Source organism: Streptomyces sp. NPDC052043, from assembly GCF_044548235.1.
Lineage (GTDB): Bacteria > Actinomycetota > Actinomycetes > Streptomycetales > Streptomycetaceae > Streptomyces.
In genome coordinates, this window is record NZ_JBIUBT010000001.1 from 453,091 (window position 1) to 894,839 (window position 441,749).

Annotated in this window: 442 protein-coding genes, 1 tRNA gene, 3 pseudogenes and 2 riboswitches (1 of these 448 running past the window's edge); of the genes and pseudogenes, 291 read left to right on the forward strand and 155 right to left on the reverse strand. The window is 71.4% G+C overall.

Annotated features, from left to right (window positions below; translation table 11 throughout):
* The 6 genes from ACIHCX_RS02025 to pulA all read left to right on the forward strand — a co-directional run.
* Positions 1–798, forward strand: the 3' portion of a protein-coding gene (locus ACIHCX_RS02025) for an extracellular solute-binding protein (RefSeq protein ID WP_400025690.1). The gene continues 471 nt to the left of window position 1, outside the view; the window shows 798 of its 1,269 coding nt (coding positions 472–1,269); the start codon falls outside the window, past its left edge; the stop codon is at positions 796–798.
* 100 nt (positions 799–898) lie between these two features.
* Entirely contained in the window at positions 899–1,903 is a 1,005-nt protein-coding gene (locus ACIHCX_RS02030; RefSeq protein ID WP_400025691.1) for a carbohydrate ABC transporter permease, read from the forward strand.
* 19 nt (positions 1,904–1,922) lie between these two features.
* Complete coding sequence (locus ACIHCX_RS02035; RefSeq protein ID WP_400025692.1) at positions 1,923–2,828, forward strand: sugar ABC transporter permease; 906 nt, start codon at positions 1,923–1,925, stop codon at positions 2,826–2,828.
* 219 nt (positions 2,829–3,047) lie between these two features.
* Positions 3,048–4,736, forward strand: a complete 1,689-nt coding sequence (locus ACIHCX_RS02040; protein ID WP_400026589.1) for a glycoside hydrolase family 13 protein — start codon at positions 3,048–3,050, stop codon at positions 4,734–4,736.
* Between the two features lie 147 nt (positions 4,737–4,883).
* On the forward strand, positions 4,884–6,260 hold the full coding sequence (locus ACIHCX_RS02045; protein WP_400025693.1) for an alpha-amylase family protein: 1,377 nt from the start codon (positions 4,884–4,886) through the stop codon (positions 6,258–6,260).
* A gap of 203 nt (positions 6,261–6,463) precedes the next feature.
* The gene (pulA, locus tag ACIHCX_RS02050) at positions 6,464–11,878 is read left to right on the forward strand and encodes a pullulanase-type alpha-1,6-glucosidase (protein WP_400025694.1); all 5,415 of its coding nucleotides are present in this window, start codon (positions 6,464–6,466) and stop codon (positions 11,876–11,878) included.
* A 37-nt stretch (positions 11,879–11,915) separates the two neighbouring features.
* Here pulA and ACIHCX_RS02055 read toward each other — a convergent pair whose 3' ends face one another.
* From ACIHCX_RS02055 to ACIHCX_RS02065, 3 genes are all read right to left on the reverse strand, one after another.
* Positions 11,916–12,605, reverse strand: coding sequence for a TetR/AcrR family transcriptional regulator (locus ACIHCX_RS02055; RefSeq protein WP_400025696.1), 690 nt, complete (start codon positions 12,603–12,605; stop codon positions 11,916–11,918).
* A gap of 106 nt (positions 12,606–12,711) precedes the next feature.
* Entirely contained in the window at positions 12,712–14,634 is a 1,923-nt protein-coding gene (locus tag ACIHCX_RS02060) for a hypothetical protein (protein WP_400025697.1), read from the reverse strand.
* A 52-nt stretch (positions 14,635–14,686) separates the two neighbouring features.
* A complete protein-coding gene (locus ACIHCX_RS02065) occupies positions 14,687–15,187 on the reverse strand; it encodes a tetratricopeptide repeat protein (protein ID WP_400025699.1) in 501 nt (166 codons plus the stop codon).
* Positions 15,188–15,345: 158 nt separating this feature from the next.
* On the opposite strand from ACIHCX_RS02065, the gene ACIHCX_RS02070 reads away from it, so the two are divergent.
* Positions 15,346–15,750, forward strand: coding sequence for a hypothetical protein (locus ACIHCX_RS02070; RefSeq protein ID WP_400025700.1), 405 nt, complete (start codon positions 15,346–15,348; stop codon positions 15,748–15,750).
* 126 nt (positions 15,751–15,876) lie between these two features.
* Here ACIHCX_RS02070 and ACIHCX_RS02075 read toward each other — a convergent pair whose 3' ends face one another.
* The 5 genes from ACIHCX_RS02075 to ACIHCX_RS02095 form a co-directional block, all read right to left on the reverse strand.
* Complete coding sequence (locus tag ACIHCX_RS02075) at positions 15,877–17,424, reverse strand: DUF1996 domain-containing protein (protein ID WP_400025701.1); 1,548 nt, start codon at positions 17,422–17,424, stop codon at positions 15,877–15,879.
* Positions 17,425–17,619: 195 nt separating this feature from the next.
* A complete protein-coding gene (locus ACIHCX_RS02080) occupies positions 17,620–18,612 on the reverse strand; it encodes an NAD-dependent epimerase/dehydratase family protein (RefSeq protein ID WP_400025703.1) in 993 nt (330 codons plus the stop codon).
* A gap of 59 nt (positions 18,613–18,671) precedes the next feature.
* Positions 18,672–19,289 carry a winged helix-turn-helix domain-containing protein gene (locus ACIHCX_RS02085; protein WP_400025704.1) on the reverse strand — a complete coding sequence of 206 codons (618 nt, stop codon included), beginning with the start codon at positions 19,287–19,289 and terminating at the stop codon, positions 18,672–18,674.
* 354 nt (positions 19,290–19,643) lie between these two features.
* Positions 19,644–20,681 carry a glutamine synthetase gene (gene glnII / locus ACIHCX_RS02090; RefSeq protein ID WP_400025705.1) on the reverse strand — a complete coding sequence of 346 codons (1,038 nt, stop codon included), beginning with the start codon at positions 20,679–20,681 and terminating at the stop codon, positions 19,644–19,646.
* A 204-nt stretch (positions 20,682–20,885) separates the two neighbouring features.
* Positions 20,886–21,590, reverse strand: coding sequence for a hypothetical protein (locus ACIHCX_RS02095; RefSeq protein WP_400025707.1), 705 nt, complete (start codon positions 21,588–21,590; stop codon positions 20,886–20,888).
* Positions 21,591–22,029: 439 nt separating this feature from the next.
* Between ACIHCX_RS02095 and ACIHCX_RS02100 the strand changes: the two genes are divergently transcribed.
* Positions 22,030–22,386 (forward strand): hypothetical protein, encoded by a 357-nt coding sequence (locus ACIHCX_RS02100; RefSeq protein ID WP_400025709.1) that lies wholly within the window; start codon positions 22,030–22,032, stop codon positions 22,384–22,386.
* 300 nt (positions 22,387–22,686) lie between these two features.
* Positions 22,687–23,001, forward strand: a complete 315-nt coding sequence (locus tag ACIHCX_RS02105; RefSeq protein ID WP_400025710.1) for a hypothetical protein — start codon at positions 22,687–22,689, stop codon at positions 22,999–23,001.
* A gap of 51 nt (positions 23,002–23,052) precedes the next feature.
* Here ACIHCX_RS02105 and ACIHCX_RS02110 read toward each other — a convergent pair whose 3' ends face one another.
* From ACIHCX_RS02110 to ACIHCX_RS02125, 4 genes are all read right to left on the reverse strand, one after another.
* Positions 23,053–24,240: a winged helix DNA-binding domain-containing protein gene (locus tag ACIHCX_RS02110; protein ID WP_400025712.1), complete on the reverse strand. Its 1,188-nt coding sequence runs from the start codon at positions 24,238–24,240 to the stop codon at positions 23,053–23,055.
* A 78-nt stretch (positions 24,241–24,318) separates the two neighbouring features.
* Entirely contained in the window at positions 24,319–24,903 is a 585-nt protein-coding gene (locus ACIHCX_RS02115) for a hypothetical protein (protein WP_400025713.1), read from the reverse strand.
* A gap of 2 nt (positions 24,904–24,905) precedes the next feature.
* On the reverse strand, positions 24,906–25,829 hold the full coding sequence (gene htpX / locus ACIHCX_RS02120) for a zinc metalloprotease HtpX (RefSeq protein WP_400025715.1): 924 nt from the start codon (positions 25,827–25,829) through the stop codon (positions 24,906–24,908).
* Between the two features lie 155 nt (positions 25,830–25,984).
* Entirely contained in the window at positions 25,985–26,242 is a 258-nt protein-coding gene (locus tag ACIHCX_RS02125) for a hypothetical protein (RefSeq protein WP_400025717.1), read from the reverse strand.
* Positions 26,243–26,586: 344 nt separating this feature from the next.
* Between ACIHCX_RS02125 and ACIHCX_RS02130 the strand changes: the two genes are divergently transcribed.
* Together ACIHCX_RS02130 and ACIHCX_RS02135 are read left to right on the forward strand one after the other, a co-directional pair.
* Positions 26,587–26,901 carry a hypothetical protein gene (locus ACIHCX_RS02130; RefSeq protein ID WP_400025718.1) on the forward strand — a complete coding sequence of 105 codons (315 nt, stop codon included), beginning with the start codon at positions 26,587–26,589 and terminating at the stop codon, positions 26,899–26,901.
* Positions 26,902–27,248: 347 nt separating this feature from the next.
* Complete coding sequence (locus ACIHCX_RS02135; protein WP_400025719.1) at positions 27,249–28,880, forward strand: protein kinase; 1,632 nt, start codon at positions 27,249–27,251, stop codon at positions 28,878–28,880.
* 177 nt (positions 28,881–29,057) lie between these two features.
* Here ACIHCX_RS02135 and ACIHCX_RS02140 read toward each other — a convergent pair whose 3' ends face one another.
* Positions 29,058–29,435: a nuclear transport factor 2 family protein gene (locus ACIHCX_RS02140; protein ID WP_012895409.1), complete on the reverse strand. Its 378-nt coding sequence runs from the start codon at positions 29,433–29,435 to the stop codon at positions 29,058–29,060.
* A gap of 362 nt (positions 29,436–29,797) precedes the next feature.
* On the opposite strand from ACIHCX_RS02140, the gene ACIHCX_RS02145 reads away from it, so the two are divergent.
* Positions 29,798–33,031 carry a S8 family peptidase gene (locus ACIHCX_RS02145; protein ID WP_400025720.1) on the forward strand — a complete coding sequence of 1,078 codons (3,234 nt, stop codon included), beginning with the start codon at positions 29,798–29,800 and terminating at the stop codon, positions 33,029–33,031.
* Positions 33,032–33,245: 214 nt separating this feature from the next.
* Here ACIHCX_RS02145 and ACIHCX_RS02150 read toward each other — a convergent pair whose 3' ends face one another.
* Together ACIHCX_RS02150 and glnA are read right to left on the reverse strand one after the other, a co-directional pair.
* Positions 33,246–34,043 (reverse strand): alpha/beta fold hydrolase, encoded by a 798-nt coding sequence (locus tag ACIHCX_RS02150; RefSeq protein WP_400025722.1) that lies wholly within the window; start codon positions 34,041–34,043, stop codon positions 33,246–33,248.
* Positions 34,044–34,156: 113 nt separating this feature from the next.
* Positions 34,157–35,566 carry a type I glutamate--ammonia ligase gene (gene glnA, locus ACIHCX_RS02155; protein WP_400025724.1) on the reverse strand — a complete coding sequence of 470 codons (1,410 nt, stop codon included), beginning with the start codon at positions 35,564–35,566 and terminating at the stop codon, positions 34,157–34,159.
* Positions 35,567–35,772: 206 nt separating this feature from the next.
* Here glnA and ACIHCX_RS02160 point away from each other — a divergent pair, with 206 nt between their 5' ends.
* Positions 35,773–36,240, forward strand: coding sequence for an RDD family protein (locus ACIHCX_RS02160; RefSeq protein WP_400025725.1), 468 nt, complete (start codon positions 35,773–35,775; stop codon positions 36,238–36,240).
* Positions 36,241–36,413: 173 nt separating this feature from the next.
* Here the strand turns inward: ACIHCX_RS02160 and ACIHCX_RS02165 are convergent, their stop codons facing one another.
* The 4 genes from ACIHCX_RS02165 to lipB all read right to left on the reverse strand — a co-directional run bounded on the left by ACIHCX_RS02165 (position 36,414) and on the right by lipB (position 39,573).
* Complete coding sequence (locus ACIHCX_RS02165; RefSeq protein ID WP_400025726.1) at positions 36,414–37,115, reverse strand: DUF4191 domain-containing protein; 702 nt, start codon at positions 37,113–37,115, stop codon at positions 36,414–36,416.
* Positions 37,116–37,207: 92 nt separating this feature from the next.
* Positions 37,208–37,408 (reverse strand): hypothetical protein, encoded by a 201-nt coding sequence (locus tag ACIHCX_RS02170; protein WP_400025728.1) that lies wholly within the window; start codon positions 37,406–37,408, stop codon positions 37,208–37,210.
* Between the two features lie 282 nt (positions 37,409–37,690).
* Positions 37,691–38,656: a lipoyl synthase gene (lipA, locus tag ACIHCX_RS02175; protein ID WP_400025729.1), complete on the reverse strand. Its 966-nt coding sequence runs from the start codon at positions 38,654–38,656 to the stop codon at positions 37,691–37,693.
* 119 nt (positions 38,657–38,775) lie between these two features.
* Positions 38,776–39,573, reverse strand: a complete 798-nt coding sequence (gene lipB / locus ACIHCX_RS02180) for a lipoyl(octanoyl) transferase LipB (RefSeq protein ID WP_400025731.1) — start codon at positions 39,571–39,573, stop codon at positions 38,776–38,778.
* Between the two features lie 244 nt (positions 39,574–39,817).
* On the opposite strand from lipB, the gene ACIHCX_RS02185 reads away from it, so the two are divergent.
* Positions 39,818–41,308 (forward strand): regulator, encoded by a 1,491-nt coding sequence (locus ACIHCX_RS02185; protein WP_400025733.1) that lies wholly within the window; start codon positions 39,818–39,820, stop codon positions 41,306–41,308.
* A 21-nt stretch (positions 41,309–41,329) separates the two neighbouring features.
* Here ACIHCX_RS02185 and ACIHCX_RS02190 read toward each other — a convergent pair whose 3' ends face one another.
* Both ACIHCX_RS02190 and ACIHCX_RS02195 read right to left on the reverse strand, forming a co-directional pair.
* Entirely contained in the window at positions 41,330–42,754 is a 1,425-nt protein-coding gene (locus tag ACIHCX_RS02190; RefSeq protein WP_400025734.1) for an NAD(P)/FAD-dependent oxidoreductase, read from the reverse strand.
* 213 nt (positions 42,755–42,967) lie between these two features.
* Positions 42,968–43,864, reverse strand: coding sequence for a TIGR01777 family oxidoreductase (locus ACIHCX_RS02195; RefSeq protein ID WP_400025735.1), 897 nt, complete (start codon positions 43,862–43,864; stop codon positions 42,968–42,970).
* A gap of 71 nt (positions 43,865–43,935) precedes the next feature.
* On the opposite strand from ACIHCX_RS02195, the gene ACIHCX_RS02200 reads away from it, so the two are divergent.
* The gene (locus ACIHCX_RS02200) at positions 43,936–44,421 is read left to right on the forward strand and encodes a GNAT family N-acetyltransferase (RefSeq protein WP_400025736.1); all 486 of its coding nucleotides are present in this window, start codon (positions 43,936–43,938) and stop codon (positions 44,419–44,421) included.
* A gap of 34 nt (positions 44,422–44,455) precedes the next feature.
* On the opposite strand, the gene ACIHCX_RS02205 is transcribed toward ACIHCX_RS02200, so the two are convergent.
* Entirely contained in the window at positions 44,456–45,640 is a 1,185-nt protein-coding gene (locus ACIHCX_RS02205) for a MarP family serine protease (RefSeq protein ID WP_400025737.1), read from the reverse strand.
* Between the two features lie 189 nt (positions 45,641–45,829).
* Between ACIHCX_RS02205 and ACIHCX_RS02210 the strand changes: the two genes are divergently transcribed.
* Entirely contained in the window at positions 45,830–46,639 is an 810-nt protein-coding gene (locus tag ACIHCX_RS02210; protein WP_400025738.1) for a peptidoglycan recognition protein, read from the forward strand.
* Between the two features lie 91 nt (positions 46,640–46,730).
* On the opposite strand, the gene ACIHCX_RS02215 is transcribed toward ACIHCX_RS02210, so the two are convergent.
* From ACIHCX_RS02215 to ACIHCX_RS02250, 8 genes are all read right to left on the reverse strand, one after another.
* On the reverse strand, positions 46,731–47,249 hold the full coding sequence (locus ACIHCX_RS02215; RefSeq protein ID WP_400026591.1) for a DUF4240 domain-containing protein: 519 nt from the start codon (positions 47,247–47,249) through the stop codon (positions 46,731–46,733).
* 66 nt (positions 47,250–47,315) lie between these two features.
* Positions 47,316–48,320, reverse strand: a complete 1,005-nt coding sequence (locus ACIHCX_RS02220) for a helix-turn-helix transcriptional regulator (protein WP_400025740.1) — start codon at positions 48,318–48,320, stop codon at positions 47,316–47,318.
* Positions 48,321–48,438: 118 nt separating this feature from the next.
* On the reverse strand, positions 48,439–51,141 hold the full coding sequence (aceE, locus tag ACIHCX_RS02225; protein WP_400025742.1) for a pyruvate dehydrogenase (acetyl-transferring), homodimeric type: 2,703 nt from the start codon (positions 51,139–51,141) through the stop codon (positions 48,439–48,441).
* A gap of 260 nt (positions 51,142–51,401) precedes the next feature.
* Positions 51,402–52,025 carry a GntR family transcriptional regulator gene (locus ACIHCX_RS02230; protein ID WP_400025743.1) on the reverse strand — a complete coding sequence of 208 codons (624 nt, stop codon included), beginning with the start codon at positions 52,023–52,025 and terminating at the stop codon, positions 51,402–51,404.
* Between the two features lie 219 nt (positions 52,026–52,244).
* Positions 52,245–54,002: a 2-oxoglutarate dehydrogenase, E2 component, dihydrolipoamide succinyltransferase gene (gene sucB / locus ACIHCX_RS02235; protein WP_400025745.1), complete on the reverse strand. Its 1,758-nt coding sequence runs from the start codon at positions 54,000–54,002 to the stop codon at positions 52,245–52,247.
* A 60-nt stretch (positions 54,003–54,062) separates the two neighbouring features.
* Positions 54,063–55,451 carry a dihydrolipoyl dehydrogenase gene (gene lpdA / locus ACIHCX_RS02240; protein ID WP_400025746.1) on the reverse strand — a complete coding sequence of 463 codons (1,389 nt, stop codon included), beginning with the start codon at positions 55,449–55,451 and terminating at the stop codon, positions 54,063–54,065.
* A 210-nt stretch (positions 55,452–55,661) separates the two neighbouring features.
* Complete coding sequence (locus ACIHCX_RS02245) at positions 55,662–57,200, reverse strand: leucyl aminopeptidase (protein WP_400025748.1); 1,539 nt, start codon at positions 57,198–57,200, stop codon at positions 55,662–55,664.
* 546 nt (positions 57,201–57,746) lie between these two features.
* Positions 57,747–58,529, reverse strand: coding sequence for an adenosylcobinamide-GDP ribazoletransferase (locus tag ACIHCX_RS02250; RefSeq protein WP_400025749.1), 783 nt, complete (start codon positions 58,527–58,529; stop codon positions 57,747–57,749).
* A gap of 75 nt (positions 58,530–58,604) precedes the next feature.
* Between ACIHCX_RS02250 and ACIHCX_RS02255 the strand changes: the two genes are divergently transcribed.
* Positions 58,605–59,375, forward strand: a complete 771-nt coding sequence (locus ACIHCX_RS02255) for a hypothetical protein (protein WP_400025751.1) — start codon at positions 58,605–58,607, stop codon at positions 59,373–59,375.
* Here the strand turns inward: ACIHCX_RS02255 and ACIHCX_RS02260 are convergent.
* The 3 genes and pseudogenes from ACIHCX_RS02260 to cobT all read right to left on the reverse strand — a co-directional run.
* Positions 59,370–60,038: pseudogene (locus ACIHCX_RS02260) on the reverse strand (hypothetical protein); the annotation flags it as partial. The gene ACIHCX_RS02255 and the pseudogene ACIHCX_RS02260 sit on opposite strands and share 6 nt — an antisense overlap.
* Positions 60,035–61,831 (reverse strand): phosphatidylglycerol lysyltransferase domain-containing protein, encoded by a 1,797-nt coding sequence (locus tag ACIHCX_RS02265; RefSeq protein WP_400025753.1) that lies wholly within the window; start codon positions 61,829–61,831, stop codon positions 60,035–60,037. The pseudogene ACIHCX_RS02260 and the gene ACIHCX_RS02265, both read right to left, overlap by 4 nt.
* A 234-nt stretch (positions 61,832–62,065) precedes the next feature.
* Positions 62,066–63,271, reverse strand: a complete 1,206-nt coding sequence (cobT, locus tag ACIHCX_RS02270; protein WP_400025755.1) for a nicotinate-nucleotide--dimethylbenzimidazole phosphoribosyltransferase — start codon at positions 63,269–63,271, stop codon at positions 62,066–62,068.
* 142 nt (positions 63,272–63,413) lie between these two features.
* Between cobT and ACIHCX_RS02275 the strand changes: the two genes are divergently transcribed.
* Entirely contained in the window at positions 63,414–64,496 is a 1,083-nt protein-coding gene (locus ACIHCX_RS02275) for a class I SAM-dependent methyltransferase (protein WP_400025756.1), read from the forward strand.
* A 98-nt stretch (positions 64,497–64,594) separates the two neighbouring features.
* Here the strand turns inward: ACIHCX_RS02275 and ACIHCX_RS02280 are convergent, their stop codons facing one another.
* The gene (locus ACIHCX_RS02280; protein WP_400025758.1) at positions 64,595–65,806 is read right to left on the reverse strand and encodes a bifunctional adenosylcobinamide kinase/adenosylcobinamide-phosphate guanylyltransferase; all 1,212 of its coding nucleotides are present in this window, start codon (positions 65,804–65,806) and stop codon (positions 64,595–64,597) included.
* A 206-nt stretch (positions 65,807–66,012) separates the two neighbouring features.
* Here ACIHCX_RS02280 and ACIHCX_RS02285 point away from each other — a divergent pair, with 206 nt between their 5' ends.
* Entirely contained in the window at positions 66,013–66,231 is a 219-nt protein-coding gene (locus tag ACIHCX_RS02285; RefSeq protein ID WP_400025759.1) for a hypothetical protein, read from the forward strand.
* A gap of 88 nt (positions 66,232–66,319) precedes the next feature.
* Here ACIHCX_RS02285 and ACIHCX_RS02290 read toward each other — a convergent pair whose 3' ends face one another.
* The 3 genes from ACIHCX_RS02290 to ACIHCX_RS02300 all read right to left on the reverse strand — a co-directional run bounded on the left by ACIHCX_RS02290 (position 66,320) and on the right by ACIHCX_RS02300 (position 68,944).
* Positions 66,320–67,420, reverse strand: coding sequence for a S1C family serine protease (locus ACIHCX_RS02290; RefSeq protein ID WP_400025761.1), 1,101 nt, complete (start codon positions 67,418–67,420; stop codon positions 66,320–66,322).
* A gap of 130 nt (positions 67,421–67,550) precedes the next feature.
* On the reverse strand, positions 67,551–68,261 hold the full coding sequence (locus tag ACIHCX_RS02295) for a class I SAM-dependent methyltransferase (RefSeq protein ID WP_400025763.1): 711 nt from the start codon (positions 68,259–68,261) through the stop codon (positions 67,551–67,553).
* 83 nt (positions 68,262–68,344) lie between these two features.
* On the reverse strand, positions 68,345–68,944 hold the full coding sequence (locus ACIHCX_RS02300; RefSeq protein ID WP_400025765.1) for a DUF3043 domain-containing protein: 600 nt from the start codon (positions 68,942–68,944) through the stop codon (positions 68,345–68,347).
* Between the two features lie 285 nt (positions 68,945–69,229).
* Here ACIHCX_RS02300 and ACIHCX_RS02305 point away from each other — a divergent pair, with 285 nt between their 5' ends.
* The 5 genes from ACIHCX_RS02305 to ACIHCX_RS02325 all read left to right on the forward strand — a co-directional run bounded on the left by ACIHCX_RS02305 (position 69,230) and on the right by ACIHCX_RS02325 (position 75,767).
* Entirely contained in the window at positions 69,230–70,027 is a 798-nt protein-coding gene (locus tag ACIHCX_RS02305) for a PspA/IM30 family protein (protein WP_400025767.1), read from the forward strand.
* Positions 70,028–70,083: 56 nt separating this feature from the next.
* Positions 70,084–70,362, forward strand: coding sequence for a hypothetical protein (locus tag ACIHCX_RS02310; RefSeq protein ID WP_400025768.1), 279 nt, complete (start codon positions 70,084–70,086; stop codon positions 70,360–70,362).
* Positions 70,363–70,546: 184 nt separating this feature from the next.
* Entirely contained in the window at positions 70,547–71,767 is a 1,221-nt protein-coding gene (locus ACIHCX_RS02315; RefSeq protein WP_400025770.1) for a sensor histidine kinase, read from the forward strand.
* Positions 71,764–72,447: a response regulator gene (locus ACIHCX_RS02320; RefSeq protein WP_400025772.1), complete on the forward strand. Its 684-nt coding sequence runs from the start codon at positions 71,764–71,766 to the stop codon at positions 72,445–72,447. Before ACIHCX_RS02315 ends, ACIHCX_RS02320 begins: the two co-directional genes overlap by 4 nt.
* Positions 72,448–72,650: 203 nt before the next feature.
* A complete protein-coding gene (locus ACIHCX_RS02325; protein WP_400025773.1) occupies positions 72,651–75,767 on the forward strand; it encodes an efflux RND transporter permease subunit in 3,117 nt (1,038 codons plus the stop codon).
* A gap of 52 nt (positions 75,768–75,819) precedes the next feature.
* On the opposite strand, the gene ACIHCX_RS02330 is transcribed toward ACIHCX_RS02325, so the two are convergent.
* On the reverse strand, positions 75,820–76,017 hold the full coding sequence (locus ACIHCX_RS02330; protein ID WP_400025775.1) for a DUF397 domain-containing protein: 198 nt from the start codon (positions 76,015–76,017) through the stop codon (positions 75,820–75,822).
* A gap of 223 nt (positions 76,018–76,240) precedes the next feature.
* On the opposite strand from ACIHCX_RS02330, the pseudogene ACIHCX_RS02335 reads away from it, so the two are divergent.
* Positions 76,241–76,610 (forward strand): annotated as a pseudogene (locus ACIHCX_RS02335) (IS701 family transposase); the annotation flags it as partial.
* Between the two features lie 145 nt (positions 76,611–76,755).
* Here the strand turns inward: ACIHCX_RS02335 and nadA are convergent.
* Complete coding sequence (gene nadA, locus ACIHCX_RS02340) at positions 76,756–77,940, reverse strand: quinolinate synthase NadA (protein WP_400025777.1); 1,185 nt, start codon at positions 77,938–77,940, stop codon at positions 76,756–76,758.
* Positions 77,941–78,262: 322 nt separating this feature from the next.
* On the opposite strand from nadA, the gene ACIHCX_RS02345 reads away from it, so the two are divergent.
* Positions 78,263–78,619: an iron-sulfur cluster assembly accessory protein gene (locus tag ACIHCX_RS02345; protein ID WP_006135694.1), complete on the forward strand. Its 357-nt coding sequence runs from the start codon at positions 78,263–78,265 to the stop codon at positions 78,617–78,619.
* A gap of 81 nt (positions 78,620–78,700) precedes the next feature.
* Here the strand turns inward: ACIHCX_RS02345 and ACIHCX_RS02350 are convergent, their stop codons facing one another.
* Positions 78,701–80,332 carry a hypothetical protein gene (locus tag ACIHCX_RS02350; RefSeq protein ID WP_400025778.1) on the reverse strand — a complete coding sequence of 544 codons (1,632 nt, stop codon included), beginning with the start codon at positions 80,330–80,332 and terminating at the stop codon, positions 78,701–78,703.
* A 389-nt stretch (positions 80,333–80,721) separates the two neighbouring features.
* Between ACIHCX_RS02350 and ACIHCX_RS02355 the strand changes: the two genes are divergently transcribed.
* The gene (locus ACIHCX_RS02355; protein WP_400025780.1) at positions 80,722–81,696 is read left to right on the forward strand and encodes a carbohydrate kinase family protein; all 975 of its coding nucleotides are present in this window, start codon (positions 80,722–80,724) and stop codon (positions 81,694–81,696) included.
* Between the two features lie 78 nt (positions 81,697–81,774).
* On the opposite strand, the gene ACIHCX_RS02360 is transcribed toward ACIHCX_RS02355, so the two are convergent.
* The gene (locus tag ACIHCX_RS02360; protein ID WP_400025781.1) at positions 81,775–83,157 is read right to left on the reverse strand and encodes a cysteine desulfurase/sulfurtransferase TusA family protein; all 1,383 of its coding nucleotides are present in this window, start codon (positions 83,155–83,157) and stop codon (positions 81,775–81,777) included.
* Between the two features lie 317 nt (positions 83,158–83,474).
* On the opposite strand from ACIHCX_RS02360, the gene coxB reads away from it, so the two are divergent.
* From coxB to ACIHCX_RS02380, 4 genes are all read left to right on the forward strand, one after another.
* Positions 83,475–84,437 carry a cytochrome c oxidase subunit II gene (coxB, locus tag ACIHCX_RS02365; protein WP_400025783.1) on the forward strand — a complete coding sequence of 321 codons (963 nt, stop codon included), beginning with the start codon at positions 83,475–83,477 and terminating at the stop codon, positions 84,435–84,437.
* Complete coding sequence (gene ctaD, locus ACIHCX_RS02370; RefSeq protein WP_400025784.1) at positions 84,434–86,170, forward strand: cytochrome c oxidase subunit I; 1,737 nt, start codon at positions 84,434–84,436, stop codon at positions 86,168–86,170. The genes coxB and ctaD overlap by 4 nt, the downstream gene beginning before the upstream one ends.
* On the forward strand, positions 86,167–86,565 hold the full coding sequence (locus ACIHCX_RS02375) for a cytochrome c oxidase subunit 4 (protein ID WP_400025785.1): 399 nt from the start codon (positions 86,167–86,169) through the stop codon (positions 86,563–86,565). The genes ctaD and ACIHCX_RS02375 overlap by 4 nt, the downstream gene beginning before the upstream one ends.
* 150 nt (positions 86,566–86,715) lie before the next feature.
* Positions 86,716–87,972, forward strand: coding sequence for an Ig-like domain-containing protein (locus tag ACIHCX_RS02380; protein WP_400025786.1), 1,257 nt, complete (start codon positions 86,716–86,718; stop codon positions 87,970–87,972).
* A gap of 57 nt (positions 87,973–88,029) precedes the next feature.
* Here ACIHCX_RS02380 and ACIHCX_RS02385 read toward each other — a convergent pair whose 3' ends face one another.
* Complete coding sequence (locus ACIHCX_RS02385) at positions 88,030–88,431, reverse strand: hypothetical protein (RefSeq protein WP_400025788.1); 402 nt, start codon at positions 88,429–88,431, stop codon at positions 88,030–88,032.
* Positions 88,432–88,643: 212 nt separating this feature from the next.
* On the opposite strand from ACIHCX_RS02385, the gene ACIHCX_RS02390 reads away from it, so the two are divergent.
* The 6 genes from ACIHCX_RS02390 to ACIHCX_RS02415 all read left to right on the forward strand — a co-directional run bounded on the left by ACIHCX_RS02390 (position 88,644) and on the right by ACIHCX_RS02415 (position 95,801).
* Positions 88,644–89,255, forward strand: a complete 612-nt coding sequence (locus tag ACIHCX_RS02390; RefSeq protein WP_400025789.1) for a heme-copper oxidase subunit III — start codon at positions 88,644–88,646, stop codon at positions 89,253–89,255.
* Positions 89,256–89,317: 62 nt separating this feature from the next.
* Positions 89,318–90,127, forward strand: coding sequence for a c-type cytochrome (locus ACIHCX_RS02395; RefSeq protein ID WP_400025791.1), 810 nt, complete (start codon positions 89,318–89,320; stop codon positions 90,125–90,127).
* Positions 90,124–91,191 (forward strand): Rieske 2Fe-2S domain-containing protein, encoded by a 1,068-nt coding sequence (locus tag ACIHCX_RS02400; RefSeq protein ID WP_400025793.1) that lies wholly within the window; start codon positions 90,124–90,126, stop codon positions 91,189–91,191. Before ACIHCX_RS02395 ends, ACIHCX_RS02400 begins: the two co-directional genes overlap by 4 nt.
* Entirely contained in the window at positions 91,188–92,849 is a 1,662-nt protein-coding gene (locus ACIHCX_RS02405) for a cytochrome bc complex cytochrome b subunit (protein WP_400025795.1), read from the forward strand. The genes ACIHCX_RS02400 and ACIHCX_RS02405 overlap by 4 nt, the downstream gene beginning before the upstream one ends.
* 148 nt (positions 92,850–92,997) lie before the next feature.
* The gene (trpD, locus tag ACIHCX_RS02410) at positions 92,998–94,062 is read left to right on the forward strand and encodes an anthranilate phosphoribosyltransferase (RefSeq protein WP_400025797.1); all 1,065 of its coding nucleotides are present in this window, start codon (positions 92,998–93,000) and stop codon (positions 94,060–94,062) included.
* Between the two features lie 85 nt (positions 94,063–94,147).
* Positions 94,148–94,264: riboswitch (SAM riboswitch) on the forward strand.
* Between the two features lie 163 nt (positions 94,265–94,427).
* Complete coding sequence (locus ACIHCX_RS02415) at positions 94,428–95,801, forward strand: aminotransferase class V-fold PLP-dependent enzyme (RefSeq protein ID WP_400025798.1); 1,374 nt, start codon at positions 94,428–94,430, stop codon at positions 95,799–95,801.
* Between the two features lie 73 nt (positions 95,802–95,874).
* Here ACIHCX_RS02415 and ACIHCX_RS02420 read toward each other — a convergent pair whose 3' ends face one another.
* Together ACIHCX_RS02420 and ACIHCX_RS02425 are read right to left on the reverse strand one after the other, a co-directional pair.
* Positions 95,875–96,156, reverse strand: coding sequence for an Lrp/AsnC family transcriptional regulator (locus ACIHCX_RS02420; RefSeq protein ID WP_100572304.1), 282 nt, complete (start codon positions 96,154–96,156; stop codon positions 95,875–95,877).
* Complete coding sequence (locus tag ACIHCX_RS02425) at positions 96,153–96,905, reverse strand: rhomboid family intramembrane serine protease (protein WP_400025801.1); 753 nt, start codon at positions 96,903–96,905, stop codon at positions 96,153–96,155. The genes ACIHCX_RS02420 and ACIHCX_RS02425 overlap by 4 nt, the downstream gene beginning before the upstream one ends.
* A gap of 178 nt (positions 96,906–97,083) precedes the next feature.
* Here ACIHCX_RS02425 and ACIHCX_RS02430 point away from each other — a divergent pair, with 178 nt between their 5' ends.
* From ACIHCX_RS02430 to ACIHCX_RS02450, 5 genes are all read left to right on the forward strand, one after another.
* Positions 97,084–97,323 (forward strand): hypothetical protein, encoded by a 240-nt coding sequence (locus tag ACIHCX_RS02430; protein WP_358731098.1) that lies wholly within the window; start codon positions 97,084–97,086, stop codon positions 97,321–97,323.
* A gap of 65 nt (positions 97,324–97,388) precedes the next feature.
* A complete protein-coding gene (locus ACIHCX_RS02435) occupies positions 97,389–98,738 on the forward strand; it encodes an NYN domain-containing protein (protein ID WP_400025803.1) in 1,350 nt (449 codons plus the stop codon).
* Positions 98,739–98,976: 238 nt separating this feature from the next.
* A complete protein-coding gene (locus tag ACIHCX_RS02440) occupies positions 98,977–100,011 on the forward strand; it encodes an NlpC/P60 family protein (protein ID WP_400025805.1) in 1,035 nt (344 codons plus the stop codon).
* Positions 100,012–100,256: 245 nt separating this feature from the next.
* Positions 100,257–101,279 (forward strand): NlpC/P60 family protein, encoded by a 1,023-nt coding sequence (locus ACIHCX_RS02445; RefSeq protein WP_400025807.1) that lies wholly within the window; start codon positions 100,257–100,259, stop codon positions 101,277–101,279.
* Between the two features lie 32 nt (positions 101,280–101,311).
* Positions 101,312–102,502, forward strand: coding sequence for a hypothetical protein (locus tag ACIHCX_RS02450; protein ID WP_400025809.1), 1,191 nt, complete (start codon positions 101,312–101,314; stop codon positions 102,500–102,502).
* On the opposite strand, the gene ACIHCX_RS02455 is transcribed toward ACIHCX_RS02450, so the two are convergent.
* On the reverse strand, positions 102,490–103,737 hold the full coding sequence (locus ACIHCX_RS02455) for a glycosyltransferase 87 family protein (RefSeq protein ID WP_400025811.1): 1,248 nt from the start codon (positions 103,735–103,737) through the stop codon (positions 102,490–102,492). The two genes, ACIHCX_RS02450 and ACIHCX_RS02455, sit on opposite strands and share 13 nt — an antisense overlap.
* A gap of 116 nt (positions 103,738–103,853) precedes the next feature.
* On the opposite strand from ACIHCX_RS02455, the gene ACIHCX_RS02460 reads away from it, so the two are divergent.
* On the forward strand, positions 103,854–104,996 hold the full coding sequence (locus ACIHCX_RS02460) for a glycosyltransferase family 4 protein (protein WP_400025812.1): 1,143 nt from the start codon (positions 103,854–103,856) through the stop codon (positions 104,994–104,996).
* 45 nt (positions 104,997–105,041) lie between these two features.
* Here the strand turns inward: ACIHCX_RS02460 and ACIHCX_RS02465 are convergent, their stop codons facing one another.
* Positions 105,042–106,838 carry an AMP-dependent synthetase/ligase gene (locus ACIHCX_RS02465; protein WP_400025814.1) on the reverse strand — a complete coding sequence of 599 codons (1,797 nt, stop codon included), beginning with the start codon at positions 106,836–106,838 and terminating at the stop codon, positions 105,042–105,044.
* Positions 106,839–107,079: 241 nt separating this feature from the next.
* On the opposite strand from ACIHCX_RS02465, the gene ACIHCX_RS02470 reads away from it, so the two are divergent.
* From ACIHCX_RS02470 to ACIHCX_RS02495, 6 genes are all read left to right on the forward strand, one after another.
* Positions 107,080–107,877 carry a metallophosphoesterase gene (locus tag ACIHCX_RS02470; protein ID WP_400025816.1) on the forward strand — a complete coding sequence of 266 codons (798 nt, stop codon included), beginning with the start codon at positions 107,080–107,082 and terminating at the stop codon, positions 107,875–107,877.
* 145 nt (positions 107,878–108,022) lie between these two features.
* On the forward strand, positions 108,023–108,466 hold the full coding sequence (locus ACIHCX_RS02475; protein WP_400025818.1) for an SRPBCC family protein: 444 nt from the start codon (positions 108,023–108,025) through the stop codon (positions 108,464–108,466).
* 126 nt (positions 108,467–108,592) lie between these two features.
* On the forward strand, positions 108,593–109,762 hold the full coding sequence (locus tag ACIHCX_RS02480) for an ArsA family ATPase (protein WP_400025820.1): 1,170 nt from the start codon (positions 108,593–108,595) through the stop codon (positions 109,760–109,762).
* Between the two features lie 57 nt (positions 109,763–109,819).
* On the forward strand, positions 109,820–110,371 hold the full coding sequence (locus ACIHCX_RS02485; protein WP_400025821.1) for a DUF5304 domain-containing protein: 552 nt from the start codon (positions 109,820–109,822) through the stop codon (positions 110,369–110,371).
* 102 nt (positions 110,372–110,473) lie between these two features.
* Entirely contained in the window at positions 110,474–111,427 is a 954-nt protein-coding gene (locus tag ACIHCX_RS02490; RefSeq protein ID WP_400025822.1) for an ROK family glucokinase, read from the forward strand.
* Positions 111,428–111,515: 88 nt separating this feature from the next.
* Positions 111,516–112,274, forward strand: a complete 759-nt coding sequence (locus ACIHCX_RS02495) for an endonuclease/exonuclease/phosphatase family protein (protein WP_400025823.1) — start codon at positions 111,516–111,518, stop codon at positions 112,272–112,274.
* A gap of 86 nt (positions 112,275–112,360) precedes the next feature.
* On the opposite strand, the gene ACIHCX_RS02500 is transcribed toward ACIHCX_RS02495, so the two are convergent.
* Together ACIHCX_RS02500 and ACIHCX_RS02505 are read right to left on the reverse strand one after the other, a co-directional pair.
* Entirely contained in the window at positions 112,361–113,131 is a 771-nt protein-coding gene (locus ACIHCX_RS02500; protein ID WP_400025825.1) for a hypothetical protein, read from the reverse strand.
* Positions 113,124–113,903 carry an alpha/beta hydrolase gene (locus ACIHCX_RS02505; RefSeq protein WP_400025827.1) on the reverse strand — a complete coding sequence of 260 codons (780 nt, stop codon included), beginning with the start codon at positions 113,901–113,903 and terminating at the stop codon, positions 113,124–113,126. Before ACIHCX_RS02505 ends, ACIHCX_RS02500 begins: the two co-directional genes overlap by 8 nt.
* Positions 113,904–114,049: 146 nt before the next feature.
* Between ACIHCX_RS02505 and ACIHCX_RS02510 the strand changes: the two genes are divergently transcribed.
* From ACIHCX_RS02510 to ACIHCX_RS02525, 4 genes are all read left to right on the forward strand, one after another.
* A complete protein-coding gene (locus ACIHCX_RS02510) occupies positions 114,050–114,904 on the forward strand; it encodes a lysophospholipid acyltransferase family protein (RefSeq protein ID WP_400026593.1) in 855 nt (284 codons plus the stop codon).
* A gap of 33 nt (positions 114,905–114,937) precedes the next feature.
* Entirely contained in the window at positions 114,938–116,239 is a 1,302-nt protein-coding gene (gene macS, locus ACIHCX_RS02515) for a MacS family sensor histidine kinase (RefSeq protein ID WP_400025829.1), read from the forward strand.
* Positions 116,236–116,913: a response regulator gene (locus tag ACIHCX_RS02520; RefSeq protein ID WP_400025830.1), complete on the forward strand. Its 678-nt coding sequence runs from the start codon at positions 116,236–116,238 to the stop codon at positions 116,911–116,913. The genes macS and ACIHCX_RS02520 overlap by 4 nt, the downstream gene beginning before the upstream one ends.
* 165 nt (positions 116,914–117,078) lie before the next feature.
* A complete protein-coding gene (locus ACIHCX_RS02525) occupies positions 117,079–118,107 on the forward strand; it encodes a 6-phosphofructokinase (protein ID WP_400025832.1) in 1,029 nt (342 codons plus the stop codon).
* 84 nt (positions 118,108–118,191) lie between these two features.
* Here ACIHCX_RS02525 and ACIHCX_RS02530 read toward each other — a convergent pair whose 3' ends face one another.
* The gene (locus ACIHCX_RS02530) at positions 118,192–120,168 is read right to left on the reverse strand and encodes an anthranilate synthase family protein (RefSeq protein ID WP_400025835.1); all 1,977 of its coding nucleotides are present in this window, start codon (positions 120,166–120,168) and stop codon (positions 118,192–118,194) included.
* 120 nt (positions 120,169–120,288) lie between these two features.
* Complete coding sequence (locus ACIHCX_RS02535; RefSeq protein ID WP_400025837.1) at positions 120,289–120,555, reverse strand: trp operon leader peptide; 267 nt, start codon at positions 120,553–120,555, stop codon at positions 120,289–120,291.
* A 76-nt stretch (positions 120,556–120,631) separates the two neighbouring features.
* On the opposite strand from ACIHCX_RS02535, the gene ACIHCX_RS02540 reads away from it, so the two are divergent.
* The 3 genes from ACIHCX_RS02540 to ACIHCX_RS02550 all read left to right on the forward strand — a co-directional run bounded on the left by ACIHCX_RS02540 (position 120,632) and on the right by ACIHCX_RS02550 (position 123,662).
* The gene (locus tag ACIHCX_RS02540; RefSeq protein WP_400025839.1) at positions 120,632–121,780 is read left to right on the forward strand and encodes a glycoside hydrolase domain-containing protein; all 1,149 of its coding nucleotides are present in this window, start codon (positions 120,632–120,634) and stop codon (positions 121,778–121,780) included.
* Positions 121,781–121,877: 97 nt separating this feature from the next.
* Positions 121,878–123,230 (forward strand): class II 3-deoxy-7-phosphoheptulonate synthase, encoded by a 1,353-nt coding sequence (locus tag ACIHCX_RS02545; RefSeq protein ID WP_400025840.1) that lies wholly within the window; start codon positions 121,878–121,880, stop codon positions 123,228–123,230.
* A gap of 153 nt (positions 123,231–123,383) precedes the next feature.
* Positions 123,384–123,662, forward strand: coding sequence for a bacterioferritin-associated ferredoxin (locus tag ACIHCX_RS02550; RefSeq protein WP_400026594.1), 279 nt, complete (start codon positions 123,384–123,386; stop codon positions 123,660–123,662).
* A gap of 30 nt (positions 123,663–123,692) precedes the next feature.
* Here ACIHCX_RS02550 and bfr read toward each other — a convergent pair whose 3' ends face one another.
* The gene (gene bfr / locus ACIHCX_RS02555; RefSeq protein WP_400025841.1) at positions 123,693–124,211 is read right to left on the reverse strand and encodes a bacterioferritin; all 519 of its coding nucleotides are present in this window, start codon (positions 124,209–124,211) and stop codon (positions 123,693–123,695) included.
* 154 nt (positions 124,212–124,365) lie between these two features.
* Here bfr and ACIHCX_RS02560 point away from each other — a divergent pair, with 154 nt between their 5' ends.
* Entirely contained in the window at positions 124,366–125,022 is a 657-nt protein-coding gene (locus ACIHCX_RS02560; RefSeq protein ID WP_400025843.1) for a sulfite oxidase-like oxidoreductase, read from the forward strand.
* A gap of 42 nt (positions 125,023–125,064) precedes the next feature.
* Here ACIHCX_RS02560 and ACIHCX_RS02565 read toward each other — a convergent pair whose 3' ends face one another.
* Positions 125,065–125,955, reverse strand: coding sequence for a deoxyribonuclease IV (locus ACIHCX_RS02565; RefSeq protein WP_400025845.1), 891 nt, complete (start codon positions 125,953–125,955; stop codon positions 125,065–125,067).
* Between the two features lie 93 nt (positions 125,956–126,048).
* Between ACIHCX_RS02565 and ACIHCX_RS02570 the strand changes: the two genes are divergently transcribed.
* From ACIHCX_RS02570 to ACIHCX_RS02585, 4 genes are all read left to right on the forward strand, one after another.
* Positions 126,049–126,369 carry a CU044_2847 family protein gene (locus ACIHCX_RS02570; RefSeq protein ID WP_400025847.1) on the forward strand — a complete coding sequence of 107 codons (321 nt, stop codon included), beginning with the start codon at positions 126,049–126,051 and terminating at the stop codon, positions 126,367–126,369.
* Between the two features lie 162 nt (positions 126,370–126,531).
* Entirely contained in the window at positions 126,532–126,702 is a 171-nt protein-coding gene (locus tag ACIHCX_RS02575) for a hypothetical protein (RefSeq protein ID WP_400025848.1), read from the forward strand.
* Positions 126,695–127,867, forward strand: coding sequence for an FxsB family cyclophane-forming radical SAM/SPASM peptide maturase (locus tag ACIHCX_RS02580; RefSeq protein WP_400025849.1), 1,173 nt, complete (start codon positions 126,695–126,697; stop codon positions 127,865–127,867). Before ACIHCX_RS02575 ends, ACIHCX_RS02580 begins: the two co-directional genes overlap by 8 nt.
* Positions 127,834–129,699 (forward strand): aKG-HExxH-type peptide beta-hydroxylase, encoded by a 1,866-nt coding sequence (locus ACIHCX_RS02585; RefSeq protein ID WP_400025851.1) that lies wholly within the window; start codon positions 127,834–127,836, stop codon positions 129,697–129,699. Before ACIHCX_RS02580 ends, ACIHCX_RS02585 begins: the two co-directional genes overlap by 34 nt.
* Here the strand turns inward: ACIHCX_RS02585 and fxsT are convergent.
* The 7 genes from fxsT to thiO form a co-directional block, all read right to left on the reverse strand.
* Entirely contained in the window at positions 129,630–133,988 is a 4,359-nt protein-coding gene (gene fxsT, locus ACIHCX_RS02590; protein WP_400025852.1) for an FxSxx-COOH system tetratricopeptide repeat protein, read from the reverse strand. The genes ACIHCX_RS02585 and fxsT overlap by 70 nt on opposite strands.
* Positions 133,988–135,004, reverse strand: coding sequence for an AAA family ATPase (locus ACIHCX_RS02595; protein WP_400025854.1), 1,017 nt, complete (start codon positions 135,002–135,004; stop codon positions 133,988–133,990). The genes fxsT and ACIHCX_RS02595 overlap by 1 nt, the downstream gene beginning before the upstream one ends.
* Positions 135,001–136,944: a hypothetical protein gene (locus tag ACIHCX_RS02600; protein ID WP_400025856.1), complete on the reverse strand. Its 1,944-nt coding sequence runs from the start codon at positions 136,942–136,944 to the stop codon at positions 135,001–135,003. The genes ACIHCX_RS02595 and ACIHCX_RS02600 overlap by 4 nt, the downstream gene beginning before the upstream one ends.
* A gap of 169 nt (positions 136,945–137,113) precedes the next feature.
* Positions 137,114–139,075, reverse strand: a complete 1,962-nt coding sequence (gene pknB, locus ACIHCX_RS02605) for a Stk1 family PASTA domain-containing Ser/Thr kinase (RefSeq protein ID WP_400025857.1) — start codon at positions 139,073–139,075, stop codon at positions 137,114–137,116.
* A 111-nt stretch (positions 139,076–139,186) separates the two neighbouring features.
* Complete coding sequence (locus ACIHCX_RS02610) at positions 139,187–139,981, reverse strand: thiazole synthase (RefSeq protein ID WP_400025858.1); 795 nt, start codon at positions 139,979–139,981, stop codon at positions 139,187–139,189.
* Positions 139,982–139,984: 3 nt separating this feature from the next.
* On the reverse strand, positions 139,985–140,185 hold the full coding sequence (gene thiS / locus ACIHCX_RS02615; protein WP_400026595.1) for a sulfur carrier protein ThiS: 201 nt from the start codon (positions 140,183–140,185) through the stop codon (positions 139,985–139,987).
* 8 nt (positions 140,186–140,193) lie between these two features.
* A complete protein-coding gene (gene thiO, locus ACIHCX_RS02620; RefSeq protein ID WP_400025860.1) occupies positions 140,194–141,360 on the reverse strand; it encodes a glycine oxidase ThiO in 1,167 nt (388 codons plus the stop codon).
* A riboswitch (TPP riboswitch) is annotated at positions 141,358–141,469 on the reverse strand. Its footprint overlaps the gene before it by 3 nt.
* 121 nt (positions 141,470–141,590) lie before the next feature.
* Between thiO and ACIHCX_RS02625 the strand changes: the two genes are divergently transcribed.
* The 5 genes from ACIHCX_RS02625 (at position 141,591) to ACIHCX_RS02645 (ending at position 146,256) form a co-directional block, all read left to right on the forward strand.
* Positions 141,591–142,820, forward strand: a complete 1,230-nt coding sequence (locus tag ACIHCX_RS02625; protein ID WP_400025861.1) for an NAD(P)/FAD-dependent oxidoreductase — start codon at positions 141,591–141,593, stop codon at positions 142,818–142,820.
* A 66-nt stretch (positions 142,821–142,886) separates the two neighbouring features.
* Positions 142,887–143,252, forward strand: a complete 366-nt coding sequence (locus ACIHCX_RS02630; RefSeq protein ID WP_141361701.1) for a helix-turn-helix domain-containing protein — start codon at positions 142,887–142,889, stop codon at positions 143,250–143,252.
* 188 nt (positions 143,253–143,440) lie between these two features.
* Positions 143,441–144,106 (forward strand): thiamine phosphate synthase, encoded by a 666-nt coding sequence (gene thiE / locus ACIHCX_RS02635; protein WP_400025864.1) that lies wholly within the window; start codon positions 143,441–143,443, stop codon positions 144,104–144,106.
* A gap of 201 nt (positions 144,107–144,307) precedes the next feature.
* On the forward strand, positions 144,308–145,231 hold the full coding sequence (gene metF / locus ACIHCX_RS02640) for a methylenetetrahydrofolate reductase [NAD(P)H] (RefSeq protein WP_400025866.1): 924 nt from the start codon (positions 144,308–144,310) through the stop codon (positions 145,229–145,231).
* 56 nt (positions 145,232–145,287) lie between these two features.
* Positions 145,288–146,256 carry a hypothetical protein gene (locus ACIHCX_RS02645; protein WP_400025868.1) on the forward strand — a complete coding sequence of 323 codons (969 nt, stop codon included), beginning with the start codon at positions 145,288–145,290 and terminating at the stop codon, positions 146,254–146,256.
* A 72-nt stretch (positions 146,257–146,328) separates the two neighbouring features.
* Here ACIHCX_RS02645 and ACIHCX_RS02650 read toward each other — a convergent pair whose 3' ends face one another.
* The 3 genes from ACIHCX_RS02650 to ACIHCX_RS02660 all read right to left on the reverse strand — a co-directional run bounded on the left by ACIHCX_RS02650 (position 146,329) and on the right by ACIHCX_RS02660 (position 149,416).
* A complete protein-coding gene (locus ACIHCX_RS02650; RefSeq protein WP_400025870.1) occupies positions 146,329–147,825 on the reverse strand; it encodes a phytoene desaturase family protein in 1,497 nt (498 codons plus the stop codon).
* 82 nt (positions 147,826–147,907) lie between these two features.
* Complete coding sequence (locus tag ACIHCX_RS02655; RefSeq protein WP_400025872.1) at positions 147,908–148,525, reverse strand: DUF4126 domain-containing protein; 618 nt, start codon at positions 148,523–148,525, stop codon at positions 147,908–147,910.
* Between the two features lie 261 nt (positions 148,526–148,786).
* Entirely contained in the window at positions 148,787–149,416 is a 630-nt protein-coding gene (locus ACIHCX_RS02660; protein WP_400025873.1) for a TetR/AcrR family transcriptional regulator, read from the reverse strand.
* Between the two features lie 210 nt (positions 149,417–149,626).
* Here ACIHCX_RS02660 and ACIHCX_RS02665 point away from each other — a divergent pair, with 210 nt between their 5' ends.
* The 3 genes from ACIHCX_RS02665 to ACIHCX_RS02675 all read left to right on the forward strand — a co-directional run bounded on the left by ACIHCX_RS02665 (position 149,627) and on the right by ACIHCX_RS02675 (position 151,927).
* Positions 149,627–150,232, forward strand: coding sequence for an SAV_6107 family HEPN domain-containing protein (locus ACIHCX_RS02665; protein WP_400025875.1), 606 nt, complete (start codon positions 149,627–149,629; stop codon positions 150,230–150,232).
* A gap of 196 nt (positions 150,233–150,428) precedes the next feature.
* Positions 150,429–151,256, forward strand: coding sequence for a methyltransferase (locus tag ACIHCX_RS02670; RefSeq protein WP_400025877.1), 828 nt, complete (start codon positions 150,429–150,431; stop codon positions 151,254–151,256).
* A gap of 275 nt (positions 151,257–151,531) precedes the next feature.
* Entirely contained in the window at positions 151,532–151,927 is a 396-nt protein-coding gene (locus tag ACIHCX_RS02675; protein WP_400025878.1) for a DUF3040 domain-containing protein, read from the forward strand.
* A gap of 114 nt (positions 151,928–152,041) precedes the next feature.
* Here the strand turns inward: ACIHCX_RS02675 and ACIHCX_RS02680 are convergent, their stop codons facing one another.
* From ACIHCX_RS02680 to ACIHCX_RS02695, 4 genes are all read right to left on the reverse strand, one after another.
* On the reverse strand, positions 152,042–154,465 hold the full coding sequence (locus ACIHCX_RS02680; protein WP_400025880.1) for a DUF3488 and DUF4129 domain-containing transglutaminase family protein: 2,424 nt from the start codon (positions 154,463–154,465) through the stop codon (positions 152,042–152,044).
* A 106-nt stretch (positions 154,466–154,571) separates the two neighbouring features.
* Positions 154,572–155,945, reverse strand: coding sequence for a DUF58 domain-containing protein (locus ACIHCX_RS02685; protein WP_400025882.1), 1,374 nt, complete (start codon positions 155,943–155,945; stop codon positions 154,572–154,574).
* Positions 155,945–157,018, reverse strand: a complete 1,074-nt coding sequence (locus ACIHCX_RS02690) for an AAA family ATPase (protein WP_400025884.1) — start codon at positions 157,016–157,018, stop codon at positions 155,945–155,947. Before ACIHCX_RS02690 ends, ACIHCX_RS02685 begins: the two co-directional genes overlap by 1 nt.
* Before the next feature lie 272 nt (positions 157,019–157,290).
* A complete protein-coding gene (locus ACIHCX_RS02695; protein WP_400025886.1) occupies positions 157,291–157,839 on the reverse strand; it encodes a beta-class carbonic anhydrase in 549 nt (182 codons plus the stop codon).
* 421 nt (positions 157,840–158,260) lie between these two features.
* Here ACIHCX_RS02695 and rsmH point away from each other — a divergent pair, with 421 nt between their 5' ends.
* From rsmH to ACIHCX_RS02775, 16 genes are all read left to right on the forward strand, one after another.
* The gene (rsmH, locus tag ACIHCX_RS02700; RefSeq protein WP_400025887.1) at positions 158,261–159,217 is read left to right on the forward strand and encodes a 16S rRNA (cytosine(1402)-N(4))-methyltransferase RsmH; all 957 of its coding nucleotides are present in this window, start codon (positions 158,261–158,263) and stop codon (positions 159,215–159,217) included.
* Between the two features lie 13 nt (positions 159,218–159,230).
* A complete protein-coding gene (locus ACIHCX_RS02705) occupies positions 159,231–159,809 on the forward strand; it encodes a septum formation initiator family protein (protein ID WP_400025889.1) in 579 nt (192 codons plus the stop codon).
* 253 nt (positions 159,810–160,062) lie between these two features.
* The gene (locus ACIHCX_RS02710; RefSeq protein WP_400025890.1) at positions 160,063–162,012 is read left to right on the forward strand and encodes a peptidoglycan D,D-transpeptidase FtsI family protein; all 1,950 of its coding nucleotides are present in this window, start codon (positions 160,063–160,065) and stop codon (positions 162,010–162,012) included.
* Positions 162,013–162,208: 196 nt separating this feature from the next.
* The gene (locus ACIHCX_RS02715) at positions 162,209–163,729 is read left to right on the forward strand and encodes a UDP-N-acetylmuramoyl-L-alanyl-D-glutamate--2,6-diaminopimelate ligase (protein ID WP_400025892.1); all 1,521 of its coding nucleotides are present in this window, start codon (positions 162,209–162,211) and stop codon (positions 163,727–163,729) included.
* A 4-nt stretch (positions 163,730–163,733) separates the two neighbouring features.
* On the forward strand, positions 163,734–165,149 hold the full coding sequence (gene murF / locus ACIHCX_RS02720; protein WP_400025894.1) for a UDP-N-acetylmuramoyl-tripeptide--D-alanyl-D-alanine ligase: 1,416 nt from the start codon (positions 163,734–163,736) through the stop codon (positions 165,147–165,149).
* The gene (mraY, locus tag ACIHCX_RS02725; RefSeq protein ID WP_390827628.1) at positions 165,149–166,219 is read left to right on the forward strand and encodes a phospho-N-acetylmuramoyl-pentapeptide-transferase; all 1,071 of its coding nucleotides are present in this window, start codon (positions 165,149–165,151) and stop codon (positions 166,217–166,219) included. Before murF ends, mraY begins: the two co-directional genes overlap by 1 nt.
* Positions 166,201–167,628: a UDP-N-acetylmuramoyl-L-alanine--D-glutamate ligase gene (gene murD, locus ACIHCX_RS02730; protein WP_400025895.1), complete on the forward strand. Its 1,428-nt coding sequence runs from the start codon at positions 166,201–166,203 to the stop codon at positions 167,626–167,628. Before mraY ends, murD begins: the two co-directional genes overlap by 19 nt.
* 96 nt (positions 167,629–167,724) lie before the next feature.
* Complete coding sequence (gene ftsW, locus ACIHCX_RS02735) at positions 167,725–169,110, forward strand: putative lipid II flippase FtsW (protein ID WP_400025897.1); 1,386 nt, start codon at positions 167,725–167,727, stop codon at positions 169,108–169,110.
* Between the two features lie 6 nt (positions 169,111–169,116).
* Positions 169,117–170,205, forward strand: coding sequence for an undecaprenyldiphospho-muramoylpentapeptide beta-N-acetylglucosaminyltransferase (gene murG, locus ACIHCX_RS02740; RefSeq protein WP_400025899.1), 1,089 nt, complete (start codon positions 169,117–169,119; stop codon positions 170,203–170,205).
* 28 nt (positions 170,206–170,233) lie between these two features.
* The gene (locus ACIHCX_RS02745) at positions 170,234–171,031 is read left to right on the forward strand and encodes a cell division protein FtsQ/DivIB (protein WP_400025901.1); all 798 of its coding nucleotides are present in this window, start codon (positions 170,234–170,236) and stop codon (positions 171,029–171,031) included.
* A 278-nt stretch (positions 171,032–171,309) separates the two neighbouring features.
* Complete coding sequence (ftsZ, locus tag ACIHCX_RS02750; RefSeq protein WP_400025902.1) at positions 171,310–172,521, forward strand: cell division protein FtsZ; 1,212 nt, start codon at positions 171,310–171,312, stop codon at positions 172,519–172,521.
* On the forward strand, positions 172,518–173,246 hold the full coding sequence (gene pgeF, locus ACIHCX_RS02755; protein ID WP_400025904.1) for a peptidoglycan editing factor PgeF: 729 nt from the start codon (positions 172,518–172,520) through the stop codon (positions 173,244–173,246). Before ftsZ ends, pgeF begins: the two co-directional genes overlap by 4 nt.
* A gap of 6 nt (positions 173,247–173,252) precedes the next feature.
* Positions 173,253–173,972, forward strand: coding sequence for a YggS family pyridoxal phosphate-dependent enzyme (locus ACIHCX_RS02760; RefSeq protein WP_400025905.1), 720 nt, complete (start codon positions 173,253–173,255; stop codon positions 173,970–173,972).
* 127 nt (positions 173,973–174,099) lie between these two features.
* Positions 174,100–174,741: a cell division protein SepF gene (locus ACIHCX_RS02765; protein ID WP_400025907.1), complete on the forward strand. Its 642-nt coding sequence runs from the start codon at positions 174,100–174,102 to the stop codon at positions 174,739–174,741.
* A gap of 51 nt (positions 174,742–174,792) precedes the next feature.
* The gene (locus tag ACIHCX_RS02770) at positions 174,793–175,083 is read left to right on the forward strand and encodes a YggT family protein (protein ID WP_141361753.1); all 291 of its coding nucleotides are present in this window, start codon (positions 174,793–174,795) and stop codon (positions 175,081–175,083) included.
* 52 nt (positions 175,084–175,135) lie between these two features.
* Positions 175,136–176,323, forward strand: coding sequence for a DivIVA domain-containing protein (locus tag ACIHCX_RS02775; protein WP_400025908.1), 1,188 nt, complete (start codon positions 175,136–175,138; stop codon positions 176,321–176,323).
* Positions 176,324–176,530: 207 nt separating this feature from the next.
* Here the strand turns inward: ACIHCX_RS02775 and ileS are convergent, their stop codons facing one another.
* Positions 176,531–179,671, reverse strand: a complete 3,141-nt coding sequence (gene ileS, locus ACIHCX_RS02780; protein WP_400025909.1) for an isoleucine--tRNA ligase — start codon at positions 179,669–179,671, stop codon at positions 176,531–176,533.
* Between the two features lie 575 nt (positions 179,672–180,246).
* Here ileS and ACIHCX_RS02785 point away from each other — a divergent pair.
* From ACIHCX_RS02785 to ACIHCX_RS02810, 6 genes are all read left to right on the forward strand, one after another.
* The gene (locus tag ACIHCX_RS02785; RefSeq protein WP_400025911.1) at positions 180,247–181,707 is read left to right on the forward strand and encodes a TraR/DksA C4-type zinc finger protein; all 1,461 of its coding nucleotides are present in this window, start codon (positions 180,247–180,249) and stop codon (positions 181,705–181,707) included.
* A gap of 61 nt (positions 181,708–181,768) precedes the next feature.
* Positions 181,769–182,446 (forward strand): signal peptidase II, encoded by a 678-nt coding sequence (gene lspA, locus ACIHCX_RS02790; protein WP_400025913.1) that lies wholly within the window; start codon positions 181,769–181,771, stop codon positions 182,444–182,446.
* Between the two features lie 42 nt (positions 182,447–182,488).
* The gene (locus tag ACIHCX_RS02795; protein ID WP_400025914.1) at positions 182,489–183,433 is read left to right on the forward strand and encodes an RluA family pseudouridine synthase; all 945 of its coding nucleotides are present in this window, start codon (positions 182,489–182,491) and stop codon (positions 183,431–183,433) included.
* Positions 183,430–183,897, forward strand: coding sequence for a GNAT family N-acetyltransferase (locus ACIHCX_RS02800; RefSeq protein WP_400025915.1), 468 nt, complete (start codon positions 183,430–183,432; stop codon positions 183,895–183,897). Before ACIHCX_RS02795 ends, ACIHCX_RS02800 begins: the two co-directional genes overlap by 4 nt.
* Positions 183,898–183,985: 88 nt before the next feature.
* Positions 183,986–185,572, forward strand: a complete 1,587-nt coding sequence (locus ACIHCX_RS02805) for a Na+/H+ antiporter (protein WP_400025917.1) — start codon at positions 183,986–183,988, stop codon at positions 185,570–185,572.
* 51 nt (positions 185,573–185,623) lie between these two features.
* On the forward strand, positions 185,624–186,364 hold the full coding sequence (locus tag ACIHCX_RS02810) for an SDR family NAD(P)-dependent oxidoreductase (RefSeq protein WP_400025918.1): 741 nt from the start codon (positions 185,624–185,626) through the stop codon (positions 186,362–186,364).
* Between the two features lie 26 nt (positions 186,365–186,390).
* Here ACIHCX_RS02810 and ACIHCX_RS02815 read toward each other — a convergent pair whose 3' ends face one another.
* Positions 186,391–187,512: a mechanosensitive ion channel family protein gene (locus tag ACIHCX_RS02815; RefSeq protein WP_400025920.1), complete on the reverse strand. Its 1,122-nt coding sequence runs from the start codon at positions 187,510–187,512 to the stop codon at positions 186,391–186,393.
* Positions 187,513–187,661: 149 nt separating this feature from the next.
* On the opposite strand from ACIHCX_RS02815, the gene ACIHCX_RS02820 reads away from it, so the two are divergent.
* Positions 187,662–188,240, forward strand: coding sequence for a dienelactone hydrolase family protein (locus tag ACIHCX_RS02820; protein WP_400025922.1), 579 nt, complete (start codon positions 187,662–187,664; stop codon positions 188,238–188,240).
* 157 nt (positions 188,241–188,397) lie between these two features.
* On the opposite strand, the gene ACIHCX_RS02825 is transcribed toward ACIHCX_RS02820, so the two are convergent.
* The 3 genes from ACIHCX_RS02825 to ACIHCX_RS02835 form a co-directional block, all read right to left on the reverse strand.
* Complete coding sequence (locus ACIHCX_RS02825; RefSeq protein ID WP_400025924.1) at positions 188,398–189,216, reverse strand: thioredoxin domain-containing protein; 819 nt, start codon at positions 189,214–189,216, stop codon at positions 188,398–188,400.
* Positions 189,217–189,302: 86 nt separating this feature from the next.
* Positions 189,303–190,001: a hypothetical protein gene (locus ACIHCX_RS02830; RefSeq protein WP_400025926.1), complete on the reverse strand. Its 699-nt coding sequence runs from the start codon at positions 189,999–190,001 to the stop codon at positions 189,303–189,305.
* A gap of 69 nt (positions 190,002–190,070) precedes the next feature.
* Complete coding sequence (locus ACIHCX_RS02835; RefSeq protein WP_400025928.1) at positions 190,071–191,387, reverse strand: DUF2252 domain-containing protein; 1,317 nt, start codon at positions 191,385–191,387, stop codon at positions 190,071–190,073.
* 221 nt (positions 191,388–191,608) lie between these two features.
* Between ACIHCX_RS02835 and dnaE the strand changes: the two genes are divergently transcribed.
* On the forward strand, positions 191,609–195,148 hold the full coding sequence (gene dnaE, locus ACIHCX_RS02840; RefSeq protein WP_400025929.1) for a DNA polymerase III subunit alpha: 3,540 nt from the start codon (positions 191,609–191,611) through the stop codon (positions 195,146–195,148).
* Between the two features lie 81 nt (positions 195,149–195,229).
* On the opposite strand, the gene ACIHCX_RS02845 is transcribed toward dnaE, so the two are convergent.
* Positions 195,230–195,409, reverse strand: coding sequence for a hypothetical protein (locus tag ACIHCX_RS02845; protein ID WP_400025931.1), 180 nt, complete (start codon positions 195,407–195,409; stop codon positions 195,230–195,232).
* 236 nt (positions 195,410–195,645) lie between these two features.
* Between ACIHCX_RS02845 and ACIHCX_RS02850 the strand changes: the two genes are divergently transcribed.
* From ACIHCX_RS02850 to ACIHCX_RS02870, 5 genes are all read left to right on the forward strand, one after another.
* Complete coding sequence (locus ACIHCX_RS02850) at positions 195,646–196,863, forward strand: NYN domain-containing protein (protein ID WP_400025932.1); 1,218 nt, start codon at positions 195,646–195,648, stop codon at positions 196,861–196,863.
* 117 nt (positions 196,864–196,980) lie between these two features.
* Positions 196,981–197,955, forward strand: coding sequence for an ABC transporter ATP-binding protein (locus ACIHCX_RS02855; protein ID WP_400026597.1), 975 nt, complete (start codon positions 196,981–196,983; stop codon positions 197,953–197,955).
* Complete coding sequence (locus ACIHCX_RS02860; protein ID WP_400025933.1) at positions 197,952–198,155, forward strand: hypothetical protein; 204 nt, start codon at positions 197,952–197,954, stop codon at positions 198,153–198,155. Before ACIHCX_RS02855 ends, ACIHCX_RS02860 begins: the two co-directional genes overlap by 4 nt.
* Positions 198,152–198,973: an ABC transporter permease gene (locus ACIHCX_RS02865; protein WP_400025935.1), complete on the forward strand. Its 822-nt coding sequence runs from the start codon at positions 198,152–198,154 to the stop codon at positions 198,971–198,973. The genes ACIHCX_RS02860 and ACIHCX_RS02865 overlap by 4 nt, the downstream gene beginning before the upstream one ends.
* A gap of 46 nt (positions 198,974–199,019) precedes the next feature.
* On the forward strand, positions 199,020–199,775 hold the full coding sequence (locus tag ACIHCX_RS02870; RefSeq protein ID WP_400026599.1) for a hypothetical protein: 756 nt from the start codon (positions 199,020–199,022) through the stop codon (positions 199,773–199,775).
* A 240-nt stretch (positions 199,776–200,015) separates the two neighbouring features.
* Here ACIHCX_RS02870 and ACIHCX_RS02875 read toward each other — a convergent pair whose 3' ends face one another.
* Positions 200,016–200,624: a TetR/AcrR family transcriptional regulator gene (locus ACIHCX_RS02875; RefSeq protein ID WP_400025936.1), complete on the reverse strand. Its 609-nt coding sequence runs from the start codon at positions 200,622–200,624 to the stop codon at positions 200,016–200,018.
* A gap of 176 nt (positions 200,625–200,800) precedes the next feature.
* Between ACIHCX_RS02875 and ACIHCX_RS02880 the strand changes: the two genes are divergently transcribed.
* Complete coding sequence (locus ACIHCX_RS02880; RefSeq protein ID WP_400025938.1) at positions 200,801–202,342, forward strand: APC family permease; 1,542 nt, start codon at positions 200,801–200,803, stop codon at positions 202,340–202,342.
* Positions 202,343–202,392: 50 nt separating this feature from the next.
* Positions 202,393–204,009, forward strand: coding sequence for an amidohydrolase (locus ACIHCX_RS02885; RefSeq protein WP_400025939.1), 1,617 nt, complete (start codon positions 202,393–202,395; stop codon positions 204,007–204,009).
* 16 nt (positions 204,010–204,025) lie between these two features.
* On the opposite strand, the gene ybaK is transcribed toward ACIHCX_RS02885, so the two are convergent.
* From ybaK to ACIHCX_RS02905, 4 genes are all read right to left on the reverse strand, one after another.
* The gene (ybaK, locus tag ACIHCX_RS02890) at positions 204,026–204,544 is read right to left on the reverse strand and encodes a Cys-tRNA(Pro) deacylase (protein ID WP_400025940.1); all 519 of its coding nucleotides are present in this window, start codon (positions 204,542–204,544) and stop codon (positions 204,026–204,028) included.
* A gap of 22 nt (positions 204,545–204,566) precedes the next feature.
* Positions 204,567–205,307 (reverse strand): LON peptidase substrate-binding domain-containing protein, encoded by a 741-nt coding sequence (locus ACIHCX_RS02895; RefSeq protein ID WP_400025942.1) that lies wholly within the window; start codon positions 205,305–205,307, stop codon positions 204,567–204,569.
* Between the two features lie 11 nt (positions 205,308–205,318).
* Positions 205,319–206,365, reverse strand: coding sequence for a hypothetical protein (locus ACIHCX_RS02900; RefSeq protein WP_400025944.1), 1,047 nt, complete (start codon positions 206,363–206,365; stop codon positions 205,319–205,321).
* Positions 206,366–206,549: 184 nt separating this feature from the next.
* Positions 206,550–208,124, reverse strand: a complete 1,575-nt coding sequence (locus tag ACIHCX_RS02905; protein ID WP_400025946.1) for an oxidoreductase — start codon at positions 208,122–208,124, stop codon at positions 206,550–206,552.
* Positions 208,125–208,318: 194 nt separating this feature from the next.
* On the opposite strand from ACIHCX_RS02905, the gene hisD reads away from it, so the two are divergent.
* From hisD to ACIHCX_RS02955, 10 genes are all read left to right on the forward strand, one after another.
* Entirely contained in the window at positions 208,319–209,644 is a 1,326-nt protein-coding gene (hisD, locus tag ACIHCX_RS02910; RefSeq protein WP_400025948.1) for a histidinol dehydrogenase, read from the forward strand.
* Positions 209,641–210,756, forward strand: coding sequence for a histidinol-phosphate transaminase (locus ACIHCX_RS02915; RefSeq protein ID WP_400025949.1), 1,116 nt, complete (start codon positions 209,641–209,643; stop codon positions 210,754–210,756). Before hisD ends, ACIHCX_RS02915 begins: the two co-directional genes overlap by 4 nt.
* Positions 210,753–211,355 carry an imidazoleglycerol-phosphate dehydratase HisB gene (gene hisB, locus ACIHCX_RS02920; RefSeq protein WP_400025950.1) on the forward strand — a complete coding sequence of 201 codons (603 nt, stop codon included), beginning with the start codon at positions 210,753–210,755 and terminating at the stop codon, positions 211,353–211,355. The genes ACIHCX_RS02915 and hisB overlap by 4 nt, the downstream gene beginning before the upstream one ends.
* The gene (locus tag ACIHCX_RS02925; RefSeq protein ID WP_400025952.1) at positions 211,352–211,516 is read left to right on the forward strand and encodes a hypothetical protein; all 165 of its coding nucleotides are present in this window, start codon (positions 211,352–211,354) and stop codon (positions 211,514–211,516) included. The genes hisB and ACIHCX_RS02925 overlap by 4 nt, the downstream gene beginning before the upstream one ends.
* The gene (hisH, locus tag ACIHCX_RS02930) at positions 211,507–212,157 is read left to right on the forward strand and encodes an imidazole glycerol phosphate synthase subunit HisH (RefSeq protein ID WP_400025953.1); all 651 of its coding nucleotides are present in this window, start codon (positions 211,507–211,509) and stop codon (positions 212,155–212,157) included. The genes ACIHCX_RS02925 and hisH overlap by 10 nt, the downstream gene beginning before the upstream one ends.
* 4 nt (positions 212,158–212,161) lie before the next feature.
* Positions 212,162–212,887, forward strand: coding sequence for a bifunctional 1-(5-phosphoribosyl)-5-((5-phosphoribosylamino)methylideneamino)imidazole-4-carboxamide isomerase/phosphoribosylanthranilate isomerase PriA (gene priA / locus ACIHCX_RS02935; protein ID WP_400025955.1), 726 nt, complete (start codon positions 212,162–212,164; stop codon positions 212,885–212,887).
* Entirely contained in the window at positions 212,884–213,288 is a 405-nt protein-coding gene (locus tag ACIHCX_RS02940) for a RidA family protein (RefSeq protein WP_400025958.1), read from the forward strand. Before priA ends, ACIHCX_RS02940 begins: the two co-directional genes overlap by 4 nt.
* Positions 213,285–214,040 carry an imidazole glycerol phosphate synthase subunit HisF gene (hisF, locus tag ACIHCX_RS02945; RefSeq protein ID WP_400025959.1) on the forward strand — a complete coding sequence of 252 codons (756 nt, stop codon included), beginning with the start codon at positions 213,285–213,287 and terminating at the stop codon, positions 214,038–214,040. The genes ACIHCX_RS02940 and hisF overlap by 4 nt, the downstream gene beginning before the upstream one ends.
* A gap of 123 nt (positions 214,041–214,163) precedes the next feature.
* Positions 214,164–214,751 (forward strand): ArsR/SmtB family transcription factor, encoded by a 588-nt coding sequence (locus tag ACIHCX_RS02950; RefSeq protein WP_400025961.1) that lies wholly within the window; start codon positions 214,164–214,166, stop codon positions 214,749–214,751.
* Positions 214,752–214,779: 28 nt separating this feature from the next.
* Entirely contained in the window at positions 214,780–216,036 is a 1,257-nt protein-coding gene (locus tag ACIHCX_RS02955) for an MFS transporter (RefSeq protein WP_400025962.1), read from the forward strand.
* 23 nt (positions 216,037–216,059) lie between these two features.
* Here the strand turns inward: ACIHCX_RS02955 and ACIHCX_RS02960 are convergent, their stop codons facing one another.
* Positions 216,060–216,695 carry a TIGR03085 family metal-binding protein gene (locus ACIHCX_RS02960; protein WP_400025964.1) on the reverse strand — a complete coding sequence of 212 codons (636 nt, stop codon included), beginning with the start codon at positions 216,693–216,695 and terminating at the stop codon, positions 216,060–216,062.
* Between the two features lie 164 nt (positions 216,696–216,859).
* On the opposite strand from ACIHCX_RS02960, the gene hisI reads away from it, so the two are divergent.
* The 14 genes from hisI (at position 216,860) to ACIHCX_RS03030 (ending at position 233,473) form a co-directional block, all read left to right on the forward strand.
* Positions 216,860–217,294, forward strand: coding sequence for a phosphoribosyl-AMP cyclohydrolase (hisI, locus tag ACIHCX_RS02965; protein WP_400025966.1), 435 nt, complete (start codon positions 216,860–216,862; stop codon positions 217,292–217,294).
* 11 nt (positions 217,295–217,305) lie between these two features.
* Positions 217,306–218,820, forward strand: a complete 1,515-nt coding sequence (locus ACIHCX_RS02970; protein ID WP_400025968.1) for an anthranilate synthase component I — start codon at positions 217,306–217,308, stop codon at positions 218,818–218,820.
* 61 nt (positions 218,821–218,881) lie between these two features.
* On the forward strand, positions 218,882–219,529 hold the full coding sequence (locus ACIHCX_RS02975; protein WP_400025969.1) for a TIGR02234 family membrane protein: 648 nt from the start codon (positions 218,882–218,884) through the stop codon (positions 219,527–219,529).
* A 143-nt stretch (positions 219,530–219,672) separates the two neighbouring features.
* Complete coding sequence (locus ACIHCX_RS02980) at positions 219,673–219,918, forward strand: HGxxPAAW family protein (RefSeq protein WP_400025970.1); 246 nt, start codon at positions 219,673–219,675, stop codon at positions 219,916–219,918.
* 89 nt (positions 219,919–220,007) lie between these two features.
* Positions 220,008–220,511: a DUF2752 domain-containing protein gene (locus tag ACIHCX_RS02985; RefSeq protein ID WP_400025972.1), complete on the forward strand. Its 504-nt coding sequence runs from the start codon at positions 220,008–220,010 to the stop codon at positions 220,509–220,511.
* Positions 220,512–220,687: 176 nt separating this feature from the next.
* Positions 220,688–221,497, forward strand: a complete 810-nt coding sequence (trpC, locus tag ACIHCX_RS02990) for an indole-3-glycerol phosphate synthase TrpC (protein ID WP_400025974.1) — start codon at positions 220,688–220,690, stop codon at positions 221,495–221,497.
* Positions 221,498–221,544: 47 nt separating this feature from the next.
* Positions 221,545–221,733: a tryptophan biosynthesis modulator TrpM gene (trpM, locus tag ACIHCX_RS02995; protein WP_361411586.1), complete on the forward strand. Its 189-nt coding sequence runs from the start codon at positions 221,545–221,547 to the stop codon at positions 221,731–221,733.
* 217 nt (positions 221,734–221,950) lie between these two features.
* Entirely contained in the window at positions 221,951–223,234 is a 1,284-nt protein-coding gene (trpB, locus tag ACIHCX_RS03000; RefSeq protein ID WP_400025976.1) for a tryptophan synthase subunit beta, read from the forward strand.
* Entirely contained in the window at positions 223,231–224,067 is an 837-nt protein-coding gene (trpA, locus tag ACIHCX_RS03005; protein ID WP_400025978.1) for a tryptophan synthase subunit alpha, read from the forward strand. The genes trpB and trpA overlap by 4 nt, the downstream gene beginning before the upstream one ends.
* A gap of 90 nt (positions 224,068–224,157) precedes the next feature.
* On the forward strand, positions 224,158–224,931 hold the full coding sequence (locus ACIHCX_RS03010; RefSeq protein WP_400025980.1) for a DsbA family protein: 774 nt from the start codon (positions 224,158–224,160) through the stop codon (positions 224,929–224,931).
* A gap of 84 nt (positions 224,932–225,015) precedes the next feature.
* Complete coding sequence (gene lgt, locus ACIHCX_RS03015; protein ID WP_400025982.1) at positions 225,016–226,026, forward strand: prolipoprotein diacylglyceryl transferase; 1,011 nt, start codon at positions 225,016–225,018, stop codon at positions 226,024–226,026.
* A 237-nt stretch (positions 226,027–226,263) separates the two neighbouring features.
* Positions 226,264–226,995, forward strand: a complete 732-nt coding sequence (locus ACIHCX_RS03020; RefSeq protein ID WP_400025983.1) for a VIT1/CCC1 transporter family protein — start codon at positions 226,264–226,266, stop codon at positions 226,993–226,995.
* A 510-nt stretch (positions 226,996–227,505) separates the two neighbouring features.
* Positions 227,506–232,017: a glutamate synthase large subunit gene (gene gltB / locus ACIHCX_RS03025; RefSeq protein ID WP_400026601.1), complete on the forward strand. Its 4,512-nt coding sequence runs from the start codon at positions 227,506–227,508 to the stop codon at positions 232,015–232,017.
* Complete coding sequence (locus tag ACIHCX_RS03030) at positions 232,010–233,473, forward strand: glutamate synthase subunit beta (RefSeq protein ID WP_400025984.1); 1,464 nt, start codon at positions 232,010–232,012, stop codon at positions 233,471–233,473. Before gltB ends, ACIHCX_RS03030 begins: the two co-directional genes overlap by 8 nt.
* Before the next feature lie 127 nt (positions 233,474–233,600).
* Here ACIHCX_RS03030 and ACIHCX_RS03035 read toward each other — a convergent pair whose 3' ends face one another.
* Both ACIHCX_RS03035 and ACIHCX_RS03040 read right to left on the reverse strand, forming a co-directional pair.
* On the reverse strand, positions 233,601–234,515 hold the full coding sequence (locus ACIHCX_RS03035; RefSeq protein ID WP_400025986.1) for a chitosanase: 915 nt from the start codon (positions 234,513–234,515) through the stop codon (positions 233,601–233,603).
* A gap of 270 nt (positions 234,516–234,785) precedes the next feature.
* Complete coding sequence (locus ACIHCX_RS03040) at positions 234,786–235,685, reverse strand: hypothetical protein (RefSeq protein WP_400025987.1); 900 nt, start codon at positions 235,683–235,685, stop codon at positions 234,786–234,788.
* A gap of 115 nt (positions 235,686–235,800) precedes the next feature.
* Between ACIHCX_RS03040 and ACIHCX_RS03045 the strand changes: the two genes are divergently transcribed.
* Positions 235,801–236,160 carry a chorismate mutase gene (locus ACIHCX_RS03045; RefSeq protein ID WP_400025988.1) on the forward strand — a complete coding sequence of 120 codons (360 nt, stop codon included), beginning with the start codon at positions 235,801–235,803 and terminating at the stop codon, positions 236,158–236,160.
* Positions 236,161–236,204: 44 nt separating this feature from the next.
* Here the strand turns inward: ACIHCX_RS03045 and ACIHCX_RS03050 are convergent, their stop codons facing one another.
* From ACIHCX_RS03050 to ACIHCX_RS03060, 3 genes are read right to left on the reverse strand one after another with little or no spacing between them, the layout of a single operon-like run.
* Complete coding sequence (locus ACIHCX_RS03050; RefSeq protein WP_400025990.1) at positions 236,205–237,464, reverse strand: hypothetical protein; 1,260 nt, start codon at positions 237,462–237,464, stop codon at positions 236,205–236,207.
* A 14-nt stretch (positions 237,465–237,478) separates the two neighbouring features.
* Positions 237,479–237,934, reverse strand: a complete 456-nt coding sequence (locus tag ACIHCX_RS03055; protein ID WP_400025991.1) for a hypothetical protein — start codon at positions 237,932–237,934, stop codon at positions 237,479–237,481.
* Positions 237,935–237,979: 45 nt separating this feature from the next.
* Entirely contained in the window at positions 237,980–238,477 is a 498-nt protein-coding gene (locus ACIHCX_RS03060) for a helix-turn-helix domain-containing protein (protein WP_400025992.1), read from the reverse strand.
* Between the two features lie 217 nt (positions 238,478–238,694).
* On the opposite strand from ACIHCX_RS03060, the gene ACIHCX_RS03065 reads away from it, so the two are divergent.
* From ACIHCX_RS03065 to ACIHCX_RS03150, 18 genes are all read left to right on the forward strand, one after another.
* The gene (locus ACIHCX_RS03065) at positions 238,695–238,907 is read left to right on the forward strand and encodes a helix-turn-helix domain-containing protein (protein ID WP_400025993.1); all 213 of its coding nucleotides are present in this window, start codon (positions 238,695–238,697) and stop codon (positions 238,905–238,907) included.
* Positions 238,904–239,221: a hypothetical protein gene (locus ACIHCX_RS03070; RefSeq protein ID WP_400025995.1), complete on the forward strand. Its 318-nt coding sequence runs from the start codon at positions 238,904–238,906 to the stop codon at positions 239,219–239,221. Before ACIHCX_RS03065 ends, ACIHCX_RS03070 begins: the two co-directional genes overlap by 4 nt.
* 87 nt (positions 239,222–239,308) lie before the next feature.
* Positions 239,309–240,124 (forward strand): phage antirepressor N-terminal domain-containing protein, encoded by an 816-nt coding sequence (locus tag ACIHCX_RS03075; protein WP_400025996.1) that lies wholly within the window; start codon positions 239,309–239,311, stop codon positions 240,122–240,124.
* On the forward strand, positions 240,121–240,390 hold the full coding sequence (locus ACIHCX_RS03080; protein WP_400025998.1) for a hypothetical protein: 270 nt from the start codon (positions 240,121–240,123) through the stop codon (positions 240,388–240,390). Before ACIHCX_RS03075 ends, ACIHCX_RS03080 begins: the two co-directional genes overlap by 4 nt.
* Complete coding sequence (locus tag ACIHCX_RS03085) at positions 240,387–240,539, forward strand: hypothetical protein (protein ID WP_400025999.1); 153 nt, start codon at positions 240,387–240,389, stop codon at positions 240,537–240,539. Before ACIHCX_RS03080 ends, ACIHCX_RS03085 begins: the two co-directional genes overlap by 4 nt.
* Complete coding sequence (locus ACIHCX_RS03090) at positions 240,536–240,736, forward strand: hypothetical protein (protein WP_400026001.1); 201 nt, start codon at positions 240,536–240,538, stop codon at positions 240,734–240,736. The genes ACIHCX_RS03085 and ACIHCX_RS03090 overlap by 4 nt, the downstream gene beginning before the upstream one ends.
* On the forward strand, positions 240,736–240,939 hold the full coding sequence (locus ACIHCX_RS03095) for a hypothetical protein (protein WP_400026003.1): 204 nt from the start codon (positions 240,736–240,738) through the stop codon (positions 240,937–240,939). Before ACIHCX_RS03090 ends, ACIHCX_RS03095 begins: the two co-directional genes overlap by 1 nt.
* The gene (locus ACIHCX_RS03100) at positions 240,936–241,121 is read left to right on the forward strand and encodes a hypothetical protein (RefSeq protein WP_400026004.1); all 186 of its coding nucleotides are present in this window, start codon (positions 240,936–240,938) and stop codon (positions 241,119–241,121) included. The genes ACIHCX_RS03095 and ACIHCX_RS03100 overlap by 4 nt, the downstream gene beginning before the upstream one ends.
* A 100-nt stretch (positions 241,122–241,221) precedes the next feature.
* On the forward strand, positions 241,222–241,689 hold the full coding sequence (locus tag ACIHCX_RS03105; protein WP_400026006.1) for a hypothetical protein: 468 nt from the start codon (positions 241,222–241,224) through the stop codon (positions 241,687–241,689).
* Positions 241,690–241,799: 110 nt separating this feature from the next.
* Positions 241,800–242,549 (forward strand): methyltransferase, encoded by a 750-nt coding sequence (locus ACIHCX_RS03110; protein WP_400026008.1) that lies wholly within the window; start codon positions 241,800–241,802, stop codon positions 242,547–242,549.
* Between the two features lie 74 nt (positions 242,550–242,623).
* Positions 242,624–243,169, forward strand: coding sequence for a hypothetical protein (locus ACIHCX_RS03115; protein WP_400026009.1), 546 nt, complete (start codon positions 242,624–242,626; stop codon positions 243,167–243,169).
* Between the two features lie 137 nt (positions 243,170–243,306).
* Positions 243,307–243,960, forward strand: a complete 654-nt coding sequence (locus ACIHCX_RS03120; protein ID WP_400026011.1) for a hypothetical protein — start codon at positions 243,307–243,309, stop codon at positions 243,958–243,960.
* Entirely contained in the window at positions 243,957–244,799 is an 843-nt protein-coding gene (locus tag ACIHCX_RS03125; protein WP_400026012.1) for a PD-(D/E)XK nuclease-like domain-containing protein, read from the forward strand. Before ACIHCX_RS03120 ends, ACIHCX_RS03125 begins: the two co-directional genes overlap by 4 nt.
* A gap of 11 nt (positions 244,800–244,810) precedes the next feature.
* Positions 244,811–245,581, forward strand: a complete 771-nt coding sequence (locus ACIHCX_RS03130) for an ATP-binding protein (protein ID WP_400026014.1) — start codon at positions 244,811–244,813, stop codon at positions 245,579–245,581.
* 83 nt (positions 245,582–245,664) lie between these two features.
* Positions 245,665–246,036 (forward strand): hypothetical protein, encoded by a 372-nt coding sequence (locus ACIHCX_RS03135; protein WP_400026015.1) that lies wholly within the window; start codon positions 245,665–245,667, stop codon positions 246,034–246,036.
* On the forward strand, positions 246,033–246,305 hold the full coding sequence (locus ACIHCX_RS03140) for a hypothetical protein (protein WP_400026016.1): 273 nt from the start codon (positions 246,033–246,035) through the stop codon (positions 246,303–246,305). Before ACIHCX_RS03135 ends, ACIHCX_RS03140 begins: the two co-directional genes overlap by 4 nt.
* Entirely contained in the window at positions 246,302–247,162 is an 861-nt protein-coding gene (locus tag ACIHCX_RS03145; protein ID WP_400026018.1) for a hypothetical protein, read from the forward strand. Before ACIHCX_RS03140 ends, ACIHCX_RS03145 begins: the two co-directional genes overlap by 4 nt.
* Positions 247,159–248,013, forward strand: a complete 855-nt coding sequence (locus ACIHCX_RS03150) for a hypothetical protein (protein ID WP_400026020.1) — start codon at positions 247,159–247,161, stop codon at positions 248,011–248,013. The genes ACIHCX_RS03145 and ACIHCX_RS03150 overlap by 4 nt, the downstream gene beginning before the upstream one ends.
* A gap of 58 nt (positions 248,014–248,071) precedes the next feature.
* Here the strand turns inward: ACIHCX_RS03150 and ACIHCX_RS03155 are convergent, their stop codons facing one another.
* Positions 248,072–248,299 (reverse strand): hypothetical protein, encoded by a 228-nt coding sequence (locus tag ACIHCX_RS03155; RefSeq protein ID WP_400026022.1) that lies wholly within the window; start codon positions 248,297–248,299, stop codon positions 248,072–248,074.
* Between the two features lie 165 nt (positions 248,300–248,464).
* On the opposite strand from ACIHCX_RS03155, the gene ACIHCX_RS03160 reads away from it, so the two are divergent.
* The 17 genes from ACIHCX_RS03160 to ACIHCX_RS03240 all read left to right on the forward strand — a co-directional run bounded on the left by ACIHCX_RS03160 (position 248,465) and on the right by ACIHCX_RS03240 (position 259,603).
* On the forward strand, positions 248,465–249,793 hold the full coding sequence (locus ACIHCX_RS03160; protein WP_400026024.1) for an HNH endonuclease: 1,329 nt from the start codon (positions 248,465–248,467) through the stop codon (positions 249,791–249,793).
* 33 nt (positions 249,794–249,826) lie between these two features.
* Positions 249,827–250,708, forward strand: coding sequence for a helix-turn-helix domain-containing protein (locus ACIHCX_RS03165; protein ID WP_400026026.1), 882 nt, complete (start codon positions 249,827–249,829; stop codon positions 250,706–250,708).
* Between the two features lie 3 nt (positions 250,709–250,711).
* Entirely contained in the window at positions 250,712–251,422 is a 711-nt protein-coding gene (locus tag ACIHCX_RS03170) for an ATP-binding protein (RefSeq protein WP_400026027.1), read from the forward strand.
* Positions 251,419–252,777, forward strand: a complete 1,359-nt coding sequence (locus ACIHCX_RS03175) for a replicative DNA helicase (protein ID WP_400026028.1) — start codon at positions 251,419–251,421, stop codon at positions 252,775–252,777. The genes ACIHCX_RS03170 and ACIHCX_RS03175 overlap by 4 nt, the downstream gene beginning before the upstream one ends.
* A 16-nt stretch (positions 252,778–252,793) precedes the next feature.
* Positions 252,794–253,066 (forward strand): hypothetical protein, encoded by a 273-nt coding sequence (locus ACIHCX_RS03180; RefSeq protein WP_400026029.1) that lies wholly within the window; start codon positions 252,794–252,796, stop codon positions 253,064–253,066.
* The gene (locus tag ACIHCX_RS03185; protein WP_400026031.1) at positions 253,063–253,341 is read left to right on the forward strand and encodes a hypothetical protein; all 279 of its coding nucleotides are present in this window, start codon (positions 253,063–253,065) and stop codon (positions 253,339–253,341) included. The genes ACIHCX_RS03180 and ACIHCX_RS03185 overlap by 4 nt, the downstream gene beginning before the upstream one ends.
* 16 nt (positions 253,342–253,357) lie before the next feature.
* Positions 253,358–253,912, forward strand: a complete 555-nt coding sequence (locus ACIHCX_RS03190) for a hypothetical protein (RefSeq protein WP_400026033.1) — start codon at positions 253,358–253,360, stop codon at positions 253,910–253,912.
* A gap of 262 nt (positions 253,913–254,174) precedes the next feature.
* The gene (locus ACIHCX_RS03195) at positions 254,175–254,798 is read left to right on the forward strand and encodes an HNH endonuclease (RefSeq protein WP_400026035.1); all 624 of its coding nucleotides are present in this window, start codon (positions 254,175–254,177) and stop codon (positions 254,796–254,798) included.
* Complete coding sequence (locus ACIHCX_RS03200; RefSeq protein WP_400026036.1) at positions 254,795–255,007, forward strand: hypothetical protein; 213 nt, start codon at positions 254,795–254,797, stop codon at positions 255,005–255,007. The genes ACIHCX_RS03195 and ACIHCX_RS03200 overlap by 4 nt, the downstream gene beginning before the upstream one ends.
* Before the next feature lie 11 nt (positions 255,008–255,018).
* Entirely contained in the window at positions 255,019–256,296 is a 1,278-nt protein-coding gene (locus ACIHCX_RS03205) for a DNA-methyltransferase (RefSeq protein ID WP_400026038.1), read from the forward strand.
* Positions 256,297–256,379: 83 nt separating this feature from the next.
* The gene (locus ACIHCX_RS03210) at positions 256,380–256,814 is read left to right on the forward strand and encodes a hypothetical protein (RefSeq protein ID WP_400026039.1); all 435 of its coding nucleotides are present in this window, start codon (positions 256,380–256,382) and stop codon (positions 256,812–256,814) included.
* A gap of 74 nt (positions 256,815–256,888) precedes the next feature.
* Positions 256,889–257,290: a hypothetical protein gene (locus tag ACIHCX_RS03215; RefSeq protein WP_400026040.1), complete on the forward strand. Its 402-nt coding sequence runs from the start codon at positions 256,889–256,891 to the stop codon at positions 257,288–257,290.
* Positions 257,287–257,463: a hypothetical protein gene (locus tag ACIHCX_RS03220; protein ID WP_400026041.1), complete on the forward strand. Its 177-nt coding sequence runs from the start codon at positions 257,287–257,289 to the stop codon at positions 257,461–257,463. The genes ACIHCX_RS03215 and ACIHCX_RS03220 overlap by 4 nt, the downstream gene beginning before the upstream one ends.
* Complete coding sequence (locus tag ACIHCX_RS03225; protein WP_400026042.1) at positions 257,460–257,621, forward strand: hypothetical protein; 162 nt, start codon at positions 257,460–257,462, stop codon at positions 257,619–257,621. Before ACIHCX_RS03220 ends, ACIHCX_RS03225 begins: the two co-directional genes overlap by 4 nt.
* Positions 257,621–257,953 carry a hypothetical protein gene (locus tag ACIHCX_RS03230; RefSeq protein ID WP_400026044.1) on the forward strand — a complete coding sequence of 111 codons (333 nt, stop codon included), beginning with the start codon at positions 257,621–257,623 and terminating at the stop codon, positions 257,951–257,953. The genes ACIHCX_RS03225 and ACIHCX_RS03230 overlap by 1 nt, the downstream gene beginning before the upstream one ends.
* 91 nt (positions 257,954–258,044) lie before the next feature.
* Positions 258,045–259,127, forward strand: a complete 1,083-nt coding sequence (locus ACIHCX_RS03235) for a hypothetical protein (protein WP_400026045.1) — start codon at positions 258,045–258,047, stop codon at positions 259,125–259,127.
* Between the two features lie 2 nt (positions 259,128–259,129).
* Positions 259,130–259,603, forward strand: coding sequence for a hypothetical protein (locus tag ACIHCX_RS03240; RefSeq protein ID WP_400026047.1), 474 nt, complete (start codon positions 259,130–259,132; stop codon positions 259,601–259,603).
* Between the two features lie 49 nt (positions 259,604–259,652).
* On the opposite strand, the gene ACIHCX_RS03245 is transcribed toward ACIHCX_RS03240, so the two are convergent.
* From ACIHCX_RS03245 to ACIHCX_RS03265, 5 genes are all read right to left on the reverse strand, one after another.
* A complete protein-coding gene (locus ACIHCX_RS03245) occupies positions 259,653–259,898 on the reverse strand; it encodes a hypothetical protein (protein WP_400026048.1) in 246 nt (81 codons plus the stop codon).
* 247 nt (positions 259,899–260,145) lie between these two features.
* On the reverse strand, positions 260,146–260,304 hold the full coding sequence (locus ACIHCX_RS03250) for a hypothetical protein (protein WP_400026050.1): 159 nt from the start codon (positions 260,302–260,304) through the stop codon (positions 260,146–260,148).
* 55 nt (positions 260,305–260,359) lie between these two features.
* The gene (locus ACIHCX_RS03255) at positions 260,360–261,127 is read right to left on the reverse strand and encodes a hypothetical protein (RefSeq protein WP_400026051.1); all 768 of its coding nucleotides are present in this window, start codon (positions 261,125–261,127) and stop codon (positions 260,360–260,362) included.
* 274 nt (positions 261,128–261,401) lie between these two features.
* Positions 261,402–262,163 (reverse strand): helix-turn-helix domain-containing protein, encoded by a 762-nt coding sequence (locus ACIHCX_RS03260; protein ID WP_400026053.1) that lies wholly within the window; start codon positions 262,161–262,163, stop codon positions 261,402–261,404.
* Between the two features lie 136 nt (positions 262,164–262,299).
* Entirely contained in the window at positions 262,300–262,566 is a 267-nt protein-coding gene (locus tag ACIHCX_RS03265) for a hypothetical protein (protein WP_400026054.1), read from the reverse strand.
* A gap of 183 nt (positions 262,567–262,749) precedes the next feature.
* On the opposite strand from ACIHCX_RS03265, the gene ACIHCX_RS03270 reads away from it, so the two are divergent.
* From ACIHCX_RS03270 to ACIHCX_RS03355, 18 genes are all read left to right on the forward strand, one after another.
* Entirely contained in the window at positions 262,750–263,169 is a 420-nt protein-coding gene (locus ACIHCX_RS03270) for a DUF6907 domain-containing protein (RefSeq protein WP_400026055.1), read from the forward strand.
* Entirely contained in the window at positions 263,166–263,402 is a 237-nt protein-coding gene (locus ACIHCX_RS03275; protein WP_400026056.1) for a hypothetical protein, read from the forward strand. The genes ACIHCX_RS03270 and ACIHCX_RS03275 overlap by 4 nt, the downstream gene beginning before the upstream one ends.
* A complete protein-coding gene (locus ACIHCX_RS03280; RefSeq protein WP_400026058.1) occupies positions 263,399–263,602 on the forward strand; it encodes a hypothetical protein in 204 nt (67 codons plus the stop codon). The genes ACIHCX_RS03275 and ACIHCX_RS03280 overlap by 4 nt, the downstream gene beginning before the upstream one ends.
* A 174-nt stretch (positions 263,603–263,776) precedes the next feature.
* Positions 263,777–264,019 carry a hypothetical protein gene (locus ACIHCX_RS03285; RefSeq protein ID WP_400026059.1) on the forward strand — a complete coding sequence of 81 codons (243 nt, stop codon included), beginning with the start codon at positions 263,777–263,779 and terminating at the stop codon, positions 264,017–264,019.
* Positions 264,020–264,053: 34 nt separating this feature from the next.
* Positions 264,054–264,323 (forward strand): PspA/IM30 family protein, encoded by a 270-nt coding sequence (locus ACIHCX_RS03290; protein ID WP_400026061.1) that lies wholly within the window; start codon positions 264,054–264,056, stop codon positions 264,321–264,323.
* Between the two features lie 139 nt (positions 264,324–264,462).
* Positions 264,463–264,987 (forward strand): hypothetical protein, encoded by a 525-nt coding sequence (locus ACIHCX_RS03295; RefSeq protein ID WP_400026063.1) that lies wholly within the window; start codon positions 264,463–264,465, stop codon positions 264,985–264,987.
* A 100-nt stretch (positions 264,988–265,087) separates the two neighbouring features.
* Positions 265,088–265,291: a hypothetical protein gene (locus ACIHCX_RS03300; protein ID WP_400026064.1), complete on the forward strand. Its 204-nt coding sequence runs from the start codon at positions 265,088–265,090 to the stop codon at positions 265,289–265,291.
* Positions 265,288–265,506 (forward strand): hypothetical protein, encoded by a 219-nt coding sequence (locus tag ACIHCX_RS03305; protein ID WP_400026065.1) that lies wholly within the window; start codon positions 265,288–265,290, stop codon positions 265,504–265,506. Before ACIHCX_RS03300 ends, ACIHCX_RS03305 begins: the two co-directional genes overlap by 4 nt.
* A 50-nt stretch (positions 265,507–265,556) precedes the next feature.
* On the forward strand, positions 265,557–266,954 hold the full coding sequence (locus tag ACIHCX_RS03310; protein WP_400026067.1) for a hypothetical protein: 1,398 nt from the start codon (positions 265,557–265,559) through the stop codon (positions 266,952–266,954).
* A 22-nt stretch (positions 266,955–266,976) separates the two neighbouring features.
* Positions 266,977–267,585: a hypothetical protein gene (locus tag ACIHCX_RS03315; protein ID WP_400026069.1), complete on the forward strand. Its 609-nt coding sequence runs from the start codon at positions 266,977–266,979 to the stop codon at positions 267,583–267,585.
* A 63-nt stretch (positions 267,586–267,648) separates the two neighbouring features.
* Complete coding sequence (locus ACIHCX_RS03320; RefSeq protein ID WP_400026071.1) at positions 267,649–269,859, forward strand: hypothetical protein; 2,211 nt, start codon at positions 267,649–267,651, stop codon at positions 269,857–269,859.
* Between the two features lie 210 nt (positions 269,860–270,069).
* Positions 270,070–270,471: a hypothetical protein gene (locus ACIHCX_RS03325; protein ID WP_400026073.1), complete on the forward strand. Its 402-nt coding sequence runs from the start codon at positions 270,070–270,072 to the stop codon at positions 270,469–270,471.
* Between the two features lie 35 nt (positions 270,472–270,506).
* Positions 270,507–270,746 (forward strand): hypothetical protein, encoded by a 240-nt coding sequence (locus tag ACIHCX_RS03330; RefSeq protein WP_400026075.1) that lies wholly within the window; start codon positions 270,507–270,509, stop codon positions 270,744–270,746.
* Between the two features lie 92 nt (positions 270,747–270,838).
* Entirely contained in the window at positions 270,839–271,024 is a 186-nt protein-coding gene (locus ACIHCX_RS03335; RefSeq protein WP_400026077.1) for a hypothetical protein, read from the forward strand.
* A complete protein-coding gene (locus ACIHCX_RS03340) occupies positions 271,021–271,521 on the forward strand; it encodes a hypothetical protein (protein ID WP_400026079.1) in 501 nt (166 codons plus the stop codon). The genes ACIHCX_RS03335 and ACIHCX_RS03340 overlap by 4 nt, the downstream gene beginning before the upstream one ends.
* A 12-nt stretch (positions 271,522–271,533) precedes the next feature.
* The gene (locus ACIHCX_RS03345; RefSeq protein ID WP_400026081.1) at positions 271,534–271,779 is read left to right on the forward strand and encodes a hypothetical protein; all 246 of its coding nucleotides are present in this window, start codon (positions 271,534–271,536) and stop codon (positions 271,777–271,779) included.
* A 53-nt stretch (positions 271,780–271,832) separates the two neighbouring features.
* Entirely contained in the window at positions 271,833–272,030 is a 198-nt protein-coding gene (locus tag ACIHCX_RS03350; protein ID WP_400026083.1) for a hypothetical protein, read from the forward strand.
* A gap of 96 nt (positions 272,031–272,126) precedes the next feature.
* Positions 272,127–272,336 (forward strand): hypothetical protein, encoded by a 210-nt coding sequence (locus tag ACIHCX_RS03355; RefSeq protein WP_400026085.1) that lies wholly within the window; start codon positions 272,127–272,129, stop codon positions 272,334–272,336.
* Here the strand turns inward: ACIHCX_RS03355 and ACIHCX_RS03360 are convergent, their stop codons facing one another.
* The 5 genes from ACIHCX_RS03360 to ACIHCX_RS03380 are packed head-to-tail and all read right to left on the reverse strand — an operon-like array spanning position 272,337 to position 274,251.
* On the reverse strand, positions 272,337–272,540 hold the full coding sequence (locus tag ACIHCX_RS03360; protein ID WP_400026087.1) for a hypothetical protein: 204 nt from the start codon (positions 272,538–272,540) through the stop codon (positions 272,337–272,339).
* A gap of 49 nt (positions 272,541–272,589) precedes the next feature.
* Positions 272,590–272,802, reverse strand: a complete 213-nt coding sequence (locus tag ACIHCX_RS03365; RefSeq protein WP_400026089.1) for a hypothetical protein — start codon at positions 272,800–272,802, stop codon at positions 272,590–272,592.
* Positions 272,802–273,212 (reverse strand): DUF6221 family protein, encoded by a 411-nt coding sequence (locus ACIHCX_RS03370; protein ID WP_400026091.1) that lies wholly within the window; start codon positions 273,210–273,212, stop codon positions 272,802–272,804. The genes ACIHCX_RS03365 and ACIHCX_RS03370 overlap by 1 nt, the downstream gene beginning before the upstream one ends.
* Positions 273,209–273,925 carry an endonuclease domain-containing protein gene (locus tag ACIHCX_RS03375; RefSeq protein ID WP_400026094.1) on the reverse strand — a complete coding sequence of 239 codons (717 nt, stop codon included), beginning with the start codon at positions 273,923–273,925 and terminating at the stop codon, positions 273,209–273,211. Before ACIHCX_RS03375 ends, ACIHCX_RS03370 begins: the two co-directional genes overlap by 4 nt.
* Positions 273,922–274,251, reverse strand: a complete 330-nt coding sequence (locus ACIHCX_RS03380; protein WP_400026096.1) for a hypothetical protein — start codon at positions 274,249–274,251, stop codon at positions 273,922–273,924. Before ACIHCX_RS03380 ends, ACIHCX_RS03375 begins: the two co-directional genes overlap by 4 nt.
* An 86-nt stretch (positions 274,252–274,337) precedes the next feature.
* On the opposite strand from ACIHCX_RS03380, the gene ACIHCX_RS03385 reads away from it, so the two are divergent.
* From ACIHCX_RS03385 to ACIHCX_RS03405, 5 genes are read left to right on the forward strand one after another with little or no spacing between them, the layout of a single operon-like run.
* The gene (locus tag ACIHCX_RS03385) at positions 274,338–274,697 is read left to right on the forward strand and encodes a hypothetical protein (RefSeq protein ID WP_400026098.1); all 360 of its coding nucleotides are present in this window, start codon (positions 274,338–274,340) and stop codon (positions 274,695–274,697) included.
* Between the two features lie 8 nt (positions 274,698–274,705).
* Positions 274,706–275,536: a hypothetical protein gene (locus ACIHCX_RS03390; RefSeq protein WP_400026100.1), complete on the forward strand. Its 831-nt coding sequence runs from the start codon at positions 274,706–274,708 to the stop codon at positions 275,534–275,536.
* A 30-nt stretch (positions 275,537–275,566) separates the two neighbouring features.
* Positions 275,567–275,719 carry a hypothetical protein gene (locus ACIHCX_RS03395; protein ID WP_400026102.1) on the forward strand — a complete coding sequence of 51 codons (153 nt, stop codon included), beginning with the start codon at positions 275,567–275,569 and terminating at the stop codon, positions 275,717–275,719.
* The gene (locus tag ACIHCX_RS03400; RefSeq protein WP_400026104.1) at positions 275,716–275,901 is read left to right on the forward strand and encodes a hypothetical protein; all 186 of its coding nucleotides are present in this window, start codon (positions 275,716–275,718) and stop codon (positions 275,899–275,901) included. Before ACIHCX_RS03395 ends, ACIHCX_RS03400 begins: the two co-directional genes overlap by 4 nt.
* A 23-nt stretch (positions 275,902–275,924) precedes the next feature.
* Positions 275,925–276,359: a hypothetical protein gene (locus tag ACIHCX_RS03405; RefSeq protein ID WP_400026106.1), complete on the forward strand. Its 435-nt coding sequence runs from the start codon at positions 275,925–275,927 to the stop codon at positions 276,357–276,359.
* A 298-nt stretch (positions 276,360–276,657) separates the two neighbouring features.
* Here the strand turns inward: ACIHCX_RS03405 and ACIHCX_RS03410 are convergent, their stop codons facing one another.
* The 4 genes from ACIHCX_RS03410 to ACIHCX_RS03425 form a co-directional block, all read right to left on the reverse strand.
* Positions 276,658–278,262 (reverse strand): hypothetical protein, encoded by a 1,605-nt coding sequence (locus tag ACIHCX_RS03410; protein ID WP_400026107.1) that lies wholly within the window; start codon positions 278,260–278,262, stop codon positions 276,658–276,660.
* Positions 278,263–278,345: 83 nt separating this feature from the next.
* Entirely contained in the window at positions 278,346–279,596 is a 1,251-nt protein-coding gene (locus ACIHCX_RS03415) for a PBSX family phage terminase large subunit (RefSeq protein ID WP_400026109.1), read from the reverse strand.
* 2 nt (positions 279,597–279,598) lie between these two features.
* The gene (locus ACIHCX_RS03420; protein WP_400026111.1) at positions 279,599–280,153 is read right to left on the reverse strand and encodes a hypothetical protein; all 555 of its coding nucleotides are present in this window, start codon (positions 280,151–280,153) and stop codon (positions 279,599–279,601) included.
* Complete coding sequence (locus tag ACIHCX_RS03425; RefSeq protein WP_400026113.1) at positions 280,150–281,013, reverse strand: hypothetical protein; 864 nt, start codon at positions 281,011–281,013, stop codon at positions 280,150–280,152. Before ACIHCX_RS03425 ends, ACIHCX_RS03420 begins: the two co-directional genes overlap by 4 nt.
* A 147-nt stretch (positions 281,014–281,160) precedes the next feature.
* Here ACIHCX_RS03425 and ACIHCX_RS03430 point away from each other — a divergent pair, with 147 nt between their 5' ends.
* The 20 genes from ACIHCX_RS03430 (at position 281,161) to ACIHCX_RS03525 (ending at position 300,670) form a co-directional block, all read left to right on the forward strand.
* Positions 281,161–281,955, forward strand: coding sequence for a hypothetical protein (locus tag ACIHCX_RS03430; RefSeq protein WP_400026114.1), 795 nt, complete (start codon positions 281,161–281,163; stop codon positions 281,953–281,955).
* 19 nt (positions 281,956–281,974) lie between these two features.
* Positions 281,975–282,835 carry a P22 phage major capsid protein family protein gene (locus ACIHCX_RS03435; protein ID WP_400026115.1) on the forward strand — a complete coding sequence of 287 codons (861 nt, stop codon included), beginning with the start codon at positions 281,975–281,977 and terminating at the stop codon, positions 282,833–282,835.
* Between the two features lie 45 nt (positions 282,836–282,880).
* Positions 282,881–283,255 (forward strand): hypothetical protein, encoded by a 375-nt coding sequence (locus ACIHCX_RS03440; protein ID WP_400026117.1) that lies wholly within the window; start codon positions 282,881–282,883, stop codon positions 283,253–283,255.
* Entirely contained in the window at positions 283,255–283,557 is a 303-nt protein-coding gene (locus tag ACIHCX_RS03445; protein ID WP_400026118.1) for a hypothetical protein, read from the forward strand. The genes ACIHCX_RS03440 and ACIHCX_RS03445 overlap by 1 nt, the downstream gene beginning before the upstream one ends.
* Positions 283,558–283,560: 3 nt before the next feature.
* Complete coding sequence (locus ACIHCX_RS03450) at positions 283,561–283,929, forward strand: hypothetical protein (protein WP_400026120.1); 369 nt, start codon at positions 283,561–283,563, stop codon at positions 283,927–283,929.
* Positions 283,929–284,270: a head-tail adaptor protein gene (locus tag ACIHCX_RS03455; RefSeq protein WP_400026122.1), complete on the forward strand. Its 342-nt coding sequence runs from the start codon at positions 283,929–283,931 to the stop codon at positions 284,268–284,270. The genes ACIHCX_RS03450 and ACIHCX_RS03455 overlap by 1 nt, the downstream gene beginning before the upstream one ends.
* On the forward strand, positions 284,270–284,605 hold the full coding sequence (locus ACIHCX_RS03460) for an HK97 gp10 family phage protein (RefSeq protein WP_400026123.1): 336 nt from the start codon (positions 284,270–284,272) through the stop codon (positions 284,603–284,605). Before ACIHCX_RS03455 ends, ACIHCX_RS03460 begins: the two co-directional genes overlap by 1 nt.
* Complete coding sequence (locus ACIHCX_RS03465) at positions 284,605–284,817, forward strand: hypothetical protein (RefSeq protein WP_400026125.1); 213 nt, start codon at positions 284,605–284,607, stop codon at positions 284,815–284,817. The genes ACIHCX_RS03460 and ACIHCX_RS03465 overlap by 1 nt, the downstream gene beginning before the upstream one ends.
* Positions 284,810–285,103, forward strand: coding sequence for a hypothetical protein (locus ACIHCX_RS03470; protein WP_400026126.1), 294 nt, complete (start codon positions 284,810–284,812; stop codon positions 285,101–285,103). Before ACIHCX_RS03465 ends, ACIHCX_RS03470 begins: the two co-directional genes overlap by 8 nt.
* 4 nt (positions 285,104–285,107) lie before the next feature.
* Positions 285,108–285,539, forward strand: coding sequence for a hypothetical protein (locus tag ACIHCX_RS03475; protein ID WP_400026128.1), 432 nt, complete (start codon positions 285,108–285,110; stop codon positions 285,537–285,539).
* Positions 285,540–285,549: 10 nt separating this feature from the next.
* A complete protein-coding gene (locus ACIHCX_RS03480; protein ID WP_400026129.1) occupies positions 285,550–286,143 on the forward strand; it encodes a phage tail protein in 594 nt (197 codons plus the stop codon).
* 107 nt (positions 286,144–286,250) lie between these two features.
* Positions 286,251–286,664 (forward strand): hypothetical protein, encoded by a 414-nt coding sequence (locus tag ACIHCX_RS03485; RefSeq protein WP_400026130.1) that lies wholly within the window; start codon positions 286,251–286,253, stop codon positions 286,662–286,664.
* 35 nt (positions 286,665–286,699) lie between these two features.
* Positions 286,700–287,074 carry a hypothetical protein gene (locus ACIHCX_RS03490; RefSeq protein ID WP_400026132.1) on the forward strand — a complete coding sequence of 125 codons (375 nt, stop codon included), beginning with the start codon at positions 286,700–286,702 and terminating at the stop codon, positions 287,072–287,074.
* A gap of 13 nt (positions 287,075–287,087) precedes the next feature.
* Positions 287,088–293,159, forward strand: a complete 6,072-nt coding sequence (locus ACIHCX_RS03495; RefSeq protein WP_400026133.1) for a peptidoglycan DD-metalloendopeptidase family protein — start codon at positions 287,088–287,090, stop codon at positions 293,157–293,159.
* Entirely contained in the window at positions 293,160–294,104 is a 945-nt protein-coding gene (locus tag ACIHCX_RS03500) for a phage distal tail protein (protein ID WP_400026134.1), read from the forward strand.
* 10 nt (positions 294,105–294,114) lie between these two features.
* Positions 294,115–295,284 carry a siphovirus ReqiPepy6 Gp37-like family protein gene (locus tag ACIHCX_RS03505; protein WP_400026136.1) on the forward strand — a complete coding sequence of 390 codons (1,170 nt, stop codon included), beginning with the start codon at positions 294,115–294,117 and terminating at the stop codon, positions 295,282–295,284.
* Positions 295,284–296,297: a hypothetical protein gene (locus ACIHCX_RS03510; protein WP_400026138.1), complete on the forward strand. Its 1,014-nt coding sequence runs from the start codon at positions 295,284–295,286 to the stop codon at positions 296,295–296,297. Before ACIHCX_RS03505 ends, ACIHCX_RS03510 begins: the two co-directional genes overlap by 1 nt.
* Before the next feature lie 11 nt (positions 296,298–296,308).
* Positions 296,309–298,687 (forward strand): chitosanase, encoded by a 2,379-nt coding sequence (locus tag ACIHCX_RS03515; RefSeq protein WP_400026140.1) that lies wholly within the window; start codon positions 296,309–296,311, stop codon positions 298,685–298,687.
* Between the two features lie 25 nt (positions 298,688–298,712).
* The gene (locus ACIHCX_RS03520) at positions 298,713–300,374 is read left to right on the forward strand and encodes a GDSL-type esterase/lipase family protein (RefSeq protein ID WP_400026142.1); all 1,662 of its coding nucleotides are present in this window, start codon (positions 298,713–298,715) and stop codon (positions 300,372–300,374) included.
* Positions 300,374–300,670 (forward strand): hypothetical protein, encoded by a 297-nt coding sequence (locus ACIHCX_RS03525; RefSeq protein ID WP_400026144.1) that lies wholly within the window; start codon positions 300,374–300,376, stop codon positions 300,668–300,670. Before ACIHCX_RS03520 ends, ACIHCX_RS03525 begins: the two co-directional genes overlap by 1 nt.
* 96 nt (positions 300,671–300,766) lie before the next feature.
* On the opposite strand, the gene ACIHCX_RS03530 is transcribed toward ACIHCX_RS03525, so the two are convergent.
* From ACIHCX_RS03530 to ACIHCX_RS03540, 3 genes are read right to left on the reverse strand one after another with little or no spacing between them, the layout of a single operon-like run.
* Positions 300,767–301,159, reverse strand: a complete 393-nt coding sequence (locus tag ACIHCX_RS03530; RefSeq protein ID WP_400026145.1) for a hypothetical protein — start codon at positions 301,157–301,159, stop codon at positions 300,767–300,769.
* Positions 301,156–301,362: a hypothetical protein gene (locus ACIHCX_RS03535; RefSeq protein WP_400026146.1), complete on the reverse strand. Its 207-nt coding sequence runs from the start codon at positions 301,360–301,362 to the stop codon at positions 301,156–301,158. Before ACIHCX_RS03535 ends, ACIHCX_RS03530 begins: the two co-directional genes overlap by 4 nt.
* Positions 301,362–301,811, reverse strand: coding sequence for a hypothetical protein (locus tag ACIHCX_RS03540; protein WP_400026147.1), 450 nt, complete (start codon positions 301,809–301,811; stop codon positions 301,362–301,364). Before ACIHCX_RS03540 ends, ACIHCX_RS03535 begins: the two co-directional genes overlap by 1 nt.
* A gap of 235 nt (positions 301,812–302,046) precedes the next feature.
* Between ACIHCX_RS03540 and ACIHCX_RS03545 the strand changes: the two genes are divergently transcribed.
* The 7 genes from ACIHCX_RS03545 (at position 302,047) to ACIHCX_RS03575 (ending at position 305,545) form a co-directional block, all read left to right on the forward strand.
* Positions 302,047–302,229 (forward strand): hypothetical protein, encoded by a 183-nt coding sequence (locus tag ACIHCX_RS03545; RefSeq protein ID WP_400026149.1) that lies wholly within the window; start codon positions 302,047–302,049, stop codon positions 302,227–302,229.
* Positions 302,226–303,023 carry a CHAP domain-containing protein gene (locus ACIHCX_RS03550; RefSeq protein ID WP_400026150.1) on the forward strand — a complete coding sequence of 266 codons (798 nt, stop codon included), beginning with the start codon at positions 302,226–302,228 and terminating at the stop codon, positions 303,021–303,023. Before ACIHCX_RS03545 ends, ACIHCX_RS03550 begins: the two co-directional genes overlap by 4 nt.
* A 65-nt stretch (positions 303,024–303,088) precedes the next feature.
* Positions 303,089–303,469 carry a hypothetical protein gene (locus ACIHCX_RS03555; protein WP_400026152.1) on the forward strand — a complete coding sequence of 127 codons (381 nt, stop codon included), beginning with the start codon at positions 303,089–303,091 and terminating at the stop codon, positions 303,467–303,469.
* Between the two features lie 33 nt (positions 303,470–303,502).
* A complete protein-coding gene (locus tag ACIHCX_RS03560; protein WP_400026154.1) occupies positions 303,503–303,811 on the forward strand; it encodes a hypothetical protein in 309 nt (102 codons plus the stop codon).
* Positions 303,777–304,007 carry a hypothetical protein gene (locus ACIHCX_RS03565; protein WP_400026156.1) on the forward strand — a complete coding sequence of 77 codons (231 nt, stop codon included), beginning with the start codon at positions 303,777–303,779 and terminating at the stop codon, positions 304,005–304,007. The genes ACIHCX_RS03560 and ACIHCX_RS03565 overlap by 35 nt, the downstream gene beginning before the upstream one ends.
* On the forward strand, positions 304,004–304,330 hold the full coding sequence (locus ACIHCX_RS03570) for a hypothetical protein (RefSeq protein ID WP_400026158.1): 327 nt from the start codon (positions 304,004–304,006) through the stop codon (positions 304,328–304,330). The genes ACIHCX_RS03565 and ACIHCX_RS03570 overlap by 4 nt, the downstream gene beginning before the upstream one ends.
* Before the next feature lie 3 nt (positions 304,331–304,333).
* Positions 304,334–305,545: a hypothetical protein gene (locus tag ACIHCX_RS03575; protein WP_400026160.1), complete on the forward strand. Its 1,212-nt coding sequence runs from the start codon at positions 304,334–304,336 to the stop codon at positions 305,543–305,545.
* On the opposite strand, the gene ACIHCX_RS03580 is transcribed toward ACIHCX_RS03575, so the two are convergent.
* Entirely contained in the window at positions 305,542–305,958 is a 417-nt protein-coding gene (locus ACIHCX_RS03580) for a hypothetical protein (RefSeq protein WP_400026162.1), read from the reverse strand. The two genes, ACIHCX_RS03575 and ACIHCX_RS03580, sit on opposite strands and share 4 nt — an antisense overlap.
* Positions 305,959–306,354: 396 nt before the next feature.
* Here ACIHCX_RS03580 and ACIHCX_RS03585 point away from each other — a divergent pair, with 396 nt between their 5' ends.
* The 3 genes from ACIHCX_RS03585 (at position 306,355) to ACIHCX_RS03595 (ending at position 307,981) form a co-directional block, all read left to right on the forward strand.
* A complete protein-coding gene (locus ACIHCX_RS03585) occupies positions 306,355–307,062 on the forward strand; it encodes a recombinase family protein (RefSeq protein WP_400026164.1) in 708 nt (235 codons plus the stop codon).
* A gap of 25 nt (positions 307,063–307,087) precedes the next feature.
* The gene (locus ACIHCX_RS03590; RefSeq protein ID WP_400026166.1) at positions 307,088–307,546 is read left to right on the forward strand and encodes a hypothetical protein; all 459 of its coding nucleotides are present in this window, start codon (positions 307,088–307,090) and stop codon (positions 307,544–307,546) included.
* A 144-nt stretch (positions 307,547–307,690) separates the two neighbouring features.
* Positions 307,691–307,981, forward strand: a complete 291-nt coding sequence (locus tag ACIHCX_RS03595) for a helix-turn-helix domain-containing protein (RefSeq protein ID WP_400026167.1) — start codon at positions 307,691–307,693, stop codon at positions 307,979–307,981.
* 90 nt (positions 307,982–308,071) lie between these two features.
* Here ACIHCX_RS03595 and ACIHCX_RS03600 read toward each other — a convergent pair whose 3' ends face one another.
* The gene (locus ACIHCX_RS03600; RefSeq protein WP_400026169.1) at positions 308,072–308,248 is read right to left on the reverse strand and encodes a hypothetical protein; all 177 of its coding nucleotides are present in this window, start codon (positions 308,246–308,248) and stop codon (positions 308,072–308,074) included.
* A 34-nt stretch (positions 308,249–308,282) separates the two neighbouring features.
* Positions 308,283–308,597 (reverse strand): DUF6233 domain-containing protein, encoded by a 315-nt coding sequence (locus ACIHCX_RS03605; RefSeq protein WP_400026170.1) that lies wholly within the window; start codon positions 308,595–308,597, stop codon positions 308,283–308,285.
* 61 nt (positions 308,598–308,658) lie between these two features.
* Here ACIHCX_RS03605 and ACIHCX_RS03610 point away from each other — a divergent pair, with 61 nt between their 5' ends.
* The 8 genes from ACIHCX_RS03610 to ACIHCX_RS03645 all read left to right on the forward strand — a co-directional run bounded on the left by ACIHCX_RS03610 (position 308,659) and on the right by ACIHCX_RS03645 (position 311,346).
* A complete protein-coding gene (locus ACIHCX_RS03610) occupies positions 308,659–308,943 on the forward strand; it encodes a hypothetical protein (RefSeq protein WP_400026172.1) in 285 nt (94 codons plus the stop codon).
* 4 nt (positions 308,944–308,947) lie between these two features.
* Positions 308,948–309,160, forward strand: coding sequence for a hypothetical protein (locus ACIHCX_RS03615; protein ID WP_400026174.1), 213 nt, complete (start codon positions 308,948–308,950; stop codon positions 309,158–309,160).
* 176 nt (positions 309,161–309,336) lie between these two features.
* Positions 309,337–309,561 (forward strand): hypothetical protein, encoded by a 225-nt coding sequence (locus ACIHCX_RS03620; protein ID WP_400026176.1) that lies wholly within the window; start codon positions 309,337–309,339, stop codon positions 309,559–309,561.
* Positions 309,562–309,572: 11 nt separating this feature from the next.
* Positions 309,573–309,884, forward strand: coding sequence for a hypothetical protein (locus ACIHCX_RS03625; protein WP_400026178.1), 312 nt, complete (start codon positions 309,573–309,575; stop codon positions 309,882–309,884).
* A gap of 2 nt (positions 309,885–309,886) precedes the next feature.
* Positions 309,887–310,075: a hypothetical protein gene (locus ACIHCX_RS03630; protein ID WP_400026180.1), complete on the forward strand. Its 189-nt coding sequence runs from the start codon at positions 309,887–309,889 to the stop codon at positions 310,073–310,075.
* A 2-nt stretch (positions 310,076–310,077) separates the two neighbouring features.
* Positions 310,078–310,311: a hypothetical protein gene (locus ACIHCX_RS03635; RefSeq protein WP_400026182.1), complete on the forward strand. Its 234-nt coding sequence runs from the start codon at positions 310,078–310,080 to the stop codon at positions 310,309–310,311.
* Between the two features lie 15 nt (positions 310,312–310,326).
* Entirely contained in the window at positions 310,327–310,803 is a 477-nt protein-coding gene (locus tag ACIHCX_RS03640) for a hypothetical protein (protein WP_400026184.1), read from the forward strand.
* A 45-nt stretch (positions 310,804–310,848) separates the two neighbouring features.
* The gene (locus ACIHCX_RS03645) at positions 310,849–311,346 is read left to right on the forward strand and encodes a hypothetical protein (RefSeq protein WP_400026186.1); all 498 of its coding nucleotides are present in this window, start codon (positions 310,849–310,851) and stop codon (positions 311,344–311,346) included.
* Between the two features lie 56 nt (positions 311,347–311,402).
* On the opposite strand, the gene ACIHCX_RS03650 is transcribed toward ACIHCX_RS03645, so the two are convergent.
* The 3 genes from ACIHCX_RS03650 to ACIHCX_RS03660 all read right to left on the reverse strand — a co-directional run bounded on the left by ACIHCX_RS03650 (position 311,403) and on the right by ACIHCX_RS03660 (position 312,571).
* Positions 311,403–311,597, reverse strand: coding sequence for a hypothetical protein (locus tag ACIHCX_RS03650; protein WP_400026187.1), 195 nt, complete (start codon positions 311,595–311,597; stop codon positions 311,403–311,405).
* Between the two features lie 35 nt (positions 311,598–311,632).
* A complete protein-coding gene (locus tag ACIHCX_RS03655) occupies positions 311,633–312,232 on the reverse strand; it encodes a GntR family transcriptional regulator (protein WP_400026189.1) in 600 nt (199 codons plus the stop codon).
* Between the two features lie 90 nt (positions 312,233–312,322).
* Positions 312,323–312,571, reverse strand: coding sequence for a GntR family transcriptional regulator (locus tag ACIHCX_RS03660; protein WP_400026190.1), 249 nt, complete (start codon positions 312,569–312,571; stop codon positions 312,323–312,325).
* 162 nt (positions 312,572–312,733) lie between these two features.
* On the opposite strand from ACIHCX_RS03660, the gene ACIHCX_RS03665 reads away from it, so the two are divergent.
* From ACIHCX_RS03665 to ACIHCX_RS03680, 4 genes are all read left to right on the forward strand, one after another.
* Positions 312,734–313,105 carry a hypothetical protein gene (locus ACIHCX_RS03665; protein WP_400026191.1) on the forward strand — a complete coding sequence of 124 codons (372 nt, stop codon included), beginning with the start codon at positions 312,734–312,736 and terminating at the stop codon, positions 313,103–313,105.
* Positions 313,102–313,305 carry a hypothetical protein gene (locus ACIHCX_RS03670; protein ID WP_400026193.1) on the forward strand — a complete coding sequence of 68 codons (204 nt, stop codon included), beginning with the start codon at positions 313,102–313,104 and terminating at the stop codon, positions 313,303–313,305. The genes ACIHCX_RS03665 and ACIHCX_RS03670 overlap by 4 nt, the downstream gene beginning before the upstream one ends.
* A 108-nt stretch (positions 313,306–313,413) precedes the next feature.
* On the forward strand, positions 313,414–313,608 hold the full coding sequence (locus ACIHCX_RS03675) for a DUF397 domain-containing protein (RefSeq protein ID WP_400026194.1): 195 nt from the start codon (positions 313,414–313,416) through the stop codon (positions 313,606–313,608).
* Between the two features lie 136 nt (positions 313,609–313,744).
* Complete coding sequence (locus ACIHCX_RS03680; protein WP_400026196.1) at positions 313,745–313,936, forward strand: DUF397 domain-containing protein; 192 nt, start codon at positions 313,745–313,747, stop codon at positions 313,934–313,936.
* 423 nt (positions 313,937–314,359) lie between these two features.
* On the opposite strand, the gene ACIHCX_RS03685 is transcribed toward ACIHCX_RS03680, so the two are convergent.
* Positions 314,360–314,566, reverse strand: coding sequence for a helix-turn-helix domain-containing protein (locus ACIHCX_RS03685; RefSeq protein ID WP_400026198.1), 207 nt, complete (start codon positions 314,564–314,566; stop codon positions 314,360–314,362).
* A gap of 720 nt (positions 314,567–315,286) precedes the next feature.
* On the opposite strand from ACIHCX_RS03685, the gene pepN reads away from it, so the two are divergent.
* From pepN to ACIHCX_RS03705, 4 genes are all read left to right on the forward strand, one after another.
* Positions 315,287–317,800, forward strand: coding sequence for an aminopeptidase N (pepN, locus tag ACIHCX_RS03690; RefSeq protein WP_400026200.1), 2,514 nt, complete (start codon positions 315,287–315,289; stop codon positions 317,798–317,800).
* Positions 317,801–318,053: 253 nt separating this feature from the next.
* Complete coding sequence (locus tag ACIHCX_RS03695; RefSeq protein WP_400026202.1) at positions 318,054–318,884, forward strand: NmrA family NAD(P)-binding protein; 831 nt, start codon at positions 318,054–318,056, stop codon at positions 318,882–318,884.
* A gap of 134 nt (positions 318,885–319,018) precedes the next feature.
* Positions 319,019–320,413, forward strand: coding sequence for a pyridoxal phosphate-dependent decarboxylase family protein (locus ACIHCX_RS03700; RefSeq protein ID WP_400026204.1), 1,395 nt, complete (start codon positions 319,019–319,021; stop codon positions 320,411–320,413).
* Positions 320,410–321,831, forward strand: coding sequence for a lysine N(6)-hydroxylase/L-ornithine N(5)-oxygenase family protein (locus tag ACIHCX_RS03705; protein ID WP_400026206.1), 1,422 nt, complete (start codon positions 320,410–320,412; stop codon positions 321,829–321,831). The genes ACIHCX_RS03700 and ACIHCX_RS03705 overlap by 4 nt, the downstream gene beginning before the upstream one ends.
* A gap of 33 nt (positions 321,832–321,864) precedes the next feature.
* Here ACIHCX_RS03705 and ACIHCX_RS03710 read toward each other — a convergent pair whose 3' ends face one another.
* Positions 321,865–323,685, reverse strand: a complete 1,821-nt coding sequence (locus ACIHCX_RS03710; RefSeq protein ID WP_400026207.1) for a bifunctional metallophosphatase/5'-nucleotidase — start codon at positions 323,683–323,685, stop codon at positions 321,865–321,867.
* Between the two features lie 138 nt (positions 323,686–323,823).
* Between ACIHCX_RS03710 and ACIHCX_RS03715 the strand changes: the two genes are divergently transcribed.
* Positions 323,824–324,546, forward strand: a complete 723-nt coding sequence (locus ACIHCX_RS03715) for an SIMPL domain-containing protein (protein WP_400026209.1) — start codon at positions 323,824–323,826, stop codon at positions 324,544–324,546.
* A 158-nt stretch (positions 324,547–324,704) separates the two neighbouring features.
* Positions 324,705–326,141: a pyruvate kinase gene (gene pyk / locus ACIHCX_RS03720; protein WP_400026211.1), complete on the forward strand. Its 1,437-nt coding sequence runs from the start codon at positions 324,705–324,707 to the stop codon at positions 326,139–326,141.
* 29 nt (positions 326,142–326,170) lie between these two features.
* Here the strand turns inward: pyk and ACIHCX_RS03725 are convergent.
* Positions 326,171–326,243 (reverse strand) — tRNA-Leu (locus ACIHCX_RS03725).
* 106 nt (positions 326,244–326,349) lie between these two features.
* Between ACIHCX_RS03725 and ACIHCX_RS03730 the strand changes: the two genes are divergently transcribed.
* Positions 326,350–327,021: an ANTAR domain-containing response regulator gene (locus ACIHCX_RS03730; protein WP_400026213.1), complete on the forward strand. Its 672-nt coding sequence runs from the start codon at positions 326,350–326,352 to the stop codon at positions 327,019–327,021.
* Positions 327,022–327,109: 88 nt separating this feature from the next.
* Here ACIHCX_RS03730 and ACIHCX_RS03735 read toward each other — a convergent pair whose 3' ends face one another.
* The 8 genes from ACIHCX_RS03735 to ACIHCX_RS03770 all read right to left on the reverse strand — a co-directional run bounded on the left by ACIHCX_RS03735 (position 327,110) and on the right by ACIHCX_RS03770 (position 336,854).
* Complete coding sequence (locus ACIHCX_RS03735; protein WP_400026215.1) at positions 327,110–327,826, reverse strand: ABC transporter ATP-binding protein; 717 nt, start codon at positions 327,824–327,826, stop codon at positions 327,110–327,112.
* Positions 327,823–328,803, reverse strand: a complete 981-nt coding sequence (locus ACIHCX_RS03740; RefSeq protein ID WP_400026217.1) for an ABC transporter ATP-binding protein — start codon at positions 328,801–328,803, stop codon at positions 327,823–327,825. Before ACIHCX_RS03740 ends, ACIHCX_RS03735 begins: the two co-directional genes overlap by 4 nt.
* A gap of 5 nt (positions 328,804–328,808) precedes the next feature.
* Positions 328,809–330,638: a branched-chain amino acid ABC transporter permease gene (locus ACIHCX_RS03745; protein ID WP_400026219.1), complete on the reverse strand. Its 1,830-nt coding sequence runs from the start codon at positions 330,636–330,638 to the stop codon at positions 328,809–328,811.
* A gap of 5 nt (positions 330,639–330,643) precedes the next feature.
* On the reverse strand, positions 330,644–331,576 hold the full coding sequence (locus ACIHCX_RS03750; RefSeq protein ID WP_400026221.1) for a branched-chain amino acid ABC transporter permease: 933 nt from the start codon (positions 331,574–331,576) through the stop codon (positions 330,644–330,646).
* 110 nt (positions 331,577–331,686) lie between these two features.
* A complete protein-coding gene (locus ACIHCX_RS03755; protein WP_400026223.1) occupies positions 331,687–332,916 on the reverse strand; it encodes a branched-chain amino acid ABC transporter substrate-binding protein in 1,230 nt (409 codons plus the stop codon).
* A gap of 288 nt (positions 332,917–333,204) precedes the next feature.
* Positions 333,205–333,831 carry a Tat pathway signal sequence domain protein gene (locus ACIHCX_RS03760; RefSeq protein ID WP_400026224.1) on the reverse strand — a complete coding sequence of 209 codons (627 nt, stop codon included), beginning with the start codon at positions 333,829–333,831 and terminating at the stop codon, positions 333,205–333,207.
* Between the two features lie 175 nt (positions 333,832–334,006).
* Complete coding sequence (locus ACIHCX_RS03765) at positions 334,007–334,492, reverse strand: PaaI family thioesterase (protein WP_400026226.1); 486 nt, start codon at positions 334,490–334,492, stop codon at positions 334,007–334,009.
* Positions 334,493–334,574: 82 nt separating this feature from the next.
* Positions 334,575–336,854 carry an FdhF/YdeP family oxidoreductase gene (locus ACIHCX_RS03770; RefSeq protein ID WP_400026228.1) on the reverse strand — a complete coding sequence of 760 codons (2,280 nt, stop codon included), beginning with the start codon at positions 336,852–336,854 and terminating at the stop codon, positions 334,575–334,577.
* 221 nt (positions 336,855–337,075) lie between these two features.
* Between ACIHCX_RS03770 and polA the strand changes: the two genes are divergently transcribed.
* Both polA and ACIHCX_RS03780 read left to right on the forward strand, forming a co-directional pair.
* The gene (polA, locus tag ACIHCX_RS03775; protein ID WP_400026230.1) at positions 337,076–339,802 is read left to right on the forward strand and encodes a DNA polymerase I; all 2,727 of its coding nucleotides are present in this window, start codon (positions 337,076–337,078) and stop codon (positions 339,800–339,802) included.
* Positions 339,803–340,019: 217 nt separating this feature from the next.
* A complete protein-coding gene (locus tag ACIHCX_RS03780; RefSeq protein WP_400026231.1) occupies positions 340,020–340,406 on the forward strand; it encodes a hypothetical protein in 387 nt (128 codons plus the stop codon).
* A gap of 154 nt (positions 340,407–340,560) precedes the next feature.
* Here the strand turns inward: ACIHCX_RS03780 and ACIHCX_RS03785 are convergent, their stop codons facing one another.
* The gene (locus ACIHCX_RS03785) at positions 340,561–341,418 is read right to left on the reverse strand and encodes a DUF4184 family protein (protein ID WP_400026233.1); all 858 of its coding nucleotides are present in this window, start codon (positions 341,416–341,418) and stop codon (positions 340,561–340,563) included.
* Between the two features lie 299 nt (positions 341,419–341,717).
* Here ACIHCX_RS03785 and ACIHCX_RS03790 point away from each other — a divergent pair, with 299 nt between their 5' ends.
* Complete coding sequence (locus tag ACIHCX_RS03790; protein WP_400026235.1) at positions 341,718–343,499, forward strand: lytic transglycosylase domain-containing protein; 1,782 nt, start codon at positions 341,718–341,720, stop codon at positions 343,497–343,499.
* A 127-nt stretch (positions 343,500–343,626) separates the two neighbouring features.
* On the opposite strand, the gene ACIHCX_RS03795 is transcribed toward ACIHCX_RS03790, so the two are convergent.
* Both ACIHCX_RS03795 and ACIHCX_RS03800 read right to left on the reverse strand, forming a co-directional pair.
* Positions 343,627–346,272, reverse strand: coding sequence for an ATP-dependent RNA helicase (locus ACIHCX_RS03795; protein WP_400026237.1), 2,646 nt, complete (start codon positions 346,270–346,272; stop codon positions 343,627–343,629).
* A gap of 70 nt (positions 346,273–346,342) precedes the next feature.
* Complete coding sequence (locus ACIHCX_RS03800; protein WP_400026239.1) at positions 346,343–347,230, reverse strand: class I SAM-dependent methyltransferase; 888 nt, start codon at positions 347,228–347,230, stop codon at positions 346,343–346,345.
* A gap of 319 nt (positions 347,231–347,549) precedes the next feature.
* Here ACIHCX_RS03800 and rpsA point away from each other — a divergent pair, with 319 nt between their 5' ends.
* The 4 genes from rpsA (at position 347,550) to ACIHCX_RS03820 (ending at position 351,374) form a co-directional block, all read left to right on the forward strand.
* Entirely contained in the window at positions 347,550–349,040 is a 1,491-nt protein-coding gene (gene rpsA / locus ACIHCX_RS03805) for a 30S ribosomal protein S1 (protein ID WP_225074198.1), read from the forward strand.
* A 182-nt stretch (positions 349,041–349,222) separates the two neighbouring features.
* Positions 349,223–350,161: a PAC2 family protein gene (locus tag ACIHCX_RS03810; RefSeq protein WP_400026241.1), complete on the forward strand. Its 939-nt coding sequence runs from the start codon at positions 349,223–349,225 to the stop codon at positions 350,159–350,161.
* A 101-nt stretch (positions 350,162–350,262) separates the two neighbouring features.
* Positions 350,263–350,913 carry a dephospho-CoA kinase gene (coaE, locus tag ACIHCX_RS03815; RefSeq protein WP_400026243.1) on the forward strand — a complete coding sequence of 217 codons (651 nt, stop codon included), beginning with the start codon at positions 350,263–350,265 and terminating at the stop codon, positions 350,911–350,913.
* 98 nt (positions 350,914–351,011) lie between these two features.
* Positions 351,012–351,374: a tetratricopeptide repeat protein gene (locus ACIHCX_RS03820; RefSeq protein ID WP_400026244.1), complete on the forward strand. Its 363-nt coding sequence runs from the start codon at positions 351,012–351,014 to the stop codon at positions 351,372–351,374.
* A gap of 85 nt (positions 351,375–351,459) precedes the next feature.
* On the opposite strand, the gene ACIHCX_RS03825 is transcribed toward ACIHCX_RS03820, so the two are convergent.
* Positions 351,460–351,729, reverse strand: a complete 270-nt coding sequence (locus tag ACIHCX_RS03825; RefSeq protein WP_400026246.1) for a DUF6343 family protein — start codon at positions 351,727–351,729, stop codon at positions 351,460–351,462.
* A 144-nt stretch (positions 351,730–351,873) separates the two neighbouring features.
* On the opposite strand from ACIHCX_RS03825, the gene ACIHCX_RS03830 reads away from it, so the two are divergent.
* Together ACIHCX_RS03830 and ACIHCX_RS03835 are read left to right on the forward strand one after the other, a co-directional pair.
* Positions 351,874–352,608 (forward strand): class I SAM-dependent methyltransferase, encoded by a 735-nt coding sequence (locus ACIHCX_RS03830; protein WP_400026248.1) that lies wholly within the window; start codon positions 351,874–351,876, stop codon positions 352,606–352,608.
* 101 nt (positions 352,609–352,709) lie between these two features.
* Positions 352,710–353,171 (forward strand): DoxX family protein, encoded by a 462-nt coding sequence (locus ACIHCX_RS03835; protein WP_400026250.1) that lies wholly within the window; start codon positions 352,710–352,712, stop codon positions 353,169–353,171.
* 39 nt (positions 353,172–353,210) lie between these two features.
* On the opposite strand, the gene ACIHCX_RS03840 is transcribed toward ACIHCX_RS03835, so the two are convergent.
* Positions 353,211–353,705 carry an RNA-binding S4 domain-containing protein gene (locus ACIHCX_RS03840; RefSeq protein WP_400026252.1) on the reverse strand — a complete coding sequence of 165 codons (495 nt, stop codon included), beginning with the start codon at positions 353,703–353,705 and terminating at the stop codon, positions 353,211–353,213.
* A 55-nt stretch (positions 353,706–353,760) separates the two neighbouring features.
* Here ACIHCX_RS03840 and ACIHCX_RS03845 point away from each other — a divergent pair, with 55 nt between their 5' ends.
* Both ACIHCX_RS03845 and pip read left to right on the forward strand, forming a co-directional pair.
* The gene (locus ACIHCX_RS03845; RefSeq protein ID WP_400026253.1) at positions 353,761–354,513 is read left to right on the forward strand and encodes a uracil-DNA glycosylase; all 753 of its coding nucleotides are present in this window, start codon (positions 353,761–353,763) and stop codon (positions 354,511–354,513) included.
* A gap of 18 nt (positions 354,514–354,531) precedes the next feature.
* Positions 354,532–355,494, forward strand: a complete 963-nt coding sequence (gene pip / locus ACIHCX_RS03850) for a prolyl aminopeptidase (RefSeq protein ID WP_400026255.1) — start codon at positions 354,532–354,534, stop codon at positions 355,492–355,494.
* Between the two features lie 13 nt (positions 355,495–355,507).
* On the opposite strand, the gene ACIHCX_RS03855 is transcribed toward pip, so the two are convergent.
* Together ACIHCX_RS03855 and ACIHCX_RS03860 are read right to left on the reverse strand one after the other, a co-directional pair.
* Positions 355,508–355,963: a GNAT family N-acetyltransferase gene (locus tag ACIHCX_RS03855; protein WP_400026603.1), complete on the reverse strand. Its 456-nt coding sequence runs from the start codon at positions 355,961–355,963 to the stop codon at positions 355,508–355,510.
* A gap of 96 nt (positions 355,964–356,059) precedes the next feature.
* A pseudogene (locus tag ACIHCX_RS03860) lies at positions 356,060–356,479 on the reverse strand (RidA family protein); the annotation flags it as partial.
* A 117-nt stretch (positions 356,480–356,596) separates the two neighbouring features.
* On the opposite strand from ACIHCX_RS03860, the gene ACIHCX_RS03865 reads away from it, so the two are divergent.
* A complete protein-coding gene (locus ACIHCX_RS03865) occupies positions 356,597–357,361 on the forward strand; it encodes a nucleotidyltransferase domain-containing protein (protein ID WP_400026257.1) in 765 nt (254 codons plus the stop codon).
* Between the two features lie 98 nt (positions 357,362–357,459).
* On the opposite strand, the gene ACIHCX_RS03870 is transcribed toward ACIHCX_RS03865, so the two are convergent.
* Genes ACIHCX_RS03870 through ACIHCX_RS03880 form a run of 3 tightly spaced genes read right to left on the reverse strand, consistent with a single transcriptional unit; the run spans position 357,460 to position 362,519 of the window.
* Positions 357,460–360,219: an alkaline phosphatase family protein gene (locus tag ACIHCX_RS03870; protein WP_400026259.1), complete on the reverse strand. Its 2,760-nt coding sequence runs from the start codon at positions 360,217–360,219 to the stop codon at positions 357,460–357,462.
* 3 nt (positions 360,220–360,222) lie between these two features.
* A complete protein-coding gene (locus ACIHCX_RS03875) occupies positions 360,223–361,581 on the reverse strand; it encodes an ABC transporter permease (protein WP_400026261.1) in 1,359 nt (452 codons plus the stop codon).
* Positions 361,578–362,519 (reverse strand): ABC transporter ATP-binding protein, encoded by a 942-nt coding sequence (locus ACIHCX_RS03880; protein ID WP_400026263.1) that lies wholly within the window; start codon positions 362,517–362,519, stop codon positions 361,578–361,580. The genes ACIHCX_RS03875 and ACIHCX_RS03880 overlap by 4 nt, the downstream gene beginning before the upstream one ends.
* A gap of 494 nt (positions 362,520–363,013) precedes the next feature.
* Between ACIHCX_RS03880 and ACIHCX_RS03885 the strand changes: the two genes are divergently transcribed.
* Positions 363,014–363,199 carry a hypothetical protein gene (locus ACIHCX_RS03885; RefSeq protein WP_400026265.1) on the forward strand — a complete coding sequence of 62 codons (186 nt, stop codon included), beginning with the start codon at positions 363,014–363,016 and terminating at the stop codon, positions 363,197–363,199.
* A gap of 72 nt (positions 363,200–363,271) precedes the next feature.
* On the opposite strand, the gene ACIHCX_RS03890 is transcribed toward ACIHCX_RS03885, so the two are convergent.
* Together ACIHCX_RS03890 and ACIHCX_RS03895 are read right to left on the reverse strand one after the other, a co-directional pair.
* Entirely contained in the window at positions 363,272–363,724 is a 453-nt protein-coding gene (locus tag ACIHCX_RS03890) for a hypothetical protein (RefSeq protein WP_400026266.1), read from the reverse strand.
* On the reverse strand, positions 363,715–364,380 hold the full coding sequence (locus tag ACIHCX_RS03895) for an ATP-binding protein (RefSeq protein ID WP_400026267.1): 666 nt from the start codon (positions 364,378–364,380) through the stop codon (positions 363,715–363,717). The genes ACIHCX_RS03890 and ACIHCX_RS03895 overlap by 10 nt, the downstream gene beginning before the upstream one ends.
* Positions 364,381–364,636: 256 nt before the next feature.
* On the opposite strand from ACIHCX_RS03895, the gene ACIHCX_RS03900 reads away from it, so the two are divergent.
* From ACIHCX_RS03900 to ACIHCX_RS03910, 3 genes are all read left to right on the forward strand, one after another.
* Positions 364,637–365,497 carry a helix-turn-helix domain-containing protein gene (locus ACIHCX_RS03900; protein ID WP_400026269.1) on the forward strand — a complete coding sequence of 287 codons (861 nt, stop codon included), beginning with the start codon at positions 364,637–364,639 and terminating at the stop codon, positions 365,495–365,497.
* Positions 365,498–365,770 carry a DUF397 domain-containing protein gene (locus tag ACIHCX_RS03905; RefSeq protein ID WP_400026271.1) on the forward strand — a complete coding sequence of 91 codons (273 nt, stop codon included), beginning with the start codon at positions 365,498–365,500 and terminating at the stop codon, positions 365,768–365,770.
* Between the two features lie 92 nt (positions 365,771–365,862).
* Positions 365,863–366,651: an SAM-dependent methyltransferase gene (locus ACIHCX_RS03910; RefSeq protein ID WP_400026272.1), complete on the forward strand. Its 789-nt coding sequence runs from the start codon at positions 365,863–365,865 to the stop codon at positions 366,649–366,651.
* Positions 366,652–366,732: 81 nt separating this feature from the next.
* Here the strand turns inward: ACIHCX_RS03910 and ACIHCX_RS03915 are convergent, their stop codons facing one another.
* Positions 366,733–368,220 (reverse strand): glutamate synthase subunit beta, encoded by a 1,488-nt coding sequence (locus ACIHCX_RS03915; RefSeq protein WP_400026274.1) that lies wholly within the window; start codon positions 368,218–368,220, stop codon positions 366,733–366,735.
* Between the two features lie 246 nt (positions 368,221–368,466).
* Entirely contained in the window at positions 368,467–369,159 is a 693-nt protein-coding gene (locus ACIHCX_RS03920; RefSeq protein ID WP_400026275.1) for a DUF2293 domain-containing protein, read from the reverse strand.
* 143 nt (positions 369,160–369,302) lie between these two features.
* Between ACIHCX_RS03920 and ACIHCX_RS03925 the strand changes: the two genes are divergently transcribed.
* Positions 369,303–369,944 carry a uridine kinase gene (locus ACIHCX_RS03925; RefSeq protein WP_400026277.1) on the forward strand — a complete coding sequence of 214 codons (642 nt, stop codon included), beginning with the start codon at positions 369,303–369,305 and terminating at the stop codon, positions 369,942–369,944.
* Between the two features lie 68 nt (positions 369,945–370,012).
* Here the strand turns inward: ACIHCX_RS03925 and ACIHCX_RS03930 are convergent, their stop codons facing one another.
* Entirely contained in the window at positions 370,013–371,104 is a 1,092-nt protein-coding gene (locus ACIHCX_RS03930; protein ID WP_400026278.1) for a magnesium and cobalt transport protein CorA, read from the reverse strand.
* A 155-nt stretch (positions 371,105–371,259) separates the two neighbouring features.
* Between ACIHCX_RS03930 and ACIHCX_RS03935 the strand changes: the two genes are divergently transcribed.
* On the forward strand, positions 371,260–372,201 hold the full coding sequence (locus ACIHCX_RS03935) for a methyltransferase domain-containing protein (RefSeq protein WP_400026280.1): 942 nt from the start codon (positions 371,260–371,262) through the stop codon (positions 372,199–372,201).
* A 66-nt stretch (positions 372,202–372,267) separates the two neighbouring features.
* Here ACIHCX_RS03935 and ACIHCX_RS03940 read toward each other — a convergent pair whose 3' ends face one another.
* The 4 genes from ACIHCX_RS03940 to ACIHCX_RS03955 form a co-directional block, all read right to left on the reverse strand.
* A complete protein-coding gene (locus ACIHCX_RS03940) occupies positions 372,268–373,188 on the reverse strand; it encodes a carbohydrate kinase family protein (RefSeq protein ID WP_400026281.1) in 921 nt (306 codons plus the stop codon).
* Positions 373,173–374,078, reverse strand: a complete 906-nt coding sequence (locus ACIHCX_RS03945) for a pseudouridine-5'-phosphate glycosidase (protein ID WP_400026282.1) — start codon at positions 374,076–374,078, stop codon at positions 373,173–373,175. Before ACIHCX_RS03945 ends, ACIHCX_RS03940 begins: the two co-directional genes overlap by 16 nt.
* A gap of 152 nt (positions 374,079–374,230) precedes the next feature.
* Positions 374,231–374,785 carry a methylated-DNA--[protein]-cysteine S-methyltransferase gene (locus ACIHCX_RS03950; RefSeq protein WP_400026283.1) on the reverse strand — a complete coding sequence of 185 codons (555 nt, stop codon included), beginning with the start codon at positions 374,783–374,785 and terminating at the stop codon, positions 374,231–374,233.
* A gap of 56 nt (positions 374,786–374,841) precedes the next feature.
* A complete protein-coding gene (locus tag ACIHCX_RS03955) occupies positions 374,842–375,747 on the reverse strand; it encodes a glycerophosphodiester phosphodiesterase (RefSeq protein WP_400026284.1) in 906 nt (301 codons plus the stop codon).
* A 288-nt stretch (positions 375,748–376,035) separates the two neighbouring features.
* Between ACIHCX_RS03955 and ACIHCX_RS03960 the strand changes: the two genes are divergently transcribed.
* From ACIHCX_RS03960 to aroQ, 7 genes are all read left to right on the forward strand, one after another.
* A complete protein-coding gene (locus tag ACIHCX_RS03960) occupies positions 376,036–376,914 on the forward strand; it encodes an MHYT domain-containing protein (RefSeq protein WP_400026285.1) in 879 nt (292 codons plus the stop codon).
* A 40-nt stretch (positions 376,915–376,954) separates the two neighbouring features.
* Positions 376,955–379,117 carry an excinuclease ABC subunit UvrB gene (gene uvrB, locus ACIHCX_RS03965; RefSeq protein WP_400026287.1) on the forward strand — a complete coding sequence of 721 codons (2,163 nt, stop codon included), beginning with the start codon at positions 376,955–376,957 and terminating at the stop codon, positions 379,115–379,117.
* 131 nt (positions 379,118–379,248) lie between these two features.
* Positions 379,249–379,827, forward strand: coding sequence for a TerD family protein (locus ACIHCX_RS03970; RefSeq protein ID WP_400026289.1), 579 nt, complete (start codon positions 379,249–379,251; stop codon positions 379,825–379,827).
* A gap of 115 nt (positions 379,828–379,942) precedes the next feature.
* Positions 379,943–382,030 carry a TerD family protein gene (locus ACIHCX_RS03975; RefSeq protein ID WP_400026290.1) on the forward strand — a complete coding sequence of 696 codons (2,088 nt, stop codon included), beginning with the start codon at positions 379,943–379,945 and terminating at the stop codon, positions 382,028–382,030.
* 125 nt (positions 382,031–382,155) lie between these two features.
* Complete coding sequence (locus ACIHCX_RS03980) at positions 382,156–383,193, forward strand: TerC family protein (protein WP_400026291.1); 1,038 nt, start codon at positions 382,156–382,158, stop codon at positions 383,191–383,193.
* Between the two features lie 70 nt (positions 383,194–383,263).
* Positions 383,264–384,364, forward strand: coding sequence for a calcium:proton antiporter (locus ACIHCX_RS03985; RefSeq protein WP_400026605.1), 1,101 nt, complete (start codon positions 383,264–383,266; stop codon positions 384,362–384,364).
* An 83-nt stretch (positions 384,365–384,447) separates the two neighbouring features.
* A complete protein-coding gene (gene aroQ / locus ACIHCX_RS03990; protein WP_400026292.1) occupies positions 384,448–384,921 on the forward strand; it encodes a type II 3-dehydroquinate dehydratase in 474 nt (157 codons plus the stop codon).
* A 55-nt stretch (positions 384,922–384,976) separates the two neighbouring features.
* On the opposite strand, the gene ACIHCX_RS03995 is transcribed toward aroQ, so the two are convergent.
* Together ACIHCX_RS03995 and ACIHCX_RS04000 are read right to left on the reverse strand one after the other, a co-directional pair.
* On the reverse strand, positions 384,977–385,633 hold the full coding sequence (locus ACIHCX_RS03995; RefSeq protein ID WP_400026294.1) for an MBL fold metallo-hydrolase: 657 nt from the start codon (positions 385,631–385,633) through the stop codon (positions 384,977–384,979).
* A gap of 50 nt (positions 385,634–385,683) precedes the next feature.
* Entirely contained in the window at positions 385,684–386,388 is a 705-nt protein-coding gene (locus tag ACIHCX_RS04000; protein ID WP_400026296.1) for a maleylpyruvate isomerase family mycothiol-dependent enzyme, read from the reverse strand.
* 234 nt (positions 386,389–386,622) lie between these two features.
* On the opposite strand from ACIHCX_RS04000, the gene uvrA reads away from it, so the two are divergent.
* Positions 386,623–389,661 carry an excinuclease ABC subunit UvrA gene (gene uvrA / locus ACIHCX_RS04005; RefSeq protein WP_400026298.1) on the forward strand — a complete coding sequence of 1,013 codons (3,039 nt, stop codon included), beginning with the start codon at positions 386,623–386,625 and terminating at the stop codon, positions 389,659–389,661.
* A 66-nt stretch (positions 389,662–389,727) separates the two neighbouring features.
* Here the strand turns inward: uvrA and ACIHCX_RS04010 are convergent, their stop codons facing one another.
* Positions 389,728–390,639, reverse strand: a complete 912-nt coding sequence (locus tag ACIHCX_RS04010) for a carbohydrate kinase (protein ID WP_400026300.1) — start codon at positions 390,637–390,639, stop codon at positions 389,728–389,730.
* A gap of 179 nt (positions 390,640–390,818) precedes the next feature.
* Here ACIHCX_RS04010 and ACIHCX_RS04015 point away from each other — a divergent pair, with 179 nt between their 5' ends.
* Complete coding sequence (locus ACIHCX_RS04015; RefSeq protein ID WP_400026302.1) at positions 390,819–391,247, forward strand: Rieske 2Fe-2S domain-containing protein; 429 nt, start codon at positions 390,819–390,821, stop codon at positions 391,245–391,247.
* Between the two features lie 24 nt (positions 391,248–391,271).
* On the opposite strand, the gene ACIHCX_RS04020 is transcribed toward ACIHCX_RS04015, so the two are convergent.
* Entirely contained in the window at positions 391,272–392,219 is a 948-nt protein-coding gene (locus tag ACIHCX_RS04020) for a hypothetical protein (RefSeq protein WP_400026303.1), read from the reverse strand.
* Between the two features lie 275 nt (positions 392,220–392,494).
* On the opposite strand from ACIHCX_RS04020, the gene uvrC reads away from it, so the two are divergent.
* The 11 genes from uvrC (at position 392,495) to pgi (ending at position 405,641) form a co-directional block, all read left to right on the forward strand.
* Positions 392,495–394,651 (forward strand): excinuclease ABC subunit UvrC, encoded by a 2,157-nt coding sequence (uvrC, locus tag ACIHCX_RS04025; protein WP_400026305.1) that lies wholly within the window; start codon positions 392,495–392,497, stop codon positions 394,649–394,651.
* Positions 394,648–395,649, forward strand: coding sequence for an RNase adapter RapZ (gene rapZ, locus ACIHCX_RS04030; RefSeq protein WP_400026306.1), 1,002 nt, complete (start codon positions 394,648–394,650; stop codon positions 395,647–395,649). Before uvrC ends, rapZ begins: the two co-directional genes overlap by 4 nt.
* Complete coding sequence (yvcK, locus tag ACIHCX_RS04035) at positions 395,646–396,740, forward strand: uridine diphosphate-N-acetylglucosamine-binding protein YvcK (protein ID WP_400026307.1); 1,095 nt, start codon at positions 395,646–395,648, stop codon at positions 396,738–396,740. Before rapZ ends, yvcK begins: the two co-directional genes overlap by 4 nt.
* Positions 396,731–397,720, forward strand: coding sequence for a DNA-binding protein WhiA (gene whiA, locus ACIHCX_RS04040; RefSeq protein ID WP_400026309.1), 990 nt, complete (start codon positions 396,731–396,733; stop codon positions 397,718–397,720). The genes yvcK and whiA overlap by 10 nt, the downstream gene beginning before the upstream one ends.
* A gap of 640 nt (positions 397,721–398,360) precedes the next feature.
* Entirely contained in the window at positions 398,361–399,368 is a 1,008-nt protein-coding gene (gene gap, locus ACIHCX_RS04045; RefSeq protein WP_100569507.1) for a type I glyceraldehyde-3-phosphate dehydrogenase, read from the forward strand.
* A gap of 165 nt (positions 399,369–399,533) precedes the next feature.
* Positions 399,534–400,745 carry a phosphoglycerate kinase gene (locus ACIHCX_RS04050; protein ID WP_400026311.1) on the forward strand — a complete coding sequence of 404 codons (1,212 nt, stop codon included), beginning with the start codon at positions 399,534–399,536 and terminating at the stop codon, positions 400,743–400,745.
* Between the two features lie 6 nt (positions 400,746–400,751).
* On the forward strand, positions 400,752–401,528 hold the full coding sequence (gene tpiA / locus ACIHCX_RS04055; RefSeq protein WP_400026313.1) for a triose-phosphate isomerase: 777 nt from the start codon (positions 400,752–400,754) through the stop codon (positions 401,526–401,528).
* 160 nt (positions 401,529–401,688) lie between these two features.
* Positions 401,689–401,925, forward strand: a complete 237-nt coding sequence (gene secG / locus ACIHCX_RS04060; RefSeq protein ID WP_100569504.1) for a preprotein translocase subunit SecG — start codon at positions 401,689–401,691, stop codon at positions 401,923–401,925.
* 215 nt (positions 401,926–402,140) lie between these two features.
* On the forward strand, positions 402,141–402,476 hold the full coding sequence (locus ACIHCX_RS04065) for an RNA polymerase-binding protein RbpA (RefSeq protein WP_073952427.1): 336 nt from the start codon (positions 402,141–402,143) through the stop codon (positions 402,474–402,476).
* Between the two features lie 138 nt (positions 402,477–402,614).
* Complete coding sequence (locus ACIHCX_RS04070; protein ID WP_400026315.1) at positions 402,615–403,922, forward strand: MFS transporter; 1,308 nt, start codon at positions 402,615–402,617, stop codon at positions 403,920–403,922.
* Positions 403,923–403,988: 66 nt separating this feature from the next.
* A complete protein-coding gene (pgi, locus tag ACIHCX_RS04075; RefSeq protein WP_400026316.1) occupies positions 403,989–405,641 on the forward strand; it encodes a glucose-6-phosphate isomerase in 1,653 nt (550 codons plus the stop codon).
* 39 nt (positions 405,642–405,680) lie between these two features.
* Here the strand turns inward: pgi and ACIHCX_RS04080 are convergent, their stop codons facing one another.
* The 3 genes from ACIHCX_RS04080 to ACIHCX_RS04090 all read right to left on the reverse strand — a co-directional run bounded on the left by ACIHCX_RS04080 (position 405,681) and on the right by ACIHCX_RS04090 (position 409,292).
* A complete protein-coding gene (locus ACIHCX_RS04080; RefSeq protein WP_400026318.1) occupies positions 405,681–407,963 on the reverse strand; it encodes an FtsX-like permease family protein in 2,283 nt (760 codons plus the stop codon).
* 61 nt (positions 407,964–408,024) lie between these two features.
* Positions 408,025–408,780, reverse strand: a complete 756-nt coding sequence (locus ACIHCX_RS04085; RefSeq protein WP_400026319.1) for an ABC transporter ATP-binding protein — start codon at positions 408,778–408,780, stop codon at positions 408,025–408,027.
* Positions 408,777–409,292: a PadR family transcriptional regulator gene (locus tag ACIHCX_RS04090; protein ID WP_400026320.1), complete on the reverse strand. Its 516-nt coding sequence runs from the start codon at positions 409,290–409,292 to the stop codon at positions 408,777–408,779. Before ACIHCX_RS04090 ends, ACIHCX_RS04085 begins: the two co-directional genes overlap by 4 nt.
* Positions 409,293–409,452: 160 nt before the next feature.
* Here ACIHCX_RS04090 and ACIHCX_RS04095 point away from each other — a divergent pair, with 160 nt between their 5' ends.
* The 5 genes from ACIHCX_RS04095 to ACIHCX_RS04115 all read left to right on the forward strand — a co-directional run bounded on the left by ACIHCX_RS04095 (position 409,453) and on the right by ACIHCX_RS04115 (position 416,182).
* A complete protein-coding gene (locus ACIHCX_RS04095; protein ID WP_400026322.1) occupies positions 409,453–410,724 on the forward strand; it encodes an ABC transporter substrate-binding protein in 1,272 nt (423 codons plus the stop codon).
* A 234-nt stretch (positions 410,725–410,958) separates the two neighbouring features.
* Positions 410,959–412,590 (forward strand): glycoside hydrolase family 13 protein, encoded by a 1,632-nt coding sequence (locus ACIHCX_RS04100; RefSeq protein WP_400026323.1) that lies wholly within the window; start codon positions 410,959–410,961, stop codon positions 412,588–412,590.
* Between the two features lie 38 nt (positions 412,591–412,628).
* A complete protein-coding gene (locus tag ACIHCX_RS04105) occupies positions 412,629–413,969 on the forward strand; it encodes an ABC transporter substrate-binding protein (protein WP_400026325.1) in 1,341 nt (446 codons plus the stop codon).
* A 6-nt stretch (positions 413,970–413,975) separates the two neighbouring features.
* Positions 413,976–415,346 carry an ABC transporter permease subunit gene (locus ACIHCX_RS04110; protein WP_400026326.1) on the forward strand — a complete coding sequence of 457 codons (1,371 nt, stop codon included), beginning with the start codon at positions 413,976–413,978 and terminating at the stop codon, positions 415,344–415,346.
* Positions 415,343–416,182: a carbohydrate ABC transporter permease gene (locus ACIHCX_RS04115; RefSeq protein WP_400026328.1), complete on the forward strand. Its 840-nt coding sequence runs from the start codon at positions 415,343–415,345 to the stop codon at positions 416,180–416,182. Before ACIHCX_RS04110 ends, ACIHCX_RS04115 begins: the two co-directional genes overlap by 4 nt.
* A 72-nt stretch (positions 416,183–416,254) precedes the next feature.
* On the opposite strand, the gene pgl is transcribed toward ACIHCX_RS04115, so the two are convergent.
* From pgl to tkt, 5 genes are read right to left on the reverse strand one after another with little or no spacing between them, the layout of a single operon-like run.
* Positions 416,255–416,995, reverse strand: a complete 741-nt coding sequence (gene pgl, locus ACIHCX_RS04120; protein WP_400026607.1) for a 6-phosphogluconolactonase — start codon at positions 416,993–416,995, stop codon at positions 416,255–416,257.
* A gap of 38 nt (positions 416,996–417,033) precedes the next feature.
* On the reverse strand, positions 417,034–418,038 hold the full coding sequence (gene opcA / locus ACIHCX_RS04125) for a glucose-6-phosphate dehydrogenase assembly protein OpcA (RefSeq protein WP_400026329.1): 1,005 nt from the start codon (positions 418,036–418,038) through the stop codon (positions 417,034–417,036).
* Positions 418,035–419,573, reverse strand: coding sequence for a glucose-6-phosphate dehydrogenase (zwf, locus tag ACIHCX_RS04130; RefSeq protein WP_400026331.1), 1,539 nt, complete (start codon positions 419,571–419,573; stop codon positions 418,035–418,037). Before zwf ends, opcA begins: the two co-directional genes overlap by 4 nt.
* 5 nt (positions 419,574–419,578) lie before the next feature.
* Entirely contained in the window at positions 419,579–420,697 is a 1,119-nt protein-coding gene (gene tal, locus ACIHCX_RS04135) for a transaldolase (protein WP_400026333.1), read from the reverse strand.
* A gap of 34 nt (positions 420,698–420,731) precedes the next feature.
* On the reverse strand, positions 420,732–422,819 hold the full coding sequence (gene tkt, locus ACIHCX_RS04140) for a transketolase (RefSeq protein WP_400026335.1): 2,088 nt from the start codon (positions 422,817–422,819) through the stop codon (positions 420,732–420,734).
* A 374-nt stretch (positions 422,820–423,193) separates the two neighbouring features.
* On the opposite strand from tkt, the gene ACIHCX_RS04145 reads away from it, so the two are divergent.
* On the forward strand, positions 423,194–424,144 hold the full coding sequence (locus ACIHCX_RS04145; RefSeq protein WP_400026608.1) for a heme o synthase: 951 nt from the start codon (positions 423,194–423,196) through the stop codon (positions 424,142–424,144).
* Between the two features lie 104 nt (positions 424,145–424,248).
* On the forward strand, positions 424,249–424,581 hold the full coding sequence (locus ACIHCX_RS04150) for a hypothetical protein (protein ID WP_400026337.1): 333 nt from the start codon (positions 424,249–424,251) through the stop codon (positions 424,579–424,581).
* A gap of 146 nt (positions 424,582–424,727) precedes the next feature.
* On the opposite strand, the gene ACIHCX_RS04155 is transcribed toward ACIHCX_RS04150, so the two are convergent.
* Genes ACIHCX_RS04155 through ACIHCX_RS04170 form a run of 4 tightly spaced genes read right to left on the reverse strand, consistent with a single transcriptional unit; the run spans position 424,728 to position 428,324 of the window.
* The gene (locus ACIHCX_RS04155; RefSeq protein WP_400026339.1) at positions 424,728–425,735 is read right to left on the reverse strand and encodes a heme A synthase; all 1,008 of its coding nucleotides are present in this window, start codon (positions 425,733–425,735) and stop codon (positions 424,728–424,730) included.
* A 45-nt stretch (positions 425,736–425,780) separates the two neighbouring features.
* Entirely contained in the window at positions 425,781–426,497 is a 717-nt protein-coding gene (locus ACIHCX_RS04160) for an ABC transporter permease (protein WP_400026610.1), read from the reverse strand.
* 59 nt (positions 426,498–426,556) lie between these two features.
* Positions 426,557–427,480: an ABC transporter ATP-binding protein gene (locus ACIHCX_RS04165; RefSeq protein WP_400026340.1), complete on the reverse strand. Its 924-nt coding sequence runs from the start codon at positions 427,478–427,480 to the stop codon at positions 426,557–426,559.
* A gap of 31 nt (positions 427,481–427,511) precedes the next feature.
* Positions 427,512–428,324 carry an aminoglycoside N(3)-acetyltransferase gene (locus ACIHCX_RS04170; RefSeq protein WP_400026341.1) on the reverse strand — a complete coding sequence of 271 codons (813 nt, stop codon included), beginning with the start codon at positions 428,322–428,324 and terminating at the stop codon, positions 427,512–427,514.
* A 161-nt stretch (positions 428,325–428,485) separates the two neighbouring features.
* Here ACIHCX_RS04170 and ACIHCX_RS04175 point away from each other — a divergent pair, with 161 nt between their 5' ends.
* The 11 genes from ACIHCX_RS04175 (at position 428,486) to dapD (ending at position 437,215) form a co-directional block, all read left to right on the forward strand.
* Positions 428,486–429,247 carry a helix-turn-helix transcriptional regulator gene (locus ACIHCX_RS04175; protein WP_400026344.1) on the forward strand — a complete coding sequence of 254 codons (762 nt, stop codon included), beginning with the start codon at positions 428,486–428,488 and terminating at the stop codon, positions 429,245–429,247.
* A complete protein-coding gene (gene sufB, locus ACIHCX_RS04180) occupies positions 429,244–430,665 on the forward strand; it encodes a Fe-S cluster assembly protein SufB (protein WP_400026346.1) in 1,422 nt (473 codons plus the stop codon). Before ACIHCX_RS04175 ends, sufB begins: the two co-directional genes overlap by 4 nt.
* Before the next feature lie 80 nt (positions 430,666–430,745).
* Complete coding sequence (sufD, locus tag ACIHCX_RS04185; RefSeq protein ID WP_400026347.1) at positions 430,746–431,930, forward strand: Fe-S cluster assembly protein SufD; 1,185 nt, start codon at positions 430,746–430,748, stop codon at positions 431,928–431,930.
* Positions 431,927–432,250, forward strand: a complete 324-nt coding sequence (locus ACIHCX_RS04190) for a bifunctional 3-phenylpropionate/cinnamic acid dioxygenase ferredoxin subunit (protein ID WP_400026348.1) — start codon at positions 431,927–431,929, stop codon at positions 432,248–432,250. The genes sufD and ACIHCX_RS04190 overlap by 4 nt, the downstream gene beginning before the upstream one ends.
* Before the next feature lie 7 nt (positions 432,251–432,257).
* A complete protein-coding gene (gene sufC, locus ACIHCX_RS04195; protein WP_400026350.1) occupies positions 432,258–433,022 on the forward strand; it encodes a Fe-S cluster assembly ATPase SufC in 765 nt (254 codons plus the stop codon).
* On the forward strand, positions 433,019–434,275 hold the full coding sequence (locus tag ACIHCX_RS04200) for a cysteine desulfurase (RefSeq protein ID WP_400026351.1): 1,257 nt from the start codon (positions 433,019–433,021) through the stop codon (positions 434,273–434,275). Before sufC ends, ACIHCX_RS04200 begins: the two co-directional genes overlap by 4 nt.
* Positions 434,276–434,291: 16 nt before the next feature.
* Positions 434,292–434,759 (forward strand): Fe-S cluster assembly sulfur transfer protein SufU, encoded by a 468-nt coding sequence (sufU, locus tag ACIHCX_RS04205; protein ID WP_225074129.1) that lies wholly within the window; start codon positions 434,292–434,294, stop codon positions 434,757–434,759.
* Positions 434,756–435,088 carry a metal-sulfur cluster assembly factor gene (locus ACIHCX_RS04210; protein WP_010039749.1) on the forward strand — a complete coding sequence of 111 codons (333 nt, stop codon included), beginning with the start codon at positions 434,756–434,758 and terminating at the stop codon, positions 435,086–435,088. The genes sufU and ACIHCX_RS04210 overlap by 4 nt, the downstream gene beginning before the upstream one ends.
* 155 nt (positions 435,089–435,243) lie before the next feature.
* On the forward strand, positions 435,244–435,564 hold the full coding sequence (locus ACIHCX_RS04215; protein ID WP_400026352.1) for a DMT family transporter: 321 nt from the start codon (positions 435,244–435,246) through the stop codon (positions 435,562–435,564).
* The gene (locus ACIHCX_RS04220; protein ID WP_400026353.1) at positions 435,564–436,115 is read left to right on the forward strand and encodes a TetR/AcrR family transcriptional regulator; all 552 of its coding nucleotides are present in this window, start codon (positions 435,564–435,566) and stop codon (positions 436,113–436,115) included. Before ACIHCX_RS04215 ends, ACIHCX_RS04220 begins: the two co-directional genes overlap by 1 nt.
* A gap of 110 nt (positions 436,116–436,225) precedes the next feature.
* The gene (dapD, locus tag ACIHCX_RS04225) at positions 436,226–437,215 is read left to right on the forward strand and encodes a 2,3,4,5-tetrahydropyridine-2,6-dicarboxylate N-succinyltransferase (protein WP_400026354.1); all 990 of its coding nucleotides are present in this window, start codon (positions 436,226–436,228) and stop codon (positions 437,213–437,215) included.
* Between the two features lie 443 nt (positions 437,216–437,658).
* Here dapD and galE read toward each other — a convergent pair whose 3' ends face one another.
* The gene (galE, locus tag ACIHCX_RS04230) at positions 437,659–438,654 is read right to left on the reverse strand and encodes a UDP-glucose 4-epimerase GalE (RefSeq protein WP_400026356.1); all 996 of its coding nucleotides are present in this window, start codon (positions 438,652–438,654) and stop codon (positions 437,659–437,661) included.
* A 482-nt stretch (positions 438,655–439,136) separates the two neighbouring features.
* On the opposite strand from galE, the gene ACIHCX_RS04235 reads away from it, so the two are divergent.
* Entirely contained in the window at positions 439,137–439,421 is a 285-nt protein-coding gene (locus tag ACIHCX_RS04235) for a hypothetical protein (RefSeq protein WP_400026358.1), read from the forward strand.
* Positions 439,422–439,897: 476 nt separating this feature from the next.
* On the opposite strand, the gene dapA is transcribed toward ACIHCX_RS04235, so the two are convergent.
* Positions 439,898–440,800: a 4-hydroxy-tetrahydrodipicolinate synthase gene (gene dapA / locus ACIHCX_RS04240; RefSeq protein ID WP_400026359.1), complete on the reverse strand. Its 903-nt coding sequence runs from the start codon at positions 440,798–440,800 to the stop codon at positions 439,898–439,900.
* Between the two features lie 154 nt (positions 440,801–440,954).
* Here dapA and ACIHCX_RS04245 point away from each other — a divergent pair, with 154 nt between their 5' ends.
* Both ACIHCX_RS04245 and ACIHCX_RS04250 read left to right on the forward strand, forming a co-directional pair.
* Positions 440,955–441,137 carry a hypothetical protein gene (locus tag ACIHCX_RS04245; RefSeq protein WP_400026360.1) on the forward strand — a complete coding sequence of 61 codons (183 nt, stop codon included), beginning with the start codon at positions 440,955–440,957 and terminating at the stop codon, positions 441,135–441,137.
* Positions 441,134–441,749 (forward strand): hypothetical protein (locus tag ACIHCX_RS04250; RefSeq protein WP_400026362.1); only part of this gene is annotated, 616 nt, incomplete at its 3' end. The genes ACIHCX_RS04245 and ACIHCX_RS04250, both read left to right, overlap by 4 nt.

Consider the following 441,749-nt stretch of genomic DNA (forward strand, 5'->3'; position numbering starts at 1 on the left):
GAGAAGGCCGGCATCACCGAGGCCCCCAAGACCTGGGACGAGCTGAAGACCGCCGCCGCCAAGATCAAGGACAAGACCGGCGTCGACGGCTACTGGGGCTCCACCCAGGCCTACTACGCCCAGAGCTTCCTCTTCGGCGAGGGCACCGACACCGTCGACGCCGACGCCAAGAAGATCACCGTGAACTCGCCGGCCGCCAAGAAGGCCTACGGCACCTGGCTCGGCCTGTTCGACGGCAAGGGCCTGCACAAGGCCGACACCACCGCCGACGCCTACGCCCACATCCAGGACGCGTTCATCAACGGCAAGGTCGCCGCGATCGTCCAGGGCCCCTGGGAGATCACGAACTTCTACGGGGGCTCCGCCTTCAAGGACAAGTCCAACCTGGGTATCGCCACCGTCCCGGGCGGCTCCGCCGGCAAGGCGGGCGCCCCGACCGGCGGCCACAACCTCTCGGTCTACGCCGGCTCGGACAAGGCCCACCAGGACGCGGCCCTGAAGTTCGTGAAGTTCATGACCTCGCCGGAGTCCCAGGCGACCATCGCCCTGAAGAACTCCACGCTGCCCACCCGCGACGACGCCTACACCGAAGAGGTCAAGGCCGACCCCGGCATCGCGGGCTACCAGGGCGTCCTGCCCGCCGCCCAGCCGCGCCCGGCGCTGCCCGAGTACGGCTCCCTGTGGGGTCCGCTCGACACCGAGCTGGCCAAGGTCGCCGCCGGCAAGGAGTCCCTGGACAAGGGCCTGAGCAACGCGGAACTCGAGATCTCCAAGCTGGTCCCCGACTTCAGCAAGTGAGCCGACGTGGCCGTCGGAGTGCTCCCGCGAAGGGGAGGACTCCGACGGCCACCCGCCTGTGCCCAGCCCAACTCCCTGATCTTGCAAAAGGTGTCGAACCATGACAGTCGCCATCGACCGCGCGACCGGCAAACGCCGCGGTGACCGCGCGCCTCGGCCCGGGCTGGGGCAGCGCCTGAAGAACAGCTTCCAGAAGTACTGGTACGCCTACGCGATGATCACGCCGGTGGTCGTCGTGCTCGGCGGCATCGTGGGCTACCCCCTGGTGCGGGGCTTCTACCTGACCCTCACCGACGCCAACAGCCTCAACTCGGCGCGCACCATCGGCGTCAACCACATCGAGGCCACCTACCGGTTCATCGGGCTGGACAACTACCAGGACATCCTCTTCGGCCCGACCGCGTACGACCGGTTCTGGTCGCACTTCCTGTGGACCGTCTTCTGGACGGCCGCCTGCGTGTTCCTGCACTACAGCATCGGCCTCGGCCTCGCGATGATGCTCAACCAGAAGCTGCGCGGCCGCACCATCTACCGGCTGCTGCTGGTCCTGCCCTGGGCCGTGCCGACCTTCGTCACGGTCTTCTCCTGGCGGATCATGCTCGCCGACTCCGGTGTGCTCAACCAGGTGCTCGGCAGTCTGCACCTGCCCCAGCCGCAGTGGCTGGAGGACACCTTCTGGCAGCGGTTCGCCGCGATCATGGTCAACACCTGGTGCGGTGTGCCGTTCATGATGCTCTCGCTCCTCGGCGGCCTGCAGTCCATCGACTCCTCGCTCTACGAGGCCGCGGAGATGGACGGCGCGAGCGCCTGGCAGCGGTTCCGGTACGTCACGCTGCCCGGTCTGCGCTCGGTCAGCTCCACCGTGGTGCTGCTCGGCATCATCTGGACCTTCAACCAGTTCGTCATCATCTTCCTGCTCTTCGGCACCACCAGCGCGCCCGACGCCCAGATCCTCGTCACCTGGGCCTACCGCCTGGGCTTCGGACAGCAGCCGCGCGAGTTCGCCCAGTCCGCCGCGTACGGCGTACTGCTGCTGTCGATCCTCACCGTCTTCACCTCCTTCTACTTCCGCTGGCTGAAGCGCAATGACCAGCTCGCCGTCTGACGCCGCAGGAGCCGCCGCCATGAGCACCACGACCCTCGAAAAGACACCGGCCGGACCGGCGTCCGCCCCGCCGCCCCCGCGCCGGACCCGCCGGCGGGGCGAGCGTGGCCCGCTCGGCAGCGCCCTCCTGCACGGCGGCCTCGTCCTGGCGAGCCTCATCGCGCTGGCCCCGGTGGCCTGGCTGTTCTTCCTGTCCCTCGGCCCGGACAAGGACGACTACCTGCACCCCGGCAAGATCTTCGGCAAGCTCACCTTCTCCAACTACAGCTTCGTGCTGCAGCACACCGCCTTCTTCGACTGGCTCAAGTCGACGATGATCGTGGCCCTCGGCACCACCCTGGTCGGTGTCTTCGTCGCCGCCACCACCGGCTACGCGGTCTCGCGCATGCGCTTCCCCGGCTACAAGCAGCTGATGTGGGTGCTGCTGCTCACCCAGGCCTTCCCGATCGCCATCCTGATCGTGCCGATGTACGAGATCTTCGGCCAGCTCGGTCTCATCGACACCTACTGGGCCCTGATCGTCATCAACTGCACCACGGCCGTCCCCTACAGCGCCTGGCTGCTCAAGGGGTACTTCGACACCATCCCCTTCGAGATCGACGAAGCGGGACGCGTGGACGGGCTCAGCCCCTTCGGCACCTTCGTGCGGCTCATCCTGCCCCTGGCCCGCCCGGGACTGGCCGTCGCGGCCTTCTACAACTTCATCACCGCCGTCGGCGAGGTCGCGTTCGCCACCACCTTCATGCTGGACGACTCCAAGTACACCTTCGCGGTCGGCCTGCAGAGCTTCGTCAGCGAGCACGACGCCCAGTGGAACTACATGGCCGCAACCGCGGTGTTGATCGCGATTCCCGTGTCGGTCTTCTTCTACCTTGTCCAGAAAAACCTCGTCACGGGCCTCACCGCGGGCGGCACCAAGGGCTGACCCCCACACGCGCCGGACAACGGCTCCCGCGCGCCTGACCTGCGCGGGTGGCGGCCGCGGTGCACTTCCCCCGGCTCTTCGAGCAGGGGGAACCCCCGGCCCCGCCGGCACCGCGGCCGCCTCTTCACCCGGACGCCGTCGCCCGCACCCATGACAAGCAAGCGCCCCGAGCTCTCGCCCTCGCCCGAGCCGGGGCACCCCCGACGCACCAAGGACGCCATGAGCAAGCAGCACTTCCCGGCCGAATCCCCCCTCTCCGAAGCGGCTGCCACCACCGTCGCCCGGCGCCGCGACTGGTGGCGGGACGCGGTGATCTACCAGGTCTATCCGCGCAGCTTCGCCGACAGCAACGGCGACGGCATGGGCGACCTGGAGGGCGTACGCTCCCGCCTGCCGTACCTGCGCGACCTCGGTGTGGACGCCGTCTGGCTCAGCCCGTTCTACGCCTCCCCGCAGGCCGACGCCGGCTACGACGTCGCCGACTACCGTGCCGTCGACCCCATGTTCGGCAACCTGCTGGACGCCGACGCGCTGATCCGCGACGCCCACGCGCTGGGCCTGCGGGTCATCGTCGACATCGTGCCCAACCACTCCTCCGACCAGCACGAATGGTTCAAGCGCGCGCTCGCGGAGGGCCCCGGCTCCCCGCTGCGCGACCGCTACCACTTCCGCCCCGGCAAGGGCGCCGACGGCGAACTCCCGCCCAACGACTGGGAGTCCATCTTCGGCGGCCCCGCCTGGACCAGGGTCACCGAGCCGGACGGCACCCCGGGCGAGTGGTACCTGCACCTGTTCGCGCCCGAGCAGCCCGACTTCAACTGGGACCACCCGGCCGTCGGCGACGAGTTCCGCTCGATCCTGCGGTTCTGGCTCGACATGGGCGTCGACGGCTTCCGCATCGACGTGGCCCACGGCCTGGTCAAGGCCGAGGGCCTGCCCGACCTCGGCTCCCACGACCAGCTGAAGCTGCTGGGCAACGATGTCATGCCGTTCTTCGACCAGGACGGCGTGCACGCGATCTACCGCCAGTGGCGGCACATCCTCGACGAGTACTCCGGCGACCGGATTTTCGTCGCCGAGGCGTGGACCCCGACCGTCGAGCGCACCGCGAACTACGTGCGCCCCGACGAACTGCACCAGGCGTTCAACTTCCAGTACCTGGGCACCGACTGGGACGCCGACCTGCTCCGCGAGGTCATCGACCGCACCCTCGAGTCCATGCGCCCGGTCGGCGCCCCGGCCACCTGGGTGCTGTCCAACCACGACGTCACCCGGCACGCCACCCGCTTCGCCAACCCGCCCGGCCTCGGCACCCAGATCCGCAGCGCCGGCGACCGCGAGCTGGGTCTGCGCCGGGCCCGCGCGGCCACGCTGCTGATGCTGGCGCTGCCCGGCTCGGCGTACGTCTACCAGGGCGAGGAACTGGGTCTGCCGGACGTCGTGGACCTGCCGGACGAGGTGCGCCAGGACCCGGCGTACTTCCGGGGCGAGGGCCAGGACGGGTTCCGCGACGGATGCCGGGTGCCGATCCCGTGGACCCGCGAGGGCTCCTCCTACGGGTTCGGCGGCGGGGGCAGCTGGCTCCCGCAGCCCGCGCACTGGGGCCGGCTGAGCGTGCAGGCCCAGGAAGGCGTGCCGGGCTCCACCCTGGAGCTGTACCGCGCGGCCCTCGCCGCCCGCCGCACCCACCCCGACCTGGGCGCCGGCGAGGTGGTGGAGTGGCTGCGCGCGCCCGAGGGCGTCCTCGCCTTCCGGCGCGGAGAGTTCGTCTGCGTGGCGAACACGACCGGCGAGTCGGTGACCACCCCGGCGTACGGCCGTGTGCTGCTCACGAGCGGCGAGGTGACGGAGGCGGACGGCGAGGCGAAGATCCCGTCCGACACGACGGTGTGGTGGACCACGGCCTGACCTCGGCTACCTGACGGGGACAGGTCACAGTTTCACATCAACTCCCCGCGGCCCGCTGCCCGTTGAGGCAGCGGGCCTTCTACCATCCGGGGTCATCGACTTGCTGAACCTTTCAGCAAGAGCCTTCAACGACGAAGGAACCCCCACATGACCCTTCGCAGAGCCCTTGCATCCGCGGCCGCCCTCGCCGCGGGCGCCTCGCTCGCCCTCACGACGCCCGCCGCTGCCTCCCCACCCGGCACCAAGGACGTCACCGCGGTCCTCTTCGAGTGGAACTTCGCCTCGGTGGCCAAGGAGTGCGCGAACACCCTCGGCCCGGCCGGCTACGGCTACGTCCAGGTCTCCCCGCCCGCCGAGCACATCCAGGGCTCGCAGTGGTGGACGTCGTACCAGCCGGTGAGCTACAGGATCGCCGGGCGGCTCGGTGACCGTGCCGCCTTCCAGAACATGGTCAACACCTGCCACGCGGCCGGTGTGAAGGTCGTCGTCGACACGGTCATCAACCACATGTCGGCGGGCAGCGGCACCGGCACCGGCGGCTCTCCGTACACGAAGTACGACTACCCGGGCCTGTACTCGGACAACGACTTCAACGACTGCCGGGCCGAGATCACGAACTACCAGGACCGCTGGAACGTCCAGAACTGCGAACTGGTGGGCCTCGCCGACCTGAAGACCGGGTCGGAGTACGTCCGCCAGACCATCGCCGGCTACCTGAACGACCTGCTCTCCCTGGGCGCCGACGGCTTCCGCGTCGACGCGGCCAAGCACATCCCGGCCGACGACCTCGCGAACATCAAGTCCCGCCTGACGAACCCGTCCGCCTACTGGAAGCAGGAGTTCATCTACGGCGCGGGCGAGCCGATCCAGCCGACCGAGTACACCCGCAACGGCGACGTCCAGGAGTTCCGCTACGCCGACGACCTCAAGCGGGTCTTCAAGAGCGAGAAGCTCGCCTACCTCCAGAACTACGGAGAGGGCTGGGGCTACCTGAGCAGCTCGGTGGCCGGCGTCTTCGTCGACAACCACGACACCGAGCGCAACGGAGCGACGCTGAACTACAAGGACGGCGCCGACTACACCCTGGCCAACGTCTTCATGCTCGCCTGGCCCTACGGCGCCCCCGACATCAACTCGGGCTACGAGTGGTCCGACCCGGACGCCGGTCCGCCGGGCGGCGGCTGGGTCGACGCCTGCTGGCAGGGCGGCTGGAAGTGCCAGCACGCCTGGCCGGAGATCGCGTCCATGGTCGCCTTCCGCAACGCCACCCGCGGCCAGCCGGTCACCGACTGGTGGGACAACGGCAACAACCTCATCACCTTCGGCCGCGGCAGCAAGGGGTACGTGGTCGTCAACCACGAGAACACGACGGCCGACCGTTCCTACCAGACCTCGCTGCCCGCGGGCACCTACTGCGACGTGCAGGGCAACAGGACCGTCACGGTGGACGGCAACGGCTGGTTCCAGGCATCCGTCGCCCCGAACACCGCCCTCGCCCTCTACGCGGGCAAGTCGAGCTGCTGACGACCCCGCGCCCGCTCCTGCGGCCGGTCGAGCCGGACGAGATACCGGCTCGACCTCCGGGTTGAAAAGAGTTGCTGTGAGTTTCAGGGGTCTTGCTGTAAGCCTTGCGCAGGCGATACGGTCGCGCCCACGCCCGGCGGCGGCGTCGCAGCCGGAGCGAGGGGCCGCATTCAAGTGAGCCGTACCGCCAAGGAGTTCATCCCGTGATACCGAGATGGCCGGCGCCCTCGCGGCGCCGCACCCCGTCAGGCAGACGCGTCGCCGCCGTCACCGCGGCCGCGATTGCCGCAGCCCTCCTCCCGCCGTTGACGGCGCGGGCCGCCGAAAAGCCGCCCGCGCCGCCCTCGGACGCGAGGCTCGCAGCCGAGCCCGCCCGGCACGACAGCACCCGCGAGCAGTTCTACTTCGTCCTGCCGGACCGTTTCGCCAACGGGGACACCGCCAACGACCGGGGCGGACTGACCGGTTCACGGCTCGTCACCGGATACGACCCCACCGACAAGGGCTTCTACCAGGGCGGCGACCTCAAGGGCCTGACGAACCGGCTCGACTACGTCAAGGGCCTGGGCACCACGGCCATCTGGCTGGCGCCGATCTTCAAGAACCAGCCCGTGCAGGGAACGGGCAAGGACGCCTCCGCCGGCTACCACGGTTACTGGATCACCGACTTCACCCAGGTCGACCCGCACTTCGGCACCAACAAGGACCTCGAAACCCTCATCTCCAAGGCACACGCCAAGGGCATGAAGGTCTTCTTCGACGTCATCACCAACCACACCGCCGACGTCATCGACTACGCGGGCGGCTCCCACGAGTACCTCTCCAAGGGCGCCTTCCCGTATCTGACGAAGGACGGGCGCCCGTTCGACGACGCCGACCACGCCGCCGGCGGCACGAAGTTCCCCGCCGTCGACACCTCCTCCTTCCCGCGTACCCCGGTCGTCCCGGCCGCCGAGAAGAACCTCAAGGTCCCGTCGTGGCTCAACGACCCGACGATGTACCACAACCGCGGTGACTCCACCTACACCGGCGAGAACTCCACCTACGGCGACTTCGCCGGCCTCGACGACCTGTGGACCGAGCGTCCCGAGGTGGTCAGCGGCATGGAGAAGATCTACCAGCGCTGGGTGCGGGACTTCGACGTCGACGGCTTCCGCATCGACACCGTCAAGCACGTCAACATGGAGTTCTGGACCCAGTGGGCGACCGCGCTCGACACGTACGCCGCGCAGCACGGCCGTAAGAACTTCTTCATGTTCGGCGAGGTCTACTCCTCCGACACCTCGGACAACGCTCCCTACGTCACCGAGGGCCGCCTCGACGCCACGCTCGACTTCCCCTTCCAGGACGCGGTCCGCGCCTACGCCTCCCAGGGCGGCAGCGCGAAGCGGCTCGCGGGCGTCCTCGGCGACGACTACAAGTACACGACCGACAAGGCCAACGCCTACGAGCAGGTCACCTTCCTCGGCAACCACGACATGGGCCGCATCGGGTACTTCCTCAAGCAGGACAACCCCGAGGCGACCGACGCCGAACTGCTCGCCAAGGACAGGTTCGCCAACGAGGTGATGTTCCTCAGCCGCGGCAACCCCGTCGTCTACTACGGCGACGAGCAGGGCTTCACCGGCTCCGGCGGCGACAAGGACGCCCGCCAGACCATGTTCGCCTCCCAGGTCGCCGACTACCTCGCCGACGAGCGGATCGGCACCGACCGCACCCACGCGAGCGACGCCTACGACACCGCCGCGCCGCTCTACCGGCAGATCGCCGATCTGGCCAAGCTCCGCAAGGACAACCCGGCGCTGACGGACGGCGTCCAGACCGAGCGGTACGCGGCGGACGGCGCCGGCGTCTACGCCGTCACCCGCACGGACGCCAGGAGCGGGGCCGAGTACGTCGTCGCCTTCAACAACGCCGACCAGGCGAGGACGGCGACCTTCGCCACCGGCTCGGCGAAGATGACGTACCGCGGCATCCACGGCACCAGGGCCGCCGTCACCTCCGACGCCGACCGCAAGGTCACCGTCACCGTCCCCGCCGGATCCGCCGTCGTCCTCAAGGCGGCCGGCCCCCTCGACCGGCCCGCCACCAAGCCGGACGTCACCCTCACCGCACCCGCCGCCGGCGCCACCGGCACCGTCGAGCTGGACGCCGACGTCGCCGGCGGGCAGCTCGACCGGGTCGTGTTCGCCGCCCAGGTCGGCAACGGCCCCTGGCAGGTGCTCGGCACCGCCGACCACGCCCCCTACAAGGTCACCCAGAACCTGGCCGCGACCGTCCCGGCCGGCACCGCCCTGCGCTACAAGGCGGTCGTCGTCGACTCCGCCGGCCGCACGGCGAGCGCGACCGCCACCTCCACCACCGGCACCCCGCCCGCCCCCGAGGCCCCCACCGCCGCCTCCCGCGACTACGCGATCGTCCACTACAAGCGTGCCGACGGCGACTACGCGAACTGGGGCCTGTACGCGTGGGGCGACCTCGCCGACGGCGAGTCGACCACCTGGCCGGACAGCCACCCCTTCACCGGCCGCGACGCCTACGGCGCCTTCGCCTACGTCAGGCTGAAGCCGGGCGCCTCCGACGTCGGCTTCCTCGTCATCGACAAGGACGGGACCAAGGACGTCTCCGCCGACCGGTCCATCGACGTCACCCGAACGGGCGAGGTCTGGGTCGAGCAGGGAGAGGAGGCCGTACGGACCGAGCGGCCCACGGCCGACTACCCCGCGCAGGACACGACCAGGGCGGTCCTCCACTACCACCGCCCGGACGGCGACTACGACGGCTGGGGCCTGCACGTGTGGACCGGCGCCGCCGACCCCACCGACTGGTCGAAACCGCTCCGGCCGGTCAAGACTGACTCCTATGGCGCGGTCTTCGAGGTACCGCTCACCGACGGTGCCACCAGCCTCAACTACATCGTCCACAAGGGCGACGACAAGGACCTCCCCACCGACCAGTCCCTGGACCTCACGGCGGCCAACGGCCACGAGGTCTGGCTGATGAGCGGCCAGGACAAGCCCCTGCTGCCGCAGCCCGTCGGCGGCGCGGGCGCCCTCGACCTCACCACCTCCAAGGCGGTCTGGATCGACCGGGACACGGTGGCCTTCAACGGCGCGGAAGGCGCCGCCTCCACCCAACTGGTCTCCTCCCACGACGGCTCGATCACCGTCCAGGACGGGACGCTGACCAGCGACGACGAGCGCTGGCTGCGGCTGTCCAGGACCACGCTGACCGACGCGCAGAAGGCGAAGTTCCCGCATCTGAGCGACTACACCGCCTGGTCCGTCGACCCGCGCGACCGCGACCGGGTGCGCCAGGCCCTCGGCGGACAGATCGTGGCCTCGCAGCGGGCCGCGAACGGCGCCGTGCTTGCGGCCACAGGCGTCCAGATCGCCGGCGTCCTGGACGACCTGTACGACGCGACCGGCGCCGACCTCGGGCCGACCTTCCACAACGGCCGTCCCACGCTGGCCGTGTGGGCGCCGACCGCGCAGCACGTGGCACTGGAACTCGACGGCTCCACGGTCGCCATGAAGCGCGACGACCGCACCGGCGTCTGGTCCGTCACCGGGCCCGCGTCCTGGAAGAACAAGCCCTACCGGTACGTGGTGAAGGTCTGGGCGCCCACCGTCCGCAAGGTCGTCACCAACAAGGTCACCGACCCCTACTCGGTCGCCCTCACCGCGAACTCCGAGCGCAGCCTCGTCGTCGACCTGGACGACAAGGCACTGGCCCCGAGCGGCTGGTCGGGCCTGGCCAAGCCCAAGGCCGTACCGCTGCGGGACGCCCGGATACAGGAACTGCACATCCGGGACTTCTCCGTCGCGGACCGGACGGTCCGGGACCGGGACCGGGGCACCTACCTGGCCTTCACCGACCAGAACAGCGACGGCTCCCGGCACCTGCGGGAGCTGGCGAAGGCCGGCACGTCGTACGTGCACCTGCTGCCCGCCTTCGACATCGCCACCATCCCGGAGAGGAAGGCCGACCAGGCGACCCCGGACTGCGACCTGGCCTCCTACCCGGCCGACTCCGACCAGCAGCAGGCCTGCGTGGCGCGGACCGCCTCCCAGGACGCCTACAACTGGGGCTACGACCCCTACCACTACACGGTCCCCGAGGGCTCCTACGCCACCGACCCGGACGGCACGGCCCGTACCGTCCAGTTCCGGCAGATGGTCAAGGCGCTCAACCAGGACGGGCTGCGGGTCGTCATGGACGTCGTCTACAACCACACGGCGGCGAGCGGCCAGGCGGACACCTCCGTCCTCGACAAGGTGGTCCCCGGCTACTACCAGCGGCTCCTCGCCGACGGCTCGGTGGCCGACAGCACCTGCTGCGCGAACACCGCGCCCGAGAACGCCATGATGGGCAAGCTCGTCGTCGACTCGGTCGTCACCTGGGCCAAGGAGTACAAGGTCGACGGCTTCCGCTTCGACCTCATGGGCCACCACCCGAAGGCCAACATCCTCGCCGTGCGCAAGGCGCTCGACGCGCTCACGCTCAAGAAGGACGGCGTGGACGGCAGGAACATCATCCTGTACGGGGAGGGCTGGAACTTCGGCGAGATCGCCGACGACGCGAGGTTCGTGCAGGCCACGCAGAAGAACATGGGCGGCACGGGCATCGCCACCTTCTCCGACCGGGCCCGTGACGCGGTACGCGGCGGCGGCCCCTTCGACGACGACCCCGGCGTCCAGGGCTTCGCCTCCGGCCTCTACACCGACCCCAACTCCTCGGCGAGCAACGGCACCCCGGCCGAGCAGAAGGCCCGCCTGCTGCACTACCAGGACCTGATCAAGGTCGGATTGAGCGGCAACCTCGCCGCGTACCGCTTCACCGACACCGGCGGCAAGCAGGTCAACGGCGCCGAGGTCGACTACAACGGCGCGCCCGCCGGGTACGCGGACGCCCCCGGCGACGCCCTCGCCTACGTCGACGCGCACGACAACGAGTCGCTGTTCGACGCCCTGGCCTACAAGCTGCCGAAGGACACCTCGGCGGACGACCGGGCCCGCATGCAGGTACTGGCCATGGCGACGGCCACGCTGTCGCAGGGTCCCGCACTGTCCCAGGCCGGCACCGACCTGCTGCGCTCGAAGTCCCTCGACCGCAACTCCTACGACAGCGGCGACTGGTTCAACGCCGCCCATTGGAACTGCGCCGACGGCAACGGCTTCGGGCGCGGGCTGCCCATGGCGGCCGACAACCAGGACAAGTGGCCCTACGCCAAGCCGCTGCTCGCCTCCGTCACGGTGGGCTGCCCGCAGATCCAGGGCGCCTCGGCCGCGTACCGGGACCTGCTGCGCATCCGCACCACGGAGGGGGCCTTCTCCCTGGCCACGGCCGCGCAGGTGCAGCAGAAGCTGTCCTTCCCGCTGTCGGGCGGCGACGAGACACCCGGCGTGATCACCATGAGGCTCGGTGACCTGGTCGTGGTGTTCAACGCCACGCCCGAACGGCAGCGGCAGCGCGTCGCGGAACTCGCGGGGACCGCCTACCGGCTGCACCCGGTGCAGACGGCGGGCGCCGATCCGGTGGTGAAGACCTCGTCGTACGAGAGGGCGACCGGGACGTTCACGGTCCCGGCGCGTACGGTCGCGGTGTTCAGGAACTAGCGGTTCGACGCCTAGCGCGCGCGGCTGGGAAGCGGCGCTAGGAGGCAAGTCGGACGAGCCGGCCGACCAGGTCCATGAAGGGGCCCTCGGCCGGCTCGTCCGCGAAGACGCGGCGCATGAGTACGCCCATCTCCTCGTCGTGGGCGGCGCTGACCGCGACGAGCGCGCCGAAGTCGTGCACCAGTTGGAGCTCCAGCTCGGCGCGCGGGATGCGCCGGCCGTCCAGCCAGATCAGCGCCGTCGACTCGGCGAGCGAGATCCACGAGCGGACGACCAGTTCCAGTCGCGCGGGCGGCTCCCCGATCCCGAGATGCGAGAGGATCTGCTCGTACGCGGCCTGCCGCACGGAGTCGATGAGCGCGTTCGTCTTCGACGAGCCGACAGCCGGTCCGCCCCGCATCAGGGCCGAGAAGCCGGGCCCGTGCTCGTCCACGAAGTCGAAGAACCGGCGCATCACCCGCAGCAGCCGCACCCCCAGCGGGCCCTCGTGCGGCTCCGTGAACCGGCTCGCCAGATCCTCCGAGGCGCGTTGCAACGCGGCCTCGTACAGGCTGAGTTTGCCCGGGAAGTAGTGGTAGACCAGCGGGCGCGAGATGCCCGCGGCCGACGCTATCTCGTCGATGGAGACCTCGTCGGGCGAGCGGCGGCTGAACAGTTCGAGGGCGACGCCGATCAACTGCTGCCGTCGTTCCTCGACTCCCATCCTGCGGCGAACCCCGGTAGTCATGCGAACACCTTACCGAGCGGCCCCGGCCCCGAACGGGCCGGAGCGAACCGGAGCGGACCGACCGCGGTGTTCGCCCCCGGCGCTCACACCCTCCCGCGCCGGCCGGTCACTTCTGGCGCAGCACGTCGGCGGACCGGCCGTCGTCCAGCGTTCCCTTCAGGTCGGCCTGGGCGCCCTGCCGGGTCCGTACGGCGAGCAGGTGGCCCTGGGCGGAGGCGCTGACCCCGCCCGTGGCGCTGATCGAGGCGGTGTCCCGGCTGCCGGCCGCGAGCAGGTACCAGGTGCCCGCCTCCGACTTCCACAGCACCCCGGCCAGCACGTGCGGATCGCGGGCGCCGCAGGCGGGCACGTTGTCGGCCTTGGCCGCGACCGCCGCGTACTTCTCGCCGGGGGCGTGGAACTGGGCCAGCGTCCGGGACCCGTCGCCGCGCCAGGTCTCGGCCCGGGTGCACACCCACGCGGCCGTGCCGGTCGCGTCGGGCAGCGGCTGCTCGGCGTACGCCCAGGCGTTGACCGACCGGACGCCCTCCGCGCGCACGGAGGCCAGTGAGCAGGCCAGCGGCGCCCAGGCGCGCAGCCCCGCGGCACCGGACACCCCTTGCGGGGCGTCCGGGCGGCCCGTGGTGAGACGGGCGGGGAGCAGCTCGCCGAGGTCGGCCAGGACCTGCGTGCCCGGTTCGCCGATCAGCTGGAGCACGTTCCACGAGGTGCAGGCGCCGGTCTGCTGGACCGGGCTGGCCAGCGGCCCGGTGACTCCGTTCTTGATGCCGAGGTCCATCGTCTCCGCGTCCGGCTTGAGCAGGTCCCGTTCGGCCGCCGCCGTCACCCAGGGCGCCGTCAGATAGCGGACGTTGCCGTCGGAGCGGCCCAGCACCACCGCGCTCGCCTCCGCGCCGGCGGCGCCGTCGACCCGGGCGAAGTCGAGGGCGGCCCGGGCCGCGGAGTCCTTCGGCTCGGCGTAGCGGGCGATGCGCAGGCCGTCGTAGAAGAGCACCACGTGCGTGTTGTCGACGTCGCCTGCGTAGAGCAGTTGCGGTGGTCCCGCGGGGCCGCCCGAGGCGGTGCCGGGGGTGGCCGAGACCTGTACGGACTCGCCGGGGCGGGCCCAGACCGCGAGGGCGCGGCGCAGCAGGGCCGTGTCCTTGGCCAGGTCGCCGCGGGCCGGCCACACGGACAGGTCGAGGCGCGCGGAGGTCCGCCACGCGGTGGGGGCGATCCTGGTCAGCCTGCCCGGGTCCAGTGCGGCCTCGGCGGAAGGGTTCTGCGCGTAGGCGGGCGCGGCGGCGCCGTCGGGACCCCAGCCGCCGCCCGGCAGGGCGACCAGCGCGCCGCACACGACGAGGGCCAGGGCCGCGGCGAGTGCGGCCCTGGTGTGCTGCCTGCGCCGCTTCAGATCGGTGGGCCGGGCCTGCAGGGAGCAGGGGTCGAACTCGGGGGAGTCGAGGAGCGCGTACTGGGCGGGCAGGCGGTCGGCCTGGCGCAGCGCGGCGGCCGGGTCGGCCACGCCCGCGGCCGTCAGCACCTCCCGCACCGCGGTGTCCGGGAGCCGCTCCAGGCCGCGCAGCACGTAGGCGGCACGGGCCGGCCCGGCCAGGGTCGCCAGCTTCTGGTCCAGGGCGAGTTCCTCGGCGCCGCCCGAACGCGGGAACAGGCGCAGGCCCCACACCAGGGGCAGCAGCGGCGGCAGTTGGACGCGCCTGGACCTGCTCCTGCGCCGGAGCGGGCGGTCCGCTCGCAGCGCCGTGCGGATCACCTGGAGGCGGACGAAGGCGTAGCCCGGGTCGGACTCGCGGCCGGCCGACTGGGCCGGGATCACGGACGCCGAGGACCGGCCCCGCGGCAGCGCCCGCTGCGCCAGCGCGTGCGCGGTCAGCGCGCGGCGGCCGCGCCCGAGTCCGGGCGGCAGCACCAGGTAGGCGAGCCGGACCAGTCGCGGATAGTGCTCGACGAGCGCGGCCTCGGCCCGTTCGGCATCGACGACCGGCCCGGAGGAGGACTTGTGGCGCGGGGCGACATCCTGTGACTGCACGTCCAGGCAAACGAGCGAGCCGGTCCTAGGTCACCCGGCCGCCCCGGCGGTCTCAGTCCTCCGGCTCGACCAGCAGCCGGGCGTAGTTCGCCATCGAGCGCTGGTAGCGGGGCAGATGGGGCGCGAGGGCACCGAGGACCAGGGACAGGCCCTCCCGGTCACGGCCGAGGCTGGACAGGCACAGGGCCAGGGCCGCCCGGACGGCGTCGTCCAACTCGTCGGAGGGCGCCTCCAGTTCGGGCGTGAGCAGCTTGACGCCCTCCTCCGCCCGGCCGGTGTTCCGCAGCGAACTGGCCAGCTGGATGCGGGCCCGGCGGCCCCGGTAGCCGCTCAGCCCGCGCGCCAGCGCCTCCTCGTACAGCGGCACGGCCCGGTCCGAGCGGCCGGTGGAGTCCCAGGCGCAGGCCTGCTCGAACGGGCCGAGCGGGCTGCCGTCCGGAAGTTCGGTGACGAGCGCGTCGATCCGGGCCCGGAACGCGGCCGCCTCGTCCTCGGAGTATGCGTCGAAACGGGCCCATGCGGCGGCCACGCGGTCTTCCCAGTCCTGGTTCACCGGAGCACGCTCGCACGCAGGTGCGGGCGACGTCCACTGGATTGAGCGCGGTGCGCGCCGGAGCCGTATCGAAGGACGGCCCCCTGCCGGGGTCCGGTGCGGGACGCGTGCGGAGCGTGCCGCCGGGAACGGAGTGCCGGAAGCGACCGGAGGAACAGATGAGGGTGACCCGACCGATGCTCGCGGTGGCCGGTGCCGCGGCGGCACTGGCGCTGACGGGGTGCGGCTCCGGCGACGGAGCGGCGGCGAAGGTGCCGCCGACGGCGACCGGCAGTCTGGAGAGCCTGGCCGCCGAGGTGAGGTGCGAGCCGGACATGCAGACCGACGCCGACACCATCCGGCAGGCGATCTGCACCAACGCCACCGGCAAGTTCATCCTGGCCACCTTCGCCACCGACCGCGGCCAGCGGGAGTGGATCAACGACGCCAAGGACTACGGCGGCTCCTACCTCGTCGGCCGCAAGTGGGTCGCCGTCGGCGACAGCGGCGTGGTCACCGCGCTGCGCGCCACTCTCGGCGGTGACGTGGAGACCGGCACCGACCACAGCGCCCACGGCGGCTGAACCGCCGGCCCCGTTTCCCGGGCACACGCGCCCACGGGCCCATGGGCACACGGCGAAGGCCGGCGGCGGGATCTCCCGCCGCCGGCCTTCCTCAACGGATCACCGACGGGTCACCGGCTCCGTGCCTCACTGGCAGCTGCGGCCCGCGTTGACGCAGTTGGCGATCTTGTTCGCCAGGCCGCCGGTCGTGATGCTGATGAAGTCGTCGTGGTCGGTGTGTGCCTTGTGCAGCTGCTCGGGGAACCCGTCGACCGCGTAGGCGTTGGTGACCACACCGTTGTCGACGGTCGGCCGCGGCACGTCGTAGACCAGGCGCATCGTCAGCTGCGGGATGGTCTTGAAGCCGCTCGGGCAGGTGCCGCGCTCGTCGGCGAAGGCCACGTGCGTACGGTGGTTGGCGCTGTCGGTGTTCTGCCCGTCCCAGCAGTTCTGGAAGGCGAACGTGCGGACCATCCTGCTGCCCTCGGGGCAGATCGGGTACTGCTCCGTCAGCTGGACCTTGTTCTCGAAGCCGGTGCAGCTCCAGTGCGCGTTGGCGTTGGCCAGACCGTTGGTCGTGGTCTTGGCGTCACCGGTGATGATGCGCAGGAACTGCGGCATCGCGACGACCTTGCCGGTCGGGCTGCCGACGTACTTGATCTGCGCCTGGAGGGGCTTGAGGATCCGGCCGACGTTGCCCTCCTTGCCACCGCCGTCCGCGTCCTGGTCGAAGTCCTGCGTGCCGTCCTGGACCCGGACCACCGGCCAGTAGTACGACGACAGGTCGTCCTTGTTCTGGCAGCTGCTGCCGCCCTGGAGGAACGTGTCGTTGCTCGCGAACGCGTCGATCTTCTGGTTGCCGACGTAGTCGTGCAGGTGGTGGGCGCCGTTGGCCACACCGGGCGCCACGATCACGTTGTCGGTGTTGTGGTTGCCGTTGGCGTTCACACCGCAGCGCGTGGTGAAGGTGCCGGTCGACGCGTTGCGGTTCTTGCGCGGCTTGGCCGGGACGTTGGGCTGGACCGTGGTGATGTCCACGAAGTCCGCCGCGACCGGGCCGTTTCCGGCCTGACCGCCGGTGCCCTGCTGCCCGTCGCCGTTCTGCCCGTCGCCGTCCGGCTGGCCGCCGTTGTCGCCCGGCTGCCCGGTCTCCTGGCCGTCGTTCTGCCCGGTGTCCTGACCGGCCTCGCCGTCGCCCGCGTCCGTCTGGTCCTGCTCGGCGGGGGTGCCGGTGCAGGGCGCGAGGTCGTCCAGGTTGCCGGGGGTCTTGCCGCCGGCCCGGTCGATCTCCAGCCTGATCCGGTCGAGGATCACCTTCCGCCGGTCCTTCAGCGGACCCAGGATGGAGTTCTGGACGAAGCTCGCGTCCCCGGCCTGCGCGTCGCGTGTGGTGGCCAGCCGCTGGTACGCCTCCGTGATCTGCTGGTCGAGCGTGGCGAGTTCGCCGTCGACCTCCCCACGGGCCTGCTCCGGCACGGCGGTGAGCTTCTGGCCGACGTCCGGGCACGAGATCGTCGCGACCTGCGCGTTGACGGCCTTCGTCCGGTTGCCTCCCCACGCGTCGTTCTTCGACTCGTGCGCGGATGCGTAGTAGTTCGCCCAGACGAGCCCGCCCCCACCGAGCGCTAGGGCCGCCGCTCCGGCTATGGCCTTGGCGGCCAGCGGCATTCGGCGTTTGCGTGTGTTGCGTCCCATGGAACTCCTCTGACTTCCTTGCGGGGCAGCATCGAGGCGCCCGACAGGAGTGAAGCGGCTCCCATGGATACGGACATGGTCCCGGGTGTGTTCAGCCGACCCACGAATTCATGCCCGATCCGTGGGTCGCTCGGGCCACAACGTGCGTGTTTCCACCGGTAGTTGCGGCACCGTCGGTCGAGGGTCCGAACCCGCCTACAGCCCGAGCACCTTCGCCTCGACGAGCGGATCCAGGCCCACCGGAGGCCGGTCCGGCCGCTGGGGAGCCGTACCGCCCAGGCTCTGGAGCCAGGCCCAGGTGTCCGCGACCGTCTCGTCCACGGGGCGGCAGCGCAGACCGGTCGCGAGGGCCCGGCCGACGTCGGCGCCGTGCAGCGCGCGGTGGCCTTCGCTGCCCGGCGGCATCCACACCGGCAGCTCCGTCCAGGGTTCGACGCCCGCGGCGAGAATCGTCTCCGGATCGGTCCAGCGCAGTTCGGTGTCGGCGCCGGTGACCCGCACGCAGGCCTCCAGCAGCTCACCCATCGTCGTGTGCCCCCGTGGGCTGATCATGTTGTACGGCCCGCTCAGCTCCCGCTCCACCGAGCCGAGGATCCACGCGGCGAGGTCGCGGACGTCGATGTACTGGAGGGGCAGGTCCCGCGGACCGGGCGCCAGTACGGGGCCGCCCCGCGCGATCCGGTTCAGCCACCACGGCAGCCGCCCGATGTTCTCGTAAGGTCCCAGGATCAGCCCGGCCCGTACGAGGACCGAGCGGTCCGCCCCGAAGGCCTCCACCGCGCCCAGCTCGGCGCCGAGCTTGTCCTGCGGGTAATCCGTCCGCTCGGCAGCGGGGTCGGCGCCCTCGACCAGCGGCGCCGCCTCGGTGAAGCCGACGGGCGGGGCCCAGGCGTACACCGAACAGGTCGACACGTACACGTACCGGCCGACGCGGTCCCGCAGCAGCCGCGCCGCGTCCCGGACGGCGCGGGGAGCGGCCGACCAGGTGTCGACGACCGCGTCCCACGCGCCGTCCGCCAGGGCCGCGAGCCCGTCGGGCGCGGTGCGGTCGCCGCGCAGCGACCGCGTCCCGGGGACGGGCGCGAGCCGCCCCCGGTTCAGGACCGTCACATCCCAGCCGCGCCCGGCCGCCGCCTCGGCGACGGCCCGCCCCGCGAACTCCGTACCACCCAGCACCAGAAGTCTCATACCGGTGACTGTGCCCGTCAGGGCCGTGGCAGGGAACCGGATTCTGCCCTCGGCAGAGATCAACGTCCGGTCGGCGGAGCGTACTTGTAGCCTACGCGGCGTACGGTCTGGATCGCCCTGCGGTGCTCGGTGCCCAGCTTGCGGCGCACCCGGGCGATGTGGACGTCGACGGTGCGGCCGTCGCCCACATGGCCGTAGCCCCAGACCGTGGTGACCAGCTGGTCGCGGGTGTGCACCCGGTGCGGATGGGCCACGAGATGGGCCAGCAACTCGAACTCCAGGTAGGTGAGGTCGAGTTCGCGGCCGTCCACCTCCGCGACCCGCCGTGCGGTGTCGATGCGGACGAGCGGGTCGCCGGCACCGGGCGCGGCGACGCCGTCCGCGCCGGCCGCCGGCCGGTCCGGCACCGCCGCCGGGAGGAACGGCGGCTGCTGGTCGGCGGGTACGAGCACCAGGTAGCCGACCATCGGCGGCCGGCCCGGCAGCCTGGGCAGGGCGTGCTGCGGAGCCGGCAGCCAGGTGGCGCCGGCCGGCAGGAGATCGGCGATCTCGACGACCTCGTCCCGGTCCACGGCCCGCAGCCGGTGCCGGGCGGACGCGGGGGCGGGGGAGGGGGAAGAACGGGAGGAGGTGAGGTGGGGGAGGGCGGCGTCGGTCAGAGAACGGGTGGTCGCCATGGCAGGTCAGCTCTTTCGCGGGAGAGGTTCGCCGGGGGCCCGACGGCCGCGAGTTCGTGGTCGGGCGCGTCGGGACGTACGTCGTTCCGCGCTGGCCGGAGGCCGGGGTTAAGGCTTCACCGGGCCCGCGCGCTCGGCGCGCGGCAACAGAGCAGGTCGAAGTCGTGATGCTGACGGGAGGGCCAGAACGGCTCGAGGTCGTCGCGACTCGTCGCGACGTACTTCCGGAAGCCGACCACGTCCCCATTGAAGCAGAACCCGGGTCCGGACCGGACCCTCTTCTCACTGCGCGGACACCTTTCCGGCGGGGGCCGGCGCCCGGCGGCGGCCCGGCACCGGCGCCACCCGTGCGGATCAGACCTGTCCGGCCTTCTCCAGGGCGGTGCAGCAGGTGTCGATCAGCAGGCGCGTGACGACGTACGGGTCGACGTTGGCGTTCGGCCGGCGGTCCTCGATGTAGCCCTTGCCGTCCCGCTCGACCTGCCAGGGAATGCGGACCGAGGCGCCGCGGTCGCCTACACCGTAGGAGTACGCGTCCCACGGGGCGGTCTCGTGCAGGCCGGTGAGGCGGTCGTCGATCCCGGCCCCGTAGTTCTTGACGTGGTCCATCGGCCGGGAGCCCTCGCCGAGCGCCTCGCACGCGGTGATGATCGCGGCGTAGCCCTCGGGGCCCTCGCGCATCGCCCTGGTGGAGAAGTTGGTGTGGGCACCGGCGCCGTTCCAGTCGCCCTTGACCGGCTTGGGGTCGAGGGTGGCGGAGATGCCGTGGCCCTCGGCGGTGCGGTAGAGCAGCCAGCGGGCCACCCACAGCTGGTCGGCGGCCTGGAGCGGGGACAGCGGGCCGACCTGGAACTCCCACTGGCCCGGCATGACCTCGGCGTTGATGCCGGAGATGCCGAGCCCCGCCGTCAGGCAGTTGTCCAGGTGGGCCTCGACGATCTCCCGGCCGAAGATCTCGTCGGCGCCGACCCCGCAGTAGTAGCCGCCCTGCGGGGCGGGGAAGCCGCCCTCGGGGAAGCCGAGCGGGCGGGAGCCGTCGAAGAAGGTGTACTCCTGCTCGATGCCGAAGATCGGCTCCTGCGCGGCGAACCGCTCCGCGGCCTCGGCCAGCGCGGCCCGCGTGTTGGACCGGAGCGGGGCGAGCGTGGTGTCGAGGACCTCGCACAGCACGAGGATGTCGTCACCGCCGCGGATCGGGTCCGGGCAGGTGAACACCGGCCGCAGGACGCAGTCGGAGGAGCGGCCCTCGGCCTGGTTGGTGGAGGACCCGTCGAAGCCCCAGAGCGGCAGATCGGCGCCCTTGGCGTCGTCGCCGAGGATCTTCGTCTTGGAACGCAGCTTGGCCGTCGGCTCGGTGCCGTCGATCCAGATGTACTCAGCCTTGAAGGTCACGGGCCATCCTCCGGGGTCTCACTCGCACCGCGCTCACACGCGCCGCGGCGCCGCGGCACGGTGCGCCGCGGCGGCTGTTCAGCAGCGTGTCAACGAGCGGTTTCCCGGCCATTGCCCAACTGTGAACCCCGTGTTACCCGGACCCGATGTGGCACGGTTCACGCGGCGCGATTCCCCTGTCCTGCGGTTCCTGTGCTGCGGGCGTCATCCCACCTTCTCGACCAGCGCGCGCCGGATCAGGAACTTGCCCGGCTCCCTGACCTCCTCGAAGGCCGCGTCGTTGAGCAGCACGCAACTGCCGGAGACGGACGTGACCTTCACCGTGGTGGACTTGTCGTTGTCCAGGTTGGTGACCTTCAGCGTGGTGCCCGCCGGGAACTGGTTGCTGGACGCGGCCGGTGCGCCGCCCTCGCCGGAGAGCGTCACGGTGGAGCCCTGGCAGACCTGCTGGCCGGACGCGGCGACGCCGCCACCGGCGTTCCCGTCCTGCTGACCGGCCCCCTGCCCGTCCTCCTGACCGGGCCCCTGACCGTCCTGCTGCTCGGCCTGCTGCCCGTTCTGCGCCTGCTGCCCGGCGGGGGAGTCCTGAGCCGACCCCCCCACCGTGCACCCGGACGCGGCCTGCTTGCGTTCGATCTCCTCGATGACCGCCTGCCGGTTGGCGATCCGCGCCTCGGACAGCGCGTCCGGGTCGGCCCGCTGGCCGTCGATGAACTTCTGGTTGTTGCCGAGGGCGGTGGCCAGCCCCTGGCAGACCGTCGAGTCCGCGGCGGACAGCGTCCGCGGGGCCTCCGGCTGCGCGGCGTTGGACGTGGCGGCCAGGGCGAAGGCCCCGCCGCCCGCCACCGCCGCGGCCGTGACCAGCAGCGCGACCTTCTTCCTCGTACTGACAGTGCGCCTACGCGACATGCGCGCCTCCTGAAGAGGTGGGGGAGCGTACGCCGCTAGGTACGAGATGCCGAACGAGGTTACTCACCGGTTGCGGCACCAGGCGGAGTGACCTGCGTCACGAGGGAGTTGGCGCGGCTGAGCAACCCCAGGCCCTGCGCGAGGCGGCCGCCCCGCTTGCTGCACCGGCCCTGGACAACCTCCATGCCCCCGAGACGCTCCCCGCCCTGGCCTCGCTCGCCTGAGACGGACCGCCGGCTCAGCCTGCCCTCGCCAGTCCTCACGCGGGTCTTGGTAGACGCGATGAGCGGTGAGCCATCCTGCTTGCTCGATCGGGCAGAACTGAGCCCTCAAGCACGCCCCTGCCCGCATCATGGATCCCCGGGCTTGCTACCGGGGCGAAATCCATGGGTGCCACCACACGGTGTGCAGTCCCTACCACCCCAAGAAGGAGGGCCTTGTGGCCCAGGCTTCTCTGAACTCCCGTAAGGCCCAGGTTGTCTGGGCGATCATTCCCATCGCGCTGGCCGGGTTCGTCCTGGAACTGCCCTTCATCTGGAGAGCGTTGAAGACGAAGAAAGGCGGTGACGTCATGGCGGCGATCGGCTTCGGCATCGCCCAGATCGCGGTCTACGTCGCGATCGCCTCCGACGATGGTGAGCAGGGCGAGGTCAGCAACGTCACCGGTGCCGTGGTGTGGTTCTGTGCCTTTGCGGCCGCCGTTGGCGCGGCGTACCTGTACCGGCCGCTGAGCAAGGAGGAGCGGATGGACCAGATTGCCCAGGACACCCGGCCCGGCTCCACGTACCTGCGCTGACCGACTTTCATCCGGTGGCTGCGCCCGACGCAACGGGTGCAGCCACCGCCCTGGAGCAGGAACTCGCCCATATGTCATCGCTCCGTCGCGCTTGCCCGGAGGGTGGTGTTCGAATTGTCGCCGTCTCACGTACCTCTCGCGCACCTGGTGTGACACGGCGCCAATTCCCGTGCTCACCTGGGCATTTGCGGGCTCCGTGGACTCACCGGATGTCAGTGCCCGGCAGTAGAATTGAGGCAGTGTTCGAGAGCGTCGCAGGGACCCCCTGCGCGGCGCTCCCACCGCGACAGGAGGATGCCTGTGGCCGCTGCCGCACTGAAGCCGAAGCCGTTGCCGACCCAGTCCACCGCGAAGCGTCCCGTCCTGCTCGACCTGCCCTACGAACCCGTGGCGAAGCGGCCGTTGCCGCCGGGACGTCCGCGGGAGTGGTACGTCCTCCACAACCGCCGACTGAAGGCGATGCGGCTCGCCATAGCCCTGCTCGACTCGGGCGTCCACCTGCCGCAGCAGGCCCGCGACGAGACGATCCGCGGTATCGCCGAACTCATCGGCGTGCACCCGCCGTCGGCCACGACGTGTCACATGGTGCGGGCACTGATGCGGTACTCGCGCTGACCCGGACACCGGACGCCGGGTGCCCCGCGGAAGCGGGGCGCCCGGCCCGGCCTACGACGCCGCCAGCTCCTTCTCCAGCGGTGTGCGGAAGCGCGGTGTGACCCGCGTCGGGCCGAGCCGGCTCTCCAGCTCCCGCGCCTGCGAGGCGATCGCCGCCTCCGCCTCCGCGCCCACCCCTTCCCGGTCCAGGATCCGCCAGACGACCTCGCCGTCGGGACGCTGGGCCCAGGCCCCGACGACCCGGCCGTCGCACCACACCGTCGGGCCGACGTTGCCGCTGCCGTCGAACAGGGCCGGCCGCAGCCGGGGCGCGAGGTACCAGTCCCGCTGCTGCCAGCCCATCGCCGTGGGGTCGAGGCCGGGCAGCAGGGCCGTCCACGGCTCGGCCGGACCGGTCACCGGGGCGACGTCGTCCCCGGTGACGTACGCCGTGCCCTCGTCCACCCTCACCTCCCGCGCCCCCGTCGCGGCCAGTGCCCGCCGCACGTCGGTCACCCGCCAGCCCGTCCACCACTTCAGGTCGGCCTCGGTCGCCGGGCCGCAGGCCGCGAGCCAGCGGTGCAGCAGGTCGCTCTGGGCGGCGGCGACATCCAGCTCGGGGTGTTCGGGCGCGAGGGCCCAGCGGAACTGCGTGGACGTCCAGGAGCCGAGCGGCCGGCCCCGGACCACCCTGCCCTCCACGCCCAGGACGCGCAGCAGCCGTGAGGAGACCGTGTGCACGCCCTCGTAGCTCTTCCCGGCCGCGTACGCGAACTGCTCCCGCAGACGCGGCTCGTCCTGGGCGAGCTCGGCGGCCGTGGCCTGCCCGCGGCGGGCCAGCGAGGCAAGCGCCGACTCCTCGACCTCCTTCAGCCAGGCCGCGTCCGGCGCGCCCGCCTTCGCCATGTCCTTGATCAGAGCGGCGCGGGCGCGGGCGGCCACGGCGATCCCGGTCGAGGCGTGCACGACGGCGGTCAGCTCCGCCGGGAAGACGAAGACCGTGTGCCGCATGCCGTGCATCCGGACCAGCGTGCGGTCCTCGTACAGCGCGCGCTCGGTCTGCGGCACCATCCCTGCGGGCTCCGCCAGGCGGGCGCCCACGCCCAGGTACACCGTCGCCGGATCCGTGCCGTGCAGTGCCACCAGCGCCCGAGCGACCTCCTCCGGCGTCTTCGCTCGCGTTGTGGCGGCCAGCCGGTGCCGCAGGGCCAGCCTGGCCCGCCGCTCCGCCACGTCGATGTACCGGGGCTCCCCGCCCATGAGACCTCCGCCCGTAGTGGTGTCTGACAGCATCCTGCCCGACAGCACTGACACCGGGCCCTCGATCCAGCCGTTCGCTCACAGGCCGGGGGCGCCCCACACCGGGAACCAGCGGCTCAGGTCCGGCTCGATGCGCAGGTCGTCGGCCAGGACCGCCTTCACCCGCAGTTCCAGCGGGTTGTCGCGCCGCTGCTGCCGGCCGGCCAGCGGCGCGAACGGGTAGAAGGTGCCGCGCTTGTAGAGGTACACCAGGGCCAGTCGCCGGTCGGCGTCGTCGTGGAAGCCGGCCAGGGAGCACAGGAGCTGGGGGCCGAAGCCGTTGACCTCCATCGCGCTGTTCACCGCGTGCAGGTCGTTGACCAGCTCAGGCAGCTGGTCGGGGGAGCGCCGGGAGACCAGCCAGGAGTAGCCGTAGGAGTCCCGGGACAGCTCCACGGGCGGCCCTTCGCGGTCGGCGTCGGCGTCCAGCAGGGCCTGGACCTCGCGGTGCGTCTGCTCGAAGGCCGCGCCCTCGACCGTGGCGAAGCACACCGCGCCCTGCCCGGTCGGCGTGAAGCCGGCCGCCGCCTGAAGGGTCACGGCCGCCGACGGCAGCGCGAACAGCTGGTCCAGGTCGGGCAGGACGGGTTTGGTACGGCCGAGCAGAATGTCCAGGAGCCCCATCCTCAGCCCGCCTTCCCCGGTGTCGCGGCCTCGCCCAGCTCGGCGGAGATCCGCGCGAGCTGCTCCAGCCGCTGCTCCAGGCTCGGGTGGGTGGAGAACAGCCGGGAGATGCCGGGCTCGGAGCCCAGCGCCGGAGTGAAGTAGAAGGCGTTGAAGGCCTGTGCGGTGCGCAGGTCCTCGGACGGGATGCGGCCGATGTCCCCGGTCACCTTGGTGAGCGCGGAGGCCAGCGCTGAGGGCCGTCCGGTCAGCAGCGCCGCCGCCCGGTCGGCGGCCAGCTCCCGGTACCGGGACAGCGCCCGGATCAGCAGGAAGCTGATCGCGTACACGGCCGCCGAGACCGCCATCACCATGGCGAACAGGGCGAGCGTGTTCTGGTCCTTGCGTCCGCGCCCGCCGAACAGCTCCGAGTAGAAGGCGAACCGTACGACCAGACCCGCGACCACCCCGAGGAAGGAGGCCACCGTGATCACGGCGACGTCCTTGTGCGCCACGTGCGACAGCTCGTGCGCGAGCACGCCCTCGAGTTCGGCCGGCTCCACCCGTCGCAGCAGCCCCGTGGTCACGCACACCACGGCGTTGTCCGGGTTCCGGCCGGTGGCGAACGCGTTCGGCATGTCCATGCTGGACACGGCGACGGTCGGCTTGGGCATGTCCGCCATGGCGCACAGCCGGTCGACCACCGCGTGCAGTTGGGGATACTCCTCCCGCTCCACCACCCGGCCGTGCATCGCGAACAGGGCGATGCGGTCGGAGAACCAGTACTGGGCGGCGAGCACGCCGGCCGCGATCACCACGACCAGCACCCAGGACTTCAGCAGCACGATCAGCACGGCCACGAACGCCACGTACAGCAACCCGAGCAGGAACAGCGTGACACCCATACGTACGGTCAGCCGTCGGTCGCTCCGGAAGCGGCTCTGCATCTCATCACCCCGCAGTCAGGCACTCGTCCCGACATCCAGTGTGCACCTGCGGATGCCCATGAAGGGGTCCCGATCAGCTCCAGGAGGGGCAAAGCCGCCTGTGAGTCCGCGTGTGCGTGCGGTGAGCGCTCCCCGCTGTCCCCGGCCTCCCGGGTCTAGAAGTGGCGGTGGGTCTGGGCGTACCCGAGCAGCACGATCACCGCGGCGACGCAGGCGAGGACCACGACCGTGGATATCCACGAGGAGCGGCGCGGCGCGACAGGGGTCGGGTCGGCGCGGAACGGGACCGGTCCCGGCGGGTTGTGCTTCCAGCGCGCGGCGAGCATCCGGGCACGGGCCGACGGCTCCTTGTGTTCGGCGGCGCGCGCCCACCGGTGATCGAACTCGCGCTCCAGATCATCGTGCTCGGTCATCCCCGTAACCTCTCCGGTCCTTATCCGTCCTTGATACCGACGAGGAATCATCCCCTGACCACGGGAGTCCTGTGAAGCGATCGTCGCTGTGGAGCGATCGCTCAAGATGCTGCCCGGTCGCCGGGAAGCTAGCCTCTATGGGTGAGGACGGCGGTCCGGGAAACAGGCCCGGCGTCGGCCGAAATCCCTGCTCACGGGCCTTGACAGCGCGTCCCGCGCGGGCCCCTGCCGCCAGTACTCGCGGCATCACCCACGACCGCGCCGCCGAACCCTTTCCCGCTGCGGCCGCGGCCCTTCTTCTCGTGCCCGAAACCGCACGAGGGGGTGGAAAGGAAGGTACTTCCATGAAAGCACAGCGTGCTAGGCGACTCGTCACCCTGTCCGCAGTCGGCGTTCTGATGGCGGCCGGCACCGCCGTCGGCACGGCGGGCGCGGCCTCGGCGGCGACCCCGGCGACGACTCCCGCCCATGTCGCGACCCTCTCCGCCGGTGTCCCCCAGGGTGGCGGGTGCGGCTGGTGGTCCCGCTGGTGCGGCGGTTACGGCCGCGGCGGCTTCTACGGCCCCGGCTACGGCTACTACGGCTTCGGCGGCTACTACGGCGGCTACGGCGGCTACGGCGGCTACGGCGGCGGCCCGGTGGTGATCGTGGTGCGCTGACGGCAGCACGAACGAGGGCCGCCCTCCTCACCGGGGGGCGGCCCTCATCGTGGCACCTGTCGATCACACGGCGAAGTGCAGCTGGATCACGCGTCGAAGAAGTGATGTCCTGACTCGGCTACCTCGGCACGCCCGGCCCGGTGCTTGCACCCCGGACGGGGCTCACGTGCGTACACGTTCCGGGCCGGAGCAGCGGATCGGGGACGACCCCACGGCTGTGGCCAGCAGGTCCGGGGCCGACGCACCCGTGATCCTCGCCTGGCCGGCCAGGCAGCATGCGGACCACAACTACGGGTCTAGGCTCTTCCGCAGGCAGGCAGGTGAAGGCAGTCAGGGGGCGGGTGGAGATGTTGAGCGACATCGATCCGACGTCGATCGGGCCCTATCGAATCGCGGGGCGGCTGGGGGACGGAGGCATGGGCCGCGTGTACTTGGGGCGCTCACCCGGTGGACGCGCTGTGGCGGTGAAGGTGGTCCACCCCCAATTCGCCTCAGACCGGGAGTTCCGACGCCGCTTCGCCCGCGAAGTGGAGGCAGCCCGCCGGGTCAGCGGCGTCTTCACCGCTCCTGTGGTGGACGCCGATCCGCACGGATCGCCCCCCTGGCTTGCTACCGCCTACATACCGGGCGTCTCACTCCACGACGCCGTGGCCCACCACGGCGCTCTACCCACCGCCTCCGTCCTTGGTTTCGGCGCAGGAGTCGTCGAGGCGCTGAAGGCCATCCACGAAGCCGGGCTCGTCCACCGGGACCTCAAACCCTCCAACGTCCTCCTGGCCTCCGACGGTCCCCGTGTCATCGACTTCGGCATCGCCCTCGTGTCCGAGGCCTCCGCGCTCACCCGGACCGGCACGACCATGGGCTCACCGTCCTTCATGTCGCCCGAGCAGATATCCGGTGACCGGCCGGTCGGTCAAGCCAGCGACATCTTCTCTCTGGGCTCCATGATGGTCTTCGCCGCAACCGGCGAGGGACCGTTCGGTTCCGGAGCCGTGCATTCGCTGCTCTTCCGAATCGTCCACCAGGAAGCCGTCATGGACCGGGTCCCCGCGGAGCTACGCGACATCCTGGCCAGGTGTCTGCAGAAGGAGCCGGACGAGCGACCGTCGGTGGACGACCTCCTGACGGACCTGACCGCACGTCTGACCGTTTCGCCGCCGGACGCGACGATCGCGCTCCACCATCGCGGGTGGCTGCCGGACACGCTGGCGCGCACGATTCTCGGACGCATTGGTGCGGACCTGGCTCTCAGCGAACCGTTTGCCGAGACCGAGGCCCTGAGGGGCATGGGGCCCGACCACATCCTGATCGACGATGGGGCCCTCCCTGTTGGGGCCGGGAACGGTGCAGAGGAAATCGCCGCTCGCCTCAGGGAACAGACCGAGGCGGAGTGCGCCGAGATGGTCGCGCAGGCCAGGAGCGAGGCCTCCCTCATCCTTGCCGCGGCCGCGCGGGATGCTCAGATGAAGCGGGAAGAGGCGGACGCTCTCTTCGAACAGACCCGTGCCAAGGTGACCCAGGCCGCCGCCGACTTCGAGACCAACCTCGCCAAGCGCCGCGAGCAATCCGAGATGGAGGTCCCGCAAGCCAGGACCGAGGCCTCCCTCATCCTTGCCGCGGCCACTCGGGATGCTCAGATGAAGCGGAATGAGGCGGACGCTCTCTTCGAGGAGACCCGTGCCAAGGCCGCCCAGGCCGCCGCCGACTTCGAGACCAACCTCGCCAAGCGCCGCGAGCAGTCCGAGCGCGACCTGGCGAAACGACAGTTCAAGGCGGGGCAGCGTCTTACCGAGATCGAGCACCGCACGGAACAGCTCCGCCTGGAAGCAGAGAAACTGCGGAGCGACGCCGAGCGCCGAGCCCGCCAGGTAGTGGAGGCGGCGGAGCGGGAAGCCGAGGACATCAGGGTGGGTGAGCTCGAAACCGTGGCGGACAGCGACTCCAAGGCCCATCGCGGCGTGTGGCTGGGCTGGCAGTAGGAAGTCCCGACGCTCCTGACCAAACTCGCTGGTCAGGGGCGGATGCTCCCAAGTGCGGCCGCGCCAGGATTCGAACCACGGCGCCGCCCCTCAACACCGCAGCCTGAACAACCGCGAACGCAGCTCCCGAACGCCGAAGGGGCAAGTTCAGGAGAAGGACAGCGACAGAAGGATGACTCAGGAGGCGGACGGCTCGATCTCCCCCGCGAAGACGATGACCTGGTCGATGAGGCTCCGTCGCAGATGGACGACGTCCGTTCCCGTCAGGCGGGGGCCTCCGTCAGGAGTGGTGAAGACCCACTGGTACCGGGCCCATTCGTCAGGCATGTCCACCGCTGAGCAGCGCACCATCGTGCCGGTCCCCGCCGGGTGGCGCCGGATGTCCAGCACGAACCGCTCGACCGCCGCGATTCCTTCGCTGCGACCCAACGGTCCCCAGAAGACCACGTCTGAGGTCAGGGCCTGGGAGAGCAGGGCAGTCACATAGCTGTCGTCCGAAGCGTTGAACGCGGAGATGAACGTGTCGATCGCGGAGCGTGCGGTCTCTTCCTGCATGCCCCAGTAATACCAGCCGTTTCGCGTGCGCTCGTCCCACGAGCCGCCTTCCGATCACCGTGAACCATCCCGGTCACAGCACCAGCTGCCCCACAAGCGCCCCATGCGCACCGGACGAGAGGAGATCACGGTTCTCACGGCGGGTCTCTCGGATTGTTGCGCTTCTCCATTGAGCAGTTGATCAGCCCCCGGCATACTGCATGTTCGGGGGGCGTACGCGTACTTGTACGAGATTTCCCTCGACCGGGTGAACGGGAGATTCGCCCGGTACTTCATCTCCAGGGGGAGTCTTGCGTAGACAAGTGAAAAGAGCGTGCGCGGCCACGGTCGCCACAGCGGCAGCGGTAGCGCTTGCCGCGGGTATGACCAGTCCGGCTTCGGCGGGGCCCGAGCCGCACTCGTCCGACGCCACCCGGCTCACCGCCCGCCACAGCGTCACCCTCATCACCGGCGACCGGGTCACCGTGGACGCCAAGGGGCGCGTGGTCGGCCTGCAGCGGGCCAAGGGGCGCGAACACATACCCGTGCAGGTCCGCAAGGCCGGCGGGCACACCCACGTCGTACCGGCCGACGCGGCCCGCCTGGTCACCTCCGGCAAGCTGGACCAACGGCTGTTCGACATCACCGAGTTGAACAAGCCCACCAACCGCAGGTCGCTCAAGAACGGCCTGAAGGTCATCGTCGGCTACCAGGGCGCCGCCACCACCGCACGGGCCGACGTCCGCGAGGCCGGCACCCTGCGCCGCACCCTCAAGTCGCTGAACGCGGACGCGGTGCAGACCCCGGTCAAGGACACGCCCGAGCTGTGGAAGGCGCTCACCAACGGGGACAAGACCGCCACCGGCGTCGCCCACGTCTGGCTCGACGGCGTCCGCAAGGTCAGCCTCGACAAGTCCGTGCCGCAGATCGGCGCCCCGACGGCGTGGCAGTCCGGCTACACCGGCAAGGGTGTGAAGATCGCCGTCCTGGACACCGGTGTCGACGCCACCCACGCCGACCTGAAGAGCCAGGTCATCGCGGCCAAGAACTTCTCCACCGCGAAGAACACCAACGACGCCTTCGGCCACGGCACCCACGTCGCCTCCATCGCGGCGGGCACCGGCGCGAAGTCGGGCGGCAAGTACAAGGGCGTGGCGCCCGACGCCAAGATCCTCAACGGCAAGGTCCTCGACGACGACGGATACGGTGACGACTCCAGCATCCTCGCCGGCATGGAGTGGGCCGCCCAGGAGGGTGCCGACATCGTCAACCTGAGCCTCAGCGGTCCGGACATGCCCGGAATCGACCCGCTGGAAGAGGCGGTCGACAGGCTCTCCGCCCAGAAGGGCATCCTCTTCGCGATCGCCGCCGGCAACGAGGGCCCCGAGACGCTCGGTTCGCCGGGCAGCGCGGACGCCGCCCTCACCGTCGGCGCCGTCGACAAGAAGGACAAGCTCGCCGACTTCTCCTCCACCGGCCCGCGCGTCGGCGACGGTGCCATCAAGCCCGACGTCACCGCGCCGGGCGTGGCCATCACGGCCGCCGCGGCCAAGGGCAGCCTCATCGCCCAGGAGGTCGGCGAGAACCCGGCCGGCTACCTGACCATCGACGGCACGTCGATGGCGACCCCGCACGTCGCCGGTGCCGCCGCGCTCCTCAAGCAGCAGCACCCCGATTGGGGTTACGCCGAGCTGAAGGGCGCACTGACCGGCTCCGCCAAGGGCGGCCCGTACACCCCCTTCCAGCAGGGCGCCGGCCGTATCGCCGTCGACAAGGCGCTCCAGCAGACCGTGATCGCCGACCCGGTGTCGGTGAGCTTTCCCACCCAGACCTGGCCGCACACCGACGACGAGCCGGTCACCAAGCAGCTGATCTACCGCAACCTCGGCACCGAGGACGTCACCCTCAGCCTGGCCATGACGGCCGCCGACCCCAAGGGCCGGCCCGCCCCGGCCGGCTTCTTCACGCTCGGCGCGACGGAGGTGACGGTCCCGGCCGGCGACAAGGCCTCCGTCGACCTGACCGTGGACACCCGGCTGGGCGGCACCCTGGACGGCGCGTACTCGGCGTACGTGACGGCGACCGGCGGCGGGCAGACCGTCCGCACGGCCGCGGCCGTGGAGCGTGAGGTCGAGTCGTACGACGTCACCGTCAAGCACATCGGCCGGGACGGCAAGCCCACCACCGGCTACAACACCGTCCTGTTCGGCTACACCGGAATCGGCGCGGACCGCGCCTACGAGGTGCCCGGCGGCTCCGGCACGGCGACCGTGCGCGTGCCCAAGGGCACCTACCTCGTGGACGCCTGGATCGCGAAGGACTTCGACACCTTCAAGGGCGGCCTGGACTGGCTGGTCCAGCCGAAGCTCAGCGTGACCAAGAACCTCACGCTGACGATCGACGCCCGGACCACCAAGGCAGCCGACATCACCGTGCCGGACAAGGCCGCGCGGCAGGTCATGGCGATGATCAGCTACTCCTACGACCCTGCGATGGTTGGCTTCGGTTTCGGCCTCGACCGTTGGTCCAACCTGCGCACCGGTTCCCTCGGCGGAGACGTCGGCGGGCTCAGCCAGACCTGGAACGGCCAGTGGACCAAGGGCGCGAACGCCGAGTACGACGTGGCGACCACCGCCAAGGTCAAGCGGTTCCAGGGCGGCAAGGTACGCCACTACGCGACACGCGAACTGGCCACGGTGAAGAACACCATCGCCGCGGGCGGCTCCCGCAAGACCGGCGGCATCACCACCTGGGGCGAGTTCCCCGAGGACTCCGTCATCGGCTTCCCGGTCGAGCAGAAGCTGCCGGGCACGCGCACGCTCCACCTGTCGACGGGCAACGGCATCCGGTGGTCCTGGAACGTGGACCAGTACAGCGGCCACGACCGCGAGGGCTGGCCGATCACCGAGGCGTCCTACACGCTTGGCGCGCCGCAGGTCTTCAAGGGCGGCAAGACCTACGCCAAGTCCTTCAACCGGGCGGTGTTCGGCCCGCGTCTGAGCCGGGACTACGGTCTGTTCCGGCGCGGCAACGCGATCTACGGCTCGCTGCCGCTGTTCGCCGACTCCGCCGGACACGCCGGCGCCTCGGTGGTCACCTCGGCGAAGACCACCCTCTACCGCAACGGCAACAAGGTCGGTTCCAACAACGACCCGCTGTTCGGGTACGGGGAGTTCGCGGTTCCCTCTGGTGACGCCCAGTACAAGGTGACCACCTCGGTCAAGCGCAGTGCGAAGATCGCGAACGCCTCCACCCGTATCGACGCGACCTGGACCTTCCGCTCCAAGAAGCCGTCCGGCTCGCGCGCGTCCCAGCTCCCGGCCTCCTCGGCCCGCTTCAAGGCCACCACCGGACTGGACAACCGTGTTTCGGCGGGCAAGAAGGCCACCTTCCCGGTCACCGTGGAGGGCGCCGCCGCGGGCAAGAACCTCAAGTCGCTGACCGTCTGGGTGTCGTACAACAACGGCAAGACCTGGAAGAAGGTCACCGTCACGAAGGGCAAGATCACCGTCAAGAACCCGGCGAAGGGGAAGGCCATCTCCTACCGCGCCAAGATCACCGACAAGAAGGGCAACACCTCGGTGATCTCGATCTACAGCGCGTACTACGGCAAGTGATCGACAAAGATAGGGCGTAACCCAAGGCCGCCGAGGTAATCCGGCGGATTCCAGGGGTCGTGGCAACACCGTGGTGAGTTGATCAAGCCACGATCAGCTTGACAAGACGCTCGGCTGGGGTTTCCCGGCCGAGCGTCTTGCGTGGGCGGCTGTTGAGTTCGGCGGCGACGGCGTCGAGGCGCTCACGGCTGTGGCCGGACACGAACGAGAGGCCCTAGGGCTGCTCCTCACGCAGGAAGTCCAGGAGCAGCGTCGTGATCTCCGCCGGGCGTTCGAGGGAGGGCAGGTGGCCCGCCCAGGGCAGTTCCAGGTGGCGGGCTCCTCGGAGGAGGCCGGACAGTCCGGCCGCGATCTCCCGGAAGTCGGACAGGTCGTGGGCGCCGCCGACAGCGAGGGTCGGGGCGGTGACCGTACGGAGGTCGAGCGTGGGCTCCGGCAGCTCGTGCCCGGTCCCCTCCTGCGCCGTCCCGTCCTGCTCCGTCGGGTGCGCGGCGAACCAGTTGGCGAAATTCTTGCGCTGCATCCGGGTCACCTGCGCCCGGACCTCCTCGCTGGCCTCGGGACCGAGCCAGGTACGGGCGTTCAGGACGGCCGCGGTGTCCAGGTCGCCCGCCTCGATCAGGGCGTCCTCGGCCTCACAGAAGGCCCGGACCTCCGGGCCCGGTTCGTGCCCGGGGCGGCCCGCGCAGAGCAGCGCCAGGGCGGTCACCCGCTGCGGGTGCAAGGCAGCGATCCGCAGGGCCACTCGGCCGCCGTACGACGAGCCCACGAAGGCGGCCTCGGCCAACTCCAGAACGTCCATCAGGGCGGCGACGTCGCCCTCGTCGGAGTACGGCCCAGTGGCTGCCGGGGACTGGCCGCAGCTGCGGAAGTCGGCGCGGACCACGCGGAATCCGGCTTCGGCCAGTGGGCGCCACTGCGGGTCCCACATCCGACGGTCACAGACAGAGGAGTGCAGGAGGAGCACCGCGGGACCATCGACCGGGCCATCGACATCATGAGAAATGATCACATCGGCATCCTCGCAGCGCGCCGTCGGCCGTGCCCCTCCGAACGAGGAAGAGCACGGCCGACGGCCCAGAGACGGCCCAGGAGAGCGGATACCCGCTCTGACCTGGGGTGATATCACACGTCGAAGTACAGCTCGAACTCGTGCGGGTGCGGGCGCAGCTGGAGCGGGGCGATCTCGTTCGTGCGCTTGAAGTCGACCCACGTCTCGATCAGGTCGGACGTGAACACGTCGCCCTGGAGCAGGAACTCGTGGTCGTCCTCCAGCGCCCGCAGGACGGCCTCCAGCGAGGTCGGGACCTGGGCGACGTTGGCGTGCTCCTCGGGCGCCAGTTCGTAGAGGTCCTTGTCGATCGGCTCGGCCGGCTCGATCTTGTTCTTGACGCCGTCCAGGCCCGCGAGCAGCAGCGCCGCGAAGGCCAGGTACGGGTTGCCGGAGGCGTCGGGGGCGCGGAACTCCACGCGCTTGGCCTTCGGGTTGGAGCCCGTGATCGGGATGCGCATCGCGGCGGAGCGGTTGCGCTGCGAGTACACGAGGTTCACCGGGGCCTCGAAGCCCGGCACCAGGCGGTGGTAGGAGTTCACCGTCGGGTTGGTGAAGGCGAGCAGTGCCGGGGCGTGCTTGAGGATGCCGCCGATGTAGTAGCGGGCGGTGTCCGACAGGCCCGCGTAGCCGGCCTCGTCGTAGAACAGCGGGTCGCCGTTGCTCCACAGCGACTGGTGCACGTGCATGCCCGAGCCGTTGTCACCGAAGATCGGCTTCGGCATGAAGGTCGCCGTCTTGCCGTTGCGCCACGCGACGTTCTTCACGATGTACTTGAACAGCTGGAGGTCGTCGGCGGCGGCGAGCAGCGTGTTGAACTTGTAGTTGATCTCGGCCTGACCGGCGGTGCCCACCTCGTGGTGCTGGCGCTCCACCTGCAGACCGCTCTTCGCCAGCTCCAGGGAGATCTCCGCGCGCAGGTCGGCGAAGTGGTCGACCGGCGGGACCGGGAAGTAGCCGCCCTTGTAGCGGACCTTGTAGCCGCGGTTGTCCTCCAGCGCGCCGGTGTTCCAGGCGCCCGCCTCGGAGTCGATGTGGTAGAAGGACTCGTTCTCGGCGGTCCGGAACCGGACGTTGTCGAAGACGTAGAACTCCGCCTCCGGACCGAAGTACGCGGTGTCGGCGATCCCGGTGGACGCCAGGTACGCCTCGGCCTTCCTCGCCACGTTGCGCGGGTCACGGGAGTACTGCTCGCCGGTGATCGGGTCGTGGATGAAGAAGTTGATGTTGAGCGTCTTGTCCCGGCGGAACGGGTCCACCCGCGCGGTGGACAGGTCGGCGCGCAGGGACATGTCGGATTCGTGGATGGCCTGGAAGCCACGGATCGACGACCCGTCGAACGCCTGCTCCTCGTCGGGGTCGAACGCCTCGGCGGGCAACGTGAAGTGCTGCATGACGCCCGGCAGGTCGCAGAAGCGGACGTCGATGAACTTGACGTCCTCGTCCGCGATGTACTTCTTGGCCTCGTCGGCGTTCTGGAACATCCAGCTCCTCCTACTCCCGACCGTCCCGCCGGGGTGGTAGATCGTTGGTGCGGCCGGTGCGCTGGCCCACCTTGAGGACCCTAGGGACGGGTGATTTCCCGGGCGTGACCCAATTGTTTCGCAGAAGTTAACCGGCTCGGGTGGTGGTCACGGTCGCGGACACCCCGCCGACCCCCCTGATTCCAGCCTCGCAGTACGGTGGTCGGGTGGACAACAGGCAAGCAATGGGATCATGGCTTTCCGGGCCGCGCGCGGCCATGGAGGACGCCGGCGCGGACTTCGGCTACCGGGGCCGGGAGCTGGGGTTGCCGGAGCAGGGGCCGGGGTCGATCGCCGGTTCGGGGCGCCGGCTCGGCGCCCTGGCCGTCGACTGGGCGCTGTGCCTGTGGATCGCCTACGGCCTGATCACGCACGGCTACCACCAGGCCACGAGCAACTGGGCGCTGCTCCTCTTCCTGGCGCTCGGCGTCCTCACCGTCGGCACGATCGGGTTCACGCCCGGCAAGCGCCTGTTCGGCCTGCGCGTCGTCGCCCTCGGCACCGGCCGGGTCCAGCCGCTGCGCGCCCTGCTGCGCACGGTCCTGCTGTGCCTGGCCGTTCCCGCCCTGATCTGGGACCGCGACGGCCGCGGCCTGCACGACCGGTTGGCGGGCACGGTGGAGGTGCGGATCTAGCCGCAGCCGCCCGCCGCGGAAGTCGGCTGCGGGAGTCGGCCGCGGTTCCCGTGCCCATGGCGGCGCGAGGCGCGAAGCGTGATGTCCGCAGGCGACGGAGGTGCCCCCACGACGAAGGGGCGCCCGGAGTGGTCTCCGGGCGCCCCTTCGTCGTAGAAGGTGTCTGGGCGGGATCAGCGGGCCTTCGGGCCGCCCTTCGGCATCCGCATGCCCTTGGGCATCGGGCCCTTCGGCAGCGGCATGTTGCTCATCAGGTCGCCGAGGGCGCGCAGCCGGTCGTTGGTGGTGGTGACCTGCGGGCCGGTCAGCACGCGCGGGAACTTCAGCATGGTGGTGCGCAGCTTCTTCAGCGGGACCTGGCCCTCGCCGTCGCCCACGATCACGTCGTGCACCGGGACGTCCGCGACGATCCGGTTCATCTTCTTCTTCTCGGCGGCGAGCAGGGACTTCACCCGGTTCGGGTTGCCCTCGGCGACCAGCACGATGCCGGCCTTGCCGACCGCGCGGTGCACCACGTCCTGGCTGCGGTTCATGGCCACCGCCGGGGTGGTGGTCCAGCCCCGGCCCACGTTGTCCAGGACCGCGGCGGCGGCGCCCGGCTGGCCCTCCATCTGCCCGAACGCGGCACGCTCGGCCCGGCGTCCGAAGACGATCGCCGTCGCGAGGAAGGCGAGCAGCAGGCCCAGGATGCCGAGGTAGAGCGGGTGACCGATCGCGAAGCCGATCGCGAGAAGGACACCGAAGGTGATGATGAAGACGCCCGCGAGTACCAGACCGATCTTGTTGTCGGCCTTTCGGGTCATCTTGTAGGTCAGGGCGATCTGCTTCAGTCGCCCGGGGTTGGCAGCCTCGGCTGCGTTGTCCTTCCTCGCCATGCCACGAAGTCTACGTGGCTCCCGGAGCGGCCCACGACGGCAGTGCCCCTACGGCCCGGGGACAACGGGGCGGAAAGGGGTCGGGGGAGGGGTCAGGGGCCGACGGCGGGGAACTGGTCGAGGACCCGCTGCGCCTCGACGCGGTCCTTGGCCCGGCGCCGGTCCTCCAGGACGGAGTTCCAGGCGTTGCGACGGGCGGTGCGCTGGCCGCTGCTCATGAGCAGGGACTCGACCGCGCGCAGTGCGTCGGTGAAGGACGGGATCGCGGTGGCGCGAACGTGCGCAGCCTGCATGGGAGGTCCCCCTCATGACGGCTCTTGGAGTACGGGCTGTGAGTCCAGGGTCACTGCTTGGTGTTACCAGGGCGTGACCGGACGGTCAAACACCGATGAAGCCTCGCGGCCACGGTCCGGAACGCTGACGCGGTCCTGACCGGGGCGCCCATCTGCGGCGACGGTCGGGACCGCGTCGTATTCGACTGTACCGGACAGTAGGTTCTTGTGCCCGATTTCACACACTCACCGCCCGTTTGCCGGGCGGTGCGAGGCGGGAGGGGGACGGACGGTCGGCCGGGGTCAGACCGCCTGGACGGCGACGTAGGTGCCCCGCTTCTCGACGGCCATCCGGTACAGCCGCCCGGCGCGGTAGGAGGACCGGACCAGCGGACCCGACATCACGCCGGAGAAGCCGATCTGCTCGGCTTCCTCCTTCAGCTCCACGAACTCCTGCGGCTTGACCCACCGCTCCACCGGGTGGTGGCGCACCGAGGGGCGCAGGTACTGGGTGATGGTGACCAGCTCGCAGCCCGCGTCGTGGAGCTGCTTGAGCGCCTCGACGACCTCCTCGCGGGTCTCGCCCATGCCGAGGATGAGGTTGGACTTGGTCACCAGGCCGAAGTCGCGGGCCTCGGTGATGACCTTCAGGGAGCGCTCGTAGCGGAAGCCGGGGCGGATCCGCTTGAAGATCCGGGGCACCGTCTCGACGTTGTGCGCGAAGACCTCGGGGCGGGAGTCGAAGACCTCCGCCAGCTGCTCGGGAACGGCGTTGAAGTCGGGGGCGAGCAGCTCCACCTTCGTACGGCCGTCCTCGCGGTCCGCCGTCTGCTGGTGGATCTGGCGCACGGTCTCGGCGTACAGCCAGGCGCCGCCGTCCTCCAGGTCGTCGCGGGCGACGCCGGTGATGGTGGCGTAGTTCAGGTCCATGGTGACCACGGACTCGCCCACGCGGCGCGGCTCGTCGCGGTCGAGGGCCTCCGGCTTGCCGGTGTCGATCTGGCAGAAGTCGCAGCGCCGGGTGCACTGGTCGCCGCCGATGAGGAAGGTCGCCTCGCGGTCCTCCCAGCACTCGTAGATGTTCGGGCAGCCGGCTTCCTGGCAGACCGTGTGCAGGCCCTCGCTCTTCACGAGGTTCTGCATCTTCGTGTACTCGGGACCCATTTTCGCCCGGGTCTTGATCCACTCGGGCTTGCGCTCGATGGGGGTCTGGCTGTTGCGGACCTCCAGGCGCAGCATCTTGCGTCCGTCGGGTGCGACTGCGGACACGACCGGCTCCCTGTAGCTTCGATTCTTCGGCGTACACCAGGGTACGCCCGTGCTTGTTGCGCCCCGTCGGGGAGGCCAACCTGCGGGCCTGCGGGATCATTCCCCGCGGCGGGCCCCGATCAGGCGGTGGCCCGGTCGATCTCCCGCGGCTTCAGGTCCGCGTTCTCCAGGACGTCCCGCAGGTGCCGTTCGACGACCGGCAGTACTTCCTCGATCGTGACGTCCCGGCCGAGCTCGGCCGCCAGCGAGGCGACGCCCGCGTCCCGGATGCCGCACGGGATGATCTTGTCGAACCACTTCATGTCGGGCGTCACGTTGAACGAGAAGCCGTGCATGGTGACGCCCTTGGCCACCCGGATGCCGATCTGGGCGATCTTGCGGTCCTCGCGGCGCTGCCCGGCGTTGGAGGGGGCGTACTCCGGCCCGTTGAGCCGCGGGTCGAACTCCTCGTCGGCCAGGCGCGGGTCGAAGTCCAGGGAGAGCCCGCCCAGGGAGGGCCGCTGCTCGACCGGGTCGCCGAGCACCCACACGCCGCTGCGGCCCTCGACGCGCGTGGTCGGAAGGCCGAACTCCGCGCAGGTGCGGATCAGCGTCTCCTCCAGGCGGCGCACGTGGGCCACCACGTCCACCGGGCGGGGCAGCTTCTGGATCGGGTAGCCGACCAGCTGGCCGGGTCCGTGCCAGGTGATCTTGCCGCCGCGGTCCACGTCGATGACGGGCGTGCCGTCGAGCGGGCGCTCGCTGTCCTCGGTGCGCCGGCCGGCCGTGTAGACGGGCGGGTGTTCCAGGAGCAGCACCGTGTCGGGAACCTCGTCCGCGAACCGGGCGGCGTGCACCCGGCGCTGTTCGTCCCAGGCCTGGACGTAGTCCACGGCCTCGGTGCCGAATCCCATGCGGACGAACCGCAGCTCACTCACGGCAAACGCCTCCCTGCAAGGTGGTAAGGCACGAAACGTGCCCACGTCACTGTACGTCCGGCCGGTGCGCGTCAGCCGCGCGGGCAATCCTCACACGATCGGATGAATGGTGGTGGAAATCTGCGGCCGGTTGCTCACTCTCCGCTACATTCGCGCCGTTCAGGGGGCCATAAGGGCTGCTCACAGGCAATCCGGGCACCACGCGGTCGCGTGGATGCCCGAAAGGCAGGAGACCGCACCGCAGATGACGGAACGACCCGCGCAGCGCACTCCCAACCGCCAGCTCGCCGCGCTCATCGCCGAAGCGGGGTTCTCCAACGCAGGTCTGGCCCGCCGCGTGGACCAGCTCGGTCTCGAACACGGGCTGGACCTGAGATACGACAAGACGTCGGTGACCCGCTGGCTGCGCGGTCAGCAGCCGCGCGGGACCACGCCCGCCCTCATCGCGGAGGTCTTCACCCGGCGCCTGGGGCGCCGCCTGACCGCCCAGGACCTCGGCCTGGACGCCTGCGCCCCGGTGTACGCGGGTCTGGAGTTCGCCGCCACCCCCGCGGAGGCCGTCGACATCGTCGGCGGGCTGTGGCGCAAGGACTGCGGCAGCCACGCCGAACTGCGCAGGATCGCCTTCACCCCGGCCGGGCTCGTGGTGCCCAGCCGGGACTGGCTGATCGGCCGGGCCGACGACCGGGTCGCCCGCGCGGAGGCACCGGCCACCCGGGTTCCCGCCCAGGGGGGCCCGGACCGGTCCGCCCTCGCCGTGCCCGACCCCGCGGTGTCCGGCGTGCCCCGGCAGCGCGGCCGGGCCGAACGGGGCCCCGCCGGGCGGGAGGCGCGCCAGAAGGTCACCGCGGGCGACATCGCCGCCCTGCGCTCGGTCGGCGAGCTGTTCCGCACCCTCGACGACCTGTACGGCGGCGGCCACGCCCGCCAGGCCCTGGTGCGCTACCTGGAACACGAGTGCGAACCGATGCTGCGCGGCACCTACGGCGAGCAGACCGGCCGCCGGCTCTTCGCGGCCGCCGCCGACCTGACCCGGCTCGCCGGCTGGACGTCGTACGACATCGCCGTGCACGGGCTCGCCCAGCGCTACTTCGTGCAGGCGCTGCGACTCGCCCAGGCCGCCGGCGACCGGGCCTACGGCGCCTATGTGCTGGTCACCATGAGCCGGCAGGCCGTCTACCTCGGCCACGGGCGGGAGGCCGTGCAGCTCGCCCGGGTGGCCCAGCAGGGGCTCGGCGGGTCTGCCCCGCCCGCCGTGCAGGCGCTGCTGCACGCCGCCGAGGCGCGCGGGCACGGCGTGCTGGGCGAGGTGCGCGCCTGCACCGCGTCCCTGCTGCGCGCCGAGCGCGCCCTGGAGGCGGCACGGGCCGGGGACGAGGTGCCCCCCTGGGCGCGTTTCGACGAGGCCCTGCTGGCCGACGACTCCGGGCACTGCCACCGGGACCTCCAGCAGTACCGCGCCGCCGCCCAGTACGCCGAACGCGCCCTCCGGCTGCGCGCCCCGGCCCACGCCCGCAGCCGGTTGTTCTGCCGGATGGTCCTGGCCACCGCCCGCCTGGGCCTCGGTGACCTGGACCAGGCCTGCCGCCTGGCCGCCGAGGCGGCGGCCCAGGCCGCGGACATGCGCTCCGTGCGGGCGGTGGAGTACGTCAGGGACTTCGAACGCCGGCTGGAGCCGTACAAGGACGCGACACCCGTACGCGGCTACCGGGACAGGGTGGCGGCGCTGGGCTGAGCACCGGCACGGGTCTCCCGGTCAGGCGGCGGCGCTCGGTGCCGTCGCCGCCGGGTCCGCCCGGTGCATCGGCCGTCCGGCCCCCAGGTCCCCCAGGATCGCCGCGGCGGCCCGGTGGGCCGAGTGCAGCGCTCCCTGGACGGTGCTGGTGTCCCGGTGGTCGCCGCACACGTACAGGCCGGCCAGCAGCCGCACCGGGCGCCGCAGGTCGTGCGGGGGCCGCATCGCGGGGACGGCCTCGGCGGTGCGGTGCACCGCAAGGGTCTCCCAGCGGGCGGTGGAGGTGGCGTAGAGGCGGGACAGGTGGTCGCGTACGGCCGTGTCGACGTCGGCCGGGGGCACCCCCAGGACCGTGGACGACACCAGGGCGCGGCCGGCGGGCGCGCGGGAGGGGTCGACCTGGCTGACCACCGCCGTGTGCGCCACCGGACCTCCGCGGTCCGCGTCGAGCAGCAGGTGCCCGCCCGTCCGAGGGGGCTCGTCGGTCGTGTGGTGGACCACCGTCACCGGGTGGAAGTCCGGTACGCGCAGCCCGGGCAGCAGCTCGGCGGCGGCGTGCGCGTCGGTGGCGACCAGCACGGCGCGGCAGCGGATCTCGCCGTGCTCGGCGGTGGTCACCGAGGTGGTGGAGACCGAGGTGGCCCGCACGCCGGTGTGCACGGTGCCGGGCGGCAGCGTGCGCGCGAGCAGCTCCGGAAGGACCTCCGCGCCGCCCTCCGGCAGACACAGCCGACCGCTCACGAAGGAGTGCAGGGCGAGGTCCGCGACGCGGCTGGACGTGGTGAGGTCGGGGTCGCACAGCAGGGCGGCGAGCAGCGGGCGCAGGAAGCCGTCGACGGTGCGGGCGGGCAGGCCGCGGGCGGCCAGTGCCTGGCGGGCGGTCAGTTCCGGGCGTGCCAGCAGGCGTTCGACCGGTGTGGCGGCGATCCGGCCGAGCGCGGAACGCAGCCGCAGCGGCGTGCCGATCCCGCGGCGACCGGGAGGCGGACCGTCGGGGAAGGGCGCGGCGGTCGGCCGGGGGACGGACAACCGGGGAAGGGACGCGCGGGCGAGGGACGACGGCCGGGGGACCGCCGGGCGGGGGGCGCTCGCCAGGGCGCGTACTACGTGAAGTGCGCTCCTCGCGCTCCCTCCGTGTGCCGGAGCACCCGCGCGGAGATGCCGTCCGTCGCTGTGCAGCAGGACCCCCGGCGCGAAGGGCCGCAGCACCAGCGCGTCGAGCCCGGGGCTCAGGGCCAGTTGGGGATACGACGTGTTCAGCAGCTGTCCGATCCGGTCGAGCCGGAACCCGTCGACCTTCTCCGTCGACATGCGGCCGCCCACGTAAGGGGCGGCCTCCAGGACCGCGGTCGTCACTCCTGCGCTGATGAGTCGATGCGCTGCCGCGAGCCCGGCGACCCCGGCTCCCACGACGACGACGTCCGCCTGATACGCGGGCTCAAGCACGTGCCCCTCCTCGAGGTTGCGCGGCCGGTGAAGCGGTGATGCCCGCGACCGGCGTCAGGAATACCCGAGTTCGCGTCGAGACTAGGACCGAGCCCGGTCGGGGACAGTCGCGCATGGGCAGAGCACGGTCGCACGGCGGTCGCACGGCGGTCACGCACGGTCGCAAGCCGTCGTGGGTGCGATCGCGCGCCGCAGGGCGAGCGGTCACAGCCGTCACAGCGCCGCGCGCACGGCGTCCTCGATCCCCGGAAACGCGAACGAGAACCCCGACTCCAGCAGCCGCTTCGGTACCACCCGCGCACTGCCCAGCACATCGCCCGCCATCTCCCCGAGCACCGCGCGCAGGACCGGCGCCGGCACGGCGAACGGTGTGGGCCGGCGCAGCACCCGGCCCATGGCCGCGGTGATCTCACGGTTCGTCAGCGGCTTCGGCGCGGTGAGGTTGACCGGCCCGGACAGGCTCGCGGTGTCCAGCAGATGGCGCAGCGCGGCCACCTCGTCGTGCAGCGCGATGAACGACCAGAACTGCCGGCCGTCTCCCAGCCGCCCGCCCAACCCGGCCTTGAACAGCGGGAACAGCCGCCTCCACGCCCCGCCCTCACGGGCCACCACCAGCCCGGTGCGGGCGAACACCGTCCGCACGCCCGCCTCGCGCGCGGGAGCCGCGGCCTGCTCCCACTCCACGCACAGCGCCGGCAGGAAACCGTCCCCGGGCGGCGCGTCCTCGTCGACGGCGCGCTCGCCGGTGTCGCCGTAGTAGCCGATCGCGCTGCCGCAGACGAACACCCGCGGGGGCGCGTCCAGGGAGGCGACGGCCTCCGCGAGCGCCGCCGTGCCGAGCACCCGGCTGTCCCGGATCGCCTTCTTGTACGCCGCCGTCCAGCGGTGATCGCCCACGCCCGCGCCCGCCAGGTTGACCACCGCGTCGCATCCGGCGAGCCCCGCCGTGTCCACGTACCGGCCGACGGGATCCCAGCAGACCTCGTCCTCGCCGCGGGCCGAACGGCGCACCAGGCGCACCACCTCGTGCCCGTCCGCGACCAGCGACCGCACCAGGGCACCGCCGATCAGACCGGAGGCGCCGGCCACTGCGATGCGTGATCGTTCCATGTGCCCATCCTGCCCGCCGCGGCGCGGAAATCCCGTGGAACTCCCTCCCACCGCGCCGTAGGGTGACCGCCATGCCGATTCCCCGGATGCGCCTCGCCATGCCCGACGACGAGGACGCCCTTGGCCGGCTCGACCGCGAGACCTGGGCCCCGACGCATTCCGTCAGGCCGCCGCGGCAGCACCACGAACCCTTCTTCACGCCCCGGTCGGGACCGCGCGACCACCTGGTCGCCGAACTCGACGGCCGGCTGGTCGGCTACATCCGCCTCGGCTTCCCCACCGAACTGGCGTCGAACGCGCACGTCCGGCAGATCCTCGGGCTCGCCGTGGCCGAGGAGGCCCGCGGCGAGGGGGTGGGGCGCGCGCTGCTGCGCGCCGCCGTCGAGGAGGCCCGCCGCCAGGGAGCCCGCCGCATCACCCTGCGGGTGCTGGGCCACAACACCCCCGCCCGCAAGCTCTACGAGTCCGAGGGCTTCGTGGTGGAGGGCGTCCAGCCGGAGGAGTTCCACCTGGACGGCGTCTACGTCGACGACATCTTCATGGGCCGCCCCCTGTGAGCCGCGGGGCCTGACCCGGACGAGAGGCCCCGGGTCACGAGGTCACCAGCCGGCCCGTGTCCACCGGGACGGTCGCGTGCGCCGCGCGCTGCGCGTCCTGGGATACCTCGGTCGCCGTCAGGACGTATCCCGTCTCGTTGTCGGAGGTGGAGCGGGCGAAGACCACGCCGAAGACCCGGCCGTCCGTGGTGAGCAGCGGGCCGCCGGAGTTGCCGGGGCGGACCGTGGAGCGGATCGAGTAGATCTCCCGGGTCACCGTGCCGTCGTTGTAGATGTTCTGGCCCGTCGCCAGGATGCGGTTCGCGACCGTCGCCGCCTGGAGGTTCAGGGCGCCGTCCTGCGGATAGCCCGCGACCACCGCCGAGTCGCCGCGCGCGGCCGTGTCGTCGAACCGCAGCACGGGGGCCTCAAGGCCGGGCACGTAGAGCACGGCCACGTCCCGGTGCGGGTCGAACAGCACCACCCGTGCCCCGTACGACCGCCCGACGCCGCCGATGCGCACGGCCGGATCGTCGATGCCCGCCACCACGTGCGCGTTGGTCATCACCCGCTGCGGCGCGTACACGAACCCGCTGCCCTCGCGGCCCTGGTTCCCCGAGGCGCCCTCGATCTTGACCGTGCTGAACCGGGCGGCGTTGGTCGCGCTCTCCGTCACGCTGTCGCCGGAGGGCCGGGCGACGCTCGTCGCCGGCTCGTTCTCGAAGGGGTTGAAGACCTGTGGGAAGCCCGCCTCGGTCAGCGCCGAGGTGGCCCGCGAGAACCAGGCCGGGGTGGTGTCCGGCATCGCGTTCTGCACGGCGCCCAGGAGCCTGGAGTCGCGTATCGCCGTCGTCACCACCGGGGAGGAGGAGGCGGCCAGGACGCTCGCCGCCACCCAGGCCACGATCAGCACCGCCACCGTGTTGGCGGCGGCCCCGCCGACGCCGTCGACCACCCGCAGCGGCCCGCGGTCCAGCTCGCGCCGCAGCCGCAGCGCCAGACGGCCCGCCAGTTCGTGGCCCACCACGGCGGGGACCAGCACCGTGAGCACGGCGGTGACCGTCGCCGCGGTCGTTCCGCGCGTGACGAAGTCCATCATCCACGGCAGGATCCACACGCCGACGACGGCACCGCCGACGAAACCGGCCAGCGAGACACAGCCGGCCACCAGTCCCCGTCGGTAGCCGGAAGCGGCGTAGACGAGGATCACCAGCACCAACAGCAGGTCGAGCAGGTCCACTCACGCCGCCTTTCTCCTCGGATCCCCCAGTACGCGCGGGACGGACCCAGTGATCAGCCACGCGCACGTGGATCCGGGGACCGGCCACGTGTACGTGTACCCACAGAAACGTCCTGGACCGGGACGATGGTTCCACCGGGTGGCAGAGTGCGCATCGCGGACGGAGCGGAACCGCCCGAGAGTGGGCTCATGCGTGTGGTGCGAAGAGCCGGGCGGGCGCGCGGCCCGCGCCGTCAGCGAGCGCGCGGTGCCGTCGTGGCGCTCCTGTGCGGTCTGCCCGGCGCCGCCGCCGTCGGCGCGCTGCTGCTGTGCGCGTCCGACTCCGGACGGACGGCGTCCGCGTCCCCGCCCGCCCCCGTACCCCGTCCGGCCGCCCCGGCGCACGACGCCCCCCGGCCGCGGATCGTGCCCCGCTCGGCCTGGCTGGACACCACCGTGTGGCGCGTGCAGCCGCCCCCGCGCTACGACGACAAGGTCGTCGCCGTCTTCGTGCACCACACCGACTCGCCCAACGCGTACGCCTGCTCCGACACGCCGGGCGTCATCCGCCGCCTGTACGCCGGGCAGACCGGCGCCCGCGCGTGGGACGACATCGGCTACAACTTCCTCGTCGACCGCTGCGGCACGATCTACGAGGGCCGCGCCGGCGGAGTCGACCGCGCCGTCACCGGCGCCCACACCCAGGGCTTCAACCACCGCACGGCGAGCATCGCCGCCATCGGCACCTTCACGGCCGGGGTCCCCGTGCCGCGCGCCATGACCGACGCGATCGCCGCGCTGGCCGCCTGGAAACTGGGCCTGGCCGGGGTCGACCCGCGCGGCAGCGTCAGCCTCGTCTCCAGCAACAGCAACAGCCGCTACCCGTCCGGCACCGCCGCCCTGCTCCCCGCCCTGGCCGGCCACAGGGACGGCTTCATGACCACCTGCCCGGGCGCCGCGCTGGCCGTACGCCTCCCCGAGATCCGAGAGGCCGCAGCCCACCTCCAACACCGCTCCTGAGCCCTCTGGAACCTCCCGGGCCTGCCAGGCCGGGTCCGTGGTGGGCGGCGCCGCGGTGGGGCCGGTGGGGCGGTGGGCGTGTGCGGCGGTGCTATTCACGGAACCGGTCCCACAGCTTCGGATAGCGCCGGGCGAGTTCCCGGTCGTCCTCGAAGTCGACGGGGGTGCCCTCCGGTTCCGACGGGGCGGCCGGGACGCCCAGGTCGGGGGCGACCGTGCCGGTGAGCTGCTCGTAGGCCTCGTCGGCCGCGTAGCCGAGTTCCTCGCCGTCGCCGTCGACCTCCTCGTCGAAGTCGTCCAGCAGCTCGGCGAGCGAGTCCGGCTCGTGCAGGGCGCCCTCGAAGACCTCACGGCCCTGGCCGATCAGCCAGCACCGGAAGAAGTCGAAGGCGTCGTCGCTGGCCCCGTCCAGGAGCACCCAGGCGGCGCCCCACAGGTCCCAGCGGTAGGCCCGGTTGTACCGGGACTCGAAGTGACGGGCGAAGTCCAGGACCACCTCGGGCTCGCAGGCCAGCAGCCGCTCGACGAGCAGGTCGGCCTGCTCCTCCGGATCCCCTTCGGCGGCCTCGCGGCTGCCGTCGATCAGCTCCCAGAACTCCGTCTCGTCCATCACGGCTCAAGCATCGGCCCTCGCGCCGGGGGGCGCACGCGGAGTACACCGGAGAGCAGCGGACCGTCAGGGCCGGTACAGCGCGGCCAGCCGTTCGGCGTCGCGGGCGAAACGCTCCCGCAGCCCCTCGGGGGCCAGCACCTCGACCTCCGGCCCGAGCGACGTGAGCTGGGTGTGGGCGACCTCCTCGGACTCCACCGGCAGGGTCACCGTCACCCACCCGCGCCCGTCGCCGTCCACCGCGGCCCCGACGGCCTCCAGCGCCGCCCGGGCCGGCACCGGCCCCACGGCGTGCGGCAGCCGCCGTACGCCCTCCTCGGACAGCCGCACGACCACCTCGGCCCGCAGAACGGACCGCGCGAACTGCGCGGCCCGCTCCTCCCAGAAGGCGGGCAGGTCGAACCCGCCGTCCCGTTCGAAGCGTCCCCCGGCACCGGCGTCGACGACCGCGAAACGGTCCACCCGGTAGACCCGATAGACCGGGCGGACCGGGGAGGAGTCGGCCCCCACGACCCGGGCGCACACGTACCACACGCCCGCCTTGAGCACGAGCCCGTACGGCTCCAGCTCCCGCACGACCTCCTCCTCGCCGCGCCGGTAGCGCGCGGTGATCCGGCGGTCGTCCCACACCGCCTGAGCGACCGCGGGCAGCAGCTCGGGCGTCTTCGGCTCGCGGAACCAGTCGGGAGCGTCCAGATGGAAGCGCTGCGCCGCCGTACGGGAGGCGTCGCGCAGCGAGGGGAGCAGGGCCGCGGACACCTTCAGCCGGGCGGCCGACGCGGCGTCCTGAAGCCCCATGTCCCGCAGCGCCCCCGGCACACCGCTGAGGAACAGCGCCTCCGCCTCACCGCGGTCGAGGCCGGTCAGCCTGGTGCGGTAGCCGCCGACCAGCCGGTAGCCCCCGGCCCGCCCCCGGTCGGCGTACACCGGCACGCCCGCCTCCGACAGGGCCTGCGCGTCCCGCGTGACGGTGCGCTCCGACACCTCCAGTTCCCGGGCGAGCTCGGCGGCGGTCATGGCGGGCCGCGACTGGAGCAGCAGCACCATTCTGATCAGGCGGGCGGCACGCATACGGCCATCATGCCGGGGCCGGCGACGACGAACACCGCGACGTCACCGGCACGACGAACACCGGGACGACGAAGGGGTACGGCCGCGGCCGTACCCCTTCGTCGTCATGCGGTGTGCCTCACAGGCCGTACTTCTCCCGGGCCTCCTTGACCGCCGAGGCCTTCACCTCGCCGCGCCGGGCGAGCTGGGCCAGGGCGGCAGCGACGATCGACTGGGCGTCGACGCCGAAGTGGCGGCGGGCGGCGTCACGGGTGTCCGACAGACCGAAGCCGTCGGTGCCGAGCGAGGTGTAGTCCTGCTCGATCCACTGCGCGATCTGGTCCGGGGTCTGCCGCATGTAGTCGGAGACCGCGAGGACCGGGCCCTCGGCGCCCTGGAGCGCCCGGCGGACGTACGGCACCCGCTCCTCGCCGCGCAGCAGCGCCGCGTCGGCCTCCATGGCGTCCCGGCGCAGCTCGCCCCAGGAGGTCGCGGACCACACGTCGGCGGCCACGCCCCACTCCTCGGCCAGCATCCGCTGGGCGCCGAGCGCCCAGTGGATCGCCGTGCCGGAGCCGAGCAGCTGGATCCGCGGCGCGTTCGCCGGGACCGTCAGGCCCGCCGACTCCGCCGTGTTGAAGCGGTACAGGCCCTTGACGATGCCCTCGTCGATGCCGGGGACGGCCGGCTTGGCCGGCTGCGGCAGCGGCTCGTTGTAGACCGTCAGGTAGTAGAAGACGTCCTGGTCCTCGCCGGGCGCGGCCTGGCCGTACATACGGCGCAGACCGTCCTTGACGATGGCCGCGACCTCGTAGGCGAACGCCGGGTCGTAGGTCAGCGCGGCCGGGTTGGTCGCCGCGATGACCGGCGAGTGGCCGTCGGCGTGCTGGAGGCCCTCACCCGTCAGCGTGGTGCGGCCCGCGGTGGCGCCGACCAGGAAGCCGCGGCCGAGCTGGTCGCCGAGCTGCCACATCTGGTCGGCCGTGCGCTGCCAGCCGAACATCGAGTAGAAGATGTAGAACGGAATCATCGGCTCGCCGTGCGTCGAGTACGACGACGAGGCGGCGACGAAGTCGGCCATCGAACCGGCCTCGGTGATCCCCTCGTTGAGGATCTGGCCGTTCTTGGCCTCCTTGTAGTACATCAGCTGGTCGCGGTCGACCGGCTCGTACGTCTGGCCCTTGGGCGAGTAGATGCCGAGCGACGGGAACAGCGACTCCATGCCGAAGGTGCGCGCCTCGTCGGGGACGATCGGCACCCAGCGCTTGCCGGTCTCCTTGTCGCGGACCAGGTCCTTGACCAGGCGGACGAACGCCATGGTGGTGGCCACGCTCTGCGAGCCGGAGCCCTTGTCGAAGGCGGCGAACGCCTTGTCGGCCGGGGCGGGCAGCGGGGCGACCGGGTGGACGCGGCGGGCCGGAGCCGGGCCGCCGAGGGCCGCGCGGCGCTCCTGGAGGTAGCGCACCTCGGGGGAGTCGGCGCCGGGGTGGCCGTAGGGGACCTGGCCGTCGGCGAAGGCGCTGTCCGGGATGGGCAGGTCCAGCAGGTCACGCATCTGCTTGAACTCGTCCGCCGACAGCTTCTTCATCTGGTGGTTGGCGTTCTTCGACGCGAAGCCCGAACCGAGGGTGTGGCCCTTGACCGTCTGGGCCAGGATCACCGTCGGGGCGCCCTTGTGCGCCAGGGCGGCCTGGTAGGCGGCGAAGACCTTGCGCGCCTCGTGCCCGCCGCGCGAGAAGTGGAAGCACTCGATGATCTTGTCGTCGCTCAGCAGCTTCGCCATCTCGGCCAGCGCCGGGTCGGCCCCGAAGAAGTCCTGGCGGATGTAGGCGGCGTCGCGGGTCTGGTACGTCTGGACCTGCGCGTCCGGTACCTGGCGCAGCCGGCGTACCAGCGCGCCCGTGGTGTCGAGCTGGAACAGCTCGTCCCAGGCCGAGCCCCACAGCGACTTGACCACGTTCCAGCCGGCGCCCCGGAACAGGGCCTCCAGCTCCTGCACGATCTTGAAGTTGGCGCGGACCGGGCCGTCCAGGCGCTGGAGGTTGCAGTTGATGACGAACGTGAGGTTGTCCAGGCCCTCGCGGGAGGCGAGCGTCAGCGCGGTGGTGGACTCCGGCTCGTCCATCTCGCCGTCGCCGAGGAACGCCCAGACGTGCGAGTCGGAGACGTCCTTGATGCCGCGGCTGGTCAGGTAGCGGTTGAACCGGGCCTGGTAGATGGCGGAGATCGGGCCGAGGCCCATCGACACCGTCGGGAACTCCCACAGCCAGGGCAGGCGGCGCGGGTGCGGGTAGGACGGCAGGCCGTTGCCGCCGGCCTCCTGGCGGAAGTTGTCCAGGTGCTGCTCGGTCAGCCGGCCGTCGAGGAAGGCGCGGGCGTAGATGCCCGGGGAGGCGTGGCCCTGGATGTACAGCTGGTCGCCGGAGCCGTCGCCCTCCTTGCCCTTGAAGAAGTGGTTGAAGCCGGTCTCGTACAGCCAGGCCGCGGAGGCGAAGGTGGCGATGTGGCCGCCGACGCCGTACTTGCTGCCGCGCGTCACCATCGCCGCCGCGTTCCACCGGTTCCACGCGGTGATACGGGCCTCCATGGCCTCGTCACCGGGGGCGGCCGGCTCCGCGGAGGTCGGGATGGAGTTGACGTAGTCCGTCTCGAGGAGCTTGGGGAGGTGGACGCCGGCGCCCTCGGCGCGCTCCAGCGTACGGCGCATCAGATACGCGGCACGGTGCGGCCCGGCCGCCTGGGCGACGGCGTCCAGGGAGGCCTGCCATTCGGCGGTCTCCTCAGGGTCGCGGTCCGGGAGCTGGTCGAGCTCGCTCGGCTGGATGGCGTTGGGGTCGGTCATGTCGCCGCCTTCCTCAGTCGAAGGGGGTTCCCTCATCGGTAAGGGTTCAGGGGGTGCCCTTGGTCTTTGGCAGGACAGGGCGTGAGGCTCTGGTGGAAGCCCAGCGGTGACTCTAACTCCCTGATCGATGATCGATCAAAGGGTTCAAGCGTAAAACCCTTCGATTTCGAGAAAGTCGGCACCCGGTGCCTTGGAAACAGGCACGCCGTGCCGCATTTTTGCGGGGTTTCCGCAGGTGAGCGTACCGTTGATCGGCGGGCTCAGGCTCGCGGCGCGCAGCCGAGCACGTGCGCCTTGACCAGTTCGGCGATCCGCGGATCGCGCCGCTTGAACGCCTGCACCAACTCCTCGTGCTCCTCCGCGTACGACTGCTGGACCGTCCCCAGCCAGCGGATCGACAGCGCGGTGAACACCTCGATGCCCAGGCCCTCCCAGGTGTGCAGCAGCACCGAGTTCCCGGCCGCGCGGACCAGCTCGCGGTGGAAGGCCACCGTGTGCCGGACCTGGCCGGTGCCGTCGGAGTCGCGGTCGGCCTCGTACAGCGCCGCCACATGCGGCTCCAGGGCCGAGCAGTCGTCCGCCAGCCGCTCGGCCGCCAGCTCCGCCGCGATGGCCTCGAGGCCGGCCCGGACCGGGTAGCTCTCCTCCAGGTCGGCGGCGGTCAGGTTGCGCACCCGCACGCCCTTGTTCGGTGCCGACTCGATCAGGCGCAGCGACTCCAGCTCGCGCAGCGCCTCCCGCACCGGCGTCTGGCTGACCTCCAGCTCGGTGGCGATACGCCGCTCCACGATCCGTTCGCCCGGCTTCCAGCGCCCGCTGACGATCCCCTCCACGATGTGCTCGCGGATCTGTTCGCGCAGCGAGTGGACGACGGGCGCGGTCATGGAGGGCTCCTTCACGGGGGGACCCACGGGCCCCCGGGGGGCGTTCGACGTTTAGACAATACGGCTGTCGACGCTCGGCGGAAGGGCGCATACGGGCGCTTTCGTGCAGGTGAGACGAGACTTACACGCCGTCATGGCCAAGAAACGGCAAACGCGGCGCCCCCGCCCGGAAGGTTCCGGACGGGGGCGCCGTACTGCTGGGTCCCGGTTGCGGGGGGATCAGAGGCCGAGCTCGACCTCGAACTCGCCCGCCTCCAGGATCGCCTTGACCGCCGTCAGGTAGCGGGCCGCGTCGGCGCCGTCCACCAGGCGGTGGTCGTAGGAGAGGGTCAGGTAGGTCATGTCGCGGACGCCGATGACCGTGCCCTCCTCGGTCTCGATGACGGCCGGGCGCTTGACGGTGGCGCCGATGCCGAGGATCGCGACCTGACCCGGCGGCACGATGATCGTGTCGAACAGCGCGCCGCGCGAACCGGTGTTGCTGATGGTGAAGGTCGCGCCGGACAGCTCGTCCGGGGTGATCTTGCTGGCCCGGACCTTGCCCGCCAGGTCGGCGGTGGCCTTGGCGATACCGGCGATGTTGAGGTCACCGGCGTGCTTGATGACCGGGGTCATCAGGCCCTTCTCGGAGTCCACCGCGATACCGACGTTCTCGGTGTCGAAGTAGGAGATGGTCCCCTCGGCCTCGTTGATCTTGGCGTTGATGACCGGGTGGGCCTTCAGCGCCTGGGCGGCGGCCTTGACGAAGAACGGCATCGGGGAGAGCTTGACGCCCTCGCGCGCCGCGAACGAGTCCTTGGCCTGGGCGCGCAGGCGCATCAGGCGGGTCACGTCGACCTCGACCACCGAGGACAGCTGGGCCTGCTCGTGCAGCGCCTTGACCATGTTGTCGCCGATGACCTTGCGGATCCGCGGCATCTTCACGGTCTGGCCGCGCAGCGGGGAGACCTCCAGGACGGGGGCCTTCTTCGCCGGGGCGGCCGGAGCGGCGGCGGCCGGGGCGGCCGCGGCGGCGGCCTTCGCGGCCTCGGCCGCGGCGAGCACGTCCTGCTTGCGGATACGGCCGCCGACGCCGGTGCCCTTGACGGTGGACAGGTCGACGCCGTTCTCGGCGGCGAGCTTGCGCACCAGCGGGGTCACGTACGCGCCCTCGTCGGTCGGCTGGGCGGCGGCCGGAACGGCAGCCGGGGCCGGGGTGACCGGGGCGGGCGCGACCGGCGCGGGAGCCGGGGCAGCCGGCTGGACCGGAGCCGGAGCGGCGGGAGCCGGAGCCGCGGGGGCCGCAGGGGCCACGGGGGCCGGAGCCGGAGCGGCGGCCGGAGCCGGAGCCGCCGGAGCCGCGGCCGGAGCCGGGGCGGCACCGGGAGCGCCGATGACGGCGAGCTTGGCGCCGACCTCGGCGGTCTCGTCCTCACCGACGACGATCTCGAGCAGCACGCCGGAGACGGGCGCCGGGATCTCGGTGTCGACCTTGTCCGTGGAGACCTCGAGCAGCGGCTCGTCGGCCTCGACGGAGTCGCCGACCGACTTCAGCCAGCGGGTGACGGTGCCCTCGGTGACGGACTCACCGAGCGCGGGCAGGACCACGTCCGTGCCCGCAGCGCCACCGGCAGGGGCGGCGGGGGCGGCGGCGGGTGCCGGTGCGGCCGGGGCCTCGGCGACCGGGGCCGGGGCGGGCTCGGCGGCGGGGGCCGGAGCCTCGGCGGCAGCCGGGGCCGGGGCCGCGACGGGGGCGCCGGAGCCGTCGTCGATGACGGCCAGCTCGGCGCCGACCTCGACGGTCTCGTCCTCGGCGACCTTGATGGAGGCCAGCACGCCGGCGGCGGGGGAGGGGATCTCGGTGTCGACCTTGTCGGTCGAGACCTCGAGCAGCGGCTCGTCGGCCTCGACACGCTCGCCCTCGGCCTTCAGCCAGCGGGTGACAGTGCCCTCGGTGACGCTCTCGCCGAGCGCCGGAAGGGTTACGGAAACCGCCATGGTTTCGGTTGCTCCTAACGAATTACGGAAGTCTGTGTCGTCGCGCCGATGACGTGGGCGTCAGTCGTGGGAGTGCAGCGGCTTGCCGGCCAGGGCCAGGTGGGCCTCGCCGAGCGCCTCGTTCTGGGTCGGGTGGGCGTGGATGAGCTGGGCCACCTCGGCGGGCAGCGCCTCCCAGTTGTAGATCAGCTGGGCCTCGCCGACCTGCTCGCCCATGCGGTCGCCGACCATGTGGACACCGACCACGGCGCCGTCCTTGACCTGGACGAGCTTGATCTCGCCCGCGGTCTTCAGGATCTTGCTCTTGCCGTTGCCCGCCAGGTTGTACTTCAGGGCGACGACCTTGTCCGCGCCGTAGATCTCCTTGGCCTTGGCCTCGGAGATGCCGACGGAGGCGACCTCCGGGTGGCAGTACGTCACCCGCGGAACACCGTCGTAGTCGATCGGCACGGGCTTCAGACCGGCCAGACGCTCCGCCACCAGGATGCCCTCGGCGAACCCGACGTGCGCGAGCTGGAGGGTGGGGACCAGGTCGCCCACGGCGGAGATGGTCGGGACGTTGGTGCGCATGTACTCGTCGACGAGGACGTAGCCGCGGTCCATGGCGACCCCGGCCTCCTCGTAGCCCAGGCCCTGGGAGACCGGGCCGCGGCCGATGGCGACGAGCAGGACCTCGGCCTCGAACTCCTTGCCGTCGGCGAGGGTGACCTTGACACCGTCCTGGGTGTACTCGGCCTTCTGGAAGAAGGTGCCCAGGTTGAACTTGATCCCGCGCTTGCGGAAGGCGCGCTCCAGCAGCTTCGAGGAGTTCTCGTCCTCGACCGGGACGAGGTGCTTCAGGCCCTCGACGATCGTGACGTCGGCGCCGAAGGACTTCCAGGCGGAGGCGAACTCGACGCCGATGACACCGCCGCCCAGGATGATCGCGGACTTCGGCACGCGGTCGAGGACGAGGGCGTGGTCGGAGGAGATGATGCGGTTGCCGTCGATCTGCAGACCCGGCAGGGACTTCGGCACGGAACCGGTCGCCAGGAGGACGTGACGGCCCTGGATCCGCTGACCGTTGACGTCGACGGAGGTCGGGGAGGACAGCCGGCCCTCACCCTCGATGTAGGTCACCTTGCGGGACGCGATGAGTCCCTGGAGGCCCTTGTACAGGCCCGAGATGACGTCGTCCTTGTACTTGTGGACGGCGGGCACGTCGATGCCCTCGAAGCTGGCCTTCACACCGAACTGCTCGCTCTCGCGCGCCTGGTCGGCGATCTCGCCCGCGTGCAGCAGGGCCTTGGTGGGGATGCAACCCCGGTGCAGGCAGGTACCGCCGACCTTGTCCTTCTCGATCAGGGCGACGTCCAGGCCCAGCTGCGCCCCGCGCAGGGCCGCGGCGTAACCACCGCTGCCACCGCCGAGGATCACTAGGTCGAAAACGGTGCTGGCGTCGTTCGCCACGTCACGTCCTCCATGCATTGCGCCGTACGCCGGTCGTCGGTGACCGGCAGGCGGCTGGTGTCCGGCCGCTTGAGTTTCGGCCCTTCGGTGGGGGCCCTGTCCTGCCGACGCCCATCTTCGCACTTGTCGGGAGTGAACGAGACGCGGGGCTGGAGTGTGATACACCCCACGCCCGCGGCCCGCGGAAGGACCGCGGGCCGCGGGGCGGACTCAGCCGAGGTCGCCGGAGGCGGCCAGTTCGGCGAGACGCACGAGCGTGCGGACCGCCGACCCGGTGCCGCCCTTCGGCGTGTAGCCGAACGGGCCGCTCTCGTTGAAGGCCGGGCCCGCGATGTCGAGGTGCGCCCACGTGATGCCCTCGCCGACGAACTCGCGCAGGAACAGGCCGGCGACCAGGCCGCCGCCCATGCGCTCGCCCATGTTGGCGAGGTCGGCGGTCGGGGAGTCCATCCCCTTGAGCAGGTGCTCCGGCAGAGGCATGGGCCACGCCTCCTCGCCGACCTCCTCCGCGGCCTCGTGGATCGCGGAGCGGAACGCGTCGTCGTTCGCCATGATCCCGAAGGTGCGGCTGCCCAGCGCCAGCACCATCGCGCCGGTCAGCGTGGCCACGTCCACGATCGCGTCCGGCTTCTCCTGCGAGGCGGCCCACAGCGCGTCCGCGAGGACGAGCCGGCCCTCGGCGTCGGTGTTGAGCACCTCCACCGTCTTGCCGCTGAACATGCGCAGCACGTCGCCGGGGCGGGTGGCGGAGCCGGAGGGCATGTTCTCGGCCAGCGCCAGCCAGCCGGTCACGTTGACCTCGAGGCCGAGCCGGGCGGCGGCGACGACGGCGGCGAACACGGCGGCGGCACCGCTCATGTCGCACTTCATCGTCTCGTTGTGGCCGGCCGGCTTGAGCGAGATGCCGCCCGAGTCGTAGGTGATGCCCTTGCCGACCAGGGCCAGGTGCTTCTTCGCCTTGGGGCTGGTGTACGACAGCTTGACCAGACGCGGAGCCGCCGCCGAGCCGGAGCCGACGCCCAGGATGCCGCCGTAGCCGCCCTTGGCGAGCGCCTTCTCGTCGAGCACCTGCACCTTCAGGCCGTGCTCCTCGGCCGCGCCCTCGGCGACGGCGGCGAAGGCGGCCGGGTTCAGGTCGTTCGGCGGGGTGTTGATCAGGTCGCGGGCGCGGTTGAGCTCCTCGGCCAGGGCGGTGGCGCGCTTGACGGCCGCCTTGTGCGCCTCGTCGCCCGCGTTGGAGCCGAGCAGCACGGCCTCGCCGAGCGGCGCCTTGCCGTCGCGGGAGTCGGCGTCCTTGCCGTTCTCCTTGTAGACGTCGAAGGAGTACGCGCCGAGCAGCGCGCCCTCGCCGACCGCGGCGGTACCGGCGGCGTCCGCGACCGGCAGCGCGAAGCCGGCCGTCTTCGTCCCGGCGAGAGCGCGGGCGGCGGCACCGGCGGCCCGGCGCAGCGCCTCGGCCTCGTAGCCGGCGTCCTTCTCGGGGCGCGGGCCGAGGCCCACCGCGAGCACGAGCGGGGCCTTGAAACCGGACGGCGCGGGCAGCTTGGTCACCTCGCCCTCGGCACCGGAGGCGCCGAGGGTCCCCAGGACGTCGGCGAGCTTGCCGTCGTACGCCTCGTCGACGGACTCGGCGCCCGGAGCTACGACCAGGTCCCCGGACTTCGATCCGGAGTCCTTGGCGACACCGACCACGATCGCGTCGGCCCGCAGGCCGGGCGCCGCGGTGGTGCTGAGAGTGAGAGCAGTCACGGTGGTGAAATCTCGCTTCCCTGTGAAAGGTGGTTGGCCGAATTCGGGTGGGTCGACCGGGCCCGACCATAAGTCCTTCATACGGTGCGGTCTTCACCCGGGCAGGCAAACACCCGCCACGAGCCTACGCGCGTCACGGCGCCGGTCACTCCCGCGGGTGTTCACCCGGCGGCTGCGTCGCCGTCACGTCCCGGCTCCGCCACCGGCCGCAGGCACCGGCGCCGGTGGCCTCCGGCGCAGGCCCTGCCGGCCCGCCGGGCGCGCAACTGCCGTGCCCGGCAACCGAATCGGCGATGATCACCGGAGGCGCCTCCACACGGGACGGTACCGGCGGTGCCGACCCACGGCAGGGGCACGGCGGTCGGCCCGAAGAACGACCTGGACCAGATCCCGCACCGGGCCGCGGACTTCGGCTCCGCGGTCGACGAACAGCGCGCCCCGTACGGCGAATGCGCCCGGCCCAAGCCCTGCGTCGCGGCGGGTGGGCGGTGTTCCACGCCGGGTACGAACCGGGGGCGTGGCGCCGGACCCGCCGAGCCGCCGGGCTCAGCGCAGGGCCAGGACGACCAGCGCGGCGGTGGCGGCCGTCTCGGCGAGCGCGCCGAAGACGTCGCCCGTCACGCCGCCGAAGCGGCGGGTGCAGTGGCGCAGGAGGAGCTCGGCGGCGGTCAGGGCGGCGGCCACCGCCAGCGCCGTGAGCACACAGGCCCGGGCGCCGAAGAAGGCGCCCGCCGCCACGGCGCCCGCCGCGACCGCGAGCACCGCCCCGATCGCGCCCGGCACCGGGACCACCCCCGCGACCGCGGCCCCCAGCCCCTCCGGCCGGGCGGCCGGCACCCCGGTCCGGGCGGCCAGCGTCAGGGCCAGCCGGGCGACCGTCGCCGAGACGACGGCGGCGAGCGCGCCGCGGGCCCAGGAGCCGTCGTAGGCCCGGGTCAGCGCGGCCGCCTGGGCGAGCAGCACGAACACGAGCGTGATCACCCCGAAGGGGCCGATGTCCGACTGCTTCATGATCCGCAGGGCGTCCTCGGCGGGCTTGCCGCTGCCGAGTCCGTCCGCGGTGTCGGCGAGCCCGTCCAGGTGCAGACCGCGGGTCAGCGCGGCGGGCACGGCGACGCTGCCGACGGCGGCGAGCGGCGCGCCGGCGCCGGCGAGGAGCAGCAGCAGTCCCACGGCCGCGGCCGCCACCCCGACCACGAGTCCGGCGAGCGGCGCGCAGAGCATCCCCCCGCGTGCCGCCTCGCGATCCCAGCGGCTCACCCTGACCGGAAGGACGGTGAGGGTGCCGAAGGCGAACCGCGGCCCGTGCGGCGAGGGGAACCTGAACACCCGGGCAGACTACGGGACCTGCGCGGACCCCCCGGCGGGCGGGCGGGTGACCGGCGCAGGCGGCACACTGCGTACATGGGCCACTGGCTGGAGCGGAACATCGTCGAACCCGGCAAGCTGCCCCTGCTCCTCGCCCTGACCGCCTTCGTTCTCACCTTCGTGGTCACCCGGGTGATCACCCGCCTGATCCGCGCCGGGAAGGGCCCCTTCGGCAACGTCAAGGCGGGCGGGCTGCACATCCACCACGCCGTCCCCGGCGTCGTCCTCACCATCCTCGGCGGTTTCGGCGTGGTGGCCAGCGGCGGCCGGCACGCCGCCGCCACGGCGGTCTTCGCGGTCGTCTTCGGTGTCGGCGCGGGCCTCGTGCTGGACGAGTTCGCGCTGATCCTGCACCTGGACGACGTCTACTGGACCGAGTCGGGCCGCAAGAGCGTCGAGGTCGTGGTGATCACCGCGGCGCTGGTCGGCCTCGTCCTCGCCGGTTTCTCCCCGTTCGGCGTCAACAACCTGTCCCAGGCCGAGCTGGAGGACCGCGGGGCGGTCATCACGAGCGTGGTGGTGAACTTCCTCTTCTCCCTGGTCGCCCTGAGCAAGGGCAAGGGCCGTATCGCCCTGTTCGGCGTGATCATTCCGTTCATCGCGCTGGTCGGCGCGATCCGCCTGGCCCGCCCCGACTCCTACTGGGACCGGCGTTTCTACCACCGCCGCCCGCGCGCCCGGGCCCGGGCCGGCCGGCGCGCCCGCCGGCACGACCGCCGCTGGTCCCGCCCCCGCCGGGCCTTCCAGGACTGGATCGGCGGCAAACCGGACCAGCAGCGGCCGGCCCGCCTGCCCGGGCGCAGATGACGCCGCGGCGCGCGGCACCCGGCGCCGGGCCGCCGACAGCGCGCACAGCAGCAGTACCCCGGCGATCGCCGCCAGGTGCTCCTTGCCGGCCAGGTTCTGTTTCAGTGCGACCTCCAGCGCCATGGCCGCGGTCACCGCGCCCGCCGTGACGTACGCCCCGTAGCGCCAGCCGGCGTAGACCGCGAGGCCCACCACGGCCGCCGACGGGCCGGTGTCCACCACGTGCGCGTCCGTCGTGGGCAGGCCGAGCGGGCGGTGCGGGCCCAGGGCGACGCCCAGGCGCGCGTACAGGGTCCCGGAGAGGGTGGCGACACACGCGACGGCGAGGGTCCGCGGCCGGCCCAGGCAGATCTCGGCGACGCCGAACACGCACAGGACCTGCGCCAGCGCGCCCCACACCGGCAGGTCCAGCGCCGGCACGAACAGCGACAGGGGAGTGTGCAGCAGCGCGCGCCACAGCGGCTCCTCGGCCCGTACGGCCCCGAGCTGCTGCACCGGGCCGTAGCCCCAGGACTGGTTCTGCACCAGCTGGAGCACCGCCGTCAGGGCCACCGCCCCGACGGTCATCGGGACGGCCCGCAGGCGCCGCTTCAGCAGCGGCTCGCGCACGGTGGCGTACAGCAGCCCCCATTCGGCGCGGGCCCAGCGGGCGAGTGCGCTCATCCGTGCGTCTCCCGGTGTCTTCGGTGCAGCCACTTCGGCGGCCCCGGCGCCTCCAGGAACCCCTCCGCGCGCGCCGCCGCGAGGCCGATGCGCAGCAGGTCCGCGCTCTTCTCGAAGAGCAGGAACCGCGGTTCCCAGATGGGCCGGTACTTGGCGTTCGCGCGGTACAACGACTCGATCTGCCACCAGCGGGAGAACAGCCCGAGCAGTGACCGCCACAGCCGCAGCACCGGTCCCGCGCCAAGACGCGCCCCCCTTTCGAAGACGGAGCGGAACACGGCGAAGTTGAGCGAGACCTGGGTGACCCCGATCTGCCGGGCCCGGCGCAGCAGGTCGAGCACCATGAACTCCATGAGCCCGTTGCCGGCGTGCCGGTCGCGGCGCATCACGTCCAGGGACAGCCCGTGCGGCCCCCAGGGCACGAACGACAGCAGGGCCCTGAGCTCGCCGCGGTCGTCATGGCACTCCAGCATCACGCACCGCCCGTCCCGCGGGTCGCCGAGCCGGCCAAGGGCCATGCTGAAGCCGCGCTCGGTGGGGCCGTCCCGCCAGTCGTCCGCCCGGTCGACCAGGTACGCCATCTCGTGTGCGGGGATGTCCTCGTGCCGCCGGACGCGCACGGTGTACCCGGCGCGCGCGACCCGGTTGTAGGCCTGCCGCACGGTCCGCATGGCCCGCCCCTCCAGGGTGAAGCCGCCCACCTCGACCACGGCCTCGTCGCCCAGTTCCAGGGCGTCCAGGCCGTGCCGCGCGTACACCGTGCCGGCCTCCTCGCTCGCGCCCATCACGGCGGGGATCCAGCCGTGCGCCCGTGCCTCGGCCAGCCATCCCCCGATGGCGCCGGGCCAGGCCTCCGGGTCGCCGAGCGGGTCCCCGGAGGCCAGGGACACCCCGCCCAGGACGCGGTAGGCGACGGCGGCCTTGCCGGTGGGCGACCAGATCACGCTCTTGTCCCGGCGCAGCGCGAAGTAGCCGAGCGAGTCGCGCTCGCCGTGTCGGGCCAGCAGCTCCCGCAGCCGTCCCTCGTCGTCGGCGGTGAGCGGGTCGACGGCGCGGCGGGAGCGGAAGGCGGCGTACAGGACGGCGAGGACCAGGGCCGTGGACAGGACGTTGATCGACACGTTCACCCAGCTCGGGGTGTCGATGCCGGGGAAGCGGGATGCGGAGGCGTCGACCGAGACGAGCCGCAGCGTGCCGTAGCGCCAGCGCTCCGGGTACGTCGAACGGGCCGCGTCCGGGGCCTGGTTGGTGACCGTCACCAGCAGCGTGGCGAGCAGCGAGGAGACCAGCAGCCCGCCGAGGCCGACGGCGGCGGCGAGCCGCGGGTTGGCGCGGTCGCCCTTGGCGTAGAACTCGCGGCGGCCGAGCAGCAGCGCGGCGACGAAGGCGGCGGTGAGGACCAGGGAGATCCAGTTCTGCGCGAAGTGGCGGATCTCCGGGAAGGTCATGGTGAACGCGAACAGCGCGAGGAACGGCCCGGACAGCGCCAGGTTCAGGATCCAGGCGGCCCGTTTGCGCCGCCGCATGGTGATGGCCAGGAAGGCGGCGAACACGCCGGAGGCGAAGCCTGCGGTCAGCAGGTACGGCGTGAAGAGGTCCTCCCGGTTGTGCCGCCGCACGTCCTGCTCCAGGGAGACCCAGACCGCGCTGAGGAAGTTGACGAACGCGACCGCCCGCAGGTACCAGACGGCGGACGCGGCCGCCCGCCGCGAGACCCCGCCGCCCGGCCGCCCCGCCTCGGCCACGCGAACCGGGGCCCGCTCCTCACGCACGGCAATTCGGGCATCTCCCATGAACAGTGATCATATGGGCGCTACCTCGACGGGCGTCCCTTTTCACCCGCCGTCCGTGCGCGACGCCGCCGACGCCGGACGGCTTGCGGGGTCCGCGGTGCCAGTAGGCGCCGTCGCGTTCGCCGTGGCGTGCGGGCGGCGGGACGCGCGGCCGGGCGGGGGCGAGGGTGCGGCTGCCGGGCCGGGCCCGTGCGGCTCGGGTGGGGTCGCCGGTGCCCGGTCGGGACCGGGTGGCTACTTCTCGGCTGGCTTCTCCTCGGCCGTCCCGTCTTCGGGCGCCTCTTCCCCGGTCGGCCTCTCTGTGGTCGTTTGGTTCCCGGTCGTCCGGTCCTTGGTCGCGTCGTCCTCGGTCGCTTCGGGCTCGGGCGTCCCGGGCTCCCGAGCGTCCGGGGTCTCCGGGCGCTCGGGCAGCTCCGCGGCCAGTGCGGCGGCGCTCTGGACCAGGGGCAGCGCCAGCAGGGCCCCCGCCCCCTCGCCGACCCGGACCCCGTGGTCCACGAGCGGCTCCAGCGCCATCCGGTCCAGGGCCTTGGCCTGGCCCGGCTCGCCGCTGTGGTGACCGGCCAGCCACCAGTCCGGCGCCCGGAACGCCACCCGCTGCCCCACCAGCGCGCACGCAGCCGACACCACGCCGTCCAGGATCACCGGCAGCTTCCGCACCGCGCACTGCAACAGGAACCCCGTCATCGCGGCGAGGTCGGCCCCGCCCACCGTGGCCAGCAGCTGCAACTGGTCCCCGAGGACGGGCCGGGCCCGGCGCAGTGCGTCCCGGATCGCCGCGCACTTGCGCATCCACGCCAGGTCGTCGATCGGCTCGCCGCCGCGCCCGGTCACCACCGACGCGTCCGTCCCGCACAGCGCGGCGATCAGCACGGCGGCCGGCGTGGTCCCGCCGACGCTGATGTCGCCCAGCACCACCAGGTCCGTACCGGAGTCGGCCTCCTCGTCGGCCACCGCCACGCCGGCCCGGAAGGCGGCCTCCGCCTCCTCGAGGGTCAGCGCGTCCTCGATGTCGACGCGCCCGCTGCCGCGCCGCACCCGGTGCCGCACGACGTCCCCGGGCAGCGACTCGGGCGCGCAGTCCAGCGCCATGTCGACCACCCGTACCGGCACGCCGAGCCGCCGGGCCAGCACGGACACCGGCCGGCCGCCCTCCAGCACCGCCCGTACCAGCTGCTCGGCGCTGCCCGCGGGGCGCACCGACACATCCAGTTCCGCGACCCCGTGGTCGCCGGCGAACAGCACCGCCTTCGGCCGTTCGACCGGCCGCACCGGTACGGCGGACTGGGCCGCGGCCAGCCACTCACCCAGGTCGTCCAGGCGGCCCAGCACACCGGGCGGCACGACCTGACGCTCCCGGCGCACCTCGGCGTCACGGCGCAGTCCGCCGTCCGGGCGCTCGATCAGATCGGTGAAGTCGTCGAGATTCAGCGCGCTCATTCGCCGAACAGTACCGGCCCCGACCCCAGCGGGCCGCGCCACATCGCCACCACACCCGTACGGCGTCTTTCCGGCCAAGATCCGGATCCCATACGTTCCCTTTGCAGTGACTTGTTCTCGCAGTGACCACCGGGAGCCGCCCATGCCGCCCCTGCCGTACGCTCCGGGGTTCTACGACCCCCGCCGCCTCGCGTACGCCGCCGAACTCGCCCAGGGCACCGGCCGTTTCCAGGAGCCGCCCCGCGCCGACTGCCCGTGGTGCGGCTCCGGGCGGCTGCGTACCCGGCTGCGCGCGCCGGACCTGCTCCAGCACAAGCCGGGCACGTTCGCGGTCGACGAGTGCCTGGACTGCGGCCACGCCTTCCAGAACCCCCGGCTCACGGCGGCCGGACTCGCCTTCTACCACCGGGACTTCGACGAGGACGCTCCGGGAGGCCTCGCGGACCCCACGCTCGCGGCCCGCCGCGCCCGCCGCCGGCACCGGTCCGACGCGCGCCGGATGAGCGCCGTGGGGGAGCCGGAGAGCTGGCTGGACGTCGGCACGGGCCACGGCCACTTCCCCGGGGCGGCGCAGGAGGTGTTCCCCTACACCGCCTTCGACGGCCTGGACCCCACCCAGCGCGTGGAGCGGGCCCGTGAGCAGGGGCGGGTCGAGGAGGCCCACGTCGGCCACCTGGCCGACCCGCACATCGCCGAGCGGCTGCGAGCGCGCTACGACGTGGTCAGCATCTTCCACCACCTGGCCCATGTGCCGGACCCCCGCGCGGAGTTGCGGGGCGCCCTCACCGTGCTGCGCCCCGGCGGGCACCTGCTGATCGAACTGCCCGACCCGCAGTGCGTGCCCGCCCGGCTGCTGGGCAGATGGTGGCTGCCGCACGGCCAGCCGCGCCATCTGCACCTGCTGCCGCCGGCCAACCTCCGCGCGGAACTGGAGTCGCAGGGCTGCACCGTCCTCGTCACCGACCGCCGCGCCCCGCACACGCCGAACGACCTGGCGGCGGCCACCGTCCTGGTCCTCGCTCATGCGCTGCCCGCCGCCGACGCCCCCTGGCACGACGACCCGCCGACCGGTCTCCAGCACACCCTGCGCACGGCCCTGACCGCCCTCGCCGCCCCCCTGGTGGACGCGGCGGCACTCCTGGACCTCCTCCTCTCGCCCCTCCTCCGCCACATCCCCGGCCTCTCCAACACCTACCGGGTCGTCGCCCGAGGCCCCCTGCCCTGACCCGTCCGCCACGGCACCCGCCACCGGTCTCGGCCGCGGCGCACGGCGGCGTACGGCGGCGCACCCGGACGGTGCCGGACCCGCACGCCTCCACCCGGTCAGCCGCGCAGCACCAGCGCCTGACCGGCAACGATCAGCAGGACCTGTTCGCACTCCGCGGCGAACGCGGCGTTCAGACGGCCGAGTTCGTCCCGGTAGCGGCGGCCTGAGGCGGTGGCGGGGACGATGCCCGAGCCGACCTCGTTGGAGACCGCCACCACGGTGCGCCGGGTGGCGCGCAGGGCCTCGGTCAGGGCCGTCACCCGTTTGCGCAGGGCGCGTTCGCCACCGCCCGCCCACTCGGCGTCGTCCCAGGCGCGCACGGAGTCCATCGCGTCCGTCAGCCACAGCGACAGGCAGTCGACGAGCAGCGGTGGGCCGTCCTGCGCCAGCAGCGGCACCAGGTCGCACGTCTCGGTCGTGCGCCACGAGCCCGGCCGCCGCTCCCGGTGCGCGGCCACCCGGGCCGCCCACTCGGTGTCCCCGCCGCGGGTGCCGCCGGTGGCCACGTACAGCACGCCGGGAAAGGCCTCCAGGCGTCGCTCGGCCTCCACCGACTTGCCCGACCGTGCCCCGCCGAGCACGAGCGTGCGCCGGGGCACGCTCGGTACATCCGGTTCATTCACGTGTGCCCCGACCGTCAGTGTCGTACCGTCCGGCACGGCCCGCGCCCCCGCGGCCGCGAGCCGCCGGCGCAGCTCCGGACCCGGGGGCACGTCGTGGTCGAGGTGGACCGCGACGACGTCCGTGGTCGGCCCCACCGCCCCGACCGCCCGCAGCCTGGCCAGCGCGTCGGGTCGCCCCACCACGTCCGACAGGACCAGGTCGTACGTCCGCGTGGAGCCCTCCTCCAGACCGGCCGGCGCGCCGCCCGGCGGCAGGTACAGCAGCCGCTGCCCGTCCGGGCCGGTCACCGCGTACCCGGTGCCGGGGGCGTCCAGCGCCACCGCCCGCACCCGGTGCCCCGTCGGCAGCGTCAGCTCCCGCCCGTCCGGCACCCGCCCCGGCTGCGGCAGCCCGGCCGGCACCTCGACCGCGGGACCGTCGTGCGGGTGCGACAGCAGCACGTGCCCCACGCCGCCCAGCGACTGCCCCGCCCGCGCCGCCGCGAACGCCGCGCCGGGGGTCAGGTCCAGCAGCAGCGCCCCGTCCACGAGCAGCGCGGTCGCCGCCCGCGCGTCCGCGCCGAACGCGGTCGCGCAGGCCGCGCAGGGACAGTCGGGGCGGGGCAGTCCCGCGGGGGCACCGGTGCCGAGCAGAGTCACGTCCACGGACCCGATTTTCGCCTGCCGCCGCGGGGCCCGCGCATCCGGCCGGGGTCTGTCCGGCGGATCGGGGGAGCGGAACACCGCCGCCCGCGCCCGGGGCATGATCCACCACACGGGCGGGAAGGTCACGAGAGGCCCTAGGCTGCGGGCGGGAGGCCGGACAGGATCCGGCCCGCGCTGTGCAGTGTGCTCACACCAGGGAGGCGTACATGGCGGCATGGACGTGGCGGTTCGAGACGACCGACGGGACGGAGGTCCAGCCCGCGGTGCAGCCCGAGGAGTTCACCACGCAGGGCGACGCCGAGTCCTGGATCGGCGAGAACTGGAAGGACCTGCTCGACGGCGGCGCGGACCAGGTGCGGCTGTTCGAGGACGCCAAGGAGATCTACGGCCCGATGAGCCTGCACGGGGACGAGGCCCCGGCGTAGGGCCTGTCGCGAGGGCCCCGGCGTAGGGCCTGTTGCGAGGCAGGCCCTGGGCGGACCGGGCGGCATTCGGTGGCCGCCCGCCCCCGGCTCACTGCTCGCCCAGCGTCACGTCCACCGTCTTCTCGCTGCCGTCACGCGAGTACGTCACCGTCGTCCGCTGTCCCGGCCGGTCGGCGGCGAGGACCTCCGACAGCGAGGTGATCGTGGTGATGTCCTTGCCGCCCACCTTGGTGATGATGTCCCCGGGGCGGATCCCCGCCCGTGCCGCGGCCCCGCCGTCCTTCACGACCACCACCGCGACCCCGGCGGGCTCGTAGTCCGGGCCGACGACGGTGCGCCCGGTGATGCCGAGCGCGGCCCGGCCGGAGTTCACGACCCTGCCGTACCGCACGATCTGGCCGGCGATCGTCTTCACCGTCGACGCCGGGATCGCGAAGCCGATGCCTGGCGCGGCGCTGCCGCCGAGCTGGGGGTCGGCGGCGGCGAGTGTCGGGATGCCGATGACCTGGCCGTTCAGGTTCACCAGCGCGCCCCCGCTGTTGCCCGGGTTGATCGCGGCCGACGTCTGCACCATCCCGGCGATCGTGGCCCCCGTGCCGCCGCCCTCCTGCCCCTCGCTGACGGTGCGTCCGGTCGCCGACACGATCCCCTGGGTCACGCTGGACGACAGCCCCAGCGGCGAGCCCATGGCCAGGACGATCTGCCCGACCTCCACCTTCCCCGATTCGCCGAAGGTGGCCGCCTTCAGCCCGTGCGGCACCTTGTCCAGCTTGACCACGGCGAGGTCCTGGTCCGGGTAGGTGGAGACCAGCGTGGCGGTGAGCGACGCCTCGCTGTTCGCCGTGGTCACCTGGAACCTCTTCCCGGTCCCGACGACGTGCGCGTTGGTGACGACGTGCCCCTTGTCGTCGTACACGACCCCGGACCCCAGCTGGTCGCCGGACTGGATCTGCACGACCGACGGCAGAGCCTCCTTGATCACCCGCATGAAGGCGGTCTGAAGATCGTTCGCCGAGGTCGCGGCGGCCGGCTGCCGCGCCCCGGCCGGGTCCGGCGACCCGGGGGCCGTCGCCTGCGGGTCGGCCGCGCCGTCGCACCCGGACAGCAGCGCGGCGCAGCAGACGAGGGCGGCGAGCAGGGCGATCGGCCGCGGACCACGGGCGAGGGCACGCGCGGGGAAGACATCCATGCCCCGAGTCTCGCCGCACGCCCCACACCCGGCTCCCGGTACTCACCCGAACGAGCGGCACCGGCCGACCACCCGCGGCAGCCCCGGCGTGCACCGCGCCCCCCGGACGGGTACGGGGCCCGCCGCCGCGTCAGCCGCGTACGCCGCAGAGGTGCAGCAGTGCCGCCACCGCGCGGTAGGGGTCCGTCCGGCCGGCGCGTTCCTCGGCCGCCAGCAGTGTTTCCAGTGTCTCGGTGTCGGACGGGGGCTCCGCGTCGTCCGCCGCCGTGTCCGTGAAGACCCGTACCCCGTACCAGGTGCGCAGCGGCGCCCCGATCCCGGCGAGGGTCGCCGTCAGGTTCCCGAGGCGGTCCGCCCGTACGTCCAGCCCCAGCCGGTTGCGGTACGCCGTCGTGTCGAACGCGGCCAGCGTCGTCGGCCACTCGCCGGACAGCCCCGGGCGCAGCGCCAGCGCGTCGCCGTTGCGCACCAGCAGCGACAGCAGGCCGCCCGGCGCGAGCATCCGCGCCAGCCCCGCGAGCAGCGGGTCCGGCTCCTCGACGTACATCAGCACCCCGTGGCACAGCACCACGTCGAAACTGCCCGGCAGGAAGTGCACGCCGGTGTCCTGGCCGTCGCCCTCGACGATCCGCACCCGCGCACGGATGCCCTCCGGCTCGGCGGCCAGCGCGGCGCGGGCCGCCGAGATCATCGTCTGGTCCCGTTCGACGCCGGTGACCTGGTGCCCGGCCCGGGCCAGCCGCAGAGCCTGGGTGCCCTGGCCCATTCCCACGTCCAGCACCCGCAGCCGCTGCCCGACCGGGAACCGCCCGGCTATCTGCTCGTCGAGCTGCCGGGCCACCAGTTGCTGTCGTACGACGTCACGCAGCCCACCCAGTTTGTGCAGCCAGGCGTCCGCCGCACCCTCGGAGAAAGCGGTCGCGCTCAGGGCCGCTCCCCGCGCTTGACCTGCGGCTTGGGCAGCCGGAGCCGGCGCATCTGGAGGGAGCGCATCAGGGCGTAGGCGACCGCGCCCCGCTTGCTCTGGTCCGGGAAGCGGTCGTTCAGGCGCTTCTTCAGCCGGAAACCGCTGAGCGCCGAGTCCAGCACGATCAGGACGATCACCACGAGCCACAGCAGCAGCGCGATGTTCTGGAGCGCGGGCACCCGGATCATGCTCAGGACCAGGATGACCACGGCCATCGGCAGGAAGAACTCCGCGATGTTGAACCGCGAGTCGATGAAGTCCCGCGCGAACCGGCGCACCGGGCCCTTGTCGCGGGCCGGCAGATAGCGCTCGTCGCCGCTCGCCAGGGCCTGGCGCTGCCGCTCCAACTGGACTCGGCGCTCCTCGCGCTGCCGCTTCGCGGCGTCCTTGCGCGTCATCGACGTGTTGGCGACGCTGCGGCGCTGGGAACGCGCCTCACTCCGCTTGGGGGTGGGGCGCCCCTTGGGGGCCTGCGGGTCGCGGGTCTGCTTGGAGACGCTCACCGGTGCCTTGTCGGCGACCGGGGCCTTCTCATCCTTGGCACGGCTACGGAACACAAAACCCAAGGGTAAGGGCTTGACCCGCATGGACCCCAGCCCCGCGGGGAACGATCCGGCAACACCGATCGTCTGTACGGGGACAGAGGGGACGTCTTGCGACCGTCGTCGCCCGGTGATCAGGGGGGCGCATCCTCCCTGCGCCGGAGCGGAAGCGGACGCAGTCGTCCTCGGGGATGACCAGATCCGCTCCCGAACAGTGCGGTAATGGTCACAGGGCCCGTACTGTGGGTTCTGTCGCAGAGCTGTGAGCTGGAGTCCGTCAGAAGGGGGCGCGCGAAGCCCATGAGCGGTGTCATGAAGCGTATGGGGATGATCTTCCGCGCGAAGGCGAACAAGGCCCTTGACCGGGCCGAGGACCCGCGCGAGACCCTCGATTACTCGTACCAGAAGCAGTTGGAGCTGCTGCAGAAGGTGCGGCGCGGTGTCGCGGACGTGGCGACCAGCCGCAAGCGCCTGGAGCTCCAGCTGAACCAGTTGCAGCAGCAGTCCGGAAAGCTGGAGGACCAGGGCCGCAAGGCGCTCGCGCTGGGCCGCGAGGACCTGGCCCGCGAGGCGCTCTCCCGCCGTGCCGCGCTCCAGCAGCAGGTCACGGACCTGGAGACGCAGCACGCCACGCTCCAGGGCGAGGAGGAGAAGCTCACCCTGGCGGCCCAGCGCCTCCAGGCCAAGGTCGACGCCTTCCGTACGAAGAAGGAGACGATCAAGGCGACCTACACGGCGGCCCAGGCGCAGACCCGGATCGGCGAGGCGTTCTCCGGCATCTCCGAGGAGATGGGCGACGTCGGCCTGGCCATCCAGCGGGCCGAGGACAAGACCGCGCAGCTCCAGGCCCGGGCCGGCGCGATCGACGAGCTGCTCGCCTCCGGCGCCCTGGACGACCCCTCCGGTCTGGCCAAGGACGACATCCAGACCGAGCTGGACCGGCTCTCCGGTGGTACGGATGTAGAGCTGGAGCTCCAGCGCATGAAGGCGGAGCTGGCCGGAGGCTCGTCCGCGGACCGGCAGGCGATCGAAGGCGGCGCGGGCGAGGGCCGGCCCCAGCAGCAGCCGCAGGACACCCCGCGCTTCGACAAGCAGTGAGCCGCGTCGAGGCACGCCGCGTCACCGACAGCCGGGGCCACGCCGAGGAGGGCGACATGATCGTACGGATCATGGGAGAGGGACAGGTGAGGCTGGCCGACGGCCACCTCGCCGACCTCAACAAACTGGACGACGAACTCCTGGTCGAGATGGAGAAGGGCGACGGTCCCGGCTTCCGTCGCACCCTCGCGGCCCTGTTGTCCAGGGTCCGCGAACTGGGCGAGCCCGTGCCGGACGACTCCCTGGAGCCGTCCGACCTGATCCTCCCCGCCGCGGACGCCACCCTGGAGGAGGTCCGGGACCTGCTGAGCGACGACGGCCTCATTCCCGGGTGAGGACCGGGTGCGGCCCGTGCGGCCCGTGAGCCCTGTGCTCGTGATGCCCGTGAGGACGGACCGCCTGTCCGGGGGAGTACGGCAGCCCCCGGACAGGAGCCGTGCCAGGAGCCGTGCCAGGGCCCGCACCGGCGTGGGACGCCGCCGTCCCCGTACGGCGGGCCACCCCGTACCGTAGACAGGCGTGACCACCCTCGACCGCGCCCGATGCCGGCTGAAGGCGCACCCCTTCGCGCTGGACGCGGCCCTCGCGGCCTGCGTCCTCGTGTGCATGGTGGTCGGCTCCTTCGTGGGCCCGCGCGGCGACCACGCCGTCAGCTGGGGGGTGCGCCGGCCCGAGCTGCTCAGCCTGGTCCTCATGGTCCTCGGCGCCGCCGCCCTCGTCCTCCGCCGCCGCGCCCCCCGCACCGTCCTCGCCGTCACGGGCACCATGTCGGTCATCGAGTTCGTCACCGGGGACCCCCGCGCCCCCGTCGCCATGTCCGCCGTGGTCGCCCTCTTCACCGTCGCGGCCGTCACCGACCGCCTCACCACCCTGCGTCTGGGCCTGACCGCCATGACCGTGCTGACCGGCGCCGCCATGCTCGCCGGGCCGATGCCCTGGTACGCGCAGGAGAACCTGGCGATCTTCGCCTGGACCGGCATGGCCGCCGCCGGCGGGGACGCCGTTCGCAGCCGACGCGCCTTCGTGCACGCCATCAGGGAGCGGGCCGAGCGCGCCGAGCGCACCCGCGAGGAGGAGGCCCGCCGCCGGGTCGCCGAGGAGCGCCTGCGCATCGCCCGCGACCTGCACGACGTCGTCGCCCACCACATCGCCCTGGTCAACGTGCAGGCCGGGGTGGCCGCCCACGTCATGGACAAGCGGCCCGACCAGGCCAAGGAGGCCCTCGGCCACGTCCGGGAGGCCAGCCGCTCCGCGCTCGACGAACTGCGTGCCACCGTGGGCCTGCTCCGGCAGTCCGGCGACCCGGAGGCCCCCACGGAGCCGGCCCCCGGCCTGGACCGCCTCGACGAGCTCGTCGGCACCTTCCGCAGCGCCGGACTGCACGTCGAGGTCGCCCGCGCCGACCACGGCACCATCCTCCAGGCCGCCGTCGGCCTGGCCGCGTTCCGGGTCGTCCAGGAAGCCCTCACCAATGTGCAGAAGCACGCAGGCACCCGGGCGAAGGCCGAGGTCAGCGTCGTACGCGTCGGACCGCACATCGAGATCACGGTCCTGGACGACGGGGCCGGCGAGACCGCGGGACCGCAGACGGGCGGCGGACACGGACTGCTGGGCATGCGCGAGCGGGTCACCGCCCTGGCCGGCACCCTCACCACCGGCCCCCGCTACGGCGGCGGCTTCCGCGTCCATGCGATCCTGCCGGTCGAGACCCGCACGCGTGCCCCGGGGGACCCCGTATGACGATCCGTGTCCTGCTCGCCGACGACCAGGCACTCCTGCGCAGCGCCTTCCGGGTGCTCGTCGACTCCGAGCCGGACATGGAGGTGGTGGGGGAGGCGTCCGACGGCGCGGAGGCGGTACGGCTCGCCAAGGAGCAGCGGGCCGACGTGGTGCTGATGGACATCCGCATGCCCGGCACCGACGGCCTCGCGGCCACCCGCATGATCAGCGCCGACCCCTCCCTCGCCCAGGTGCACGTGGTCATCCTGACCACCTTCGAGGTGGACGACTACGTGGTGCGGTCGCTGCGCGCGGGCGCCTGCGGCTTCCTCGGCAAGGGCAGCGAACCCGAGGAACTGCTGAGCGCCATCCGGGTCGCGGCGCAGGGAGAGGCGCTGCTGTCCCCGGTGGCCACCAAGGGCCTGATCGCCCGCTTCCTCGCGCAGGGCGACGCGGCGGACGACGGCCGCGACCCGGCCCGCCCCACCCGGCTGGACGCGCTGACCGTGCGGGAGCGCGAGGTGCTCGTCCAGGTCGCCGGCGGACACTCCAACGACGAGATCGCCGAACGCCTGGAGGTCAGCCCGCTGACCGTGAAGACCCACGTCAACCGGGCCATGGCCAAGCTGGGCGCCCGCGACCGGGCACAGCTCGTCGTCATCGCCTACGAGTCGGGACTCGTGCGTCCCCGGGCGGAGTGAGCGCGGCCCGCGTGGTCGCATGCCCCGGTACGTCGCGGGGCGTAGCGCCCCCGGTACGGGCGTACTGCGCCCGGAGTAGACGCCGCGCGCGGAAATGGACCAGGGGGCTACGGATCGGCGTCCGCCCGTGCCCGAAGGTGTAGGGGTGGCGCCCCCTGCGCGCCCGTGCCGCCCGCCGCTCCACAGAATAGAGACCCTGACCCATGTCCTGGCTGTCCAGATTCAGCCTCGCGCAACGGGCCCTGATCGGGCTGATGTCGATCATCGCGCTCGTCTTCGGGGCGATCGCCATACCCCAGCTCAAGCAGCAGCTCCTGCCCAGCATCGACCTTCCCATCGTGTCCGTGCTGGCGCCGTACCAGGGCGCGTCCCCGGACGTCGTGGAGAAGCAGGTCGTCGAGCCGCTCGAGAACAGCCTCAAGGCCGTCGACGGCATCACCGGCGTCACCTCCACGGCCAGCGAGGGCAACGCCGTGATCATGGCGTCCTTCGACTACGGCAACAACACCAAGCAGCTCGTCGCCGACGTCCAGCAAGCCGTCAACCGGGCCCGCGCCCAGCTCCCGAGCGACGTCGAGCCGCAGGTCATCGCCGGTTCCACGGACGACATGCCCACGGTGGTCCTCGCCGTCACCTCGGACAAGGACCAGCAGGCCCTGGCCGACCAGCTCGACAAGACGGTCGTACCGGAGCTGAAGAACATCTCCGGCGTCGGCCAGGTCACCGTCAACGGCGTACGGGACCTGCAGGTCACCGTCACCCCCGACGACAAGAAGCTCGCCGCGGCCGGCCTCGGCTCCGCCGCCCTGAGCCAGGCCCTCCAGGCGGGCGGCGCCACCCTCCCGGCCGGTTCCTTCGACGAGGACGGCGCCAACCGCACCGTCCAGGTCGGCGGCGGCTTCACCTCGCTGAAGCAGATCCAGGACCTGATGGTCACCGGCGAGGGCGCCGCCGCGGGCAAGGCGGTGCGCCTCGGCGACGTCGCCACCGTCAAGCAGGAGCAGGCCAAGGCCGACTCCATCACCCGTACCGACGGCCGGCCCAGCCTCGCCGTCGTCGTCACCATGGACCACGACGGCAGCGCGGTCGCGATCTCCAAGGCGGTCACGGACAAGCTGCCCGACCTGCGCCAGAACCTCGGCTCCGGCGCGAAGATCACCGTCGTCAGCGACCAGGGCCCGGCCGTCGCCAAGGCCGTCGAAGGCCTGACCACCGAGGGCGCGCTCGGCCTGCTCTTCGCGGTCCTCGTCATCCTGGTCTTCCTGGCGTCGATCCGCTCCACGCTGGTGACGGTGGTGTCGATCCCGCTGTCCATCGTCCTCGCGCTGATCGTGCTGTGGACCCGCGACCTGTCGCTGAACATGCTGACGCTGGGCGCGCTGACCATCGCCATCGGCCGGGTCGTCGACGACTCGATCGTGGTCCTGGAGAACATCAAGCGCCACCTCGGCTACGGCGAGGAGCGCCACACCGCCATCATGACCGCCGTGCGCGAGGTGGCCGGCGCGGTGACCTCCTCCACGCTCACCACGGTCGCCGTGTTCCTGCCGATCGGCCTGGTCGGCGGCATGGTGGGCGAGCTGTTCGGCCCGTTCAGCCTCACCGTCACCGCGGCCCTGCTGGCCTCGCTGCTGGTGTCGCTGACGGTCGTGCCCGTCCTGTCGTACTGGTTCCTGCGCGCCCCCAAGGGCACGCCCGCCGAGGCGGAGGAGGCCCGCCGCCTGGCCGAGGAGAAGGAGGCCGGCAGCCGCCTGCAGCGCCTGTACGTTCCCGTCCTGCGCTTCGCCACCCGGCGCCGCCTGACCAGCGTGCTGATCGCGGTCGTCGTCCTGATCGCGACCTTCGGCATGACCCCGCTGCTCAAGACGAACTTCTTCAGCCCCGGCGAGGAGAAGGTCCTCAGCATCAAGCAGCAGCTGAAGCCGGGCACCAGCCTGGTGGCGACGGACGCCGCGGCCCGCAAGGTCGAGGACGTGCTCGCCTCGGCCAAGGGCGTCAAGGACTACCAGGTCACGATCGGCTCCTCCGGCTTCATGGCGGCCTTCGGCGGCGGCACGGACACCAACCAGGCCTCGTACCAGGTGATGCTCGAGGACTCGGCGTCGTCCGGCGACGTCCGCGCCGGCATCGAGGACCGTCTGCAGAAGCTGTCCGGCGTCGGTACCGTCACGATTGCGGACGGCGGCGGCGGCTTCGGCGGCCAGGACCTGAAGGTGGTCGTCAAGGCGGGCGACGCCGACGCGCTGCGCAAGGCCTCCGAGCAGGTCCGCAAGGCGGTCGCCGGCCTGGACCACGTCACCGACGTCACCAGCGACCTGTCGCAGAGCGTGCCGCGCATCTCGGTGCGGGCCAACTCCAAGGCGGCGGCGGCCGGCTTCACCGACCAGACCCTCGGCATGGCCGTCACCCAGGCGGTCAAGGGCAGCACGGTCGCCAAGGCGACCCTGGACGACACCGAGCGCAACGTCGTCATCCGCTCGGCGAAGCCCGCCCAGACGCTGGACGAGCTGAAGAACCTGCGGCTCGGCCCGGTGAAGCTGGGCGACATCGCGACCGTCAAGCTGGTCGACGGCCCGGTGTCGATGACCCGCATCGACGGTCAGCGTGCCGCCACGATCACGGCCAAGCCGACCGGTGACAACACCGGCGCGGTCAGCATGGACCTCCAGTCGAAGATCGAGAAACTGAAGCTGCCCGCGGGCGCGACGGCCGAGATCGGCGGAGTCACCTCCGACCAGAACGACGCCCAGAAGAACCTCGGCCTGGCCATGCTGGCGGCGATCGCGATCGTCTTCATGCTGCTGGTGGGGACCTTCCGGTCGCTGGCCCAGCCGCTGATCCTGCTGGTTTCCATCCCGTTCGCCGCGACCGGCGCGCTCGGCCTGCTGATCGTCACCGGTACGCCGATGGGCGTCCCCGCGATGATCGGCATGCTGATGCTGATCGGCATCGTGGTGACGAACGCGATCGTGCTGATCGACCTGATCAACCAGTACCGCAGCCAGGGGTACGGGATCGTCGAGGCGATCGTGGAAGGCGGCCGCCACCGTCTGCGCCCCATCCTCATGACGGCAATGGCCACGATCTTCGCCCTGCTCCCGATGGCCCTGGGTGTCACCGGCGAGGGCGGTTTCATCGCCCAGCCGCTGGCCGTGGTCGTGATCGGCGGCCTGATCACCTCCACCCTGCTGACCCTGCTGCTGGTCCCGACGCTCTACGCGATGCTGGAACTCCGCAAGGAGCGCCGCGCGAAGAAGCGGGCGGCGAAGCGCGAGGTCCGCGAGGACGAGGACAAGGTGCTGGAACCCGCGGGCGTGTAACGGCACATGACACAGCGAACGGCCGGGTCTCCCATGAGACCCGGCCGTTTTCTCATGCCTTCAGCGAGTCGAGGAAGGCGTCCCAGACGGCGGCCGGGACGACGAGGACGGGGCCGCAGGGGTTCTTGCTGTCCCGGACGGGGACGACACCGGGGAAGTCCTCGGCGACCTCGACGCATTCGCCCCCGTTGGTGTTGCTGTAGCTGCTCCTGCGCCAGCGGACGTCGTTCAGCTCGGGGGTGTGTCGCATGACGTGTAGTCCTCCATCGCCTGTCGAATCAGCTCTGACGAGGCACCAGGCGAAAGCGCGTTGGCGCGGAGCACCTCGTACTGCCGCCGCCACTTCTTCGCCGGGTCCCGGTCTTCGTAGAGGTGGCCGGTCCGGATTCCCTCGGGCGCCCTCCGGTGTCGTCCACGGCAGCAACCGCAGCGGCGTACCGTCCCGTCCGTCGCGGATCATCCCGTCGCTCCTCTCGGTCGAGGAACGTGGCCTGGGCCATGTGCTCGCGGTGGCCTGCTCGGCCGAGGTGACCACTACCGCCGGCACGCTCCGCGTCGCTGCCCTGGCGAAGAACGTGCCCAAGCGGGCCTGGCAGAGGCTCTCAGCCGAACGTGGCGCGAAGGGACAGCATCCACGACTGGGCAGTCATCGACCTAGCCGAGGCGGCGCCGGGCCACCACCACGAGCTGATCCGCCGCAACCGCACGACCGATGAACTCGCCTACTACCGCTGCTACTCACCCGAACCGGTGCCGCTGACTACCTTGGTGAAGGTCGCCGGATCCACGCTCGTCGTCCAGCCCCTCCACGACATCGCCCACCGACCCCGTTGGTCCGACTGGCGACGCCGCCATCAGCAACGATCACGAACCAGCATCCTCGGAGACACGGGTGGGCCGGTGTCGTCCTCGTGCAGGCGTGCAGGCGTGCGGGTGCCCCGGTCGCCGTGAGGCGGCCGGGGCACCCTGACTGACTGCGACGTCGGGGCTACGGCAGTGCCAGCATCCGCTCCAGGGCGAGCTTGGCGTTGCCTTCCGTCTCCTTGTCCACCTGGATGCGGTTGACCAGGTTGCCCTCGGCCAGGGACTCCAGGGCCCAGACCAGGTGGGGCAGGTCGATGCGGTTCATCGTGGAGCAGAAGCAGACCGTCTTGTCGAGGAAGACGATCTCCTTGTCCTCGGAGGCGTAACGGTTCGCCAGCCGGCGCACCAGGTTCAGCTCCGTGCCGATGGCCCACTTGGAGCCGGCCGGCGCGGCGTCGAGCTTCTTGATGATGTACTCGGTCGAGCCGACGTAGTCCGCCGCGGCGACCACCTCGTGCCTGCACTCGGGGTGGACCAGGACGTTGACGTCCGGGATGCGCTCGCGGACGTCGTTCACCGAGTCCAGGCTGAAGCGGCCGTGCACCGAGCAGTGGCCCCGCCACAGGATCATCTTCGCCGCCCGCAGTTCCTCGGCGGTCAGTCCGCCGTTCGGCTTGTGCGGGTTGTAGACGACGCAGTCGTCCAGCGTCATGCCCATGTCCCGTACGGCCGTGTTCCGGCCCAGGTGCTGGTCGGGCAGGAACAGGATCTTCTCGCCCTGCTGGAAGGCCCACTCCAGTGCCCGCTCGGCGTTCGACGACGTGCAGATGGTGCCGCCGTGCTTGCCCGTGAAGGCCTTGATGTCGGCGGAGGAGTTCATGTACGACACCGGGACGACCTGGTCGGCGATCCCGGCCTCGGTGAGCACGTCCCAGCACTCGGCGACCTGCTCGGCCGTGGCCATGTCGGCCATCGAGCAGCCGGCCGCCAGGTCCGGCAGGACCACCTGCTGCTCGTCGGACGTGAGGATGTCCGCGGACTCGGCCATGAAGTGCACACCGCAGAACACGATGTACTCGGCCTCCGGCCGCGCGGCCGCCTCCCGGGCCAGCTTGAAGGAGTCGCCCGTGACATCGGCGAACTGGATGACCTCGTCGCGCTGGTAGTGGTGGCCGAGCACGAAGACCTTGTCTCCGAGCTTCTCCTTGGCCACGCGGGCGCGCTCCACCAGGTCCGGGTCGGACGCGGCGGGCAGGTCACCGGGGCACTCGACGCCGCGCTCGCTCTTCGGATCGGCCTCGCGGCCGAGGAGCAGGAGGGCGAGCGGCGTCGGCTGGACGTCGAGGTCCTGGGTCTGGGCGGTGGTCACGACACGCACCCTTTCTAGTTTTCGTCGAACTGACGCTATCTATGATAGCTGGTTCACGTCACTTTGACGATCGTCATAGTGTCCATGTGACGTGAATCCCGGCATCCGGCCCGTCGGCACCGGCCCGACCCCGGTCGGTACGCAGCCCCGGTCCGGCCGGGGCCCGTCCACAGGTCGCTGTCCGGTTTCCCGCCCGTGTGCGAGCATGAACGGGACGAGCCTGGAGAAGAGAAAAGGCACACGCCCGGCCCGGAATGATTCCGCGGCCTTGCCGGTTGCACTCGTCGGCAAGCAGTCTCCGTACAACCCGGGAGAGATGTAGATGTCCGTATCGGACGAGACCACCACCGTCACCGACGGCATCATCCTGACCGACGCCGCCGCGTCCAAGGTCAAGGCCCTGCTCGACCAGGAAGGCCGTGACGATCTCGCCCTGCGCGTCGCCGTCCAGCCCGGCGGCTGCTCCGGCCTGCGCTACCAGCTCTTCTTCGACGAGCGTTCCCTCGACGGCGACGTGGAGAAGGACTTCGGCGGGGTCAAGGTCGTCACCGACCGCATGAGCGCCCCCTACCTGGGCGGTGCCACCATCGACTTCGTGGACACCATCGAGAAGCAGGGCTTCACGATCGACAACCCGAACGCGACCGGCTCCTGCGCCTGCGGCGACTCCTTCAGCTGATCCGGGCACGGTAGGACACGGCAGGCGGCCGCCCCTTTCACGGGGCGGCCGCCTGCCGTCGTGTTCCTGTGCCCGCGGGCCTCAGCGAGCGAGCGAGGGCGACTCCGGCAGCCGTGCCCCCGGCCGCTCCAGGGGGATCTCCTGCCCGTCCGCGCCGACCACCTTCCGGTCGCCGAGGGGCCGGTCCAGGTGCAGGGTGCGGTGGTACACCTTGGCGATCAGGATGCAGACCGTGTCCGGCCGCGCGGTCTCGGTCACCGTGACCGTCACCCGTCCGGAGCTCTCCCGAGCCGAGGCCCGGTAGTCGGCGCACACCCCGCCCTCGAAGCGGACGGTCAGCTCCTCGCCCTCAGTGGCGTATCCGGTCACCTTCACGTCACGCGTGACCGGGGCGCCGTCCGAGCCCCTCGGTGCCGGCGTCGACTGCCCGGACGGCGGAGCCGACGAGGTCAGGTACTCGGGGGCGACGGCCGGATACGTCACCGTGGTGCCGGCGCCCTGCCCGGCCGGCGCCTGCACCTCGAACAGCCAGGACGGGACGAGCATCCGCTGCCCCCCGGAGGAGTGCGCGGCCAGCCCGAAGACCGCCTTGCCGATCGTGACGGCGTCCTGCGGGGCGGGGGTGCGCGCGGGGGAGGCGGAGCCCGAGGTCCCGCACGGCGCCTCCAGGCGGTCCTTGAGCGGTACGGGGCTGGCGCAGCCGCCGATGCCCATGCGGTGGTCGGTCCGCGGAGCCCCGTTCATCAGGTCCAGCGTCCTGCGCGCGCTCAGCACGGGGTAGGTGTCGCCCTTCACCGGTGCCTTCAACTGGCCGCTGCCGCCGACCACCTCGCCCTGTCGGCCGATGCTCAGGCCGGTCGTCCAGCCGTACGTGGGCAGCTCGCCGACCAGCGGATCGGCGTTGACGATCCGCTGGTCGCCCATGACCTGATCCGCGTCCACCTTGGCGTCGTCCTGTCCCAGGGCCTTGAGCACCGGGGCCGCCGCCTTCAGCGCCGCCGCCATGCCCAACGGACGGACGGGCGGGGCCGCCGGGTCGTGCCCGCACAGCGCGCCCTTACAGTCGTCGGTGCCCGGCGCGTACCGGCTGAACGTCCAGGCCCCCGGCGCCGTCCGCTCGACGCGCAGGAACGGTCCGGAACCGTCCTTCCCGGACCCCACCCGCCACGCCTGGGCATCGGCCACCGGTGTCCCTTTCACGCCGAGCGCCTCGGCGAGCCCGGCCACCTCGTCCCGGGTGACCTCGCCCCGCGCCCGGTAGACCGGTGCCGAGCCGGGTCCCTCGGGCAGCGGGCCGGTGGCCCGGTAGGTCGTGCCGTAGGGGTTGGGCTCCCCCGGCGCGATGCCGTTCGGAGCGCCGTCACCCGTGCCGGCCCCGGCGCCCGGGGTGCCGTCACCCGTGCCGGTCCCGGCGGCCGGGGCGGAGTACCCGTCGAGGACCAGCGGCCCCGGGGTGCCGTGCCCGCCGGGCACTCCCGCCCCCTGGTCACGCCCACCGGGATCCGAGGCGAGCACCATCCCGCCGCCGCCCACCAGCAGCACCGTGGCGGCAACCGAGGCAACCACCACGGGCGACCGCCCCCAAGCGCGCCTCCCACCGGGGCGGCCGTCGTCATCCGGGGCTCCCGTGACCTCCGCAACCACAGGGGCCTGCGGGGTCTTTTCGGCGGTGTCCGTGGACTCGTCGTCGTGGTCGGGCCGCTCGGTGTTCACCGCATCGCTCCTTCGCCTGCACAGGTGCTGTTCGCTGCCGACCCGATCTGACCGGCCCCTGACAACGTGGTGGGTCGATGCTCGGCGGGTCGTATCCCGCATCCCCCGGGTGGGGGACAGCGATGGGACGCGGAGGGGGAGTGCGCGGTTCCCTTCCGTACGCCGATCGGGTCCCGGCCCGTAAGCCGGCCGACTCCGGCCCGTACGTCGGCCGGGTCCGGTCCGTACGTCGGCCGGGACACGGACGGCGGAACGGAGACCCGGTCGGGTGCCGCCCGGCGGGGGATGTCCGGACCCGGTGAGGGCCCGGCGAGCGGCGACGTGGGCACCGGCCCCAGGACCGGGTAGCGTGAACTGTCAATCCCCCTGACTCCAGGAGCATCCACGCCGTGCGCATCGCAGTCACCGGCTCCATCGCCACCGACCACCTCATGACCTTCCCCGGACGCTTCGCGGACCAGCTCGTCGCGGATCAGCTGCACACGGTCTCGCTCTCCTTCCTGGTCGACCAGCTGGACGTCCGGCGCGGCGGGGTCGGCGCCAACATCGCCTTCGGCATGGGCCAGCTCGGTACGGGGCCGGTCCTGGTGGGCGCCGCCGGACCCGACTTCGGCGAGTACCGGGCCTGGCTGGACCGGCACGGCGTCGACACCTCCTCGGTCCGCATCTCGGAGACCCTGCACACCGCCCGGTTCGTGTGCACCACCGACGCCGACCACAACCAGATCGGCTCCTTCTACACGGGCGCGATGAGTGAGGCCCGCCTCATCGAGCTCAAGACCGTCGCCGACCGCGTCGGCGGGCTCGACCTGGTCCTGATCGGTGCGGACGACCCGGAGGCGATGCTCCGGCACACCGAGGAGTGCCGCTCGCGCGCCATCCCCTTCGCGGCCGACTTCTCCCAGCAGATCGCGCGGATGGACGGCGACGAGATCCGGATACTGCTGGACGGGGCGACGTACCTGTTCTCCAACGAGTACGAGAAGGGCCTCATCGAGTCCAAGACCGGCTGGAGCGACGCCGAGATCCTCTCCCGCGTCGGCCACCGGGTCACCACCCTCGGCTCGCGCGGCGTGCGCATCGAGCGCGCCGGCGAGGACCCGGTCGAGGTCGGCTGCCCGGACGAGGAGCGCAAGGCCGACCCGACGGGCGTCGGCGACGCCTTCCGCGCCGGGTTCCTCTCCGGCCTGGCCTGGGGCGTCTCCCAGGAGCGCGCCGCCCAGGTCGGCTGCATGCTGGCCACGCTGGTGATCGAGACCGTGGGTACCCAGGAGTACCAGCTGCGCCGCGGCCACTTCATGGAGCGCTTCACCAAGGCCTACGGCGACGACGCGGCCCGCGAGGTCCGCGCCCACCTCTCCTGACGGGACGTCGGGCGAGGACAGACGGAGACAGACGGAAACAGAAGGAACCGGGTGGCACCGGGCGGAACCCGGAGAAACCTAGGAGACCCGGCGGACGACGTAAGCCGAACCCACGTCCGCCGGCTCCTCGCCCACGTACTCCTGCCCGCGCATCTCGCACCACGCCGGAACGTCCAGCCGCGCCGCCTCGTCGTCGGACAGGACGCGGACCGTGCCGCCGACCGGCACGTCCCCGAAGACCTTGGCCAGCTCGATCACCGGGATCGGGCAGCGCCTGCCGAGGGCGTCCACGACCAGCGCGTCCTCCCGCCCGCCGGCCGGTGCCGCCCCGGCCGGCGCCCCGAGCTTCTCCCGCACCGCCGCCACCGCGCCCGGCAGGACGGCGAGGAACCGCTCGACCTCCTCCTCCGGCGTCCCGGGCGGCAGTGAGACCCGCACATTGCCCTCGCTCAGCACACCCATCGCCCTGAGGACATGGCTCGGCGTCAACGTGCTGCTCGTGCAGGACGAACCGGAGGACACGGAGAAGCCCTCGCGGTCCAGCTCGTGCAGCAATGTCTCCCCGTCGACATAGAGACAGGAGAAGGTGACGAGCCCCGGCAGCCGGCGGGCCGGGTCGCCCACGACCTCCACCTCCGGCACAAGACGCGGCACCCGCGCCCGGATCCGCTCCGTCAACTCCCGCAGCCGTACCGCCTCCTCGGCCGCCTCCGCCCGCACCGCCCGCAGCGCGGCCGCCGCCGCCACGATCGCCGGGATGTTCTCGAAGCCCGCCGCCCGGCCCGACTCCCGCTCGTCCACCGGCCCGCGCGGCGCGAACCGCACCCCCTTGCGCACGACGAGCAGCCCGGTCCCGGGCGGCCCGCCCCACTTGTGGGCGCTCGCCGTCAGCAGCGACCAGTCGCCGCCGACCGGACCCCAGGCCAGCGACTGCGCCGCGTCCACCAGCAGCGGCACGCCCGCCGCCCGGCACACCGCGGCCACCTCGGCGACCGGCTGCTCGGTGCCCACCTCGTGGTTGGCCGACTGAAGACAGGCCAGCGCGGTGTCCTCGCGCAGCGCCGCCTCGTACGCGCCCACGGCCACCCGGCCTCGGCGGTCGACCGGCACCCGCGTGACCGGCCCGCCGTCCGCCTCGTGCGCCTCGGCGGAGTGGAGCACCGAAGAGTGTTCGACCGCTGACACGATCAGATGGCGTCCGACGCGCCGACGACCCGCCAGCGCTCCCGCGATCCCGCTGTGCACCGCCCGCGTCCCCGAGGAGGTGAACGTCAGCTCGTCGGCCCGGCACCCCACCGCCTCCGCGGCCGCCTCCCGGGCCGCGTCCAGCAGCAGCCGGGCCCGCCGCCCCTCCCGGTACAGACGGGCGGGATCGGCCCACCCCTCGTCGAGGGCGGCCAGCAGAGCCTGCCGGGCGACGGGATGAAGGGGAGCACTGGAAGCAGCGTCGAAGTAGGCCACACGCCAACGCTAAGCGCCCCAAAGGCGCGCGGGGAACTGCGCGACAAGCCGCCCATGGCCCCGCAGTCGTCATAAATGCCGCACTCCCGACCTCAGAGGTGCCCAAACACCGTCAATTCGTGGGGTGCCGCAACCGTGTCCCACCCCTTCGGGCCGACCCGCGGCGCGTATGGCACCCTCCCCGCGAACCGCCGGAAGGCGTCCAGTAGGGTTTGGTCCGCATAAACATCCAAACCCCTGCCCGACGCAGGGCCGCGACCGACCAGCGAGAAGGCCGCAGCCGAACAGCGCGGGCGAGACTCTCGGGAAGGCGCTACGTGAGTCCCAACGGCTCCGACCGCTCGCCGCGGCGCCCGATGCGGCGGAAGCTGCTGCAGGCACTGACCGCGGGCCTGGTCCTGGCGACCGCAACCGGTTGCACATACAAGGACTTCCCCCGCCTTGGTATGCCCACCCCGGCCACGGAAGAGGCTCCGCGGATCCTCTCGCTGTGGCAGGGGTCCTGGGCTGCCGCGCTCGCCGTCGGCGTGCTGGTGTGGGGTCTGATCCTGTGGAGTGCATTCTTCCACCGGCGCAGCCGCACCAAGGTAGAGGTTCCTCCGCAGACCCGGTACAACATGCCCATCGAGGCGCTGTACACGGTGGTCCCCCTCGTCATCGTCTCGGTGCTCTTCTACTTCACGGCCCGTGACGAGTCCAAGCTCATGGACATCACCTCCAAGAAGCCGGACGTCACGGTGAACGTCGTCGGCTACCAGTGGAGCTGGGCCTTCAACTACATCGAGCCCGTCGCCGGTTCGTCGGGCGACGCGAAGACCGACAAGAACCTGGCCGCCATTCCGGACCGGTTCAAGACGGACTTCCCGGCGAACGCCGGCGGTGTCTACGACTACGGCATCCCGGGGACGCGGAACCCGCAGAACGGCAACCCCGGTCCCACCATGTGGCTGCCCAAGGGCAAGACGGTCCGCTTCATCCTCACCTCGCGGGACGTCATCCACTCCTTCTGGGTGCTGCCGTTCCTGATGAAGCAGGACGTCATCCCCGGCCACACCAACTCCTTCCAGGTGACCCCCACCATGGAGGGCACCTTCCGGGGCAAGTGCGCCGAGCTGTGCGGCCAGGACCACTCCCGGATGCTGTTCAACGTGAAGGTCGTCTCGCCCGAGCGCTATGAGCAGCACCTCAAGGACCTCGCCAAGAAGGGGCAGACCGGTTACGTTCCCGCAGGCATCGCGCAGACGAGCCACGAGAAGAACCGGGAGACGAACAACCTGTGAGCATCCTCAACGAACCTCAGGGTGCCGCGGCAGCTGAGGACTCTTACGAGAGCGAGCTGCCGGTCCGGCGCAAGCAACCGGGCAATCTCGTGGTGAAGTGGCTGACGACCACCGACCACAAGACCATCGGAACGCTGTACCTCGTCACCGCCTTCGCGTTCTTCTGCATCGGCGGCGTGATGGCGCTCCTCATGCGCGCCGAACTGGCCCGTCCCGGCATGCAGCTCATGTCGAACGAGCAGTTCAACCAGGCGTTCACGATGCACGGCACGATCATGCTGCTGATGTTCGCGACGCCGCTGTTCGCGGGCTTCGCGAACTGGATCATGCCGCTGCAGATCGGCGCCCCGGACGTCGCCTTCCCGCGGCTGAACATGTTCGCCTACTGGCTGTACCTGCTCGGCTCGCTGATCGCGGTGGGCGGCTTCCTCACCCCGCAGGGCGCGGCCGACTTCGGCTGGTTCGCCTACGCCCCGCTGTCGGACGCGGTGCACTCGCCGGGCCTCGGCGGCGACCTGTGGATCATGGGTCTGGCCCTGTCCGGTTTCGGTACGATCCTCGGCTCGGTCAACTTCATCACCACGATCATCTGCATGCGCGCGCCGGGCATGACCATGTTCCGCATGCCGATCTTCGTGTGGAACGTGCTGCTGACCGCGGTGCTGGTCCTGCTGGCCTTCCCGGTGCTGGCCGCCGCGCTGCTCGCGCTGGAGGCGGACCGCAAGTTCGGCGCCCACGTCTTCGACGCGGCCAACGGCGGTGCGCTGCTGTGGCAGCACCTGTTCTGGTTCTTCGGGCACCCCGAGGTGTACATCATCGCGCTGCCGTTCTTCGGCATCGTCAGTGAGATCATCCCGGTCTTCTCCCGCAAGCCGATGTTCGGCTACATGGGCCTGATCGGCGCGACGATCGCCATCGCCGGTCTGTCGGTGACGGTGTGGGCGCACCACATGTACGTGACCGGCGGCGTGCTCCTGCCGTTCTTCTCCTTCATGACCTTCCTGATCGCGGTCCCGACCGGTGTGAAGTTCTTCAACTGGGTCGGCACCATGTGGAAGGGCAGCCTCTCCTTCGAGACGCCGATGCTGTGGGCGACCGGCTTCCTGATCACCTTCGTCTTCGGTGGTCTGACCGGTGTGATCCTGGCGGCGCCGCCGCTGGACTTCCACATCTCGGACTCGTACTTCGTGGTGGCGCACTTCCACTACGTCGTCTTCGGCACCGTGGTGTTCGCGATGTTCGCCGGATTCCACTTCTGGTGGCCGAAGTTCACCGGCAAGATGCTCGACGAGCGGCTCGGCAAGATCACCTTCTGGCTGCTGTTCATCGGCTTCCACGGCACCTTCCTGGTCCAGCACTGGCTGGGTGTGGAGGGCATGCCGCGCCGGTACGCCGACTACCTGGCGGCCGACGGCTTCACCGCGCTGAACACGGTGTCGACGATCTTCTCGTTCGTGCTCGGCCTGTCGGTCCTGCCGTTCTTCTACAACATCTGGAAGACGGCCAAGTACGGCAAGCCGGTCGGCGTCGACGACCCGTGGGGCTACGGCCGCTCCCTGGAGTGGGCGACCTCCTGCCCGCCGCCGCGGCACAACTTCCTCACCCTGCCCCGGATTCGCAGCGAATCCCCGGCATTCGACCTGCACCACCCCGAGATCGCCGCGCTGGACCAGCTCCAGAACGCCGGTCACGGTGAGAAGGCCCTCGCTGGCGGCAAGGAGGCCGGCAAGTGAAGATCCAGGGCAAGTTGTTCATGTGGCTGAGCGTCTTCCTGCTCATCACGGCCATCGTCTACGGCGTGTGGTCGAAGGAAGCGGTCGGCGCGACGGCTCTCTTCATGGCCTTCGGTCTGAGCATCATGATCGGCTTCTACCTGGGCTTCACGGCCCGGCGGGTCGACGTGGGCGCTCAGGACGACAAGGAGGCCGATGTCGCGGACGACGCCGGCGAGTTGGGCTTCTTCAGCCCGCACAGCTGGCAGCCGCTCGGCCTCGGTATCGGCGGCGCGCTGGCCTTCCTCGGCATCGCGGTCGGCTGGTGGCTCGTGTACTTCGCGGCGCCCATCATCATGATCTCCGTCTGGGGCTGGGTCTTCGAGTACTACCGCGGTGAGAACCGCACCCAGTGACCCGCGTCGGGCATCGCTGAACACCAGGGAGTCCGGACTCTCCACCTGGAGAGTCCGGACTCCTTCTTTTGGCTCAGCAAGCCTCGCCGAAATTCCCTCGAACGGGTGATCCACCGTGCCGGAGGTGACGAAGGTCCTTAGCGTGAGGGCATGAGCACCACAGTGATTTCCCGCGGAGCGGGAGCCGCCCTGCTGGTCGCCGCCATCGGCACGAGTGCCACCGCCTGCGGCGCGGACGGCAACCCGCTGGCCGCCCACCCGTACGACGCGACGGACCAGATCTCCTTCAGCGGCCCCCAGGAAGCCGGGAAGAAAGCCGACCCGGACAAGCCCCTGGAAGTCACGACTCAGGGCGGCGACGGACGGATCACGGACGTCTCGGCCATGGACGCCACGGGTCGCTACGTGTCCGGCGAACTGGACGCCGACGGCAGCCGCTGGCACAGCACCTCACCGCTGGCCGCGAGCGCCCACTACACGATCCGGGTGAGCACCGAGGACGAGGCCGGAAGACCCGGCCGCAAGGTCCTCACGTTCGACACGGACAAGCCCAAGGGCCAACAGCTCCTGAACGTCAAGTTCGGGCCGGAGGCGGGCACCTACGGCGTCGGCCAGCCCATCACGGCCGAACTCGACCAGCCCGTCAAGGACAAGGCCCAGCGGGCCGTCGTCGAGCGCGCCCTCAGGGTCGACTCCACACCCGCCGTGCAGGGCTCCTGGTACTGGGTGAGCGACAAGGAACTCCACTACCGCCCGCAGGACTACTGGCCCGCCCACGCCACCGTCGAGGCGCACAGCAACCTGGAGAACATCAAGATCAGCGACCGGATGCGGGGCGGCAAGGCCAAACCGCTGAAGATCACCACGGGTGACCGCGTCGTGGCGCTCACGGACGCCGCCAAGCACCTGCTGACGGTCTACAAGAACGACGAGAAGATCAAGGACATCCCCATCACCACCGGCAAGCCCGGCTTCGAGACCCGCAACGGGATCAAGGTCGTCCTGGCCAAGCAGTACTACGTACAGATGAAGAGCTCCACCGTCGGCATCGCCGCGGGCTCCTCGGACTCGTACGACCTGCCAGTGTACTACGCCACCCGGGTCACCTGGAGCGGCGAGTACGTCCACGCCGCCCCGTGGTCCGTCGGCTCCCAGGGATCGGCCAACGTCAGCCACGGCTGCACCGGCATGAGCACCCCCAACGCCTCCTGGTTCTTCAACATGATCCACGAGGGCGACCTGGTCCAGGTCGTCAACTCCGCCGGCCACGAGATGGAACTCTTCGACAACGGCTTCGGCGACTGGAACATGCCCTGGCAGAAGTGGGTCCAGGGCAGCGCCATCAGCTCTGGCGCCGACGGCGTCAGGGCGCAGAACAAGGCGCGGCTGACCCCGCAGAGCACGTGAGACGGGGGCGGGGGGCGAAGGACGGGGGCCGGGTCCGCCGGCCCCCGTCCGAGGGCCTCAGACGCCGCTCAGCGCCTTCCTGCGCAGCAGGGACGCCAGAGCGGAGGCGAACTCCACCGGCTCCACCGGATGGGTGACCGCCGCGTCCGCCCGGCTCCACGTGGCCAGCCACGCGTCCTGCGGACGCCCGATGAGCAGCAGCACCGGCGGGCAGTTGAAGACCTCGTCCTTGATCTGGCGGCACATCCCCATGCCGCCCATGGGCACGGCCTCACCGTCCAGCACGCAGACGTCGATGCCGCCCCGGTCCAGCTCCTTGAGGACCGCGGCGGGTGTGGCGCACTCCAGGAACTCCACCACGGGGGCGTCCGGGGCCGGCCGCCGGCCGCAGGCCAGCCGCACCTGCTCGCGGGTGTTGGCGTCGTCGCTGTAGACCAGCACCGTGGCGGTCGCCTGCATTGTTCCTCCGCGTCGTTGGTCGGGGAAACCCCGTCGGGAACTGTCGGGAACTTCCGGGTACCGATGGCGCGGATGCTACCCCCTTCAACTCGTGGTAGACACCGGTTTGGAACGGCCCTTCGAGGGGCCGTTCGGGCAGGGCACACCCCTCGGACACTCCGAACGGCACCCCCCGGGGTGAGGGCGGGATAAGCGACCGACATAATGTCGGCGTGGCGACAGCAACGACAGTAGAAACCGGGCACGCGCACCCGTCGGTCAACCGACCGAACCTCACCAGCGTCGGAACCATCATTTGGCTGAGTTCCGAGCTGATGTTCTTCGCGGCCCTCTTCGCGATGTACTTCACCCTGCGCTCGGTGACGGGTCCGGCGCACTGGAAGGAGATGGCGGGCGCTCTCAACGTCCCCTTCTCGTCGGTGAACACCACGATCCTGGTGCTCTCCTCACTCACCTGCCAGCTCGGCGTCTTCGCCGCCGAGCGCGGTGACGTGAAGAAGCTCCGGGGCTGGTTCATCGTCACCTTCATCATGGGTGCGATCTTCATCGGCGGTCAGATCTTCGAGTACACCGAGCTGGTGAAGCACGAGGGCATCTCCCTGTCCTCCGACCCGTACGGCTCGGTGTTCTACCTGACCACAGGCTTCCACGGGCTGCATGTGACGGGCGGCCTCATCGCCTTCCTGCTGGTCCTCGGCCGTACCTACGCGGCCAAGAGGTTCACCCACGAGCAGGCGACCGCGGCCATCGTCGTGTCCTACTACTGGCACTTCGTCGATGTCGTCTGGATCGGACTCTTCGCCACGATCTACCTGATCAAGTAGCCGACGAACCGATTCAAGTCCGCAAAGCATCGACGCAGAAGATCCTGACACCGGGGTAATCCGTGAAAAAGCTCTCCGCACGACGACGCCATCCGCTGGCGGCGGTCGTCGTCCTACTTTTCGCGCTGGCGGCCACTGGGGGGCTGTACACCGCGTTCGCGCCCGCGAGCAAGGCGAAGGCCGAGGACACCGCCCAGTCCCTCACCATTGAGGAGGGCAGGAAGCTCTACCTGGTCGGCTGCGCCAGCTGCCACGGCACCGGTGGGCAGGGCACCACTGACGGTCCCAGCCTGGTGGGCGTGGGCGCCGCGGCGGTCGACTTCCAGGTGGGCACCGGCCGGATGCCGGCCCAGCAGCCGGGCGCGCAGATCCCGCGCAAGAAGGTCATCTACAACCAGGCCGAGATCGACCAGCTCGCCGCGTACATCGCGTCCCTGGGCGCCGGCCCCACCGTGCCGACGAAGAACCAGTACAGCCCCGAGGGCGCGGACGCCGCCAAGGGCGGTGAGCTGTTCCGCACCAACTGCGCCCAGTGCCACAACTTCACCGGCAAGGGCGGTGCGCTGACGCACGGCAAGTTCGCCCCGAACCTCACGGGTGTGAGCAACAAGCACATCTACGAGGCCATGCAGACCGGCCCGCAGAACATGCCTTCCTTCCCCGACACGCTGCTGACGGAGAAGAACAAGAAGGACATCATCGCGTACCTCGACGCGGTCAACGGTGACGAGACCACGACCCCGGGCGGTATGGACCTGGGTGGCCTCGGACCGGTCACCGAGGGTCTGTTCGCCTGGATCTTCGGACTGGGTGCCCTTGTCGCGGTCGCCGTCTGGGTCGCCGCTCGGACCGCAAAGGCCAAGAAGTCATGAGTAGCCAAGACATTCCTGAAGAGAACCTGCCCGCAGAGCAGGAAGCCCACGAGCACGCGCGTGGCGCGGTCTCCGTGGCGGACGAGCGGGCCCCGTTCGCCGACCCGGGACTGCCGCCCCACGAGCACCGGATCCAGGACATCGACGAGCGGGCGGCCAAGCGGTCCGAGCGCACCGTCGCCCTGATGTTCACGGTGTCGATGCTGGCCACCATCGGCTTCATCGCCTCCTACGTGACGATCCCGCACGACAAGTCGATCTTCGTCTTCCCGATCGGGCACATCAGCGCGCTGAACTTCGCGCTCGGCCTGACGCTGGGCGTGGCGCTGTTCGCGATCGGCGCGGGCGCGGTCCACTGGGCCCGCACCCTGATGTCCGACGTCGAGGTCGCCGACGAGCGTCACCCGATCGCGGCGTCCCCCGAGGTCCGTGCGAAGGTCCACGCGGACTTCAAGCAGGGCGCCAAGGAGTCGGTGATCGGCCGGCGCAAGCTGATCCGCAACACGATGCTCGGCGCGCTCACGCTGGTGCCGCTGTCCGGCGTCATGCTGCTGCGCGACCTGGGCCCGCTGCCCGGGACCAGCCTGCGCCACACGCTGTGGGCCAAGGGCAAGCGCCTCGTCAACATGAACACCAACCTGCCGCTGCGCCCTGAGGACGTCTCGGTCGGCTCGCTCACCTTCGCGATGCCCGACGGTCTGAAGGAGACGGACGAGGACTTCGCCAACGAGATCGGCAAGGCGGCCCTGATGATCATCCGGCTCGAGCCGGCCGACATCAAGGACAAGCGCGAACTCGACTGGGGCCACGAGGGCATCGTCGCCTTCTCGAAGATCTGCACCCACGTGGGTTGCCCGATCTCCCTGTACGAGCAGCAGACGCACCACGCCCTGTGCCCGTGCCACCAGTCCACCTTCGACCTCTCCGACGGCGCCCGAGTGATCTTCGGCCCCGCCGGCCACGCTCTGCCGCAGCTGCGCATCGGCGTGGACAGCGAGGGTTACCTCCAGGCGCTCGGCGACTTCGAGGAGCCCGTCGGTCCTGCATTCTGGGAGCGCGGATGAGTACTTCAGCAGCCAACACGAATCCGTCTGGCGCCGACGGGGCGGGCCGCTCTCGTGGGCAGGCACCGGCCGGCGAGAGGATCGCCGACTGGGCCGACGGCCGGCTCGGGATCTACTCCCTGGCCAAGGCCAACATGCGCAAGATCTTCCCCGACCACTGGTCGTTCATGTTGGGCGAAGTGTGCCTGTACAGCTTCATCATCATCATCCTCACGGGTGTGTACCTGACGCTGTTCTTCCACCCGTCGATGAACGAGGTGGTGTACAACGGCTCGTACGTGCCGCTGCAGGGTCAGCTGGTGAGCGAGGCCTTCAACTCGACCATGCACATCTCCCTCGAGGTGCGCGGTGGTCTGCTCATCCGGCAGATCCACCACTGGGCCGCGTTGATCTTCCTGGCCGGCATGTTCGTGCACATGATGCGCGTGTTCTTCACCGGCGCGTTCCGCAAGCCGCGTGAGATCAACTGGCTGTTCGGCTTCCTGCTGTTCGCCCTGGGCATGTTCACCGGCTTCACCGGTTACTCGCTCCCGGACGACCTGCTCTCCGGCACCGGTGTCCGCTTCACCGAGGGTGCGATCCTGTCCATGCCGATCGTCGGCACGTACATCTCGTACTTCCTCTTCGGCGGCGAGTTCCCCGGCCACGACTTCGTGGCGCGGTTCTACTCGATCCACATCCTGCTGCTGCCGGGCATCATGCTGGGTCTGGTGGTCGCCCACCTGATCCTGGTCTTCTACCACAAGCACACGCAGTTCGCGGGCCCCGGCAAGAGCAACAAGAACGTCGTCGGCATGCCGCTGCTGCCGGTGTACATGGCCAAGGCCGGCGGCTTCTTCTTCCTGGTCTTCGGTGTCCTCGCGATCATCGCGGCGGTCGTGGAGATCAACGCGATCTGGGTGATCGGCCCGTACCGTCCGGACCAGGTGTCCACCGGCGCCCAGCCCGACTGGTACATGGGCTTCGCCGAGGGTCTGGTCCGCTTCATGCCGGGCTGGGAAGTCAACTTCTGGGGCCACACGCTGGTCCTGGGCGTGTTCATCCCGCTGGTCCTCTTCGGCCTGGTCCTGGCGGCGCTGGCGGTCTACCCGTTCGTCGAGTCCTGGATCACCGGCGACAAGCGCGAGCACCACATCCTGGACCGCCCGCGCAACGCCCCGACGCGTACGGCGTTCGGTGTCGCCTGGATCACGATGTACATGATCACGCTGGTCGGCGGCGGCAACGACCTGTGGGCCACGCACTTCCACCTGTCGATCAACGCGGTCACCTGGTTCGTCCGGATCGGCTTCTTCGTCGGACCGGTCATCGCGTTCGTCGTCACCAAGCGGATCTGCCTCGGCCTCCAGCGCCGCGACAAGGAGAAGGTGCTGCACGGTCGCGAGACCGGCATCATCAAGCGCCTGCCGCACGGTGAGTTCATCGAGGTCCACGAGCCGCTCAGCCAGGAGCAGCTCTTCACGCTCACGGCGCACGACCAGTACGAGCCGGCCCAGGTCGGCCCGACGGTCGACAAGAACGGCGTCGAGCGCAAGATCAAGGGCACGCAGAAGCTGCGCGCCAAGCTCAGCAACGCGTACTACGGCGAGGACAACCAGATCCAGAAGCCGACCGTCGAGGAGTACAAGGAGATCACGAGCGGCCACGGCCACCACTGATCACTGACCGCTGAGCGTCGCCACGCCACGGTCGAAGGGCCCCGTCCGATCTCCGGACGGGGCCCTTCGCTGTGTCCGGGGCTGGATAGGGTGGACCTGTTCGAGACTCGCGTCCCCGCAGTACGGGACACCGACCCAGGAGCGGCAGATGAACGCTGTGACCCCCGCAGGAGGCAACACCGCGGCGGGCCGTTCCTGGCCCGCCCTGCTGAACGGCCTGCTGGACGGCCGGAACCTCACCGCCGACGAGACCGCGTGGGCGATGGACCTGATCATGCGCGGTGAGGCGACCGACGCGCAGATCGCCGGGTTCGTGGTGGCCCTGCGGGCCAAGGGCGAGACGGTCGAGGAGATCACAGGCCTGGTCCGCACCATGTACGAGCACGCCAACGTGATCGAGGTGCCCGGCGCGACCGTCGACATCGTCGGTACCGGCGGAGACGGCGCCAAGACCGTGAACATCTCCACCATGTCCTCGATCGTCGTGGCCGGTACGGGCGCCAGTGTCGTCAAGCACGGCAACCGGGCCGCGTCCTCCGCCTCCGGGGCCTCCGACGTGCTGGAGAAGCTCGGCGTCAATCTGGAGCTGACGCCGCGGAGGGTGGCCGAGGTCGCGCAGGAGGCCGGAATCACCTTCTGCTTCGCGATCAAGTTCCACCCGGCGCTGCGCCACGCGGGCGCCGCCCGCGGCCAGCTCGCCATCCGCACGGTCTTCAACGTGCTCGGCCCGCTGACCAACCCGGCCAGGGTGCGGGCCCAGGCCGTGGGCGTCGCGGACCCGCGCATGGCACCGGTCGTCGCCGGTGTCTTCGCCGAGCGCGGCCACTCCTCCCTGGTCTTCCGGGGCGACGACGGCCTCGACGAGCTCACCACGACCGCCACCTCCCAGGTCTGGATCGTCCGGGACGGCAAGGTGACCCAGGAGCGCTTCGACCCGCGGGACGTCGGCATCGCGCTGGTGCCCGTGGAGGCGCTGCGCGGCGGGGACGCCTCGTACAACGCCGAGGTGGCCCGGCGCCTGCTGGACGGCGAGCAGGGACCCGTACGGGACGCCGTCCTGCTGAACTCCGCGGCGGCGCTGGTGGCCCTGCGGCCGGGCCCTGGCTCCCTCGCCGAGCAGATCCGGGCCGGTATGGACCGCGCGGCGGAGTCGATCGACTCCGGGTCCGCCAAGCGCACGCTGGAGCGCTGGGTGGCCGCCAGCAACGCCTGAGCCCCGAACCTCCCGCCGCAGGGCGCGGTCCACGATCCGGACCGCGCCTTGCGCGTGGAAGAGCGTGTGGCAGGATGCTGAACCAGGTCATGAGTGACAGCCATGTGGCCCCGGCCGGCTGTCCGGCAACCCTCCGTCCGTGGCGGGGTGCCCCGGGTGAAGACCAGGCCGTAGGCAGCGAGGCCTACGGCAAGCGCGGACCCCTCGCGTCACCAGGGGTCCTGGTCGTACGAGGGAGCCTCCCGTGAGCAAGCGAATGCGTTAGGGCGTAGAGCCCCGCCTCCGCATCCCCCTTTCACCCTTCTCCACGCTCGAGCCGTACCCGCTCGCGTGGCGATGCCGCCTGCTTCCACGGGAGTTCACCCATGTCCGTGTCCACCGTTGCCGCCGACCAGTCCGTTCGCCAGGACATCCCGGAGCCGCTGCCCGTGCTGGGCCGGGACGTCACCGTGCCGCTCGTCACCGGTGGGGAGGTCACCTACGCGGCGCTCGACTACGCGGCCAGCGCGCCGGCCCTCCAGCGGGTCTGGGACGACGTGGCGGCGTACGCGCCGTACTACGGCAGCGTCCACCGCGGCGCCGGCTACCTCTCCCAGCTCTCCACCGACCTGTTCGAGAACGCCCGGAAGACCGTCGCGGCGTTCCTCGACTGCCGTGCGGAGGACCAGGTCGTCTTCACCCGGTCCACCACCGACTCCCTCAACCTGCTCGCCCGCGCGCTGCCCGCGGACTGCCAGGTCTTCGTCTTCGAGACCGAGCACCACGCCTCGCTGCTTCCGTGGCGGGACGCGCGGGTGACCTACCTCGACGCCCCGCGCACCCCCGAGCGGGCCGTGGCGACCCTGGAGCGGGCCCTGGCCGACCGCGCCCCCCACGGCCCGGCCCTGGTGTGCGTCACCGGCGCCTCCAACGTCACCGGCGAGCTGTGGCCCGTACGCGAGTTGGCCGCCGCCGCCCACGCGCACGGCGCCCGGATCGTCCTGGACGCCGCCCAGCTCGCCCCGCACCACCCGGTGTCCGTCCGCGACCTCGACGTCGACTGGGTCGCCTTCTCCGGGCACAAGCTGTACGCCCCCTTCGGCTCCGGCGTCCTGGCCGGCCGCGCCGACTGGCTGCGCGAGGCCGAGCCGTACCTCGCGGGCGGCGGCGCGAGCCGTACGGTGGCGCGGCGCGCGGACGGGTCCGTGGACGTGCGCTGGCACGAGTCGGCCGCCCGCCACGAGGCCGGCTCCCCGAACGTCATCGGCGCCTACGCCCTCGCCTCGGCCTGCACGGCGCTGACCGAGGCCGGCTTCGACGACCTCGTCGCGCGCGAGCGGTACCTGATCCGCAGGGTGCGGGCCGGGCTCGCCGAGGTGCCCGAGGTCAGGGTGCTCTCCCTGTTCGGCGACGACGCCCCGCGGGTCGGGGTGCTCTCCTTCGTCGTGGCGGGCTGGAACAGCTCCCACTTCGCCGCCGCCCTCTCCGCCGAGTACGGCATCGGCGTCCGCGACGGCCTCTTCTGCGCCCACCCCCTGGTCCGCACCCTGCTGGGCGGCGATCCGCAGAGCCAGGGCGAGTGCGGTGCGCCCGAGGCGGCCCCGGGCGAGAAGTCCCTCAACGCCATCCGCGTGAGCTTCGGCGCGGGCACGCCCGACGAGCACGTGGACCGCTTCGTGGCGGCGGTGCGGGAACTGGTCAGGGACGGCGCGAAGTGGACGTACCGCACGGAGGACGGCCGCTGCGTCCCCGCGGTGTGATCCGCCCGCCGGGTCCTGTCGTCAGGGGAACGTGACGACAGGACCCACCAGGATCCACGGAGCCAGGGGCCGGTCAGGAGTCCAGGCCGATGGCGAACGCCGCCTCCAGGTCGTGCTGCGAGTAGGTGCGGAAGGCCACGTGCGTGTCCGTCCCCTCGACGCCCGGGATCTTGCTGATCCGCCCCGGGATGACCTCCGCCAGGTCCTCGTGCTGCCGCACCCGGACCATGGCGATCAGGTCGTACGTGCCGGTGACGGAGAAGACCTCGCTGACCGAGTCCAGTGACGCGATCTGCTCGGCGATCTCAGGGATCCGGTCCACGCTGGTCTTGATGAGGACGATCGCGGTGATCACGGCTGGTTCTCTCCCTCGGGGGCCGGAGCAGGGGCGGCCCTCACTCTAGTCTTCCGGCCGAACCAGACCCACGCGCAGGCGAAGCCCAGGGTGAAGCCCACCACGTGGGCCAGGTAGGCGACCTGCGGTCCGTCGGCCGCGTGTTCGGCGGACAGCCACTGCAGGGCCGCCCAGAAGGGCAGCACGACCCACGCGGGAAAACGCAGGGGCAGGAAGAACAGGAACGGGAAGAGACTGGTCACCCGTGCGCTGGGGAACAGGTGGAGAAACGCGCCGAGGACCGCCGAGATCGCGCCCGAGGCCCCGACCAGGCTCTGCCCGGAGCCCGCGTTGGCGACCGCGTAGCCCACCAGGGCCAGATAGCCGCAGCCGACGTAGAACAGCGCGAACCGGACGCGGCCCATGCGCTCCTCGGTCATCGCCCCGAAGACGTGGAGGAAGAGCATGTTGCCGAGCAGGTGCACCCAGCTGCCGTGCACGAACAGGGCCGTCGCGGGGGTGAGGGCGGCCCGGGGTGAGCCGGTGAACAGATCGGCGGGGATCACGCCCCACCGCTGGAAGTAGGCCCGCTGGGCGAGCAGCAGCGCGTCCCCGGTGCCGTAGGAGGGATTGAGGCCCGACGCGGGGCCGGCCACGAAGACGAGGCAGCACAGGACGATCAGGGCGCACGTCACCGGCGCCTGCATGCCCCGTACCGCCCGTACCGCTCTGATCGCCCGGGCAGCTACCGGGTACCTGTTGCCGATCATGTGCACAGAGCATGGCGTACCGGGACGCAACCGCACAGACCGCCTCGCCGCCGTGGACGGACCGGCGCCGAGTCACCGCCAGGCCGTAGGGTTACGTGCCACACGCCCAGGGAAGCTGGCGCTTCACGGACACCGACACAGACAGAGACACGGACTCAGAAGGAAGCGAACAGTCACGATGACGGTTCCCCTGCCGACCGCCACGACGCGGTGGCGCTGCACCCTGTGTGGCAACCTCACCCGTTTCGACGTGACCCGCTCGTCGAAGGTCGTCGAGTACGTCCACCTCGACCTGGCCGGAGAGCCGCAGGTCGAGGAGCGCGAGGTGGTCAGTGAGACGATCGAGTCAGTGCGTTGTCGCTGGTGCAACGCGGTGGACCAGGTGGAACTCGTGGACAGGCCGGGCACCGGCTCCTGAGCGGAGCGGGCCCGCACAGGTGACCCCTGCGGGGGCCGCACGGCTTTGATGCATTGGGGTGACGGATGGTGGAGACACAAGGCGGGGAGCCGGGCGACGGCGCCGCCGAGGTGCTCGATCGTCCGCTGCCCGACGGGGTGCGCCGCCGGGTCGTCCAGATCGTCTCCGACGCCTTCGGGGCACTGACGTTCGTCGAGCTGCCCGCGCAGCTGCGGCAGTACGCCCGGTTCACGCCCAGCCGCCGGGCGAAGTTCGCGGGCAACGCGATGGCGGCCGCGCTGGAGACCGATCCGCTCTTCCGCCACCGCGTCGGCGAGAAGTTCAAGGAGGCCCACCCGGAGCTGTCGCACGCCCTCGACTCCGGCTCACCGCCTCCGGCCGCGGATCCGCTCGACGTGGCGGCCGCCGCCTACGTGCTGCGCCCGCCGGGCTGGGTGAAGCTGGTCGCCGCCGCGGGCGAGGAGGCGCAGCGGGCCGACGCCGAGCGCGCCGACGAGGAGAGCCGGGCCGAACTGGAACGGCTGCGCGCCGAGCTGGCGGTGGCCCGCGAGCAGACCCGGGCCGACACCGAGCGGCTGCGGGCCGAGCTGGACGCCGTCCGGAAGGAGACCGAGTCGCTGCACCGCAAGCTGCGGGCCGCGCACAGCGACGTCAGGCGCGGTGAGGCCGCGCTGCGCAAGGCGCGGGGCGAGCTCGAGGCCGTGCGGGCCGAGGGACAGGCCCACGTGTCGGCCGCCGAGAGCGAGACCCGGCGGCTCAAGGCGCGCCTGGGGGAGGCGGAGGCCGCGCTGGAGGCCGCCCGCAGGGCGGCCCGTGAGGGACGCAGCGTGGAGGACATGCGGGTGCGGCTGCTGCTGGACACCGTTCTCGACGCGGCTCAGGGGCTGCGCCGGGAGCTGGCGCTGCCGCCGGTGTCGGTGTGGCCGGCCCAGACCGTGGACGCGGTCGAGCCGGGCCGGATGTCCCCCAAGGACATCGCCGCCCGCGCGCTGTCCGAGCACGATCCGGCGATCCTCGACCAGCTGCTCGCGCTGCCGCAGGCGCACCTGGTCGTCGACGGCTACAACGTCACCAAGACCGGCTATCCCCAGATGCCGCTGGAGAAGCAGCGGCTCAGGCTGCTGGGGCAGCTCTCGCAGCTGGCCGCGCAGACCGGCGCCGAGGTCACCTGTGTCTTCGACGGGGCCGAACTGGTCGCGCCGGTGCTCCTCGCGCCGCCGCGCGGTGTGCGGGTGCTGTTCTCCAAGCCGGGGGTCACGGCGGACGAGCTGATTCGCCAGCTGGTGCGGGCCGAGCCGCCCGGCCGGCCGGTGATCGTCGCCTCGACCGACCGCGAGGTCGCCGACGGGGTCGCGAGGGCGGGGGCGCGGCCGGTGGCCTCGGCGGTGCTGCTGAAGCGGCTCACACGCGGCTGAAACCGGACGTAGGGCGACGTAAGCCTCAAGGGCAATATACGGGCAGCATTCCCGAATTGAGCGGAAGCGTCACGCGACGCAGGGTCAAGTGGTCCTCACTGCTGGTGAGTTATGGGCAAAGAATGCTGCGAGTGACGGGATTTTCCGCTCCAGGATTTGAATTCATCACGATGAGGTCACTAGGGTCGGGCCTCGAACCTCCGAGCGGGTGATCACTCAGAAGAAGGAGCTCGCTTCCGTGGCGTCCCACCGTCGACCCAAGCAACCCAGCCGTGCGCGCGTGACCGTGCTCACCACCGCGGCGGCAGCGGCTGTAGCCATCAGTGCCCAGGCCGCGAATGCCGCCCCGAGCGCGAAGCCGAGCAAGGACGAAGTCAAGTCCAAGGTCGACGAGCTCTACGGGCAGGCGGAGCAGGCCACCGAGAAGTACAACGGGGCCAAGGAGAAGCAGGAGAAGCTCCAGAAGGAGATCTCCACCATCCAGGACAACGTCGCCCGCGGCCAGCAGGAGCTGAACAAGCTCCGCGACGGCCTCGGTTCGATGGCCGCCGGCCAGTACCGCACCGGCGGGATAGACCCCTCGCTCCAGCTCTTCCTGTCCTCCGACCCGGACGACTACCTCGACAGGGCCTCCACGCTCGACCAGTTGAGCGGCCAGCAGGTCGAGGCGCTGAAGAAGATCCAGGACAAGCAGCGCGAGCTCACCCAGGAGCGGTCCGAGGCCTCCGCGAAGCTCAAGGACCTCGCCGCCACCCGCACCGAGCTGGGCAACAAGAAGAAGGAAGTCCAGGGCAAGCTCGCCGAGGCGCAGCGGCTCCTGAACAGCCTCACCGCCGCGGAGAAGGCCGCGCTCGCCGAGGAGCAGGCGAGGGCCAGCCGCGCCTCCTCCGAGCGCGTGCAGATGAGCAACTCCGCCCCCGCCTCCGGCCGGGCCGGTGCCGCGTTCACCGCCGCCCAGAGCAAGATCGGCTCGCCCTACGTCTACGGCGCCACCGGCCCGTCCTCCTACGACTGCTCGGGTCTGACCTCCTGGGCGTACGCCCAGGCCGGTGTCAGCATTCCGCGCACCTCCGAGGCGCAGGCCAACGCGGGCACCCGGATCTACTCGCAGAGCCAGCTCCAGGTCGGCGACCTGGTCATCTTCTACGGCGACCAGCACCACGTCGGCCTCTACGCGGGCAACGGCCAGGTGCTGCACGCCCCGCGCACCGGCACCGTCGTGCGCTACGAGGCGATCAGCAACATGCCCTTCCAGTTCGGCGTCCGCATCTGACGCCTCCCCGGGAGCACCCCTCGTACTCGCCCGAACGGGCGAATCCCACCATCTCACGGTGACCCCGCGCCCCGCCGATGACCTGCGTCAGAGGCGGGGCGGCCGCGTTCCGTGCCCCCTCGGCGGCTTTGGCCGCCGTATGTCCGCGCGGCTACTGTCTCGACGCGTTTCCCGCGGACCGGGCGCTCGGCGCTTCGGACCCGGGAGGCGGTCAGTGTCCGCCAGTGGAGGGAGTACGGCTTCCCGTGGGGTCTCATCGCCGCCCGGCACCGTCCGGGTCCGACCGGGGCGCGGGCGCCGCGTTCTGCGTCCTGTCCGTCGCGGCCGCCGCCCTCGGCGCCGTACCGGCCACCTCGGCCGTCGCCGCGCCGCACGGCGACGCCCGGTCCGAGATCGACCGCCTCTACCAGGAGGCCGAGAAGGCGACCGAGGCCTTCGACAAGGCAGGCGAGCGCGCCGACCTCCTGCGCACCCGGGTGCACGACGTCCAGGACCGCATCGCCCGACGGCAGCAGCGCGTCAACGACCTCAGGGAGACGCTGGGTTCGCTGGCCGGAGCCCAGTACCGCTCCGGATTCGACCCGTCGATCGCCCTGCTGTTCTCCCGCGACCCGGCCGACTACCTCGACAAGGCCGCCACGCTCGACCGGATCACCGACCATCAGGCCGGCGAGCTGAAGAACCTGCGGCGGGTGTTGCGCGAACTCTCCCAGGACCGTGCCGAGGCCACCCGGTCCCTCGCCGAACTGGACCGGAGCCGCAAGGAGGTCGCGGCCCACAAGCGGACGGTCGAGCAGAAACTCGCCAGGGCCCAGCAGGTCCTCGGCTCCCTGTCCCCGTCGGAGCGCGCGGCCTACGACCGGGCCTCCCGCCTCGGCCGCGAGGACCTGCTGCCCGGCCTCGATGCCGGACCGGCCGCCTCCGCCCGCGCGGCCGCCGCCCTCGCCGCCGCCCGGTCCGCCCTCGGCCGCCCCTACGTCTGGGGTGCCAACGGGCCCACGGCGTTCGACTGTTCGGGCCTGATGCAGTGGTCGTACGCGCAGGCCGGAGTGCATCTGCCGCGCACCTCGCAGGAGCAGCGCAACGCGGGCCGGCGGATCCCGTTGTCGCAGGCCCGGCCCGGCGACCTGGTCGTCTACCGCTCCGACGCCGGCCATGTCGCGATGTACGCGGGCAATGGCCGGGTGATCCACGCGCCCCATCCGGGCGCGCCGGTGCGCTACGCCCCGGTGAACATGATGCCGATCTCGTCGGTCACCAGGGTCTGACGGCCGTCCCGGTGCCGCCGTACGATCGGGCAATGGCTGGTCGTGGGCGGGCGTCGCATTCCTCGGTCCTGGCGGTGTGCCTGCTGCTGGCGTCGCTGACGGCATGCGGCGGGCCGTCCGCGGCCGACACCGCGAAGGCCGAGGCGCAGCGGGTGCTCGACCAGCGCGCGGCGGCGGTCCTGCACCACGATCCGGCGGCGTACGCCGCCACCGGGACCCGGGCCCCGTACGCGCGGCTGCGGGCCGTCCCGCTGACGGCCTGGTCCTACCGGCTGAAGAGCCTGCGCCGCAGCGGCGGCACCGCGGTCGCGCGGGCCGAACTGAGCTACCGGATTGCCGGTTACGACCAGGCACCCGTCACCTCCGGCCGCACGCTGACCCTGTCCACCGGCGCCGACGGGAAGTGGTACGTCGAATCCGACCGTCCGGAGAAGAAGTCCGCCGAGCAACTGTGGGACCAGGGCACGGTCTCGGTGGTCCACGGGCGGAGCAGCCTCGTGCTCGGCGTCGGACACACCGCCGCGGTCCTGCGCGGCTACGCCGACCTGGCCGACCGTGCGATACCCGCGGTGTCGGACGCGTGGGGCACGGACTGGAGCCGGCACGTCGTCCTGCTGGTCCCCAAGTCCCTGGAGGGCATGGCGGAACTGCTCGGCTCGCCCGTCTCCGAGTACCGCGGGATCGCCGCCGTCACCACGGGCGAGACCGGGGGATCGGGCTCGGCGCCCGCGGACCGGATCATCGTCAACCCCGCCGCCTACGGCATGCTCGGGTCGCTCGGCAAGCAGGTCGTCCTCACGCACGAGACGACCCACGTCGCCACCCGCGCCCACACCAACGCCGCCACCCCGCTGTGGCTCTCCGAGGGTTACGCGGACTGGGTCGGCTACCGCGGCACCGGCCGCACCGCGGACGAGACCGCGCCCGAACTGCGCGGCGCCGTGGCCGACGGGAACGTCCCCGCCGCCCTGCCGGCCGACTCGGACTTCGGCTTCGCCGGCGACCCGGCCCGGCTCGCCCGGGCCTACGAGAGCGGCTGGATGGCCTGCCGCATGATCGCCGACCGGTGGGGCGAGCGGCGCCTCGACGACTTCTACCGCTCCGTCGGCGCCCACGGCGCCCGTGAGGGCGCGGTCGAGGACGCCCTGCGGAAGGTCCTCGGCATCACTCTGGAGCGGTTCACCGAGCAGTGGCGCGCATACCTCGGACGTCAGCTGGGCTGATCGACGGCGGTGGCCCGGGCGGTCCGGTCCGGTCGCCGCCTCCTGGGTGCCGCAGGGACCGTCGAGCGCCACAGGGTCCGGCAGGCGGTCACGCACGCGGCCACCAGCAGGCCGTTGCGCAGCAGCAGGAGGCCGACGCCGAGGCGGTCGCTCGCGACGACGTGCGCGAAGTACACCGGGAACTCCAGGGCCGTCACCGGGGCCGCCGCCAGGACGAGGCCCGCCGGCAGCCGCATACCGTCGTCTGGGAAGCACCGGCAGACGGCGGCCAGCCCGATCAGCCACACCAGGTACTGGGGGCTGAGGACGCGGCTGGTGACCGTGAACAGCAGCACGGCCGTGAACGCGGCCCGGGCGGCCGTGTCCGGACGGAAGCGGCGGGCCCGCAGCCGCCACAGCAGCAGCCAGCCGAAGGCCGCCGCGGTCAGGGCCAGGGAGGCGGTGCCGACCACGTCGGTGTGCGGGCCGGCGAACTCCAGCGAGCCGTAGCGGAGCAGCACCTGTCCGTTCCAGCCGAAGTGCCGCGCCCCGTGGAGGACGAGCGCGGCCGGCGCCTCCACCTCCAGGCCCCGGTCGCGCTGCGCGGTCACGAAGGACAGGGCACCGGGCACGGTGAGCGCGCACAGCGAGGCGAGCACCGCCACGGTCACCGCCGCCGCCGTCCACGCACGGCGCCCGACCGCGCCCCGCAGGCCCGGCAGCAGCAGGAGAGGCCACACCTTCAGCAGCGCCCCGAAACCGGCGAGCGTGCCCATCGCGCGCGGATGCCGGACGCCCGCGAGCAGCGCGGCCACGGCCACCGCCGTCACCATCACGTCGTAGCGGGCGTACAGGACCGGGCCGAGCAGGGGAGCGCCCGCCGTCCACACCCAGGCCCCGCGCAGCGGCCGGCCGGGCCGCCGTCCGGTGCACAGCAGCAGGCACAGCACCGCCAGGTCGGCCAGCAGGGCCAGGACCTGGAAGGCCGTGGCGTAGTCGAGGAAGGGCAGGACGGCGGGGGAGAGGATCGCCAGCGCGGCGGCGGGCGGGTACTGCCAGGTCACGTCGCCGGCCGGGAAGGCGCCCTGCCGCAGCACCTCGTACCAGCCCTGGTAGATCACCGACAGGTCCGTCGTGACGTCGTCGGGACCCGGGAAGCGGAACACCCCGAACGTGAGGAGCAGCAGCGCGACCCGGCTGACGCCCCAGACCACCAGCACCCCGGCGAGCCCCCGCCGGTCTCCCGTTTCGCCCACCCGACCCCTCTCCGCGCGTCCACCTGCGGGGCACATGATCTCGCGGCCGGCCGTCGCGGGGCGTGCGGCACGGCCGTGGCCGGTGGGCTCGGCCGGGTTCGGTAGGGTCGGCGGTTGTGCGCAAGACCCTCATCGTGACCAACGACTTTCCGCCGCGGCCGGGCGGGATCCAGGCGTTTTTGCACAACATGGCGCTGCGCCTGGACCCGGAGCGGCTGGTCGTCTACGCCTCCACGTGGAAGCGGGGCCGGGAGGGCGCCGAGGCGACGGCGGCCTTCGACGCGGAGCAGCCCTTCACCGTCGTACGCGACCGCACGACGATGCTGCTGCCGACGCCGGGCGCGACCCGGCGCGCGGTCGGGCTGCTGCGGGAACACGGGTGCACGGCGGTGTGGTTCGGCGCGGCGGCGCCGCTCGGCCTGATGGCGCCGGCCCTGAGGAGGGCGGGCGCCGAGCGGCTGGTGGCCACCACCCACGGGCACGAGGCGGGCTGGGCGCAACTGCCCGCCGCCCGCGGGCTCCTGCGCCGCGTCGGGGAGTCGACGGACACGATCACCTACCTCGGCGAGTACACCCGCTCCCGGATCGCCACCGCGCTGACCCCCGAGGCGGCCGGGCGGATGGTGCGACTGCCCCCGGGCGTCGACGAGAAGACGTTCCACCCCGGCTCGGGCGGCGACGCGGTGCGGGCCCGGCTCGGGCTCACCGACCGGCCGGTGGTCGTGTGCGTCTCGCGGCTGGTCAGGCGCAAGGGGCAGGACACGCTGATCCAGGCCATGCCCCGGATCCTGGCCGCCGAGCCGGACACCGTGCTGCTGATCGTCGGCGGTGGACCGTACGAGAGGGATCTGCGCGCCCTGGCGGAGCGGACCGGGGTGTCCGGCTCCGTGCGCTTCACCGGCGCGGTGCCCTGGGCCGAACTGCCCGCGCACTACGGCGCCGGCGACGTCTTCGCCATGCCCTGCCGCACCCGGCGCGGCGGACTCGACGTCGAGGGGCTCGGCATCGTCTATCTGGAGGCGTCCGCGACCGGACTGCCCGTCGTCGCCGGCGACTCCGGCGGCGCGCCCGACGCGGTGCTCGACGGCGAGACCGGCTGGGTCGTGCGCGGCGGCTCCCCCGAGGAGGCCGCCGACCGCGTCGTCACGCTCCTGGGGGACGCGGAGCTGCGCCGCCGCATGGGGGAGCGGGGACGCTCCTGGGTCGAGGAGAAATGGCGGTGGGACCTGCTGGCCCAGCGGCTGGAGGAACTGCTGTAGGACCTGGAAGAACCGCTGTGGGAACTGCTGCGGGGGAGCGGCGCGCTACTTGGCGTAGAGCGCCTCGATCTCGTCCGCGTAGTGCTCCGCCACCACGTTCCGTTTGAGCTTCAGCGACGGGGTGAGGTGCCCCGACTCCTCCGTGAACTGGGAGGACAGGATGCGGAACTTCCGCACCGACTCCGCCTTCGACACCGCGGCGTTGCCGTCGTCGACCGCCGCCTGGATCGCCGCGTTCAGGTCCGGGTCCTCGCGCAGCGACTGTGCGGTGGAGTCCGCCGGCTTGCCGTGCTCGGCGCACCAGCGGTGCAGGAAGTCCTCGTCGAGGGTGATCAGCGCGCCCACGAACGGCCGCCCGTCGCCCACCACCATGCACTCCGCGACCAGCGCGTGCGCCCGGATGCGGTCCTCGATCACGGCCGGGGCGACGTTCTTGCCGCCCGCGGTGACGATGATCTCCTTCTTGCGGCCGGTGATCCTGAGGTAGCCGTCCTCGTCGAGCGTGCCGATGTCACCGGTGTGGAACCAGCCGTCGGCCAGCGCCTGACGGGTCGCACCGGGGTTGTTCCAGTACTCCTTGAACAGGTGCTCGCCGTGCAGCAGCACCTCCCCGTCGTCCGCGATGCGGATCACCGAGCCGGGCAGCGGCTGGCCGACCGTGCCGATCTTCTGCCGGTCCCAGGGGTTGAAGGCGGTCGCCGCGCAGGACTCGGTCAGGCCGTAGCCCTCCAGGACCGTGAAGCCGATACCGCGGTAGAAGTGGCCGAGGCGCTCGCCGAGCGGAGCGCCGCCGGAGATGGCGTACTCGCCGCGCCCGCCGAGCACCGCGCGCAGCTTGCCGTAGACCAGCTTGTCGAACACCTTGTGCTTGATCCGCAGCCCGAGCGAGGGACCCGAGGAGCTGTCCAGTGCCTTGCTGTAGGCGATCGCCGTGTCGGCCGCCCTGTCGAAGATCCGGCCCTTGCCGTCCGCCTGCGCCTTGGCGCGCGCCCCGTTGTAGACCTTCTCGAAGACCCGCGGGACACCGAGGATCAGCGTGGGGCGGAACGCGGCCAGCTCGTCGGTGAGGTTCTTGATGTCCGGGACGCAGCCCAGCTTGATCGGCGCCATCATCGGGGCGACCTGGACCAGCCGGCCGAAGACGTGCGCCAGCGGCAGGAAGAGCAGCACCGAGCACTCGCCGGTGCGGAACAGCGGGCGCAGCCGCTCCACGACGTTGCCGCACTCGGCGAAGAAGGCGCGGTGGGTGAGCACGCAGCCCTTGGGGCGGCCGGTGGTGCCACTGGTGTACACGATGGTCGCCGGGTCGTCGGCCTTCGCCAGCGAGCCGCGTTCCTCCACCGCGGCGTCGCTGATGTCCCGGCCGGCCCGGACCAGCTCCTCGACCCCGCCGGCCTCGATCTGCCAGAGGTTCTTCAGCGCGGGCAGCGTGTCGCGCACCGCCTCGACGGCGGCTGCGTGCTGGTCCAGCTCCACGACGCACGCGGTCGCGCCGGAGTCGCCGAGGATCCACCGCACCTGCTCCGGCGAACTGGTCTCGTACACCGGCACGGTGATCGCGCCCGCGCTCCAGATCGCGAAGTCCAGCAGCGTCCACTCGTAGCGCGTACGGGACATCAGGCCGACCCGGTCGCCGGGCTGGATGCCGGAGGCGATCAGACCCTTGGCGGCGGCGTGCACCTCGGCGAGGAAGGCCCGTGCCGTGACGTCCCGCCAGACGCCGTCCACCTTGCGGGCGATGACGGCGACGTCGGGATGCTGCGCGGCGTTTCTGCGGACGATGTCGGTCAGATTCCCGTCCGCAGGAACCTCGTACAGAGCCGGAAGGCTGAACTCGCGCAAGTCTGCTGCTCCTCATAGGGCGCCGGCGCCACGACGTAGTTGAAATCCAGAAACGATGGGACGGGCCGGACGTTACCCGCCGGTATGGTTCTTCGACAGGGGGACCCGGCGAGATGTTCGCTGCGTCACACGGATCGACGTTCCCCTGCGCACAGTAGTCGACCCGTTGAACCACCGGCCAGTAACGGCGTTTCCGGCCGCCACTGTTCACGTATGCCACGCCCGCCTACGCTTGATCGCCATGGCACCCACATCGGCCCGTCACGGCAGAACGCGCATCCATGTGGTCAGCGACGTGCACGGCAACGTGCGGGACCTGGCCCGGGCCGGAGAGGGCGCCGACGCCCTGGTGTGCCTCGGCGACCTGATCCTCTTCCTCGACTACGCCGACCACTCGCGCGGGATCTTCCCCGACCTGTTCGGCGTGGCGAACGCCGACCACATCGTCGAGCTGCGCACCGCCCGCCGCTTCGCCGAGGCACGCGAGTTCGGCGCCCGGCTGTGGGCGGGTGTCGACGGCGACCGGGCGGCGGTGATGGAGCGGGCGGTGCGCAAGCAGTACGCGGAACTCTTCGCCGCCTTCCCCGCTCCGACGTACGCCACCTACGGGAACGTCGACATGCCGACGCTGTGGAAGGAGTACGCCCGCGAGGGCACCACCGTGCTCGACGGCGAGCGGGTGGAGATCGGGGGCCGTGTCTTCGGCTTCGTCGGCGGCGGCCTGCGCACCCCCATGCGCACCCCCTTCGAGATCGGCGACGAGGAGTACGCGGCGAAGATCGAGGCGGTCGGCGAGGTCGACGTGCTGTGCACGCACATCCCGCCCGAGGTGCCGGAACTCGTCTACGACACCGTCGCGCGCCGCTTCGAGCGGGGCAGCCGCGCCCTGCTGGAGGCCATCCGGCGCACCCGGCCCCGGTACGCCCTCTTCGGCCACGTCCACCAGCCGCTGGTGCGGCGGATGAGGATCGGCGCGACCGAATGCGTGAACGTGGGGCACTTCGCCGGGAGCGGCCGGCCCTGGGTGCTCGAATGGTGACCATTCCGGCCGATCGCCCAGGCGGGGGTGGAGTCCGGCGGCCGGGCGCGCGGTAGCCTTCACGCTGCACACACGTGCGCACGAGGAGCGCACCACCGGCCTCACCCGGCCGCACTACCGGCCCGCATCTGGAGGATCCACGGCGATGGCGGAACACACCAGCTCGAGCATCACGATCGAGGCGCCACCGGCCGACGTCATGGCCGTGATCGCCGACTTCGCCCGCTACCCCGACTGGACCGGCGAGGTGAAGGAGGCCGAGGTCCTCAAGACGGACGAGCAGGGCCGTGCCCACCAGGTCCGCCTCGTCATGGACGCGGGCGCCATCAAGGACGACCAGACCCTCGCCTACACCTGGACCGGCGACCACGAGGTCTCCTGGACCCTGGTGAAGTCCCAGATGCTGCGCTCCCTGGACGGCTCCTACGTCCTCAAGCCCGCGGGCGTGCACGCCACCGAGGTGACCTACCTCCTCACCGTCGACGTCAAGATCCCCATGCTCGGCATGATCAAGCGCAAGGCCGAGAAGGTCATCATCGACCGGGCCCTCGCGGGCCTGAAGAAGCGCGTGGAGTCGGGCGAGAAGTAGGCCCGCGCGGCCCACGGCGGAGCAGCAGGCGCCCACCCGGGGCCCGCCTGCCCGGGCGCCGGGTGCGAGGCCGAAGGGCGCGCCCGTGGGCGACCGAGCCGTCGAAGCCAGCTACCGTTCAACGTCATGCGCACCCTCCTGATCACGGGCCCGGGCGGCAGCGGCCGTACGACCGTCGCCGCCGCCACCGCACTGACCGCCGCCCGTGACGGCGTCCAGACCCTCGTGCTCAGCGCCGACCGCACGGACTCCCTCGGCGCGGCGCTCGGGGTGCCGACGGGTGCCGAGCCGGTGCCCGTCGTACCGGGGCTGACCGCCTGGCGCCCCGACGCGGCGACCGGCTTCCGGACCGACCTCGCCGCCTTCCAGGACCGCGCGGGCCAGGTGCTCGACCTGCTCGGGGCCACGCGTCTGGACCCCGAGGAGGTCACCCCGCTGCCGGGCGCCGAGGAACTCGCCCTGCTGCGCGCGCTGCGCGACGCGGCCCTGTCGGAGCGGTTCGAGCTGCTGGTCGTCGACCTGCCCCCGGCGCCGCAGGCGCTCGCCCTGCTCGCGCTGCCCGAGGAGCTGCGCCGCTATCTGCGCCGGCTGCTCCCGCCCGAGCGGCAGGCGGCCCGCGCCCTGCGGCCGGTGCTCGGCCGGCTCGCCGGCCTCCCCATGCCGGCCGAGTGGCTGTACGAGACGGCGGCACGCTGGGACGTCGAGCTGGCCGCCGTGGCCGCGGTGGTCGCCGACCGCGGCACCCGGGTACGCCTGGTCGCCGAGCCCGGCCCGGCCGGCGCCGACGCCGTCCGCGGCGCCGCCCTGGGCCTGGCCGTGCGCGGGCTGGCCGTGGAGTGCCTGGTCGCCGGCCGGGTCCTGCCGGAGACCGCGGCGGACTCCTGGCTGGCCGGCCCGGTCGCGCAGCAGCGCAAGACCCTCGACGAGTGGCGCGAGACGTACGCCGTCCACCCGGCCGCCCACCTGGGCCGGGACCCGCGCGGCCTGGACGACCTCGCCGCCCTCGCCGTGCCCGGCGTGCAACCGGCGGCCGCCCCGATCGAGTGGCCCGTGACCGACCGGCTCGCCGAGGACGGGGTCCTCGTGTGGCACATCCCCCTGCCCGGCGCCATACGGGAGGAACTGGACCTCATCCGGCTCGGCGACGAACTCGCGGTGACCGCCGGGCCGTTCCGCCGCGTCGTACCGCTCCCCTCGGCGCTGCGCCGGTGCACCGTCGACGGGGCCGCCCTGCGCGACGGCGCGCTGCGGATCCGGTTCGCGCCGGACCCCGCGCTGTGGCCGCGCGAGAGATGAAGCGCCTACCCCCGTTCGGGTAACGTCGGAGGGACGAACCGTAGTCAGGAGTCCGCCATGAGCGAAGAGCGCACACCGTCCGACGCCCATCGCGACGACGCCGCTCAGGAGGAGCCCGGCGGCCGTGGGGACACCCCCCCTCCGCACGCCACGGACGCCGACGCCTGGTCCACGGCCTGCGCCGAGGACCTCGCGGCGGAGCAGGCCCGTCGCCGCGAGCAGTACGGCCCGCCGCCCGGCTCGGCCGCCGAGGAGCTGCGCAGGTTCGTCGACACCGTCGCCGACAAGCTGTCGTCGATCCAGGCGCCGCTGCTCGGCGCGCTCGCCGGACCCGCGGCCGAACAGGTGGTGCGGCAGATGGTCCAGCAGGCCAAGGCGGCCGTCGAACCGGTCGTGGAGCGCAACCCCGAGGTCTTCGAGCACCTGGCGGCGGCCGGCGGTGAACTCCTCGCCGCGTACCGCTCGGCCGTCGAGTCCCAGGAGCGCCGCTGGACGTCGTCCCGCACGGGCGAGTCCGCGCGGGACGGACTGGACGACCCGGACGCCCACCCCGACGACCGCCGCGACCCCGGCGAGGGCAGCGGCGGCGAGCGCATCGACCTGGACTGACCGTCCGGACGACTTGCACCGACCGTCCCTGCGACGCGAATCCGACGGCAGGGCCTCGGGTACGGTTGGCCGTAGCGGGGCTCGACCGGAACTGAGGGATTCATGGGACTCACCATCGGCGTCGACATCGGCGGCACGAAGATCGCGGCCGGCGTGGTCGACGAGGAAGGCAACATCCTCTCGACCTTCAAGGTGCCGACCCCCGCCACGCCCGCGGCCATCGTGGACGCCATCGCCTCGGCGGTGGAGGGCGCACGCGCGGGGCACGAGATCGTCGGCGTGGGTATCGGCGCCGCCGGATACGTCAACCGGCAGCGCTCCACGGTCTACTTCGCGCCCAACATCGACTGGCGCAACGAGCCGCTGAAGGAGGAGGTCGAGGCGCGCGTCGCCCTGCCGGTCGTCGTGGAGAACGACGCCAACGCCGCGGCCTGGGGCGAGTACAAGTTCGGCGCCGGCAAGGGCCACCGCAACGTCATCTGCATCACGCTCGGCACCGGCCTCGGTGGCGGCATCGTCATCGGCAACAAGCTGCGCCGCGGCCACTTCGGCGTGGCCGCCGAGTTCGGCCACATCCGGATGGTCCCGGACGGCCTGCTGTGCGGCTGCGGTTCGCAGGGCTGCTGGGAGCAGTACGCCTCCGGGCGCGCCCTGGTGAGGTACGCCAAGCAGCGCGCCAACGCCGCCCCCGAGAGCGCGGAGGTGCTGCTCGCCCTCGGCGACGGCACCCCCGAGGGCATCGAGGGCAAGCACATCTCCGTGGCCGCCCGCCAGGGCTGCCCGGTGGCCGTCGACTCCTACCGCGAGCTGGCCCGCTGGGTGGGCGCCGGCCTGGCCGACCTGGCCTCGCTCTTCGACCCGTCCGCGTTCATCGTCGGCGGCGGCCTCTCCGACGAGGGCGAGCTGGTCCTGGACCCGATCCGCAAGTCCTACAAGCGCTGGCTGGTCGGCGGCAACTGGCGCCCGGTCGCCGACGTCCTCGCCGCCCAGCTCGGCAACAAGGCCGGTCTGGTGGGCGCGGCCGACCTCGCCCGGGAGCCCGACCCGATCATGTAGCGCCGGTCGTACCGTGAGCGCGCCCACCGTCCCCGTCCGTCCGGGACCGGTGGGCGCCGCCGTACCGGCATCGAGTGGGCCGCGGCGTATGTTGATCGTCATGCTGCTGCCCAACTCCCGCACGGAACCCGACGGTTCCGCCGTCATCCGCGTCCTGAGCCACAACATCCGTTCGATGCGGGACGACACCGAGGCGCTGGCCCGCGTGATCCGGGCCTGCGCGCCCGATCTCGTGCTCCTCCAGGAGGCGCCGCGCTTCTTCCGCTGGCGCAAGAAGCTGGCCCGGCTCGCCGCGGCCTCGGACCTGGTGGTCCTCACCGGGGGTGCGACGGCCGCGGGCCCGGCGGTGCTCTGCTCGCTCAGGGCCACCGTGGAGCGCACGGAGGACGTCCTGCTGCCGCTCACCCCCGGGCTGCACCGGCGGGGCCTTGCCACGGCGGTCGTCCGGTTCGGGGGCGCCCGGCTCGGCGTCGTCAGCTGCCACCTCTCACTCGACGCGGCCGAACGGTACGAGCAGGCCGGCGCGCTTCTGGACCGGCTGGCCGGGATGGGCGTGGCGCACGCGGTAGCGGGCGGCGACCTCAACGAGGGGCCTGAGGGGCCGGCGTTCCGGCGGCTGGCCGACCTGCTCCAGGACGGCTGGGCCACCGCCCCCTGGGGAGCGGAGGACACCTGGACGTCCGTCGATCCGCACCGTCGAATCGACGCGGTCTTCGCCACCCGCGGCGTCGAGGTCCTCGGCTGCGGGGTGCCCCTCGGCCGGTACGGGGTGACGGAGACGGACCTGAGGGCGGCCACGGACCACCTGCCGGTGCTGGCCGCCCTCAGAGTGCCGGCGCTTCCCTAGGACCGGGGGTCGGGGCCGGTCGCGCGCGGTCGATCGCGGGACCGGTCGCGGGACCAGGGGGCCGGTGGTGCGGTCGGTCCCGCGGCTCAGACCACCGCCCCGCGGCCCGGGTTGTCGTCGTCATCGTCGTCCGGCTTCATCCGCATCACCAGCGTCGCGAAGCCGCCCAGGAAGCCGCCGATGCCGAGCATGGCGAGCCACCACGTCATGTCCCAGCCGAACAGGACGGCCAGCAGGAGCAGGACGGGCCCGCCTATCACCGCGAGCCAGGCGAACTTCGAGGTCGGGTCGGCGGAGGGCAGCGGGGGCGGCTCCGGCGGGACGAAGTGGCCCTCGTCGCCCTCGTCGAAGTCGTCCTCGGAGGGTTCGGCGAGCGAGTAGTCGCGCGGCCCCGCACCGGGACGGCCGACACCGGGTGCGAAGGAGACCGAGCCGCCCAGCCGCCCGGCCGGGCCCTTCTCGCTCTCGCCTGCCTCGCCGTCCCCGCTGTCCTTGTCGCCCTCGGCGTCCTCGGCCTTCCTGTCCTTCCTGTCCGTCCTCTCCTTCCACGGCTTCTCGTCGGGCGCCCCGGGGTCCGGCGGCAGCGCCAGGTCCTCGATCGGCCGGAACGGCCTCGAGCCCGGCGGGTCCGGCGGCTCCTGCCCGTACCCGGCGACGATCGCCGCCCAGGCGGCCTCCTCGTCGAAGGCGGCGCCTTCCTTCCCGGCGGGCACGCCGGGCTCGGCGCGCTGCTCGGCCGGTCCGGCGGGTTCGGCCGGCTCGACGGGCCCTGCGGGCCCGGCGGGCGTGACCGGTTCGGCCGGCTCCACCGGCTCACCGCCGTCGCGGTTCTCGCGGTCGGAGTCGTGCTCAGCCACCTGCCGTCGTCCCTTCCTTGCCGACACTGGGTGCGAGCCGGCCGATGAAGGCGTAGCTCTCCTCGAAGATCCGGTCCGCGTCATGGTCCAACGTCGCGACGTGGTAGCTGTGTTCCAGCAGGGCCTCCGTGACGTCCGTGGAGGAGACCCGGCCGAGGATCCGGGCCGAGTCGACCGGCGGCACCACATGGTCCTGCGGGCTGCGCAGGAGCAGCAGCGGCTGGGTGACCTGCGGCAGCTCGCCGTCGAGCATCCGGAAGAAGGTCCTGAGCGAGTGCGCGGCGTGCAGCGGCACCCGGTCGTACCCCAGCTCGGCGGCGCCCTCCAGCGCGATGTCGCTCGCGATGCCCTTCGTGGTCCGTACGACATGGCGGGCCACCGGCAGGGCGTACGCCGACAGACCGTGCACCTTGTTGGCCGGGTTGACGACCACGACGCCCGTGACCGCGTCCCCGTGCCGGGCAGCCAGCCGCAGCGCCAGCGCGCCGCCCATGGACAGTCCGGCCACGAACACCCGCGCGCAGGAATCGCGCAGGACCCGCAGCTCGCGGTCCACCTCCGCGTACCAGTCGGGCCAGCCGGTGAGCTGCATGTCCTCCCAGCGCGTGCCGTGCCCGGGCAGCAGCGGGAGCGAGACGGTCAGGCCGCGCTCGGCGAGGTACCGCCCCCAGGGGCGCAGCGACTGGGGGGAACCGGTGAAGCCGTGGCAGAGGAGGACGCCGACCTCGCCGCCCTCGTGGCGGTACGGCTCGGCTCCGGGGAGCACCGGCACGTTGCTCTCCTGTGGTCGTCGATTGCAGGTACTTCACCGTACGCGACCGTACTGACACCGACCAGGGCCATCGGCCCCACAGGCGGTACCCGGCGGTATCGTCTGACCGACACACACAGGAAGGCACTCGGTTGTTCTACGGCACGATGAAGGTCGCCATCGGGGGGCCGCTGAAGCTCGCCTTCCGGCCCTGGGTGGAGGGACTGGAGAACATCCCGGCCGAGGGCCCCGCCGTTCTGGCGAGCAATCACCTGTCCTTCTCGGACTCCTTCTTCCTGCCGGTGATGCTGCACCGCAAGGTCACCTTCATCGCGAAGGCCGAGTACTTCACCACGCCCGGGGTGAAGGGCCGGATGACCGCCGCGTTCTTCAAGGGCGTGGGCCAGCTCCCGGTGGACCGCTCCGGGACGCGCGGCGCGGGCGAGGCTGCGGTGAAGAGCGGCATAGAGGTGCTGGAGCGCGGCGAGCTGTTCGGCATCTACCCGGAGGGCACCCGCTCGCCCGACGGGCGGCTCTACCGCGGCAAGCCGGGCGGCCTGGCCCGCGTGGCGCTGGCCACCGGGGCGCCCGTCATCCCGGTCGCCATGATCGACACCGAGAAGATCCAGCCTCCCGGGAAGGTCGTCCCCAAGCTGATGCGCCCGGGCATACGCATCGGCAAGCCGCTGGACTTCAGCCGCTACCAGGGCCTCGCGCACGACCGTTTCGTGCTGCGGGCGGTGACGGACGAGGTCATGTACGAGATCATGAAGCTCTCCGGCCAGGAGTACGTCGACATCTACGCGACCGCGGCCAAACGGCAGATCGCGGAGGCGGCCAAGGCCGGCAGGGAAGCGGACAAGACGCCGGGGCGGGCGGCCGACAAGGCCCAGAAGGCCGTACGGGCCGCGCTCGGGCGGGCCGAGAGGGAACAGGCCCCGACGCAACAGGCCGGGACGGAAGCGCCCGAGACGGAAGCGGCCGAGACGCAACAGGCCCAGAGGGAGAAGCAGGCGGAGTAGGGCGAACCGCCGAGGGGGGACATGCGGGGGGACATGCCGAAGCGGCAACGCGTGATGAGGATGTCGGTCGAGCAGCCGCTGTGGCGCGCGCTCGCCGGATACCGGGTGCTGACCATGCTCTACGCGGTCGGCCTGTTCGCCACCGGCTACGACCGGTTCCCGCGCCCGGGTGTCGCCATCGCCTACTACTGCGTGCTGTCCGGGTGGACCCTGGCCACCCTGCCCAGGGTCGCGAACGCCGCGAGCTGCACCAGGCGCTTCCTGGCCGCCGACCTCACCCTGGCGCTGGCCGGCATCCTCCTCACCCCCGTCGCCGACGCGCCGGCGCGGATCGCGGACGGCGGCCCGACCCTGCCGTCGATCTGGACCGCCGGCTCCGTCCTCGCCTTCGCCGTCAAGGGCGGCTGGCGCTGGGCCGCCTTCGCCTCCACCGCGGTCGCCGCCGCCAACCTGGTCGAGCGCGGCGCCGCGACCCGCGACACCGTCCACAACGTGATCCTGGTCTGGGTCGCCTCCATCGCCATCGGCTACGTCGTCGAGGTCGCCCGCGCCTCCGAGCGCACCCTCGCCCGGGCGCTGGAGATCGAGGCGGCCACCCGGGAACGGGAGCGCCTGGCCCGGGACATCCACGACGGCGTGCTCCAGGTGCTGGCCATGGTGCAGCGGCGCGGCGCGGTCATCGGGGGCGAAGCCGCCGAACTGGGCCGGCTGGCGGGCGACCAGGAGGTGGCGCTGCGCACCCTGGTCTCCGGCGGGCCGGCCTCGGTCCCCCGGGCGCCGAGGGACGCCTTTGCGGATCCGGCCGGGGACACCGCGCGGGGCGCGGCCGTCGGGGCCCTCGACGAGGGCACGGACGACGCCGCCGACGGGCCCGTCGACCTGCGCGCGCTGCTCACCCCGTACGCGGGTGCCCGGGTCAGCCTCGCCGAACCGGGCGCCCCGGTGCCGCTGCCGGCCGCCGCCGCCCGGGAGGTGGCCGCCGCCGTCGGAGCCGCGCTGGACAACGTCCGCCGGCACGCGGGCGAGGGCGCGCGGGCGTGGATCCTGGTCGAGGACGAGCCGGAGTCGGTGATCGTGACCGTGCGGGACGACGGTCCCGGCATCCCGCAGGGGCGGCTCGCCCAGGCCGAGGACGAGGGCCGGCTCGGTGTGGCCCTGTCGATCCGGGGCCGGCTGCGCGACATCGGCGGCAGCGCCGAACTGGTCTCGGTGCCCGGCCAGGGCACGGAGGTCGAACTGCACGTACCCAGGAACACGCAGACCACGAACGGCAGCGGGCACACGGGAAGCGCGAAGGGCGCGCCGTGGACGCGGGGGAAGGCGGAGAGCCGATGAGCGCGGAACAGGACCCGATCAGAGTGATGGTGGTCGACGACCATCCGATGTGGCGCGACGCCGTGGCCCGCGACCTGACCGAGTCCGGCTTCGAGGTGGTCGCCACCGCGGGCGACGGCGAGCAGGCGGTGCGCCGCGCCCGGGCCGCCGCGCCCGACGTGCTCGTGCTCGACCTGAACCTGCCCGCGAAGCCGGGGGTCCAGGTCTGCAAGGAACTCGTCGGCGCCGACCCGGCGTTGCGCGTGCTGGTGCTGTCCGCGAGCGGTGAGCACGCCGATGTGCTGGAGGCCGTGAAGTCGGGTGCGACGGGCTACCTGCTGAAGTCGGCCTCGACCCAGGAGTTGCTGGACGCGGTGCGCCGCACGGCCGTGGGCGACCCGGTGTTCACACCGGGCCTGGCCGGCCTGGTGCTCGGCGAGTACCGGCGGCTGGCCGCCGAGCCCGCACCCGTCGCGGACGCCGGTGAGCCGAGGGCGCCCCGGCTCACCGACCGCGAGACCGAGGTGCTGCGCCTGGTCGCCAAGGGTCTGAGCTACAAGCAGATCGCCGAGCGTCTGGTGATCTCCCACCGCACGGTCCAGAACCACGTCCAGAACACCCTGGGCAAGCTCCAGTTGCACAACCGGGTGGAGCTGGTGCGGTACGCCATCGAACGCGGGCTCGACGGCGAGTAGGGGCGGGTACACCCGCATCCCGCGCGGCCACCACCCTTTCGAGTGGATTCGCCGTGATCAACTACCCGACAATTCAGTGGAATTGGCTCGCCGCCCCATGCCGAAGTGACGTGGGTCACCATTAGCGTGACCTTCACCAGGCAACCGCGGCGAAGGGACTTTTCCATGCGGGTCGGAGTACTGACCGGAGGCGGCGACTGCCCCGGGCTCAACGCCGTCATCCGGGGCATCGTCCGCAAGGGCGTGCAGGAGTACGGCTATGACTTCGTCGGCTTCCGGGACGGCTGGCGGGGCCCCCTCGAGAACGACGCCGTCCGTCTCGACATCCCCGCGGTGCGCGGCATCCTGCCCCGCGGCGGCACCATCCTCGGCTCCTCGCGGACCAACCCCCTCAAACAGGAGGACGGCATCCGGCGGATCAAGGACAATCTCGCCAAGCAGGAGGTCGAGGCGCTTGTCGCGATCGGCGGCGAGGACACCCTCGGCGTCGCCGCGCGGCTGAGCGACGAGTACGGCGTGCCCTGCGTGGGCGTGCCCAAGACCATCGACAACGACCTGTCGGCCACCGACTACACCTTCGGCTTCGACACCGCGGTCGGCATCGCCACCGATGCGATCGACCGGCTGCACACCACCGCCGAGTCCCATATGCGGGTGCTGGTCTGCGAGGTGATGGGTCGTCACGCGGGCTGGATCGCCCTGCACTCCGGCCTCGCCGGCGGCGCGAACGTCATCCTCATCCCCGAGCAGCGCTTCGACGTCGACCAGGTGTGCGCCTGGATCACCTCCCGTTTCAAGGCGTCGTACGCCCCGATCGTCGTCGTCGCCGAGGGTGCCATGCCCAAGGACGGCGACGTGGTCCTGAAGGACGCCTCGCTCGACTCCTTCGGGCACGTGCGGCTGTCCGGGGTCGGCGAGTGGCTGGCCAAGGAGATCGAGGCACGCACCGGGAAGGAGGCGCGGACCACCGTCCTCGGGCACATCCAGCGCGGCGGCACGCCCAGCGCCTTCGACCGCTGGCTGGCCACCCGGTTCGGGCTGCACGCCATCGAGTGCGTCCGGGACGGCGACTTCGGCAAGATGGTCGCGCTGCGCGGCACCGACATCGTCCGCGTCCCGATCGCGGAGGCGACCGCGAAGCTGAAGACGGTCGACCCGAAGCTGTACGAGGAGGTCGGGGTCTTCTTCGGCTGACCCGCCACCGGCCTCTTCGCCCACAGACCGCACCGAGGGTGCCGCCGACCTGACCGGCGGCGCCCTCGGTGCGCGCGTCGCCGGCTACGGGACGCGCCGCGGCTCACCGTACGTGCCGGCGCCGCGCAGCTGACCGGCCAGCAGCGCGCAGACGATCGCCCGGCCGTTCAGCGTCAGCACGGACTCGGGGTGGAACTGCACCGACGCGAACCGGTCGGAGCGCAGCGCGTGCACCTCACCGGACGCGCTCCGGCTGACCTCGATCCCGTGCGCGGACAGCTCGGCGTGCGCCTCGTCGTCGCAGTGCGCCACGTAGCTGTTGTAGAAGCCCACGGTCTCGGCCCGCCCGAACAGGTCGATCCCGGTCTGGGCGCCCTGGTGGGGCACCTCCTTGCGGACGATGTCCAGGCCGAGTTCGGCCGCGATCAGCTCGTGTCCGAGGCAGACCCCGAGCACGCCGTGCCGGTGCTCGGCGAGCACGTCGGCCGTCAGCGCGCGCAGCAGCCGCATCTTCGGGTCGTCCGCATCGCACGGGTCGCCGGGGCCGGGGCCCAGGACGACCGGTCCCTCGTGCGCGAGGACGGCCGCGCGCAGTCCGGGCTCGTCGTAGCGGCGCACGGTGACGGTCAGCCCCGACGACCGCAGCATGTGGGAGAGCATCGCGGTGAAGGTGTCCTCGCCGTCCACGACCAGGGTGTGTCCGGTGAGTTCCGCCGGGTCCGCCGCGGCCTGCGACTGCGCCCGGCCGGTCGGGACCGCGCCCTGCATCCGCAGCCAGAACGGCGCGAGAAGGGCGCGCCGCCCGTCCAGGGCCGCGCGCACCCGCGGGTCGTCGGCGAGCCGGGGCCGTGAGCGCTCCACGCGCGGCCGGGCGGGCCGTACGCCCAGCGCCGCCAGCACGCCCGCCGCCTTCGCGTGCGTCTCGGCGACCTCGCCCGCCGGGTCCGAGCCGCGGACGAGGGTGGCGCCGACCGGTACGCGCAGCCGCCCGCGGGCGTCGATGTCGGCGGTGCGGATGAGGATGGGGGAGTCCAGGGTCTGGGCGCCGCCGGAGTCGCGGCCGAGCAGGGCCAGCGCGCCCGCGTAGTAGCCGCGGCCCCCGGCCTCGTGCCGCTCGATGACCCGGCAGGCGTTCTGCACCGGCGACCCGGTGACGGTCGCGGCGAACATGGTCTCCTTGAGCACCTCGCGCACGTCCAGGGAGGACCGGCCGCGCAGCTCGTACTCGGTGTGCGCCAGGTGCGCCATCTCCTTCAGCCGCGGGCCGACGACCACCCCGCCCATGTCGCCGACGGTGCACATCATCTTGAGCTCCTCGTCGACGACCATCGACAGCTCCTCGATCTCCTTGCCGTCGGCGAGGAAGCCGAGCAGGTGCTCGGGCGTCGGCCCCTCGGCGGGGTAGCGGTACGTCCCGCTGATCGGGTTCATCACGACCGTCCCGCCGGACATGCGCACGTGCACCTCGGGGCTGGCGCCGACCAGCGTCCGCCCACCCGTCTCCCACCCCCGCCCTTCCAAGGAAGGCCCTTCGGGCCCTTTCCGATCTCCGGTGTGCACGACGAACGTCCAGTACGCCCCCCGCTCGCCCTCGAGCAGCCGCCGGAACAGCGCCAGCGCGTCGGCCCGCCCGAAGCCCGGGACCTCCCCCTCGTACGTCCGTCGGATCACGAAGTTCGCGCCCTCGCCCGTGCCGATCTCCTCGCGCAGCACCCGCCCGACGATCTCCGCGTACTCCTCGTCGCCCACGTCGAAGCCGCCGCCCTCGACGCGCACCTGGTGCGCGGGGAGCTGCGTCAGGGCCTCGGCGAGCGGGACCGTGCCCGTCTCCTCGGGCGTGAGCACCAGCAGCGGGGTGCCGTCGTCGCGGACGTCGAAGCCGCGTTCGCGGATCTGCCGGAACGGTACGAGGGCCAGGCCCTCGTCGGGCAGGTCGGCCAGCCGGTCGCGACGGGTCACCGGGCCGAGCAGCACCTCGACCAGGTCCTGGTCGTGCCCCGGCGTACGGCGGCGCAGCAGGGCGAAGGGGCGGGGGTCGTGCAGCAGCCGTGCCAGATCCATGGGTTCCTCTTCCGTCGACGCCGGTCGATGCCGGTCGATGTGGGTGAGGAACGGCCAAGGCGCCGGAAACGCCGAAGGCCGCCCCTCGGGCGGCCTTCGCGCAGTGTGGGATACGCGCAGTCAGCGGGCCGCCGGAGAAGCGGTCCACCACCAGTTCTGGTTCTGGGTCGAGTGCGCGAACATGCCCGGCACCCTACCGCATCGGTCCACCGGGCGGCCCCGACCGGCCCGTGACGGGCCCCGGCCGCGCTGCCGCGCGTGCGTCCGTACGCAGCACAGGCCGGTTTCCGGCGGCCTCGCGGAGTGGGAAGAGGGTCCGCGTCGACCAGCGGCCGACCCCGCCCCGGCGTTCGCCGCACGCCCGAGCCCGACCGAGGAGTACGCCATTTCCACACCACGATCACCCCACCCGGCAGGGCACCGCCGCCTGAGGCGGGCGCTGACCGCCCTGAGCGCCTGCGCGGTGCTCGCCGCCGGTGTCACGGGCGCCGCCCGGCCGTCGGCCGACGATGCCACCAAGACCGTCACCTACCGCGGTCACACCTTCACCGTCCCGGCCGGCTGGCCCGTCGTCGACCTCGACCAGGAGCCGACCGCCTGCGTCCGCTTCGACCGGCACGCCGTCTACCTCGGCACCCCCGGCGAGCAGCAGGACTGCCCGGCCCGCGCCGTCGGACGCACCGAGGCCCTGTGGGTGCAGCCCGCGGTGGCGACGAAGGCCTCGGTGACCGAGGAGCCCACGGCCCGCGTCTACCGGGCGACCGCCACCAACGAGGGAATCTCCGTGACGGCCCCGTACGGCGAGGACCGCGCGGAGATCCAGCGGGTGCTGCGCAGCGCCGGACTGCCCGTCGCCGCCGCCCGCGCCCGTGAACCCGCCCGGGAACCGACCACGCGCGCCGTGCCCGCCGACGCGACCGCGTACCAGGGCAGGGGCTTCGACGCCTGCACCGCCCCGAGCCAGACGGCCATGAACGCCTGGAGGACCGGCTCGCCCTACCGGGCCGTCGGCGTCTACATCGGCGGCGTCAACCGCGCCTGCGCCCAGGCGAAGCTGACCGCCGAGTGGGTGCAGACGCAGTACGCGAACGGGTGGCGCTTCTTCCCGCTCTACGTCGGCCCGCAGCCCGCCTCCGGCGCCGGCAGCTGCCAGAACTCCTGCGCGTCGATCAACGATCCGGCACCGCAGGGCAAGGGGGCCGCGGAGGACGCCGTCGCCCAGGCGGCGGCGCTCGGCTTCGCCAAGGGGTCGGTGCTCTACAACGACGTGGAGCAGTACACGCCGGGCGGCACCCTCACCACGCGCGTACTCGGCTACCTGGAGGCCTGGACCGAGCGGCTGCACGAACTGGGCTACCGGTCCGGCGCGTACGGCAGCGTCTCGTCCCTGGTCACCGACCTGGTCGCCCACGCCGGGAAGGTCACCCTGCCCGACGTGATCCACTTCGCGCACTGGAACGACGAGAACACCACCGCCCACACCGCCATCCCGGCCCATCTGTGGGCCGGCCACCAGCGCATCCACCAGTACGCGGGGAACAAGACCGAGACCCACGGGTCGGTGACCATCAACATCGACCGCGACCAGCTGGACGTGGGTACCGGCGCCTGAGCAACCCGGGCAAAGGGGGTACCGCGACCGGGCGCCGTCCGTCTCATTGGCTGAACGGAGAAGGGGGTCCGCCGGGCGACCCCGTAATCTTGGTGGGGTGACCGTGAACGCTAAGACCAGCGCGAGCGCTGGCAACACCTGGCGAGACCTGCCCGCGGCGCAGCAGCCCGAGTACCCCGACCCCGAGGCTCTGCGCGCAGTGATCGCGGACCTCGAGTCGTATCCGCCGCTCGTCTTCGCGGGCGAGTGCGACCAGCTGCGCGCCCGGATGGCGGCCGTCGCCAAGGGAGAGGCGTTCCTCCTCCAGGGCGGCGACTGCGCCGAGGCGTTCGACGCGGTGTCCGCCGACCACATCCGCAACAAGCTCAAGACCCTGCTCCAGATGGGTGCCGTACTGACGTACGCCGCCTCGGTGCCGGTGGTCAAGGTCGGCCGGATCGCCGGCCAGTACTCCAAGCCGCGCTCCAAGCCGACCGAGACCCGCGACGGGGTGACCCTGCCGACCTACCGCGGCGACTCCGTCAACGGCTTCGAGTTCACCGAGGCCGCCCGCGTGCCGGACCCCGAGCGCCTGAAGCGGATGTACCACACGTCCGCCTCCACGCTGAACCTGGTGCGCGCCTTCACCACCGGCGGCTACGCCGACCTGCGTCAGGTGCACGCCTGGAACCAGGACTTCGTGCGGTCCTCCCCGTCCGGCCAGCGCTACGAGCAGCTCGCGCGCGAGATCGACAGTGCGCTGAACTTCATGCGGGCCTGCGGCACGGACCCGGAGGAGTTCAAGACCGTCGAGTTCTTCTCCTCGCACGAGGCGCTGCTGCTCGACTACGAGTCGGCGCTGACCCGCGTCGACTCGCGGACCGGGCGGCTGTACGACGTCTCCGGGCACATGGTGTGGATCGGCGAGCGCACCCGGCAGCTGGACCACGCGCACATCGAGTTCGCGTCGAGGATCCGCAACCCGATCGGCATCAAGCTCGGCCCGACGACCACGCCCGAGGAGGCGCTGCGGTACATCGACCGCCTCGACCCCGAGCGGGAGCCGGGCCGGCTGACGTTCATCGTCCGCATGGGCGCCGACAAGATCCGCGACCGGCTTCCGGAGCTGGTGGAGAAGGTCACGGCCTCGGGCGCGGTGGTGGCCTGGGTGACCGACCCGATGCACGGCAACACCTTCGAGGCGGCCTCCGGCCACAAGACCCGCCGCTTCGACGACGTGCTCGACGAGGTCAAGGGCTTCTTCGAGGTGCACAAGGGGCTCGGCACGCACCCCGGCGGCATCCATGTGGAGCTGACCGGTGACGACGTCACCGAGTGCGTCGGCGGCGGCGACGAGATCTTCGTCGACGACCTGCACCAGCGCTACGAGACGGCCTGCGACCCGCGGCTGAACCGCAGCCAGTCCCTGGACCTGGCGTTCCTGGTCGCGGAGATGTACCGGGACCAGTGAGGCGCCCGCACCTCGCGGGAGCGTGAAGTGGGGCGCGGATCACACGGGATCCGCGCCCCACTCCCTTTCCCGGAGTTCCCGTCGTGAGTTAGGTTAGGTTTGCCTCACCGAGAAGAAGTCGGGGTGGCGCCACTGATCCGATCCCGGCGGGAGGTGAACCGCGTGTACGTGTGCAGTTGCTTCGGCATCACCGAGCAGCAGGTCAAGCAGCACGCGGACAACGGCGCCTGCACGCCCCGCAGGATCGCCTCCGCGTGCAAGGCGGGCACCGACTGCGGCGGCTGCGTACGCCGTATCCAGGCACTGCTCGGCCGGGGCGCCTGCCCGCGCCGGGAGCTGATCGACCAGGGCGGCCCGGCGCTCGCGCCGCTCACCGGCGGGGCGTCCGGAGTGCCCCCGAAGGAGCTGACGGAGCTGGGCGACGCCGCCTAGGGTCCTGGGCGCGACCGTCGGCGGTCCGCCTCAGGGGCTGGAGAAGCCGTGCGTTCCGGGGCCCGACGGGTCCGGCTGGTTCTGTTCGATGACGGTCGAGATGTAGAGCGCCTCACCCAGCTTGTCGACCAGTTCCAGCTGGGTGTCCAGGTAGTCGATGTGGTGCTCCTCGTCGGCGAGGATCGCCTCGAAGATGTTCGCCGACGTGATGTCGTCCTTGTCGCGCATCAGATCCACGCCCCGGCGCAGCCGGTCGATGGCCTCGACCTCGATCTGCCGGTCGGCCCGGAACATCTCCGTCACCGTCTGCCCGACCTGGACGTGGAAGAGACGCTGGTAGTTCGGCAGGCCGTCAAGGAGCAGGATCCGGTCGGTCAGGAGTTCCGCGTGCCGCATCTCGTCGAACGACTCGTCGCGGGTGTACTTGGCGAGCTTCGTCCAGCCCCTGTGGTCCTGGATCTTGGAGTGCAGGAAGTACTGGTTGATCGCGGTGAGCTCGGCGGTCAGCTGCTCGTTGAGCAGTTCGATCACCTCGGGGTCGCCTTGCATGGCGGCGGTGCTCCTTCCGGACGTCTCTGGGCGGATCTCGCGCATGATTGCACCGGCACACACGGCCGTCCAGTAAGTACATACTTAGTGCGAGTTGTCCGAATCGCCCCCGGGTTGGTCATGTGCACCCCCTCCGGTCTGTCAGGATGGAGGCATGGGTCAGCCGGTGGAACGCGCGTCAGGGAACGCGTCTGGAGCAGTGCCGAGGGGAGCGGCGCAGCCGGAACTTCCGCCGGGGCAGCGGCTCCAGCGCGGCTGGCCGGTCACGCACTACGGGCCGGTGCCCAAGTTCCGGCCCGAGCGCTGGGACTTCCGGGTCTTCGGCGCCACCGCCGACGGCGAGAAGCACTGCTGGACCCACGAGGAGTTCACGGCCCTGCCGTACACCACCGTGGTGGCCGACCTGCACTGCGTCACGAAGTACAGCATGGTCGGCGCCGAGTGGGGCGGCATCCCCGCGCGCACCGTCCTGGACATCGCCCCGCCCGCGGCGAACGTCACCCATGTGATGGTGTGGGCGGAGTACGGGTTCAGCTCCAACCTGCGCCTGTCCGACTTCACCTCGGAGCGCACCCTCTTCGCCACCCACAAGGACGGCGAACTGCTCACCGCCGAGCACGGCTTCCCGCTCCGCCTGATCGTCCCCCATCTGTACGCCTGGAAGGGCCCCAAGTGGGTCCGCGGCGTGGAGTACATGACCGCCGACCGCCGCGGCTTCTGGGAGGAGCGCGGCTACCACAACCTCGGCGACCCCTGGAAGGAACAGCGCTACTCCTACCAGGAGGAACCGGGGGACGGGCCGGAACTCTGACGCCCCCACCGGGGGCCGTCCCGGCGCCTTTTCACCGCCTTCTCACGCGTCCCTGAGCCGCTTCAGACGCTCCACGTCCGCCGTGTGGCCCGCCTTGCCGCCCGGGGTCTCGATGACCAGCGGGACGCCCTCGGTGGCGGGGTGGGTCATCAGGGCGCGGAAGGGGTCCTCGCCGATGTGGCCGGCGCCGATGTTCTCGTGCCGGTCCTTGTGCGCGCCGGCCACGTCCTTGGAGTCGTTGGCGTGGATCAGCCTCAGCCGGCCCTCGCCGACCGTCTCCACCAGCAGGTCCAGCGTCTGGCGCATGCCGTCCGGGCCGGTCAGGTCGTGCCCCGCGGCGAAGATGTGGCAGGTGTCCAGGCACACGCCCAGCCTCGGATGGGCGTCCAGCGCCTCGAAGTACGGCCCGAAGTCCCAGGTGCGCGAGCACAGCGAGGCACCCTGGCCCGCGGTGGACTCCAGGAGCAGGTACGGGTCGTCGTCGTGGGTGAGCTCGTCGAGCAGCGGCAGCATGTGCTCCCGCACCTGCTTCAGCGCGACGGACCGGTCCCGGCCGCCGGTGGCGCTCCCGGTGTGCACGACGACGCCCAGCGCGCCGATCTCCCGGCCGCGCCGCAGCGAGTGCCGCAGTGACTCCACCGACCGCTGAACGGTCGCCTCGGTGTGGGAGCCGAAGTTGATCAGATACGGGGCGTGGACGTACGCCGGGAGCGACTGCTCGGCGCAGGCCGCGCGGAACTGCTCGTCCTGCCGTGGGTTGCCCGCGGGCGTGGCCCAGCCGCGCGGATTGGCGACGAAGACCTGCACGGTCTCGGCCCCGAGGTCACGGGCGTAGGACAGGCCCACCGAGTGCAGCCCGCCGGCGACGGGCACATGGCCGCCGACGGGGTTGCGCGGTGCGGTGCGCGAAGACTGGGAAGACAGAGAGGTCATAGCACAGCCAGCATGCCAGGACGTGTGGGAGGGCCCCCGATCAGGGTACGACTGCACCAGCGCACCGGCGCGGACAGCCAGGGGAGGGTACACATGGGGGACGTCGTCAGCTTCTCGCTGCCCGACGGCGGCAGGGTCCTTGTCGAACCGGCCGACGAGGACGTCTACGGCCTCGAGGAGATATCGGTCAGCGGCGGCACGATCGTCCGGCGGGCGCAGGAGAACCTCGGCGAGGCCCTGGACGGCATCCGGCGCATGGCCGCGGAGGCGCACGCCCGTATCACCTCTCTCGACGTCGCCCCGCAGCGCCTGGAGCTGGAGTTCGGCGTGAAGCTGAGTGGAGAGACCGGAGCGGTGCTGGCCAAGGCGACCGGAGAGGCGCACCTGGTCGTAAAGGCGGTGTGGGAGAAGTAGCAGGGACCGGCGCGGCCCGAGGACCGGGGTGTCCGAATCCGTCGCTGCGAGCACGCGGCCTCCTCCCGAACCCGAGGGGATCCGCCTACCATGCCCGTGCGACCCGGATGCCGCAGTGCGGGGGCGGATGCCGGATGTCCCGGAGACGGAAGGGGCTCAGGCATGGAAGAGACGACGGGGGTCGAGTGCGGACTGCCGGACATCGCTGGAATCACCATCGACCAGTTGCGCGCGCTGCCGGGGTCCGTGCTGGCCGTGGCGCTGGAGCGGGTCCAGGCAGAGGCCACGGAGTCCGATGAGGACGAATACAACACCTGGCAGTCGAGTGTCTGAACAGCCGGCGGTCGACGTCGCGGCGCTCCTGGAGGAGAGCCGGCGACCGGTTCCGCTGCGCCAGTTCGTCCTCAAGACACGCAGCCGGTGCAATCTCGCATGTGATTACTGCGTCATCTACGAACACGCCGATCAGACCTGGCGCGACAGGCCTCTCGCCATGAGCCCGGCGACCCTGCGGCAGACGGCGCGGCGCATCGCCGAGCACGCGGCGCGGCACGAGCTGCGACAGGTCCGGGTCGTGCTGCACGGGGGCGAACCGCTGCTGGACGGACCGAAGGGCATCGACCGAGTCGTACGGACCGTTCGCGCCGTCGTTCAGGACGCGGGTGCCGAGGCCGAGTTCACCGTGCAGACGAACGGCACCCTGCTCGCTCCCCGCATGCTGGAGACACTCGCCGAACACCGGGTGCGCGTCGGCGTGAGCCTGGACGGGGACCGTCAGGCGCACGACGCGCACCGCCGCACCCCGTCCGGCAGCGGCTCCTACGACCGGGCCATGGCGGGGCTGCACCGGCTGTCGGAGCAGTTCCCGCAACTGTACGCAGGGCTGCTCTGTGTCATCGACCCCACCCGCGACCCGATCGCCGTCTACGAGTCGCTGCTGCCGACCCGGCCCCCGCTGATCGACTTCCTGCTGCCGCACGCCCACTGGGGTGCACTCCCGGCGTCACCGGCCGGGGCGTACGGCACCTGGCTCGCCGCGGTCTTCGACCGCTGGGCCGGCGCTCCGCACAAGGAGACCTCCGTGCGGATCCTCGACGAGCTGCTGCACCTGGTGCTCGGCGGACGCGGCCGCCTCGACTGGGTGGGTGCCACCCGCACCGTCTCCGCCTTCGTCGAGTCCGACGGGACCATCCACCAGAACGACGCCCTGCGCACCGGGTACGACGGGGCCTCCGCCACCGGCCTGGACGTCTTCCGGAACTCCTTCGACGACGTCCTGCTGCACCCGGGGTTCGCCGCCCGGCAGGCCGGCCCGCAGGCCCTGGCCGACCAGTGCCTGAGCTGCGCGGAACTGGCCGTGTGCGGCGGCGGTGAATACGGCCACCGCTACCGGCCGGGCGCCGGATACCGCCGGCCGACCGTCTACTGCGCGGATCTTCTCCAGCTCATCGGACACATCAGGCGGTGGGTCGCCCACCGCGCGAGACGGCTGCCGTGATCGGCGCCCACGTCCTCCCCGACCCGGTCTTCGACTCCCTCGCCGCGGGGGAGGGGGGACGGGAGGCGGTGCTGCTGCTCCGCAGGGCCCGGCGGAGCCGGAATCTCCTGCTGCTGCGCAGGGTCCTGGACGGTCCCTGCGCGGCCGCCGCGGTCGCGGGCGCAGACCTGCTCGCCCGTGTGGAACGTGTCGCTCCCGACGCGGCCCGGGCCGTGGTCGACGCGTCGTCATTCGGCACCTGGGCGGCCCGCGCCGTGAGCGACTGTCCGGCCCACCGGCGTGGGACGTGCGCGTCCGGGGACCTCGGCGCTCTCGCGGCCGTCGGCGCCGTACGAGCCGGTATCGCCGCCGAGATCGCGGTGCCGGTCCGCGACGGGACACTGCGGTTGCCGGGGCTGGGCACGGCGACCCGGCTCGGGACCGCGGACGAGGCGTTGGTCGTGGTCGCGCCCGAGGCCGGACCGCACACCGCCGCCGACAGCTGTGGCTGCTGTCCTGGCCCGCGGCCCGCGGGTGAGCACGGTCATGCCGGGCCCGGCCACGGCTGCCGCGTGCAGATCCGGGCCTGCGGGGAGGTGCGCTCGCTGCCGCGCGACCCTGGGCGGGTGGGGCACGACTGGCAGCCGGTCGCCATGCTGGAGGCCCGCCACCGGGGGATGACCCTGCGGCTGCCGCTGGAAACCGCGGACCCGCGGCTGCCCGCTCTCGACCCGGCCGGCGCTGTTCCGGCGGCCTGGCAGGGGCTGCTGCAGCCGGCCTGGGAACTGCTCGTCGAGAGCCATCCGCGGCGGGCCGGGGAACTCGCGGCCGGACTGAGCGGCATCGTCCCCCTTCCGGCACCGGCGCGCGGGGTCGCCTCCGCCACGTCACGGCACGCGTTCGGCACCGTCCTCGCCTCCTGGCCCGCCGACCCCGGCCGGCTCGCGCTGACCCTCCTGCACGAGTTCCAGCACAGCAAACTGAGTGCTCTGACCGACCTCGTGACGCTGCACGAGCCGGACGGCCGCCCATGGCTGTACGCACCCTGGAGGCCCGATCCACGCCCGCCCGGAGGACTGCTCCAGGGCATCTACGCGCACCTCGGCGACCTGGCGTTCTGGGACGACCGCGGTGGCAGGCGGCATGGGCCGGAACCGGCCGACTCCGCATGGCGAGTGGCACGGGTCCAGGCTCAGACCGAGCGAGGGCTCGCTCAGGCGGCGACCCACGTCCGGCTCACCCGGCTCGGCCGGCGGTTCCTCGACCGGGTCGCCCAGACCGTGCACGGAGTGCGCGTGGAGGACCGGCCGGCCCGAGCGGCCACCCGGGTGGAAGCCGGTACCGAGGCCGTGTGGCGGCTGCGCTGGGCGGTGGCCGACGGCGCGTGGACCGGGCGGCTGGTCGCGCTTTGGCACTCCCGCCAGGCGGCCGGGCCCCTCCCGCCGGACGACGTACGGGCGGCCTCGGGGGCCGTGGCGGGACCGGGACCCGAGTTCGGACGGTGGGCGGCCCTGCAGCGCGGCGTCGAGTGGGCACTGCCCGCGAAGGAGGCGTCCGAAGCCGTCGTCGCCCGGCCCGACCGGGCCGAACGATGGGCGGAACTCGCCGCCTCGGCCACCGAGGAGGGGCTGCCGGGCGCCGGCGTTCTGCGCCACCGCGCCGAGGTCGTCAGGGATCTGTACCTGCGACTCACCGAGGACGCGGGGCGACCCGGCCAGGGCCCGAGCCAGGACCCGTTGGGCCTGGCGGCCTGGCTGGAAAGCGGGTCCGGGACCGATAGCGCTCAGAACACCGGTGTCTCGATGTCGCAGAAGGCCCGCTCGCCGCGGGCGAACACCTCGGCCACCGGATAGTTCCGGCCGAGCGTGAGGGTGAAGCGGGTGAGCACGTCGTCGAGCAGTGTCTCGGCCTCCTCCTCCCGCCCCAGCGACTTCAGGTCGTGCACGAGGTTGCCGCCGCACACCAGCGTGACCGGGTGGTCGGCGCCGAGGGTGGCGCGCAGCGCCTCCAGGTGACGGGTGTCGGCCTGCGCCGCCTCCTCGTAACGGCCCGCGGCGTGCAGGTCGTTGGCGAGGTTGACGCCGCAGCGCAGCGTGCAGTTGTGCGCGGGGCCGAAGCGGTCCTCCAGCTTCTCGTAGGCCGCGAGGTTGAGGGACAGCGCCCGCTCGTGCTGGCCCAGGGCGCTCAGCGTCAGGGCGTGGTTGGTCTCGGTCATCGGCAGGTAGGGATGGCCGGCGCCGAACAGTTGCTCGTACCCGGCCACGGTCTGCGCGGCCAGCCTCTCCGCCTCCTCCAGCTCACCGCACAGCAGCAGGTCGACGGCGTAGTTTCCGACCGCCGCCAGGGTGTTGAGGTCCTCCGCGCCGTACCGGGCCCGGCAGCGTTCCACCGTCCGGGAGGACCGCTCGTGCGCCTCCTCGTACGCCCCCGTCGCCCGCAGGGAGACGGCGAGGTTCTTCGCCACGTCCAGGGTGTACGGATGCTCGCGGCCCTGCCGGTTGCGCAGCTTCGGGTACAGGGCGCGCAACGACTCGGTGGACCCCCGGTAGTCGCCCAGCTCCCGCTGGTCCCGGGCGTAGTTCGCGGCTACCACCAGGGTCAGCGGGTCGTCCGGTCCGAAGACGCGCACCCGCCGCTCGTAGGTGTCCGCGTCCAGCTCCAGTGCCTCCCGGAAGTGGCCCAGCAGCCGCAGGTCGAGTGCCCGGTTGGCGGCGGACATCAGGGCCAGCGGATAGTCCCGGCCGAAGCTTCTGGTCAGCCGCTCCAGGGTGTCGCGGTCCCGCTCGGCGGCTGCCTCGAAGTCACCGATGACACGCAGGTCGGCGGCGTTGCTGTTGGCGATCGCGAGAGTTTCCTCGTGCTCCTCGCCGAACACCCGGCGGGAGCGTTCGAGGAGGTCCGCATTGATTTCGCGGGCCTCGTCGAACCTTCCGAAGCTGCGGATGAGCGTGCCGTAGGAGCGGGTCACCCGCATGGTCTGCGGATGGTCCTCGCCCAGACGCTGCTGCCACTCTTCGCGCGCGAGCTCGGCCAGCTGGGTGCCGCCGGTGTAGTCACCGAGCAGGTACAGGTAACGGACCTCGTTGATCACGAGGTCCCGCACCTCCCGGTGTTCGCACTCGAAGGCCCGGGTGGGCCGGATGTGCGGGCGCAGTTCCGCGTATCGGCGCCAGTTCGCGTCGTCGTCCGGCTCCTGAGGGTCGGCCGCCGCGAGCAGCACGTGGGTGAGGTGGTAGGTGTCCTCCTGCTCCTGGACGGACATCTGGTTGAAGAGCACGGCCTGCACCAGTCGGTGCATCTGCAGGCTGTTGCTGCGGTGGTCGATCCGGGCCAGCGCCAGCCGGCCGATCTCCCGGGTGGCCAGGCCCAGTTCGACGGGGTCGCGCAGGGCCTCCGCGAGCGGGGACGGCAGTGGGGCGAACGCGGCGCTGCGCAGCATGGCCCAGCTGATCGGTTCCGGGGCCATGCAGCTGCACAGCCGCAACAGCTGGACGGCGGCGGGGCTGCGCTCGGCCAGCCGCTCCATCGCCAGGTTCCAGGTCGCCACGACGGAGTGCGGGTAGCCGGACGGAACGGAGGTGTCCAGCAGCCGTCCTGCGTGCTCCTGCAGCAGCTGGAGGTACTCGTCGACCGACATGGCCGTCTCCGAGTGCCAGGCACCGGCCTGTTCCACGGCGAGCGGAAGGTCGCCGAGCGCCTCCGCGAGCCGGGAGGCGTCGCGCGTCGGCATGCCGGGGACCCTGCGCTGCAGGAAGCGGACCGACTCCTCGCGGGAGAAGACGTCCACCGGGACGGGGTGCGCGTGCCCCGCCCAGCTCTGGTTGCGTGACGTGATCAGAATGTGGCCCTCGCCGGAGGGGAAGTACTCCTCCAGGTCCTCGGGGCGGTCGGCGTTGTCGAACACCAGAAGCCAGCGGCGGAAGGGTGCGCCCCGGCGCAGCGCGTCCAGGACGAGCGGCAGCGCCTCGTCGCTACTGGGCGCGGAATCCAGTCCCAGGTGGGGGGCGAGAGCGGCGACGGACGTGCGGACCAGCGCTGGATCCTCGGCGTTGATCCACCAGACGAGCTGGTACTGCGACTGGTAGCGGTAGAGGTACTCGACAGCCAGTTGCGTCTTGCCCACGCCGCCGAGCCCGAAGAAGGCCTGCGGCACGATCGCCGCACGCCGGTCGGCCAGCCGGGCGTGCAGCTGGGTGATGAGTTCGTCCCGGCCGGTGAAGATGTGGTTCCTGGGCGGAATCCGCCGCCCCCACACCTGCGGGACGCTCTCCTCGAACCGCACCGGCCGCGTGATGGCCTGCGATGGACCGCTGGGGGGTGCCGCGGTGCTCGAAGGGCCGTCGACGCCGGCCAGGCGAGGCACGGACTCGGCCACGGGTGATTCCCTTTCCGCTGGTTGCCGGGACGCTTCGCCCGCTTCGGCAGTGCTCTGCGTGAATGTGGTGTCGGTCACACCGTAATCGTATGGGCGCGCTGCGTCATCACGAACCGGGCGGCGATGCTGTTGCGAGATCAGGCGCCGCAGCTTCCGGGCCCGGCTGGCGAACCCACCGCCCAGCGCGTCGGCGACGGCGGCGTCCACCTTGGCGAAGGGCAGGCTCTCCGGAGTGATCCGGGACGGCAGCTCCGACGAGGGGTCGGCCAGTGTGGCGTCGAACCGGTAGGGAGCCGACGAATGTTCGGCCAGGTATCCCGAGACCGCGGTGAGGACGCGCCGGCTCTCCTGCTGGTGCAGCGAACCCAGCAGCAGCGACCGTACGGCCTCGGGGAAGTCGAACTCGGTCTGCTCCGCCGGGTGCGGGCGGCCGGTGGGGACGGGGTGCAGCAGCCCCGACAGGAACACCTCCGCCAGGTGCGACGGTGTCGTACGGGGCGCCATGACCTGCTGCACCAGGCGCATCACCGGAAGGAACAGCGGCGCGGCGGCCAGATAGCCGGCCAGCTCGAAAGCCTGCGGCGAGGCCTCCGCGCGGAAGGCCAGCACCCGGTCCAGCGGGGACAGCCGCTCGTCTCGAGCCCCCCGCGGCCCCGGGGCTGCCGGCTCCGGGCGAACAGGGGTGCCCGGCGACACCGCGTACCCCCGGAACGCCGAGGCCTGCGGGTGGGCGACCAGGCGGGCCCACATCTGCAAAGCCGCCGGTGCGAGCTCGACCACGGGCACCAGGGGGCCCGTGTGGTCCCCGTCGGCGTGCAGGTCGCAGTTGGGGACACCGGGGCGTGAGGCCCAAAGGGCGGCGGGAACGGGACGTAACGCGGTGCGATGCCAAAGACGCCGGTCGAGGGGCTGGATCAGCGCCGTGGGCCGGCTGCGCGCCCAGCGGGCCAGCAGCCGGCCCGCCGCACCCGACCGCCAGCCGGGGCTGATCCCGTCACTGAGGACGAGCACGGCGCCGCGCGGCGAGTGAGAGGCGGGCCGGCCCGCCTGCGCCGCACGGTTCGCGCCGCCGGCGGGCCAGGGCGGAGCGGCGGAGCGCACGCTCACCGAACCGTCCGGCAGATGCTCCAGCCAGCGCACCGTGATGGAGCGGAAGGCGCCCACCCGGCGCAGCACCGTGCGCAGCTCGGACACGGCGCTGTCCCACAGCACCATCGAGTCCCCGGTGTCCACCACCAGGACCAGGTCGAGCCAGGGCTCCTCGTCGGGGACCAGGACCGGCTCCCAGACGTCGGTCCGTGCCGCGCGGTCGGCCGTCGCCTCCTCGTCCAGACGGCGCCGGACCGTGGACGTGGCGCGCCGCCGCAGTGGCCGCAGTGCCTTGCTCAGCTCGGCCGGCTTCGCCAATGGCCGTACGCCGGGGGAACGCACCGGCAGCGCCGGAACGGCGACGTCCGCCCGCCCGGCCGGCGTGCGGAAGCCACGCATATGCAGTTCCGGCTCCCGCTCGCGCGGACCGGGAACAGCGGGGTGCCCCAAGCCGTTCCTCGGCGGCTCGGGCGGTTCCTCGCCGCCGGGGTCGTCGCGTCGGCGCCGGGGCGCCCCCGGCTCCTGCTGGCCCGTGAGTCCCGTCAGGGGACGCGGCTGCCTGCCGGCCGGGCGTGACACCGGGTCCGCGGCGGCGCGCTTCAGGTGCGCCGCGAGCCACAGGACCTCGGCGATCTCCCGTGCGTCCGGAGCGGGATGTTCCGGTGGTTCGTACGACATCAGGGCCCCGTTTCGAGGTGCCGCCACAGCGTGCGCAGCAGATCCCGCCACTGCTCGGGCTCCTCGTCGGCGCCCGCCCGCGCCAGCTCGATCGCGCTCAGCAGCTGGTCCACGGCGACGTTGCCGTTGCTCTGCTCCGCAAGGAACGCTTCCACCAGCGGCCTCGCCTGGTCCAGTGCCTCCTCGCCCAGATGGGCGGCGACGATCGCGGCCAGCCGTTCCGGCCCCGGCTGTTCGATGTCGTACCGCAGGCAGCGCCGGGCGAACGCGGCGGGAAACTCCCGCTCCTCGTTCGATGTGATCACGACGAAGGGAAAGGCCCAGCAGGTGACCTGGCCGTCCGTGACGAGTTCCTGGCCACCGTCGGCCGTCTGCACCCGCACACTGCGCTGCTCGGCGGGCAGCCGCCGCAGCTCGTCGATGGGGAAGCGGCCCTCCTCGAACACGGTCAGCAGGTCGTTCGGCAGGTCGATGTCGCTCTTGTCCAGCTCGTCGATGAGTAGGACCCTCGGCCGACGGCGAGGGAGCAGGGCCGTGCCCAGTGGCCCCAGGCGCAGGAACCTGCCGAGCTCGCCGGTGCCGTCACCCGCGTCGACTCCCGCCCGGCGCAGATTCGCCTCGTGCAGCCGGCCGATGGCGTCGTAGGCGTACAGCCCGTCCCGCAGGGTGGTGCGCGACGTCACGGCCCAGTGCAGCACGGGACCCAGTCCCAGCTCATAGGCGACGGCGTGGGCCAGCGTGGACTTGCCGGTGCCCGGACGTCCCGTGAGCAGCAGCGGACGGCGCAGCAGGAGTGCCGCGTTGACCACGTCGACCAGCCCGCGGTCCACCTGGAAGACCCTGCCCCGCCGGGCGTCGGCCGGTCCCGGGGCAGCGGCTTCGTCCTGCGGCGGCATGCCCTGCTGGAGGGGCCGCCAGCTCGGTGGATCGGGGAGCCGCTCGATCGCGTTGTGCGGCACGCCGTCGCCGCGGTACACCCACCACCCCGGCACCTGCGGGGTTCCGGTCTCGGTCACGAGTGGTCACCTCCGGGGGCAGGGGCAGGGGCAGGGGCAGGGGCAGGAGCGGGGGCGGGCGCGGGCGCGGTCAAGGGGGTTTGCGGTGGCAGCCGGTCGAACGGGTCCCAGAGGAAACCCACCCGCAGACCGCCGCCGACGCGCGGCCCCGCGCCGGCGGGGCCGGCCGACCACTCACCGCGCCGGGCCCGGAGCACGGCCTCGGGCAGGGTCCTGACGCTGGTGGCCCGCAGCCGCTTCGGCAGGTCCTCGGCGACCCGTGGACCGTCCTGCTCGTCATGGGCCCAGACCAGCGCGGGAATCCCCGCGTCCAGCGCCGCGTCGAACTCCGCGTCGGGGGTGCGCTTCCGGGACGCCCTGGGGGGAAAGCCGAGGACCAGCGCGAGCGGGCCGTCCTCGGGGTAGATCGCCGAGAACAGGACCTCGTACGACGTCCCGTCCGGCCCTCGGGCGGGTAACACATGCACCACGCCCTCTCCCGAGAGTGTGCCCATCGCTCTCATCCTGTCCCACTTCCGGGCCCAGTTGTGTTCCCACTCGACCCATTCCGGTGTGTTCTGGCGCTCAAGACTGCGCACGGCCACCGGGTGCACCACGCCCAAACGCACCTCTGCGCCGCTGGGTGTCGTGATCGGCAGGGCGTCGACCGGCCGCCCGAGGAGCTCGCGGGGCAACACGAACTCCACGAACAGATCAGCGGAGTCGAGCGCCTTCTCCCGCCGCATGCGGATGATCTCGTCCCGCATCAGCTGCTCGATCCGACCGAGCGGCATGGCCTCGGTGTACTGGCGCACGGCCTCCCGGGGGGTGCCCGCGCGCTGCCGGTGGACGTCGAGCAGATAGTGCCGGCTGGGTGAGGCTGGGGTGATGCGGAAGGTGGCGTACGTCCATTGCCCGCCGGGGGCCGACGGCCCTACCCGTCGTGCCAGGAGCGGGGCCGGGTCGACCACCGGCGTGCAGTGCCCGGCCCGTCCACGCACCCAGCGGGCCAGCTCCTGGCCGCGCGGGCCGGGGACGCGCCGGGACAGCGCGGCGACGAACTCCAGCAACGGCGGCACCGCACGGCCGGCCTGGGTGATGTGCTGCAGGTCGTGGACGATGCCGAGCACGTCCTCGGGGGCGCCCTGCCAGGGCCGGCGTACGGGCCCGAGCGCCTCGTCGCGCAGCGCCACCAGGCCGGACAACGGCACCGTGCCGTCGAGCAGCAGGCGGTGGAGGTCGTCCATGGCCTCCGCGTCGAACGGGCCGTCGTCCTCGTCCGCGGCCGGTTTCCCGTCCGAGTGCGGCGGCAGAGGCTCTCCGGACAGGGCGAGTGCGGCACGCAGCGGAGGCCAGGACCGGGCCAGCCGCGCCATGGGAATCATCCAGGTCACGCCCGCGTCCGGTGACTTGTCCCGCAGCACGGCCAGTCCCGCCACACGCGAGGTCGCCGCGTCCTTCACCCCACAGCCGCTGTAGCCCCTGGCCACCCTGCGGCCTGTGTCCGGTGCGTCGTTGAGCTGGATCAGCGCGGACTCCAGACCGCCGCGCCCGGCCATCAGACAGTCCGCCCATACTCCGTGCGGCTGGCCCGGCGGATAGCCGTACACCTGCATGCGCCGTTTGGCCGTGTAGGCACCGGTGGACAGGTGTGCGTGCGAGGTGGGCAACTGGCCGTCGGCAAGCGTCAGATCACCGTGCAGGGTGAGGACCGAGAAGTCCTCGTGGTGGCTTCCTCCGGTGTAGCGGTGGCCGCCGCCCGGGGAGCCCTGCAGCGTCAGACCGCTGCTCAGAGCGATCGTCACGGTGGCACCCGGGTCGTCCTCCCACTGCTTGCCGAGGGCGCTCGTCACCACATGGCCGCAGGTGAGCAGATAGCGCGGCGGGACGATGACCCCTCCGCCCACGGGGCTTCCCGAGGGCCCCATGATGCTCACCTGCCACACATCGGTGGCGGTCATCTCCGCGACCGGCTCCACCCCCGGACACCCCTCCCCCGTTGCCCTGCCGCGGGACGACCGTCCGCGGAGCCGCCATAGTAGCGACACCGGATGGCGGAAAGCAGAGGGGCAACAGCCCATATCCGGTGGCGAGTTGACCTTGCTTCCGGATTCGCGGGCGGATGCCTCGTCACCGGATGGTGATCGTTATCGTCGAGCCCTTCGGCGCCCGGTCGCCGCCCCGCACCGACTGCTTCTTGACGGTGTCGCCGAACAGCCCGAGCAGCCCGCGGTCCTCGCGCACCTGGAAACCGGCCTTCTGGAGCGTGTTCTTCGCGTCGTCGACGCTGTTGCCCGTCACGTCCGGCACCTGGACCATCTCCGGGCCCTTGGACAGCGTCAGCGTGACCGTGTCGCCCTCGGCCGCCTGGCTGTCGCCCGCCGGGCTCTGCCGGGCGACCTCGCCCTTGTCGAAGTCGGAGGTGACCTGCTCGGTGGAGACCCGCACCTTCAGGCCGGCGTCCTGGAGGTCGGACCGCGCCTCGTCCAGGTCCTCGCCGGTGACGTCCGGCACGTTCACCGCGCGGCCCTTGCTGACGGTGAGCGCGATCGCCGAGCCGGCGCGCCGCTCGGTGCCCGCCTCGGGGTCCGTGCCGATCACGACGTCGCGGGGGACGTCGTCGCTGAACTCCCGGCTCACCATGCCCGGTTCCAGGCCCTCCTTCTTCAGCAGGGTCCGCGCCTCGCCCAGCCGGTGGCCCTTCAGATCGGGCACGTTCACGGTCTCGGGCCCGTCGGAGACCGTGAGCGTCACGGAGCCGTTACTGCGGATCCGGGCGCCCACCTGCGGATCGGTGCTGATGACCGTGCCCCGCCGGACCGTGTCGCTGTAGGCGTGCTCGACCCGGTCGACGCCGAGACCGGCCTTCTTGAGCCGCTCCCTGGCCTGTGTCTCCGTCTTCGCCAGCAGCGGCGGGACCTTGGTGAACTGGCCGGAGTTGATGTACCACACCCCGCCGCCGACCCCGAGGGCCAGCAGGACCGCGGCGACCACCACGAGCAGCGTCCGACGGGGCCGCCCGGGGCGCCGGGCACCGGCCGGCCCCGGTGGGGGCGGGGGCGCCTGAAGCCGGCTGGTGCGGTTGAGGGCGGCCTCGGACCGCGCCCCGTCCTCGCCGTCCTCACCGTCCCCGCCGAGCCTGCCGCGGATCCGCGTCGTCAGCGCGCGCGGGATGACGCTCGTACGGTCCTCCGCGTTGTCGTGCTCCGCGGTGAGGGCCTGCGGCGGCAGCGCGTCCAGCTGGTCCGGGCCGAGCGCGGACCGCGCCTCGCGGACCCGCGCCAGCAGCGCGACCGCGTCGTGCGGCCGGATGTCCGGGGTGCGCGCGGTGGCCTCCGCGACCAGTTCGTCCAGCTCCAGGGACAGTCCCGGCACGACGGCCGACGGGGCCGGCACGTCCTCGTGGAGGTGCTGGTACAGCACCTGGGCGGGGGACTCCCCCTGGTGCGGCTTGCCGCCGGTCAGCATCTCGTACAGCACGACCCCGCACGCGTACACGTCGACCCGGGGGTCGGCGGTGCCGCGCTCGATCTGCTCCGGGGCCAGGTAGGAGACGGTGCCGAGGACGGCACCGCTGGTGTTCGTCACCGTGTCCACGGACCGCACAAGCCCGAAGTCGGCGACCTTGACCCGGCCGTCGTCCCCTATCAGGACGTTCTCCGGCTTCATGTCGCGGTGCACGAACCCGGCCCGGTGCGCGGCCCCCAGCGCGGCGAGCACCGGCTCCAGGATGTCCAGCGCCGCGCGCGGCTGGAGCGCCCCGCGCTCGCGCAGCACGTCGCGCAGGGTGCAGCCGGCCACGTACTCCATGGCGAGGTAGACGTACGACCCGTCCGTGCCCTGGTCGAAGACCTGCACGACGTTCGGGTGGGCCAGCCGCGCGACCGACTTGGCCTCCCGGATGAACCGCTCCACGAACGAGCCGTCGGCCGCGAGCGCGGGGTGCATCACCTTGAGCGCGAGGACCCGGTCCAGGCGGGTGTCCAGGGCCCGGTAGACCGTGGCCATCCCACCGACGGCGATCCGCGCGTCGACGCGATAGCGGCCGTCGAGCACCTGCCCGACGAGGGGGTCCTGAAGGGTCGTATCCACGCAGGCGAGTCTACGAGCCGTCACGGACACCCACGGGTCGCGGACGATGTCGCGGCGGGACTGAAGCCGACCTGTGACGCGGTACCCGCACGCGTGATAGGCGGTGACCGGCTAGAACGCGGGCCGCTCCGGGTCCAGCCCGGCCAGGCCCTCCGCCGGGGACGACGCCCGGGCGAAGTGGCGCTTGGGGATCCGCCCGGCGAGCCGGGCCAGCCGGCCCGCCTCCACGGCGGCCCGCATCGCCGCGGCCATCATCACCGGCTCCTGCGCCCGCGTCACCGCCGAGGCGAGCATCACTCCGGCACACCCCAGCTCCATGGCCAGCGCCACGTCCGAGGCCGTACCGGCCCCGGCGTCCAGGATCACCGGCACGCGCGCGTGCTCCACGATCAGCTGGAAGTTGTGCGGGTTGCGGATGCCGAGCCCGGATCCGATGGGCGAGCCCAGGGGCATGATCGCGGCGCAGCCCACCTCCTCCAGTTTCCGCGCCAGCACCGGGTCGTCGTTCGTGTACGGCAGCACCGTGAACCCGTCGTCGACCAGCGTCTCCGCCGCGTCCAGCAGCTCGATCGGGTCCGGCAGCAGCGTGCGCTCGTCGGCGATGACCTCCAGCTTGACGAGGTCCGTGCCCAGCGCCTCCCGCGCCAGCCGGGCCGTGAGCACCGCCTCACCCGCGGTGAAGCAGCCCGCGGTGTTGGGCAGCACCCGGATCCCGAGCGACTCCAGCACCGACAGCACCGAGCCGTGCACGGAGGGGTCCACCCGCCGCATCGCGACCGTGGTCAGCTCCGTGCCGGAGGCGACCAGAGCCCGCTCCAGGACCTCCAGGCTGGGCGCGCCGCCGGTGCCCATGATCAGCCGGGAGGTGAAGGGCGTACCACCGAGGACGAAGGGGTCGTCGGCCATGGCTCAGCCTCCCTGGACGGCGGTCAGCACCTCGACGCGGTCGCCCTCGGCCAGGGCCGTGGCCGACCACCGCGTGCGCGGGACGACGGTCTCGTTGAGGGCGGCGGCCACTCCGGAGGGCGCCGCGGTCAGGGTCCGCACGACGGCGCCGAGGGACGTGCCGGGCGTGATCCGGCGGGGCTCACCGTTGACGGAGATGTTCATGGAGTCGTTCATACGGGCTGCTCCGTGCGTGCCGCGGCGTGAAAGCGCCTGGGGGAGAAGGGCCGGACCTCGTCCGGCAGCTCGCCGGTGGTCAGGACGTGGGCCATGGCGTCACCGGTGACCGGCGTGAGCAGCACGCCGTTGCGGTGGTGCCCGGTGGCCAGCAGCAGGCCGTCGAGGCCGGTCGGGCCGAGCAGCGGCGCGTTGTCGGGGGAGCCGGGCCGCAGCCCCGCCCGCGTCTCCGTGAGCGGCAGCTCGGTGATCCCGGGCACCAGCTCGTGCGCGTCGCGCAGCAGCTCGTACACGCCGCCCGCCGTCACCGTCGTGTCCCAGCCCAGCTCCTCACTCGTGGCCCCGACGACCAGCTCGCCGTCGAGCCGCGGCACCAGGTAGACCTGGCTGCCGCGCACCACGGCCCGCACGGTACGGCTCAGGAACGGCGCGTACGGCTTCGGCACCGTCAGCCGCAACACCTGCCCCTTCACCGGCCGCACCGGCGGCAGCACGTCGTCCGGGACGCCCGCGAGCCGTCCGCTGCGGCTGCCCGCCGCGAGCACCACCCGGTCCGCGGCCGGCGCGGTGCCGTCGCGCAGCACACAGCCCGTGGCCCGGCCGCGGGCCACGGTGAGCCGCTCGGCCCAGCCGCGGTGGAAGACCACGCCCGCCCGCTCACAGGCCGCGACCAGGGCGCGGGCGAGCCTGCGCGGGTCGATCTGGTGGTCGCCGTCCACCCGCAGCCCGCCGCGCACGCCCGGCGCGAGCATCGGCTCGAGGCGACGGCAGTCCCGCCCGGACAGCCACTCGGAGTCCAGTCCCGACCGGCGCTGAAGGTCGTGCAGTTCCCGCAGGTGGCCGCGGTCGTCGGCGTCCAGCGCGACGGCGAGGGTGCCGCACCGGCGGTAGCCGAGGTCATGGCCGGTCAGTTCGGTCAGCTCGGCCGCGAAGTCCGGGTAGCGGCGGGCCGAGGCCAGGTTGAGTCCGAGCAGGGTCTGCTCGCCGTGGTGCAGTTCGGTGACGGCGGCCAGCATCCCGGCGGCCACCTGTGCGGCCCCGCCGCCCGGCTCGGGGTCCACCACCGTCGTGGCGAACCCGCGCTGCGCCGAGCGCCAGGCCGTCACCAGGCCGATGATCCCGCCCCCCACGACGAGGACGTCTGACGTACGTGGCGACGACATGGGCGTCCAGCCCCTCCCTTCGCCGGCATGACCCGGATCAGGTTCGTACGGTCGGAGGCCGCCAGCCTCCCTCTCAGCCCGGTGCGTCCGGGCTCCCGCGAGTGCTTGTACCTGGGCCACCCTAGCCCGCGGAGCGCCGCCCCGGTAAGGGAGCCCCGCCCCCGGCCCGCCCTCCGGCAGGTGCCCGCGGGCCCTGACTGACGGTCCGTCAGGTGGCTTATGGTGATCAGATGAGCGACGAGACGCAGGAACAGGGCGCATCCGGGCCGCGGCGCGTGGTCGTCGCGGGCGCGGGCATGGCCGGCGTGCAGACCGCGGTCGCGCTGCGCGAGCAGGGCTTCACCGGCACCGTGACAGTGATCGGCGCCGAACCCCACCAGCCCTACGACCGGCCGCCGCTGTCCAAGGCCGTCCTGCTCGGCAAGGCCGAGGGCTCCGCCTTCGACATCGACTTCGAGGCGCTCGGTCTCGAACTGCGGCTCGGCTGCGAGGCCCTGGCCGTGCGGCCCGACGCGCATGTGCTGGAGACCTCGGACGGACCGGTGCCGTACGACGTCCTCGTCCTGGCCACCGGTGCCGAACCGATCCGGCTGCCCGGCACGGAGGGCGTTGCCGGGGTCCACCTGCTGCGCACCCTGGACGACGCCGAACGACTGCGGCCGGTGCTCACCGAGCAGCACGACGTCGTGGTCGTCGGCGCGGGCTGGATCGGCGCCGAGTTCGCCACCGCCGCGCGCGAGGCGGGCTGCGCCGTGACCGTCGTGGAGGCCGCGGACCGGCCGCTCGCGGGCGCGCTGCCCGCGGAGGTGGCCGAGCCGATGACCACCTGGTACGCCGACAGCGGCGCCGAACTGCGCACCGACGCGCGCGTGGAGCGCGTCGAACCCGGCGCGGTGGTGCTCGACGACGGCTCGCGGCTGCCCGCAGGCGCCGTCGTGGTCGGGGTCGGCGCGCGCCCCGCCACGGGCTGGCTGGCCGGCTCCGGCATCGAGCTGGGCCGGCACGGGGACGTCCTGGCCGACGACCACCTGCGCACGTCCGTGCCGGACGTGTACGCGGTCGGCGACTGCGCCTCCTTCCCCTCGGGTCGGTACGGCGAGCGCCTGCTGATCCACCACTGGGACAACGCGCTCCAGGGCCCGCGCACGGTCGCGGCCGACATCATCGGCCTCACCCCCGTGGTCTACGACCCGGTGCCGTATTTCTGGTCCGAGCAGTTCGGGCGCTTCGTGCAGTACGCCGGTCACCACACGTCGGCCGACACCCTCGTCTGGCGCGGCGAGCGCACCGGACCGGCGTGGACGGTCTGCTGGCTCCGCGAAGGCCGGCTCGTCGCCCTGCTGGCCGTCGGCCGGCCGCGCGATCTGGCGCAGGGGCGGCGGCTGATCGAGTCCGGCACGCCCATGGATCCGCGGCTGCTCGCGGACCCGGCGAGGCCCTTGAAGACGGCGACGGCGTGAGGCACGCCGCCCCGGGTGGACGGGTCTGGCTTCCGAGTGTCAGTGGCAGATGGCACGCTTGTTTCCGTGACCGAGATTGACACGAAGATCGACGCTCTCGTCCCTGCGTGGCTCACGCTTCCCGACATCGCCGAACAGCTCGGCGTCGAGGTGACGCGTGTGCGGCAGCTGGTCAAGGAGGGCCAGCTCATCGCCGTACGCCGGGGTGAGAACCGCGCGCTGCACGTCCCCGCCGCCTTCATCGACGGCGACAAGGTCGTCAAGGGCCTGTCCGGCACCCTGACGCTCCTGCGGGACGACGGCTTCACGGTCGAAGAGATGATCGAATGGCTGTTCACCCCCGACCCGACCCTGCCCGGCACCCCCGCCCAGGCCCTGAGTGAGAACCGCGGCACAGAGGTGAAGCGCCGCGCCCAGGCCCTCGCCGTCTGACCCGGCCACCCGCCTGCGCACCCGGCCCCGGCCCCCCGGCCGGGGCCTCGGCGTTCCTGCGGGCCGGCCGCGCGCGGCGGGTAGGGTCCGTTCGAGTGGTCGGACGATCCACCGAACCGACGAGCCACCGAACCGGCGGACCGTCGAACCGACGAGCCACCGAACCGACGAGCCGGGGGGACCCGCGTATGCCCGAGACCGCTGCCGTAGCCGACGCCCGTGACCGGCTCGGCGACGCGCGCCTGTATCTGTGCACGGACGCCCGGAGACGGCAGGGTGACCTGGCCGGGTTCCTGGACGCGGTGCTGGCGGCGGGTGTCGACGTCGTGCAGTTGCGGGACAAGGGCATGGAGGCCGGGGAGGAGCTGGACCGGCTGGAGGTGTTCGCCGACGCGTGCGCCCGGCACGGGAAGCTGCTCGCGGTCAACGACCGGGCGGACGTCGCCCACGCGGCCGGTGCCGACGTGCTGCACCTGGGGCAGGGGGACCTCCCGGTGCCCGCCGCCCGCGCGATCCTCGGCGACGGCGTCCTGATCGGCCGGTCCACACACGCCGAGGACGAGGCCGCCGCCGCGGCCGTGCAGGACGGCGTGGACTACTTCTGCACCGGACCCTGCTGGCCCACGCCCACCAAGCCCGGCCGCCCGGCCCCCGGCCTGGACCTGGTCCGGTACACCGCCTCGCTCGGCACCGACCGGCCCTGGTTCGCCATCGGAGGCATCGACCTCGGCAACCTGGACCAGGTCCTGGAGGCCGGCGCCCGCCGTGTCGTCGTGGTCCGGGCGATCACCGAGGCCGACGACCCCGGAGCGGCGGCGTCCGAGTTCGCCGCGCGGCTGCGTCGGGCGGGGTAGGGCGCGGCACGGTCCGGCACTTCAGCAGGGGCCGGGCAGGCCCGGGCGTGACAGCCGGGCGTCTCATTTTTCGGACAGTCGGCCCGGCCAGCCCCGCTTGTTTTCGGCCCCACTGTCCGAAGGGTGGACAAGAAGTCGACAATTCCGGCAAATTTCCGGGGCTCGGTTGGGAGACCGCCGTGCCCTGGATAGCCTGCCGGTATGGCCCTCGGAACCGCATCCACCAGGACTGATCGCGCGCGCACCGTGCGTGACATCCTCGCCACCGGCAAGAGCACGTACTCCTTCGAGTTCTGGGCGCCGAAGACGGCGAAGGGCGAGCGCAACCTGTGGAACGCGCTGCGCAGGGTCGAGGCCGTCGCCCCCGACTTCGTCTCGGTGACGTACGGTGCCGGGGGCTCCACCCGCGCGGGCACCGTCAGGGCCACCGAGCAGATCGCGTCCGACACCACACTCACCCCGGTGGCGCACCTCACCGCCGTCAACCACTCCGTCGCCGAACTGCGCAACATCATCGGCCAGTACGCGGACGCCGGGATCCGCAACATGCTCGCGGTGCGCGGCGACCCGCCGGGCGACCCGATGGGCGAGTGGGTCCCGCACCCCCGCGGCCTGACGTACGCCGCCGAACTCGTCCGGCTCATCAAGGAGTCGGGCGACTTCTGCGTGGGCGTGGCGGCGTTCCCCGAGATGCATCCCCGCTCCGCCGACTGGGACGCCGACGTCGCGCACTTCGTCGACAAGTGCCGCGCGGGCGCCGACTACGCCATCACGCAGATGTTCTTCGATCCGGAGTCGTACCTCCGCCTGCGCGACCGTGTCGCCGCCGCCGGTTGCGCGACACCGGTCATTCCCGAGATCATGCCGGTCACGAGCGTGAAGATGCTCGAGCGGCTGCCCCAACTCAGCAACGCCGCCATCCCGGACGGACTCGAAGAGCGCATCCGCGCGGCGGAGGACGATCCGGCGGCGGTACGCTCCCTTGGGATCGAGTTCGCCACCGAGTTCTGTGGGCGGCTGCTGGCCGAGGGAGTGCCCGGGCTGCACTTCATCACGCTCAACAACTCCACGGCGACGCTGGAAATCTACGAGAACCTGGGTCTGCACCACCGGCCGCGGACCTAGACCGGCCGCATCCGCGTGCGACACACTGCGGAGCGGCCACTGGGAGAGGGGCGTACATGGGCTGGACGGTCCTCTACATCGCGTTCGGCATCGTCGCGCTGTGGCTGCTGGGCGAGGTGCTGCTTCAGTACAAGGCGCGGTTGCGCTGGAGGCTGCTGGCCTTCGGCGGCTTCCTCTGCGTCGTCCTCGGGGTCCTGATCCCGTCCGTCGTCGTGATCGGTCTGGGTGCGGTCGCGTTCGCGATCGGCCAGACCTACGTCACGCTGTCCTTCCGGCGCGGCTTCGCGGCGGGCTGGGCGGTCAACCGCCCCGGCGCCGACGGCGACAAGCCGCGCCGCCGCGGCAGGGGCGAGTACCAGGACCCGGACCCGGAGGTCTCCGACCTCGAGGCGTCCGGCGGCGACACCGGCACCATGGAGGCCCTGCACGGCCACGACGACCCGCCCTACGGCCACGGCCACGGTGACGACGACCAGGACGACGTCTTCGCCCCCGCCCAGCCCGCGGCCGCGGAGGCCGCCGCCGTGTACGAGCCGCAGCCCCTGCCCGACGACACCGGTTCCTACGGCATCTACGGCGACTCGGGTCAGCACGCCACGCACTCGCCCTACCCGGGGTCCGGCCAGACCCAGGACCAGTACGCCGCCGCGGCCCAGGGCGCCGAGCAGGGCCACGCGTACGACTACTCCGGCTACGGGCAGCAGGGTTACGGCTACGATGCCTCCGGCCAGCAGCAGTACGCCGCCTACTCCGACCCGTACGCCCAGTCCTACGGCGGCGGCGCCTACGACACCGGCTACGGCGCCCAGCAGGACTACGGCCAGCAGGGCTACGGCACCCAGGACGCCTACGCCGGCGGCTACGGCGGCGAGACCCCGGCGGGCAGGGTGTGGGTCCCGCAGCAGCGCAGCGACGACTCCTACGGCGGAGAACTCCCGCAGGAGCAGCAGCCCTACCCGTACCAGGGCGACCACCAGGGGCACGCGCAGCACGGCACGGGCTACGACGAGCAGTACCGTTTCTGAACACCGTCGTTGCCGAACACCGTGCTGAACGTCCGACGCAGGGCGTTCAGCACGGTCAGCACGCTCCCCGGCTCACTGGGAGCCGCGGAACTCCGGTCCCTCCACGATCAGCCCGGCCACCAGGGCCCCCGACATCCCGGCGTGCGGCAGCCCGCCCCCGGGGTGCGACCAGCCGCCCACGGTGAACAGTCCGGGGAGTCCCGTGGTGTTCGCCGGGTGCAGCAGACGCCCCTGAGCGGCCGCCAGCGCCGGCGCGGGGACGGCCCCGCCCTCCGCGCCCGTCTCCCGGGCGATGTCGGCCGGGGTGCGCACCTCGTGCCAGAGCAGGCGGTCGCGGAGCCCGGGTATCGCCCGCGAGGCGACGGCGATCATACGGTCGGCCTGGGTCCGCGGATCCGCCGGGACGGACGCCGGGACCGTCGCCGTGAGCGTGACCGCCTCGTGCTCCGGGTCCGGGACCAGCGCCGGGTCGTCGGGGCGCGACACCGCGACCGTGGGCCGCTCGGGCAGCCCGGCGGCCGCACCGAACAGCGCGTCGAGTTCGGCCGCGCGGTCCTCGGTGTGCACCAGGGTCCGGTGGGCCGTCCCCTCGGGACGGGCGCCGCGCAGCGCCAGCAGCACGGTCAGGCGACTGGGCGCCCCCGGCTGCGGCGGCACCTCGCCCCCACCGCGCGGGGCCGCACCACGGACCAGGCCGTCCAGCGTCCGGGGAGGGACACCGGCGACCACGAACTCCGCCTCGGCGGGCGTCCCGTCGGCGAGTTCCACGCCCGCCGCCCGGCCGTCCTTGTCGACGATCCCGGTGACCTCGGCGCCGAACACGAACTCGACCCGGCGGGCCCGGCACCGCTCGTACACCGCGCGCGCCAGCTCGCGCAGGCCGCCGCGCACGTACCAGGTGCCGAAGGCGTGGTCCAGGTACGGCAGGACGGCCGCGCTCGCCGGGGCGGTCCTCGGATCGAGGCCGTACGCGAGCGTGTGGCTCTCCAGGAGGGCGGCGAGGCGCGGGTCGCGCAGCTCCCAGGCGCCGACCTCGGCGAGCGTGCCGGCCCGCCGGGTGCGCAGCAGGCGCTTGTGCGGCACCGCCGGGTAGGGGTCGCGCTCGGCCAGCACCTGCCAGTTGGGCCACAGCGGCTCCTCCAGGAGCGGGCGGCGGGCGCGGTCCCAGGCCTCGCGGGCGCGCACCAGGAAGTCGCCCCAGCGCTGCCCGGCACCCGCGCCGAGGGCCTCCTCCAGCGCGGCGACGACGCCCGCGCGCGAGACGTTCGGCAGGGACACCTCGGTGCCGTCCGCGAAGACGTGCCGCGCGGACGGGTCCACCTGGACCAGCTCGACGCGGTCCTCCAGCGGCTCCTTGCCGGTCTTGACGAACAGATCGCGGTAGACCGCGGGCAGCGGGAGCAGCCCGGGCCCGGTGTCGAAGGCGAAACCGTCCCGCTCGAAACGGCGCAGGGCGCCGCCGTACGTCTCCGTACGCTCGTACACCGTCACCCGGTGGCCCGCGACGGCCAGCCGGGCGGCGGCCGCCATCGCGCCCATCCCGGCGCCGATCACCGCAATCCGTGCCATGTGCGTGACTTTATCGACCGCCCCTGACAATCCCTGCCACGGGGCGTTGACCAGCGGTTTCCGCGGTGTGTGGGGCCCGGGCTCAGCCCGGCGGAGCCCCCGCCGCGGCCGCGCGCCGGCGTTTCTCCTCCCGGCGCTGGCCCCGGCGGCGCAGGAAGCGGCGGATCCGGGAGACCAGGAAGGCGACGATCACGGCCCCGGCGAGCAGCAGGACGCCGGCGACGACCGACGCCGCCACCGGGTGGAAGATCGCGAAGGTGACGAGTCCGGCCACCCCGAGGTCCTCGGCCAGGCTCACGACCATGTTGCTCACGGGCTCGGGGGAGGTGTTGACCGCCATCCGCGTCCCGGCCTTCACCAGGTGGCTGGCCAGGGCCGTGCCGCCGCCGACCAGGGCCGCCGTGACGTCCGACAGCGAGCCGCTCTGCCCCGCGAGCAGTGCGCCGACCCAGGCCCCGGCGACCGGGCGGATCACGGTGTGCGCCGTGTCCCACACCGAGTCCACGTAGGGGATCTTGTCGGCGACCGCCTCCAGCACGAACAGCACGCCCGCGGCGATCAGCACCTCCGGCCGTTGCAGGGCGCCGGGGACGTCGTCGCTCAGTCCGGTCGCGCCGAACACACCGAGCAGCAGCACCACCGCGTACGCGTTGATGCCGCTGGCCCAGCCGCTTGTGAACACCATGGGGAGTACGGACACGGAGGCGATCGTAGCCAGCGGGCCGCCCGGCGTCCTGGGGCCGGGAACGCAGGACTGAGTATCCGTACCTAGCGGGCGAGATGAGTACGCGCGCGGATGGGCCGCGCACCGCGTGGAGGGGAGAGTGGGGGCACGGAAGGGGGCACGGCGCCGGTACCGCCGACACGGGGCGGCGGAACGGCGCGGCCCTCGACCGCTCCTGCCGCCGGCCCGGGCCGCCGGGAGCGAGGCACGGGGGAACCGGGGGAGGCGGGCGCGGCCTCAGAGTCGCCCGCTGACCCGTCCCTGAAGGAGCCGGGACAGCGCCGCGTGCACGTCGTCCAGGGAGCGCTGGGGCTGGAAGGACTTCCAGTCCAGCGCGGCCACCAGCACCATGCCGACCAGCGCGGCCGCGGTCAGCGGTACGTCGACGTCCTCGCTGAACTCTCCGCCCGCCACGCCGTCGCGCAGGACGCCCTCGACGACCGCGACCGCCTCCTGCCGGAGCACCAGGAGCGTGGACTGCCAGGCCCGGTTGGTGCGCCACAGCTCGGCCACGTAGAGCTGGGTGAAGGCCGGGTAGCGGTCGATGAAGACGAGCCCGGCGCGGACCATGGCGTCCAGGGTGTCGACCCGGCTGCCGCTCTCCCGCGCCGTCCGCTCGGCCGCCTCGCGCAGGGAGGCGGTGAGCAGTCCCACGCCGTGCCGCAGCAGCTCCTCGAAGAGGACGGACTTGCTGGCGAAGTTGTAGTAGACCGTGCCCTTGGCGACCCCCGCCCGTTCGGCGATCTCGTCCACCGTGGTGGCGGAGAACCCCTGCTCGGCGATGAGGACGACGGCCGCCTCGAAGAGCTTCTGCCGGGTGGCCTCGCGGCGGGTACCGCCGCCCGGCGTGGCGCTGCTGCGTTCCATGGCCCTGATTGTCACAGGTGCGCCCCCTGCCGAGGGCGCGGAAGGGAGGCCGGCGGCGCGGTGGCGGGAGCCTCACCGCGTGCCGGGGGCCCCGCGCCACCGAACGTACGGGCGAAGCGAAATCCCAGGTCGGAACGGATTGTCAGTGCCATACCTCACGATGGGCACATACGGCACCCGTGCCGTCACCCAGACGACAGGAGGTTCGTCATGGCCCACTCGTCCGCAGCCGCCGCTCGTCGGCCCCGCGCCGCCGGCCCTGCCCCCTCACTGACCGGCCCGGCGAGCGACGTGCACCCCGTCCCGCGCCGCGCCTCGGCCCCGCCGGCCGCCCTCGGCCTGCTCGCCCAGGCCCGTGCGGGCCTGGAAGAGGCCACCACTCTCCGCACTCCGAACGAGCGGTACGCCACGGCCCACCTCGCCGCGCTGCGCACCGCCGCCGCCGTGCTCGCCGCGCGGGGACGCCCGGATCCCACCCCGCACCGGCGGGCCCGCATCAGGAGCGCCTGGGAAGTGCTCCCCGAGATGGCGCCCGAACTCGCCGAGTGGAGCGCGCTGTTCGCCGCGGGCGCCGCGCGCCGCGCCCGCGCCGAGGCCGGGATCCGGGGCGCGGCCGGCCCACGCGACGCCGACGACCTGATACGGGACGTGGCGATGTTCATCCGCCTGGTCGAACGCATGCTCCTCCTCCAACCGATCCCTTCCCAGCCCCGTCTCGACACCGACCCCCCGACCGTCCCGGACGAATCGCCCGCACCGCCGCCCCCCTCCCGTCCCGAACGCACCCCCCACCACACCCTCCCGGACGCGAGCTGACACACGGCAGTCCCGGGTCCGGCCGCCACCGCCCCGACGACGGTCGTGGCGGTGGAGCCGAGGGGCAGGTCGGGGGGTGGAGGCAATAGGGTGGAGGGCGCCTGAAGCCCTTCCCGAACCCGCGTGCCGGGCGGGGAGGAGCAGCCCGATCGCTCCGCCGTGCAACAGGCGGTGCCGCGCCGAGGAGTCAACTGCCGTGTCGGACCCGATGCGCCCGCCCGCCTCCCCTCACCAGCCCGCATCGGCGCCGCTGCGCTCCGACCCCTCCCGCCCGCGCGCCTCCCTCCGTACCGCCGTGGTCTGGGAGGTCCTGCACGACGCCCTCGACCACCGGGTCAAGGCCACGGGCCGGGAGTGCCTGGACGTCCTCGACACCGGCGGCGGCAGCGGGAACTTCGCCGTGCCCGTCGCCCGGCTCGGCCACCGGGTCACCGTCGTCGACCCCAGCCCCAACGCGCTGTTCGCGCTGGAGCGCCGCGCCGCCGAGGCCGGCGTGGCCGACCGGGTGCGGGGCGTGCAGGGCGACGCCCGCGGACTCTTCGACGTGGTCGAGCGCGGCGCCTACGACGCCGTGCTGTGCCACGGCGTCCTGGAGTACGTCGACGACCCCGCCGAGGGCGTGCGCAACGCGGTGGCCGCCCTGCGCTCCGAGGGCGTCCTGAGCGTGCTCGCCGCCGGTCTCGGCGGCGCCGTGCTCGCGCGCGCCCTGGCCGGGCACTTCAAGGAGGCCCGGCAGGCGCTCGACGACCCCGAGGGGCGCTGGGGCGAGGGCGACCCGGTGCCGCGCCGCTTCACCGCCGAACAGCTCACCGGGCTCGTCGAGGGCGCGGGGCTGCGGATCGGTGCCGTGCACGGAGTGCGGATCTTCGCCGACCTGGTGCCCGGCGTGCTCGTGGACACCGAGCCCGGAGCGCTGGACGCCCTGCTGAAGCTGGAGGCGGCGGCGGCCGAGCGGCCCGCGTTCCACTCCGTGGCCACGCAGCTCCACGTACTCGGTGAGACCAGGGGCGCGGCAGAGGCCTGAGCCGCCCCACGGGGCGGGCCGCCGACCGGCCCTTCGGCCGGGCATGCAGTCCGCCACGGGCCGCCCGGACGCCGGCTTCGCGCCGTATGATCGAAGGAGACCGTCCGGCATGACGGCCCGCCCGCCGGGGAATGGAAGCCTCAGCGGACCGGGACGACATGGCGGATTCCGGTTGGCCAATTGGCGCAGAGGGGCGGGTTTCACGGGGGCGATTCCCTGCCTATCCTTAAGGGACCCCCGAGTCGCCCCGGCGACTGCACGATGAGGAGGACTCCGTGCCGCTCTCGGAGCACGAGCAGCGCATGCTCGAGCAGATGGAGCGAGCGCTGTACGCCGAAGATCCCAAGTTCGCGTCGGCGCTCGAGGGAAGCGGACTGCGTACGTACACCCGACGGCGGGTCTACCAGGCGGTCGTGGGCTTCCTCGTAGGTATCGCGCTCCTCATGGCAGGAATGGTCGTTCAGAAGCTCATCTGGGTCAGTGTGGTGGGTTTCCTTGTCATGCTGGGCTGCGCCGTACTGGTCGTGACCGGCTGGCGCAAGGCTCCCAAGCCGGGAGAGCAGGCCGCAGGCGGCCCGCAGGCCCGCCGCCAGGCCCGTACGAAGCGTTCCATGATGGACCGCATCGAACAGCGCTGGCAGCGCCGCCGCGACGAGCAGGGTGGCCGCTAGCCGAACAGCCACAGTTCTGCACGAGCAGTCCTGCACGAGGGGGCGGCCACCGATGGTGGTCACCCCCTCACGTATGTCCGGAAGCCGGGACGGGCGCCGGCTCCGCGGGGCCCGTCAGCCGGAAGCCTCGGCCTCGTCCCCCGAGCCCTGCTGCCCCGACCGCCCGCGCAGCGCCGTCCGGGCGGCGGCGACGCGAGCGCCGGCACGGGATCTGAACGCGTTCCACCGGGCCGACGCCGCCCAGACCACGCGCACGGTCGAGCGCGGGGCCAGCGCGGCCCGCAGCCTGGTGCGGCGGGACGCCGTGCCCCGCAGACCGCCGGCGACCCGGCGGACATCCTCGGCGAGCCCCGCGACCGGACATGGACGCGGCGCGTAGAGGACCTGCTCCACCGCGTCCGCCAGCCGGTGCGCCGAGGCGGCGGCCACCTCGTCGAGACGCCCGAGGCGGATGATCCGGACCGCCGCCTTGCGCGGGGTCTGCGACTCGTCCGGCGGGATCCCGAAGTCCCAGGCGGTGTCGCCCAGTTCCTGCCAGACCGCCAGGATGTGCGGCACGGCGTCCGCCTCGCCACGGCCGTGCGCGCCCAGCCGCACGGTGCGCATCCGCCGTCGCCACAGCATCGGCGTCAGCGGCAGGGCGGCGACCAGCAGGCCGCCCAGCGTCCACCCCACCACGGCGTACCACCGGGGACCACCGCCGCTCTCGGCCGGCAGGGCCTGCTCGGTCGGGGCCCCGCACTCCTGGAGCCGCCGCATCTCCGGCGGGCAGCTCTGGTTCACCGACGGGGCGGCGGAGGGCACCGTGCTCGCCTCCTGCGAGGGCGACGACTGCTCCGGCAGGCCGGTGCTCGGCGTGTCCTGCCGGGTGTACGACGGCACCGTGCCGCGGGTCGGGGTCGGCTCGAAGCGGGTCCAGCCGACGCCCTCGAAGTACAGCTCGGGCCAGGCGTGCGCGTCCTTCAGCCCCACCGCCACGGAGCCGTCGGGCTGCGCGGTGCCGGGCGCGAAGCCCACCGCGACCCGGGCCGGTATGCCCAGCGTGCGGGCCATGGCGGCCATCGCGAAGGAGAAGTGCACGCAGAAGCCGCGCTTGTCCTTCAGGAACCGAGAGATGGCCCGCGGTCCGCTGCCCGCCTCGACCCGGGTGTCGTACTGGAAGCCGCCGTCGAGGGCGAACCAGTCCTGGAGCTCGACCGCCTGGTCGTAGGGGCTCGCCGCGCCCTCGGTGACCCGGCGGGCGGTGCTCGCGACGTCCGCCGGCAGCGACTTGGGCACCTTGGTGTACTCGCGCCTCAGCGCCGCCGGCGGCTTCGGCGCCGTGGCGAGCTGCTCGGCGGTCGGCCGTACCTGAAGGCTCCTCACCTCGTAGGTCAGCCCGCGCGTGGTCTGCTTGTGGTCGCCGACGAGGGTCATGCCCACGGGCTCGTAGCGCCAACTGCCCTTGACCCGCACGGAGCTCGGCGGGTACGGCATCGGCAGCCAGTCCTGCGCGTACGAGTCCGCCGCCGAGATCGTCGTGGTGACCTCCCTGCGCTTGACGCCGCCGTCCAGGCCCAGGGGCGCGGGCAGCGGATCGGGCACGTTCACGATGTGCCGCTGGGACGGCTTCCAGGTGGTGCCGTCGAAGTCGTCCAGGGACACGATCCGCAGGTACAGGTCCGAGGTGTCGGAGGTGTCCGTGCGCAGGGTGATGACCGTGCGGTCCTCGTCGACGTTCAGGCTGTCGCGCAGCGACACCAGCGGGTTCACCGCGGAGATCGTGCCGCCGTCGCCGCTGCCCTGGCCGACTCCGGTCCCGGCGGCGCCCAGCAGCCCGCCCTGCATCGCCGGCAGGGCGAGCGGCGCCACCAGGGCGATGCCGAGGGCGAGAGCGCCGATCCGGCGTCCGGTGCGCGCCGGTGCGGTCGCGCCGCCCGTCTCGACGTCGCCCGCGCGCGGTGCCCCGGCGAACACCCGCCCCCACTGCGAGAGCCGGTCCCGGCCCTCGGCCAGCAGCAGGACCAGGTAGCCGGCGGCCGCGACCAGGAACCACCACCAGCCGGTGCCGTCGTCGGACAGACCGGCGGCCACGGAGTACACGGCGAGCAGCGGCAGGCCCGCGGGGGCCGCGCTGCGGAAGGTCACCGCGAGCGTGTCCACGATCAGCCCGACCACCAGGACGCCGCCGACGAGCATCAGCCGGATGCCGTCGGTCTGCGGCGCCGGGATGGCGTACCGCCCGACGTCGTCCGCGCCCTCCCGCAGCAGTTCGGCCAGGTGCAGGAAGGTCTGCGGGCCCGGGATCAGCCCGGCGAAGGCCTGCTGCCGGGCGAAGACCAGGGTCAGCATCATCAGTGTGGCCAGGGCCTGCGCCGCCACGGTCAGCGGCCGTGCCAGCGGCACCCGCCGGGCCACCGCGCCGACCGCCGACTGCACCGCCAGCATCAGGACGGCCTGGACGATCCATGTGGCGGGAGAGACCAGCGGCAGCAGCGCGCACGACGCCATCAGCGTCGCCGCCGCCGCACACAGCGCCAAGCGCGTCCGCCCGCTCATACCCGCCCCTCCCCGGCGCCGATGCCGCCCACAGGCGCGTCCCGCCGGTCCCGGCGCCGGTCCTGGGCCGCCCGGCCCGTCACCGTGCTCATGCCCGTCACCGTGCTCATGCCCATCCCCCGCCCAGGCCCGTCCCGCCGGCCACGCCCGCGCCGGTGCGCTCCTGGTCCGCCCGGCGCCACAGGTCGTCCAGGCCCGTGCCCGCGGGCACGGGTACGGCCGTCCAGCCGGCGTCGCGCAGCAGCCGGAGGCGGTCGTCGGCCTCGGACGCGGGCCCCGGCGTGTCGCCCGGCTCCCGGACCCAGGTGCCGCTGTCCAGCACGAAGGCGACCGCGCCGCCGCTGCGCTGCCGCATCCTGGCGGCGATCGCGACCTGCGTCTCGTCGAGGTCGCCGAGGAAGGCCACCAGCAGTCCCTCGTTGCCGCCGCGCAGCACGTCGTAGGCGCGGGACAGGCCCGCCCCGTCGGAGTGGTCGATCACGGCCAGGGTGTCCATCATCAGCCCGGCCGCGTCCGCCGACCCCTGGCTGGCGCCCGCGAACCCGTCGCCGCCCTCGCCGGGCACGGAGTTGCCGGTGTCGGTCAGGAGCCGGACCGAGAAGCCCCGTTCCAGCATGTGCACCAGGACCGACGCGGCACCGGACACGGCCCACTCGAAGGCCGAGTCGGGTCCCGCGCCCCGGTAGGCGAGCGCCCGGGTGTCGAGGAGCACCGTGCAGCGGGCGCGCTGCGGCTGTTCCTCGCGGCGCACCATCAGCTCGCCGTAGCGCGCGGTGGACCGCCAGTGCACGCGGCGCAGGTCGTCGCCGTAGCGGTAGCCGCGCGGGATGACGTCGTCCTCGCCGGCCAGCGCCAGCGAGCGCTGCCGCCCGTCGCCGTACCCCTTGGCCTCGCCGCTCAGGCGCACCGGCGACAGCGGCTCCACCCGCGGGATCACGGTCAGCGTGTCGTGGGCCGAGAAGGAGCGGGTCAGCTCGCACATCCCGAAGGGGTCGGTCAGCCGCAGTTGCAGCGGGCCCAGCGGATACCGTCCGCGCAGGTCGGACCGGACCCGGTAGGACACCTCGCGGCGGCCGCCCGGCTCGACCCGGTCGAGTACGAACCGGGGCCGCGGTCCGAGCACGTACGGCACCCGGTCCTGGAGCATCAGCAGGCCGGTGGGCAGCCGCGAGACGTTGTCCATCCGCAGGTGCACGCGGGCCTCACTGCCCGCGGGCACGCGTGCGGGGGAGAGCCGGCGGCTGCCGGCGACCCGGTAACGCGTGCGGAAGACCACCGTGGCGCACACCAGCGGCAGTGCCGCCAGCAGCAGCCCGACCCGCAGGAGGTCGCTCTGGCCGAGGACGTAGGCGCAGACGGCGGCGGCGATTCCGGCGGCCAGGAACGAACGCCCGCGGGTGGTCAGACCGGCCAGCGCGGTGCGGACGCCGCCCCGCTGTCCGCGGTCGTCCTCCGCGTGCGCCGTTCCCCCGTCCGTCATCACAGGCTCCGCGGCGGATGCTGGTCGTACGCCGGCGCGCCCCGGCCCAGGCCGAAGCCGCCGGAGCGCTGGGGCGACGCGGGCACCGGGGTGCGCTGGACGATCTCCTCGACGACCTGCTCGGCGGTGCGGCGGTTGAGCTGGGCCTGGGCGGTGGGCAGCAGCCGGTGGGCCAGGACGGCCACGGCCAACGCCTGCACGTCGTCGGGCAGCGCGTACTCCCGGCCGCTCAGTGCGGCGGACGCCTTCGCCGCGCGCAGCAGGTGCAGCGTCGCGCGCGGCGAGGCGCCGAGTCTGAGGTCGGGGTGGGTGCGGGTGGCGGAGACCAGGTCCACCGCGTACCGCCGCACCGTCTCGGCGACGTGCACCCCGCGCACCGCCTCGATCAGCTTCACGATCTCGTGCGCGTGCGCCACCGGCTGGAGGTCGTCCAGCGGGCTCACCCCGCCGTGCACGTCCAGCATCTGCAGCTCGGCGTCCGGGCTCGGGTACCCGATGGACACCCGGGCCATGAAGCGGTCGCGCTGGGCCTCGGGCAGCGGATAGGTGCCCTCCATCTCGACCGGGTTCTGCGTGGCCACCACCATGAACGGCGAGGGCAGTTCGTAGGTCTGCCCGTCGATGGTGACCTGCCGCTCCTCCAGGGACTCCAGCAACGCGGACTGGGTCTTGGGCGAGGCCCGGTTGATCTCGTCGCCGATCACGATCTGCGCGAAGATGGCGCCCGGCTTGAACTCGAAGTCCCGGCGCTGCTGGTCCCAGATGGACACGCCGGTGATGTCCGACGGCAGCAGGTCGGGCGTGAACTGGATGCGCCGCACCGAGCAGTCGATGGACCGCGCCAGCGCCTTGGCGAGCATCGTCTTGCCCACCCCGGGAACGTCCTCGATCAGAAGATGTCCCTCGGCGAGCAGCACGGTCAGCGAGAGCCGTACCACCTCGGGCTTGCCCTCGATCACTTCCTCCACCGAACGGTGGACCCGTTCCACGGTGGCGGCGAGATCGGCCCCCACTCTCGGCTCCGTTCGAGCGGGGGCACCCCCATGGCTCGCTCGATCGTCATAGGTCGTCACCCGGCGGCCCTCCTCGGCCCTCCCCCACGCTCGACGGCGAGCGGGGGATTCCCCAACTTTCCCGGGCCGACGCTCTGCTGTGCGGACCGGCCCACCCCGAATCAGGCACCACGCGCGCAACGTTCCGCGTGAGGCCACTCCCGCATTCTTGCCGCCGTTACCGATTCGTGTCACTCGCCTGTGGACAACTGGCTGCGATATGTCGGGGCTTGTGGCTTTCGCTGGTGACGGCGGCGTGCCGCGCACCGGACTCCCGGCGCGCGGCGGGCGGTTCAGGCGGGGTCGATCTCGCGCAGCGCGCCCGTCCTGACGTCGAAGACGAAACCGCGCACGTCGTCGGTGTGCAGCAGGAACGGCGAGGTGCGTACGCGCTGCATCGACTGCCGCACGTCCTGGTCCACGTCCCGGAAGGCCTCCACGGCCCAGGCCGGACGCTGCCCGACCTCCATCTCCAGTTCGTGCCGGAACTCCTCGGTGATGGACTCCAGGCCGCAGTTGGTGTGGTGGATCAACACGACGCTGCGGGTGCCCAGGGCTCGCTGGCTGATGGTGAGCGAGCGGATGACGTCGTCGGTGACCACGCCGCCCGCGTTGCGGATGGTGTGGCAGTCGCCGAGTTCCAGGCCGAGCGCGGCGTGCAGGTCGAGACGGGCGTCCATGCACGCCACGACCGCGACCTTCAGCACGGGCCGGGCATCCATCCCCGGGTCGCTGAACGCCGCGGCGTAGCGTTCGTTGGCCTCCGTGAGACGGTCGGTGACGGTGCCGCTACGGTTTATGGCGTCCTCGGCCCCGGCGGGGACTGATGCAGATGTCGTCATAGTCATGACGTTAGTGGGCGTCCGGGCCCGGGTCCTGTTGTGAGACGGTACAAAGAACGTCGTCATGGCTTGTTGTGAGCGCCCCTGCACACAGGGCGAACCTGCACCCGTACGAGTGAATTCTCACCCTGCCGTGCCGCCGGTGCTCCCTCGGGCGACGCGCAGGCCGGTTGATTGACCGCGGGACGGGGTGCACTAAAGTGACGCGAAGCGGGAGGCGCGGCCCTCCCTGCTGGACTGCATTCCCCACAGGCCCCGGCCCGCGTGCCGGCGGTCTCCCCACGTGCGCGGCGCGTACGTACGGCTCGGCCTCCTCCCGCTTCCGGTCGGCTGACGCTTCCGGCGCCGGCAGGCCCTTTGCCCTCCTGAGCGGTCGGGGACCCGGCGGTGCGTGCGGGACGCGCCGGACTGAGAGGGCTCCTTGAGCGACAGCCGACACGTCCCCGTGATGCTCCAGCGGTGCCTGGACCTGCTGGCGCCCGCCCTGGAGCGGCCGGGAGCGGTGGTCGTCGACTGCACCCTCGGCCTCGGCGGGCACAGTGAGGCGCTGCTCACCCGCTTCCCCGAGGCGCGGCTGGTGGCCCTCGACCGCGACAAGGAGGCCCTGCGGCTTTCCGGTCTGCGGCTGGCCCCCTTCGGCGACCGGGCCACCCTGGTGCACGCCGTCTACGACGAGCTGCCCGACGTGCTCGACCGGCTGGGCCTCCCGCGCGTGCGGGGCGTCCTGTTCGACCTCGGTGTGTCCTCGATGCAGCTCGACGAGGCCGACCGCGGCTTCGCCTATGCCCAGGACGCCCCTTTGGACATGCGGATGGACCAGAGCACCGGGATCGGCGCCGCCGAGGTCCTCAACACCTACCCGCCCGGCGAGCTGGTCCGCATCCTGCGGGCGTACGGCGAGGAGAAGCAGGCCAAGCGGATCGTGGCCGCCGTCGTGCGCGAGCGCGAGAAGGAGCCGTTCACCAACAGCGCCCGGCTGGTGGAGCTGATCCGCGACGCGCTGCCGCAGGCCGCCAAGCGCACCGGCGGCAACCCCGCCAAGCGCACCTTCCAGGCGCTGCGGATCGAGGTCAACGGCGAGCTGGCCGTGCTGGAGCGGGCGATCCCGGCCGCGGTGAAGGCGCTGGATGTCGGCGGGCGGATCGCCGTGCTCTCCTACCACTCCCTCGAGGACCGGCTGGTCAAGCAGGTGTTCGCGGCCGGTGCCGCGTCGACTGCGCCCCCCGGGCTCCCGGTCGTGCCCGAGCGCTATCAGCCCCGGCTCAAGCTGCTCACCCGCGGTGCCGAACTTCCCACCGAGGAGGAGATCGCCGAGAACCGGCGGGCGGCGCCGGCCCGGCTGCGCGGCGCCGAGCGGGTCAGGGAGGACGTCGAGTGAGGCAGGGGGAGCAGTGAGCAGTAAACCCGAACTGAAGGGCCGCGCCGCCCGGCTCGCCCGGCTCTTCCCGGCCGGTCGCGGCCGGGCCGCCCGCACCCCCTTCGTCCTCCTCGTCGTGCTCCTGCTCGGTGGCGGCCTCATCGGGCTGCTGATGCTGAACTCCGCCCTCAGCGAAGGGGCGTTCCAGCGGGAGGGGCTCCAGAAGGACGCCAAGAACCTCACCGACGAGGAGCAGGCCCTCCAGCGGGACATCGACTCCTACTCCGCCCCCGACGCCCTCCAGCTCCGCGCCCGCCGGCTGGGCATGGTGCCCGGCGGCGACCCGGCCTTCCTGGGCGCCGACGGGACCGTCAAGGGCGTCCCCTCGGCCGCTCCCACGCCGCCCCCCGCGGACGAGACGCCGCTGTCGCTCCTGCCGCCCGAGGCGCTCACCTCCTCCCCGTCCGCCACCGACGGCACCGCCCCGGCGACCGGGAACCTGACGCCGCCGTCCGCCCAGGGCTCCGCCCCGGCCCCGGAGAGCACCGCACCCACCGCTCCGGCCCTCCCGACCGCGCCCTCGCCCGCCCCGACCGCGACTCCCGGCAGGTGACGGCCGTGCCCGACAGGAAACCGCCACGCCACCCGGCGCCTGCCGGACCGCGGGCTCGGTTGTGCCCGGTTGTGGCGGCTGTTTCCCGGTTCGGTCCGGCCTCGGCTCGCGGCGGGGAATCGTCGCGCCGCCCGGTGCCTGCAGGGCCGCGGGCCCGGGTGTGTTTGGCTTCCGGGGGTGTGGTGTCCGCCGTGTCGGCTGTCGCGGCTGCGCCCCGGTCCGCTTCGACCTCGACTTTCGGCAGGTGACGGAAGTGTCCGACAGGGAACCGCCGCGTCGCCGGGTGCCCGGACCCGCCAGGCCGGCCCGTCCGGCCGCCCGGCAGCGCCCCGGCCCCGGTGCCCGGCCGGCCCGCCGCCCGGCGCCGGCCCGCCCCCGGTCCGCGCGCATCCGGCTCGGCAGCCCCCGCCCGCGGCTGCGTCTGGTCGCTCTCGCGCTGACCCTGGTGCTGCTCGTCTTCGCCGTACGGCTGCTGCAGGTGCAGGCCGTCGACGCGAGCGCGTACGCCGCCAAGGCCGAGGAGAACCGGTACGTGGTGCACACCCTGGCCGCCGAACGGGGCCGCATCACCGACCGCAACGGCGTCGACCTGGCGACCAGCGTGGACGCCGACGACATCACCGCCGACCCCACCATGTTCGGCCGCGACCAGCTGGGCGTCGGCGACGGCCCCGAGCAGGCGGCCGCGCTGCTCGCCCCGATCCTCGGCCAGGACCAGGAGGCCCTCACCACCAAGCTCCGCACGCCGAACACCCGCTACGTCCTGCTCGCCCGCCGCGAGACCCCGCAGGTCTGGAAGCAGATCAAGGACCTGAAGACGGCCCTGGCGAAGAAGGCCCAGAGCGACGGGACCACCGTCAACGTGCTCGCCGGCGTCTTCTCCGACCCCAGCAGCAAGCGGGTCTACCCCAACGGCGACCTCGCCGCCGGGATACTGGGCTGGGTCAACGCCGACGGCAAGGGCGGCGGCGGCATCGAGCAGCAGCTGAACGAGCAGCTGGCCGGCAAGCCCGGCAAGATCCGCTACGCCCAGTCCGGCGGCCGCGAGGTGCCCACCGCGGGCTCCACCGAGACCCGCGCGGTGCCCGGCTCCGACACCGAGCTCACCATCGACCGCGACATCCAGTGGGCCGCCCAGAAGGCCATCACCGAGCAGGTGGCGAAGTCCGGGGCGGACCGCGGCTACGTCATCGTGCAGGACACCAGGACCGGCGAGATCCTCGCCCTGGCCAACTCCCCGGGCTTCGACCCGGGCGACCTCTACCACGCCGACCCGGCCGCACTCGGCAACGCCGCCGTCCAGGACGCCTACGAGCCCGGCTCCACCGCCAAGGTCATGTCCATGGCCGCCGTACTGGAGGAGAACGCGGCGACACCGCTCACCCACGTCGTCGTACCCAACCGGCTGCACCGCGGCGACCGCCTCTTCCAGGACGACGTCGACCACGAGACCTGGTACCTCACACTGAACGGTGTGCTCGCCAAGTCCAGCAACATCGGCACCATCCTGGCCACCGGCCAGCTCGGCGGGACCCAGCCGGAGGCCAACAAGGTCCTCTACTCCTACCTGCGCAAGTTCGGCATCGGCGAGCCGACCGGACTCGACCTGCCCGGCGAGACCAGGGGCATCCTGGCCCCGCCGGACAAGTGGTCCACCTCGCAGCAGTACACGATTCCTTTCGGCCAGGGCTTCTCCATCAACGCCGTACAGGCGGCCTCCGTCTACTCGACGATCGCCAACGGCGGGGTGCGCGTCGAGCCGACGCTGGTGCGCGGGACCAAGGGGGCCGACGGCCGCTTCACACCGGCCGCCGAGCCGAAGAGGACACGGGTCGTGAGCGCGAAGACGGCGAAGGTGCTCGCGCAGATGCTGGAGTCCGTGGTCGACGACGAGCAGGGCACCGGCGTCAAGGCGCGCATCCCCGGCTACCGGGTGGCGGGCAAGACCGGCACGGCCAACCGCGTGGATCCGGCCACCGGCCGCTACCACGGCTACACCTCCTCCTTCGCCGGGTTCGCGCCCGCCGACAACCCCCGCGTCACCGTCTACTGCGCGATCCAGAACGCCACCGAGGGCAGCTACTACGGTGGCCAGATCTGCGGCCCGATCTACAAGCAGGTCATGGAGTTCGCGCTGAAGACGCTCCAGGTGCCGCCGACCGGTGCGCAGCCCGCGAACCTGCCCGTCGACTTCAAGCCGTGACCGGACCAGAACGACCAGGAACCAGCCCGTGACAACGATCACTCCCGGCCCCGGGAACCGCCCGTCGCCCCGGCCCACGTCCACGCCGGACGGCGCAGCGCGCGGTCCCCTTTTTAGCCCCGCAGCGGGTACGCCCGGTACGCTCACCGCCGTGCCACACGCTGATCAGTCCCAAACCACCCAGAAGGGCGCTTCCGTGACATATCCGGGACCGCCGCGACCGGTTCAGGCCTCCGCCACACCTCTCGCGGAGCTCGCCGATCAGCTGGGGATCTCCGCTCCGGACGGCGCCGCCGAGGTCACGGGCATCACCCACGACTCGCGCGCCGTGCGCCCCGGCGACCTGTACGCGGCCCTGCCCGGCGCCCGCACGCACGGTGCCGACTTCGTCACCCAGGCGGCGAGCCTGGGCGCGGCCGCCGTGCTGACCGACCCGGCCGGCGCCGAGCGTGCCGCCGCCACCGGCCTGCCGGTCCTGGCCGTTCAGGACCCGCGCGGGCGGATGGGCGAGCTGGCGGCCGCGATCTACGGCCGCCCCGGCCGGGACCTGCTCCAGATCGGGATCACCGGCACCTCCGGCAAGACCACCACCGCCTACCTGGTCGAGGGCGGCCTGAAGACCGCGAAGTCCACCGGACTGATCGGCACCGTCGAGATGCGCATCGGCGAGGAGCGCATCAGGTCCGAGCGCACCACCCCCGAGGCCACCGACCTCCAGGCCCTGTTCGCGGTCATGCGCGAGCGCGGGGTCGAGGCGGTCGCCATGGAGGTCTCCAGCCACGCCCTGGTGCTCGGCCGCGTCGACGGCTGCGTCTTCGACATCGGTGTCTTCACCAACCTCAGCCCGGAGCACATGGAATTCCACTCCGGCATGGAGGACTACTTCCAGGCCAAGGCGCGGCTCTTCACGCCCGCCCGCAGCCGGCTCGGCGTGATCAACTACGACGACGAGTACGGGCGCCGCCTCGCCAAGGAGGCCACGGTCCCGGTCGTCACCTTCTCCGCCGAGGGCCACCCCGACGCCGACTGGCGCGCCGAGGACGTCCAGGTCGGGCCGGTCGACTCCACCTTCACCGTGGTCGGCCCCGAGGGCCGGCGGATCGCCGCCAGATCGCCGCTTCCGGGCCCGTTCAACGTGGCCAACACCCTGGCCGCCGTGGTCGCCCTGGCCGCCGCGGGCCTCGACGCGCAGTCCGCCGCCGACGGCATCGCCGCCGTTCCGGGCGTACCGGGCCGGCTGGAGCGCGTCGACGTCGGCCAGCCGTACCTCGCGGTCGTCGACTACGCGCACAAGACGGACGCCGTGGAGTCGGTCCTCAAGGCGCTGCGCAAGGTCACCAAGGGACGGCTGCACATCGTGCTCGGCTGCGGCGGGGACCGCGACCGGTCCAAACGCGCGCCCATGGGCGCCGCCGCGGCCCGGCTCGCCGACATCGCCGTGCTGACCTCAGACAACCCCCGCTCCGAGGATCCGCTGGCGATCCTCGCCACCATGCTCGAGGGCGCGGCCTCGGTGCCCGCGCACGAGCGCGGCGAGGTCCTCCTCTTCGAGGACCGGGCCGCGGCGATCGCCGCCGTGGTCGACCGCGCGCAGCCCGGGGACGCCGTGCTGGTCGCGGGCAAGGGCCATGAGCAGGGCCAGGACATCGCCGGAGTGGTCCGTCCCTTCGACGACCGCCAGGTGCTTCGCGAAGCTATCCAGAAGACCCAGGGATGAACTTGTGATCGCCCTCTCCCTCGCCGAGATCGCAGCAGTCGTCGGCGGGCAGACGCACGACATACCGGATCCGTCCGTGAAGGTCACCGGGCCGGTGGTCCGGGACTCCCGCGAGGTGGTGCCCGGCAGCCTCTTCGTCGCCTTCGTCGGCGAGCGCGTGGACGGCCACGACTTCGCCGCGGCCGTCGTCGAAGCGGGAGCGGCCGCCGTGCTGGCGTCCCGCCCCGTCGGCGTGCCCGCGATCGTCGTCGAGGACGTGCAGTCCGCGCTCGGCGCGCTCGCCCGCCACGTCGTCGAACGGCTGGGCGCGACCCTGGTCGCCCTCACCGGCTCCGCGGGCAAGACCAGCACCAAGGACCTCGTCGCCCAGGTGCTGGGGCGCAAGGCGCCGACCGTGTTCACGCCCGGCTCCCTCAACAACGAGATCGGGCTGCCGCTGACCGCGCTGAGCGCCACCGAGGAGACGAGGTTCCTCGTGCTGGAGATGGGCGCCCGCGGTATCGGTCACATCCGGTACCTGGCCGGACTGACCCCGCCGAAGGTCGGCCTGGTGCTCAACGTCGGCACCGCCCACATCGGCGAGTTCGGCGGCCGTGAGCAGATCGCCCAGGCGAAGGGCGAGCTGGTGGAGAGCCTGCCCGCGGCCGAGGACGGCGGAACCGCGATCCTCAACGCGGACGATCCACTGGTACGGGCCATGGCCTCCCGTACGAAGGCGAAGGTGCTCCTTTTCGGAGAGTCCGGCGAAGCGGACGTACGCGCCGAGAACGTGAGACTCACGGACAGCGGGCAGCCTGCCTTCAGGCTTCACACACCCTCCGGTGCAAGCGATGTGACGATGCGCCTGTACGGTGAGCATCACGTGTCGAACGCGCTCGCCGCGGCCGCCGTCGCCCATGAGCTGGGCATGTCCGCAACTGAGATCGCGACCGCGCTCTCCGAGGCGGGCTCCCTCTCCCGCTGGCGGATGGAGGTCACCGAGCGCCCGGACGGCGTGACGGTCGTCAACGACGCCTACAACGCCAACCCCGAGTCCATGCGGGCCGCGCTGCGCGCGCTCGTGGCCATGGGCGGGGGACGGCGGACCTGGGCGGTGCTCGGTGAGATGGCCGAGCTCGGGGACGAGGCGCTCGCCGAGCACGACGCGGTCGGACGGCTCGCCGTTCGGCTCAACGTCAGCAAGCTCGTCGCGGTCGGGGGCAGGGAAGCGTCCTGGCTGCAACTGGGCGCATATAACGAGGGTTCGTGGGGTGAGGAGTCGGTGCACGTGTCCGACGCACAGGCGGCGATCGACCTGTTGCGCAGCGAGTTGCGCCCAGGGGACGTCGTCCTCGTGAAGGCGTCCCGTTCGGTCGGCCTCGAGAGCGTCGCCCAGGCGTTGCTCGAGACCGGTGCCGAGGGTGAGGTCGCAGCCCGATGATGAAGCAGATCCTGTTCGCGGGAGTCATTGGCCTCTTCCTGACGCTGGTCGGCACCCCGTTGCTGATCAAGCTGCTGGCCCGCAAGGGCTACGGCCAGTACATCCGCGACGACGGCCCGCGCGAGCACGCCAGCAAGCGCGGTACGCCGACCATGGGTGGCATCGCCTTCATCCTGGCCACGGTCGCCGCGTACTTCCTGTCCAAGGTGATCACCGGTTACACCCCGACCTACTCGGGTCTGCTGGTGCTCGGCCTGATGGTCGGCATGGGCCTGGTCGGCTTCCTCGACGACTACATCAAGATCGTCAAGCGCCGTTCGCTGGGTCTGCGGGCCAAGGCGAAGATGGCCGGCCAGCTGATCGTCGGCATCGCCTTCGCGGTGCTCGCGCTGCAGTTCTCCGACAACCGCGGCAACACCCCCGCCTCCACGAAGCTGTCGTTCATCACCGACTTCGGCTGGACGATCGGCCCCGTGCTGTTCGTGATCTGGGCGCTGTTCATGATCCTCGCGATGTCGAACGGCGTGAACCTCACCGACGGTCTGGACGGTCTGGCCACCGGCGCCTCCGTGCTCGTCTTCGGCGCCTACACCTTCATCGGCGTGTGGCAGTTCCAGGAGTCCTGCGCCAACGCGATGACGCTGACCAACCCCAACGCCTGCTACGAGGTGCGCGACCCGCTCGACCTCGCGGTCGTGGCCTCCGCGCTGATGGGCGCCTGCCTCGGCTTCCTGTGGTGGAACACCTCGCCGGCCAAGATCTTCATGGGCGACACCGGTTCGCTCGCGCTCGGCGGTGTGCTCGCGGGCCTGGCGATCTGCTCCCGCACCGAGCTGCTGCTCGCGCTGCTCGGCGGCCTGTTCGTGCTCATCACCATGTCGGTGGTCATCCAGGTCGGCTCCTTCCGGCTCACCGGGAAGCGGGTCTTCCGGATGGCGCCGCTCCAGCACCACTTCGAACTCAAAGGCTGGTCCGAAGTGCTTGTCGTGGTCCGTTTCTGGATCATTCAGGGCATTTGTGTGATTGTCGGACTGGGCCTCTTCTACGCGGGATGGGCAGCGGACAAGTGACCGACTGGCAGGGTAAGAACGTCACCGTCGCGGGACTCGGCGTCTCCGGAGTCCCGGCGGCCAGGGTCCTGCACGGTCTCGGCGCGCACGTCACCGTCGTCAACGACGGCGACGACGAGCGCGCCCGGACCCAGGCGGCCGAGCTGGAGGCGCTCGGTGTCACCGTGCGCCTCGGTGACGGGGACACCCTGCCCAAGGGCACCGAGCTGATCGTCACCGCGCCCGGCTGGCGGCCGGACAAGCCGCTCTTCCGCGCCGCCGGACAGGCCGGCGTACCCGTCTGGGGCGACGTCGAACTCGCCTGGCGGCTGCGCGGCCGGGACGGTGGAAAAGCAGCCCCGTGGCTCGCCGTGACCGGCACCAACGGCAAGACCACCACCGTGCAGATGCTCGCCGCCATCCTCGAGGCGGCGGGCCTGCGCACCGCGGCCGTCGGCAACATCGGCGTCTCCCTTCTCGATGCCGTCCTCGGCGAGGAGCGCTACGACGTCCTCGCGGTGGAGCTGTCGAGCTACCAGCTGCACTGGGCGCCCTCGCTGCGCGCCCACTCCGCCGCCGTCCTCAACCTCGCCCCCGACCACCTCGACTGGCACGGCTCCATGGAGGCCTACGCCGCCGACAAGGGCCGTATCTACGAGGGCAATCGCGTCGCCTGCGTCTACAACGCCGCCGACAAGGCCACCGAGGACCTGGTGCGCGAGGCGGACGTCGAGGAGGGCTGCCGCGCCGTCGGGTTCACGCTCGGCACGCCCGGCCCCTCCCAACTCGGCGTCGTGGACGGCATCCTGGTCGACCGCGCCTTCGTCGAGAACCGGCAGGAGAACGCCCAGGAGCTGGCCGAGGTCTCCGACGTCACCCCTCCCGCCCCGCACAACATCGCCAACGCCCTCGCCGCGGCGGCCCTGGCGCGCGCCTTCGGCGTTCCGGCGCAGGCCGTCCGGGACGGCCTGCGGGCCTTCACCCCGGACGCCCACCGCATCGCGCACGTGGCCGACGTGGACGGTGTCGCCTACGTCGACGACTCCAAGGCCACCAACACCCACGCGGCGCAGGCCTCGTTGGCGGCGTACGAGTCGATCGTGTGGATCGCGGGCGGTCTGGCCAAGGGCGCCACCTTCGACGAGCTCGTCGCGAGCGCGGCGAAGCGGCTGCGCGGCGCCGTCCTCATCGGAGCCGATCGCGCGCTCATCCGTGACGCCCTCGCGCGACACGCCCCGGAAGTACCCGTCGTCGACCTCGACCGGACCGACACTGGGGCGATGCTCCAGGCCGTCCAGGAGGCGCGGCGGCTCGCACGGCCCGGCGACACGGTCCTGCTGGCCCCGGCCTGTGCCTCCATGGACATGTTCGCCAACTACAACAGGCGCGGCGAGGCGTTCGCGGAGGCCGCATCCGGACTCGGCGCCTGATCCCGGCCGCCCCCGCTGCCGGGCGACCTCGGGAGGGAGGCGTGGGACCCGTGAGCCGATCCGGACCTGCGCGGCCGACGTACAGCGGAGGACCCGATGCCCGGTAGCCCCGGCAGCAGCCGTACCGGCCGGCCGCCCGTCCAGCGGACCGTCAAGCGCCCGACGGCCGACCCGGCCCCCGGCCAGGTCTCCGTGGCGGGCCTGCTCGTGCGCGCGCGCCGGGCCTGGGACCGGCCGCTGACCGCCTACTACCTGATCCTCGGCGGCAGCCTGCTGCTCACCGTGCTGGGTCTGGTGATGGTCTACTCGGCCTCCCAGATCACCGCGTTGCAGAAGGCGCTGCCGGGCTCGTTCTTCTTCCGCAAACAGCTGCTCGCGGCCGTGATCGGCACCGGGCTGCTGCTGCTCGCCGCCCGGATGCCGGTCAGGCTGCACCGGGCGCTGGCCTACCCGATCCTGGCGGGCGCGGTGGCCCTGATGGCGCTGGTGCAGGTGCCGGGGATAGGGGTGGCGGTCAACGGCAACCAGAACTGGATCTCCCTGGGCGGCTCCTTCCAGATCCAGCCCAGCGAGATCGGCAAGCTGGCGCTGGTGCTGTGGGGCGCCGACCTGGTCGCGCGCAAACAGGACAAGCGTTTGCTGTCCCAGTGGAAGCACATGCTGGTGCCGCTCGTCCCGGTCGCCTTCATGCTGCTCGGGCTGATCATGCTCGGCGGCGACATGGGCACCGCGATCATCCTCACCGCGATCCTGTTCGGCCTGTTGTGGCTGGCGGGCGCGCCCACCCGGCTCTTCGTGGGGGTGCTGTCGTTCGCCTGCGTGATCGGCTTCCTGTTCATCCAGATGAGCCCCAACCGCCTCGGCCGGTTCGCCTGCGTCGGCTCCAGCGACGCGAACAAGTGCTGGCAGGCGGTGCACGGCATCTACGCCCTGGCCTCCGGCGGGGTATTCGGTTCCGGACTGGGTGCCAGCGTGGAGAAATGGGGCCAACTCCCCGAAGCCCACACCGACTTCATCTTCGCCGTCACCGGTGAGGAGCTGGGCCTGGCGGGGACGCTGTCGGTGCTCGCCCTGTTCGCCGCTCTAGGCTATGCGGGCATCCGCGTGGCCGGACGCACGGAGGACCCCTTCGTGAGATACGCCGCGGGAGGCGTGACCACCTGGATCACCGTGCAGGCGGTGATCAACATCGGTGCGGTGCTCGGCCTGCTGCCGATCGCCGGCGTCCCGCTCCCGCTGTTCTCCTACGGAGGATCCGCCCTGCTGCCGACCATGTTCGCCATCGGGCTGCTGATCGCGTTCGCGCGGGACGAGCCCGCTGCGCGGGCTGCGCTTGCCATGCGGCAACCTCGCTTTGGTAGAAAGCGGGCAGGAGGCTTGGCGCCGGGCCGGGGATCCGACCGCGGATCCGGTCGCGAGCCTCGGAGATGGAACACGATGCGACGGCGTGCCTCGGCGGCGCGTCCGTCCGGAGAGCGGTGAATTTCGGTGCATGTCGTACTCGCCGGCGGAGGTACCGCGGGCCACATCGAGCCCGCGCTCGCCCTCGCGGACGCCCTGCGCAGGCAGGACCCGACCGTGGGGATCACGGCCCTGGGCACGGAGCGCGGCCTGGAGACCCGGCTCGTGCCCGAGCGGGGCTACGAGCTCGCGCTCATCCCGGCGGTGCCGCTGCCACGCAAGCCCACCCCCGAGCTGATCACCGTCCCGGGCCGGCTGCGCGGCACGATCAAGGCGGCCGAGCAGGTCATGGAGCGCACCAAGGCGGACGCCGTGGTCGGGTTCGGCGGCTACGTCGCCCTGCCCGGCTACCTGGCCGCCAAGCGGCTCGGTGTGCCCATCGTCATCCACGAGGCCAACGCCCGCCCGGGCCTGGCCAACAAGATCGGTTCGCGGTACGCCGCACAGGTCGCCGTCTCCACGCCCGACAGCAAGCTGCGCGGTGCCCGGTACATCGGCATTCCGCTGCGCCGCGCCATCGCCACCCTGGACCGGGCGGCCGTGCGCCCCGAGGCCCGTGCGGCGTTCGGGCTCGACCCGAACCTGCCCACGCTGCTGGTCTCCGGCGGCTCCCAGGGCGCCCGCCGGCTCAACGAGGTGGTCCAGCAGGTCGCGCCCTGGCTCCAGCAGGCGGGCATCCAGATCCTGCACGTAGTCGGTCCGAAGAACGAACTGCCCCAGGTTCAGCAGATGCCGGGAATGCCGCCCTATATCCCGGTAAGTTACCTTGACCGGATGGACCTCGCGTACGCCGCGGCCGACATGATGCTCTGCCGCGCCGGCGCGATGACCGTCGCCGAACTCTCCGCCGTCGGGCTCCCGGCCGCCTACGTTCCGCTGCCCATCGGCAACGGCGAACAGCGGCTGAACGCCCAGCCGGTGGTCAAGGCCGGCGGCGGCCTGCTGGTCGACGACGCGGAACTCACTCCCGAGTGGGTGCAGCAGAACGTCCTGCCCGTGCTCGCCGATCCGCACCGGCTGTACCAGATGTCCCGCGCCGCCGGGGAGTTCGGTCGCCGGGACGCCGACGAGCTGCTCGTCGGCATGGTGTACGAGGCCATCGCCTCGCACCGTTAGGACCGTAGGCACGAAAGGGCTTGAGAGCGTGGCCGGACCGACGACCGTGGAACGCGGTGAACGCCAGCAGGAGTCGTCGTCCGGCCCGCCACTGGTCCACCGGCTGAGACGGCTGCGCCCTCGTACGATCGTCATCCTTTCGCTGGCTCTGCTGTGTCTCGGCGCCGGTTCCCTGTGGGTCCTGTACGGCTCGCAGTGGGCGCGCGTGGAGCACGTATCCGTCTCCGGTACCGACGTCCTGACGCCCGATCAGGTGCGCGCGGCCGCCGGAGTGCGGCTCGGAACGCAGCTGATTTCCGTCGACACCGATGCGGTCGAGGCTCGGCTGCGTCATGAATTGCCCCGAATTGACTCGGTTGACGTGGTGCGCTCATGGCCGCACGGAATCGGGTTGAAAGTGGTCGAGCGCACTCCGGTCATGGTGGAGGAAAAGGGCGGAAAGTTCGTCGAAGTGGACGCGAAGGGTGTCCGGTTCGCCACGGTTTCCCAGGCGCCGAAAGGCGTGCCCCTGCTGGAATTGTCGCTTTCCCGCTCCAGTGCGGCCGCCGCGAGTCTGCGGCGCTTCGGAGAGGCCCGGCTCGTGCGTGAGGCGGTTGCGGTCGCGGGCCGGATTCCCGCCGCGGTCGCCCGGGAGACCCGGACCGTCAAGGTCCGTACCTACGACGACATCTCACTGGAGTTGAGCAGGGGCCGCACCGTCGCCTGGGGCAGCAGCGAGGACGGCCGACTGAAGGCCCGCACCCTGACCGCGCTGATGAAAGCGGCGCCCGGCGCGCGGCACTTCGACGTCCGGGTTCCCACCGCTCCTGCGTCATCGGGGAGTTGACGCACATCAGCGCAGGCCAACACCCTGGTTGAGTGCGGCTACGGCTGATCACATAGGGTGAAAAGAAAAACGGGAGGTTCGGCGTGTTCGTTGAACGGGCGCCACTTGTCGACTTAGTGTCCTGTTCCGAAGACTTCAAGGAACAGACACACTGGTAACCCTAAACTTCAGGGTTAGGGTTCGGGTCGGCGTTCGGACCGTCCCATTCGGCATCAGTCGTCGGGTCGCGGCAGGACCGCGAGGCGGCGACACGTAACTCGAGGCGAGAGGCCTTCGACGTGGCAGCACCGCAGAACTACCTCGCAGTCATCAAAGTCATCGGTGTCGGCGGCGGTGGTGTCAATGCCATCAACCGGATGATCGAGGTCGGTCTCAAGGGCGTCGAGTTCATCGCCATCAACACCGACGCGCAGGCGCTGTTGATGAGCGACGCCGACGTCAAGCTCGATGTCGGCCGCGAACTCACACGCGGGCTCGGCGCCGGGGCCAACCCGGCCGTCGGCCGCAAGGCCGCCGAGGATCACCGTGAGGAGATCGAGGAGGTCCTCAAGGGGGCCGACATGGTCTTCGTGACGGCCGGTGAGGGCGGCGGCACCGGTACCGGCGGCGCGCCTGTCGTGGCCAATATCGCGCGCTCGCTGGGTGCCCTCACCATCGGTGTGGTCACGCGCCCGTTCACCTTCGAGGGGCGGCGCCGCGCGAACCAGGCCGAGGACGGCATCGCCGAGCTCCGCGAAGAGGTCGACACCCTTATCGTCATCCCCAACGACCGGCTGCTGTCCATCTCGGACCGCCAGGTCAGCGTGCTCGACGCGTTCAAGTCCGCGGACCAGGTGCTGCTGTCCGGTGTGCAGGGCATCACCGACCTGATCACCACCCCCGGCCTGATCAACCTGGACTTCGCCGACGTCAAGTCGGTCATGTCCGAGGCCGGCTCGGCGCTCATGGGCATCGGCTCGGCCCGCGGTGACGACCGCGCGGTGGCCGCGGCCGAGATGGCGATCTCCTCCCCGCTCCTCGAGGCCTCCATCGACGGCGCCCGGGGCGTGCTCCTGTCCATCTCCGGCGGCTCCGACCTCGGTCTGTTCGAGATCAACGAGGCCGCCCAGCTGGTCAGTGAGGCCGCGCACCCCGAGGCCAACATCATCTTCGGCGCGGTCATCGACGACGCCCTCGGCGACGAGGTCAGGGTCACCGTGATCGCGGCCGGCTTCGACGGCGGCCAGCCGCCGGCCCGCCGGGACAACGTCCTCGGCTCGGCCTCCACCCCGCCCGCGGCCCGCCGCGAGGAGCCGGCCCCGGTGCGGCAGTCGGAGAGCCGCCCGACCTTCGGCTCGCTCGGCAGCGTGACGCCGAAGGAGGAGCAGGAGCCCGTCGCACCCGAGCCGGTGCAGGACCTGCCGCCCGTCGCCCCGCCCGTCACCCCGTCGCCGCGCAGCTACTCCGACAGCGCGGCCGAGGAACTGGACGTCCCGGACTTCCTCAAGTGATAGGTCTGCACGACACCGCGAGCGGCGCGCACTTCGCCTTCACCGACCGGTGGGGCGGGGTGAGCGCCGTTCCGTTCGAGGAGCTCAATCTCGGCGGCGCGGTCGGCGACGACCCCGGCGCGGTACGCGCCAACCGTGAACGGGCCGCCGCGTCGCTCGGACTCGATCCGGAGCGGGTGGTCTGGATGAACCAGGTGCACGGCAACGACATCGCCGAGGTCGACGGGCCGTGGGCCACGCGGCGCATCCCGGCGGTCGACGGTCTGGTGACCGCGACCCGCGGACTCGCCCTGGCCGTGCTCACCGCCGACTGCGTTCCGGTACTGCTCGCCGACCCGGTGGCCGAAGTGGTCGCCGCGGTCCACGCCGGGCGGCCCGGCATGGTCAAGGGGGTCGTCCCGGCCGCGGTCGAGGCGATGGAGTCGCTCGGCGCCCGGCCCGACCGCATCACCGCCCGCACCGGACCCGCCGTGTGCGGCCGGTGCTACGAGGTGCCGGAGGACCTGCGCGCCGAGGTGGCCGCCGTGGAGCCGGCGGCGCACTCCGAGACGAGTTGGGGCACACCGGCCGTCGATGTGAGCGCCGGCGTGCACGCGCAACTCGAACGTCTCGGGGTGCACGACCGGGAGCAGTCCCCGGTGTGCACACGGGAGTCGGATGATCACTTCTCGTACCGCCGCGACCGCACCACGGGTCGGCTCGCGGGCTATGTCTGGCTGGACTGATGGGGCATGACGGACCGTAGGAACGAACTCGCCGGAAACCTGGCGAAGGTGGAGCGGCGCATCGCCGCCGCGTGCGCGGCCGCGGGCCGGGCGCGGGAGGAGGTGACCCTCATCGTGGTCACCAAGACGTACCCGGCCGCGGATGTGCGGACGCTGTCGGAACTCGGTGTGCGGCACACCGCCGAGAACCGGGACCAGGAGGCGGCGCCCAAGGCCGCCGAGTGTGCGGACCTGCCTCTGACATGGCATTTTGTTGGTCAACTTCAAACCAATAAAGTGCGATCCGTGGTCGGATACGCCGATGTCGTCCAGTCGGTCGACCGTTCCCGGCTCGTCACCGCGCTCTCCAGGGAGGCCGTGCAGGCCGAGCGCGAGATCGGCTGCCTCATCCAGGTGGCGCTGGACGCGGGGGAGAACGGACGCGGCGAACGGGGAGGCGTGGGGCCCGGCGGAATCGAAGAGTTGGCCGACCTCGTCGCCCGCTCCGAGGGACTTCGGCTCGACGGGCTGATGACCGTCGCCCCGCTGACCGGGGAGTACGCCGGTCGGCAACAGGCCGCGTTCGAGCGCCTCATGGATTTGTCGACCGGCCTGCGCGCGGCCCATCCGGCTGCCACCATGGTTTCGGCAGGGATGAGTGGGGACCTCGAACAGGCCGTGGCCGCCGGAGCGACACATGTGCGCGTCGGCAGCGCGGTACTCGGAGTCCGCCCCAGGCTCGGGTAACGTCGCCAAGAAGTCGGACCACAGCAGAAAATATGGTCAATATCGCCCAACGGGGCGCAACGACCTCGTGGATCGCAGGCACTTGGCGGTCGTCAGCGGATCCACCACAGAGCGGAGGACTCAGAGCATGGCCGGCGCGATGCGCAAGATGGCGGTCTACCTCGGCCTCGTGGAGGACGATGGGTACGACGGCCGGGGATTCGACCCCGATGACGACTTCGAACCCGAGCTGGACCCGGAACCCGAGCGGGACCGTCGACGGCACGATCCGCCGCACCAGTCGCATGGAACGCATCAGCCCCAAAGGGATGAAGCGGTGCGAGTGGTGCAGCCTCCGGCGCCCCGCGAACCGGTGTCGCATTCCGCTTCGCTCCCGGCGGAATCCGGGCGGCCGGCGCGCATCGCGCCCGTGGCGTCCATCACACAAGACCGTGCAAGCCTGGAGAAGAACGCACCGGTGATCATGCCCAAGGTCGTGTCGGAACGAGAGCCGTACCGGATCACCACCCTTCACCCCCGGACCTACAACGAGGCCCGTACCATCGGGGAACACTTCCGTGAGGGCACCCCGGTGATCATGAATCTGACGGAGATGGATGACACAGATGCGAAGCGACTTGTCGACTTTGCCGCCGGTTTGGTGTTTGGTCTTCACGGCAGTATCGAGCGGGTGACGCAGAAGGTGTTCCTGTTGTCGCCTGCTAACGTCGATGTCACGGCGGAGGACAAGGCCCGCATCGCAGAGGGCGGGTTCTTCAACCAGAGCTGAGACGCACCACCGAAGAACTGGCACGGAACAGGGGAGAGGGAAGCACCGATCATGCGTGTGGCCATGGAGGTTCTCTACATCGCGCTGATGGTGTTCCTCATCGTGCTGATCTTTCGGTTGGTCATGGACTATGTGTTCCAGTTCGCCCGCTCGTGGCAACCCGGCAAGGCGATGGTGGTCGTTCTGGAGGCCACCTACACTGTCACCGATCCACCGCTGAAGCTTCTGCGGCGGTTCATCCCGCCGCTGCGTCTCGGGGGCGTGGCGCTCGACCTGTCCTTCTTCGTACTGATGATCATCGTCTACATCCTGATCTCCGTGGTGGGGAACCTCGCGAGGTGACTGTGGACGATACGGTCTTGCCGACTGCCGATGACTACGTTGAGGTGAAGAGATGCCGTTGACCCCCGAGGACGTGCGGAACAAGCAGTTCACGACCGTCCGCCTCCGAGAAGGCTATGACGAGGACGAGGTCGATGCCTTCCTCGACGAGGTCGAAGCCGAGCTGACCCGACTACTCCGCGAGAACGAGGACCTGCGCGCCAAGCTGGCCGCGGCCACGCGTGCTGCTGCCCAGAACCAGCAGAACATGCGCAAGCCTCCGGAGGACCAGCAGCAACCACCTCATCCTCAGCAGCAGGGCATGCGAGGACCGGGCGCTCCGGTGCCCGCCGGGATATCGGGCCCGCCGCAGCAGCAGATGGGCGGCCCCATGGGTGGCCCGCCCCAGCTGCCCAGCGGTGCCCCGCAGCTGCCTGCCGGCCCGGGCGGTCAGGGTCCCCAGGGTCCCGGCCCCGGCCCCGGCCAGATGGGCCAGGGCCCCATGGGTCAGGGTCCGATGGGCCAGGGTCCGATGCAGGGTCAGGGTCCGATGGGCCAGGGTCCGATGCAGGGTCAGGGTCCGATGCAGGGTCAGATGGGTCCCGGTCCGATGGGCGGCCCCGGTCCCATGGGCGGCCCCGGCCCGATGGGTCAGGGTCCCGGTGGCGACAGCGCCGCGCGCGTCCTGTCGTTGGCCCAGCAGACCGCCGACCAGGCGATCGCCGAGGCGCGGTCCGAGGCCAACAAGATCGTCGGCGAGGCGCGTTCGCGTGCCGAGGGTCTGGAGCGTGACGCCCGTGCCAAGGCCGACGCCCTGGAGCGGGACGCGCAGGAGAAGCACCGCGTCGCGATGGGCTCCCTGGAGTCCGCCCGCGCCACGCTGGAGCGCAAGGTCGAGGACCTGCGCGGCTTCGAGCGCGAGTACCGCACGCGCCTGAAGTCGTACCTGGAGTCGCAGCTGCGCCAGCTGGAGACCCAGGCGGACGACTCCCTCGCCCCGCCGCGCACTCCTGCGGCCCCGTCCCTCCCGCCGTCCCCGGCGCCCTCCATGGCCCCGGCCGGCGCGAGCGCCCCGTCGTACGGCGGCGGCCAGCCGATGGGCGGTGCGCCCGGCCCGGCCGGTCCGTCCTACGGTGGTCAGCAGCAGATGGCCCCGGCGATGACCCAGCCGATGGCCCCGGTGCGTCCGCAGGGTCCGGCCCCGATGGGTCAGGCGCCCTCGCCGATGCGCGGCTTCCTGATCGACGAGGACGACAACTGAGGGAACCCTGAAGGGTTCTGGTGACTAGGCGTCGGCAGCCTGAGAGAACGGCCCCAGAGGGACATCCCTCCGGGGCCGTTCCCGTGTTCCCGTAATGCCGCGGGCGGCGCCCTGCGTCCGCGTGGTGGGGGGCGTACGGAGGCGGGGAGCCCTCCGGTTCGCGACCGGTGCGCTCCCCGCCGGGGCGAGTGCCGTCCCCCTTGTGGGTTACGCCTTGCGGAGGCGGAACGTCAGGGACAGGCCCTCGTCGCTGAAGGCGTCGCCGTAGGAGGCGTCCGCCTCGCCCTGGGCGAAGTCCGTCGCCAGGACCTCCTCGGCGATCAGCGACGCGTGCTCGCTCAGCGCGGCGATGGTCGCCGGGTCCGTCGCGGTCCAGCGCAGCGCGATCCGGTCGGCCACGTCGAGGCCGCTGTTCTTGCGGGCCTCCTGGATCAGCCGGATCGCGTCACGGGCCAGCCCGGCCTGGCGCAGCTCCTCCGTGATCTCCAGGTCCAGGGCGACCGTGGCACCGGAGTCGGACGCCACCGACCAGCCCTCGCGCGGGGTCTCGGTGATAATCACCTCGTCCGGCGCGAGCGTCACCGTCTCGCCGTCGACCTCCACCGACGCCGTGCCCTCGCGCAGCGCCAGCGACAGCGCCGCCGCGTCCGCGCCGGCGACGGCCTTGGCGACGTCCTGCACCCGCTTGCCGAACCTCTTGCCCAGCGCGCGGAAGTTGGCCTTGGCGGTGGTGTCCACCAGGGACCCGCCGACCTCGCTGAGCGACGCCAGGGAGGAGACGTTCAGCTCTTCCGTGATCTGCGCGTGCAGCTCCCGGTCCAGGGACTCGAAGCCCGCCACCGCGACCAGCGCGCGGGACAGCGGCTGGCGGGTCTTGACGCCGGACTCCGCGCGCGTGGCACGGCCCAGCTCCACCAGGCGGCGCACCAGGACCATCTGCTGCGACAGCTCCGGGTCGATCGCCGTCAGGTCCGCCTCGGGCCAGGTGGCCAGGTGCACCGACTCCGGGGCGCCCGGGGTCACCGGCACGACCAGGTCCTGCCAGACCCGCTCGGTGATGAACGGGGTGATCGGCGCCATCAGCCGGGTCACCGTCTCCAGCACGTCGTGCAGCGTGCGCAGCGCGGCCTTGTCGCCCTGCCAGAAGCGGCGGCGCGAGCGGCGGACGTACCAGTTCGACAGGTCGTCGACGAACGCGGACAGCAGCTTGCCGGCGCGCTGGGTGTCGTACGCCTCCAGGGCCTGCGTGACCTGGTCGGTCAGCGCGTGCAGCTCGCTGAGCAGCCAGCGGTCGAGCAGCGGGCGGTCGGCGGGGGCCGGGTCGGCCCCGGTGGGCGCCCAGGCGGACGTACGGGCGTACAGGGCCTGGAAGGCGACGGTGTTCCAGTAGGTGAGGAGCGTCTTGCGGACGACCTCCTGGAGGGCGCCGTGACCGACCCGGCGGGCCGACCACGGGGAGCCGCCGGCCGCCATGAACCACCGCACCGCGTCCGCGCCGTGCTGGTCCATGAGCGGGATGGGCTGGAGGATGTTGCCCAGGTGCTTGGACATCTTCCGGCCGTCCTCGGCGAGGATGTGGCCCAGGCAGACGACGTTCTCGTACGACGACTTGTCGAAGACCAGCGTGCCGACCGCCATCAGCGTGTAGAACCAGCCGCGGGTCTGGTCGATCGCCTCGGAGATGAACTGCGCCGGGTACCGGCTCTCGAACAGCTCCTTGTTCTTGTACGGGTAGCCCCACTGCGCGAACGGCATCGAACCCGAGTCGTACCAGGCGTCGATGACCTCGGGCACGCGCGTGGCCGTCTTCTCGCACTGCGGGCACGGGAAGGTGACCTCGTCGATGAACGGGCGGTGCGGGTCCAGCTCCGACTGGTCGGTGCCGGTCAGTTCGGTCAGCTCCGCGCGGGAGCCGACGCAGGTGAGGTGGCCGTCCTCGCAGCTCCAGATCGGCAGCGGGGTGCCCCAGTAGCGGTTGCGGGACAGCGCCCAGTCGATGTTGTTGTTCAGCCAGTCGCCGTACCGGCCGTGCTTGACGTTCGAAGGGAACCAGTTGGTCTTCTCGTTCTCCTCGAGCAGCCGGTCCTTGATCGCGGTGGTGCGGATGTACCAGGACGGCTGCGCGTAGTACAGCAGCGCGGTGTGGCAGCGCCAGCAGTGCGGGTAGCTGTGCTCGTACGGCACGTGCCGGAACAGCAGGCCGCGGTCGCCGAGGTCCGCGGTGAGCCGCTCGTCGGCCTTCTTGAAGAACACGCCGCCGACCAGCGGCACGTCCTCCTCGAACGTGCCGTCCGGGCGGACGGGGTTGACCACGGGCAGGCCGTAGGACCGGCAGACCTTGAGGTCGTCCTCACCGAAGGCGGGGGACTGGTGGACCAGGCCCGTGCCGTCCTCGGTGGTGACGTACTCGGCGTTGACCACGTAGTGCGCGGGCTCGTCGAACTCGACGAGCTCGAACGGGCGTTGGTATGTCCACCGCTCCATCTCGGCGCCCGTGAAGGTCTCGCCCGTGGTCTCCCAGCCCTCGCCGAGCGCCTTGGCGACGAGCGGTTCGGCGACGACGATCTTCTCCGTACCGTCCGTCGCGACCACGTAGGTCACCTCGGGGTGCGCGGCGACCGCGGTGTTGGACACCAGCGTCCACGGGGTCGTCGTCCACACCAGGAGCGAGGCCTGGCCGGCGAGCGGGCCGGAGGTGAGCGGGAAGCGGACGTAGACGGACGGGTCGACGACCGTCTCGTAGCCCTGGGCCAGCTCGTGGTCCGACAGGCCCGTGCCGCAGCGGGGGCACCAGGGGGCGACCCGGTGGTCCTGGACCAGCAGGCCCTTGTTGAAGATCTCCTTCAGCGACCACCAGACGGACTCGATGTACTCGGGCTCCATGGTGACGTACGCCTCGTCGAGGTCGACCCAGTAGCCCATGCGGGTGGTCAGCTCGGAGAACGCGTCGGTGTGGCGGAGCACGGACGCGCGGCACTTTTCGTTGAACGCGGCGATGCCGTACGCCTCGATGTCCTTCTTGCCGCTGAAGCCGAGCTCCTTCTCGACCGCCAGCTCCACCGGCAGGCCGTGGCAGTCCCAGCCGGCCTTGCGGGCCACGTGGTAGCCGCGCATGGTGCGGAAGCGGGGGAAGACGTCCTTGAAGACGCGGGCCTCGATGTGGTGGGCGCCCGGCATGCCGTTGGCGGTGGGCGGGCCTTCGTAGAACACCCACTCGGGGCGGCCCTCGGACTGCTCCAGGCTCTTGGCGAAGATCTTCTGCTCGCGCCAGAAGTCGAGCACGGCGTGCTCGAGGGCGGTCAGGTCGACCTGGGCGGGCACCTGGCGGTACTGCGGCTGCGTGTTCAACGAGCTTCCTCCGGCGGATGTGCTGCCTTCCGTCGGAGGGACGAGAGCCGTTGTGCTGTCCACGCCGTGTGCGGCGCGCTCCCGCGGTACCACCCTCCTTGGCCCACCGGTGCGCCGTACGCTCCGACGAGCCCCCTCATTGGGGTCGCGATGCCGGTTCTACCGGCCCCTGGCTCCGTGCTGGGGCGTTCTTCCGGCGGCTCCGGGGTGATCTTCACGTCGCGCTCGCCCCCGGGCTCACACCGTCCCCGGGTCGCTCTGGGCTGCGTACGCCGCTACTCGTCCCCATCCACGCTTTTCGCTCCGCCCAGTGTACGGCGCCCCGGCGGTCGCGGCCGACTCGATTTCCGGAGCGGCGGTGACCCGGATGGCGCGGCGCTGCCGTTCGGATCGTAGGACGGGAGACTGGTCGGATTACGTGGCGGCGAGCTGGGCACAACGCATGCATGCCGGCCGCGCGATCCACGCGAGGCGGGCGAATCGGGCGGCGTGCCCCGTTGCCGCGGGACTCGAGTCGATTTATCGTCCCAGCACGATTCGCGAGCAAGATCACAATATGTGAAGGGGCCGCGGCCATGGTGGCGAAGAAGACCGCCGAGCAGTCGGCGTCCGGCAGGTTCCGGGGCTCCGGTCCCGACGCCGCCGGCGGCGCGGCCCGAAAGACCACCCGAACGGCGGCCAGGCCATCAGGCACGGCCGCGAAGGAGGCGGTGGCCATGAAGGAGAGGGTCACGCCGAAGCAGGCGGCCAAGGCCGGACCGACGACGGGACGCGGGCGCAGGGGCCCGGCGACCAGGACGAACGCGTCCAAGCCGCCCGCGGCGAAGGGGGTCGGGCAGCGGCCGCCCGAGGCCTCGGGGCCCGGGGAGGAACCCGCTGCCGCGGGACCGAGGCCGACGGCGCCCGTGGAACCCGCACCGGCGGCTCCCGCGAAGAGCGCGAGGAGGGCGACGGCGAAGAAGGCGGCCGCGAGGGAGCCCCGTGGGTCGGCGGGCAAGGCCCCACCGGAGGCGACCGCGCCGAAGGCGGCACCGGAGAGCGGGCCCGCCGCCGGGGAACCCCGTCCCGAGGGCGCCGAGGCGAAGAAGCCCCCGAGCAGGCGGGCCACGGGCAGAAAGACCCCCGCCGAGGCCCAGAACGCGGGGGAGAAGCCCCCCGAAGCGGAAACCGGCACCGGCGGCAAGCCGGATGCCGGGAAGGCGGGTGGGCGCGGGGCCGCCCGGAAGGCGGGTGCGCACCGGAAGGCGGGCGTCATCGGTGGGGGTGCGGCAGCCGAGGAGGCGGGCGCGCGGGAGCAGGGCGGCGAGGAGCCGGTGGGGGAGAGCACGGGGGCGGACGGCCGGCGGAAGGGCGGCCGGAAGGCGAGTGCGGGGACGGTCCCCGCACGGGCGGCGGCCCCGGACGGCCGCGCCGACGGGGCGGGGACAGGGGCTGGGGACGGGGACGGCGTGGGTCGCGTGGCGGCTCCTGGTGTCTCCGGTGCGGGTGCGGGCAGGAAGAGGACGGCCAAGAAGGTGGGCGCGGCTCGGGCCGCGAAGCAGACGGGAGCCACGACAGTGGTTGCGAAGAAGACTCCTGGCACGGCCGCGGCGGCGAAGACCGCCGTCCCGAAGGCCCGCATCGCCGCGGCGGTGGATCCGGGCGACCTCCCGGTACGCCCGGGCGAGGATCCCTGGACCCTGGAGGAGGTCTCGGCGGCCCGCGCGGAGCTGGAGTCCGAGATGGAACGGCTGAGTACCGAGATCACCTCGTCCGAGGAGTCCCTCGCGGGCCTGATGCGGGACTCCGGCGACGGCGCGGGCGACGACGAGGCGGACACCGGCAGCAAGAACATCACGCGCGAGCACGAGCTGGCGCTGGCCGCCAACGCGCGCGAGATGCTCACCCAGACCGAGCGGGCCCTGCAACGGCTCGACGCGGGCACCTACGGCCTGTGCGAGAACTGCGGCGACGCCATCGGCAAGGCCCGGATGCAGGCCTTCCCGCGGGCCACCCTGTGCGTGGCGTGCAAGCAGAAGCAGGAACGCCGGTACTGAACCGGGTGCGAGGCGTGCCGTAGTCTCGTCCTCAGTCAGGTACCTAGGTCAAGGGACTCACGTGGCAGAGGCGGAGCGCATCATCGGTACGCCGGACACTCCGGACGCGGCGGGAGCGGGGCGGCGACGCCCCGGAGAGGACGCCGGGCGGGGCGGCCCGTCCGGCGCCGACAGCACGGCGGCGGGCGCGGACGAGACGAACGGGACGCGGGCCGGCGCGGACGGACGGGCACCCGCCGCCGAGCGGCCCCGCGGCCGGCGCCGCATCGCCGTGCTGTTCACGGTCGCGGCCATCGCCTATGCCCTCGACCTGGCCAGCAAGATGCTCGTGGTGGCCAAGCTGGAGCACCGCCCGTCGATCCGGATCATCGGCGACTGGCTGCAGCTGGAGGCGATCCGCAACGCGGGCGCGGCCTTCGGCTTCGGCGAGGCCTTCACCGTGATCTTCACGGTCATCGCGGCCGCCGTGATCGTGGTGATCGCCCGCCTCGCCCGCAAGCTCTACAGCCTGCCCTGGGCCATCGCGCTCGGCCTGCTGCTCGGCGGCGCGCTGGGCAATCTCACCGACCGGCTCTTCCGCGCGCCGGGCGTGTTCGAGGGCGCGGTCGTCGACTTCATCTCGCCCAAGCACTTCGCCGTGTTCAACCTCGCCGACTCGGCGATCGTGTGCGGCGGCATCCTGATCGTGCTGCTCTCCTTCCGCGGCCTCGACCCGGACGGGACCGTCCACAAGGACTGAGCCCGGGACCGGGCCGCCGGTCCGGTCCGTCATACTCGACGGGTGAGCACGATTCCCGAGATCCGTACCCTGCCCGTGCCCGAAGGCCTGGAGGGCGAGCGCGTCGACGCCGCCATCTCCCGGATGTTCGGCTTCTCCCGTACGAAGGCGGCGGAGCTGGCCGCCGCGGGCAAGGTGCTGGTCGACGGCACGGTGGCCGCCAAGTCCGAGCGGGTGCGAGGCGGTGCCTGGCTCGAGGTCGAGATGCCGCAGGCACCCGCGCCCGTGCAGGTGGTCGCCGAGCCGGTCGAGGGCATGGAGATCGTGCACGACGACGACGACGTGGTCGTGATCGTCAAGCCGGTCGGCGTCGCCGCGCACCCCAGCCCCGGCTGGTCGGGACCGACCGTGATCGGCGGCCTCGCGGCGGCCGGCTACCGCATCTCCACCTCCGGCGCCGCCGAGCGCCAGGGCATCGTGCACCGCCTCGACGTCGGCACCTCGGGCCTGATGGTGGTCGCCAAGTCGGAGCGCGCGTACACGTCGCTCAAGCGCCAGTTCAAGGAGCGCACGGTCGACAAGCGCTATCACACCCTGGTCCAGGGTCACCCCGACCCGACCAGCGGCACCATCGACGCGCCCATCGGTCGGCACCCGCACCACGACTACAAGTGGGCCGTCACCGCCGACGGCAAGCCCTCCGTCACGCACTACGACCTGATCGAGGCGTTCCGCGCCGCCTCCCTGCTCGACGTCAAGCTGGAGACCGGGCGCACCCACCAGATCCGCGTCCACATGGCCGCCCACCGCCACCCCTGCGTCGGCGACCTGACCTACGGCGCCGACCCCACCCTCGCCAAGCGGCTGAGGCTGACCCGCCAGTGGCTGCACGCGGTGCGGCTCGGCTTCGAGCACCCCGGCGACGGCCAGTGGGTGGAGTTCGCCAGCGACTACCCCGAGGACCTCCAGAAGGCCCTGGACCGGGTCCGCGAGGAGACGTACGCATGAGCATGCCGTACGAGGTGCGTGTCGCCGAGGACCCCGCCGACCGCGAGGCCTGCTTCGCGGTGCGCAAGGAGGTCTTCGTCGTGGAGCAGGGCGTTCCGCAGGACCTCGAGTACGACGCGTACGACGCCGTCGCCGTGCACGTGCTGGCGGTCCGCGAGGACGGCGTGCCGCTCGGCACCGGACGGCTGCTGTACGGCGCCGAGGCCGCCGCGAAGACCGGCGGCGATCCGGCGCTCGGCTCCCTCGGGCGGCTCGCCGTCACCGGGGACGCGCGCGGGCTCGGCATCGGCGCCGCCCTGGTGCGCGCCGTCGAGGACGCGGCACGCGCGCGCGGCCTCTCGGCGGTGGACCTGCACGCGCAGAGCCACGCGCTCGGCTTCTACGAGCGGCTGGGGTACGAGGCGTACGGATCGGAGTTCCCCGACGCCGGCATCCCGCACCGGGCGATGCGGCGCGCCCTGTAGTCCACGGGTCCGAAGCGGCCGGTGAGCGGGGTGGCGTGGCAGGCTGGAAACCTGCCGTGTGATCGTCCGACGTTCCGGAGCGCTGAGCGTGGATCAGTTGGCCCTGCTGTTCGTCGTGTTGCTGGGGGCCGTGATCAGCGTCCCGGTCGGCGACCGGTTCGGGCTGCCCGCGCCGGTCCTGATGACGCTGCTCGGGATCGTCCTCGCCGTGCTCGGCTTCGTGCCGAACGTCGCCATCCCACCCGTCCTGATCCTGCCAGCCCTGCTGCCGCCGCTGCTCTACGCCGCCGTACGGCGTACCTCCTGGCGGCAGTTCACGGCGCACAAACGGCCCATCTTCCTGCTGGCCGTGGCGCTGGTGTTCGTCACCACCTTCTGCGTCGCCGCCGTCTCGCACGCGATCGTGCCGGGGTTGTCCGTCGCCGCCGCCGTGGCCCTGGGCGCGCTGGTCGCGCCGCCCGACCCGGTCGCGGCGACCGCGGTGGCCGGGCAGCTCGGACTGCCGCGCCGCCTGGTGTCGATCCTGGAGGGCGAGGGGCTGTTCAACGACGTCACGGCCATCGTCCTCTACCACGTGGCGATCGCGGCCGCCGTCAGCGGGGAGTTCTCGGTCTGGCGGGCCGGGCTCGACCTGGTGCTCTCCGCGGTGGTGGCGGTGGCCGTGGGCATGGCGCTCGGCTGGGGCACGAACAAGGTGCTGGACCTGCTGGGGGACCCGACCCTGCAGATCGGGCTGACGCTGCTCGTGCCCTACGCCTCCTACGTGCTGGCCGAGGAGCTGCACGGTTCCGGCGTCCTCGCCGTGCTCACCACCGCGCTGTTCCTCGCCGAGTACGCCGCCGACGCCGACGACGTGCTGACCCGGCTGGCCGGGCACACCGTCTGGGACGTCGTGGACACGCTCGTCACCGGGGTCGCGTTCGGGCTGATCGGCCTCGAACTGCACAACGCGCTGCGCACCGCCTCGGGCCGGTGGGGCGAGCTGCTCGGCTGGGCGGGCGTGGTCGTGGCGGTGGTGGTGCTCGTGCGGCTGGTGTGGCTGCTGCCGGCCACCTGGCTCACCAAACGGCTGCACGCGCTGCGGGACTACGAGGAGGACATCCCCATGACCTGGCGGGAGACCGTCGTCATGTGGTGGTCCGGGATGCGCGGTGTGGCCTCGGTGGCGCTCGCCCTGGCCATTCCGCTGAAGACGGACAGCGGCGCGCCCTTCCCCGACCGGGACGAGATCGTGTTCATCGCCTTCGGGGTGATCATGGCGACGCTCGTGCTCCAGGGGCTCACGCTGCCGTGGCTGGTCAAACGGCTGGGGGTACAGGCGGACAGCGAACGGGAGAAGGCGTTCGAGGAGGAACTGGCGGCGCGCGCGTCGCGGGCGGCCAGGCGGCGGCTGCGGGAGATCGAGGCGGTCGAGGAACTGCCGGAGGAACTGTCCGAGCAGATGCTGCGCCGGGCCTTCGACATCGGGCTGCGGATCAGCCCGCAGTGGGGGGAGGAGGAGCGCAGGGAGGGCCACGACAAGCGCGTACGGCGGCTGCGCCGGCTGCGGCGGATCCAGAGCGAGATGCTGAGCGCGGCGCGGCACGAGGTGCTGGCGGCACGCCGGGAGCCGGGGGCCGACCCGGAGATCGTGGACCGGGTACTGCGCCACCTGGACGTACGCAGTCTGCGGTGAGCCGCGCTCGGCGTACGGGCCCGGCCGGTGCCGTCTCGGTACGCTCGGATCATGAGTCGCAACGTCGTCATCAGCGGGGGCGGTACGGGGATCGGACGTGCCGCGGCACGGACCTTCGCGGCCGACGGGGACCGGGTGCTGCTGCTCGGGCGGCGGGGCGAGGTACTGCAGCGGGCCGGGGTGCCGGGCGCGCTGACGTTCGCCGCCGACCTGGGTGACGTGGCCGGGGTGCGGTCGGTCGCCCGCTTCGTGGCCGACGAGCTCGGGGCCGTGGACGTGCTGATCCACAGCGCCGGAGGGTCGGGGCGGCTGGAGCCCCGGGCGGAGCGGGAGGATCCGCTCGACCGCGTCGCCGACGACTGGACGGTCAACTTCCGGATCAACACCCTGACCGCCGTGCTGCTCACGGAGGCCCTCGGGGAGCGGCTCGCCGAACCGGGCGGCCGGGTGCTGTTCCTCAGCTCCATCGCCGCCTACCGCGGTTCCGGCAGCGGCGCCTACGCCGCCTCCAAGGCCGCGCTGCATCCCTACGCCCACGACCTGGCCCGCCGGTTGGGCCCGCGCGGGATCACCGTGAACGTGGTCGCGCCCGGATACGTCGAGGACACCGACTTCTTCGGCGACGCGATGGACGACGCCCGCCGCGAACGGCTCGTCGCCGAGACCTCCACCGGTCGCCCCGGGACCCCGGGCGACATCGCGGCCACCCTCCACTGGCTCGCCTCACCGGCCGCCGCCCACATCACCTCCCAGATCATCCAGGTCAACGGCGGCGCGGAACGCGGCCACTGAGCCCGCCGCGCCCGTGGCGGCCGCGGTCAGCCGCGGGTCGTCGGGGAGTTGCTGACGGCGGGGTGGGGCGTGCCGTCGTGGAACGGGGTGGGGAGGTCGGGGCGGCCCGGGGACGGTACGGCCTCGGCCGTGGCGACGCGGGGGAGGGCGTAGGGGTGGTGTTCGCACAGCCAGCGGAGCAACTGCTCGCGGACCACGACCCGTACCGTCCAGATGTCGTCGGCATCCTTCGCCGTCACCAGCGCCCGTACCTGCATCGTGGTCGGCGTCGTGTCCGTGACCACCAGGTTGTAGGCGCGGCCGTCCCAGGCCGGGCACTCGCGCAGGATGTCGCGCAGCTTCTCGCGCATGGCGTCCAGCGGCGCGCAGTGGTCGAGGTGGAGGTAGACGGTGCCAGTCATCTGAGGGGTGCCGCGCGACCAGTTCTCGAACGGGTTGGACGTGAAGTACGACACCGGCATGGTGATCCGGCGCTCGTCCCAGGTCCGTACCGTCAGGAAGGTCAGCGTGATCTCCTCGATCGTGCCCCACTCGCCGTTGACGACGACGGTGTCACCGAGCCGCACCATGTCGCCGAAAGCGATCTGCAGCCCCGCGAACATGTTGCTCAGCGTGGACTGCGCCGCGACACCGGCGACGATGCCGAGCAGGCCGGCCGAGGCCAGCAGCGAGGCACCGGCCGCGCGCATCGCCGGGAACGTCAGCAGCATCGAGGCCGCCGCCACCACGATGACCACCGCCGAGACCACGCGCATGATCAGCTCGACCTGGGTGCGCACCCGCCGCACCCGGGCCGGGTCCCGGTGCGCCTGGGCACTGGCGTAGCGCGAGTACGTGGTCTCGACGACGGCCCCCGCGATCCGGATCACCAGCCAGGCCGCCGAGCCGATCAGCACGAGGGTCAGCGTCCGGCCGATGCCGACCCGGTGCTCCTCCAGCAGTTCGGCGTGGTCGTAGGAGCCTCTCAGCAGGGCTGAGCACAGGACGAGCTGGTAGGGGACGCGGGCGCGGCGCAGCAGGCCCCACACCGGTTGGTCGTGGTGCCGTGCGTCGGCCTTGCGCAGCAGCAGGTCGGTGGCCCAGCCGATGACCAGTGTGAGGACGACCGAGCCGCCGGCGACGATCAGGGGGCGGAGTACGTTCTCCATGCCTGCGAACCTAACCCGCGACGCGCGGTGTGAACACGTGTGGACGTGAAGAACGCTGGTAGGGCGGGGGCGGTGTGACGAGGCTCTCCTCGGCCGGCCGCTCACCGTGCCGGGCGGACCCCGTCGTACCCGGCTGGCACCATGAGCGCATGAACATCGTGCTCTTCCACTCGACCTACGGCCTCAGACCCGCCGTACGCCAGGCCGCGGACCGGCTGCGTGCCGCCGGGCACGAGGTGTGGACGCCCGATCTCTTCGACGGCCGCTCGTTCGACACGGTCGAGGAGGGCAGGGCCTGCAAGGAGTCGATCGGCAAGGACGAACTGCTCAGGCGGGCCGTGCTGGCCGCGGCGCCCTACTCGGAGCGGGGTCTGGTCTACGCCGGGTTCTCGTTCGGGGCCGCGACCGCGCAGACGCTCGCCCTAGGCGACGAGAAGGCCCGCGGTCTGCTCCTGCTGCACGGCACCTCGGACATCGCGCCGAACGCGAGCGCGGACGGACTGCCCGTCCAGTTGCACGTGGCCGAACCCGACCCGTTCGAGCCGGACGACTGGCTGAGCGCCTGGTACCTCCAGATGGGCCGGACCGGCGCGGACGTGGAGGTCTACCGCTACGCCGGGGCCGGCCACCTCTACACCGACCCCGACCTGCCGGACTACGACGAGGAGGCCGCCGAGGCCACCTGGCGGGTGGCGCTCGGCTTCCTCGCGGACCTCGGAACCGACTAGGGCTCGGAACTGACTGGGGGCTCGGAGCGGACTGGGGCGCGGAACCGGCCGCGGCCCGGGCCGGGCGCCAAGTGGACGAGGGGGCGGGCGGACCGGCAGAGGTCCGCCCGCCCCTCGCGCGGGATGCACGGCGGCGGCGACGCCGTCCGGCCGGGGGTCAGCCCTTGAGGGCCGCGTCCACCGCCGCGTTGAACTCGTCCACCGTCATCGGCGGGTTCTGGGTGCCGGGCGTGGTCACCTTCTTGCCGTCCATGACCAGGCTCGGGGTGCCGTCCACACCGTCCTTGTTGTTGTCGAAGGTCTTCGACATCGCGACCGCCCAGGCGTCGTACTTGCCACTCTTGACGTCGTTGCGGAACGACGCGTTGCCCTTCAGGGCCGGCACGGTGTCCGCCACCTTGATGAGGTAGTCGTCGCTCTTGAACTTGTCGTCGGTTTCCTCCGGGTGCCACTTCTTCGAGTAGAGCGCAGCCTTGTACTCGAGGAACGCCTCGGGGCTGACGTTGAGCGCGGCGCCCATGGCACTCATCGAGTTCTTGGAGCCCTCGCCGTTGTCGTGGTTGTCGATGAAGGTGCCGCCGATGTACTGGAGCTTGAACTTGCCGTCGTCGACGTCCTTCTTGACGGTCGCGCCGACGGTCTCCTCGAACTGGCCGCAGATCGGGCAGCGCGGGTCCTCATAGATCTTGAGGGTCTTCTCGGCCGAGCTCTTGCCGATGACCACGGTCGTGCCGTCGGTGCCGGTGGTGTTGGCCGGGGCGACGACCTTCTCGTCCTTCACGGCCTCCCAGTGGCCGGGCTTGTTGGCCTGGACGACGGCGTAGCCGATGCCGCCGGCCGCCGCCAGTACGGCGACGACCGTGCAGGCCACGACGAGCTGCCGCTTGACCTTGGCCCGCTTGGCGTCGCGCTCGCGCTCGGCGCGCAGCCGCTCCCGGGCCGCCGTCTTCGCCGACTGGGTGTTCCGCTTGCTCATGGTGGTGTTCTCCTGTGGGACGCGCAGCTGTCGTGCGCGGGATACGAGTGGGGGACTGTCGTGCTCGGGGCGCCCAGGGGTGTCGCTCAGACGAGCGCGAGGGCGTCCGGGCACGGCGGTCCGCGCCGTCCCAGGGAGTGCACGAGGATGCGGGCGCGCAGCGTGGCGATCCGCGGCGCGGGACGCGTGGGCCGGACCAGCGGGCGGGTGCGGCGCACCGTGATCGCCGCCACCGCGAGCAGCAGCGGCCGGAAGGTCGTGGCGGCCGCCGCGCACAGCAGCTGGGCGAGCGCCCGCTCGCCGCGGCGCAGCCAGCCGGCCGCGAGCAGGCCGACGCCGATGTGCGCGGCCAGCAGCAGCCAGGCCGTGGCCGGGTCGGCGTGCGCGAGCAGGGCGGTCAGCCGGCCGGTGTCGGTGCCGGCCATCTGGGCCAGCGGGGTGCCGACGTCGGTGTGCCCGCCGCACAGCACGTCGAAGCCGACCGAGCGCAGGGGACCGGCGACCGGGCCGCCCGCGGGGCCGTAGCAGAGGTGCTGGCCGGTGGTGAAGACGGTGTCGGCGGCCAGCTCCAGCGGGACCAGCAGGGCGGCGATCCGCCCGAAGCCGCGCTCCCGGCCGGCCAGCGCGTAGGAGAGCAGGAACACGGCGGCCGCGACCGCGGCCACCGTGTTCAACGGCAGCGGGACCCGGGACAGCAGCACGTGCGACGCGGTGCTGAGCGTCACGACCATGGTCGTGAACAGCACCGCGCGCACGGCTCTGAGCTTGGTCCCGGATATGTCCATAGCGAGACAAGAGTGTGTCACGTGGGCCGGTAAGAGACCCCTAAAGGGTTCCTGTGAGCGGCCCGTCCGTCACAGACCCGGAATCCCCCCGTCGCGAAGCAGCTCCACGAAGATGCGGTGGTCCTCGCGCGCGCGTGCCGCATAGGCGTGCGCGAAGTCGACGAGCAGCGGCGCGAAGCCCTCCTCGTCGCCCGCGATCGCCGCGTCGATGGCCCGCTCGGTGGAGAACGGCACCAGCGACTCGCCCGAGGTGTCGTCCGCCGCCGCGTGCATGGCGGCCGTGGCCCGGCCCAGGTCGGCGACCACCTGCGCGATCTCCTCCGCATCGTCGATGTCGTCCCAGTCCAGGTCCAGGGCGTACGGCGAGACCTCGGTGACCAGCCGGCCCGCTCCGTCCAGCTCGGTCCAGCCCAGCCACGGGTCGGTGTGCGCCTGGAGAGCGCGCCGGCAGACCACCGTGCGGTGGCCCTCGTGCTGGAAGTGGTCGCGGACGGCCGGGTCCGTGACGTGCCGGGAGGCCGCCGCGGTGTGGGCCCGCTGGACGGAGATCACCACGTCGTGCTCCAGGGCGTCGCTGTCGCCCTCCAGCAGGATGTCGTACGACAGGCCGGCCGCGCCGATGCCGCGGCGGCCGACGACGTCCTTGACGCGGTAGGACTCCGGGCGGGCCAGCGACGCGTCCGGCAGGGTCTCCAGATAGCCGTCGAAGGCCGCGAGGACCTTGTAGCGGGTGGCGGCGTCCAGCTCGACCGCGCCGCCGCCGGGCGCGAAGCGGCGCTCGAAGTCGCGGATCTCCGTCATCGACTCCAGCAGTCCGGTACGGGTCAGCGCGCGGGCGTCACGCAGCGTGTCCAGAAGGGGGCCGTCGGCGGTGTCCAGCGTGAAGGGCGGCACCTCGTCGCTCTTGGCGCCGGTGGCCAGGGCGTGGATCCGGTCGCGGTAGGCGGTCGCGTAGAGCGTCACCAGCTCGGTGATCCGGTCGTCGCCGAGCGCCTTGGTGTACCCGACGAGGGCGAGGGAGGCGGCGAACCGCTTGAGGTCCCAGGTGAACGGGCCGACGTAGGCCTCGTCGAAGCCGGTGGCGCTGAAGACCAGCCGGCCGTCGGCGTCCATGTAGGTGCCGAAGCTCTCCGCGTGCAGGTCGCCGTGGATCCACACGCGTGAGGTGCGGTCGTCCAGGTAGGGTCCGCCGCGCCGGTCGGCGGCCAGGTCGTGGTGGAAGAGGCAGGCCGTGCCCCGGTGGAACGCGAGGGCCGAGGCCGCCGTCCTCCGCAGCCTCGTGCGGAACGCGTCCGGATCGTCGGCCAGGAGCTCGCCGAAGGCGGTGTCGAGGACGGCGATGATCTCCTTGCCGCGCTGCTCGTCGCTGAGCTGGGGGACCGACATCGCGGAGTGCCTCCTGGTGCAGGTGGTGCATGACGTATGGAGTGGGTCCGGCAGGAGCGTTCCCCCGAACCAACGTCCGGCGGTGCGGCGGAGTGCCCGTGCTGTACCGCCTGAAGGTACGGCCGGAACGCGGCCGCGTGTCAGTGCCGGGGCATAGACTTCGACGCTGTCCCCCAGACTGTCCGATGCCCGTCGTCTATGTTGTCCATGGAGGCCGAACCGTGTCGAAGCCGCCGTTCACGCACCTGCACGTCCACACCCAGTACTCGCTGCTGGACGGTGCCGCGCGGCTGAAGGACATGTTCAACGCGTGCAACGAGATGGGCATGACGCACATCGCCATGTCCGACCACGGCAACCTCCACGGGGCGTACGACTTCTTCCACTCCGCGAAGAAGGCCGGAGTCACCCCGATCATCGGGATCGAGGCGTATGTCGCCCCGGAGTCCCGGCGCAACAAGCGCAAGATCCAGTGGGGCCAGCCGCACCAGAAGCGGGACGACGTCTCCGGTTCCGGCGGTTACACCCACAAGACGATGTGGGCGGTGAACAGCACCGGGCTGCACAACCTCTTCCGCCTCTCCTCCGACGCCTACGCCGAGGGCTGGCTCCAGAAGTGGCCCCGGATGGACAAGGAGACGATCGCCCAGTGGTCCGAGGGCATCGTCGCCTCCACCGGCTGCCCCTCCGGGGAGCTGCAGACCCGGCTGCGCCTCGGCCAGTACGACGAGGCACTGAAGGCCGCCGCCGACTACCAGGACATCTTCGGCAAGGACCGCTACTTCCTGGAGCTGATGGACCACGGCATCGACATCGAGCGCAAGGTCCGCGACGGCCTGCTGGAGATCGGCCGGAAGCTCGGCATCCCACCCCTGGTCACCAATGACTCGCACTACACCTACGCGCACGAGGCGACTGCCCATGACGCCCTGCTGTGCATCCAGACCGGCAAGAACCTCTCCGAGCCCGGCCGCTTCAAGTTCGACGGCACCGGCTACTACCTGAAGTCCACCGAGGAGATGTACGCCATCGACTCCTCGGACGCCTGGCAGGAGGGCTGCGCCAACACGCTCCTGGTCGCCGAGATGGTCGACACCACCGGCATGTTCGAGAAGCGCGACCTCATGCCCAAGTTCGACATCCCCGAGGGCTACACCGAGGTCACCTGGTTCAAGGAGGAGGTCCGCCGCGGCATGGAGCGCCGCTTCCCCGGCGGCATCCCCGAGGACCGCCAGAAGCAGGTCGAGTACGAGATGGACGTCATCATCCAGATGGGGTTCCCGGGCTACTTCCTCGTGGTCGCCGACTTCATCATGTGGGCCAAGAACAACGGCATCGCGGTGGGTCCCGGCCGTGGCTCCGCGGCCGGTTCGATCGTCGCCTACGCGCTCGGCATCACCGACCTCGACCCGATCCCGCACGGCCTGATCTTCGAGCGGTTCCTCAACCCCGAGCGCATCTCCATGCCCGACGTCGACATCGACTTCGACGAGCGCAGGCGCGTCGAGGTGATCAGGTACGTGACCGAGAAGTACGGCGCCGACAAGGTCGCCATGATCGGCACCTACGGCACCATCAAGGCCAAGAACGCGATCAAGGACTCCGCGCGCGTGCTGGGCTACCCGTACGCGATGGGCGACCGGATCACCAAGGCCATGCCCGCCGACGTCCTCGGCAAGGGCATCCCGTTGTCCGGCATCACCGACCCCGAGCACCCCCGCTACTCGGAGGCGGGCGAGGTCCGGGGGATGTACGAGAACGAGCCGGACGTGAAGAAGGTCATCGACACCGCACGCGGTGTGGAGGGCCTGGTCCGGCAGATGGGCGTGCACGCGGCCGGCGTGATCATGTCCAGCGAGACCATCACCGAGCACGTCCCGGTCTGGGTCAGGCACACCGACGGCGTGACCATCACGCAGTGGGACTACCCGAGCTGCGAGTCGCTCGGCCTGCTGAAGATGGACTTCCTGGGCCTGCGCAACCTCACGATCATGGACGACGCCGTCAAGATGGTGAAGTCCAACAAGGGGATCGACATCGATCTCCTCGGCCTGGAGCTGGACGACCCCAAGACCTTCGAACTGCTCCAGCGCGGCGACACCCTCGGCGTCTTCCAGTTCGACGGCGGCCCGATGCGTTCGCTGCTGCGCCTGATGAAGCCGGACAACTTCGAGGACATCTCCGCCGTCTCGGCCCTGTACCGACCGGGCCCGATGGGCATGAACTCCCACACCAACTACGCGCTGCGCAAGAACGGCCAGCAGGAGATCACGCCGATCCACCCGGAGCTGGAGGAGCCGCTCAGGGAGGTCCTGGACGTCACCTACGGCCTGATCGTCTACCAGGAGCAGGTGCAGAAGGCCGCCCAGATCGTCGCCGGCTACTCGCTCGGCGAGGCCGACGTGCTGCGGCGTGTGATGGGCAAGAAGAAGCCCGAGGAGCTGGCGAAGAACTTCACCATCTTCCAGGGCGGCGCCCGCAAGAAGGGCTTCAGCGACGAGGCCATCCAGGCCCTGTGGGACGTGCTGGTCCCCTTCGCCGGCTACGCGTTCAACAAGGCCCACTCGGCCGCGTACGGCCTGGTGTCGTACTGGACCGCCTACCTCAAGGCCAACCACCCCGCCGAGTACATGGCCGGCCTGCTGACCTCCGTCAAGGACGACAAGGACAAGTCGGCGGTCTACCTCAACGAGTGCCGCCGCATGGGCATCCGGGTGCTCCCGCCCAACGTCAACGAGTCCCAGTCGAACTTCGCCGCGCAGGGCGACGACGTGATCCTCTTCGGCCTGTCCGCGGTGCGCAACGTCGGCACTAACGTCGTCGAGTCGATCATCAAGTCCCGCAAGGCCAAGGGGAAGTACGCCTCGTTCCCCGACTACCTCGACAAGGTCGAGGCGGTGGTCTGCAACAAGCGCACCACCGAGTCGCTGATCAAGGCCGGCGCCTTCGACGAGATGGGGCACACCCGCAAGGGCCTCACCGCGCACTACGAGCCCATGATCGACAACGTGGTCGCGGTCAAGCGCAAGGAGGCCGAGGGGCAGTTCGACCTCTTCGGCGGGATGGGCGAGGAGCCCAGCGGCGAGCCCGGCTTCGGCCTCGACGTGGAGTTCTCCACCGAGGAGTGGGACAAGACGTATCTGCTCGCCCAGGAGCGGGAGATGCTCGGTCTGTACGTCTCCGACCACCCGCTCTTCGGCCTGGAGCACGTGCTCGCGGACAAGGCCGACGCGGGCATCGCCCAGCTCACCGGCGGCGAGCACGCCGACGGCGCGGTCGTCACCATCGGCGGCATCATCTCCGGCCTCCAGCGCAAGATGACCAAGCAGGGCAACGCCTGGGCGATCGCCACCGTCGAGGACCTGGCCGGCTCCATCGAGTGCATGTTCTTCCCGGCGACCTACCAGCTGGTGTCGACCCAACTCGTCGAGGACGCCGTGGTGTTCGTCAAGGGCCGGCTCGACAAGCGGGAGGACGTGCCGCGCCTGGTGGCGATGGAGCTGATGATCCCCGACCTGTCGAACGCGGGGAGCAACGCGCCGGTGGTCCTCACCATCCCGGCACTGAAGGTGACCCCGCCCATGGTCAGCCGCCTCGGCGAGATCCTCAGCCACCACAAGGGCGACAGCGAGGTCCGCATCAAGCTCCAGGGGCCGAGCAGGACGACCGTGCTGCGTCTTGACCGGCACCGGGTCAAGCCGGATCCGGCGCTGTTCGGCGATCTGAAGGTCCTGCTCGGCCCGTCCTGCCTGGCCGGCTGAGACGAACGAGGGGCGTACCCGTGCGCATCGGGTACGCCCCTCGTGGATTACCGCACGTGCTCAACAGCCCATGAAGCGGGCTCAGTTGTGACCGAAGCGCTTCTGACGTCCCTTGCGGGCCATGGCAGTCGGACTCGTCTGCGGCCCGTGGGCGTGGTGCTCGGACTGCTGCTCCGACGCGGAGTGCTCCGTCTCCTGCGGGCCGTTCGCGGCCACGGACGCCTTCTGCCGGCTGCGGTCCTGCTTGCGGTTCTTGGCCATGGTGATCAGCCTCCTGTGGGGGATCTAGGGGCCAGGGCCGGGACCAGATTCACATAGGCCGACAATGAACGCATGTTGGATAATTACCGTATGTAACGCGGGGTGTCGGCGCGCGGGCGCCCGAAACGCCACGCCGAAGATCGAGTTCGGGCCGTTAACCCCGGCCGGGTCGGGCAGACTCGAAGCACATCCCGAAGCACATCCCTGAGCAACCTCCCGGAAAGAGGGTGGATCGCGTGGACCGCTGCATCGTCCTGGTGGACGCCGGGTATCTGCTGGGCGCCGCGGCCAGTCTCCTTGCCGGGGAGCCGTCGCGCTCCCGGATCACCGTCGACCACACCGCCCTCGTGCAGGGGCTGCGTGAACAGGCCGAGTGCGACACGGAGCGGCCCCTGTTGCGCATCTACTGGTTCGACGGCGCGCCCGACCGCGTACCGCAGCCCGAGCACCGCCGGCTGCGCGTGATGCCCCGGGTCACCGTCCGGCTCGGCGCGCTCACCCGCAGCGACGGGCGCTGGGCGCAGAAGGGCGTGGACGCCGCGATGCACGCCGAACTGACCGAACTGGCCCGCAACCGCGCCTGCTCCGACGTCGTCCTCGTCACCGGCGACGGCGATCTGCTGCCCGGCATGATGGCCGCCAAGGAACACGGCGTCGCCGTCCACCTGTGGGCGGTGCAGGCCGCCGACGGCGACTACAACCAGTCCGAGGACCTGGTCGCCGAGGCCGACGAGCGGCGCGTGCTGGACCGTACCTGGATCACCAAGGCCGTACGCGCCAAGGAACTCGGCGGTGTCTGCGCGCCACCGCCCGCGCCCCGTCCCGAGATCGCCGCGATCCTCTCCGCGCCGCTGCCCGAGTCCACACTCACCCAGCCCGCCGAGAGCCCCGCCGAAGAACGGCAGCACCCGGCCGCAGCCGCGGGGCGCGGCGCGGCCGAGGAGCGGGTGACCTCCGCCAGGGGCGTGCCCACCCCCAAGGACCTCGCCGCCCTGCGCGCCCCCGGCACCTCGCCCGCGCAGCACCCCACCACGGCGACCCTGCGCTGGTCCTCGGACCGCGGCTGGGTGGACCGGCCGGGCCAGCCCGGCGAGCCCGCCGAGGCCGCCTCCATGCCGACGCTCGCCCAGCTGACGACGGCCGAGCAGCGCTGGGCGGACCGGGAGGAGGACATCACGACCGTCGGCGGCGACCCGTACGAGGTGGGGCAGGTCTTCGCCCGGCGCTGGGTGGAGCGGCTGGGCGACCCCGCGCACCTTCAGAAACTGTCGTCGATGTACCCCCGGATCCCGCACCGCGTCGACGGCGAGCTGCTGCGCTACGCCGCCCGCTTCGGACTGCTCGCGCACAAGGACGACCAGATCGACGAGCACGACCGGTATGCCATCCGCGCCGGGTTCTGGCGGGAGATCGACGTACGGACGTCCACCGAGCGCGCTCCCGCAGGCGACTGAACCGCGGGACCGGACCGGCTCGGGGCGCCCCGAGGGCGAGGAGGACTCCGCGACCCCGTACCCTCGTCCCTTGTGAGTACGCGCACGGCACAGGCACTTCGCCCCGGGGACGACGTCGTGTGCGCGGTGCGCGGACTGACCAGGACCTACCCCGCGGTGCGCGGCCGGCGCGGTGCCCCCGGGACGCCCGCGGTGCTGGCCACCGACGCGGTCGAGCTCGACGTCCGGCGCGGCGAGATCTTCGGGCTGCTCGGGCCGAACGGCGCCGGCAAGTCCACCCTCGTACGCCAGCTCACCGGGCTGCTGCGCCCCGACAGCGGAACGGTCGAGATCCTCGGCCACGACATCGTGGCGCACCCCGAGCGGGCCGCGCGGATCCTCGCCTACCTCGGGCAGGAGTCCTCCGCCCTGGACGAGCTGACCGTCTCGCTCGCCGCCGAGACCACCGGGCGGCTGCGCGGCCTGGACCTCAGGCGGGCGCGCGCCGAGCGGGACGCCGTCCTCGACGAACTCGGTCTCGCGCCGATCGCCGGGCGCCCGCTGAAGAAGCTCTCCGGCGGCCAGCGGCGGCTCGCCTGCTTCGCGGCCGCGCTGGTCGGCGAACGCCCGCTGCTCGTGCTCGACGAGCCGACCACCGGCATGGACCCGGTGGCCCGGCGGGCGGTGTGGTCCGCCGTCGACCGGCGGCGCGCCGAACACGGCACGACCGTCGTCCTGGTCACCCACAACGTCATCGAGGCCGAGACCGTCCTGGACCGGGTCGCCGTCCTGGACCGGGGCCGGGTCATCGCCTGCGACACCCCGGCCCGGCTCAAGGAGCGCGTCTCCGGCGAGGTGCGGGTCGAGCTGGTGTGGCGGGAGCAGGCACCCCTGGAGGTGGCGGCGGTCGCCGCGCTCAGGGAGCGGGCCGTGGAATCGGGGCGCCGCTGGACGCTGCGGCTGGCGCCCGAGGAGGCCCGCGCCGCCGTCGCCACGGTCACCGGCGGGGCCGCCTTCGCCGCCCTGGACGACTTCACCCTGACCACGCCCAGCCTGGAGGACGTGTACCTGGCACTGGGCGGCGCCGCCCGGCAGGGTCTGGTGAAGGCATGAACGCCGGGACCGACGGATTCGGCGGGGACCACGCAGGGGACTACTTCGCAAGGGTCTACTTCGTAGGGGACCGCGCGGGCGCCGGGGGGAACACGTCCGGCGCGGGAGACGCGACCGCGCCCGCCGTGCGGGCCGCGTTCGCCGCCGTGGACAAGCCGGCCGCGCTCGCTGCCGCAGGGAAGAGGAGCAGTTCGACGTGAGTGTCGTACCCGCCGGTGTGCTGCCGGGCGCGACGGCCGTACAGGACGGCAGTGCCGCCAAGGCGGCCGTGCTCGGGCCGCGGGCACGGCTGTGGCCCTCGCTGGCCGCCGTGTACCGGGCCCAGCTGTCCCGGGCGCGGGTGGCGCGGATCCCGCTGCTGTTCGTGGCGACCTTCCAGTCCGTCGGCATCATGATCATGATGCGGGGCGTGGTGAGCGGCGGCGGGGAGGCCCGGTTCGTGGTGTCCGGCGCCTCGGTCGTCGTCGTCGCCTACGTGGCCCTGAACCTGCTCGCCCAGTACTTCGGGCAGCTGCGGGCCAGCGGCGGGCTCGACCACTACGCGACACTGCCGGTGCCGCCCGCCGCCGTGGTGCTGGGCGCGGCGGCCGCGTACGCCTCCTTCACGGTGCCGGGCACGCTCGTGACCGCGGTCTTCGGGTGCGTGCTGTTCGGGCTGCCGCTCGGCAACCTGTGGGTGCTGGTGGTGGTGATCCCGCTCGCCGGTGCCGCGCTCTCCGGGCTCGGCGCGGCCTGCGGGCTGCTCGCACCGCGCCCGGAACTGGCCACCCTGCTGGGCCAGTTGGGCATGTCCGCGGCGCTGCTGCTGGGCGTGCTGCCTCCCGACCGCATGCCCGAGGCGGTACGGCTCCTGCGCGACCTGCTGCCGTCCACGTACGGTGTGGAGGCGTACGCGCACACCTTCGCGGCCCGTCCCGACTGGGCTCTGGTGGCCGGTGACATGGCCGTCTGCGCCGGGGTCGGGGTGGTCTCGCTGGCCGTCGCCACCTGGGCCTATCGCCGGGCTGCCGTCCGGTGACGCGGCCGTCCCCCGCACCTGGCACGATGACAAGGTGACAGCTCCGTTGACTCCGCCACCGCCGCCGCACCGGCGCTCCTCACAGCCGTCCGGGCCGTCCGGGTCCTCAGATCCCTCTGAGCGCTCAGAGCCCTCAGCGCGCTCAGAGTCCTCGGGTTCCTCGGAGTCCGGGCAGGCCCGACAGCCGGGGCCGGTCTCGCCCTGGCAGGTGCCGCCCGCCGGAGCCCGGCCGGTGAGCGCCTACGAACAGGACGGGCCCGGATGGGCGGCCGAGATCCGGGAGGCCCTCGTCGTCATGGTCGGCGTGGCGCTCTGCGGGGTGCCGCTGGGACTGCTCTGGCTGCGGCTGGCGCCGAGGGTGCCGCTGATCGCCGATGTGTCGGGGAGCAACTGGGTCGTCTACCTCAAGGACACCGAGGGGGAGCAGGCGATCGGCGTCGACGGCACGTTCACGCTGCTGGCCCTGGCCCTCGGCGTGCTGAGCGCGGTGGCCGTCTTCCTGTGGCGGCGGCGCGGAGGCGTGCCGCTGGTGGTGGCCCTGTGCGTCGGAGGACTGCTCGGGTCGCTGCTGGCGTGGCGGCTCGGGGTGTGGCTCGGGCCCGAGCAGAACGTGATCGCCCACGCCAAGGCGGTGGGCAAAGGCGTGACGTTCCCGGCACCGCTGAGGCTCCAGGCCCAGGGCGCGCTGCTGGCCTGGCCGCTGGCCGCGGTGCTCGTCCACCTGGGGATGACGGCCCTGTTCGGGCCGCGGGACCCGGAGCCGGACACGGCGCCGTTCGGACCGACCCTGCCACCGGTGTGAGCCGCACGCGGTGAGCCGTACGCGGTGAGTCGTACGCCCCGGTCGTCCTGCGGGCGCCGGAGCAGCCGTGGGGCGGTCCGGCGCCCGGGTCGGGGCGTGGGGTCACGCCGGGCGGTGGCCGTGATTCGCATAGCCCTTCTTCATGCGCCATGAGCGCTTGCGGGTCCTCTTCGACATGTCTCCATACCAGCCCAATCCGGGCCGTTCGTCGAGTGGGCGGCACCGGGCCGGCGGGGCCGGTCACGTCATGGTGTCGAGGAAGGCGGCCAGAACCCGTTCGAACGCCTGGTCGTCGACGGTCGCCGGGTCGACGGCGGCCAGTGCCGCGCTGAGGTGTGGATGGTCGTCCTCGCCGCCCGTCGTGCCGGTGAGATGGCCGAAGCCCGCGGCGAAGGGGGCCAGCGCGGCGCCGAGCGCCAGGTAGTCGATGGCGAGCAGGATCCGCATCGCGTCGTCGGCCGGCCGGCCCGCCCGCAGCAGGGCGGCCACCATGCCGTCGTAGTGGCTCAGGGCCATGGTGGTGCGCACCGAGCGTCCGCCGATCAGGCCGACCGCGTTCGGATGGGCGCCGAAGGCGCGGCGGTAGGAGCGGGCGAGGGCGGCGATCCCGGTGTGCGGGTCGGGGGAGTCCAGCGCGGTGAAGTCGATCTTCTCGATGATGAGTTCGGTGACCGCGTCGAGGATGTCGTCGCGTGAGGGGACGTGGTTGTAGAGCGAGGGCGCCCGGACCCCCAGCCGGTCGGCGATCCGGCGGACGGTGAGCGCGTCGGCCCCCTCCTCGTCGATGACCGCCAGCGCCGCCCCGGCGATGGTCCGCCGGCTCAGCCCCGCCCCTCCGGCCCTGGCCATGCGCCCTCCCCTTCCGCTTGTCTCCCCGCGCTCGCCTGCGTGGACGCGTACGGACGCGGCACCGGTGGAGTCTAGCGAGCCGCCCGGAAGTGCTGGGGAACGAGGTATTCCCACCGGCACCCCAGGACGTCTACAGTGCGTGACTAACTTAGTTAGTTAACGCGAAGGAGTCCCCTGTGCAGGAGGACACCCCTGTCGGCTCCGCCCTTGCGGGCGGTTCCCCGACGGTTCCCCCGACGGCCCCCGCGGCGGACGCCGACGCCGCCCGGCTGCGCGAACTGGGCTACGAACCGGAACTGCGCCGCGGGCTCGGCGTGTTCGGCAATGTGGCCATGGGCTTCGCCACCATCTCGCCCGTCGTCGGCCTCTACGCCGTCGCGCTGATCGGAACGATGGTGGCGGGACCCGCCTGGGTGTGGGCGCTGCCGGTCTGTCTGCTCGGCCAGTGCCTGCTGCTGGTCGTCTACTCCGAACTCGCCTCGCAGTTCCCCGTGTCGGCCGGCGCCTACCAGTGGACCCGTCGGCTGATCGGCCCCAGCTACGCCTGGCTCAACGGGTGGCTGGCCCTGTTCGGTGCCCTGGTCGCCAACACCACCATCGCCTACCTGGCCGCCCCCTGGGTGCTCTCGGTGGCCGGCCTCGCCCCGACCACGGCGCGCACCACCGCCGTCGCCGCCGGATTCGTCATTCTGTGCTCACTGCTCAACGGCCTCGGCGTGGACGTGCTGCGCCGGGCGCTCGCCCTGGGCGTGGCCGCGGAGGCGGTGGCCTCGGTGCTGGTGGGCTTCGCCCTGCTGCTGGTCTTCCGGCAGCAGCCCTGGTCGCTGCTGTTCGACAGCCTGGGCGCCCAGTCCCTGTCCGGCGGCTCCTTCACCACCGCGTTCGTCACCGCCGTCGCGGTCGGCGGCTGGGCCTTCATCGGCTTCGACGCCTGCGTGGCCACCGCCGAGGAGACCCGCGACGCGGCCCGGCACGTGCCGCGCGCCGTGTGGATCGCGCTGCTCAGCGTGGGCGCCATGGTCATCGTCAACGCCGTCGCCACCGAACTGGCCCACCCCGACCCGGCCGCCGTGGTCGCGGGCAAGGACGCCGACCCGGTGTCCACCGCGGTCGCCGCGTCCTTCGGCTCCTGGTCCGCCAAGCCCTTCGCGGTGGTCGTGGTGATCGCGTTCCTCGCCTGCGGCCTGGCCGCCCAGGGCGCCTGCGCCCGCAACCTCTACTCCATCGCCCGTGACGACGTACTGCCCGGATCACGGCAGCTGAAGCGGGTCAGCGGGCGTCAGGTGCCGGTCGTCGCCCTGAGCGTGGTCACCGTCGTGGGCCTGGCCGGACTGGTGTTCACCCTGAACGGCTCCGCCGTCGCCGCCCTGCTGACCTTCGGCAGCGCGGGCCTGTATCTGCAGTTCCTGCTGATCGCCGTGGCCGCGCTGATCGCCCGGCTGCGCGGCACCTGGGTGCCGTCGGGACATGTCCGCCTCGGCCGCCTGGGCACCGTCGCCAACGTCCTGGCGGTGCTGTGGCTCGGCTTCGAACTGATCAACATCGCCTGGCCGCGCAGCGTGCTCGCGCCGCCCGGCGCCCCCTGGTGGGTCGTCTGGGCCGCGCCCCTGGTCACCGCGATCGCCCTGGCCGTCGGCCTGGTGTACCTGGCCGTCGCCCGGCCGCAGGACAAGGTCCGCCGCAGCGCCGCCTTCGCCGACTCCGGCCCCGCCGTCTGACACCGCCTCGCACCGCACCACCCCCGCACCACCAGGAGGAGCAGCTCCGCATGTCCCCGCAGACCGCACTCGTCATCACCGGCGCAACGGTGCACACTCTGGACCCCGCCCACCCGGCGGCCACCGCCGTCGCCGTCTCCGGCGGCCTGATCACCGCCGTCGGCACGGACGCCGAGATCCGTGCGCTGGCCGGTCCCGGCACCGAGGAGCTGGACGGGCGCGGACTGACCGTCACCCCCGGTCTTGTCGACTCCCACCAGCACCCGTTGATGGGCATCGCCCAGTCCCGGGGGCTGGACCTCATGGACGCGCACGACCTGGACACCGTGCTGGCCCGGCTGCGCGCCGAAGCAGACCGGCTCGGGCCGGACGACTGGGTGGTGGCCCACGGCGTCCAGTACAACGCCTTCGGCGCCCGGCCCCTGCATCGCTCGCTGATCGACGAGGCCGTGGGCGGCCGGCCCGCCTTCCTGTGGATGGTCGACGGGCACACGGCGCTGCTGAGCAGCGGCGGCCTGCGGCGGGCGGGCATCAGCGGCGAGCGGGAGTTCGCCGACAGCTCGCGGATCGTGGTCGAGGACGACGGCACGCCCACCGGCGAGCTGCACGAACTCCAGGCGGTGCTGCTGGGGCAGGCGGCGGTGCCGGCCCCCACCACCGAGGAGTTCGCAGCCCGGCTCAAGGAGCTGTTCGCCGCCCAGAACCGGACCGGCATCACCGGCGTGCACATCCTCGACTTCATGCCCGGCACCGACGACGTCCTGCGCCTGCTCGACTCCCGGGACGAGCTGACCGTACGCACCCTGCTGGCCCCCTGGTGCCTGCCCGGCTCCACGGACGCCACCGTCGAACTGATCGCCCGGCTGCGCGAGCACAGCGGACGGCTGTGGCGCACCGGCGCGGTCAAGCTCTTCGTGGACGGCGCGGTGGACGGCGGTGGCGCCTGGCTCTGCCACGCCGACCACCTCGGGCAGAACGACCGGTCCCTCTGGCGCGACCCCGAGGCGTACCGCGCGGCCGTCGCCACCTTCACCGCCCTCGGCCTGCCCTGCTTCACCCACGCCATCGGGGACGAGGGCGTCGCCTACGCGCTCCAGGCCTACGCCGACGCCGGGAAGCCCGCGGGCGGCGGACGCCACCGGATCGAGCACATCGAGGTGCTGCACGACGAGCACGTGGCGCGCTTCGCGGAGCTGGACGTCGTCGCCTCGATGAACCCCACCCACATGGACTGGACCCTCCCGGACGGCAACGACAACTGGTCGCGCCGGGTGGGCCTCGAGCACGCGGGCCAGGCGTGGCGCTACGCCGACATCCTGGCCGCCGGCGGCCAGGTCGCCCTCGCCTCGGACTGGCCCATCGCGCCCTACGATCCGCGCGAGGTCATGGCCGGCGCCGTGCTGCGCAGGCCCGTCGGGCAGACCGGCCGCGCCCCGCACCTGCCCGGGCAGGCCCTCACCCCGCTGCAGGCCCTGCGCGGCTACACCGCCGGCGCCGCGTACGGCGCCGGCGAGGAGGCGGTCGCGGGCCGGATCGCCCCCGGACTGCGCGCCGATCTGACGGTGTTCGCGGGCGACCCGCTGAACTGCCCGGCCGACGAGCTGCCGCGGCTGCCGGTGGCGGCCACCGTGGTCGACGGCCGCGTGGTGCACCGCGCCGGTGTGTGAGGCACGGTGCTGCCGGTCACGCCCGTGCGATCGGTGCCAGCGTCGCGTCCGTGAGGTGGGCGAGGTCGCCGGGGGACAGTTCCACCTCCAGGCCGCGGCGGCCCGCCGAGACGCAGATGGTGGTGTGGGCGGGGGCCGAGTCGTCCAGGACCGTGGGAAGCCTCTTGCGCTGGCCGAGGGGGGAGATGCCGCCGCGGACGTAGCCGGTGGTGCGCTCCGCGAGGGCGGGATCGGCCATCGCCGCGCGCTTGCCGCCGACCGCCGCCGCCAGGGCCTTGAGGTCCAGGGAGCCCGCGACCGGCACCACGGCCACCGTCAGGGCGCCGTCGACGTCCGCCACCAGCGTCTTGAAGACCCGGTCAGGGGAGACGCCCATCGCCTCGGCCGCCTCCTCGCCGTAGGAGGGGTGGGAGGGGTCGTGGTCGTAGGCGTGCACGGTGTAGTGCACGCCCGCCGCGGTCAGCGCCACCGTCGCCGGGGTGCCGCCCGACCCCTTTTCCTGCTTTCCCTGCTGCTTCTTCGCCTTCTTGGCCATCCCGACCCGTTCCCTCGGTCCTTCAGTTGAGACTCGTCGGGCCGCGGGTCAGCTCCGCGGCCGGCAACGAGGGCAGGCTACGGAGGATCGCCGTCTCCCCGCGAAGGAGTTTCAGCTCGTCACGCAGCCGGGAGGAGATGTCGGGCGCCTGGAGCAGCCGCTGCTTCGTCGGGATGTCGAGCATCATCGCCGCCGCCACCAGGTACGACACCACGCTCGGCTCGTCCGGCAGCTCCGCGGCCGTCGACAGCGACCGCTCCCGCGCGCCCGCCAACCGCTTCTGGTACTGGCGGAAGGACCGCAGCACGCCTTCGGCCAGCGCGCCCGCCTCGTCGCCGGGCTCCTCGGTCAGCTCCTGCAGCTCCGCCACGAGGAACGGGCCGGAGGCGTCCACGGACAGCAGCCGGACCCGGGTCGTGCCCGTGGCCAGCACCTCGAAGGTGCCGTCGGCCCGCTCCCGGATCGTCGCCGCGTCCGCCACACAGCCCACGGAGTGGAAGGCCTTGGCCGGGTCGGAGCCGAACCCGGCGGTGGGGCCGCGGTCGGGCACCGCCATCGGATCGGGCATGCCCGGGGCGCTGACGGCCACCTCGTGGCCGTCGCGGATCGCGACGACGGCGAACCGGCGCGGTTCGTCCTCGGGTGTCTTCAGCAGCGCGCGCATCATGGCGCGGTAGCGCTCCTCGAAGACGTTCAGGGGCAGCACCAGCCCCGGGAACAGCACCGTGTTCAGGGGGAAGAGCGGAAGGCGGACGGTGGTCACGGCGCAAAAGCCTAATGCTCGCCGCGACCGGCGCGTCCGCCGAGCCCGTATCGAGGGCGTCGGGACGGCCGCGGGGGCGGTGCCGCCCCCAGATCGGCACGCAGTTCCAGGAAGAGGCCCAGCGGGTCGTCCGACAGCCGGTCCCAGGGGAAGGAGGTGGCGTACGGGCCGATGAGGCGCAGCTGCACGAGGGCGTCCTCGTGGCGTCCGAGCCGCAGCAGGACGCAGGTCAGCAGGTTGCGCATCTCCGCGGGCCAGGTCACGGCCGCCGGGAAGCGGGCGGAGAACGCGATCGCCCGGTCGGCCGCCGCGTGCAGCCGGGCCCGAGGCACCTGCGGTCCGCAGCCGTCGGTCAGACAGGCGTAGGCGGCCCGCACCGGCAGCGCCTGGACGAGCGAGCCGGCCGGGGCGTCCTGGGCGGCCAGGTCGGCGAAGTCGCAGCACGCGCGGTGCGAGCCGCGCCAGGCGGCGGCCAGATAGCGCAGGGCGGCCACATGGCAGCCGTAGTGGTGCGGGGCACGGCGGACCGCGGCCGCCCACAGCTCCTCGAAGTACCGGTGTCCGGCGCGGCTGCCGCGCGCGTGGTCCAGCGCGACCCGCCACGGCACCGGGTCCCGGCCGTCGGCGCGTGCGGCGGCCGTGATCAGCGGGCTGACCGCGCGCAGCAGCTCGGTCCGCGCGGGCGAGGGCCAGGCGCGGTCGACCGCGAGCTGGGCGGCGACCAGCAGCGCGTCCGGGTCGTGCGGGGCTGCGGCGCGCCACGCGTCCAGCCACTCCGGGCGCGAGCGGGCGATGGCGGCGAGCCGGGTCGCGTACCGGTCGCGCTCCTCCCACCGGGCCCCCTTCCGGGTGCCGGCGAGCAGTGCCGCGGCGGGCCGGTACACGCCCCGGGCGGCGGCGACCAGCGCCGGGCCGAGGGGCTCGTCCGGCGCGTCGAGGAGCACCTCGTCGTCGGGGACGAGCCCGGCGGCGGTGAGCCCGGCAGCGGGGCGGGGGGCGGTTCTTGCCATCCGGGTGGGGCGGATGAACGCGGGCAGCGATGCCATGGTGCCGACCATTGAAAGACGCAGGTCGCGGACGCGCCAGGGGGTTCGGGCAAGGCGAGGAAAGTTGTACGGCGGACAGTCAAGGTCAAGTAAAAGGTGACGGTTCAACAACTCTGGGCACGCTGTGCGGGAGCGGCGGAGAACGGCTCCGCCCAGGGTCTCTCGTTTGGATCCGGCCTGGGCCAAACGAGAGGCCCTAGCCCCGCCGCAGCAGCCGTGTCGCGCCCGCCGCCACCGTGGTGGCCAGGGTCCAGCCGAGCAGGATCAGCGCCGCGCCGAGCCACTGCCAGCCGCCGCGCAGCTGCCACTCCCGCGCCTGGCCCAGATCGACGACCGGCAGCAGCAGGTCCAGGGCGAACAGGGCGGGGTTCCACTCCGGGTGGCCGCCGGGGTCGGCCGGGGGCGGGCCCGCGCGTGCGAAGGCGAGCGAGCCGGCCGCCCACAGCACCGCCATCCACACCGCGGCCCGGCCCGGCCGGTACCCGTAGGCCACCGTCCAGTCCTGCACGTACCCCACGAGCTTGGCGGCGAACGGCAGGGTCTCGCGGCGGCGGCGCTGCTTGGCCAGCAGCACCTCGCGCGCGTCCACGTCCTCGCCCGCCTCCCGCAGCACGGCGGCCAGCCGCTCGTACGGTTCCGGGTTGTACTCGGCGGTCGCCGCCGCCACCCAGTCCAGCCGCGCGGTCAGCGGGAACGGGCCCCGCGGCACCAGGTTCTCGTAGGCGAAGCCGCCCATGTGCAGACTGCCCGGGCCCGGCCAGCTGCTCGCCCGGTCGACGAGGGTGACGACCCGCGCCCCGGACAGCAGCACCTGCCCGCGCGGCGGACCCTCCCCGAGGAAGCGCAGCTCCGGTGTCTGCACCCGGCGCAGCGACAGCACCTGCTCGTCGGTCAGGGTGAAACGGGCCCGCTCCAGATCGACGGCGTCGCCGAACCGCCCGTCGTCCAGACGCACCCCGCCCCGGCACTCGAAGGGCTGAATCCGCGTGCCGTGCGCGGGCGTGACCCCGCTCAGCGGGCCGCCCGCGCCCGCCGGGGTGAGGTACAGGGTGCGCTCCACGGTGAGCTGCGGCGCGTTCAGCGCGAACCGCTCCCGCGGGTTGGCGAGCCGCGCGCCGCGCAGGCTCAGCGAGACGCCTATCGTCGCGCTGCGCAGGCTGAACTCGCCGTACGACTCCAGCAGCTCCGCCTGGAGGTCCTGGCCCACCGTCATCCCGTCGGCGACGATCGAGCGGCCGGCGCGGTCCCGGTGCACGACCGCCTGGTTGAGCAGCAGGTCCGTGCCGATGTGCGCGTCGGTCAGCCGTATCCCGCCGGTGAACCGGCAGCGCGGCAGGTGCAGGTCGCCCTCGGTGTGCACACGCGCCGCCTCCAGCCGCGGCACCGAGCAGTCCACCAGACGCACGGTGGTGAAGTGCGCCTCCGGCAGCAGGACCTCCTGGTCGAACCGGCAGCCGTTCAGCTCCACGTACGGCAGCACCGTGCCCCCGGCGAGGTCCAGGGCGCCCGTGATCCGCAGGCCGCGGAGCTTCAGGGACGACACGCGGCCGGCGAGCGCGGGCGGCCCGTCGAGGAGCAGCCAGCAGACGACGCGCGCCCGCACCGTCCGCTCGGGCCCCCAGGGATGCCCGCCGTGCGGATCGTCGACCGCGGCGTCGCCGCTGCGCAGGTCGTACACGCTGCCGTTGCGGAAGGCCTGCCCCATCCCCGCCTCGGTGGCGGTCAGGTCGTCGGACAGGTCCCCCGAGTGGAAGCCGGCCCCCTCGGCCACGAGCCTCCCTCCCTCCCCGGCTGTTCTCGGGTTGACTACGCTTCGTACAACCGGTCATGCCCGATCGGTGACGCTCTGAACACGAAACGTGAGGGGGACCTTCCGCGTTCCGTATCAGCCCCTGGTGCGGCGTTCTGTATCAGCCACTGATACGGACGGACGGTGCCCGCGTGCGGTCTGAGAGAATTGGCACCGTGATCTCCCGAATCGATCTGCGCGGCGACGCCCTCCCCGAGGGCCCCGCCCTGCGCGACCTGCTGCCCCGAGCCGACTTCGACGTCTCGGCCGCCCTGGAGAAGGTGCGTCCGATCTGCGAGGCCGTGCATCATCGTGGCGACGCGGCGCTGATCGACTTCGCCGAGCGGTTCGACGGAGTACGGCTGGAGTCGGTGCGGGTCCCGGTCCAGGCGCTCAAGGACGCGCTGGAGCAGCTCGACCCGGAGGTGCGCGCGGCCCTGGAGGAGTCCGTCCGCCGCGCCCGGCTCGTCCACCGCGAGCAGCGCCGCGCCACGCACACCACTCAGGTGGTGCCCGGCGGCTCGGTGACCGAGAAGTGGGTGCCGGTCGAGCGTGTCGGGCTGTACGCGCCGGGCGGCCGGTCGGTCTACCCGTCCTCCGTGGTCATGAACGTCGTGCCCGCCCAGGAGGCCGGCGTCGGGTCGGTCGCGCTCGCCTCGCCCCCTCAGGCCGACTTCGGCGGGCTGCCGCACCCGACGATCCTCGCCGCCTGCGCCCTGCTCGGCGTCGACGAGGTGTACGCGGCGGGCGGCGCCCAGGCCGTCGCGATGTTCGCGTACGGCACCGAGTCCTGCCCGCCCGCCAACATGGTCACCGGCCCCGGCAACATCTGGGTCGCGGCCGCCAAGCGCTACTTCACCGGCAGGATCGGCATCGACACCGAGGCCGGCCCCACCGAGATCGCGGTCCTCGCGGACGCCGGCGCCGACCCGGTGCACGTCACCTCCGACCTGATCAGCCAGGCCGAGCACGACCCGCTGGCCGCCGCCGTCCTGGTCACCGACTCCGTGGAGCTCGCGGACGCGGTCGAGAAGGAGCTGGAGCCGCAGGTCGCGGCGACCAAGCACGTCGAGGACCGGATCCGCCCGGCGCTGTCCGGCAAGCAGTCCGCGATCGTCCTGGTCGACGGACTCGACGAGGGCCTGAAGGTGGTCGACGCCTACGGCGCCGAGCACCTGGAGATCCAGACGGCCGACGCGGCGGCGGTCGCCGACCGGGTGCGCAACGCCGGCGCGGTCTTCGTCGGCCCCTGGGCGCCGGTCTCCCTCGGCGACTACGCGGCCGGCTCCAACCACGTGCTCCCCACCGGCGGCTGCGCCTGTCACTCCTCGGGCCTGTCCGTCCAGTCCTTCCTGCGCGGCATCCACATCGTGGACTACACCCGGGACGCCCTCGCCGAGGTCGCCCACCACGTGGTGACGCTGGCGGAGGCGGAGGACCTGCCCGCGCACGGCGCGGCGGTCAAGGCGAGGTTCGGCTGGAAGGTACCGACGAGCAAGTGAGCTTCGGAATCGACGATCTTCCCGTACGGGACGAGCTGCGCGGCAAGTCCCCCTATGGCGCGCCCCAGTTGGACGTCCCCGTACGGTTGAACACGAACGAGAACCCCTACCCGCTGCCCGAGCCGCTGGTCGAGCGGATCGCCCAGCGGGTCCGCGAGGCGGCCCGCCACCTCAACCGCTACCCCGACCGGGACGCGGTGGAGCTGCGGACCGAACTCGCCAGGTACCTGACGAGGACGGGCGGCCACCGGGTCGGCGTCGAGAACGTCTGGGCGGCCAACGGCTCCAACGAGGTCATCCAGCAGCTGCTGCAGACCTTCGGCGGTCCCGGCCGCACCGCGATGGGCTTCGAGCCCTCGTACTCCATGCACGCGCTCATCGCGCGCGGCACGGGCACGGGCTGGATCTCCGGACCGCGCCGCGAGGACTTCACCGTCGACGTCGCCGCCGCCGAGCGGGCGATCGCGGAGCACCGCCCCGACGTCGTCTTCGTCACCACCCCCAACAACCCCACCGGCAACGCGGTGCCGCCCGAGGCGGTCCTCGCGCTGTACGAGGCGGCGCAGGCGGCCAAGCCGTCCATGGTGGTCGTGGACGAGGCGTACGTCGAGTTCAGCCACGGCGCCTCGCTGCTGCCGCTGCTGGACGGCCGGCCGAACCTGGTCGTCTCCCGCACCATGTCGAAGGCGTTCGGCGCCGCGGGCCTGCGTCTGGGCTACCTCGCGGCGCACCCGGCCGTCGTGGACGCCGTGCAGCTGGTCCGGCTGCCGTACCACCTCTCGGCGATCACGCAGGCGACGGCGCTGGCCGCCCTGGAGCACACCGACACGCTGCTGGCCTGTGTCGAGAAGCTGAAGTCCGAGCGGGACCGGCTCGTCGGCGAACTGCGCGCGATCGGCTACGACGTGGTCGAGTCGGACGCCAACTTCATCCAGTTCGGGCGGTTCGAGGACGCCCACACCGCCTGGCGGCGGATCCTGGACCGGGGCGTCCTGATCCGGGACAACGGCGTGCCGGGATGGCTGCGGGTCAGCGCCGGAACGCCCCAGGAGAACGACGCGTTCCTCGACGCGGCACGGGAACTGAAGAAGGAACAGGAGCAGAGCGGATGACTCGCGAGGGACGCGTCGGCAGGGTCGAGCGCACCACCAAGGAGACCTCGGTCCTGGTCGAGATCGACCTCGACGGCACCGGCAGGACCGACATCGCCACCGGCGTCGGCTTCTACGACCACATGCTCGACCAGCTCGGCCGGCACGGTCTGTTCGACCTGACCGTGAAGACCGACGGCGACCTGCACATCGACTCCCACCACACCATCGAGGACACCGCCCTCGCGCTGGGCGCCGCCTTCAAGCAGGCGCTCGGCGACAAGGTGGGCATCTACCGCTTCGGCAACTGCACGGTCCCGCTGGACGAGTCCCTCGCCCAGGTCACCGTCGACCTGTCCGGCCGTCCGTATCTCGTGCACACCGAGCCCGAGAAGATGGCGCCCATGATCGGCGAGTACGACACCACGATGACCCGCCACATCCTGGAGTCCTTCGTCGCCCAGGCGCAGATCGCGCTGCACGTGCACGTGCCCTACGGGCGCAACGCGCACCACATCGTGGAGTGCCAGTTCAAGGCGCTGGCCCGGGCCCTGCGGTACGCGTCCGAGCGCGACCCGCGCGCGGCCGGCATCATCCCCTCCACGAAGGGCGCGCTGTGACCGGTCTGTCGACCCTGCTGATCGTCGTCGGCCTGTTCCTGCTCGGCGGCATCGTCTCCTTCGTCAAGCAGCAGATGCCGAAGAGCCTCATCGTGCTGCTGTCCGTCGGCGCGGCGATGTGCCTCGTCGCGGGCGTGATGCGGCTGGAGGTGTGGAATTGAGCACCGGTGCGAAAAGGGTGGTGGTCCTCGACTACGGCTTCGGCAACGTCCGTTCCGCCGAGCGTGCCCTCGCCCGCGCGGGAGCCGACGTCGAGATCACCCGCGACTACGACGCGGCGATGAACGCCGACGGTCTGCTGGTGCCGGGCGTGGGCGCGTTCGCCGCCTGCATGCGCGGCCTGAAGGACGTGCGCGGCGACTGGATCATCGACCGCCGGCTGTCCGGCGGGCGCCCGGTCATGGGCATCTGCGTCGGCATGCAGGTCCTCTTCGCGCGCGGCATCGAGCACGGGGTGGAGGCCGAGGGCCTGGACGAGTGGCCGGGCACGGTCGAGCCGCTCCAGGCGGACGTCGTGCCCCACATGGGCTGGAACACCGTGCAGGCGCCGGACGGTTCGGAGCTGTTCGCCGGCCTGGAGGAGGACGCCCGCTTCTACTTCGTGCACTCCTACGCCGTCCACGACTGGCGGCTTGAGGCCCACAACCCGGCGTTGCGCGCCCCCAGGGTGACCTGGGCGACGCACGGCAAGCCCTTCGTGGCGGCCGTGGAGAACGGCGCCCTGTGGGCCACCCAGTTCCACCCCGAGAAGTCCGGCGACGCCGGCGCGCAGCTGCTCACCAACTGGATCGGAACCCTGTAGAGACATGGCCAAGCTCGAACTCCTCCCCGCCGTCGACGTCCGCGACGGCCAGGCCGTGCGCCTCGTGCACGGCGAGTCCGGCACGGAGACCTCGTACGGCTCCCCGCTGGAGGCCGCCCTGGCCTGGCAGCGCGCGGGCGCCGAGTGGCTGCACCTGGTGGACCTGGACGCCGCGTTCGGCACCGGCGACAACCGCGCGCTGATCTCCGAGGTCGCCCGCGCCATGGACATCAAGGTGGAGCTGTCCGGCGGCATCCGCGACGACGACACCCTCGCCGCCGCCCTGGCCACCGGCTGCACCCGCGTGAACCTCGGCACCGCCGCCCTGGAGTCCCCCGAGTGGGTCGCCGAGGTCATCGCCCGGCACGGCGACCGGATCGCGGTCGGCCTGGACGTACGGGGCACCACGCTGCGCGGCCGCGGCTGGACCCGCGACGGCGGCGACCTGTACGAGACGCTGGAGCGCCTCGACAAGGAGGGCTGCGCGCGCTACGTCGTCACCGACATCGCCAAGGACGGCACCCTTCAGGGCCCCAACCTGGGGCTGCTGAAGAACGTCTGCGCGGCCACCGACCGCCCGGTGGTCGCGTCGGGCGGCGTCTCCTCGCTGGACGACCTGCGGGCGCTCGCCGGCCTCGTGCCGCTCGGTGTCGAGGGCGCCATCGTCGGGAAGGCCTTGTATGCGAAGGCGTTCACCCTGGAAGAGGCCTTGGAGGCAGTGGCGTCATGACGTCAAAAGCCGTACGGCGTGTGCAGAGCGGAAGTCCTTGGGAAGAGACCTTCGGTTTCGCGCGCGCCGTCGCGGTGGGCGACCGGGTCCTGGTGGCCGGCACGACGGCCTTCAAGGGCCATGTGCTGTACGGGGAGGGCGATCCGTACGAGCAGGCGAAGACCGCGTTCGCCGGCGCGCTGGAGGCGATCGCCGAGTTCGGTCTGGGCCCCGAGGCGGTGGTCCTGACCCGGATGTACCTGACCCATCTGCGGGACGTGGACGAGGTGGGCAGGGCCCACAAGGAACTGTTCGACTCGGTGCGTCCGGTCTCGACCCTGCTGGTGGTCGAGGGCTTCGTGGATCCCCGCATCCTGGTCGAGATCGAGCTAGAGGCATACAGAGGAGCCGTGGATTCATGACCCTGGCGGTCCGAGTCATCCCCTGCCTGGACGTGGACGGCGGCCGGGTGGTCAAGGGCGTCAACTTCCAGAACCTGCGTGACGCCGGCGACCCCGTCGAGATGGCCAAGGTGTACGACGCCGAGGGCGCCGACGAGTTGACGTTCCTGGACATCACCGCGTCCTCGGGCGACCGGGAGACGACGTACGACGTGGTGCGCCGCACCGCCGAGCAGGTGTTCATTCCGCTGACGGTGGGCGGCGGCGTCCGCACCGCCGAGGACGTGGACAGGCTGCTGCGGGCGGGCGCGGACAAGGTGGGCGTCAACACGGCCGCGATCGCCCGCCCGGACCTGATCCGGGAGATCGCCGAGCGCTTCGGCCGCCAGGTGCTGGTCCTGTCCGTCGACGCCCGCCGCACCCCCTCCGGCAGCTTCGAGGTGACCACCCACGGCGGCCGCCAGGGCACCGGCATCGACGCGGTGGAGTGGGCGCACCGGGCGGCGGAGCTGGGCGCGGGCGAGATCCTGCTCAACTCGATGGACGCCGACGGCACGAAGGACGGCTACGACCTGGAGATGATCGCCGCCGTCCGCAAGCACGTGACGGTACCGGTGATCGCCTCGGGCGGCGCCGGCAGGCTCGCCGACTTCCCGCCGGCCGTCACGGCGGGCGCGGACGCGGTCCTGGCCGCCTCGGTCTTCCACTTCGGCGACCTGCGCATCGGCCAGGTCAAGGAGACCCTGCGCGAGGCGGGGCACCCCGTCCGGTAGCCCGAGGCAGCACACGGCCCCGGTCGCCCCGTGAGGTGGCCGGGGCCTTCTTCTGCGGATACGCGAAAGAGAAGTTGCGCAATTTCTGTTGTGCAACTTTCCTTTCGTATCTAGGCTGGGTGCATGCCAAGCGAGGAGAACCGGAAAATCACCGATCTGGGCACGCTCAAGGCGCTCGCCCATCCACTGCGCATGAAGCTCTACCGGCTGCTGTTCGTGGCCGAGGCGGCCACCGCCTCTCACCTGGCCGAACAGGTGGACGAAGCGGTGTCCCTGGTCAGCTACCACCTGCGCAAGCTCGCCGAGCACGGTCTGATCGAGGAGGCCGAGCCGCGCAGCGGGGACGCGCGGGAACGCTGGTGGCAGCCGGCCTCGGCCGGCGTCTCCATCCGCGACGAGGACTTCCGGGACGCGCCCGAGAAGGTGGCGGCGCACCTCGCGGCCTCCCGGCTCTTCCTGGTGCAACGCGCCGACATGTACCGCACCTACCTCGACGAGCGCTCCCACTGGGGACGGGAGTGGAACGAGGCCGCGTTCGACTCGGAGTCGCTGCTGCGGCTGACGGCCGCCGAACTGGCCGAGCTCAACAAGGCCATGCACGACCTGGTGAGCAAGTACGACGAGCAGAGCCGGGCCCGCGAGGCGGCCGGCGACACCGAAGGGCGCGAACACATCGCGCTGCACACGTACGGATTCCCGTTCCGTGTCTGAGAGTTCCGCGTCCGAGAGAGGTCCTGCCTTGACCACCGCCTCCGCGATATCCGACGGCGAACGCGCCGCCGAGCGCCCCGCCCACCGCGACGGCAACGTGCTGCGCTGGATCGGCGCCTACACCGCGTCGATGATCGGGGACAACGTCTACTACATCGCCCTGTCCTGGGCGGCGGTCCGCACCGGATCGCCCGCGCAGGCCGGAGTGGTGATGGCGGTCAGCGCGCTGCCCAGGGCCCTGCTGATGCTGGGCGGGGGAGTGATCGCCGACCGGCTCGGGCCGCGCAGGGTCGTCATCGGCAGCGACGTCGTGCGGTGCGCCGCCGTGCTCGCCGTGGCGGCGCTGCTCTGGACGACCAGCCCCGGCCTGTGGCCGCTGGCCCTGCTCGCCCTGGTCTTCGGCACCGTCGACGCCGTGTTCATGCCCGCCGTGGGCGCCCTGCCCGCGCGGGTGACGAGCCGAGGCCAACTCGCGCGCGTACAGGGCATGCGCGGGCTGGCGATCCGCTTCGCGAGCGTCGTCGGCGCCCCGCTCGGCGGCCTCGGTGTCGCCCTGGGGGGCGCCGCCGCGGCGTTCGGGCTGGCCGGGCTGCTGATCGCCCTGTCGGTGCCGCTGCTGGTCTCCGTGCGCATCCGGGACCTGCCACCGGACGACACCGCCGACGCCGGTGGCTCCACCGCATGGCGGGACCTGGTGGGCGGCCTGCGGTACATCCGCCACCACCGCGTCCTCGCCCCGCTGATGCTGGCCATCGCCCTCGGCGACCTCGGCTTCGTCGGCCCGCTCAACGTGGGGCTGGCCCTGCTGGCCGACCAGCGCGGCTGGGGCGCCTCCGGCATGGGCTGGGTGCTGGCCGGGTTCAGCGCCGGGGCCGGAGCCGTTTCCCTGCTGCTGGCCGTCCGGGGACGGCTGCCCCGGGCGGGGAGCCTGGCCGGCTGCTCGATCTTCGTCGGCTCCGCGGCCATGGGCGCCGTCGCCTTCGTGCCGAGCGTCGTCGGCGCCGCCGCGGTGGCCATGCTGGTCGGCCTCCTCACCGGCCTGAGCGGCGCCCTGTGCGGGGCACTGCTGCAGACCCAGTCCGAACCCGCCTACCTCGGCCGGGTCACCGCCGTCGCCAGTCTGGCCAGCCTCGGCTTCGCCCCGCTCAGCATGCCGGTGTCCGCCGCCGCGATCGGGGCCTGGGGGATCGGCCCGGTGTTCGTCGTCAGCGCGGCGGTGTGCGCCCTGGGCGGGGTCGTCGCCCTGGTCGCCCCCGCCCTGCGCCGCGCCGAACTGCCCACCTGACCGCGCACGGCGGCGCGGCGGGTTCAGAGCCCCAGCTGCTTGGTCTCCGACAGCTTCGTGACCGCGTCCTGGTCGCCGACCGCCTCGACCCGGGCCGCATTCTGCCGGCCGAACGCGAACAGCAGCAGCTCCGACGGCTCGCCCGTCACCGTCACCACCGGCGTGCCCCGGTGCGCGACGGCCGTCCGGCCGTCGGGCCGGCGCAGGACCAGGCCGGTGGGGATGCCCCGGCCCAGCAGCTTGGCGGTGCGCTCGAGCCGGGACCACAGGGTGTCCTGGAAGACCGGATCGAGCTCGCGCGACGTCCAGTCGGGCTGGGCGCGGCGCACGTCCTCCGTGTGGACGTAGAACTCGACGGTGTTGGCCGCCTCGTCGAGCTGCTTGAGCTGGAAGGGTGAGAAGCGCGGCGGGCCGGTACGGATCAGCTGGATCAGCTCCTCGTACGGCTTCGCCGCGTACTCCTCCATCACCTTCTGGAGGCGGGGAGCCAGCGGCTTGATCAGGACGCCCCCGACCGCGTCGGGACGCCGCTCGCGCACCACCACGTGCGCCGCCAGATCACGGGTGAGCCACCCCTCGCAGAGGGTGGGCGCCTCGGGACCGGCGGTCTCCAAGAGATCGGCGAGAAGGAGCCGTTCACGCTTGGCAAAGGTCGACATACAGCCAGCCTACGACCGCGTAGCGCGCACGCCCACTCGTCGACCGGCCACCGTGCGGCGACGAGCCCCCTCGGGGCCGGGCGCCCGAAGGCCCCGTCGCGCCACGGCGCCACCCAGTGGAACACCGGCCCCGGGCGGCGGCCCCGCGCGGCACAATGGCACCCATGACCAGCACGCCCGGCTCGCCCGCCCCTCATCGAGGCGCTTCGCGCCCCAGCGGTCCCTCCAGCAGCCTCGACCAGGAGATCGCCCGCCGCCTCAAGCGCAGCGCCGACGGCCTCCTGCCCGCCATCGCCCAGCAGTACGACACCGGTGAGGTACTGATGCTCGGCTGGATGGACGACGAGGCGCTGCACCGCACGCTGACCACCGGCCGCTGCACCTACTGGTCGCGCAGCCGCCAGGAGTACTGGGTCAAGGGCGACACCTCCGGGCACGTGCAGCACGTCAAGTCCGTCGCCCTGGACTGCGACGCCGACACCGTGCTGGTCAAGGTCGACCAGGTGGGCGCCGCCTGCCACACCGGCGACCGCACCTGCTTCGACGCCGACGTCCTGCTGAAGGACGCCGGTTCCGGCGCGGACACCGAAGGTCAGTAGGGTCAGCGGCCATGGACCTCGAGACGTTCCGCAAGCTCGCCACCGACCGCCGCGTCATCCCGGTCACGCGCAAGCTCCTCGCCGACGGCGACACCCCGGTCGGGCTCTACCGCAAGCTCGCCGCCGAGCGCCCCGGCACCTTCCTGCTGGAGTCCGCGGAGAACGGCAGCAACGCGTTCACCTGGTCCCGGTACTCCTTCGTCGGCGTCCGCAGCGACGCCACCCTCACCGAGCGCGGCGGGCAGGCCCACTGGCTCGGCACCCCGCCCGTCGGCGTCCCCGCCGAGGGCGACCCGCTCGCCGCCCTGCGCACCACCGTCGAGACCCTGCACACCCCCCGCGACCTCGCCCACGACCTGGGCCTGCCGCCCTTCACCGGCGGCATGGTGGGCTACCTCGGCTACGACATCGTGCGCCGCCTGGAGAAGATCGGCCCCGGCGAGCGGGACGACCTGCGGCTGCCGGAGCTGACCATGCTCCTCACCTCCGACCTCGCGGTCCTCGACCACTGGGACGGCACGGTCCTGCTGATCGCCAACGCGATCAACCACAACGACCTGGACACCGGCGTCGACGAGGCGTACGCCGACGCGGTGGCCCGTCTGGACGCCATGGAGGCGGACCTGTCCCGCCCGGTCGTCCAGCCGCCCGCCGCGCTGCCGCCCTCCGAACTGCCCGAGTACACCGCGCTGTGGGGCGGCGCGGACTTCCAGGCGGCCGTGGAGGACGTCAAGGAGCGCATCCGCGCGGGCGAGGCCTTCCAGGTCGTCCCCTCGCAGCGCTTCGAGACGCCGTGCACGGCGAGCGCGCTGGACGTCTACCGGGTGCTCAGGGCCACCAACCCCTCGCCGTACATGTACCTGTTCCGGTTCCCCTGCGGGGACGGAGACGCCTTCGACGTCGTCGGCTCGTCCCCGGAGGCCCTGGTGAAGGTCGAGGACGGGCGGGCCATGGTCCACCCCATCGCCGGCACCCGGCCGCGCGGCGCCACCCCGCAGCAGGACCAGGCCCTCGCCGAGGAACTGCTCGCCGACCCCAAGGAGCGCGCCGAGCACCTGATGCTCGTCGACCTCGGGCGCAACGACCTGGGCCGGGTCTGCGAGCCGGGCTCCGTCGAGGTCGTCGACTTCATGTCCGTCGAGCGGTACTCGCACGTCATGCACATCGTCTCCACCGTGACCGGACGGGTCGCGGCGGGCCGCACCTCCTTCGACGTGCTCACCGCCTGCTTCCCGGCCGGCACCCTGTCGGGCGCGCCGAAGCCGCGGGCCATGCAGATCATCGACGAACTCGAGCCGTCCCGGCGGGGGTTGTACGGCGGCTGCGTGGGCTACCTGGACTTCGCCGGAGACTCCGACACCGCCATCGCCATCCGCACCGCCCTGCTGCGCGACGGCACCGCCTACGTCCAGGCGGGCGCCGGCGTCGTCGCCGACTCCGACCCGGTGGCCGAGGACACCGAGTGCCGCAACAAGGCCGCGGCCGTGCTGCGGGCGGTGCACACCGCGAACCGGCTGGGACAGTAGGGCGTTTCTCACGTCCGGCACATGAACCCCGGATGACGCCGCGCCCGCGGTCCGCGCGATAGTGGAGTACGTGACTGCCCTACCTCACCCCCGTTCCGAAGCCGCCGACCCCGCCCGGTCCGGCCGCCGCAGCCTCGCCGTCGCCCTGCTCTGCGGCGCGCTCGGCGCGGCCGTGGCGCTGCTCGCCTCCCGGCAGCGCTGGGCGGAGGGCACCGCGACGGTGGCCGGCGGCGCCTTCCCGCTGACCGCCAAGGGCAGCGAGGTCACGGGCGTGCCCGCGGCGCTCGCCATAGTGGGCCTGGCCGCGCTCGTCGCCGTCTTCGCCGTCCGCCGCTCCGGCCGCGTCCTGGTCGCCCTGCTGCTCGCGCTCTCCGGCGCGGGCACGGTCGCCGCCGCCCTGCTCGGCGCCGCCGACGGCGCCGCCCTCGACGAGAAGGCCGCCCAGGTCTCCGGCGACACCGCCGCGACCGCCGCCGCGCTCGGCCACACCGGCTGGCCCTACGTCGCGGCCGCCGGCGGGGTGCTGCTGCTCCTGGCCGGCCTGCTCGCCCTGCGCTACGGCCGCCTGTGGCCGGGCATGTCCGGCCGCTACGAGCGCTCCGGCGCCCCCCGCTCCCGCGCGCCCCGCCCGGCGGACCCCGACCGCCCCGAGGACCTGTGGAAGGCCCTCGACCGCGGCGAGGACCCGACCGGCACCGGACCCGCCTGACCGCGACCCGGCCGGGACGCGATTCCCGCCGGGCCCGAACGGCGGTCGCGAGGAGCCACCCCCGATCACGTCGTGTGCACGCGTGCGGGACAATGGAGCCGAGCGTCCGGCTCAGACAAGAACACAGCAACGAGGAGCAAGTCATGGCGGGCAGCAGCCACGGTCACACCCCGGCCGCCTGGACCGGTGTCATCATCGCCTTCATCGGTTTCTGCGTCGCGGGCGCCTTCATGGTGATGGCCCAGCCGGTCGGCTTCTGGGTCGGCATCGGGATCGTGCTGGCCGGCGGCGTCGTCGGCGGCATCATGCGCATGATGGGCCTCGGCCAGAAGAACGAGCACCCGGTGCACCAGGTCGGCCCGCGCGAGGCGGCCCGCGTCGAGAGCTGAGGTCGCGCGGGGCGGGACCCGTACGACTCGACCGTGGAAGGGGCGGCCCGGTGCCGCCCCTCGCGCGCGGGTGCCCGGTCGGAGGCAGAATGCGAGGCGTGAACCCCGACAGCCACCAGAAGGTGACGCACGGCCGGACGCCCCTGCCCCGCCCACGCCGCGTCCAGGACGCCACCGCCGTCCCCGTCCGCGCCGCCTCCGTGCTCGGGCGGCTCGCGGTCCCCGCCGGGGTCCTGGCCGCCGTCGCCGGGGCCTTCGCCTACGTCGGGGCCGTGGACCCCAACGAGCCCGGCCACTATCCGGTCTGCCCCCTGCTGCGCTACACCGGTGTCTACTGTCCCGGCTGCGGCGGGCTGCGCAGCGCCCACGCCTTCGTCCACGGGGACCTCGCGACCGCCCTGCACGACAACGCCCTCGCCGTCGTGGGCTACCTGGTCTTCGCCGTGGGGTGGACGCTGTGGGCCGTGCGCGCCGCACGCGGGCGGCCCATGCGCCTCGTGCTCGGCCCGGCGCACCTGTGGAGCCTCGGTGCCCTGATGCTGGGATTCACTGTTGTCCGGAACCTGCCGTTCGGTGGCCTGCTCCATCCTTGATCGGGCACGGTATGTCCAGGTAGTGGGACCGCCGTCCACCGGATGCGAGGTCGGCGCCCACCTCCGGATACCATCGCAGTGACCACCGGTTCCGCCCGCCTCATCGGCTCGCGGCGGACCGCCGGGGGCCGATCGACCCGCTGGAACAGTCCACCGTCTGGAAGGGGGCCGCTCGCGTGAGTGTGCTCGACGAGATCATCGACGGAGTCCGTGCCGACCTTTCGGAGCGGCAGGCGCGCGTCAGCCTCGACGAGCTCAAGGAGCGCGCGGCGAAGGCGCCCGCGGCCAAGGACGGAGCCGCCGCACTGCGCGGCGACGGCGTCAAGGTCATCTGCGAGGTCAAGCGCTCCAGCCCGTCCAAGGGCGCGCTGGCCGCGATCGCCGACCCGGCCGGGCTCGCCGCGGACTACGAGGCCGGCGGCGCCTCCGTCATCTCGGTGCTGACCGAGCAGCGCCGCTTCGGCGGCTCGCTGGCCGACCTGGAGGCGGTCCGCGCACGCGTGGACATCCCGGTCCTGCGCAAGGACTTCATCGTCACCTCGTACCAGCTGTGGGAGGCCCGGGCCTACGGCGCCGACCTCGCCCTGCTCATCGTCGCCGCCCTGGACCAGCCGGCCCTGGAGTCGCTGATCGAGCGCGCGGTGTCCATCGGGCTCACCCCGCTCGTCGAGGTCCACGACGAGGAGGAGGCCGAGCGCGCGGTGGACGCGGGCGCCAAGGTGATCGGTGTCAACGCGCGCAACCTGAAGACGCTCGAGGTCGACCGCGACACCTTCGAGCGGGTGGCCCCGGAGATCCCCGACGGTCTCGTCAAGGTCGCCGAGTCCGGGGTGCGCGGCCCGCACGACCTCATCGCCTACGCCAACGCCGGCGCCGACGCGGTCCTGGTCGGCGAGTCCCTCGTCACCGGCCGCGACCCGAAGACGGCGGTCGCCGACATGGTGGCGGCCGGGGCGCACCCGGCGCTGCGGCACGGGCGCGGCTGACGCGAGCCGCTCACCCGAGTGGCCGCACGCCGGTAGAGTGTGCCGCGATGACCCTCCCGATCGCCGAACCCTCCCGGGACCCGTACGCCCGCCTCGCGCGCGGCTGCCGGCCCCGTGGTTGCCGCGCGCCCGCACGCCGCGTGCACGGCCGCAGGGTGCGGTACGTCATCGGCGACGAACCGGGCCAGGTCAACGGCATGCGATGGCGTCGCCCGCGTGCGCGCCACCAGCGGTGAGTCGAGCCGCGTCGTCCGGTCTCCAGTCGGTCGCCCCGGTCCCCGCCGCTCCCGGCCCCCGCCGTCGTACCCCGACCGCGGTTCGGCCGCCGGCCCGGTGGCCCGCCCGCTGACGCCCGTGCCGGTACGCACGGAGCACGGCACGGCACGCGCACGCGACCACCGTGACCCTCAGACCGACCGATCCCGGGGCAGACGCCCCCTGTGAGGTATCCGCATGCCCAGCGAGTTCTTCATCCCCGACCCGGAGGGCCAGGTGCCGAGCGCCGAGGGCTACTTCGGCGCGTTCGGCGGCAAGTTCATCCCGGAGGCGCTGGTCGCCGCCGTGGACGAGGTCGCCGTCGAGTACGACAAGGCCAAGGCCGACCCCGAGTTCGCCCGCGAACTCGACGACCTGCTCGCCCACTACACCGGCCGCCCCAGCGCCCTGACCGAGGTGCCCCGCTTCGCCGAGCACGCCGGCGGCGCCCGGGTGTTCCTCAAGCGCGAGGACCTCAACCACACCGGCTCCCACAAGATCAACAACGTGCTCGGCCAGGCCCTGCTCACCCAGCGGATGGGCAAGACCCGGGTGATCGCCGAGACCGGCGCCGGGCAGCACGGCGTCGCGACCGCCACCGCCTGCGCGCTCTTCGGCCTCCAGTGCACGATCTACATGGGTGAGATCGACACGAAGCGACAGGCCCTGAACGTGGCCCGGATGCGCATGCTCGGCGCCGAGGTCGTCGCCGTGAAGTCCGGCAGCCGCACCCTGAAGGACGCCATCAACGAGGCGTTCCGCGACTGGGTGGCCAACGTCGACCGCACCCACTACCTGTTCGGGACCGTCGCCGGACCGCACCCCTTCCCAGCCATGGTCCGCGACTTCCACCGGGTCATCGGCGTCGAGGCACGGCGTCAGATCCTGGAGCGCGCCGGGCGGCTGCCCGACGCGGCCGTCGCCTGCGTCGGCGGCGGCTCCAACGCCATCGGCCTCTTCCACGCCTTCATCCCGGACGCCGGCGTCCGCCTCGTCGGGTGCGAGCCCGCCGGGCACGGCATCGAGACCGGCGAGCACGCGGCCACCCTGACCGCGGGCGAGCCCGGCATCCTGCACGGCTCCCGCTCCTACGTCCTCCAGGACGACGAGGGCCAGATCACCGAGCCGTACTCCATCTCCGCCGGCCTGGACTACCCGGGCATCGGCCCCGAGCACTCCTACCTCAAGGACTCCGGCCGCGGTGAGTACCGCGCGGTCACCGACGACGCCGCCATGCAGGCCCTGCGGCTGTTGTCGCGCACCGAGGGCATCATCCCGGCGATCGAGAGCGCGCACGCGCTGGCCGGCGCCCTCGAGGTGGGCCGGGAACTGGGCGAGGACGGGCTGATCGTGGTCAACCTCTCCGGCCGCGGCGACAAGGACATGGACACCGCCGCCCGCTACTTCGGCCTGTACGACACCGACGCCGCGGTGGCCGCCGACGCGGCCGACACCGCCGAGATCGAGGGGGACGCCAAGTGAGCGCGACCACGACGACCGGTGGACAGGGCCGGCTGCTGGCCGACACCCTGGCCGCCGCCAAGGCCGAAGGCCGGTCCGCCCTCATCGCCTATCTGCCGGCCGGGTTCCCGACCGTGGACGGCGGCATCGAGGCCGTCAAGGCGGTCTTCGACGGCGGCGCCGACGTCGTCGAGGTCGGGCTGCCGCACAGCGACCCGGTCCTGGACGGCCCCGTCATCCAGACGGCCGACGACATCGCCCTGCGCGGCGGCGTCAGGATCGCGGACGTCATGCGCACGGTGAAGGAGGCCCACGCGGCCACCGGCAAGCCGGTGCTCGTCATGACGTACTGGAACCCGGTCGACCGCTACGGCGTGGAACGGTTCACCGCCGAACTCGCCGAGGCGGGCGGCGCCGGCTGCATCCTGCCGGACCTGCCGGTCCAGGAGTCGGCCCTGTGGCGGGAGCACGCCGAGAAGCACGGCCTGGCGACGGTGTTCGTCGTCGCGCCCAGCAGCAAGGACGAGCGGCTCGCCGAGATCACCGCGGCCGGCTCCGGATTCGTCTACGCCGCCTCCCTGATGGGCGTCACCGGCACCCGTGAGTCGGTGGGCTCACAGGCCCAGGACCTGGTGGAACGCACCCGGGCCACGGGCACGGGCCTGCCCGTCTGCGTCGGCCTCGGCGTCTCCGACCGCGCCCAGGCCGCGGAGGTCGCCGGCTTCGCCGACGGTGTGATCGTCGGTTCGGCCTTCGTCAAGCGGATGCTGGAGGCCCCGGACCCGGCGGCCGGTGTCGAGGCCGTCCGCGCCCTCGCGGGCGAGCTGGCGAGCGGGGTGCGCCGGCAGGCGTGACGACGGCCGCGGCACCGCCCTCGATCGCCCGAACGAGTGGTCCGGGCACCGGGGAGGCACATTGCGCCTCCCCGGTTCGTTCAGGGGGGTGTGAGCGAGAAGAACCATCAGGGAAAGCGCAGCGCCAGACAGCGCCTGGCGGCCGAGCGCGAGAAGCAGAAGTCCGCGGAGAGGCGGCGGCGCACGCTGATCGTGGCCGCGACCGTGGTCTGCGTCCTGGGCCTGGCGGCGGTGATCGGCGTGGTGGCCGCCAACTCCGGCAAGCACAAGAGCAGCAGCGCGGGCCCGGTCGTGGCGCCCTCCGGCGCGCAGGGCAAGGACAGCCTGGCGATCCCGGTCGGCCGGGACGGAGCCAAGTCGACGCTCACCGTGTGGGAGGACTTCCGCTGCCCGGCCTGCCAGGCCTTCGAGACGGCGTACCGGCCGACGATCCGCGAGCTGACCGACTCCGGCAAGCTCAGAATCGAGTACCACCTGGTCAGGCTGATCGACGGCAACCTCGGGGGCACCGGCTCCCTGCGCGCGGCCAACGCGGCCGCCTGCGCCCAGGACACCGGCAAGTTCCCCGCCTACCACAACGTGCTCTATGAGAACCAGCCCAAGGAGACCGACGACGCCTTCGCCGACAACACCAAGCTCATCCAGCTCGCGGGCAAGGTGAGTGGCCTGAACACCCCGGCCTTCGACAAGTGCGTCAAGGACGGCACGCACGACGGCTGGGTCGACAAGTCCCACCAGGCCTTCCAGGCCGGCAGCTTCTCGGGCACCCCGACCGTCCTGCTGAACGGGAAGAACATCCTCCAGGACCAGACGATGACCCCGGCGAAGCTGAAGCAGATGGTGGAGGCGGCCGACACCAAATGAGTGAGGCACGAACCGCCCGTTATGGACCCGTAGCCGGGCTGCTTGCGGCCGTCCCGCTCCGGCTGCGGTAGCGTCGACCCTGCCATGGAACTTGCCTACATTCCCAGCCCGTCGCGCGGTGTGCTGTACCTCGGCCCGATTCCGTTGCGCGGCTACGCGTTCTGCATCATCATCGGCGTCTTCGTTGCCGTCTGGCTCGGCAACAAGCGCTGGATCGCCCGGGGCGGGCGGACCGGCACGGTGGCCGACATCGCGGTCTGGGCCGTGCCCTTCGGCCTGGTCGGCGGACGCCTCTACCACGTGATCACGGACTACGAGCTGTACTTCAGCGAGGGCCGTGACTGGGTGGACGCCTTCAAGGTGTGGGAGGGCGGCCTCGGTATCTGGGGCGCGATCGCGCTCGGCGGGCTCGGCGCCTGGATCGGCGCCCGGCGCCGGGGCATCCCGATGCCCGCGTACGCCGACGCCGTGGCCCCGGGCATCGCCTTCGCCCAGGCGATCGGCCGCTGGGGCAACTGGTTCAACCAGGAGCTGTACGGCAGCGAGACGCACGTTCCGTGGGCGCTGCACATCACCTCCGCGACGGACGGCCGGATGCCGGGGTACTACCACCCGACGTTCCTGTACGAGTCCCTGTGGTGCGTCGGTGTCGGCTTCCTGGTCATCTGGGCCGACCGCCGCTTCAAGCTGGGCCACGGACGGGCGTTCGCGCTGTACGTCGCCGCGTACTGCGTGGGCCGCGCCTGGATCGAGTACATGCGCGTCGACGACGCCCACCACTTCCTGGGCGTGCGGCTCAACGACTGGACGGCGCTGCTCGTCTTCCTGCTCGCGGTGGCCTACATCTGGGTGTCCGCCAAGAAGCGGCCGGGCCGCGAACCGCAGGTCGAGCCGGACCTGGCACCCTCCGAGGAGGCGGCCGCGGACGGGACCGGCGCGGGCACCGAGGACGAGAAGCCGGCCGGAGAGCGGGACGCGCAGGGCACGGAGGACGCGCGAGCGACCGCCGACGTGTCCTCCGGAGCGACGGACAGCGCGAACGACGATGCGAAGGACGACCTGAAGGACGGAGCCGAGTCGGCGCGGAAGAGCTGACGGCCGGCCGGTCGTACGCAGGCGAGGGCGCCCCGGACCACCGGGGCGCCCTCGCTGTTCGGCGCCCGGAGGTCAGGTCGCGAACGAGCGCGACCACGCAAAACCGCAGGTTAGCCCAGCCTTCCCTTGCTGGCGGCGGTGAAATTTCGAGCGTAGATTCGGTGTTGTCGAAAAATAGACCTCGTCCAAAAGTCAGCCTTACCTAAGTTCGCGCCCAGCTCGCAGGGGGACCACGCCATGGCCATCATCGACACCGAAGCGACGCTCCACGAGGCGCACCGCGACAACCACACGCACCGCGACGTGAACGGTGGCTGGCTGCGCCCCGCGGTCTTCGGCGCGATGGACGGCCTGGTCTCCAACCTCGCCCTGATGACCGGTGTGGCGGGCGGCGCGGTGGGCCAGCAGACCATCGTCCTCACCGGCCTCGCGGGCCTTGCGGCGGGTGCCTTCTCCATGGCCGCCGGCGAGTACACCTCCGTCGCCTCGCAGCGCGAGCTGGTCCAGGCCGAGCTGGACGTCGAGCGCCGCGAGCTGCGCAAGCACCCGGAGGACGAGGAGCGGGAGCTCGCCGCCCTGTACGTCTCGCGCGGCGTGGAGCCCGGGCTCGCCGAGGAGGTGGCCCGGCAGCTGTCGAAGGATCCCGAGCAGGCCCTGGAGATTCACGCCCGGGAGGAGCTGGGGATCGACCCTGGCGACCTGCCCTCCCCGCTGGTGGCCGCGGTGTCGTCGTTCGGTTCGTTCGCGCTCGGCGCGCTCCTGCCGCTGCTGCCGTACCTGCTGGGCGCCTCCGCGCTGTGGCCGGCCGTGCTGCTCGCCCTCGTCGGACTGTTCGCCTGTGGCGCGGTGGTGGCCAAGGTGACGGCGCGGACCTGGTGGTACAGCGGTTTGCGGCAGCTTGCCCTGGGTGGTGCCGCCGCCGCTGTGACCTACGCCCTGGGCACCCTGTTCGGAACCGCCGTAGGATGAGCCCGCTGACGCTTATGCGCATCGCCGTATAAGTACACCGTCGCTCGTCCACTCGTTGGTTTCGACCGTGTGACCGCGGGGCATGAGCCGTAAGCACTCACAGGCAATGAGGCCTGACCCGCATGCGCAGGGCCGGGCGACTCCGCCCTTTCCTGCTCTTCCCCGGGCCGACGGACACCGATCCGACCGATCTCGTCCGCCGTCGCCCCACAGCTTTCACCGCCGGGCGCGGTCCACCGCCGTCAGCCCGAGGTGCCCGCATGCTGGAACACGGTTTCCGATTCCCGAGAAACCCGCCATCATGTAATCTGCACGAAATATTGCATTTCAGACAGAGGGCCAGCGTCGTCCCTCGGCACGCGTTCCCCCAGAGCCTGAACGGCCTGGAGGGGACCCCCACGCCAGATGACGACGACGGGAGAGCCGATGCGTATGCCGCGCCAGCCGTCCCAGCACTCCGCGAACGACCAGAACTGGTCGTTCATGGATGCCCGCCCTGCCGCACAGGGCATGTACGACCCCCGCTACGAGCACGACGCCTGCGGCGTCGGCTTCGTCGCCACCCTCACCGGCGAGGCGAGCCATGCGCTGGTCGAGCAGGCGCTCACGGTTCTGCGCAACCTGGAACACCGCGGCGCGACCGGCTCCGAGCCCGACTCCGGCGACGGCGCCGGCCTGCTCTCCCAGGTGCCCGACGCGTTCCTGCGCAAGGTGGCCGGATTCGAACTGCCCGCGGCCGGCGCCTACGCCGTCGGCATCGCCTTCCTGCCCGAGGACGGCACCGAGGAGGTTGTCTCCCGTATCGAGGCGATCGCGGCCGACGAGGGCCTGACCGTCCTCGGCTGGCGCGAGGTCCCGGTCGCCCCCGAACTGCTCGGCGCCACCGCCCGCTCCACCATGCCCGTCTTCCGCCAGCTGTTCGTCTCCGACGGCATGAGCGGGGGCATCGCCCTGGACCGCAAGGCGTTCGCGCTGCGGGGGCGCGCCGAGCGCGAGGCCGGCGTCTACTTCCCGTCGCTGTCGGCCCGCACCCTCGTCTACAAGGGCATGCTCACCACCGGTCAGCTGGAGCCCTTCTTCCCGGACCTGTCCGACCGCCGCTTCGCCTCGGCCATCGCGCTCGTCCACTCCCGCTTCTCCACGAACACCTTCCCGAGCTGGCCGCTCGCGCACCCGTACCGCTTCGTCGCGCACAACGGCGAGATCAACACCGTCCAGGGCAACCGCAACTGGATGCGCGCCCGGGAGTCCCGGCTGGCCTCCGACCTGTTCGGTCCCCGGGAGACGCTGGAGCGGATCTTCCCGGTGTGCACGCCGGGCGCCTCCGACTCCGCCTCCTTCGACGAGGTCCTGGAACTGCTCCACCTCGGCGGCCGCTCGCTGCCGCACGCCGTGCTGATGATGATCCCGGAGGCGTGGGAGAACCACGACGCCATGGACCCGGCCCGGCGCGCCTTCTACGAGTACCACTCCACGATGATGGAGCCCTGGGACGGACCGGCCTGCGTCACCTTCACCGACGGCACCCAGGTCGGCGCCGTGCTCGACCGCAACGGCCTGCGCCCCGGCCGCTACTGGGTCACCGACGACGGCCTCGTCGTCCTCGGCTCCGAGGTCGGCGTGCTCGACATCGACCCGGCCAGGGTCGTCCGCAAGGGCCGCCTCCAGCCCGGCCGCATGTTCCTCGTCGACACCGCCGAGCACCGCATCATCGAGGACGACGAGATCAAGGAGTCCCTCGCCGCCGAGCAGCCCTACGCCGACTGGGTCCAGGCCGGCGAGATCGAGCTGGGCGACCTGCCCGAGCGCGAGCACATCGTGCACACCCACGCCTCGGTCACCCGCCGCCAGCAGACCTTCGGCTACACCGAGGAGGAGCTGCGCGTCCTGCTCGCACCGATGGCCAGGACCGGCGCCGAGCCGATCGGCTCCATGGGCACCGACTCGCCGATCGCGGCCCTCTCCGAGCGCCCGCGGCTGCTCTTCGACTACTTCACCCAGCTGTTCGCGCAGGTCACCAACCCGCCGCTGGACGCGATCCGCGAGGAGCTGGTCACCTCCCTGCGCAGCTCGCTCGGCCCGCAGGGCAACCTGCTCCAGCCGACCGCGGCCTCCTGCCGCAGCGTCGTCCTGCCCTTCCCGGTGATCGACAACGACGAGCTGGCCAAGCTCATCCACATCAACGCCGACGGCGACATGCCCGGCTTCAAGGCCGCGACCCTCTCCGGCCTGTACCGGGTCTCCGGCGGCGGCGACGCGCTGGCCGCGCGCATCGAGGAGATCTGCGCCGAGGCCGACGCCGCCATCGGCAACGGCGCCCGCCTGATCGTCCTGACCGACCGCCACTCGGACGCCGAGCACGCCCCGATCCCGTCGCTGCTGCTCACCGCGGCCGTCCACCACCACCTGATCCGCACCAAGCAGCGCACCCACGTGGGCCTGCTGGTGGAGGCCGGCGACGTCCGCGAGGTCCACCACGTCGCCCTGCTGATCGGCTACGGCGCCGCCGCGGTCAACCCGTACCTGGCCATGGAGTCCGTCGAGGACCTGGTCCGCGCCGGCACCTTCCTGCCGGGCGGCGAGCCCGAGAACGCCCTGCGCAACCTCATCCACGCCCTCGGCAAGGGCGTGCTGAAGGTCATGTCCAAGATGGGCATCTCCACCGTCGCCTCCTACCGCGGCGCCCAGGTCTTCGAGGCCGTCGGCCTGGACGACGGCTTCGTCGACCAGTACTTCAACGGCACCACCACCAAGATCGGCGGCGTCGGCATCGACGTCGTCGCCGAGGAGGTCGCCGCCCGCCACGCCAAGGCCTACCCGGCCTCCGGCATCGCCCCGGCGCACCGCGCGCTGGAGATCGGCGGCGAGTACCAGTGGCGCCGCGAGGGCGAGCCGCACCTGTTCGACCCGGAGACGGTCTTCCGCCTCCAGCACTCCACGCGCACCGGCCGCTACGACATCTTCAGGAAGTACACGGACCGGGTGAACGAGCAGTCCGAGCGCCTGATGACGCTCCGCGGCCTGTTCGGCTTCGCCTCCGGCCGCGCGCCGATCCCCGTCGACGAGGTCGAGCCGGTCAGCGAGATCGTCAGGCGCTTCTCCACCGGCGCCATGTCGTACGGCTCCATCTCCAAGGAGGCGCACGAGACCCTCGCCATCGCCATGAACCAGCTGGGCGGCAAGTCCAACACGGGCGAGGGCGGCGAGGACGCGGACCGCCTGTACGACCCGGCCCGCCGGTCCGCCATCAAGCAGGTGGCCTCCGGCCGCTTCGGGGTGACCAGCGAGTACCTCGTCAACTCCGACGACATCCAGATCAAGATGGCCCAGGGCGCCAAGCCCGGCGAGGGCGGCCAGCTGCCCGGCCACAAGGTCTACCCGTGGGTGGCCAGGACCCGGCACTCGACCCCGGGCGTCGGCCTGATCTCCCCGCCGCCGCACCACGACATCTACTCCATCGAGGACCTGGCCCAGCTGATCCACGACCTGAAGAACGCGAACCCGCGGGCGCGGATCCACGTCAAGCTGGTCTCCGAGGTCGGCGTCGGCACGGTCGCCGCGGGCGTCTCCAAGGCGCACGCGGACGTGGTCCTGATCTCCGGACACGACGGCGGTACCGGTGCCTCCCCGCTGACCTCGCTGAAGCACGCGGGCGGCCCCTGGGAGCTGGGCCTGGCCGAGACCCAGCAGACGCTCCTGCTCAACGGACTGCGGGACCGCATCGTCGTGCAGACCGACGGCCAGCTCAAGACCGGCCGCGACGTGGTGATCGCCGCGCTGCTGGGCGCCGAGGAGTTCGGTTTCGCGACCGCGCCGCTGGTCGTCTCCGGCTGCATCATGATGCGCGTGTGCCACCTGGACACCTGCCCGGTCGGCATCGCCACCCAGAACCCGGTGCTGCGCGAGCGGTTCACCGGGCAGGCCGAGCACGTGGCGAACTTCTTCCGGTTCATCGCCGAGGAGGTCCGCGAACTCCTCGCCGAACTGGGCTTCCGCTCCATCGAGGAGGCCGTCGGCCACGCCGAGGTCCTCGACGTGACCCGGGCGGTCGACCACTGGAAGGCGCAGGGCCTGGACCTGGAGCCGCTGTTCCACGTGCCCCAGCTGCCCGAGGGCGCGGTGCGCCACCAGGTGACCGCCCAGGACCACGGCCTGGAGAAGGCGCTCGACAACGAGCTGATCAGGCTCGCCGCCGACTCCCTGGCCGCGACCGGCGCCGCCGACGCGCAGCCGGTGCGCGCCCGGGTCGCCATCCGCAACATCAACCGCACGGTCGGCACCATGCTCGGCCACGAGGTGACGAAGCGGTTCGGCGGTGCGGGACTGCCCGACGACACCATCGACATCACCTTCACCGGCTCGGCAGGCCAGTCCTTCGGCGCCTTCGTGCCGCGCGGGATCACGTTGCGCCTGGAGGGCGACGCCAACGACTACGTCGGCAAGGGCCTGTCGGGCGGCCGGATCGTGGTCCGTCCGGACCGCGCCGCCGACCATCTCGCCGAGTACAGCGTCATCGCGGGCAACACTCTCGCCTACGGCGCGACCGGCGGCGAGATGTTCCTGCGCGGCAGGACCGGTGAGCGGTTCTGCGTGCGCAACTCCGGCGCGACGGTCGTCTCCGAGGGCGTGGGGGACCACGGCTGCGAGTACATGACCGGCGGGCGCGCGGTGGTCCTCGGCGAGACCGGCCGCAACTTCGCGGCCGGCATGTCCGGCGGCATCGCCTACGTCGTCGACCTCGACCGCGACAACGTCAACCCCGGCAACGCGGCGGCGGTCGAGGCGCTGGACGCCTTCGACCGGCAGTGGCTGCACGACGTCGTGCGCCGGCACCAGGAGGAGACGGGCTCGACCGTCGCCGAGAAGCTGCTCGCCGAGTGGGACACGGCGGTGGAGCGCTTCAGCAAGATCATCCCCCGTACGTACAAGGCAGTGCTCGCCGCCAAGGACGCCGCCGAGCGGGCCGGTCTGTCCGAGACCGAGATCACCGAGAAGATGATGGAGGCGGCGATCCATGGCTGACCCGAAGGGCTTTCTGAACCACGGCCGCGAGGTCGCAGAGTCCCGCCCGGTCGAGGAGCGCACCAAGGACTGGAACGAGGTCCACGTCCCCGGCTCGCTGCTGCCGATCATCAGCAGGCAGGCCGGCCGGTGCATGGACTGCGGCATCCCGTTCTGCCACAACGGCTGTCCGCTCGGGAACCTGATCCCGGAGTGGAACGACTACGCCTACCGCGGGGACTGGGCCGCCGCCTCCGAACGGCTGCACGCGACCAACAACTTCCCCGAGTTCACCGGCCGGCTGTGCCCGGCGCCCTGCGAGTCGGCCTGTGTGCTCGGCATCAGCCGGCCGCCGGTGACCATCAAGAACGTCGAGGTCTCGATCATCGACCAGGCGTGGGAGAACGGCGACGTCGCCCCGCGCGTCCCCGAGCGGCTGTCCGGCAGGACCGTCGCCGTCATCGGGTCGGGACCGGCGGGCCTGGCCGCCGCCCAGCAGCTGACCAGGGCGGGCCACACGGTCGCCGTCTACGAGCGCGCGGACCGCGTCGGCGGCCTCCTGCGCTACGGCATCCCCGAGTTCAAGATGGAGAAGCGGCACATCAACCGCCGTGTCGAGCAGATGCGCGCGGAGGGCACCCGCTTCCGCACCGGCGTCGAGGTCGGCCGCGACCTGAAGGCCACCGACCTGAGGAAGCGCTACGACGCGGTCGTCGTCGCCGCCGGCTCCACCACCGCCCGCGACCTGCCCGTCCCCGGCCGTGAACTGCGGGGCGTGCACCAGGCGATGGAGTACCTGCCCCTGGCCAACAAGGTCCAGGAGGGCGACTATGTGGTGGCCCCGATCTCGGCGCAGGGCAAGCACGTCGTCGTGATCGGCGGCGGTGACACGGGCGCGGACTGCGTGGGCACCGCCCACCGCCAGGGCGCCGCCTCCGTCACCCAGCTGGAGATCATGCCGCGTCCGAACGACGAGCGGCACCCGGTCGACCAGCCCTGGCCGACCTTCCCGATCCTCTACAAGGTCACCTCGGCCCACGAGGAGGGCGGCGAGCGGATCTACTCGGCCTCCACGACCCACTTCGAGGGCGACGAGGACGGCAACGTGCAGTGGCTGCACCTGGCCGAGGTCGAGTTCGTGGACGGCAGGCCGGCCCGGAAGCCGGGCAGCGAGCGCAGGATCCCGGCCCAGCTGGTCACCCTCGCCATGGGCTTCACCGGCACGGACCGGGAGAACGGCCTGGTCGACCAGTTCGGCCTGGAACTGGACGAGCGCGGTAACATCGCCCGTGACGCCGACTTCCAGACCAACGTGCCGGGTGTCTTCGTCGCCGGTGACGCCGGCCGCGGCCAGTCCCTCATCGTGTGGGCCATCGCCGAGGGCCGCTCCGCCGCCAGCGGTGTCGACCGCCATCTCAGGGGCGCCGGCGACCTGCCGGCCCCGATCCGGCCGACGGACCGCGCGCTGACGGTCTGACGACGGCCACCGGGGGACCCGACGGTCCCCGTGCAGACGTCCGTACAACGGCGTACGGAGCACCAGACGGCGCCTGCCCCAGTCCCCGACCGGACGACCGGGCAGGCGCCGCCGCATGCGCCAGTGCCTAGGGCACCCGGTACGTCTTGCCGTGCAGCGTCCACACCAGCGGAGCCTGAAGATCCAGGTTCCCGTCGTTCAGGAACTGCCGCTGGGCCGCGTCGATGCGCTCGGTGCCGACGTCGGGCTTCGTCTCCTTCATGATCTTGCGGTGAATGTCCAGGAAGATGTCGAGGTACGCCTTCTCGCTGCCGCCCATGGCCGGGGTGTCGACCTCCTGCAGGACGCGCTCGCGCAGGCCGTAGAAGCTGTCGGGGTCGGTGCCGGGGCCGTGGAAGACCATCGCGTCGTAGTAGACGAACTGGCCGAGCGTGCCCAGGCCGTCCAGCTTGGCGAGGCGGACGGCGGGGTTGAAGTAGGCGCGGTCGCGCTCCGCCTCCTGGGCCTCGCGGAAGGCCGGCAGCTCCGACTCGGCCTTCCAGGCCGCGGTGAAGCCGGGGTCCAGGCCCTCGTGGGAGTCCGTGCCGTCGACCTCGCGCAGCGCCGGCAGGTACGCGGCGAGGGCGTTGTCCGGGTGGTCCTTGGTGTAGTGCTCGACCAGCGTGAGCAGGTCCTGGGTGCCGGTGCAGAAGCCGATGATGCCCGCGGTGTACCCCTGGCCGTCGCCGAAGTCCTCGATGGAGCCGTAGCTGCTGCGCCAGTCGAGCGTGGAGTGCACGGCGCTCGCCACGAGTTGCTGGGCCAGATCCTTCTTCTTGGGCGCGGCGAGCCCCGGCGCGGCATCGGCGACCACCTCGTCGTCCTCGGCCTCCTCCTGCGACCGCTCGGCACGCGCCTTGGTGCCCTTGCGGGACTCGTGGGCGACCGACGCGTGCTTCCCCGTCCCCGTGTCCGGACCCGGATCCCGGGGATCGACGGCGAGCAGCACCGCGAACGCGACGACTGGAGCGGCCACCAGAAGCAATATTCCAGGACGTTTCATGACAGATACCCGTACGGCCTGATCAGGCCGCCCCTCCCGACAGTTCCGAGACCTTCGCCCAGCTGAGCGTCATGAGCAGGACCAGCAGGGCCCGCCGGGACGTGAGGCCGGCGAAGACACCAACCACAGCAGCAGGCCCGCCATGCACCGGTCGACGCCGCCCCCCGCCGGCCCACGCCCGAGCATCGGTGGGGACGGCGGCGAACAAAATAGCGAACTGCTGTGACAGATGGTAAAGGCGGGGCCCGCGATCCCGGAACCGTGCTCAGGTCAGGTGTCGCACTCCAGAACCGTGCGGCACAGGGCGCACCGGGCGCGCATCCGGCCCTGGACCGGAACCCTGATGCGCTGGTGGCAGGTGGGGCAGGCGAAGGACACCCGCAGAGGCTCGCGGCCGCCGGGGCTGAAGCAGTACGGCGCTTCCGGCTGGGGGAGCGGCACTTGGCCGTGGTCCTGGGCGTGCCGGCGGTCGCGCGCGTACCGGCGGCGGCCCGCCCAGCCCGCCGCCGTCAGGGGCGGCTGCTGCTCGTCACGGCGGGCCCTGGCCATGCCCTTGACGTACGCCTCGTACCCCTGCGGGCTGGTGAACCACGTCGAGGGGTCCTCGCCGAACACCAGCGCCCGCTTGGCCAGCACATAGCCGAACTCCTCCGGCGTGAGGTAGCCGAGTTTCTGCGACGACACGCCGTCCTCCCGGAAGGCGTCCAGCAGCAGCCAGCCCGCGCCCAGGTACGTCGCCACCGTGTCCGTGAGGATCTCGTTGTCGCGGGTGCTGGGGAAGGACAGGTCCAGGCGGTGCAGGTAGACGTGGGTCACCTCGTGGGCGAGGGCCGCGCCGATGTCCCGGCGGTGGGTGCGGAAGCGGTCGTTCAGCTCGACGAAGTACTCGGGGCCCGCCGCCAGCTCGACGTTCGCCGCGTGCGTCATCTCGCGGAAGCTGACGATCATGCGGGCGTCCGGCAGCCGGAAGTGGCGGACCAGCTCGTGGGCCACGCGCTGCGTCCCCAGATGCAGGTCGTCGGTGTCGCAGAAGGCGACGTCGGCCGGGGCCACGCTGGTCGCGAACGTCTGCACGGTGCCGTACGAGAGCCGCTTGTAGAGCGAGGTGATCGCGGCCCGCACCGTCTCCAGATGCGGGAAGCCGTGCACCACCGGTCCGCCGTTCGCCACGTCCGAACCCCCAAGGAGACGCCCTCAACTGCTTCCCACTGTAGGCGGGCAGGCGCGGGCACGCGGATCCTCACCCGCCCGTCCGGCGCCTGCCCACCCCGTAGGGTGGGCGCCCATGACCACCAGCAACACCGCCACCGGTGACACCGACCCCGTCGGCGCCGGCGTCAACGAAGAACTCGCGCGGCTGCGCGACAGCATCGACAACATCGACGCGGCCGTCGTCCACATGCTCGCCGAGCGGTTCAAGGCGACCCAGCAGGTCGGCCACCTCAAGGCCGCCCACCAGCTGCCGCCCGCCGACCCGGCCCGCGAGGCCCGGCAGATCGCCCGCCTGCGCGCCCTGGCCGAGGACGCCAAACTGGACCCCGCGTTCGCCGAGAAGTTCCTGAACTTCATCATCGCTGAAGTAATCAGGCACCATGAACGGATCGCAGAAGACGCTGTGACCAGCGAAGACACTCCGGGATCTTGACGTGCCCACTGCGGAAACTGATCGTTTAGGAGATATTTGGGGGGTCAGCCCTCCCAGACACTCTCCCAACCCAGGTTCCGCATCGCCCGCTCATACAACCCCTGCAACCCATCAAGCCGATGGATCCGCATCGACGGCGTCGGATGCCGGTACGTGCCCTTGATCCCAGGATACTTGTGCCCCATCTGCTCGTACCCCAACACCGGCGCCACATCGACCTGCTCCTGCCAACTGTCGTGCGTGTGCCGCAGATCCCGCATCGTCAACCCCGACATGATCGGCTCCCACGCCGGGCTCGCCGGCCGGCCACGGCCCGGCTGCCGCTCCTCCCGCCCGTCCGCCGCGGGCCGCAGCACCTCGAACCAGTAGCTCCGCCACCACCACTTCCCCGACTTCGTCGTGAACACGAAGTCGTGCGGCCAGTCCGCCAGATGCTTCTCCAGCAGCACAGCCAGGAACGGCGGCAGGTCGACGTCCCGGGCGGACTTGGCGTTCTTCGGCGGCTCCAGCCCGCGGTACGCGCGCCGCTTACCGTCCTCGTCCCGCCGCGTGTACTCGGCCAGCGCACCCTCGTCCTCGTCGATCCGCAGGATCGGGCAGGAGAAGGTGCCACCGTCGTGACGCTGCCTGCGCTCAAGGAGAGCGTTACGGCGGTGCAGCCCAACGAGCTCCTCCCACCGCACCCCCGTCCACGCCGCGGTGACGACGTGCAGCCCGTAGACGGGCCCGAGACGGCGGGCGAGCTGCAGCACAACCTCCGGCTCCGCCACCTGGTCCTCGTCGGCCTTCCTCTTCACGACGTCGGCGGGCAGGCCGGTGAGGCGACGACCGGCCAGCGGATTCACCATCAGGTAGCGCTTGTCGACAGCACCGTTGAGAATGCGGCTCATCAGCTGCACGCAGTCCCGCACCGTGCTGCGGGCCGCGGTGAGCGCCAACTCCCGGGCCCACGCCTCCACGTCGAACCAGTTGAGGGCGATCAGCGGGGTGTCTTTCCACTTGGGGAGGATGTGCGTCTCCAGCCGCTCCCACCGGTTCATCGTCGTCCGGCCGCGAGGCTTCTGCGCCTCCATCCACTCCACCACGAAGGCACCGAACTTCTTACGTGACAGTTCAGGGTCGACCCAGCGGCCCTCACGGATCGCCGCCTCCTGCTGCTCCCCCCACTCCTTGGCGAGCGTCTTCGTCGGGAAGCCCGGCTCGCTACCCCACGTGCCGTCAGGCCGCTTGTATCTCGCCCGCCACGTGTACTTCGTCGTCTTCTTCCCCTTGACGACCTTGTAGACCTTCTCGGCGTAGGCCATGGTGCCCCCTTGCGTCAGCGTGCGCCGGCTAGCTTCTCGCGATACCCCTGCGGGTAGCGACACCAACGCGGAGTGCGCTGGGTGGCGAGACGGCTCAGCGTGTCCGCGGCGCGCTGGGTGAGGATGCCCGACTTCTCGTCAAGCGAATACGTGATCGACTCGGGAGTGTCGTCGATGACGATCGCGAACTGCTCGGGCAGATCGGCTACGCACTCGAAGCGGACGGGCACGATCGGCCCGGGCCGAGTTGAGGGCGGGCGTAGCGTCCACAACTTCGTCGTGTCGGTGAAGGCTTGATCGAGCCAGGCGGCCCCGTCCTCGCCGACGTCGTCTTCGTGGATCCTGATCTGGGATCCGTTGTAGCAATCGATGATCTCAGGCTCTATGTAGCGCCCGCTGACACGCTCGACGTGCAACACCAACACGTTTTCCCCATCCGAGCAGTGGCCCCCCTCGGCGGTTCCTGGCATGCAACCACACTTTTGATCCAAAAGACACAGCGTGTGGCGTAATGATCACTGAGTGTCTGGTGTGGCGTCCGTGTCCTGTGTGACTTCCTGAAGGTGACGGCGGCGCCTGCGCCACTCGGTCAACGCCTCTTCGACTTCCTGCGGCGTCATGTCGACGCCACCCTTCAGCAGCACGATCATCCGCGCGTCGGAGTCCTTCGGCCCTAGGTGGACGACGGTACTGCCGAGCGTGCGCCCGCTGTGCAGCTCCAGGGCTACGTCGGGCGGCAGGTCGGATGCGCTGCTGCGGTCGCCGGCTGCGGGCTGGGCCAGTTCGGGCTCGGCGCCCTCGAGGACGCGGGCCGCCGAGTCGTGGGTCCAGCCGACAGCGTCCGCGTAGGCGCGGACGGCCGGGGTGATGTTCTTGAACGGCTTGCCGGCCTCGATGTTCTGGATGGTGGCTCGGCCGACGCTGATGCGCTGTGCCAGTTCGGGCTGCTTGAGCCCCATGGTCTTACGTGCCTGCGCCAGTCGGGCGCCGAGTCGACTCCAGTCGCGGTCCATGACTCCTCATCATGCCGCATACCTCTGCAACCGTGCACGCCTACTCGGCCATGCTTGACCTGCCTATTTATGAGGCTAGAGGTAAGCAATGGTTGCACGCGACATGTGCAATTTAGGCATGACTTACCCATGGCCAACACTTTGACCCTGTGCTACCGCCTAGAAAAGTAGGCATCTTGGGTTGCACATGTAGGCATCCTGGGCCTACATTCTGGGTGTGAGACCGAGCGGCACCGCAATCCGGGCCATACGAAACGGCCAAAACCTTGGCCTGCGCGAGCTCGCCACGCGCACAGGACTCGACCGCGGACACCTCTCCCGCATCGAACGCGGCGAGGTCTGCAACCCCGCGAGCCACACCATCCACCGCATCGCCGACGCCCTGAAAGTCCCAGTCGATGCCATCACCAGAACCGAGGAGCAGACGTGACCAAGCTCGAGCCTCCCCCCACCCCGGCTCAGATCGACATCCCCCCGCTCGACCCCCTCAAGCGCTACAGCCCCGACGAGGTGTACAGCCTCGGCTACCTGCCCTACACGGCCCGCGTCCTGCGCGAGAAGTCGTACAAGCGGGAGCTCTACCACCACAAGGACGGCGGCCGGATCACCTTCACCGCCGAGGACATCCTCCGCAACAGCCGCCTCGGAGCCGTCGAGCCGTTCTCCAGTCCCAAGCCGGCCCGCACCCGCAGCAAGGCCACGCCGCCGGCTGAGCCGGCCCGCGAGCCGGCCCGCGCCGCCTGACGGCAGCAAAGAGGTCGCCCCTTACTGCCAAGCCAGGGACGACCTCGCGATCCCCAACCAGAACGCACGAAGCGAAAGGGACCGCCTGTGTCCATTCTGCCCCACGAGCCGCCCAAGGTCGTCAAGCTCGACCTGTCGGCCGGCTCCATCGACACCGTGATGGTCGACGGCGAACCCCACGTGGTGTTCCGCCCGGCCGTCGAAGCGATCGGCCTCAGCTACCCCGCGCAGCTGCGCAAGCTGAACGACCGGTCATGGGCCAACCGTTGCGATATCGCCACGGTTGCCGAGGACGGCAAGACCCGGCAGATGGTCGCCGTCGACGTCCGCACCTTCCTCATGTGGCTCGCCACCGTCAACGAGACGAAGGTCGCCGACGAAGTCCGCGACACCCTCGTCGCCTACCAGCAGGAGACGACCACCGCGGTCAACGCCTACTGGACCGAGGGCGGCGTCATCAACCCGCGGGCCACGGAGGAGCAGCTCGACTCCCTCATCGCCCGCGCCAAGCAGCAGGCCGAGGTGCTGTCCATCCTCTCCGGGATCGTCTCGCCTCAGTGGCTGGAGACGAAGGGCCGCCTCGTCGCCGCCCGCGCCCTCGGCGAGGAGCCGGAGGTCGACCCGCTCGACATCCCCATGTACGTGCCGGACTTCCTGAAGGACAAGGGCCTGAAGCGCCGCGACATCGAGTCGGTGCAGTCCTGGTTCGGCCGGCGTGCCGCGGCCATCTACCAGGCGCAGACCGGCGAGGACATCGGCGTGCGGCAGTCGGATCTCCCGAACGGCTCGGTGCGCGAGACGAAGGCGTGGACGGAACGGCACCGCCCGGTCTTCGAGGAGACGTGGGACCGCTACTACGCCGACCAGTTCCCCACCCAGCTCGGACTCGGGGAGGCGTCGTGAGCTACGACCTGACCGCGTTCGAGGCCCTGATGCGCGCCTCCGACGTGCGCCTGCCGTCCGCTGTGCAGGTCGCCTTCGAGCAGGCCGAGGAGACGCTGCGCGCCATCTACCCGGAGGGGTTCGACCTGTCCGAGGTGGGCCGTCTCGCCTGGGACAGCCTGCATGACGACCTGAAGCCGGCCGCCCTGGACGCCCTCTTCTACGCCTGGTGGGAGCGGGAGCAGGACCGCAAGACCCGCAACGCCTGGGGCGGTGACGACCGGTGACCCGCCCGATCTCCGACTTGGATGTGCCGCTGCCGACGCTGCGCGAGCGGATCGCCGCCCTCGTCGCCTCCCAGCGCGCGGACCGCCCCGCCGACCGCCCCGCCCCCACCGACACCCAGCCCGACACCACGCCCGAGGAGACGCCGTGAACGCTCCCAACCTCGACTCCGGTCTCGCCGCGGTCCTCGACCACGTCCGCGAGGTGCACGGCCCGATCGGCGAGGCCATCACGGACGGCAAGGAGATCACCGCGGCCGACTGCGCCCTGCTGTCCGGCGCGGTCGGGGCCCTGCTGGACGCGATCGACGTCCGCACCGAGGCCCCGCGGCTCAAGGAGGCGGCGTGATGGCCACCGCGATCGCACCCCGTCCGTTAGCGGATCTGGAGCAGGACGCGCTCGCCCGCGTCGAGCAGGAGATGGCCCGCCGCGCCCGCGGTGTGAAGCCGTGGACGTTCACCGAGTACGTCGACGAGATCGAAGCCGTCCACGTCCGCTACAACCACCGGCGGCAGTGGCTGCGCGTGCACGAGCAGGAGGCCGCAGCGTGAGCATCCTCGACCTGCCGCCCACCCCGACGACCGCCGACCCGGTCATCGTGCCCGGCCTCCTGTCCGGCCTCGGCATCACCCGCCGGCCCGTCCCGGCCTGGGTGAAGGACAAGGGGCTCGCCGAGTCCATCGCCCTCGGGTTCGTCGAGATCGACGACGAGCTGATGGGAGACCCGCGGTGACCTGGATCGTCGACGCCCTGCTCGTCTCGGGCACCGTCTTCCTCCTCCTCTTCGGCGAGTCGATCGCCGCCCGCATCCGCACCCGCAAGGGAGTCCACCGATGACCACCGCCATCCCGCTCGGGACGACCGGCAAGCACTCCCCGGCCTACGTCGACCTCCGCGCCTACACCCGGCAGGTGGAGGACGACAACCGGCAGCTCTCCACCGCGAACGAGCAGCAGGCCGGCGAGCTCCACACCGCGCTCGTCCGCGGCTGCCAGGACGCCATGTACATCGCCCGCCTGGAATGCGAACACGTCGCCCTGCTGGCGGCGAACGAGAACCTGCGGCACGCGACGATCCGCGCCAAGGCCGAACAGGAGCGACTGCGCCGCGCCGTCGTCAACGCCCGCCCCCGCATCCGCGAAGTCCCGACCGACCTGGTCCGCCCCTACTCGCCGGTCGTCGAACTGCCCTACGTGGCCCCGGTGCCGCACCGCGACACCAGCAACGAGACCACCCAGCAGCTCCCGATCCTCGACCAGCCCGCCGCTCCCTGGCCCACCTACCGGGTGCGGACCGCCTGAACTCGCCGCCCCGCCGGATGACACCGGCCGGCGGGAGCGGCGCCCCAAGAAGAAACCCCCGCCCGGGGCTACGGGCGGGAGTCCCAACCACAGAATCCCAGGAGAAGACCGTGAAGGTCCCCACCGACGTCATCCAGGTCCTCGACCGCGCCCAGACCGACGGGCCGCGCCTCGTCCTCACCGGCACCCTCGACCGCAAGCTGTACCTCGACACCGCGAAGGTCCTCGAGGCGGCCGGCGGGAAGTGGAACCGCAAGGAGCGCGCTCACCTCTTCGACGGCGACGCCGCCGACGCCATCGAGACGGTCATCCTCACCGGCGAGGTCACCAGCCGCAAGCAGCAGTTCGGCTACTTCCCGACCCCCGTGCCGGTCGTGCAGCAGCTCATCGACCTCGCCCACATCGAGCCCGGCATGCGGGTGCTGGAGCCGTCCGCTGGCCGTGGCGCCATCGCCCTGGCCGCCGTCCGAGCCGGAGCTGTCGTCGACTGCGTGGAGATCCAGCCCGACCACGCCAACGCGCTCGTCGCTCACCGCGAGCGGAACATCACCGCCATCACCGCCGACTTCCTCGCGACCGACCCGCGCCCCGTCTACGACCGCGTCGTGATGAACCCGCCGTTCGCCCGACAGGCCGACATCACGCACGTCAAGCACGCCTGGCAGGCCCTCAAGCCCGGCGGCCGACTGGTCGCCGTCATGTCCGCAGGCGTCACGTTCCGGCAGACCTCGGCCGCGGTCGCGTTCCGGTCCCGGCTGGAGGCCCTGGGCGGCCAGATCCACCCGCTGCCGGAGGGCGCGTTCCAGGAGTCCGGCACCGGCGTCAACACCGTCATCGCCGTCCTGCCGAAGCCCGCCTAACCCGCAACCGAAGAACCCCCGGACGCTCGTACCGCCCGGGGACTCCACCAACAAGGATCCCACGGAGGAACCCAGTGATCAACGAAACCACCACCGAGTACACGATGCTCATCCACGGCGAGCAGCGGTACACCATCCGCGACGCCATCCAGGCCGCGCCCGGGCTGGTCATCTTCCGGCTGCCCGCCGAGCACGTCACCAACGACCCGGCCCGCTGGCGGATCGGCCACCACGAGGGCCTCGGCATCGCCGAAGCAATGCGCCGCGAGGACGCGCTCAAGGGCGTGCAGATCCTCAAGGACACCGGCATCGACTGGACACAGGACACCGAAACCATCCAGTCCGCCATCAGTAAGGACACCGTCAGCGACCTGACCACCAAGCTCAGCTGGGCCTGGTGCGAGGCCCCCGGCAGCGCCTACATGCCCGGCGACGTCACCAGCAACGGCACCTACACCGACGCCGACATCCAGGCCGCGGCCGACGAGTTCAAGGCCGACCGGCTCAGCGCCTACGACATCTTGCTCGCGATGACGTACCGCGTCCCGTGGATGGGCCTCGACACCGAACCGTTCAACGAGGCCCACGACCGCATCGTCACCGCCGCGGGCGCCGAGTAGCCGTACACCGCGCCACAACTTCACAGCCGGCGGCGCGTCGAGTCCCCCGCTCCGCGCCGCCACACCAGGCGGCTCGCCCCGCACCACCCCCGGTCGGGGCGGGCCGCCGTCCATCAGCACACCCTCAGGAGGGGTACATGAGCACTGAAAGCACCACAAAACCGACGACGCCCCTGGCGTTCGTCGACACGGAGACCACTGGCCTCGACCCGCGCAAGCACGACGCGTGGGAGATCGCCGTCATCCTGCGCCGTCCCGGAATCGCCGACACGGAGCACCTCTTCCAGCTCCGCACCAGCCTCTCTACCGCCGACCTGAAGGCCCTGGAGATCGGCCGCCACGCGGAACGGTTCGCCGTCCCCAACGGGGAGTTCGCGATCCAGCTGCCCACCGCCACCACACCGGGCCCCGCGACGCTCACCGAAGCAGACCTCATGCACGAGCTGCTGGCCCTCCTCGACGGAGCCATGCTGATCGGATCGAACCCGGCCTTCGATGACCGCTTCCTGACCAAGCTGTTCAACGAGGCTGGCCTGCCGACCCGCTGGCATTACCGCACCATCGACATCGCCACCCTCGCCGCCGGCTACCGGCACGGGCAGGCCGCGTCGGGCGCCTACGGCGGCGACTTCCTCTTCCCCGGCGACTACCCGCAACTGCCGTACAAGTCCTACGAGCTGTCCCGCGCCGTCGGCGTCGAGCCGCCCGCCAAGGACGTCGCGCACACCGCGCTCGGAGACGCCCGCTGGGCCCGCGACGTGTACGACGCGGTGACGGGCGGTGCGAAGTGACCGCCGCGGTGGAGGTGGAGGCGCCGGCCGAGGTCCAGCCCGGCCTGTACGACATCGACGCCGAGCTGTACCACCAGGACCCGATCCCCGGCGGCAGCCTCTCCTCAACCGGCGCCCGCACGCTGGTGAAGAGGTGCCCGGCCGTCTTCAAGTGGCAGCTCGACAACCCGCAGCCCCACAACAAGGCCCTCGACCTCGGCACCGCCGCCCACAGGCTCGTCCTCGACGACGGACCCGAACTCGTCCTCGTCGACGCCGACAAGTGGAACACCAACGCCATCAAGGCCGAGGTCGCCGCGATCCGAGACGCCGGCCACATCCCGCTCAAGCGGCACGAGCTCGAGCAGGTCAAGGCCATGGCCGCCGCCCTGCGCGAGCACGAGGAAGCAGCCCGCCTGCTGGAGCCCGGCTCCGGCGTCGCCGAACAGTCCGCCTTCTGGCAGGACAACGGCATCTGGCGCCGGGCCCGCTTCGACTGGCTCCGCAACGACGGCCAGATCGCCGACTACAAGACTGCCCGATCCTGCCGCCGCGAAGACCTCGAGAAGGCGTTCCACGAGCACGGATACGCGCAGCAGCAGGAGTGGTACGTCGATGCCGGTGTCGCGCTCGATCTGGCCGACCCGGAGCAGCCGTTCCAGTTCGTGCTGCAGGAGAAGGACCCGCCGTACCTCGTCGTCGTCACCACCTGCGACCCGATGGCCCGCGGCATCGGCCGCCACCTCAACGACGTAGCCCTCAACACCTACGCCCTCTGCCGCGAGAACGGCGAATGGCCCGGCTACCTCCCCAACCCGATGATCGCGCTCCCCTCGTGGGTCGAGCGCCAGTACGCCTAGGAGAACCCCGCATGTCCCAGCTTGGTCAGCCCGTCCGCGCCGCCCGCCCTGCCGCGCAGGAAGCCGCCTCCGGGCAGTTCGCGTTCCGCCCCGCCAGCAAGGCTGGCCGCAAGGCCCGCCTGTCCATCCAAGGCATGTCCGGCTCCGGCAAGACCTGGACCGGCCTCAGCATCGCCCAAGGCCTGTCCGAGGGCCGCAAGTTCGCCGTCATCGACACTGAGAAAGGCGCCGCCAGCCTGTACGCCGGGATCGGCGGCATGCAGTTCGACAGCTGCCCCATGGACCGCTATGACCCGCGCGACCTGATCCGAGTCCTCGACGCCGCCGCGCAGGCCGGCTACCCGACCGTGTTCGTCGACAGCCTCTCCCACTTCTGGAAGGGCACCGACGGAACCCTCGACCAGGTCGAGAAGGCCAGCAGCAGGTACGGCGGCAACAAGTTCGCCGGATGGAAGGACGGCACTCCGCTCCAGAACGACATGGTGGCCGCGATCCTCGCCTACCCCGGTCACGTCGTCGCCTCGATGCGCTCCTACACGGAATGGGTGCTTGAGGGCGGCAAGCCTCAGCGGGTCGGCACGCGGCCCGAGCAGCGCAAGGGCATCGAGTACGAGTTCGACGTCGCCGTGTCGATGGACCTCGAGAACACGCTCGAGGTTCTCAAGTCCCGCTGCCCCGACCTGCACCGCAAGGCCATCAAGCGGCCGGTCGGAGCCCGCGACATCGCCGCCCCGCTCCTCGCCTGGCTGAACGCCAGCCCCGAACCCACTGAGCAGCAGTAGCCCGCACACGCGATCGGGCCGCCCCGCGGGCAATGCGGGGCGGCCCCTCACCCCAAGAACATCACAGCCTCAAGGAGCCCGCCATGGCCCGCAAGCTCACCCCTGCCGAACGTCTCGCCTCCGCCGAGAAGGACTTCCTCCTCGAGGAGATCGCCGACCAGTCCTCCTGGGACCAGTTCCTCGTCGAACAGGCCGTCTTCCACTTCGGGCAACGGCACAACGAATTCTCCTGCAACGACCTGCGCGACGTGCTGCCCGAGCTCGGTCACGGCTTCCTCGGCGCCGCCATCAACAGCCTGCGCACCGCCGGGATCATCGCCCACACCGGCCGCATGGTCCCGTCCACCCAGGCCAACACGCACGGCCACCGCATCGCCGTCTGGGAACTCACCAGCAAGGGCCAGGTCATAGCCACCCAGCGCCGCAACCGGGCACAGCAGCGGAGGGCCGCGTGAACACCCTCGCCCTGTATCTGGCCGCGGGCCGCAGCCTCCACCCGTGGCTCGACCAGGCCGTCGCGTTCGTGGAGTGGACCGCCCCCGGCGTCGGCCTCATCGCAGCCCTCTACGCCGCGCTCGCCGGCATCGCCGCTATCCGCCGCGGCATCCGCCGGCTCCGCGACCGGCGCCACGGCTGGAGCCTCCGCGACCTCGAGCGATTCGCCAACAACCCCGACGACCCCCGCTACGCCAACACCCCAGCCCGGAAGGAGAACCGGCCGTGACCCGCCGTACCGGAGAGCCGCCCCACCACAACACCCTCACCTGCTACACCAACTACGGATGCCGCCTCCCCGACTGCGTCGAGCGGTACCGGGCATGGCGGGACGGCCGCGAGGCCGCCATCAAGGCCGGCGAGTGGCAGCCCCACGTCGATGCCGAGCCCGTCCGCCAGCACCTCCTCATGCTTGCCGAGCGCAAGATCACCCTGCATCGCGCCGCAGCGATGGCAGGCGTCGGCCTCAGCTCGCTACACCCCCTGTTCCAGCCTCAGAACGGCCGTCGTAGGCCCGTCCGCCACACCGTCCGCGCCGAAGTCGCGGCAAAGGTCCTCGCCGTCACCCCAGACGCCGCCACGCCCGGCCGCATGGACCCGACCGGCACGGCCCGCCGCATCAAAGCCCTCGTCGCCGATGGCTGGCCCATGCGCCACATCGGCTACCAGCTCGGCTTCGGCGCCACCTACGTCCACCAGATCGTCCAGCGCGCCGCCGACGGTCACCTGGTCGTCACCAGCACAGCCCTCACCGTCGCCGACGGCTACGAGCGACTGAAGGACCAGCAGCCCTCAGAGCACGGCGTGAGCCAGCGCGTCATCAACCTGGCCCGCAACCACGCCACCTCCCGCCGCTGGCCGCCCACCCGCTACTGGGCCGACCGCATGGACGTCATCGACGACCCGCACTTCGAGCCGATGTACGGCCTCAAGCGCCGGGAGATCGTCGCCCAAGACGCCAACTGGGTGATGCGCACCACCGGCCTCGACCGCGCCACCACCGCGGCCCGCCTCGGCATCTCCAAGGCGTACATCGACCACGCCTTCCGCGAGCACCCCGAATACGCGATCGAGGTCGCCGCATGAGCCGCGCCGCCATCGCCGAACTCCTGCGCGCCGGCTACGGCGACCGCACCATCGCCCGCCAACTCAACGTCACCGCCGCCACCGTCACGCAGACGCGGCGGGAACTCGGGCTCCCGCCCGCCCGAGCCGGGAACAAACCAGCCGCGACAGTCGAAGAACTGTTCTGGCGCCGCACCCGACCCATCGACGGCGGCCACCTCGAATGGACCGGCCACCGCAGCAGCAAGGGCGTCGCGGCAGTCAAGTGGCAGAAGACCGACCACACCGCCCGCCGGATCGCCTACCGCATCCGCCACAACACCGACCCCACCGGCTACGCCCACGCCGTCTGCGACTACGACGGCTGCGTCGCCCCCGCACACATCGCCGACTCCGCGACCGTCCCCCGCAAGGGCAGGCCCGGCGCCAGCCGGAAACCGAACGGAAGCCGGGACCAGATCGTCGCCCTGCTCCGGCAAGGGCACACCGACCAAGCCATCCGGAAAGCCCTCCACACCGATGCGAAGCGGGTCGCCCGCATCCGTAAAGAGGAGGGCCTGCCCCCGGCGCCGCAGCGGATCATCACGTTCGCCGACAAGTGGGCCGCCAACACCGCACCCGCCGACGACGGACACCTGCGCTGGACCGGCCGGCTCCGCGACGGAGTCACCCCATCGCTCGTCTATCGGGGCCGCGAATACAGCGCCCGCCGCGCCGCCTTCGAAGAGCACTACAGGCGGGAACCAGTCGGCCTCGTCCTCCCCGGATGCGACTGGGAGCCCTGCGTGCGCCCCGACCACCTCGAGGACCGAACCATCCGCCAGGCCCTCACCGCCCAATACGACGCGATCTTCGGCGACCAAGCCGCCTAGCCCGCACACGGCAACGGCCCCCGCAACGGCGGGGGCCGGAGGAAGGAAGAAACGGATGTCAGTCGTCGGAGGAGCGCTGCTCTTCGACCTCGCGGACCAGCCGGCGAACGTGCTCGCGCGTGTACCCGGTCAGCTCGACGACCTCGCTCTGCCTCATGCCCTGCTGCATGGCCTCGGCCATGGCAACGGCGAGGGCGGCGCGCGCATCGTCGGCACGCTTCTCGGCAGCGGTCTTGGCGCGCACGGCCTTCCGCAGCGCGGCGACGGTCTCCTCGGTGACGGGCATGTCGACATGTTCGCACATCCGGGTGGCCACATGGAAGTCGACTCTCCTGACTCATTTTTGATGCTCGCGTGTGGCCACATGAATGTGGCATCATGGGTGAGGCGGATCAAGGGGATCAACCGCCCAGTTCCGTCACGCCCATTGGACTTTCCAAAGGACCTCTACATGGCCGTTTCCAAGCGCCTCCGATACGAGATCTTCCGCAGGGATGCTCACACCTGCCGCTGCTGCGGCGCGTCCGCCCCAGACGTCCCGCTGCGCGTCGATCACGTCACCCCAGTCGCGCTCGGCGGCACCGACACTGCAGACAACCTCGTCACCAGCTGCGAGCCCTGCAACAGCGGCAAGAGCTCCTCGAGCCCGGACGCCACCCACGTGGCCGCCGTGTCCGACGACGCACTCCGCTGGGCCGACGCGATGAAGCAGGCCGCCGGCAACCTGCGCGAGCAGGAAACCCCCAAGCTCGAGTACCGCGACGCCTTCCTCGGTGAGTGGAACCGCTGGCACGTCGGCAAGGACGACGCCAACAAGGTGCCGCTGCCAAAGGATTGGAAGCAGAGCGTCGAACGCTTCCGCGTCGCTGGCATACCCGTCTGGATGTGGGCCGACATCGTCGACGCCGGCATGGGCAACGACAAGGTCAAGCCCGACAACACCTTCCGCTACTGCTGCGGCATCGCCTGGAACAAGGTCACCGAACTCCAGGCCGAAGCTCGGCGGATCGTCGGCGCCAGCCAGGCGCCAGCCAGCACCGATAGTCGTGAAGCGGTGTTGATGGCGGCCTTCACCGTCTGGCGCTGCGGCTTGATCGAGAACGAAGAGCCGCCCACCGCACAGCAGGAAGAAGAGTTCCGCAGCAGCCTCGCCAACATCTCCGACCGAGAGTGGACCGAACCCGAGCGGATCATTCAGGCCGCCCAGTTCGCGACGTACTTCGGAATCACCGACATCACCGCCGCCCTGCATGACATGGACCGCGATACCGCGTGGCGCGCGTGGCTTACCGCATGGCCCACCACCTGGGTTTCAAGGGGGGAAGGGCCCTGGGACGGCGAGTCCGTCGGCGGCCCGAGCGACGAGGCCATGAAGCAAGTCAGGCAGCAGATCGACAAGCTCCTCGAGGCCGACATCTACGTTGCCCGCCTCGTGCGAGCAGCCAGTCACGCGGGGATCCACAAGTCGGTGCGGATCTACCACGGTCTCAGCGACGACGAACTGCAAGCGACCGGGGTGAACCCCTGGCGGTCTCAAGCATCCGAGCTGTGGCGCATCGCCTTCACGGCCTCGGGCGAGATCGAACCATCGAAGGAAGAGACCTCGAGGTTCTTCGCCAGCCTCAGCCGCATCGGCGAGGACGGCAACTTCTGCGTCGGCGACGTCTACATCGCCGCGTCCGCCGCCGGTGCCTACCAGGACCCGGATGTGACCACCTGCCTCCCGCGAAGGCTCTCCGCGCTCGAGGCGGCAAGCGCACCGCTTCAGCCGACTTCCTGACCGCCTGCCCCTGCGCACTGAGAAGAGATCAACGTGAGCACTGAGGCCATGGACTGGGCGCTCGAAGACGCTCCGCCGATGCCGGCGCAGCTCGTTGCAACCCTTGCTGGACTGGCGCGTCACGCCGACAAGAAGGGCCGCGGGGCGTACCCGTCGGTCGCCCGGCTGGCTGCCTACGCCTGCAAGGCCGAGCGCTCCGTCCAGCGCGACCTCAAGCAGCTGCGAGAGCTCGAGCTGATTCGCCTCGGCGACCAGAGCAAGGCCGCCCACCTCCCCGAAGGGAAGCGCCCCGAGGTCTACGACCTGGCCGTCGAGCGGACCGTTCCGGGCGGACGTGCGGGCTCGGATGAGGTGACGCGGACGTCACGGGTGACGCTGGCGTCATCCCGTCGGCGCGGCGGAAAGAAGAAGCCCAGCTCAGAGAACATCTCGCCCGATTTGACGGGTGACGTGGACGTCACCCCTGACGTGGACGTCACCGGTGACGCCGACGTCGCGGATGGGGTGACGTCCACGTCGCAGGAGGGGCGACGCCCACGTCACCCAAACCAAAAGACTGAACCAAGAGCTGAACCAAAAGACTCTTATGGCGCCGGCCAGGCAGGCAGCGACGACGAGCGCGACTACCAGTGGCCCGCTTTCGGTGAGTTCTGGATCTGCTACCCGCGCAGCAAGCAGATCGAGAAGGCCAAGCAGGCGTGGTGCGACGCCCTCGACCGCGGCGCCGACCCCGATCTGATCATCAAAGCCGCCAAGGCCTACGCCTTCGAGCGCAAGGGCGAGGAACCGAAGTACACGCCGTACCCCGCCCGCTGGCTCAACGACGGCCGCTACGAAGACCAGTCCGATGAGCCCGGCGGCTGGCAGCCCTATCAAGACCCCGAAGATCAATCCGCCTACGACCAGGAGTTCTGAATCATGCAGCCGATCCCGCCGATCGACCCGAAGCAGTACCACCTCGAGAAGCTCCTCGCCGCCCGCGGCATCGACCTCCAGTGGCTGAACAGCGAGGACGACGGCCCGTACAGCGCCCCGAACCTGGCCCGCTGGTCGATCCTCGAGGCCGCCAAGGTGATCCCGTTCCACTACGCCGCCGCCGTCGCCGACCACCCCGACGTCCTGCGGTGGGTTGCCGAGTTGAAGGCGAGCGCCCTCGAGCAGCAGCGGACCCGCGGCAGCGCGATCGCGTCCGTCGAGCACGGCCGGTCGCTGGTCCTCCTCGGCCCGACCGGCACCGGCAAGACGTACCAGGCCTACGCGGCGATCCGCGAGCTCGCCATCACCGGCGTCTCCGCCCGCTGGGTCGTCACGACCGCCGCGGACATGTACGCCGCTCTGCGCCCCCGTCACGGCATCGACTCGGAGTCGGAGTTCCGCCGCTACCGCAGCGCCTCGATCCTCCTCGTCGACGACTTGGGCGCGAGCAAGGTCACCGAGTTCACCGAGGAGGTCAACTTCCGGCTGATCAACTGGCGGTACGAGAACCACCTTCCGACGCTGTTCACGTCGAACGCGCTGCCGAAGGAGCTCACCGAGCGGCTCGGCGGCCGGGTCACTTCCCGCCTCAGCGAGATGTGCCAGCGCATCCCGGTCATGGGTTCAGACCGTCGCCGCGGGGACGCCGCGTGAACGACTTCGACGAGCCGGCTGGCTTCGACGAGCCGGACAACTTCGAGCGTCCGCTGCCGCACGACTTCGGGGCAGAGCAGTCCGTTCTCGGCAGCATGCTGCTGTCGGGCGCCGTCATCGACTCGATGGTCGCCACGCTTACGTCGGCGGCGTTCTACCGGCCCGCACACCAGGTCATCTTCGACGCGATCACCGGCCTGTACGGGCGCAGCAGCAAGATCGACCCGATCACGGTCGGCGATGAACTCGCCAGCACCGGCGACCTCGCCAAGGTCGGCGGGTCCAGCTACCTGCACGAACTCGTCCGGGCCGTGCCCACCGTCGCCCACGCCGAGAAGCACGCGGAGATCATCCGGAAGAAGGCGGCGCTCCGGGCCGTCATCGAAGCCTCCAACCGGGCCGCGGCACGCGCCTACGCCCAGCAGGACGAGGCCGACGACATCCTCGACGACGCCATGGCGGACCTCCAGGGCGCCGCCACCGGCAGCGGGCAGGCCGAACTCAAGCTGGCCGTCAGTGACCGGTGGGCCGGCTTTCTCGACGAGCTCGAAGCGGGCAAGGATCCGCGGGCGATCGACACGCCGTGGGCCGACCTCAACGATGTTGTCGAGCTGAAGCCCGGCCAGTTGGTCGTCGTGGGCGCCGCGACCGGTGGCGGCAAGTCCCTGTTCGGCATGAACCTCGCCTCGCACGTCGCGTTCAAGCACAAGCGGCCCGCGCTCGTCGCCTCCATGGAGATGGGCGGCAGCGAGCTCATGGCCCGCCTCGTCGCAGCCGAAGCCGGCGTGGACCTCGACCGGCTGATCCGCCGCAAGCTCAACGACCACGACTGGGCCAAGGTCATCAAAGTCAACGAGCTGATGGGGACCGCCGAGAACTTCATCCTCGACGACTCCTCGAACCTCACCCTGTCGAAGATCCGGGCCCGGCTGCGATGGATGGCCAGCCAGGGCCACCCCGCGGCGATCGTCGTCGCCGACTACCTGCAGCTGATGGGCTCCGAGGACGGGGGCGGCAAGAACCGGGCGCAGGAAGTCGCCGAGATCAGCCGCGGGCTGAAGGTCATGGCGATGGAGTTCGAGATTCCCATCGTCGCCCTCGCCCAGTTCAACCGCGGCTCTGTTGGCCGGCAGCCGATGGCCACGGACTTCAAGGACTCCTCGTCGATCGAGCAGGACTCCAACGTGATCATGCTCCTTCACCGGCCGCTCGCCGAGGACGGCACTGACACCGGCCCGCGTGCAGGCGAGGTCGACGTGATCGTCGCGAAGAACCGCAACGGCGCCAACGGCCGCATCATCCCGCTGATCTTCCAGGGCCACTACGCCCGCCTCGCCAACTACCAGCACGGCTGACCCGAAAGGAACTCCTGTGATCACCTGGCCCGAACTGACGGCCGCGGAACCGCGGCTGGCCGAACTCGAGGAGGCGGTCCGCCTCGAGGCCGCTGCCGCCGAGGCCGACCCGATGTGGTCGTTCTCCCGCTACTGGTCCTACACGCTGCGCCCCGCGATCCGGCCCCTCGTCGGCTGGCAGCGCGACACCGGCGCCCACCCCCACCTTGAGACCGAAGAGGCCTGGCACGCCGCGATAAGCCACCTCATCGGTCTGCTCCCCGCCGGTGAAGGGCTGTGGGCGTCGTGACCGAGCTCAGCGTCGAGGACATCGCCGAACTGCGGAAGCAGGGCGACTTCCGCGCCTACCTCCGGCAGATCACCGGCCGTCCCACCGAGGACACCGCCCCGAAGCCGCAGCCCCACCTCACCGCGGTCCCGGCCCCCGCCTACCGGATCACCCACGCCGGCGGCTGGCCCCTCGGCACCGCCGCCACCGGCCCCACCCCGCCGCCGGACGCGTGCACCTGCGCCCGGCACCAGCCCCAAACCCCGCACACCAGCCGCGGCAATCGCGCCGCATGAACCCCTGGAGGAACCGATGACCGACCTCAGCCCCGCCTCGCAGAATCTGCTGCGAGAACTCGCCCGCCGCGACAAGGGCGATGGTGCCACCGTCCGCTACTCCGGCCGCGGACGCTGGTACCTCGACGGCCCGAGCAGCGGGCCGCTGTTCAACGCCCGCACCGTCCCGCCGCTGTACAAGGCTGGCTTGGCTGCTGGGTGGGACGAGTACGACGACGGCGCCATGCGCATCACCGAGGCCGGCCGGAAGCTGGCCGCCGAACTGGACGCGCAGGACGCGGAGAAGCAGGCGGCGAAGAAGGCCCGCTCGAAGCCGAACCCGGACGGGCCGACGGCGCTGCGTCTGCTGCGAGAGATCGCCAAGCACGACGAGCCGGTACTGATCCACGACGACGGCCTGCGTCGAGTCTGGCGACTCGGATCGCAGGACGGCCACAGCGCCTCCGTCGACACCTGGGTCGCCCTGGCCAAGGCCGGCCGTATCCGCATCGACCGCGTATCCAGCGTCGGCGGACACCGCGTGTCTGTGACCGACGCCGGCCGGCAGCGACTCGCCACCCCCACCCCGTGAACGCGGCGACGCGCCCGGGGCTTATCCGGGCGGGTCTGGCCCGAACCCTACCGCCCCACCCCGAGGAGATGACCGTGACCATGCCCGCCTGCGAGAGGGACCGGTGTGCCGGTGAGGCGCGCCCGCGCCTCCTGTCGGGCCCGTGGCGGGGTCTAGGCGCCCGTCTGACGGCCTAACTCCCTCATCGTGTCCGCCGCCAGCTTCGAGCCCCGTAGCGGCAGCGAGGCGCCCAGCCAATCGATTCGAAAGAGAGCCCCGATCCATGACCGCCCCTGAACTGCCTCCCGGAGACTGGCGACTGCGCGTCTACGGGGCGCGCGGCCCCTCCAGCGGGGTCACCACCCGCCAGTATCCGCGCGTGGCAGAGCGCCGCCGCGCGATCGAGCTGCAGAACAACCGGTGCCTCTACTGCGAGCTGCCCATCGGTACCGCGATCTGGCGCCACAGCCGGACGGTCTTCCTTCGCACCAACTGGGATCACTTCATCCCTTACGCCTACCTTGCCCGCAACCCCAGCAGCAACTGGGTCCTGTCCTGCCATGTCTGCAACAACATCAAGTCCTGCCGGATGTTCGACACCGTGCAGCAGGCGCGCGAGGTCATCCTCCCGATTCGCGAGTCCAAGGGCTACGAGTCGCCCAAGGAGGTCATGCTGCGGATCGGGCTGACGGCCGGCGAGGACCCGTGGCCGGACAGCATCCGGCCCAAGCGGCACGTCTGGCACCACGCTGCGCGTCTGATCAGACCCGACTTCTACCTCACCGCCTGCGGGCTGGAGGTCGCGAAGGTCGACGTTAGGCCCATAGCCAAGCATCAGAGGCGATGCGCGCGGTGCTTGATCCAGCGAGAACTGCCCGTGGTGCCGCCCAGCCTGTCCGCCTCATGACCCCGGTGACCGCCAAATGCGCCGGCTGCGGGCGCCCGTTGAAGCGCCCGTCGCCCACCGGCTTCGGCCCCGTCTGCTGGCGGCGCCTGAACGGCCGTCCCGCCCGGCAGCCCGCCCCGACGCCCGACCTGGGCGCGCCCGTCCCGCACGTGGACGGCCAGACCGAGATCGACCTGATCCACCACCAGCCAACCCTCTGGTCCTTGTGAAGGAGAACCGCATGAGTCAGCGGGTGTACTACCGCGACGACACGACCACATTGCACCTCGGCGAAGCCGTCGACGTCCTCGCCTCGCTGCCCGCCGAGTCGGTGCACGCCGTCGTTTGCGACCCGCCCTACGAGATCGGCGTGGCCGGGCAGGACTGGGACCGGACCGGTATCGCCTACAGCGTCGACCTGTGGCGGGAGTGCCTGCGCGTCCTCAAGCCCGGCGGGCACCTGCTGTCCTTCGGCGCCCCGCGGACCTATCACCGCATGGTGTGCGCCGCGGAGGACGCCGGGTTCCGCATCATCGACCAACTCGACTGGATCTACACGCACGGCAAGCCGAAGGGCGCCGACCTGGCACGGGCGATAGACCGGCACCGCGACGACCGCGAGCAGGTCTTGCAGGTGACGGCCTGGCTGGCTGCGGCTCGGGACTTGGCAGGGTGGACGAACCGACGGATCGACGACTTGTTCGGGTTCTCCGGCATGGGCGGGCTGTGGACGACGCAAGGCAAGGCGGCGATCGTGCCCACCGGCGAGCAGTGGACGCGGCTGCGGGAAGCGATCGGCTTCGACGACACCGGCATCCTGCCGCTCGTCACCGAGCTGAACGCCCGCAAGCGCACCGTTGGTGAGGCGTTCGAGAAGCGGGAGATCATCAGCCGGAAGCAGGGCGCGGCCCGCGACGCAGGCCTGTACGGCGCGTTCTCCGAGGACCGCATCAAGTCTCTGCCGCATTCGGAGCAGGCGAAGCAGTGGGCGGGCTGGAACACGGCTCTGAAGCCCGCGCACGATCCGATCCTGCTGGCCCGCAAGTCCACCGGCTACGACAGCCTCGTCGGCGGCCTGCTGCGGCACGGCGTCGGCGGGCTGAACGTGGCGGCCTGCCCGGCATCGGGAGGCGGCTATCCCGCGAACATCCTCCTCGGCCACGACTGCGAGGGGCCCTGCCAGCCTGGCTGCCCGATCCGTGAAGTCGGCAGCTCCGCAGGCTCGTTCCCGGTGTTCCGCCTCGAGAGCAAGACGCCGGCCTCGGAGCGGGTGGAGGTTGACGGGGTTCGGCACGACACCCCGAAGCCGCTGGCGTTGATGCGGTGGCTGGTCCGCCTCGTCTGCCCGCCCGGCGGGACCGTCCTCGACTGGTGCACCGGCTCCGGCACCACCCTGCTCGCCGCCCGCGACGAAGGAATGCAAGGCGTCGGGATCGAACGGCACGAGCCCTACGCGCGGATCGCGGCACACCGCCTCGACGAGCCCTACACGCAATCCCTGTTCGCCGCCGGAGCCTGACCCACCCACGGGGCGGTCGCCTGCTGCGGCTATCAGCAAGCGACCGCCCCACCCGATCCGACCACGAACGAAGGAGCTTGACCATGACCGAACAGCCCACCCCGCCCCGCGACCGCCTGTTCGCGCTGATCGCCAGCATTCCCGGCTCAGGCACCGTCAACTGGTGCGACGAGGCCCGCGCACTGCTCGACGAGATCGCAACCCCGCCCGCCGCCGTCCAGCCGCCCGCGGACCGGGCCGCTCTCCGCGACCGCATCGCCGAGGCGCTCACCGGGGCATACCTGACTGCCCCCGATGACAGCGCGATCATGGACCACTGCGCCGACGCGGTGCTGGCCGTGCTGCCCGAGCCCGTGGACCGGCCCGCCGCCGGGCTGAGCCAGACCGAGCGGGACATGCTCCGCTACGCCCTCGACCTCGCGCAGGAGCAGATGTTCTCCCGGGGCGACGAGTTCGGCGAGGACGACCAGCCTGCGCTGGACCGGCTCCGCCGCCTGGCCTGCGAGCAGCCCGCCTGACCCCGACCGGGGCCGCTCCCGCTCATCCTCGGGGGCGGCCCCGCACCCCGACTACCCACCGCTAGGAGCGCGACGTGTACGAAAAGCCCACCCTGTTCGAACTGCACCGCGACACCGACATCTCTGGTGTCAGCGGCACCGGAAAGGTCGCCGAGGGTGCGATCTTCAGCGACGGTGAGGCCGTCATCCACTGGCTGGGCGCCTGGCCCACCACCACCCCGCACCCGAAGGGCATAGCGTCGATCAAGGCAGTGCACGGACATGGTGGCGCCACCCGCGTCGAACTCGCCGACGACCCCAGCGGTCGGCTCGCCCGCATCGCGGAGGCCCACAGCAAGGGGGTCATCAACGGGATGACCTCGGGTCTGTGCCAGGAGTGCGAGCACCCGCACCCGTGCCCGACTTTCGCGTGGGCCACGACCGACCGTGACCTGCTGGCGACTTGGGACCCGGCCGACGACGAGGTGGCCTCGTGAGCCGCCGCCTGCAGTGGGATCCCGATGACGGGAGCGCCGCGATCCTCGCCGCCTACGCCCGCCGCCGTGAACCGTGGCGGTCCGTCCTCCGTCGCGCGCTGCGGCTGGTCGCCCAAGCCGACGGGATCCTCGACCCGCGCGGCCAGGTGCGGCGGGAAGGGAGGCGGCCGTGACCGTCCATTGGGCCCTGCCCGAGCCGTGCGATACGGGCGAGCCGGTGACCGTACCGGTCCGACCCGGCGGGGTGCTCGACCTGCTGCGGCAAGGCGCGTCTGACAGCGACCTCAAGCGGGTCGAAACGATCAACATCAGCCTCGAGGGAGTCCTGTAATGCCGCGCAGAGAGCACCCCACCGTCCGCGCCCCGAAGGCCAACCAGCGTGAGCGGGCGCTGCGTCAGGCCGCCATCGACACCCTGCTCCACCGTGGAGTCCACGGCGTGCTCACCGTCCCGGAGGCGCAGGCGCTCGCCGAGAACGTGTGGGCCGAACGGAAACTCGAAGGGAAGACCCGTGAGCGCCTGACCGAGACGACGCAGGCCCTCCAACGGAACCGGGAGGCCGCCGACGCCGAGATCCAGCGCCTCGAGGCCCGCGTGGAGGAGCTGGAGGCCGCCCTCGAGTGCGGCACCGGCGGGACGGTCGACGAGCGCGCAGCAGCCTGACGGCGGCCCGGGGCGCGCAACCCCGGGCCGCCGCCCAGCCATCCGATCCCAGGCCGCCACAGGAGCGGCCAGACGCCGAAACGAGGCACCGATGTCCGACCCCCGCCCCCTATCCGACGCCGACCTGCTCGCGTGGGCGGTCGTCCTCGAGTACCGCCGCCAGCAGCGCGACGGGATCACGATCCTGCTGCTGCCGTACCCGCCCTGCCCGACCTGCGGGGAGACCGTCACCGAGGTGCTCAAGACCAGCGTTCCGGAACGGTTCGGAGAGCGGCTCGTGATGAACCCCTGCAGGCACGGCCACGCCTACGCCGAGGCAGCCCTCTTGCGCATCGAAGACAACCTCCGGATCTTGCTGCGGCGACTCGAGACCGAACCAGGCTGGAACACCGAGCGGATCATCGACGAAGCCCGCGCCCGCGTCGACCAGCAGGCAGCGACCGACAGCCACCCGGAGCCGGCGCCCGACGAGCCGACCGCGCCCGGCTTGGATCCGCGGATGCCCGCCTACGACGCGGTGTACGCCTACGTCCGCCGCCTCGGCGACCGGATGCCCGCCGACCCCGTCCACCGCAACGCGATCATCTGGCGGGCCGTGAGCGCCGCCCTCGACGCCATGCCGCCCCCCTACCGCCAGTTCCTCGCCCGCCTGGAGCGTGAGCTGGCCCAGGCGACCCGTACCGCCTCGCACGCGACCGTGGAGGAGGTCCGCCTGGCCGCGCAGGGCATCGCGTCCGGACTGAAGATCGCCACCGCCCACGCGATCACCCTGTACGAAGGGCGCGAGGTGCGAGAGGCGTGGCTGGCCGGCCTGCCCGCAGACTCCGGGCATCAGGCCAGTGAGCTGTCCGCCCCCGCCGACCCCGACAGCATCCGCGCCGACGTGCTGCGCGCCATCGACTTCAACTACGTGGCCGGCGTCCTCGGCTACCCGACGCCCGAGGAGCTGCTGGCCGCCTACGACACGTCCCGTGAGCAGCGGCAGCGCGCCGACGAGGCGGAGGGCGAGCTCAAGCGGGTCCGCCAACTGCATCGCCCGGTCGACTACCAGGGTCGGACGATCTGCGCCGAATGCTCCGGCTTGGACTCGGAGGGCATCAGCACCGACAACTCGCCCGTCCTGCACACCGACTGCGCCACCCTGAAAGCCCTCGAGCCGCCGAAGGAGATGTGACCGTGCGCAGCGACGACATCCTCACCCAGATCGACCAGGCCCTCGACGACTGGACCGTCAGCGACGACGCCATGCGCAGCCGGCCCGCGGTCGACGTCCCGGCCGAACGCGGGCCCGAGACCAGCGTGCAGATCATGGACGAGGCGGGGGAGTGGCAGGAGATCCCCGGTATCGGCTCCGTCGAGATCCAGATGGACGAGCCGCCCATCCCGGACGACTTCGCGGAGAAGTGGGCTCGGCTCTCCAAGCGCATCGCCCGCGCGGAAGCCGAACGGGCACGCCACGTCCGGGCGGTGTTGGAGGCCTTCAGGGAAGCGGTGAAGCCGGTCGCGGAGGAGGCAGGCCGCACGCTCGCCGAACTCGCCGCCCGCACAGCCCGGGCCGCCGAACATGCCCGAGCCGATGACTACGCCCTCGCGCCGCCCCGACCGGCCCGCCTGGCAATCCCCTACGGGCCCGCCCGGCGACGACACTGACCACGCCGATACCCCCGGCCGCAACCCGCGGTCGGGGGCATTGCTGCGCCTACGCGGCTTCCTCCACGGCGGGCGGCCTCTTCCCAGCCAGCACCTGCCGGACCCAGCCGGGCGACAGCCGCATCCGCGCCGCGAGCTCCTCCACCGGTATGCCGTGCCGATACGCAGCCCGCAGCGCCGCGTTCCGGCGCTGCTGCAGCCGCTCCGTCGCAGCCCGGCCCGCCACCGTCCGATGCAGCAGCACCGCGGCCTGCAGCAGCAGCCGGCCGATCACGTCATCCAACCTGCCTGGCATGTAGCCCCCCTGTCGCCTGTGCGTCACCCCGCCTGCGTTCACCGTCGGTCGGGTGGCGGACGGCGGCAAGAGCGCGAACCAGACGCACGGAAGCGCCCCCGGCCGGATCGTTCCCGGTCGGGGGCGCTCTGCTGCCGTCAGGCCCGCACCACCTCGAGCGCTGCCGGCACCGGCGGGGCGTCCAGCCCCAACCCCTGCGCGAGGAGCATGCGCGCCGCCGTGTCGCGCTCCAACCAGGACCGGCCCGCTACCCGTCCGGCATCTCCTGCCACAGTCGGGCTGCCAGCAGATCCACCTCATCCTGCGACAAGCCGCGCTGCGCCGCGATCAGCATCCGCGTCCCGTCCGGCAACGTCGCCCACCGCATCTCCGTATCCAGCGGGCCCGGCGTCGGCTCCTCCGCCACTGTGTCCCCCTCTCGTCGGTCGGGGAGGCAGGGTAGCGGCGGAGGAGTCTGGCGGTCAGGCAGCGTCGCGCAGATGCTTCACGATCCACGGCGGCAGCCGGCTGTCGTAGTGCTGGATCGCGTACTTGTAGCTCAGCCGGTCCGCGGCCAGCCCCCTGCTCTCGCCCTTGAGGACGTGGACGTCACCGTTCTGGAACTGACTGATCGCTGCCTGCCTGCATTCCCGGTAGATCGTTGGCCGCTTCCGCTCGAAGTCCAGCAGGGCGTTGCGGAGTTGCAGCTCGTCGAGCCGGTCGACCACGGACCAGAGCCGTTCGAGATTCGTGCGGCGATCTTGCGCGCGTGCCTGCTGCCCCTCGCGAGCGAAGGCGAGCGAGGAGGAATGTTGGCCGGCAGCGTCTTGATGATCCGTATTACTAGAGTCCGTCTTGTTAGAGAGTTCCTGCTCCGCCGTCATGCTGGACGACTGTCCTCCTGAATCTCCGGCTTCCTGAAAACCAGTAGCCCGGTCGAGTGCTTCGGGAGAGTCGCTCACGACAGTCACGGTTGTCCAGGCGATCCGGTTGCCGACCTCGCCCTTGACTCGCTTACGGACGTGGGCGACTAAGCCAGCCCTCTCCAGTTCCTGCATGGCCTTGCGCATTGCGTCGCGCCCCTCGCAGTTGCCGCCGGCCAGCTTGGCTCGGGCCATCAGGCGGTCGAACGTGATGTCGTATCCGTCGGGGTAGCTGAGCAGCTCGAGGAGCAGGCCGCGGGCTCGCCAGCTGAGCTGATGGTTCTGCGCGGTGGTGTTCGCTACGGGAACCCAGCCGTCGGGCGGCATCGTGCGTATGACCTTCACCGGGCGGCCTCGCGGTGGCGATGAAGGATGTCAGTCTGTACAGTCACCGTTACTGCTCGACTTTCTAGAGAGGTCGAGACGCAGAGCGCCTCAATCGCCAGTGGGTGCGCATGCAGCGGGGGTGGAGCCCCGCTCGATAAGCAATCGGCCGGACGGTTCGCACCCGTCCGGCCTTTGCTTTTTCTGGACATTCTATGTGGCGCCAGAGCCTGAAGTGACCTATTCCTGCCGGGAATTGCCTGATGCCCGATGGCGGTCACTGGGGCGGGCGACTGTACTTCGCGATGGTCGCCTGGTTCGTTGACGCGTCCTGGAGTCGCAGTTCCCATGGCCCGGTGTTGACGTCCATGTCCTTACCGAACCCGACCCACTTGCCGGCCATGCGGGTGCCGGTCGGCTCGATGAGCATCTGGATGGCGCCGTGATAGCGGGCGCCGCGGTAGTAGCCGTCCTGTGCGGTCTGCTCGACCCACGTTCCAGTGATCACGCTGCCGTCCACGGTGAGGTCCATCGTGAGCGGCGATTCGGGGTTGGACGAGGCGCTGGGCAGGGAGCGCACGGTCAGCCGGTTGCCGTGCTGGAGCAGGACGACGTAGTGCATGCCGACGAAGCTGGAGTCCCGGCCGCTGGAGAAGAACTCGTAGCGGGACAGCCAGACGCCGGAGTAGTTGGCGCGCGGTGAGGCCAGCGGTGTGGGGCCCGGGCCTGGCGCGGCGACTCCGGCGGTGGACGGTTGGACATCGTGGCCGCCTGCGCCGTCGTCTGCGACTCGGGCCATGGCCGGGGAGGCGAAGCCGAGGGAGTCGATCGGCATGCCGGTGAGAGCTTCAAGGGCTCGGGCGTAGCGGGGGCTGGGCACGGTTATGGCGCCGGATTCCCAGCGCTGGATGAGGCGCTTGCTTGCGTCGACGCGATCCCCTGCTCGCGCTCCGGCCTCCCGGAGTGCCCTGGCGAAGTCGTCCTGACTCAGGAGCATGGAGATACGCACCGCCCGAAGCGTGGCGTTTGGGGTCGTCATGTCTCATACGGTAGCCGCAATCGGCTGGAGATGACACCGGAATGTCGCCCCCGATGACACCGGGATGTCGCCCGGAAAGCCATCGCGGCCGATGACGCCGCGATGTCACCGTATGGACATGACGGATCACGGAGACTTACGGCGCTGGAGGAGTAGCCCCATCATCCTCGGGCTCGCCGGCCAGCACGATGCGGCGCACCTGCTGACGGGTGTACCCCGTCGCCTCGCAGATGTCCTTCTGTGGCACGTCGTCGGCGTCCGCCATGCAGATGGCTGCCGCCAACTCCTGGCGCAGGATCTCCGTTCGCGCCATCGCCTTCCTGTACCGCTGCGCCATCTGCTCCAGTGATCGCTTATCCATGGAGCACAGTGTTCCACCCGCCATTCCTGCGTCGATCGTCATGTGGCATGACGTTACGCGAACCAATTGAGACTGCCTAGGCCCTAGCGCTTGACGAGGGAACACCATGTTCCCTACGGTGGAGCTCGTTGGCACGGCAAGCGCCAACAAAACGGCCCCGCCCGGTGCTGCGAACACCGAAGCGAGGCCTAGGTCAGACGCCCTACCCAAGAGGGAGACCGAACCATGAGCACAACCGTACAACCTCCGGCTGACCAGCCGGCACCGCTCACCGACCGCCACATCGTTCCGGCAGTCGTCGACGGCCAGACCGTCTACCTCGAATGCCCGACGTGGTGCACGATCGACCACGTCCGCGACAGCCAGAAGTTCCTCGTGGACGTGTGGCACTCCGGGGCCTTCGCGGACCTGGAGGCGCCCCGCCGCAACGGCACGCCGAGCCTCCTGGCCTACGCCCGTCTCGGACTGGACTCGTTCAGCGAGGACGACGACATGCGACGGCCGTTCATCTTCGTCGAGGACGGCAGCAGCGGCGAGGACTCCTACATGGACGCCGAGCACGCCGAGCAGTTCGCCGACAACCTCGTCGCCTTCGCCCGGAACATCCGCGCCATGGCGAGCGCCATGCGGGGGGTGACGGCATGACCGCCCTCATCCCCACCGCCCCGCTGCCGCCGGCCTCGCTGGAGGCGAAGGCTCGTCTGGAGCAGCGTCTGGCGCCTGAGCTGATGGCCGCGATGGTGTCCCGGTCGGCGGACGTGTCCGCTACCTGCCGCCGCCTGTCGGCCACCGCCGTGACGTCCGCCGACTTCGACCAGCTGCTGTGCGTGCAGGACGAACTGGCGATGTGCCGCTGCCGGATCGAGGCCGCGTCGTGAGCGCCGAGCTGGACCGTCTGACCGCGGCGCAGGCGAAGGCGGACGAGGTGATCGGCTCCGTGGCCGAACTGCTGGACGGCAGCCCGCTGCTGCGGGTGTCCGTCACCGACGTGGCCACCGGGCAGCGTCTCGGGACCTGCTTCGTCACCTACCAGCCCGCCGGTCGCCGGCACCTCGAGCTCGTGCGGGAGGCGTCGTGACCGACGCCGAGCGCGAAGCGATGCTCCGGAAGCTGCGCGAGAAGAACGACCGCAGCGAGCACCCCACCCGCTGACCCCCGATCCGCCGCGGTGGCGGTCGACGCCCACGCCAGTCCCGCCACCGCGGCCCCCAACCCCCAAGCTCCACCTGACCGAGAGGTTCCGTGATCCCGCATGTCTCCGTACCTGTTCTCCGCCGACCTGGGCCGCACCGAGATCGGCCTGCACGTCCGCGCCACCACGATGATCGCCCCGCTGGACGCCGAGGCCCGCGTGCTCAGCATCTCCGACCTATTCGCCGACTACGCCGCCGCGGTCGCGTCCGGCGACCGGGCCCGGATGGCGCAGATCCGTCTCGCCGCCGGGCCGGCGCTGCTGGACGAGTTCGACGGCTTCAAGTACCCGGCCGCCGCCTGACCACCCCGCCGAATACCTACCCGAGAGGACCCTCATGGACCTGACCGCTCTGCGTGTCCGCGACGCCCGCCAGGTGATCTCCGGCGTGGAAGCCGCCGACATCACCAACCCGGACCTGCCGCACCCCACCGCCGTCCTGCTGATCACCCGCGCCACAGAGACGCTCCGCACCACCGCGGACCACGCCGAACGGCAGCAGACGACCGTCGACCAGCAGCAGGCCACCATCGACCGGCTCCGGGACGACGTCCGGCGCCTGGAGAGCAAGGTGCGCGAGCTGAAGGCCAAGCGAGCCGCGGCCTGACCACCAGACCGCCGGGCGGTGGTCGTCAACTCCCCCCGACCGCCGCCCGGCACCAGCCCTGGCCCGCACGAACCCGGTGCGCGCCGCTCACGCCGGAGCCAGGGCACGCACCGCAACCCGACCACACGAAGGAGAACCCATGTCCGACACCGCCACGCTGGCCCGGTTACTGGCCGACCCCGCCGTCACCGCCAAGGCAGCCGAGAAGGCCGCCGCCGAACCCCGCTTCTGGACAGGCCTGTCCGGTATGCAGGTGACCGGCGCCGACGTCGCCGCCCACCTCGAAGCGGCACGCGAGGTGCTGAAGAAGCGCGGCTGGATCCGCACCACCGACGACACCGACCCGGAACTCCCCGAGGCCGACGAGTCCATGTCCGTGAAGACCATCCTCCTCGGCGTGCTCCGTGCCGTGCGCGACATGACCGTCGACCGCGGCCCGATCACCCTGATGTCCGCGATGTTCCGGGCCGAGGACGCCATCGGCGACCAGGACACGCACGTGGTTGGAGACCGGGTGCTGGACACCCTCGTCGCCGCCTACCTCGGCACGTCGTTCGCGATCGCCCGCGTGTGGTCGGAGAAGCGGTCCCGGACGTGGGCGGAGGTCAGCGACCTGCTGACCGCCGGGGCCGAGTTCGCCCGCACCCACGGCCCGCGCCCCTGACCGGCACTCAGCCCCGGCATCCACGCCGTGAGGGCGCCCGACCGAATCGGGCCCGGGGCGCGCACCGCACCAACCCCAACCACCCTGAGAGGAGCCCGTGATGGGCGCATTCAAGATCGGCGACCGCGTGATCGTGGTCGCCGCCGACGAGGAGAACGCCGGCACGGTCGGCAAGACCGGCACTGTCGTCGACGACGGCAGCCTGTCCGGCGGGCTGATCGGCGTGAAGGGCATCGACGGCCGGTTCACGGAGGCCGTGAAGGGCTACCGCGGCTACACCGCCGACCAGTTGAAGGCGGTGTGACCGTGCGTTTCCTCGCCTCCTTCAACCGTGAGCGTCCGGCCCGCCGGGAGATGGCGCTGGTGCTGCTGGCGATTGTCGTCCTGCTGGTCGTGCAAGGCGTGACGCATTCCGTCCTGGCCGCCGGTATCGCCGCCGTGGGCGCGTTCCTGGTCGCCGCCGCCGTCATCGACCACCGCACCCCCACCGAGACGGGCGCCTCGCGCCGCTCCCGCTGATCGTCGCCACCTACCTGATCACCCACTGACCTGAAGGGACCGAATCCGCCATGACTGCCAGCCCGTCGACGGTGAACGGCCAAGCCCGGCCGCCAGCCCTGCCCATGCTGGGGGACTGGCAGCCCATAGAGGCCACCCCCACCCCCGAGATCCCCGAGCCCGCACCCGAGGTCGAGACGAAGCCGGCCGCGGCGCAGCCCGACAACGACCTGATCGCGCAGGCCGAAGCGGAGGCGATCCGCTCGAAGGCCTGGGCGGAGTCCGAGGAGCGCCGCCTCGCCGCCGAAGCCGAGAAGGAAGCCGCCCTCAAGCGAGCCGACGCCGAGGCCGAGGCAATCCGGATCAAGGCCACGGAGGACGCCCGCAAGACTCGCCTCGCCAACGACCGCGCCGAGCGGAAGGAGACCGAGGAGAAGGAGGCGTCGGAGGCGCGGATCGCCGAGAGTCGGAAGCGCAAGGCGGACGCTGACCGCGCCCGCGCTGACGCCGAGCGGAAGGACCAGGAGCAGCAGGCCGCCGAGAACGAGGCCGCCGAGGAGATCAAGACGGCGGACGACAAGTGGCGGTCCTACGCGATCCGGTTCGCGGTCGTCTGCGGCATCGTCTCCCTGCCCGTCCAGATGAGCTTCTTCTGGAACCCGAAGGCGCCATGGATGGCCGCCGCCCCGATCATGCTCGAAGGCGCGGCGTGGGTCGTGCACCGCGGCGCGCACGCCGCTGTCGCGAACCGGCGCCCGGTGTGGCACTACCGCACCATCGTCTGGCTGCTCTCGTTCCTCGCCGCGGGCGTGAACCTGTACCACGGCCTCCACTCCTTCGACCCGGGCACGGCTCTCGCGACCGCGTTCGCGTCGATCGCCGGCCCCGGCGTGTGGGACCTCCACGAGCACGGCCGCATCCGCAAGCGCGACGGTGCCCTGTCCCGGAAGGAGCGCAAGGCGCAGCGGAGGGCGGAGCGTGCGAAGGCCGCGCAGAAGGCTGCCGAGGAGGCGCAGAAGCGGGCGGAGCAGGAGGCCGCGAACAAGGCCGCCGCGGAGGCAGCGGACATGCTCGCCGGCGCCCGCGCCGAAGAGTTCCCGGACGTGTGGGACGAGGCGGAGAAGATCGCTGCGGCGGTCGGCGAAGTCACCGTCACCGAGGCTGTCTGGGCGCGCGCCTACCGCAACATCCAGGGCTGCGATCCGGGCGAGTCCATCGAGTCCATCACCGCCCGCCGCAAGGCCGAAGCGCGCGTCGAATCCGCCCTCTCCGGCACCCCCGTGAACACCCTCAGCAAGAACAAGAACGCGCAGCGTGGCGCCCAAACACCCCGCTCCTCGAACAAGCCCGTTCCGCCCGTCCGGAAGGCCGGCGACACACCCCGCTACCACCGCGCCGCCGGCCGCGCACACGGCGACCTGCTGCGCCGCTCGAAGGCCGCCAAGAGCACCCGCCCGAACGACAACTAACCCACTCTCAGGAGAGATCAGCATGAACAGCACCCTTCGTCAGATTGCCGTCTCGGGCGGCGCGGCCGTGGCCCTCCTCGGAGGCGCCGCCGCGATCACCACCGCCGCCGCGCCGACCGCTTCCGCGGCCGAGGCGCGGACCGTCGCCCACGAGTCCGTGACCGCCCCCGTGACCCTGCCCGACGGGCGCACGATGCGGATCACCGGCATGGGCGGCTACGGCCACCACGCCAGCGGCGAGCACATCGACACCGTCACCACCGTCGCCTACCGGGACGACACCAATCCGGGCGGCACGAACGGCATCGACTCCGGCCTCACCCCCGACGGGTCCGGCTCCCCGCTGCAGAACCCGTACAACCAGCAGCCGCAGTACCCCGCCGGCTACAACCAGCAGCAGATCAGCACCCAGGCCGGCGGCGGCGTCGCCATTGGTGCCGGCGTGGTGGCGATCCTCCTCTTCGGAACCATCGTGTTCTTCCGGGTGCGGCACAAGCACCTGGCGGTCGGAGACCTCGTCGCCGTCCTGTTCCTCGGTGTCGCGGTCGGCGGAACCGTCATCGGAACCATGATCCACCAGATCACCAACAGCGGCGTCGGCTCCCTCGGCGGCGTCATCGGCGGCCTCTAGCCACCCCCGGGGCCCGGCACCCGCCGGGCCCCGCCCCCCTCAACCCCAGGAAGGACCAGGCCAGTGGCCACCGAAGTCGAGCCCACCAAGAACGTCGAGCAGAAGCCCGCCGACGAGGCGCAGCAGCAGGAGAAGGAGACCGCCGGCCCGTCCCGTATCGAGCGCATCAAGACGGCGTTCGCCGAGCAGCGCGGCCACGCCGCCGCCCGCGGGAAGGACTGGCTGGCCGTCAACGACCTCGACGACGACGAGGCCGCGCAGCTCGCCGAGCAGCGGAAGCAGCACAAGCACGGCGAGAAGATCGCCAACAAGCAGCGGCACCTCACCCACCTGCGGCACCGGCACGCCACGGCAGAGGCCCAGGCCGAGCAGGGCGGCAACCCCGGGCAGCACGGCCACCTCGCCGGACAGGTCGCCGCCGAGCAGACCAAGCTCGCCGTCCTCCAGGCCACCCCCGTCCTGCCGCCCACCCCCCGTGAGATCGCCAACGTCCGCACCCACCTGAAGGCCAAGCGCGCCGCGATACTCGCCGGTGGCGGGCTCGCCTCCTTCCCCATGCTGGGCAGCGCCGTCGAGATGACCGCCCACGGTCAGCCGCTCCTCCTCGCCGCGCTCGGCACCGCGGCCGGCTACGGCTGGTACCTCGTCTCCCGCCCTTTCGACGCCGGCCAGCCTGCACCTGCCCCGAACATCCCGGCGCAGACGCTGGCCGCACCGATCGACCTGACGAAGCCGGAGGCAGCGCCGGTGGGCCGGGTGTTCGACGCGCCGCCGCCGCCCGCGCTCACGGTGCCGCAGCTTGAGGAAGCCCTCCGGAAGATCGGCATGATGCGCGGCGACGACCAGCTGCAGATCCTCGCCGTCCCGGAACGAGGTAAGGACGGGAACACGACGGTGGTGTTCGACCTGCCCGCAGGGCAGACGGTCGCCAGCCTCCAGAACAAGATTGAAGAGTTCGCCGGAGCCATCAAGCGCGACTCCACCATGGTCGACATCGAGAAGGCGGGCAGCGCCGTCCGCACCAGCCTGTGGATCACCGACGAGGACCCGTTCGAGAACACCCGGCCCTCGCCGCTGCTCACGAGCGCGACGCAGCTCGACGCCTTCAAGGAAGGCGTGCCGGTCGGCTGGGGTAAGCGCGGCAACACCATCAAGCTGCCGATCAGCACCTCCAACATCGTCATCGGCGGAGGCACCCGCTCCGGCAAGGGTGTCGGCGCCTCCAACCTCACCGTCGGCTCCACCTTCGACCCGCGCATCAACCTGCGCGTCGTCGCTGGCAAGCAGAACGCTGAATGGGACCCCTACGCCAAGGCTGGGATCGCCTCTACCTACTTCAAGCCCAGCCCGGAGCGGCTGCTGGCCCTGCTGGACGCGCTTGTCGCCGACAAGGACCGGCGGGAAGCCGAGCTCGGCCGGCTCGGCAAGAGCAAGCTGGTGGCTCCTGTGATCGAGCAGATCGGCGGCATTGAGCTCCTCGTCATCGACGAGTTGGCCACGTACACGCGCCCGAAGAAGCCTCTCCGGGAGGAGATCCTCGAGAAGCTGGTGCTGCTCGCATCAGTCGCGGCTGGGGCCGGAATCCTCATGGTGGTCATCACGCAGTACCCGTCTGTGGATGTCATCCCGACCGAACTGGCGATCAACCTCACCACGAAGTGGGCGATGCGCGTCGACAGTGCCGAGCAGTCCAACGCCATTCTTGGCAAGGGCTCGTCTGGCATGGGGCGTGACGCCTCTAAGTTCGACCCGCCGCGGCCGGGTCTGGGTTGGCTGGTGAACCCGTTCGCCGCCGTCACTGACAAGGCCCGCAGCTTTGACATTGACCAGGATGAGCGCGGCGAGATCACGATGCTGTTGGAGAAGGCGGCGAAGATCCGCGAGGGCGCGGGTCGTCTGGCCGGGCAGTGGGACGACCCGATCGAGCGGCACCTCCTCAACGCGACCGGGTTGTCGTCGGCGGCTGGTGGGCCGAAGCGGGACGGGGTTCCGGGCCGGAACGTCATCAACCACACGCCGGAGCAGCGGATGCAGATGGACGCCTGCCGCGGCTGCCTGATCGCCATGAACGACCTCGGCCGTGACGTCGCGCAGCTCGACGAGATGGCCGAGATCATCGGCGGCGGCATGGCGGAGGAACGCCTCGGCGAGCTGCTGCGGGCGGCCGGGGCCGGCGGAACGGTGAAGATCACGGTTCCGCACAAGACGGGGCGGGTGAACGGCTACAAGCGGGCCGACATCGTCGACGCCCTCGATCTGCTGGAAGGCAACTGACCGGGTCGGTTTGACCCGATACACCCCGGACAGGCCCACCCGAAATGCACGTTACGCCCGGACTGCCCCCCGGACGCCCCCCGGGCGTTGATCTTGCCGACCCGGACGTGACCCGGGTCGCGTCCACCCCCCGTCCGGGGGGACGTCCGGGTGCAAACCACCGCATGTCCACCCGAACAAACCCACACAAACAGGATTGGAGATCCCATCATGCCCAAGGAGTGGCAGCCCCGCGACGAGAAGAAGTTCGCCCGCCAAGTCGAGCTCGGCAAGCCCTACTGGGTGATCGCCGACATCGACACCAGCCGCGCCCGGTTCGAGGACGACCAGATGTGCCGCGTCTACGTGTTCACCGAGCGGTCCAGGCTCACCGGCACGCCGCGCACCGAAGGCGGCATGACCGCCACCGAGCTCTGCCGGAACTGGGGCCCCGTCTACGACACCCGGCCCGCCGACATGCGCGCCTTCGGTGAGCCCCTCTCCCGGGTCGGTGCCCCGCTCGGCCGCAACCACAGCGCGCCGCTGGACGAGGCGGAGATCCGCGCCCTGGAGAAGCTCGCCGCGCAGGGGGAGGACCCGCGCACCCGCCGCATCGGCGGCTGGCGCGTCTGACCCGCAACACCCAACCGATCAAGGAGGAGGACCCCATGGCGAAGACGATCGCCAGCTACAGCACCCCGGGCGGAGGCACCGTCACGCTGCACGCCGGTGGCCTGCTGGCAGGCATCGCTGGCAACGGCCGCTTCTACCGATGCACCGGCTGCGGTCCGGGCCTATTCAAGGTCACCAACTGGTCGAACGAAGCGCAGGCCGATCTCGTCGACTACGACGCCACCGAGCGGGACGCCGCACAGCACGCCCGCACCTGCCACCGCAACCCCAAGTAGCTGAGCCGGGGCGCCCCTCGAATGCCTGGAAGCGACCAGGGGCGCCCCGGTCCCCTCAACCCGAATCAAGATCGAACGAGGAGACCCTCATCATGACAGCTCGCATGACCGACCAGCAGTGGGAGGCCCAGAACGGCAGCCTCTCGCCGAACGAAGCGAACATGCGCGGCCTGTGCTGGCACTGTTCCGGCAAGGGCGCCAACTGGACCGCGTTCGGCGGGGTGCAGCGCAAGGTGACCTGCGGAGTGTGCCTGGGCGACGGGAAGTCCCGCCGATGACCGCCGCGACCGCAACCCGCACCGCGCCGCCCGTCCTCGACCTCGACGCCCGGCTCGCACTCCGCGGCGCCCTCATGGAAGAGCGCATCGAACTCGCCCACACCGCGATCGATGTGAACACAGCGCACATCCCCTCCGCCGAGCCGCTGCCCGAGGTGACCGCCCCGCCGCTGATCGTGCCGGCCGCCGCCCCGTGTCCGTACTCGACGCCGCTCGCCGCGGTGCTGTGGCGGGCCCGGCAGCGGATGGAACGGGACGGCTCGTGCACCGGCCAGCTCCATGACGGCGCCCGCGCCTGCTCCATCGGCCACATCCGCGCTGAAGCCTCCAGCCGCGGCCAAGCCGACGACGCGTGCGCCGTCCTCCTCGAGGCCATCCGCCGGGACTTCCGCGACGCGGACGCGATCGGGTCCTGGCACGACTCGCAGCGCGGCCCGCGCCTGCCCCTGCTCTACCTGGGGCGCGCCGCCGACCTCGCACACGCCCGCAGCAAGTAAGGAGAACCACGCATGGCCGACTACAGCAACCCGAACACCCCGCTCACCGCAAGCCGCTACGCGTGGGACGCCACATTCAAACGCGGACCCGCGCACCGCGGGCGCTTCGAATCCCAGCGCATCGAAGGAAGCTACGACACACAGCCCGGCGCCACCGTGGGATCCCTCCTCGCAGGGCTCACCAACTGGTACGCGCAGACCAACGGCATCCCCGTCGCCGACGTCACCATCCTGAGCTACTCGCTGCGCGAGAAGTGAGCGCTGGCCGCTGAACTCGCACACGCCCGATCCATCTGACCGAAGGAGAACCCATGCCCAAGCCCACCCCCGACCAGATCCGCAAAGCCGGCCGCCAGTTGCAGCGCGGCGGACTCCTCGGCCGCGGCAGCAGCAAGAAGGCCGACCAGCTCGTCCGCGACGCCGAAGAAGCCGGACTCGATGGGCGCGACGTCGCCTTCCAGATCCTCGGCGCAGCAGCCGACTACGAGCCCCGGCCCTGGGCCAGGTAGGAGCCGCGTTCCCGCCAGGCGCCCTTCCCTAGCCAGACACAGCAAGCCCCCGACCGCCACCCGCGGCCAGGACAACACCCAACGAAGGAGACCCTGATGTCCAACCCCACCACCAGCTACGGCTCCGAGCTCGAGATCGGCGACGACGCCGGCCACGACGACACCCCCGTCTGCTGCGACGCGGACATGACCCCGAAGCCGTGCGGCGACGGCAGTGTTGAGCACACCTGCGGCGACTGCGGCACCGTCCTGGAGATCGCACCCAGCGGCGTCGTCCGCGACATCCGCGAGCAGCAGACCGCCTGATCAGCCAGACACGCCAAGGCCCCGACCGTCGTGATCCCCGGTCGGGGCCTTCGTCGTGGGTGCGGGTACGGCGCGGGCCATCCACCGGTTGTCGGTGAGCAGCACCGGCAGCATCACCGGCACGTAACCGGCATCCACCAGCCGTGCGAGGCCTTCGACGCACTCGTCCTCGCTGTCCGCGTGCACCCCGATCCGGATCGCCATGAACGCAGTGTCGCGCGCGGCGCGGGGGAGCGGGGCGGGAACGGGGGAATCAGACCGCCGTGACCCGCAGGCAGGCCGGGCAGGTTACGGCGATGTTGTCCGTGCTGGAGAGCGGCCGATCCAGCAGACGGCCCCGGGCATCGAAGAGCCGAATCCGCTTACCGCACGCGGTCGCCATCGGCCGGGTATGCGGGACGGGCACGTCGTGGACGCGGGTGCCGCCCTTCAGTCGGATGCGGCGGGTCTCCTCGGTCTTGAACATCAGGGCCGCCACTCCTCGCGGTAGCCGGGCCTGCCGCTGTACACCGAGGCCAGGTCGATGACGTCTGGGCATGGCCAGCGGCGGCCGTCGTGGTTGCAGACCTGCACGCCGGGGTGCGCCCGCTCGCAGCGCATCGAACAGTCGACTGATCCGCTGCTGTGCGGCGAGTGCCGTTCCAGCGTCCGCCGCTTGGCGTCGATCTCGCGCAGCACCTGCGCCGGATCATGCTCGGCGATGTGCTCGGCGATGCCGGCCCAGTTCGCCGAAGCGCACTCCTCCGCACGGTCGCCTTCGGTGGCGACGATGACGCCAGTCTCGCCGACCTGTCGGAAGCTGTCGCCCGCGCGCCGCGCGATCTGCTCGTCCTCGTCGAGCTGGGCGTGCAGCCAGTCGGGCAGGGTGTCGGTCATGCGCTGCTCCCGGTGTCGGGGGCGGGCTTGCGGAGTCGGGCGGCTCGTTCTTCGTACCGCTCGTCGGGCTGGATGTCGGCGGCACGGGCCAGCTTGCGGACAGTGGCGTAGGTCCAACCGGACACGCGGGTCACCTCCGAAGGCTTCACCCCTGCACGCAGGGCCGAGATCACGTAGGCGACCCGCTGAGGGCGGGGCCACCCGGAAGCGTCGTCCACCTGGGGTACCGCCAGCACCTCGATCCGGTGGGGAACGTAGCGCCGGTTCAACTCTTCCCAGGTGCGGGGCGTGCCGCCGAAGCCGGCTACGTGCTTCCAGCCGTCCTCGTCACGGCGGAAGTTCAAGCCGTGCACGGCGACCATGGACCCGATCGGCGGCTCCGGCGCGGGCTCGGCAGAGGCGCCCAGCCGTGCGAGCTCCAGCTTCCACCAGGGCCGGGCAAGGTAGTCGGCCGCCCAAGCGGGCTTGGCCCCCATCGGCAGGGCTGAGTTGCAGTCCTGGCAGAGGAGGCCGCGCACTGCCCATTGGCCGACTGTGTCGTCGTGGTCGACGACCAGGAAGCCGTGCCCTGTCTGTTCTGGCTTCGCTCCGCAGATCTGGCAGGCGCCGTTGGCGTGGGCGATGAGTCGGTCATAGTCCTGGCAGCTCAGGCCGTAGAGCCTATGACCGCAACGGGACTTCCTCGGGCGCTGATGCATGGCGGTTGCCGTCACGCGCCCTCCTCGGCCGCGGCCTTCTTGGCGGCCCGCTCTTTGTCGATGCGGTCGGCGATCTTCCGTGCCCACTCGCGGCTGTACGGCGTGTGCTTGGCGATGGTCATGAGGGGGACGCCAGCGGCGCGCGCGTCGGCGACGAGCTCGTCGAGCGTGGCCCTGGCCTTCTCGTGGGCGGTGGTTGCTCGGTCGAGCTTGCGAAGCCAAGCGGCTTCGGTCTGCGAGTCGGGGCGTGGCGTCATGTCCCAGATGGTCTCACGGGCGGGTGCCAAGTCGATAGGCAGCTCGCTGCCAACTGAGTGGGCGTCGCTCTGTCGATTCGTCATGCCAACTATGTTGCACTCTGAGGGTGGGTCGTGTCATCATCGAAGTGCCAAGAAAGTTGGCAGTGGGTCGCACTGAGGGGGACCAGATGATCGACAGTAACCGCACCCGCAGGGCAGCGCTGAAGGCCCGCGCCACCGCGAACCGCCTCGTCGCCTCCTGTAAGCGTCGGCCCCGCTCGATCGCCACGCACCTCATCGCGGCCGGCGTCGACGCGCAGACCGCCTCCGGTGCCGCGTCCGGCATGAAGGCCGCCGCCAAGCGGATCGGTCTCGCCCCCGCCCAGGTCGCTCGTACCCGCCGTACCACGGCCGGCGGACGTGCCCGCATCACCCGCACCGTTACCCGCTGGACCCGCAACCAGCTGCGCCGGCTGCTCGCGGCGTACAACCCGCGCAAGGCCGAGTATCGCGCTGCTGTCGCTCGCCTCGCCGCCGCACTTACCTAGGAGAAACTGTGCCACCGAAGATCAACCTGATGGGCCAGCGGTTTGGCCGCCTGACCGTCATCGGCGAAGCCGAGAACATGGGGCGACGCCCGGCCTGGCTGTGCCGCTGCGACTGCGGCACCGAGACCATCAAGACCGGTACTGCGCTCAGGTGCGGCGAGGTCAAGTCGTGTGGTTGCGCCAAGGGGTCGAAGCTCGACCTGGTCGGCCAGCGATTCGGGCGACTGCTCGCCATCGAAGAGGCCGGACGCAACGCGAAGCTGGATGTGCTCTGGCTCTGCCGCTGCGACTGCGGCAAAGACACCGTGAAGTCAGGCAGCGACCTCAGACGGGGTGGCACCAAGTCCTGTGGATGCCTGCAGCGTGAGGCCGCAGCACGTCATGCCACACGCCACGGCCTCAACGACAACCCCCTGTATCGCCGCTGGCGAAACATGATCGACCGGACGAGCAATCCGAAGAACAAGGCGTACCCCGACTACGGCGGTCGCGGCATCGGTGTCTGTGAACGGTGGAAGTCGTTCGACAACTTCGCCGCTGATATGGGCCCCGCGTTCTCTCCAGACTTGACGTTGGACCGGATCGACAACGACGGCAACTACGAGCCTGGCAACTGTCGATGGGCCACGCAGATCGAGCAGCAGCGCAACCGGCGCAGCAACCGCAACATCACGTGGCGGGGGAGGGTCATGCCCGTCGCGGCCTGGTCTGAGGTACTGGGGCTCAAGCGACACCTCGTGGGGCAGCGTCTGCGCCAAGGCTGGTCTGTTGAGCGCGCTCTGACTACGGGTGCCGACCCGGCAGCCCTCGCCCGGCTTACCGCTTCCGAAGATGCCTGATCCAGCCCGCCCCACCCGCAAGGAGCCCCGATGCCCCGCATGATCGGCCGCCGCTGCCCGGACGGTCCCGGTGGGCGCGACTGCCACTGCTGCGGCCAGCCGCCCGGCAAGCAGCGCACCACCGCCCGACGCCGCGTGAAGCGCTCCGAGCGCAACACCTGGAAGCGGGAGGCCCGCCAGTGACCTCCCCGCCGCGCATGACCGCCCCGCTCCCGCCCGCCCCCGTCGAGCCGTTGGTGGAGCCTGGCCCGCCCGACGGCCGGTGGGAGGAGACCGCCAGGGAAGCCGCGAGGGAGGACGCTGCCTACTGGGATGCCGTCTACGACACCGAACCCGACGACCCGTCCGACCACTACCACTACTGACCGCGACCCGACAGGATTACCCCATGCGCCTCCGCCAAGCCCACGCCATCCTCGAAGCCGCAATCGCCCTCGAAGCATCCGGACTCGGCGTCGAGATGGTGCCCTTCGACTACGACAAGCCCGGCTCCTGCGTCGACGTGGATCACATGACCGGCTTCGCTGAATTCACCGACCCTGACACGCCCGGCCGTGACGCCCGCACCTACAACATCGACCTCAAGCCCAGCAGCGACGGCAAGCACGTCGAGGTCTACCTCACCTACGGGTTCGACCCCGACGGCGGCTGCCTCCTGTACGGCAAGCGTAGCGTCGCAGGCGAAGACCCCGACGAGCCCCGGTTCCGTGGCCTGGTCGGCGCCGACATCGCCGAGAGGGTCGTTGAGGAGATCCGCAAACACGAGCAGTCGTTCCGCGCTGCATACGAGGAGCGCAGCGGCAAGGAGTGGACGGACGCCTGACGGCACCACCGCCGAGGGCCTGCCCTGTCACCGGGGTGGGCCCTCACGCGTGCGCGGCAGCGGGCAGACTGGTGGGGAGGATCAACCTGAGGAGGTGGTTCCATGCCTGGGAAGCGACACAAGCCGTTCGCCTCCAAGGCTCAGCCAGTGGCGTTTCTTTTTCGCCTCGCCGAAGCTCCGGCGCTATGCCAGGGCGAAGGCGCACGCCACGAAGGGCGGCCCCGTCGTCCGCTACCGTCGTCTTCCGGCGCGTAAGGGCGTCCGCCGCCGCTGACACCCGCGCGAGCCCCCGCCCACCTCACGCCGCCCGCGTCAGATCGACCGGCTCCTCGTCCGCTCCGGGCTGCGCCGCATCCTCTGGAGCCGGGTCCGCCGGCTCGTCCCCGGCGTTCGGGTCCTCGCCCGTGTTGTACGGGTCCCCGGCCGGGACGGTCGCCCCGTCCTTCTCGGCGATGATCCGATGCACCTCCGCCAGCACGTCGGCCTCGTCCAGCTCCGGGCTGCGCAGCTTGACCTTCATGTACGTGCTGATCGCCCCCGCGCTGTCGAGCAGTTGCAGGGTGCGCGCGGTGGCTTCCTGGTCTGGCTGCACCGCCTGCGGCCACGACGCCGTGAGCTCGGCTGCCGGGTCGACGCCCTTCGCGCCGCAATGCCGGACATCCACCATCAGCATCGTCGTCAGATGCTGCAACAAGGCCGGCCGCTGGTACAGGATCTTCAGACCGCGGGTCGACAGCGACAGCTCCTTCCGCGCCGCGACCTCCGTCGCCGTCACCGCCACACTGCCCTCGTCGCCGTAGGACTGGCCGGAGTAGCCGGCGCTGCTGAGGATCTGGTTGCGGAGCGCCTTGGACGTCCGCTCGTGCTCGTCGACTCGGATCGTGAACTGTACTTCGGTGATGGCGTCCTTGCTGCCCTCGTCGAGCATGTTGAGGCCGACGATCAGCTCCTTGTCCAGATTGAACGAGCCGCCCGTGCCGGGCCCGTCGGTGTCCAGCATCGACTGCGGCAGCATGATCCGGCTCTTGCCCAGCCGCAGATCCCGCATCCACGACGTCCACGTCTCGTCGAGGGCGTCCATCATCGGCTCGATGCCGGCGAAGTCGCTGCGGCCGAGCGGCGCGGTGTCGGGGATGCCGTCCCATTGCCGGTTCGGCAGCATGTTCGGCAGGTGGGTGATCAGCAGCCGGTCGATGCCCGTCGACTGGCGTCCCTGGCTGTCGGTGCGCTTCACGAGGTACTCGGTGTCGGGATGGTCGGCGAGATCCATGCGCATGCCGAGCGTGTCCACCGTGCCCTCGTACAGGCCGTATTCGATCGCGCCGGGCGTGTGGAACTCCAGCAGCCGCCACACCTTGTTCTCGTCCTTCAGAGGCAGCAGCTCGCGCCACACGATTGCCTCAGCCAGCTCACCCCACCGCCACGTCGGCACCACCGCCTCCGCCGCGATCACATCCGTCCACGGCCGCGGGCGCAGCGCCCGGTCCCACACCACCCGCAGATAGACGTTCGACAAACCCGCGGTCATCTCGCTGGCCTCACGCATCTTCGCGTGCCCGCGGTCGTCCAGGTATCGCTTGATCTGATCCGTCGTCGACTTCGCCAACGCCTTGTCGCTGACCGAGTCGGCGTCGACGGTCACCGTCGGCACATCCGTCCACAGCAGATTCGCGCTCATCTCCGCAATGTCCCCGCCGAGCGGGATGTGCAGCTTCGCAGCCTGCTGCCCGGGCGCAGCCGGCTGCCCCCAGAACATGCGCAGCTCCTCACCACCCGCCGCACGCCGCTGATCCACCTCGAAGAACTGGCGGGCCACAGCGTTGCTGCGGTAGTTCGCCGGACCCCCGTACACCGCGGCCAGATGATCCGTGTTGCCCGAATACCAGGCCTGCCACATGTTCATGTCCGCATGCGGGACCTCCAGCTGCGGCGGCGGCCACGGGACATTTCCAGACGGAGGCAGCGGCATGACGTGTCCTTCCTGGTCTATGCGGCGAGGGCGAGCTGGCGCTGCCACAAGGGGCGGGTGGTGAAGATGCCGTAGCGGAGGGCGTCCACGCCGTGATCCGCCACCTTGATCGGTTTCTCTTCGCCGCGGAGGGCGGCCTTGTCGTCCCACGAGTAGCCGCCGATCTCCTGGATCAGCGCCTTGCACGACTCGTGGACGAGGAGCTTGTTCGCGGCGAGCAGGCTGGAGACGACGCGGATGCCGTCCATGACGTCGTTCTTCGCCGGGGTCGGGGTGAGCTTGTCCCGCTTCAGTTGCGTCACGAACGAGGCGGCGGACGGGTCGACGGTGATGAACTGCGGGCGCACCACGCCGATGTCGGGAACGTCCTGCATCCAGGCCCGGAGCCGTGTCGAGTATTCGGTGTCGGTGAGCTGCCGCTTCGTCTGCCGCGCCTCGTATCGCCACTCCGCCGCTGCGTACAGCCGGCGGTCCCGGCCGAGCCCCAGCAAGACGGCGTGGAACGGGTTACTTGTCCCGTAGTCCACGCCGAGGCTGATCCACTTGTGGATGCCCTCGCGGGGCAGGCTGGTGACGATGTGCCGGTCCCGGTCCCACGAGTCGTAGATGGCGCCCTCGGCGGCCACCCACTCGCCCAAGATAAAGCGACGGTAGAAGAGACCCTCGTGGGAGGCTTTCATGTCCTCGACGTAGTCGGGGTCGAGGAACGGGTTGTCGTCGATCGTGAACGAGAACCGGCTCACCGGCTTCTTCCCGACCTGTGACAGCCAGTCCCGCATGAACCAGTGCGCCGGATTGTCGGGGTTGGTCGTGCAGTACAGCTGACTGCCCTTCACCGACATGCGCCCATACAGCTGCTCGAAGAAGATCTGCGGGATGAGCGTGACCTCGTCCACGTAGGCGCCGCACACCGTCATGCCGCGGATCTTGGGCTCGCTCTTGGCGTCGTTCGCGCCGATGACGTGCACTGTTCTGCCGAGGATCGTCGCCGTCGGCGCGCCCGGCGTGTAGTGGATCAGCTTCGCGATGTCGCCGAACAGGGCCGGGTCCTGCATGGGGAGGAATAGGTTCCGGTGGATAGTTTGCGCAGTCTTGCCGATCATGACGAGCTCGCCCGTCGTCGGCGCCTGCGCAATAAAGATCAGCCACTTCAGCAGGGAAGCGATCGTCTTCCCCGAACGGATAGCACCCTCCCAGCAGGAGATCTTCGTCGTCGACTCGGCGACAGACCTGATCTGCTTCCGTGACAAAGGAAGGGCCTCGAGCACGGCTACGCCTCACCCTCGGCGTCCGCAGCCCCATCCTCGCCCTGCTCATCGAGGCCGCGCGAGAACGCCGTCAGTGCAGCGCCCAGCGACCCGAGCATGCTCTTGGCGCCCTCAACGTCCGACGAGGTCTCGGCCGGGGCCAGCTTCAGTGACCGGTCAATGGCCAAGCCGGCTGCGCCCATGAGGGCCCGCTTGTCGGCGGGCGTGGGCTGGTCGGCGAGCTTCTCGTCGTAGTCGTGGTCCTTGCCGCCCCAGTCCCAGTACAGCTGCGGTTCCCACATCTGGGAGCGCAGCTTTTCGGCGTCGCCGACGAGGTCTTCGGCGAGGAGGGAGCGCCGCTCTTCGAGGTCGGCTATCCGTGCCGCGGTCGCGGCCCGCATCTTGGAGCGGTCGAACTTGAGGCCGAGGTAGGCGGCGGTGCGGGAGACGACGCTGTTGGTGATGCCCATCTCGCGGGAGATGGCGTTGCGCCCGAGTCCCTGCGAATGGAGCTCCCGCAGCTCGTCCCAGCGGTCTTCGCCCATCAGTCCGTGATGGTTCAGGCCTCGGCTTGTCATGCAGGCCTCCAACTGGTGCGTGCGCGTTGGCGCAGGAGGGTGGGCAGGGGCGTCCCCGACACCGGCCACGACGGCGACCAGGCGATCACTACGCACCGACAAAATGGGTGCCGAGGTGGACCGGGGATGGGGTTGGCGAACACGGTCCGCCGCGGGTCGAGGCTGAGCCCGCCGGGGAAGAGCCGGCCGGGCCGGACGTGGTGTCCGGCGTAGGCCCGGCATGCGGCGCACGCTCCGGCCTCGGCGACCCAAAGCAGGCGGACACCAGGGCCGAGGGCTTTGGCGACGAGCCGCGCCCCGTGCGCGGCGGCGCTCCCGATCGCCGTGGCCATGGCCCGGCTGATCCTGCCGACGGCGCGCCTGGCCCGTTTGAACACCGAGTGCAGTCCGGCGAGTCCCATGGCGGTGAGGCCGGCGGTGGTGAGGAGTGCGAGCGCGTGCCCGTGCTCTTCCTCAATGGCGGCGGGGATGCTGTCGGCCGCGGCCTGGGCGTCGGCTCCAACCGCGGGGGTGACGGCCGGTGTGGGCTGTCCGCGCATGGCTGCGGCGAGCTTGGACGCCTGCTGGACGCTGTCGTGGGCGGCGGTGAACGCGGCCCGGTCGGCGGCGCGTTGGGCCTGCACGCCCTTGCCCGCGAACGCCTGGCGGAGCAACTGGCGCACCCAGTCGATGAGGTTGTCGAGCTTGTCGGGTATCTGCTGGCCGACGGTTTCGCGGACCCATCGTGTGACGGCGGCTTGTTGGGCGTCGGCGATGGCGGCGGCGAGTGGGCGGGTGGCGTCGGCGATGGCGCGCTGCTCGTGGGCGCGGAGCCTGTCGGGCTGCTGCTGTGCGAGCGCTGCGATGCGGTTGCTGTCCACTGCCACCCCCTCCCGGATCTTCGAATCTAAGGGAATCTTGCCTTCTCGCCTTTGATTGTGCAGCATTGGGGGTGGCTAAGGGTTAACATCAGGGCCAAAGGTTGCGATCAAGGCATCGCACCGAACGGCCGCCCAAGGAGGCTTCCGATGACGACCCCCGCCCAGCCCGAGAACGCACCCGCGGCGCCCGGCAGCCAGCCGGCCACCCCGCCCGCAACCTCGAGCACCCCCGCGCCGACTCCGCCAGAGCCGACCGCAACCCCCGCCACGCCCCAGCCCGAGCCGACCGAGCCGAAGACGACCGACGAACCCAAGGCCAAGGCGCCCACGTTCACCGGCGAGTTCGACCCGGCGAAATTCGAGAAGCTCGTCGAGAACATCCGCGGCGACGTCGCAGCCGAGAAGGCCAAGCGCGAAGCAGCGGAGAAGAAGGGCCAGGAGGAACAGGCCGCCTTCATGAAGAGGGTTGCCGCCGCCTTCGGCATCGAGACCGACGAGCAGAAACCGCCCACCCTCGAGGAGCTCGCCCAGCAGCTGGAGGAGTCCCGCGGAGAGACCAAGGCGTCCCGCGACGAGGCCCGCCAGACCGCTGTCGAACTGGCAGTGCACCGGAACGCCGCCCGACTTGGCGCGGACGCCGACGCACTCCTCGACTCCCGGGCATTCGAGAAGGCACTCGGATCCCTCGACCCCAAGGCCGCCGACTTCACCTCCGCGATGGAGGGCGCAGTCAAGCAGGTCCTGGAGGCAAACCCGAAGCTCAAGGCCAAGCAGCCCGAGCCGAAGGAGTCGGCACCGACGCCGGCTGGGGGCGCGCCGATGGACGGGGCGCCGGGCAGCAAGCGGCAGTTGGGGGCGGCGGATGTGGCGCGCATGACCCCGAAGCAGATCACCCAGGCCGTTCAGGAGGGCAGGCTTAACGCCTACCTCGGCAGCGGCTGACGGCCCATAGGAGCCTCCGTTGTCGATCAACAACTTCAAGCCCGAGATCTGGTCCGCCCAGCTCCTCGACGCGCTCGAGAACGCCCTCGTGTACGCGCAGCCGCAGCTGGTGAACCGCGACTACGAGGGCGAGATCTCCAGCCACGGCCAGTCGGTGCGGATCACCACCATCGGTGACCCGAGCATCTTCGACTACGACAAGTCGGCCAACCTCAACTACGAGGAAGTCGAGACCGCGGGCGTCGACCTGATCATCGACCAGGCGAAGGCTTTCGCCTTCAGGCTCGACGACGTCGACAAGGCGCAGGCGCTGCTCAACCCGATGATGAAGATGGCGACCAACGCCGCCTACGGGCTCCGCGACAAGGCCGACGCCTACGTTGCGTCGCTGTACACCGGCGTCGCCCCGTCGAACACCATCGGCTCCACCGGCAGCGCGATCGCCCTGTCCGGGACGGGCAACGACAAGAACGCCTACGACAAGGTCCTCGTCGACCTCCGCACCAAGCTCGACCGCGCCAACGTGCCCACCGAGGGCCGCTACGTCGTCGTCAGCCCCGAGTTCACGGGGCAGCTCCTGAAGGACGACCGGTTCGTCCGCGTCGACGCGTCCGGCACGAGCGAGGGTCTCCGTAACGGCATGGTCGGTCGGGCCGCGGGCTTCGACATCCTGCAGAGCAACAACACGCCGAACCCCACGGGTCAGGTGCAGGTCGTCCAGGCCGGCTACCCGGGTGCGATCACCTACGCCGAGCAGGTTCTCGAGACCGAGGCGCTGCGCCTGCAGAACACGATCGCCGACGCGATCCGGGGTCTGCACGTGTACGGCGCGCGGCTGCTGCGCCCGACCGGTATCGCGGTCGCTTTCGTCACGCCGTGAGCCGTGATCCTCGCCGCCGCCTCTACTGACCCCGGGAGCTTCCTCATGCCTCGCACCAGCGCCAACTACAGCAAGCTCGTCCCGAACGGCCGCCTCACGGATCCGGCCGGGACCACGATCGACGCCACCCTCGTCACCAACGGCGTGGCGATCGACGCCGCCGACCCGGAGCACACCCTCATCCGCGTCACCAACAGCGCCGGGGCGGCGAAGACCGTCACCGTCCGCGCGGGTGTCGGCCGCCAGTCGTGGATGGCTGGGTCGGGCGACTACACCCAGTCCGTCCCGGCATCGGGCACGGTCTGGCTGGGCCCGTTCACCAGCGCCCGGTTCCAACAGAAGGGTTCGAAGCTCAACGTCGACTTCGAGTCCGGCACCACCGGCACGGTCACCGTGTTCAAGCTCCCGCGGGCCCTCTGATGGGACGCGAGTACATGGGCACGGGCGGGCTGCGCCTGCACCTGGACGAGCCGCTGCCGCCGCAGATGGCCGACCAGGTCGCGCGCGGCCACCTCGTCCCCGTCGACGACAACGCGGTCGAGTCGGAGCAGGCCGACAGCGGGCCGGCGCCGGTGGAGAAGCCGGCCGCGACCGCGAAGGTCGGCGACTGGCGCGCCTACGCGATCAGTCTCGGCATGCCCGGGGACGAGGCTGCGGCGGCAACCAAGGCGGATCTGCAGGAGTACGTGCAGGTCGCCGAGGGCGACGGGTCGGGGGAGTAGCCGATGTATGCGACCGTCAGTGACCTGGAGGCGTGGCTCGCACCGGAGCCTGCGCCTGCGAATGCTGTGCGCCTGCTCGATGTGGCGTCGACGGCGATCGACAGGGCGCTGTACGGGCTCGCATACGACCCCGAAGACCCGGACGTGCAGGCGACGTTGTCGAGGGCGTGTGTGCGGCAGGTGCATTGGATGATCGACCGCGATGACGAGACTGGGGCGCAGAGCGATGTGGCGTCCATGTCGACTGGCCAGCGGTCTTTTGCCCGGTTCGCCCCGCAGAACGGTGGCAGCACACCGAAGCTCGCCTCCTCCGCAGCCGACGTACTGAAGGTCAGCGGCTTGTTCCGCGGCTTCGTCTGGCTGGAGGGCTGATGCCGGGCCACATCGGACGCCAGACCGTCACCGTCCTCGACGCGCCGCTCGTCACGGGCGGCTACAACACGCAGCGCCGCGACTGGGAGCACCCCGACGAGACGGTGGTGCCTGGCTGCACGGTCGACATCACCGGATCGTCGGAGACGAAGGACGCCGGGGATCAGACCGTGACGACGGCCCGCCTGTTCCTGCCTTGGCGCGCCCCGGTGCGGGTGACGGAGTGGATGCGCGTCGCCTGGCAGGACCGCATCTGGGAGGTCGACGGCGTGCCTGAGGAGCCCGAGCTGTCGGGGCCGCTATCGGGGCAGGTCGTCAACCTCAAGGAGGTGGCGGGCTGATGGCCACCCGAGTCTCGATCGACGTCGACCTGGACGAGGAAGCGATCCGCGACCTCGCTGTGAGCGGCGAGGTGCAGGCGGACATGCGGCAGCGCATGGACCGCGTCGTGCAGGTCGCACAGGAGACCGCACCCGTGGACACGGGCGAATACCGCTCCAAGATCCGCCGGATGGACGGGCACGACGCGGACGGCACCAACCACGTCGACGCCGCGGCCGACCACTCCATCTACGTGGAGTACGGCACCCGGCAGACCGACCGGCACGGGCGCCCCATCCACCGCCCCCACCACACGCTCGGACACGCGCTCGACGCCGCAGGAGGCGACCACTGATGACCAGCGCCGAGGCCATCGCGCGCCGCTTCCACGAGACCTACGAGCAGTTGGCGCCCGACCACGACTACGAGACCCGCGAGGCGTCCCGAAAGCCCTGGTCGGACGTACCGGACCAGAACAAGAACCTGATGATCGCGGTCGTCGCAAAGCTCCTCGACGAGGGCGTTGTCCGACCCGGCGACGACAACGAGGAGGCCCACGATGGCTGACGGCGACACCGTGAAGATGCGGCTGACGTTCTGGCGGAACGACCTGCAGCCGGGCGACGTCATCGACGTCCCCGCCGACGAGGTCCACAGGTGGACGGGTTTCGCCGTCCCCGTCGACGAGCCCAAGCCCACCGCCCCGCCTGTGAACCCGAAGCCGGACGTGAAGGCGCCGATCGACGAGTGGCGGGCCTATGCGGTCAAGCGCGGCATGGAGCAGGCGCGCGCCGAGAAGGCCAGCAAGCAGGAGTGCATGGACTACGTCCGCGACGCCAGCGACAGGCCCTGACGCCGTGACCACGCCGCTGGTGCTGCCCGACGGGAAGCAGATCGCCATCCAACTGCTGGGTGCCGATCTGCCCGGCGTGCACGTCGCCGGGAAGCTCCCCGCGGGCAAGGCGCTGAACGCCGCGCTGCCGGTGGTGCGGGTGCTTCGCATCGGCGGCGTGGCGGACGTCCGCGGCTGGGGTGACCCGGCGAGCAGGGACAATCCCCGCTTCTCGATCGACTGCTACGACACCGACGACGACAAGGCCATGCGCCTCGCCCGCCGCGTGTGCGCGGCCTGGGAGCTCCTCAAGGGCCGCGACACGGCGGACGGGATCGTCACCGGCATCAGCCAAGAGACCGGCCCGCAGGACCGACCTGAAGAACCGAACACCGACGTGGCCCGCGTCGGGATGACCCTGGGGATGAGCGTCAGCCCACCCCGCATGACCAGCTAGGAGGCCCACCGTGGGCGACGCGAGCAACATCATCGTCGGTACCGCCGGCAAGGCGTACATGGCAGAGGTCGGGGCCACCTTCCCGACCGGGCCGGAGGAGGCCTGGGGGGACGGCTGGTCTGACCTGGGGTTTGTGACCCCTGACGGCCTGGAGGAGGCGCTGGAGGAGGAGCGCACGCAGCTCGACGCGTGGGGCGAGGACGCGCCCGTCATCGACCTCGCGAAGAAGAGGACGCAGACGTTCAAGTTGGTCTTCAGGGAGACCAACGCGCACATCCTCTCCCTGTACTACCAGGTGCGGCTGGCCTCGATGACCGACACCCCGTCGGCCACCGGGAAGCGGCAGTTCATCAGCTTCGGTTCGGGCAGCGTGGCGGACACGGTGGAGATCGGGCTCGGCCTCGACGTGATCATGTCCGGCAGGCGGCACCGCATCGCGATCGCCCGCTGCGGCGTGTCCGACCGAGGCGCCGTCAAGCACTCCGCCGACGACTCCTCCAACTACGAGATGACGTTCACCGCCTTGGCGGCCCCGGGTGGCGCCCAGTCCGTCCAGCACATGATCACGGACGTCGTCCTGCCCGCCCTGCCCGAAGGCAGCTAGCCCCCCGAACTGGTGGTCTGTCGTGCTCAATCCCTGGGCGGGGGCGGCACGACAGACCACCTGACCAGCCCCCGCCCCAGCCCCTGCCCAAGTAAGGAAGAACCGCCGTGTCCAAGCCGAACCGCAAGGTCATCCGCCTCCAGCAGATGCGCGCCCAGCGCGCCTCCGCAGGCAAGGTCCAGTTCGTCGACGTCATCTTCGAGAACGAGCACGGGCAGGAGGAAACCTGCACGCTGCCCACGCAGGACGACTGGCCCGTCGAGGTCATCGAAGAGCTCGAAGAGAAGGGCGGCAACGCCAACATCGGACTCCTGCGCCAGGTAGCCGTCCCGAAGGATGCGTTCGACCGTCTCGTCAAGGTCGCGAAGCTGACGGTCGGCGAGCTGAAGGCGATCGTCGAAGACCTCTCCGACGAGGCGGGCACCGACGAGGGGGAAGGCGGTGGCTCCTCGACGTCCTCCGAGACCACGCGGGAGCCGTCCGGGCAGACCTCCAGCGCTACTACCCCGGCCGCCGTCTAGAGGAGTTCTGGGCCATGTCCTGGGGGGAGGGGTCAATGAACTGGGCCGAACTGCGGGACCTGGTCGTCGCCCTCCCCGAGGACTCCGCGACGAAGGCCGCGCTCGCCGGGGACATCGACGGCCGGCGCTGGAACTCCGGCACCTACCTGCAAGCAGGCATCTACAACGTGCTGCTCATGGCGGTGCGGATCCTGTGGGCCGCCGGCCAGCTGAAGGGCCGGCCGCCGGAGATGGACCCGATCGAAGCACCGCGCCTCGAGCGGCTGGAGGCGGACGACGAAGCGCAGGCCGTAGCGCAGCAGCGGGCCGAGGTGTACCTCGACTCGTTCTCGCCGGGCCGTAGGGAGCAGGACGAGGCGGACGTGGAGCTGTGGCAGGCCAGGCTCCGCGAACTCGAAACAGCGCAGTAGGAGGGGAGGGCGGATGGCTGAGGCGACCACGGTCGGGCGGACGCGGGTATCGATCACCCCGGACACCAGCAAGTTCGGCGACCTGCTGAAGGTCGAGCTGCCGAAGGCCATCCGCCCTGGCGCCGTCCGTGCTGGTGATCTCGCCGGTCAGATCATCACCGGGAAGATCGAGAAGGCCGTCGGCAAGATGCGGCCCGTCGTCAAGGTCGGTATCGACCTGGACACGGCTACGGCGAAGACCAAGCTCGACAAGCTCACCAAGCCGCGCACCGTGAAGGTGCAGGTCGCCGTCGATGACGCTGCCGCCAAGACGAAGCTGGACAAGCTGGCCGCCGCGCGGTCGGTGAAGCTGTCCGTCGACCTCGACACAGCGTCGGCGAAGACGAAGCTGGACAAGCTGGTTTCCAAGCGGACCGTCAGCATCACGGCGCAGCTGGACGACAAGGCGGCTGCCGCGAGTCTGCGGCGTCTCACTGAAGACCGCACCATCAAGATCACCGCCCAGCTCGACGACAAAGCCGCCACCACCGCCCTGACCCGGTTCACGCAGGACCGGACCGTGAAGGTCGGCATCGACCTCGACGAGGGCACGGCCAAGTCGAAGCTGGACAAGCTGTCCGTGAACCGGACCGTCCAAGTCCACCCGAAGATCAACGAATCGGCCTACCAGCGCGCCAAGGACAAGCTCGACAAGCTGTGCAAGGACCGCTTCGTCAACATCCGCGCCACGGTGGACACCAGGGTCGCGGCGGGCGAGATCAAGAACTTGATTCAGCGGCGCAAGGTCCGCATCGACGCCGACGTGGACACCCGCGTCGGTGCGGACAGCCTCGCCATCCTCACCCGGCGCCGGACCATGACCATCCAGGCCCGGGCCGACACGAGGGCCGCGAACACCGCCATCGACCGCGCTGCCCGCGACCGCACCGTCAACCTGCGCGTCCGCTCCGGCGGCCTCAGCTCCCTCACCGAATCCCTCGGATCAGCAGGGGCCAGCGGCGGCGGCATGAACGAGCTGACCGCCACCGTCCTGAAGTGGACGACCGCGATCGCAGCCGCGCTACCCACGGTCGGCTCGTTCTCCGCGGCGCTCGTCCAACTGGGGCCGCTTGCCGCGACCGCAGCACCCGCCGTGTCCCTCCTCGGCGGAGCCATCGCCGCGCTCGCAGTCGGCACCAGAGGCATCGGCGACGCGATCAAAGCCGCCTTCGACGACACGGACACCGAAGCGAAGGCCGCCGCGTCAGCGACCAAGCAGGTCGAGACGGCGCAGCGCTCCCTCGCCCGGTCGCAGCGCTCTCTGCAGGATGCGCAGGTGCAGGCCGCGGAACGAGTCCGGCAGGCGCAAGACCATGTGGCCAGCTCCGAGCGTGCGCTGACCTCCGCGCAGCGGGACGCCCGGCAAGCCCTCCTCGACCTGTCCGCGGCGCGCCGTCAGGCCGTCCGCGACCTCGAAGACCTCAACAGCCGGCTCAAGGACGGGCGCCTGTCGGAGGAGGAGGCCACCCTCGCTGTCCAGCAGGCCGAACTCGACCTGCAAAAGGTCCAGTCCGACCCGACCGCCACCCAGCTGCAGATAGAGCAGGCCGACCTTGCCAAGCGCAGGGCGGTGCAGTCGCTGGAGGAGCAGCGCGTCGAACTGGGCCGCCTGGAGAAGGACACGACGGCCGCGAACAAGGCGGGTGTCGCCGGCTCCAAGACGGTCCTGGACGCGAAGCAGCGGGTCGCGGACGCCGACCAGCGGGTCGCCGACCAGCAGCGCGCGTTGGCCGACGCACAGAAGGCTGTGGCGAAGGCGCAAACAGACGGGGCGCGGCAGATCGCCGACGCCCAAGAGAACGTGGCCGACGCCATGCGCAACGTCGCCGAAGCCCAAAAGAACGCGGCCGAGCAGACCAGCAAGCTCGACGAAGCACTCGCGAACCTGTCGCCGAACGCCCGCGCCTTCGTCACCACCCTCCAGGACATGGAGCCCGCCTGGAAGGGCATGCGGCTCGACGTCCAAGACGCCCTCTTCGCAGGCATCGGCGCCCGCATGCAGGCCGTCGGCACGCAAACCCTGCCCACCGTCCGCGCCGGGCTCGTCGGCGCCGCGGGCGAGCTCAACCTGATGAGCAAGAACGCCCTCGACGCAGTGGCCAACCTCGAACGTGCCGGGACGCTGCGGAAGGTCTTCGACGGCGTCAAGCAGTCCCTGTCCAACCTCAGCAAGATCCCCGCCCAGATCGTCACCGCCCTCGGCCAACTGTCCGTCGGCGCGCAGCCGGCGTTCGACCGTATGACGTCCGGGCTGGCCACGGTCATGGACAAGTTGATGGCCAAGCTCGACAAGGGCTTGAAGAGCGGCGGCCTGACCGACGCCATCAACACCGCGTTGGATGTGGCGATCAAGTTCGGGCACGTCCTCGGCGACCTCAGCGGCATCATCGGCGGGATCATGAAGGCCGCCACGGACGCGGGCGGCGACTTCTTCGGCGTCATCGGCGCAGCGTTGAAGGAGATCCGCAAGGTCATCGAGTCGCCGGAGATCCAAAAGGCGCTCACCGAGATCTTCCGAGCGCTCAACGCGGTGGCCGGGCTGCTGGCCGGCGCGCTCGGGCAGGCCCTGCAAACCCTGCTGCCGGTGCTGGCCGAACTCTCCCCGGCTATCGTGCAGATCACGAAGCTGTTGGGCCCGGTCATCACCCAAGTCATCAAGGATCTCGGCGAGGCTCTGGCCCCCGTCGCGAAGGCTCTGGGTCCGGTGCTGGTGGCGGCGGCTCAGGCGGTCGGCGACGTCGTCCTTGCCCTGTCCCCGCTGCTCCCGGTCGTCGGGGACCTGGTGGCGGCGCTGCTCCCGGCGCTGGTGCCGCTGATCCAGACCGTGGGCAAGATTTTCCAGAAGCTGGCGCCGGTCGTGGCGACCATCGCCGACCTGTTGGGCGTCACCCTGCGCCCGGTCATCGAGGCCCTGGCGGGCGTCGTCGTCGAGATCGCAACCGCGTTCGCCGACCAGTTCCTGGACATCCTCGAGCAACTGCTGCCGGTGATCCCCCAACTGATCCCGGTCGTCGTCCAGTTGGCGAAGAGCATCACGGAGATCCTCCTCGCGGTGACGCCGCTGCTGCCGCAGATCATGCTTTTCGGGGCGCAGCTCCTGACGCAGCTGCTGCCCGCACTGCTGCCGCTGGTCGGCCCGCTCACCGAACTGTCCCTGCTGCTCCTCCAGGTCGCGACCTGGGTCATCCTCAAGATCGTTGTTCCGGCGCTGCAGAAGCTGGTCGACTTCCTCGGCAGTCTGCGGAAGAAATTCCAGCCCGCGATCGACGCGGTGCAGTACGTCACCGAGAAGATCGCCTGGTTCTTCGACCTCCTCTACGACGTCCTCCTCGGCCACAGCATCATCCCCGACATCGTGCGCGGCACCATCGACTGGTTCACCCGCCTGTGGAAGCGCACCAAGGAGATCGCGGGCAACATCAAGGACGCGGTCGTCGGGAAGTTCCGCGACCTGCGAGACGGGGCGACGGCAATCTGGCGGGCGTTCTGGGACAAGGTGGCGTCGATAGCCTCAGAAGCGCGACGGCTGGTACGGGAAGGCGTGTCTTCCTGGGGCGACCGCCTGAAGCAGATGTTCGTCGATATCCGCGACGGGGTAGGCAAGGCCTGGTCCAAGATCCAAGACCTGGTGAAAGCCCCGATCAAGTTCTGGATCGACGTCGTCTACAACAAGGGCATCGTCTCCGTCTGGAACAAGACCGCGGCGAAAATCCCCGGCGTGCCCGACCTGGCCAAGATGACCATGCCGAAGGGCTTCGCGCGCGGCGGCGTGCTGCCCGGCTGGTCCACGTGGCGTGACGGCGACGACCAGCTCGTCCCCATGCGGCGCGGCGAAGGCGTTTACGTGTCCGAGGCCATGCGCGACCCCTACGAGCGCGCCCGCCTCCACGCCGTCAACTCCGCTGCCATGGCCGGGCAATCCCTCAGCCGGTTCCGTGGGTTCGCGGAGGGCGGCATCCTCGGCAGCATCACCGACCTCGGATCCGGCATCGCCTCCGGCGTCGGCAAGGCCCTCGGCAAGGGCGCCGACGTCGTCCGCGGCGGCCTCGCCGACCTCGCCGAGAAGGCATTCAGCCCGGTCAAGAAGGGCATCCGCTCGGCCCTCGGCTCCGACAAGGGCACGTGGAAGGGCGCCATCGGCGCCGCCCCGATCAACCTCATCGACAAGGCCATCGACTACATCCGCGGCAAGGACACCCCGCCCGAAGGCGGCGGCCAGTGGATCAAGCCCGTCAATGCCGCATTCGGTACCCGCTTCGGAGTCGCCGGCCGCATGTGGTCCTCCGGCCACCACACCGGCCTCGACTTCCCCGCACCCACGGGCACGAAGGTCGTCGCGGTCGACAACGGCACCGTCGAGTCGGCGACCAGCGGCGGGCCTTACGGCAAGCACATCCTCGTCAATCATGGCGGCGGCCTGGCGTCTCTGTACGCGCACATGTCGGCCATGGCCGCGAAGGCTGGCGCGCGGATCGCGCAGGGCGCGCGGGTCGGCTCTGTGGGCGCGACGGGCAACGTCACCGGCCCGCACCTCCACCTCGAGGCCCGCGTCAACGGGCGGGCCGTCGACCCGATGCCGTACCTGACCGGGCCCACCGGCGACGGCGGCAGCGGCGTCCAGCGGTGGCGCGGCGTCGTCGAGCAGGCCCTCGGCCAGGTCGGACAGTCCCTGTCCCTGGCCAACACGACGCTCAGGCGGATGAACCAGGAGTCCGGCGGCAACCCCACGGCGGTCAACCGGACGGACATCAACTGGCAGGCCGGCCACCCGTCCGTGGGCCTTATGCAGGTCATCGAGGGGACCTTCCGCCGCTTCGCCGGGAAGTACAAGAACACCGGGCCGTTCCTCTACGGCGTCAGCACGTCGCCGATCGCCAACATCTACGCCTCGATGAAGTACGCCCTGGCGACCTACGGCAGCCTGTCGAAGGCGTACAACCGGCCGGGCGGATACGCCAGGGGCGGTGTGGTCGGCAGCGTCCGGATCGGCCGCGGCCTGCCGGGCGGCTTCGCCAAGGGCGGCATCCTGAAGGTCGGCGGGAAGCGCATCAACACCGGGCCGCTCGCCGCCAGTGTCGGAGGCGACTTCCTCAAGCAACTCGCGGGCACAGCCGCCGCGATCGACACGGCCATGACCCGCGTCGCGACGGCGGTGAAGAACGCGTTCAAGGGCGTCAAAACCACGTTGGACGACAAGCTGCTGAAGCAGATCAGCACCGCGAACAAACAGCTGCAGAGCCTGGCCAAGCAGCGCGACGCGATCACCGCGAAGATCGCCGCCGCCAACCAGCTCGCCGCCGACGCCACCGGGCAAGCCATCCAGTACACGTCGATGACCGGACTGCCCAACAGTGGGCTCACCTTCGACGCGGGCGGCATCCTCGCCGGGTTGAACGTGAGGCTCGGGCAGCTGAAGAAGTTCGGCGCCAACCTCACCACCCTCGCCAAGCGCGGCCTGTCGAAGGCCCTGTTGCAGCAGCTCATCGCCGCCGGGCCCGAGTCCGGCGCCGCCTACGCACAGGCGTTGGTCGACGCCACCCCCGACCAACTGAAGCAGATCAACGCCACGCAGGCGAACATCGACAAGGCCACCGTCGCGTTCGGCAAAGACGCCGCCAACTCGATGTACGACGCGGGCGCCAACGCCGGCAAGGGCTTCCTCAGCGGCCTCGCTTCGACGCAGAAGGCCATCGAGGCGCAGATGGCCGCGATCGCCAAGGCTGTGCAGAAGACCATCAAGGTCGAGATGAAGATCAAGTCCCCGTCGAAGGTCCTCGAGGCGCTCGGCCGGTTCACCGGCCTCGGCTTCGCGCGCGGCGTGGAACGCACCGTGCCCGACGCGCAGGCCGCGGCCGTCCGCATGGCCGGAGCTGTCCGCCGGACTGCCGCCGCGACCGCAGCCCGCATCCAGAACCAGCAGACCGTGAACAACGGCGGGGACCGGCACCTGCACTACAGCGCGACCACCCGCGAGGTCGCCTCCCGCAAGAGCATCCTCGACGCGCTCGCCATCGACGACATGCTGCACCGAACGGTGGTGGTCTAAGTGCCCATCCTCGTACCCGCCGCCTACCTCCCCCCGGAGGAAGAGTGGCAGGGCGTCCCCTGGCCCACGCTGATCAACCAGATGCCGGATGTCGTCTGGACCGACCCCCGCGGCACGGTGACCAAGCTCAGCGACTGGGAGAACGGGTGGCTCCTCCAGCCCGGCGCCAAGGGCCTGGACATGCCGCAGTACGCCTACACGACCGACGAGAGCCCCGGCATCGACGGGCACGCCCTGCGGGACGTCCGCGCCCAGGCCAAGGAGATCGTGCTGCCCGTCGCTTTCTGGGTGCACGACTCCCGGCAGGCGTACAAGCAGCGGCGGCGCGCCCTCATCAAGTCGATGAACCCCAAGCGCGGCGTGGGCACGCTCACCCTGATCGAACCCGACGGGGCGACCCGCTCGATCGGCGCCTACTACACCGGCGGCCTCGAAGGCGACGAGTCCCTCGACGCAGCAGGCGAGCGGTGGTGCATCAACGCCCTGACCTTCGCCACCCCGTCCCCGTACTGGATCGGCGCCGAGGCCAGCCTGGAATTCAAAACGGGCAGCGCTGGCACGTTCTTCCCGTTCCTGCCGCTCACCGTCGGCGACTCGCAGGTACTCGGCTCGGTGACGATCGACAATGACGGCGACGACGACGCCTGGCCCGTCTGGACGATCAAGGGCCCCGCCACCAGCATCACCCTGATCAACCAGACCACCGGCCTGCGACTCGTCCTCACACGCACGATCACAGCGGCGGACACGATCGTCATCGACACCCGAGAGCGCCAGCAGACCGCACTCCTCAACGGCACCACCAACCTGTGGCCCGACCTGTCCACGGACTCCGACCTGTGGCCGCTCGCTGAAGGCGTCAACCAGTGCAGCCTGACCGTCGCCGGATCCACCGGAGCGACGAGCGTCCGCCTCACCTACCAGCCCCGCTACCTGGCGTCCTAGGGGGCTGACCATGGCGAACGCACTCAAGGTCTACATCCGCAACTCGACGCTGCAACGCCTCGGGCAGGTCAGCGACTACACCAGCCTCACAGTGGTGCCCCGCTACAACGCGATCGGCGCGATCAGCCTCGACCTTCCCGCCGACTCGCCCAGCGCGCCCCTGCTCGCCGAAGGCAACGGGCTCATCGTGAAGACCGCGGCAGGGGACACGATCCTGTCCGGGCCGATCCGCACCGTCGACTGGTCCCGCTCCGAATCAGACGCAGGCGGCGGCCAGCTCAAGGTCGGCGCCGTGTCCGACGACGAACTCCTCGCCCGATACACCTGCTGGCCCGCGCCGACCGCCGCGATCGGATCCCAGACCGCGCCCGTCTACAAGATCAACGCCGCCTCTGTCGAGACCGGCATGCGCGACCTGGTGAACCTCAACGCCGGCCCCGGCGGGCAGGCGTCCCGCCGGCACGCGCTGCTCACCCTCGCCAGCAACGGGCTCCACGGTCCGGCGCTGGTGCGGGAGGTCAACCAGTTCGACAACCTGCTGACCGTCCTCCAGGACATCGCGGGGGCAGCCGGGCTCGGCTTCCGTGTCATCCAGGTCGGCAGCGCCCTCGAGTTCCAGGTGTACGCGCCGACCAACCGCGCCGGCACTGCCCGCTTCAGCTTCGGCCTGGGCAACCTCACCGACGCCTCCTACAGCACGACGCCACCGACGTGTACGCGGGCGATCGTCGTGGCCGGCGGCGGCAGTAGCCCCCGCGTCTGCAAGGTGTACGACCGCGCCGACCCCCTGTTCCCCGGGCTCGTGCTCGAGCAGTTCGTCGATCAGACCTCGGTCGACACCGCCAGCGTGGACCTTGCCGCGCAGATGGACCAGGCCGGGACCGAAGCCCTCGCCAACGGGGCCGGGCAAGGCTCCCTGTCGATCAGTCCGATCGACCTGCCGCAGTTGCGGTACGGGCGGGACTACAACGTCGGCGACACCGTCTCCGCACAGCTCCGCGGCGGGACTTGGTACACGGACGTGGTCCGCGAGGTCACCCTCACCAGCTCGGCCGGCGAATCCAGCGTGAAGGCCACCGTCGGCGGCGACACCGGAGACGGCACCGTCGCCCGCATCTACCAGTACATCGCCCAGGTCAAGAAAGACATCGGGCGCCTGAAGACAAGGAAGGCCGCCTGATGGCTGAGTTCTCCGGACCGTTCGACGGCTCCCCGATCAGCACCCAGCTCCAGTGGTCCCGCATGGCCCGCCGCTGGGGCTTGGACGGCGTCCACGCCCAGGACCCCACCTCGACCGCCCTGAAGGTCACCGGGTCCGGCGTCAACACGGTCGCCGTCGCGTCCGGGCACGCGTTCACGAACGGGTTCTACTACTACCTCGACGCCACCAAGAACCTGTCCGTGCCCGCCAACTCCGGCGGCGCGGCCCGGGTCGACCTCGTCGTCCTGCGCGCCGACATGACCGCGAAGAAGGTCACCGCCGAGTACAAGACCGGCGGCACCACCGCACCCACCCTGACGCAGATCGAGAACGGGGTGTGGGAGATCCCCCTCGCCCAGTGCACCGTCGCCGCCGGAGCATCCGTCGTCACCGCCGCCAACGTCCTCGACCGCAGGTATCTGACCGGCCGCGGCGTCCTGCCGTCCATCAACGGCGCCCGACCGCCCGCCGCGAAAAACCAGCTCCTCGTCGAGGAAGGCAACCTGTACGTCGGCGACGGCGCCACCTGGCGATGGCTCGCCACCCAGAGCATCCCCGACTCCACCTACACCCCCATCTGGACAGCCGGGGCCACCACCATCAATTGGGGCGCCGACAGCCGAAACTTCGGCCGCTACCAGACCGTCGGCAAGCGCGTCGACCTGACCATCCACCTCAGCCCCACCGGCAACCCCCCGGCATACCCGGACCCGATCGGCGTGTCGCTGCCGCCCGGCCTGCCCTGCATCACCACGTATCGGTCGCTGTTCAACTGGGCGTTCACCAGCAGCAACGGAGAGACCAACGGAGTTGGTGTCGCGCTGACCTTCGCCACCGAATCCACTACGAAGATCGCCCGCTTGCGGTATTCGGTGAGCGACGGCCCCAGCGCCTCATCCAGGGTCAACGCGATCAACGTGCTCACCAACCAGCCGTGGAACATCCGCAACGGCGACATCCTCACCATCGACGGCTCCTACTGGACCCCCTGAGGGAGGCGTCAATGTCTCGTCATCTTTTCGGCGGCGGACCCAGCGACTTCGCCATGGAGCGCGTCGGCACCCAGCTCATCCTGCGACCCGGCGCGGTCGGCACCGTCTGGTCGGCCACCACCAACACCAAACTCACCGACCTGACCGACGTGAACGGCAACCCGATCACCACGGTCACCGCCGACACGGACGGCGCTGTCCTGTTCTACGGCCCCGACGGGCCGACTACCGTCCGTGTGGACTTCGGGTACGGCCGCCAGTACATCCTGGTAGCCACCGACCTCGGCGAAGCCATCGACGGGAAACTCGACAAGGCGGGCGGCACCGTCACCGGCGACCTCAACGTGCTCGGCAACCTGAGCGTCGCGGGCGGCAGCAGCCTCCTCACCCGCCAGACCGCCGACACCCTGTACGAGCCCAAGGGGCCCGGCCGGACCGCGGTCAGCATCAGCATGACCGGCGCCACCACCATCCCCCTCCCCACCGGCGTCGCCCAGGACCGGCAGATCCATCAGGTTCGCGCGCACGCGGCCGGCGGGCAGCAGCGCACGGCCACGTTCGACCCGGGCTACCTGCTGACCAGCGGTGTCACCTCCCGCACGGTCACCGTCCCGGCGGGGCAACTGCTGCTGGCGGAAGCGGAGTACAGCGCGCTGGTGGCCGCGTGGATCCTCGTCGGGATGACCATCACGACGGGCGCGGACCCGGGCACCGGCGGCGGGGGCACCGGGTCGAAGCCGACCGTGTCCGCGGGCGCCTCCACCGCCACGCCCCCCGACAGCCCGTTCACCAGGACGGCAACCGAGAACGCGAACGGCAGCACGATCAGCTCCCGGTCGTGGCAGATCATCACCGGGCCGATGGGCGCAGGCACCACCATCGGCACCACCACCGCCCTCTCCTGGACGCCCGGATCATCGCCCGCGGGGACGACAGACATCCGCCAACCCGTCTGCCAGGAGATGGCGTTCGAGCTGACCAGCACGGCGGAGAACGGTACGAAGGACTGGACCACGGCGTACAAGTACATCGAGGACATCAACGACAAGCGCGGCTACACGGCTGGCCTCGTCGGCTTCGTCTCCTGCTCCGGCGACATGCTCCAGCTGGTCCAGCTGTACGCGCAGAGGAAGCCCGGCAACGCGCTCGCCTCGTACATCTCAGGCCTGCAGCAGTGTGTGACAGTCGGCTACGGCAACGGCGCCTCCAACGCCGCCGCCACGTACCTCGGCACCGCGTTCAAGAACGCGTGGATCAACGCCGCGAACACCGACCCTGTCTTCCGCGAATGCCAGCGCGACATGCGGCGGTCGATGTACTGGGACGACTGCCTCGTCCAAGCGCTCGCCGACGGGGTGGGGCCGCTCGGGCTCGCCGTCCACTACGACATTCTGATCAACCACGGCGTCGGCAACGACTCGGAGTCCTACGGCGGGATCGTCGCCGCGGCCCGCGCCTCCACCAGCAAGCCGCCATCCAAGGGCGGCACCGAGGCCGCCTACCTGACCAAGCTGTGCGACATCCGCGACGACGTCCTCCGCAGCTGGGGCGACTACCAGTCCGACGGGCGCTCCGGCATCTTCCGCCCGCTGATCAGCGCAAGCAAGTTCGACCTCACCGGCACGATCACCTGGTCCGTGTACGGCGACAGCTACAGCTTCAACCGGCCCGTCCCGCCGATCGACGCCCGCCTCGGCTCCTACCTGATCCGCTACTCCGCCACCAACTCGCTCGGCACGTCCACCAGCGACATCACCGTCACCGTCAACGACCCCAACGGCAGCGGCGGCGGCCCCGGCAACTCCAACCTCGTCGCCAGCCTGGTCGACAACTTCGACGACAACCAGATCAACACCGTCCTCTGGCCCGACAACTACGGCAGCCCGGCCCCGACCGAGACCGGCGGGCGCGCCCGCGTCCCCTGCGGATCCGACTACTGCGCCTACCAGTCCGCCAGCGTCTACGCCCTCGCCGGATCCGGCGCGTTCATCCGCATGTGGCCGCCCGAAAAAAACGGGGCCGTCGCGGAGGCCTACGCGTCGTTCCAGCTCGCCTCGGCAGCAGCCCCCGAAGGCACGGCGATCACCATCTCCGTCAACACCGCCACCGGCAAGATCCGCTTCTCATCGAACGTCGACTACTGGGACGACAACGCCGTCTCCCTCACCTACGACGCCACGAACCACGCCTGGCTGCGGATCCGGGAGACCGGCGGAACCCTCTACTGGGACACCAGCGCCAACGGCATCTCCTGGACGAACCGGCGCACGCTGCCGACTCCGGCCTGGGTCACCGCGGCCAAGGACGTCTCCGTCTCGATGGAAGCCCACCGCGACGCAGGCACCCTCAACTACGCCGAGTTCGACAACCTCAACGTCACCCAATCCTGACCCTGCTCCTGGAAGGACCACACCCTTGCGCCACCAATTTGGCGGCAGTCCCAGTGACTTCGCCGTCGAACGCGTCGGCAGCCAGCTACTCCTTCGCCCGGGCGCGACCGGCGCCGCCTGGACCGCAGCGACCGGCGGCACCCAGCTCACCGACCTGACCGACCTGGCAGGCAGCCCGATCAGCCAGCTCACCGCCGACACGGATGGCGCGGTCGCCTTCTACGGGCCGGACGGCGTCACCACCTGCTACGTCGACTTCGGCTACGGCAAGCGGTACTGCCTCACCGCCGTCGACACCGGGCAGATCCTCGCCGACCACCTCGCCAAGGGCGGACAAGCCGACGGCTGGGCACAACTCGACCCCTCCGGCAAGGTCAAGGAGGAGCAACTGCCCGCCGGCAGCGGTGGCGGAGCGCAGGGCCCGCCCGGCGAGCAGGGCCCGCAGGGGCCGAAGGGCGACACGGGCCCGAAGGGCGACCCGGGGGAGCAGGGCCCCGCCGGACCCAAGGGCGACAAGGGCGACTCGGGAGGCGGCAGCTCCCAGGCCCCGGGTGTCTACGCACCCGAAGGATGGGGCACGTTCTGGCGGGCCGCGCGCGCTCGGGCAGCCGCCGGTACCGGCCTGGCGCGCATCGTGTGCGTCGGCGGATCCGCCACCCAAGGCATGTACGCCTCCAACCCGCGCACCAAGTCCTGGCCGGGCGTCCTGGCCACCACCCTGCAAGGCCTGTACGGGGACGGCGGCAGCGGCCTCCAGCAGACGTCGCTCTCGTCGACGATCCTCGCGGCCGGGGATGCGGCAGCGCTCGCCGCGTGGACGACTGCCGGGGCCGTCGTCACGCAGACTGGGACGTGGACGCAGGGCGGCTCCAAGTACGGGCCCGGCGCCAACTACATCTACAGTGACGTCACCGGGAACACGCTCACGTTCAAGGCGCGCGGCACGATCGTCCGCATCTACACCGTGGTCGGAAACGGCACCCGGCCAGCCATGCTGTACAGCATCGACGGCGGCAGCGACGTGTCCGTGGCGCAGCCGTCCGGGACGTCGGCGATCCAGGTCACGACCGTCACCGGCCTGTCCAACACCGAACACACCGTGCGCGTCAAGGTCGGCACCACGACGTCCGGGAACTACCTGTCCGTGTGCGGCGTGTCGGGGGAGCGGACGAGCGGGGTCATCGTCCACAACTGCGGTCTCGCCGGGGCCACCAGCGCCACCTTCGGAACCCCCGCGACGACTGCCCTCAACGCCACCTGGAACGGAGGCGTCGACTTCCCCTGCGACCTCGCCATCTACACCGCAGGCCCCAACGACGCCGCCGCGAACACGACTGGCGACGTGTGGGCAGCCAACGTCGCCAAGTGGATCAAGGCGGTGCGGGACACCGGAGCAGCGGTCGGCGACACCGACATCATCATCGCCCTCCCACACCTCGGCACCCACGACACCACCAACTTCAAATACCAGGACTACGCCGAACGAGCCCGCGCCCTCGCCGACGTGTACGGCTGCGCCTTCGTCAACTGGTGGGGCATGGGCCGCAACTCGTGGGAATACTGGCGGACCCAGGGCTACTGGGGCACCAGCGCAGGCACAGGAGCAGCAGGCACAGACAGCGTCCACATGTCCGACAACGGGTTCGCGTACATGGCCGGCGCCGTCGCAACCCTCCTGAAGAGCTGATGCGCATGCCGATCATGGCGAGTGGAGAGACGAGCACGACCGTGGGCCCCATCATCAGCATGCTGCCCGCCGCGCCCGGGCTGACGGTGCTGGTGTCGGCGCCGGACGGCACGGACACGACCGGGATCCCGCCCGGCGGGGGAGTCGTCGGCTGGGCCCTCATTGCCGACCAGGCCGCCGTGGGCGGGGCGCGGGTCGACCCCGTGTTCCTCGCCGCCGGCAAGGCATGGACCCCCGACCAGTACCGGGCTACTTACGGGCAACAGTTGGACGTGAAGGTGGGGCGGGAGCGTTGATCCACGCGGCGGGTTGGAGCGTCAGGCGCCCGTTGGGGTCCCGGTCCCACCAGTACGTCTTGCCGAACAGGTAGGCGATGCGCTGGCTGCCGCTGCTCACGGCCGTTCCTCCAGTTCTTCAGCATTGCCGAGGGAGTGCCGGAGTCGGTGGAGTCGGTCGCGTGTCCAGCAGCGGAAGTGCCCCCGCTGCACCGCTTCCTGCATGCCAGGGTCGGCGGAGACGTGGGCGCGGCCGAGGAGTTGCAGCCACTCGGTGTCGACCCATTCGATGTCGCGGTGGTAGCAGTGCGGCCCGGCGGCACGGTCGGTGCGGGGCGGGCAGCCGTACTCGACCGGGCCGCCGGAGACGCGTTCGACGAGCAGGTCGCAGCCGGGGTGTCCTTCGATGCCCGCCTTGATGGCGCCCCCTGCCGCTTCCGGGGTGCTGTACTCGCGGGCGGTCGTGGGCGGGTCGTGGGACAGGCAGAGCACGTAGTAGGTGCTGCTCACGCTGGCCCGCCGATCGCCGTCTTGAGCATGGCCTGCACGTAGCTGGTGGCGACCTTCTCCGCGTTCGCCTCGGACCAGCCGCGCCCGACCATGTCAGCCTTGATGCCCTCCGCCGATTCGAGGATCGGCGTGATCAGCTCCTTCGTCTGCATGCAAGCCGCCGCGACCTGCTGCAACATCGCCGCCATCTGATCCTCGAACATCAGGACGCCTCCTCGTTATTGGCGGACGCGAGCTGCACGCCCGCACAGTCCATGTGGGCGAGTCCGGTCTCGCCGCGCCACCACGGCGCGTTGGTGACGAAGCTGCGCCGCAGGCTGATCCGATGCTCACGAGTGGAGCGCCCGCCGCAGATCTCACAGCGGGTGAGTAGCCGCCGCCGCAACTGCTGGAGCGGGTGAACCTGGAGCCGCCAGTGGTGGACGTGGAAGCGCCACGTGTTGCCCGGGTAGATCGGGCAGGTCTTGTCGTCGTAGCCGGACGGGTCGCGGTGCCACACGGTGACGAGGCTGGGCCAGTGGATGGCCCGTCCGGCGATCACGGTGTCGTGGTGGCGGCGGAACTGCCAGCGCACGCCGTTCCTGGCTGCCTGCCGCGTGCCGTAGGCGTCGATGCGAGGCCACGGGCGGAGGACTTCAAAGGCCACGGTCATTGGGTCCTGCATAGGGGTGCCTCCGTGCGGGCGGGTGCGGGCTGTGCGGCGGGCCGGGCCCGCACAGACCGGACCCGCCGCAGTCGGGAGGGCAAGGACCGGTATGCCTCCCTGCCGCGACCTTACCCCAAAGCCCTACGAATCGTAGGCGAAGATGCCCTAGTGGCCTATGATTCAAAGGTCAAGTCCGTGCAGGGATTCGACTGCCGCACCACAGCCACACCAGGGAGGAACCATGGGCGACCCCCGGCCCGACCAGCCAGGCACCGACCCCCGCGAACAGGCCCAGTACCTCCGCCCCACCGGCAACGAGCCCACCGTCGATAACGAAGAGGGCATCCTCGCCGACGAGTTCGGCGAGCCCAACAGCGACGGCACCTACGGCGCCCCGACCGAGGACGGAGGCGACACGGCATGACCGGCCTCGAAGCAATGATCACGTCGATGGAGAAGAAGCTCGGCACGGGCACCCCCAACTCCATCCAGGAGTGGTTCCGCAAGCGCAACGGCGCAGCGTACAACTACAACTTCCCGTGGTGTGACGCCACCATCACCTGGGCCGCCGTCGACTCCGGCAACTACAACGAGGTCTGCTTCGGCGCCGACTGGGCCTACACCGTCGCCCACGCCGCCCGCTACCAGGCAGCCAGCCAGTGGACCCCCATGGTCAACGGCATCAAGGGCTCCGGCATCCGCCGCGGCGACATCGTCTTCTTCGACTGGGGCGGCTCCAGCTCCATAGCCGCGATCGACCACGTCGGCATCGTCACCGGCATCTCCGGCAACACCGTCCTCACCATCGAAGGCAACACCGCCAACGTCTGCGCCCGCCGCGCCCGGACCGTCCACGACATCGCAGGCTTCGGCCGCCCCAAGTACAAGACCCCCGCCGCCGCCGTCCTGCCCACCGTGTCCCTCAAGCACGTCCTCGCCGCACAGAAGGCCGACAGCGCCGGACCCCAAGGCCACGCCCTGCACCGCACCGAAGGCCGCCTCCTCGAGAACGCCCTCAAAGCCAAGGGCCACCTCGCCGCCAAGTGGGTCGACGGCTCCCTCGGCACCATGACCACCGATGCGTACTCGGCCTGGCAGAAGGCCTACAGCGCCCGCCACAAGCTCGGCTGGAAGGGCGCCGACGTCAACGGCTACGCCGGCATGACCTCGCTGAAGGCCCTCGGCGCGGAGACCGGGCTCTTCAAGGTCGTCGCGTGACCAGCAACCCTCACCGCCATCGGCAGCCGCCAACTCGCGCAGCCGGCCCGAGAAACGAGACCCCCATGAAGCTCTTCGGCAGGGAACCCGTCACGATCCTCGCCTTCATCGCCGTCACCCTCAAGCTGGGCGCCGCTTACGGCTGGGACATCTCACCCGAACTGCAGGTCGCCATCATGGCGGGCCTGTCGTGCATCGTCGCCGTCGCCGAAGCGTTCATCCTGCACAACGGCGCCGCGTTCGCCGCGCTCGTCAACCTCGGCCACGCGGGCATCGCCATCTACCTCGGCCTCGGCCTCCATATGAGCGCAGAACGGCAGGCCCTGTGGAACCTGCTCATCGAGGGCGCTGTCGCTCTCGTCGTCGTCCGCCCGCAGGTCACTGCCCCGATCACGGCCCTGCGCATCGAACAGTCCGGCCTCGCCAAGGCCCCGACCAGCGTCTGACCCGTGCCGTTACATGCAATAGAGGGGGGCGCGGTGAGCGAGCTCTTCGGGATCAGCGTCGTCGACGGAGGAGCCGTCGGCCTGCTCGTCCTCGTCTTCCTGTACGTCATCACCGGCCGCCTCGTCCCCCGCCGCACCTACAACGACCTCCTCAAAGAGCGCGACTACTGGAGAGCCGCCCACGCCGAAGAGGTCGCCGCCCGGAGAGACGAACGCGCCCTCACCACCGAGCTCCTGGAGGTCGCTCACACCGCAGACCACGTCCTCGCCTCCCTCCCACCACCGCGTAGGGAGGAGGTGACCACCGGTGCACCGACTGATCGCCCACCTGGCCAGCCGTAACCGCAAGCCGAGCGAGGGGCTCCAGGCAGCAGAAGACGCATTCGCCGTAGCACGGCGGGCCCGGGAAGAGATCCGCGAACAACGCACCCCCGCCGTGCTCGCCCTCGTCGCCCGCCTCAGGCAGGCACGGCAGGAGAACCACTTCCGGGAACGCATCGAGCAGGCGTTCGCCGAACAACGAGGAGCAGCGCAATGAGACAACTCGCCGCCGACCAGTGGATCAACGTTGGCGCATCCACGCTGGCCTTCCTCGCCTGCGCAACATTCGCCGCGACCTACCACCTGCGCGCCACCTGGTGGCGCAGCGAGGTCGGCCGCAACCTGATGGCGTTCGCCACCGCGGTCGGACTCCTCTGCGCCTACACCGTCTTCGTATCCCTGTGGCCTGACGGGCGGCTCGCCACCGTCCTGCGCGCCGTGCGCACCGTCATCGTCCTCGCGATCGGCGCCCTCATGCTGCAGCGGACCCGCATGCTGCTCCGTGCGCAGCGCGAACACCACGACAAGACGGGAGTCTGACCGATGCCGTTCCCCGACGACACCCCCACCCGGCGCGTGCACCTAACCGTCGCCAGCCCCGCCAGCGGCAGACCAGCCGCAGGCACCGTCCGCCTGTCCCCGAACGTGCCCGCGATCGTCATCGACGGCACCCCCGCAACGTGGACCGGCGGTGGGACCTACCAACTCGACGACCAAGGGCGCCTCGTCGACGGGGACACGATCGGGGTGGAACTCCTCGACAACAGCGCGCCCGGGAGCAACCCGGCAGGCTGGCTGTGGCAGGCCATCGTCACCACCGGCGGGCAGCCGCGCGTCTTCTACTTCACCCTCGAGGACGCCCCCGACAACGTCGACCTCGACCAGCTGCAGCAACTCGACCCGCACGCCCCCGACTACATACCCGTACCCGGACCGGCCGGACCTGCCGGACACGACGGCGAACCAGGCCCGCGCGGACCGAAGGGCGACCCTGGCGACCCAGGCGGACCGAAAGGCGACCGCGGCGAACCAGGAGTCCAAGGGCTCCCCGGCCTCCAGGGCGAACCGGGTCCAGAAGGGCCGGCCGGACGCGACGGCGTAGATGGCGACCGCGGCCCCAAGGGTGACCAGGGCGACCGCGGGCCCAAGGGCGACCAAGGGGAGCCGGGAATCCAGGGCCCGGCAGGAGACAAGGGCAACCCCGGCGAGCAGGGACCGCGCGGCGAGCAAGGAGAGCCCGGACCTGCCGGAGAGACCGGACCTGCCGGCGCCGACGGAACCCCCGGCGCCAAGGGCGATCCAGGAAACCCCGGCACACCAGGCGAGCAGGGACCGAAGGGCGACCCCGGCGACCCCGGCGAGCGAGGACCCGAGGGGCCACAGCCAGCCCTCGGAGCAGCCGGCGCCGGATCGGACGTCGCACTCCGAAGCACCGACCCGACCCTCACGAACGCCCGCACGCCGACCCCGCATGCTGCGAGCCACGCGTCGGACGGCGCAGACCCGATCACCCCGGACAGCATCGGCGCCTACCTGGCCACCCACGGCAACGCGCTGAACGGATACGTCACCGACCTCCAGCTCCGGGTGGGCGGCGAGTACGGGCTCGAGAACCGCACCAGCGCGCTCGAAACAGGGAAGGCCGACAAGGCGAGGACAGCCGTCGCCGGATCCCGCAGCAACGGGGCCGCCCTCGCCAGCCTCCTCACCGTCTTGGCGCAGGCAGGCATCATCACCGACCAGACCACCACCTAGCCGGCGATGGCCCCAGCGAACTCGATGAACTCGAACACCCCGTCCTCGGACGCCCGCTGCACCCTGACCACGACCTTCTTCCCGTAGCGGGACTCGAGCGAGTTGTCGTCCGTCTTCACCGCCGACACCCCGGGGGCGAGCTGGCCCTCGAGCGGCTCCGAGCCGCGCTCGAACTCGCTGCCCGCCGCCCGGCCGCCGTTGGTGGCGCCCTCGACGATCGTCGACAGGTCACCCAAGTCCGCGGGCTGCTTGCCGGTGTTCTCCAACTTCAGCCGCACCCGGAACTCGGTGAGGCTCGGGTCCGGCGTCTCGTAGGCCTCCGCGTCCCAGTCGGTGAACACCTTCGCCTCGACGACGGTGACCTTCAAACCGTCCGGCCACGAGTACGACTCCCCGAACTTCAGGCCCGTCACCGTGCCGTCAGTGCCGTCGCCGCCCGTACCAGCCCCGTCATCGCCGGACGTCTTGGACGCGGCCGGCTTGCTCGCCGCCGGCTTCGACTTCGCCGCAGCATCCGTCTTGTCACCGCTACCACCGCACGCGGTCAAAGCGGCCAGAAGTAAGGCAGCACACGCTGCCGTAGCGCGAACGCGCATGATTCCCCCCCATGGGTTGATGGATCAGCACACGCTAGACGAAGCGCGCGCAGAACGTGAACGGTCGTCACGGAGTCGTGACACGAGAGCTGATCTCGCCAGCGCCTCGGCCACGCACGCGACGGAGGGCGAGGGTGCTTCGTCATTGCCTGCCCGCCCACCTGCACTGTAATCTATTCCGTGGAAACACTTACAAGTCTAGGGGGTGAGACGGTGAAACTTGTCGCCTATGTCCGAGTCAGTACGGCCGGACAGGTCTCCGACGGCTACGGACTCGGCGTCCAAGAGAAAGCCGTCAAGGCGTGGGCCAAGAGCAACGACCACCGCATCGTGCGACTGATCCGCGAAGAGGGCGTGAGTGGCGCCAAAGAAGCCGTAGACCGGCCCGGCCTTTCAGAGGCCCTGCTGGCGATCCAAGAGCGCGAAGCGGGAGGACTCCTCATCCCGCGGCTGGATCGCCTCGCCCGCGCGCTCACTGTGCAGGAAGCAACCCTGGCGATCGTGTGGCGAGACGGCGGCCGCGTGTTCGCGGCGGACGCCGGCGAGATCCTCAAAGACGACCCGGACGATCCGATGCGCACCGCCATGCGTCAGGTCGTTGGCGTGTTCGCCGAACTTGACCGCCGCATGGTCGTCAAGCGACTCCGGGACGGCCGGGCAGCCAAGAGCCTCACCGGCAGGAAGTACGTCGGTGCATACGCCTACGGCACTCACGGCGTAGGCGAGGGCCGCGAACGGGACGCTGGGCCCAACCCGGCCGAAGCCGCCGCGCACGCCCGGATCCTCGAACTTCGCGGAGCTGGCAAGTCCTACCGGGAGATCTGTGAGGCGCTGGGCACCGAAGGGCACCGACCGCGCCGCGCCGAGCGGTGGCAGCCGATGGTCGTGCGCGCCATCTGCCGCCGCGCCGGACTGAACTGACCAACCCCACCATGAAGGAGCGCGCATGAAGTTCGACGTATCGTCCCTGCGGAAAGACACCGACGAGGACGACTTCCCGTACACCGACAGAGCGGTGACGTTCGTCCACGTCGACAGCTCTGGCACGGTCTCAGCGGATCACACCAAGACCGGCAAGACCACCATCCTCAACGACTGGCGCCCCGGAGAACTGCTCATAGCTACGTGGACCGGAGCGCGCCGCAGCGACGCTTTCAGCGTGGACGTGGAGGCCGCACGCAAGGCGCTGCTGGAGGTGCGCAAGCCGCGGGGAGCTGTAGAGAGGCAGGCACGTAGGCAAGGGTTGGGCCCTCGCCAGAACCAACTCGTCAAGCAAATGCACGGCGAGCTCGACGACAACGGGAAGCGTAAGTACACCGTCCAGCAACTCGCCGACGAGTTCGGCACCAATCGCCGCACGATCTTGGAGGCCATCAAGGCGGCCTCCGTTAACAACCAGACCTGAGCAGCCGAACGAGCTCTGAACTGCACGGCGCCCCGCCAGTCGAAGTGGCGGGGCGCCGCTGCGTCAGCCTAGCTCCTCTGTGCCCTCATCTAGAGGAGACGCGTCATCGGGGCCATCATGGGGCGATATCTCTGGGGAGGAAGTATGGCGCGAGGTACGCGGACACCTGAAGAGCGAAGCGTGTCGCTGATCGTCGGGCGAAATCTGCGGCGACTACGGAGAGAGCGGGGCATGAGCTCAGCGGATCTGTCGCAAGCCCTGGGAGAGCGGGGGATCCGACTACAAGACACGCAGATTCGACGGATGGAAACAGGGACAGTCCACGGTCAGTCCACGCCCGCCGTCACGGTCGACCACCTAGCCGCGTTCTGCGCGGTACTTCGAGTCTCTGCGTCCGACCTCATGACGCCATACGGCGACGATCAGCAAGGGTGAGGAACGCGAGGATCTGCCTCGCGTCCTGCTTCCCGTGCCAGACTGGCCGTAGCGCCCGCCTCGCCCCCCGTCGAGGCGGGCCCTGTCATGTCAGCCCTGGACGTCGGGCAGCTGGCCGGGCTTCACCGGCACGATCTGCACGTTGGTGCAGCCGGCGGCTTCGAGGTCTGCCTGGCGGTGGCCGGCGCTGGGCTTGTCGTAGGCGACGGCGGAGGCCCGCGGCTTGCCAGTGGGGTCGGTCCAGGTGAGCGCGTAGTTCTGCATCATGCCGTCATCATCGCTGCTGGCACTGACAGCGCCCCTAGTCCGCGATGCCGAGCGACCGATCTGGCGCGCAGAACTCGCAGGCGTGGAAGAACTGGGCGTCCTTCGTCAACGCGGCCCGCGCATCCTCGGCGCTCAGCGGCCGGGTTTCCCGCTGCGGCATGGTGCAGTCAGCGAGGTGGATGGTCGCACCGAGCGGGTGCCCTTCCCGGATCTGCTTCTCGACGATGTATCTGGCCGCGGCCTGCTCGAGGGCGGTGATCTTCCGGCGGGTGTCCTGTAGCTGCCAGGCGAGCCACGATTCCAGGGTGCGCAGCTTTTCGAGACGCTCGGCAGGTGACAGATCGGACATGCGTTCGATTCTATGCGGGGCGGGGACGTCTGCCATCCTGGGGGCACACAGAGGAGGTCGCATGGCGAGCTACATCCCACCGCTGGGTGGCACGGTACTGACCGGCCCGGTCGAGGACTGGGAGCACCCGGACGGCATCTGGAGCGACGGCTTCGGTGTCGAGCTGGAACGCGCGAGCGCCGAGCGCCGACCGGTCGCCTGCCCGATCTGCGGCGAGCCCAACGACACGGTGACCATGGACGCCATCGCCGGCGAGCAGACCTCCCCCGAAGGGTTCGCCGAGTTCGCTGGCCACCTTGGCACCCTGATCCGGCTCGGCTCCTGCGGGCACACGATCAAGCGCTGACGCTGTGACCGCCCCCGACCGCTTCCATCTGACCCTCACCGTCGACGGCCGCCCGGCGATGCGCGGCTGGTGGGGGAGCGAGGCGACCGCCCGCCGCAAGCTCGCCGGATGGGTCGGCGACTACGGCCAGCCCGGCGCCCAGGTCACCCTCGTCGACGAGGAGACCGGCGAGACGCTGACGACCTGGCCCGACCTCGTTGTCGGCGACGCCCCGTAGCATTGCCGTATCACTGTTCGCGTCTCTGACGTGTGCAGTTACTCGAATGGCGCCCCGCTCGGTTGTCACGGACCGGCGGGGCGCTGCGACGTTCAGAGCCCGGGTCCGCCTCCGCCGCCGTGCGTATCTTTTCTAGTTCTCCTTGATGTCCAATCAAGAACCGGTACCTTGGTTGCATGACGAAAGCGACCAAGCAGGGAAGCCACTTCTGGATGATGACCATCCAGACCCCGAACGCGGCTGGCTACAACGTCACCGACTATCAGGGCACGCTCACGCCAGCACGCGGCGCCACCAGGCTGGACCTGTTCAACGAGATCCGTGAAGAGATCTACCGCGAGTCCCCGCATTCCCGAGGTGGCGTCGTCATTGCCTTCGACGTCCAGCCCAACCAGCTCTGAAAGGCGCCACTGTGACAGACCAGCCCCGCCTCATCCCCACCGGCTTCTGCTGGTGCGGCTGCGGCACCGAAACCGGCATCGGCAGCTTCTTCGCCCGAGGCCACGACAAGATCGCAGAGGCGGCGTTCATCGCTGCGCGCCACGGCGGGTCCGTGGCCCGCCTCCTCGCCGACAACGACTTCGGCCCCGGCGCGGAGCAGTCCGTCCGCGACGCTGCTCTCGAACAGGGCGGCTGGATCGAGTGCTCCGTCGAAGGCTGCACCTACGTCGGCGCCGAAACCAGCGTCCGCAACCACGAAGCCAAGCCGCACAAGGAGAAGTGACCATGGCGACAGAGTTCAACGAAGGCGATCGCGTGCGGGTAGCGCCGCACGTCGAGGGCTTGGCAGGAATGCTCGGCACCGTCGCGAAGCCCGGCGACGGCTACCTTGCAGACTGCCCCGTGCTCCTCGACGAAGACGAGGACCGACTCCCCGTAGCCTTCCGCGATGCGGATCTAGTCAAGGAGAACTGACCATGCCGATCGTCCACTCGGACCGGATCAGCGGCAGCATCTACGTCATCGCTACGAGTGCCGAGGCGGCGCAGCGGATGGCTTTCGACTACCTGCGCGACACGAGCAAGGACTACCACGTGTTCGACCGTGAGGAGGACGCCAGCGACAGGCTCCGCGACGCGTTCCGCGCCCACGACGAGCGGGAGCGGGTGTACGCCGTCAGCCTCGACATCCGCGTCACCGACGAGAAGTAAGGACACCCGCACCGCATGCGCCCTGACCGTTTCGAAGGCCTCCTGGTGGCCGCCATCAACCAGGACGGCCGGCTCACCGCCCGCACCTACCGGGACGCCGACGTCGATCGCTCCCGCTTCGGCATCGTCGCCACCACCTCGACCGGCACGCCCGTCAACGTGCAGATCGCCGTCACGCTCGCCGCCAACGAACGCGACGAACACCCGGCCCCGCCAGTCCTCGGCGACCCGCACCCGGACCTGCCCATCCCGGACCCCGTCGAGGGCGGCAAGCTCGACCTGGCCCGACTGGAGCAGTACCTCGCCGGGCTCGCCATCGCTGCCACGCCGAGGGAGATCGCCAGCATCCGCCAGTACCAGGACCGCGAAACCCCCGGCGCTGTCCGCTACGGGGCGACGATCACCTACAACAACACTGCCGTGATCTACCTGTACGTGTTGACCGCAGGCAGCAACCGCCACAGCGACTTCGCACCGCCCGCCACGGCCTGAGACGGCCACCGACACCACCACCACCGAGAAGCGAGGCCACCGACCATGACCGTGTACGGCGTGTGGGAGCCCGTCTCCTACGAGACGATCACGAACAGAAAGGAGTGGTGGGACACCCTGGATGACGCCAAGGCGGCTCTCCGGGAACGCCTGAGTCGCCCCGGACAGACCACCGTCAGCCGTCAGCGGCTGGTCGACGGCACCGAAAGGGTCGATGCCCAGTTCTACGGCACGCCCGGCCTGTGTGCGATCTTCCTGTACGAGACGCCCGACGCGGCAGAACCTTACGTGCTGCTCGACTTCGGGCCCCGAGGCGGAGTACGCAAGCGCCCTGCCCCGTACTGCATGGGGCTGCGCTGCGAAGACTGCACCTCGGACGAGCCGTGCTGCGAGGCCACGTGCGGCGCGTGCCCCCGCTCCGACTGCTACCTCGCACCCGGATCGGAGGAGAACAGCAGGTACTGCGACGAGCACGGCGAAGGCTGGCTGTACGATCTGCCGCCCCACGCGCAGAGGATGTCGGACATCCTCCATAGCGCCTGAGCTGTAGAAAGCGACGCCCCGCCTAGTGAAAGTAGGCGGGGCGTTCGCATGCCACCCTACGCCGCGGTCACCACGTCCCCGAGTGCCCGCTCCCGCGCGACCGCAACCGTCCACTCGTCCCGCAGCAGCTCATACCGCTGCCGGGTCTCGCCGTAGAGCCAGCCGCCGCACGCCGTCACCAGGGCACGAATGTCCTCATTCACTGCGGCAGCAGAGCGCGCAGCGCCCGGCAGCGGGGGAGGGGAGGACATGCGAGCCAGTCTAGGAGCCGGGTCGGACATCAGCCTCACGCCTGCGGCGGGGAGTCCACGACGTAGCTGCCCTTGCCGCGCACCGTCTGGATGAGGCCGCGCTCGACGAGCAACTGCACGGCGGCCCGCGCGGTGGGTCGACTCACCCCGAACTCGTCACAGATGCCGGCCTCCGTAGGGATTCGGCGCCGCGGTGGGTAGATGCCGCGCGTGATCCGGGCAGCGAACACCGTGGCGATCTGCTCGTACTTCAGCAGATCGATGGGGGAGTGGGCAGGGGCCGACGGTTCTGCCTGCAGTGGGACGTAGGGGAGCGTGCCAGCAAATGCCACCACTTCGCCGTAGTCGATGCCCTTGAAGTACTCGCTCTTGTTCGCCTGTGCGGCCCGTGCGCGGCAGAAGGTGAGCAGCAGCGCCTCGTTGTCCTCCGCCTGCCCGTGCGGCTCGGAGACCCAGTAGTCGGTGATCGAAATCCCGAATGGCGAGAGGGTCGACCGGTAGTCACTCATCCGTCGGCCGGGGCTGGCCGTGAAACCGACCTTGACGATGCCGACGTTGAACCGCAGCACGTAGATGTACGAACCGAGCGCAGATTTGCGGGGAACTCCGCGGAGGGTAGGCTGACGCACAGCCATGAGGACCACATCTCCTCTGGTCAGGCCCTCGCCTGGTGTTGGTAGCACCTGCGGGGGCCGCTTCGTTGTGCGCTCATTCTATCGTCAGGCTTAGAGACCCCTGCCGCTCTTCGGCAGCTTGGTCACGAACGTCCCAATGCCCGGCTGCATCTGCGCGAGCCCGGCCGCGCGCAGCTCGGTAAGGACTCGACGGGCGGTCATCTGTGCGATACCAAACTCGGCGACGATCGCCATCACACCAGGCAGCTTCGTCCCCGGCGGATACGTGCCGTCAGCGATCCGCTCCTCGAAGATTTCGTACACCTGCCGCCACCGCGGTACATCCGGCGCCCATTCCATGATCAGGACGCTAAGTGGGCACATCATGTCGAGCGAGACGAGATAGCCCGGTTCGCCTAGCCACCCTAGCTAGCTACCGCTACGCTCCGGAGTTGCAAGCAAGCGCCCCGGCAACCGCGCGAACGGCCCCGGGGCTGGCCAACGCTGTGAAGGAGCGTCGACATGGCGCACGGTACCGCCCCCAGAGCAGCCGCGGCAGGGGTGCCACAAGCCGTCCTCGACCTGCTGCAACTCCCCACCCTCGACGCCGTCACCGGCGGGCAGAGGCGCGGCGCCGACTGCGTCTGGTGCGGAGACGGCTCGCTGAACGCGGAGAGCGCCGTCGACCTTGGTGAACAGCGCCACCCGCTGAAGGGCTCTACCTCGATCACCGGCGCGACCTGGTTCCCCCGCGCCTGCCGCCGCTGCATCCGTGAGCGGGCGTACCCCGCCCAGCTTGCTCATCTGGAGATGTGCGAGCAGTGCGTCGACGACGTCCGGGAATGCAAGACCGGCCGCAGTCTCGACCGGCTCGTGCGGGAGGGCCGCCGATGACCAGGCAGCAGAACACCACCGACGACGAGCAGGCGTCCCTCGCCGCGGGTCGCGCCGCCGGCTACTGCTGGGCGCAGCGCCCCGAGGGGCCTCCCGGCCGCTGCACCCGCCGCCCGGACCACGACGGCGACCACATGGACCACTACGCCGGCCGCCGCTCGGTGACGGATGTCGTGGGCTACCGCTGGCCCCAGCGCTGAAGACTCCCGCCGCGCGCAGGTATCGACCGCGACGCGGCGGGCGGGCGGGCCGTCTCCTGGGGCTCGGACGGCCGCCCATCAAGTAGCACACCGACGAAAGGCAAGCATATGGACAGCAGCACTCTGCCCTGGAAGACGAGCAGCTACAGCACCGGCAACGGCGCCTGCATCGAGGTCGCCAAGACCGGCAACGGCGCGTACTTCCGGGACACCAAGGACCGGCCCCGCGGCGCGCACTCCGCTTCGCCCGCGGCCTGGGGCGCATTCGTCGACGCGGTGAGGGCGGGCACGCTCGGCGCCTGACCGCGCGCGGAAGGGCCCCCACCGTCCGGACAGGGTGGGGGCCCGTTCTACGCCCCGGGCTTGGACAGGTCGAGCTCTGGGCCGCACGACGGTGCGGGGACCGTATCCCCCCAGGTACGACGAAGGGATCAGCACAATGAGCGTCGAGTACGCGTTCGTCAGCGCCTGCCGCGACAAGCGGGTCAACAACTGCCCCGAGGTCGCGACCAACGTGCCGGGCCAGGTCGCCCTGCGGGACAGTGAGCGGCCCGACGAGATCGTTACGATGTCCACCGGCGGCTGGGCCATGCTCCGCGCCGCCATCCAGGCCGGAGAGTACGACCTCTGAGAGGTAGGCCTCGTGGAGAAGTGCCCCCGCTGCGCCGCCGACTGCCTCACAGACCCGGAGAACGGGCTGCCCTGGTGCGCACAGTGCGGGGCCTTCTTCAACCTCACGCCGCCGCCTTGCCGCGGCCTCTGGTCGTGGCGCACCCCCGCCACCCGCGCACCGGTCCGGCCGCGCAAGCACTGAACAGCCCCTGACAGCCCCGCTCGTCCGCACCCCCCGTGGCGGATGGGCGGGGCTTCCTCTTGCGCGCTCCGGGAGTTGGTGATCGCCTGCGAGGCAAAAAGGGGATGGTGATCTTGTCTGCGAGGAAAGCGCTGGCCAGAGGTGTGTGCAGTCAGTGAGCGTTCCTTGCGGGTGTGCGCAATTGTATGTGCCAACGGTCTTGATGACTCGCCGGTAACGATGTTGGGTGCTGACTATTGGTCAACAGTGGAGGAGGTCGGTTACGTGCACCCCCAATGCATGGGCGATCAGCAGCAGGTCCGAGAACCGAGGGTCACGCTGACCGCTCTCGTACCGCTGGATCGACCGACGCTCCATACCAGCCGCATGGGCTAGCTGCTCCTGCGACAGGTCGGCCTGGCGTCTCAGGTCGGCGATGCGGTGGCCGAGGGCGATGCGGCGCTGCATGACCCAGTCGGGTCGAGGGTTACGACGGGATGGCACCCGCCTCACGCTTCGGCCGCAACGATCTTGTGTCAGTACCCAAACGGTCGCCACTTGATCCAAAATCAGTACAGCCCTGCGGCCCTGGCATATGCCGCAGGGCCAGAGGTAATGTCAGGTATTCGAAAACCTGTTCGCTCTTTCGGGTGAACCATGGAATCGACTGCATCCGTCGGGTTAGGCGGAGAGTCGGTAGCAGAGACGTGCCGGTGACCGCCGACCTTGGGATGGCCCCCCTCGCGGTTACCCGGCACTGGGGTCGGCCCCTCGCAGCCAGCTAACGCGGACGCGAGGGGCCGCCCGTTACGGCATCTGACCTGCGACTACGGACTGATCGTTTAGGAGACGTTTAGGAGACGCGGCCCCGCAGTGAACGCGTCATGAGCCTGTAGCGACCCTGTAGGGAGGGTGGTTGGTGAAGGTGGTCGACCCGCAACACACCCTCCGCGACCTGCCCGTTCACGGTTGCAGCCAGCAGCGCGACCGTTCGCCGAGAAGTTCCTGAACTTCATCATCGCCGAGGTGATCCGCCACCACGAGCGCATCGCCGAGGACGCCGGCAACGGTGAGACCCCGGCGACCTGACCGCCCGCCCGCGCGCCGCCGAACGCGCCCCCGTGGGCCGCGAACGTCTCGAGTCCGTCGGCGACACCCCCTCGTGCCCGCTCGGGGCCATCAGGCAGCATGGCGTCCATGTCCGTACTCACGCGCGACGAAGCGCAGACCCGTGCCACGCTCCTCGACGTCCACCACTACAGCGTCGACCTCGACCTGACCGGTGGGGACGACACCTTCGACTCCGTGACCGTGATCCGGTTCACCGTACGGGCGGGCCGGGACAGCACGGACACGTTCGTCGAGCTCAAGCCCGCCGACCTGCGCTCCGCCACCCTCGACGGCCGGCCCCTCGATCCGCGGGACCTCGTCGAGAACCGTCTGCCGCTGAAGAACCTCACCCCCGGTGAGCACGAACTGCGCGTCGACGCCGCCATGCGCTACTCCCGCACCGGCGAGGGCATGCACCGCTTCACCGACCCCACCGACGGCGAGACCTACGTCTACACCCAGCTCTTCATGGAAGACGTCCAGCGCGTCTTCGCCGCCTTCGACCAGCCCGACCTCAAGGCCGTCTTCGACCTCACCGTCACCGCCCCCGACGGCTGGACCGTCCTCGCCAACGGCGTCACCGAGCACACCGGCGACGGCGTCTGGAAGGCCGCGCCCACCCCGCTGATCTCCACCTACCTCGTCGCCGTCGCCGCCGGCCCCTGGCACTCCGTACGCACCGAGCACCGCGGCCTGCCCTTCGGCATCCACTGCCGCCGCTCGCTCGCGCCCCACCTCGACGCCGACGCCGACGAGATCCTCGACGTCACCCGCGGCTGCTTCGACCGCTACCACGAGAAGTTCGACGAGCCCTACCCCTTCGACTCCTACGACCAGGCCTTCGTCCCCGAGTTCAACGCGGGCGCCATGGAGAACCCGGGCCTGGTCACCTTCCGCGACGAGTTCGTCTACCGCTCCGCCGTCACCGACACCGAGCGGCAGACCCGCGCCATGGTCATCGCCCACGAGATGGCCCACATGTGGTTCGGCGACCTGGTCACCCTGAGGTGGTGGGACGACATCTGGCTGAACGAGTCCTTCGCCGAGTACATGGGCTACCAGACCACCGCCGAGGCCACCCGCTTCACCGACACCTGGACCGACTTCGGCGTCGCCCGCAAGGCCTGGGGCTACGACGCCGACCAGCGCCCCTCCACCCACCCCGTCGCCCCCGACGCCGTCGACGACACCGCCTCCGCGCTGCTCAACTTCGACGGCATCTCCTACGCCAAGGGCGCCTCCGCCCTGCGCCAACTGGTCGCGTGGCTCGGTGAGAAGGACTTCCTGGCCGGTATCAACACCCACTTCGAGCGGCACCGGTTCGCCAACGCCACCCTCGCCGACTTCATCGACTCCCTCGCCTCCGCCACCGACCGCGACGTGCACGCCTGGGCCGAGTCCTGGCTGCGCACCACCGGCGTGGACACGCTCACCGCGTCCGTCGACGCCGAGCCCGGCCAGTGGACCCTCGCCCTCGACCGCGACGGCAGCCGCCCGCACCGCGTCACCGTCGGCGTCTACGACCGCGACCTGGGCGACGGCCGCAGCCTGGTGGTCCGGGAGCGCTACGAGACCGACGTCCCGCAGGACGGTACCCGCCGCCCCCGCTCCGGCACCCGGCCCGCCCTCGTCGTGCCCAACGACCAGGACCTGACCTACGCCAAGATCCGCCTGGACGAGACCTCCCTGGAGACCGCCCTGCGCGGCCTGTCCGGCATCCCCGACGCGCTCACCCGCGCCGTGGTGTGGAACGCGCTGCGCGACATGGTCCGCGACGGCGAACTCGCCCCCGCCGACTACCTGACGGCCGCCTGCGCCCATCTGCCCGAGGAGACCGACCTCGCCCTCGTCCAGGGCGTCCTCGCCTTCGCCGTCGGGCAGATCGCCGACCGGTACGTCCACCCCGAGCAGCGCCCGGCCGTCCTCGCCTCCCTCGGCTCCCTGTGCCGCGATCTGATCCGCCGCACCGAGGACGGCGACAATCCCGGACTGCGCCTGATCGCCGTGCGCCACTTCATCGACGTCGCCGCCCACCCGGACACCATCGCCGCCTGGCTCGCCGACGGCACCGTCCCCGGCGGCCCCGAACTCGACCCGGAGCTGCGCTGGCGCGTCCTGGGCCGGCTCGCCGTCCTCGGCGCCGTCGACGAGGCCGCCATCGCCGGGGAACTCGACCGCGACCCGTCGGCCACCGGCCAGGAGGGCGCCGCCCGTTGCCGGGCCGCGCTGCCCGACGCCGAGGCCAAGCGCGCGGCTTGGGAGGCGATGTTCGCCACCGACGAGCGCACCGACCTGTCGAACTACCTGTTCACCGCCACCGCGCAGGGCTTCTGGCAGCCCGAACAGGCCGACCTCGTACGGGACTACGTCTCCCGCTTCTACGAGGACGCGGTCGCCCTCGCCGCCCGCCGCGGCCCCGCCATCGCCGACGCCGCCGGACGCTGGGCATTCCCGATGTACGCCGTCGACGCCGACCACCTGCGCCGGGGCGAGGCCTGCCTGCGCGACGGCGACCCCACCCCGGCGCTGCGCCGCAAGCTCGTCGACCAACTCGACGACCTGGCCCGCGCACTGCGCGTCCGGGAGGCGTAGCGCGAACTCCGGGTCCGAGCCGGTCGCCCGCCGGCTCGGCCGGGGCGATCCGGCCGACCCGGGGCGGGGTGCGCGGCGCGAGCCACCACCCGGCCGACGCCCGCGCCGGTACCCGCGTCCACCGGCACGGCGGCGAGCCGACCGGTGGGCCGGGTGGGGCGCGCGGTTGCCGGTGTTTCCGCGCGGGGTCGGCCGTCCGCTCCTAGGCTGCTGGAGTCTCAGGACGACCGGCCGAGCCCCCGGAGGCGGACCCGTGATCGCAGTGACCGGAGCGACCGGCAACGTCGGCCGTGCCCTCGTCGAACGTCTCGTCGCCGCCGGCCGGCCCGTGCGGGCGCTGACCCGCGACCCGGAACGGGCCGCGCTGCCCGCGGGCGCCGAGGCCGTGCGGTTCCGGACCGACGACCCGGCCGCCCTGTTCGCGGGGGTGACCGGGCTCTTCCTGTACGTCCAGGCCGCCGGTGACGGCGGCGCCCTGCTGCGGGCGGCCCGCGAGGCCGGCGTCCGGCACGTCGTGCTGCTCTCCTCCGGGATCGTCCGCGACGGCGCCGACGAGACCCATCCCCTCCACGTCATGCACGCCGGTGCCGAGCGGAGGATCCGCGACAGCGGCCTCGCGTGGACCTTCCTGCGGCCGAACGCCTTCGCCGCCAACGCCCTCCAGTGGGCACCCCAGATCCGCGCCGGGAACACCGTCCGCGGCGTCTTCGCCGAGGCCCTGACCGCGCCCATCCACGAGGACGACATCGCGGCCGTGGCCGAACGCGCCCTCCTCGATCCCGGCCACGAGGGCGCCGTCCACCGCCTCACCGGTCCGGAGGCCGTCACCAACGCCGGACAGGTCGCCGCGATCGGCCGCGCCCTCGGCCGTGACCTGGCCTTCGTCGAGGTCCCACCGGGACAGGCCGGCCCCGAGCTCTTCCCGCACGTGCCGCCGCACCTGTTCCAGGCCCTCATGAGGACCTTCGAGTCCACCATCGGCGTTCCCCCGGAGATCACCCGCACCGTCGAGGAGATCACCGGCGCGCCGGCCCGCCCCTTCGCCCGCTGGGCCGAGGACCACCGGCCCGACTTCCTCGGCTGACGGCGGGACCCCAACAGGCTTTCCCCGTACGGCAGTACCCACTTTCGGGTTCCGATCGTCGATCCTTCGGGCGTATCCGGCTCTACTGCGTACAAGCTGGAAGTCCCTGCCCCCGCGCCACGGAGGACAGCCCCATGAGCACCCCGTGCACCCCGCCGCCGGACCACCCCGCCCGCCTCGCCTCCGGTCCCGACGGCCCGCACGCCCTGCGGCCCCTGCTGGACATCGTGCTCGACGCCCTCGACAGCGGCCGCCGCGCCCGCGGCGGCCCCCTGCCCGCGGGCGGGCCCGAGGCGGTCGCCGACCGGGTGCGCGGCGCCGTGGGCGAGGTCCTGCCCGAGCACGGCGACCCGGACGCCCTGCGCGGCCTCGTGCACGCCCTCGCCGAAGGCGCCGCCGACCCCGCCGACCCGCTGTGCGCGGCCCATCTGCACTGCCCGCCGCTCGCCGTGGCCACCGCCGCCGACCTCGCCGTCAGCGCCCTCAACCCCTCCCTGGACTCCTGGGACCAGGCTCCCGCCGCCTCCGCGCTCGAAGCCCTCGTCACCCGCGCGCTCGCCCACGAGACCGGCCTCGCCGACGCCGTCGTGACCACCGGGGGCACCGAGTCCAACCAGCTCGCCCTCCTGCTCGCCCGCGAGTCCTGCGGCAGCGGTGTCCGCCTGGTCTGCGGCGCCAACGCCCACCACTCCCTGCCCCGCGCCGCCTGGCTGCTCGGCCTGCCCGACCCCGTGATCGTGCCCGCCCCCTCCGGCACCCTCGACGTCGCGGCCCTGCACGGCGCCCTCACCGACCTCGGCGGCACGCGCGGCTCCGTCGTCGTAGCAGCCACCGCGGGCACCACCGACGCCGGCCTCATCGACCCCCTCCCACAGATCGCCGGACTGTGCGCCGCCCACGGCGCCCGGCTGCACATCGACGCCGCCCACGGTGGGGGACTGCTGTTCAGCGAACGCCACCGGGACAAGCTGACCGGACTCGAAGCCGCCCACACCGTCACCCTCGACCTGCACAAGCTCGGCTGGCAGCCGGTCGCCGCCGGCCTCCTCGCCGTCCGCCACCCCCGCGACCTCGCCGTCCTGCACCAGCGCGCCGACTACCTGAACGCCGGCGACGACACCGAGGCCGGCCTGCCCGACCTGCTCGGCCGCTCCCTGCGCACCACCCGCCGCCCCGACGTCCTCAAGATCGCCGTCACCCTCAAGGTGCTCGGCCGCAGCGGCCTCGGCGCCCTCGTCGACCAGGTCTGCACCCGCGCCCGCGAGTTCGCCGACCTCATCCACGACCACCCCGGCTTCGAGCTCCACGACCGGCCCACCATCAGCACGGTCCTGTTCCGGCCCGCCGGCGCCACCGACCACGCGGTCGCCGCCGTGCGCCGCCGACTCCTCACCGAAGGCCGTGCCGTCCTCGGCCGGGCCCGCCTCGACGACCGGCTCTGGCTCAAGGCCACCCTGCTCAACCCGGACACCCGGACCGAAGACCTGGCCGCCCTGCTGAAACTGGTGGAAGGAAGCACCCCCCGATGAACCACCCCGCGCACCCCGCACCCCAGGCGCCCCGCGACCTGGTCGGCATCGGCATCGGACCGTTCAACCTCTCCCTGGCCGCGCTCGCCCACCCGCTCACCGGTCTCGACACCGTCTTCTACGAGCAGAGCCCCCGCTTCCGCTGGCACCCCGGCCTGCTCATCGACGGCGCCCGCGTCCAGGTGCCCTTCCTCGCCGACCTGGTCACCCTCGCCGACCCGGCCAGCGACTGGTCCTTCCTCAACTACCTCAGGATCCGCGACCGGCTCTTCCCCTTCTACTTCGCCGAGCGCTTCCACATCCAGCGCGCCGAATACGACGCCTACTGCCGCTGGGTCTCCGAGAACCTGCCCGCGGTGCGCTACGGCCACCATGTCGACGCCGTCCGCTGGAACCCCGAACTCCGCCTCTTCGAGGTCGACTTCACCCAGCTCGACACCGACGGCGAAGCGGAGGCCGTCGGCCGCGCCCACACCCGCAACGTCGTCCTCGGCATCGGCACCGAACCCCACGTGCCCGCCCCGCTGAGGGCCCTCGCCGACGCCCCCGACGTCGCCGTCGTCCACGCGGCCGACTACCTCGACCACCGCGACGCCCTCCTCGCGGCCGGCCACGTCACCGTCGTCGGCTCCGGGCAGTCCGGCGCCGAGGTCTTCCTCGACCTGCTGCGCCACCGCCCGGCCGGCGGCGAGCGGCTGCACTGGATCGGCCGCACCGAGGCCTTCGCCCCGATGGAGTACTCCAAGCTCGGCCTGGAGCACTTCACCCCCGACTACATGCGCTACTTCCACGCCCTGGCCGAACCCGTGCGCGACCGGCTCGTCGCCGGCCAGTGGCAGTTGTACAAGGGCGTCGACGCCGACATCCTCGCCGCCATCCACGACGAGCTCTACCGCCGCACGCTGGACGGCGGCTGGCCCGACGCCGTCCTGACCCCCGGCGTCCGGGTCCGCGCCGCCGGCCGGGTCGCCGGCGCCGGGATCGAACTCCACCTGGAACACCTGCAACAGGGCACCCGCACCCGGTTCACCACCGACGCCGTCGTCCTCGCCACCGGCTACCGTGAACGCCCCATCACGCCCCTCCTCGCCGGCCTCGACCCCTACCTGCGCCGCGACGGCAAGGAACGTCTCCGTGTCGACGAGCAGTTCCGCCTCGCCCTCGACCCGGCCATCACCGCCACCGGCTGCCACGTCTACGTGCAGAACGCCGAACGCCACACGCACGGTGTCGGCGCCCCCGACCTCGGCCTCGCCGCCTGGCGCAGCGCCACCATCCTCAACGCGGTGACCGGGACACAGGCCTACCCGCTGCCCGCCCGCACCGCCTTCACCACCTTCGGCCTGGAACGGCGACGGCCCCAGATCCCGCCGTCCCGCCAGATCAGGACGCTGACGCCCCTGGCGGACGGGATCTGAGGCCGTCCCTCACGAAAGACCCTGGTCGGCCGATCAGAACACCGGCGTGCCGTTGCGCGTCAGCTTCCAGTCCAGCGACGCGAAGTCCTTCGGGTCCAGCTCGCCCTTCGCCGTGACCCACTCCGCGATCCGCGTGCGGATCTCGGTCGACTCCGCCCACAGCTCCTGCGCCGACGCCACGTACGGGAAGTCACCGCCGCCGTTCGCGCGGTAGTTGTTCACCGCCATCACGAACTCCTGCGCGTCGTCCAGCGCCGCACCGTCGAACGTCAGGTTCTTGATCCGCGAACCGACCGGCTGCGCGACGTCGATGTCGTACTGCAGCCCCGACACGTAGTCGTAGTTGTAGTCCGGGCGACCGCCCGCGTTCGTCAGCTTGTCCACGTCGACCGGCGCGTCGGCGGCCGTCTGCACGAAGTACTCCGCCGAGTACTCCAGGTACGCCCGCAGCTGGGCACCCGTCATCAACTTGGCGACCAGCGTGTTGTCGTACACGTACAGGCTGGACAGGTCCCGGATCGTGACGTCGCCGGCCGGGATCTCGGAGGTGCGCGAGAAGGGGGAGGCCTGCGAGACGACCGGCAGCGCGGCGTACTGCGTGCCCTCCAGGGCGGCCTTGACCACGTCCTCCTGGACCTTGTTGATCAGGTCGATGATCGGGGCGTCCTTGTAGCGGGCGTCGACCGTGGTGAGGGTCTCCGTGGCCCGGCCGACCACCTGGTTGACGTACGTCACGACCTTCGCGTGCTCGTCCTCGAGCAGCTTGGTGATCTTCGGGTCATCGGCGACGGTGTTGGTGTTGCGCAGCGAGGCGGAGACGGACTCCACCTCCCACTTGCCCTTGACGAACACCAGCTCGATGTCGAAGAGGGAGAGCCGCTCGGCGTAGCACAGCGGCTCCGACAGCACGACCGTCTTGCCGGTCTGCTCGTTGACGACCTTCAGCTCCGGGATCTCCAGGTGCGCGTGGCCCACCAGGATCGCGTCGATGCCGGGCACCTGCCGGGCGACGTTCGCGGCGGCGTCCTCCACGTACGGCAGCTGGTCGCCGTACGACGAGGTGCCGGACGTGCCCGAGTGCGCCGAGACGATGACGACGTCAGCGCCCATCGAACGCAGCTTGGGCACCCACTTCGCGGCCTGCTCCTCCAGACCGGGGAAGTCCAGCTTGCCCTGCACGTAGGCCTTGTCCCAGATCGCGATGCCCGGGTTGGTCAGGCCCAGCACGGCCACCGTCACCGGGGCGGCACCCGGCGAGTGGAACTTCTTCATGAAGTACGCCGGGAAGGCCGGCTTCTGCGTCTTGTGGTCCACCGCGTTCGCACCGAGCAGCGGGAAGTCGCACTGCTCCTCGAACTTGCGCAGCGTCTCGATGCCGTAGTTGAACTCGTGGTTGCCGAGCGCCACCGCGTCGTACCCGATGGCGTTCATCGCCTTGGCCATCGGGTGCACCGGACCGCGCTTGGCGGTGATCGGGTCGACCTTCGCGTAGTAGTACGTCAGCGGGGTGCCCTGAATCGTGTCACCGGCGTCCAGGAGCATCGTGTGCTCACGGCCCTTCTCCTTGCGGATCTGGTCCACCAGCGTCGAGATCCGGGCCAGCCCCTGGGCGTTGCCCGCCCCGTCGCTGTACACGCCGTCCTTGTAGTAGTCCCAGTTGAACACGTGCCCGTGCAGGTCGGTCGTGCCCATGATGGTCAGCGAGTAGCGCTTGCCCGGCTTCTCGGGCTTCTTGCCCGCCGCGGGAGAGGCCGGCGCGGCCTCGGCCGCCGGAGCCGCCGCAGCGCCGACCAGCGCCACCCCCGCCCCGGTGGCGGCGGACTTCGTCAGAAACTTCCGGCGGTTCAACGGCATGTCAGGCTCTCCTCGTGAAACAGGTCGATGACGCGCGTAGATTCTGGCGGCCCGCGGCGAACCGCAACACCCCCGGAAGGTTGCGATCTGATGACCGGCGGGCGCGGAGCACCGGGCACAGGTGACAGAGTGGGGCGTATGACCTCAGCCCCCGCACCGGAGCCCGGCCCCGCCGTCCCCTACGGCACCCCCGACGCACCCCGGATCGCCGTCCGCGGCGAGGCACACCTCGAAGTCGACCCCGAGATCGCCCGGATCGGAATCACCGTCACCGCCCGCGGCAAGGACCGCCGTTCCGCCCTGGACGACCTCACCCGGCGCAACGCCCACGTCCTCGACCTCGTCAAGTCCTACGGCCAGGCGGTGGAACACCTGGAAACCGGTGTCTTCTCCCTCGCGCCCGAACCCGCCCGGCACGGCCGCGGCGAGCGCGTTCGCGCATACCACGGCGCCGTCCGTGTCACCGCCGAACTCTCCGACTTCACCGCGCTGGGCGAACTCACCACCCGACTGGCCGACGTGGAACTCACCCGGGTGGACGGCCCGTGGTGGGCGCTGCGCCCCGGCTCACCGGCCCACCGGGAGGCACGCCGACAGGCCGTGCAGGAGGCCGTCCAACGGGCCAGGGAGTACGCCGAGGCGCTCGGCACCTCACTCACCGCCCTGGTCGAGATCGCCGACATCGGCGCGGAGAGCGCCCAGCCCTGGGCACCGGCACCCGGAGGAGGGATGAGAGCGATGCGGGCCTACGGAGGCGCCGCGCCGCAGGACGAGGCCGCGCCCCTGGACCTCGAACCCGAGCGCCAGCACGTCCACGCGCAACTCGACGCGCGGTTCACCATGGCACCGCCCAGACTGTGACCGTGTCCGTTGCGTCTTTCGGTCCGCGAACGGTTCGAACGCTCGTCCCGGCACTGCCCCGCACGGTTCAACAGCTGTCAATACTCCTTCATCCAAAGGTTGTTGAGTAGTCACGTCGTACCAAACGTCTACCCACTGGTAAGGCCTAGGCTCACCTCATGCGCCGAGCAAAGATCGTCTGTACTCTGGGGCCCGCCACCGACACGTACGACCAGATCAAGGCACTGGTCGACGCCGGAATGGACGTCGCCCGATTCAACCTCAGCCACGGCGGCCACGCCGAACACGAGGAGCGCTACCGGCACGTCCGCAGGGCCGCCGACGAGACCGGACGCAGCGTCGGAGTCCTCGCCGACCTTCAGGGCCCGAAGATCCGGCTCGGCCGCTTCCGTGAAGGACCCGCACTCCTCGAACGCGGCGACACCTTCACCATCACCGTCGAAGAGGGCGTCGAGGGCGACCGCCACATCTGCGGCACCACCCACGCCGGCCTCGCCGAGGACGTCACCCCCGGCGAGCGCGTCCTCGTCGACGACGGCAGGGTGTGCCTCGAGGTCACGGCCGTCGACGGCCCCCGCGTCCGCACCCGGGTGGTCGAGGGCGGCGTGATCTCCGACCACAAGGGGCTCAATCTGCCGGGCGTCGCCGTCTCGGTCCCCGCCCTGTCCAAGAAGGACGAGGACGACCTGCGCTGGGCGCTGGGCGCCGGCTTCGACGTCGTCGCGCTGTCCTTCGTCCGCGGCGGCCGGGACATCCTCGACGTCCACCGCGTCATGGACGACGAGGGGCGCCGCGTCCCGGTCATCGCCAAGATCGAGAAGCCGCAGGCGGTGGAGGCCGTCGCCGACATCGTGGCCGCCTTCGACGGCATCATGGTCGCCCGCGGCGACCTGGGCGTGGAAATGCCGCTGGAGCAGGTCCCGATCGTCCAGAAGCGCGCGATCAAGCTGGCCCGGCGGAACGCCAAGCCGGTGATCGTCGCCACCCAGATGCTCGACTCGATGATCGGCAACTCCCGCCCGACCCGCGCGGAGGCCTCGGACGTGGCCAACGCGGTGCTCGACGGCACGGACGCGGTGATGCTCTCGGGCGAGACCAGCGTGGGCAAGCACCCGGTGGAGACGGTGCGGACGATGGCCCGCATCGTCGAGGCCGCCGAGGAGGACCTCCTCGCCAGGGGCCTGCCGCCGCTGACCGACCACAACAAGCCGCGGACCCAGGGCGGCGCCGTCGCCCGTGCCGCTGCGGAGATCGGTGACTTCCTGGGCGCCAGGTTCCTGGTCGCCTTCACGCAGTCGGGCGACACCGCCCGACGGCTTTCCCGCTACCGCTCGCCCATCCCGCTGCTCGCCTTCACCCCGGAACCGGCCACCCGCTCCCAACTCAGCGCCACCTGGGGCGTGGAGACGTTCCTGGGGCCGCGCGTCGACTCGACCGACGCCATGGTCGGGCAGGTCGACGAACTGCTGCTGCGGTACGGCCGTTGCGAGAAGGGCGACGTGGTGGTGATCACAGCGGGCTCACCGCCGGGGGTGGCGGGCTCGACGAACCTGGTCAGGGTGCACCACATCGGGGAGGACGACACTCCCAGGTAGAACGCGTGACCTTGGATTCGGAGGAAACGTACCCCGGGTCGGATTCGAACCGACGCTGGATGGTGTTTGAGACCATTGCCTCTACCGCTGGGCTACCGGGGCCCCCTTTGAAACAAAGACCGGCGGTCACCCGCCGTCCCCTCACCTTACCGCAGCTGGGTACGCTCTTGGAGCAGTACCCGCCCGCCCCGGAACAAGGAGCGCCCCCGTGACCGCCGAGTCGCCCGAGCCCGTAGACGTGTCCGACGACGACAAGTCGCACGTGCCTCCGCTGACGACCCGCGTCGTCATCGCCGAGGACGAGGCGCTGATCCGGCTCGACCTCAAAGAGATGCTGGAGGAGGAGGGCTACCGGGTCGTCGGTGAGGCAGGTGACGGGGAGCGGGCCGTGGAGCTGGCCCGCGAGCACCGCCCGGACCTGGTGATCCTCGATGTGAAGATGCCCAAGCTCGACGGCATCTCGGCGGCGGAGCAGATCGCCGAGGAGCGGATCGCGCCCGTGCTCATGCTCACCGCCTTCTCGCAGCGCGACCTGGTGGAGCGCGCCCGGGACGCCGGGGCGATGGCGTATCTCGTCAAGCCGTTCAGCAAGAGCGACGTCGTTCCCGCCATCGAGATGGCCGTCTCGCGGTTCACCGAGCTGAAGGAGCTGGAGAAGGAGGTCGCGGACCTCAGCCAGCGGCTGGAGACCCGCAAGCTGGTCGACCGCGCCAAGTCGATCCTGCAGACCGAGTACGGGCTGACCGAGCCGGCCGCGTTCCGGTGGATCCAGAAGACCTCGATGGACCGCCGTATGTCGATGCAGCAGGTCGCGGAGGCGGTCATCCAGGACAGCGACGAGAAGAAGGCCGCGAAGGACGCCGGGCCCGACAAGGACTGAGCCGGGCGGACCGGCCCCGACGGGCAAGGGGCCCGCGTCCCCTCACGGGATGCGGGCCCCTTCTCGTCTCGGTGGTCGCCTGCCGGGGTCAGTCCTCGCCCAGGTACGCCTTGCGGACCGATTCGTCGTGCAGCAGCTCCTGGCCGGTGCCGGAGAGGACGACGCTGCCCACCTCCATGACGTGGCCCTGGTCGGCGAGGGAGAGCGCCGCCTGGGCGTTCTGCTCCACGAGCAGGATGGTGGTGCCCTGGGACTTCAGCTCGGCGATGGTCGCCATGATCTTCTGCATCATGATGGGGGAGAGCCCCATGGACGGCTCGTCGAGCATGAGCAGCTTGGGCTGGGACATCAGGGCCCGGCCCATGGCCAGCATCTGCTGTTCGCCGCCGGACAGGGTGCCCGCCGCCTGCTTCCTGCGCTCCCCGAGGATGGGGAACAGGTCGTAGGCCCGCTGGACGTCCTTCTCGATGCCCTGCTTGTCGCTGCGCAGGAACGCCCCGAGGAGCAGGTTGTCCTCGATGGACATGCGGGGGAAGATGTGCCGCCCCTCGGGGGAGTGGGCGAGCCCCAGCGAGACGATCTTGTGGGCCGGGATCTTCTTGAGCGACTTGCCCTCGAACCTGATCTGGCCCCCGACCGGCTTGAGCAGGCCGGAGAGGGTACGCAGGGTCGTGGTCTTGCCGGCGCCGTTGGTCCCGATGAGGGTGACGATCTGGCCGGCTTCGACCGTGAAGGAGATGCCCTTGACGGCCTGGATCTTGCCGTAGGCGACGCGGAGGTCCTCGACCTCGAGCAGTGCGGTCATCGGTCGTCCTCCTTGCCGGGCACGGCGTCCGCCGGGGTCTCGGCGGGGGTGTTGTTGTCCGCCGGTGCCGCGTCGGCCGGTGCCTCTGCCTGCTCCTGGGCCTGTGCGGCCTCGGCCTGTGCCTCGGCGCTCTCGACCTCGGCCACCTCCTCGTCCCCGGGCGCGCCCTCGAAGGGTTCGCCGAGGTAGGCGGCGACGACGCGTTCGTCGCCCTGGACGGTGGCGCTGTCGCCCTCGATCAGTTTCTCGCCCTGGACGAGGACGGCGACGCGGTCGCAGAGGTTGAAGATGAACCGCATGTCGTGCTCGATGACGAGCACGGCGATGCCCATGTCGCGGATGGCGAAGACCAGTTCCTCGGTGGCGCGGGTCTCCTGCGGGTTCATGCCGGCGGTCGGCTCGTCGAGGAGCAGCAGTCCGGGTTCGCTGGCCAGTGCCCGGGCGATCTCCAGCTTGCGCTGTTCGCCGTAGGGGAGGTTGCGGGAGAGGTGTTCCGCCTTGTGGTCGAGGCCCACGAACGCGAGGAGTTCCATCGCGCGGGCCTTGGAGGCGGCCTCGGCCCGGTGGAAGCCCGGTCCGCGCAGGACGGCGGACCAGAAGCCCTCCTTGGTGCGGGTGTGACGGCCCACGAGCACGTTTTCCAGGACGGTCATGTTGGCGAAGAGCCGGATGTTCTGGAAGGTGCGGGCGATGCCTGCCGCGGTGACCTTGAAGGACTTGGGCGGCAGGACCTCGCCCTGGTAACGGACCTCGCCCTCGGTGGGGACGTAGAGGCCGGTCAGACAGTTGAAGAACGTGGTCTTGCCGGCGCCGTTGGGGCCGATGAGCCCGACGATCTCGCCGCTGCTGACGGTGAGGTCGACTCCGCGTACGGCGGTGAGGCCGCCGAAGCGCATGGTGACGTTGCGGGCGTCCAGGACGGTCTTGCCGGGGGTGGTGGTCACCGGCGTGTCCTTGGTGGTGGTGTCGGTGGTCATGGTGGTCAGGCCCCCGTCTTGCTGAGGACTGTGGGCGCGTCGGCCTCGTCGTGGAATTCCAGCTGGCGGCGGCGGTTGGGGATGAGTCCCTCGGGCCGGAAGCGCATGAGCAGGACCAGCGCCAGTCCGAACGCGAGGAGTTGGTAGTCGCCGAGGAACTGGAGCTTGTTCGGGATCAGGAAGAGCAGCGAGGCGCCGATGAGGGGCCCGGCGATGGTGCCCATGCCGCCGAGGACCACCGCGGCGAGCAGGAAGGCGGAGTTGGGCGGGGTGGAGCTGGCGAAGAGGTACTGCTCGGGGGTCACGGTGTAGGTGACGTGGGCCTGGACGGTGCCGGCGAGGCCGGCCAGGCAGGCGCCGACGGCGAAGGCGATCAGTTTGACCCGGAAGCCGTTGATGCCCATGGCCTGGGCCGCGGTCTCGTCCTCGCGGATGGCCACCCAGGCGCGCCCGATGCGGGAGTCGCCGCTGCGCCGGAAGACGAGCACGACGACGGCGGTGATCAGCAGCATCAGGAGGAAGTAGTTGGCGAAGCGGCCGATGGTGAATCCGGCGATGTCGTGCGGAAGGCCGAAGTCGAAGCCGAGGATCTTCAGGTTGGGGATGGAGGAGACGCCGTTGGAGCCGTTGGTGAGGTCGGGCCCCGAGGTGCCGTCGAGGTTGTTGGCGGTGATGCGGAAGATCTCACCGAAGCCGAGGGTGACGATGGCGAGGTAGTCGCCGCGCAGCCGCAGGGTCGGGGCGCCGATGAGGACGCCGAACACCAGCGAGGCGGCGGCGCCGACGAGGAGGGCGGCCCAGAACGGGAAGTGCACGTGGAAGGGAGAGTTGGGGGAGCCGGAGACCAGGGAGGCGGCATAGGCGCCGACGCCGAGGAAGGCGACGTATCCGAGGTCCAGGAGACCGGCGAGGCCGACGACGATGTTCAGACCGAGTGCGACGGTGGCGAAGATCAGGATGTAGACGCCGAGGGTGGCGTACTGGTCGTCGGTCTGGGTGAAGGGGAAGACGGCCGCCGCCAGGAAGGCGCCGAAGGTGGTGACGTTCTGGTGCCGGCTGGTGATCTGGGAGGCGTGGGCGATGAGGCCCGACTTGTTGAGGGCGGCGAAGCCGAAACCGGCGAGGATGAGGAAGCCGATGAACAGTTCGTCGTACTCGGTGCCGATCCCGTAGGTGAAGACGGTCAGGCCCAGTCCGAGGATGGCGACGATGATCAGGAGCTCGGCGTAGGTGGGCAGCGTGCCCACGGGGCGGGGGGTGCCGGTCGTGAAGCTCGCCCTGACGATGTCCCGGAGGTGGGCCGTCTTGTGCTTGAAGTGCTCCCAGCCGCTGTCGTCGGGGTCGATCGGGTCCGGCTCGGGGCGTTCGAAGGGCAGGGCCAGGGCGCCGGTGAGGGCGGCGAGGCTGCCGACGGCGACGATGTAGGCGCCGGGTTCGAGGTTGACGACGCCGCCGAGTTTGGCGCTGATGGCGATGACCGTGTACAGCGCGGTGGCGGCGGTGCCCAGCGCGGCGAGCTTGATGCCCGCGTCGGCGCCTGCGGGGGTGAGCCAGCGCAGGCCCTTGACGCCGTAGGAGGAGAGCGCCAACAGGATGGTGAGGGCGGCGCCGATGAGGACGAGGACCTGCAGGCCGCCGGGGTAGCCGTAGACGGTGAGGTCGCCGGGGAAGTCGGAGGTCCAGGTCCAGGCGAGGAAGGTGGCGGCGAGCGTGAGGACGCCACCGCCGGTGGCGAGGGCGCGGCCGATGTGTTCCGGCATCGGGACCAGGCCGGTGCGGGCGGCGTCCGCGGCGGGGGCGCTGGGGGTCTCGGGTGCTGTGGTCTGTGTGGTCATCGGTGTCACGCCCTGTCCGCGACGCGCTCGCCGAGTAGGCCCTGGGGCCGGAAGAGGAGCACGAGGATGAGGAGTACGAACGCCCAGACGTCGGCCCAGGTGTTGCTGCCGAACTTGTCCATGCCCGGGATGTCGGCGATGTAGGCGGTGGCGAGGGTCTCGGCGACGCCGAGGACGAGGCCGCCGATCATGGCGCCGTAGATGTTGCCGATGCCGCCGAGGACCGCGGCGGTGAAGGCCTTGAGGCCGAGGAGGAAGCCCATGCGGAAGTCGATCTGGCCGTACTTGAGGCCCCAGGTGACACCGCCGACGGCGGCGAAGGCGGCGCCGAGGGCGAAGGCGATCACGATGATGCGGTCGGTGTTGACGCCCATGAGCCGGGCGGTGTCCGGGTCCTGGGCGGTGGCCTGCATCCCGCGTCCGGTGCGGGTCTTCATGACGAAGTAGCCGAGGAAGGCCATGCTGAGCGGCGCGGCGACGAGCAGGAAGATGTCGCCGGTCTGGATGGTGACGCTGCCGACCTCGAAGGGACCCCCGGCGATCTGCGGGAAGGTGAGGGCATCCTTGGCGCCCGGGTACCAGGCCCACACCGCCTGCTGCAGGGCGAGGGAGAGGCCGATGGCGGTGATCAGGGGGGCCAGGCGTGGCGCGCCGCGCAGGGGCCGGTAGGCGAATCGTTCCGCTCCGACCGCGACGAGGACGGCGACGATGATGGCGCCCACCAGCATCAGCGGCAGCGCGACCCACATCGACGTGCCGTCGGGCAGCACCCACAGGTACACGGAGAGGGCGCCGAAGGCCCCCGTCATGAAGATCTCGCCATGGGCGAAGTTGATGAGCTGGACGATGCCATAGACCATCGTGTAGCCGATGGCGACCAGCCCGTACATGGATCCCAGTAGCAGGCCGTTGACCAGCTGCTGCGGCAGTTCGTTCACCGCATGTCCTCCGAGACTTCGGATGTTTGTCGAATGTGGCCGGATGCGTGTGCGCGCGGGGCGCCAGTGGAACAGCGCCCCGCGCGACTGGTGAGCGGTGCTGGTGCGGCTCAGCCGGTGAAGGTGCCGGAGTGGACCGAGTCCCAGGCGCCGTTCTTGACGGCGTAGACGGTGAGCTGCTTGTTGGTGGCGTCACCGAACTCGTCGAAGGAGACCTTGCCGGTCACACCGTCGAAGGAGACGTCCTGCATGGCCGCGGTGACCTTGGCGCGGGCGTCGTCGGGCAGCTTGCCGCCGTTGTCGTCGACGACCTTCTTGACGGCCTCGATGACGGCCCAGGCGGAGTCGTAGGAGTAGCCGCCGTAGGCGGAGTACTCGTCCTTGTAGCCCGCTGCCTTGTAGTCGGCCACGAACTGCTTGGCGGAGTCGAGGGTCTCGACGGGCGCGCCGACGGAGGTGGAGAGGTCACCGTCGCTGTCGGAGCCGGCCAGCTCGATGAACTTGTCGTCCTTGATGCCGTCGCCGCCGATCAGCGGGATCTTGGCGCCGGCGGCCTTGATCTGCTTGCTGAGCGGGCCGGCCTGCGGGTACTCGCCGCCGTAGTAGACGACGTCGGCGCCGGAGTTCTTCACCTTGGTGGCGACCGCCGAGAAGTCCTTGGCCTCGGGGTTGATGTGCTCGGTGCCGACGACCTTGCCGCCGAGCTTCTTGAACTCCTCGGTGAAGGTCCCGGCCAGGCCCGCGCCGTAGGTCTTCTTGTCGTCGATGACGAAGACCTTCTTCTTCTTGGCCTCGTTGTAGAGGTACTGCGCGGCGAACGGGCCCTGGATGGCGTCCGTGGTCGCGGTACGGAAGTACGACTTGTACTGGCGGACCTTCTTATTGCGCCAGTCCGCGCCCTGGGTGAGGCCGGGGCCCGTGTTGGCGGGGGAGACCTCGACGAGGTGGGCGTCGTCGAGGACCTTCTGCATGCCCTCGGCGACGGACGAGTTCAGGGGGCCGACGACGCCGAGGACGGACTTGTCCGCGACGAATTTGGTGGCGTTCTGCTGGCCCACGGAGGCCTGAATCTGGTCGTCCAGAGCCTGGACCTTGAAGGTGACGCCCTTGACGAAGTTCTGCTTGTTGGCCGTCTTGGCGGCCAGGTCGGCGGAGTTCTTGATGCCGAGGCCCATGGCGGACAGGCCGCCGGTCAACGGAGCGTCGACGCCGATGGTGACGACGGTGCCACCCTTGCCGGAGTCCGAACCCTTGTCGTCGCCCCGGGAGCCGCAGGCGGTGAGGGTGAGTGCTCCCGCTGCCAGTGCTGCGGTTACGGCGATGAGTGAACGTTGACGCACGATCAGTCCTTTCCCTGGCACGGCCCCTCCCCCCTGGAAGAGGTCGAGTCGAGCGCGGAGTCGAAGGGGTATTCCGACGGCGCCGTGACTGGCGGTGACTCTAGGCGTGCGCGGGGAACGGAGAGGAGGGCTTGGCCAAGGCTGTGACGCTCTTGTTATGACACGACGTATTGCAGAGCGGTACGCGACGGGTGGAACAGCGGAATTCAGGCTGATTCGCCCGGTCCGGAATCTGAGAACCCGCAGGACGCGCCGCGCTCCGTTCAGGTGCGTCAACGGTTTTGGTGATTACCCGGAACCGGTGACGCAGGCGGCTCGCAGGGCCTGGGAGAGGTTCTGTGCATAGCGTGACCCGAGGATGAAACTGTGCACCTCGATTGCGCGTTTATTACGCAGTGTTACGTCCAGGAAAGGGAGTCCGGCGTCCGCCGGAACTTTTCCGCATTCCCTCACATGCATGGTGATCACCACTTTATGGGCGGATCCCGCCCTGATGCGGAAAGGGGTGCGGGGTGCGGAGGTGAGGGAAAGTCCCTCGTACGGCTGGGTGATGCCGGTGACGGTCACGGGTGGGCCGGACCGCACGCTGACCAGCACCGCGAAGCTGAATGTCCTGGTTTCGGCGTCGCGAGGTGCGGCCACGTCGTCCAGGTAGGACACGTCGGTCACCTGGGAGGGGTAGGGCGGCGCCGCGGGCCGGGGCCGCGGCGCGTGCTGGCGGGTGGCGAACAGGTAGCCGCCGCCCGCGAGGAGAAGGGCCAGCGTCAGAGCGGTGAGGACGGCGCGGCGGCGCCGCCGGTACAGCCGCGCGAGGGGGCCGTGCGCGAGGCCGCCGGCGGGGGGTGGGTCGTCCGGGCCGGACGTGCCCCACTCATGCGTACCCTCGCCCGGTTCGAGCGGCCCGATCCCGCTCACGGTCCGGGTCTCCTGCCGATGACCCGAGGGGACGTCAGCTGCCCCGCCGTGGGCGGCGGTTGGGGGCGGGACCGGCTCGACCGCGCCCCCGGCCGGGGCGCTCCTCCCGTTGTCATGGCAAGAAGCTAGGCGGCCCGGTGCCCGGGGGCAACGGTCGAGAAGGCGGTTTCGCGGCTCAGCCGGCCGCGCCGGCGGGGCCGTCGCCCGGCTGCGCGTCGCGCAGCAGGCAGGTCAGACGGGCGCTGCACACCCGCCGCCCCTCCTCGTCGCTGATCACGATCTCGTACGTCGCCGTCGAGCGTCCCCGGTGGAGGGGGGTGGCCACGCCGGTGACCAGACCGGAGCGCGCCCCGCGGTGATGGGTGCAGTTCAGGTCGACTCCGACGGCGATCCTGGAACTGCCGCCGTGCAGCATGGCGCCGACCGAGCCGAGGGTCTCGGCGAGGACGGCGGAGGCGCCGCCGTGCAGCAGTCCGTAGGGCTGGGTGTTGCCCTCCACCGGCATGGTGCCCACGACGCGGTCGGCGGACGCCTCCAGGATCTGCACGCCCATACGGGTGCCGAGGTGCCCGGCGGAGAACAGGGCGGGCAGGTCGACTCCGAGCGCGGCGTACTCGTCGAGGACTTCCTGCGGGAACTTCACGTGCTGCTGCTCGCCCATGGGGTCCGGCTCCGTTCGTCCTTGATCGGGTCGGCGCCGACCGGCTCGGGGCCGATCGGCACCGTGTTCACTGAGCGAACGCTCAGTCGGCCGCCGATTGTTCCAGACGCACCACGACGGACTTGCTGGCCGGGGTGTTGCTGGTGTCCGCGGTGGCGTCCAGCGGCACCAGCACGTTGGTCTCCGGGTAGTACGACGCGGCGCAGCCCCGGGCCGTCGGATAGTGCACGACGCGGAAGCCCGGCGCCCGCCGCTCCACGCCGTCCTTCCACTCGCCGACCAGGTCCACGTACGACCCGTCGGCCACCCCCAGCGCCCGCGCGTCCTCCGGGTTGACCAGCACCACCCGCCGGCCGTTCCTGATCCCCCGGTAGCGGTCGTCGAGGCCGTACACCGTGGTGTTGTACTGATCGTGCGAGCGCAGCGTCTGCAACAGCAGCCGGCCCTCGGGCAGTTCGGGGTACTCCACCGCGGCGGCGGTGAAGTTGGCCTTGCCGGTGGCCGTCGGGAAGCGGCGCTCGTCGCGCGGGGCGTGCGGCAGCGCGAAGCCGCCGGGCCGGGCCACGCGCGCGTTGAAGTCCTCGAAGCCGGGGATCACCCGGGCGATCCGGTCGCGGATCGCGGCGTAGTCCTGCTCGAACTCCTTCCACGGCACCACGCTCTTGTCGCCCAGCACCCGGCGGGCCAGCCCGCACACGATGGCCGGCTCGGACCTCAGCTGCGGGCCCGCGGGCCGCAGCCGGCCCCGGGAGGCGTGCACCATGCCCATGGAGTCCTCGACGGTGACGAACTGCTCGCCGCCGTCCTGCACGTCCCGTTCGGTGCGGCCGAGGGTGGGCAGGATCAGCGCCCGCGCGCCCGTGACCACGTGGGAGCGGTTGAGCTTGGTCGACACGTGCACCGTCAGCCGGGCCCGGCGCATGGCGGCCTCGGTGACGTCGGTGTCGGGGGAGGCGGAGACGAAGTTGCCGCCCATGGCGAAGAACACCTTCGCCGCGCCGTCGCGCAGGGCCCGGATGGCCCGGACGACGTCGTAGCCGTGCCCGCGCGGCGGCGCGAAGCCGAACTCCTTCTCCAGGGCGTCCAGGAAGGCGGGATCGGGGCGCTCGAAGATGCCCATCGTGCGGTCGCCCTGCACGTTGGAGTGGCCGCGCACCGGGCACACGCCCGCCCCCGGGCGGCCGATGTTGCCGCGCAGCAGCAGGAAGTTGACCACCTCGCGGATGGTCGGCACCGAGTGCTTGTGCTGGGTCAGGCCCATCGCCCAGCACACGATGGTGCGCTCGGAGGCGAGGACCATGTCGAGCGCGCGGTCGATCTCCGCGCGCGTGAGCCCGGTCGCGGTGAGCGTCTCGTCCCAGTCGGCGTCGCGGGCGGCCTTCGCGAACTCCTCGTAGCCATGGGTGTGTTCGCGGACGAACTGCTCGTCCACCGCGCCCTCGGTGTCGAGGATCAGCTTGTTGAGGAGGCGGAAGAGGGCCTGGTCGCCGCCGATGCGGATCTGGAGGAACAGATCGGTGAGCGCGGCGCCCTTGAGCATGCCCTGCGGGGTCTGCGGGTTCTTGAACCGCTCCAGACCGGCCTCCGGCAGCGGGTTGACACTGATGATCTTCGCGCCGCCCGCCTTGGCCTTCTCCAGGGCGGAGAGCATCCGGGGGTGGTTCGTGCCCGGGTTCTGCCCGGCGACGATGATCAGGTCGGCCTGGTAGAGGTCCTCGAGGAGCACACTGCCCTTGCCGATCCCGATCGTCTCCGACAGCGCCGAGCCGGAGGACTCGTGGCACATGTTGGAGCAGTCGGGCAGGTTGTTGGTGCCGAGTTCGCGCGCGAAGAGCTGGTAGAGGAACGCGGCCTCGTTGCTGGTGCGGCCGGAGGTGTAGAAGAGGGCCTCGTCGGGGGAGTCGAGGGCGGCGATCTCCTCGGCGACGATGTCGAAGGCGCGCTCCCAGGTGACCGGTTCGTAGTGATCGGCGCCCTCGGGCAGGTACATGGGGTGGGTGAGCCGCCCCTGCTGGCCCAGCCAGTACCCGCTGCGGTCCGCCAGGTCGGACAGGGAGTGCGCGGCGAAGAACTCCGGGGTGACCCGGCGCAGGGTGGCCTCCTCGGCGACCGCCTTCGCGCCGTTCTCGCAGAACTCCGCCGTGTGCCGGTGCTCCGGCTCGGGCCAGGCGCAGCCCGGGCAGTCGAAGCCGTCCTTCTGGTTGACCCGCAGCAGGGTCAGCGCGGTGCGCCTCACCCCCATCTGCTGCTGGGCGATCCGCAGGGTGTGCCCGATGGCCGGCAGCCCGGCCGCCGCGTGCTGCGGCTCGGCTACCTGCGGCGCGTCCTGAACCGGATCACCCATGGGCGGCTTCGTGGCCATCGCACGCTCTCCTTCGACTGCGGTATGTGAAGAACGTCTCCGATCCTCGCACGGCCCTGTGACCGGGCTTACGGCCGGGGACGCGGACCACGACGGCACCGCGGCGACTGCGGCGATCGTGCTGACCGTGCGGGCTGCGCCGACCGTGCGGGCCGCGGGCCCGGGCGGCGGAGGCGGGCGGTGGGCCCCGGCTGTCAGTGGCACGTGGCAGGATCGGGGACGTGGCAGAGACAGCATCGAAGAAGACCGACACCCGTCCCGGCGGCACCCGTCCCCGGCTGATGCTCATGGACGGGCACTCGCTGGCCTACCGCGCGTTCTTCGCGCTGCCCGCGGAGAACTTCACCACCGCGACGGGACAGCCGACGAACGCGATCTACGGCTTCGCGTCGATGCTGGCCAACACGCTGCGTGACGAACAGCCCACGCACTTCGCGGTCGCCTTCGACGTCTCCCGCAAGACCTGGCGCTCGCAGGAGTTCACCGAGTACAAGGCGAACCGCTCCAAGACCCCGGACGAGTTCAAGGGCCAGGTCGAGCTGATCGGCGAACTGCTCGACGCGATGAACGCCTCCCGCTTCGCCGTCGAGGGGTTCGAGGCGGACGACGTGATCGCCACCCTCGCCACCCAGGCCGAGGCCGAGGGCTTCGAGGTGCTGATCGTCACCGGCGACCGCGACTCCTTCCAACTGGTCTCCGAGCACACGACGGTGCTGTACCCGACCAAGGGCGTCTCCGAACTGACCCGGTTCACCCCGGAGAAGGTCGTCGAGAAGTACGGCCTGACGCCGGCCCAGTACCCGGACTTCGCGGCGCTGCGCGGCGACCCGTCCGACAACCTGCCGGGCATCCCCGGCGTCGGCGAGAAGACCGCTGCGAAGTGGATCAACCAGTTCGGTTCGTTCGCTGAGCTCGTCGAGCGCGTCGAGGAGGTCAAGGGCAAGGCCGGGCAGAACCTGCGCGACCACCTGGAGTCCGTCAAGCTCAACCGCCGGCTCACCGAGCTGGAGCGGAGCGTGGAGCTGTCGAAGGCGGTCACCGACCTCGCCCGCACGCCGTACGACCGCAAGGCCGTCGCGCTGGTCCTGGACACCCTGGAGATCCGCAACCCGTCCCTGCGCGAGCGGCTCTTCGCCGTCGACCCGGGCGCGGAGGAGGCCGAGACGACCCCGATCGCCACGGACGGGGTGCAGCTGGACGGCACCGTGCTCGGCACCGGCGAGCTGGCCGGCTGGCTCGCCGAGCACGGCACGCAGGTCCTCGGTGTCGCCACCGTCGACACCTGGGCGCTGGGCGCGGGCTCGGTCGCCGAGATCGCGCTCGCCGCGCCCGGCGGAGCGGCCGCCTGGTTCGACCCGTCCGAGCTGGACGAGGCGGACGAGAGCGCGTTCGCGGCCTGGCTGGCCGACGCGGACCGGCCCAAGGTCTTCCACAACGCCAAGGGCGCCATGCGGGTCTTCGCCGAGCACGGCTGGACCATCGAGGGCGCCACCATGGACACCGCGCTCGCCGCCTACCTGGTCAAGCCGGGCCGCCGCTCCTTCGACCTGGACGCGCTGTCCCTGGAGTACCTGCACCGGGAGCTGGCCCCCGCCGCCGCGGCCGACGGGCAGCTCGCCTTCGGCGCGGACGAGGGCGCCGAGGCCGAGGCCCTGATGATCCAGGCCCGGGCCGTCCTCGACCTCGGCGAGGCCTTCGAGGCCCGGCTCGCGGAGGTCGGCGCGGCGGACCTGCTGCGCGACGTCGAGCTGCCGACGTCCACGCTGCTGGCCCGCATGGAGCGGCACGGCATCGCGGCGGACCGGACCCACCTCGAGACGATGGAGCAGATGTTCGCGGGCGCGGTGCAGCAGGCCGTGAAGGAGGCGCACGCGGCGGCCGGGCACGAGTTCAACCTCGGCTCGCCCAAGCAGCTCCAGGAAGTCCTCTTCGGCGAGCTCGCCCTGCCGAAGACGAAGAAGACCAAGACGGGCTACACCACCGACGCCGACGCCCTGGCATGGCTGGCCACCCAGACGGACAACGAGCTGCCGGTCGTGATGCTTCGCCACCGCGAGCAGGCGAAGCTGCGCGTCACCGTCGAGGGCCTGATCAAGACGATCGCGGCCGACGGCCGCATCCACACCACGTTCAACCAGACGGTCGCCGCCACCGGCCGTCTGTCGTCGACGGACCCGAACCTCCAGAACATCCCCGTCCGCACCGACGAGGGCCGGGCCATCCGGCGCGGCTTCGTGGTCGGCGAGGGCTTCGAGTCGCTGATGACGGCCGACTACAGCCAGATCGAGCTGCGCGTGATGGCCCACCTGTCCGAGGACGCGGGCCTGATCGAGGCGTTCACCTCCGGCGAGGACCTGCACACCACGGCGGCCTCGCAGGTCTTCGGCGTCGACCGCTCGGCGGTGGAGCCGGAGATGCGGCGCAAGATCAAGGCGATGTCCTACGGCCTGGCGTACGGGCTGTCGGCCTTCGGCCTCTCCCAGCAGCTGAACATCGAGGCGGCCGAGGCGCGCGCCCTGATGGACGCCTACTTCGAGCGTTTCGGCGGCGTACGGGACTATCTGCGCCGCGTGGTCGACGAGGCGCGGGCCACCGGCTACACCGAGACCCTCTTCGGGCGCCGGCGCTATCTGCCCGACCTCAACAGCGACAACCGCCAGCGCCGCGAGATGGCCGAGCGCATGGCTCTCAACGCGCCGATCCAGGGCACGGCGGCCGACATCGTCAAGATCGCCATGCTCCACGTGGACCGTGCCCTGCGCGAGGCCGGTCTCACCTCCCGCATGCTCCTCCAGGTCCACGACGAAATCGTCCTGGAGATCGCCCCCGGCGAACGCGAGTCCGTGGAGGAGATCGTCCGCCGCGAGATGGCCGACGCGGTCCAGCTCAGGGCCCCCTTGGACGTCTCGGTCGGCGTCGGCCCGGACTGGGAGTCGGCGGCGCACTAGGGTCTTTCGTTTGGATCAGGCCAGACCCCGCGAGCCCGGCATGATCCAAACGAGAGGCCCTAGGGTCCGAGCGCCGCTGTGAACCGGCGATGGTGGCCATCGGTAGATCCGGAGGCAGCCGGGGCTTCCCTCCTGTGGCGGATGCTCCTGTGAGGTCCGTCACTCCCGTGGACCCCGCGGAGGCGCAGCCGCGGTCCGCGCCGGACAGGATGCGGGCATGGGTACACACATGCTCCACCGCCGGCCGGCGGTGATACGGGCGGACATCGGCGAGGTTCGCGCAGGGCCGCCTCCGTCTGTGCGGCCCGTCGCGGCCGCCGCCAGCACCGCCCGCGTTCCGGCGGATCCGACGGCGACCGTGCGCCGTGCCGCGAGCAGGCTCCGCGACCGGTTCGGCCCCGGCGATCCCGTCCTCGGGGAGACACGCCGCTGGTACGTGTGGGCGGACACCGCACGCGGCTACCTCGCGCTGCTCCTGTCCCCGCTGCAACGGCCCCGACCGGTGCGCAGTGTCACCGTCTTCGTCGCCACCGCGACCGGCACCGGCGACCGGCCGGGCGGCCCGCCTCCGCACCGCGCCCGCCACGACCACCGGAACCGCTGAGACCGGCCGAACCGGCCTCGAGCGACCGCGCCGCTCTCAAGCGACAGACGCCGCCCCGGCCTGCCGGGGCCGCGCCCCTCCCGCCGCCCGGACCGCCGGAGGCACCGGCGCCGTCCCCCTCGTGGCCTGAACCGGCCGATCCGGCTCATCCGGCTCATCCGGCTGACCCGGCCGATCCGACCGGCTCCGTCACGCCGTCCCCGCCGCGCGGAGGCCCGGCACCGCGTCGGAGCCTGAGGTCCAGGGCGTACAGGAGCAGGCCCACGGCGAGGCCCGCGCCCGCGCCGAAGCACAGCGTCGGAACCAGCTCCCAGTAGGCGGTCGTCGACCCCCGGCCCGTCCACCATCGCCAGGTCCGCTGCACGGCGCCGGCGACCGCGCAGACCGTGATCACGGCGCAGGCGCGCCGCCGGTCCCGTACCGACAACTCGGGGACCCCCACCGGCTCGTCCGCCGGGGTCCGCCGCAGCGCGTACAGCAGGAACCCGGCGATCACGACCGCGGCCACCGCCGAGCCGCCGTACTGCAGGTACCAGTGGACGGGTGCCCCGGCCAACTGCCGCCCCAGCACCGGGAACAGCCGCATCCCCCACCGGTCGTGGTGGGTGAACGCGTCCCACACCACGTGCGTCAGCGCGCCGAGCGCGGCGGAGGCGTACCACCACGGCACCGACGCCGGGCGCGGTCGCGTCCAGGGTGTCCCGCACCGCGTCAGTGCCGCCGTCCGCCTCTGCCGCGCGCGCGGCAGCAGGGCGACGAGCGGTTCGCGCAGCAGCAGCCACACCGCGACCAGCAGCCAGGCCATGAGCACATCGAGGGTGAAGACCCCGGTGAACGAGTGCGTGACGGCGCCGAACTCCATCGCCCCGGGCACAACACCCGCCGTGTAATAGGTCAGATCGGGCGCGAAGGAACCCGCCACGAGCACCGACGGCACCAGCCGGCCCCGCCCGGTGCCGTCGCCGCGCACCGCGGGCAGTACGGCCGCCGCATGGCTCAGAGTGAACGGCAACGGGGCTCCTCCTGGCGCTCGTCGACGGGGCCGGCCGGCCCGTGTGACCACCGCCGTCCAGTATGTGCGGCACGCCGGCGGGCACCCCCGTTAATCAGTCGTGGCCAACCGGTGAAAATCGGACGTGAACGGGTCCCGATGCGAAGGAAGTTGTCGTAGGGTCACCTCGACCGTCAACCGTGCGGCTCCGTGAGCACAACCAGTCACACGGGTCGATCGTCACAACAGGCGAACGGACAGACGAACGGACCGGACAGACAGGGACGGACGCTCGGGCGTCCACGGGAGGGGCTCACTCTATGGCGGCGCATTTCGGCAGCAGGCTGCGCAAGGGAGCGGCAACCACGGCCGTGGCCGCAGCGGCGGTCGCGGCTCTGTCCGCCTCGCAGGCTCCCGGCGTCACCGTGGACGACCGCGGCAGACAGTCCGCCGCCGAGGCGACGCCCCAGCCCGACGGCAGCGCCACCGGTGACTCGTTCTACTACACGGACCTGCCGCCCCTCGACAGCCCCGGTCCGGCGCCCGTCATCGGCACCCCGATCTCCAAGGGCCCCGCCGAAGCCGGCATACCCGCCACCGTGCTCGACGCCTACAAGAAGGCCGAGGCGGAGCTGCGCACGTCCAAGCCGGGCTGCAACCTGCCCTGGCAACTCCTCGCCGCCATCGGCAAGGTCGAGTCCGGACACGCCCGCGGCGGCGACGTCGGCGCCGACGGCACCACGGTGACCCCGATTCTCGGCCCGGTGCTCGACGGCAACGGCTTCGCCCACATCAGCGACACCGACCACGGCCTGTACGACGGCGACAGCAGGTACGACCGCGCGGTCGGCCCCATGCAGTTCATCCCCTCCACCTGGGCCTGGGCGGGCCGCGACGGCAACGGCGACGGCAAGAAGGACCCCAACAACGTCTACGACGCCGCCCTCGCCGCCGGCCACTACCTGTGCCGCAACGGCTGGGACTTGTCCACCGCCGGCGACCTCCGGAGCGCGATCCTCAGCTACAACAACTCGACGGACTACCTGAACACGGTCCTGAAGTGGCTGGAGTTCTACCGCAAGGACGGCACCCACTCGGTCCCGGACGGGACCGGCCCCCTGCCGTCCCGGCGCAGCGACGACACCCCCGGGGCGAACCCCGGTCCGACGCCGCAGCCGTCCACTTCGCAGGCGCCCTCCAAGCCCGGCCGTTCCGGCGGCACCGGCGGCACCGGGGGCTCCGGCAGCTCCGGGAAGCCCGCCGTGCCCGGCCGGCAGGGCGGCGGCTCCTCGACTCCGGCCAAGCCGGCCGACCCGACTTCGCCGTCCACCCCGGGCACGCCCACCACGCCGCCCACCGCGACCGACACCGTGCACCACCTCCAGGACGCGGGCACGGGCAAGCTCACCGCCATGGCCGGCGACGCGTTCACGGAGAGGATCAGCACCCGTGCCGTGACCAAGGACGGCGCGGCCGTGGGCCAGGTACGGATCCGGTTCACGATCACCGGCGACACCGACGCGGCCTTCACCGGCGGCGAGAACGTCGCCGTCGTCGCCACCGACGCCTCCGGCGTGGCCGTCGCACCCGCGCTCCGGGCGGGCGAGGAGACGGGCGACTTCACCGTCCAGGCCGCGGTCGTCGGCCGTATGCTCCCCGGGGTCGGCTACACGGCCACGGTCACCGAGCGCGCCGCCGACGCCCTCACCCGCACCGCCGACACCGCGCTGGTCTGCACCCCGGGCGGCGAGTTCGCCGACCGGGTCGAGGTCAAGGCCACCTACAAGGGCGCCGTCGCGGACCGGGTCGCGGCCACCGCCACCCTGATCAAGTCGGCCGACGACCCCGCCGAGAACGACAAGGGCCCCTACTTCAAGGACGCCGACGGCAACCCCGTACGCACCCTGAAGGGCCTTCGGACGGGCGCCGACGGCCTGCTGACCCTGCCGAAGCTGTACGCGGACGACACCACCGGCACGTTCCTGCTGCGCATCACCACCGCCGGCGGAGCGACGCTGACCGTGGAGCTGAAGGTGGCGGCGGCCGACACCTCGACCGACACCTCGGCCGAGCCGTCGGCCGGTCCGTCGGCATCCTCGTAACGCCGGCACCGGCACGGACGACACCACGAGGGCGCCCCTCCGCCACGGCGGAGGGGCGCCCTCGTCCGTCCCGGCCGCCCGCCCGACCCCGCCGAGAGGACGGAAGCCGAACGGGCTGCCGCACCGGTCAGCGCCGGAGCCGGGCGTTGGTGTGCCGGGTCGGCTCCGCGGACGCCGGGTCCTCGGGCCAGGGGTGCTTCGGATACCGCCCGCGCAGCTCCGCCCGTACGTCCCGGTAGCCGCTCCTCCAGAACGAGGCGAGGTCGGCGGTGACGGCGGCGGGGCGCCCGGCAGGGGACAGCAGGTGCACCAGGACCGGGACCCCGGCGACCTTGGGCGAGTCGTCCAGGCCGAACATCTCCTGGAGCTTCACGGCGAGCACGGGCCGTTCGGGGTCCGTGTAGTCGACCCGGATCCGGGATCCGCTGGGCACCGTGAGCCGTTCCGGGGCCAGCTCGTCCAGCCGGACGGCGTCACCGGAGGCCCAGGGCAGCAGCCGGGCGAGCGCCTGCCCGGCGTCGATCCGTGCCAGGTCCGCGCGCCGTCGGGCCCGCTCCAGCTCCGGCTCCAGCCACTCGTCCACGCGCGCGTGCAGCGCGTCGTCGGACACGTCGGGCCAGGGCTCCCCGAGGTGCCGGCGCAGGAAGGCGAGCCGCTGCCGCAGTACGCCCGCGTCCTCCGACCAGCGCAGCAGCCCGAAGTCCTCCTGCCGCAGCCCGTCGAGCAGCGCCGCCCGTACGAGGCCGGGTTCGGCGTTCGCCAGGGGCCGCACCGCCAGCTCCACGGTCCCCAGCCGCTCGACCCGCCGCGCGACCACGTCCCCGTCGCCCCAGCGCACCTCGTCCTGTTCCGTGCGGAGTGCCCCGGCCGCGTACCGGGCGACGTCCTCGTCGACCGCCGCGGCGAGCCGCACGCGCGCGTGCCGCCTGCCCACCGGCCGGTCGGCCACGGCGACGGCGATCCAGGGTGCGCCCCACAACGGGGACCCGTCCGTGAGCTCCGCCCGGGTCCCGGAGACCATGAGATACGAGCCACCGTCGAGCCGGGCCACCCGCTCCGGAAAGGCAAGAGCGGCGACGAGCCCGACAGGACCCGCGTCCCCAGCGGCCCCCGGCCGGGCCCGGCTTCCGGCCGCGGCGCCGGTCTGTGGTGTCGCCGCGGTTTCCTCCTCCGAACCCTCCGAACCCTCCGGACGCTCCGGACCCACCGCATCCACCTCGCGGTCCGTCCGTGAGAGGGCGGACGCGGACCGGGCGGATCCGCGGGAGACCCCCGACACGGCGGCCCGCAGCCGCCGGACCTCCGCCCGCCACCGCGTCGCGTACGCGTCACCGCCGCGGCGGGCACCGCGCAAGGCCGCGGCGAGATCGTCCCCGTACTCCCGCGGCAGCTCCTCACTCAGCAGTGCGACGACCTCCGCGACCCGCTCGCCCCCGCCGCCGGCGGACGCGTCGAGCAGGGCCCTCCCCAGCCGTGGGTGCACCCCCAGCCGCGCCAGCGACCGCCCCCGGTCCGTGGCACGCCCGGCGGAGTCGACGGCGCCCACGGCCGTCAGCACCTCCCGCGCCGCCGCCATCGCCCCGCCCGGCGGCGGGTCCGGCAACGCGAGCCCGGAGGCGTCCGGATCGCCCCAGCAGGCCGTCTGAAGGGCGAACGCCGTCAGATCGGCCACCTTGATCTCCGGCGCGGGAAAGGCGGGCAGACGCGCCTCCTCGGCCTGAGCCCAGCACCGGTACACCGCGCCCGGCGCCTCGCGTCCGGCACGCCCCGCCCGCTGCCGCCCGGAGGCCCGCGAGGCCCGTATCGTCGTCAGCGCGCTCAGCCCGCGCGCGTGGTCCACTCGGGGCTCGCGCGCGAGCCCCGCGTCGACGACCACCCGCACCCCGGGCACCGTCAGCGATGACTCGGCGACCGAGGTCGCGAGGACCACCCGGCGCCGCTGCCCCGGCACCAGCACCGCGTCCTGCGCGTCCGCCGGCGCCCGCCCGTGCACCTGGAGCACGTCCACGTCCCGGAGATCCCCCAGCAGACCGGCGACCCGCCCGATCTCGCCCACGCCCGGCAGGAAGCACAGCACGTCCCCCGCGCGCTCGGCCAGTGCCCGCCGCACCACCGACGCCACGTGCGACAGCAGTGCGGGGTCCACCCGCATCCCGTGCGGCGGGCGCACCGCCCGGACGGGAGGCGCCCACACCACCTCCACCGGATGCGCCACGCCGTGCGCCTCGACCACCGGCGCCCCGCCCAGCAGCTCCGCCCACACGCGCGCGTCCGTGGTGGCCGAGGCGGCCACCAGACGCAGCTCCGGCCGCAGCGCCTCGCGCACGTCCCACAGGAACGCCGCCACCGTGTCCGCGTCCAGATGCCGCTCGTGGCACTCGTCGAGCACCACCACGTCGACGCCCGCCAGTTCCTGGTCCCGCTGCAGCCGCTGGAGCAGCACACCGGTCGTGACGACCTCCACGCGCGCGTGGCGCCCGACGACACGCTCCCCGCGCACGGTGTAGCCGACGCTCCCGCCGACCTTCTCGCCCAGCAGCCACGCCATCCGCCGGGCCGCGGCGCGCGCGGCGATCCGCCGCGGCTCGGCCACGACCATCCGTCGCGCGGGCCCCTCGCCCAGCAGCCCGGCCAGCGCCAATGGCACCAGCGTGGTCTTGCCGGTGCCGGGCGGCGCCACCAGTACCGCGGTCCCGTGACCGTCCAGGGCCTCGGAAAGGGCCGGCAGCGCGTCGCGCACCGGCAGCCCGCCCAGCTCGTCGTGACGGATCACGTGCTCAGCCCCCGTACTCCCGCACCCGGTCACTCGGTGTACTCCCGCACCCGGTCACTCGGTCCCGCACTCAGTCCCGTACGCAGACGAAGATCGCCGTCCCCGGGATCAGGCTCCCGCGCAGCGGGGACCAGCCGCCCCACTCGGACGTGTTCCAGGCCGGCCACTCCGGCTCGACCAGGTCCACCAGCCGCAGGCCCGACGCCACCACGTCGCGCACCCGGTCGCCGACGGTCCGGTGGTGCTCGACGTACACCGCGCGGCCGTCCTCGTCCTGCTCGACGTACGGCGTGCGGTCGAAGTAGGAGGCGGCCACCGACAGTCCCTCCGGGCCGGGCTCGTCCGGGAACGCCCAGCGGATCGGGTGCGTCACCGAGAACACGAACCGCCCGCCGGGCCGCAGCACCCGGCGCACCTCCCGCAGCACCGCGCGCGGGTCGGCGACGAACGGCAGCGCCCCGTACGCCGAGCACGCCAGGTCGAAGGAGCCGTCCGCGAACGGCAGCGCGCCCGCGTCGGCGCACACCAGCGGGAACGCCCCGCCGATGCGCAGCGCGTGCTGGAGCTGGCGGTGCGACAGGTCCAGGGCGACCGGGCGCGCCCCCTGCTCGGCCAGCCAGCGCGCGCACTGCGCCGCGCCGGCGCCGATCTCCAGGACGTCCTTGTCCTTGAGGTCCTCGGGATCGCCGAGCAGCCCCGCCTCCACCTCGTCGAGACCCTCGGGGCCCCACACGAAGCGGTCGTCGCCGAGGAACGTGCCGTGCTCGATCTGGTACTCGTCCGCGTTGCGGTCCCACCAGCCCCGGTTGGCCCGGGAACTCTCCGTGGCGCCGGCCTCGCGCCGGGTGGCCTCGGGCTCGGCCGGTTCGAACTGTTCGGACGATGCTGGCTCTTGGATGATCGGCTCCCTCGTACTAATCTGCGGGCTCTCCCGTCCGACCGGTCCCGGTGGTGTCACCGCGGGGGACTCGCCCGGGGCGGCGTGTCCTCGGGAGACGGGTTTTCCGCCGGATATGGGGCGATCCGCCCCGGCTGTGCGACTTCGCGCATTGACCCTGCCCGGCTGCCCCCGTATGCTACAAGTTGCGCTGCGGGCCTGCGCGCCTCAGACGGAGCAGGCTGCGCTCGCATCTGTTGTATGTCCCCTCGGTTCTCGAGGCGCCACCAGCGGTTTTGTGTGGCGCTTCCTTGGCTGTCCGGCTTCTGCAGAGCGAAACGGGCTCCCGGCGTAATGCAGTACCTACGACTTCAATGTCCGTACCGGAGCCCTTTCCCACATGACGAGCAGCACCGAGACCACCGCCACCACCCCGCAGGTAGCGGTCAACGACATCGGTAACGAGGAAGCCTTCCTCGCCGCGATCGACGAGACGATCAAGTACTTCAACGACGGCGACATCGTCGACGGCGTCATCGTGAAGGTCGACCGGGACGAGGTCCTGCTCGACATCGGTTACAAGACCGAAGGTGTCATCCCGAGCCGCGAGCTCTCGATCAAGCACGACGTCGACCCGAACGAGGTCGTGGCCGTCGGCGACGAGATCGAGGCCCTGGTCCTCCAGAAGGAGGACAAGGAAGGCCGCCTGATCCTCTCGAAGAAGCGCGCCCAGTACGAGCGTGCCTGGGGCACCATCGAGAAGATCAAGGAAGAGGACGGCATCGTCACCGGTACCGTCATCGAGGTCGTCAAGGGTGGTCTCATCCTCGACATCGGCCTCCGTGGCTTCCTGCCGGCCTCCCTCGTCGAGATGCGCCGTGTCCGCGACCTCCAGCCGTACGTCGGCAAGGAGCTCGAGGCCAAGATCATCGAGCTGGACAAGAACCGCAACAACGTGGTCCTGTCCCGCCGTGCCTGGCTGGAGCAGACCCAGTCCGAGGTCCGCCAGACGTTCCTCACGACCCTCCAGAAGGGTCAGGTCCGTTCCGGTGTGGTCTCCTCGATCGTCAACTTCGGTGCCTTCGTGGACCTGGGTGGCGTCGACGGTCTGGTCCACGTCTCCGAGCTGTCCTGGAAGCACATCGACCACCCGTCCGAGGTCGTCGAGGTGGGCCAGGAGGTCACCGTCGAGGTCCTCGACGTCGACATGGACCGCGAGCGCGTCTCCCTGTCGCTGAAGGCGACCCAGGAAGACCCGTGGCAGCAGTTCGCCCGCACCCACCAGATCGGCCAGGTCGTGCCCGGCAAGGTCACGAAGCTGGTTCCGTTCGGTGCGTTCGTCCGCGTGGACGAGGGCATCGAGGGTCTGGTCCACATCTCCGAGCTGGCCGAGCGCCACGTGGAGATCCCGGAGCAGGTCGTCCAGGTCAACGACGAGATCTTCGTCAAGGTCATCGACATCGACCTCGAGCGTCGCCGCATCAGCCTCTCGCTGAAGCAGGCCAACGAGTCCTTCGGTGCCGACCCGTCGGCGGTCGAGTTCGACCCGACCCTGTACGGCATGGCCGCGTCCTACGACGACCAGGGCAACTACATCTACCCCGAGGGCTTCGACCCCGAGACCAACGACTGGCTCGAGGGCTACGAGAAGCAGCGCGAGGAGTGGGAGCGCCAGTACGCCGAGGCGCAGTCCCGCTTCGAGCAGCACCAGCAGCAGGTCATCAAGTCCCGCGAGGCGGACGCCGCTGCCGCCGCCGAGGGTGGCGAGGCCGCCGCTCCGGCCGCGTCCGGCGGTTCGTACTCCTCCGAGGGTGGCGACAACTCCGGCGCCCTGGCGTCGGACGAGGCGCTGGCCGCGCTCCGCGAGAAGCTGGCCGGCGGCCAGAGCTGAGTTCCCCCACAGGGGCCCAGCCGCTGAGGCTCAGCCGTTGACTTGAAGGGCCGCACCCGGAATGGGTGCGGCCCTTCGGGCTGTTTCGGAGCGCCTCGCGCGGCCTCCTTGCAGCCGGCCGGGAATGCGAACGTCCCACATCTCGTTGTGCACCTACGAACACGAGGAGGGGCGGTCACACAGTGCTTGATCCGCAGGGTTTGTACGCATGGGAGCCGAAGGGTCTGGCCGTCGTCGACATGGCGCTCGCCCAGGAGTCGGCCGGTCTTGTCCTGCTCTACCACTTCGACGGATACATCGACGCGGGGGAGACCGGCGACCAGATCGTCGAGCGGCTGCTGGACTCGCAGCCCCACCAGGTCGTGGCGCGTTTCGACCACGACCGGCTCGTCGACTACCGCGCCCGCCGTCCGCTGCTGACGTTCCAGCGGGACCGCTGGACCGCGTACGAGGTACCGGGCATCGAGGTGCGTCTCGTTCAGGACGCCACCGGCGCCCCGTTCCTGCTGCTGTCCGGGCCCGAGCCCGACGTGGAATGGGAGCGTTTCGCGGCGGCCGTACGGCAGATCGTCGAGCGTCTCGGCGTACGCCTGTCGGTGAACTTCCACGGCATCCCCATGGGCGTCCCGCACACCCGCCCGGTGGGTCTGACCCCGCACGGCAACCGCAGCGACCTGGTACCGGGCCACCGCAGCCCCTTCGAGGAGGCGCAGGTGCCGGGCAGCGCGGAGGGGCTCCTTGAGTACCGCCTGATGGAGGCCGGGCACGACGTGCTGGGCGTGGCCGCGCACGTGCCGCACTACATCGCGCGCTCCGCGTACCCGGACGCGGCGCTGACGGCCCTGGAGGCCGTCACCTCGGCCACCGGGCTCGTCCTGCCGAGCGTCGCCCACTCCCTGCGCAACGAGGCCCACCGCACCCAGACCGAGATCGACCGGCAGATCCGCGAGGGCGACGAGGAACTCACCTCCCTCGTCCAGGGACTCGAGCACCAGTACGACGCCGCAGCCGGCGCGGAGACCCGGGGCAACATGCTCGCCGAGCCCGTCGAGATCCCGTCGGCGGACGAGATCGGCCGTGAGTTCGAACGCTTCCTGGCGGAGCGGGAGGGCGAGAACTGACCTCCGACCGCCGGGGGCCGGGCCCGAGCCGGCGTCGTAGGGCGTGAGGCGACGCCCTCCCGCCGGGCGGGCCGCCGGAGACAGGGCCTAAGCTGCCGCTCATGCTGAAAGTGGGCCTCACCGGGGGCATCGGTGCCGGTAAGAGCGAGGTGTCGCGGCTGCTCGTGGAGTGCGGGGCCGTGCTGATCGACGCCGACCGCATCGCGCGCGAGGTCGTCGCACCGGGCACGCCCGGACTCGCCGCGGTCGTCGATGCCTTCGGCCCTCAGGTGCTGGCGGAGGACGGAAGCCTGGACCGGCCCGGGCTGGGCTCCATCGTCTTCGCCGACTCCGGGAAACTGGCCGTCCTGAACTCGATCGTGCACCCCCTGGTGGGCGCCCGCTCCCGCGAGCTGGAGGAGGCCGCGGCCGAGGACGCCGTCGTGGTCCATGACGTCCCGCTTCTCACGGAGAACTGCCTGGCCCCGCTCTACGACCTCGTGATCGTCGTGGACGCGAGCCCGGCGACCCAGCTCGACCGGCTCCTGCGGCTGCGCGGGATGACCGAGGAGGACGCACGCGCGCGCATGGCCGCGCAGGCGACCCGTGACAAGCGTCTGGAGATCGCGGACATCGTCATCGACAACGACGTACCGTTGGAGCGGCTCGAGCGGCGGGTGCGGGAGGTCTGGGCGGAGCTGGTCCGCAGGGCACACACGTCCCGCCAGGCACACCGGGAGCAGGGGTCCCAGGAGGAGGGATTCCGGGAGTAGGGGCCCGGGAGCAGGGGTTCCGGGGGTCGAGGCTCCAGGAACAGGGGCCGCCCGGCCCCGGGGGCGTTGAACCAGTGCGGCGAGGGAAGGAAGCAGTCGTGCCCGAACGTACACCGGAGACCCACGTCATCGACTACCGCGCCGCGGAGAAGCTGCTCGCCGCGCGGGACCCGCGGGGCGCGGTCAAGCTGCTCGACCGGGTCATAGCCGCCCATCCCGAGAACACCTCGGCCCGGCTGCTGCGCGCCCGCGCCTTCTTCGCCGCCGCCCAGCTCCGCCCCGCGGAGCTGGAGTTCACCATCGTGCTGGAGCGTGAACCGGACAACGCGTACGCGCACTTCGCGCTCGCCCGCACCTACGAGCGGCAGGGCCACCCCGACCGGGCCAGACGCCACTTCCGGCTGGCCGCCGCGCTGGATCCGAACCCGGAGTACCTGCAACGGGCCCGGTTCGACACCTGACGTCCGCCCGCGGCACGTCCGTCCGAGGCGACGGGGATGGTCGACCCGGACGACTGTCTCCGCCGTCGGCCACCGCCTGCGGTGGCTACCGCCGCCGCCGGTCGTCCGGCGGCCAGTACGGCGGTATGTTCCGCCCCGGCTGGTAGTGCGGGCCCTGCCGCAGATGCCGGACGACCAACAGGAAGTCGACGGCCATCACCAGCCACAGCACCGCGCAGGCCGTCGCCCAGCCGGGCCGTCCGACCAGCACGAACACCACCGTGCCGAAGCCCGCCCAGACCAGTCCCCACAGGCTCAGCCAGAACCGCGCCCGCAGAGCACTGCGCGCGGTCGCCGGTTCACTGCCTGTACGCATCGCCGATCTCCACTCCCTACTTGCAACGTACTCTCGCCCGGCCCACAGACCAAAGCCGTGCCTGGCCTCACTCGGACGGGTGAACTACGCCGGGAGGGGAACGGCCGTGCGGAGATGGGCCGTTGTTCGGGCATGGAACTGAGAATGCGTGAAGGCCATCAGGGGACGGGACCGGGAGCGATCACACCGGACGGCTGTGCGGTGGAGCTGTACGCGCGGCTGCCCGTGGGAAGCGAGCCGGACGTCATCGCCGCGGCGGTACCCGCGGGCGCGCACATCCTGGAGCTGGGCTGCGGTGTCGGCCGCGTGACCCATCCGCTGCTGGAGCGCGGCTTCACCGTCACGGCGGTGGACGAGTCAGCGGACATGCTGGAGCGGGTGCGCGGGGCGCGGACCATATGCAGTCCCATCGAGCGGCTGGACATGGGCGAGACCTTCGACGTCGTGATGCTCGCGTCGTTCCTGGTGCACTCGGGCGACCCGGAGGTACGGCGAGGGCTGCTGCGCACCTGCGCCCGCCATGTCGCGGAGGGCGGCTGCGTACTGATCCAGCGGGAGGGCGCCGACTACCACGTCAATGTGCCGCGCGAGCGAAGGGAGACGGGGGTCCCCCCGGGCGAAGGCCGGGGAAGTGCGGACCCGACGGGTTTCACGGTGCGGATCCTGTCCGCGGAGCCGGTCGGGGACGGGGTGAACAGGGTGCGCGCGGAGTACGTGTTCCCGGACGCGACCTGGACCCAGACCTTCCGGTCCCGGCCGCTGACCGAGGAGCAGTTCGAGGAGGCACTGGCGGAGGCGGGCCTGAGGGTGGACAGGTGCCTGACCGAGGACGGGACCTGGGTGCGGGCGGTGCCGGAGGCCCGGAAGGAGCGTCCTTGACGGAGCCCGGACAGCGATGAGTTCCCGGGCGCGGACCGGTCTACCCCTGCGCAAGCACACGGCACGACTGCCGTGCCTCATCGCCCCGCAGGGAGATCCACATGTCCGAGCCCACCGCACCCGTCGCGCCCACCACGTCCCTCCCGGCGCCCGTCGCCGCCGAATCGCCCGCCTCCGGCCGCCGGGCCGCCCGTGTCGCGCTGCGGGTCGTACAGGTGCTGCTCGGACTGTTCTTCGTGTTCGCCAGCGCGCTGCCCAAGCTCATCGCGCATCCGTCAGCGGTCGAGATCTTCGACGAGATGGGCTGGGGCAGGACGGGCATGTACAGCATCGGGGTGCTGGAGCTGGCCGGGGGCGTGGCGCTGCTGGTCCCGGTGCTCCAGTCGGTGTCGGCGGTGGCGCTGAGCGCGCTGATGGTGGGCGCGTTCAGCGTGCAGCTGACCGTCTTCGACGGGCAGAACGCGGCGACCCCGGTCGTCCTGATCGTGCCGCTGGCTCTCATCGCCTGGGCGCGGCGGGACCGCAACGCACAGCTGTTGCGGCTGGTGCGGCGGCAGGTGTGACGGGCGCGGCAGCCCGGACCGGCCGGCGCCGGACCGGCGTCACCGCCCCCTGGGACGGTCCCCCGGGCTGCCCGCGGCACCACCCGGCCCGCCCAGGTCCCGCAGGCGTTCCAGCTCGCGGCGGTCGCGCTTGGTCGGGCGGCCGGTGCCGCGGTCGCGGATGCCGATCGGGGCGACGGCCTCGCGGGGCGGGGGCGGCGGGGAGTTGTCGACGTAGCACTGCACGGCGACGGGGGCGCCCACACGCTTGCGGATCAGCCGCTTGACGACGACGATCCGCTCGCGGCCCTCATGCCTCAGCCGCACCTCGTCGCCGACGCGCACCGAGTAGGCGGGTTTCACCCGCTCCCCGTTCACCCGGACATGCCCGCCCCGGCACGCGGTGGCGCCCATGGAGCGGGTCTTGACCAGCCGGACGGCCCAGATCCAGCTGTCGATCCGCACCGTCTCCCCGCTCGCCGGCCCGGCCGCCTCGGAGGCGGCGACAGCGGCGGCCGTCTTCGGATCCACGTCTCGGTCGTCCTGCGAAGCCATGCGTCCGACCTTAGCGGCACGACCGCTCCGGCCCGGAGGCAATTACCGTGGAGCCATGGACCCCAGCAGCCTTGCCGCCCTCGAAGAGCGGATCGTCGGCTGCCGGGCCTGCCCGCGGCTGGTCGCCTGGCGGGAGGAGGTGGCCCGCACCAAGCGGCCCGCGTTCGCCGACTGGACGTACTGGGGCCGCCCGGTGCCGGGCTTCGGACCGGCGGACGCCCGCCTGCTGATCGTCGGACTGGCCCCGGCGGCGCACGGCGGCAACCGCACCGGCCGTATGTTCACCGGCGACCGCTCAGGCGACGTGCTGTACGAGGCCCTGTACGAGCTGGGCCTCGCCTCCCAGCCCACCTCCACCTCCGCCGACGACGGCCTGGAGCTGTACGGGGTGCGTGTCACCTCCCCCGTGCACTGCGCGCCCCCCGCCAACAAACCCACCCCCGGCGAGCGCGACACCTGCCGTCCCTGGCTGGTCCAGGAACTGACGCTGCTGCGCCCCACCCTCCGCGCGGCGGTCGTCCTGGGCGCCTTCGGCTGGCAGGCGGCCCTGCCGGCCTTCACCGAAGCCGGCTGGCCCGTACCCCGCCCCCGCCCGCCCTTCGCCCACGGCACCCGGGTGTCCCTCGACGGCCTCGACCTCTTCGGCTGCTTCCACGTCAGCCAGCGCAACACCTTCACCGGCAGACTCACCCCCGACATGCTCCGGGACGTCCTGCGGACGGCGGCACGAGCGGCGGGGCTCCCGGTGGCGGCGCCGACGGGGCCGTCCCCGGTCACCTGCGAAAACGAGGCGACGCGGACCCCGTAGGCCCGTTACGGTGCCCCGATGAGCCTGTATCCGGTGATCGAACCGTACGACCAGGGCATGCTCGACGTCGGCGACGGCAACCGCGTGTACTGGGAGGTCTGCGGCAACCCCCGCGGCAAGCCGGCGGTGATGCTGCACGGCGGGCCGGGCTCCGGGTGCGCACCGGGCCACCGGCGCTACTGCGACCCCGCCGCGTACCGGATCGTGCTGCTCGACCAGCGCGGCTGTGGCCGTTCCACACCGCACGCGAGCGTGTACGGCACCGACATGAGCGTCAACACGACCGAGCACCTGATGGCCGACCTGGAGCTGCTGCGGCGGCACCTGGGCGTCGAGCGGTGGCTGGTGTGGGGCGCCTCGTGGGGAGCGGTGCTGGCGCTGCGTTACGCGCAGACACACCCGGGCGTGGTCTCCGAGCTGGTGCTGGCGGGGATCGCGACCGGGTCCAACCCCGAGGTGACCCTGCTGACCCGCGGCCTGGGGAGGATCTTCCCCGAGGACTTCGAGCGCTTCCTCGCCGAACTGCCCGAGCCGGACCGCACCGGAAACCTCGCGGCCGCCTTCAACCGGCTGATCGAGTCGCCCGACCCGGCGGTGCGCGAGCGGGCCGCGCGCGCCTGGACCGACTGGGAGACGGCGACCATCCCCGCTCCGCCCCGTTCCGTCGCGCGCTACGAGGACCCCGCGTTCCGCATGGGCTTCGCCCGTACGGTCACGCACTACTTCGGCAACGACCACTTCCTCGGCGAGGGCAACGACGAGGGCGTGGTGCTGCGCGACGCCCACAGGCTCGAGGGCATTCCCGGCACCCTCGTCCAGGGCAGCCTCGACTTCGGCAACCTCCTCGGCACCCCGTGGCGCCTCCACCGGGCCTGGCCGGACAGCGAGTTGACCGTCGTGGACGAGGCAGGGCACGACTCGGGAGCACCGGGCGTGGTGGAGGCCCTGGTGGCGGCGACGGACACGTACGCCCGGCGCTAGCGTCCGTCCGATCTCACGGCCGCCACACGTACCGCACGTCCGGCTCCCGTTCCTCGTTCTTGCCGCCGTCGGTGTACTCGACGGGCACGAAGCCGTGGCGCTCGTAGAAGCGGTGCGCGGGCCGGTTGACCTGGAAGGTCCACAGGGACAGTCCCTCCGGCCTGCGCTCCTTGGCGAGGGCGACGAAACGGTCGCCCAGGCCGCGTCCGCGCCAGTCCGGGGCGAGGTACAGCTGCTCCAGCACGTCGTCGTCGAGCACCATGACGCCGACGACGCCGCTGCCGTCGTCGGCCTCGGCGACCCAGGTCTCCAGCCGCGGTACCACCACCTCCCGGAACCAGGTGCGCACCGCGTCGTCGGAGTGCGGTCTCACGACCCCCGGCAGCGCGGCGGCGAAGGACCGCAGCCACACGTCGGCGGCGGCCCCCGCGTCCGCCTCACCGGCCCGCCGCAGCACGACACCGCTCACCGCACTCGCGTCCCGTGCCCCTTCCTCCGCCTCCGGCACCACCGCCGTCGCCGTGATCTCCACCAGCTGCCCCTTGTACCCGAGGCAGGCGACCCCGAGCAGCGTCGACGCGTGCGGTCCCGTGCTGAGTCCGGACGCCTCGACGACCTCCCAGACCGCGGAGAGCACAGCGGGATCGCTGCTGACGACGTACACGTCGGTCGCCAGAACATGTGCCAAGTCGCTGCCGACCTCACGCAGTTGCTCGGTGAGATTGGCGATCACCTGCTCCGCCTGGCGTACGGGATCCCCCGCACCGATCAGTTCCCCCCGGGCGTCCAGGGGCACGGATCCGGCCAGGAACGCCAGCCTCGTCCCGGCCTCGACGACGCAGGCGTGGGAGTAGGCGGGTGGCGCGAAGAGGCCGGGGGCGGTGACACGACGGATCACGACGAGCTCCTGAACGAGAACGGATACGGGAACGGAGACGGGCACGGGAACGGACACAGGCACGGGCACGGCCAACTTCCCGATCATGCGCGCTCGCCCCCCTGTGGCGCAGCCGAATTAGCGGTCAGGGGCCTCAGGTCCTCGCCGCGGGCCGCAAGCGGAAATTCGCTGGCGCCGCGGTGCCGGTCGGCGTAGTCAGGGACGGTGACGTGTGATTCCTCGTTCCTCGACTCCACCGCCGACCGCTTGGCCGCCCTTCCCGGAGTCCGCGCGGTGGCTCTCGGCGGATCTCGTGCTCAGGGCACCCACCGGCCCGACAGCGACTGGGACCTGGCCGTCTACTACCGGGGCCGCTTCGACCCCGCCGATCTGCGGGCCGTCGGCTGGGAGGGCGAGGTGTCCGGGATCGGGGCATGGGGCGGGGGCGTGTTCAACGGAGGTGCCTGGCTGATCATCGACGGGCGGCGTGTCGACGTGCACTACCGCGACCTGGACGTGGTGGAGCACGAGTGCGCGGAGGCGGAGGAAGGGCGGTTCCGTGTGGAGCCGCTGCTGTTCCATCTCGCGGGGATCCCCAGCTATCTGGTCGTCGCGGAGCTCGCCGTCAACCGGGTGCTGCGCGGCGAGCTGCCCCGCCCCGCCGGCTATCCGCCCGCCCTTCGGCGTTCGGCGCCCGACCACTGGTACGGCCTGGCCACCGCCACCCTGGCCTACGCGAAGGCCGGTCATGCCCCCAAGGGCGACCTCACCCAGGTCGCCGGCGCCATCGCCCTCGCCGCGACCCAGACCGCCCACGCGGTGCTGGCCGCACGGGGGGAGTGGACCACCAACGACAAGGGGCTGATCGACCGCGCGGGCCTGCGCGCGGTCGACGACATCGTGGCGGGACTCGCACCGAGGCCGGGGGCCCTGACCGCCGCCCTCACCGACACCGAGGCCCTGCTGGGCGGCTGCCTCCCGAAGGGGTGAAAGGGGAGGCCCGGCGCCCGAGCCGAGAGAGCCCCTGGCCGGCGGTGACGCCGGTCAGGGGCTCTTCACATGCTCAGGCAGCCGTCAGCCGTCAGCCGTCAGCCGTCCGACTCCGGCGACGGGATGTACGCGCCCGGCACGTCGTCCGGCGCGAAGATCTTCTTCTCGCCGGGGTACGGCTTGCTCCACTGGTGCGTCTCGTACCAGGTGAAGTGGTTCATCTGAGCCGGGTTCGCGAAGTCGGGCTTGGCGTTGGGCCCGGTCAGCCGCTGCTTCGACTTCCAGTTCTCCCACTTCGCCGCGACCGCCTGCTGGGCCGCCGGCACCGTTGCCGACGGCACGGCCGCCGCCTTGGGGTTCTGCGGCGCCGGGGTGTCCAGGCCGCAGGAAGGCGCGGTCTTCACACCATCGGTCAGCGGGGTCCGGTTGGGCAGGGTGGTGAACGGCGTGAAGTCCGGCGTCTGGGTGAACGCCCCCGCCATCGGGCTGGCCGCGCTGTCCCTCTGGTTCATCGGGTGGATCCCGAGGATCTGCTCGATGGTGCGGATCATCGTGATCTGCGAGTAGTAACGGCTGTCGACGGTGCCGTGCTGGGCCCAGGGGCTGATGATCTGGATCGGGGCACGGTGGCCGTCGACGTGGTCGAGGCCGGCCTGGGAGTCGTCCTCGACAACGAAGATCGCCGAGTCCTTCCAGTACTTGCTGTGCGAGATCGTGTCGACGATCTTGCCGACCGCGAGGTCGTTGTCCGCGACCTGAGCCGCCGCGCTCGCCGGACCACCGGTGTGGTCGCTGGAGAGCCAGAACATGTTCAGGTTGGCCGGCCCGTTCTTCTTGAAGTCACGCTTCCAGATCTGGGCCCGGTAGACGTCCGGGACGCTGAGGTCGTACTTCGGGAAGCCGGGCACCGACACGGCGTTGAGCGACGGGATCGGCGAGGAGGAGTTCAGGGTGTAGGCGGTGTCCTGACCGGTCGCCTCCATGTTCTTGCTGTCGCAGTACAGGTTCTGCCAGGTCGCGTCCGCCGGCTTGGTCAGGAACTGGTGGAACTCGCCGAAGTTCCGAACGGACTTGCCCGCCGCCTGCGCGCCGGTCCAGAGGAAGCCGGTCCGCTGGTGGCCGAGGGCGTCGTCCTCGGTGTCGTAGCTGCGCGCGTACTCACCGGCCGAGGACTCGGTGTACTCCGGGTTGTCGGACTGCATCAGCCAGTTGTGACCCTCGGCCGAGTTGGTGCCGATGTCGTACGTGTTGTCGTACAGCCCGAACTGCTTGGCCAGTGCGTGCTGGTTCGGCGTCACGTTCTCGCCGAACTGCGTCAGCGACGGGTCGCCGTTGCCCTGCGGGATGTCACCGAAGACCTGGTCGTAGGTCCGGTTCTCCTTGACGATCATGAACACGTGCTTGATCGTCGAGGGATCGCCGAGCTTCTCCGGGACCGGCACCGGAGTCCGGCCCAGGCCCTTGCCCTGGGCCAGCTTGACCGAGTTCTTGGTCCAGCCGTTCCGTTCGAAGATCTTGGGCGTCTCGGACTTGACGACCTTGTCGGACGGCAGCGTGAACCGCTGCACGCTCGACGTCGTGTCGTGGGTGCCGTGCCCGGCGCTGTTGGTGGGACGGCGGGCGTCGATACCACGGGTGTTGGAGACCACCACCTCGTTGCCGACGGTGGCGATCTCCGCGGGGAAGTAGTCCGTCGGGAGCAGGCCGACGTAGCTGACCGGCTCCTGCGGGGTCTTGTACCGGTAGACGGCGACCGCGTTGGCGCCGCCGAGCGTCACCAGCAGATGACCGTCGTCGGTGAGCGTCACCGCGTTGGGGTGGTAGCCCACCGACGCCTCCGGCCACGGCTGGGTCGCGATGGTCTGCACGACCTTGTCGCGGCGCGTGTCGATGACCGACACGTCGTTGGTGGCGGTGTTGGTGACGAACACCGCCCCCTTCGTGGCGTACATGGTGGTCGGGTGCAGACCGACGTCGATGCTCCCGACTGCGGCAGCCGGGGCCGCCAGGTCGATGACGCTGACCGTGCCGGTGGTGGTGGCACCGGTCTTCGGGTTGGCGGGCACCTGGGTGCCGTACGAGTTGATCGTGGTGTCGCCGGGCTTCGCCGGCCGCCCGCCCTCGTTGCTGACGTAGAGCTTGGTGCCGACCTGGACCATGCCACGCGGGGCGTTGCCCACGGTCCAGCTCTGCTCGATGGCCCCGGTTGCCGCATTGATGGCGACCACCCGGTTCTGGCCGTTGACCGCGGAGTACACGGTGGAGCCGTCGGGCGAGAACACCGCCGCGCCCACCAGCGCGTGCTTGGACCCGTCCGCCGGGATCTTGATGAACGTCGGGTCCGCGACGGTGCCGTCCGGCCGTACCGTGAACCTGGTGTAGCCGTCGGTCTGGCCCAGCCACAGCTGCGAACCGTCGGGCGAGTACGTGGGGCCTTCCTGGCCCACGTCGTTGCCACTGATGCGCAGGTCCGCCGCCGCGTTGTTGCCGACGAGCTGCTGCACCTTCCAGTTCTTCAGGTCCACGACGGCGAGCGCCACTCCACCGTCGGTGACCGAGGCCGCGACGTGGGTACCGTCCGGACTGACCGAGGACGACATGATCTTGCCGTCGTTGATGACGAGGCGGTCACCGTACGGGGCGATGTACTGGTCGCTGGAGACGACCAGGCCCTGGTCGGTCGTCTGGCCGACCTGCTGGGTGCCGAACTGGTGCGTGTCGGCGAAAGCCGTGCCGGAGACGACCAGCGCCGCGGTGGCGATGCACGCCGTCACCAGCGAGGTCCGGCGGTTGAAATGTCTGCCGAACAGACTGACCTGCTCCTTCTCGACCTGCCGACGGCGCCGAGTCACCTGCATGGATCATCCCTTCGAAGTGGTCCTGAGCAGCTGGACGTTGCCGTCGAACTGCCAGAGCGGGTTCGGTGTGTCCCCGGTCGGGGTCCGCACCAGGAAGTAGCCGTTCACTTCCTTCGGTCCGTCGCCGTCGGCCACGAACCGGCCGTCCGCGGTGACGTCGAGCTGGTAGATGGCCGTGCCCGGGGCCTCGACGCCGGGCAGATGCCAGGTGACGACGCAGCGCCAGTCGTTGCCCGGCCCCCGTGCGGCGAGCTGGCCGCCGCCCTTGTCGCACGCCGCCGTGACCCGCAGCTGCGCCTCGGTGACGGCCGGGCGGTTGAGCTGCTCGGTCTGCAGGCGGTACAGGTGCGCGAACGCCGTGGCGACCGACCGCTGCACCTTGGCCTGCTCGATTCCGGATCCCGTCGAGGGTGTCGCCACGGCGACGACCGCGACCGTGAGGGCGGTCAGCCCGGCCAGCGGCAGGAGTCCGGTGGTGATCGCGCGCCGCCCGGAGCCGTCGTAGGCCGGGTTGGTGAAGTCGCGCCGCAGGAAGAGCAGATACGCCAGGGTCGTGGCGGCCACCGCCCATACCAGGCCCACCACGATGCCGATCAGCAGCGGGCCGAGCTGTGCCGGGCTGGTGAACAGGCCGTTCCAGGCGATGAAGGCGTAGCCGGGCAGGGCGAGGCGTACGGCGACGGGCAGCGGCAGCATCTGGGCGAGCTGCATCGCGAGCGCGGCGAGCGCGGGCAGCAGCAGCCCCATCGGGGACCGGCCCAGCGCGACCGACCCGAGCAGTCCGATCGCGGCGAGAGCCAGGGTGGGGGCGAGGACGCAGAGCCAGGCGAGGAGGACCTTGCCCGCGGCGTTCCCCGGCGTCAGCAGATGGCCGTCGAGGCCGACCAACGGCTGGTTGCCGACCGCGAGGACGCCGCCGACCGTGCTGGAACAGGCCAGTCCGGCCACGAGCAGCAGGATGACGGTGAGGCCGGCCAGCGCCTTCGACGCGAAGATCCGCCGGGGCGAGCGGACCGCCACCAGCAGGTGGCGCCAGGTGCCGAGCCGGTCCTCGAAGGCGAACACGTCGCCGGCGACCACCGAGGTCAGCAGCGGGAGCGCCCAGGTGCCCGCGAAACCGAGCATCACCAGCGGTCCGGCCCACCCGGTGGCGTGCATCCAGCGGCCGAAGAGGGTGTCGGAGGGGAGCGTGCTCTGGAGGCTCACCGCGGCGACGAAGAGCGCCGGCACGATCCAGCAGGCGAGGACCAGCAGGCGGATCCGCCACTGCGAGACCAGCTTGACCAGTTCGAAGCGGTAGGCGCGGGTCACCGGGACGTGGTGGGTGCCGGCGGTGTGCTCGTGCGTGGCGGTCGCGGTCATCGGCCGGCCTCCCGCTGCTCGGTGAGGGCGAGGAACGCGGCCTCCAACGGCGACACGACGGGGGCGAGTTCGCGCAACGCGATGCCCGCGCCCACGAGTCGTGCCACCAGTTCGTCGAGAGCGGGCACCGGTGCGCGGACGACGAGCGTCTCGGCGCCGTGCCGCGTTCCGGCGTCGTCGACGACGCGTACCCCGGCCGTGCCGTCGGCCAGCCGACGGGCCGCCCGCGGGTCGGAGGTGAGCAGCCGGTAGTCGAGTTCACGGTTCTCGGCGGCCAGCTTGCCCAGCGGGCCGGAGAAGACGACCCGTCCGGTGGCGAGGATGGTGACCTCGGAGCACAGCGCCTCCAGGTCCTCCATGCGGTGGCTCGACAGCACGACGCAGGTGCCGTCCGCCGCGAGCCGGGTGAGGACACCGTGCACGTGGTTCTTGCCGGCCGGGTCGAGGCCGTTGGCGGGTTCGTCGAGGACGAGCAGCCGGGGCTTCGTGAGCAGGGCCGCGGCGAGTCCCAGCCGCTGCCGCATCCCGAGGGAGAAGCCGCGGGCCGGGTCGTCGGCGACATCGGTGAGCCCGACCTGGTCGAGCATGTCGTCGATCCCCGCCGTTCGCGTGTCGAGACCGCGCAGAGCGGCCAGCGCGGCGAGGTTCTGCCGTGCGGTGAGCGAGGGGTAGAGACCGGGCCCGTCCACGAACCCGGCGACACCGTCGGGAGCGGCGAGCGCCCGCCCGGCCGGCGTCCCCAGGATCTCGAGGGACCCGCTGTCGGCGACGGCCAGGCCCAGCAGGAGGCCGAGCAGGGTGGTCTTGCCGGCGCCGTTGGGCCCGACCAAGCCGTGGATCTTTCCCCGCTCCACGTTCAGATCGACGCCGTCGAGCGCGACGACATCGCCGAAACACTTGGTCGTCCCGCGCGCCCGGATCGCGAGGAGTGTGTCCATGAGTCCCTTCCTTCGCAGCCCTCAAGGACCGTAGGGACGACACACGACGCCTGCGGGGACGCCGAGTTGAACGCTTGCGGAACGGAATGCAGAGATCGTGCTCACGACAACTCCACGCCAAGTAGGTGTGGAGGGGGTCGACTTGAGGTTCGCACTGCGGTGCGGCCTGCCCCGGCGGGTAGGTGGCGCCGATCGCGGGGCGCAGGCGTCCCCTGGCGGCGCGTTCCAGCGCCAGGCCCAGCAGTTCCCGGGCGGTCCCGTGACCCGCGTCGTGGGTCACGGAGCGCCCGCTTCCGCGCGCGGCGCGAGGGTCGAACACGGGTTGTGGGCGGATCGGTGCGGACGGTGCTCGTGTCGGCCGGAAGTGTGAGGTGGGACGCACCTTTGGGGTGGGGCTGGTGTCACGTACGTCTCAGTAGGGTCACCAGGAGAGGCGTTCTCCCCCTGCCAGGCGTTTAAATCTGCAAGTACAGCAGTGAACGTGGAGGTGCAGGGTGAACGGGCGAACGGTGCTCGAGCGCTTTCCCGCCGGTGGTCCGCGCGGGTCGTGGCCGGCGGAGGAGTTCGCGCATGCGCGGCGTCTGGAAGGCCTGCCCGCCGAGGTTGTCATGGACCTCGCGACAGACACGTTCCTGGTGATCGTCCGCGGCGGAGACTCCGGCGGTGACGCCGCGGCGTGACCCGGCAGGTGTCGACCTCGACCGGATCAGTCCCTCGTCCCCCGTGGCCGTCGACCGGATCAGTCCGGTCGGTTACGCGCTGACGGGGCTCGACCAGGCCGGGGTCGTCCCGGTGATCCGGCACAGGGCCAGATAGAGGGGGATCGGCGGGGTGTAGGGGATCGTGCCCGCCGGGCGGTGGACGAGGAAGGGCGCCGTCGGCGAGGCGGGGAGCGCCGCGCCCGGGGAGTAGTGGGCGGGAGCGGGCCAGCGCAGGGCGTAGTCCGAGTCCGCGGGGACGACCCACCACCAGTGCGCGCGGTCGGCGTAGACGCAGCCGACGCGGGGCAGCCGGGGCATCAGCTGCGGACCGAGGTGGGCGGGGACCGCGACCGCGTCGCAGCCCAAGGGGGCGGTCATGCCCTCCGGCACGGACAGCCGCCGGGGTGCGCCGTGGGTGCGCAGACCGCGTCCCAGACGTACGAGCGTGTCCAGGTTGAGCGACTGGCCTGAGCCGCCCAAGGAGCCGGCGCCGGTCACAGCCATGCGGTCCCCGTTTCGTGATGTGCCTGCCGGTGGGTCTGCCGGTGTGCGTGGCCGTGCCCCTGTTCCTGCCCCTGCCCCGGCCCGTGCCCATGTGCCTGCGGACCGTTCTTGTCGCCCGTGTCGCGGGCGGGAGCCGGCTTGGGGCGGGCGCCCCAGCCCAGGTCGCCCCGGACGGGCGCGGAACGGCGCGGCAGATCCGCCCAGACCACCAGGCCGGTGCCCTGTTCCTGGGCTCCCCAGGCCAGGCATACGGCGTCGACGAGGAGCAGTCCCCTCCCGTGCTCCTCCTCGGGCTGCCGCGGCGACGGCTGCGGCTCGCCCGGCGCGCACCCCTCGTCCCGCACGGCTATGCGCACCAGCTCGTCCCCGTCGTGCAGCTCGCACACGATCTGCCTGCTGGCCGTGTGGACGATGGCGTTGGTGACCAGCTCGGAGACGACCAGGGCCGCCGCGTCGCAGGTGTCCTCGCACACGGACCAGCCGGTCAGCCAGGTCCGGGTCAGGCGCCTGGCCTGCGCGGGGGAACCGGGATGCGCGGCCAGTTCGAAACGGAACCGACGCTCGGCAACGGCCCCGCCGGGGCCCGCTCCCGTACTGGCGCCGTGGCTCAGCAGGCTTGCGGCGGCGTCTGTTCCTAAGGGCGGAGACGGAATCACGCTTGCCACTATCTCCCCGCCGTGAACACTTGGCAAGTGTCACTCTGGAAAGTGCAGAGTGTTGGAGTCGCGCTCAGGCGCCATGGCACACTGCTCGCAACAGCACGTCGAACGGCACCAGTTGAGGCCACCGGATCCCCGGACTTTCGAACAGGCCTTCGAGTGATTGCCGTGGGTCGTGCGGGATTCCTTACGGAACCTCCGGAATCCTCACGTCCGTCCGTACAGTTCGCTCCTGGGTCAGTGGAGGTGGAGTGTGAGCGAGCCGCGGTCCGCGCCGACCGTCGGGCAGGTCGTGCTCGGCAGGCGCCTGTGGGACCTGCGGGAGAGCGCGGGGCTCAAGCGTGAGGAGGCCGCCCGCGTCCTGCACGTGGCCCCCGCCACCGTGCGGCGCATGGAAATGGCCGAGGTCGCCCTCAAGATCCCGTACCTCCAGCTGCTGCTGAAGGCGTACGGCGTCTCCGAGGAGGAGGCCGAGGCCTTCATGCGGCTGGCCGAGGACGCCAACCAGCCGGGCTGGTGGCAGCGGTTCCACGACATCCTGCCGGGCTGGTTCTCGATGCACGTCAGCCTGGAGGGTGCCGCCGCGCTCATCCGGTCCTACGAGCCGCACTTCGTCCCGGGACTGCTCCAGACCGAGGACTACGCGCGCGGGGTGCTCAAGTCCGGCGCCGTCGGCCAGACCAGCCCCGAGGACATAGAGCGCCATGTCGCGCTGCGCATGCAACGCCAGGATCTGCTGACCCGTCCGGACGCCCCCAGGTTCTGGGTGGTGATGGACGAGACCGCGCTGCGCCGCCAGGTCGGCGGTCCCGAGGTGATGCGTGCTCAGATCGACCGGCTGCTGGAGGCCGCGAAGCTGCCCAACGTGACGTTGCAGGTCGCCCCGTTCTCCGCGGGGCCGCACGCCGGCACGTACGGACCCTTCGTGCTGTTCCGATTCGCCGTGCCCGAACTGCCGGACATGGTTTACAGCGAGTACCTGACCGGCGCGGTCTACCTGGACGCGCGTGAGGAGGTGGCGAGCCACCTCGAGGTCATGGACCGCATGGCGGCGCAGGCCGCTACTGCACATCGCACGAAGGAGATCCTCCGGGATTTCCGCAAGGAGCTGTGAATGGAACGCATCACGTCCCAGCCCAAGCCGCGGCTGCGCCGCGGGATCTACAACGGCATGCCCGCCGGCGAACTCGGCAGCGAGGGCTGGCACAAGCCGTGGAGCGGGGGCAACGGAGGCAACTGCCTGGAGGCCATGAAGCTGGACGACGGCCGGATCGCGGTCCGTCAGTCGACCGACCCGGAAGGACCGGCGCTCATCTACACGACCGACGAGATGACGGCGTTCATCGAGGGCGCGAAGGCCGGAGAGGCGGACTTCCTTCTGACCTGAACGACCCCTGTCTGTTGGCTGTCTCAACTCCCTAATCTTGGTAATCACTTGATCATGACCATTGCTTACTTCAGACGCTTACGAGGTGCCGTATGACCGAGATCGACACCAGCAAGCCGCATCCCGCGCGGATGTACGACTGGTACCTCGGCGGCAAGGACAACTACCCGGTCGACGAGGAACTGGGCCGGCAGATGCTGGCACTCGAGCCGCGGGTGCCGGTGATGGCCAAGGTCAACCGCGCGTTCATGCACCGGGCGACGCGGTGGCTGGCCGGTCAGGGCGTACGGCAGTTCCTGGACATCGGCACCGGCATACCGACCGAGCCGAACCTGCACCAGGTCGCTCAGTCGGTCGCGCCCGACGCGCGGGTCGTCTACTGCGACAACGATCCGATCGTGCTGGCCCACGCGGCGGCCCTGCTGCGCAGCGCGCCGGAGGGCATCACCGAGTACGTGCAGGCCGACGTCCGCGACCCCGCCACGATCCTGGAGGGCGCCGGGAAGGTCCTGGACTTCAGCCGGCCCGTGGCGCTCTCCCTGATAGCGCTGCTCCACTTCATCACCGACGAGGACGGCGCCCATGACCTGGTCGCCCGGCTTCTCGCCGAACTGCCCTCCGGCAGTTACCTGATGATGACCCACGCCACCTCCGACTTCACCCCGGAGGAGTCGGAGGCGGCCACGGCCAAGCTGAAGGCCGGGGGCGTCACTCTCGCTCTCCGTTCCCGCGAGGAGTTCACCCGCTTCTTCGACGGCCTGGAACTCGTCGATCCCGGCGTGGAGGTCGTCCACAAGTGGCACCCGGAACTGGGCGAACCGATCCCGGGCCAGGACGACGGAGTCATCCCGGGCTACGGGGCGGTGGCGCGCAAGCCGTGACGTGGTGACGGCATGGCGCCGTGAAGCCATGACGCAGTGATGTTCGCGGCGCCCCGCCGGCCAGGTGGGGCGCCGTCGGCGTCACACCCGCATCGGACGGTCGTACGGACCGATCGGGGACGGGAGGCTCCAGACGCCCGTCAGATGGTGGTCCACGGCCGCGGCGACCGCGCGGCCCTCGGCGATGGCCCAGACGATCAGCGACTGGCCACGGGCGGCGTCCCCGGCGGCGAACACGCCGGGGACGTTGGTCGCGAAGGCGGGGTCACGGGCTATCGTGCCCCGGTCGGTGAGTCGCAGGCCCAACTGGTCGATGAGGCCGTCCTCCTGGGACGGGCCGGAGAAACCCAGCGCGAGCAGCACCAGATCGGCCGGGATCGTGCGCTCGCTGCCCGGCATGGGGCGCCGCTCCGCGTCCACCTCCACCAGGTGCAGCTCACGCACGCGCCCGTCGGCGTCACCGGTGAAGTGCAGCGTCGACGCGGCGAACAGCCGCGCGTCGGCGTCCGCGACCGGCGCCGTGCCCAGGTCGCCCGCCTCCTGGTGCGCGGGCGACAACCGGTAGATCTTCGGGTAGGTCGGCCACGGCTCGATGTCCTCGTCCCGCTCCGCGCCCGGCTGGGCGTAGATGTCCAGCTGCGTCACGGACGCGGCGCCCTGCCGCACCGCCGTGCCCAGGCAGTCGGCGCCCGTGTCCCCGCCGCCGACGATCACGACGTGCCGTCCGGCCGCGGACACCGGGGAGGCCTCCAAGTCGCCCTCACACACCCGGTTGGCCAGCGGCAGATACACCATCGCCTGGTGGATACCGGTCAACTCGCGTCCTGGCACCGGTAGTTCACGCCAGGCCGTGGCGCCCGTGGCGATCACCACGGCGTCGTAGCGCGCCCGCAGCTCCCCGGCCCCGACGTCCCGCCCGACCTCCGTCGACGCACGGAACTTCGTCCCCTCGGCCAGCATCTGCTCCAACCGCCGTTCCAGATGCTGCTTCTCCATCTTGAACGCGGGGATGCCGTACCGCATCAGCCCGCCGAGCCGGTCGTCCCGCTCGTACAGGGCGACCGTGTGTCCCGCGCGGGTCAGCTGCTGGGCCGCGGCGAGCCCGGTCGGCCCTGACCCGATCACCGCGACGGTCCGCCCGGACAGCCGGTCCGGCGGGCGCGGCGGGGTGAACCCCTCCTCCCAGGACCGGTCGGCGATCGCGCACTCGACGTTCTTGATGGTGACCGCCGGCTGGTTGATCGCCAGCACGCACCCCGCCTCGCACGGCGCCGGGCACAACCGCCCGGTGAACTCCGGGAAGTTGTTCGTCGCGTGCAGCCGGTCGGCGGCCGCCCGCCAGTCCTCCCGGGACACCAGGTCGTTCCACTCGGGGATCAGATTGCCCAGCGGACAGGCCTCGTGGCAGAACGGCACCCCGCAGTCCATGCACCGGTCGGCCTGCTTGCTGATGATCGGGAGCAACCCGCCCGGCACGTACACCTCGTGCCAGTCCCGCACCCGCTCCTCGACCGGCCTGCGGGGCCACTCCTGGCGGGGTGTGGTCATGAAACCCTTGGGATCGGCCATGGCCGTCCCCCTTGCCTCGGGCACCACCTCTTTCCGGCCACGATACGTCCGGCGCGCAGCAGACGCAGGGCCCGGTACGTCCCCTTGTGATGTCCCTCGCGCGGTGCGCGCGGAACGGGGTACGTCCGCGGAGCGGTACACGCGCGTGGAGCCGGATACGTCCGTGGAGCGGTGCGCCCGGGGCCGGGTGGCGGTGCACGGGGCGCCGGATACCGGTACGTGGGGAGCTGCCGGCCCGGGCGGGTGCTACCCGTGCGGTTCCTTCTCTCGCCAGGCCCTCAGCACCGAGTCCACGTCGGCCCTGATCCGCCGCCGGGCCTCGGGCCGTGCCACCCCGCTCATCAGCAGCCGGTCGTACGGCGTGTCCAGGTGGCGTACGGACGCCGCGACCGCCGAGGTGACCGCGGTCTCGGACAGGGCGCGGCCCGACGCGCTGCGGCCGACCCGTCCGCTGCCGCGCAGGGAGGCGTGCCCGGCGATGGCGCTCGCGCGGTCCGGCGGGCAGGCAGGAAAGAGCCGCAGGATCTCCGCCGTGAACGCGTCCGCGAAGCGTATGTCCTCGGCCGCCCGCCGCCGCGCGTCGCGGGCCCGGCGACGGCGCCGGGCCTCGGCGTCGGCCAGGCACCGCAGCTCCGCGCGGGCGAGCGCCGCCTCCTCGACGAGGACGCCCTGCCGCTCGTACCGGCTCCTGCGCCGGTTGAACCGCACCACCACCGCCGACAGCGCGCTCTCCTGTCGCGACCGACGGGTCAGCGCGGTGTCGCCGCGCGGCAGGAAGACCAGGTGCCCGAGGTCGGCGCAGTCCAGGCAGCGCGGCATTTCCTCCTCGAGTACGAGCAGCGGGAGCGGGCTGCGTCGGCACACGGAGCAGCGCTTGCGTCGCAACGGCTGGACGACGAGGAGGCCGTCGGAGGGCCGGGTGACCGGAAGGGGAGCCATACCTGGAGCCATACGCGGGGCCATACGACGTACTTTCCCAAGCGCCGCCCGGCCGCTCCTCCCACTCCCACTCTCGCCTCCGACTCCCACTCCCGCTCCCGCCTCCCGCCGCACGCCGCACCCCGCTCCCGCCCTGGCGCATCATGGGCCGTGTGCGACTCCAAGCGATCACCTGGGAACGGCTCGGCGACCTGCTCGCCGAGCGCCTGCTCGACCTGAAGCCCGCCGACGGCAGTCCCTGGCCTCGCGTCGCCTTCGACGGCGCCCCCGCCGCGCTCCCGGGCGACCTGGCCCACCGCGTCGCCGAGGCACTGCGGCCGCTCGGCCGCCCCGCGCTGGTCGTGAGCACCGAGGGTTTCCTGCGCCCGGCCTCCCTCCGCCTGGAACACGGTCACCGGGACGAGGAGTCCTACTACAACGGCTGGCTCGACACCGGCGCCCTGTGGCGCGAGGTCTTCGGCCCGCTCGAACCCGGCGGTGACGGCCGCGTCCTGCCCGACCTGTGGGACCCGCTCACCGACCGCGCCACCCGCAGCGCCTACGTCCAACTCCCGCCCGGTGCCCTGTTGTTGCTGCACGGCCCCCTCCTGCTGCGTCACTGGTTCCCCTTCGACCTGACCGTCCACGTCCTCCTCTCCCCGGGCGCCCTGCGCCGCCGCACCCCGGAGACGGAGCACTGGACGCTGCCCGCCTTCGAGCGCTACGACACCGAGACCGAGCCGGCCCGCACCGCCGACGTCCTGGTGCGCGCCGACGACCCCCGGCACCCGGCCTGGAGCGGCTGAGCCCAGCGTCCCCGATCACCGCGGCTGTGGGTGCCCGCCCTACCGGGTTCCCGGGGCGGGCCGACCGTTCAGAGCCAGCCGTTGCGGCGGAAGCCGCGGTACAGCGACACGCACACGGTCGATATCAGGCAGATGACCAGCGGATAGCCGAACCGCCAGTCGAGTTCCGGCATCACCTCGAAGTTCATGCCGTACACCCCGCACACCATGGTCGGCACCGCGATCACCGCGGCCCATGCCGTGATCTTGCGCATGTCCTCGTTCTGCGCCACCGTCACCTGCGCGAGGTGGGCCTGAAGAATCGAGTTCAGCAGTTCGTCGAAGGCGGCTATATGCTCCTTGGCCCGGGTCTGATGGTCGAGGACGTCCCGGAAGTACGCCTGTATCTCCGGGTCGATCACCCGCATCGGCCGGGCGGAGAGCTCCTCCAGCGGGCGGCTCAGCGGCACGACGGCCCGCTTCAGCTCCAGCAACTCCCGCTTGAGCTGGTAGATCCGCCCCGGATCGACCCGCGCGCCGTCCTCCGCGAACACCGCGGTCTCCACCTCGTCGATGTCCTGCTGGAACGAGTCGGTGACCCCCAGGTAGCCGTCGACCACGTGGTCCGCGATCGCGTGCAGCACCGCCGCCGGCCCCTTGGCGAGCTGGCCCGGAGCGGACTCCAGCTCCTCGCGCAGCGGACCGAGCGAGCCGTGCCGGCCGTGCCGCACGGTGATCACGAAGTCCTGCCCGGTGAACACCATGATCTCGCCGGTGCTCACCACCTCGCTCGTCGCCGTCAGCTTCTCGTGCTCGAGGTAGTAGACCGTCTTGAACACCGCGAACAGCGTCTGGCCGTACCGCTCCACCTTCGGGCGCTGATGCGCCTTGACCGTGTCCTCCACCGCCAGCGGATGCAGGTCGAAGAGGTCTGCGATGCCCGCGAACTCCTCGTCCGTCGGCTCGTGCAGTCCCAGCCAGACGAAGCCGTCACGGGCCTTGCGCACCCGCGTCACGGCCTCCACCAGATCGCCGGCCTCCGGGAGCCGCTCGCCGTCCTGGTAGGCCACGCAGTTCACCACGGAGGAGCCCAGCGGGGACCGGGCAGGGTGGCTCAGGTCGACCCGGCGCCGCCCTCGCGCCAGCCGAGCCACCTTCCGCAGATTCCCCGCCATGGACATCCGGATCTCCTCGCGTGCACTTCTTGCCGCCTGGTCGAGCCAGTTTGCCAGGCTCGCGCGAGCGCCGGGTAAGCCTGTGGAAACCGCACATTCCGCTTTGTTCCCGCCTGTGGACGGGCGCGGCGGGCGCCGGAGGAGGCTGGGATGATCCCGGTATGACGCACAGCGACGAGCATCCGGGCGGGCATTCGGGCGCGGACACCTACCAGGGCAAGGACGGCCCGCAGAAGGGTCCGCAGGAGGGCCCCGCGGAGGGCCGGGAGAAGAGCCGGGGCGACGGCCGGGACGAGGGGCGGCAGCAGGGCCCGGACGGGGACCGGTATCTGCTCGAGAACCGGCAGACCGAGGCGGGTGAGCGTTTCGACGCCTTCGCGACCCTCTTCGACCCCACGACGTTCCGCCACCTCGAAGGACTCGGCGTCGGACCCGGGTGGCGCTGCTGGGAGGTCGGTGCCGGCGGCACCTCCGTCGTGTCCTGGCTGGCCCGGCGGGTCGGCCCCACGGGCACGGTCGTGGCGACCGACATCGACACCTCGCTGGTCGCCGGTGCCGCCCACCCGCCGGTGGAGGTCAGGGTCCACGACGTGGGCGCCGAGGAGCCGCCGGGGGAGGGCTTCGACCTCGTGCACGCCCGACTCGTCCTGGTCCACGTGCCGGACCGGGAACGGGCGCTGCGGTCCATGATCAAGGCGCTGCGCCCCGGCGGACGGCTGCTGCTGGAGGACGCCGACCCCGCCCTCCAGCCCCTGCTCTGCCCGGACGAACACGGCCCCGCGGAGGAACTGGCCAACCGGCTGCGCCACGGCTTCCGCCGTCTGCTGGCCGACCGGGGCGCCGACCTGTCCTACGGTCGCAGACTCCCGCGCCTGCTGCGCGAGGCCGGTCTGCACCGGGTGGAGGCCGACGCCTACTTCCCGGTCACCTCGCCGGCCTGCACCGCCCTGGAGTCCGCCACGGTCCGGCAGATCCGCGCCCGGCTCGTCGCCGCGGGCCTGGCCACCGACGAGGAGATCGACCAGCACCTGACCCACGTGGCCTCCGGCACCATGGATCTGGCCACCGCGCCGATGATCTCCGCGTGGGGTACCAAGCCGTAGTACTCCGGGCCGCCGGCCGCGGTACCTCTGGGCCGCCGACCGGAACGTTCGCGGGGTCTCGGAGGCTCACCGGGCTTGTGGAGGCCGCCCGCCCACCCGTGCCACCGCGAGCGCGCCCGCCGCGCAGCCCCGGGACGCCGCCGTCTCGGGGGTGGCGCCGGCCAGCAGGGCGGCGAGGAAGGCGCCGGTGAAGGCATCGCCCGCGCCGGTGGTGTCCCGTGGGGTGGCCGGTACCGCGGGTACGTGGACGCGGACGGCGCCGGTGTGCGCCACCCGTGCCCCGGCAGAGCCCTGTTTCACGACCACCAGCGGTACACGGCGGCTCAACTCGGCCGCCGCGTCCGCCGGGTCGTGCAGACCTGTCAGCAGGCAGGCCTCGTCGCGGCTGGGCAGCAGCACGTCCACGCCCTCGATGAGCGCGAGGAACCGGTCCACGCCCAGGGCGACAAGGAATCCGGCCGACGCGGGATCCAGGCTCACCGGCACACCACGCGCGCGGGCCGCCGCGACGGCGCTCGCCACCACCGCCCGGCCCGTACCGGAGAACAGCAGGTAGCCCGACAGATGCAGCCGGGCCACTCCGTCGAGCAGCGCGTCGGACCAGTCACCCGCCTCCAGACGCAGCGACGCCCCGCTGTCCGTGAGGAACGTGCGCTCGGCCGCCGCCGACGAGTCGACGAGGCAGACCACCGTCCCGGTCGGGGCCCCGGAATCGACCACCAGGTGGGGGCGCACCCCCGAGGCGGCCAGCGCCCGTTCGTGCCAGACCGCCGACTCCGCGCCCACCCGCCCCAGCAGCCGGACCTCCCGGCACCCGCTGTGGGCCGCCCAGCAGGCCACGTTGGCCCCCGCCCCGCCGGGCAGCATCCGGACCGCGGCGGAGGTGTCGGTGCCGGTGGCCAGGGGCCCGCGATGCCGTACGACCACGTCCGTCACGACGTCCCCGACCACCAGCAGCGCCCCGCCGGCCGTCACCGCAGGGCCCACGCCGCCGCGATCCGCGCCGCCAGCCGTACGTTGCCGCGCACCGCCGCCAGGTTGGCGCGCAGCGAGGCACCGTCGGTGTGCCGCACCAGGTGGTCGAGCAGGAACGGGGTGACCGCCTGCCCCGTGACGCCCTGCTCCGCGCACGCGTGCAGCGCGTCGGTGAGCACACGCGCGTGCAGTTCGGGGTCCAACTGCTCCTGTCGTGGCACGGGGTTCGCGACGATCAGCGCCGACTCCGGTGCCCGCAGCGCGTTCTGCGCCCGCATGACCTCGGCCACGTCCTCCGGCGTCCGCAGCGTCCAGTCCACCGGATGACCCGAGTCGGACAGGTAGAAGCCGGGGAAGCGGTCCGTGCCGTACCCGGCCACAGCGACGCCCAGCGTCTCCAGCCGCTGCAACGTCGCCGGCACGTCCAGGATCGACTTGACGCCCGCGCACACGACCGTGATGCGCGTGCGCGCCAGCAGTCCCAGGTCGGCGGACTCGTCCTGCGTCCGGGTCCACTGCCGGTGCACTCCGCCGAGCCCGCCCGTGGCGAACACGCGGATGCCCGCCAGCGAGGCCAGCAGCGCCGTCGCCGACACCGTGGTCGCCCCGCTCGCCCCCGCGGCCATCGCGAGCGGCAGGTCACGGTGGCCGAGCTTGCGCATCCCCTCCTCGTTCGCGACCCGTTCCAGCTGCCCCTTGTCCAGGCCGACTTGAGGGTGGCCGTCCAGCACCGCGATGGTCGCGGGCACAGCACCCTCCTGCCGCACCGCGTCCTCCAGTTCCAGCGCCACCTGGAGGTTGCGCGGGCGCGGCAGCCCATGGGCGATGATCGTGGACTCCAGGGCCACCACGGGACGGCGCGCGGCCAGCGCCTCCCGCACCTCTTCGGACACCAGCAGCATGTGCCTGTCTCCCGTCTGTCGCGCTCTCCCTCATCTCTGGCGGGTGCCGCACCGGGTCAAACCCTCACGACCCGTACCACACGGCATCAGCCGGGAACGCACGACGACAACACGCCATGCCACTTCGAGCAGCGCGTCTCGTGCCGGGTGCCTCAGAACAGTGGTTCGGGCAGCACGCCTTCCAGAGCGAGCAGCCTGCGCTTGGCCTCCAGGCCGCCGCCGAAGCCGCCGATGCCCCCGTCGCTCTCTACGACCCGATGGCACGGCACGATCACCGGCAGCGGATTGGCGCCCATTGCCGCGCCCACCGCCTGGGCGGCACCCGGCTGCCCCACCCGGTCGGCCAGATCGCCGTATCCGACGACCGTGCCGTACGGCACTCCCGATGCCAGTTCGCGCAGCACCTGCCGGTTGAAGCCGGAGATCAGCGACCAGTCCAGCGGCAGCTCGAAGTCCTGCCGCTCGCCCGCGAAGTACGCCCGCACCTGGCGTATCGCCTCCGCGAGCAGCGGGGAGCCGGGCGCCTCGACCGGCTCGGTGCCCAGTCGGGACGCCAGCCTGTCCAGCGCGCGCTCCCGTATCGCGTCGGTGGCGTGGAAGACGACGTTGACCAGGCCCTCGGGGGTCGCGGCCAGCAGCAGGGGGCCGATGCCGGTATCGACGACGGCCCACACGACCCGCTGCTCGTCCTGCTCGTGGCTGTCCATGCGATTACGGTACGGCCCGCCACTGACAACACCCTCTGACCTGCGCCGTCGCGGACTCAGACAGTCTTGAGCACCGCGCGCACCACGTCCGGCTTGTTCGTGATGACACCGTCCACGCCGTAGCCGGCGACGGTCCGGGCGCCGGAGGCGTCGTCCACCGTCCAGGCGAAAACACGCAGGGGAGCGCCGTGCGGCCCCCGGTGCGCGTGGGCGGCCGCCACGTAGTCCGCCGACAGTGTGGGGTAGGAGGGGTTGATCAGGTCCACGAAGGTCGCGTACCGGCGCAGCTCCGCCGTGTCCGGGCGGCCGAGGTAGGCAGTGCGGACGGCGGGCTTCAGCCGGTGCACGGCCCGCACGCTGTCGGCGCTGAAGCTCTGCACGATCAGCCGGTCCGCCAGGTGCCGGTGGTCGAGCCAGCCGTCGTTGGCGAGCACCTTGAGGGTCTGTGCCTCGATACCCGGGTACAACTCGGGGTTCTTGATCTCCAGGAGCAGCTTCTCGTGGTTGTGTTCGATCCGGCGCAGGTACTGGTCGAGCGTCGGTACGCGCGTGCCCGCGAACGCGAGGGAGAACCAGCTGCCCGCGTCCAGACGGGCGATCTCGGCGGCGGTGAAGTCCTTCACCTTCCACGGGGCCCGGCCGGGAAAGATCCGCTCGACGTTGGTGGTCCGCTTCAGGGTGGTGTCGTGGACGACCACGAGTTCGCCGTCCTTGGTGCGCTGGACGTCGTTCTCCACCCAGGAGAAGCCGAGCGCCGCCGCCCTGTCGACGGCGGGCAGCGTGTTCTCCGGAGCGTGGGAGGAGGCGCCCCGGTGTGCGACGATCACAGGCTGTGGCCGCTGTGCGACGACCACGGGCTGCGGGCGCTGTGCGTCGGCGGCCCGCGTTTGTGAGACGGGCAGGAACAGGGCGCTGGCCGCCGCAAGAGCGGTGGCCAGGGTGCCGACTGCGCGCGTGTGCATACGTACTCCTCGCGACGAGTGATCACGGACAGCTCAAGCGTGACAGCACAGAGTCAACGAGTCGCTCGCAGAAGGGCTACGGGTGGAGCCACGGACCGCCGCGGAGCCGGTCCGGCCCGCTCACGGGTGCCGCACATCTGCGACGAGGCCGTGCTTCTTTGCCGGAAAGTCGTTCGGCCATTCCGGCGGCAGTCATACTCTCAGCGTCAACCTTGACTCGCGTGGCAGTCCTGGGACGGGGGGATTCACGATTTCCGGGACTTCAAGAGGGCGGAAGGGCAACCGCGCATGCACGGCACCGTCGACGGATTCAGCTACGGGCTCGTCACCCCCGTGGTGGCCTGTCTCATGGCCTGCCTCGGCGGGGCCCTCGGCCTGCGCTGCACCACGCGCGCCCTCCTCGTCGCCCGTTCCTGGCGCCCCGGCTGGCTCGCCCTCGGTTCGGCCGCGATCGGCGCGGGCATCTGGACCATGCACTTCGTCGCGATGACCGGCTTCACCGTCGAAGAGGCGTCGATCGGCTACGACCGGCCGACGACGTACGCGAGCCTGGCCGTCGCCGTCGTCATGGCGGGGATCGGGATCTTCATCGTGGGCTACCGCGGCGCGACCGGCTCCGCCCTGTTCACCGGCGGCACGATCACCGGCCTCGGCGCCGCCAGCATGCACTACCTGGGCATGGCCGGGATGCGGCTCGACGGCACGCTCGAGTACAACACCCTCACCGTCGCGGCCTCCGTGGTGATCGCCGTCGTCGCGGCGACCGCGGCCCTCTGGGCGGCCGGCCGGGCGAAGGGATTCCTCTGGAGCGTCGGCGCCAGCGTCGTCATGGGACTCGCCGTCGTCGGCATGCACTACACGGGCATGGCCGCGCTCAGCGTCCACCTGCACGACACCGGCGGCGTCGGCACCGGCGAGTCGCCGGCGGCCCTGCTCACGCCGATGCTGATCGGCCCGCTCCTCTTCCTGCTGCTCGCCGGCGCCGTCGTACTGTTCGATCCGCTGATGATCACGGGCACGTCCGGCTGGACCCCGGTCGAGGACAAGCCGGGCGTCCCGGCCCGCGAGCTCGTCGCCCACTCCGCCCGTCGCCCACCGGCCCGCGCCCACCTCGGCCCCGACCTCGAGACGGTCCACGAACGCTCCCGCGCTCCGCAGAGCCGCTGATCCGGACCCGTTGTCAGTGGCGGGTCGTACGGTGGATGTCATGCGGCCCGTCTCTCACATCGAACGCACGGTGGCGCCCTTCGAGGTCGTCAGCCCCTACCAGCCCAGCGGCGACCAGCCGCAGGCCATCGCCGAACTCGCCCGGCGCATCGGGGCGGGGGAGCCGGACGTCGTCCTGCTCGGCGCCACCGGCACCGGCAAGTCCGCCACGACCGCCTGGATGATCGAGAAGCTTCAGCGCCCGACCCTCGTCATGGCGCCGAACAAGACGCTCGCCGCCCAACTGGCCAACGAGTTCCGCGAACTGCTGCCGAACAACGCGGTCGAATACTTCGTCTCGTACTACGACTACTACCAGCCCGAGGCCTACGTCCCGCAGTCGGACACCTACATCGAGAAGGACTCCTCGATCAACGAGGAGGTCGAGCGCCTGCGCCACTCGGCGACCAACTCGCTGATCACCCGCCGCGACGTCGTCGTGGTCGCCTCCGTCTCCTGCATCTACGGCCTGGGCACCCCGCAGGAGTACGTGGACCGCATGGTCCCCCTCCGGGTCGGCGACGAGATCGATCGCGACGAGCTGCTGCGCCGCTTCGTGGACATCCAGTACACGCGCAACGACATGGCCTTCGCCCGCGGCACCTTCCGGGTGCGCGGCGACACCATCGAGATCTTCCCGGTCTACGAGGAGCTGGCCGTCCGCATCGAGATGTTCGGCGACGAGATCGAGGCGCTGTCGACGCTGCACCCCCTCACCGGCGAGATCATCAGCGACGACCAGCAGCTGTACGTCTTCCCGGCCTCGCACTACATCGCCGGCCCCGAGCGCATGGAGCGGGCGATCAGGGGCATCGAGAAGGAGCTCGAGGAGCGCCTGGCCGAGCTGGAGAAGCAGGGCAAGCTGCTGGAGGCGCAGCGGCTGCGGATGCGCACCACCTACGACATCGAGATGCTCCGCCAGATCGGTACCTGCTCCGGCGTGGAGAACTACTCGATGCACTTCGACGACCGCGCGCCCGGCACTCCGCCCAACACCCTGCTCGACTACTTCCCGGACGACTTCCTGCTCGTCATCGACGAGTCGCACGTCACCGTGCCCCAGATCGGCGCGATGTACGAGGGCGACGCCTCCCGCAAGCGCACCCTCGTCGAGCACGGCTTCCGACTGCCGTCCGCCCTGGACAACCGTCCGCTGAAGTGGGAGGAGTTCCAGGAACGAATCGGCCAGACGGTGTACCTGTCGGCGACGCCGGGCACCTACGAGCTGTCCCGCTCGGACGGTCAGGTCGAGCAGATCATCCGCCCCACCGGCCTGGTCGACCCGCAAGTCGTCGTCAAGCCCACCGAGGGCCAGATCGACGACCTGGTGCACGAGATTCGCGGGCGCGTGGAGAAGGACGAACGCGTCCTGGTCACCACGCTGACCAAGAAGATGGCCGAGGATCTGACGGACTACTTCCTGGAGCTCGGCATCCAGGTGCGCTACCTGCACAGCGACGTCGACACCCTGCGCCGGGTCGAGCTGCTGCGCGAGCTGCGCAGCGGCGAGTTCGACGTCCTGGTCGGCATCAACCTGCTGCGTGAGGGCCTCGACCTGCCCGAGGTGTCCCTGGTGGCGATCCTCGACGCCGACAAGGAAGGCTTCCTGCGCTCGGGCACCTCGCTGATCCAGACCATCGGCCGCGCCGCGCGCAACGTCTCCGGCCAGGTCCACATGTACGCCGACAAGATCACCCCGGCGATGGAGAAGGCCATCGACGAGACCAACCGCCGCCGGGAGAAGCAGATCGCGTACAACAAGGCGAACGGCATCGACCCGCAGCCGCTGCGCAAGAAGATCAACGACATCGTCGCGCAGATCGCCCGCGAGGAGGTCGACACCGAGCAACTGCTCGGCACCGGGTACCGCAAGGGGAAGGACGGCAAGGGCGCGAAGAGTCCCGTGCCCGCCCGCGGCGACGGAGCCGGGGCCGCCGGTGCCGCCAAGCCGGCGAAGTCCGCGAAATCCGCGAGGGGCAAGGCGAAGGAGACGGTGCCCACCGACCGTCCCGCCGCCGAACTCGCCGAGCAGATCGAACAGATGACGGAGCGGATGCGCGCGGCCGCCGCCGACCTCCAGTTCGAGGTCGCGGCCCGGTTGCGCGACGAGGTCTCGGAGATGAAGAAGGAGCTGCGCCAGATGCGCGAGGCGGGGCTGTCCTGACCGACTGCGCTGTGTTGCAAGACCGACACAAAGTGCGGACCCGTGTGCGGTGATGTCACTGCCTCTGCGTAGGGTTCTTGGCAGCCGCGGAACGGCGGCGACTGGGGCGTAGTTCGAGAGGGGAATCAGCCGTGACCGTCAACTTGACCAAGGGTCAGGCCATCAGTCTGCAGAAGAACGACGGGGGCAGCCTGACCGCGGTCCGTATGGGTCTCGGCTGGCAGGCGGCCCCGCGCCGGGGACTGTTCGGCTCACGTACGCGCGAGATCGACCTCGACGCCTCCGCCGTGCTCTTCGCCGAGAAGCAGCCGGTCGACGTCGTCTTCTTCCGCCACCTGGTGAGCGACGACGGCTCGGTGCGCCACACCGGCGACAACCTGGTCGGCGGCGCGGGTCAGGGCGGCGACGACGAGTCGATCCTGGTCGACCTTCAGCGCGTCCCGGTCCACATCGACCAGATCGTCTTCACCGTGAACTCCTTCACGGGCCAGACCTTCCAGGAAGTGCAGAACGCCTTCTGCCGTCTGGTCGACGAGACCAACGGCCAGGAGCTCGCCCGCTACACCCTCGCGGGCGGTGGCGACTACACCGCCCAGATCATGGCGAAGGTCCACCGAGTGAACGGCGCCTGGACGATGACGGCCCTTGGCGTCCCCGCCAACGGCCGCACCTTCCAGGACCTGATGCCGGCGATCCTGCCGCACCTGTAGAAGCGTCCGTACGGTCCGGACTGTCCGGGGTGTTCGGACTGTCCGCACGGTTCTGACTGCCGGGCGGCCCGGTGAGCGGCGCACGACAGCACATGACACCAGGGGGACGAAGGCGATGACGGCCGAGTTGGTGCGGGGGCAGAACCACCCGCTCTCCGAGGTTCGCCTGGAGATCCGGATCTCGGCCGGCCGGCCGGTCGTGGCGGCGGCCGCGCTCAGCGACGACAGCGGCAGGGCGCGGGGCGCCGAGTGGGTGGTGCACCCCGGCGCTCCCGTCCTGCCTGGTCTGGAGGTCTCCCGCCAGGCCGCCGCCGACCATCGGCTCGCCGTCGACCTGGGTGCCATGCCCGAAGCGGTGCACCGCGTCGACGTGCTGCTGGCCCTGCCCGCCGCGGGCGGGGGCCCGACCCGGTTCGGTACGGTAGCCGCACCCTTCGTCGCGGTCACCGGCCTCGACGGCACCGAGCTCGTCAGCTACACGGTCACCGGCCTGGACGCCGAGTCCGCCGTGATCGCCGTGGAGCTGTACCGCCGCCAGGGCGCCTGGAAAGTGCGCGCCGTCGGCCAGGGCTACGCGGGCGGACTCACCGAACTCCTCGCCGACCTGGGGCTGACCGAGTCCCGTGAACTGGCCGCCGCCGCCGAGGAGGCGGTGGCCCGGGGGCTGGCCCGCTCGGTGGCGGTGCCTCCGCCCCGCACGACCGATGACGCCCGTACGACGGATGACGCCCGCTCCCGCCAGGCCCCGGCGCCGCCCCGGCCGGGCCCGACGGCTTCCCTTTCCACCCACGAGGGTTCTTCCCACGCGGGACAGGCCTCCGGGGCCGCCGGACCGTCGGCGCCGCAGCCGGCGGCTCCGGGGGGATCCGGAGGCGGGACACCCGCGGCCGGATCACCGCCCCCGGCATCCACGGGGGGAACCATCGACTACCGGCATCCGCGGCGCGGGCCCGCAGCACCGGTTCCGTCTGGACAGCCCGCACCCCCGGACCCTTCCGGACAGCCCGCGCCTCCGCCCGGACACCCCGCCGCGCCGCCGGCCGCGCCTCCCGGCCACGACGGGCAGCCCGCGCGGCCCGTCGCGGGGGATGCGACCGGATGGTCGATGGAGGAGCGGCTCTACAACCAGGTCTGGGGGATGTTCGAGGACCTGGCTCGCACCACGGCCGCCTATCGCAGCGCCGTCGACTTCGCCGACTCGCGCATGGACAAGGAGCTGGACCAGGCCCTGTCCGACCCGCGCAGCCGCATCGGAGGTCAGGGCGATGCCGCCCGGGAGGCGGCCCGCGCCAAGCACGCGCAGCTCGTCGACCAGGCCAGAGCGGTGCTGGACAGAGACCTGGCCCAGCTCACCGACGAGTCCGAGATCGTCGAGCCGGCCCTGCCGCCGGCGTACGCCCGCTGGGACAACCCGGTCTGGCACGGCTACCGCGTGCCGATGGAGATCCCCATGGCGATACGCCTCGGCGACCTCCACCTGCCCGAGGACCCGTCCCTGCGCATCCCCATGCTGATCCGGCTGCCGCTGGAACGCGGCCTGTGGATCGACAGCGGCCGCTGGGCCTCCCCCGACGACTCCTTCGACGACGCGGGCGAACGGCGCCTCCTGGCGATGGAGGCGGCCGTGGCGCACGCGGCCCGGCTGATCGCCATCCACCCGCCGCGCGAGTTCGGCGTCCATGTCATCGACCCGGCGGGATCCGGTGCGCGGGCACTCGCGCCCCTGGCGCACACGGGCGTGCTCGCGGGGCCGCCCGCGGCCGGTGCCGCCGGGGTCGCTGACGTCCTGAGCCGGCTCACCCAGCGGGTCGACCTGGTGCAGATGGCCGTGCGCGGGGGCGCGCCGGACGCACTGCCGCCCGGCTTCGACGCGGCCGAACAGCTGCTGATCGTCAACGACTTCCCGCACGGCTTCGACGACCGCGCCGTGACCCAGTTGCGCTACCTCGCCGACGAGGGCCCGGCCGTCGGCGTCCACCTGATGATGGTCGCCGACCGCGAGGACGCCGCCGCCTACGGTCCGTTGCTCGACCCGCTGTGGCGTTCGCTGATGCGACTCACTCCGGTGCCCGACGACCACCTGGCCGACCCCTGGGTCGGACACGCCTGGACGTACGAACCGCCGGTGGTGCCGCCGGGGAGCCAGGTGCTTCAGCTGGTGCTCACCGAGGTCGCGACGGCCCGTCGCGACGGGAACCACTGAGGCGGGACACGCGCCCCGCACCACCCCTTCCCAAGGAATCGTAAACCCACTCTGACCTGCGGTTTTATACTTTTCTTTACCTATCTCTTTACCATTCCTTGGTCATTCCGGTACCGTTTTGTCCTGTGAATGTCTCGTTGTCCCTGTGGGCCCTGACCATCGTCGGCCTCGCCGTGCTGATCGCCGTCGACTTCTTCATCGGCCGCAAACCCCATGACGTGTCGATCAAGGAAGCCGGGATCTGGACGGCCGTCTGGGTCGCCCTGGCCGGCCTCTTCGGGCTCGGCCTGCTCGTCTTCGGCGGCGGCCGGCCGGCCGGCGAGTTCTTCGCCGGCTTCATCACCGAGAAGTCGCTGAGCGTCGACAACCTCTTCGTCTTCGTCCTGATCATGGCCAAGTTCGCCGTGCCGTCGCAGTACCAGCGACGGGTGCTGATGATCGGCGTCCTCATAGCCCTGGTCCTGCGGGCCGGGTTCATCGCCGCCGGAGCCGCGATCATCGCGAGCTTCTCGTGGGTGTTCTTCCTCTTCGGCGCCTTCCTGATCTGGACCGCCTGGAAACTCGTCCAGGAGGCCCGCTCCGGCGGGGACGAGGAAGCGGACTTCGAGGAGAACAAGCTGCTCAAGGCCGCCGAGCGCCGCTTCGGCGTGACCGACCGCTACCACGGCACCCGGCTGTGGATCCGGCAGAACGGCAAGCGTGTGATGACGCCGATGCTGGTCGTGATGCTCGCGATCGGCACCACCGACATCCTGTTCGCCCTCGACTCGATCCCCGCGATCTTCGGCCTCACCCAGGACCCGTACATCGTCTTCACCGCCAACGCCTTCGCGCTGATGGGCCTCCGGCAGCTGTACTTCCTGATAGGCGGCCTGCTCGAGAAGCTGGTCCACCTGTCCTACGGCCTGTCGGTGATCCTCGGCTTCATCGGCGTCAAGCTGGTGCTGCACGCGCTGCACGAGTCCGGTGCGCAGGTCCCCGAGATCAGCATCCCGGTCTCCCTCGGCGTGATCTGCGCGGTTCTCGCCGTCACCACCGTCACCAGCCTGCTGGCCGCCAGGAAGCAGACCGCGCAGGAGGCGCGGCGGACGCAGGCACAGGAGGAGCGCCAGGAGGGCCAGGAGCGCCACGAGGTCGCGGCGAAGGGCCGGGCCGATGTCTGAGCGCGCGGGGGAGCGGACCCGCCCCCTGATCGCGCATGCGAACGTCTCCGGACTCTGCGACGATCGCAGCATGATCACGCGGCTCAGGGGACTCGTGGCGGCGTGGACGATCATCGTGCCGCTGCTCGCCGTCGTCCTGCTGATCCTCACCTGGGGGCGTTCCCTGCCCGGCACGCTCGTCGGCCTGGTCACCCTGGTCCTCGCCGGCTCGGTCCTGGCCGCGGTGCACCACGCGGAGGTGGTCGCCCACCGCGTCGGCGAACCCTTCGGCTCCCTGGTCCTCGCGATCGCTGTCACCGTCATCGAGGTCGCGCTCATCGTGACCTTGATGGCGGACGGCGGCGACAAGTCCTCGACGCTCGCCAGGGACACGGTGTTCGCGGCGGTGATGATCACCTGCAACGGCGTGGTCGGCATGAGCCTGCTGGTCGGCTCCCTGCGCCACGGCACGGCCGTCTTCAACGCCGAGGGCACCGGCGCCGCCCTCGCCACGGTGGCGACCCTGGCCACGCTCAGCCTGGTGCTCCCCACGTTCACCACCAGCCAGCCGGGGCCGCAGTTCTCCGGAGTGCAGCTCACCTTCGCCGCGATCTCCTCGCTCGTCCTGTACGGCCTGTTCGTGGCCACCCAGACCGTGCGGCACCGCGACTACTTCCTGCCGATCACCCGGCAGGGAGAGGTGATCACCTCCGAGGACCACGCGGCGGCACCGTCCGCCCGCACCGCCTGGATCAGCCTGGGCCTGCTGGGCATGGCCCTGGTCGGTGTGGTCGGACTGGCCAAGGGCGTGTCGCCCACCGTCGAGTCCGCGGTGGAGGCCGCCGGTCTGCACCACGCGGTCGTCGGTGTGATCATCGCCCTGCTCGTGCTGCTGCCCGAGACCATCGCCGCGCTGCGCTCCGCCCGGCGCGACCGGGTGCAGACCAGCCTCAACCTCGCGCTGGGCTCCGCGATGGCCAGCATCGGCCTGACCATCCCGGCCGTCGCGCTGGCCTCGCTGTGGCTGCCCGGGCCGCTGGTCCTCGGCCTCGGCTCCACCCACATGCTGATGCTCCTGCTCACCGTGGTGGTCACCTCGCTGACCGTGGTGCCGGGACGGGCCACACCGCTCCAGGGCGGCGTCCACCTGGTGATCTTCGCGGCCTATCTGGAGCTGGCGATCAACCCCTAGGTGGACCGGCGTGTCGTGATAGACCGGGGTCCGAGTCGGCAGTCGCCCATCGGCCGCCGTAGGACGAACGGACCGGAGGAACCGTGCCCCGCACCCTGGCCAACGCCCCGATCATGATTCTCAACGGCCCCAACCTGAACCTGCTCGGGCAGCGGCAGCCGGAGATCTACGGCTCCGACACGCTCGCGGACGTCGAGGCGCTGTGCGTCAAGGCGGCCGCCGCGCACGGCGGTACGGTCGACTTCCGTCAGTCCAACCACGAGGGCGAACTGGTCGACTGGATCCACGAGGCCCGGCTGAACCACTGCGGAATCGTCATCAACCCCGCCGCCTACTCGCACACCTCCGTCGCGATCCTCGACGCGCTCAACACCTGTGACGGGCTGCCGGTGGTGGAGGTGCACATCTCCAACATCCACCAGCGCGAGGAGTTCCGGCACCGCTCGTACGTCTCCCTGCGTGCCGACGGCGTCATCGCCGGATGCGGAGTGCAGGGCTACGCGTTCGCGGTGGAGCGGGTCGCGGCACTGGCCGGCCTGCCGCGGGCGGAGGCGTAGCGGCGTACGGCCGTACGCCGCTGCCCACCACTCGCCGTCCACAACCGCCGTGCGCTCACCAGCCGCGCGCGTGCCACTCCGGCAGATGCGGGCGCTCGGCGCCCAGCGTCGTGTCGTTGCCGTGGCCCGGGTAGACCCAGGTCTCGTCCGGGAGGGCGTCGAAGATCTTCGTCTCCACGTCGTGGATCAGGTCGGCGAACGCCTTCGGGTTCTTGTGGGTGTTGCCGACTCCGCCGGGAAAGAGACAGTCCCCGGTGAACACGTGCGGGTGGCCGTGCGGGTCGTCGTAGACGAGCGCGATCGAGCCGGGGGTGTGGCCGACGAGGTGGCGTGCGGTGAGTTCCACCTGCCCCACACGGACGGTGCCGCCGTCGTCCACGAGGACGTCGGTCGGCACCGGGATGCCCTCGGCGTCGTCCCGTCCCGCGTACGTACGCGGGAGCGTGGCCGCCACGACCTCCGCCAGCGCCTGCCAGTGGTCGGCGTGCCGGTGGGTGGTGACCACGGAGGCGATGCCGTCGTCACCGATCATGGCGAGCAGCGTGTGCGCGTCGTTGGCCGCGTCGATCAGCAGTTGCTCGTCCGTGGCCCGGCAGCGCAGCAGATAGGCGTTGTTGTCCATCGGGCCGACCGCGATCTTCGTGATCATCAGGTCCTTCAGCTCGTGGACGTCCGCCGGGCCGCCGACCTTCACCTCTCCGCTGTACGTCATGGCCGTCAGCCTATAGCGGGGCAGCCGCCCGGGGACCACCGCGCACGCGGCTACAGCGTGGGCAGCACGGGCAGCGCCACCCCCTCGTCGAGGACGTCCACGCCCTCGCCCCGCGTCCGCCCCGACAGCCAGCCCAGCAGTGCGGTGGAGGGGCCCAGGACGACGATCGGCTCGTCGTCGAGCTGCCGGCCCGTGCACCACTCGAGGCGGACCGCGTCCTCCTGGGCCATCAGCGCGATGCCCGGAACCTCCGGATGGTTCGTGAACCGTTCCGCGAGGAACCCGATCTCCCGCTCGACGAACTCCGCCGGAAGGTCCTCGAGCTCGTAGCCGATCCCGAGGTCGACGTGGTGCAGCTCGACCTCCACCCAGCGCCGGAACGGCACCCGGGACGCGGAGTCGGTGACGCCGTTGCGCAGCTCCACCGTCCGCGACCAGTCCGAGAGCGCGTCCGCCGTCTCCTGCCAGCGGGCCGCGCTCTCGCGCACGTCGGCGAGCTGGGCGTCGAGAGGGCGCGGGGCGTCCCGCTCGATGTCGGCGTCCCGGGCCTCGGCGGACGCGTACATGGGACGGCCCTCGAACACGTTCACCAGTGCGTCCGCATTGCGGGCGAGGTGGGACAGGACGTGACCCCGGGTCCAGCCGGGCAGGCGTGACTGGTCGGTCACAGCCGCGTTGTCCAGCTTGCCGACTGCGGTCAGCAGTCGCTCGGTTGCGTCCCGCACAGACGCCAGGTCGCGCACGTGATCAATCATGACGCCGACCCTAGTCCCACCACACCTTCGGGTGAAGGTGGCGAAGAACGACCGTAAATCGAATGTACGTGCTATAAGCTCGGGCGTGGCATCGGGCATGCTGGAGAGCCGGGGTTTGTTGTGTATCCGGGTGCATCCGGGAATCCCGCCCGGCGTTGTCAGTGGCTCCCCCTAGTCTGAGAAAGCACGGGGGCCCCGCCCCTGTCACTTCTCTCAAGAAAGGTGCGGACCGGCGTGGCCGACCGTCTCATCGTCCGTGGCGCGCGCGAGCACAACCTGAAGAACGTCTCGCTCGACCTGCCTCGGGACTCGCTCATCGTCTTCACGGGCCTGTCCGGGTCGGGCAAGTCCTCCCTGGCCTTCGACACGATCTTCGCCGAGGGCCAGCGGCGCTACGTGGAGTCGCTCTCCTCGTACGCCCGCCAGTTCCTCGGCCAGATGGACAAGCCGGACGTCGACTTCATCGAGGGTCTGTCCCCGGCGGTCTCCATCGACCAGAAGTCGACCTCGCGCAACCCGCGCTCGACGGTCGGCACCATCACCGAGGTCTACGACTACCTGCGGCTGCTCTTCGCCCGCATCGGCAAGCCCCACTGCCCCGAGTGCGGCCGCCCGATCTCGCGCCAGTCGCCGCAGGCCATCGTCGACAAGGTGCTGGAGCTTCCGGAGGGGAGCCGCTTCCAGGTCCTCTCGCCGCTGGTGCGCGAGCGCAAGGGCGAGTTCGTCGACCTCTTCGCCGACCTCCAGACCAAGGGCTACTCCCGCGCGCGCGTGGACGGCGAGACCATCCAGCTCTCCCACCCGCCCACGCTGAAGAAGCAGGAGAAGCACACCATCGAGGTGGTCGTCGACCGCCTCACGGTCAAGGACTCCGCCAAGCGCCGCCTCACCGACTCCGTCGAGACCGCGCTCGGCCTGTCCGGCGGCATGGTCGTGCTCGACTTCGTCGACCTGCCCGAGGACGACCCCGAGCGCGAGCGGATGTACTCGGAGCACCTGTACTGCCCGTACGACGACCTGTCCTTCGAGGAGATGGAGCCCCGTTCCTTCTCCTTCAACTCGCCCTTCGGCGCCTGCCCCGAGTGCACCGGCATCGGCACCCGCATGGAGGTCGACCCGGAGCTGATCGTCCCGGACGAGGAGAAGACCCTCGACGAGGGCGCCATCCACCCCTGGTCGCACGGGCACACCAAGGACTACTTCGGCCGGCTGGTCGGCGCCCTTGCCGAAGCCCTCGGCTTCCGCACCGACATCCCCTTCGCGGGCCTTCCGCAGCGCGCCAAGAAGGCCCTGCTCTACGGCCACAAGACACAGATCGAGGTCCGGTACCGCAACCGGTACGGGCGCGAACGCGTCTACACCACGCCCTTCGAGGGCGCCGTGCCGTTCGTCAAGCGCCGCCACAGCGAGGCCGAGAGCGACGCCAGCCGCGAGCGCTTCGAGGGGTACATGCGCGAGGTGCCCTGCCCCACCTGCGAGGGCACGCGCCTGAAGCCGGTCGTCCTCGCGGTCACGCTCATGGGCAGGTCGATCGCCGAGATCTCCGCGATGTCCATCAGCGACTGCGCGGACTTCCTGCGCGGGCTGAAGCTCGACGCCCGCGACAAGAAGATCGCCGAGCGGGTGCTCAAGGAGGTCAACGAGCGGCTGCGGTTCCTGGTCGACGTCGGCCTCGACTACCTCTCGCTGAACCGCGCGGCCGGCACGCTCTCCGGCGGCGAGGCCCAGCGCATCCGTCTGGCCACGCAGATCGGCTCCGGCCTCGTCGGCGTCCTGTACGTCCTCGACGAGCCGTCCATCGGCCTGCACCAGCGCGACAACCACCGGCTGATCGAGACCCTGGTCCGGCTGCGCGACATGGGCAACACGCTCATCGTCGTCGAGCACGACGAGGACACCATCAAGACCGCCGACTGGATCGTCGACATCGGCCCCGGCGCCGGCGAGCACGGCGGCAAGGTCGTGCACAGCGGCTCCCTGAAGGAACTGCTCGCCAACGCCGAGTCGCAGACCGGGCAGTACCTGTCCGGCGAGAAGGCGATCCCGCTGCCCGACATCCGGCGCCCGCTCGACCCGTCGCGGCAGCTCACCGTGCACGGCGCTCGGGAGAACAACCTCCAGGACATCGACGTGTCCTTCCCGCTCGGCGTGTTCACGGCCGTCACCGGAGTCTCGGGCTCCGGCAAGTCGACGCTGGTCAACGACATCCTCTACACGCACCTGGCCCGCGAGTTGAACGGCGCGCGCAACGTGCCCGGCCGGCACACGCGCGTGGACGGCGACGATCTCGTCGACAAGGTGGTGCACGTCGACCAGTCGCCCATCGGCCGCACCCCGCGGTCCAACCCGGCGACGTACACCGGTGTCTTCGACCACGTCCGCAAGCTGTTCGCCGAGACCACCGAGGCGAAGGTCCGGGGCTACCAGCCCGGCCGCTTCTCCTTCAACGTCAAGGGCGGGCGCTGCGAGAACTGCGCGGGCGACGGCACCATCAAGATCGAGATGAACTTCCTGCCCGACGTCTACGTCCCCTGCGAGGTCTGCCACGGCGCCCGCTACAATCGGGAGACCCTGGACGTCCACTACAAGGGCAAGTCCATCGCCGACGTGCTGAACATGCCGATCGAGGAGGCGACGGAGTTCTTCGAGGCCGTCCCGGCGATCGCCCGCCACCTCAGGACCCTCAAGGACGTCGGTCTCGGCTATGTCCGGCTCGGTCAGTCCGCGACCACCCTGTCCGGCGGTGAGGCGCAGCGCGTGAAGCTCGCCAGCGAACTCCAGCGCCGCTCCACCGGACGCACGGTCTACGTCCTGGACGAGCCCACCACCGGTCTGCACTTCGAGGACATCAGCAAGCTGCTGAAGGTGCTGTCCGGACTGGTCGACAAGGGCAACACGGTCATCGTCATCGAGCACAACCTCGATGTGATCAAGACCGCCGACTGGGTCGTCGACATGGGCCCCGAGGGCGGTGCCGGCGGCGGCCTGGTCGTCGCCGAGGGCACACCCGAGCAGGTCGCCGGCGTGCCGACGAGCCACACCGGGAAGTTCCTGCGCGAGATCCTCCAGCCGGACCGGATCAGCGACGCCGCCTCCTCGGCCAAGGCCTCGCGAGGGACCGCCGCCAAGAAGGCCGTCGCGGCCGCGTCGACGACCCGCAAGACGGCCACGGCCAGGACGGCGGCGGCCAGGACGACGACCAAGGCCGTCAACAGCACGGCGAGCAAGAAGGCGACGCCCGCGAAGAAGACGACGCGGGCCCGCAAGGCCTGAGGCACCGTCCGGCAGACGGGCCGCGCCCCGCGGGCACTCCCGCGGGGCGCGACTCGCCCCGGACGCCTACGGCGCGCCCGCCTCCGCCGCGTACGGCGGCTCCGCTCCCGCGCGCGAGCAGGTTATCGCGGCCGCGCGTGCCGCGAACCGCAGCAGCCGGCTCCAGCCGGACGCGCCGAGGCCCGCGAGGCCCTCGGCGGAGAGGGCGTCCTGGACGGACAGTCCGTGCAGCAGGGCCGCGTTCACGGTGTCGCCCGCGCCGATGGTGTCGACGACGTCGACCTTCTCGCCCGGCACGGAGTGCTCCGCGCCGTCCCGGGTGTACGCGGTGAGCCCGTCGCCGCCGTGGGTGATCACCACCGCCGAGGGCCCGGCGGCCAGCCACTCGCGCGGAGTGCCGCCCAGCCACTCCGCGTCCTCCTCGGAGAGCTTCAGCAGGGACACCGAGGGCAGCCAGCTCGCGAAGCGCGCCCGGTAGGCGTCCGCGTCCGCGATCAGCCCGGGCCGGATGTTCGGGTCGAGCGCGGTGAACACACCCTGCTCGGACGCCGTCCGCATCAGCTCCTCGTAGGCGCTCGCGCCCGGCTCCAGCACCAGCGAACAGGTACCGAAGGACACCGCGCGGGTCCCGGCGGGCAGCGCCGCCGGCGCGGTGAACAGACGGTCGGCGGTGCCGTCGACGTAGAACGAGTACGCGGCGGAGCCGTCGGTGCCGACCGTGGCGACCGCCAGGGTGGTCGGCTCGGCGCCGCGCTGCACACCGGACACGTCCACCCCGGCCCCCCGCAGCCCGTCGAGCAGGGCCTCGCCGAAGGCGTCGTACGACGTGCGCGAGCAGAACACCGTCGGCGAGCCGAGGCGGCCCAACGCGACGGCCGTGTTGTACGGGCCGCCGCCGAGCGCCGGTCTGAGGTCCGCGAGGGCGCCCCTTCCCCGCGGTACCAGGTCGATCAGGGCCTCACCGGCGACGACGATCACGAGTCGGTTCCTTCCTCGGACAGCTCGGGCCCGGGAAGCTATCCCATCGCGCGCCGGAGGTAAAACGCCGGCCCGGGGGGTCCGCCCGACCCACCCCGATCCGCCCGACCCGCCCCCGTACGGTCCGGACCCGCTGGGTATCGTCGGCGTGTCCAGCCCCTTGACCAGTGGAGGCCTTCATGTCCGGCCATCCCGCCGCGAGCCGCCGCACGATATTGCGGGGAGCGGCCCTCACCCCCGCCGTCGCGCTCGGGCTCACCGCCTGCGGACCGATCGGCGGCGGCGTCTCGACCCCCGCCACGCCCACCGCGCCGGTCGACCTCGGCGCCGAGAGCGAGGTCCCCAAGGGCGGCGCCAAGCTGTACCGGGACCACAACGTGGTGGTCAGCCGGGAGGCGGACGGCACCCTCAAGGCGTTCAGCACGATCTGCACGCACGCGCAGTGCCCGATCAACAAGCTGGAGGGCACGAAGCTGATCTGTCCCTGCCACGGCAGCGAGTTCGACGCCACGACCGGCGAGGTGGTGCGCTCCCCGGCCAGCGTGGCGCTGCCCGAACTGCCGGTGCGCGTGCAGGGCGGCCGGCTCGTCGCCGGACCCGGCGCCTGACGGCCGCCCGCCGGCCCGGCCCGTTCACTCCCAGTCCCAGCCGACCCCCAGGGTCCCCGACCGCACGCGCGGCTCCACCAGGTGCACCGAACGGTGCCGCTCGCTCACAGGCAGGTCCCGGCGGCCGCTGCGCGGAGCCGCCGCGGACGCCTGGGTGAACCGGTGGCAGCGCACCGGCAGGGTGCCGGCGTCGAACCGCACCTGAAGGGCGTACTGGCCGCCGGCGGAGGCGAACTCCCGGACGTACTCGCGCGTCGTCCCGGCCGTCCCGTCCTCCACGCCGTGCCGGAACAGGAACGTGTCACCGGCCCGCAGCCGGGTGTCGAAGAGCAGTTCGGCCACCACCACTCCGGTGTCGTGGTGCCGGCGTATCCGCCCGGTACGGCAGTTCTCCAGGGCGTGCACGGTCATCCGCTCCGGAGCGCACCCCGGATCGCCGTGGTGGACGGCCACGAAACGGTCCACGCCGTCCCGGTGGGCGCGCACGATGTGCTGGGACTCGCGGCCCGCGAGCTCGCGCCGCGCCCCGATCAGCACCCGCTCGTGGTGTCCGAGCACGTGCAGCCCGTCGCCGGGCGGACAGTCCAGCTCCGCCAGCAGCCCGCGCAGCACGTTTGAGGTCTGAACGAGGGAGCGGTAGGAGCGGACGGCGGGCCGCCCGGCCGCCGCGTGCTCGTCGGCGTCGGCCAGCAGCCGGATCAACGACTCGTCGGGCAACCGCAGGATCTCCTCCAGCGCCCGCACGGCCCGCAGCGACTCCGCGCGCTGCGGGCGCCGGGCGCCCTGCTGCCAGTAGCTGAGGCTGGTGACGCCGACCTTCACCCCGTAGCGCGTCAGATGGTGCTGCACGCGCTGCAACGGCAGCCCACGGGCGGCGATCGCGGCGCGCAGCGCCACGTGGAAGGGGCCGCCCCGCAGGGCCGTGTCCAGTTCCGCGGTGGCGACGTCCGCCTGCTGTGGGGCGTGCGGCATGCGCGGGCCTTTCTGTGAAGGTGCGGGCCGCTCGGCGGACCCCTCACGCGGGTCGTCGGGGCCGCCCGCGCGAAGGCAGAGGTTCTTCACATCCGTACGCCGTCGTTCACGGCCCCGAGTTCCCCCGCATTGAAGCGTGTTGACCCAGTCCCGACAACACCCGGGACACGACGGAAGTGCTCTCCCGGCCGGGGAAGCCGCCCCGCCCGGGGCGCGCCGCGGCCCGGGGTGTGGAGGGCCGCCGCGGTGTCAGCGCCCGACAGTAGGGTTGAGTCATGGCCGACCCCTCCAGCTACCGCCCCAAGCCGGGAGACGTCCCGGACTCTCCCGGGGTCTACCGCTTCCGCGACGAGCACCGCCGGGTCATCTACGTCGGAAAGGCGAAGAGCCTGCGCCAGCGCCTGGCGAACTACTTCCAGGACCTCGCGAACCTCCACCCGCGCACCCGCAGCATGGTCACCACGGCCGCGTCCGTGGAGTGGACGGTGGTTTCCACGGAGGTCGAGGCGCTGCAGCTGGAGTACTCCTGGATCAAGGAGTTCGACCCCCGGTTCAACGTCAAGTACCGCGACGACAAGAGCTACCCGTACCTCGCGGTGACGATGAACGAGGAGTTCCCGCGCGTGCAGGTGATGCGCGGCCACAAGAAGAAGGGCGTGCGCTACTTCGGTCCGTACGGGCACGCGTGGGCCATCCGCGACACCGTCGACCTGCTGCTGCGCGTCTTCCCGGTGCGCACCTGCTCGGCCGGTGTCTTCAAGAACGCCGCCCGTACCGGCCGCCCCTGCCTGCTGGGCTACATCGGCAAGTGCTCCGCGCCCTGCGTCGGCCGCGTCTCCGCCGAGGAGCACCGCGAACTGGCCGAGGACTTCAGCGACTTCATGGCCGGCCGCACCGGCACGTATCTGCGCCGCCTGGAGAAGCAGATGACCGAGGCGGCCGAGGAGATGGAGTACGAGCGGGCCGCCCGCCTGCGCGACGACATCGAGGCCCTGAAGAAGGCCATGGAGAAGAACGCGGTCGTGCTCGCCGACGCGACCGACGCCGACCTCATCGCCGTCGCCGAGGACGAGCTGGAGGCCGCGGTGCAGATCTTCCACGTGCGCGGCGGCCGGGTGCGCGGCCAGCGCGGCTGGGTGACCGACAAGGTGGAGGACGTCACCACCGGCGCCCTCGTCGAGCACGCCCTTCAGCAGCTGTACGGCGAGGAGAGCGGGGACGCCGTCCCCAAGGAGGTCCTCGTCCCGGCCCTGCCCGACCCGGTCGAGCCGGTTCAGGAGTGGCTCGCCGAGCGCCGCGGTTCCAACGTCTCGCTGCGCATCCCGCAGCGCGGCGACAAGAAGGCGCTCATGGAGACCGTGCAGCGCAACGCCCAGCAGGGGCTCGTCCTGCACAAGACCAGGCGCGCCTCCGACCTCACCACGCGCTCGCGTGCCCTGGAGGAGATCGCCGAGGCCCTCGACCTGGACAGCGCCCCGCTCAGGATCGAGTGCTACGACATCTCCCACCTCCAGGGCGACGACGTGGTGGCCTCCATGGTCGTCTTCGAGGACGGCCTCCAGCGCAAGAGCGAGTACCGCCGTTTCCAGATCAAGGGTCGTGCCGGAGACACGCAGCTCTGGCACGGCGAGGGGCAGGACGACGTCCGCTCCATGCACGAGGTGATCACCCGCCGCTTCAAGCGCTACCTCGCGGAGAAGGAGAGGACCGGCGAGTGGGCCGACGGCGAGGACGTCGCCGTGGACGGATCGCCCGGCGGAACACCGGACCCAACCCCCGGTGACTCGCCCGACGGCGCACCCGGCGGACCCGTCGGCGCCCTCACCGAGGACGACGGCCGCCCCAAGCGCTTCGCCTACCCGCCCCAGCTCGTCGTCGTCGACGGCGGTCAGCCCCAGGTGGCGGCAGCCCGGCGGGCCCTGGACGAACTCGGCATCGACGACATCGCCGTGTGCGGGCTGGCCAAACGCCTGGAGGAGGTGTGGCTGCCCGGCGACGACGACCCGGTGGTCCTGCCCCGCAGCAGCGAGGGCCTGTACCTGCTGCAACGCGTACGCGACGAGGCCCACCGGTTCGCGATCACCTACCAGCGCACCAGACGGGCCAAGCGCTTCCGGGCCGGCCCCCTGGACGACGTGCCGGGTCTCGGCGAGACACGCAAACAGGCACTGATCAAGCATTTCGGCTCGGTGAAGCGGCTGCGGTCCGCGACAATCGACCAGATCTGCGGGGTACCCGGTATAGGCCGCAAAACGGCCGAGACCATCGCCGCGGCCCTCGCCCAGGCGGCCCCGGCCGCACCGGCCGTCAACACGGCGACTGGAGAGATCATGGAAGACGTGGAAGAAGCGCCATCGGTGACGACGGCGGGTGACGCGGAGGCGCCCGTGCCCACGGGCGTCCCGGACGACCGACGGGGGCAGGAGACATGACCGAGCACGACGCACGGCGAAGCGCCGAGCGAGATCAGTCCCACGAGGGACCGCGCGAGGAACAGCACGAGCGCGCGCCCGAGGAAAACGGAGCACAGGTGAGTACGGGCATCGACACGGCCGGCGTCCCCGACACGGCCATTCCCGAGCTGGTGATCATCTCCGGCATGTCCGGGGCCGGCCGGTCCACGGCCGCCAAATGTCTGGAGGACCTCGGCTGGTTCGTCGTCGACAACCTGCCGCCGGCGCTGATCCCCACCATGGTGGAGCTCGGTGCCCGCTCGCAGGGCAACGTGGCCCGCATCGCGGTCGTCGTCGACGTCCGCGGCCGGCGCTTCTTCGACAACCTGCGCGAGTCCCTGGCCGACCTGGAGGCCAAGCACGTCACCCGGCGGATCGTCTTCCTGGAGTCCTCCGACGAGGCCCTGGTGCGCCGCTTCGAGTCGGTGCGCCGGCCCCACCCGCTCCAGGGCGACGGCCGGATCGTCGACGGCATCGCGGCCGAACGCGAGCTGCTGCGCGAACTGCGCGGCGACGCCGACCTGGTGATCGACACCTCCAGCCTCAACGTGCACGAACTGCGCGCCAAGATGGACGCCCAGTTCGCCGGTGAGGAGGAGCCCGAGCTGCGGGCCACCGTGATGTCGTTCGGCTTCAAGTACGGCCTGCCGGTCGACGCCGACCTGGTCGCCGACATGCGGTTCCTGCCCAATCCGCACTGGGTTCCCGAACTGCGCCCGTACACCGGCCTGAACGACGAGGTCGCCGCGTACGTCTTCAACCAGCCCGGTGCCAAGGAGTTTCTCGACCGCTACGCCGAGCTGCTGCGGCTCATCTCGGCCGGCTACCGGCGCGAGGGCAAGCGGTACGTGACCATCGCGATCGGCTGCACGGGCGGCAAGCACCGCTCGGTGGCCATGTCGGAGAAGCTCGCCGCGCGGCTCGCGGCCGAGGGCGTGGAGACCGTCGTCGTCCACCGGGACATGGGGCGCGAGTGAGCAGACGTACTCCCCGGCTGAGCAGGCTGCGCCGGGTGGTGCCGGAGGGGCGTTCGGCACGGCAGGCGCTCGCGGCGCGCGCGGCACGCCCGGCCGAGGCCCGGGGCGCCCGGCCGCGCCGCCGCGGCGCCCAGCCCAAGGTGGTAGCCCTCGGCGGCGGCATGGGGTTGTCCGCCTCGCTCGCGGCACTGCGCAGGATCACCGGCGACCTGACCGCCGTCGTCACCGTGGCCGACGACGGGGGCTCCAGCGGGCGGCTGCGTGACGAGCTGGGCGTGCTGCCGCCCGGGGACCTGCGCAAGGCGCTGGCCGCGCTGTGCGGCGACGACGACTGGGGCCAGACCTGGGCCCGAGTGATCCAGCACCGCTTCACCTCCCAGGGCGACCTGCACGACCACGCGGTGGGCAACCTGCTGATCGTCGCTCTGTGGGAACAGCTCGGCGACCACGTCCAGGCGCTGGACCTGGTGGGCAAGCTGCTGGGCGCGCACGGGCGCGTGCTGCCCATGTCCGCCGTGCCCCTGGAGCTTCAGGCACTGGTCAAGGGGCACGACCCGGAGCGGCCCGAGGCCGTCGACACCGTGCGCGGCCAGGCCACCGTCGCGCTCACCCCGGGCGAGGTGCAGTCCGTGCACCTGGTCCCGAACGACCCGCCCGCGGTGCCCGAGGCCGTCGACGCGGTCCTGGACGCGGACTGGGTGGTGCTCGGACCCGGCTCCTGGTTCTCCTCGGTCATCCCGCACCTGCTGGTGCCCGAACTGCTCGAGGCGCTCACCGAGACCAGAGCACGCCGGGTGCTGTCCCTGAACCTCGCGCCGCAGCCGGGAGAAACCGAGGGCTTCTCCCCGCAGCGTCATTTGGAGGTTTTGGGACGACACGCCCCTAAACTCGCCCTGGACGTGGTGCTGGCCGACGAGGCCGCCGTGCCCGACCGCGAAGTGCTCACCGAGGCCGCCAAGCGGTTCGGCGCCGCGGTCGAGCTAGCGCCGGTGGCCCGGAGGGACGGAACTCCGCGGCACGACCCGGAGCTGCTGGCCGCCGCGTACGACCGTATTTTTCGGATGCATGGAAGGATCGGCCCATGGCGATGACGGCAGCGGTGAAGGACGAGATCTCCCGGCTCCCCGTCACCCGGACCTGCTGCAGGAAGGCGGAGGTCTCCGCCCTGCTGCGGTTCGCCGGCGGCCTCCACCTGGTCAGCGGGCGGATCGTGATCGAGGCGGAGCTGGACACCGCCATGGCGGCACGGCGCCTGAAGCGGGACATCCTGGAGATCTTCGGTCACAGCTCCGAGCTGATCGTGATGGCGCCGGGCGGGCTGCGCCGCGGCTCGCGCTACGTCGTGCGCGTCGTCGCGGGCGGCGACCAGCTGGCCCGCCAGACCGGCCTGGTCGACGGGCGGGGCCGGCCGATCCGCGGCCTGCCGCCGCAGGTGGTCTCGGGGGCCACCTGCGACGCCGAGGCCGCCTGGCGCGGCGCCTTCCTGGCCCACGGCTCGCTCACCGAGCCCGGCCGCTCCTCCTCCCTGGAGGTGACCTGCCCGGGCCCGGAGGCGGCGCTCGCCCTGGTCGGTGCCGCCCGCCGGCTGTCCATCGCCGCGAAGGCCCGAGAGGTGCGGGGCGTGGACCGGGTGGTGGTCCGCGACGGCGATGCGATCGGCGCCCTGCTCACCCGCCTGGGCGCCCACGAGTCCGTGCTGGCCTGGGAGGAGCGGCGGATGCGCCGTGAGGTCCGCGCCACGGCCAACCGCCTGGCCAACTTCGACGACGCCAACCTGCGCCGCTCCGCGCGCGCGGCCGTCGCCGCCGGAGCACGGGTGGCCCGCGCCCTGGAGATCCTCGCCGACGACGTCCCCGAGCACCTCGCCGCCGCGGGTCGCCTGCGCATGGAGCACAAGCAGGCCTCCCTGGAAGAGCTCGGCGCGCTCGCCGACCCCCCGCTGACCAAGGACGCCGTCGCCGGCCGCATCCGCCGCCTGCTGGCCATGGCCGACAAGCGGGCCTCCGACCTCGGGGTCCCCGGCACCGAGGCGAACCTCTCCGAGGAACTGGCGGACAACCTCGCGGGCTGACCGCTGCCGGACCGCCAGGGCCGGACCGCCCGGCCGGACCCCATGTCCTGGCCGGCCCCCACGTCCCGATCGGCACGCCCACATCGACCGCCGCCCCCAGCGACCGCCGCCCCACATCGACTGTCGCCTCATCCCGACCGGCCACCACCGGCCAACCGGCACTGAACGGTTGATCGGTGGTGGCCGGTCGGTCGTTCGGGCAACTACCGACAGTGACCGACCTGGGTCGGCGGGCGCGGGCCGGCGACGGTGCTCGACCGCCGTCCCAGGTCACCGCGAGGCGGGGTGGACGGGGTGGGGGCGAAGGGTGGGGCAGCCCGCCCCGGGGGTGGTCTCCGTGAGGCAATTGCCGGGTTTGCCGGAAGTCCGGATTGGTCGGAGTCGCGGCATTTCACAAGTGAGCTGGGGGGCTCACGAACGAGTGACCAACGTGGTCAATTGGTATGGGCAATCCATAGCGAAATCGGGTGATCCAGGCAGCTCGCGCGACGGGTTCGGGCCTTTGTCGAAGCCGTGCTGTCCGGGTCGCGTCCGGATGTCACTTCGGAGGCCTTGGAGGGGTAGGGTCGTGGGTGGTCGGGGACATCCCAAACACAGCTCGCCGGCATCGAAACCGGCGTACCAACGAGGAGATCGGTTCGTGACGATCCGCGTAGGCATCAACGGCTTTGGCCGCATCGGTCGTAACTACTTCCGCGCGCTGCTGGAGCAGGGTGCAGACATCGAGATCGTGGCTGTCAATGACCTGGGTGACACCGCGACCACCGCTCACCTGCTGAAGTACGACACCATCCTGGGCCGCCTCAAGCAGGAGGTCTCCCACACCGCCGACACCATCACCGTCGACGGCCACACCATCAAGGTGCTGTCCGAGCGCAACCCCGCCGACATCCCCTGGGGTGAACTCGGCGTCGACATCGTCATCGAGTCCACCGGCATCTTCACCAAGAAGGAAGACGCCGAGAAGCACATCGCCGGCGGCGCCAAGAAGGTCATCATCTCCGCCCCCGCGAAGAACGAAGACGTCACCATCGTGATGGGCGTCAACCAGGACCAGTACGACCCGGCCAACCACCACGTCATCTCCAACGCCTCCTGCACCACCAACTGCGTGGCGCCGATGGCGAAGGTCCTCGACGAGAACTTCGGCATCGTCAAGGGCCTGATGACCACGGTGCACGCGTACACGAACGACCAGCGCATCCTGGACTTCCCGCACAAGGACCTGCGCCGCGCCCGTGCCGCCGCCGAGAACATCATCCCGACCACCACCGGCGCCGCCAAGGCCACCGCCCTGGTGCTGCCGCAGCTCAAGGGCAAGCTGGACGGCATCGCCATGCGCGTCCCGGTTCCCACCGGCTCGGTCACCGACCTCGTCATCGAGCTGTCCCGCGAGGTCACCAAGGAAGAGGTCAACGCCGCCTTCCAGAAGGCCGCCGAGGGCGAGCTGAAGGGCCTGCTGGACTACACCGAGGACCCGATCGTCTCCTCGGACATCGTCAACGCCCCGGCGTCCTGCACGTTCGACTCCTCCCTGACCATGGTTCAGGACGGCAAGAACGTAAAGGTCATCGGCTGGTACGACAACGAGTGGGGCTACTCCAACCGCCTCGTCGACCTCACGGTCTTCGTCGGCAACCAGCTCTGACCGGCAGGGCAGGCATCTCCATGTGAGAGCAGGGCTCGGACGGCGCGCCAACGCGTCGTACGGGCCCTGACGCACGTACAGCGGGCCGAACGACCACAACCCGCCCACGTGCGGATCGATCAGCCCTCGTACGATCAAGAGCCCCTTCCCCAGGAGTCCCACCCCATGAAGACGATCGACGAACTTCTCTCCGAAGGCGTGGACGGCAAGCGGGTCTTCGTCCGCGCGGACCTCAACGTGCCGCTGGCCGACGGTGTCATCACCGACGACGGCCGCATCCGCGCCGTCCTGCCCACCGTCAAGGCCCTCGCCGAGGCCGGTGCCAAGGTGATCGTGGCCTCCCACCTGGGCCGCCCCAAGGGTGCCCCGGACCCGGCCTTCTCGCTGCTGCCCGCCGCCGAGCGGCTCGGCGAACTCCTGGGTACCCCCGTGGCGTTCGCCCAGGACACCGTCGGCCCGGCCGCCCACGACGCCGTGGACGGCCTCCAGCCCGGCCAGGTCGCGGTCATCGAGAACCTGCGGTTCAACCCCGGCGAGACGTCCAAGGACGACACCGAGCGCGGCGAGTTCGCCGACCGGCTCGCCGCCCTCGCGGACGTCTACGTCGGTGACGGCTTCGGCGCCGTGCACCGCAAGCACGCCTCCGTCTACGACCTGCCGGCCCGCCTCCCGCACTACGCGGGCCACCTCATCGCCACCGAGGTCGGCGTCCTGAGGAAGCTCACCGAGGACGTCCGGCGGCCCTACGTCGTCGCGCTCGGCGGCGCCAAGGTCTCCGACAAGCTCGCCGTCATCGACGAGCTGCTCGGCAAGGCCGACCGGCTGCTCATCGGCGGCGGCATGGCGTACACCTTCCTCAAGGCCCAGGGCCACGAGATCGGCACGTCCCTCGTCCAGGAGGACCAGATCCCGGCCGTCAAGGAGTACCTCGAGCGCGCCGCCAAGACCGGCGTCGAACTGCTCCTGCCGGTGGACACCCTGGTCGCGCCCACCTTCCCGGACATGAAGACCAAGGCTCCGGCCCACCCCGCCTCCGTCGCCGCGGACGCCATGCCCGCCGGCCAGATGGGCCTGGACATCGGCCCGGAGACCCGCAAGCTGTACGCCGCGAAGCTCGCCGACGCCGCCACCGTCTTCTGGAACGGCCCGATGGGCGTCTTCGAGCACCCCGACTTCGCCGAGGGCACCAAGGCGGTCGCCCAGGCCCTGGTCGACTCGGACGGCTTCACCGTCGTGGGCGGCGGCGACTCCGCCGCGGCCGTCCGTACGCTGGGCTTCGACGAGTCGGCATTCGGCCACATCTCGACCGGTGGCGGCGCCTCCCTCGAATACCTCGAGGGCAAGACGCTCCCCGGCCTCGCCGCACTGGAGGACTGAAACCGTATGAGCACCCGCACGCCGCTGATGGCGGGCAACTGGAAGATGAACCTCAACCACCTCGAGGCCATCGCGCACGTCCAGAAGCTCGCCTTCGCCCTGGCCGACAAGGACTACGAGGCCGTCGAGGTCGCCGTCCTGCCGCCCTTCACCGACCTGCGCTCCGTGCAGACGCTGGTCGACGGCGACAAGCTCAAGATCAAGTACGGCGCCCAGGACGTCTCGGCGCACGACTCGGGCGCCTACACCGGCGAGATCTCCGGCCCCATGCTGGCCAAGCTGAAGTGCACCTACGTGGCGATCGGCCACTCCGAGCGCCGGCAGTACCACAACGAGACCGACGAGCTGGTGAACGCCAAGGTCAAGGCCGCCTACAAGCACGGCCTGACCCCGATCCTGTGCGTCGGCGAGGAGCTGGACGTCCGCGACGCGGGCAACCACGTCACGCACACGCTCGCCCAGGTCGAGGGGGGCCTGAAGGACATCCCCGCCGAGCAGGCCGAGTCGATCGTGATCGCCTACGAGCCCGTCTGGGCCATCGGCACCGGCAAGGTCTGCGGCGCCGCGGAGGCCCAGGAGGTCTGCGGCGCCATTCGCGGCAAGCTCGCCGAGCTGTACTCGAAGGAGGTCGCCGACCAGGTGCGCATCCAGTACGGCGGCTCGGTGAAGTCGGGCAACGTCGCCGAGATCATGGCGCAGGAGGACATCGACGGCGCCCTGGTCGGCGGTGCCTCGCTGGACTCGGACGAGTTCGTCAAGATCGTGCGCTTCGCCGAGCAGTGAGCCGGGCCCGCCGCGGGTACCGGGCCGCGGGCCCGCCGCGGGCGGCGGGCCGGGCCGTGAGTATGCGCGGGCGGCGATCCGTCGTACCCTTGCGGGGGCATGGTAGGCATGACCTGCCAGACTCCGTCGTCCATCCGAATCCGAGGAAGTTGGTCCAGCCGTGGTTTTGGGGTTCTCGATCGCCCTGATCGTCTTCAGCCTGCTGCTGATGCTGCTGGTGCTGATGCACAAGGGGAAGGGTGGCGGCCTCTCCGACATGTTCGGTGGCGGTATGCAGTCGTCCGTCGGTGGCTCCTCGGTCGCCGAGCGCAACCTCGACCGCATCACCGTGGTGATCGGCCTGCTGTGGCTCGCCTGCATCATCGTGCTCGGCATACTGATGAAGACGAGCAGCTGACGAGCGGCGGCCCGTCGGTCGGGACCGCATATTCCGTACGTAAAGCCCCATGGTCGGTGCGCGCTCCTGAGCGCGGCCTATCATGGGGCTTGCGTCTGTGTGGGAGCGGTAACTCCTATCACTGGACGCGCGTTGGGCCTTACGTAGACTGAGGCGCTCGCAGCGGAGCGGAGGCCGACTCGCTTCGCGGCACCATCACGCAGGGAGTTACGACCGTGGCAAGTGGCAACGCGATCCGAGGAAGCCGGGTCGGGGCGGGGCCGATGGGCGAGGCCGAGCGTGGCGAGTCCGCGCCGCGTCTGCGCATCTCCTTCTGGTGCTCCAACGGACACGAGACTCAGCCGAGCTTCGCCAGCGACGCGCAGGTCCCCGACACCTGGGACTGCCCGCGCTGCGGTTTCCCGGCCGGTCAGGACCAGGACAACCCGCCGGCCCCGCCGCGCACCGAGCCCTACAAGACGCACTTGGCCTATGTGCGGGAGCGGCGCAGCGACGCGGACGGTGAGGCGATCCTGGCCGAGGCGCTCGCCAAACTGCGGGGCGAGATCTAGGACTTGAGGTCCGGTCGGCCGCCTTCAGGCGCGGGGCCGGGCCTGTTGCGTATCCGGGCGGACCGGCCGCCGCGGACCGATTGTCAGTGGTGCCCTCTACGGTTTGTGCATCGGCGCATCGTGAGCAGAGGGGAAGCCATGACGGGGGCAGAGGCCGGGCGTGAGGCCTTGGACACGGGTGCACCGCGTGAGGCCGTCGACGCGGGTGCGCCGGCGTGGCGCGGTGGATTCGGGCGGCTGTGGAGCGCCGCCGTGCTGTCCAGCTTCGGCGACGCGCTGCGTACGGCCGCGCTGCCGCTGCTCGCCCTGTCCCTGACCGATGACCCGCTGCTCATCGCCTCCGTCACGGCCTGCGGCTATCTGCCCTGGATCGTCTTCGGACTGCTCGGCGGCGCCGTCGCGGACCGCGTGGACCAGCGGCGCGCGATGTGGACGGCGGACACGGTACGGGGCCTGCTGGTCGGCGGCTTCGCCCTGGCGGTGGCCCTCGGGCACGCCTCGATCGGCCTGCTGATCGCCCTTGCCTTCGCGCTGACCACGCTCCAGACGCTCTTCGACAACGCGGCCACGGCGCTGCTGCCCGCCCTGGTGGAGCCCCGGGCGCTCGGCAGTGCCAACGCCCGTCTGATGACCGGGCAGCGTCTCGCGGGCGGGCTGCTGGGCGGCCCGGTCGTGCCCCTGCTGATCGCCGCGGGGGCCGCCGCCCCCTTCGCGGCCGACGCGGTCACCTTCCTGGTCGCCGCCGCGCTCGTGGCCTCCCTGCGGGTTCCCGCGCCCGAGCGGAAGCCGAGACCCGCGGGCAGCACGCTGCGGCGGGAGATCGCCGAAGGACTGCGCGCCCTCGGGCGGGACCGGGCCCTGCGCGGGCTGTGCGCCGCCACCGCACTGTGCAACGTCGGGATGGGCGCGCTCATCGCCACCCTGGTGATCGTGGTGACCGGCTGGCTGGGCGCGGGCACCAAGGGGTACGCGGCGGTGCTGACGGCGTACACGCTCGGCAGCCTGGGCGGGGGAGCGGCCAACCGCTGGATCGTGGACCGGCTCGGGCGGATGCGGGCCGTACTGCTGGCCGGCGGGGTGCAGATCGCCGCGCTGGTGGCCGTGGGGCTGGTGCGCAGCCTGGCCGTCGCGGTGGCCGCGCTGGCGGTCTTCGGGCTGATGGGCATGGTGTGGAACGTCAACACGACGACGCTGATGCAGCAGCGCAGCCCCGCCGGGATGCTGGGCCGGGTCAGCGCGGCCTTCCGCACCCTCGCGGTGGCCGGGGCGCCGCTCGGGGCGGTGCTCGGCGGGGCCGTCGCCGCGGTGTGGGGGCCGAACTGGCCGGCGCTGCTCACGGCCGGGTTCTTCGTCCTCTCCGTGGCCGCGCTGATACCCGCGCGTCGCGCCGACGTACTCGTTGTTGCGCCGGAGGACGGCGTGACGACGACTCATGCCACCCGCTGATCAACTAGGTTGGTGCGGCAGCGGGGCAGGGACGCAGGACAGCTAGGAAAGAAGGCTGAGGTCCGAATGAACGCAGACGCCCGTACCAGGCTCGACCAGAGGCCGGAGTGGACCGCTCTGGCCAGGCACCGTGAGGAGTTCGCCGACACCGGTCTGCGAGATCTGTTCGCGGCTCACCCGGAGCGCGGCGAGGCGTACGCCCTCCAGGTCGGTGATCTGTACGTCGACTACTCCAAGCACCTCGTCACCGACGAGACCCTGCGGCTGTTGCGGGAGCTGGCCGCCGCGACGGACGTGTTCGGGCTGCGGGACGCGATGTTCCGCGGTGCGAAGATCAACGTCACCGAGGACCGGGCGGTGTTGCACACGGCACTGCGCGCGCCGCGGGACGCGGTGGTCGAGGTCGACGGGGAGAACGTCGTGCCCGGGGTGCACGCCGTCCTCGACAAGATGAGCGGCTTCGCCGACCGGGTGCGGTCGGGGGAGTGGACGGGGCACACCGGCAAGCGGATCCGCACCGTGGTCAACGTCGGCATCGGCGGCTCCGACCTGGGCCCCGCGATGGCGTACGAGGCGCTGCGGGCCTACACCGACCGCGGTATCACGGTGCGGTTCGTGTCGAACGTCGACGGCGCGGACCTGCACGAGGCCGTGCGGGACCTGGACGCGGCGGAGACGCTGTTCGTCATCGCGTCCAAGACGTTCACCACGATCGAGACGATCACCAATGCCACCTCGGCGCGCAACTGGCTGCTGGGCGAGCTGAAGGCCGGCCCCGAGGCGGTCGCCCGGCACTTCGTGGCGCTGTCCACGAACACGGAGAAGGTGTCCGGGTTCGGCATCGACGTCGAGAACATGTTTGAGTTCTGGGACTGGGTCGGAGGGCGGTACTCGTACGACTCCGCGATCGGCCTGTCCCTGATGATCGCGATCGGGCCGGACCGGTTCCGGGAGATGCTGGACGGCTTCCGTCTCGTCGACGAGCACTTCAGGACCGCCCCGGCCGAGTCCAACGTGCCGCTGCTGCTGGGCCTGTTGGGGATCTGGTACGGCAACTTCCACGACGCGCAGTCGCATGCCGTGCTGCCGTACTCGCACTACCTGTCGAAGTTCACCGCGTATCTCCAGCAACTGGACATGGAGTCCAACGGGAAGTCGGTGCAGCGGGACGGGGAGCCGGTGGGCTGGCAGACCGGGCCGGTGGTGTGGGGGACGCCGGGCACGAACGGGCAGCACGCGTACTACCAGTTGATCCACCAGGGCACGAAGCTGATCCCGGCGGACTTCATCGGCTTCGCGGAGCCGGTGGCCGAGCTGAGCGGCGAACTGCGGGCGCAGCACGATCTGCTGATGGCCAACTTCTTCGCGCAGACCCAGGCGCTGGCCTTCGGCAAGACGCCGGAGGAGGTGCGGGCGGAGGGGGTGCCGCAGGAGCTGGTGCCGCACAAGACCTTCCGGGGGAACCACCCCACGACCACGATCCTCGCGCGCGAGTTGACTCCGTCGGTGCTGGGGCAGTTGATCGCGCTGTACGAACACAAGGTGTTCGTCCAGGGTGCCGTCTGGAACATCGACTCCTTCGACCAGTGGGGGGTCGAGCTGGGCAAGGTCCTGGCGAAGCGGGTGGAGCCGGCTCTGACGGAGGGCGCGCGGGTGGAGGGTCTTGACCCGTCCACGACGACCCTGGTCGCCAAGTACCGCGCCCTTCGCTCCCGCTGAGCACCGCGTCCCTCGCTCCCGCCGGTCCCTCCTGAGGGTTCAGGCCACCGCCGTCAGGGTGTCTGCCAGGCGGCGGTGGGAGGCCCTGGTGGCGGGGAGGGCGGAGAGGGCCGCGGCACCCAGGGCCGCCGAGGCGACGAAGAGGAGCAGCAGCAGCGGGGAGGGGGTCCTGGCGATGCCGGCGCCGACGCCGCTGGAGCGGCCCTGGGTGTTGATCAGCCAGGTGGAGAGGGGGAGGGCCAGGGCGGTGGCGGCGGCCGCGGCGGCCAGGGCGGTGCAGCTGGTCGAGGTCACCGTGATCGCGGTGATCTGGCGGGGGGACAGACCGATGGCCTTCAGCGCCAGCAGGTCCCGTTCGCCCTCGCGGATCGTGCCGCCGATCGCGGAGAGGAGCTCGATCAGGCCGATCAGGGCCAGGACGCAGATCAGGCCCGCGATGACCGCGCGCATCGACGACAGGCCGTCGGCCGGGTTGGTCACCGGGTGGACGTCCAGGTGGCCGTGGGCCGTGGCGGACAGGACCGTGGCGACCTGGCGCGGATCGGCGCCCGGACCGAGGCGGAGCTGGTAGAAGGTGGGGCTGAGGTTCGGGTCGTTCTCGTGCAGAGTGTCCAGGGACGTGGAGATGACCCGGCCGGCGTTCTCCGGCTCGATGCTGCGGCCGACGATGTGCAGGATCTGCGGCTGGTCGCCCACCGTCATGCGCACCCAGTCGCCGACCCGGACGTCGAGCAGGTCCAGCAGGCCCTGCCCGGCCACCGCCTCGTCGGGGCCGTCGGCACGGCGGCCCTCGGCCAGGGCGAACGGGTAGGGGGCCGCGCGGGTGCCGAGGCCCCGCAGGGCGATCGTGGCCGTCTGCCCGGGGACCAGGGCGGCCACCTCCACACCGGGGTAGACGGCGGCGACCCCGGGTTCCCGCACCAGCAGTTCCCGCGCCCCGGGATCGTTCAGGGTGCTGTCGGGGCGGACGGTGAGCGCGGCCGGCAGCCCCAGCTCCTCCGGCCTGTTGTGGAAGCGGTCGATCGTGGTCCAGGCGCTCATCGCCACCACGATCAGCAGCAGCGGCAGCGCCAGCCGTCCCACGGTGGCGAACGTGCGGGGGCGGCGGGTGAAGGCCCGGTGCCAGCCCAGGACCAGCGCGGGCGGCAGGCGCAGACCCAGCGCCCGGCGGGCGACCGCGGTCAGGCCGCCGCCCGGCACCGCCGCGGGGCGCGGCACCGGGACCGGTGGCACCCGGCCCGCCCGCCACGCCGCGAGCCCGGTCACCGCGCCGATGAACAGCACCGCGCCCACCGGAACGGCGAACACGGCCACCGTGTGACCCGGCAGGCCCTGCCACACCCCGACCGCGTCGCCCAGCCGGCCCGGGATCCACGCGCCCAGCCCCGCGGTCAGCACCACGGCCGCCACGGCGCCCAGCACGGCGTACGCCACATGCTGGAGCAGGAAGATCCGGACCACCTGGGCGGGCGTGAAACCGATCGCCTTCAGCACCGAGATGTCCCGCAGATGCCCCCGGATACGGGTGCCGATCGCGCCGTGCACCGCCAGCCCGGCCGCGACCAGCGCGCCCAGCCCGAACAGGCCCAGCACCTGCCCGAGCAGCCGGTTGTCGCCCTGCGCCTCGGCCCGCGCCTGCTGCCAGGTGGACACCTCGCCGACCACCCCGGCGCCCAGCACGGTGACGGCGCGCTGCACGGCGTAGTCCGTGTCGTCGGGATCGGTCAGCCGCAGCCCGACCACCCGTCCGCCGGGCTCGCGCACGGCGGACGGATGCGCCCACACCAGCCCCGGCTGCTCGCCGGGGACGTAGCGGGGCTCGGCGCTGTCGGCGATGCCCACCACGCTCAGCGTGCGTCCGGTGCCGGGCAGGGCGAGGGTGTCCCCGGGCTCGGCGAGCAGCGCCGTGGCCAGGCGGCTCTCCAGGACCACGCCGTCCGGCTCCCCGGCGGTCGGCCAGTGTCCCGCGGTGAGCAGCGGGCGGCCCACGGTGGGCGCCGAGGGCGTACCGCGCAACTCCACGGTGGCGCGGGTGCCGCGGGCGACGACGGTGGTGGACTCGACGAGGTAGGCGTCGGTGACCGACTCCACGCCGTCCAGCCCGGCGAGCCGTCCCGTCTCGGCGGACCGTGCCGTGTGCAGCCACACATGGGCCCCGTGGGACTGGGTGAACACCCGCTGCCAGGGGTTGGTCGCGTAGCCGAACAGCGCGGTGGCCAGCAGCAGCGAGGCGACGATGCCGGCCGTGGCCAGCACGATGAACAGCGCCTCCCCCCGGTGGGCGCGCAGATCGGAGTGCGCCCAGCGCAACATGGCTCGCACCGGCCTCAGTCCCTCGGTCCGGAGCGCGGACCCGGGCACATCAGGTCGTCGTACACCGCATTCAGTCCCTCAGCTCCAGCACGCCGGAGATCCCGGTGCTCCGCGACGGCGTCGTCCCGTCCAGTTCCGCGTCGTCGGCGATCCGGCCGTCGAAGAAACTGATCACCCGGTCCGCGGCGCTCGCCAGCCGGGCGTCATGGGTGACCAGCACGATCGTCTGACCGCGCCCGTGGAAGCGGGACAGCAGGCGCATCACCTCGCGGGTCCCCTTGCTGTCGAGGCTGCCGGCGGGTTCGTCGGCGAGCAGCAGCGGAGGGTGGTTGACCAGCGCGCGGGCCAGCGCGACCCGCTGCTGCTCCCCGCCGGACAGCTCGCCCGGCATGCTGCGCTCCTTGCCCTCCAGGCCCAGCTCGGCCAGCAGCTCCTCCCGCTCGGCACGCGCCTGCCGCGGTGAGCGGCCGGCGAGCAGGGCGGGCAGTTCGACGTTGTCGGCGACGGACAGGTTGGAGACCAGGTTGAAGAACTGGAACACGATCCCGATGCCGTTGCGGCGCGCCTCGGCCCAGCGGGCCTCGCTGTAGGCGTCGGTGCGCCGGCCGTCCAGCCAGATGCTGCCCTCGTCCGGTCGTTGCAGCCCGCCGAGCAGGTGCAGCAGCGTCGACTTGCCCGCCCCGGACGGGCCGGTGACCGCCACGAACTCGCCGCGGGTCACCGACAGATCCACCCCGCGCACGGCCCGGGCGGGCGCTCCCTGGCCGTGGTGCGTCTTGACCAGGCCCTCGGCCCGCAGCAGCACGGGAGCTCGGACGTCGCTCACTCCAGCCCCTCCAGTTCCTCCTGGCACCGCTCCAGCCAGTCCAGGTCGGCCTGAAGGTGCAGCATGGCGCCCTCGATCAGCAGATGGGCGATTCGGTTGTCCCGGCTCTCGGCGGCGGCCAGCTTCGACAGGTTGCGCATGGTGTTGAGGTACTGGCGCCGCTGCTTGTTGATGAGGGCGACCTGGTCGGTGAGACCGGTCTGCGGCGCGAGGGCGAGCTTCATGAAGAACTCGTCCCGCACCCGCGGCTCGTCCTCGGGCTCCGCGAACCAGGCGCGCAGCGCCTCCCGCCCGGGGTCGGTGAGGTGGTAGATCTTCTTGTTGGGCCGGCTGGACTGCTCGACCTCCTCGCCCTCGATCAGTCCCGACTTCTCGAGGCGGCCGAGGGTCACGTAGATCTGGCCGACGTTCGGCTGAGGGTACGCGGAGCCCAGCAGTTGCTCAAGGTCCTGCTTCAGCTCGTAGCCGTGGGCGGGACCGCGCGCGAGAAGTGCCAGGAGGGGCAGGCGCACGCGTGCTTTCCTCCTAGGTCCTCGTCAGACGCGTCATGCGTGGTGTCTCGGGGTGGACGGCGTGAGATTGACGCCAGGCCCTAGTATCGCCCATACCTAACAGGTATACATGGCCTGAGCCGCGCGAAGATGCCCGGCGCCGGTGTGCAAGGAGGAACCTATGCGGTGGATCCACGCCGCTGGTAGGGGCCTCCTCGTTCTCGTCGTGATCATGACCGGTTACACGGCCTCGGGGGCCCGGGCGACCGAGGGGGGCGGTGGCCGCGGCCCGCTCACCCTGGCCACCGCGGGCGATCTGACCGGTTACCTCGGCCCGCTGCTGGAGGGCTGGAACCGCACCCACCCCGCCGAGAGGGTCACCCTCGTCGAGCTGCCCGACGCCGCCGACGAGACCCGGGCGCAGATGGCCACCGACCTGCGCGGCGGCAACCGCAGCCGGTTCGACGTGCTCAACATCGACGTCAACTGGACCTCGGAGTTCGCCGCCGCCGGCTGGATCCGCCCGCTGCCGCGCGAGCGCTTCCCGCTGGACACCTTCCTGCCCCCGGTCGTCGACACGGCCACCTACGACGGACGGCTGTACGCGGTCCCCTACGTCACGAACGCGGGGCTGCTGCTGTACCGCAAGGACATCCTGGACAAGGAGGGCGTCGCGCCGCCGCGTACCTGGGCCGAGCTGGAGCACGCCGCCAGGACGATCGCACCGAAGTACGGACTGGACGGCTACGCGGGCCAGTTCCTGCCGTACGAGGGGCTGACGGTCAACGCGGCGGAGGCCGTGTACTCGGCGGGCGGCACGATCCTCGGCGACGAGGGCGAGCGCGTCACCGTCGACTCGGGCGCGGCCCGCGAGGGCATCGGCTTCCTGGCGCGCGGCTTCCGCGAGGGCTGGATCCCCAAGGAGGCGCTGACGTACAAGGAGGAGGAGTCCAAGCAGGCCTTCCGGGACGGCCGGCTGCTCTTCCTGCGCAACTGGCCGTACGCGTACGTCGTCGCCTCCGGCGAGGGGTCCGAGGTCGCAGGGAAGGTCGGGGCCGTGCAGCTGCCCGGTCCCGACGGGCCGGGCACCAGTGTCCTCGGCGGTTCCAATCTGGCCGTCAACACACATGCGCGGCACCCCGATTCGGCCGCGCGCCTCATCGCGTACCTCACCAGCGAGCCCGTCCAGCGCCAGGTGCTCACCAAGGGCGCGCTGCCGCCCGTGCGCGCCGCGCTGTACGAAGACCCCGCGCTCGTGCGGCGGTTCCCGTACCTGCCGACCCTGCGTGCCTCCGTGCTGGCCGCCGCGCCGCGCCCCAAGAGCCCGCACTACGACCAGGTCAGCCTGGTGGTGCAGGCGGTCGTGCACGACACGCTGGCCGGGCGGCAGACGCCCGAGGCGGCCGTGCGGCGCCTCGCGCGCGAGCTCGACGCCATCGCCGACCGCTCCTAGGACATACGGCAAGGGCACACGGCGAGGGCGTGCGGTGGAAGCGCCGTCAGAAGCCCCGCCCCTAGTTACTTGTTAGGTAACGCCGCCATCACATCTGCGTCCGACTCGACTGGACAAGTCCGGACATGAGCGGTCAACTGCCCGAGAGCTTCTGTTTCGTTCATTGACACCTTCGTGACACCGCTACCTAACATGCATGCATAACTGCTGCCTTCACAGGAACAGGTCAATGGATTGAACAGGCATGGTTGGTGGCGCGACGCGGTGATCTACCAGGTGTACGTCCGCAGCTTCCTGGACAGCACCGGCGACGGCATCGGCGATCTCGCCGGGGTCCGGGCCGGGCTGCCCTATCTGAAGAAGCTCGGCGTCGACGGCATCTGGCTGAGTCCCTTCTTCCCGTCCCCGCAGCACGACCACGGCTACGACGTGGCCGACTACTGCGGCGTCGATCCGCTCTTCGGCGACCTCGCCGAGTTCGACCTGCTGATGGACACCGCCCGTCGGCTCGGGATCAGGGTGCTCCTCGACATCGTCCCCAACCACTGCTCCAGCGAGCACCCGTGGTTCCGCGAGGCGCTCGCCGCCGAACCCGGCAGCCCCGCGCGCGCCCGCTTCCACTTCACCGACGGCCGCGGCCCGGACGGCGCCGAGCCGCCCAACAACTGGCACGCCATGTTCGGCGGCCCCGCCTGGACCCGGGTCACCGAGTCGGACGGCCGCCCCGGCCAGTGGTACCTGCACATGTTCACGCCCGAGCAGCCCGACTGGAACTGGCGCAACCCGGAGATCCCCGCCGAGTTCGAGCGCGTCCTGCGCTTCTGGCTGGACCGGGGCGTGGACGGCTTCCGCATCGACGTCGCCGCCGGCCTGTTCAAGCACCCCGAACTGCCCGACTCCCCGGACCCGGAGGCCGACGCCCGCACCCGCGACTCGGTCAACCCGCTCGCCTGGAACCAGCCCGAGGTGCACGACGTGTGGCGGCACTGGCGTGCGGTGTGCGAGGAGTACACCGCGCGGGACGGCCGCGAACGCCTGCTGGTCGGCGAGGTGTCCGTGCCCAGCGCCCGCGAACACGCCCAGTACGTCCGCGCGGACGAGCTGCACCAGGCCTTCTTCTTCGACCTGCTCGGCGCCCCCTGGGACGCCGACGCCTTCCGCAAGGTCATCTCCGAGGCCATGGAGGACATCGCCGGCACCGGCTCCACGGTCACCTGGGTCCTCAACAACCACGACCAGGTCCGCACCGTCACCCGCTACGGCGAACCGGCCCTCGAGGGCAGCGGCCTGGGTGCCGCCCGCGCCCGCGCCGCCGCCCTGCTGATGCTGGCGCTGCCCGGAGCCGCGTACGTCTACCAGGGCGAGGAACTCGGCCTGCCCGAGGTCGTCGACCTGCCCGACGACGTGCTCACCGACCCGATCTTCCACCGCACCGGAAGCCGCACCCACGTCCGCGACGGCTGCCGGGTGCCGCTGCCCTGGTCGGGACAGGCCTCCCCGTTCGGCTTCACCTCCGGACCCGGGGGCGCCAAGCCCTGGCTGCCGCAGCCCGCGTACTTCGCCGAGTACGTCACCGAACGCGCCCTCGCCGACACCCGCTCCTTCTGGCACCTGTACCGCGACGGCCTGCAACTGCGCTCCGCCCTGCCCCAGCTGGGCGACGGCACACTGCGCTGGCTGGACACCGAGCCCGACGTGCTCGCCTTCGTCCGCGGCGACGGACTGGTCTGCGCCGTCAACTTCGGTACGTCGCCCACAGCCGCGCCGGTCTCCGGCACTCCGCTCCTGGCCAGCGGCGACTGCCCGCCCGGGGTGCTCGCCGGATCCTCCGCCGCCTGGTGGATCAACGACGGCACCGACCTCTGAACCTCGTCAATTCCCCACCCTTCGAAGGGACATCAACGATGATGCGACGACGTACCACCCTGCTCACCGGCTGCACCGCCCTCGTCCTCGCCCTCGGCGCCACCGCCTGCGGCAGCGACGACCCCGTCTCCGCGGGCGGCGGCGACAAGACGCTCAGCGGCCAGACGGTCACCGTGGCCGGCGTCTGGTCCGGCAGCGAGCAGAAGAACTTCCAGAAGGTGCTGGACGCGTTCTCCGCGAAGACCGGCGCCAAGACCCAGTTCATGTCGACCGGCGACAACGTCTCCACCGTCGTCGGCAGCAAGATCGAGGGCGGCAACGCCCCCGACGTCGTGATGGTCCCGCAGGTCGGCGTGCTCCAGCAGTTCGCCAAGAAGGGCTGGCTCGAGCCGCTGTCCGCCACCACCCAGAAGTCGGTGGACGCCAACTTCGCGCCCGTGTGGAAGCAGTACGGCAGCGTCGACGACAGCCTGTACGGCCTCTACTTCAAGGCCGCCCACAAGTCGACCGTCTGGTACAGCCCGGACGCGCTGAACCAGGCCGGGGTCGATGCGCCGAAGTCGTACGACGAGATGCTCAAGGCCGGGCACACTCTCTCCGACTCCGGGCTCGCCGCCTTCGCGGTCGCCGGACAGGACGGCTGGACCCTGACCGACTGGTTCGAGAACATCTACCTCTCCCAGGCCGGTGCCGACAAGTACGACGCCCTCGCCGCGCACGAGCTGAAGTGGACCGACGACAGCGTGGTCAAGGCGCTCACCACGCTCGGCAAGCTGTTCAAGGACAAGCAGCTGATCGCGGGCGGCCAGAAGGGCGCCCTCAACACCGACTTCCCGGGCTCGGTGGAGAAGGTCTTCGGACCCAAGCCCGAGGCCGGCATGGTCTACGAGGGCGACTTCGTCGCGGGCGTCGCCCACGACCAGTTCAACCGGACCATCGGCAAGGATGCGGACTTCTTCCCCTTCCCGCCGGTCGACGGCGGCAACGCTCCGGTCGTCAGCGGCGGTGACGCGGCCGTCGTCCTCAAGGACGGCAAGAACGCCAAGGCCGGCATGAAGCTCCTCGAGTACCTGGCCACTCCGGAGGCCGCGGCCGTGTGGGCCAAGGCCGGCGGCTTCCTGTCCCCGAACAAGAACCTCGACCTCGCCTCCTACGGCGACGACGTCACCCGTGCCACCGCCAAGTCCCTGATCGAGTCCGGTGACTCGGACGCGGTCCGGTTCGACATGTCCGACCAGGCCCCGGCGGCCTTCGGCGGCACCGCCGGCGTCGGCGAGTGGAAGCTGCTCCAGGACTTCCTGCGCGACCCGTCGGACCCGAAGGGCACCGCGGCGAAGCTGGAGGCCGCGGCGGCCAAGGCGTACAAGAACCAGGGCTGACCCACCATGACCGCCACCCTGCCCGCGAAGGAGAAGGGCGCGAGCCCCCCGTCGCCCGCCGCGCACGCCGAGCGTGCCCGGCGCGCGCGGCGGCGGGGGCGGGTCGTCGCGCTGCTGTTCGTCTTCCCCGCACTGCTGCTGCTCGGCGCGCTCGTCGCCTACCCGGTGCTGTTCTCCGTCGGCCGGAGCTTCTTCGACGCCTCCGGCACCCGCTTCGTCGGCGGGGACAACTACACCGAGATGTTCCGCGACCCGGCGACGCTGAAGGCCGTCCGGAACACCACGATCTGGGTCGTCGTCGCCCCGGCGCTGCTCACCGGGCTCGGACTGATCCTCGCCGTGCTGGTGGAGAAGGTCCGCTGGGCGACGGCGTTCAAGCTGCTGCTGTTCATGCCGATGGCCGTGTCCTTCCTGGCCGCCGGCATCATCTTCCGGCTCGCCTACGACGAGGACCCGGACAAGGGCGTCCTCAACGCCGCCGTGGTCTCCGTGCACGACGTCTTCAAGGGATCCCCGTCCTACCCGAGCGCCCGCGCCCGTGAGGGGTTCGGGCTGACCCAGGGCCGGGACGGCTCGTACCTCACCGACGCGAGCCTGTCCCCGGGCGCCACGGTGACCCTGCCGATGGTCGGCGTGCTGCCCAAGGACCTGCCCGGCGATGCCGCGCCCGCCCGCCCGGTGGAGGGTGAGAAGGCCGCCGCGGACGAACTGCGCGGTGTCGTCTACCTGGACTTCGCGCCCGGCGGAGGCGGCACCCAGGGCAAGGTCGACCACGGCGAGAGCGGTCTGCCCGGCATGGAGGTCGAGGCGGTGCGCGACGGCCGGACGGTCGCGAGCACCACCACGGGCTCCGACGGCACCTTCCGCTTCACGGGCCTGACGGCGGGCTCGTACGAGGTGAAGCTGCCCCAGGCCAACTTCGCGCAGCCCTACCAGGGCGTCTCCTGGCTCGGCCCGACCCTCGTCACTCCGATGATCATCGGCGCCTACCTGTGGATCTGGACCGGGTTCGCGATGGTGCTGATCGGCGCCGGACTGTCCGCGCTGCCGCGTGACGCGCTGGAGGCGGCGCGCATCGACGGGGCCAACGAGTGGCAGATCTTCCGCCGGATCACCGTGCCGCTGCTCGCCCCCGTCCTCACCGTCGTCTTCGTCACCCTCGTGATCAACGTGATGAAGGTCTTCGACCTCGTTTACATCATCGCGCCCGGCCCGGTGCAGCAGGACGCCACCGTGCTGGCGACCCAGATGTGGCTGGTGTCGTTCGGCGGTGGCAACAACCAGGGCCTGGGCAGCGCGCTCGGTGTGCTGCTGCTGCTCCTGGTGATCCCGGCGATGGTGTTCAACGTCCGCCGCTTCCGAAGGAGTCAGCGATGAACGCGGTCAGGCGGAGCCTGGGCAACGGGCTGGTCCAGGCCGTCCTCGTGGTGATCGGCCTGGTCTGGATGACCCCGCTCGCGGGACTGTTCCTGTCGTCGCTGCGTTCGGCTGCGGACACCGCGAAGGGCGGCTGGTGGACGGCGCTGGCCAGCCCCGGGCAGCTGTCCTTCGACAACTACTCGGCGCTGCTGAAGAACTCGGGCATCACCAGGGCCTTCTGGAACACGGTGCTGATCTCGGTGCCCACGACGTTCCTGGTCGTGGTGATCGCGGCGCTGGCCGGATACGCCTTCGCCTGGCTGGACTTCCCGGCCCGTGAGCCGCTGTTCCTGCTGGTGGTGGCCCTGCTGGTGGTGCCCGTGCAGATCGGTCTGCTGCCCGTCGCCAAACTCTTCGGACAGCTCGGCCTGTTCGGCACGATCCCCGGCGTGGTCCTCTTCCACGTCGCCTACGGACTGCCGTTCGCGGTGTTCCTGCTGCGGAACTACTTCGCCGAGATGCCCAAGGAGATGCTGGAGGCGGCCCGCATGGACGGGGGCAACGAGTGGCGGATCTTCACCCGGCTGGTGCTGCCGGTGGGGCGGCCCGCGATCGCGAGCCTCGCCATCTTCCAGTTCCTGTGGGTGTGGAACGACATGCTGGTCGCGCTGCTGTTCGCAGACACCTCGTCGCAGCCGCTGACGGTGGAACTCCAGTCGCAGATCCGGCAGTTCGGCAGCAACATCGATGTGCTGGCGCCGGGGGCGTTCCTGTCGCTGGTCGTGCCGGTGGTCGTGTTCTTCGCCTTCCAGCGGCACTTTGTGCAGGGGGTGATGGCGGGGTCGGTGAAGTGACGGCCACCCCTGGTACGGCCTGAAAAGCACAGTGCGGCGGCGGTGAGAACACCGCCGCCGCACCTGTGTCGTTTACGCCGACGCCGGCGGATACAGCGACCGCGGCAGCTGGGAGGCCGCCGCCGTGTCAAGGAGCCACAGGGTGCGGGCGCGGCCCCGGGCGCCCGCTGCCGGGGCCTGGATCTCGCCCGCACCCGACAGGGCCATCGCCACCGCGTTGGCCTTGTCCTCGCCGGCCGCCAGCAGCCACACCTCACGGGCCGAGCGGATGGCGGGCAGGGTGAGGGAGACGCGGGTGGGCGGCGGCTTGGGGGAGCCGTGCACGCCGATCACCGTACGCTCCGTCTCGCGCGCTCCCGGGTGCTCCGGGAAGAGGGAGGCGACATGGGTGTCCGGGCCGACACCCAGCATCAGGACGTCGAACGCCGGGACCGCGCCGTGGTTCTCGGGGCCGGCCGCGCGGGCCAGCTCCTCGGCGTAGGCCTCCGCCGCCGCCTCGACGTCCGTGCCGTAGGGACCGTCCGACGCGGGCATGGCGTGCACGCGCCCGGGGTCCAGCGGCACCGAGTCCAGCAGGGCCTCGCGGGCCTGCGTGACATTGCGTTCCGGGTCGCCCTCCGGCAGGAACCGCTCGTCGCCCCACCACAGGTCGAGGCGGCCCCAGTCGATCGCGTCGCGGGCGGGCGCGGCCGCCAGCGCGGCCAGCACCCCGTTGCCGTTGCGACCGCCGGTGAGGACCACGGACGCCGAACCCGTCGAGGCCTGCGCGTCCACGATCCGGGTGATCAGCCGGGCCGCGGCGGCCTGCGCCATCAGCTCCTTGTCGTGGTGGACGACCAGCTGCGGAGTGCTCACTTGGCGGCTTCCTCCTGCGGCACGGGCACCGCGACCGGCTCCTTCGCGGACGCCGTGGAGCCCGCGGACTCCCCGGCGCCCTCCAGCCGGTCCACGCCGAACCGCAGCGCGGACGCGTAGGTGTCGTCCGGGTCCAGCCGCCGCAGCTCCTCCGCGATCAGCTCGGCCGTCTCCCGCCGCTTCAGCGCCACGGCCCGCTCCGGCTGCCCCTGGATGGACAGGGTCGCCAGCCTGCCGTCGGCGCGGTCCAGAGCGATCGGGCCGCAACTGGTGTCCATGCGGACCGCGGTCAGACCGGGACCCGCGGACTGCGCGCGCCGGACCGGCACGTCCAGCCGGTCCGCGAGCCACATCGCCAGCAGCTCGCAGCTCGGGTTGAACTCCTCGCCCTCCACCTCCACGGCCCTGACCTCGCAGGTGACCTGGTCCAGGGCCGCCGCCAGCATGGAGCGCCAGGGCGTGATCCGGGTCCAGGACAGGTCCGTGTCGCCGGGCGTGTACGCGTCGGCTCGCGCCGACAGCTCCCGCACCGGCTGCTCGGAGGCGTAGGTGTCGGTGACCCGGCGCTGCGCCAGCGCTCCCAGCGGGTCCTTGGCCGGGTCGAGCGGCGCGTTCACCGGCCACCAGACGACGACCGGCGCGTCGGGGAGCAGCAGCGGCAGCACCACCGACTGGGCGTGGTCGGCCACCTCGCCGTGCAGCCGCAGCACCACCGTCTCGCCGCTGCCCGCGTCCGCGCCCACCCGCACCTCGGCGTCCAGCCGAGAGGACGTGCGGTCGCGGATCGTGCGCGAGACCCGCCGGATGACCACCAGCTTGCGCGAGGGGTGCTCGCGCGAGGCGTCGCCGGCGGCCTTCAGGGCGTCGTAGGCGTTCTCCTCGTCGGTGACGACGACCAGCGTGAGCACCATGCCGACCGCCGGGGTGCCGATCGCCCGGCGACCCTGCACCAGCGCCTTGTTGATCTTGCTGGCCGTGGTGTCGGTCAGGTCTATCTTCATGGCCGGCGCCAGCTCCGTCCGTCTCGTGCGAGCATCTCGTCCGCCTCGGTGGGCCCCCAGGTCCCGGAGGGATACTGCGCGGGCCTGCCGTGCTTGTCCCAGTACGTCTCGATCGGGTCGAGGATCCGCCAGGACAGCTCGACCTCCTCGGTGCGCGGGAAGAGGTTGGAGTCGCCGAGCAGCACGTCCAGGATCAGGCGCTCGTACGCCTCCGGGCTGGACTCCGTGAAGGACTCGCCGTAGGCGAAGTCCATCGACACGTCCCGGATCTCCATCGACGTGCCGGGCACCTTGGAGCCGAAGCGGACCGTGACGCCCTCGTCCGGCTGGACGCGGATGACGATGGCGTTCTGCCCGAGCTCCTCGGTGGCCGAGGTGTCGAAGGGGGAGTGCGGCGCCCGCTGGAAGACCACCGCGATCTCGGTGACCCGGCGGCCCAGGCGCTTGCCGGTGCGCAGATAGAAGGGGACGCCCGCCCAGCGGCGGTTGTCGATCTCCAGCTTGACGGCCGCGTACGTGTCGGTCTTCGACTTCTTGTCGATGCCCTCTTCCTCGAGGTAGCCGATGACCTTCTCGCCGCCCTGCCAGCCCGCCGCGTACTGCCCGCGCACGGTCGACTTGCCCAGGTCCTTGGGCAGCTTCACCGCGCCGAGCACCTTGGTCTTCTCCGCGGCCAGCGCGTCCGCGCCGAAGGAGGCGGGCTCCTCCATCGCGGTCAGCGCCAGCAGCTGCAGCAGGTGGTTCTGGATGACGTCACGGGCGGCGCCGATGCCGTCGTAGTAGCCGGCCCGGCCGCCGATGCCGATGTCCTCGGCCATGGTGATCTGCACATGGTCCACGAAGGACCGGTTCCAGATCGGCTCGAACATGGTGTTGGCGAAGCGCAGGGCCAGGATGTTCTGGACGGTTTCCTTGCCCAGGTAGTGGTCGATGCGGAAGACCTGGTCCGGGGCGAAGACCTCGTGCACGACCTTGTTGAGCTCCTCGGCCGACCTCAGGTCGTGGCCGAAGGGCTTCTCGATGACCGCGCGCCGCCACGAGCCCTGGCTCTGGTCGGCCAGCTGGTGCTTCTTCAACTGCTGGATGACCACCGGGAACGACTTCGGCGGCACCGACAGGTAGAAGGCGAAGTTGCCGCCCGTGCCCTGTGCCTTGTCCAGCTCCTCGATCGTGCCGCGCAGCCGCTCGAACGCCTCGTCGTCGTCGAACGTGCCCTGCACGAAGCGCATGCCCTGGATGAGCTGCTGCCAGACCTCCTCGCGGAACGGCGTGCGCGCGTGCTCCTTGACGGCGTCGTGCACGACCTGGGCGAAGTCCTCGTGCTCCCAGTCGCGGCGGGCGAATCCGACGAGCGAGAAGCCCGGCGGCAGCAGACCCCGGTTGGCGAGGTCGTACACCGCGGGCATGAGCTTCTTGCGCGACAGGTCGCCCGTGACACCGAAGATGACCAGGCCCGACGGCCCCGCGATACGCGGGAGCCGTCGGTCGGCGGGGTCACGGAGCGGGTTCGCTCCGGTGACGGAAAGGGGCGCCAAGGTTCTCAGCCCTCCGCGGGGGCGAGGCGCTCCAGCTCCGCCTCGGTGGACTTCAGCAGGTCGTTCCAGGACGACTCGAACTTCTCGACGCCCTCGTCCTCCAGGACCTGGACCACGTCGTCGTACGAGATCCCGATCTTCTCCAGCGCGTCGATGTCCGCACGGGCCTGCTCGTAGGTGCCGGTGACGGCGTCGCCGCGGATCGCGCCGTGGTCGTCGGTGGCCTCCAGCGTGGCCTCGGGCATGGTGTTCACCGTGTTCGGCGCCACCAGCTCCTCGACGTACATGGTGTCCTTGTACGCCTTGTCCTTCACTCCGGTGGACGCCCACAGCGGACGCTGCCTGTTGGCGCTGTGCCGCTCCAGCGCGCTCCACCGGTCGGAGGAGAAGACCTCCTCGTACGCCTCGTAGGCCAGACGCGCGTTGGCCACGCCCGCCTTGCCGCGCAGCGCCTTGGCCTCGTCGGTGCCCAGCTCATCGATCCGCCGGTCGATCTCGGTGTCCACGCGGGACACGAAGAAGGACGCCACCGAATGGATCTTCGACAGGTCCAGGCCGCGCTCCGCGGCCTTCTCCAGGCCGCTCAGGTACGCGTCCATCACCGCGCGGTAGCGCTCCAGCGAGAAGATCAGGGTGACGTTGACGCTGATGCCGTTGCCGATGGTCTCGGTGATCGCCGGCAGGCCCGCCTTCGTGGCCGGGATCTTGATGAGCGTGTTGGGCCGGTCGACCAGCCAGGCCAGCTGGCGGGCCTCGGCGACCGTCGCCCTGGTGTTGTGGGCCAGGCGCGGGTCCACCTCGATGGACACCCGGCCGTCCTTGCCACCGGTGGCGTCGAAGACCGGACGCATGATGTCGGCGGCGTCCCGGACGTCCGCCGTGGTGATCATGCGGATGGCCTCTTCCACCGTGACCCGGCGGGCGGTCAGGTCGGCGACCTGCTGTGCGTAGCCGTCCCCCTGCGAGATGGCCTTCTGGAAGATCGTCGGGTTGGTGGTGACGCCCACGACGTGCTGCTGGTCGATCAGCTCGGCGAGGTTGCCGGACGTGATCCGCTTGCGCGACAGGTCGTCCAGCCAGATCGCGACGCCTTCGTCGGAAAGGCGCTTGAGTGCGTCTGTCATGGAAATTGCATCTCCTACGGGTCGTGTATGAGCGTCAGCGCTGGGCGGCGGCGATGGATTCCCGGGCCTTGGCCGCCACGTTCTCGGCGGTGAAACCGAACTCGCGGAAGAGCACCTTGGCGTCGGCCGAAGCACCGAAGTGCTCGAGGGAAACGATGCGGCCGGCGTCTCCCACGTACTTGTGCCAGGTCAGACCCACGCCTGCCTCGACCGCCACACGGGCCCGCACGGCCGGCGGCAGCACGCTGTCCCGGTACCCCTGGTCCTGCTCCTCGAACCACTCCACGGACGGCATGGACACCACCCGGGTGGGAATGCCCTCGGCCTGGAGCTGCTCGCGGGCCTCCACGGCCACGTGCACCTCGGAACCGGTGGCGATCAGGACGACCTGGGGCTCGCCACCCTCGGCCTCGAACAGGACGTAACCGCCGCGCGCGGCGTCGTCGTCGGGCTCGTACGTCGGCACGCCCTGGCGGGTCAGCGCCAGACCGTGCGGCGCGCCCTTGCCGAACTCCTTGGTCCAGCGACGCAGGATCTCGCGCCAGGCGATCGCGGTCTCGTTGGCGTCGGCCGGGCGGACGATGTTCAGGCCCGGGATGGCGCGCAGCGAGGCGAGGTGCTCGACCGGCTGGTGGGTGGGGCCGTCCTCGCCCAGGCCGATGGAGTCGTGCGTCCAGACGTACGTCACCGGCAGGTGCATCAGGGACGACAGGCGCACCGCGTTGCGCATGTAGTCGGAGAAGACCAGGAAGGTGCCGCCGTAGACGCGGGTGTTGCCGTGCAGCGTGATGCCGTTCATCGCCGCGGCCATCGCGTGTTCGCGGATGCCGAAGTGGAGGGTGCGCCCGTACGGGTTCGCCTCCGGCAGCGGGTTGCCCTCGGGCAGGAACGACGAGGTCTTGTCGATGGTGGTGTTGTTCGAACCGGCCAGGTCCGCCGAGCCGCCCCACAGCTCCGGGATCACGTCGCCGAGCGCCTGGAGCACCTTGCCGGACGCGGCGCGGGTGGCCAGGCCCTTGCCCGCCTCGAACACCGGGATCTTCTCGTCCCAGCCGGCGGGCAGCTCGCCCGCGGCGATCCGGTCGAACTCGGCGGCCCGCCCGGGGTTGGCCTCGCGCCAGACCTGGAGCGACTTCTCCCACTCGGCCCTGGCCCGGCGGCCCCGCTCGACGGCGGCGCGGGTGTGCTCCAGCACCTCGTCGGAGACCTCGAAGTGCTGCTCGGGGTCGAAGCCGAGGACGCGCTTGGTGGCCGCGACCTCCTCCTCGCCCAGCGCCGAGCCGTGCGCGGCCTCGGTGTTCTGCGCGTGCGGGGCCGGCCAGGCGATGATCGAGCGCATCGCGATGAAGGACGGCCGGTCGGTGACGGCCTTGGCCGCCTCGACGGCCGCGTGGATCGCCTGCGGGTCGAGGTCGCCGTCCTCCTTGGCCTCCACGCGCTGCACGTGCCAGCCGTAGGCCTCGTACCGCTTGACGGTGTCCTCGGACACGGCGGTCTCGGTGTCGCCCTCGATCGAGATGTGGTTGTCGTCCCACAGCAGGATCAGGTTGCCGAGCTTCTGGTGGCCGGCCAGCGAGGACGCCTCGGCGGAGATGCCCTCCTGGAGGCAGCCGTCACCGGCGATGCAGAAGACGAAGTGGTCGAACGGGGACTCGCCCGCGGGGGCCTCCGGGTCGAACAGGCCGCGCTCGTAGCGGGCGGCCATCGCCATGCCCACCGCGTTGGCGACACCCTGGCCGAGCGGGCCGGTCGTGGTCTCCACGCCCGCCGTGTGCCCGTACTCCGGGTGGCCGGGCGTCTTCGAGCCCCAGGTGCGGAAGGCCTTCAGGTCGTCCAGCTCCAGCCCGAAACCGGCCAGGTACAGCTGGGTGTAGAGGGTCAGGGAGGAGTGGCCGGCGGACAGCACGAAACGGTCGCGCCCCACCCACTGCGGATCGGCCGGGTCGTGCCGCATCACCTTCTGGAAGAGGGTGTAGGCGGCGGGAGCCAGACTCATCGCCGTGCCGGGATGGCCGTTGCCGACCTTCTGTACGGCATCGGCGGCCAGGACGCGCGCGGTGTCCACGGCACGCTGGTCCCACTCGGTCCACTCGAGGTCTGTGGTGGTCGGCTTGGTGCTCACCCTGGGTCAGGGCTCCTCTCCACATGTCGGATGCCGGCGTGCGGGGGGACCGCGCACCGGTTGCCGGCGTTCTCGGCGTCGGCCGGCCGATGTGAGCCTATCCCGTCAGAACGTGCGTTTTTCCGCGTCGTTCCAGAGTGCCGGGACTCTTCTCGATCCGCCTCCCCACCGGCCGGAATCCCATGGGACACATGAATACGGGGCTGCTCATCCGATCGCTCAATCGAGCCGGATCGTGCCCGTCCGGAGGGCCCCGCCAACACGACGCCACCCCCGCGAATGTCCGGGTCTGGGCAACGTCTACAGTGGCGTGGTACGCGCGAGTCCTCACCGTCGGTTCACACGGTCGGCTCGCTGGGATGTCTCTGTCAGGGGTGTGCGTGACGGCCGTCGAATCCCGTCCAGCGGGGGTGCTCGCGAGCCAGAGCCCGAGCCACCGGCCGTTCGGGGCCCGTGTCAAGGCGTTCGTGGCGCTGACCAAGCCGCGGATCATCGAGCTGCTGCTGATCACCACCGTGCCGGTGATGTTCCTGGCCCAGCGGGGTGTGCCCGACCTGGGGCTGGTCCTGATCACCTGCCTCGGCGGCTACCTGTCGGCGGGCGGCGCCAACGCGCTGAACATGTACATCGACCGCGACATCGACGCGCTCATGGACCGGACCTCCCAGCGCCCGCTGGTCACCGGCATGGTCAGTCCGCGCGAGTGCCTGGCCTTCGGCATCACGCTGGCGGTCGTCTCCACGCTGCTGTTCGGCCTCACCGTCAACTGGCTGTCCGCGTGGCTGTCGCTCGGAGCGCTCCTCTTCTACGTCGTCGTCTACACGATGATCCTCAAGCGCCGTACGTCGCAGAACATCGTGTGGGGCGGCATCGCCGGCTGCATGCCGGTCCTGATCGGCTGGTCCTCGGTCACGAACTCGATGTCGTGGGCGCCCGTCATCCTCTTCCTCGTCATGTTCTTCTGGACGCCGCCGCACTACTGGCCGCTGTCCATGAAGGTGCGGGAGGACTACGCGCGTGTGGGCGTGCCGATGCTCCCGGTCGTCGCGTCGAACAAGGTGGTCGCCCGGCAGATCGTGCTCTACAGCTGGGTGATGGTGGCGGTCTCGCTGCTGCTGACCCCGCTCGGCTACACCGGCTGGTTCTACACGGTGGTGGCGCTGGCCGCGGGCGGCTGGTGGCTGTGGGAGGCGCACGCGCTGCAGAACCGGGCCAAGGCCGAGGCGACCGGCACGAAGCTGAAGGAGATGCGCCTGTTCCACTGGTCCATTACCTATGTGTCGCTGCTGTTCGTGGCGGTGGCGGTGGATCCGTTCCTGCGCTGACCTGCCGCGCGGGGGTGGTAGCGGTTCTTCTCGGGCGGGGTGCGTGGTCGAGGCCACGCACCCCGCCCGTCGCCGTTTGATCTACTCGTGGGTAGCATCCAGACATGGCAGACACGCAGCAGGTTGACCCCAAGGCCGAGCGCAGGGCCGCCCGCCTCGCCCGGCGGATCGGCTCCTTCTCCAAGGCCCACGGAGGGGCCGAGGGACAGGTCGCGTACCTCGGGGAGCGCGGCGCCAGGATCGTCCTGGTCGGCGAGGACGGCACCTGGGGCGACCTCGTGGCACCGACGTACGCCATCGCCGAGAAGGCGGTGGAGAAGTCCGGGATCACCGTCCACGAGACGTTCGACGGCGAGTTCGCGGCCAAGGTGCGGACGGGCCCGTACGAGTGGAGCCGCATGGCGGGCCTCCAGTTGGGTGGCCGCGCCAACCGCTGACCCCCGGTGCGGACGCGCCGGGACCGGGCTCGGTGACACCGACAGCCGGCCGACCGGTCAGGGCCTCTGGGATACAGGGTTCTGACCGGTCGGCCGGCTGGAAGCGTGGGTGCGGGCCGGGGTGAGCCCCGGCTGGACGTCGGCCGTCAGGCCCTGGCCGGCGTCGCCTCGGTGACGGGGCCCGGAAGGTCGGCCACCGCCTGCGGGCGCTCGCGCAGCGACAGCAGCACGCGCAGCACCCAGATCCAGATGACGCACGAGCCCAGCATGTGCAGGCCGACCAGGACCTCGGGCAGGTGCGTGAAGTACTGGACGTAGCCGAGAGCGCCCTGGGCCAGCAGGATCAGGAACAGGTCGCGGGTCCGCAGCAGCGGGCCCCGCGGCGCGTCGACGGCCTTGAGGATGAACCACAGGGCGAACGTCAGCGTGACCACGATCCACGCCAGCACGGCGTGCATCTTGGCGACCGTCTGCCAGTCGATCGGGATGCGGGGGACCTCCTTCGAGTCGCCCGCGTGCGGCCCGGCACCGGTCACCACCGTGCCCACCGCGATCAGCAGCACGCTCGCGAGGACCAGGAATCCCACCAGCTGCCGGATCGGCTTGCCGACCAGCGGGCGCGGCTCGGCGTCACCCTCTCGGGTGCGCTGCCACATCACCGTGGCGACCGCGATCAGCGCCGTGGACAGCAGGAAGTGCGCCGCGACGGTGTACGGGTTCAGGCCGACGAGGACGACGATGCCGCCGAGCACCGCGTTGCCCATGACCACCCAGAACTGTGCCCAGCCCAGCCGGGTGAGGCTGCGCCGCCACGGCTTCTGGGCGCGTGCGGCGACGATCGCCCAGCCCACGGCGGCACACAGCACGTACGTCAGCATCCGGTTGCCGAACTCGATCACGCCGTGCACACCCATCTCGCGGGTGGTGGTCAGCGAGTCGTCCGTGCAGGTGGGCCAGGTCGGGCAGCCGAGGCCCGAGCCGGTCAGGCGGACGGCGCCGCCGGTGACGACGATGACCACCGCCATCACGAGCGCGCAGAGGGCCGCCCGCCGGACGGTCCTCGGGTGCGGGGTCCAGCGTTCGGCGATGAAGGCGAGCGGGTTGCGCACGGCGGCCATGGCGTCGGCGCGGGTCAGGTTCGGCACGCGATCCATCGTAGGCGTCCGCTTGTGCACGGTTTCACGAGGGTCCATCGCGTCCTACTCCCAGCGGAAGAACTTCCCGGCGGCCGCGAGACCGGCCACCGCCCAGACGGCGAGGATCGCGAGGTCGCCCCACGGCATCCCGGCGCCGTGCTGGAGCACGTCCCGCAGCCCTCCGGAGAGCGCCGAGATGGGCAGCAGGCCGAGCACGTCCTGGGCGACGGGCGGGAACTTGTCCAGCGGTACGACCACCCCGCCGCCGACCAGCAGCAGCAGGAAGACCAGGTTGGCGGCGGCCAGGGTCGCCTCGGCCTTCAGGGTCCCCGCCATCAGCAGGCCGAGACCGGAGAAGGCGGCGGTGCCGAGCACCATCAGCAGCAGCACGGCGAACGGGTTGCCGTGCGGCGACCAGCCGAGCGCGAAGGCGATCACGGTCAGCAGTACGACCTGAAGCACCTCCGTGACCAGCACCGACGCCGTCTTGGCGGTCATCAGCCCCCAGCGCGGCAGCGGCGAGGCGGCCAGCCGCTTCAGCACGCCGTAGCGCCGCTCGAAGCCGGTCGCGATGGCCTGCCCGGTGAACGCGGTCGACATCACGGCGAGCGCGAGGACGCCGGGGGTGAGGAAGTCCACCGCCCTGCCCGCGCCGGTGTCGACGATGTCCACGGAGCTGAACAGCACCAGCAGCAGGGTGGGGATGACGACGGTGAGAAGAAGCTGCTCCCCGTTGCGCAGCAGCATCTTCGTCTCCAGCGCCGCCTGCGCCGCGATCATGCGGGTCAGCGGGGCCGCGCCGGGCTCCGGGGTGTACGTACCGGTGGCGGTGACGGTGGTCACGAGCGCAGCTCCTTGCCGGTCAGCTCCAAGAAGACGTCCTCCAGGGTGTGCCGCTCCACGGAGATGTGGTCCGGCATCACGCCGTGCTGCGCGCACCAGGACGTCACGGTCGCCAGCAGTTGCGGGTCGATTTTGCCGACGACGCGGTAGGAGCCCGGGGTCAGCTCGGCGGCCGAGGAGTCGGCGGGCAGTGCCTTGAGGAGGGAGGCGACGTCGAGTCCCGGGCGGCCGCTGAAGCGCAGGGTGTTCTCGGCGCCGCCGCGGCACAGCTCCTCCGGGGAGGCCTGGGCGATGACCCGGCCGGCGTCGATGATCGCGACGTCGTCGGCGAGCTGCTCGGCCTCCTCCATGTAGTGCGTGGTGAGGATCACCGAGACGCCGTCGGCGCGCAGGTCGCGCACCAGGTCCCAGGTGGCCCGGCGGGCCTGCGGGTCGAGTCCGGCGGTCGGCTCGTCGAGGAAGACCAGTTCGGGCCGGCCGACGACGGCCATGGCGAGCGCGAGCCGCTGTTGCTGGCCGCCGGAGAGCCGGCGGTAGGAGGTGCGCCCGCAGCTGCCGAGCCCGAGCCGTTCCATGAGGGCGTCCACGTCCAGCGGGCGGGCGTGCAGCCTGGCGACGTGCCGCAGCATCTCGTCGGCCCGGGCCCCGGAGTACACGCCACCGGACTGGAGCATCACGCCGATACGGGGCCTGAGCCGCGCGGACTCTCGCACGGGGTCGAGGCCCAGGACGCGCACCGTGCCGGAATCCGGCCGCCGGTACCCCTCGCAGGTCTCGACCGTCGTCGTCTTGCCCGCGCCGTTGGGGCCGAGCACGGCGGTCACGCCCGACCGGGCCACCAGGTCGAGGCCGTCCACCGCGGTCTTCGTGCCGTACCGCTTCACCAGGGCCTGGACCTGGACCACGGGCTCACTTCGCATGAGGCCAAAGTCTAGGGACGCGCCGGACGGCTCAGGCGGCCGGGTGAGGGAAGTCATCCTCCCGGCTCCGGTGCACCGCGAGCCACCGCTGCGCGTACGCCACCGCGTCCGCCACGGGGAACAGCCGCGACCGGGCGGCACCCACCGTGCCGCGGACCACCGGCCGGTCCCGTTCGAAGTCGTGCCCGAGCTCGTCGAACCGCTCGGAGGTGATGGACACGTCGGTGACGACCTCCCATCCGTGCGGCCCCGGCCGGCCCTCCTGGACGAGCGGTGCGGGGATCCGGTACTCGGCCAGGTGGAAGCAGGTGCAGGAGTCGTATCCGGCGCCCAGCAGCAGCACCCGGGCGCCGAGCGCCTCCAGCCGGGCGAGCGGGCTGCTCTCGCCGAACCGGCAGTCGGTGGCGTGTCCGTCGACGATCACGGCGGCGCGCGGGCCGAGCGCCGCGAACGAGGCGTCCGGGTGCGCGCTGCGCAGGGCGCCCGGCCAGGTGCGCACGGTCTCCGGGATCACTCCGACCCCGCGGGTGGGGGTGATCCGCGGGTCGTAGGCGGGCATCGTGGCCCGGATGGTGTCCCACCACTCCTCGGGTACCGGCGGTCTGCTCCAGCGCGCCGGGTCGGAGAGGTCGCCGGAGTGGGCGGGGACCACGAGCGTCCCGTGGGGACCGAGCACGTCGAGCAGTGCCTGGACGACCGCGACCTGGCCGCCGCAGACCCAGCCGAGCGAACTGAGGGAGGAGTGGACGAGGAGGGTCTCGCCGGGGCGGACGCCGAGGTCGCGCAGCGCTTCGGCGAGCGTGCCGCGGGTGACGAGTGGGCCGGTCGGCGGGGGTGTGGGCATGGTCGGGGAGTCTGGCGCACGGCTGCGGCGGATGCCACCGCTTTGCTCGACCGGAGATCGTTTCCGCAGGTGGGATTAGGTTTGCCTAAGTGATGCAGGGCACCGCCCGGGCGGACCAGCGCCGCTTGTCAGGTCTCGAGGAATTACGCAACAATGGCGTTGTGAAAAACGTCGGCCAGGCTCGGGAGACCCCCACGGGGGCCCCGCAGGAGGAGTTCGCGACCGGGGAGCGCTCCACGCGCAACCGGGTCGCGCGGTCCATCCTGGACCACGGCCCGTCGACGGTCGCCGAGCTGGCCGGACGGCTCGGGCTCACCCAGGCCGCCGTGCGGCGCCACCTGGACGCCCTGGTAGCCGACGACGTGGTCGAGGCGCGGGAGCAGCGGGTGTACGGCGCGCGGACGCGCGGCCGGCCCGCCAAGGTCTTCGCGCTCACCGACTGCGGGCGGGACGCCTTCGACCAGTCGTACGACAAGCTCGCCGTGGACGCGCTCCGCTGGATCGCCGAGCACGAGGGCGGGCAGGGTGCCGTCGCCGCCTTCGCCCGGGCGCGGATCGCCGCGCAGGCGGGCGCGTACCGCAAGGCGATCGAGGCCGTCGCTCCCGACCAGCGCACTGCGGCGCTGGCCAAGGCCCTGAGCGTGGACGGGTACGCTGCTACGGCGCGCAACGCGCCCCTCCCGCAGCAGGGTGAGCAGCTCTGCCAGCACCACTGCCCGGTCGCCCACGTCGCGGAGCAGTTCCCGCAGCTGTGCGAGGCGGAGACGGAGATCTTCGCAGAGCTGCTGGGGACCCACGTTCAGCGACTGGCGACCATCGCGCACGGCGACGGCGTCTGCACGACGTTCATCCCCAAGATTTCCCAGACCGATCACCACAGCCACAACGCATCCGCAAGCACGGCCGGGAGGAACCCCGCATGACTCTCCCCACGGAGACTGCCCACCCCGAACTCGAGGGCCTGGGCAACTACGAATACGGCTGGGCCGACTCCGACGAGGCCGGTGCCTCTGCCAGGCGTGGTCTGAACGAGGAGGTCGTCCGCGACATCTCCGGCAAGAAGTCGGAGCCGGAGTGGATGACCAAGCTGCGTCTGAAGGGCCTGAAGCTCTTCGAGAAGAAGCCCATGCCGAACTGGGGCTCGGACCTGTCGGGGATCGACTTCGACAACATCAAGTACTTCGTGCGCTCCACGGAGAAGCAGGCGGAGTCCTGGGAGGACCTGCCCGAGGACATCAAGAACACGTACGACAAGCTCGGCATCCCCGAGGCGGAGAAGCAGCGCCTGGTCGCCGGTGTCGCGGCCCAGTACGAGTCGGAGGTCGTCTACCACCAGATCCGCGAGGACCTGGAGGAGCAGGGCGTCATCTTCCTCGACACCGACACCGCGCTGCGGGAGCACCCGGAGCTCTTCAAGGAGTACTTCGGCACCGTCATCCCCGCCGGTGACAACAAGTTCGCCGCGCTGAACACCGCCGTGTGGTCCGGCGGCTCCTTCATCTACGTGCCGAAGGGCGTGCACGTGGAGATCCCGCTCCAGGCCTACTTCCGCATCAACACGGAGAACATGGGCCAGTTCGAGCGGACCCTGATCATCGTCGACGAGGGTGCCTACGTGCACTACGTCGAGGGCTGCACCGCCCCGATCTACAAGAGCGACTCCCTGCACAGCGCGGTCGTCGAGATCATCGTCAAGAAGAACGCCCGCTGCCGCTACACGACCATCCAGAACTGGTCGAACAACGTCTACAACCTGGTCACCAAGCGCGCCGTGGCCTACGAGGGCGCGACCATGGAGTGGATCGACGGCAACATCGGCTCCAAGGTGACGATGAAGTACCCGGCCGTCTACCTGATGGGCGAGCACGCCAAGGGCGAGACCCTGTCCATCGCCTTCGCGGGCGAGGGCCAGCACCAGGACGCCGGTTCCAAGATGGTCCACATGGCGCCGAACACCTCGTCCAACATCGTCTCCAAGTCGGTGGCGCGCGGCGGCGGCCGTACCTCGTACCGCGGCCTGGTCGAGATCGGCGAGGGCGCCGCGGGCTCCAAGTCCAACGTGCTCTGCGACGCGCTGCTCGTGGACACCATCTCCCGCTCCGACACGTACCCCTACGTGGACGTCCGCGAGGACGACGTGTCCATGGGCCACGAGGCGACCGTCTCCAAGGTCTCCGAGGACCAGCTCTTCTACCTGATGAGCCGTGGTCTGAGCGAGTTCGAGGCGATGGCGATGATCGTGCGCGGCTTCGTCGAGCCGATCGCCAAGGAGCTGCCCATGGAGTACGCGCTGGAGCTCAACCGGCTGATCGAGCTGCAGATGGAGGGCGCGGTCGGCTAAGCACCGACCCGGGCCGGCGATTCGCCGGCCCGCAGTCCGCCATCCAGCCCATACGCAAGAAAGCGAGCATTACGACAGCCATGGCTGAGGCCCAGAACATCCCGGTGGGTTCGACCACCGCCGGCCAGATCGCGGTCGCCGCCGAGTCGACCGTCGCCACGCGCATGAGCGCGCCGCCCTCCTTCGACGTGGCGGACTTCCCGGTCCCGCACGGCCGCGAGGAGGAGTGGCGCTTCACCCCGCTGGAGCGGCTGCGCGGTCTGCACGACGGCACCGCGACCGCCACCGGCGAGGGCGTCAAGGTGGACGTCCAGGCCCCCGACGGCGTCACCGTCGAGACCGTCGGCCGCGACGACGCGCGGCTCGGCAAGGCCGGCACCCCGGTGGACCGCGTCGCCGCCCAGGCCTACTCCGCCTTCGAGAAGGCCTCGGTCGTGAGCGTCCCCAAGGAGGCCGTCCTGACCGAGCCGATCCGCATCGCGGTGCACGGCGAGGGCGGGGTCGGGTACGCCCACCAGGTCATCGAGCTCGGGGCCTTCGCCGAGGCCGTCGTCGTCATCGACCACACCGGTGACGCGGTGCTCGCCGCCAACGTCGACTACCTGCTCGGCGACGGCGCCAAGCTGACCGTCGTCTCCATCCAGGACTGGGACGACAAGGCCGTGCACGTCGCCCAGCACAACACGCTGATCGGCCGGGACGCCTCCTTCAAGTCGGTCGTCGTCACCTTCGGCGGCGACGTCGTCCGCCTGAACCCGCGCGTGACCTACGCCGGCCCCGGCGGCGAGGCCGAGCTGTACGGCCTGTACTTCACCGACGCCGGCCAGCACCAGGAGCACCGCCTCCTGGTCACCCACAACGCCCCGCACTGCAAGTCGAACGTCGCCTACAAGGGCGCTCTCCAGGGCGACGACGCGCACGCGGTGTGGATCGGCGACGTGCTGATCGAGGCCAGCGCCGAGGGCACGGACACCTACGAGATGAACCGCAACCTCGTGCTGACCGACGGCGCCCGCGTCGACTCCGTGCCCAACCTGGAGATCGAGACCGGCGAGATCGTCGGCGCCGGCCACGCCTCCGCGACCGGCCGCTTCGACGACGAGCAGCTCTTCTACCTGATGGCCCGTGGCATCCCGGAGCAGGAGGCCCGCCGACTGGTGGTCCGCGGCTTCTTCGCCGAGCTGGTCCAGCAGATCGGTGTCACGGACATCGAGGAGCGCCTCATCGCCAAGATCGAAGAGGAACTGGAGGCGGCGGTCGGATGAGCGGCACCTTCGTACGCGTCTGTGGGCTGAGCGAGCTGGAGGAGGACACCCCGAAGCGGGTGGAACTCGACGGCACGCCGGTCTCGGTCGTGAAGACCGAGGGGGAGGTGTTCGCCATCAACGACATCTGCTCGCACGCGAACGTCTCCCTCTCCGAGGGCGAGGTGGAGGACTGCCAGATCGAGTGCTGGCTGCACGGCTCCAGCTTCGACCTCCGCACCGGCAAGCCGTCCGGCCCCCCCGCGACGCGCCCTGTCCCCGTTTACCCCGTAAAGATCGAAGGGGACGACGTGCTCGTCTCCCTCACCCAGGAGTCCTGAGGCATCCATGGCAACGCTTGAAATCCGAGACCTGCACGTCACCGTCGAGGCCGACAACGCCACGAAGGAGATCCTCAAGGGCGTCGACCTCACCGTGAAGCAGGGCGAGACGCACGCCATCATGGGCCCCAACGGCTCGGGCAAGTCGACTCTCGCCTACGCCCTGGCGGGCCACCCCAAGTACACCGTGTCCAGCGGCTCCGTCACCCTCGACGGCGAGGACGTCCTGGAGATGCCCGTCGACGAGCGCGCCCGCGCGGGCCTGTTCCTGGCGATGCAGTACCCGGTCGAGGTCCCCGGCGTCTCGGTCTCCAACTTCCTGCGCACCTCCGCCACCGCCGTCCGCGGCGAGGCGCCGAAGCTGCGCACCTGGGTGAAGGAGGTCAAGGAGGCCATGGAGCGTCTCTCCATGGACCCGGCCTTCGCCGAGCGCAACGTGAACGAGGGCTTCTCCGGCGGTGAGAAGAAGCGGCACGAGATCCTCCAGCTGGAGCTGCTCAAGCCGAAGATCGCGATCCTCGACGAGACCGACTCCGGCCTCGACGTCGACGCCCTGCGCATCGTGTCGGAGGGCGTGAACCGGGTCCGCGAGAGCGGCCAGGTCGGCACCCTGCTGATCACCCACTACACGCGCATCCTGCGCTACATCAAGCCCGACCACGTCCACGTGTTCGCGGGCGGCCGGATCGTCGAGTCCGGCGGCCCCGCGCTCGCGGACAAGCTGGAGAACGAGGGCTACGAGGCATACGTGAAGGGTGGCGCATCCGCGTGACACAGCTGCCGGGCCTCCTCGACACAGAGGCGATCCGCAAGGACTTCCCCGTCCTGGACCGGCTGGTCCACGACGACCGGAAGCTCGTGTACCTGGACAACGCGGCGACCTCGCAGAAACCGCGCCAGGTGCTGGACGCCCTGAGCGAGTACTACGAGCGCTACAACGCCAACGTCCACCGCGGTGTGCATGTGCTCGCCGAGGAGGCCACGGCGCTGTACGAGGGCGCGCGCGACAAGGTCGCCGCGTTCGTCAACGCGCCGAGCCGCGACGAGGTGATCTTCACCAAGAACGCCTCCGAGTCGCTCAACCTCGTGGCCAACATGCTCGGCTGGGCCGAGGAGCCCTACCGGGTGGACCACGAGACCGAGATCGTCATCACCGAGATGGAGCACCACTCCAACATCGTTCCCTGGCAGCTGCTGGCGCAGCGCACGGGCGCGAAGCTGAAGTGGTTCGGCCTCACCGACGACGGCCGCCTCGACCTGTCGAACATCGACGAGATCATCACCGAGAAGACGAAGATCGTCTCCTTCGTGCTGGTGTCCAACATCCTCGGCACCGTGAACCCGGTCGAGGCGATAGTCCGGCGCGCGCAGGAGGTCGGCGCGCTGGTCTGCATCGACGCCTCGCAGGCCGCGCCGCACATGCCGCTGGACGTGCAGGCCCTCCAGGCCGACTTCGTGGCCTTCACCGGTCACAAGATGTGCGGCCCGACCGGCATCGGTGTGCTCTGGGGCCGGCAGGAGCTGCTCGAGGACCTGCCTCCGTTCCTCGGCGGCGGCGAGATGATCGAGACGGTGTCGATGCACTCGTCGACGTACGCCCCCGCCCCGCACAAGTTCGAGGCGGGCACGCCGCCGATCGCGCAGGCGGTCGGTCTGGGCGCGGCGATCGACTACCTGAACGCCATCGGGATGGACAAGGTCCTCGCCCACGAGCACGCGCTCACCGAGTACGCGGTGCGGCGGCTGGCGGAGGTCCCCGACCTGCGGATCATCGGCCCGACCACGGCCGAGGACCGGGGCGCGGCGATCTCCTTCACGCTCGGTGACATCCACCCGCACGACGTGGGCCAGGTCCTCGACGAGCAGGGCATCGCGGTGCGCGTGGGCCACCACTGCGCGCGGCCGGTGTGCCTGCGGTACGGAATTCCTGCGACCACGCGAGCGTCGTTCTATCTGTACTCCACGCCGGCCGAGATCGACGCTCTGGTCGACGGCCTGGAGCACGTACGGAACTTCTTCGGCTGACGGGACGAGCGATCGGATGAAGCTGGACTCGATGTACCAGGAGGTCATCCTGGACCACTACAAGCACCCGCACGGGCGTGGTCTGAGGGATGGCGACGCCGAGGTGCACCATGTGAACCCGACGTGCGGCGACGAGATCACGCTCCGAGTGAAGTACGACGGCACGACGATCGAGGACGTCTCGTACGAGGGCCAGGGCTGCTCGATCAGCCAGGCCTCGGCCTCCGTGCTGAACGACCTGCTCGTCGGCAGGGAACTGGCCGAGGCGCAGAAGATCCAGGAGACCTTCCTGGAGCTGATGCAGTCCAAGGGCCGGATCGAGCCCGACGACGCGATGGAGGAGGTCCTGGAGGACGCGGTGGCGTTCGCCGGGGTGTCCAAGTACCCGGCCCGGGTCAAGTGCGCCCTGTTGAGCTGGATGGCCTGGAAGGACGCGACGGCCCAGGCGCTGGGCGGCGCCGACGCCGAAAGGAAGACCGCATGAGCGAGACCGTGGAGATGAAGCCGGCCTCGGAGGAGGAGCTCCGCGAGGCCCTGATGGACGTCGTCGACCCCGAGCTGGGCATCGACGTCGTCAACCTCGGCCTGATCTACGGCATCCACGTCGACGAGTCGAACATCGCGACCGTCGACATGACCCTGACGTCCGCGGCCTGCCCGCTCACCGACGTCATCGAGGACCAGGCCAAGTCCGCCACGGACGGCCTCGTCAACGAGCTGCGCATCAACTGGGTCTGGATGCCGCCGTGGGGCCCCGACAAGATCACGGACGACGGCCGCGAGCAGCTGCGGGCGCTCGGCTTCAACGTCTGAGATCCACGAGCACGACGACCAACGGCGAGGTCCGAACGGGCCTCGCCGTTCGTCGTTCCGCTCGCCTGTTCGTCGTTCCGCTCGCCGTGCCGGCACCGACATCGCGGGCCCCTCGATATGTACGACCGTACACATCGGTGGATACGCTCGCCCCCATGGGATACGTGTTGCTCGTCGGCGCCATCGCCGCGGAGGTCGCCGCCACGACGGCCATGAAGTACAGCAACGGCTTCAGCAGGTTCGGGCCCTCACTGGTGACCGTCCTCGGGTACGTCCTGTCCTTCGTGCTGCTCGCCCGGACCCTGCGGACCGTGGCCATCGGCACGGCCTACGCCATCTGGTCCGGCATCGGCACCGCGGCCGTCGCCGCGCTCGGTCTGGTGCTGTTCGGGGAGGGGATGGGCCTCGCCAAGGTCGCGGGGATCGTCCTGATCATCGGCGGAGTGGTCGTGCTCAGCCTGGGCGGGGCCCACTGATGGCCCGGCGGTACGACCCCGAGCGGCGGCAGCGGATCATCGACGCGGCGCTGCGCGTGGTCGGCGCCAAGGGCCTCGCCGGGCTGACCCACCGCACGGTGGCCGAGGAGGCGGACGTACCGCTGGGCTCCACCACGTACCACTTCCGGACCCTGGACGAGCTGATGGTCGCGGCCCTCGGGCAGGCGAACGAGGGCTTCGCCAAGGTGATCGCCGCGCGCGGCGGCCTCGACGACCCGCGCACCGACCTCGCGGACGCGCTCGCGGGCTGGATGGGGCAGTGGCTGGCCGGTGACCGCACCGGAGTCGAGCTGGAGTACGAGCTGTACCTCGCCGCCCTGCGCCGCCCCGCGCTCCGTCCCGTCGCCGCCGAGTGGGCCGAGGACGTCGCGGCCCTGCTCTCCCGCCGCACCGACCCGACCACCGCCCGCGCCCTGGTGGCCCTGATGGACGGCATCTGCCTCCAGGTGCTGCTGACCGGAACCCCGTACGACGAGGGCTACGCGCGCGAGATCCTGGCGCGGATGATCCCGCCGTCCGCGGACACCTGAGCAGGTGGCGCGCCCGCCGCGCCGCCTCCCGCGCGGGCCGCGGACCGGCACATGAGACGCCCACCGCACCGGTTCGCCGGTGCGCGCCGCCTCACGTTAGGTTTCCTTCTATGACCGACACGACTGCTCCCCGCACCACCGGCGCCGTGGCCGCCGGACTCGCCACGATCGCCGCCGACGGCACCGTTCTCGACACCTGGTTCCCCGCCCCCGAGCTGACGGACCAGCCCCGCCCGGCCGGCAGCGAGCGGCTGTCCGCCGAGCGGGCCGCGGAGCTGCTCGGCGACGGTGCCACCGCGGCGATCGGACCGGACGCGCGCCGGGGCGTCGAGGTGGTCGCGGTCCGCACGGTCATCGCCTCGCTCGACGAGAAGCCGATCGACGCGCACGACGTCTACCTGCGCCTCCACCTGCTCTCGCACCGGCTGGTCAAGCCGCACGGCCAGAGCCTGGACGGCATCTTCGGCCACCTCGCCAACGTCGCCTGGACCTCGCTCGGCCCGGTCGCCGTGGACGACATCGAGAAGGTGCGGCTCAACGCCCGCGCCCAGGGCCTGCACCTCCAGGTGACCTCGATCGACAAGTTCCCGCGCATGACCGACTACGTCGCCCCGAAGGGCGTCCGCATCGCCGACGCCGACCGGGTACGGCTCGGCGCGCACCTCTCCGAGGGCACCACCGTGATGCACGAGGGCTTCGTGAACTTCAACGCGGGCACCCTCGGCACCTCCATGGTCGAGGGCCGCATCTCCGCCGGGGTCGTGGTGGGCGACGGCTCCGACATCGGCGGCGGCGCCTCCACCATGGGCACGCTCTCCGGCGGCGGCAACGTGATCATCGCCATCGGCGAGCGCTGCCTGGTCGGCGCCGAGGCGGGCGTGGGCATCGCGCTCGGCGACGAGTGCGTGGTCGAGGCCGGCCTGTACGTCACCGCCGGCACCCGGGTGACGATGCCCGACGGCCAGATCGTCAAGGCCCGCGAGCTGTCCGGCGCCTCCAACATCCTCTTCCGCCGCAACTCGGTCACCGGCGCCGTCGAGGCCCGCCCGAACAACGCGGTCTGGGGCGGCCTGAACGAGATCCTGCACAGCCACAACTGACCATGGGCGGCTGTGACTCGCGGCCGCGTACTGGAGCATCGCTCTGACCTGCCGTTCTGAGCCGTCGACAGATGTCGATGTTGGTCATGGTTGAGTGCCCTTCCACAGCCCGAGGACGGCCTGGGAGGGCGCTCGTGCGTGAGCACCGAATGGGGAAGTTGGATCTGAACCCGCCCCCGGTGCCGTCGTCGGCTGCTCCGAGGGTCGCCCTGGGGTGCCGCTGTGTGCCGCCGTCCGGCCTCGGTCGCCGTCGCCGCAACCCGCCTGGAGACCGACCTCGACATTGCCGCGCAGCACCACACCTGTTGACCGCGGCTGACCCCTGTATCTGGCACGGCTGTGGCACGCGACGAACAGACGGCTCAGAGCTTGGCCAGCCCCTTCGTCCCACGGCGCACCGCAAGGAAGTCTTGGCCCTCAAGATCCCCGAGAGCGTCAACCACTCAGTCCTTCAACAGCTTGTCGCGCACCGGCATCCAGTCCAGGGCCGACCGGATGCCGTCTTCCAGGGACAACTTCGGCCTCCACCCCAGCAGCCTGTCCGCCCGGTCGCTCTGCGTGTAGCTGCCCGCGACGTCACCGGGCCGCCGGTCGGTGTCCATGGTCGCCAGGGGTGTGTCGACGACGTTGTTGAACGCGACGCACAGCTCGCGAACTGTGGTCCCCGAGCCGGTACCCAGGTTGATCGCGATCGAGCGTGCCGCCCCCACGAGGATGGTGTCGAAGCGTTCAATCGCCGCGATGTGGGCGGCGGCGAGATCCCAGACGTGCACGTAGTCCCTGATGCCTGAGCCGTCGCGTGTCGGGTAGTCCGTGCCCGTGACCGGGAACGGACGGCCTTCGTCATGTGCCTGGATCAGCACGCCCAGAGCATGGCTGGGTCGCTTGAGCTGGAGTCCGGTGCGCAGCTGTGGGTCGGCCCCGACCGGGTTGAAGTAGCGCAGCGACAGCACACGCGGTCCCGTCACGGCGATGTCGGCGAACATCTCCTCACACACGGCCTTGGTCCGTGCGTAGGGGCTCTGCGGCGCCAGCGGTGAGTCCTCGTCGACGGGCGAGCCATCCTCGGCCTGGTAGATGGAGGCCGAGCTACTGAAGATGATGCGGTCGCAGCCGTTGCGGTGCAGGTGACCGACGAAAGCCAGGCTCTTGGCCACATTCGCCTCGTAGTAGCCGATCGGGTCCGCGACGGACTCGGGTACCACGATCAGCGCCGCACAGTGCACCACCGCGGAGATGCCCGGGTGCTCCGAGAAAATCCGGTCGACCAGTGCGCCGTCCGCGATATCGCCCTCGTAGAAGGTACGGCCTACGGTGAACTCGCGGCGGCCCCGGACAAGACTGTCCAGGATCACGGGGGTGATGCCTGCGTCCAGGCAGGCCGAGGCGACCGTGCTGCCGATGTAACCGGCTCCTCCCGCGATAAGCGCCTTCACCACGATGTCTCTTCTCCCGGCTTCATTGCAGCCCCAGTTGGCAGCCGGCGGCAAGGCTAGCGGAGACACCCGGCGGGAGAGATCGGCAGCCCAGATGGTTCAGCCCCGGGTAACGACGGCACTCACCCGCAGCGATACCAGCAGCGCTTGCCGAGAACCTCAATGCCTGACGCTGTCGCAGCTCCCGCTCTTCAAGATCTCCGACAGCGTCACGGCCTAGTGGCGACGCCTCCACTCGGACCAGTCGAGGGTGGGTCGCATCGGATGAAGGCTGGACGACGAGTGCCAACGCGCGAGAAACGAGCGTGAAATGGCCCGAGTTGAGTTTGCGCCGACTTCCGTCGTGAGGCTCGGCCCGTGGAGGAGTGGCGAATTCCCTGCGAGGACATCCAGCTCCACTTGATCGTTAATGGACAGTTTCCATGTGCGTCCGGCAGCTCTGGGATCTTCACGCTTTCAACTCCCAAGCTACCGAGGAAGCCCACATGGCTGAAATGCCCGATCTCCGTCTAGATGCCCCAAAAGAGAACTGGTTCACTCAAATCCGTAATCTTCCCGGATGGCAACGCATACTTGCGACCCTCCCCCTGGGTCTGCCCCTCATCGGTGGATTGCTCGGCGGCCTCATCGGCGTGCTCGGCGCGGTCATCAACCTTAAAATCGCCCGCACCGCTCTGGCCCCCACCTGGAAGTTTCTCTCCATGGCGGGTGTCATCTTCGGGGCCGTGGTTGCTCTCCTCTTGATCGCTGCCCTACTGGCGGGGTTCTAGTACTCCAGCCGGACTTCTGCGTGTGGCATGCGCGGGACGGTCTTGGGCCAGCCGTCCCACCAACGTGTGCCTGCGCGTTCGCGGTTGAGCATGCTGACATTCCGGGGACGACGCTCGTGGTTGCCACCAACCAGCCGCGCCCGAGCAACTGGGTCGGACGCGAGGGCAAGGCGGTACTGCCGTCGGACGTTGCCCAAGTCGTCGAACGCGCCCTGCGCGAGGGCTGGACCCCGTCGGCTTCATGCTCCCCGACCGTCCGCCGCCGCCTCTGCGAAACGGCCCCGTCAGCCCGCGGAAGGCAGGGTGCTGGCGGAACTCACTCGCCGCTTGGGCGGGTGGTCGCGCCCACGTTCGTGGTCGTCCGCCGCTGTGCCGGGCGCCACGAGCAGCGGCAGACGTGGGACAACGTGGCGTAAGCGGGCGAGCTGAACAGCCGTGACTGACGTGGTGTCATGACGGCAGGCGGGTAGCCGTGACTACGCCGCCCGCAGGCGTTCGTAGGCCGCTCGCAGCTCGGCCGTCGTCTCGCGGTCGGCGGGCCGCAGGGGGGCGCGGACCGGGCCCGCGGGCAGGTCCAGGTCGTTCAGCAGGGCCTTGACGGTGACCGTGCCGGGCAGGCCGGCGGACATCGTCGACTCGATGAGTTCGATGGCCTGTTGCTGGAGCCGGGCGGCCCGTGCGGTGCCGCCCGCGTCGAACGCGTCGAGGATCGAGCGCAGTTGGCGCGGGACGAGGTTCGCGACCGTGCTGACGTATCCGGCCCCGCCCACCGCGTACAGCGCGAGGATGTGCTCCTCGCAGCCCGCGTAGTACGCCAACTCGGTGCGGGCCAGGACCTTCTGGGTGCCGAGGAAGTCGTAGGAGCAGTCCTTGACCGCCACGATCCGGGGATGCGCGGCCAGCCGCAGCATGGTGTCCGGCTCGATCCGTGTGCCGGTGCGGCCGGGGATGTCGTAGAGCACCACCGGCAGCCCGGAGGCGTCCGCCACCGTGCGGAAGTGCTCCTCCACGGCGTCCTGCGGTGGCCTGCTGTAGTACGGCGTCACCACCAGCACCCCGTCCGCGCCCGCCTTCTCCGCCGCCAGCGCCAGCTCCACGGTGTGCCGGGTGTCGGCGGTGCCCACGCCCGCGACGATCGAGGCACGCTCACCGACCGCCTCGCGCACGGCCCGGACCAGCGCGGACTTCTCGGCGTCCGTCGTGGTCGGCGACTCACCCGTCGTACCGCTGAGCACGAGACCGTCGCACCCGTCGGCCACCAGGCGGTCGGCGAGCCGCTGGGCGCCGTCGAGGTCGAGCGCGCCCGCGTCGGTGAAGGGCGTGATCATGGCGCACAGGGCGCGGCCGAAGGGAGGAGCGGGAGTGGCTGTGGTCGTCATGAGAGCAGTGTCGACCGGCCGATTGTGAAGCTCCACTTAATTCTTCTACCGGGTACCCCTAAGCAAAGCTGGATCGAAGGTGTCCTGTGTCCAAGTTGCCCGTCATGCGTCACCATGGGCTGGAGGTCACCGACGGGCAGGTACGGGAGGCGTCATGAAGCTCGGCAAGGCACTGGCCACCGGAGTCGCGGAGGAACGGTCGCCGGTCCGCGAGGAGACGTCCGGACTCCCCGAGACGAGCCAGGGGATCCAGGAGGCCGGGGAATTCCGGGCGAGCCAGGAGATCCGGGCACCGCGGGCCGCCGTCGCGTCCGAAGAGGCTCCGGCCGCCCGATGAGGCTGCGGCTGCCCGCGGAACGCCCGACGGAGCCGCCGACCGGATACAAGATCGCCCACCCGGTGCTGTCCCACGACGGAGCCCGGGCCCGCTTCACCGGTGTGTCGCTCGGCGGCGCGCTGCCGTACGGGGTCGTCGCGGACGCGGCCTGCGTCTACGGCCGTCGCCACCGGCCACCCGTGCGCCGGTGCGACTGCGGTTTCCACTGCGTGTGCGGACGCGCCGCCGCCGAGGCCCTGCTCTGCACGGCCGAGCACCGCGGCGCCGTCCTGCTGGAGGTCTCCGTCCTCGGCAGCTACATCCGCTACGAACGCGGATTCCGCTACGCCCGCCAGCGGGTGCGCACGGCGACGGTCGGCCCGTGCGCGTGCGGCGCGCCCGCCTCCGCCCTGGCCGACGCGGGCTGGGGCAGGCCCGGCTGGTGGGCGCTGACCGCCGGCTGCGCGGGTTGCCTGCGCGGCCGTACGTCCGTGACGTTCGCCGGCTTCGCCCGGCTGGCCGGGGACGGGCTGCGGGTCGTGGGGGGGGGGGGGCGCGCGGGGGGCCCCCCCCCCCCCCCCCCCCCCCCCCCCCCCCCCCGCCCGCCCCCCCCCCCGGGGGGGGCGGCCCCCC

Excerpts from the sequence above, each read along its gene's own strand:
- ACIHCX_RS02075 (WP_400025701.1), bottom strand. The coding sequence starts at position 17,424 with ATGGGACGCAACACACGCAAACGCCGAATGCCGCTGGCCGCCAAGGCC.
- ACIHCX_RS04020 (WP_400026303.1), bottom strand. The coding sequence starts at position 392,219 with ATGCCGCACGCCCCACAGCAGGCGGACGTCGCCACCGCGGAACTGGAC.
- macS (WP_400025829.1), top strand. The coding sequence starts at position 114,938 with ATGCCGAAGCGGCAACGCGTGATGAGGATGTCGGTCGAGCAGCCGCTG.
- ACIHCX_RS03540 (WP_400026147.1), bottom strand. The coding sequence starts at position 301,811 with ATGACCGTGGCCTTTGAAGTCCTCCGCCCGTGGCCTCGCATCGACGCC.
- ACIHCX_RS03230 (WP_400026044.1), top strand. The coding sequence starts at position 257,621 with ATGCCGCGCAGAGAGCACCCCACCGTCCGCGCCCCGAAGGCCAACCAG.
- ACIHCX_RS03950 (WP_400026283.1), bottom strand. The coding sequence starts at position 374,785 with ATGGACAGCCACGAGCAGGACGAGCAGCGGGTCGTGTGGGCCGTCGTC.
- ACIHCX_RS03555 (WP_400026152.1), top strand. The coding sequence starts at position 303,089 with ATGAAGCTCTTCGGCAGGGAACCCGTCACGATCCTCGCCTTCATCGCC.
- uvrB (WP_400026287.1), top strand. The coding sequence starts at position 376,955 with ATGCGGCCCGTCTCTCACATCGAACGCACGGTGGCGCCCTTCGAGGTC.
- ACIHCX_RS02570 (WP_400025847.1), top strand. The coding sequence starts at position 126,049 with ATGGGGGACGTCGTCAGCTTCTCGCTGCCCGACGGCGGCAGGGTCCTT.
- ACIHCX_RS02430 (WP_358731098.1), top strand. The coding sequence starts at position 97,084 with ATGACGGTTCCCCTGCCGACCGCCACGACGCGGTGGCGCTGCACCCTG.
- ACIHCX_RS03915 (WP_400026274.1), bottom strand. The coding sequence starts at position 368,220 with ATGGCCGATCCCAAGGGTTTCATGACCACACCCCGCCAGGAGTGGCCC.
- ACIHCX_RS03770 (WP_400026228.1), bottom strand. The coding sequence starts at position 336,854 with ATGGCCACGAAGCCGCCCATGGGTGATCCGGTTCAGGACGCGCCGCAG.
- ftsW (WP_400025897.1), top strand. The coding sequence starts at position 167,725 with ATGCCCGGTAGCCCCGGCAGCAGCCGTACCGGCCGGCCGCCCGTCCAG.
- ACIHCX_RS04155 (WP_400026339.1), bottom strand. The coding sequence starts at position 425,735 with ATGGATCGCGTGCCGAACCTGACCCGCGCCGACGCCATGGCCGCCGTG.
- ACIHCX_RS03700 (WP_400026204.1), top strand. The coding sequence starts at position 319,019 with ATGAGCACCCCGTGCACCCCGCCGCCGGACCACCCCGCCCGCCTCGCC.
- ACIHCX_RS03285 (WP_400026059.1), top strand. The coding sequence starts at position 263,777 with ATGTCTCCGTACCTGTTCTCCGCCGACCTGGGCCGCACCGAGATCGGC.
- ACIHCX_RS03150 (WP_400026020.1), top strand. The coding sequence starts at position 247,159 with ATGAGCCGCGCCGCCATCGCCGAACTCCTGCGCGCCGGCTACGGCGAC.
- ACIHCX_RS04165 (WP_400026340.1), bottom strand. The coding sequence starts at position 427,480 with ATGCGAAGTGAGCCCGTGGTCCAGGTCCAGGCCCTGGTGAAGCGGTAC.
- ACIHCX_RS02575 (WP_400025848.1), top strand. The coding sequence starts at position 126,532 with ATGGAAGAGACGACGGGGGTCGAGTGCGGACTGCCGGACATCGCTGGA.
- ACIHCX_RS02125 (WP_400025717.1), bottom strand. The coding sequence starts at position 26,242 with ATGACCGAGCACGATGATCTGGAGCGCGAGTTCGATCACCGGTGGGCG.
- ACIHCX_RS02165 (WP_400025726.1), bottom strand. The coding sequence starts at position 37,115 with ATGGCGAGGAAGGACAACGCAGCCGAGGCTGCCAACCCCGGGCGACTG.
- hisF (WP_400025959.1), top strand. The coding sequence starts at position 213,285 with ATGACCCTGGCGGTCCGAGTCATCCCCTGCCTGGACGTGGACGGCGGC.
- ACIHCX_RS02530 (WP_400025835.1), bottom strand. The coding sequence starts at position 120,168 with ATGGATCTGGCACGGCTGCTGCACGACCCCCGCCCCTTCGCCCTGCTG.
- ACIHCX_RS02285 (WP_400025759.1), top strand. The coding sequence starts at position 66,013 with ATGGCGGCATGGACGTGGCGGTTCGAGACGACCGACGGGACGGAGGTC.
- ACIHCX_RS03835 (WP_400026250.1), top strand. The coding sequence starts at position 352,710 with ATGTCCGAGCCCACCGCACCCGTCGCGCCCACCACGTCCCTCCCGGCG.
- tpiA (WP_400026313.1), top strand. The coding sequence starts at position 400,752 with ATGAGCACCCGCACGCCGCTGATGGCGGGCAACTGGAAGATGAACCTC.
- ACIHCX_RS04215 (WP_400026352.1), top strand. The coding sequence starts at position 435,244 with ATGGGATACGTGTTGCTCGTCGGCGCCATCGCCGCGGAGGTCGCCGCC.
- ACIHCX_RS02085 (WP_400025704.1), bottom strand. The coding sequence starts at position 19,289 with ATGGCGACCACCCGTTCTCTGACCGACGCCGCCCTCCCCCACCTCACC.
- ACIHCX_RS03930 (WP_400026278.1), bottom strand. The coding sequence starts at position 371,104 with ATGTCCATGGCGGGGAATCTGCGGAAGGTGGCTCGGCTGGCGCGAGGG.
- pyk (WP_400026211.1), top strand. The coding sequence starts at position 324,705 with ATGCGCCGAGCAAAGATCGTCTGTACTCTGGGGCCCGCCACCGACACG.
- ACIHCX_RS02770 (WP_141361753.1), top strand. The coding sequence starts at position 174,793 with ATGCGTGTGGCCATGGAGGTTCTCTACATCGCGCTGATGGTGTTCCTC.
- uvrC (WP_400026305.1), top strand. The coding sequence starts at position 392,495 with ATGGCCGACCCCTCCAGCTACCGCCCCAAGCCGGGAGACGTCCCGGAC.
- ACIHCX_RS03120 (WP_400026011.1), top strand. The coding sequence starts at position 243,307 with ATGAGCACTGAAAGCACCACAAAACCGACGACGCCCCTGGCGTTCGTC.
- ACIHCX_RS02980 (WP_400025970.1), top strand. The coding sequence starts at position 219,673 with ATGGCGGGCAGCAGCCACGGTCACACCCCGGCCGCCTGGACCGGTGTC.
- ACIHCX_RS03960 (WP_400026285.1), top strand. The coding sequence starts at position 376,036 with ATGCACGGCACCGTCGACGGATTCAGCTACGGGCTCGTCACCCCCGTG.
- ACIHCX_RS03155 (WP_400026022.1), bottom strand. The coding sequence starts at position 248,299 with ATGCCCGTCACCGAGGAGACCGTCGCCGCGCTGCGGAAGGCCGTGCGC.
- murD (WP_400025895.1), top strand. The coding sequence starts at position 166,201 with ATGGGCAGCGGACAAGTGACCGACTGGCAGGGTAAGAACGTCACCGTC.
- ACIHCX_RS02130 (WP_400025718.1), top strand. The coding sequence starts at position 26,587 with ATGAAAGCACAGCGTGCTAGGCGACTCGTCACCCTGTCCGCAGTCGGC.
- ACIHCX_RS03030 (WP_400025984.1), top strand. The coding sequence starts at position 232,010 with ATGGCTGACCCGAAGGGCTTTCTGAACCACGGCCGCGAGGTCGCAGAG.
- ACIHCX_RS03350 (WP_400026083.1), top strand. The coding sequence starts at position 271,833 with ATGCCCAAGCCCACCCCCGACCAGATCCGCAAAGCCGGCCGCCAGTTG.
- ACIHCX_RS03605 (WP_400026170.1), bottom strand. The coding sequence starts at position 308,597 with ATGTCCGATCTGTCACCTGCCGAGCGTCTCGAAAAGCTGCGCACCCTG.
- ACIHCX_RS03395 (WP_400026102.1), top strand. The coding sequence starts at position 275,567 with ATGCCCCGCATGATCGGCCGCCGCTGCCCGGACGGTCCCGGTGGGCGC.
- ACIHCX_RS02290 (WP_400025761.1), bottom strand. The coding sequence starts at position 67,420 with ATGGATGTCTTCCCCGCGCGTGCCCTCGCCCGTGGTCCGCGGCCGATC.
- ACIHCX_RS03135 (WP_400026015.1), top strand. The coding sequence starts at position 245,665 with ATGGCCCGCAAGCTCACCCCTGCCGAACGTCTCGCCTCCGCCGAGAAG.
- cobT (WP_400025755.1), bottom strand. The coding sequence starts at position 63,271 with ATGAGCGCGCTGAATCTCGACGACTTCACCGATCTGATCGAGCGCCCG.
- hisI (WP_400025966.1), top strand. The coding sequence starts at position 216,860 with ATGACCAGCACGCCCGGCTCGCCCGCCCCTCATCGAGGCGCTTCGCGC.
- ACIHCX_RS04015 (WP_400026302.1), top strand. The coding sequence starts at position 390,819 with ATGTCCGGCCATCCCGCCGCGAGCCGCCGCACGATATTGCGGGGAGCG.
- ACIHCX_RS02685 (WP_400025882.1), bottom strand. The coding sequence starts at position 155,945 with ATGACGGACGGGGGAACGGCGCACGCGGAGGACGACCGCGGACAGCGG.
- ACIHCX_RS02565 (WP_400025845.1), bottom strand. The coding sequence starts at position 125,955 with ATGACCTCTCTGTCTTCCCAGTCTTCGCGCACCGCACCGCGCAACCCC.
- ACIHCX_RS04245 (WP_400026360.1), top strand. The coding sequence starts at position 440,955 with ATGAAGCTCGGCAAGGCACTGGCCACCGGAGTCGCGGAGGAACGGTCG.
- ACIHCX_RS03870 (WP_400026259.1), bottom strand. The coding sequence starts at position 360,219 with ATGCAGGTGACTCGGCGCCGTCGGCAGGTCGAGAAGGAGCAGGTCAGT.
- sufB (WP_400026346.1), top strand. The coding sequence starts at position 429,244 with ATGACTCTCCCCACGGAGACTGCCCACCCCGAACTCGAGGGCCTGGGC.
- ACIHCX_RS03265 (WP_400026054.1), bottom strand. The coding sequence starts at position 262,566 with ATGACGATCGACGCAGGAATGGCGGGTGGAACACTGTGCTCCATGGAT.
- ACIHCX_RS03745 (WP_400026219.1), bottom strand. The coding sequence starts at position 330,638 with ATGACCACACAGACCACAGCACCCGAGACCCCCAGCGCCCCCGCCGCG.
- pgl (WP_400026607.1), bottom strand. The coding sequence starts at position 416,995 with ATGGCGCAGGCCGCCGCGGCCCGGCTGATCACCCGGATCGTGGACGCG.
- whiA (WP_400026309.1), top strand. The coding sequence starts at position 396,731 with ATGGCGATGACGGCAGCGGTGAAGGACGAGATCTCCCGGCTCCCCGTC.
- ACIHCX_RS02210 (WP_400025738.1), top strand. The coding sequence starts at position 45,830 with ATGCGTGTGGTGCGAAGAGCCGGGCGGGCGCGCGGCCCGCGCCGTCAG.
- ACIHCX_RS03880 (WP_400026263.1), bottom strand. The coding sequence starts at position 362,519 with ATGGACACACTCCTCGCGATCCGGGCGCGCGGGACGACCAAGTGTTTC.
- ACIHCX_RS03245 (WP_400026048.1), bottom strand. The coding sequence starts at position 259,898 with ATGCCAGGCAGGTTGGATGACGTGATCGGCCGGCTGCTGCTGCAGGCC.
- htpX (WP_400025715.1), bottom strand. The coding sequence starts at position 25,829 with ATGCAGAGCCGCTTCCGGAGCGACCGACGGCTGACCGTACGTATGGGT.
- ACIHCX_RS02115 (WP_400025713.1), bottom strand. The coding sequence starts at position 24,903 with ATGGGGCTCCTGGACATTCTGCTCGGCCGTACCAAACCCGTCCTGCCC.
- dapD (WP_400026354.1), top strand. The coding sequence starts at position 436,226 with ATGACCGACACGACTGCTCCCCGCACCACCGGCGCCGTGGCCGCCGGA.
- ACIHCX_RS03470 (WP_400026126.1), top strand. The coding sequence starts at position 284,810 with ATGGCTGACGGCGACACCGTGAAGATGCGGCTGACGTTCTGGCGGAAC.
- rapZ (WP_400026306.1), top strand. The coding sequence starts at position 394,648 with ATGACCGAGCACGACGCACGGCGAAGCGCCGAGCGAGATCAGTCCCAC.
- ACIHCX_RS03740 (WP_400026217.1), bottom strand. The coding sequence starts at position 328,803 with ATGACCACCGACACCACCACCAAGGACACGCCGGTGACCACCACCCCC.
- ACIHCX_RS02035 (WP_400025692.1), top strand. The coding sequence starts at position 1,923 with ATGAGCACCACGACCCTCGAAAAGACACCGGCCGGACCGGCGTCCGCC.
- ACIHCX_RS04115 (WP_400026328.1), top strand. The coding sequence starts at position 415,343 with ATGAACGCGGTCAGGCGGAGCCTGGGCAACGGGCTGGTCCAGGCCGTC.
- ACIHCX_RS03510 (WP_400026138.1), top strand. The coding sequence starts at position 295,284 with ATGGCTGAGTTCTCCGGACCGTTCGACGGCTCCCCGATCAGCACCCAG.
- ACIHCX_RS04070 (WP_400026315.1), top strand. The coding sequence starts at position 402,615 with ATGACGGGGGCAGAGGCCGGGCGTGAGGCCTTGGACACGGGTGCACCG.
- ACIHCX_RS03670 (WP_400026193.1), top strand. The coding sequence starts at position 313,102 with ATGACCAGGCAGCAGAACACCACCGACGACGAGCAGGCGTCCCTCGCC.
- ACIHCX_RS02765 (WP_400025907.1), top strand. The coding sequence starts at position 174,100 with ATGGCCGGCGCGATGCGCAAGATGGCGGTCTACCTCGGCCTCGTGGAG.
- ACIHCX_RS03385 (WP_400026098.1), top strand. The coding sequence starts at position 274,338 with ATGATCGACAGTAACCGCACCCGCAGGGCAGCGCTGAAGGCCCGCGCC.
- ACIHCX_RS02785 (WP_400025911.1), top strand. The coding sequence starts at position 180,247 with ATGGTGGCGAAGAAGACCGCCGAGCAGTCGGCGTCCGGCAGGTTCCGG.
- ACIHCX_RS03200 (WP_400026036.1), top strand. The coding sequence starts at position 254,795 with ATGACCCCGGTGACCGCCAAATGCGCCGGCTGCGGGCGCCCGTTGAAG.
- ACIHCX_RS03685 (WP_400026198.1), bottom strand. The coding sequence starts at position 314,566 with ATGCAGCGCCGCATCGCCCTCGGCCACCGCATCGCCGACCTGAGACGC.
- ACIHCX_RS02045 (WP_400025693.1), top strand. The coding sequence starts at position 4,884 with ATGACCCTTCGCAGAGCCCTTGCATCCGCGGCCGCCCTCGCCGCGGGC.
- ACIHCX_RS03875 (WP_400026261.1), bottom strand. The coding sequence starts at position 361,581 with ATGACCGCGACCGCCACGCACGAGCACACCGCCGGCACCCACCACGTC.
- ACIHCX_RS03575 (WP_400026160.1), top strand. The coding sequence starts at position 304,334 with ATGCCGTTCCCCGACGACACCCCCACCCGGCGCGTGCACCTAACCGTC.
- ACIHCX_RS03675 (WP_400026194.1), top strand. The coding sequence starts at position 313,414 with ATGGACAGCAGCACTCTGCCCTGGAAGACGAGCAGCTACAGCACCGGC.
- ACIHCX_RS03630 (WP_400026180.1), top strand. The coding sequence starts at position 309,887 with ATGGCGACAGAGTTCAACGAAGGCGATCGCGTGCGGGTAGCGCCGCAC.
- ACIHCX_RS03450 (WP_400026120.1), top strand. The coding sequence starts at position 283,561 with ATGTATGCGACCGTCAGTGACCTGGAGGCGTGGCTCGCACCGGAGCCT.
- ACIHCX_RS03765 (WP_400026226.1), bottom strand. The coding sequence starts at position 334,492 with ATGGGCGAGCAGCAGCACGTGAAGTTCCCGCAGGAAGTCCTCGACGAG.
- ACIHCX_RS03890 (WP_400026266.1), bottom strand. The coding sequence starts at position 363,724 with ATGGCTGTGACCGGCGCCGGCTCCTTGGGCGGCTCAGGCCAGTCGCTC.
- ACIHCX_RS02170 (WP_400025728.1), bottom strand. The coding sequence starts at position 37,408 with ATGCAGGCTGCGCACGTTCGCGCCACCGCGATCCCGTCCTTCACCGAC.
- ACIHCX_RS02625 (WP_400025861.1), top strand. The coding sequence starts at position 141,591 with ATGAGCGACGAGACGCAGGAACAGGGCGCATCCGGGCCGCGGCGCGTG.
- trpD (WP_400025797.1), top strand. The coding sequence starts at position 92,998 with ATGAACGCTGTGACCCCCGCAGGAGGCAACACCGCGGCGGGCCGTTCC.
- lgt (WP_400025982.1), top strand. The coding sequence starts at position 225,016 with ATGGAACTTGCCTACATTCCCAGCCCGTCGCGCGGTGTGCTGTACCTC.
- ACIHCX_RS04220 (WP_400026353.1), top strand. The coding sequence starts at position 435,564 with ATGGCCCGGCGGTACGACCCCGAGCGGCGGCAGCGGATCATCGACGCG.
- ACIHCX_RS02080 (WP_400025703.1), bottom strand. The coding sequence starts at position 18,612 with ATGAGACTTCTGGTGCTGGGTGGTACGGAGTTCGCGGGGCGGGCCGTC.
- ACIHCX_RS03310 (WP_400026067.1), top strand. The coding sequence starts at position 265,557 with ATGACTGCCAGCCCGTCGACGGTGAACGGCCAAGCCCGGCCGCCAGCC.
- ACIHCX_RS02875 (WP_400025936.1), bottom strand. The coding sequence starts at position 200,624 with ATGGCCAGGGCCGGAGGGGCGGGGCTGAGCCGGCGGACCATCGCCGGG.
- pip (WP_400026255.1), top strand. The coding sequence starts at position 354,532 with ATGAGCCTGTATCCGGTGATCGAACCGTACGACCAGGGCATGCTCGAC.
- ACIHCX_RS03845 (WP_400026253.1), top strand. The coding sequence starts at position 353,761 with ATGGACCCCAGCAGCCTTGCCGCCCTCGAAGAGCGGATCGTCGGCTGC.
- ACIHCX_RS03045 (WP_400025988.1), top strand. The coding sequence starts at position 235,801 with ATGACCACCAGCAACACCGCCACCGGTGACACCGACCCCGTCGGCGCC.
- ACIHCX_RS02215 (WP_400026591.1), bottom strand. The coding sequence starts at position 47,249 with ATGGACGAGACGGAGTTCTGGGAGCTGATCGACGGCAGCCGCGAGGCC.
- ACIHCX_RS02650 (WP_400025870.1), bottom strand. The coding sequence starts at position 147,825 with ATGGCACGGATTGCGGTGATCGGCGCCGGGATGGGCGCGATGGCGGCC.
- ACIHCX_RS03655 (WP_400026189.1), bottom strand. The coding sequence starts at position 312,232 with ATGGCTGTGCGTCAGCCTACCCTCCGCGGAGTTCCCCGCAAATCTGCG.
- ACIHCX_RS03665 (WP_400026191.1), top strand. The coding sequence starts at position 312,734 with ATGGCGCACGGTACCGCCCCCAGAGCAGCCGCGGCAGGGGTGCCACAA.
- ACIHCX_RS03735 (WP_400026215.1), bottom strand. The coding sequence starts at position 327,826 with ATGACCGCACTGCTCGAGGTCGAGGACCTCCGCGTCGCCTACGGCAAG.
- mraY (WP_390827628.1), top strand. The coding sequence starts at position 165,149 with ATGAAGCAGATCCTGTTCGCGGGAGTCATTGGCCTCTTCCTGACGCTG.
- ACIHCX_RS03955 (WP_400026284.1), bottom strand. The coding sequence starts at position 375,747 with ATGCACACGCGCGCAGTCGGCACCCTGGCCACCGCTCTTGCGGCGGCC.
- ACIHCX_RS02230 (WP_400025743.1), bottom strand. The coding sequence starts at position 52,025 with ATGACCGCGCCCGTCGTCCACTCGCTGCGCGAACAGATCCGCGAGCAC.
- ACIHCX_RS04235 (WP_400026358.1), top strand. The coding sequence starts at position 439,137 with ATGGCTGAAATGCCCGATCTCCGTCTAGATGCCCCAAAAGAGAACTGG.
- ACIHCX_RS03535 (WP_400026146.1), bottom strand. The coding sequence starts at position 301,362 with ATGTTCGAGGATCAGATGGCGGCGATGTTGCAGCAGGTCGCGGCGGCT.
- hisB (WP_400025950.1), top strand. The coding sequence starts at position 210,753 with ATGACTCGCGAGGGACGCGTCGGCAGGGTCGAGCGCACCACCAAGGAG.
- ACIHCX_RS02760 (WP_400025905.1), top strand. The coding sequence starts at position 173,253 with ATGACGGACCGTAGGAACGAACTCGCCGGAAACCTGGCGAAGGTGGAG.
- ACIHCX_RS02480 (WP_400025820.1), top strand. The coding sequence starts at position 108,593 with ATGCGCACCCTCCTGATCACGGGCCCGGGCGGCAGCGGCCGTACGACC.
- ACIHCX_RS03445 (WP_400026118.1), top strand. The coding sequence starts at position 283,255 with ATGGGACGCGAGTACATGGGCACGGGCGGGCTGCGCCTGCACCTGGAC.
- ACIHCX_RS03515 (WP_400026140.1), top strand. The coding sequence starts at position 296,309 with ATGTCTCGTCATCTTTTCGGCGGCGGACCCAGCGACTTCGCCATGGAG.
- ACIHCX_RS03595 (WP_400026167.1), top strand. The coding sequence starts at position 307,691 with ATGGCGCGAGGTACGCGGACACCTGAAGAGCGAAGCGTGTCGCTGATC.
- sufD (WP_400026347.1), top strand. The coding sequence starts at position 430,746 with ATGGCTGAGGCCCAGAACATCCCGGTGGGTTCGACCACCGCCGGCCAG.
- ACIHCX_RS03570 (WP_400026158.1), top strand. The coding sequence starts at position 304,004 with ATGAGACAACTCGCCGCCGACCAGTGGATCAACGTTGGCGCATCCACG.
- ACIHCX_RS04000 (WP_400026296.1), bottom strand. The coding sequence starts at position 386,388 with ATGATTGATCACGTGCGCGACCTGGCGTCTGTGCGGGACGCAACCGAG.
- opcA (WP_400026329.1), bottom strand. The coding sequence starts at position 418,038 with ATGAAGATAGACCTGACCGACACCACGGCCAGCAAGATCAACAAGGCG.
- rpsA (WP_225074198.1), top strand. The coding sequence starts at position 347,550 with ATGACGAGCAGCACCGAGACCACCGCCACCACCCCGCAGGTAGCGGTC.
- ACIHCX_RS02200 (WP_400025736.1), top strand. The coding sequence starts at position 43,936 with ATGCCGATTCCCCGGATGCGCCTCGCCATGCCCGACGACGAGGACGCC.
- ACIHCX_RS03330 (WP_400026075.1), top strand. The coding sequence starts at position 270,507 with ATGGCGAAGACGATCGCCAGCTACAGCACCCCGGGCGGAGGCACCGTC.
- ACIHCX_RS03355 (WP_400026085.1), top strand. The coding sequence starts at position 272,127 with ATGTCCAACCCCACCACCAGCTACGGCTCCGAGCTCGAGATCGGCGAC.
- coaE (WP_400026243.1), top strand. The coding sequence starts at position 350,263 with ATGCTGAAAGTGGGCCTCACCGGGGGCATCGGTGCCGGTAAGAGCGAG.
- sufU (WP_225074129.1), top strand. The coding sequence starts at position 434,292 with ATGAAGCTGGACTCGATGTACCAGGAGGTCATCCTGGACCACTACAAG.
- ACIHCX_RS03495 (WP_400026133.1), top strand. The coding sequence starts at position 287,088 with ATGGCTGAGGCGACCACGGTCGGGCGGACGCGGGTATCGATCACCCCG.
- ACIHCX_RS02610 (WP_400025858.1), bottom strand. The coding sequence starts at position 139,981 with ATGGCCGACGACCCCTTCGTCCTCGGTGGTACGCCCTTCACCTCCCGG.
- ACIHCX_RS02325 (WP_400025773.1), top strand. The coding sequence starts at position 72,651 with ATGTCCTGGCTGTCCAGATTCAGCCTCGCGCAACGGGCCCTGATCGGG.
- ACIHCX_RS03300 (WP_400026064.1), top strand. The coding sequence starts at position 265,088 with ATGGGCGCATTCAAGATCGGCGACCGCGTGATCGTGGTCGCCGCCGAC.
- ACIHCX_RS03985 (WP_400026605.1), top strand. The coding sequence starts at position 383,264 with ATGATCACGCGGCTCAGGGGACTCGTGGCGGCGTGGACGATCATCGTG.
- ACIHCX_RS03910 (WP_400026272.1), top strand. The coding sequence starts at position 365,863 with ATGACCGAGATCGACACCAGCAAGCCGCATCCCGCGCGGATGTACGAC.
- ACIHCX_RS03505 (WP_400026136.1), top strand. The coding sequence starts at position 294,115 with ATGGCGAACGCACTCAAGGTCTACATCCGCAACTCGACGCTGCAACGC.
- ACIHCX_RS02475 (WP_400025818.1), top strand. The coding sequence starts at position 108,023 with ATGGCGGAACACACCAGCTCGAGCATCACGATCGAGGCGCCACCGGCC.
- ACIHCX_RS03975 (WP_400026290.1), top strand. The coding sequence starts at position 379,943 with ATGACGGCCGAGTTGGTGCGGGGGCAGAACCACCCGCTCTCCGAGGTT.
- ACIHCX_RS02940 (WP_400025958.1), top strand. The coding sequence starts at position 212,884 with ATGACGTCAAAAGCCGTACGGCGTGTGCAGAGCGGAAGTCCTTGGGAA.
- ACIHCX_RS03410 (WP_400026107.1), bottom strand. The coding sequence starts at position 278,262 with ATGAACATGTGGCAGGCCTGGTATTCGGGCAACACGGATCATCTGGCC.
- ACIHCX_RS02900 (WP_400025944.1), bottom strand. The coding sequence starts at position 206,365 with ATGGTCGGCACCATGGCATCGCTGCCCGCGTTCATCCGCCCCACCCGG.
- ACIHCX_RS03790 (WP_400026235.1), top strand. The coding sequence starts at position 341,718 with ATGGCGGCGCATTTCGGCAGCAGGCTGCGCAAGGGAGCGGCAACCACG.
- pepN (WP_400026200.1), top strand. The coding sequence starts at position 315,287 with ATGGCGTCCATGTCCGTACTCACGCGCGACGAAGCGCAGACCCGTGCC.
- ACIHCX_RS04150 (WP_400026337.1), top strand. The coding sequence starts at position 424,249 with ATGGCAGACACGCAGCAGGTTGACCCCAAGGCCGAGCGCAGGGCCGCC.
- ACIHCX_RS03315 (WP_400026069.1), top strand. The coding sequence starts at position 266,977 with ATGAACAGCACCCTTCGTCAGATTGCCGTCTCGGGCGGCGCGGCCGTG.
- ACIHCX_RS03060 (WP_400025992.1), bottom strand. The coding sequence starts at position 238,477 with ATGGACCGCGACTGGAGTCGACTCGGCGCCCGACTGGCGCAGGCACGT.
- ACIHCX_RS02450 (WP_400025809.1), top strand. The coding sequence starts at position 101,312 with ATGGCTGGTCGTGGGCGGGCGTCGCATTCCTCGGTCCTGGCGGTGTGC.
- ACIHCX_RS03405 (WP_400026106.1), top strand. The coding sequence starts at position 275,925 with ATGCGCCTCCGCCAAGCCCACGCCATCCTCGAAGCCGCAATCGCCCTC.
- ACIHCX_RS03545 (WP_400026149.1), top strand. The coding sequence starts at position 302,047 with ATGGGCGACCCCCGGCCCGACCAGCCAGGCACCGACCCCCGCGAACAG.
- ACIHCX_RS02400 (WP_400025793.1), top strand. The coding sequence starts at position 90,124 with ATGAGTAGCCAAGACATTCCTGAAGAGAACCTGCCCGCAGAGCAGGAA.
- pgi (WP_400026316.1), top strand. The coding sequence starts at position 403,989 with ATGAACGCAGACGCCCGTACCAGGCTCGACCAGAGGCCGGAGTGGACC.
- ACIHCX_RS02970 (WP_400025968.1), top strand. The coding sequence starts at position 217,306 with ATGGACCTCGAGACGTTCCGCAAGCTCGCCACCGACCGCCGCGTCATC.
- ACIHCX_RS02660 (WP_400025873.1), bottom strand. The coding sequence starts at position 149,416 with ATGGAACGCAGCAGCGCCACGCCGGGCGGCGGTACCCGCCGCGAGGCC.
- ACIHCX_RS03130 (WP_400026014.1), top strand. The coding sequence starts at position 244,811 with ATGTCCCAGCTTGGTCAGCCCGTCCGCGCCGCCCGCCCTGCCGCGCAG.
- ACIHCX_RS02095 (WP_400025707.1), bottom strand. The coding sequence starts at position 21,590 with ATGTCGCGTAGGCGCACTGTCAGTACGAGGAAGAAGGTCGCGCTGCTG.
- ACIHCX_RS03715 (WP_400026209.1), top strand. The coding sequence starts at position 323,824 with ATGACCTCAGCCCCCGCACCGGAGCCCGGCCCCGCCGTCCCCTACGGC.
- ACIHCX_RS03325 (WP_400026073.1), top strand. The coding sequence starts at position 270,070 with ATGCCCAAGGAGTGGCAGCCCCGCGACGAGAAGAAGTTCGCCCGCCAA.
- ACIHCX_RS02495 (WP_400025823.1), top strand. The coding sequence starts at position 111,516 with ATGTTGATCGTCATGCTGCTGCCCAACTCCCGCACGGAACCCGACGGT.
- ACIHCX_RS03370 (WP_400026091.1), bottom strand. The coding sequence starts at position 273,212 with ATGACCGACACCCTGCCCGACTGGCTGCACGCCCAGCTCGACGAGGAC.
- ACIHCX_RS02600 (WP_400025856.1), bottom strand. The coding sequence starts at position 136,944 with ATGACCGCCACCGATGTGTGGCAGGTGAGCATCATGGGGCCCTCGGGA.
- ACIHCX_RS04210 (WP_010039749.1), top strand. The coding sequence starts at position 434,756 with ATGAGCGAGACCGTGGAGATGAAGCCGGCCTCGGAGGAGGAGCTCCGC.
- ACIHCX_RS04095 (WP_400026322.1), top strand. The coding sequence starts at position 409,453 with ATGCGGTGGATCCACGCCGCTGGTAGGGGCCTCCTCGTTCTCGTCGTG.
- glnA (WP_400025724.1), bottom strand. The coding sequence starts at position 35,566 with ATGTTCCAGAACGCCGACGAGGCCAAGAAGTACATCGCGGACGAGGAC.
- ACIHCX_RS02535 (WP_400025837.1), bottom strand. The coding sequence starts at position 120,555 with ATGGCGTACTCCTCGGTCGGGCTCGGGCGTGCGGCGAACGCCGGGGCG.
- ACIHCX_RS03925 (WP_400026277.1), top strand. The coding sequence starts at position 369,303 with ATGGGCCGTGTGCGACTCCAAGCGATCACCTGGGAACGGCTCGGCGAC.
- ACIHCX_RS03260 (WP_400026053.1), bottom strand. The coding sequence starts at position 262,163 with ATGACGACCCCAAACGCCACGCTTCGGGCGGTGCGTATCTCCATGCTC.
- ACIHCX_RS02030 (WP_400025691.1), top strand. The coding sequence starts at position 899 with ATGACAGTCGCCATCGACCGCGCGACCGGCAAACGCCGCGGTGACCGC.
- ACIHCX_RS03945 (WP_400026282.1), bottom strand. The coding sequence starts at position 374,078 with ATGCTGCTGGTGTCCGAAGAGGTGCGGGAGGCGCTGGCCGCGCGCCGT.
- ACIHCX_RS03430 (WP_400026114.1), top strand. The coding sequence starts at position 281,161 with ATGACGACCCCCGCCCAGCCCGAGAACGCACCCGCGGCGCCCGGCAGC.
- ACIHCX_RS03020 (WP_400025983.1), top strand. The coding sequence starts at position 226,264 with ATGGCCATCATCGACACCGAAGCGACGCTCCACGAGGCGCACCGCGAC.
- bfr (WP_400025841.1), bottom strand. The coding sequence starts at position 124,211 with ATGCAAGGCGACCCCGAGGTGATCGAACTGCTCAACGAGCAGCTGACC.
- thiS (WP_400026595.1), bottom strand. The coding sequence starts at position 140,185 with ATGAACATCTCCGTCAACGGTGAGCCCCGCCGGATCACGCCCGGCACG.
- ACIHCX_RS02520 (WP_400025830.1), top strand. The coding sequence starts at position 116,236 with ATGAGCGCGGAACAGGACCCGATCAGAGTGATGGTGGTCGACGACCAT.
- ACIHCX_RS03590 (WP_400026166.1), top strand. The coding sequence starts at position 307,088 with ATGAAGTTCGACGTATCGTCCCTGCGGAAAGACACCGACGAGGACGAC.
- ACIHCX_RS03420 (WP_400026111.1), bottom strand. The coding sequence starts at position 280,153 with ATGACAAGCCGAGGCCTGAACCATCACGGACTGATGGGCGAAGACCGC.
- ACIHCX_RS02510 (WP_400026593.1), top strand. The coding sequence starts at position 114,050 with ATGAAGGTCGCCATCGGGGGGCCGCTGAAGCTCGCCTTCCGGCCCTGG.
- sufC (WP_400026350.1), top strand. The coding sequence starts at position 432,258 with ATGGCAACGCTTGAAATCCGAGACCTGCACGTCACCGTCGAGGCCGAC.
- ACIHCX_RS03365 (WP_400026089.1), bottom strand. The coding sequence starts at position 272,802 with ATGTTCAAGACCGAGGAGACCCGCCGCATCCGACTGAAGGGCGGCACC.
- ACIHCX_RS02470 (WP_400025816.1), top strand. The coding sequence starts at position 107,080 with ATGGCACCCACATCGGCCCGTCACGGCAGAACGCGCATCCATGTGGTC.
- ACIHCX_RS02380 (WP_400025786.1), top strand. The coding sequence starts at position 86,716 with ATGAGCACCACAGTGATTTCCCGCGGAGCGGGAGCCGCCCTGCTGGTC.
- ACIHCX_RS02415 (WP_400025798.1), top strand. The coding sequence starts at position 94,428 with ATGTCCGTGTCCACCGTTGCCGCCGACCAGTCCGTTCGCCAGGACATC.
- ACIHCX_RS02960 (WP_400025964.1), bottom strand. The coding sequence starts at position 216,695 with ATGTCGACCTTTGCCAAGCGTGAACGGCTCCTTCTCGCCGATCTCTTG.
- ACIHCX_RS04110 (WP_400026326.1), top strand. The coding sequence starts at position 413,976 with ATGACCGCCACCCTGCCCGCGAAGGAGAAGGGCGCGAGCCCCCCGTCG.
- ACIHCX_RS02405 (WP_400025795.1), top strand. The coding sequence starts at position 91,188 with ATGAGTACTTCAGCAGCCAACACGAATCCGTCTGGCGCCGACGGGGCG.
- ACIHCX_RS03380 (WP_400026096.1), bottom strand. The coding sequence starts at position 274,251 with ATGACGAATCGACAGAGCGACGCCCACTCAGTTGGCAGCGAGCTGCCT.
- thiO (WP_400025860.1), bottom strand. The coding sequence starts at position 141,360 with ATGTCGTCGCCACGTACGTCAGACGTCCTCGTCGTGGGGGGCGGGATC.
- ACIHCX_RS03465 (WP_400026125.1), top strand. The coding sequence starts at position 284,605 with ATGACCAGCGCCGAGGCCATCGCGCGCCGCTTCCACGAGACCTACGAG.
- ACIHCX_RS02950 (WP_400025961.1), top strand. The coding sequence starts at position 214,164 with ATGCCAAGCGAGGAGAACCGGAAAATCACCGATCTGGGCACGCTCAAG.
- ACIHCX_RS02835 (WP_400025928.1), bottom strand. The coding sequence starts at position 191,387 with ATGTCGGTCCCCCAGCTCAGCGACGAGCAGCGCGGCAAGGAGATCATC.
- ACIHCX_RS03780 (WP_400026231.1), top strand. The coding sequence starts at position 340,020 with ATGGGTACACACATGCTCCACCGCCGGCCGGCGGTGATACGGGCGGAC.
- ACIHCX_RS02645 (WP_400025868.1), top strand. The coding sequence starts at position 145,288 with ATGGGCTGGACGGTCCTCTACATCGCGTTCGGCATCGTCGCGCTGTGG.
- ACIHCX_RS03455 (WP_400026122.1), top strand. The coding sequence starts at position 283,929 with ATGCCGGGCCACATCGGACGCCAGACCGTCACCGTCCTCGACGCGCCG.
- ACIHCX_RS02040 (WP_400026589.1), top strand. The coding sequence starts at position 3,048 with ATGAGCAAGCAGCACTTCCCGGCCGAATCCCCCCTCTCCGAAGCGGCT.
- ACIHCX_RS02820 (WP_400025922.1), top strand. The coding sequence starts at position 187,662 with ATGAACATCGTGCTCTTCCACTCGACCTACGGCCTCAGACCCGCCGTA.
- ACIHCX_RS03055 (WP_400025991.1), bottom strand. The coding sequence starts at position 237,934 with ATGCCAGGAACCGCCGAGGGGGGCCACTGCTCGGATGGGGAAAACGTG.
- ACIHCX_RS03345 (WP_400026081.1), top strand. The coding sequence starts at position 271,534 with ATGGCCGACTACAGCAACCCGAACACCCCGCTCACCGCAAGCCGCTAC.
- ACIHCX_RS03905 (WP_400026271.1), top strand. The coding sequence starts at position 365,498 with ATGGAACGCATCACGTCCCAGCCCAAGCCGCGGCTGCGCCGCGGGATC.
- ACIHCX_RS03620 (WP_400026176.1), top strand. The coding sequence starts at position 309,337 with ATGACGAAAGCGACCAAGCAGGGAAGCCACTTCTGGATGATGACCATC.
- gltB (WP_400026601.1), top strand. The coding sequence starts at position 227,506 with ATGTACGACCCCCGCTACGAGCACGACGCCTGCGGCGTCGGCTTCGTC.
- ACIHCX_RS03190 (WP_400026033.1), top strand. The coding sequence starts at position 253,358 with ATGACCGACCTCAGCCCCGCCTCGCAGAATCTGCTGCGAGAACTCGCC.
- sucB (WP_400025745.1), bottom strand. The coding sequence starts at position 54,002 with ATGGCGGTTTCCGTAACCCTTCCGGCGCTCGGCGAGAGCGTCACCGAG.
- ACIHCX_RS02435 (WP_400025803.1), top strand. The coding sequence starts at position 97,389 with ATGGTGGAGACACAAGGCGGGGAGCCGGGCGACGGCGCCGCCGAGGTG.
- ACIHCX_RS02525 (WP_400025832.1), top strand. The coding sequence starts at position 117,079 with ATGCGGGTCGGAGTACTGACCGGAGGCGGCGACTGCCCCGGGCTCAAC.
- ACIHCX_RS02800 (WP_400025915.1), top strand. The coding sequence starts at position 183,430 with ATGAGCATGCCGTACGAGGTGCGTGTCGCCGAGGACCCCGCCGACCGC.
- ACIHCX_RS03650 (WP_400026187.1), bottom strand. The coding sequence starts at position 311,597 with ATGTCCTCCCCTCCCCCGCTGCCGGGCGCTGCGCGCTCTGCTGCCGCA.
- thiE (WP_400025864.1), top strand. The coding sequence starts at position 143,441 with ATGCCCGAGACCGCTGCCGTAGCCGACGCCCGTGACCGGCTCGGCGAC.
- ACIHCX_RS02385 (WP_400025788.1), bottom strand. The coding sequence starts at position 88,431 with ATGCAGGCGACCGCCACGGTGCTGGTCTACAGCGACGACGCCAACACC.
- ACIHCX_RS02560 (WP_400025843.1), top strand. The coding sequence starts at position 124,366 with ATGGGTCAGCCGGTGGAACGCGCGTCAGGGAACGCGTCTGGAGCAGTG.
- ACIHCX_RS04105 (WP_400026325.1), top strand. The coding sequence starts at position 412,629 with ATGATGCGACGACGTACCACCCTGCTCACCGGCTGCACCGCCCTCGTC.
- ACIHCX_RS02220 (WP_400025740.1), bottom strand. The coding sequence starts at position 48,320 with ATGCGTGCCGCCCGCCTGATCAGAATGGTGCTGCTGCTCCAGTCGCGG.
- ACIHCX_RS02830 (WP_400025926.1), bottom strand. The coding sequence starts at position 190,001 with ATGGACATATCCGGGACCAAGCTCAGAGCCGTGCGCGCGGTGCTGTTC.
- ybaK (WP_400025940.1), bottom strand. The coding sequence starts at position 204,544 with ATGGCCAAGAAGGCGAAGAAGCAGCAGGGAAAGCAGGAAAAGGGGTCG.
- ACIHCX_RS03340 (WP_400026079.1), top strand. The coding sequence starts at position 271,021 with ATGACCGCCGCGACCGCAACCCGCACCGCGCCGCCCGTCCTCGACCTC.
- ACIHCX_RS02310 (WP_400025768.1), top strand. The coding sequence starts at position 70,084 with ATGATCGTACGGATCATGGGAGAGGGACAGGTGAGGCTGGCCGACGGC.
- ACIHCX_RS03935 (WP_400026280.1), top strand. The coding sequence starts at position 371,260 with ATGACGCACAGCGACGAGCATCCGGGCGGGCATTCGGGCGCGGACACC.
- ACIHCX_RS02425 (WP_400025801.1), bottom strand. The coding sequence starts at position 96,905 with ATGATCGGCAACAGGTACCCGGTAGCTGCCCGGGCGATCAGAGCGGTA.
- ACIHCX_RS02860 (WP_400025933.1), top strand. The coding sequence starts at position 197,952 with ATGAACGCCGGGACCGACGGATTCGGCGGGGACCACGCAGGGGACTAC.
- dapA (WP_400026359.1), bottom strand. The coding sequence starts at position 440,800 with ATGACGACCACAGCCACTCCCGCTCCTCCCTTCGGCCGCGCCCTGTGC.
- ACIHCX_RS02665 (WP_400025875.1), top strand. The coding sequence starts at position 149,627 with ATGGCCCACTCGTCCGCAGCCGCCGCTCGTCGGCCCCGCGCCGCCGGC.
- ACIHCX_RS03600 (WP_400026169.1), bottom strand. The coding sequence starts at position 308,248 with ATGATGCAGAACTACGCGCTCACCTGGACCGACCCCACTGGCAAGCCG.
- ACIHCX_RS03490 (WP_400026132.1), top strand. The coding sequence starts at position 286,700 with ATGAACTGGGCCGAACTGCGGGACCTGGTCGTCGCCCTCCCCGAGGAC.
- ACIHCX_RS02845 (WP_400025931.1), bottom strand. The coding sequence starts at position 195,409 with ATGGCCAAGAACCGCAAGCAGGACCGCAGCCGGCAGAAGGCGTCCGTG.
- ACIHCX_RS03235 (WP_400026045.1), top strand. The coding sequence starts at position 258,045 with ATGTCCGACCCCCGCCCCCTATCCGACGCCGACCTGCTCGCGTGGGCG.
- ACIHCX_RS03170 (WP_400026027.1), top strand. The coding sequence starts at position 250,712 with ATGCAGCCGATCCCGCCGATCGACCCGAAGCAGTACCACCTCGAGAAG.
- ACIHCX_RS03160 (WP_400026024.1), top strand. The coding sequence starts at position 248,465 with ATGGCCGTTTCCAAGCGCCTCCGATACGAGATCTTCCGCAGGGATGCT.
- ACIHCX_RS03275 (WP_400026056.1), top strand. The coding sequence starts at position 263,166 with ATGACCGCCCTCATCCCCACCGCCCCGCTGCCGCCGGCCTCGCTGGAG.
- metF (WP_400025866.1), top strand. The coding sequence starts at position 144,308 with ATGGCCCTCGGAACCGCATCCACCAGGACTGATCGCGCGCGCACCGTG.
- ACIHCX_RS03210 (WP_400026039.1), top strand. The coding sequence starts at position 256,380 with ATGACCGAACAGCCCACCCCGCCCCGCGACCGCCTGTTCGCGCTGATC.
- ACIHCX_RS03095 (WP_400026003.1), top strand. The coding sequence starts at position 240,736 with ATGGCCACCGCGATCGCACCCCGTCCGTTAGCGGATCTGGAGCAGGAC.
- ACIHCX_RS02185 (WP_400025733.1), top strand. The coding sequence starts at position 39,818 with ATGACGGAACGACCCGCGCAGCGCACTCCCAACCGCCAGCTCGCCGCG.
- ACIHCX_RS03035 (WP_400025986.1), bottom strand. The coding sequence starts at position 234,515 with ATGAAACGTCCTGGAATATTGCTTCTGGTGGCCGCTCCAGTCGTCGCG.
- ACIHCX_RS03525 (WP_400026144.1), top strand. The coding sequence starts at position 300,374 with ATGCGCATGCCGATCATGGCGAGTGGAGAGACGAGCACGACCGTGGGC.
- ACIHCX_RS03335 (WP_400026077.1), top strand. The coding sequence starts at position 270,839 with ATGACAGCTCGCATGACCGACCAGCAGTGGGAGGCCCAGAACGGCAGC.
- ACIHCX_RS03640 (WP_400026184.1), top strand. The coding sequence starts at position 310,327 with ATGCGCCCTGACCGTTTCGAAGGCCTCCTGGTGGCCGCCATCAACCAG.
- ACIHCX_RS02320 (WP_400025772.1), top strand. The coding sequence starts at position 71,764 with ATGACGATCCGTGTCCTGCTCGCCGACGACCAGGCACTCCTGCGCAGC.
- ACIHCX_RS04050 (WP_400026311.1), top strand. The coding sequence starts at position 399,534 with ATGAAGACGATCGACGAACTTCTCTCCGAAGGCGTGGACGGCAAGCGG.
- ACIHCX_RS02145 (WP_400025720.1), top strand. The coding sequence starts at position 29,798 with ATGACCAGTCCGGCTTCGGCGGGGCCCGAGCCGCACTCGTCCGACGCC.
- ACIHCX_RS03295 (WP_400026063.1), top strand. The coding sequence starts at position 264,463 with ATGTCCGACACCGCCACGCTGGCCCGGTTACTGGCCGACCCCGCCGTC.
- ACIHCX_RS03460 (WP_400026123.1), top strand. The coding sequence starts at position 284,270 with ATGGCCACCCGAGTCTCGATCGACGTCGACCTGGACGAGGAAGCGATC.
- ACIHCX_RS03255 (WP_400026051.1), bottom strand. The coding sequence starts at position 261,127 with ATGCCGCCCGACGGCTGGGTTCCCGTAGCGAACACCACCGCGCAGAAC.
- ACIHCX_RS02985 (WP_400025972.1), top strand. The coding sequence starts at position 220,008 with ATGCGAGGCGTGAACCCCGACAGCCACCAGAAGGTGACGCACGGCCGG.
- ACIHCX_RS03825 (WP_400026246.1), bottom strand. The coding sequence starts at position 351,729 with ATGCGTACAGGCAGTGAACCGGCGACCGCGCGCAGTGCTCTGCGGGCG.
- priA (WP_400025955.1), top strand. The coding sequence starts at position 212,162 with ATGGCCAAGCTCGAACTCCTCCCCGCCGTCGACGTCCGCGACGGCCAG.
- ACIHCX_RS02265 (WP_400025753.1), bottom strand. The coding sequence starts at position 61,831 with ATGGGAGATGCCCGAATTGCCGTGCGTGAGGAGCGGGCCCCGGTTCGC.
- ACIHCX_RS02275 (WP_400025756.1), top strand. The coding sequence starts at position 63,414 with ATGCCGCCCCTGCCGTACGCTCCGGGGTTCTACGACCCCCGCCGCCTC.
- ACIHCX_RS03660 (WP_400026190.1), bottom strand. The coding sequence starts at position 312,571 with ATGGAATGGGCGCCGGATGTACCGCGGTGGCGGCAGGTGTACGAAATC.
- ACIHCX_RS03680 (WP_400026196.1), top strand. The coding sequence starts at position 313,745 with ATGAGCGTCGAGTACGCGTTCGTCAGCGCCTGCCGCGACAAGCGGGTC.
- ACIHCX_RS04160 (WP_400026610.1), bottom strand. The coding sequence starts at position 426,497 with ATGATCGCGGCGCAGGCGGCGCTGGAGACGAAGATGCTGCTGCGCAAC.
- ACIHCX_RS02815 (WP_400025920.1), bottom strand. The coding sequence starts at position 187,512 with ATGGAGAACGTACTCCGCCCCCTGATCGTCGCCGGCGGCTCGGTCGTC.
- ACIHCX_RS03270 (WP_400026055.1), top strand. The coding sequence starts at position 262,750 with ATGAGCACAACCGTACAACCTCCGGCTGACCAGCCGGCACCGCTCACC.
- trpB (WP_400025976.1), top strand. The coding sequence starts at position 221,951 with ATGCCCAGCGAGTTCTTCATCCCCGACCCGGAGGGCCAGGTGCCGAGC.
- ACIHCX_RS02810 (WP_400025918.1), top strand. The coding sequence starts at position 185,624 with ATGAGTCGCAACGTCGTCATCAGCGGGGGCGGTACGGGGATCGGACGT.
- ACIHCX_RS02345 (WP_006135694.1), top strand. The coding sequence starts at position 78,263 with ATGTCCGTATCGGACGAGACCACCACCGTCACCGACGGCATCATCCTG.
- ACIHCX_RS03920 (WP_400026275.1), bottom strand. The coding sequence starts at position 369,159 with ATGGCTCCCCTTCCGGTCACCCGGCCCTCCGACGGCCTCCTCGTCGTC.
- ACIHCX_RS04170 (WP_400026341.1), bottom strand. The coding sequence starts at position 428,324 with ATGCCCACACCCCCGCCGACCGGCCCACTCGTCACCCGCGGCACGCTC.
- ACIHCX_RS02680 (WP_400025880.1), bottom strand. The coding sequence starts at position 154,465 with ATGAGCGGGCGGACGCGCTTGGCGCTGTGTGCGGCGGCGGCGACGCTG.
- ACIHCX_RS03440 (WP_400026117.1), top strand. The coding sequence starts at position 282,881 with ATGCCTCGCACCAGCGCCAACTACAGCAAGCTCGTCCCGAACGGCCGC.
- ACIHCX_RS03105 (WP_400026006.1), top strand. The coding sequence starts at position 241,222 with ATGACCACCGCCATCCCGCTCGGGACGACCGGCAAGCACTCCCCGGCC.
- ACIHCX_RS03550 (WP_400026150.1), top strand. The coding sequence starts at position 302,226 with ATGACCGGCCTCGAAGCAATGATCACGTCGATGGAGAAGAAGCTCGGC.
- aceE (WP_400025742.1), bottom strand. The coding sequence starts at position 51,141 with ATGACCGACCCCAACGCCATCCAGCCGAGCGAGCTCGACCAGCTCCCG.
- ACIHCX_RS03995 (WP_400026294.1), bottom strand. The coding sequence starts at position 385,633 with ATGACGTACAGCGGAGAGGTGAAGGTCGGCGGCCCGGCGGACGTCCAC.
- trpM (WP_361411586.1), top strand. The coding sequence starts at position 221,545 with ATGACCCTCCCGATCGCCGAACCCTCCCGGGACCCGTACGCCCGCCTC.
- tal (WP_400026333.1), bottom strand. The coding sequence starts at position 420,697 with ATGACAGACGCACTCAAGCGCCTTTCCGACGAAGGCGTCGCGATCTGG.
- ACIHCX_RS03705 (WP_400026206.1), top strand. The coding sequence starts at position 320,410 with ATGAACCACCCCGCGCACCCCGCACCCCAGGCGCCCCGCGACCTGGTC.
- ACIHCX_RS02695 (WP_400025886.1), bottom strand. The coding sequence starts at position 157,839 with ATGACGACATCTGCATCAGTCCCCGCCGGGGCCGAGGACGCCATAAAC.
- ACIHCX_RS02305 (WP_400025767.1), top strand. The coding sequence starts at position 69,230 with ATGAGCGGTGTCATGAAGCGTATGGGGATGATCTTCCGCGCGAAGGCG.
- ACIHCX_RS02825 (WP_400025924.1), bottom strand. The coding sequence starts at position 189,216 with ATGAGCAAGCGGAACACCCAGTCGGCGAAGACGGCGGCCCGGGAGCGG.
- ACIHCX_RS03710 (WP_400026207.1), bottom strand. The coding sequence starts at position 323,685 with ATGCCGTTGAACCGCCGGAAGTTTCTGACGAAGTCCGCCGCCACCGGG.
- ACIHCX_RS03360 (WP_400026087.1), bottom strand. The coding sequence starts at position 272,540 with ATGGCGATCCGGATCGGGGTGCACGCGGACAGCGAGGACGAGTGCGTC.
- ACIHCX_RS02330 (WP_400025775.1), bottom strand. The coding sequence starts at position 76,017 with ATGCGACACACCCCCGAGCTGAACGACGTCCGCTGGCGCAGGAGCAGC.
- ACIHCX_RS02140 (WP_012895409.1), bottom strand. The coding sequence starts at position 29,435 with ATGCAGGAAGAGACCGCACGCTCCGCGATCGACACGTTCATCTCCGCG.
- fxsT (WP_400025852.1), bottom strand. The coding sequence starts at position 133,988 with ATGTCGTACGAACCACCGGAACATCCCGCTCCGGACGCACGGGAGATC.
- ACIHCX_RS03830 (WP_400026248.1), top strand. The coding sequence starts at position 351,874 with ATGCGTGAAGGCCATCAGGGGACGGGACCGGGAGCGATCACACCGGAC.
- ACIHCX_RS03050 (WP_400025990.1), bottom strand. The coding sequence starts at position 237,464 with ATGGCCTACGCCGAGAAGGTCTACAAGGTCGTCAAGGGGAAGAAGACG.
- ACIHCX_RS02485 (WP_400025821.1), top strand. The coding sequence starts at position 109,820 with ATGAGCGAAGAGCGCACACCGTCCGACGCCCATCGCGACGACGCCGCT.
- ACIHCX_RS03635 (WP_400026182.1), top strand. The coding sequence starts at position 310,078 with ATGCCGATCGTCCACTCGGACCGGATCAGCGGCAGCATCTACGTCATC.
- ACIHCX_RS02490 (WP_400025822.1), top strand. The coding sequence starts at position 110,474 with ATGGGACTCACCATCGGCGTCGACATCGGCGGCACGAAGATCGCGGCC.
- ACIHCX_RS03205 (WP_400026038.1), top strand. The coding sequence starts at position 255,019 with ATGAGTCAGCGGGTGTACTACCGCGACGACACGACCACATTGCACCTC.
- ACIHCX_RS03290 (WP_400026061.1), top strand. The coding sequence starts at position 264,054 with ATGGACCTGACCGCTCTGCGTGTCCGCGACGCCCGCCAGGTGATCTCC.
- ACIHCX_RS03645 (WP_400026186.1), top strand. The coding sequence starts at position 310,849 with ATGACCGTGTACGGCGTGTGGGAGCCCGTCTCCTACGAGACGATCACG.
- ACIHCX_RS02775 (WP_400025908.1), top strand. The coding sequence starts at position 175,136 with ATGCCGTTGACCCCCGAGGACGTGCGGAACAAGCAGTTCACGACCGTC.
- ACIHCX_RS02255 (WP_400025751.1), top strand. The coding sequence starts at position 58,605 with ATGGGCCACTGGCTGGAGCGGAACATCGTCGAACCCGGCAAGCTGCCC.
- ACIHCX_RS03610 (WP_400026172.1), top strand. The coding sequence starts at position 308,659 with ATGGCGAGCTACATCCCACCGCTGGGTGGCACGGTACTGACCGGCCCG.
- ACIHCX_RS03195 (WP_400026035.1), top strand. The coding sequence starts at position 254,175 with ATGACCGCCCCTGAACTGCCTCCCGGAGACTGGCGACTGCGCGTCTAC.
- ACIHCX_RS02055 (WP_400025696.1), bottom strand. The coding sequence starts at position 12,605 with ATGACTACCGGGGTTCGCCGCAGGATGGGAGTCGAGGAACGACGGCAG.
- ACIHCX_RS03840 (WP_400026252.1), bottom strand. The coding sequence starts at position 353,705 with ATGGCTTCGCAGGACGACCGAGACGTGGATCCGAAGACGGCCGCCGCT.
- ACIHCX_RS02195 (WP_400025735.1), bottom strand. The coding sequence starts at position 43,864 with ATGGAACGATCACGCATCGCAGTGGCCGGCGCCTCCGGTCTGATCGGC.
- ACIHCX_RS02885 (WP_400025939.1), top strand. The coding sequence starts at position 202,393 with ATGTCCCCGCAGACCGCACTCGTCATCACCGGCGCAACGGTGCACACT.
- ACIHCX_RS04190 (WP_400026348.1), top strand. The coding sequence starts at position 431,927 with ATGAGCGGCACCTTCGTACGCGTCTGTGGGCTGAGCGAGCTGGAGGAG.
- ACIHCX_RS02135 (WP_400025719.1), top strand. The coding sequence starts at position 27,249 with ATGTTGAGCGACATCGATCCGACGTCGATCGGGCCCTATCGAATCGCG.
- ACIHCX_RS02110 (WP_400025712.1), bottom strand. The coding sequence starts at position 24,240 with ATGGGCGGGGAGCCCCGGTACATCGACGTGGCGGAGCGGCGGGCCAGG.
- ACIHCX_RS02070 (WP_400025700.1), top strand. The coding sequence starts at position 15,346 with ATGAGGGTGACCCGACCGATGCTCGCGGTGGCCGGTGCCGCGGCGGCA.